This is a genomic window from Corynebacterium felinum, from assembly GCF_030408755.1.
In the GTDB taxonomy this organism is placed as follows: domain Bacteria; phylum Actinomycetota; class Actinomycetes; order Mycobacteriales; family Mycobacteriaceae; genus Corynebacterium; species Corynebacterium felinum.
In genome coordinates this window covers 57672-519044 of the sequence record NZ_CP047209.1, presented here as the reverse complement: position 1 = coordinate 519044, position 461373 = coordinate 57672, and the positions used below count along the sequence as shown (strand labels likewise).

At 53.9% G+C, this 461373-nt stretch carries 409 protein-coding genes, 12 tRNA genes, 1 other RNA gene, 4 pseudogenes and 1 riboswitch (2 of these 427 running past the window's edge); of the genes and pseudogenes, 148 read left to right on the top strand and 278 right to left on the bottom strand.

Annotation, left to right across the window (positions count from 1 at the left end):
* The 9 genes from CFELI_RS02335 to CFELI_RS02295 all read right to left on the bottom strand — a co-directional run.
* Window positions 1–2359 carry the 5' portion of an AAA family ATPase gene (locus CFELI_RS02335; protein WP_277104165.1) on the bottom strand. 899 nt of this gene lie to the left of the window's left edge, so the window shows 2359 of its 3258 coding nt (coding positions 1–2359); it begins with the start codon at window positions 2357–2359; its stop codon lies beyond the left edge, outside the window.
* Between the two features lie 165 nt (window positions 2360–2524).
* On the bottom strand, window positions 2525–2875 hold the full coding sequence (locus CFELI_RS02330; protein WP_290260123.1) for a hypothetical protein: 351 nt from the start codon (window positions 2873–2875) through the stop codon (window positions 2525–2527).
* Window positions 2876–3389: 514 nt separating this feature from the next.
* On the bottom strand, window positions 3390–3719 hold the full coding sequence (locus CFELI_RS02325) for a DUF3024 domain-containing protein (RefSeq protein WP_277104166.1): 330 nt from the start codon (window positions 3717–3719) through the stop codon (window positions 3390–3392).
* A 195-nt stretch (window positions 3720–3914) separates the two neighbouring features.
* Window positions 3915–4178, bottom strand: a complete 264-nt coding sequence (locus CFELI_RS02320) for a hypothetical protein (RefSeq protein ID WP_277104167.1) — start codon at window positions 4176–4178, stop codon at window positions 3915–3917.
* 12 nt (window positions 4179–4190) lie between these two features.
* Window positions 4191–4586 carry a phospholipase A2 family protein gene (locus tag CFELI_RS02315; protein WP_277104168.1) on the bottom strand — a complete coding sequence of 132 codons (396 nt, stop codon included), beginning with the start codon at window positions 4584–4586 and terminating at the stop codon, window positions 4191–4193.
* Window positions 4558–4839, bottom strand: a complete 282-nt coding sequence (locus CFELI_RS02310; protein ID WP_277104169.1) for a hypothetical protein — start codon at window positions 4837–4839, stop codon at window positions 4558–4560. The genes CFELI_RS02315 and CFELI_RS02310 overlap by 29 nt, the downstream gene beginning before the upstream one ends.
* A 212-nt stretch (window positions 4840–5051) precedes the next feature.
* Complete coding sequence (locus CFELI_RS02305) at window positions 5052–5744, bottom strand: hypothetical protein (protein ID WP_290259302.1); 693 nt, start codon at window positions 5742–5744, stop codon at window positions 5052–5054.
* Between the two features lie 91 nt (window positions 5745–5835).
* Window positions 5836–6951, bottom strand: coding sequence for an ATP-binding protein (locus tag CFELI_RS02300; protein WP_277104171.1), 1116 nt, complete (start codon window positions 6949–6951; stop codon window positions 5836–5838).
* An 87-nt stretch (window positions 6952–7038) separates the two neighbouring features.
* Entirely contained in the window at window positions 7039–7953 is a 915-nt protein-coding gene (locus tag CFELI_RS02295) for a LysR family transcriptional regulator (RefSeq protein ID WP_277104172.1), read from the bottom strand.
* Window positions 7954–8054: 101 nt separating this feature from the next.
* Here CFELI_RS02295 and CFELI_RS02290 point away from each other — a divergent pair, with 101 nt between their 5' ends.
* Entirely contained in the window at window positions 8055–8963 is a 909-nt protein-coding gene (locus tag CFELI_RS02290) for an EamA family transporter (protein WP_277104173.1), read from the top strand.
* A 33-nt stretch (window positions 8964–8996) separates the two neighbouring features.
* Here the strand turns inward: CFELI_RS02290 and CFELI_RS02285 are convergent, their stop codons facing one another.
* The 3 genes from CFELI_RS02285 to CFELI_RS02275 are packed head-to-tail and all read right to left on the bottom strand — an operon-like array spanning window position 8997 to window position 11664.
* Complete coding sequence (locus CFELI_RS02285) at window positions 8997–9659, bottom strand: ABC transporter ATP-binding protein (RefSeq protein WP_277104174.1); 663 nt, start codon at window positions 9657–9659, stop codon at window positions 8997–8999.
* Window positions 9656–10732, bottom strand: a complete 1077-nt coding sequence (locus CFELI_RS02280; protein WP_277104175.1) for a hypothetical protein — start codon at window positions 10730–10732, stop codon at window positions 9656–9658. The genes CFELI_RS02285 and CFELI_RS02280 overlap by 4 nt, the downstream gene beginning before the upstream one ends.
* A gap of 2 nt (window positions 10733–10734) precedes the next feature.
* Window positions 10735–11664 carry a hypothetical protein gene (locus CFELI_RS02275; protein WP_277104176.1) on the bottom strand — a complete coding sequence of 310 codons (930 nt, stop codon included), beginning with the start codon at window positions 11662–11664 and terminating at the stop codon, window positions 10735–10737.
* Window positions 11665–12122: 458 nt separating this feature from the next.
* Here CFELI_RS02275 and CFELI_RS02270 point away from each other — a divergent pair, with 458 nt between their 5' ends.
* The gene (locus CFELI_RS02270; RefSeq protein WP_277104177.1) at window positions 12123–13010 is read left to right on the top strand and encodes an EamA family transporter; all 888 of its coding nucleotides are present in this window, start codon (window positions 12123–12125) and stop codon (window positions 13008–13010) included.
* A gap of 230 nt (window positions 13011–13240) precedes the next feature.
* On the opposite strand, the gene CFELI_RS02265 is transcribed toward CFELI_RS02270, so the two are convergent.
* Window positions 13241–14383, bottom strand: a complete 1143-nt coding sequence (locus tag CFELI_RS02265) for a GuaB3 family IMP dehydrogenase-related protein (RefSeq protein WP_277104178.1) — start codon at window positions 14381–14383, stop codon at window positions 13241–13243.
* A gap of 815 nt (window positions 14384–15198) precedes the next feature.
* Window positions 15199–16719: an IMP dehydrogenase gene (gene guaB / locus CFELI_RS02260; RefSeq protein WP_277104179.1), complete on the bottom strand. Its 1521-nt coding sequence runs from the start codon at window positions 16717–16719 to the stop codon at window positions 15199–15201.
* A gap of 277 nt (window positions 16720–16996) precedes the next feature.
* Between guaB and CFELI_RS02255 the strand changes: the two genes are divergently transcribed.
* On the top strand, window positions 16997–17374 hold the full coding sequence (locus CFELI_RS02255) for a DUF5319 domain-containing protein (protein WP_277104180.1): 378 nt from the start codon (window positions 16997–16999) through the stop codon (window positions 17372–17374).
* A 114-nt stretch (window positions 17375–17488) separates the two neighbouring features.
* Here the strand turns inward: CFELI_RS02255 and CFELI_RS02250 are convergent, their stop codons facing one another.
* Together CFELI_RS02250 and CFELI_RS02245 are read right to left on the bottom strand one after the other, a co-directional pair.
* Window positions 17489–18496: a hypothetical protein gene (locus CFELI_RS02250; protein WP_277104181.1), complete on the bottom strand. Its 1008-nt coding sequence runs from the start codon at window positions 18494–18496 to the stop codon at window positions 17489–17491.
* Complete coding sequence (locus CFELI_RS02245; protein ID WP_277104182.1) at window positions 18497–19060, bottom strand: sigma-70 family RNA polymerase sigma factor; 564 nt, start codon at window positions 19058–19060, stop codon at window positions 18497–18499.
* 454 nt (window positions 19061–19514) lie between these two features.
* Between CFELI_RS02245 and CFELI_RS02240 the strand changes: the two genes are divergently transcribed.
* From CFELI_RS02240 to CFELI_RS02225, 4 genes are all read left to right on the top strand, one after another.
* Window positions 19515–19832: a WhiB family transcriptional regulator gene (locus tag CFELI_RS02240; RefSeq protein WP_277104183.1), complete on the top strand. Its 318-nt coding sequence runs from the start codon at window positions 19515–19517 to the stop codon at window positions 19830–19832.
* A gap of 144 nt (window positions 19833–19976) precedes the next feature.
* On the top strand, window positions 19977–20612 hold the full coding sequence (locus tag CFELI_RS02235) for a DUF3558 family protein (RefSeq protein WP_277104184.1): 636 nt from the start codon (window positions 19977–19979) through the stop codon (window positions 20610–20612).
* Window positions 20613–20769: 157 nt separating this feature from the next.
* Window positions 20770–21405, top strand: coding sequence for a DUF3558 family protein (locus tag CFELI_RS02230; RefSeq protein WP_277104185.1), 636 nt, complete (start codon window positions 20770–20772; stop codon window positions 21403–21405).
* Window positions 21402–23159: a hypothetical protein gene (locus CFELI_RS02225; RefSeq protein WP_290259291.1), complete on the top strand. Its 1758-nt coding sequence runs from the start codon at window positions 21402–21404 to the stop codon at window positions 23157–23159. The genes CFELI_RS02230 and CFELI_RS02225 overlap by 4 nt, the downstream gene beginning before the upstream one ends.
* Before the next feature lie 58 nt (window positions 23160–23217).
* Here the strand turns inward: CFELI_RS02225 and groL are convergent, their stop codons facing one another.
* The 9 genes from groL to CFELI_RS02180 all read right to left on the bottom strand — a co-directional run bounded on the left by groL (window position 23218) and on the right by CFELI_RS02180 (window position 31627).
* Window positions 23218–24834 carry a chaperonin GroEL gene (groL, locus tag CFELI_RS02220; protein ID WP_277104667.1) on the bottom strand — a complete coding sequence of 539 codons (1617 nt, stop codon included), beginning with the start codon at window positions 24832–24834 and terminating at the stop codon, window positions 23218–23220.
* A gap of 55 nt (window positions 24835–24889) precedes the next feature.
* The gene (gene groES / locus CFELI_RS02215) at window positions 24890–25183 is read right to left on the bottom strand and encodes a co-chaperone GroES (RefSeq protein ID WP_277104666.1); all 294 of its coding nucleotides are present in this window, start codon (window positions 25181–25183) and stop codon (window positions 24890–24892) included.
* A 175-nt stretch (window positions 25184–25358) separates the two neighbouring features.
* A complete protein-coding gene (gene tsaD / locus CFELI_RS02210; protein ID WP_277104665.1) occupies window positions 25359–26402 on the bottom strand; it encodes a tRNA (adenosine(37)-N6)-threonylcarbamoyltransferase complex transferase subunit TsaD in 1044 nt (347 codons plus the stop codon).
* On the bottom strand, window positions 26399–26884 hold the full coding sequence (gene rimI, locus CFELI_RS02205; RefSeq protein ID WP_277104664.1) for a ribosomal protein S18-alanine N-acetyltransferase: 486 nt from the start codon (window positions 26882–26884) through the stop codon (window positions 26399–26401). The genes tsaD and rimI overlap by 4 nt, the downstream gene beginning before the upstream one ends.
* On the bottom strand, window positions 26878–27624 hold the full coding sequence (gene tsaB / locus CFELI_RS02200; RefSeq protein ID WP_277104663.1) for a tRNA (adenosine(37)-N6)-threonylcarbamoyltransferase complex dimerization subunit type 1 TsaB: 747 nt from the start codon (window positions 27622–27624) through the stop codon (window positions 26878–26880). Before tsaB ends, rimI begins: the two co-directional genes overlap by 7 nt.
* An 825-nt stretch (window positions 27625–28449) precedes the next feature.
* On the bottom strand, window positions 28450–28935 hold the full coding sequence (locus tag CFELI_RS02195) for a hypothetical protein (protein ID WP_277104662.1): 486 nt from the start codon (window positions 28933–28935) through the stop codon (window positions 28450–28452).
* Between the two features lie 253 nt (window positions 28936–29188).
* Complete coding sequence (gene tsaE, locus CFELI_RS02190; protein ID WP_277104661.1) at window positions 29189–29692, bottom strand: tRNA (adenosine(37)-N6)-threonylcarbamoyltransferase complex ATPase subunit type 1 TsaE; 504 nt, start codon at window positions 29690–29692, stop codon at window positions 29189–29191.
* 6 nt (window positions 29693–29698) lie between these two features.
* Window positions 29699–30802, bottom strand: coding sequence for an alanine racemase (gene alr, locus CFELI_RS02185; protein WP_277104660.1), 1104 nt, complete (start codon window positions 30800–30802; stop codon window positions 29699–29701).
* A 150-nt stretch (window positions 30803–30952) separates the two neighbouring features.
* The gene (locus CFELI_RS02180) at window positions 30953–31627 is read right to left on the bottom strand and encodes an NUDIX hydrolase (protein ID WP_277104659.1); all 675 of its coding nucleotides are present in this window, start codon (window positions 31625–31627) and stop codon (window positions 30953–30955) included.
* Between the two features lie 274 nt (window positions 31628–31901).
* Between CFELI_RS02180 and CFELI_RS02175 the strand changes: the two genes are divergently transcribed.
* The gene (locus tag CFELI_RS02175) at window positions 31902–32750 is read left to right on the top strand and encodes a dienelactone hydrolase family protein (RefSeq protein ID WP_277104658.1); all 849 of its coding nucleotides are present in this window, start codon (window positions 31902–31904) and stop codon (window positions 32748–32750) included.
* A gap of 32 nt (window positions 32751–32782) precedes the next feature.
* Here CFELI_RS02175 and CFELI_RS02170 read toward each other — a convergent pair whose 3' ends face one another.
* The 8 genes from CFELI_RS02170 to CFELI_RS02135 form a co-directional block, all read right to left on the bottom strand.
* Complete coding sequence (locus CFELI_RS02170; RefSeq protein WP_277104657.1) at window positions 32783–33067, bottom strand: hypothetical protein; 285 nt, start codon at window positions 33065–33067, stop codon at window positions 32783–32785.
* Window positions 33068–34804 (bottom strand): RodZ family helix-turn-helix domain-containing protein, encoded by a 1737-nt coding sequence (locus CFELI_RS02165; protein ID WP_277104656.1) that lies wholly within the window; start codon window positions 34802–34804, stop codon window positions 33068–33070.
* Entirely contained in the window at window positions 34804–35103 is a 300-nt protein-coding gene (locus CFELI_RS02160) for a hypothetical protein (protein WP_277104655.1), read from the bottom strand. The genes CFELI_RS02165 and CFELI_RS02160 overlap by 1 nt, the downstream gene beginning before the upstream one ends.
* 274 nt (window positions 35104–35377) lie before the next feature.
* Window positions 35378–36721 (bottom strand): phosphoglucosamine mutase, encoded by a 1344-nt coding sequence (gene glmM, locus CFELI_RS02155; RefSeq protein ID WP_277104654.1) that lies wholly within the window; start codon window positions 36719–36721, stop codon window positions 35378–35380.
* Window positions 36722–37147: 426 nt separating this feature from the next.
* Complete coding sequence (locus CFELI_RS02150) at window positions 37148–40867, bottom strand: DUF5979 domain-containing protein (RefSeq protein WP_277104653.1); 3720 nt, start codon at window positions 40865–40867, stop codon at window positions 37148–37150.
* A 761-nt stretch (window positions 40868–41628) separates the two neighbouring features.
* A complete protein-coding gene (gene rpsI, locus CFELI_RS02145; RefSeq protein WP_277104652.1) occupies window positions 41629–42162 on the bottom strand; it encodes a 30S ribosomal protein S9 in 534 nt (177 codons plus the stop codon).
* Window positions 42159–42602 (bottom strand): 50S ribosomal protein L13, encoded by a 444-nt coding sequence (gene rplM / locus CFELI_RS02140; protein WP_277104651.1) that lies wholly within the window; start codon window positions 42600–42602, stop codon window positions 42159–42161. Before rplM ends, rpsI begins: the two co-directional genes overlap by 4 nt.
* Window positions 42603–43105: 503 nt before the next feature.
* Window positions 43106–43393, bottom strand: a complete 288-nt coding sequence (locus tag CFELI_RS02135; RefSeq protein ID WP_277104650.1) for a WXG100 family type VII secretion target — start codon at window positions 43391–43393, stop codon at window positions 43106–43108.
* A 685-nt stretch (window positions 43394–44078) separates the two neighbouring features.
* Here CFELI_RS02135 and CFELI_RS02130 point away from each other — a divergent pair.
* Window positions 44079–44246: a hypothetical protein gene (locus CFELI_RS02130; RefSeq protein WP_277104649.1), complete on the top strand. Its 168-nt coding sequence runs from the start codon at window positions 44079–44081 to the stop codon at window positions 44244–44246.
* On the opposite strand, the gene CFELI_RS02125 is transcribed toward CFELI_RS02130, so the two are convergent.
* From CFELI_RS02125 to eccCa (CFELI_RS02110), 4 genes are all read right to left on the bottom strand, one after another.
* Window positions 44243–44431: a hypothetical protein gene (locus CFELI_RS02125; RefSeq protein WP_277104648.1), complete on the bottom strand. Its 189-nt coding sequence runs from the start codon at window positions 44429–44431 to the stop codon at window positions 44243–44245. The two genes, CFELI_RS02130 and CFELI_RS02125, sit on opposite strands and share 4 nt — an antisense overlap.
* Before the next feature lie 153 nt (window positions 44432–44584).
* A complete protein-coding gene (locus tag CFELI_RS02120; RefSeq protein ID WP_277104647.1) occupies window positions 44585–44902 on the bottom strand; it encodes a WXG100 family type VII secretion target in 318 nt (105 codons plus the stop codon).
* Between the two features lie 240 nt (window positions 44903–45142).
* Window positions 45143–46222 carry a type VII secretion-associated protein gene (locus CFELI_RS02115; protein WP_277104646.1) on the bottom strand — a complete coding sequence of 360 codons (1080 nt, stop codon included), beginning with the start codon at window positions 46220–46222 and terminating at the stop codon, window positions 45143–45145.
* A gap of 10 nt (window positions 46223–46232) precedes the next feature.
* A complete protein-coding gene (gene eccCa / locus CFELI_RS02110) occupies window positions 46233–49928 on the bottom strand; it encodes a type VII secretion protein EccCa (RefSeq protein ID WP_277104645.1) in 3696 nt (1231 codons plus the stop codon).
* An 843-nt stretch (window positions 49929–50771) separates the two neighbouring features.
* Here eccCa (CFELI_RS02110) and eccD point away from each other — a divergent pair.
* On the top strand, window positions 50772–52232 hold the full coding sequence (gene eccD / locus CFELI_RS02105; protein WP_277104644.1) for a type VII secretion integral membrane protein EccD: 1461 nt from the start codon (window positions 50772–50774) through the stop codon (window positions 52230–52232).
* A gap of 38 nt (window positions 52233–52270) precedes the next feature.
* On the top strand, window positions 52271–53470 hold the full coding sequence (locus CFELI_RS02100) for a S8 family serine peptidase (protein ID WP_277104643.1): 1200 nt from the start codon (window positions 52271–52273) through the stop codon (window positions 53468–53470).
* A gap of 349 nt (window positions 53471–53819) precedes the next feature.
* On the opposite strand, the gene CFELI_RS02095 is transcribed toward CFELI_RS02100, so the two are convergent.
* From CFELI_RS02095 to CFELI_RS02080, 4 genes are all read right to left on the bottom strand, one after another.
* Window positions 53820–54239 carry a TIGR02611 family protein gene (locus CFELI_RS02095; RefSeq protein WP_277104642.1) on the bottom strand — a complete coding sequence of 140 codons (420 nt, stop codon included), beginning with the start codon at window positions 54237–54239 and terminating at the stop codon, window positions 53820–53822.
* A 242-nt stretch (window positions 54240–54481) separates the two neighbouring features.
* Window positions 54482–55903 carry a type VII secretion protein EccB gene (gene eccB / locus CFELI_RS02090; protein WP_277104641.1) on the bottom strand — a complete coding sequence of 474 codons (1422 nt, stop codon included), beginning with the start codon at window positions 55901–55903 and terminating at the stop codon, window positions 54482–54484.
* A 360-nt stretch (window positions 55904–56263) separates the two neighbouring features.
* Window positions 56264–57658 carry an aspartate aminotransferase family protein gene (locus tag CFELI_RS02085; RefSeq protein ID WP_277104640.1) on the bottom strand — a complete coding sequence of 465 codons (1395 nt, stop codon included), beginning with the start codon at window positions 57656–57658 and terminating at the stop codon, window positions 56264–56266.
* A gap of 58 nt (window positions 57659–57716) precedes the next feature.
* Complete coding sequence (locus CFELI_RS02080) at window positions 57717–59210, bottom strand: CoA-acylating methylmalonate-semialdehyde dehydrogenase (RefSeq protein ID WP_277104639.1); 1494 nt, start codon at window positions 59208–59210, stop codon at window positions 57717–57719.
* A gap of 338 nt (window positions 59211–59548) precedes the next feature.
* Between CFELI_RS02080 and CFELI_RS02075 the strand changes: the two genes are divergently transcribed.
* Complete coding sequence (locus CFELI_RS02075) at window positions 59549–61306, top strand: PucR family transcriptional regulator (protein WP_277104638.1); 1758 nt, start codon at window positions 59549–59551, stop codon at window positions 61304–61306.
* 53 nt (window positions 61307–61359) lie between these two features.
* Here the strand turns inward: CFELI_RS02075 and CFELI_RS02070 are convergent, their stop codons facing one another.
* Window positions 61360–61890 carry a hypothetical protein gene (locus CFELI_RS02070; RefSeq protein WP_277104637.1) on the bottom strand — a complete coding sequence of 177 codons (531 nt, stop codon included), beginning with the start codon at window positions 61888–61890 and terminating at the stop codon, window positions 61360–61362.
* 3 nt (window positions 61891–61893) lie between these two features.
* Window positions 61894–63444 carry a sodium/proline symporter gene (locus CFELI_RS02065; protein ID WP_277104636.1) on the bottom strand — a complete coding sequence of 517 codons (1551 nt, stop codon included), beginning with the start codon at window positions 63442–63444 and terminating at the stop codon, window positions 61894–61896.
* A 36-nt stretch (window positions 63445–63480) separates the two neighbouring features.
* Between CFELI_RS02065 and CFELI_RS02060 the strand changes: the two genes are divergently transcribed.
* Complete coding sequence (locus CFELI_RS02060; protein ID WP_277104635.1) at window positions 63481–63789, top strand: hypothetical protein; 309 nt, start codon at window positions 63481–63483, stop codon at window positions 63787–63789.
* A 180-nt stretch (window positions 63790–63969) separates the two neighbouring features.
* On the opposite strand, the gene CFELI_RS02055 is transcribed toward CFELI_RS02060, so the two are convergent.
* Complete coding sequence (locus CFELI_RS02055) at window positions 63970–66690, bottom strand: DUF6541 family protein (RefSeq protein WP_277104634.1); 2721 nt, start codon at window positions 66688–66690, stop codon at window positions 63970–63972.
* Window positions 66691–66922: 232 nt separating this feature from the next.
* Window positions 66923–67801: a tRNA pseudouridine(38-40) synthase TruA gene (gene truA / locus CFELI_RS02050; protein WP_277104633.1), complete on the bottom strand. Its 879-nt coding sequence runs from the start codon at window positions 67799–67801 to the stop codon at window positions 66923–66925.
* Between the two features lie 108 nt (window positions 67802–67909).
* On the opposite strand from truA, the gene CFELI_RS02045 reads away from it, so the two are divergent.
* Window positions 67910–68161: a glutaredoxin domain-containing protein gene (locus tag CFELI_RS02045; protein ID WP_277104632.1), complete on the top strand. Its 252-nt coding sequence runs from the start codon at window positions 67910–67912 to the stop codon at window positions 68159–68161.
* A gap of 151 nt (window positions 68162–68312) precedes the next feature.
* On the opposite strand, the gene rplQ is transcribed toward CFELI_RS02045, so the two are convergent.
* The 19 genes from rplQ to CFELI_RS01950 all read right to left on the bottom strand — a co-directional run bounded on the left by rplQ (window position 68313) and on the right by CFELI_RS01950 (window position 84148).
* Window positions 68313–68807: a 50S ribosomal protein L17 gene (gene rplQ, locus CFELI_RS02040; protein ID WP_277104631.1), complete on the bottom strand. Its 495-nt coding sequence runs from the start codon at window positions 68805–68807 to the stop codon at window positions 68313–68315.
* Window positions 68808–68871: 64 nt separating this feature from the next.
* Window positions 68872–69888: a DNA-directed RNA polymerase subunit alpha gene (locus CFELI_RS02035; protein ID WP_277104630.1), complete on the bottom strand. Its 1017-nt coding sequence runs from the start codon at window positions 69886–69888 to the stop codon at window positions 68872–68874.
* Between the two features lie 128 nt (window positions 69889–70016).
* Window positions 70017–70622, bottom strand: a complete 606-nt coding sequence (gene rpsD / locus CFELI_RS02030; protein WP_277104629.1) for a 30S ribosomal protein S4 — start codon at window positions 70620–70622, stop codon at window positions 70017–70019.
* A gap of 23 nt (window positions 70623–70645) precedes the next feature.
* The gene (rpsK, locus tag CFELI_RS02025) at window positions 70646–71050 is read right to left on the bottom strand and encodes a 30S ribosomal protein S11 (RefSeq protein ID WP_277104628.1); all 405 of its coding nucleotides are present in this window, start codon (window positions 71048–71050) and stop codon (window positions 70646–70648) included.
* Window positions 71051–71053: 3 nt separating this feature from the next.
* Window positions 71054–71422 (bottom strand): 30S ribosomal protein S13, encoded by a 369-nt coding sequence (gene rpsM, locus CFELI_RS02020; RefSeq protein WP_277104627.1) that lies wholly within the window; start codon window positions 71420–71422, stop codon window positions 71054–71056.
* Window positions 71423–71647: 225 nt separating this feature from the next.
* Entirely contained in the window at window positions 71648–71869 is a 222-nt protein-coding gene (gene infA, locus CFELI_RS02015) for a translation initiation factor IF-1 (RefSeq protein WP_005519800.1), read from the bottom strand.
* 1414 nt (window positions 71870–73283) lie between these two features.
* Window positions 73284–74030: a L,D-transpeptidase gene (locus CFELI_RS02010; RefSeq protein ID WP_277104626.1), complete on the bottom strand. Its 747-nt coding sequence runs from the start codon at window positions 74028–74030 to the stop codon at window positions 73284–73286.
* A gap of 185 nt (window positions 74031–74215) precedes the next feature.
* Window positions 74216–75010 carry a type I methionyl aminopeptidase gene (map, locus tag CFELI_RS02005; protein ID WP_277104625.1) on the bottom strand — a complete coding sequence of 265 codons (795 nt, stop codon included), beginning with the start codon at window positions 75008–75010 and terminating at the stop codon, window positions 74216–74218.
* 193 nt (window positions 75011–75203) lie between these two features.
* Entirely contained in the window at window positions 75204–75749 is a 546-nt protein-coding gene (locus CFELI_RS02000; RefSeq protein ID WP_277104624.1) for an adenylate kinase, read from the bottom strand.
* Window positions 75749–77068, bottom strand: coding sequence for a preprotein translocase subunit SecY (secY, locus tag CFELI_RS01995; RefSeq protein WP_277104668.1), 1320 nt, complete (start codon window positions 77066–77068; stop codon window positions 75749–75751). Before secY ends, CFELI_RS02000 begins: the two co-directional genes overlap by 1 nt.
* Before the next feature lie 468 nt (window positions 77069–77536).
* Window positions 77537–78310 carry a formate/nitrite transporter family protein gene (locus tag CFELI_RS01990; RefSeq protein WP_277104623.1) on the bottom strand — a complete coding sequence of 258 codons (774 nt, stop codon included), beginning with the start codon at window positions 78308–78310 and terminating at the stop codon, window positions 77537–77539.
* A 209-nt stretch (window positions 78311–78519) separates the two neighbouring features.
* Window positions 78520–78966, bottom strand: a complete 447-nt coding sequence (rplO, locus tag CFELI_RS01985; protein ID WP_277104622.1) for a 50S ribosomal protein L15 — start codon at window positions 78964–78966, stop codon at window positions 78520–78522.
* Window positions 78967–78969: 3 nt separating this feature from the next.
* Entirely contained in the window at window positions 78970–79155 is a 186-nt protein-coding gene (gene rpmD, locus CFELI_RS01980) for a 50S ribosomal protein L30 (protein ID WP_277104621.1), read from the bottom strand.
* 4 nt (window positions 79156–79159) lie between these two features.
* On the bottom strand, window positions 79160–79780 hold the full coding sequence (gene rpsE / locus CFELI_RS01975; RefSeq protein ID WP_277104620.1) for a 30S ribosomal protein S5: 621 nt from the start codon (window positions 79778–79780) through the stop codon (window positions 79160–79162).
* A 37-nt stretch (window positions 79781–79817) separates the two neighbouring features.
* Entirely contained in the window at window positions 79818–80222 is a 405-nt protein-coding gene (gene rplR, locus CFELI_RS01970; RefSeq protein WP_277104619.1) for a 50S ribosomal protein L18, read from the bottom strand.
* 3 nt (window positions 80223–80225) lie between these two features.
* A complete protein-coding gene (rplF, locus tag CFELI_RS01965) occupies window positions 80226–80762 on the bottom strand; it encodes a 50S ribosomal protein L6 (RefSeq protein ID WP_277104618.1) in 537 nt (178 codons plus the stop codon).
* A 16-nt stretch (window positions 80763–80778) separates the two neighbouring features.
* The gene (gene rpsH, locus CFELI_RS01960; RefSeq protein WP_277104617.1) at window positions 80779–81177 is read right to left on the bottom strand and encodes a 30S ribosomal protein S8; all 399 of its coding nucleotides are present in this window, start codon (window positions 81175–81177) and stop codon (window positions 80779–80781) included.
* Between the two features lie 257 nt (window positions 81178–81434).
* Window positions 81435–82130: a membrane protein YczE gene (yczE, locus tag CFELI_RS01955; RefSeq protein ID WP_277104616.1), complete on the bottom strand. Its 696-nt coding sequence runs from the start codon at window positions 82128–82130 to the stop codon at window positions 81435–81437.
* A gap of 464 nt (window positions 82131–82594) precedes the next feature.
* Window positions 82595–84148 (bottom strand): IS1380 family transposase, encoded by a 1554-nt coding sequence (locus CFELI_RS01950; protein WP_290258967.1) that lies wholly within the window; start codon window positions 84146–84148, stop codon window positions 82595–82597.
* Between the two features lie 410 nt (window positions 84149–84558).
* Here CFELI_RS01950 and CFELI_RS01945 point away from each other — a divergent pair, with 410 nt between their 5' ends.
* The 3 genes from CFELI_RS01945 to CFELI_RS01935 all read left to right on the top strand — a co-directional run bounded on the left by CFELI_RS01945 (window position 84559) and on the right by CFELI_RS01935 (window position 90720).
* A complete protein-coding gene (locus CFELI_RS01945; RefSeq protein ID WP_277105289.1) occupies window positions 84559–86787 on the top strand; it encodes an HtaA domain-containing protein in 2229 nt (742 codons plus the stop codon).
* 452 nt (window positions 86788–87239) lie between these two features.
* Window positions 87240–89468 carry an HtaA domain-containing protein gene (locus CFELI_RS01940; protein ID WP_277105290.1) on the top strand — a complete coding sequence of 743 codons (2229 nt, stop codon included), beginning with the start codon at window positions 87240–87242 and terminating at the stop codon, window positions 89466–89468.
* Window positions 89469–89538: 70 nt separating this feature from the next.
* On the top strand, window positions 89539–90720 hold the full coding sequence (locus tag CFELI_RS01935; protein ID WP_277105291.1) for a hypothetical protein: 1182 nt from the start codon (window positions 89539–89541) through the stop codon (window positions 90718–90720).
* Window positions 90721–90873: 153 nt separating this feature from the next.
* Here the strand turns inward: CFELI_RS01935 and CFELI_RS01930 are convergent, their stop codons facing one another.
* From CFELI_RS01930 to CFELI_RS01900, 7 genes are all read right to left on the bottom strand, one after another.
* Window positions 90874–91227: a hypothetical protein gene (locus CFELI_RS01930; RefSeq protein ID WP_277105292.1), complete on the bottom strand. Its 354-nt coding sequence runs from the start codon at window positions 91225–91227 to the stop codon at window positions 90874–90876.
* Between the two features lie 667 nt (window positions 91228–91894).
* Window positions 91895–92263 (bottom strand): SdpI family protein, encoded by a 369-nt coding sequence (locus CFELI_RS01925; RefSeq protein WP_277105293.1) that lies wholly within the window; start codon window positions 92261–92263, stop codon window positions 91895–91897.
* A 150-nt stretch (window positions 92264–92413) separates the two neighbouring features.
* Window positions 92414–93697 (bottom strand): ABC transporter permease, encoded by a 1284-nt coding sequence (locus tag CFELI_RS01920; RefSeq protein WP_277105294.1) that lies wholly within the window; start codon window positions 93695–93697, stop codon window positions 92414–92416.
* A complete protein-coding gene (locus tag CFELI_RS01915) occupies window positions 93694–94521 on the bottom strand; it encodes an ABC transporter ATP-binding protein (protein ID WP_277105295.1) in 828 nt (275 codons plus the stop codon). The genes CFELI_RS01920 and CFELI_RS01915 overlap by 4 nt, the downstream gene beginning before the upstream one ends.
* Window positions 94522–94526: 5 nt before the next feature.
* Window positions 94527–96389 (bottom strand): efflux RND transporter periplasmic adaptor subunit, encoded by a 1863-nt coding sequence (locus CFELI_RS01910; protein ID WP_277105296.1) that lies wholly within the window; start codon window positions 96387–96389, stop codon window positions 94527–94529.
* A gap of 541 nt (window positions 96390–96930) precedes the next feature.
* Complete coding sequence (amn, locus tag CFELI_RS01905; RefSeq protein WP_277105297.1) at window positions 96931–98370, bottom strand: AMP nucleosidase; 1440 nt, start codon at window positions 98368–98370, stop codon at window positions 96931–96933.
* A 223-nt stretch (window positions 98371–98593) separates the two neighbouring features.
* Window positions 98594–99070 (bottom strand): carboxymuconolactone decarboxylase family protein, encoded by a 477-nt coding sequence (locus tag CFELI_RS01900; RefSeq protein WP_277105298.1) that lies wholly within the window; start codon window positions 99068–99070, stop codon window positions 98594–98596.
* Between the two features lie 1003 nt (window positions 99071–100073).
* Between CFELI_RS01900 and CFELI_RS01895 the strand changes: the two genes are divergently transcribed.
* Window positions 100074–100574 carry a hypothetical protein gene (locus CFELI_RS01895; protein WP_277105299.1) on the top strand — a complete coding sequence of 167 codons (501 nt, stop codon included), beginning with the start codon at window positions 100074–100076 and terminating at the stop codon, window positions 100572–100574.
* Between the two features lie 116 nt (window positions 100575–100690).
* On the opposite strand, the gene rplE is transcribed toward CFELI_RS01895, so the two are convergent.
* The 6 genes from rplE to CFELI_RS01865 all read right to left on the bottom strand — a co-directional run bounded on the left by rplE (window position 100691) and on the right by CFELI_RS01865 (window position 104009).
* Window positions 100691–101248: a 50S ribosomal protein L5 gene (gene rplE, locus CFELI_RS01890; protein ID WP_277105300.1), complete on the bottom strand. Its 558-nt coding sequence runs from the start codon at window positions 101246–101248 to the stop codon at window positions 100691–100693.
* Between the two features lie 2 nt (window positions 101249–101250).
* Entirely contained in the window at window positions 101251–101565 is a 315-nt protein-coding gene (rplX, locus tag CFELI_RS01885; protein ID WP_277105301.1) for a 50S ribosomal protein L24, read from the bottom strand.
* A 3-nt stretch (window positions 101566–101568) separates the two neighbouring features.
* A complete protein-coding gene (rplN, locus tag CFELI_RS01880; protein WP_277105302.1) occupies window positions 101569–101937 on the bottom strand; it encodes a 50S ribosomal protein L14 in 369 nt (122 codons plus the stop codon).
* A 374-nt stretch (window positions 101938–102311) separates the two neighbouring features.
* A complete protein-coding gene (locus tag CFELI_RS01875; RefSeq protein ID WP_277105303.1) occupies window positions 102312–102695 on the bottom strand; it encodes a hypothetical protein in 384 nt (127 codons plus the stop codon).
* Window positions 102696–102722: 27 nt separating this feature from the next.
* Window positions 102723–103157: a hypothetical protein gene (locus CFELI_RS01870; RefSeq protein ID WP_277105304.1), complete on the bottom strand. Its 435-nt coding sequence runs from the start codon at window positions 103155–103157 to the stop codon at window positions 102723–102725.
* Between the two features lie 225 nt (window positions 103158–103382).
* Complete coding sequence (locus tag CFELI_RS01865) at window positions 103383–104009, bottom strand: metallophosphoesterase (protein WP_277105305.1); 627 nt, start codon at window positions 104007–104009, stop codon at window positions 103383–103385.
* A gap of 357 nt (window positions 104010–104366) precedes the next feature.
* Between CFELI_RS01865 and CFELI_RS01860 the strand changes: the two genes are divergently transcribed.
* The gene (locus CFELI_RS01860; RefSeq protein WP_277105306.1) at window positions 104367–104789 is read left to right on the top strand and encodes a GNAT family N-acetyltransferase; all 423 of its coding nucleotides are present in this window, start codon (window positions 104367–104369) and stop codon (window positions 104787–104789) included.
* Window positions 104790–104800: 11 nt separating this feature from the next.
* On the opposite strand, the gene CFELI_RS01855 is transcribed toward CFELI_RS01860, so the two are convergent.
* Window positions 104801–105304 carry a TetR/AcrR family transcriptional regulator gene (locus CFELI_RS01855; protein ID WP_277105307.1) on the bottom strand — a complete coding sequence of 168 codons (504 nt, stop codon included), beginning with the start codon at window positions 105302–105304 and terminating at the stop codon, window positions 104801–104803.
* A gap of 216 nt (window positions 105305–105520) precedes the next feature.
* Between CFELI_RS01855 and CFELI_RS01850 the strand changes: the two genes are divergently transcribed.
* Together CFELI_RS01850 and CFELI_RS01845 are read left to right on the top strand one after the other, a co-directional pair.
* Window positions 105521–106066 (top strand): nicotinate-nucleotide diphosphorylase, encoded by a 546-nt coding sequence (locus CFELI_RS01850; protein WP_310129473.1) that lies wholly within the window; start codon window positions 105521–105523, stop codon window positions 106064–106066.
* Between the two features lie 6 nt (window positions 106067–106072).
* A complete protein-coding gene (locus CFELI_RS01845; protein WP_277105308.1) occupies window positions 106073–107086 on the top strand; it encodes a hypothetical protein in 1014 nt (337 codons plus the stop codon).
* Window positions 107087–107213: 127 nt separating this feature from the next.
* Here CFELI_RS01845 and ltrA (CFELI_RS01840) read toward each other — a convergent pair whose 3' ends face one another.
* The 3 genes from ltrA (CFELI_RS01840) to CFELI_RS01830 all read right to left on the bottom strand — a co-directional run bounded on the left by ltrA (CFELI_RS01840) (window position 107214) and on the right by CFELI_RS01830 (window position 110765).
* Window positions 107214–108536: a group II intron reverse transcriptase/maturase gene (ltrA, locus tag CFELI_RS01840; RefSeq protein ID WP_290258975.1), complete on the bottom strand. Its 1323-nt coding sequence runs from the start codon at window positions 108534–108536 to the stop codon at window positions 107214–107216.
* Between the two features lie 576 nt (window positions 108537–109112).
* Entirely contained in the window at window positions 109113–109736 is a 624-nt protein-coding gene (locus CFELI_RS01835) for a DUF4230 domain-containing protein (RefSeq protein ID WP_290259257.1), read from the bottom strand.
* 72 nt (window positions 109737–109808) lie between these two features.
* The gene (locus CFELI_RS01830) at window positions 109809–110765 is read right to left on the bottom strand and encodes an Abi family protein (protein ID WP_277105136.1); all 957 of its coding nucleotides are present in this window, start codon (window positions 110763–110765) and stop codon (window positions 109809–109811) included.
* Window positions 110766–111158: 393 nt separating this feature from the next.
* Here CFELI_RS01830 and CFELI_RS01825 point away from each other — a divergent pair, with 393 nt between their 5' ends.
* Window positions 111159–112301 (top strand): ATP-binding protein, encoded by a 1143-nt coding sequence (locus CFELI_RS01825; RefSeq protein WP_277105135.1) that lies wholly within the window; start codon window positions 111159–111161, stop codon window positions 112299–112301.
* A gap of 217 nt (window positions 112302–112518) precedes the next feature.
* On the opposite strand, the gene CFELI_RS01820 is transcribed toward CFELI_RS01825, so the two are convergent.
* Window positions 112519–113424: an aminoglycoside phosphotransferase family protein gene (locus tag CFELI_RS01820; RefSeq protein WP_277105134.1), complete on the bottom strand. Its 906-nt coding sequence runs from the start codon at window positions 113422–113424 to the stop codon at window positions 112519–112521.
* A 248-nt stretch (window positions 113425–113672) separates the two neighbouring features.
* Here CFELI_RS01820 and CFELI_RS01815 point away from each other — a divergent pair, with 248 nt between their 5' ends.
* The 3 genes from CFELI_RS01815 (at window position 113673) to CFELI_RS01805 (ending at window position 115288) form a co-directional block, all read left to right on the top strand.
* Window positions 113673–114080, top strand: a complete 408-nt coding sequence (locus CFELI_RS01815) for a hypothetical protein (RefSeq protein WP_277105133.1) — start codon at window positions 113673–113675, stop codon at window positions 114078–114080.
* A gap of 89 nt (window positions 114081–114169) precedes the next feature.
* Window positions 114170–114496 (top strand): helix-turn-helix domain-containing protein, encoded by a 327-nt coding sequence (locus CFELI_RS01810; protein WP_277105132.1) that lies wholly within the window; start codon window positions 114170–114172, stop codon window positions 114494–114496.
* 114 nt (window positions 114497–114610) lie between these two features.
* Entirely contained in the window at window positions 114611–115288 is a 678-nt protein-coding gene (locus CFELI_RS01805; protein WP_277105131.1) for an ImmA/IrrE family metallo-endopeptidase, read from the top strand.
* Window positions 115289–115402: 114 nt separating this feature from the next.
* Here the strand turns inward: CFELI_RS01805 and CFELI_RS01800 are convergent, their stop codons facing one another.
* A complete protein-coding gene (locus CFELI_RS01800) occupies window positions 115403–115798 on the bottom strand; it encodes an excisionase family DNA-binding protein (protein WP_277105130.1) in 396 nt (131 codons plus the stop codon).
* Window positions 115799–116591: 793 nt separating this feature from the next.
* Between CFELI_RS01800 and CFELI_RS01795 the strand changes: the two genes are divergently transcribed.
* On the top strand, window positions 116592–117494 hold the full coding sequence (locus tag CFELI_RS01795; RefSeq protein WP_277105129.1) for a hypothetical protein: 903 nt from the start codon (window positions 116592–116594) through the stop codon (window positions 117492–117494).
* A gap of 426 nt (window positions 117495–117920) precedes the next feature.
* On the opposite strand, the gene CFELI_RS01790 is transcribed toward CFELI_RS01795, so the two are convergent.
* The 8 genes from CFELI_RS01790 to CFELI_RS01755 form a co-directional block, all read right to left on the bottom strand.
* Window positions 117921–119474 (bottom strand): IS1380 family transposase, encoded by a 1554-nt coding sequence (locus CFELI_RS01790; RefSeq protein WP_290258967.1) that lies wholly within the window; start codon window positions 119472–119474, stop codon window positions 117921–117923.
* A gap of 364 nt (window positions 119475–119838) precedes the next feature.
* Window positions 119839–121275 carry an aldehyde dehydrogenase gene (gene aldA / locus CFELI_RS01785; protein WP_277105254.1) on the bottom strand — a complete coding sequence of 479 codons (1437 nt, stop codon included), beginning with the start codon at window positions 121273–121275 and terminating at the stop codon, window positions 119839–119841.
* A gap of 132 nt (window positions 121276–121407) precedes the next feature.
* Entirely contained in the window at window positions 121408–122424 is a 1017-nt protein-coding gene (locus tag CFELI_RS01780) for a LacI family DNA-binding transcriptional regulator (protein ID WP_277105255.1), read from the bottom strand.
* 4 nt (window positions 122425–122428) lie between these two features.
* Window positions 122429–122848 carry an L-fucose mutarotase gene (gene fucU, locus CFELI_RS01775; protein ID WP_277105256.1) on the bottom strand — a complete coding sequence of 140 codons (420 nt, stop codon included), beginning with the start codon at window positions 122846–122848 and terminating at the stop codon, window positions 122429–122431.
* A gap of 28 nt (window positions 122849–122876) precedes the next feature.
* Window positions 122877–123530, bottom strand: a complete 654-nt coding sequence (locus CFELI_RS01770) for a class II aldolase/adducin family protein (RefSeq protein WP_277105257.1) — start codon at window positions 123528–123530, stop codon at window positions 122877–122879.
* A 17-nt stretch (window positions 123531–123547) separates the two neighbouring features.
* The gene (locus tag CFELI_RS01765) at window positions 123548–124930 is read right to left on the bottom strand and encodes a rhamnulokinase (protein ID WP_277105258.1); all 1383 of its coding nucleotides are present in this window, start codon (window positions 124928–124930) and stop codon (window positions 123548–123550) included.
* Window positions 124930–126699 (bottom strand): L-fucose isomerase, encoded by a 1770-nt coding sequence (locus tag CFELI_RS01760; RefSeq protein ID WP_277105259.1) that lies wholly within the window; start codon window positions 126697–126699, stop codon window positions 124930–124932. The genes CFELI_RS01765 and CFELI_RS01760 overlap by 1 nt, the downstream gene beginning before the upstream one ends.
* A 13-nt stretch (window positions 126700–126712) precedes the next feature.
* A complete protein-coding gene (locus CFELI_RS01755) occupies window positions 126713–127702 on the bottom strand; it encodes an ABC transporter substrate-binding protein (RefSeq protein ID WP_277105260.1) in 990 nt (329 codons plus the stop codon).
* A gap of 61 nt (window positions 127703–127763) precedes the next feature.
* Between CFELI_RS01755 and CFELI_RS01750 the strand changes: the two genes are divergently transcribed.
* Window positions 127764–127904, top strand: coding sequence for a hypothetical protein (locus tag CFELI_RS01750; protein WP_277105261.1), 141 nt, complete (start codon window positions 127764–127766; stop codon window positions 127902–127904).
* A gap of 60 nt (window positions 127905–127964) precedes the next feature.
* Here CFELI_RS01750 and CFELI_RS01745 read toward each other — a convergent pair whose 3' ends face one another.
* From CFELI_RS01745 to rpsJ, 14 genes are all read right to left on the bottom strand, one after another.
* The gene (locus tag CFELI_RS01745) at window positions 127965–128948 is read right to left on the bottom strand and encodes an ABC transporter permease (RefSeq protein ID WP_277105262.1); all 984 of its coding nucleotides are present in this window, start codon (window positions 128946–128948) and stop codon (window positions 127965–127967) included.
* Window positions 128949–130520 (bottom strand): sugar ABC transporter ATP-binding protein, encoded by a 1572-nt coding sequence (locus CFELI_RS01740; protein ID WP_277105263.1) that lies wholly within the window; start codon window positions 130518–130520, stop codon window positions 128949–128951.
* A 1720-nt stretch (window positions 130521–132240) separates the two neighbouring features.
* The gene (locus tag CFELI_RS01735) at window positions 132241–133278 is read right to left on the bottom strand and encodes a restriction endonuclease (RefSeq protein ID WP_277105264.1); all 1038 of its coding nucleotides are present in this window, start codon (window positions 133276–133278) and stop codon (window positions 132241–132243) included.
* A gap of 574 nt (window positions 133279–133852) precedes the next feature.
* Window positions 133853–134131, bottom strand: coding sequence for a 30S ribosomal protein S17 (rpsQ, locus tag CFELI_RS01730; RefSeq protein ID WP_277105265.1), 279 nt, complete (start codon window positions 134129–134131; stop codon window positions 133853–133855).
* 2 nt (window positions 134132–134133) lie between these two features.
* Window positions 134134–134364: a 50S ribosomal protein L29 gene (gene rpmC, locus CFELI_RS01725; protein ID WP_277105266.1), complete on the bottom strand. Its 231-nt coding sequence runs from the start codon at window positions 134362–134364 to the stop codon at window positions 134134–134136.
* Window positions 134364–134780: a 50S ribosomal protein L16 gene (rplP, locus tag CFELI_RS01720; RefSeq protein ID WP_277105267.1), complete on the bottom strand. Its 417-nt coding sequence runs from the start codon at window positions 134778–134780 to the stop codon at window positions 134364–134366. Before rplP ends, rpmC begins: the two co-directional genes overlap by 1 nt.
* 4 nt (window positions 134781–134784) lie before the next feature.
* A complete protein-coding gene (gene rpsC, locus CFELI_RS01715; protein ID WP_277105268.1) occupies window positions 134785–135531 on the bottom strand; it encodes a 30S ribosomal protein S3 in 747 nt (248 codons plus the stop codon).
* 2 nt (window positions 135532–135533) lie between these two features.
* The gene (gene rplV, locus CFELI_RS01710; RefSeq protein WP_277105269.1) at window positions 135534–135890 is read right to left on the bottom strand and encodes a 50S ribosomal protein L22; all 357 of its coding nucleotides are present in this window, start codon (window positions 135888–135890) and stop codon (window positions 135534–135536) included.
* A 3-nt stretch (window positions 135891–135893) separates the two neighbouring features.
* A complete protein-coding gene (rpsS, locus tag CFELI_RS01705) occupies window positions 135894–136175 on the bottom strand; it encodes a 30S ribosomal protein S19 (RefSeq protein ID WP_207118735.1) in 282 nt (93 codons plus the stop codon).
* Window positions 136176–136191: 16 nt separating this feature from the next.
* Window positions 136192–137034: a 50S ribosomal protein L2 gene (gene rplB, locus CFELI_RS01700; protein WP_277105270.1), complete on the bottom strand. Its 843-nt coding sequence runs from the start codon at window positions 137032–137034 to the stop codon at window positions 136192–136194.
* Between the two features lie 25 nt (window positions 137035–137059).
* Window positions 137060–137362 (bottom strand): 50S ribosomal protein L23, encoded by a 303-nt coding sequence (rplW, locus tag CFELI_RS01695; protein ID WP_277105271.1) that lies wholly within the window; start codon window positions 137360–137362, stop codon window positions 137060–137062.
* Window positions 137362–138015, bottom strand: coding sequence for a 50S ribosomal protein L4 (rplD, locus tag CFELI_RS01690; RefSeq protein ID WP_277105272.1), 654 nt, complete (start codon window positions 138013–138015; stop codon window positions 137362–137364). The genes rplW and rplD overlap by 1 nt, the downstream gene beginning before the upstream one ends.
* Entirely contained in the window at window positions 138012–138668 is a 657-nt protein-coding gene (gene rplC, locus CFELI_RS01685) for a 50S ribosomal protein L3 (RefSeq protein ID WP_277105273.1), read from the bottom strand. Before rplC ends, rplD begins: the two co-directional genes overlap by 4 nt.
* 33 nt (window positions 138669–138701) lie before the next feature.
* Window positions 138702–139007 (bottom strand): 30S ribosomal protein S10, encoded by a 306-nt coding sequence (gene rpsJ, locus CFELI_RS01680; RefSeq protein ID WP_259287562.1) that lies wholly within the window; start codon window positions 139005–139007, stop codon window positions 138702–138704.
* A gap of 1165 nt (window positions 139008–140172) precedes the next feature.
* On the opposite strand from rpsJ, the gene CFELI_RS01675 reads away from it, so the two are divergent.
* The 5 genes from CFELI_RS01675 to CFELI_RS01655 all read left to right on the top strand — a co-directional run bounded on the left by CFELI_RS01675 (window position 140173) and on the right by CFELI_RS01655 (window position 147616).
* The gene (locus CFELI_RS01675; protein ID WP_277105274.1) at window positions 140173–141156 is read left to right on the top strand and encodes an ABC transporter permease; all 984 of its coding nucleotides are present in this window, start codon (window positions 140173–140175) and stop codon (window positions 141154–141156) included.
* Entirely contained in the window at window positions 141157–142077 is a 921-nt protein-coding gene (locus CFELI_RS01670; RefSeq protein ID WP_277105275.1) for an ABC transporter permease, read from the top strand. It begins immediately after the preceding gene.
* Window positions 142074–143957, top strand: a complete 1884-nt coding sequence (locus CFELI_RS01665; RefSeq protein ID WP_277105276.1) for a dipeptide ABC transporter ATP-binding protein — start codon at window positions 142074–142076, stop codon at window positions 143955–143957. The genes CFELI_RS01670 and CFELI_RS01665 overlap by 4 nt, the downstream gene beginning before the upstream one ends.
* Before the next feature lie 596 nt (window positions 143958–144553).
* Window positions 144554–146269 carry an ABC transporter family substrate-binding protein gene (locus CFELI_RS01660; protein WP_277105277.1) on the top strand — a complete coding sequence of 572 codons (1716 nt, stop codon included), beginning with the start codon at window positions 144554–144556 and terminating at the stop codon, window positions 146267–146269.
* Between the two features lie 111 nt (window positions 146270–146380).
* On the top strand, window positions 146381–147616 hold the full coding sequence (locus CFELI_RS01655; protein ID WP_277105278.1) for an MFS transporter: 1236 nt from the start codon (window positions 146381–146383) through the stop codon (window positions 147614–147616).
* A 10-nt stretch (window positions 147617–147626) separates the two neighbouring features.
* On the opposite strand, the gene CFELI_RS01650 is transcribed toward CFELI_RS01655, so the two are convergent.
* The 6 genes from CFELI_RS01650 to rpsL all read right to left on the bottom strand — a co-directional run bounded on the left by CFELI_RS01650 (window position 147627) and on the right by rpsL (window position 155224).
* Window positions 147627–149369 (bottom strand): trypsin-like serine protease, encoded by a 1743-nt coding sequence (locus CFELI_RS01650; protein WP_277105279.1) that lies wholly within the window; start codon window positions 149367–149369, stop codon window positions 147627–147629.
* Window positions 149370–149667: 298 nt separating this feature from the next.
* Complete coding sequence (locus CFELI_RS01645; protein ID WP_277105280.1) at window positions 149668–150282, bottom strand: hypothetical protein; 615 nt, start codon at window positions 150280–150282, stop codon at window positions 149668–149670.
* 99 nt (window positions 150283–150381) lie between these two features.
* A complete protein-coding gene (gene tuf / locus CFELI_RS01640) occupies window positions 150382–151572 on the bottom strand; it encodes an elongation factor Tu (protein ID WP_277105281.1) in 1191 nt (396 codons plus the stop codon).
* 329 nt (window positions 151573–151901) lie between these two features.
* The gene (gene fusA, locus CFELI_RS01635; RefSeq protein WP_277105283.1) at window positions 151902–153974 is read right to left on the bottom strand and encodes an elongation factor G; all 2073 of its coding nucleotides are present in this window, start codon (window positions 153972–153974) and stop codon (window positions 151902–151904) included.
* Window positions 153975–154379: 405 nt separating this feature from the next.
* Entirely contained in the window at window positions 154380–154847 is a 468-nt protein-coding gene (gene rpsG, locus CFELI_RS01630; RefSeq protein ID WP_277105282.1) for a 30S ribosomal protein S7, read from the bottom strand.
* Window positions 154848–154852: 5 nt separating this feature from the next.
* A complete protein-coding gene (gene rpsL / locus CFELI_RS01625) occupies window positions 154853–155224 on the bottom strand; it encodes a 30S ribosomal protein S12 (protein WP_025251882.1) in 372 nt (123 codons plus the stop codon).
* Between the two features lie 1011 nt (window positions 155225–156235).
* Between rpsL and CFELI_RS01620 the strand changes: the two genes are divergently transcribed.
* Both CFELI_RS01620 and CFELI_RS01615 read left to right on the top strand, forming a co-directional pair.
* Window positions 156236–156718 (top strand): hypothetical protein, encoded by a 483-nt coding sequence (locus CFELI_RS01620; protein ID WP_290258973.1) that lies wholly within the window; start codon window positions 156236–156238, stop codon window positions 156716–156718.
* 123 nt (window positions 156719–156841) lie between these two features.
* Window positions 156842–157810 (top strand): DDE-type integrase/transposase/recombinase, encoded by a 969-nt coding sequence (locus CFELI_RS01615; protein ID WP_290259226.1) that lies wholly within the window; start codon window positions 156842–156844, stop codon window positions 157808–157810.
* Window positions 157811–158070: 260 nt separating this feature from the next.
* On the opposite strand, the gene CFELI_RS01610 is transcribed toward CFELI_RS01615, so the two are convergent.
* The 4 genes from CFELI_RS01610 to CFELI_RS01595 form a co-directional block, all read right to left on the bottom strand.
* On the bottom strand, window positions 158071–158805 hold the full coding sequence (locus CFELI_RS01610) for a hypothetical protein (protein WP_277104539.1): 735 nt from the start codon (window positions 158803–158805) through the stop codon (window positions 158071–158073).
* A gap of 61 nt (window positions 158806–158866) precedes the next feature.
* Window positions 158867–159721, bottom strand: coding sequence for a sugar ABC transporter permease (locus tag CFELI_RS01605; protein WP_277104572.1), 855 nt, complete (start codon window positions 159719–159721; stop codon window positions 158867–158869).
* A 29-nt stretch (window positions 159722–159750) separates the two neighbouring features.
* Window positions 159751–161106 carry a carbohydrate ABC transporter permease gene (locus tag CFELI_RS01600; RefSeq protein ID WP_277104540.1) on the bottom strand — a complete coding sequence of 452 codons (1356 nt, stop codon included), beginning with the start codon at window positions 161104–161106 and terminating at the stop codon, window positions 159751–159753.
* A gap of 197 nt (window positions 161107–161303) precedes the next feature.
* The gene (locus tag CFELI_RS01595) at window positions 161304–162551 is read right to left on the bottom strand and encodes an extracellular solute-binding protein (RefSeq protein ID WP_374724712.1); all 1248 of its coding nucleotides are present in this window, start codon (window positions 162549–162551) and stop codon (window positions 161304–161306) included.
* Between the two features lie 324 nt (window positions 162552–162875).
* Here CFELI_RS01595 and CFELI_RS01590 point away from each other — a divergent pair, with 324 nt between their 5' ends.
* Both CFELI_RS01590 and CFELI_RS01585 read left to right on the top strand, forming a co-directional pair.
* The gene (locus CFELI_RS01590) at window positions 162876–164414 is read left to right on the top strand and encodes an alpha-amylase family glycosyl hydrolase (protein ID WP_290259220.1); all 1539 of its coding nucleotides are present in this window, start codon (window positions 162876–162878) and stop codon (window positions 164412–164414) included.
* 86 nt (window positions 164415–164500) lie between these two features.
* Window positions 164501–165616 carry an HNH endonuclease signature motif containing protein gene (locus CFELI_RS01585; RefSeq protein WP_277104543.1) on the top strand — a complete coding sequence of 372 codons (1116 nt, stop codon included), beginning with the start codon at window positions 164501–164503 and terminating at the stop codon, window positions 165614–165616.
* A 22-nt stretch (window positions 165617–165638) separates the two neighbouring features.
* On the opposite strand, the gene pulA is transcribed toward CFELI_RS01585, so the two are convergent.
* From pulA to CFELI_RS01535, 10 genes are all read right to left on the bottom strand, one after another.
* Entirely contained in the window at window positions 165639–167453 is a 1815-nt protein-coding gene (pulA, locus tag CFELI_RS01580; RefSeq protein WP_277104544.1) for a type I pullulanase, read from the bottom strand.
* A gap of 86 nt (window positions 167454–167539) precedes the next feature.
* Complete coding sequence (locus CFELI_RS01575; protein ID WP_277104545.1) at window positions 167540–168847, bottom strand: DUF4032 domain-containing protein; 1308 nt, start codon at window positions 168845–168847, stop codon at window positions 167540–167542.
* Between the two features lie 98 nt (window positions 168848–168945).
* Complete coding sequence (locus CFELI_RS01570; RefSeq protein ID WP_277104546.1) at window positions 168946–170037, bottom strand: ABC transporter ATP-binding protein; 1092 nt, start codon at window positions 170035–170037, stop codon at window positions 168946–168948.
* 207 nt (window positions 170038–170244) lie between these two features.
* Complete coding sequence (locus CFELI_RS01565; protein ID WP_277104547.1) at window positions 170245–170997, bottom strand: ABC transporter permease; 753 nt, start codon at window positions 170995–170997, stop codon at window positions 170245–170247.
* A gap of 23 nt (window positions 170998–171020) precedes the next feature.
* Complete coding sequence (locus tag CFELI_RS01560; protein ID WP_277104548.1) at window positions 171021–171947, bottom strand: ABC transporter ATP-binding protein; 927 nt, start codon at window positions 171945–171947, stop codon at window positions 171021–171023.
* 86 nt (window positions 171948–172033) lie between these two features.
* Window positions 172034–172768: a response regulator transcription factor gene (locus tag CFELI_RS01555; RefSeq protein WP_277104549.1), complete on the bottom strand. Its 735-nt coding sequence runs from the start codon at window positions 172766–172768 to the stop codon at window positions 172034–172036.
* A 9-nt stretch (window positions 172769–172777) separates the two neighbouring features.
* Window positions 172778–174013 carry a sensor histidine kinase gene (locus tag CFELI_RS01550; protein ID WP_277104550.1) on the bottom strand — a complete coding sequence of 412 codons (1236 nt, stop codon included), beginning with the start codon at window positions 174011–174013 and terminating at the stop codon, window positions 172778–172780.
* 95 nt (window positions 174014–174108) lie between these two features.
* Complete coding sequence (locus CFELI_RS01545; protein ID WP_277104551.1) at window positions 174109–175020, bottom strand: DUF8462 domain-containing protein; 912 nt, start codon at window positions 175018–175020, stop codon at window positions 174109–174111.
* A 250-nt stretch (window positions 175021–175270) separates the two neighbouring features.
* On the bottom strand, window positions 175271–175915 hold the full coding sequence (locus CFELI_RS01540; protein WP_277104552.1) for a YczE/YyaS/YitT family protein: 645 nt from the start codon (window positions 175913–175915) through the stop codon (window positions 175271–175273).
* Between the two features lie 297 nt (window positions 175916–176212).
* Window positions 176213–176449 carry a hypothetical protein gene (locus CFELI_RS01535; RefSeq protein ID WP_277104553.1) on the bottom strand — a complete coding sequence of 79 codons (237 nt, stop codon included), beginning with the start codon at window positions 176447–176449 and terminating at the stop codon, window positions 176213–176215.
* Between the two features lie 44 nt (window positions 176450–176493).
* Between CFELI_RS01535 and CFELI_RS01530 the strand changes: the two genes are divergently transcribed.
* On the top strand, window positions 176494–176982 hold the full coding sequence (locus CFELI_RS01530; protein ID WP_277104554.1) for a hypothetical protein: 489 nt from the start codon (window positions 176494–176496) through the stop codon (window positions 176980–176982).
* Window positions 176983–176997: 15 nt separating this feature from the next.
* Here CFELI_RS01530 and CFELI_RS01525 read toward each other — a convergent pair whose 3' ends face one another.
* The 6 genes from CFELI_RS01525 to rplJ form a co-directional block, all read right to left on the bottom strand.
* Entirely contained in the window at window positions 176998–178209 is a 1212-nt protein-coding gene (locus CFELI_RS01525; protein ID WP_290259211.1) for an MFS transporter, read from the bottom strand.
* A gap of 665 nt (window positions 178210–178874) precedes the next feature.
* Complete coding sequence (locus tag CFELI_RS01520; protein ID WP_277104556.1) at window positions 178875–182882, bottom strand: DNA-directed RNA polymerase subunit beta'; 4008 nt, start codon at window positions 182880–182882, stop codon at window positions 178875–178877.
* Window positions 182883–183000: 118 nt separating this feature from the next.
* Window positions 183001–186495, bottom strand: a complete 3495-nt coding sequence (rpoB, locus tag CFELI_RS01515) for a DNA-directed RNA polymerase subunit beta (protein WP_277104557.1) — start codon at window positions 186493–186495, stop codon at window positions 183001–183003.
* Window positions 186496–187079: 584 nt separating this feature from the next.
* Complete coding sequence (pgfA, locus tag CFELI_RS01510) at window positions 187080–188060, bottom strand: cell envelope lipid trafficking protein PgfA (RefSeq protein ID WP_277104558.1); 981 nt, start codon at window positions 188058–188060, stop codon at window positions 187080–187082.
* Between the two features lie 435 nt (window positions 188061–188495).
* Complete coding sequence (rplL, locus tag CFELI_RS01505) at window positions 188496–188879, bottom strand: 50S ribosomal protein L7/L12 (RefSeq protein ID WP_277104559.1); 384 nt, start codon at window positions 188877–188879, stop codon at window positions 188496–188498.
* Window positions 188880–188994: 115 nt separating this feature from the next.
* The gene (gene rplJ / locus CFELI_RS01500; protein WP_277104560.1) at window positions 188995–189510 is read right to left on the bottom strand and encodes a 50S ribosomal protein L10; all 516 of its coding nucleotides are present in this window, start codon (window positions 189508–189510) and stop codon (window positions 188995–188997) included.
* Between the two features lie 1367 nt (window positions 189511–190877).
* On the opposite strand from rplJ, the gene CFELI_RS01495 reads away from it, so the two are divergent.
* On the top strand, window positions 190878–191282 hold the full coding sequence (locus CFELI_RS01495) for a hypothetical protein (protein WP_277104561.1): 405 nt from the start codon (window positions 190878–190880) through the stop codon (window positions 191280–191282).
* A 504-nt stretch (window positions 191283–191786) separates the two neighbouring features.
* On the opposite strand, the gene rplA is transcribed toward CFELI_RS01495, so the two are convergent.
* The 10 genes from rplA to CFELI_RS01445 form a co-directional block, all read right to left on the bottom strand.
* Entirely contained in the window at window positions 191787–192494 is a 708-nt protein-coding gene (gene rplA / locus CFELI_RS01490; RefSeq protein WP_277104562.1) for a 50S ribosomal protein L1, read from the bottom strand.
* 98 nt (window positions 192495–192592) lie between these two features.
* Window positions 192593–193030: a 50S ribosomal protein L11 gene (gene rplK, locus CFELI_RS01485; protein WP_277104563.1), complete on the bottom strand. Its 438-nt coding sequence runs from the start codon at window positions 193028–193030 to the stop codon at window positions 192593–192595.
* Between the two features lie 348 nt (window positions 193031–193378).
* A complete protein-coding gene (gene nusG / locus CFELI_RS01480) occupies window positions 193379–194227 on the bottom strand; it encodes a transcription termination/antitermination protein NusG (protein ID WP_277104564.1) in 849 nt (282 codons plus the stop codon).
* Between the two features lie 283 nt (window positions 194228–194510).
* Window positions 194511–194837, bottom strand: coding sequence for a preprotein translocase subunit SecE (secE, locus tag CFELI_RS01475; RefSeq protein ID WP_277104565.1), 327 nt, complete (start codon window positions 194835–194837; stop codon window positions 194511–194513).
* Window positions 194838–195329: 492 nt separating this feature from the next.
* Window positions 195330–195402, bottom strand: a tRNA-Thr gene (locus tag CFELI_RS01470).
* Between the two features lie 370 nt (window positions 195403–195772).
* A tRNA-Trp gene (locus CFELI_RS01465) sits at window positions 195773–195848 on the bottom strand.
* Window positions 195849–195914: 66 nt separating this feature from the next.
* Window positions 195915–195986, bottom strand: a tRNA-Met gene (locus CFELI_RS01460).
* Between the two features lie 36 nt (window positions 195987–196022).
* Window positions 196023–196095 (bottom strand) — tRNA-Thr (locus tag CFELI_RS01455).
* A gap of 316 nt (window positions 196096–196411) precedes the next feature.
* Window positions 196412–196493, bottom strand: a tRNA-Tyr gene (locus CFELI_RS01450).
* An 80-nt stretch (window positions 196494–196573) separates the two neighbouring features.
* Window positions 196574–197605, bottom strand: coding sequence for a polyprenyl synthetase family protein (locus tag CFELI_RS01445; protein WP_277104566.1), 1032 nt, complete (start codon window positions 197603–197605; stop codon window positions 196574–196576).
* Window positions 197606–197851: 246 nt separating this feature from the next.
* Here CFELI_RS01445 and CFELI_RS01440 point away from each other — a divergent pair, with 246 nt between their 5' ends.
* Window positions 197852–199105, top strand: coding sequence for a geranylgeranyl reductase family protein (locus CFELI_RS01440; protein ID WP_277104567.1), 1254 nt, complete (start codon window positions 197852–197854; stop codon window positions 199103–199105).
* 243 nt (window positions 199106–199348) lie between these two features.
* Here CFELI_RS01440 and CFELI_RS01435 read toward each other — a convergent pair whose 3' ends face one another.
* From CFELI_RS01435 to CFELI_RS01425, 3 genes are read right to left on the bottom strand one after another with little or no spacing between them, the layout of a single operon-like run.
* Window positions 199349–200026: a demethylmenaquinone methyltransferase gene (locus tag CFELI_RS01435; RefSeq protein WP_374724711.1), complete on the bottom strand. Its 678-nt coding sequence runs from the start codon at window positions 200024–200026 to the stop codon at window positions 199349–199351.
* 51 nt (window positions 200027–200077) lie between these two features.
* Window positions 200078–201208, bottom strand: coding sequence for a glycosyltransferase family 4 protein (locus tag CFELI_RS01430; RefSeq protein WP_277104569.1), 1131 nt, complete (start codon window positions 201206–201208; stop codon window positions 200078–200080).
* A gap of 8 nt (window positions 201209–201216) precedes the next feature.
* A complete protein-coding gene (locus tag CFELI_RS01425) occupies window positions 201217–201726 on the bottom strand; it encodes a hypothetical protein (protein ID WP_374724757.1) in 510 nt (169 codons plus the stop codon).
* Between the two features lie 279 nt (window positions 201727–202005).
* Between CFELI_RS01425 and CFELI_RS01420 the strand changes: the two genes are divergently transcribed.
* Window positions 202006–202944 carry a DUF3800 domain-containing protein gene (locus CFELI_RS01420; protein WP_277104570.1) on the top strand — a complete coding sequence of 313 codons (939 nt, stop codon included), beginning with the start codon at window positions 202006–202008 and terminating at the stop codon, window positions 202942–202944.
* A 643-nt stretch (window positions 202945–203587) separates the two neighbouring features.
* The gene (locus CFELI_RS01415) at window positions 203588–204169 is read left to right on the top strand and encodes a hypothetical protein (RefSeq protein ID WP_277104571.1); all 582 of its coding nucleotides are present in this window, start codon (window positions 203588–203590) and stop codon (window positions 204167–204169) included.
* 203 nt (window positions 204170–204372) lie between these two features.
* Here CFELI_RS01415 and CFELI_RS13605 read toward each other — a convergent pair whose 3' ends face one another.
* Entirely contained in the window at window positions 204373–204780 is a 408-nt protein-coding gene (locus tag CFELI_RS13605) for a transposase (protein WP_353959545.1), read from the bottom strand.
* Window positions 204776–205885 carry a transposase gene (locus CFELI_RS01410; RefSeq protein ID WP_290259054.1) on the bottom strand — a complete coding sequence of 370 codons (1110 nt, stop codon included), beginning with the start codon at window positions 205883–205885 and terminating at the stop codon, window positions 204776–204778. Before CFELI_RS01410 ends, CFELI_RS13605 begins: the two co-directional genes overlap by 5 nt.
* A 426-nt stretch (window positions 205886–206311) precedes the next feature.
* Between CFELI_RS01410 and CFELI_RS01405 the strand changes: the two genes are divergently transcribed.
* A complete protein-coding gene (locus CFELI_RS01405; RefSeq protein WP_277103623.1) occupies window positions 206312–206497 on the top strand; it encodes a PspC domain-containing protein in 186 nt (61 codons plus the stop codon).
* Between the two features lie 322 nt (window positions 206498–206819).
* On the opposite strand, the gene CFELI_RS01400 is transcribed toward CFELI_RS01405, so the two are convergent.
* A complete protein-coding gene (locus tag CFELI_RS01400) occupies window positions 206820–207218 on the bottom strand; it encodes an SdpI family protein (RefSeq protein ID WP_277103624.1) in 399 nt (132 codons plus the stop codon).
* 328 nt (window positions 207219–207546) lie between these two features.
* Between CFELI_RS01400 and CFELI_RS01395 the strand changes: the two genes are divergently transcribed.
* Window positions 207547–207804, top strand: a complete 258-nt coding sequence (locus CFELI_RS01395) for a hypothetical protein (protein WP_277103625.1) — start codon at window positions 207547–207549, stop codon at window positions 207802–207804.
* Between the two features lie 90 nt (window positions 207805–207894).
* On the opposite strand, the gene menD is transcribed toward CFELI_RS01395, so the two are convergent.
* The 3 genes from menD to CFELI_RS01380 form a co-directional block, all read right to left on the bottom strand.
* Window positions 207895–209520, bottom strand: coding sequence for a 2-succinyl-5-enolpyruvyl-6-hydroxy-3-cyclohexene-1-carboxylic-acid synthase (gene menD / locus CFELI_RS01390; protein ID WP_277103626.1), 1626 nt, complete (start codon window positions 209518–209520; stop codon window positions 207895–207897).
* A 76-nt stretch (window positions 209521–209596) separates the two neighbouring features.
* Window positions 209597–211030: an alpha/beta hydrolase gene (locus tag CFELI_RS01385; RefSeq protein ID WP_277103627.1), complete on the bottom strand. Its 1434-nt coding sequence runs from the start codon at window positions 211028–211030 to the stop codon at window positions 209597–209599.
* A gap of 71 nt (window positions 211031–211101) precedes the next feature.
* Complete coding sequence (locus CFELI_RS01380; protein ID WP_277103628.1) at window positions 211102–212142, bottom strand: o-succinylbenzoate synthase; 1041 nt, start codon at window positions 212140–212142, stop codon at window positions 211102–211104.
* Between the two features lie 104 nt (window positions 212143–212246).
* Between CFELI_RS01380 and CFELI_RS01375 the strand changes: the two genes are divergently transcribed.
* The 4 genes from CFELI_RS01375 to CFELI_RS01360 all read left to right on the top strand — a co-directional run bounded on the left by CFELI_RS01375 (window position 212247) and on the right by CFELI_RS01360 (window position 216866).
* Complete coding sequence (locus CFELI_RS01375; RefSeq protein WP_277103629.1) at window positions 212247–213200, top strand: 1,4-dihydroxy-2-naphthoyl-CoA synthase; 954 nt, start codon at window positions 212247–212249, stop codon at window positions 213198–213200.
* Window positions 213201–213359: 159 nt separating this feature from the next.
* A complete protein-coding gene (locus CFELI_RS01370; protein WP_310129467.1) occupies window positions 213360–214535 on the top strand; it encodes an MFS transporter in 1176 nt (391 codons plus the stop codon).
* 248 nt (window positions 214536–214783) lie between these two features.
* A complete protein-coding gene (gene menE / locus CFELI_RS01365; RefSeq protein ID WP_277103630.1) occupies window positions 214784–215923 on the top strand; it encodes an o-succinylbenzoate--CoA ligase in 1140 nt (379 codons plus the stop codon).
* Window positions 215924–215954: 31 nt separating this feature from the next.
* Window positions 215955–216866, top strand: a complete 912-nt coding sequence (locus CFELI_RS01360) for a 1,4-dihydroxy-2-naphthoate polyprenyltransferase (protein WP_277103631.1) — start codon at window positions 215955–215957, stop codon at window positions 216864–216866.
* On the opposite strand, the gene CFELI_RS01355 is transcribed toward CFELI_RS01360, so the two are convergent.
* Window positions 216863–217195: a DUF4229 domain-containing protein gene (locus CFELI_RS01355; RefSeq protein WP_277103632.1), complete on the bottom strand. Its 333-nt coding sequence runs from the start codon at window positions 217193–217195 to the stop codon at window positions 216863–216865. The genes CFELI_RS01360 and CFELI_RS01355 overlap by 4 nt on opposite strands.
* A gap of 123 nt (window positions 217196–217318) precedes the next feature.
* Here CFELI_RS01355 and CFELI_RS01350 point away from each other — a divergent pair, with 123 nt between their 5' ends.
* A complete protein-coding gene (locus tag CFELI_RS01350; RefSeq protein WP_277103633.1) occupies window positions 217319–217660 on the top strand; it encodes a hypothetical protein in 342 nt (113 codons plus the stop codon).
* Between the two features lie 152 nt (window positions 217661–217812).
* Window positions 217813–218151, top strand: a complete 339-nt coding sequence (locus tag CFELI_RS01345) for an ArsR/SmtB family transcription factor (protein ID WP_277103634.1) — start codon at window positions 217813–217815, stop codon at window positions 218149–218151.
* Window positions 218152–218230: 79 nt separating this feature from the next.
* Here CFELI_RS01345 and CFELI_RS01340 read toward each other — a convergent pair.
* The 17 genes and pseudogenes from CFELI_RS01340 to CFELI_RS01260 form a co-directional block, all read right to left on the bottom strand.
* A pseudogene (locus CFELI_RS01340) lies at window positions 218231–218341 on the bottom strand (c-type cytochrome biogenesis protein CcsB); the annotation flags it as partial.
* Window positions 218342–218560: 219 nt separating this feature from the next.
* On the bottom strand, window positions 218561–219685 hold the full coding sequence (locus tag CFELI_RS01335) for a hypothetical protein (protein ID WP_277103635.1): 1125 nt from the start codon (window positions 219683–219685) through the stop codon (window positions 218561–218563).
* 606 nt (window positions 219686–220291) lie between these two features.
* Window positions 220292–221308, bottom strand: a complete 1017-nt coding sequence (ccsB, locus tag CFELI_RS01330; RefSeq protein ID WP_277103636.1) for a c-type cytochrome biogenesis protein CcsB — start codon at window positions 221306–221308, stop codon at window positions 220292–220294.
* Window positions 221309–221508: 200 nt separating this feature from the next.
* Window positions 221509–223059 carry a cytochrome c biogenesis protein ResB gene (locus tag CFELI_RS01325; RefSeq protein WP_277103669.1) on the bottom strand — a complete coding sequence of 517 codons (1551 nt, stop codon included), beginning with the start codon at window positions 223057–223059 and terminating at the stop codon, window positions 221509–221511.
* 126 nt (window positions 223060–223185) lie between these two features.
* Window positions 223186–223998 carry a cytochrome c biogenesis CcdA family protein gene (locus CFELI_RS01320; RefSeq protein WP_277103637.1) on the bottom strand — a complete coding sequence of 271 codons (813 nt, stop codon included), beginning with the start codon at window positions 223996–223998 and terminating at the stop codon, window positions 223186–223188.
* Window positions 223999–224586, bottom strand: a complete 588-nt coding sequence (locus CFELI_RS01315; protein ID WP_277103670.1) for a TlpA family protein disulfide reductase — start codon at window positions 224584–224586, stop codon at window positions 223999–224001. It abuts the gene before it with no gap.
* Window positions 224587–224642: 56 nt separating this feature from the next.
* Entirely contained in the window at window positions 224643–225251 is a 609-nt protein-coding gene (locus CFELI_RS01310; protein ID WP_277103638.1) for a histidine phosphatase family protein, read from the bottom strand.
* 152 nt (window positions 225252–225403) lie between these two features.
* Window positions 225404–226714 (bottom strand): glutamate-1-semialdehyde 2,1-aminomutase, encoded by a 1311-nt coding sequence (gene hemL / locus CFELI_RS01305; RefSeq protein WP_374724710.1) that lies wholly within the window; start codon window positions 226712–226714, stop codon window positions 225404–225406.
* 74 nt (window positions 226715–226788) lie between these two features.
* On the bottom strand, window positions 226789–228198 hold the full coding sequence (locus tag CFELI_RS01300) for a protoporphyrinogen oxidase (protein WP_277103639.1): 1410 nt from the start codon (window positions 228196–228198) through the stop codon (window positions 226789–226791).
* Between the two features lie 103 nt (window positions 228199–228301).
* The gene (gene hemE / locus CFELI_RS01295) at window positions 228302–229378 is read right to left on the bottom strand and encodes a uroporphyrinogen decarboxylase (RefSeq protein ID WP_277103640.1); all 1077 of its coding nucleotides are present in this window, start codon (window positions 229376–229378) and stop codon (window positions 228302–228304) included.
* Between the two features lie 107 nt (window positions 229379–229485).
* On the bottom strand, window positions 229486–232122 hold the full coding sequence (locus tag CFELI_RS01290; RefSeq protein ID WP_277103641.1) for a heavy metal translocating P-type ATPase: 2637 nt from the start codon (window positions 232120–232122) through the stop codon (window positions 229486–229488).
* Between the two features lie 160 nt (window positions 232123–232282).
* Window positions 232283–232825, bottom strand: a complete 543-nt coding sequence (locus CFELI_RS01285) for a hypothetical protein (protein ID WP_277103642.1) — start codon at window positions 232823–232825, stop codon at window positions 232283–232285.
* 101 nt (window positions 232826–232926) lie between these two features.
* Complete coding sequence (hemB, locus tag CFELI_RS01280) at window positions 232927–233946, bottom strand: porphobilinogen synthase (RefSeq protein ID WP_277103643.1); 1020 nt, start codon at window positions 233944–233946, stop codon at window positions 232927–232929.
* A gap of 43 nt (window positions 233947–233989) precedes the next feature.
* Window positions 233990–234733 carry a uroporphyrinogen-III synthase gene (locus CFELI_RS01275; RefSeq protein WP_277103644.1) on the bottom strand — a complete coding sequence of 248 codons (744 nt, stop codon included), beginning with the start codon at window positions 234731–234733 and terminating at the stop codon, window positions 233990–233992.
* 24 nt (window positions 234734–234757) lie between these two features.
* The gene (gene hemC / locus CFELI_RS01270) at window positions 234758–235645 is read right to left on the bottom strand and encodes a hydroxymethylbilane synthase (RefSeq protein WP_277103645.1); all 888 of its coding nucleotides are present in this window, start codon (window positions 235643–235645) and stop codon (window positions 234758–234760) included.
* Window position 235646: 1 nt separating this feature from the next.
* Window positions 235647–236966, bottom strand: coding sequence for a glutamyl-tRNA reductase (locus tag CFELI_RS01265; RefSeq protein WP_277103646.1), 1320 nt, complete (start codon window positions 236964–236966; stop codon window positions 235647–235649).
* A 133-nt stretch (window positions 236967–237099) separates the two neighbouring features.
* Window positions 237100–237336 carry a glutaredoxin family protein gene (locus tag CFELI_RS01260; protein WP_277103647.1) on the bottom strand — a complete coding sequence of 79 codons (237 nt, stop codon included), beginning with the start codon at window positions 237334–237336 and terminating at the stop codon, window positions 237100–237102.
* A gap of 304 nt (window positions 237337–237640) precedes the next feature.
* Between CFELI_RS01260 and CFELI_RS01255 the strand changes: the two genes are divergently transcribed.
* Window positions 237641–238669 (top strand): HAD-IB family hydrolase, encoded by a 1029-nt coding sequence (locus CFELI_RS01255; RefSeq protein ID WP_277103648.1) that lies wholly within the window; start codon window positions 237641–237643, stop codon window positions 238667–238669.
* 81 nt (window positions 238670–238750) lie between these two features.
* Here the strand turns inward: CFELI_RS01255 and CFELI_RS01250 are convergent, their stop codons facing one another.
* From CFELI_RS01250 to CFELI_RS01230, 5 genes are all read right to left on the bottom strand, one after another.
* A complete protein-coding gene (locus CFELI_RS01250; protein ID WP_003402602.1) occupies window positions 238751–238852 on the bottom strand; it encodes a 30S ribosomal protein bS22 in 102 nt (33 codons plus the stop codon).
* 386 nt (window positions 238853–239238) lie between these two features.
* Entirely contained in the window at window positions 239239–239430 is a 192-nt protein-coding gene (locus CFELI_RS01245) for a helix-turn-helix domain-containing protein (RefSeq protein WP_277103649.1), read from the bottom strand.
* 226 nt (window positions 239431–239656) lie between these two features.
* Window positions 239657–240460, bottom strand: coding sequence for a pyrroline-5-carboxylate reductase (gene proC, locus CFELI_RS01240; protein WP_277103650.1), 804 nt, complete (start codon window positions 240458–240460; stop codon window positions 239657–239659).
* A 152-nt stretch (window positions 240461–240612) separates the two neighbouring features.
* Window positions 240613–241734, bottom strand: coding sequence for an Rv0497 family membrane protein (locus CFELI_RS01235; RefSeq protein ID WP_277103651.1), 1122 nt, complete (start codon window positions 241732–241734; stop codon window positions 240613–240615).
* Window positions 241735–241753: 19 nt separating this feature from the next.
* Window positions 241754–242692 (bottom strand): Ppx/GppA family phosphatase, encoded by a 939-nt coding sequence (locus CFELI_RS01230; protein WP_277103652.1) that lies wholly within the window; start codon window positions 242690–242692, stop codon window positions 241754–241756.
* Between the two features lie 34 nt (window positions 242693–242726).
* Between CFELI_RS01230 and CFELI_RS01225 the strand changes: the two genes are divergently transcribed.
* The gene (locus CFELI_RS01225; RefSeq protein ID WP_277103653.1) at window positions 242727–243635 is read left to right on the top strand and encodes a DUF3109 family protein; all 909 of its coding nucleotides are present in this window, start codon (window positions 242727–242729) and stop codon (window positions 243633–243635) included.
* On the opposite strand, the gene CFELI_RS01220 is transcribed toward CFELI_RS01225, so the two are convergent.
* From CFELI_RS01220 to CFELI_RS01195, 6 genes are all read right to left on the bottom strand, one after another.
* A complete protein-coding gene (locus tag CFELI_RS01220; RefSeq protein WP_277103654.1) occupies window positions 243636–244328 on the bottom strand; it encodes a winged helix-turn-helix domain-containing protein in 693 nt (230 codons plus the stop codon).
* Entirely contained in the window at window positions 244325–245551 is a 1227-nt protein-coding gene (locus CFELI_RS01215; protein WP_277103655.1) for a sensor histidine kinase, read from the bottom strand. Before CFELI_RS01215 ends, CFELI_RS01220 begins: the two co-directional genes overlap by 4 nt.
* Before the next feature lie 37 nt (window positions 245552–245588).
* Complete coding sequence (locus tag CFELI_RS01210) at window positions 245589–246335, bottom strand: phosphoglyceromutase (RefSeq protein ID WP_277103656.1); 747 nt, start codon at window positions 246333–246335, stop codon at window positions 245589–245591.
* Between the two features lie 94 nt (window positions 246336–246429).
* Complete coding sequence (locus CFELI_RS01205; protein WP_277103657.1) at window positions 246430–247185, bottom strand: TSUP family transporter; 756 nt, start codon at window positions 247183–247185, stop codon at window positions 246430–246432.
* Between the two features lie 9 nt (window positions 247186–247194).
* Window positions 247195–248793 (bottom strand): DUF885 domain-containing protein, encoded by a 1599-nt coding sequence (locus CFELI_RS01200; RefSeq protein ID WP_374724756.1) that lies wholly within the window; start codon window positions 248791–248793, stop codon window positions 247195–247197.
* A gap of 64 nt (window positions 248794–248857) precedes the next feature.
* Complete coding sequence (locus CFELI_RS01195; protein WP_277103659.1) at window positions 248858–250351, bottom strand: succinic semialdehyde dehydrogenase; 1494 nt, start codon at window positions 250349–250351, stop codon at window positions 248858–248860.
* An 87-nt stretch (window positions 250352–250438) separates the two neighbouring features.
* Here CFELI_RS01195 and CFELI_RS01190 point away from each other — a divergent pair, with 87 nt between their 5' ends.
* Window positions 250439–251191: an SDR family oxidoreductase gene (locus tag CFELI_RS01190; RefSeq protein ID WP_277103660.1), complete on the top strand. Its 753-nt coding sequence runs from the start codon at window positions 250439–250441 to the stop codon at window positions 251189–251191.
* Here CFELI_RS01190 and mshA read toward each other — a convergent pair whose 3' ends face one another.
* Window positions 251192–252466 carry a D-inositol-3-phosphate glycosyltransferase gene (gene mshA, locus CFELI_RS01185; protein WP_277103661.1) on the bottom strand — a complete coding sequence of 425 codons (1275 nt, stop codon included), beginning with the start codon at window positions 252464–252466 and terminating at the stop codon, window positions 251192–251194.
* A 363-nt stretch (window positions 252467–252829) separates the two neighbouring features.
* Here mshA and CFELI_RS01180 point away from each other — a divergent pair, with 363 nt between their 5' ends.
* Window positions 252830–254716 (top strand): YhgE/Pip family protein, encoded by a 1887-nt coding sequence (locus CFELI_RS01180; protein ID WP_277103662.1) that lies wholly within the window; start codon window positions 252830–252832, stop codon window positions 254714–254716.
* 228 nt (window positions 254717–254944) lie between these two features.
* Window positions 254945–256648 carry a long-chain-fatty-acid--CoA ligase gene (locus CFELI_RS01175; protein ID WP_277103663.1) on the top strand — a complete coding sequence of 568 codons (1704 nt, stop codon included), beginning with the start codon at window positions 254945–254947 and terminating at the stop codon, window positions 256646–256648.
* Window positions 256649–256996: 348 nt separating this feature from the next.
* Here the strand turns inward: CFELI_RS01175 and CFELI_RS01170 are convergent, their stop codons facing one another.
* Window positions 256997–258124, bottom strand: a complete 1128-nt coding sequence (locus CFELI_RS01170; RefSeq protein ID WP_277103664.1) for a UDP-N-acetylmuramate dehydrogenase — start codon at window positions 258122–258124, stop codon at window positions 256997–256999.
* A gap of 30 nt (window positions 258125–258154) precedes the next feature.
* On the opposite strand from CFELI_RS01170, the gene CFELI_RS01165 reads away from it, so the two are divergent.
* From CFELI_RS01165 to CFELI_RS01145, 5 genes are all read left to right on the top strand, one after another.
* Window positions 258155–258658 (top strand): DUF2505 domain-containing protein, encoded by a 504-nt coding sequence (locus tag CFELI_RS01165; protein WP_277103665.1) that lies wholly within the window; start codon window positions 258155–258157, stop codon window positions 258656–258658.
* Between the two features lie 28 nt (window positions 258659–258686).
* Window positions 258687–259487, top strand: coding sequence for a class I SAM-dependent methyltransferase (locus tag CFELI_RS01160; protein ID WP_277103666.1), 801 nt, complete (start codon window positions 258687–258689; stop codon window positions 259485–259487).
* Between the two features lie 332 nt (window positions 259488–259819).
* Window positions 259820–260455, top strand: a complete 636-nt coding sequence (locus tag CFELI_RS01155; RefSeq protein ID WP_277103667.1) for a DUF3558 domain-containing protein — start codon at window positions 259820–259822, stop codon at window positions 260453–260455.
* Window positions 260452–262215: a hypothetical protein gene (locus tag CFELI_RS01150; RefSeq protein ID WP_290259176.1), complete on the top strand. Its 1764-nt coding sequence runs from the start codon at window positions 260452–260454 to the stop codon at window positions 262213–262215. Before CFELI_RS01155 ends, CFELI_RS01150 begins: the two co-directional genes overlap by 4 nt.
* 272 nt (window positions 262216–262487) lie before the next feature.
* Window positions 262488–263297 (top strand): LmeA family phospholipid-binding protein, encoded by an 810-nt coding sequence (locus CFELI_RS01145; protein ID WP_277103153.1) that lies wholly within the window; start codon window positions 262488–262490, stop codon window positions 263295–263297.
* A 4-nt stretch (window positions 263298–263301) separates the two neighbouring features.
* Here CFELI_RS01145 and CFELI_RS01140 read toward each other — a convergent pair whose 3' ends face one another.
* From CFELI_RS01140 to CFELI_RS01105, 8 genes are all read right to left on the bottom strand, one after another.
* Entirely contained in the window at window positions 263302–263817 is a 516-nt protein-coding gene (locus tag CFELI_RS01140) for a hypothetical protein (RefSeq protein WP_277103154.1), read from the bottom strand.
* Window positions 263817–264116 carry a DUF2516 family protein gene (locus tag CFELI_RS01135; RefSeq protein ID WP_374724755.1) on the bottom strand — a complete coding sequence of 100 codons (300 nt, stop codon included), beginning with the start codon at window positions 264114–264116 and terminating at the stop codon, window positions 263817–263819. Before CFELI_RS01135 ends, CFELI_RS01140 begins: the two co-directional genes overlap by 1 nt.
* Window positions 264117–264147: 31 nt before the next feature.
* Window positions 264148–265440: a DUF445 domain-containing protein gene (locus CFELI_RS01130; RefSeq protein ID WP_277103156.1), complete on the bottom strand. Its 1293-nt coding sequence runs from the start codon at window positions 265438–265440 to the stop codon at window positions 264148–264150.
* A gap of 66 nt (window positions 265441–265506) precedes the next feature.
* Window positions 265507–265638 (bottom strand): hypothetical protein, encoded by a 132-nt coding sequence (locus tag CFELI_RS01125; protein ID WP_277103157.1) that lies wholly within the window; start codon window positions 265636–265638, stop codon window positions 265507–265509.
* 134 nt (window positions 265639–265772) lie between these two features.
* Window positions 265773–266123 (bottom strand): hypothetical protein, encoded by a 351-nt coding sequence (locus tag CFELI_RS01120; protein ID WP_277103158.1) that lies wholly within the window; start codon window positions 266121–266123, stop codon window positions 265773–265775.
* 148 nt (window positions 266124–266271) lie between these two features.
* The gene (locus CFELI_RS01115; protein WP_277103159.1) at window positions 266272–267021 is read right to left on the bottom strand and encodes a succinate dehydrogenase/fumarate reductase iron-sulfur subunit; all 750 of its coding nucleotides are present in this window, start codon (window positions 267019–267021) and stop codon (window positions 266272–266274) included.
* Window positions 267021–269036 carry a fumarate reductase/succinate dehydrogenase flavoprotein subunit gene (locus CFELI_RS01110; protein WP_277103160.1) on the bottom strand — a complete coding sequence of 672 codons (2016 nt, stop codon included), beginning with the start codon at window positions 269034–269036 and terminating at the stop codon, window positions 267021–267023. Before CFELI_RS01110 ends, CFELI_RS01115 begins: the two co-directional genes overlap by 1 nt.
* A 30-nt stretch (window positions 269037–269066) precedes the next feature.
* Entirely contained in the window at window positions 269067–269828 is a 762-nt protein-coding gene (locus CFELI_RS01105; protein ID WP_277103161.1) for a succinate dehydrogenase cytochrome b subunit, read from the bottom strand.
* A gap of 492 nt (window positions 269829–270320) precedes the next feature.
* Here CFELI_RS01105 and ramB point away from each other — a divergent pair, with 492 nt between their 5' ends.
* The gene (ramB, locus tag CFELI_RS01100; protein WP_277103162.1) at window positions 270321–271742 is read left to right on the top strand and encodes an acetate metabolism transcriptional regulator RamB; all 1422 of its coding nucleotides are present in this window, start codon (window positions 270321–270323) and stop codon (window positions 271740–271742) included.
* 75 nt (window positions 271743–271817) lie between these two features.
* On the opposite strand, the gene CFELI_RS01095 is transcribed toward ramB, so the two are convergent.
* The 5 genes from CFELI_RS01095 to lpdA form a co-directional block, all read right to left on the bottom strand.
* On the bottom strand, window positions 271818–272009 hold the full coding sequence (locus tag CFELI_RS01095) for a hypothetical protein (protein ID WP_277103163.1): 192 nt from the start codon (window positions 272007–272009) through the stop codon (window positions 271818–271820).
* Between the two features lie 72 nt (window positions 272010–272081).
* Window positions 272082–272876 carry a transposase family protein gene (locus CFELI_RS01090; RefSeq protein WP_290258955.1) on the bottom strand — a complete coding sequence of 265 codons (795 nt, stop codon included), beginning with the start codon at window positions 272874–272876 and terminating at the stop codon, window positions 272082–272084.
* 113 nt (window positions 272877–272989) lie between these two features.
* The gene (locus CFELI_RS01085) at window positions 272990–273445 is read right to left on the bottom strand and encodes a DUF6891 domain-containing protein (protein WP_277104845.1); all 456 of its coding nucleotides are present in this window, start codon (window positions 273443–273445) and stop codon (window positions 272990–272992) included.
* Window positions 273446–273497: 52 nt separating this feature from the next.
* The gene (locus CFELI_RS01080; protein WP_277104844.1) at window positions 273498–274229 is read right to left on the bottom strand and encodes a DUF1707 SHOCT-like domain-containing protein; all 732 of its coding nucleotides are present in this window, start codon (window positions 274227–274229) and stop codon (window positions 273498–273500) included.
* 212 nt (window positions 274230–274441) lie between these two features.
* Window positions 274442–275857 (bottom strand): dihydrolipoyl dehydrogenase, encoded by a 1416-nt coding sequence (gene lpdA, locus CFELI_RS01075; protein ID WP_277104843.1) that lies wholly within the window; start codon window positions 275855–275857, stop codon window positions 274442–274444.
* Window positions 275858–276304: 447 nt separating this feature from the next.
* Here lpdA and CFELI_RS01070 point away from each other — a divergent pair, with 447 nt between their 5' ends.
* From CFELI_RS01070 to CFELI_RS01055, 4 genes are read left to right on the top strand one after another with little or no spacing between them, the layout of a single operon-like run.
* Window positions 276305–277369 carry an alpha/beta hydrolase gene (locus CFELI_RS01070; RefSeq protein WP_277104842.1) on the top strand — a complete coding sequence of 355 codons (1065 nt, stop codon included), beginning with the start codon at window positions 276305–276307 and terminating at the stop codon, window positions 277367–277369.
* 32 nt (window positions 277370–277401) lie between these two features.
* Window positions 277402–279384: a prolyl oligopeptidase family serine peptidase gene (locus CFELI_RS01065; protein ID WP_277104841.1), complete on the top strand. Its 1983-nt coding sequence runs from the start codon at window positions 277402–277404 to the stop codon at window positions 279382–279384.
* Complete coding sequence (locus CFELI_RS01060) at window positions 279381–280760, top strand: M1 family metallopeptidase (protein ID WP_277104840.1); 1380 nt, start codon at window positions 279381–279383, stop codon at window positions 280758–280760. Before CFELI_RS01065 ends, CFELI_RS01060 begins: the two co-directional genes overlap by 4 nt.
* Before the next feature lie 26 nt (window positions 280761–280786).
* Complete coding sequence (locus CFELI_RS01055) at window positions 280787–281983, top strand: polysaccharide biosynthesis protein (protein WP_290259163.1); 1197 nt, start codon at window positions 280787–280789, stop codon at window positions 281981–281983.
* On the opposite strand, the gene CFELI_RS01050 is transcribed toward CFELI_RS01055, so the two are convergent.
* Entirely contained in the window at window positions 281961–282131 is a 171-nt protein-coding gene (locus CFELI_RS01050; RefSeq protein WP_277104838.1) for a hypothetical protein, read from the bottom strand. The genes CFELI_RS01055 and CFELI_RS01050 overlap by 23 nt on opposite strands.
* 4 nt (window positions 282132–282135) lie before the next feature.
* Here CFELI_RS01050 and rfbB point away from each other — a divergent pair, with 4 nt between their 5' ends.
* The 8 genes from rfbB (at window position 282136) to CFELI_RS01010 (ending at window position 290003) form a co-directional block, all read left to right on the top strand.
* Entirely contained in the window at window positions 282136–283128 is a 993-nt protein-coding gene (gene rfbB, locus CFELI_RS01045; protein ID WP_374724754.1) for a dTDP-glucose 4,6-dehydratase, read from the top strand.
* Entirely contained in the window at window positions 283128–284486 is a 1359-nt protein-coding gene (gene rfbD / locus CFELI_RS01040) for a dTDP-4-dehydrorhamnose reductase (protein ID WP_277104836.1), read from the top strand. The genes rfbB and rfbD overlap by 1 nt, the downstream gene beginning before the upstream one ends.
* A complete protein-coding gene (rfbA, locus tag CFELI_RS01035; protein ID WP_277104835.1) occupies window positions 284483–285343 on the top strand; it encodes a glucose-1-phosphate thymidylyltransferase RfbA in 861 nt (286 codons plus the stop codon). Before rfbD ends, rfbA begins: the two co-directional genes overlap by 4 nt.
* A gap of 157 nt (window positions 285344–285500) precedes the next feature.
* Window positions 285501–286202: a polyprenyl-phospho-N-acetylgalactosaminyl synthase PpgS gene (gene ppgS / locus CFELI_RS01030; protein ID WP_277104834.1), complete on the top strand. Its 702-nt coding sequence runs from the start codon at window positions 285501–285503 to the stop codon at window positions 286200–286202.
* 2 nt (window positions 286203–286204) lie between these two features.
* On the top strand, window positions 286205–286570 hold the full coding sequence (locus tag CFELI_RS01025) for a DUF2304 domain-containing protein (RefSeq protein WP_277104833.1): 366 nt from the start codon (window positions 286205–286207) through the stop codon (window positions 286568–286570).
* A 35-nt stretch (window positions 286571–286605) separates the two neighbouring features.
* Window positions 286606–287466, top strand: a complete 861-nt coding sequence (locus CFELI_RS01020) for a DsbA family protein (protein WP_277104832.1) — start codon at window positions 286606–286608, stop codon at window positions 287464–287466.
* A gap of 2 nt (window positions 287467–287468) precedes the next feature.
* A complete protein-coding gene (locus CFELI_RS01015) occupies window positions 287469–288308 on the top strand; it encodes a cytochrome c biogenesis CcdA family protein (protein ID WP_277104831.1) in 840 nt (279 codons plus the stop codon).
* Window positions 288309–288344: 36 nt separating this feature from the next.
* The gene (locus CFELI_RS01010) at window positions 288345–290003 is read left to right on the top strand and encodes an AMP-binding protein (protein WP_277104830.1); all 1659 of its coding nucleotides are present in this window, start codon (window positions 288345–288347) and stop codon (window positions 290001–290003) included.
* Here CFELI_RS01010 and CFELI_RS01005 read toward each other — a convergent pair.
* A complete protein-coding gene (locus CFELI_RS01005; RefSeq protein ID WP_277104829.1) occupies window positions 290000–291058 on the bottom strand; it encodes an MFS transporter in 1059 nt (352 codons plus the stop codon). The genes CFELI_RS01010 and CFELI_RS01005 overlap by 4 nt on opposite strands.
* A 385-nt stretch (window positions 291059–291443) precedes the next feature.
* Between CFELI_RS01005 and CFELI_RS01000 the strand changes: the two genes are divergently transcribed.
* Window positions 291444–291587 (top strand): hypothetical protein, encoded by a 144-nt coding sequence (locus CFELI_RS01000; RefSeq protein WP_277104828.1) that lies wholly within the window; start codon window positions 291444–291446, stop codon window positions 291585–291587.
* A 173-nt stretch (window positions 291588–291760) separates the two neighbouring features.
* Here the strand turns inward: CFELI_RS01000 and CFELI_RS00995 are convergent.
* Window positions 291761–291836 (bottom strand) — tRNA-Thr (locus CFELI_RS00995).
* An 86-nt stretch (window positions 291837–291922) separates the two neighbouring features.
* The gene (locus CFELI_RS00990; protein WP_277104827.1) at window positions 291923–293113 is read right to left on the bottom strand and encodes a DNA polymerase III subunit delta'; all 1191 of its coding nucleotides are present in this window, start codon (window positions 293111–293113) and stop codon (window positions 291923–291925) included.
* Between the two features lie 60 nt (window positions 293114–293173).
* Here CFELI_RS00990 and CFELI_RS00985 point away from each other — a divergent pair, with 60 nt between their 5' ends.
* Together CFELI_RS00985 and CFELI_RS00980 are read left to right on the top strand one after the other, a co-directional pair.
* A complete protein-coding gene (locus CFELI_RS00985; protein WP_277104826.1) occupies window positions 293174–294697 on the top strand; it encodes an adenylate/guanylate cyclase domain-containing protein in 1524 nt (507 codons plus the stop codon).
* Window positions 294698–295106: 409 nt separating this feature from the next.
* Window positions 295107–297083 carry an OPT family oligopeptide transporter gene (locus CFELI_RS00980; protein ID WP_277104825.1) on the top strand — a complete coding sequence of 659 codons (1977 nt, stop codon included), beginning with the start codon at window positions 295107–295109 and terminating at the stop codon, window positions 297081–297083.
* 98 nt (window positions 297084–297181) lie between these two features.
* Here the strand turns inward: CFELI_RS00980 and CFELI_RS00975 are convergent, their stop codons facing one another.
* Window positions 297182–298603: a hypothetical protein gene (locus CFELI_RS00975; protein ID WP_277104824.1), complete on the bottom strand. Its 1422-nt coding sequence runs from the start codon at window positions 298601–298603 to the stop codon at window positions 297182–297184.
* Between the two features lie 337 nt (window positions 298604–298940).
* On the opposite strand from CFELI_RS00975, the gene CFELI_RS00970 reads away from it, so the two are divergent.
* Genes CFELI_RS00970 through CFELI_RS00940 form a run of 7 tightly spaced genes read left to right on the top strand, consistent with a single transcriptional unit; the run spans window position 298941 to window position 305524 of the window.
* Window positions 298941–301943 carry a DUF4040 family protein gene (locus CFELI_RS00970; RefSeq protein ID WP_277104823.1) on the top strand — a complete coding sequence of 1001 codons (3003 nt, stop codon included), beginning with the start codon at window positions 298941–298943 and terminating at the stop codon, window positions 301941–301943.
* The gene (locus CFELI_RS00965) at window positions 301940–302377 is read left to right on the top strand and encodes a cation:proton antiporter subunit C (protein WP_277104822.1); all 438 of its coding nucleotides are present in this window, start codon (window positions 301940–301942) and stop codon (window positions 302375–302377) included. The genes CFELI_RS00970 and CFELI_RS00965 overlap by 4 nt, the downstream gene beginning before the upstream one ends.
* Window positions 302378–303910 (top strand): monovalent cation/H+ antiporter subunit D family protein, encoded by a 1533-nt coding sequence (locus CFELI_RS00960; RefSeq protein WP_277104821.1) that lies wholly within the window; start codon window positions 302378–302380, stop codon window positions 303908–303910. It begins immediately after the preceding gene.
* Between the two features lie 2 nt (window positions 303911–303912).
* The gene (locus tag CFELI_RS00955) at window positions 303913–304311 is read left to right on the top strand and encodes a monovalent cation/H+ antiporter subunit E (RefSeq protein WP_277104820.1); all 399 of its coding nucleotides are present in this window, start codon (window positions 303913–303915) and stop codon (window positions 304309–304311) included.
* Window positions 304312–304315: 4 nt separating this feature from the next.
* Window positions 304316–304582, top strand: a complete 267-nt coding sequence (locus CFELI_RS00950) for a cation:proton antiporter (RefSeq protein WP_277104849.1) — start codon at window positions 304316–304318, stop codon at window positions 304580–304582.
* On the top strand, window positions 304582–304905 hold the full coding sequence (locus tag CFELI_RS00945) for a Na+/H+ antiporter subunit G (RefSeq protein WP_277104819.1): 324 nt from the start codon (window positions 304582–304584) through the stop codon (window positions 304903–304905). The genes CFELI_RS00950 and CFELI_RS00945 overlap by 1 nt, the downstream gene beginning before the upstream one ends.
* 58 nt (window positions 304906–304963) lie before the next feature.
* Entirely contained in the window at window positions 304964–305524 is a 561-nt protein-coding gene (locus CFELI_RS00940; RefSeq protein WP_277104818.1) for an RNA polymerase sigma factor, read from the top strand.
* A 7-nt stretch (window positions 305525–305531) separates the two neighbouring features.
* Here the strand turns inward: CFELI_RS00940 and CFELI_RS00935 are convergent, their stop codons facing one another.
* From CFELI_RS00935 to CFELI_RS00920, 4 genes are all read right to left on the bottom strand, one after another.
* On the bottom strand, window positions 305532–306242 hold the full coding sequence (locus CFELI_RS00935) for a hypothetical protein (RefSeq protein ID WP_277104817.1): 711 nt from the start codon (window positions 306240–306242) through the stop codon (window positions 305532–305534).
* A 171-nt stretch (window positions 306243–306413) separates the two neighbouring features.
* A complete protein-coding gene (locus CFELI_RS00930) occupies window positions 306414–307946 on the bottom strand; it encodes a catalase (RefSeq protein ID WP_374724709.1) in 1533 nt (510 codons plus the stop codon).
* A gap of 356 nt (window positions 307947–308302) precedes the next feature.
* Window positions 308303–309334, bottom strand: a complete 1032-nt coding sequence (locus CFELI_RS00925; protein ID WP_277104816.1) for an aspartate-semialdehyde dehydrogenase — start codon at window positions 309332–309334, stop codon at window positions 308303–308305.
* Window positions 309335–309614: 280 nt separating this feature from the next.
* Window positions 309615–310880 (bottom strand): aspartate kinase, encoded by a 1266-nt coding sequence (locus tag CFELI_RS00920; protein ID WP_277104815.1) that lies wholly within the window; start codon window positions 310878–310880, stop codon window positions 309615–309617.
* 246 nt (window positions 310881–311126) lie between these two features.
* On the opposite strand from CFELI_RS00920, the gene CFELI_RS00915 reads away from it, so the two are divergent.
* On the top strand, window positions 311127–311978 hold the full coding sequence (locus tag CFELI_RS00915; protein ID WP_277104814.1) for a DMT family transporter: 852 nt from the start codon (window positions 311127–311129) through the stop codon (window positions 311976–311978).
* A 25-nt stretch (window positions 311979–312003) separates the two neighbouring features.
* Here the strand turns inward: CFELI_RS00915 and CFELI_RS00910 are convergent, their stop codons facing one another.
* Window positions 312004–313347 carry a mannosyltransferase family protein gene (locus CFELI_RS00910; RefSeq protein WP_277104813.1) on the bottom strand — a complete coding sequence of 448 codons (1344 nt, stop codon included), beginning with the start codon at window positions 313345–313347 and terminating at the stop codon, window positions 312004–312006.
* A gap of 510 nt (window positions 313348–313857) precedes the next feature.
* Here CFELI_RS00910 and leuA point away from each other — a divergent pair.
* The 4 genes from leuA (at window position 313858) to CFELI_RS00890 (ending at window position 319360) form a co-directional block, all read left to right on the top strand.
* Window positions 313858–315675 carry a 2-isopropylmalate synthase gene (leuA, locus tag CFELI_RS00905; protein ID WP_277104812.1) on the top strand — a complete coding sequence of 606 codons (1818 nt, stop codon included), beginning with the start codon at window positions 313858–313860 and terminating at the stop codon, window positions 315673–315675.
* Between the two features lie 339 nt (window positions 315676–316014).
* Complete coding sequence (locus tag CFELI_RS00900) at window positions 316015–317220, top strand: exonuclease domain-containing protein (protein WP_277104847.1); 1206 nt, start codon at window positions 316015–316017, stop codon at window positions 317218–317220.
* 149 nt (window positions 317221–317369) lie between these two features.
* Complete coding sequence (locus CFELI_RS00895) at window positions 317370–318635, top strand: MurT ligase domain-containing protein (RefSeq protein WP_277104846.1); 1266 nt, start codon at window positions 317370–317372, stop codon at window positions 318633–318635.
* Window positions 318635–319360 carry a type 1 glutamine amidotransferase gene (locus tag CFELI_RS00890; protein WP_277104811.1) on the top strand — a complete coding sequence of 242 codons (726 nt, stop codon included), beginning with the start codon at window positions 318635–318637 and terminating at the stop codon, window positions 319358–319360. The genes CFELI_RS00895 and CFELI_RS00890 overlap by 1 nt, the downstream gene beginning before the upstream one ends.
* Window positions 319361–319396: 36 nt before the next feature.
* On the opposite strand, the gene CFELI_RS00885 is transcribed toward CFELI_RS00890, so the two are convergent.
* From CFELI_RS00885 to CFELI_RS00860, 6 genes are all read right to left on the bottom strand, one after another.
* Window positions 319397–320098 (bottom strand): hypothetical protein, encoded by a 702-nt coding sequence (locus CFELI_RS00885; RefSeq protein ID WP_277104810.1) that lies wholly within the window; start codon window positions 320096–320098, stop codon window positions 319397–319399.
* 353 nt (window positions 320099–320451) lie between these two features.
* Window positions 320452–321108 carry a recombination mediator RecR gene (recR, locus tag CFELI_RS00880; RefSeq protein ID WP_277104809.1) on the bottom strand — a complete coding sequence of 219 codons (657 nt, stop codon included), beginning with the start codon at window positions 321106–321108 and terminating at the stop codon, window positions 320452–320454.
* A gap of 146 nt (window positions 321109–321254) precedes the next feature.
* Window positions 321255–321881, bottom strand: a complete 627-nt coding sequence (locus tag CFELI_RS00875) for a hypothetical protein (RefSeq protein ID WP_277104808.1) — start codon at window positions 321879–321881, stop codon at window positions 321255–321257.
* A 513-nt stretch (window positions 321882–322394) separates the two neighbouring features.
* Entirely contained in the window at window positions 322395–322715 is a 321-nt protein-coding gene (locus tag CFELI_RS00870; protein WP_277104807.1) for a YbaB/EbfC family nucleoid-associated protein, read from the bottom strand.
* 65 nt (window positions 322716–322780) lie between these two features.
* Window positions 322781–325747, bottom strand: a complete 2967-nt coding sequence (locus tag CFELI_RS00865) for a DNA polymerase III subunit gamma and tau (RefSeq protein WP_277104806.1) — start codon at window positions 325745–325747, stop codon at window positions 322781–322783.
* A 43-nt stretch (window positions 325748–325790) separates the two neighbouring features.
* Window positions 325791–326351 carry a suppressor of fused domain protein gene (locus CFELI_RS00860; RefSeq protein ID WP_277104805.1) on the bottom strand — a complete coding sequence of 187 codons (561 nt, stop codon included), beginning with the start codon at window positions 326349–326351 and terminating at the stop codon, window positions 325791–325793.
* 381 nt (window positions 326352–326732) lie between these two features.
* On the opposite strand from CFELI_RS00860, the gene CFELI_RS00855 reads away from it, so the two are divergent.
* Window positions 326733–327527, top strand: coding sequence for a transposase family protein (locus tag CFELI_RS00855; RefSeq protein WP_290258955.1), 795 nt, complete (start codon window positions 326733–326735; stop codon window positions 327525–327527).
* A gap of 255 nt (window positions 327528–327782) precedes the next feature.
* On the opposite strand, the gene CFELI_RS00850 is transcribed toward CFELI_RS00855, so the two are convergent.
* Both CFELI_RS00850 and ffs read right to left on the bottom strand, forming a co-directional pair.
* Entirely contained in the window at window positions 327783–329057 is a 1275-nt protein-coding gene (locus tag CFELI_RS00850; protein WP_277104062.1) for an aspartate aminotransferase type Ic, read from the bottom strand.
* A 126-nt stretch (window positions 329058–329183) separates the two neighbouring features.
* Window positions 329184–329280: signal recognition particle sRNA small type (gene ffs / locus CFELI_RS00845), an RNA gene on the bottom strand.
* Between the two features lie 238 nt (window positions 329281–329518).
* Between ffs and CFELI_RS00840 the strand changes: the two genes are divergently transcribed.
* Window positions 329519–329604, top strand: a tRNA-Ser gene (locus CFELI_RS00840).
* A gap of 130 nt (window positions 329605–329734) precedes the next feature.
* Window positions 329735–330892, top strand: a complete 1158-nt coding sequence (locus tag CFELI_RS00835; protein WP_277104061.1) for a glycosyltransferase — start codon at window positions 329735–329737, stop codon at window positions 330890–330892.
* Here the strand turns inward: CFELI_RS00835 and gluQRS are convergent.
* A complete protein-coding gene (gluQRS, locus tag CFELI_RS00830) occupies window positions 330889–331857 on the bottom strand; it encodes a tRNA glutamyl-Q(34) synthetase GluQRS (RefSeq protein ID WP_277104060.1) in 969 nt (322 codons plus the stop codon). The genes CFELI_RS00835 and gluQRS overlap by 4 nt on opposite strands.
* Window positions 331858–331872: 15 nt before the next feature.
* Between gluQRS and CFELI_RS00825 the strand changes: the two genes are divergently transcribed.
* Entirely contained in the window at window positions 331873–332517 is a 645-nt protein-coding gene (locus CFELI_RS00825; protein WP_277104059.1) for a queuosine precursor transporter, read from the top strand.
* Between the two features lie 345 nt (window positions 332518–332862).
* Here the strand turns inward: CFELI_RS00825 and CFELI_RS00820 are convergent, their stop codons facing one another.
* The 9 genes from CFELI_RS00820 to CFELI_RS00780 form a co-directional block, all read right to left on the bottom strand.
* Window positions 332863–333027 (bottom strand): hypothetical protein, encoded by a 165-nt coding sequence (locus tag CFELI_RS00820; protein ID WP_277104058.1) that lies wholly within the window; start codon window positions 333025–333027, stop codon window positions 332863–332865.
* A 542-nt stretch (window positions 333028–333569) separates the two neighbouring features.
* On the bottom strand, window positions 333570–336800 hold the full coding sequence (locus CFELI_RS00815; RefSeq protein ID WP_277104057.1) for a VaFE repeat-containing surface-anchored protein: 3231 nt from the start codon (window positions 336798–336800) through the stop codon (window positions 333570–333572).
* Window positions 336801–336812: 12 nt separating this feature from the next.
* Window positions 336813–337988 (bottom strand): SpaH/EbpB family LPXTG-anchored major pilin, encoded by a 1176-nt coding sequence (locus tag CFELI_RS00810; protein ID WP_277104056.1) that lies wholly within the window; start codon window positions 337986–337988, stop codon window positions 336813–336815.
* Window positions 337981–338811 (bottom strand): class C sortase, encoded by an 831-nt coding sequence (locus CFELI_RS00805; protein WP_277104055.1) that lies wholly within the window; start codon window positions 338809–338811, stop codon window positions 337981–337983. Before CFELI_RS00805 ends, CFELI_RS00810 begins: the two co-directional genes overlap by 8 nt.
* Before the next feature lie 198 nt (window positions 338812–339009).
* A complete protein-coding gene (locus tag CFELI_RS00800) occupies window positions 339010–340611 on the bottom strand; it encodes a SpaH/EbpB family LPXTG-anchored major pilin (protein WP_277104054.1) in 1602 nt (533 codons plus the stop codon).
* A 685-nt stretch (window positions 340612–341296) separates the two neighbouring features.
* The gene (gene tgt / locus CFELI_RS00795; RefSeq protein ID WP_277104053.1) at window positions 341297–342556 is read right to left on the bottom strand and encodes a tRNA guanosine(34) transglycosylase Tgt; all 1260 of its coding nucleotides are present in this window, start codon (window positions 342554–342556) and stop codon (window positions 341297–341299) included.
* Between the two features lie 33 nt (window positions 342557–342589).
* Complete coding sequence (locus CFELI_RS00790) at window positions 342590–345001, bottom strand: MMPL family transporter (protein WP_277104052.1); 2412 nt, start codon at window positions 344999–345001, stop codon at window positions 342590–342592.
* 489 nt (window positions 345002–345490) lie between these two features.
* On the bottom strand, window positions 345491–345991 hold the full coding sequence (locus tag CFELI_RS00785) for a Panacea domain-containing protein (RefSeq protein ID WP_277104051.1): 501 nt from the start codon (window positions 345989–345991) through the stop codon (window positions 345491–345493).
* Window positions 345988–346905 (bottom strand): hypothetical protein, encoded by a 918-nt coding sequence (locus tag CFELI_RS00780; protein WP_277104050.1) that lies wholly within the window; start codon window positions 346903–346905, stop codon window positions 345988–345990. The genes CFELI_RS00785 and CFELI_RS00780 overlap by 4 nt, the downstream gene beginning before the upstream one ends.
* A gap of 379 nt (window positions 346906–347284) precedes the next feature.
* Between CFELI_RS00780 and CFELI_RS00775 the strand changes: the two genes are divergently transcribed.
* The gene (locus tag CFELI_RS00775) at window positions 347285–347974 is read left to right on the top strand and encodes an NPCBM/NEW2 domain-containing protein (RefSeq protein ID WP_290259131.1); all 690 of its coding nucleotides are present in this window, start codon (window positions 347285–347287) and stop codon (window positions 347972–347974) included.
* 104 nt (window positions 347975–348078) lie between these two features.
* On the opposite strand, the gene CFELI_RS00770 is transcribed toward CFELI_RS00775, so the two are convergent.
* The 4 genes from CFELI_RS00770 to CFELI_RS00755 all read right to left on the bottom strand — a co-directional run bounded on the left by CFELI_RS00770 (window position 348079) and on the right by CFELI_RS00755 (window position 349656).
* Window positions 348079–348169: transfer RNA gene (locus CFELI_RS00770), tRNA-Ser, on the bottom strand.
* Between the two features lie 87 nt (window positions 348170–348256).
* Window positions 348257–348499: a CsbD family protein gene (locus CFELI_RS00765; protein WP_338078716.1), complete on the bottom strand. Its 243-nt coding sequence runs from the start codon at window positions 348497–348499 to the stop codon at window positions 348257–348259.
* 151 nt (window positions 348500–348650) lie between these two features.
* Window positions 348651–349130 carry a nucleoside deaminase gene (locus CFELI_RS00760; protein ID WP_277104065.1) on the bottom strand — a complete coding sequence of 160 codons (480 nt, stop codon included), beginning with the start codon at window positions 349128–349130 and terminating at the stop codon, window positions 348651–348653.
* Between the two features lie 49 nt (window positions 349131–349179).
* Window positions 349180–349656, bottom strand: a complete 477-nt coding sequence (locus CFELI_RS00755; RefSeq protein WP_277104047.1) for a tRNA adenosine deaminase-associated protein — start codon at window positions 349654–349656, stop codon at window positions 349180–349182.
* A gap of 38 nt (window positions 349657–349694) precedes the next feature.
* Here CFELI_RS00755 and CFELI_RS00750 point away from each other — a divergent pair, with 38 nt between their 5' ends.
* Window positions 349695–350717, top strand: a complete 1023-nt coding sequence (locus tag CFELI_RS00750) for a prephenate dehydrogenase (RefSeq protein ID WP_277104046.1) — start codon at window positions 349695–349697, stop codon at window positions 350715–350717.
* Between the two features lie 167 nt (window positions 350718–350884).
* Window positions 350885–351976 carry a Fic family protein gene (locus tag CFELI_RS00745; RefSeq protein ID WP_277104045.1) on the top strand — a complete coding sequence of 364 codons (1092 nt, stop codon included), beginning with the start codon at window positions 350885–350887 and terminating at the stop codon, window positions 351974–351976.
* A gap of 57 nt (window positions 351977–352033) precedes the next feature.
* Here the strand turns inward: CFELI_RS00745 and CFELI_RS00740 are convergent.
* From CFELI_RS00740 to CFELI_RS00725, 4 genes are all read right to left on the bottom strand, one after another.
* Window positions 352034–352106, bottom strand: a tRNA-Arg gene (locus CFELI_RS00740).
* 93 nt (window positions 352107–352199) lie between these two features.
* A complete protein-coding gene (locus CFELI_RS00735) occupies window positions 352200–353777 on the bottom strand; it encodes an SLC13 family permease (RefSeq protein ID WP_277104044.1) in 1578 nt (525 codons plus the stop codon).
* A gap of 420 nt (window positions 353778–354197) precedes the next feature.
* Window positions 354198–354270, bottom strand: a tRNA-Arg gene (locus CFELI_RS00730).
* A gap of 46 nt (window positions 354271–354316) precedes the next feature.
* Window positions 354317–354405 (bottom strand) — tRNA-Ser (locus tag CFELI_RS00725).
* Window positions 354406–354554: 149 nt separating this feature from the next.
* On the opposite strand from CFELI_RS00725, the gene hisC reads away from it, so the two are divergent.
* Window positions 354555–355580: a histidinol-phosphate transaminase gene (gene hisC / locus CFELI_RS00720; protein WP_277104043.1), complete on the top strand. Its 1026-nt coding sequence runs from the start codon at window positions 354555–354557 to the stop codon at window positions 355578–355580.
* Here hisC and CFELI_RS00715 read toward each other — a convergent pair.
* From CFELI_RS00715 to CFELI_RS00705, 3 genes are all read right to left on the bottom strand, one after another.
* On the bottom strand, window positions 355577–356128 hold the full coding sequence (locus CFELI_RS00715; protein ID WP_277104042.1) for a DUF2127 domain-containing protein: 552 nt from the start codon (window positions 356126–356128) through the stop codon (window positions 355577–355579). The genes hisC and CFELI_RS00715 overlap by 4 nt on opposite strands.
* Before the next feature lie 332 nt (window positions 356129–356460).
* Window positions 356461–357114 carry a hypothetical protein gene (locus CFELI_RS00710; protein ID WP_277104041.1) on the bottom strand — a complete coding sequence of 218 codons (654 nt, stop codon included), beginning with the start codon at window positions 357112–357114 and terminating at the stop codon, window positions 356461–356463.
* Window positions 357115–357487: 373 nt separating this feature from the next.
* Window positions 357488–357572, bottom strand: a tRNA-Ser gene (locus CFELI_RS00705).
* Between the two features lie 87 nt (window positions 357573–357659).
* Between CFELI_RS00705 and CFELI_RS00700 the strand changes: the two genes are divergently transcribed.
* Window positions 357660–358610 carry an NAD(P)H-quinone oxidoreductase gene (locus CFELI_RS00700; protein ID WP_277104040.1) on the top strand — a complete coding sequence of 317 codons (951 nt, stop codon included), beginning with the start codon at window positions 357660–357662 and terminating at the stop codon, window positions 358608–358610.
* Between the two features lie 64 nt (window positions 358611–358674).
* Here CFELI_RS00700 and CFELI_RS00695 read toward each other — a convergent pair whose 3' ends face one another.
* Window positions 358675–359928 carry an aminotransferase class V-fold PLP-dependent enzyme gene (locus CFELI_RS00695; protein WP_277104064.1) on the bottom strand — a complete coding sequence of 418 codons (1254 nt, stop codon included), beginning with the start codon at window positions 359926–359928 and terminating at the stop codon, window positions 358675–358677.
* Between the two features lie 165 nt (window positions 359929–360093).
* Here CFELI_RS00695 and wzm point away from each other — a divergent pair, with 165 nt between their 5' ends.
* The 3 genes from wzm to CFELI_RS00680 are packed head-to-tail and all read left to right on the top strand — an operon-like array spanning window position 360094 to window position 362489.
* Window positions 360094–360978, top strand: coding sequence for a galactan export ABC transporter permease subunit Wzm/RfbD (gene wzm / locus CFELI_RS00690; protein WP_374724753.1), 885 nt, complete (start codon window positions 360094–360096; stop codon window positions 360976–360978).
* 14 nt (window positions 360979–360992) lie between these two features.
* Window positions 360993–361799, top strand: a complete 807-nt coding sequence (wzt, locus tag CFELI_RS00685) for a galactan export ABC transporter ATP-binding subunit Wzt/RfbE (RefSeq protein ID WP_277104039.1) — start codon at window positions 360993–360995, stop codon at window positions 361797–361799.
* A 3-nt stretch (window positions 361800–361802) separates the two neighbouring features.
* Window positions 361803–362489, top strand: a complete 687-nt coding sequence (locus CFELI_RS00680; RefSeq protein ID WP_277104038.1) for a cyclase family protein — start codon at window positions 361803–361805, stop codon at window positions 362487–362489.
* Here the strand turns inward: CFELI_RS00680 and CFELI_RS00675 are convergent.
* The gene (locus CFELI_RS00675; RefSeq protein WP_277104037.1) at window positions 362486–362710 is read right to left on the bottom strand and encodes a hypothetical protein; all 225 of its coding nucleotides are present in this window, start codon (window positions 362708–362710) and stop codon (window positions 362486–362488) included. The two genes, CFELI_RS00680 and CFELI_RS00675, sit on opposite strands and share 4 nt — an antisense overlap.
* A 637-nt stretch (window positions 362711–363347) precedes the next feature.
* Between CFELI_RS00675 and CFELI_RS00670 the strand changes: the two genes are divergently transcribed.
* A complete protein-coding gene (locus CFELI_RS00670; RefSeq protein ID WP_310127961.1) occupies window positions 363348–364625 on the top strand; it encodes a histidine--tRNA ligase in 1278 nt (425 codons plus the stop codon).
* Window positions 364591–365856 carry an ATP-grasp domain-containing protein gene (locus tag CFELI_RS00665; protein ID WP_277104035.1) on the top strand — a complete coding sequence of 422 codons (1266 nt, stop codon included), beginning with the start codon at window positions 364591–364593 and terminating at the stop codon, window positions 365854–365856. The genes CFELI_RS00670 and CFELI_RS00665 overlap by 35 nt, the downstream gene beginning before the upstream one ends.
* A gap of 371 nt (window positions 365857–366227) precedes the next feature.
* On the opposite strand, the gene CFELI_RS00660 is transcribed toward CFELI_RS00665, so the two are convergent.
* From CFELI_RS00660 to CFELI_RS00645, 4 genes are all read right to left on the bottom strand, one after another.
* Window positions 366228–367475: an ATP-grasp domain-containing protein gene (locus CFELI_RS00660; protein ID WP_277104034.1), complete on the bottom strand. Its 1248-nt coding sequence runs from the start codon at window positions 367473–367475 to the stop codon at window positions 366228–366230.
* Window positions 367472–368716 (bottom strand): MFS transporter, encoded by a 1245-nt coding sequence (locus CFELI_RS00655; protein ID WP_277104033.1) that lies wholly within the window; start codon window positions 368714–368716, stop codon window positions 367472–367474. Before CFELI_RS00655 ends, CFELI_RS00660 begins: the two co-directional genes overlap by 4 nt.
* A complete protein-coding gene (locus tag CFELI_RS00650; RefSeq protein ID WP_277104032.1) occupies window positions 368713–370005 on the bottom strand; it encodes an ATP phosphoribosyltransferase regulatory subunit in 1293 nt (430 codons plus the stop codon). The genes CFELI_RS00655 and CFELI_RS00650 overlap by 4 nt, the downstream gene beginning before the upstream one ends.
* 582 nt (window positions 370006–370587) lie before the next feature.
* Window positions 370588–371382, bottom strand: coding sequence for a transposase family protein (locus tag CFELI_RS00645; protein WP_290258955.1), 795 nt, complete (start codon window positions 371380–371382; stop codon window positions 370588–370590).
* A gap of 144 nt (window positions 371383–371526) precedes the next feature.
* Between CFELI_RS00645 and CFELI_RS13705 the strand changes: the two are divergent.
* The 4 genes and pseudogenes from CFELI_RS13705 to CFELI_RS00635 all read left to right on the top strand — a co-directional run.
* A pseudogene (locus CFELI_RS13705) lies at window positions 371527–372039 on the top strand (transposase); the annotation flags it as partial.
* A 42-nt stretch (window positions 372040–372081) separates the two neighbouring features.
* A complete protein-coding gene (locus CFELI_RS13700) occupies window positions 372082–372342 on the top strand; it encodes a hypothetical protein (protein ID WP_494337332.1) in 261 nt (86 codons plus the stop codon).
* Complete coding sequence (locus CFELI_RS13600) at window positions 372272–372745, top strand: transposase (protein WP_353959546.1); 474 nt, start codon at window positions 372272–372274, stop codon at window positions 372743–372745. The genes CFELI_RS13700 and CFELI_RS13600 overlap by 71 nt, the downstream gene beginning before the upstream one ends.
* Before the next feature lie 1219 nt (window positions 372746–373964).
* A complete protein-coding gene (locus CFELI_RS00635; RefSeq protein ID WP_277103880.1) occupies window positions 373965–374699 on the top strand; it encodes a cyclase family protein in 735 nt (244 codons plus the stop codon).
* Window positions 374700–374768: 69 nt separating this feature from the next.
* Here the strand turns inward: CFELI_RS00635 and CFELI_RS00630 are convergent, their stop codons facing one another.
* From CFELI_RS00630 to CFELI_RS00605, 6 genes are all read right to left on the bottom strand, one after another.
* Window positions 374769–374975 carry a hypothetical protein gene (locus CFELI_RS00630; RefSeq protein ID WP_277103879.1) on the bottom strand — a complete coding sequence of 69 codons (207 nt, stop codon included), beginning with the start codon at window positions 374973–374975 and terminating at the stop codon, window positions 374769–374771.
* Window positions 374976–374999: 24 nt separating this feature from the next.
* Window positions 375000–377273 carry a hypothetical protein gene (locus tag CFELI_RS00625; RefSeq protein ID WP_277103878.1) on the bottom strand — a complete coding sequence of 758 codons (2274 nt, stop codon included), beginning with the start codon at window positions 377271–377273 and terminating at the stop codon, window positions 375000–375002.
* 565 nt (window positions 377274–377838) lie between these two features.
* Entirely contained in the window at window positions 377839–378714 is an 876-nt protein-coding gene (locus CFELI_RS00620) for a metal ABC transporter permease (protein WP_277103877.1), read from the bottom strand.
* Window positions 378714–379586 (bottom strand): metal ABC transporter permease, encoded by an 873-nt coding sequence (locus CFELI_RS00615; RefSeq protein ID WP_277103882.1) that lies wholly within the window; start codon window positions 379584–379586, stop codon window positions 378714–378716. Before CFELI_RS00615 ends, CFELI_RS00620 begins: the two co-directional genes overlap by 1 nt.
* Window positions 379586–380299, bottom strand: a complete 714-nt coding sequence (locus tag CFELI_RS00610; RefSeq protein ID WP_277103876.1) for a metal ABC transporter ATP-binding protein — start codon at window positions 380297–380299, stop codon at window positions 379586–379588. Before CFELI_RS00610 ends, CFELI_RS00615 begins: the two co-directional genes overlap by 1 nt.
* Window positions 380300–380410: 111 nt before the next feature.
* Window positions 380411–381412 (bottom strand): metal ABC transporter substrate-binding protein, encoded by a 1002-nt coding sequence (locus CFELI_RS00605; protein ID WP_277103881.1) that lies wholly within the window; start codon window positions 381410–381412, stop codon window positions 380411–380413.
* Between the two features lie 315 nt (window positions 381413–381727).
* Here CFELI_RS00605 and glfT1 point away from each other — a divergent pair, with 315 nt between their 5' ends.
* On the top strand, window positions 381728–382645 hold the full coding sequence (gene glfT1, locus CFELI_RS00600; protein WP_277103875.1) for a galactofuranosyltransferase GlfT1: 918 nt from the start codon (window positions 381728–381730) through the stop codon (window positions 382643–382645).
* Window positions 382646–382714: 69 nt separating this feature from the next.
* On the opposite strand, the gene CFELI_RS00595 is transcribed toward glfT1, so the two are convergent.
* On the bottom strand, window positions 382715–383140 hold the full coding sequence (locus CFELI_RS00595; protein ID WP_277103874.1) for a GtrA family protein: 426 nt from the start codon (window positions 383138–383140) through the stop codon (window positions 382715–382717).
* A gap of 785 nt (window positions 383141–383925) precedes the next feature.
* Here CFELI_RS00595 and CFELI_RS00590 point away from each other — a divergent pair.
* The 4 genes and pseudogenes from CFELI_RS00590 (at window position 383926) to CFELI_RS00575 (ending at window position 386425) form a co-directional block, all read left to right on the top strand.
* Entirely contained in the window at window positions 383926–384237 is a 312-nt protein-coding gene (locus tag CFELI_RS00590; protein WP_277103873.1) for a hypothetical protein, read from the top strand.
* A 113-nt stretch (window positions 384238–384350) separates the two neighbouring features.
* Window positions 384351–385145 carry a transposase family protein gene (locus CFELI_RS00585; protein ID WP_290258955.1) on the top strand — a complete coding sequence of 265 codons (795 nt, stop codon included), beginning with the start codon at window positions 384351–384353 and terminating at the stop codon, window positions 385143–385145.
* Between the two features lie 42 nt (window positions 385146–385187).
* Window positions 385188–385901, top strand: a pseudogene (locus tag CFELI_RS00580) (trypsin-like serine protease); the annotation flags it as partial.
* 50 nt (window positions 385902–385951) lie between these two features.
* Window positions 385952–386425, top strand: a complete 474-nt coding sequence (locus CFELI_RS00575; RefSeq protein ID WP_290259115.1) for a hypothetical protein — start codon at window positions 385952–385954, stop codon at window positions 386423–386425.
* 481 nt (window positions 386426–386906) lie between these two features.
* Here the strand turns inward: CFELI_RS00575 and CFELI_RS00570 are convergent, their stop codons facing one another.
* A complete protein-coding gene (locus CFELI_RS00570; protein ID WP_277104496.1) occupies window positions 386907–387809 on the bottom strand; it encodes a hypothetical protein in 903 nt (300 codons plus the stop codon).
* A 111-nt stretch (window positions 387810–387920) separates the two neighbouring features.
* Here CFELI_RS00570 and CFELI_RS00565 point away from each other — a divergent pair, with 111 nt between their 5' ends.
* The 3 genes from CFELI_RS00565 to dprE2 all read left to right on the top strand — a co-directional run bounded on the left by CFELI_RS00565 (window position 387921) and on the right by dprE2 (window position 390514).
* The gene (locus tag CFELI_RS00565; RefSeq protein WP_277104495.1) at window positions 387921–388148 is read left to right on the top strand and encodes a hypothetical protein; all 228 of its coding nucleotides are present in this window, start codon (window positions 387921–387923) and stop codon (window positions 388146–388148) included.
* A gap of 121 nt (window positions 388149–388269) precedes the next feature.
* Window positions 388270–389697 carry a decaprenylphosphoryl-beta-D-ribose oxidase gene (gene dprE1 / locus CFELI_RS00560; protein WP_277104494.1) on the top strand — a complete coding sequence of 476 codons (1428 nt, stop codon included), beginning with the start codon at window positions 388270–388272 and terminating at the stop codon, window positions 389695–389697.
* Between the two features lie 55 nt (window positions 389698–389752).
* The gene (gene dprE2 / locus CFELI_RS00555; RefSeq protein ID WP_277104493.1) at window positions 389753–390514 is read left to right on the top strand and encodes a decaprenylphospho-beta-D-erythro-pentofuranosid-2-ulose 2-reductase; all 762 of its coding nucleotides are present in this window, start codon (window positions 389753–389755) and stop codon (window positions 390512–390514) included.
* A gap of 101 nt (window positions 390515–390615) precedes the next feature.
* Here the strand turns inward: dprE2 and ltrA (CFELI_RS00550) are convergent, their stop codons facing one another.
* Complete coding sequence (gene ltrA / locus CFELI_RS00550) at window positions 390616–391938, bottom strand: group II intron reverse transcriptase/maturase (RefSeq protein WP_290258975.1); 1323 nt, start codon at window positions 391936–391938, stop codon at window positions 390616–390618.
* 752 nt (window positions 391939–392690) lie between these two features.
* On the opposite strand from ltrA (CFELI_RS00550), the gene CFELI_RS00545 reads away from it, so the two are divergent.
* A complete protein-coding gene (locus tag CFELI_RS00545; RefSeq protein ID WP_277104463.1) occupies window positions 392691–394712 on the top strand; it encodes a galactan 5-O-arabinofuranosyltransferase in 2022 nt (673 codons plus the stop codon).
* A gap of 152 nt (window positions 394713–394864) precedes the next feature.
* Window positions 394865–398119 carry an arabinosyltransferase domain-containing protein gene (locus CFELI_RS00540; RefSeq protein WP_277104464.1) on the top strand — a complete coding sequence of 1085 codons (3255 nt, stop codon included), beginning with the start codon at window positions 394865–394867 and terminating at the stop codon, window positions 398117–398119.
* Window positions 398120–398632: 513 nt separating this feature from the next.
* Here the strand turns inward: CFELI_RS00540 and CFELI_RS13595 are convergent.
* From CFELI_RS13595 to CFELI_RS00525, 4 genes are all read right to left on the bottom strand, one after another.
* Window positions 398633–399040, bottom strand: a complete 408-nt coding sequence (locus tag CFELI_RS13595) for a transposase (protein ID WP_353959545.1) — start codon at window positions 399038–399040, stop codon at window positions 398633–398635.
* Window positions 399036–400145, bottom strand: a complete 1110-nt coding sequence (locus tag CFELI_RS00535; RefSeq protein ID WP_290259054.1) for a transposase — start codon at window positions 400143–400145, stop codon at window positions 399036–399038. Before CFELI_RS00535 ends, CFELI_RS13595 begins: the two co-directional genes overlap by 5 nt.
* Window positions 400146–400299: 154 nt before the next feature.
* Complete coding sequence (locus CFELI_RS00530; protein ID WP_277103426.1) at window positions 400300–401220, bottom strand: PrsW family intramembrane metalloprotease; 921 nt, start codon at window positions 401218–401220, stop codon at window positions 400300–400302.
* On the bottom strand, window positions 401221–401769 hold the full coding sequence (locus CFELI_RS00525; protein WP_277103427.1) for a hypothetical protein: 549 nt from the start codon (window positions 401767–401769) through the stop codon (window positions 401221–401223).
* A gap of 91 nt (window positions 401770–401860) precedes the next feature.
* Here CFELI_RS00525 and CFELI_RS00520 point away from each other — a divergent pair, with 91 nt between their 5' ends.
* Window positions 401861–403786 (top strand): M13 family metallopeptidase, encoded by a 1926-nt coding sequence (locus CFELI_RS00520; RefSeq protein ID WP_277103482.1) that lies wholly within the window; start codon window positions 401861–401863, stop codon window positions 403784–403786.
* Between the two features lie 84 nt (window positions 403787–403870).
* Here CFELI_RS00520 and CFELI_RS00515 read toward each other — a convergent pair whose 3' ends face one another.
* The gene (locus CFELI_RS00515) at window positions 403871–404392 is read right to left on the bottom strand and encodes a hypothetical protein (protein WP_277103428.1); all 522 of its coding nucleotides are present in this window, start codon (window positions 404390–404392) and stop codon (window positions 403871–403873) included.
* A 653-nt stretch (window positions 404393–405045) separates the two neighbouring features.
* Between CFELI_RS00515 and CFELI_RS00510 the strand changes: the two genes are divergently transcribed.
* Window positions 405046–405579, top strand: coding sequence for a hypothetical protein (locus tag CFELI_RS00510; protein ID WP_277103429.1), 534 nt, complete (start codon window positions 405046–405048; stop codon window positions 405577–405579).
* 150 nt (window positions 405580–405729) lie between these two features.
* Here the strand turns inward: CFELI_RS00510 and CFELI_RS00505 are convergent, their stop codons facing one another.
* The 3 genes from CFELI_RS00505 to CFELI_RS00495 are packed head-to-tail and all read right to left on the bottom strand — an operon-like array spanning window position 405730 to window position 408150.
* A complete protein-coding gene (locus CFELI_RS00505) occupies window positions 405730–406494 on the bottom strand; it encodes an ABC transporter permease (RefSeq protein WP_277103430.1) in 765 nt (254 codons plus the stop codon).
* Between the two features lie 4 nt (window positions 406495–406498).
* The gene (locus CFELI_RS00500; RefSeq protein WP_290259107.1) at window positions 406499–407206 is read right to left on the bottom strand and encodes a hypothetical protein; all 708 of its coding nucleotides are present in this window, start codon (window positions 407204–407206) and stop codon (window positions 406499–406501) included.
* Window positions 407203–408150 carry an ABC transporter ATP-binding protein gene (locus CFELI_RS00495; protein WP_277103432.1) on the bottom strand — a complete coding sequence of 316 codons (948 nt, stop codon included), beginning with the start codon at window positions 408148–408150 and terminating at the stop codon, window positions 407203–407205. The genes CFELI_RS00500 and CFELI_RS00495 overlap by 4 nt, the downstream gene beginning before the upstream one ends.
* A gap of 139 nt (window positions 408151–408289) precedes the next feature.
* Here CFELI_RS00495 and CFELI_RS00490 point away from each other — a divergent pair, with 139 nt between their 5' ends.
* A complete protein-coding gene (locus tag CFELI_RS00490) occupies window positions 408290–408760 on the top strand; it encodes a hypothetical protein (protein WP_277103433.1) in 471 nt (156 codons plus the stop codon).
* 72 nt (window positions 408761–408832) lie between these two features.
* Here the strand turns inward: CFELI_RS00490 and CFELI_RS00485 are convergent, their stop codons facing one another.
* Window positions 408833–409441 carry a CG0192 family protein gene (locus CFELI_RS00485; protein ID WP_277103434.1) on the bottom strand — a complete coding sequence of 203 codons (609 nt, stop codon included), beginning with the start codon at window positions 409439–409441 and terminating at the stop codon, window positions 408833–408835.
* Window positions 409442–409490: 49 nt separating this feature from the next.
* On the opposite strand from CFELI_RS00485, the gene CFELI_RS00480 reads away from it, so the two are divergent.
* The 4 genes from CFELI_RS00480 to CFELI_RS00465 all read left to right on the top strand — a co-directional run bounded on the left by CFELI_RS00480 (window position 409491) and on the right by CFELI_RS00465 (window position 412287).
* Window positions 409491–410387, top strand: coding sequence for an alpha/beta hydrolase (locus CFELI_RS00480; RefSeq protein WP_277103435.1), 897 nt, complete (start codon window positions 409491–409493; stop codon window positions 410385–410387).
* Between the two features lie 596 nt (window positions 410388–410983).
* Window positions 410984–411187: an antitoxin VbhA family protein gene (locus tag CFELI_RS00475; protein WP_277103436.1), complete on the top strand. Its 204-nt coding sequence runs from the start codon at window positions 410984–410986 to the stop codon at window positions 411185–411187.
* Window positions 411188–411293: 106 nt separating this feature from the next.
* Window positions 411294–411812 carry a Fic family protein gene (locus CFELI_RS00470; RefSeq protein WP_290259103.1) on the top strand — a complete coding sequence of 173 codons (519 nt, stop codon included), beginning with the start codon at window positions 411294–411296 and terminating at the stop codon, window positions 411810–411812.
* 256 nt (window positions 411813–412068) lie between these two features.
* Window positions 412069–412287 carry a hypothetical protein gene (locus CFELI_RS00465; RefSeq protein ID WP_277103438.1) on the top strand — a complete coding sequence of 73 codons (219 nt, stop codon included), beginning with the start codon at window positions 412069–412071 and terminating at the stop codon, window positions 412285–412287.
* A 402-nt stretch (window positions 412288–412689) separates the two neighbouring features.
* Here the strand turns inward: CFELI_RS00465 and eccCa (CFELI_RS00460) are convergent, their stop codons facing one another.
* Window positions 412690–416790 (bottom strand): type VII secretion protein EccCa, encoded by a 4101-nt coding sequence (gene eccCa / locus CFELI_RS00460; RefSeq protein WP_277103439.1) that lies wholly within the window; start codon window positions 416788–416790, stop codon window positions 412690–412692.
* Between the two features lie 632 nt (window positions 416791–417422).
* On the opposite strand from eccCa (CFELI_RS00460), the gene CFELI_RS00455 reads away from it, so the two are divergent.
* The 13 genes from CFELI_RS00455 (at window position 417423) to CFELI_RS00395 (ending at window position 428995) form a co-directional block, all read left to right on the top strand.
* The gene (locus CFELI_RS00455; protein WP_277103440.1) at window positions 417423–418184 is read left to right on the top strand and encodes a hypothetical protein; all 762 of its coding nucleotides are present in this window, start codon (window positions 417423–417425) and stop codon (window positions 418182–418184) included.
* The gene (locus CFELI_RS00450; protein WP_277103441.1) at window positions 418181–418540 is read left to right on the top strand and encodes a hypothetical protein; all 360 of its coding nucleotides are present in this window, start codon (window positions 418181–418183) and stop codon (window positions 418538–418540) included. The genes CFELI_RS00455 and CFELI_RS00450 overlap by 4 nt, the downstream gene beginning before the upstream one ends.
* Window positions 418537–418836, top strand: coding sequence for a WXG100 family type VII secretion target (locus CFELI_RS00445; RefSeq protein WP_277103442.1), 300 nt, complete (start codon window positions 418537–418539; stop codon window positions 418834–418836). The genes CFELI_RS00450 and CFELI_RS00445 overlap by 4 nt, the downstream gene beginning before the upstream one ends.
* A gap of 118 nt (window positions 418837–418954) precedes the next feature.
* Window positions 418955–419293, top strand: coding sequence for a WXG100 family type VII secretion target (locus CFELI_RS00440; protein ID WP_277103443.1), 339 nt, complete (start codon window positions 418955–418957; stop codon window positions 419291–419293).
* A 39-nt stretch (window positions 419294–419332) separates the two neighbouring features.
* Window positions 419333–419626, top strand: a complete 294-nt coding sequence (locus tag CFELI_RS00435) for a WXG100 family type VII secretion target (protein WP_277103444.1) — start codon at window positions 419333–419335, stop codon at window positions 419624–419626.
* Between the two features lie 180 nt (window positions 419627–419806).
* Window positions 419807–424864 carry a DUF6531 domain-containing protein gene (locus CFELI_RS00430; RefSeq protein WP_277103445.1) on the top strand — a complete coding sequence of 1686 codons (5058 nt, stop codon included), beginning with the start codon at window positions 419807–419809 and terminating at the stop codon, window positions 424862–424864.
* An 83-nt stretch (window positions 424865–424947) separates the two neighbouring features.
* Window positions 424948–425484 carry a helitron helicase-like domain-containing protein gene (locus CFELI_RS00425; RefSeq protein ID WP_277103446.1) on the top strand — a complete coding sequence of 179 codons (537 nt, stop codon included), beginning with the start codon at window positions 424948–424950 and terminating at the stop codon, window positions 425482–425484.
* 35 nt (window positions 425485–425519) lie between these two features.
* Window positions 425520–426056, top strand: coding sequence for a hypothetical protein (locus CFELI_RS00420; protein WP_277103447.1), 537 nt, complete (start codon window positions 425520–425522; stop codon window positions 426054–426056).
* Window positions 426057–426062: 6 nt separating this feature from the next.
* Window positions 426063–426449 (top strand): hypothetical protein, encoded by a 387-nt coding sequence (locus tag CFELI_RS00415; protein ID WP_277103448.1) that lies wholly within the window; start codon window positions 426063–426065, stop codon window positions 426447–426449.
* Window positions 426450–426494: 45 nt separating this feature from the next.
* Entirely contained in the window at window positions 426495–427169 is a 675-nt protein-coding gene (locus CFELI_RS00410) for a hypothetical protein (RefSeq protein WP_277103449.1), read from the top strand.
* Entirely contained in the window at window positions 427166–427603 is a 438-nt protein-coding gene (locus CFELI_RS00405) for a hypothetical protein (protein WP_277103450.1), read from the top strand. The genes CFELI_RS00410 and CFELI_RS00405 overlap by 4 nt, the downstream gene beginning before the upstream one ends.
* 87 nt (window positions 427604–427690) lie before the next feature.
* The gene (locus CFELI_RS00400; protein WP_277103451.1) at window positions 427691–428233 is read left to right on the top strand and encodes a hypothetical protein; all 543 of its coding nucleotides are present in this window, start codon (window positions 427691–427693) and stop codon (window positions 428231–428233) included.
* 75 nt (window positions 428234–428308) lie between these two features.
* Window positions 428309–428995, top strand: a complete 687-nt coding sequence (locus CFELI_RS00395; protein WP_277103452.1) for a hypothetical protein — start codon at window positions 428309–428311, stop codon at window positions 428993–428995.
* A 227-nt stretch (window positions 428996–429222) separates the two neighbouring features.
* On the opposite strand, the gene CFELI_RS00390 is transcribed toward CFELI_RS00395, so the two are convergent.
* Window positions 429223–433401 carry an FtsK/SpoIIIE domain-containing protein gene (locus CFELI_RS00390; RefSeq protein ID WP_277103453.1) on the bottom strand — a complete coding sequence of 1393 codons (4179 nt, stop codon included), beginning with the start codon at window positions 433399–433401 and terminating at the stop codon, window positions 429223–429225.
* Between the two features lie 219 nt (window positions 433402–433620).
* On the opposite strand from CFELI_RS00390, the gene CFELI_RS00385 reads away from it, so the two are divergent.
* Window positions 433621–435066 (top strand): EsaB/YukD family protein, encoded by a 1446-nt coding sequence (locus CFELI_RS00385; protein ID WP_277103454.1) that lies wholly within the window; start codon window positions 433621–433623, stop codon window positions 435064–435066.
* A gap of 54 nt (window positions 435067–435120) precedes the next feature.
* Here CFELI_RS00385 and CFELI_RS00380 read toward each other — a convergent pair whose 3' ends face one another.
* Window positions 435121–435906, bottom strand: coding sequence for a CpaE/TadZ family protein (locus CFELI_RS00380; RefSeq protein WP_277103455.1), 786 nt, complete (start codon window positions 435904–435906; stop codon window positions 435121–435123).
* A 104-nt stretch (window positions 435907–436010) separates the two neighbouring features.
* On the opposite strand from CFELI_RS00380, the gene CFELI_RS00375 reads away from it, so the two are divergent.
* From CFELI_RS00375 to CFELI_RS00355, 5 genes are all read left to right on the top strand, one after another.
* Window positions 436011–437582 carry a MinD/ParA family ATP-binding protein gene (locus tag CFELI_RS00375; RefSeq protein ID WP_277103456.1) on the top strand — a complete coding sequence of 524 codons (1572 nt, stop codon included), beginning with the start codon at window positions 436011–436013 and terminating at the stop codon, window positions 437580–437582.
* A 104-nt stretch (window positions 437583–437686) separates the two neighbouring features.
* Window positions 437687–438334 carry a lysozyme family protein gene (locus CFELI_RS00370; RefSeq protein ID WP_277103457.1) on the top strand — a complete coding sequence of 216 codons (648 nt, stop codon included), beginning with the start codon at window positions 437687–437689 and terminating at the stop codon, window positions 438332–438334.
* Window positions 438331–438708: a hypothetical protein gene (locus CFELI_RS00365; protein WP_277103458.1), complete on the top strand. Its 378-nt coding sequence runs from the start codon at window positions 438331–438333 to the stop codon at window positions 438706–438708. The genes CFELI_RS00370 and CFELI_RS00365 overlap by 4 nt, the downstream gene beginning before the upstream one ends.
* An 11-nt stretch (window positions 438709–438719) precedes the next feature.
* Complete coding sequence (locus tag CFELI_RS00360) at window positions 438720–438959, top strand: hypothetical protein (RefSeq protein WP_277103459.1); 240 nt, start codon at window positions 438720–438722, stop codon at window positions 438957–438959.
* A 309-nt stretch (window positions 438960–439268) separates the two neighbouring features.
* Window positions 439269–439988 (top strand): hypothetical protein, encoded by a 720-nt coding sequence (locus CFELI_RS00355; protein WP_290259090.1) that lies wholly within the window; start codon window positions 439269–439271, stop codon window positions 439986–439988.
* Between the two features lie 7 nt (window positions 439989–439995).
* Here CFELI_RS00355 and CFELI_RS00350 read toward each other — a convergent pair whose 3' ends face one another.
* The 10 genes and pseudogenes from CFELI_RS00350 to CFELI_RS00305 all read right to left on the bottom strand — a co-directional run bounded on the left by CFELI_RS00350 (window position 439996) and on the right by CFELI_RS00305 (window position 446900).
* Window positions 439996–440811, bottom strand: coding sequence for a VOC family protein (locus CFELI_RS00350; protein ID WP_277103461.1), 816 nt, complete (start codon window positions 440809–440811; stop codon window positions 439996–439998).
* Window positions 440811–441101: an RNA-binding S4 domain-containing protein gene (locus tag CFELI_RS00345; RefSeq protein ID WP_277103462.1), complete on the bottom strand. Its 291-nt coding sequence runs from the start codon at window positions 441099–441101 to the stop codon at window positions 440811–440813. Before CFELI_RS00345 ends, CFELI_RS00350 begins: the two co-directional genes overlap by 1 nt.
* Before the next feature lie 16 nt (window positions 441102–441117).
* Window positions 441118–441438, bottom strand: coding sequence for a YbjQ family protein (locus CFELI_RS00340; RefSeq protein WP_277103463.1), 321 nt, complete (start codon window positions 441436–441438; stop codon window positions 441118–441120).
* Between the two features lie 38 nt (window positions 441439–441476).
* Window positions 441477–442145, bottom strand: a pseudogene (locus CFELI_RS00335) (LysE family translocator).
* Window positions 442146–442148: 3 nt separating this feature from the next.
* Window positions 442149–442883: an SDR family oxidoreductase gene (locus CFELI_RS00330; RefSeq protein ID WP_277103464.1), complete on the bottom strand. Its 735-nt coding sequence runs from the start codon at window positions 442881–442883 to the stop codon at window positions 442149–442151.
* A gap of 23 nt (window positions 442884–442906) precedes the next feature.
* Complete coding sequence (locus CFELI_RS00325) at window positions 442907–443542, bottom strand: DNA-3-methyladenine glycosylase I (protein WP_277103465.1); 636 nt, start codon at window positions 443540–443542, stop codon at window positions 442907–442909.
* 84 nt (window positions 443543–443626) lie between these two features.
* The gene (locus CFELI_RS00320) at window positions 443627–443884 is read right to left on the bottom strand and encodes a hypothetical protein (protein WP_277103466.1); all 258 of its coding nucleotides are present in this window, start codon (window positions 443882–443884) and stop codon (window positions 443627–443629) included.
* 195 nt (window positions 443885–444079) lie between these two features.
* On the bottom strand, window positions 444080–444733 hold the full coding sequence (locus tag CFELI_RS00315) for a hypothetical protein (protein WP_277103467.1): 654 nt from the start codon (window positions 444731–444733) through the stop codon (window positions 444080–444082).
* Complete coding sequence (locus CFELI_RS00310; RefSeq protein ID WP_277103468.1) at window positions 444730–446100, bottom strand: hypothetical protein; 1371 nt, start codon at window positions 446098–446100, stop codon at window positions 444730–444732. The genes CFELI_RS00315 and CFELI_RS00310 overlap by 4 nt, the downstream gene beginning before the upstream one ends.
* A gap of 5 nt (window positions 446101–446105) precedes the next feature.
* Window positions 446106–446900, bottom strand: a complete 795-nt coding sequence (locus CFELI_RS00305) for an ABC transporter ATP-binding protein (RefSeq protein WP_277103469.1) — start codon at window positions 446898–446900, stop codon at window positions 446106–446108.
* 995 nt (window positions 446901–447895) lie between these two features.
* Between CFELI_RS00305 and CFELI_RS00300 the strand changes: the two genes are divergently transcribed.
* Genes CFELI_RS00300 through CFELI_RS00290 form a run of 3 tightly spaced genes read left to right on the top strand, consistent with a single transcriptional unit; the run spans window position 447896 to window position 451625 of the window.
* Complete coding sequence (locus CFELI_RS00300; protein WP_277103470.1) at window positions 447896–448240, top strand: hypothetical protein; 345 nt, start codon at window positions 447896–447898, stop codon at window positions 448238–448240.
* Between the two features lie 26 nt (window positions 448241–448266).
* Entirely contained in the window at window positions 448267–450642 is a 2376-nt protein-coding gene (hrpB, locus tag CFELI_RS00295) for an ATP-dependent helicase HrpB (protein ID WP_277103471.1), read from the top strand.
* Window positions 450639–451625, top strand: a complete 987-nt coding sequence (locus tag CFELI_RS00290; protein WP_277103472.1) for an AbrB family transcriptional regulator — start codon at window positions 450639–450641, stop codon at window positions 451623–451625. Before hrpB ends, CFELI_RS00290 begins: the two co-directional genes overlap by 4 nt.
* Here CFELI_RS00290 and CFELI_RS00285 read toward each other — a convergent pair.
* Both CFELI_RS00285 and CFELI_RS00280 read right to left on the bottom strand, forming a co-directional pair.
* Window positions 451606–452031, bottom strand: a complete 426-nt coding sequence (locus tag CFELI_RS00285; RefSeq protein WP_277103473.1) for a MarR family winged helix-turn-helix transcriptional regulator — start codon at window positions 452029–452031, stop codon at window positions 451606–451608. The genes CFELI_RS00290 and CFELI_RS00285 overlap by 20 nt on opposite strands.
* A gap of 63 nt (window positions 452032–452094) precedes the next feature.
* A complete protein-coding gene (locus CFELI_RS00280; RefSeq protein WP_277103474.1) occupies window positions 452095–453186 on the bottom strand; it encodes a TIGR00730 family Rossman fold protein in 1092 nt (363 codons plus the stop codon).
* Between CFELI_RS00280 and CFELI_RS00275 the strand changes: the two genes are divergently transcribed.
* Entirely contained in the window at window positions 453185–453382 is a 198-nt protein-coding gene (locus CFELI_RS00275; RefSeq protein WP_290259079.1) for a hypothetical protein, read from the top strand. The two genes, CFELI_RS00280 and CFELI_RS00275, sit on opposite strands and share 2 nt — an antisense overlap.
* Window positions 453383–453530: 148 nt before the next feature.
* Window positions 453531–454565 carry an ROK family protein gene (locus CFELI_RS00270; RefSeq protein ID WP_277103475.1) on the top strand — a complete coding sequence of 345 codons (1035 nt, stop codon included), beginning with the start codon at window positions 453531–453533 and terminating at the stop codon, window positions 454563–454565.
* Between the two features lie 16 nt (window positions 454566–454581).
* Here the strand turns inward: CFELI_RS00270 and CFELI_RS00265 are convergent, their stop codons facing one another.
* Window positions 454582–455136, bottom strand: a complete 555-nt coding sequence (locus CFELI_RS00265; protein WP_277103476.1) for a gamma carbonic anhydrase family protein — start codon at window positions 455134–455136, stop codon at window positions 454582–454584.
* Window positions 455137–455152: 16 nt separating this feature from the next.
* Window positions 455153–455728, bottom strand: coding sequence for a nitroreductase family protein (locus CFELI_RS00260; protein ID WP_277103477.1), 576 nt, complete (start codon window positions 455726–455728; stop codon window positions 455153–455155).
* A gap of 69 nt (window positions 455729–455797) precedes the next feature.
* On the opposite strand from CFELI_RS00260, the gene CFELI_RS00255 reads away from it, so the two are divergent.
* Window positions 455798–456364 carry a DNA-3-methyladenine glycosylase gene (locus CFELI_RS00255; protein ID WP_277103478.1) on the top strand — a complete coding sequence of 189 codons (567 nt, stop codon included), beginning with the start codon at window positions 455798–455800 and terminating at the stop codon, window positions 456362–456364.
* 335 nt (window positions 456365–456699) lie between these two features.
* The gene (locus tag CFELI_RS00250) at window positions 456700–457980 is read left to right on the top strand and encodes a dicarboxylate/amino acid:cation symporter (RefSeq protein WP_277103479.1); all 1281 of its coding nucleotides are present in this window, start codon (window positions 456700–456702) and stop codon (window positions 457978–457980) included.
* 90 nt (window positions 457981–458070) lie between these two features.
* Here CFELI_RS00250 and thiC read toward each other — a convergent pair whose 3' ends face one another.
* The 4 genes from thiC to CFELI_RS00235 form a co-directional block, all read right to left on the bottom strand.
* Window positions 458071–459792: a phosphomethylpyrimidine synthase ThiC gene (gene thiC, locus CFELI_RS00245; RefSeq protein ID WP_277103480.1), complete on the bottom strand. Its 1722-nt coding sequence runs from the start codon at window positions 459790–459792 to the stop codon at window positions 458071–458073.
* A riboswitch (TPP riboswitch) is annotated at window positions 459789–459906 on the bottom strand. (Overlaps the previous gene by 4 nt.)
* Before the next feature lie 368 nt (window positions 459907–460274).
* Window positions 460275–460559, bottom strand: a complete 285-nt coding sequence (locus CFELI_RS00240) for a Sir2 family NAD-dependent protein deacetylase (RefSeq protein WP_290260119.1) — start codon at window positions 460557–460559, stop codon at window positions 460275–460277.
* Window positions 460560–460769: 210 nt separating this feature from the next.
* Window positions 460770–461177: a transposase gene (locus CFELI_RS13590; protein ID WP_353959545.1), complete on the bottom strand. Its 408-nt coding sequence runs from the start codon at window positions 461175–461177 to the stop codon at window positions 460770–460772.
* On the bottom strand, window positions 461173–461373 hold the end of the coding sequence (locus tag CFELI_RS00235; protein ID WP_290259054.1) for a transposase. Its footprint extends 909 nt past the window's final position; only the last 201 of its 1110 coding nucleotides appear in the window; its start codon lies off the right edge, out of view; it ends in the stop codon at window positions 461173–461175. The genes CFELI_RS13590 and CFELI_RS00235 overlap by 5 nt, the downstream gene beginning before the upstream one ends.

Sequence of the window (461373 nt, the reverse complement as noted above, 5' to 3'; positions counted from 1 at the left end):
CCTGCATAACTGGAAGATCTTCCAAGGCAGTAACTGCAATAGCTGGGGTTACGTTGGGTACTGGAGAACACTCATACCATTGCTCAAAATCTTCCTGTGCCACAATTGGTTTGCCGAATTCGCGGGCATTTTTGGCTTTTCGTGACATCGATGCCGGGTCACGAGCAACAAGAACATCACATTGGGTACGCGAAACACCAGACTTATATATCAACCCACGGTCCTGGCAGACCTCTTTAAGCCGATCGTCATTCACAGCAGCACCCAAAAGATGCTGTAATCCTGTGAAAGCCACCCGCGTGCCTGCAGCAAACAAGGATGCACAATCCATTTCAGTATCAACAACATCAGGCAAGATCACTGACTCGTTAGTAATCCATCCCACACGACGATGAATATCTTCTTGCATGTCAGCAGTCCACACGCCACGTGAAATCGCCCACGAGGACAGAAGTTCAGCACATTCTTCTACCTCCGTGAAGCTTTGAGGCCTCACTTTCGCCCCCGACATCGCCGCCCATGCGTTGTCAGAATCTGTGGCAAATGTTTGATCCAACACCATGGGGGTATCTGGGGCCCACGATGGGATGAATACGGCACCTTCCTGAGTAAGTGAAGGTACTGGCACGACTTCGCCACGCGACGGCGTGATCATGCCACCTTCATATGCCTGGGCTAGTTGCTCACAGCGCGAAACGACGTCGTCAGTTGTGATGTTGACCTTGAAATCTTCAGCTTCGTAGCCGACACCAAGACCAATGCGCATTCCTTTTTCTTGATGCCTCACCGCATTTTCAAACATGGATAGACGATCCCCAACCACGATGCCGCCTTGAGCTTGGCGCAGCAGGAGGGGCCAAAAATCACCGAGTGTAGGTGCCATCGCTAACCCACCAGCAGGAATATCTTTTTCTATACCGAAACTTCCGAGGTCTGCCGCGGGATTAATCCATGAACCGAACTCTGCTACTCGTTTTCTGCCTTCATAAATGACTGCATGAATCTGAGCAATGTGTTGGCTTACTCCGAAAGAAACGCCATCGAAAGAAATCAAGACGATGCGATTCGTGTGTGTAAGTTTGCTGACTTCACGACGGGTCTTTCTCACCAGCGCATTATTGGCGCGGATGTGGCGTTCTTCCACAGGAATACTGAATCGTAGGTGTTGCAAATCCACTGCGCGAGAGACAGCTACGTAGAATTGCCCATCTTCTGCTGTCCCACCTCGCAGGTCAATGAACAGCTTGGAGATTGTTTTTCCTTGGCTTTTGTGGATGGTAATTGCCCACGCCAGGATGAAGGGAAATTGTGTGGCTTCACCAATGACTTCGCTGGAAAGAACGCCATTGTCCATGGTAGGTCGATTGACTTTCCATGTGTGAGGTTTCAATTCCACGCTTTGTTGATTGTCATCAATCAGCACGGTCACAACGTCGTCTGTCGCGTGTGTAATTGTGCCGAAGCTGCCGTTGACGAATCGCCCTTGAGGGTCGTTGATCGCTGTCATAACACGAGACCCGACTGCATACTCTAGTGTTTCTGAGCCGTTGAAAGTTTTGGCATCGGCTTCACCTGTAAAGGTAGCTAAAGATACAAATTTCTTGCTCGGAAGTTCATTAATACGTTCAGAGTTAATCTTTTGCACTGCACGATTGCGTGAGGTCAGCGTAACCCAGTCGTGTGGTGCTTGGAAGTTTGGGTCGACAAGGCTGTTGAGAATAGCCAGTGCTTCATTACCCACCGAACCTTCACGGATTTCGTTGAGCACCTCAATGAATTGAATATCGGTCTGACGCCACACACTGGTGAGATTTACATCGTGCAAGTCAAGGTCGGGATAACAATGAGCTGAGAAGAAAAAGGGGCTCTTCCATACTGTGGTGAAGAGTTGTGCAACGTCGTCATTGACGACGGGTGGGAGCTGCAGCAGATCACCGACCATAATCACTTGCACGCCGCCAAAGGCACGCTTATTTTTCCGAATTTTTTGCAGGGCGATGTTCATCATGTCGAAAAGATCAGCCCTCACCATTGAGATTTCGTCGACGACGAGAACATCAATGGCGCGCAGAACGTCTTTGACCTGCGCACTCGGGTACCACTTTCCGCCTTGCTTGAGATCATCGGGGAACATTCCTGGACGGAAACCAAATGCTTTGTGGATAGTGAATCCGTTGATATTAAGGGCGGCAACACCTGTAGGTGCAGTTACAAGTATGTTACTTCCATCAGTGGCTTTTAAGTATTCGCGAAGGAGTGTAGATTTGCCTGTGCCTGCTTTACCGGTGATTAAGACGTTCTTTCCCGCATGCATCAGGTCAAGCGCATTTTTAAATTCTTCGGTGATATGAATTGCCATATGATGCTCCGTGGTTGCACGTTTTCATTAAAAGGTGGTGTTATCCTAAAAAATGGATAAGTATCGCGCACCAGACTTCGCTTCCACCCAGCATGTACATTCCTGATCTGCATATTTCAAAGATCAACAGGCACTGTTGTGGTGAGGTGCTAGTTCTGTGCACAACTAGGTTTGTGCCAGCTTTTGGCGCGGTTGCATCATGCATATAAGTACTGTGGCAACCGTGGGTGTTGTTTTATCCACTTGCGAATTCGTGCTTTGCCAACCAATCCGTTGCGCAAAGTACTTGTGTTGCCCTTGGTGGTTGCTGTGTCGGCGTTGCCACAATCGCAGTGAAGAAAGCTCAACCAAAAACCATTTTGCCTTAGAACCTGCCCAATGTTCAATAAGGTTTATTTCAGGTTTGCCTTTAGGTGCGCGTGTGAAGAGAAATTTTAGCTCCTCACACTCAGATGAATGTACGGTAATCAACGTGGCATCAATATCGATAACCAGTGGTTTTTCAACTGTTGCCACCCGATGCGGGGCGTGATCACCTAACAAATCCCACACCCTAGTGCGAGCTTGTTTCGTTGCTTGGATAAACCCTTGGTACACATACTCGCTGGTATCTGCATATTCCGTGGTCCGTCGCCATGTGGTTGTAACTGACGGTAACGATTTTGATGCTAACGCCGTTGCAACTACAGGAAAGCAAAGTAATGTCGCGGACATCATCCCCACCAGCAATCAACGATAAAGCTCCACGGGAGGGGCGTTTTTCAAAGAAGTAATCACACACCTTTTTCAACTCATCAAAGCGCACATTCGTATCAGAGACACGCATTTTCTCAATGAGCTTCTCCATCCCTGCAGGTATCGAAACTTCCCCCATCGAAAAATAGTACTATATACAATACCACGTGCCTAGTGCGGATTCTCCCCACTATTCAGCGCATTGAGAGTGCTCTCCGTAGCAAGCCTTCAGCACAAACACGCCCAGAACCTCGACCGAGCAATCATTCTTTTACCCGCATCACACCGTGCGCTTTTAGCCAAAGAAGATCGGATCGCCACTGTTTCCAATGTGGTCAAGGAGGGTGCCGACCGTGGCGGTAGGCTCAATGTCATATTTGTGAAACTTCAAGTTCCTATCGCGCCAGTACAGGCTCCACAGCCCAGTTGATTTCGTGTAGCGCAGTCGCGCGATTGGGAAGCGCACATATTCACCTTCGCCGGTCCATAGCGGACGAACTTCAACAATGGTGACGTGACGTTCAGCGATGTCCGCTTCGACTTTGACCTGATCCCAGTATTCTTCTGGTACACAGGACTCACACCAGCGATTAATACGGTCAAGATCATCTTCAGGTATAGCCATATGCGCAATTGTACTGCAGTATCACAATGCACATCTCGCTGGTGGGCAGTATTTTCACCAACGAATAAAGCACCTGGACCAACATGCCGAAGCCCTATTACTTCGTTGTTCTTGTGCCACCCTTTGTTTAAAGCTGACGCGCCTTACACAAGGATTGAGCCTGCACATCGCCTAAAATCTTCCACTAGTAGGTTTTTAGAATCCTTGGAACAGAATAACTCCCATTGGGAATAGCAGGATGAGAACTCCCATCGCTGTCAGAGCCCAGAGTTTCTTCCAGGCACTCAAAGCAACGAGGACTACGGCGCACGGCCAGCTCCACATCCAGATCGTGCTCACTAGCGCTGGCCCGAGTGCAATCAGCGTGACAGATACAGCCAACAAGATGTAGCACGCGATAGTGACAGCGGTGCTTTCGGTGTTGAAGAATATGTTTTTCCTAGGAGCCTTCGCGTTCATGTACTTCCCCTCCTATGGTGCTGCGTTTGGTAAAAACACCGAGCGTATCGCAATTGCTTTCGCTTTTACCCAGCCACTATATTGACCAGCGTGAAGATCAAGCGTGAGTTGAGCAACTAGCGCACGGTCACACGATTTATGGAAATAACCTTCATTGGCGTAGCACAAATCATGTGTTTTACACCGGCTATCCAAAAGATCAATATGTGCATCTGGACCGCTATGACCAGGACCACACCAGTTTCCATGAATAGGAAATCCTATTGATAGCGCCCTATCGTCGATCTGCTTTTCACCCGTACTAGCAGCGGCTTCATTGTATTCAGTAGCAGCGGTAATGATGAATTCACTGGCATCATTTTTCTTAGCAGCGACAACATCAAAATTTTTCGATATTTCCCGCATCATCCACTACCGCGTAGCTCAGAAGCTCTGCGACTTGGCTCTCGTCAGCTTGTGAAACTACAATTTCCCGATCAACTGCCATAACTGTTTTGGGAAAACTTATAGCCCCGAAAACTAACAATGCAGATGCAGATATCGTCATTACCTTTTTTGAAGAAATCATGTGGAACTTCTCCGAACTTGGTTGGTTACTTGAGATTACTTCAGTATCCACGATAGCAATCTGGACTATCGGACTGCCATCATCCAATGCCATACCCCACGGCAAGAGCACGTAAAAAAGTGGCTGACCAGTTAAAAGACAGCTGAATAGACTTGGAAGGCAGGCATTTCACGAAGGATCTAAAGAGTTGGGGCAGCCCATGCAGCCCTCGGCCTAAACCGATAGTTCAAGGCACAAGCAGGCAAGCTCCCAATGGTGAGTTGGAAACGCAATATTCTAAGGGCACCTCAGGGATACCCCACTGCCTAGAAAAACGCTTGGTCGCGTAGTTCTTGATATACCCGAGCAACATAATCGCTGTGACTAATACCCGTGGCTTTGGAATAGTGAGTCACTTTCAAAAGCTTTGTTTCTTCCCCCAAAGCCTCACGCAGCAGTGTCATACATTCCCCGTAGCGCTGATCTTTCAATGAGTCGTAAACATCATTCCCTAAGGCAATGATCGTGGGGTTTGTGCAACCAAGCTGCCTTAGCTCTTTGCACAGCCCACGTACTTGAACCATGAGAAAATCACGGTTACGCAGCATCTTTTTAATGTTGGAAGCTTGTGAATCCCGTATTGGTTTTACACAATCCCCATCGAATTTCACTAAATCCGTGATGTAAGCACCCCATAAGCGCGTGCCAAGGCAGATGTCGCGCAGGCGGTAATCGCTAGTGGTAGTCGTCTCCTCATGGAAAGCATGAAATGATAATCCATCGATAGCCTGCTTAGTTGCGCCGTCACGTTGTGCAAAATTCAGTGCCACCAGCACCACATCGGTGTGTAAATCAGCTAATTCTTCCGTGGTAGAAAATGCATTCAGTTGTGCCACAGCCACGTTCAGGTGGAAATCTGGCGCAACTAACGGCTCTGGGGCGTAGCGCGAATGATCACTGCTTCCTAGTTTCCACACTGCCCAACTAGCGCACTGCCCAAAGCTGAGTTTGTTAGCCAAGAAACGTTCAAGTTCTACCGGCACAACCAAGTTTTCTTCCTCATATAGCCCATCAGTGCTCTACCTTTTCTTTCCTTGGTGGCGTTAAAAGCTAGTAGTCACTTTGAAGGTACTCCTTCAAATAGGGGAGGCTGAATTCTAGCTCGCCACGTTTCGGGGCGGTGATGATCCCCGATTCCAGTAGTGCGCGACGGCGAGCGGAAAGCGCACTGGTCGTGGTATTGAGGTGTTGCGCAATGTCTTTAATGCGGGCTGTCTCCCCGTCTGCCACTTCCGCCATAGCGTGAAGGAAGTTGCGCTGACTCTCTGGCACTTTTCGCAGTGCCGGCTGGTGTACATGGGTTTTCATACGCAATTGGGCGTCATCCGCAATTGAGTGTACGTGGGAAAGCTCGACTGTGGTGGAGTTTTCGAGGCTGGCTGCAGCCCACGCTAATGAGCCCACCACCTGAAGAAGGTAGGGGTAGCCGCGTATGATTCGTGTCGCTTCTTCGACAGCGTCCTTCGTCACTTCACGTCCAGCTGACGTAATGGTTTCCACGAAGGAGGTTTTCACATCTTCACTCGACAGTTTCCCCAGCTGAATGTGTTCCGCACGCCTGAGGAAGGTGGTTCCAGGGTGGTCGAGGAGCGCATATATCCCTTCAGGCAGCCCTGCGGCGGCGAAGGCAATGTCGCATTCATCGCGGATAAGGTCCTGGATAGCTGTGGCAAGCTCTGCAAGTTCCTCAACCTGAGCAGATTGCACTTCGTCAAGCGAAATGAGGATTCCTGCACCGTGCTTAGATACTGCGTGGCTAAGTGCACGAAGCTGCGTATTGAGCGTTTTTCGTGACTGCGGTGCGGTGACCATTTCAGTGTTCAGTGAAAAACCTCCAACGGACACACCCGAAATCCGCCGTGTCAAAGGGATGCTGGTGGTGTCGAGTTCCGCGAGCGCGTTAGCTATCGTGGGGTCGATAAGATTGTCGATCATGCCCGCGCGCGGAAAGGCGCGCAGCACAATCCACCCTTGTTCCCGAGCCAGTGACTCAATGTGATGAAGCATCACCGTTTTCCCCGTTCCCCTCGGGCCAGAAAGAAGGGAAACTCGCAACGGCGCACCAATCCCCTCAGCAAAGGCGAGAGAAAAACCGCGCAACAATCCTGCCCGACCTGCGAGAATATTGGGGTTAAGGCCAAAGCTTGGACGAAAAGGATTCTTCACACATCCAAGTATAAATTGATATAAATGACGTTTTTGTGGATAAATTGGTATAAAAGCCTTTGTGGGATATAAAGCGGGGACAAGAGGTTAGGGGCGGGCTGCATGGAGTGCGCGTCGTAAAGCGTGGATTGCGGGATGGTCTTCGCGCCCAATCCGCACCGCAGTAAACAGCACACGCTGGGGATTACCAGGCAGCGGAATGATATCCACGTTATCCAGACCTTCCACCGAACCAAGCACAAGCGACGGCAGCAACGCCACCCCTACTCCTTGGCGCACAAGATTAAGCTGCACCAAAGGGTCCGGCGATTCCACCACCACGGTGGGCACGAAGCCTTGGGCGAGGCAAAAGTTTCGCTCCCAATGCCCAGCAATAGTGCCGGCAGGGTTAAGCAAAAATCTGCTTGCAGCAAGCTGCTCAAAGCTGCCCGGGAAACGCCACCGACCGTGCGCGGGGGCAGCAAGAACCATGGGTTCGCGGTAGAGATCAAGCCGGTGAATGCTGGGACTATCAATGGTGGGCGCAAACGGCAATTCTTCACCGATAACAATATCGACGCGGTGACTCAAAAGCTCCGCAATACCATCCGAAACATCGCACTGAACACACTCAAGATGCAGGTCAGGGTATTCAGAATCAAGCACACGCAACGTGTCGGGCACCAGCCCGACCAGCGCGGATTGGAAAGTCGCCACTTTCAGCACACCAGTAACATCCCGGCGATCCTTCAGCGCGGCTTGCGCCTCATCGGCAAGAGCAAGAATTTTCCCAGCGTAATCGGCAAGAATCTCACCCCGGTCATTCAACCGCACCCCGCGCCCATCTTTTTCCAACAGCTTGTAGCCGACTTCTTTCTCCAGCTGCGATAGTTGCTGGGAGACCGCCGAGTGGGTCATGAGAAAAACTTGGGCAACTTCGCTCATCGTTTTTAAACGCCTCAGCTCACACAACATGCGCAGCCGGTTGAGATTGTGAAGATTCGCCCGATGCACACGCGCCACGGCTACTGCCCTCCCACACACAAAAAGTTAAGTTTTTCTAAAGAATTATTGCCAGAATTTTTTGCTAGACTAACAGATTTTTCCGGCCCATAATGAACCCCATGAAAACCCCCAGCCTGCTGCACTCCCCCTTCATGGGAATCTTCTGCGTGCTTGGTTCCGTATGCTCCCTCCAATTCGGGGCCGCATACGCCACCACCCTATTCCCACACGTAGGCCCCTTCGCCACCACCTCGCTGCGTCTGAGCATCGCTGGGCTCGTCATCCTCGCCATCACCCGCCCCACACTCACCGCATGGTCAAAACAACAATGGATCTACATCATCCGCTTCGGCATCGCCATGGGACTGATGAACACATTCTTCTACGCCGGCATCGACAAACTCCCCCTCGGCACCGCTGTCACCATTGAATTCATCGGCCCCCTCACCCTCGCTGCACTCCTATCCAAAAACCTCAAAGACTACCTATGGGTCACCCTCGCCCTACTTGGCATCGGACTATTCGGACTCGAAGCACTCACCTCCACCCACTCCCTCAACCTCCACGGCGTCGCATTCATCCTCGCCGCCGCCTTCTTCTGGGCACTCTACATTCTCACCTCCGCCACCGTCGGCGCCCACGTACCTGGCACCGGCGGGCTCGGCATAGCCATGCTCATCGGCGCACTCCCCACCATGCCCGCCGCACTCGCCCACACCCCCGACTTCATCACCACCCCCACACTTTTCACCACCGCATTTGGCACCGCCCTCTTCGGCTCTTTAATCCCCTACTCCCTCGAATTCTACGCACTCAAAATCCTCCCCTCCCACACCTTCGGCATCCTCATGTCACTCGAACCAGCCGCAGCCGCCACCCTCGGATTCCTCCTACTCAACCAACCCATCTCCAGCCACGGCACCCTCGCCATCGCCTGCGTCATGTCCGCATCCATCGGCACCACCCTAAGCGCACGAGCACGCCGCAAAAACACCAACCCCACATCCACCGCAAGCAAACGGGATTGACGAAAAACGGCGTCGATAAGCAAAAAATGCACATCAAGAAGAGCGCAGATAAACAATCCTGTCACACTGTTGAGCCACCCGCGGATCATGCGTAGCAATCACAATGCCACGATGATGATCACGCACAGCACCAAAAACCCGCATGATCGTATCGCAAGCAACCTCATCCAACGCCGCCGTAGGCTCATCCGCCACAATCACCTGCGGATCATTAATCGTTGCACGCGCAATAGCCACGCGCTGACGCTGCCCACCCGACAACCGCGCAACCTGCCGATCCGCTAGATCCTCAATACCGTACTTCGCTAACTCCTCTACAGCGCGCCGACGACGCTGCCGCCGCGACAACCTACGCGGAGCATACTCCAGCGGGAGAGCAACATTTTCCCACACAGGCGCATCCTCAATCACCGCATAATGCTGAAAAACACAACCAAAAAACGAATGACGCAACACCGCCTTGTCCCTTTCCGAACTCGGCACCGGCTTTCCACCAATAAGCAGCTCACCAGTATAATCCGGACGCAACAGTGCAGCGATAAGAAGCGCCGTTGATTTACCCGAACCCGAAGGACCCATCAGCGCAACCATCTCCCCAGGAGACAACGCGAAAGAAAAATCCTTCAACGCCACTACCGTTTCATTTTTTAAACGGTACCGGTAGCTCACATTTTTCATCTCCAACAGAAAATTCACACCACACCTGCCTCACATCTGCTTGCACGCACCGCGCTAACAGAAAACCCCACATACGCCAACGCCACAACCCCCACCATTACCTTCGCACCACTAGCAACCGGCGGCCCCACAAACCACAACACCACACACGCACTGAGCGGGACTACAAGCGTAGACACAGACAAGAAAGCAAGAATCCGAACACTCAAGCGCTGCGCGGGTGCCCCACACAAACGTCTGATAAAAAATGCCCGCGCTTCCTGGCTAATTATTTCCCTTGTCACCAAACCGTAGACACACACCGCAAGCACGCTAAAAGCTGAAAGCGCCAGAATATACAACGCTGCCCGAACCATCACGCTATCAAAACGCTCTGGCTGCTTCTGAGCCACAGCGCTCGGAATTGCATACAACGAACCTTGAGAAACAGAACGAATAAAACTCTCAATCTCACCAACAGTGGGATTCAGCAGAACCGTTTTGGAAATCAGCTCCTCTTTCTCATACTCATCAAAAACCACCAACTGACTCGGCTCGAACACAAGTACCTGATAAGAATCAAGATTAAGCCCCGCAGCTTTGGGATCAAACCACACCGCACCACGATCGAAAAAACCACCATGAGCAAAAGTGATTCCCCGAAAATGCACAGGCGCATCTTCTTCCGACAACGACGCGCCCCGAAGAACACAAGGCGCTTGGCACCCTGCACCAAGGCTAGGAAACATTTTCACAGCTTCCTGCCCAACAACCGCAATTGTTTTCACACCCCCAAAGGCATCCGGCTCATCAATCGCTAAATTATTCACCACCGACGTGTATGCACCACCGCTATCAATACTGTGTTGGAGCATCGCTATAGTCTCACCACTAGGTTCATACACCCGCCCTGGCGGATAAAAAACAGTAAACACCACCGCCTGCGCCTTTCTGAGATTCGCCCCTCCGCGCAACACCTCCACCTGGGTTAACACATCACTAAAAATCAGCGCCATCACACATGTGACCATTCCACAAATACACGCCACGCTCGCACTATAACGCCACCTACGCAGCGCCAACCAGAATCCTCCAACAATATCCCGCAACATTGCTATCCCCCTCGCCTCAGCGCCCGCAGCTCCCACGCCACCATCAAGGCGTAGGTTTTCACCATTAACACAAACGACAACACCGCAGCTACAAGCACTGGAAGAAAAATATCACTGGGCAATACCACCCCACTGATTACTCTCACCAAAAACAGTGCCAGCCCTACCCCACCGAAAGACCCAAGAAGCAGCCTCGGGCTTGCATGAACTGTGTACTCACGAATAAGCCTGCCGCACGTTGCCCCCACCCCTAGCCTGATCCGCATGGCATTGCTGAACCTTGTGTTGCACATCTTCCAATACACAGCGCTTAAGAACATCCCGAAAGAAAATAACCCCCATGAAATCACTAGCAGTGGATTATGAACCAGCTCCAGCCACAGTGGTTTCACAGGATCAACATCAACCCTGAAACCCGCCTGACGCAGTGTTTCCTGTATGCTCTCAACAACTCTAGGTGTGGAAGAAACCACCACGAGGGTGGAATTATGCAGCACGCTGTGTGCCGATGGCACCATCGCAAATTGATAATCATCAGCACCTGGTGGCGGGTCAATTACTCCAGCAACCTGGCTATATGCGGGCAGAAACGCACACCTGCCCACACGCTCATATGCTTGTGCACAATAAGTATTGCGGAAAAGGAATACTTCCGACCCACCATCCGATACTTCCGCCACACTTCCCTCCGGCCACCATGGGATAACACCGTGCGGATTTAGCACGAAAATCCCCGGCAGCCCTTCACCATTTCCATCAATAATCAGTGCCGCCTGATGTGCACGCAACTGCTGCTCAAGCGCACGATATACCTGCGATTTCTCCGCTGTTGCACCTAAAACACCACGAACCTTCAGCACCGAATAATTCTTATCACTTCCAAAAACTACTGCTTCACGAACCTGAATAACCCACACAAGCCCACGCTGCACTCGTCGCCAATATCCCCATAAGCACAGCGAGGAACACCAACTGAAGCTTTATTCCCCTTTGGACCAGCATCGCAGATCACCAACAAAAAGGCACTTTCACTACTCTTCTGTCCGTGAGTATGACCCCACAGAACACCACTCTCAACACCTCCGCATGCCCCTACTGCAAGCAAAGACACACCAGCACCCACAAGAACCTCAAACGAGTACTTAGAGGTGCGCATATACACATTCCCCTCATCAACGCCCAATATTTTTTAGCGTACCCTAGATAAAGAAAAAAACATGTGGCAATAGTCACAGCGCGAAACAGAATTCGCCCTTTTGCCGTCGCAGCTCAGCAAAACCCCACATCCACCGCAAGCAAACCGGATTGACGAAAAACGGCGTCGATAAGCAAAAAATGCCGCTCACTGCTTAAATATAAGCGCTACTACTTCTCAACCCCCACCCACGAAATGAACCTCACCTCCCGCCTGAACCCCTTCACTGGGGTCGCGCTGGTCATCGGCGCAAGCTCCACCCTCCAATTCGGCAACGCGCTCGCCACCCACCTCTTCCCCATCCTCGGCACCTGGTCCACATCCTTCACCCGCTTTTTCATCGCCTCTCTCATCCTCCTTGCGCTCACCCGCCCGAAACTACACACCTGGAACCGCACACAGTGGACCTACGGGCTTGGCTTCGGCATCGTCGTCGGGCTGATGAACGGCTTTTTCTACACCGCCATCTCCCGCATCCCGCTGAGCACCGCCGTCACCATCGAATTCCTCGGACCACTGACTCTCGCCGCAGTGCTTTCGCGCAACAGCCGCGATATCAGCTGGGTACTGCTCGCCCTCGCCGGGGTGAGCATGCTCGGATTGCGCACCTTCCTTGGGCTGGGCAGCCTCGATATCATCGGTGTGGCAGCCGCGTTCGGTGCCGCCACATTCTGGGCGATCTACATCGTGCTCGGCACCCGCGTCGGCGCACACATTCCCGGCACCCAAGGCCTTGCCGTAGCCCTGTTCATCGGTGCGCTCACGCTCGCCCCCTTCGGCGCGCCCGGGGCAACAGCTGTGCTTTTCGACGCCCGCCTCCTCCTTCTTGTCATCGGCACCGCTGTCCTTTCCTCACTGATCCCCTTCACCTTGGAATTTATGGCGCTGAAACGAATCCCCAATTCCACATTCAGCATCCTCATGTCGCTCGAACCCGCCATCGCCGCAGTTGCCGGAATAATTGTGCTCAATCAAAAACTCAGCATCCTCGGCATCATCGCCATTGCCTGCGTGATCACAGCATCAGTGGGCAGCACCCTGTCCACCATGAAGAAAAAATCTGTCATCGTCGACCAAGGCTAAGCCCACCCCCTCCCCACAACGATAAGCCACGCACACACCTGCATACCCTAAGCCTTGTGCTGCTTCAGACTCACAGAATGTGCACATAAAAAATCCTTGGATACCCCTTCACGAACGAAAGGGGACCCAAGGATTTTTCTCTTAACCGCAAACCTCGTGACTTACAGTCGCGGCGCATGCAACTGGTGCGTATTCCTTAACCCCACACAGCAATACGCAGCGCACAGCGCTTAGAGCTCGATGGACAAATCCACCCTCTGGAAGCTCTTCAGATCCTCATAGCCGCACTTTGCTACCGCGCGACGCAGCCCGCCAACAAAATTCTGGGCACCGAACGGGTCCTGGGAAGGCCCGTGCAAAATCTGCTCCAAGCGTGGGCGTGGCCCAAGGAAGCTATCATGCACCACATCCACAATGCCGCGTGGGAAACGAGGATGCCCCAGAGTCGATGGCCAGTAAAAGCCTTGACCTGGTGCCTCAGCAGCAGCGGCAAGTGGGGAGCCCAGGATCACGGCGTCGGCACCGCAGGCGATGGCGGCGATCATGTTGCCGGTGTTGTAGATTTCGCCGTCGGCAAGAATATGCACGTAGCGCCCACCAGTTTCATCCAAGTAATCGCGGCGGGCAGCAGCAACATCCGCAATAGCGGTAGCCATCGACGGCTGAATTGCCAGCGACTCCGCAGTATTAACACCCGAACCGACAATCACACCAACCGCGCCGGTGCGCATCAAGTGCAACGCAGTGGTGTAATCATGCACACCACCAACAACAACAGGGATTTCGAGAGTAGAGATGAACTCCTTCAAGTTCAGCGGCTCACCCTCAGCGGCAACGTGCTCAGCAGACACCACGGCACCCTGAATGAACAGCAGCTCCGCACCCGCCTTGATCACAATCGGCGCAAGCTCGCGGGCACGCTGCGGGGAGACACGCACAGCCACAGTCGCGCCGGAAGCACGCACTTGCTGAATACGCTCGGTCAAAAGGTCGAGGTCGATCGGTGCGGCGTGCAGCTCCTGCAACTTCGCAATGCTTGCCGACGGCAACACATACTCACCATCCTCGCCCAGGTTCGCGGCGGCAAACTCAGCAATCGCCTGGTCGAAATCAGCGTGGCGGGCAAGCAAACCTTCCGCATTGATCACACCAAGACCACCGAGGCGATCCATCTCGATGACGAACTCTGGGCTACCCAGCGCATCAGTTGGGTGGCTGACCACAGGGATTTTGAAGGAATATGCGTCAATGTGCCAGGAGGTATCTACGTCCTTGGATGAGCGAGTGCGGCGGGCAGGCTGGACCCGCACATTGGTGAGGGAATAGGTCCGGCGAGCCTCACGCCCGATACCGATTTCAATGTAATCACGCATAGCTTTAAGCTTCGTTCCTTCTCGTAGAAAACCGCGCCACACGCACTTTCAAAGTGTGATAGGACCATTCCCGCACACCGCAAAACTGACGCGGAGAGTAACAAGATCAGTATTCTACCTCCCACGCACCACCTTCCGCGAACTTTTCATCCGCCACACAGAAACACACCCCAACCACTCCTGAATCTCTGCTACCAGCACCCCAACGCGCCCAACACCCCATCGGTAACTCGACCTTTCCACCACCAAACCCCCACGCACAGGCCTCCTCGAAGCTAAAGGTCGAGTTACCCCACTTCCCCTCTCCGCCCCACATCCCCTCAGCCACTCATCTCCACAAGCAAACTCGACCAATTCACCAACACACACCAATTCCACCCACCCACACACAAAAAGGTCGAGTAACCCCATTTCCCCCTCCCCACACCGCAACCTCCAACCACTCATCTCCACCAGCAAACTCGACCAATCCGGAAACCACGCCCCACAAGCACACCCCTCACAGCTAAAGGTCGAGTAACCCCCGAAACGCGCACGAAACTCGACCAATTCACCAACACACACCAATTCCACCCACCCACACACAAAAAAGTCGAGTTACCCCACTTCCCCTCCCCCCGCATCCCCCAATCACACATTTCCACGAGCAAACTCGACCAATTCACTTGTGGCTTCTTTATCCGATGCCCCTATGAAGCTAGAAGTCGAGTTAGCAGTGATAGCGAGAATTCTGTGGTGCACATGCGAAAGCACCCTTTCTCCCGTTGCGCTGAAAAAGCGAAACGGGAGGAAGGGCGCTTGGAGAAAACTAGATTTTAGTGGTAGTTCGGAGCTTCCACAGTCTGCTGAATGTGGTGAGGGTGAGACTCACGCAAACCAGCAGAGGTGATCTGCACGAAACGAGCCTTCTGCAAATCAGTAATGTGAGTCGAACCGGTGTAACCCATAGCGGCACGCAGACCACCGACCAACTGGTGAGTGATCGCCTCGATAGGTCCGCGGAAAGGAACCTGCCCCTCAATGCCCTCCGGGACCAGCTTGTCTTCGCTCTTCACGTCAGCTTGGAAGTAGCGGTCCTTGGAGAAGGAACGCTTCTCACCGGACAGGCCACGACCCTGCATCGCACCCATCGAACCCATGCCACGGTAGCGCTTATACTGCTTACCGCCAACCACAACAACGTCACCTGGGGATTCAGCAGTACCAGCCAGCATGGAACCAAGCATCACAGTGGAAGCACCGGCAGCGATAGCCTTGGCAATATCGCCAGAGAACTGCATGCCACCATCAGCAATAATAGGAACACCAGCAGCGTGCGCAGGAACGGACGCTTCCATAATCGCGGTGATCTGTGGGGCACCCACACCAGCAACAACACGAGTGGTGCAGATAGAACCAGGCCCAATGCCCACCTTGATGGCGTCGGCACCAGCGGCAATCATGTCGCGAGCAGCCTCACGAGTAGCAAGGTTACCGCCAATCACATCCACGCGATCGCCGAATTCCTTCTTCACCTTCGCAACCATTTCCAACACACCACGGGAGTGCGCGTGTGCGGAATCGACGACGAGAACATCAACACCGGCGTCGACAAGCGCACCAGCACGCAAGAAGGACTCCTCGCCCACACCAATACCAGCGCCCACCAGCAGGCGGCCGGAGGAATCCTTCGCCGCGTTCGGGTGCTGCTCAGTCTTAACAAAGTCCTTCACGGTGATCAGGCCGGTCAGCTTGCCCTCAGCATTCACGATCGGCAGCTTCTCCACCTTATTAGCAGACAGCAGCTTCAACGCCTCTTCCTTCGACACACCCTCAGGTGCCACACACAGTGGCATTGGGGTCATGATCTCAGAAACCTTACGGCTAAAATCGGGCTCGAAACGCATGTCACGGTTCGTGCAAATACCCATCAGCTTGCCCTCAGCATCAACCACAGGCAAACCGGAAATGCGGTACTTCGCGCACAGCGCATCAACTTCCGCAATCGTCATATCAGGAGTACAGGTAGCAGGGTCAGTGACCATACCGGATTCGGAGCGCTTGACAATCTCCACATGCGCAGCCTGATCCTCCGTGGACAAGTTACGGTGCAACACACCCATGCCACCCTCACGCGCCATGGCGATCGCCATGCGCGATTCCGTCACAGTATCCATCGCAGCGGACACAATGGGGATGTTGAGCTTGATGTTGCGAGTCAGCTGAGTCGTCGTGGTCACCTCAGAGGGAATCACATCGGAAGCGGCGGGCAGAAGAAGAACATCGTCAAAGGTCAGGCCGACAAGGGCCACCTTATTTGGATCGTCGCCGCCAGTGGAAACGCGCTGCTGCGTCATGAGAAATTATTCCTCCTGCCAAAGAAATGGTGTATGCCCCACCACATGAAGGTGTGGATTTTATGCTAGAACATCGCACATCGCTGAACCTAGTGATAAGAAAAGCAAGTACTGAAGTTCTCTTAAGACTAGCTGTAATGTGCGCCAAGGTGGCAATTGTGTGCCCACGGATACACTCAGCGCACACAAACTGTGAGAAAAGTCTACAAAAAATTCACAAATTTTCCCCCTGACAAGGGTTTGATACTTTTGCTACACCACTTTAGTGTTGTTGAGTGTGAACTATGAATGGCAAATGCCCCGCGACCCCTTCGCCGACGACCCCAATGATCCGGCGTCGTTCCTCGACGAAGACGAGCAAGCGCCACCCCTAAGCGAAGACGAACGCGCCCTCCTCAGCCAAGAACTCGACCTGGTTCGCCGCTTCCGCACCGTACTCACACCACATGGCATCAACGGAATTTTCTTCTACTGCGACGACTGCGACGAACAACACTTCTACGACTGGGACATCATGGAAGGCAACATGCTCGCCACCCTCGCCGGGGAACTCGCCCCCGTGCACGAGCCCAGCGCCCAACCCAACCCCAACGCCTACGTGCCGTGGGACTACTGCCTCGGCTACCTCGATGGGCTCAACGCGCAGCTGCGCTAACAGCACGCTTGTCGACGGCGTTGATGGCGGCGTCGATACGCACAAACTCCCCGCAGCTACGTCCACATTTCGTGGATGCAACGGCGGGGAGTTTAAACAAGAGAGGGAAAAATATTAGTTACGGTATTCCTCAGGAACCGTCAGGGGGCGATCCTCCACCAGTGTAGGTGGCTGCGGCTCACCAGGGACCGGCGCTATCGACGAAGGAATAGCTGGGATATCGTCCACATTTGGCTCCGAAGTAGGAACCTGCACTGGTGCGGGCGGGCGCGGCGAAGGCTCAGGGGTGAGCGTAATCGTAGTAGTCACAGTTTCAGTCACAGGTGGTGGGGTGACAGTGATGGTCGACAGCTGCACATCCGCACGATCAACCTTAGGCTGCATCTTGTTGCGATCACCCTCGTTGAGTCGATTCACCATCTCTTGTGCCTGCTCAAGAAGCTGACGTGCGCCTTCAACATCACCACTTTCGGTCCTTGAAGTGACTTCTTCCAACGTCGACGCCAGCTCAACCACAGTAGCCTTATGTTCCTTATCCACCGCAGATGTGCCACCGAAGAAGCGCTGGTTCAGCCCATACAGTGGGCTGCCTTCGCCAGCATTGAACACTGCGGTGCCACCACCAGCAATGATCAGCGTGGCTGCCGCCGCACCCACGAAACCGGAGGCAATGCGACCAAACCCACGGCGGGTGTGATCGCGCTGGCGCTTTTGTTTTTGCGCTGCAAAATCAATGACATCGCCTGCTGTTTCAGTCTCAGGCTTCAGCTCAGCGTCTGGGGCTTCAGCGACCACCGGCAACATGGAAGTGTCGTCAGCGTGGTCTCCAGCGTGCTCGTCGAACTCCTTGGGTTCATCCGCACAGTCTTCTTCACTGCCCTGTTCGCAAGGCTTCTCCAACCCCAAATCCACCAGCGTTGGGGGTGCGGGCATGTCTGCGTGTGCGTAGTCACGCAGCTCAAGTAACAGTCCGGCGATGAGGTCCTCGCCTTCGCTGCGATCAACGCCACGGGACAGGTCGGTCAAGAATGCGTCTGTTTCTGCTAAGACGGCAACATCTTCGATCTGGCCGTCAAAGCCCAACTCATTCTGACCGCCTTCTTGGCGACGTCGGTCAGTCATCTAATCCATCTCCTGCTCAATAGCCTTGCGCAAAGTTGCGAGGGCACGGTGTTGTGCCACTCGAACTGCGCCGGGTGTGCTCCCTACAATTTCGGCAGTTTCTTCAGCCGACAGCCCAACGAACACTCTCAAGATGAGAATTTCACGAGGCTTCTCACTTAATAAATCGAGAAGCTCACGCACTCTGTTACTACCAGCTGTGACCAGCGCATATTCCTCCGGCGTTTCCCGGTCCACAGCTTCGTCTGGCACTTCTTCTGTGGGGTTGGAAAGATCCCTGGAATAGCTGCGGTGTGCGTCTGCTACTTTGTTGGATGCAATGCCGTACACGAAGGCCATGAAGGGTCGCCCGCGGTCAACGAAGTTCCCGATGGATGTGGCGACTGCCAGCAGAATTTCCTGCGTTACGTCTTCGGCGGTGGGGTGCCGCCCTCCACTGATTCGGGCGCGCGCATAGCGCAAAATCATGGGGTGAATGATTCCAATAACTTCTTGTAGTGCGCGAGCATCACCGCTGCTTGCCGCCGGAACAAGTTCCGCGAGAAGCTGTTCAGTTTCACTCATCGACATCCAGGCCTTTACTTAACTTAAGACAGTTATTTCACATTCCACATTTAATCAGCCCCTATATTTCTCTGACATTACAGTCCGACAATCTGTGGGGGCTGAAGGGATGCGCATGTGTCTGATTTTTCCACGATGCGCATAAATCGATTCCAATCTTACAAGCCCACTTCGCCTAGGGGCGAAAAACGACTGCTTTGCCCAAAAAGTTACCACTTTTAGCTACTTCTTCTCCCCACCATCCCCCTCAGCTATTGGGCGCGTTTACCCATTTCCCTTCTCCCGTCTACCTGCCCGGTTCACCCCCGTGGTTGACCGGTGTGCAAAAAAGTGGGAACGCAAACGCGTTTTTTCCAGTCTTAACTATATGAGAAGTTTTTTCCACTACTGGTGGCTTCATGACTCCTCCCAGATCGCATTTTTCACCTTTGCCAACACGAAAGGATCGCACACCATGTCCAACACACCGCGCACACCCCGCCCAATCAGCAATCATTGGGAATGGCAGCTGCATAGCGCATGCCGATACGAGGATGCAGATATTTTTTACGCCCCCGACTATGTGCGGGGCAAGCCGAAAGTGCTGCAAGAGCGCCGCGCGAAGTCGATTTGCCGCGGCTGCCCCGTACGCCAGGATTGCTTGGAGCACGCACTGACCTACCATGAGCCCTATGGGGTGTGGGGTGGCTTGAATGAATCGGAGCGATGGGAGCTGATCAACCAGCGCCGCCTACTTCGAGTATCCGTGGTGCCCCAACAGCGTGCGGTGTAACCCCCAGCGGCGCTGCATGCTTGACGACGCCACCACCATGCAACCTCGCAAAAGCACAAGGGGGATCCAACTTCCACACCCATTGTGCAGTGTTTATATATTGGGGCACAGAACTACCTACAGCACAACCCCACGGGAGGTTTAATGCGCACACGTATTTTCACAGTACTTGCCACCTGTTGCGCCGTGACACTTTCTGGCTGCGCACCACCACAGGACACCCAATCCGCGCACACCACAACTACTGAAGAAACCTATCCCTTTGAAACCTGGGAATCACCACCCAAACCCACCATGATCCCCCTGCCACCAGACAGGGAATACGTTGAGGCCTTCGACAAGTTTGACCCCAACAACACACTGTACGATCTGTGCGACACACTCACCCCAGAACAACTCGCAGACATCGGACTCGAAAAGGATACCGTCACCAATAGGGAATCTAAGCCTTTCATTGATTGTGGCATGCGAGAAACAAACCTTGTGGATGGGCAAAATGGTGGATTTAATGTATCCACCCATTTTGCTCGTTATTCCTGGCTTCGCGATCATGGGTTGATTATTGATGCGACGTTCCCCGGTATTGATGAGCGCATCTACTTCAGCAACCTGCCTCAAGGGAATACAAATAGACACTGTGATGCTGCCGTCAGTACATCACATGGCCGTATCAGCATCACCTATACCTACTCTGGTGATGGTAAGCCGACAAAAGATGAGTTGTGTTGGAAGGCGTATGAAACCCTTGAAAAACTACGTACCAAAGGCAACTTCACCTAAAACCCTCAGCACCAACCACCACCATCATTTACCCCCGCATAGGGGTGGAGAGTGTGGGTGGGAAAAAAATTTTGGGAACGCAAAGCCCCTTTTCCCAGTCTTTATATATAAGGGCACAAAACCCTAGGCCAACACATGTGTTTTAAGAGAGGACTTTATGCGCACACGTATTCTCGCAGCACTCGTTGCTTGTGGTGTGGCGGTATCTGGCTGCGCACCACCACAGGACACCACCGAGGCTGCACACAGCACGACTACGGAAGAAACCTATCCTTTTGAAACCTGGGAGTCGCCACCCAAACCCAGCATGATCCCGCTGCCACCAAACAGGGACTACGTTGAGGCCTTCGACAAGTTTGACCCCAACAACACACTGTACGATCTGTGCGACACCTTCACCCCAGAACAACTCGCAGACATCGGATTAAAGAAAATCTCTCCGACTAGTCGGGACTCATCTCCGATGATTGATTGTGGCATGATCGAGGTTCATACTACCGATGGCATACACGGAGCATTCAGTGTTTCAACCCATTTTGCGCGCTATTCCTGGATGCGTGATCACGGGTTGGTTATTGACGCGACTTTCCCTGAGATTGATGAGCGCATTTACTTCAGTAACCTGCCTCAAGTTGATGATGACAAATACTGTGATGCTGCTATCAGTACGCCCCATGGGCGAATCAGTATCGCTTTTTCACACACTGGTAAAGCCACACCAACGAAGGATGAGTTGTGTTGGAAGGCGTATAAAACCCTTGAAAAACTACGTACCAAAGGAGGATTCCAATGACCCTTTTCATGGATAAACAACAAATCATCGACAGCGTTCACACCCTTGAACAACTCAGCCAAGAATCCAATACTGCTGCTTTGTACTCTGCAAGGAATCCACTTGATGGTGGTTTTTCTTCGGTGAGTGGTTTAGACCAACTCGGGGAACAACACGGCCGGGTTCTTCATGGTGGGGCTGGTAGTGCCTTTGATATGCTCACAGCCTTTGAACGTCAAGTGAAATGGTTGGAAGAAAACCTCTATGCCAACTACTACTCACTTTCAGGCATGAACCGGTTTGCCACCGATGAGTTCGACCGCATCCTGGAAGAAACCGGAGTCCCAATGTTTCCCAGGGTCTATTTCCCTACCCGCCCTGACCTAGGATTCGAAGGATTCAACTTCCCACCACCAGTAGTCCATCAAGCAGCAAGCTTAGAACAACTCGCCTCAGCTCTTGCTTCCACCAACAACGCAGCAGCAATAGAAGCAGCAGATATTTGGGGAAGTTTAGCTCAACGAGCAACACAAATCAGCGACCGGTTAAACAGCGTGGCCAGTGAACTAATCGCAGCAAACAAAGGCACCCCCTTTGAAAAAGCAAACACCGCTATCACCACCATGGCGCAATCGGGCATGAACTTCGCCCAGAATGCAGCACTGATGGCACAATCTACCACCGCGCTATCAGCAATCGCACCAGGGTTTGCCCCACAGGTGACAGCAGCTGTAGCTAAAGTCAACGCACTCCGCACCACCCAAGGAGGCATCGTTGTTGCCCAACAAGCAGAACAACTTTTCCTCCAAGGCTTCCGTACAGCCCTTGCAACCGCAGCAACAGCAGCAATGCCTGTAACACGCCACCTGATGGAACCTGCACCCGCAGGCGCAGGCGGAGGAAGCACAAACGAAGCAACCAGCACAATCACTACCACCAACTGGGTACAGAATACCCAACAAGCAGCTAGGGAGCTTGACCTTGAACCCCACGAACTTGCTGAACGGGTGTTAGATCAGGTAGCAACCCAGCAATCCGCGCTAGGGCTTGATCCTGCAACTATTAACCCACTTAATGCCCATCAACACCCAACCACACATGGTGGTGTTGGTAATGCTACTGGTTGGGGTGCAGGCGCAGGTGCAGGCTATGGTGGTGGATCTTATGCTGGTGGCACAGCACAGTCACACATTACCGGTGGAAACACGCAGCATCATAGGGTGTCGCATACGATGCCGCACCAATCTGGTAGCAACCATGTTGGAGGAACCAACACCACCACCGGCACCGGCACCGGTGGTGGCAGAGGCACAGGTACAGGTGCAGGTGGGTATGGTGCTGGTGTTGGTGGTTCCCATCGCCCAGGTGGGTCGCACACTGGTAGGGGACACAACCCAACCGGCTCTGGCGTCGGTTCCGGTTCGGGTTCGGGCTCTGGTTCGGGTGGTGGGTCCCATCGGGGTCACAGCCCCTACAACAACGGACAAGGCACAGGAAACAATCCCAATACTGGTGCTGGTGCTGGTGGTGCTGGTGGTCGTGGATCAACCATGGCAGGCGGGGCACCCATGGGTGGTGCAGGTGCTGGTGGTGGGCAGCAGGCGAATAATCGCAAGCGCACAACCAACCGGACACGACGCACAGCGGTTAAAGGAGTACTCCAACAAGCAGAACGAGACAAAAACCTCCTCGACCTTCTAGGCGAAGCACCCAAAGTAGTCCCCCGCGTCATCGGCGCAGACGTATTCAAACCACGCCACGAACGCGACAAATAACAACACAAAACGCCCCTGCTTTTCCGTATAAGAAAACAGGGGCGTTTTTGATCACACACTAGTGATGGTGATGTCCGTGAGCTGCCGCGGGGGCAGGCTCAGCAGGCTTCTCCACCACAGAAGCCTCAGTGGTCAACACCATGCGGGCAACCGAAGTAGCGTTTACCACAGCAGAGTGAGTTACCTTCACAGGGTCGATAATGCCCTGTTCAATAAGGTTGCCGTACTCCAGCGAAGCGGCATTGAAACCGAAACCGTTGTCCATCTCCTCGATACGAGCAACAACAACAGCACCGTCAAGGCCAGCGTTATCAGCAATCCAATAAGCAGGCTTCACCAGTGCACGAGCCAGAGCGGTGACGCCCACCTTCGCATCGCCCTCAAACTCTTGGGCGAACTCGCGAAGATCGCGGGCGATCTGCACCAACACAGAACCGCCACCAGCAATCACACCTTCCTGGGCAGCAGCGCGGGCAGCATTGATAGCGTCCTCAACACGCAGCTTGCGCTCAGAAACCTCAGTCTCAGTTGCGGCACCAACCTTGATCACAGCAACACCGCCAGAAAGCTTAGCCAAACGCTCCTCAGCCTTCTCGCGATCCCACGAAGAATCAGTGTTAGCGATCTCGCGGCGAATCTGCTCGCGGCGAGCCTCCAACTCCTCAGGGGTGCCAGCACCATCAACAATGATGGTTTCATCCTTGGTCACGGTGACGCGACGAGCTGAACCAAACACATCCATGCCCGCCTCAGCCATGGTCACGCCGACCTCAGGATCAATGATCGTCGCGCCAGTAACCACCGCAAGATCATCCATGAACGCCTTACGACGCTCACCGAAATACGGTGCCTTCACAGCCACAGCGTGCAAAATCTTACGGATCGAATTGACCACAAGAGCCTGCAGAGGTTCGCCCTCAACATCCTCGGCGATGATCAGCACAGGCTTCTTCGCCTCCACAACCTTCTCCAGCAGAGGAAGGAAATCAGGAAGAGAAGAGATCTTATTGCGCACCAGAAGAACCAAGGTGTTCTCTAAAACAGCCTTCTGGGAATCAAGATCAGTGATGAAGTATGGAGACAGGTAGCCCTTTTCAAAAGAGACACCCTCCGTCACATCCAAATAGGATTCCATCGACTGAGATTCCTCAACCGACAAAACACCGTCACGGCCCACCTTCTCCATGGCTGCAGCAACCATGTCACCCACCTCAGGGTCGCGGGAAGAAACGGTAGCCACGTTCGCAATATCGGCAGCGGAAGCCACCTCAGTGGCGCGGGCCTTGAGCTGCTCAATCACACGCTCAGCACCAGCGGCGATACCACGGTTGAGTTCAACTGGGTTCGCGCCAGCCGCAACGTTACGCAGACCTTCGGCGATCAATGCCTGGGCCAGAAGAGTAGCGGTAGAAGTGCCGTCACCGGCGATGTCGTTGGTCTTCACAGCCACAGACTTGACCAGCTGGGCGCCCAGGTTTTCAAAAGGATCAGAAAGATCGATTTCGCGGGCGATCGTCACACCGTCATTGGTGACGGTGGGGGATCCGAAAGCCTTGTCCAAAACCACATTGCGGCCACGGGGGCCCAAGGTGACCTTGACGGCGTTTGCCAGCGCATCGACACCCTTAAGAATGCCCTCGCGAGCTTCCTGATCGAATGCAATCAGCTTTGCCATAAGTAGTTTTTCCCCTTATGCGTGAAGGAATAGTGAAAAGTGGGTGAATCGACGACTAGTTTTCGATGATGGCCAGCACATCGCGGGAGTTCAACAGCAAGTACTCCTCGCCGTTGTACTTCAGCTCAGTTCCGCCGTACTTGGAGAACACAACGGTGTCGCCCACCTTGATGTCCATAGGAACACGCTCAGCGCCATCAAGACGACCTGGGCCTGCAGCGATAACAACACCCTCCTGTGGCTTTTCCTTCGCGGAATCAGGAATGACCAGACCAGAAGCAGTGGTGGTTTCAGCTTCCTTGATCTGGATCAAGATGCGGTCTTCAAGTGGCTTGATGTTTACTGCCATGAAAGTCTCCTCAATAAAGGGGTGAGTAGTTCTTCAACAACGTTTATCTTTCGGTCACTGCTTTAGGTTTCCAAAGCAACAACCTACTTTGGCACTCTACCCGCGTGAGTGCTAAGGCTCAAAGATACTACAAAATATCCTCTCGCCTCAGCACCGCACCCGCAGGTTGGTGATCTCACACCAGCGGGATCTCCACTTCAAGGGAAGAATCCGTACCGACCTCAAGGGAGGATGCTTTTGCCCCTTCGTGAATCAATTGGGCTGCTAACGCCGCAATCATCACACCATTATCGGTGCACAGCTTAAAACGGGGCACGCGCAACTCGATGCCCGCCGAGTCGCAGCGGCGCTTAGCTAGTTCACGCAGACGCGAATTTGCGGCCACGCCACCGCCCAAAAGCAGCACCTTCGCCCCGGTATCTTGGCAGGCTCGCACCGCTTTAGCGGTCAAAACATCGCACACTGCTTCCTGGAAGGAAGCACACACATCTTCCAAGCTAATCACACGATTCTCGCGTTCTGCTTGTTCCACGTAACGTGCAACTGCGGTTTTGAGCCCCGAAAAGCTGAAATCATGCCGGTGCTCGCCGCGCAGGTCGTCGGCACGCGACAAGCCGCGGGGGAAGGCGATCGCTTTCTTATCCCCCTGTTGCGCTAAGCGGTCGATCACGGGCCCGCCGGGGTAGCCCAGCCCGAGCAGACGCGCAACTTTGTCGTAGGCCTCGCCGGCGGCGTCGTCAAGCGTGGAGCCGAGCTCCCGCATCGGTTTGCCCACCGCCTCCACATCCAGCAGCTGTGTGTGCCCGCCCGACACCAGCAGCGCCACCGAATGCGGCAACGGCTCACCCTCAAGATTGGCAACAGCCACATGTCCGCCGAGGTGATTGACACCGTAGAAAGGCACACCCCACGCCGCCGCATAAGCTTTCGCCGCCGACGCCCCCACCAGCAGCGCACCTGCCAGACCAGGCCCCACCGTGGCTGCGACCGCATCAGGCTTATCGACGCCAGCCTGCGCCATCGCCGCCCGCATCACCGGTTGCATCTGCTCAAGGTGCGCACGCGAGGCAATCTCGGGAACAACGCCGCCGAAGCGGGCGTGCTGCTCCATCGAGGAAGCGACGACATCGGCAAGGATGGTCATATTTCCATCCCCATCGAGTTCGATGATGCCTACTCCTGTTTCGTCGCAGGAGGATTCGATCCCGAGAATAATCATGAAGGTGTGTGCTCTTTCTTCTCTCTGACCATAACAAAAGCGTCAGCGCCGGAAGGCTGATAGTAGTTTTTCCGCAAACCCACTTGGCTAAAACCATAGGATTCGTACATGCGGATGGCTGGCTGGTTATCGGTGCGAACTTCCAAAAACACGGGTGCGCGTAGCTCGTCGGCGACATACATGAGGTTGTCCATCATCATGCGCCCGATCCCTTGACGCTGGCAGGAAGGATCTACACCGATGGTTTGAATTTCGCATTCGTGCCCACCTGAAGGCCCTAGGATACCAAGCCCGGCGTAGCCGATGAGTTTTTCGGGGTGGTCGCTTTCTGGATCGTAGACCCCGATATAAAAGTTGTGGGGTTGGGCAAATACTTCTGTGAAGTCGCGTTCAGTCCATGGGCTGTCGGCTTCGAAGAGTATTTTTTCCAGCTCCGCGAGTCGGGGTGCGTCGTAGGCGTCGAGGGGTCGGATTTCTAGCATGACTGGCCTTGTGTTGGCGGGGTGTAGTCCGGGATTGCGTGCGATTTGGGTTTCGCGGCGGGTTCTTTCACGTCGGGGCGGCGCAGGTAGAGCGGTTCAAGTGGCCCGGGGCTGGTTTTCAGGTCACAACCGGTGCCAAGGAGTGCGCCGACTAAGCTTGCGGCGGTGGGCCCGTAGTGCAGCACGGTATCAGGTTGCGTGCTGAGTGTGTCTTGCAGTCGTTCTGGGATGCTGATGGCTGTCAGGTGTCCTAGTGTGTGGTCGCTTTCGGCTGCTGGCTGGCCAAGGAGTGCGGGTTTGCACACTTCCGGCCCGGCGATGCGGGTGTTGTTGCGGTAGCTGGACCAGTAGATTTCTTTGCGACGCGCGTCTGTTGCCACCACGAATTCTTCCAGCTTCAGCTGCTCATCGTTGCTGATGCGGTGGGCGATTGCATCGTGGGTGCACACTCCATGGACGGGGATGCCTAAGGCGTCCCCGAATGCGGCGGCTGTGGCCATGCCGACGCGTAGGCCGGTGAAGGGGCCAGGCCCGATGCCTACCACGATGGCGTCCAGGGCGGAAAACTCTAAGGAGGATTCGGCAAGGATTCTCTGGACGGTGGGCACCAGCATTTCGTTGTGGGCGCGGGAATCGGTGAGATTCTCTTCGGCACGGATGCTGATGGTCGAGTCAGCATCGACGTGGACTAATCCCACGACGAGATCAGCAGTGGCAGTATCAAGGGCAAGAACGTTCACGTGTATTCAGGGTAGTCGCACTATCAGTCCCACGCCCAAAAGCACTCCCTGACGTGTGCCACGCAGGTGCTTGTGCAGTAAAACCAGTATTCTTCCTTCTTCGACACTGCCATCTTGGAGGGGTAACTCGACCTTTCCAATGTGAAGGCAGTGGTTTCATTGCAATGGAGACAAAAAGGTCGAGTTAAGAATCAGGGCACTTACCCAACCACCCCTTGAAACAACCGAAAACCACTAGCCCACCACAAATAAATCACCCACCCTAACACGCACTAAAGCCAGAGGCACTACCCCTTACAAAACCCAGCAACTAGAGCACACCACAAGAGGTAACTCGACCTTTCCAATGTGAAGACAGTGGTTTCATGGCAATGGAGACAAAAAGGTCGAGTTAACGGTCAAGGCACTTACCCAACCACCCCCTTGAAACAACCGAAAACCACTAGCCCACCACAAATAAATCACCTGCCCTAACACGCACTAAAGCCAGGGGCACTGCGCCATACAAAGCCAAGCAACTAGAGCACACCACAAGAGGTAACTCGACCTTTTCGTACCCCAACGGGGTGATTTCTCACCTGAGGGACAAAAAGTCGAGAAAGGTATTGTTATTCAGTGCGCAGCCCCAGCGCACAACCAAAAATTCAGTCCACCCAGATCATCAAAACCACAGGCTCAACACATATTTTTTGGCACTTCACACGTGAGTCTTTTGTGCTGTGCTCATGGCTTTAGGCACAAGAAAAACACTCCCCCACCACGGCCGGAATTTACATTCTGTAGCCGAAGTAGCGAAGTGTTGTGGAGTGATCGCTGGAATAAGGACTATTCGCCCACAGCCAGTTGCCAATTGCCCGTCTGGGTCTTGACCAAAGGAATGATCGCTTTGGTGGCGAAAGGCTGGGTAGGAACATTGCACAGGTCAACGAGGTCGCGGTCGATGCGTTCCGTCTTCAACTCACCAAGCTGGCCGCCCAGGAGCAGGTAGTTGTAGTTTTCCTTCACTGGGGTGGTAGGAATGCCGCGCAGGTGTGCCGCATCAAGACCGAACTTCTTAGCCACGCTTTCACGAGTCTCACCAGGGCACACCACAGCGGCCATAGTGTATTCGGGATCAAACAAGTCGTATGGGGACACGCTTGTGGCAGTCAGGCCGGAAGCATCAATCACCTTAATGGTCTTCTCAAGCGGGCCTTCCTTTGCAGATGCCTCGGAGCTGACATAGCTACCGGTGACCATTGCTACACAAGCAATAACGAAAAAAGCGATACCTGCGGCAACGATCGCGCGGGCCTTAGCAGAAAGTTCCATGATTTCTTCTCCCTACCACCACAAACACCTCATAAATACAAGACTGCGCAGTGGCATTGATATGTAGTAACAAAAATTTTCGCACCACCAAACAGTACGAAAACGCAGTAAACAAAATTCTTCCGGTGTCCAACGCTACCGAAACTTAAGCCCAAACACCTATTTTCACCGCATACAACACCACGTCGCCCACAAGCACAAAACCACCACGGCTGTTACATACGCGAAGTTATTTCAGTAAAGAATGCGCAGCCTAATTATGCACCACTCGCCACTGCACATAGCGCGCTGAAGAATCAGGGTCGGCCGCTACAGCAGTTTCGCGGTCGAAGGAGATCAACATGTATGTGTCTGTGATTTGCTCGACCAATCCTCCGCCCCACTCGGCCACGACAACAGCGTCATCGAGATCGGTGTCCAAATCCAAGGAATCAAGCGCCCCCGATGCATCCACTTCACCTGCATGTTCGTCGCCTGCACCCAGCAAACGGTAAGCATCCACGTGGACGAGGCTGGGGCCGTCGATAAGCGAGCGGTGCTCACGCGCAATCACAAACGTTGGACTAGTCACCCTGCCTTTCACCTGCATGCCGCGAGCTAAACCTTGGGTGAAGGTTGTTTTGCCCGCACCGAGCGGACCATCCAAAATCACCACATCGCCGGCCTCCAACGCCTGGCCGAGACGGAAACCCAGCTGTTGTGTATCCGCCGCAGTTTCTAAACGCTCACGCCCAGCGACCGGAAAAGTATCGTTCATCAGTATTTACGCTCCCTCAACATAGCGGCGCACAGTACGCCCCGTCGGGCGACACAGCAATTCATAATGAATAGAGCCCATCCGCGCAGCCAACTGCGTGGCAGGCATCCCACCGCGACCGAAAATAATCGCCTCATCGCCCGCACGCACCCCAAATGGATTATCGCCTAAATCAATCACGCACTGATCCATGCAAATCCGGCCCACATTGCGATAACGGTGACCAGCAATAGTCACCTCAACGTGGCCTTGGGCGGCGCGGGGCAAACCATCAGCATATCCAACCGGAACGACCGCTAAAAACCCAGGCTTTTTTGCACGCCACGTCAAAGAATAACTCGTGCCCTCCCCCGGCGCGATGGGCTTGACTACGGTCACCTTGCCCACCCAGCTCATCGCCTCGTGTAGGCCGTGCTCGCGGCCGTCGATGGGTTCTTGGCCGTAGAGGGCAACGCCCGCGCGCACCATGTCGAAGTGCAAGTCGGGGCGTGAGAGGGTGGCTGGGGAATTAGCAAGGTGGTTGACCTTCAGTTCAAGGCCTGCGTTGCGCGCAATGTCGAGGGCGTGGCGGAACACGTGTGCTTGTTCATCGGTCATGGGGTCGTCGGGGTCGTCGGCGCAGGCGAGGTGGCTCATGAGCCCGGTGACTTCGATATTGTCGGCGTTGGCGAGTTGTTTGCAGATCGCAGGCAGTGCTGCCATGTCGATGCCGGAGCGATGCAGTCCAGTATCCACTTTGATGGTGACTTTGATGGGGGTGGGATGGCTACGAGCAGCGTCAATCAACGCCTGTGTTGTTTCAGGCGAGAATGCTGCGAGCTGGATGTTGTTGTCGAGTGCGGCGTGGAAGTTTTGTTCCGGCGACCAGATCCAGCACAGGATGGGCTCGGTTATGCCGCCGTGGCGTAGTTCGAGTGCTTCTGCGAGCGTGGCGACGCCGAATTGGTCGCCCCCGTGTTCGCGCATGGTGTGTGCGACTGTGACTGCCCCGTGGTTGTAGCCGTCGGCTTTGACCACGCACATCAGCTGTGCTGGGGCGATCATCTCCTTGAGTAGACGCGTGTTGTGCGCTATCGCACCCAGATCAACAACTGTTTCTAGCAGATTCATGTTCTCCATTGTGCCACCGCACACAGTTTGCCAAGCAACTTTCACTCACCCTGTGAGTATCCCCCGCAGTGCCACACCCCCTTGCGCGCGCCCGAAGTCTGGATGCACCAGCGCGGGGTGGTGCGTGGTCTTGTCGGCTATTAGAAGCTATTAGAACTGGGAGGGCAGGATTTCGTAGTTGCGTGAACTAAAGCGATAGAGGCGGGCGGGGCGGTGCGCGCCTTCGGTCCAGAGTTCATCGGTTTCTTCGATAAGCCCTAAGGAGAGGAATTTTTTGCGGAAGTTGCGTTTATCCACCTGCCGGTTAAGGACTGCTTCGTAGGCGACTTGGACGTGGGTGAGGGTGAATTTTTCGGCCAGAAGCCCCATGACGGCATTGGAGTAGCTTAGTTTTGAGGCTAAGCGTTCGCGTGCGTTGACGATGATTTCTTTGTGGTCGAAGGCGATGTCGGGAAGGTCGTCGACTGGCCAGAAGCGGTGCTGTTCGGTGCCGCCGTCAATGTCGAAATCATGCCCACAACCCATGTATACAACGCTGACGGCGTGCCCACGGGGGTCACGGGCAACGGTGTCGACGGTGTAGAGCTGCTCGAAGTATCCGAGTTTTTCGGAGATGTCGAAACCAATTTTTGTTTCTACGATTCGAGCAAGTGCTTCAACTGTGGTTTCACCGGCAAAATTGTAGCCACCGGGTAGTGCCCACTCCCCTTTGAAGGGTTCGTGGCCGCGTTTGAGTAGGAGCACTTCGAGGCGGTGATCGTGAATCCGGAAAGCAACAAGATCCACCGTGAGGGTGGGTGGCCGGTAGTTCGATTTCGAGTCCATAACAGGTTTAAAGCCTAGCACCCGCACGAAAGCAAGCTATGCGTTTGCCCTGCGTAGGCGTGTGGAAATAGATGGAAATCACCCTGATTCGCACGGTGGGGAGGCACCACACAGGCAGCAGACAAGCAGCAGTCAGGCAGCAACTAAGCAGTAGGTGGGTAGCGAGGTAGCAGACAGGTGGCGAAAGTGTGGGTGTGTGGGGTGTGACCCCCGCCTGTGTTTTTCGCCCCCTCGATGCACCCGTTAACAGCGGGTTTCGACTACCCTTATTTTCGTGGCTGAAAATCTGTCTAAGCATCTGAAGAAGTTTTCCAAGCGTGGCCCTCACCGAGTGTTGGTTGGTGAGCTGAGTTACGCGGGTTTGCCGGGCAAAATTTATGCCCCGGCTGAGGGGAATGCCCTGCCTGGCGTGGTCTTTGGCCATGACTGGATGAAGGATGTGAAAAATTATCACGCAACGTTGCGCCACCTCGCTAGTTGGGGGATTGTGGTTGCTGCCCCAAATACTGAGCGTGGGTTGATGCCGAATCATCGCGGTTTTGCATCCGATATGGAAAGCTGCATTCAGATTTTGAATGGGGTACGGCTGGGGGTGGGAAATATTACTGTTGCCCCTGGTCGTATCGGGCTTGTCGGCCATGGCATGGGGGCGGGTGCTGCTGTGTTGGCGGCTTGTGATCGGGCGAAGGTCAAGAGTGTCGTTGCGGCGTTCCCGTCGAAGGTGTCGCCTTCGGCTGAAGAGGCGGCGAAAAAAGTGACTGCGCAGGGCATGATTATTGGTACGGGTGATTTCGCGCTGCTGGATTATGGCAATGCGCCGGCGTTGGCAATGAACTGGCGTGGCGATGTCGTTTACCGTGAGATGGAGGGCGTGGCGCATTCCGATGTGGCGGAAAATAGTCACTTCCGTTTGTTGGAAAGCTTGAACCGGCGTGCCCGACGTCGCGAGCAGGTAGTGGCGCTGATCACTGGCTATGTGCTGCACACGCTTTACGACGACCGCAAGCTGTCCGCTTTTGGTTCACGCGATGCTGTGGCGAAAGGTATTGAAAGTTTTTCTGGCGCGCAGTTAGCTACGAAAGCTGATCTCACGCAGCCAGGGTCACTTTCTTTACCTTTCTAATACCTTTTTCAGTGTTGTTTTAAGGCCGGATTTCACCGCTCAACTCTGCGTAGCACGCCCCGCACTTTCCCACGTGGACGGACGGGGCGTGCCCTGCGTGGAGGATCAGAGCTGTAGTCGCGATAAGTATCTGCATTCGCCCGTGTTGTGTGCTCCGCAGGTTCAGCCACTGGTGGCTGATGGGGAGTTTTCTTCTCCTTCGCCTTGTGGAGAGTTTCTTCTTTTTTCTTTTTGAGCTCATCCATGAGTTCATCGAATTTTCGCATTTCCGCGGCAGATTGGGTGCGGAAATCTTCGACAAAACTGTGAAAATCCATTTACCACACCCCCGCGCGGCGTGGCTGGTGCCCTTGAGGTGCGTGTTGTGCGCCAAAACTTGAACCATAGCCACCGACTGCATGGGTTTCGCCACGCGCCGCTGGGGTCGCTGTTTGTGCCTCAGGGTTGTGTGCCGCAGCATTCGGCGCACTAGACGCAGGAGTAGATGAAGCAGGAGCAGGCTCAGCAGATACAGCTGAATCACTAGGCGCAGCAGGTGCTTCGGCAACATGCGAGACTGCTGCAGGAGCGTCTGCTGGTTGCACCACAGGCGTGTTGTGGGCAGTCCCTTGGGTTTGTGCTGCGGGCTGTTCGATGAGGCTGTGAACATAGTCGTGGACTTGATTCCATCCGTGTTCAAGGTGGTGGATGATTGTTCCCACGCCATCCATAACAGCGTTGAAAGCAACAAGAGACTTATGCACATGTGTAGCAATGTCGACGATTCCTTCCACTACATTAACCGCGGCTTTCACAAGCTCGGCGGGGACAATATCCCCTAACGAATCGTGTGTCTCAATGGAGGGGGTGTTGTTTTTGATACGGGTTTTCTCCGCTGCGTTTTCTTGCTGACGCAGGCTGAGCGGATCTCCTGGTACATGATGTTTAGCCATCGACCGGTCGTCGGTGCGATCGGTGTTGTCACGCCAGCGCTCTTCGTCACTGCCGAATCCACGCTCTGGGGGCAGATCCGCCCCACGGGTTCGTTCGTATTCTCGCTGATCGGACACGCGCGAACGCTCGTCATGTGCACGTGAGTCTTGCTCCGCGCGCATTCCGAACAATCCAGCGGTCTTAGGGTGTGCGCCGCCAGCATGCCCTGCCTGCTGTGGTGCAGCCTCAGCAACACTTGGCTGTTGGCTTGACGCTGGTGCTGTTGTTGAGGCAGCGCTTGTCGACGCCGTGGAACTGTCTCCCCCTCCCTCGCCGAACAACAGCCCAGACGCCCCGCCACCGGCTCCTTGGGGCGGATGTGGATTGAGCGCCCCGTTGGGTGCTGAGTGGCTACTTGGGTTTGTCTCAGGGTTAATCATCCCGCCACGGGAATGACTCATAGCAGTATCGGGGAGAGCAATACCGCCAACACCACCGTCCACGTGGCAGGAGGCGGGCATATCCCGCACATCGCGGGCATTGCACACCTGGCCTAATTTATTGAGATATTCCTCAAGGGTCATCTTGATAAACATGTCGCGGAATTCAAGAAGCTTCCCCATCGCCTCTGAGGTGAAATCAATAGCCTGCTGGGCAATTTCCACGAGGGCATCAAAATGCTCAGGGTTGTGATCGCGATCCACAGACAACAACTGCGAAATAAGCGAGGACGCTTCGGTGATAAACGTGCTAACGACCGAATGAAGATTATCCTCGGCATCTTTTTCAATTTTGGTCACACAATCCGTACAGTTCACAGCGAACTGTTCGGCCTGCGTTGCATCATCATCGAAACCCATCAGCCGAAGCAGCAACGACGAAATCGCATCCGCCAGCACACCACCGGCCACGTTAGACAAAAGCTGCTGCACAGTGCTCGTAATCTGCTTCTGAATAAACTCACCCTGTGGTTTTACTGCAATCGAACGAGCCGACTCCATAATCATCTCTGGGTTCCAACCCTCAAGGCCCCGATACTGCTTCACCAGCGCATCTTGAGTCGAGCGCGCCAACGCCGCACGGCCATAGGTTGCATCCGACAACCGCGCCGCGGAAGAAATAAACTCCGAAATTGGATGCATCACTGCCCCCTCAACGCATCAGCATTCATCTGTTCTGCATCCTCAAAACGCTGGGCCTGTGAAACAGCCTCACTCAACAACTGGTGCAAACGCTCCTGCGACACAGCTCTTCGCGCCCCCAACGCACCCATATGCGCATTAATGGCGGGAACCAACTGGTGAAAAAGCTCACCCAAATCCCCCTGCGAAAGAGGCTGAAGCTTCACATCCTCAGTCTCCTGACTGGCGCCAAGCACAACCGCATACAACTGCGACAACTTCGACGCAAGGTGCGGCTCAAAAGCCACGGAACCAAACATTGGTCTCCTCCTTAGAAAGAATCCGTCAAAACAGGAAAGAAAATCCACCACCTACCCGCCACCCACACACCGTGAGAAACGAACCGAAGTGACAGGCGGAAAATAAATTTTCCTCCTATATGTCAGGACTCAAAACAAGGCCTTTGCGTTCCCAAAATTTTTCACAACCCCCTGACCTGCAACAACGCCACTACCCCCGCACTACCCCCGCTTGGGCGTCGATACGCAAAAACCCTCCGCACCAACGACACGGAGGGCAGAAAAACACGCGCAACTACACGTGCGCCACCACGGCCGCAAGCTTGCCAGCGATCCGGCGCGCAATCTCCTCAGTAGGAGCCTCCACCATCACACGGAACAACTCCTCCGTACCCGAAGCACGCAACAACACACGACCCGAATTACCCAACTCATCCTCAGCCATCTCGAGTGCCGCCGCCACATCTGGATGCGACGCAATCACCGACTTATCCGACACCGGCACATTAATCAACACCTGCGGCAACACCGTCATCGCACCCGCCAAAGACTGCAACGACACATTCGTCTCCGCCATCCGACTCATCAACGCCAAACCAGTCAACGTTCCATCGCCAGTCGTGCCATAATCAGGCATCACAATGTGCCCCGACTGCTCACCGCCCAACGAATAACCGCCCGCGTTGAGATCCTCCAGCACATAACGATCCCCCACCTTGGTTGTCCGCAATGTAATTCCAGCCTCGTCCATGGCCAAACGCAAACCCAAATTACTCATCACCGTCGCCACCAACGTCGACTTGCGCAGCTCACCATTTTCCTTCATCGCAAGCGCCAAAATCGCCATAATCTGGTCACCATCAACCACAGCACCCTCAGCATCCACCGCCAAGCAGCGATCCGCATCACCATCATGCGCAAGACCCAAATCAGCACCATGCTTCAGCACCGCCTGACGCACCTGATCAATATGAGTCGAGCCACAATTATCGTTGATATTGTAGGCACTTGGCTCATTATGCACCGCAATCACCCGCGCACCCGCAGCCTCATAAGCCAAGGGAGCCACAGTCGAGGCTGCACCATTCGCACAATCGACCACCACCGTAATCCCATCAAGCCGACGTGGCATCGACTCAGCAAGATGATCCAAATAATGCTGCTGCGCATCCACAGCTTCTTCAATCACACGCCCAATCCCATGCCCCGTAGGGCCAGTCTCCGGCAACGACTCCATAGCCTTTTCAATCTGATCCTCAATAGAATCAGGAAGCTTATGCCCACCCTTTGAGAAGAACTTAATACCATTATCAGGCATCGGATTATGGGAGGCGGAAATCATCACACCCATATCAGCACCATAAAACTCAGTCAGATACGCCACCGCAGGAGTCGGAAGAACACCCACACGCAACACATCAACACCCCGGCTAGACATACCCGCCGCCAACGCCGCAGCAAGCATCTCACCCGACACACGAGGATCACGGCCAATCACAGCCAACGGGCGACGCTTCGACGAACGATGCTCACTAGTCAAAACCTCCGCAGCAGCCGCCCCCAAACGCAACGCCAACGGTGCAGTTAAAACCTCGTTCGCTAAACCCCGAACCCCATCAGTGCCAAACAGTCGTGCCATGAAAAAACTTTCCTCACCTTGTGAACCTAAAAAAAACTTATCCCTACAAGAATAATCGCAACCTCGAAAGAATCACGCCCGAAGCCAAGCAAAAACACAAAAAACTTCCACAACCACACAAATAGCCCTAGCACCGAAAAATCCAGCCACCTGTTTACTCGACCTTTATCCACATCCATAGGTGTATTCCTAGCCCCCACGGACAAAAGGTCGAGTTTCCCTCCCTACACACCCCCGCCAGGGCTTTCCTCCCACCCCACCCCTCACACTCATGCAGTGTTTCCACGACCCCTCGAACCCACCCCGCCTTTCACGCAAAGGTAAACCCCCCTTTCATGCATCACAATGTGCACAAAAGGGGGGTGTGAAATCATATGAAGGGCGTGTAACCACTTCCGCTATGATCACCTGGACTTAAGCCGGATTTTAGCGCTGCGTACGACCCCGACGGATCAACAGCACACCACCAGCGATCACCACAAGTGCCACAGCGAGCAAGCCCAACACCGATGCACCGGTATTAGCCAAACCAGACTTCGGCGCTTGCTGTGCAGGTGCAGGTGCACTCTTTGCCATACCCTTGGATGGGGTCTGAGCTGCAACCTGGCTTTCTGCTGGTGCCGGAGTTCCAGGAACCACAGGGGAAACCTTCTCTTGCCCACCTGGAATCAAAGCAAAGGCAGGAGCAACAACCAAAGGAATCAGCGGAACAAGCAGCCACCACCAAGGAATATTCGCCTTGTTGGTCACAAGCACCTTCGCAGGAGTAGCAAAGCTATCGGCTGGCACCGTGATCACAGCAGAACCATCGCCACGATCAACCACAACACCAGCTGTAGGGGAGCTAAATTCTGGAGTAGACCACGACGTCAACGCACCATTAGCTGCAGCCTTTTCCTTCAGCACAACTGTGGTGCCAGCAGGAAGAGCAGGCAATTCCACCACCTGGGCATGGGCAACCTTAAGTTCCTTGGTCACATCCTTGCCATCGCCATCAACATAGCTGAATTCGAATTCGAACTCGCGGCTGGAATTATCCTGAATACCAGCGGCCAAACCAGCCACCTTCTTCTCCACCGCGACCTTGCCTAACTGGTCAAAGTGATTGTTTAACGCAACATCGACGTTAGATTTATCTGCGCCCACAGTTACGGTAGCAGCCATCGTCGACTTGGCGGCGTTAAAGACAACGCCCTCTGGTGCCGTGATCGACTCCTTCTTTTCGGTCAGCGTACAGGTAGCACCGGAACGCAGATCCGACACGGCCTTCTTTGCACCAGCAGCCACCGACACAGTTCCGGAAGCAACTTCCTTGCCCCCGAGCTCACAACGATATTCAACATCAAAGGATAGTGCCTTGACCGAGTCAAGATTCGCGGCGGTACCGCTGAGAGTCTTGCCCACAGTGAGCTCACCGCGCCATGCGGCGTAGGTGTTGGTCACTTCAGCTTGCTGCGTTGCACCCTTAACAATGGTCACGGAATCCAGCCCCGACGTCGTCAAGTTTGCGCCGTCAACTTCCGCACCAGTTTCTGCGATCTGGCAGTTCGTCCCCGCTGGCAAGTTCGACAGGGTGTGGGTTTCGCCTGCCTTTAAGCTAAACGTGCCAGACTTCTCATTCTCGCTTAATTCCACAACGGTGTTGGTGCAGGTGTAGGTGAAGGTGAAAGTCTTACCCGTAGCAACCTGATCAGGATCAACCAGCTTCTTGGTGATATCGAAGTTGCCCACATCCTTGATATAGGTATTCGTTGCCACAACAGCATTCGGGGTTGCGCTCACCGTGAACGTGCCACCCTCAATGCTGTTCGTATGGGTGTATCCTTCGATTTCAGCCTCATCCTCAGTAACCGTGCACTGCGCACCCACAGGGGCGTTTACAGTAGCGCTACCTGCACCGGTGATGGTGACAGGATCGATTGCTACAGGCTGATTATCCTTGGTGCATGCAACGTTAAAAGTGAAAGCCTTTGTCGACGCCGCCGCTGGTGCCTGGTCATTCAGCTTCTTCTCAATAGTGAAGGAGCTGATCGCCTTCGAGTACGTATTCGTTACTGCCAGTTGTGCGACCTGATCAGCCTCAACCGTCACTGCGGCAGGGGCGGTAACTTTCAGCAGCGCATTATCGACGCCGTCAAGAGCCTTGGTTTCATCCTCAACAACGCGGCATTCAGCGCCCGCTGGGATGCCCGCAATAACAGTTGACGCTTGCTGACCGACAACCACCTTCGGCTCATTCTTCACCTCAGCACCATCCTTGGTGCAAGTGAGAGCAAACTCGAAGTTCTTATCTGCAGGAACAACCACACCGTCTTGGGCAACAACCTTCTTGCTCAGTGCAAGCGAACCAGTCTTGGCAACATAGGTGTTGGTGATCACAGCAGTATTTGCTGCCGCATCAGTGCCCAAAACAACTGGCTGGTTCAAACCCTCGGCAGTCGCCTTAAAGCCTGCAACCTCAGCTGCGCTTTCTGCTGTGACTGCGCAGGAAGTACCCACTGGGAATTCGCCAACCTTGACAGGGGAATTGTTAGTAGGAACCTGAACCTGTGCCGCTGGGGCATCGCCGCACTGATAAGTAGCAGTAACATGCGCCGGTGCCTGGAAGCCCTGAGGTGCAACAACCTTCTTCGAGATGTTGAACGGCACCTTCGCACGATCAGCCCAGTTACGGACAGTAACTTCGCTCATCTTCTGGCTGGCAATGGTGATTTGAGTAACCACCTGGTTATTTTCCTTGAATTCAATCTTGCTGGCATCAAACACCACACCATTAACGGTGGGCAGATCCTCAGCGAGAGTCAGCACAGTTCCGCTCGGGAACAGCTTCGGGAATGGAGTCTGCTGACCAACAGGAATTTCCAGAGAAACCTGGCCTTGGTTTTGCCCTGGGGCAACCTGCTCCGGCTTATCATTGCCCCAATCTGCAAACTGCTCTGGGGTCTTGTTCTCCGGCAAGGTGTAGTTCATCTTGATGGTGAACTTGGTATCAGCTGGAATCGAGGCAGCGGCATCACCTTGAACGACCTTGGTCAACGCTACAGCGCCGAAACCATCACGCATGGTGATAGTGACCTTCGCTGAGTTGGTGAAGCTCACGGAAGGATTCGAGGAAATATCAGTGCCGTTCACCGAGGCATTGTTGGTGTAGGACACACCGGATCGCGCATTTCCCACAAGCGGGGATGGAACAAACAGGCGGTAGTTCGCATCAGCTTTGAAAGGACCAGTCAACGTGATCGTACGGGTCGGACCGCTGTATGCCACCTCCACCTTAAAGTCCTTGCGTGAACCTGTATTTTTGGAGTTATTAATAGCAGAGCCACTGGTATTGCCTGGGTTTTCCTTGCTGGTGGTCTCCACCAAGCTTACTTCCCTGTTTTCAAAAGCAGCCAGATCATAACCATCACCAACGGTATCGGTGATGGTCATGGTGAAATTATTCTGGCCATCGGGCTGAATAAAGGTATTCGGAAATGCACGATGCAGCTGGGTTGGGTTGAAGTTCATCAACCATGGGATCTCAGTGCTCACTGCGCCGATAGGAGTGGAGCCCTTGCCGAAAGGAATTTCCTTGTACTCCGCCTGTTTTGCAGCGTTAATCCCGCCTGGGATAGCACCGTCGACCGGCTGGCCATTGAAAGTAAAAGGAATGGTGTCTTTGGTGTAGGCAACCCGATAAGGATTGTTTTGCACCGCGATGGAATCGAACTCCACATCGCCCGACATATCGTTCTTGTGCTGGAACTGGTTCACACCCTCATCGAAGGTACAGCTAACCTTACGAGAACTAAAGGTACAGGTACCTACCTTTTTGCTTTCATACTTCAATGCTTGATCTGACTGTGCGTTTGCCGCAATCTCCAACTCTGGAGGAAGCTCTAGTTCAAAACCTTCACCAGGCTTTGCAACACGCTTCAAGCCTGCAGCAGACCACTTAAAAGTGGTTTTCGCATTGTTATCACGAACGTTGCTACCTACAGGGTTTTCAACCTTGATATTTGAAACTGTGAAACCTTCAGTCTGCACCGCATGGGCCTGATTGTGCACCGCAGGTACAACAATCAAGGCAGCCACAAGGCTGAGAACTGCCAGTGCGATGAGCGCACAACGCCCACGCACCGACTGACTTAAACTTTGTGCCATCTAATCTCCCAAAATAATTTCTTGGTGAGGGCGCTAACCCTCCGGACCTTTATCCCACGAGGGCTCGGCAATTGATACAACAAGCCCATTCAGGTAATAAAAACTCTCTAAAAATTTACCTTATAACTACGTAAAAGAGGCAGCCCTACCTTGGAACTTAATAATTACTAAGCTTTGTTATAGCCCTTTCCAAGAAAACAATTAAGTATGTTTAGTGTCCAACCCCTACACGGCAGACATTGCTCAACAAGCAAAACCCCCTATCAATGACCTGCAGATTTAGTCCGATCCACGCGAAACTTTTGTCAGTATAAGATGTTTACACTTCACCGATTCGCGATCTAAATTTTCTCAAAACCGCAACAATCACCCCCGAAAATCGGAATCTATCCCCCCTCATCCCTATGGGAATTCTTTAATAAAACGGGGGTATCAATACACATACCCCCCTTTAAAAAATCCTCGCTCGCTAAAGAATTTTCCCGTCACCATCCTTAGTTCCCAACACATGGCCCATGCGTGAAAACTCTCCTCAACCCCCACAGCAACTCCCCCTTGTGGATCCATTCTTGGCAAAGAAACACCTTCACAGCCTAAAAAATAAGCCCTCCTCAGGGATTGCGTGCAGGAGATCTCTCCTACTCACAGTAACGTTTACCCTCCTTGGTAGTCCTTAGCCTTCCAAGCATCGTAGACATAGCAAAAACCGCCTCCGCCCGCGAAAAGCGGTGGAAGCGGTTTGAGCACAAACGATAAGAAGATTAACGCTTGGAGTACTGTGGGGCACGACGTGCCTTGTGCAGACCAGCCTTCTTACGCTCAACAGCACGAGCATCACGAGTCAGGAAGCCAGCCTTCTTCAAAGCTGGGCGATCTGCTGGGTTGTAGATGTTCAGTGCACGAGCGATAGCCAGACGAAACGCACCAGCCTGACCGGTAGGGCCACCACCGGTGAGGTTAGCGTGAATGTCGAACTGGCCGTCACGATCAATCAAAGCCAAAGGAGCCTTGATCAGCTGCTGGTGCAGCTTGTTCGGGAAGTACTCTTCCAAGCTACGGCCGTTGCAGATGAACTGGCCGGAGCCCTCAACGAGGCGAACGCGAACGATGGCGCGCTTACGGCGACCAACGGTCTGAATTGGGCCTTCGTGCAGCACTGGAGCAGCAACCTCAACCTCAGCTTCAGCAGCAACTGCATCGCCGATGGTGTTGGTGAACTCTTCGGTAGCGGCTGCAGCAGCAGCGATATCGGCTGCCTCAACCTCGAAGTTTTCGGTTACGTTCTGTTCGGTCACTGTGCCACCTGCTTAATCTCGAAAGTCTCTGGCTTCTGAGCGCCGTATGGGTGCTCGGAACCTGCGAAGACGTGCAGCTTCTTAACGGACGCACGGGAAAGACGGTTGTGTGGCATCATGCCGCGGATGGATTCCTCAACAACGCGCTCTGGGTGCAGCTCCAGGGAACGACCCAGGGTCATGGTCTTCAGACCACCTGGGTAACCGGAGTGACGGTAGCGGAACTCACGGTCACGCTTGTTGGAAGAAACGTGAACCTTGTCAGCGTTGATGATGATGACATGGTCACCGCAGTCAACGTTAGGTGCGAAAAGTGGCTTGCCCTTGCCGCGGAGCAGGTCAGCTGCGGTAACAGCCAAGCGACCCAGAACCACGTCAGTGGCGTCGATGACGTACCACTTACGGGTGATGTCACCGCCCTTAGGGTGATAAGTAGACACTTAATGACTCCTTTAAAGTCTGTCTAGAACTGCCAGCCAACTGTGTGCAAAATCCTTCACTCACGGCGGCCGGTGGAGACCCGTGACAGGCAGTGCTGCACAACTTCACGTAGCGAAAAACATCCTCGAAAAGATAACGTTCACTCACTGAAGGCATGCTTTGCACACACAGACCAACGATTCTAGAACAGTGCAGCACAAATGCCAAATCTCCCCTTGTCACGGGTGGAAATTCCCACACCCAGACAAGGGGAGATTACAAGGCCTTTCATATCAATGAAGGTGGATACTTACACCCTCCCTAACACCAGACATGTGACCGGAAGGGATACGTTTTTGTTGTCGCTTCCTTTATGCGCCCGAGCAACGAGACAACCGCGAAAAGATGCACCTACCAAATACACAATCCCGCATCGTGGAACAATTTTTGCAAAACACGAATTGAGTTGAGTCTTTGCTACAGACGGAAAGGAAACGCAACCGAAAAGCACGACTACGGCGACTTAGCTCCAGGATGCAGCCGCCGAGCGGTTGACATCGCTCATGCGGTCATTGCCGGAACGTACAGTCTGGGAAATAGTAGCCAAGATGGTGTTAAGCTCAGCAGCTGCCTTGTCCCATTTTGCCTGTGCCTCTTGGTAGGCCGTTGCAGACTGGCCTTCCCACGTAGACACCATTGGGCTGATTTGCTGCTTCAACCCTTCCAGCAGCGAATTGATACGGCCGGAGGTGGATTGAATATCACCGGCGGCTGCTTCGATATCGCCGAAACCATACTTGATCATATCCATGGGGATACTCTCCTTTTCTTCATATAGACGGTAGTGAAAATGTGTCATGTTCTCCCCCGCTCGACACCCACGCACCGCGGTGGTGAGGGTCAAGGGGGAAGGATACGCATGGATTTTTCTCGCCTGTGTCATGAACAGGGAGAAAAACCATCCGTGTGAGGACGAAACCTCACGTGTGTTTTCAGAAGGCGATCGACAGTGTCTTTCATCAAACCAGGAGGCTTTGTGGCTGTGTCACACAGGTGCGGAAAACACGTGTACTTGCGTTTGAGGAACAATTGTTTTTGGGGGATACGATCGTTGCCCCACACAAGGTGTTAACCGCCTGCGTTCATTGGCGTTTGTCTTGGCCACCGCATGTCATTTTTCGCGTTGCATTTCGCGTTTTAAGACGTGTGGTCGCAGAAAACTTAAAGCCTCCCGCATGGCAGGTGTGTTGCCACAAGCACTCCTTGGCTAGTGCGAAAGACGAACCGGATTCGTTCACAGCAGTTTGGTGTGTGCCGCATCCGTGGTGGTGTGCACAGGCTCAACGCGGTGCTGGTGGTAGTGAGGGCTCAGTTACACCCTTGTGGCTGTTTTTCACTTTTCCTTTTGTCTCCCCCACATTCAATGAGGGTTACGGAAGCAAAAGCGGGCTATTCAGCCACGTTAACGGGGTGTACCCGAGGCGTTTTCAAGGAAAGTGGGATTTGATGAAAATACCACCGGCATCGTGTCTTATCCTGTGCTCACGCCGTTGGATTCGGCGCCGTTTCTCCTGCGATTTCGGTTGGTGATCGCGGTAAAAGACGCACACAGTTGTGCTGCGGTGATCAATCAACGCTGTGGTGAAACCACGAACGGAAGTTAAGAAAACTTCCCGTGTGGGGGCACGCGGGTTTCACCGGTGGCGTTGAGAGCGGTTGATACACGGTCGCCTTGCTGAAAATTCACTGTTGAGTTTTCATCCTTCTCAGCGTCTTGCGGTGCATCGTGTTGTGGAGACGATGCACCGTGTTTGCGCCACTGCTTGGTGTGTCGGTGAGGTGTGTACATAGTGGGGGGGAAAGCACCCGACCGACGCTGGTTTTTACCGAGCTGTGTGCGAAACAGACGCTATGAGGTTGTGTGAGGAAATGTGTGCTGTATAAAGGCTGTGCTCCTTCATTCACAGAAGGTGTGTAAAACCTTTACACTCAAGCTCTGCTGTTAGAGAGCTAGGCCTTGTCCTCCCACGTTGCTGAATGCAGCAGCGTTGTCAGCTTCGACGTTTTCAAACGAGCGGGCATTCGCACGGATGTTGTCGCTGATGCTGCTGAGCGCTTGCTGCAGGTCGTTTGCTGAAGCGTTCCAGCGTTGCATCAGGTTGTCGAAAGCGACCTGGGCGGTACCTGCCCATGCGCCACGGACACCGTCGACCACGCCACGCAGGCGGGTGAGCTCGGACTGGACTTCATTGTTGGTGTCGTCGACACGGCCTGCGGTTGCGACCATGACGTCTGCTTCGGTGCGGAAGAAATTGCTCATCGCACGAATCTCCTTTCAAAAAGACGAGAAAGTATCCAAATTGCTAGTGCACTGTGTAGAGCTTTGACTGTGTGAGCTACTGAGGTTTAGCGGCTGTGCACTATCCGTGAAACCTGTTCCTCACGTCTTTTCCCGCTGTGACTGTGGCGCTGACTTGTGTCCTGTCTTTGCCCCAGGGGCGGGAAAAAACCCTACATATATAAAGACTGGAAAATTGACGTTTGCGTTCCCAAAATTTTTTTACCCCTCCTGAGCTGCGGTTTTAGCGTGCACTTTGAGCGCTAATTCGCGACATGTTGCGCGTTGCGCCAACGTTATTTGCTGTCGCGAGTGGCATCCGACGGAGTAGATGAAGCCGTTTTCGACCCACACAGACCACCCCACTTCCGAACCGTCGCCGGGGTGTTCGGTGTAGGCAAATTCCGGTCCGCGGCCCAGCTGTGGCACAGGTGCGCTGTCAAGCGCAGGGTCGGAGTCAATGCTTGCTTGCAGTTGCTCGAAAATTGCTGCGGGTTGTGCATCATAGGCGGGGTCGGCGGCGAAGAGTATGCGAAGATTTTCATCCGCACCTGTGGCTGTGAACATGCCGTCGTGTTGTGTACGTTCCTTGAGCTGGAAATGTTCGGGCAGGGTGAATGTATAGGTGGTGTTGGCGTGGGTCAGGGTTTCGGTTTTCTCCACCCGCGCAGGCGGTGGTGGGGGCTTCTCGCGTATCGACGTCGGTGTCACCGCAGGAGCAATCGTTGCGGTTGTCACTGGTTGAATGCTGCTTGCCGTTGGGCGTGGTTGTGCAGTTGTGGTGCGCTGCCCGACGGTGCCACGGATGCTTAAGAACCCGAAGACGAGTGTGAGAATGACCACCATGCTGATGGCAAGGGTGTATTTGTTGCCGGCGATGGTGAAAAATCGCTCTTTGTTGTATCCCAGCCCTGCTGAACTTCTGTCATTATTTTTGCGTTCTCGCAGGTTAATGAGGTTTTCTTCGTTTTCGGCGAGGTGGTCGTCCACGATGGGTTCTTCGCGGGGTTGTTCCACTGCGAAGGCGTGGACGCCTTTGGCTCGGAGCGCATCGATGACAAGCAGGGTGTAGTCGGGGTCGGTATCAACGGCGATGTCACAGTTGGGCCATTGAATGTGCATGAGTTGGTGGGCCTGTTCCACGAGTGCATCAAGCCCCCACCCTTCGTCGATGGCGGTTTTGGGTAGGTCGTAGCGGTAGACGCTGTCGTGGCCTTCAAAGATGGTGGCGGTGTCGAGCACGGTGATGGTCAGATCCGAATTATCGGCTGCCGCCCGCATGAAGGCGTGAGCGTTATTCATGAGAGCCTTCCTAGATGTTTGGTGTCGGCGGGGCTTCAGCAATGTGGATGAGGCCGACACTGCTTCCGCGGGAGATGAGTGTGCCGCGCCCTGGGGGTTGTGGGATGGGCCGGATTCCGAATAGTGGGCCGTCTTCTTTATCGGCGTCGAGAAGGATCACCATGGGCGACTGGTCCTTGATTTCGCTTAAGAATGGCTGGTAGAAGGCTCGGACGGCACCGCCTGCTTTGCGGGCGACAATGATGTGCACACCAATGTCGCGGGCGTGTGGCAATAACGGAAGCAGTGGGGCCATGGTGGCGTCGGAAAGCACATCGAAATCGTCGATAACAATGAACAGGTCGGGGCCTTGCCACCAGGAACGGGCTTTTAATTGCTCAGGGGTGATATCGGGGCCTGGGAGGCGCGATTTGAGGGTGACTACGACGTCGGCAAGTGTGGCTTCGGTTTGTTGCGTACTTGCCGCATAGGCTGCCAGCATTGTGGGTTCAATGGCACCCAAATGGTGGCGGCGGGGGTCGATAACCACCAGTCGTGCCTGCTCCCGCCCAAGGCGACACACACCTTCCATGACTGTGCTGAGCACAGTCGACTTGCCCGATGCTTGGCTACCCAAACACACCAAGTGAGGACTTTGGTTGAAATCCCACGCCAGTGGGGCCAGCTTCGGACCACCTATGCCCAACAGCACCCCACTATCAGGTTGATTTTGGTGTGCTTCAACATCACTGAGATACAAGTGCATAGGAAGCATGCGCAGGCTCGGGACGGGGGTTTGTCCAGCGCTTATGGTGCACACGTGCGCAATATCTTGGTTTGCGGCTTGGGCAAAAAGAATGGTTTCGCCTTCGGGGCTTAACCCGCGACCAGGCAAGGAGGGCACTTTCTGCTGGGCGCGACGATCAATCAGCGAATCAAGTGCTTCGCCAAGTTTGAGTTCAACGCGCTGCGCAATCAGGTCACGGATCGCTGGGCGTACCACCGTCCATCGGGATGTGGTGATCACCAAATGCACTCGGGCGGCCAAACCGTCGGCGGCAATTCGGCCGACCTTGTCCATCACATCTTCGTATTCGGACTGCAGCACGTGCCAACCATCGACGATGAGGAAGGTGTGGCGTGGCTCCGGCTCATCGATAAAACCGGTGACTTCGTCCACGATGCGCCCAATCTTTTCGTTTTCCCCACGATGGGCAATCCCAGCCACGTGCGGAAGCTGATGGGTATTTTCCAATCCTTGACCTGCTAAATCAAGAACATAGAAGCGCACCTGATCGGTACTGTGGGTCGCAGCGAGCGATACCATAATGGCACGCACAGCTGTGGTTTTCCCTGTTTGAGGGCCACCACAGATCACGGCATGGCCTTTGCTGCCAGAGAAATCCATGCTGAAGGGATCTTGGCGCTGGTGGTACGGCCTATCGATAATTCCCACGCTGGCCTGTAAGAACCCGCATTCTTGTACCACCGATCCGAGGCTGAGCTGCTTCGGTAGCGGTGGTAGCCATACTTGGTGAGCTTTCTGTCCCCGCTGTTGCGCACCCTCGACTGCCGCCTGGACAAGGGCGTCGACAAGCGTGCCCCTAGGGTCGGCGACCATGGGCACCTCCCCTTCTTCCGTCTCTTCGCCCCAGCCATCCCACAGTTTCACAGCAGCAGGCGCGGGTGAGGTGGAGGGTTTGTCTAGGGTTTTCTTCTGCGAAGCCGCTGGCATCATCAGCGGGCCAGACACGTAGGCTGCTTGGAATCGCTGCAGCTCATCAGCATTCGTCTTCATGTAGCCAGCACCGGGTTTGCTGGGCAGGCGGTGCGCCTCGGACACACCAAGTACCTGCCGAGATTCCGCGGCGGAAAATGTGCGCAAACCAATGCGGTAACTCAAGTGCGAATCCAAGCCACGCAACCGGCCTTCCTCCAAGCGCTGGGAGGCAAGCAGCAAGTGGATGTGCAGCGAACGTCCGAGGCGGCCCACAGCCACGAACAGGTCTGCGAAGTCTGGGTGCTGACCCAAAAGCTCTGAAAACTCGTCGACAACGATGAACAAAGCAGGCATGCGCGGGTGGTCGCCCGTAGCATCAGCGGCTTTGTTGTATTCGGTAACATTGGCAAAGTTCCCTGCCTTACGCAGGACTTCTTGTCGTCGATTCATTTCGCCCGAAATAGCATCGTGCATGCGCTCAACCAGCACTGATTCTTCGGATAGGTTGGTAATCACCGCTGAGGTGTGGGGTAGTTTTTCCAGCCCGAGGAATGTAGCGCCGCCTTTAAAATCCACCAATACGAGGTTGAGTTCGTCTGGGGAATGCGTCGCCCCGAGCGCCACCACGAGGGTGCGCAGCAACTCCGATTTACCGGAACCGGTTGCGCCCACGCACAGCCCGTGCGGGCCCATGCCCCCATGGGCGGACTCTTTGATATCGAGAATCAGGGGTCGGCCGCGTTCGTCCACACCAATGGGTACGGCTAGGCGCTTGTTGCCGCGTGGTCGCCACAAAGAGTTGAGGGATTCTGCGTTGAGGTCCCTCGCACCCAGCAAACCAGTAAGCCCAGAATTGCGTCCGCCTTCGGCATGTTCGGGTCGAATGTATTTGGTCAAACCGCGGGCAAAGCGCACCATGTGTTCTTCGCTGAAGGTGTCGGCAACACCTAAAGGTTCGCTGCCTTCGTCGGAAAGCACAGCCAAGGATTGGGTGCCTGCCCTGATACACATGCCGTCTTCTTCGGCTTTGTTGAGCACGTAGTCGCTGCGGTTGTTCAGCACGATGATGGTGTCAAAGTCGTCGTTTTCGCAGGCTTTCTCAATCTCATCATCGCTGAGGGTTTCGTCAAGCACCGCGATCCGGTATTCGGCACTGTGAATGGTGCTGATTCTGGTGTGCGGTAGCCATTTCGCCCACGAGTGAAAACTTGTGCCCAAGCAGCTGACATGCAGTGTTTCAGGCCCGTGGAAAAAACACAGTTGGGCGATCATGGCGCGCACCATGTCGTGTGCGCACGGCCCAGAAAGGTGCAGCAGCCCAAAGGCTCGAATGTGCAGAACAACGGGCATATTTTCGATGATGCCCATGGTGGTGGTCACATGCCGCATGCTCACTGCGCACACGGGGTCGAGGTCTTCGGAAGCACCGGGGTCGATCATGTCGATCGGGGTGCAGAGTTCAGCAGGGCCTAAGCCCACCCGAGCACTGTAGGCGTCGGGGTCGTCACTGTTGCGTTCCCACATGCGGGTGCTGCCAAGCATGGACCACAGCGTGTGGGGGGCGGGGTTGTAGTGCAATTCGTGGCGGCGTTGTGCTTGCTGATTGTGGGCGGCTTTTTCCCGCAGCAGACTCAAATGCCTGAGGTAGGTGCGCCGTACTTCGTCGGTGTCTTCACCTTGGGGTGGGGAAAACATCATGACCATACCCATAAGCATCATGAGGGGAAAGACCAGCATCATGGGGTTTAATTCACCGCCACTGAGGAACATCAGCCCCACCATGGCGGCAATGGCGATCACCATCACGAGCGGGACGAGGATACGCACGAGTGGCAGGGGTTGAGGTTTTATAGCTTCGGGCACAGGTTCGGGTTCGAGTGTGCCTTGGGGCAAAGGTGGTTCGGGTTCCCGCTGGTTGTAGGGCACGGGTTCAACGACAATGACAGGCCCAGCATCGTCTTGAGAGGCGGTGTTTTCGGGGAGAGTATCTACGGTGCGTTCAGCCATGGTTGTGTGGGTCTTTCATTTCAAAAATTCCGCTGGTTTTTAAGGCACGCGGAAATTGGCGATCGTCATTTCGCCTCGCTTTTTGCCCTCACACTGAGTGTTTCTCCCTTTTTCCGCGCGCCTTGCTGTGGTGAACACGCACACGGGAATGCACAAAGCGTGTCGTTGTCCGTGTTGGCCCTTTCCCCACGAAAGGCGTGTGGCAGTTGTGCTGCACACGAACGGACAAAGACTTAAAAAGGGAGAGTTGTAATCCCATAGTCATCCACTGTGGTAGTGCCCACATCTTCCTGCGTGTGGCATGGCTTCAACCGTGTAGTTGTCGCACTGCCGAGATCACGCATGAAATGGGGACCTACCGTGGTGTTTCCTTGATTTTCTCCCCCACGGCACTGTGAAAAAGCTCAGTTGATACTTCGCTTTAGTGCTGTTGGGGAGTGAAAAACGATGATGGCCGTTTTCCACAGGTGGTTTCACAGTGTAGGGCAGCGTGAACGCTGCTGAAAGACCTCCCACCCCCACATTGAGGTACTACCCCCCGCGCGAAAAAACACCTGAAAAAGGTGTATCTACCTGCATATTTCACAGTTAAAACTGGGGTATAAATGAGTGAGGCTTTCACCCCCGCTGCGAAAAAAATGGGAACCGAAATCGCATTTTTCCAGTCTTATCTATTGAAGGGACTGCGACTACCCTGCTTCTTTCACTGGCCTTGTGCCACCTGCATGCATTGACCGATGCAGCACTAGGTGGCGTCTCGCCAGCGAGGGTTGCAGTTGCGTAGAAAACAGCTACTCTTCACCACTTTTTGATTGCTATCGCGAAAGAATCTGGTGAACCACCATGTCTGAATTACCTACCCGAGTCGATCAGGGACAGAAAAAACGTTCCTTGCCCACCGATGATGTGTCCAGCCTGCGCCTATGCGTGCGGGTGGAGGTGGGTAGCCATCGCAAGCAAGCCGATATGGCGCTTCCTGCCAGCAGTTGTGTTGCTGAAATGCTCGACGAAGTGATTCAGCTCATGCACGCCCCTACATTAAGCGGCAGTTGGGAGGTGGTTACTGCCGCAGGTTCGCCTTTAGATGCCCATGAACCGTTGAATAAGTTGGGGTTGCGCCATGGGGATGTGATCGTTATTCGCCCGAGTTCCGGCGCTCAACCCCCAGTGATTCGCGATGCGGCAGAGGCTTTGGCACATTCGGTGCAGCATAGTCCTTTTGCCCGTGGCACTGCCTCCTGTGCATGCTTGGTGGGTGTGGCATTGCTGTGCGGCATTGGGGCGAAGTTACCGTTCCCGCCCGCGGTGGGTTTAAGTTTGGCGGCGATGCTTGCTGTGGGTTTGGCAATCTGGTCCCGTGCAGCGCTGTTTATCCCCAGCATTGCCGCACTGGTTGCTGGCATTGTGGCGGTGGCTGTTTTAGGCCCAGCGATTGTACCCAGCCCAGAGGCGATCATGGCGGGGCTGAATGCAGAAACATTTAGTTCAGGCTGGTCTGTTGCGCTGAGCTTGGCTGGTGTTGCGGCGATTATTTGCGCTGCTCTGTTCTTCCTGCTCATGCAGGAAAAAGCACATATTACGGCCACAATCGTGGTGGGGATTGCGCTGAGTTCGGCGGGTTTCGGAGCGTTTATCTATCGCCCTTCCGCCACCGATTCTGCTACCCCAGATTGGCAGTGGCTGTACCCCTCAATTGGGATTGTGGTGACTGTGATGCTCATCTTTTTATCCTTCGGACCACAGGTAGTAGCGAAAATGGCGGGGTTGAAAGTGCCCCAGCTTCCCACTGCAGGACAAGAGTTGAGTGTGTCAGATATTGATCATGACCAAATTCCCGCCAAGTCCGCCGCAGCCCAATCAATTGCGCGAGGCCTGGTGCTCGGCGTCGGGCTGAGCATTTCGCTGAGCATGGTGGTGGCGTCGATAAGCATTGTGCGGGTGCTACTAGTCCCCCACACCTACCTGTTTTGGTTCGCATTATGCGTCTGGTTAGCGCTGGTATTGCACGCCCACCGGCATCGCTCAGCACTCGACACATGGGCATTATGGATTCCCGCACAACTTGCCATAGTGTGTGCCACCCTCGCGGCAGCATGGCTGGACAATCCGTGGCTTTTGGGATTATGCGCACTTGTTGCACTACTGATGGTTTCGTCGCTGCTGTGGGCAAACCGCATCCCCACCATTGAACCCACCACCGTTGTGTGGATTGAACGCGCCGAAGCACTCGCCATCGCCGCCTGCATCCCGCTTGCACTGCAGGTAGCAGGAATTTTCGCCATGATTCGAGGGCTATCATTATGACCCACGCTCCCTTCAACTCACCGACACACTGCACCCCCATGCTCCGGCGCACCACGATCCTCACCTGCTGCATAATCACAGCCCTGCTGTGCGTACTTGCAGGTACAGCGCTTATCACCCCCGCAACCGCCCAACCACAGTGCGCCCGCAGCTACCCCGCCGACGACGAACACCTCCTCCACCAAGCCGCATTCGCCGACACCTACCGCGACTCACACCAATTCGCCACCGGGGAAGGAATCACCGTCGCCGTCATCGACACCGGCGTCGCACCACACCCCAGACTGCCCATGCTTGACGACGGCGGGGATCTCGTTCGCGGCGACCACCCCGACACCCCCGACACCGCGCCAGCACCCGGCGCGCTTATCGACTGCGACGCCCACGGAACCATCGTCGCAGGAGTCATTGCTGGGCGCTGGGCCAGCGACGAAATCGTCGGCGTTGCCCCGAACGCCCGCATTCTCAGCATTAAACAAACCAGTGCCAAAGCCCACTCTGACCACAATGCAGGCTCCCTCGGGTCCCTCGTCGCCGCCATCGACTCCGCCATCGACCAAGGCGCCCAAGTGATTAATATTTCCGTGGTCAGTTGCATCCCACCCCACACCAGACTCGATACCTCCAGCTTGGACTCGGTGCTGCTAAAAGCCGAACGCCACAATGTTGTGATCGTCGCCGCAGCCGGAAATACCGGCAACGACTGCCCCGAAGGCTCCTGGGTGTTACCAGCCCACGCCGGAACAGTCATCGCCGTTGCCTCACTGGCTGATAATTACCACCACACTCCCTACACGGTGGCCGCACCTAAAGAAGTGATTGCCGCGCCGGGTACCGTTTTTGCTGCTCTTGACCCATTTGGGTCGGGGTTGGCGGCGGGGACGATTAATGGCAGTTCCGTTGCGCCTTTTGAGGGCACGAGTTTTGCCGCTCCTGTAGTGGCGGGGACGGTTGCGTTGCTCAAGCAGTTGCATCCGCAAGCATCAGCCGCACAGTTGCGTAGTGTGCTTTTTGCGAGCGTGGATCCATCGGTGGGTACCTTGGATGTGAATCGTACGGTGCGGTATTCCTTGTCGAATGCCACTCGTTATGATCCTGATCCGATTCCACTTCAACCGCCTGTGGTGCAGCATTCTGAGTTATCCACACGGGCAGGGTATGTCAGTGTTGTGCTGGTTGCTGCCCTTGCCACGGGGCTAGCGCTGATAGGTATCAGGCAAAGGAAAAAACAACAATAGCCACAGCTGTGGGACTATGCCGCTGGCAGCTCGGGGAAAACGGCACGCGCTGAAAAGTTACTTTTTTAAGCGCGTGTGTTTTTTCTTCACACGACACAGCCTGCAGTGGGGTTTTCCCATGAGGAGAATAGCTTTGCCAAGAATTATCGCTGGGGAATAGACGGCAACCTGAGCACTGCGCGAAGTTAAGAGGTGGAAACCCCTGCATGCTTCAGCGCTTAAGTGCCACGCACCCCCCCATAACCATAGGTTGGTTTTTCACGCACACATCTTCTTGCTAAAACCACAGCAGGTGGCAAAAGTGGTCTAAGGCAAAGCCACTACACTCATCCGCGACGAGCTCATGCCTTTACATCATTGCGTGCATCACTGGGTCGAGTGCGGGGAATGCGCCCAGCTTCCACGCAGCAAATACTGTTGTACCCACAACAACCCACACGACTGCGCATGAGGCTGTGACCAACCCGTAGCGCACTGCACGCGAGCGCCCCCGATACCACGTGTGGAAACGGTCATAGGTTTTCACACCCCACGCAAGAAGGCGTGATGCCCAATGCAATTCAAGGCTCAAGATACCCACGCCAATAAAAACAGTGAGCCAACCAGGGCCAGGAAAAGGAATGGTGATCAACCCGAAAACGACAACCAACCAGCCGATACACAGCACGGTTGGGCGGACCAAAAATCCGTAACGCTTAGTTTTCATCAGCTCATGTTGACGTGTGATCGCCTCAACCTTAGCTGCCACGGCTTCGCGCATACTGGACATAGTAGGTGCAATCACCTCCTGCTTCCTGTTTAGAAACTGGCTAATTAACCTTCATGCGCCAACACCAGCACCACACGATTCTTATCTTCTGATCAGAACCTTGAGGTGGCCCCGTGTTGTCCATAATGTTCAATCTACCCTTTGAATCGTCAGACAACTACCGAATTATTACACAATTCATAAAACTCCCAGCACACTCTAGGGTCACAAGGAGCTTCGCGTGGCCAAACTCACCGAAACCCTCATGGGGAGGTTGAAACTTCAGGGACCAACGGTTGCAATGCAGCAGTGCGCCCCAATTCACTACCCTCAGGTAACAAACGCAGAATATCCCACGACATAGGATGCACTTGGCTCAAGCCCACATGATCTTTCGTCTCAGGTGTTTCCAAACGGTGCCGCAACCCAGATGCACCCACAATATGAATACCCGAACCCGTATCGGCAGCAAATGCCACCCCAGGTCCGACGAACTGTCGCGCAATACTCTTGCCCGAGATGCGCACCGGCTCACCAAAGAAACTCAACGGGTGCTCATCGGCAACCATCGGTGTCGCATGAGGAGGGCCTGATGACGGCGTATCTTGCGTTTGTGCTGGTGCAGCGGATTGTTCGACTTGCTGGGGTTGCTTCTTATCGGCTTTATTTACAAACAACTGGACCTTTCCCGCACTATCAATACAGGGCACATACACCTCCGGTTGGATAAAGTCCGGAATTTCCACCGGCAGATGGAACACTTCCTCGGGCCCATCCTGAATATCGGCAATGTGCAACGGGGTTTGCATCCGCGCTCTCACCCCCATCGCCTCCAGCAGTCGGGCTTGGGCATCAGTGATGGGAAACAGCTGCCCACCTTTGAGGGCAAATACTCGACCGGAGCTTCTAATCACCTCATCCACCTGTGGGAATCGCAGGTCAGGCTGCGCGATGACGGCGTCGAGAAGCTCATCACGCACAAACCAGCGTGGGGTGGACGGACCGATACCCAGCACACGGCGCACAATACGGCCCTCAGGGCTATTCTCATCCGGCAATTTTCGGCGACCCTGCTGCGTCACCACATACTGACGCTGCCCCACCTGCGCCAACAACGCCTGCTTCGGGTTCATCTCCTTCAACCCCACATGGGCGAAACTCTCCTCCGCAACCACCACAGTGACATCATCTAAGCGCGGATCCAGTCGAGTTTCAGGTGCCTTCACAAGATGACATGCGAAACTTCGCAACACCTTCGGCGACTTTCCCGGCTTTTCAAAAAGCGCCGGGGCATCCGCAATCCCCACCGGAGCTGCCTTCGGAATCTTATGCAACACCGCATCCCCACCTTTGACCGGCTGCACTGGCTCCTGCACAATCAGCCGCGCCGAACTCAAATTCGCCACCGGATAGATCTGATTATCCACCCTGACATACAACTGCCCGCTCTCAGCCCTGATCACCTGCGCCTGGCCAGGATCAACAGCGGGTTTAAACACCGCCAACGCGGCAGAACCCAAACTAATCAGCACTGCAGCAGCCACTCCGAACAGCAAAGCACGACGACGCTTGCTCAACGGATCATGAATCATACGGACATCGCCGAGAACTAAACCATGTTCCACTCGGCGCCACAAAAACCTATGCCCAGAAACCTGGGCTTTCGTCGTAGGAGTAATTCCCATGGTGCATTTCTTTCTTCCATCCTGTTACACACCCCCAGTACTTAAAAGCACACAGGAAACACACCCATACAGCACAAAGTATCCCCAGCAGTATTCTTTAACTCCCCCACCTGCGGTGCGCCCGCAGCTTTCCCTACACTGCACGTGCACGCGCCATGATCTTTTCTCTTAATCATCAGCAATAAGCATCACTGATTTTTTAGCCACGGCGGAGGATCCTCACCCACCCAACTTTAGCCCACCATGTGCATCAACAACAGCAAAATCACCACCCTTTTTCCGCCCCACTTTCCCGATGCGGCGCGCGCACTATGCGCGCACCACATCGAAGAGAGCGACCACACAAAACTTCTCAGCCCACTAGAAGACTGAAGAAAGAGCCTGGTCGATAATATCGAGGCCTGCGTTAAGTTCGTCGGCGCTGATAGTCAGCGGTGGTGCCACATGCATCCGGTTGAAATGCGTCAGCGGCCACAAGCCCCGCTTCTTACACTCCGCCACGAGCGCATTCATCGGCGCATTTTCCTCTGGGGTGGGGTTGAAAGGCACCAGTGGTTCACGGGTGTTTTTGTCTTTGACCAATTCAATCGCCCAGAACAGTCCAAGGCCACGAACATCACCGACACAGTCGTGGGTGTTTTTCAGCTGTTCTAGGCGTGGGGCCACTACTTCGCGGGCGAGCTGCTGGACGTGCTCAAGGATTTTTTCTTCCTCAAAAATCTTGAAGGTTTCCACACCCGGCGCGCAGGCGAGGGGGTGCCCAGAATAGGTGAGGCCACCGGGGAAGCTGCGGGTGGAGAAGGTGTCGCGAACAGGCTTGGAAATAACCACACCACCCAAGGGGATGTAGCCGGAGTTGACGCCTTTGGCGAAGGTGATCAAATCTGGGGTGACGTTGAAGTTTTGGAAGGCGAATATCGTGCCGGTGCGGCCAAATCCGGCCATGACCTCATCCGCAATATAAAGGATGCCGTAGGTATCGCAGATTTTACGTACCCCTTCGAGGTAGCCGGGTGGGGGCACGAGGATGCCGTTGGTTCCGACAACGGATTCGATGATGATCGCGGCGATAGTGTTGGGGCCTTCGACTTGGATTTGGTGGTTGAGATGTTCGAGTGCCCGCGTGGTTTCTTCTTCGTCGCTACTGGAATAGAAGGGTGAGCGGTAGGGGTAGGGGCCGAAAAAGTGGACAACTGAACTGTCGCCGGGTTCGTTCGCCCAACGCCTAGGATCGCCGGTGAGGCTGATCGCGGTGGAGGTTGCACCGTGGTAGGAGCGGTACATGGCCATAACTTTGCGACGGTTAGTGTGCAGGCGTGCCATGCGCACGGCGTTTTCCACGGCTTCTGCCCCACCGTTGGTGAAAAACACGCTGGAGAATGTGTCGGAGCCAGCTGCGTTGACGATTCGCTCGGCAAGTTCGGAGCGGGTTTTATCGGCGAAGCTGGGGGCGAGTGTGCACAAGGTATCGGCTTGTTGTTTGATCGCGTTGATCAGGCGGGGGTGTTGGTGGCCGAGGTTGAGGTTGACTAGTTGGGAGGAAAAGTCGAGGTAGCGGTTGCCTTCAAAGTCCCAAAAGTAGCTGCCTTCACCGGAGTGGACGGGCAGTGGGTCGATGAGATCTTGGGCGGACCAAGAGTGGAAGACGTAGCTGCGGTCGAGTTTTTTCACATCTGCATTGCTGCTCATGGCGCGTGTCCTTGTCTGTGTATCGTAGGTACTCACACCCCCTAGTATGCATGCTTGTCCCCGCATAGTTCTGGGATTTGGGGGTGGATAGTAGGGGGTGTAAGTAGAAGGTGCCGGTGCGGTGTTAGTTGGTGGGGAATCCAAGGTTGATCTGGGATTCGTCTGGCAGCGGCCAGCGGGTGGTCACTACTTTGCGGCGGGTATAGAAGTGGAAGGATTCCGGCCCGTACATGTGGGTGTCGCCATAGAGGGAGTTTTTCCACCCGCCGAAAGAGAATGCCCCAATGGGTACTGGGATGGGGACGTTGATGCCCACCATTCCGACTTCGATGCCGACTTCAAATTCGCGGGCGGTGCGGCCGTCTCGAGTGAAGATGGCGGTGCCATTGGCATAGGGGTTGGAGTTGATCATCTCTAGTGCTTGTGCGTAGTTGTCAACGCGGGCTATGCATAGGACGGGGCCGAAGATTTCTTCGTCGTAGCAGGGCATTCCGGCACTGACGTGGTCGATGATGCTGGGGCCGATAAAGTAGCCGTTGGGGTTGAGGTGTGTTCGATCCCAGTCGCGGCCGTCGACGACCACTGTGGCCCCATGCTTTTCTGCTTCGGCAACAAAGGTGGTGATGCGTTCGAGGGATTGGCGGGTGATCACAGGGCCCATGTCGGTTTTCGGGTCGTCGTAGACACCAAGGGTGATCTGGTGTGCGCGTTGGACGATTTTTTCTACCAGTTCATCGGCGATATTTCCGACAGCGACGACCACGGAGATGGCCATGCAGCGTTCGCCGGCGGAACCGAATCCGGCGGAGATTGCGGCATCGGCGGCGGCGTCGAGATCAGCGTCGGGCATGACGACCATGTGGTTTTTCGCACCGCCGAGTGCTTGGACGCGTTTGCCGGCTGCGCTGGCACTGCTGTAGATGGCTTTGGCAACAGGGGTGGACCCGACGAAGCTGATGGCTTTGACCCGTGGGGTTTCCAGCAGATATTCCACCGTATGCTGGTCGCCGTGAAGCACGTTGAGTACGCCGTCGGGAAGCCCAGCGTCGCGGAATGCTGCGGCGATCCAGTTTGCGGCGGAGGGGTCTTTTTCGCTGGGTTTGAGGATCACGGTATTACCTGCGGCGATGGCGGTGGTGATCATCCACAGCGGGACCATGGCGGGGAAGTTAAAGGGGGTGATGCAGGCGACGACGCCGAGCGGTTGGCGGCTTTGGTGCACGTCGATGCCGTGCGCGGCTTGTTGCAGGTATTCGCCTTTCATGTGGTGGGTTAGCCCCGCGCAGAATTCGACGTTTTCGAGCCCGCGGGTGATTTCCCCGTGCGCATCGGCGAGTGTTTTTCCGTGCTCTTCGGAGATGATTCGGGCGAGTTCCTCGCTGCGGCTTGTGATGATTTCGCGCAGTTTAAACATGATGTGGGAGCGTTTGGCCATGCCTGTTGCGCGCCAGGCAGGTAGGGCGGCTTCGGCGCTGGCGATGGCGTGTTCGCGTGTGGCAGTATCGGCGAGCACAACGTCGCGGATGTGTTCGCCGGTGGCGGGGTTGTAGATGGGGCTTGTGCTGTGTGTTTCGAAGTTGGGGCTTTCGACGCCGTTGATGATGTGGTTGACGATCATGACTGTTCTTTAACTCCTTGGGGCAAAGACGTGCGCGATTAGGGTATAAGGGATGCGCGGTGTGGGCATAAGGGGGGTGTCACCTTCGCTGTGTTGTGTCGGTGGTCGATGTTTTTTGAACTGTCGAACACCAAGGTGAACACAGTGTTAAATCTTGGTAGGAAGGTGATTAACTTCATGCTAAGGCGCTGTGTGGCCGGTAGGATAGGCCCGAACTGTCTATGATTTGGACGGAAAAAATACACTGTGTTCACTTTGTGCCCATTCGCCGCTTGTGTGAAGAATGACGCGGGTGTTTGTGGGTTTGCGCGCTGAAGAATGCAAAGGGAGGTACCCTCATGTCGCGGTCAGAAACGCGCCCGCCGGTTCATCGCTGGGAGTATGGTGAATTTTTCACGATTCGTGATGTGCTTGAGACTCCCACATTGCGTGATGTTCGTGTGGAGGCGTTGTGTGCACCAAAGGATCTTGATCGTCCTGTGCGCTGGGTGCATATTGCGGATGCGCGGCGCGCCTCGGAGCTTTTAAGTGGTGGCGAATTGCTGTTGACCACGGGTATTGCGTGGAGTGATGATGCGGATGAGCGGCGTAGCATGATTGCAGATTTTGCTCGTGCTCATGTTGCTGCGTTGCTGATTGAGCTGGGCTCTTCGTGGCAGACTGTGCCGCAAGATGTTGTGCAGGCGTGCCGTGATCATGATCTTCCGCTGCTTGTGCTTTACGACGAAATCAGGTTCGTTGACCTCACGGAAAAAGTTCACTCCATGCTGTTGGAAAGCAAAATTGCGCAGGTAACGGAGATCCATAAGGTGACGCAATCGTTTAATGCTCTTATTATCAACGGTGCGCCGACCTCCCATATTGTGCATCATGCGGCGCGGCTTTTGGGTTGTCCTGTGGTGTTGGAGGATTTGTCCCATCGGGTGGTTACTTTCGCGGAGGGGCATCTGCTTCCGAGTGTGTTGCTTCACAAGTGGGCTTCTAGGTCGCGCCGTTGGGCTCGTACGTTGGGGAAGCATGGGACGTTGAGTGACTGTGTGACTGTGAATGTGGCGGGGCATACGGGGACGAAGGCGGTGGTGGAGGCGCTTGCTGAGGATGTTTCCCACCGCTATGAGGCGAATTTGTGGACCATGATCGACATCCAAGCTCAAGGCATTGTGTGGGGTCGGCTTTTTTATTTTGGTCGCAGCCCCTCCCCTGCTGGCGGGGATCATATTCTTCAGCAGGCTGCCACGGCGCTTGCGATGGATAGGTTGGGGAGCCCCAACCAGCATTCGTGGGTTGATTTGCTTGAGAAAACCGCCCTTGACCGGCTTGTTAATAACAAGTATTCCAGCGCTGAGGGTGTGAGGAAAGTACTAGATGCTGCCGGTTTCCGTCTTGCCAACCGCACGATTGTTCCGGTGTGTATTCAGCACCGAAATACACATGTGAGCCCAGCGCAGTTGCGTGAATATGCCCGCGCGATGTTCCACGACACTGATGTTCTTCTTAGCCCGAGTGAGCATCCTCAGATGCTGTTGGGGGCGTTTTCTCTCCCGCAGCATCCGCATAGTTGCGATCACACCCATCTGCGCTTGCAGTTGATGGCGTGGGCGAAGAAGTTTCCCGCGACCGTTCACAGTAGCGTTCATATTACGTATGCGTTGAGCCAGGCGGATCCCCATGAGTTGTCGGCGCATTTGCGTAAGCTTGCGCTCCTACCGCCGCTGCACTCCTCGTCCCCACCGCTTACTGTTGAACCGTTGAGTCGTAATCCGCTTGAGCATCTTCTGCTTGATTTGCGTGAAGATGTGCGCGTTCAGCAGTATGTGTCCACCACTTTAGAGCCACTGATTGCCTACGATAAGAAAAATCGTGGCGATCTCCTCCCTACTCTTCGGGCGGTGCTCAAGCACCCCACTTCCCGCTCCGCTGCGGCCGATGAGCTGCATCTTTCGCGCACCGCATTGTATTCGCGGCTTGCTACTATTGAGCGGCTGCTCAACGCTGATCTTAGCGACGGCGACACCAACTTCGCCCTCAATCTTGCGCTGCGCAATATCCCCACGCCGCAACCTCCGCCCTCTGCGGTCCACACTGAGACGCAGTAAAGGTTTGTGGCAGTAAGGGTAGTAAGGAGTAGGAAAAAGGTCGTGCTGTCGTGTTAGCTGTCTTCGCGCACGGCCACGTTTCCTGTGACGGCGTCGACAAGCACATCACAACCCGCAAACCGCACAACATAGTTCGGTTTCCACAACGGCCACACGCAGCGCCGAAGCTGCAAATCGAACACTGAAGCCAACTTCAACCGGCGCATCACGCTCACAGTCACTGCATGCCGGGCCACCTCGATCCCCTCATCAATGTCTATCCGAAACCGCAGCGACTCGCAGTCAATCGACCCCTCTGGCACGCCTAGCCGCAACTGCGGCCACACAGACGTAATCACAGGGACACCGGACACCCGATCCACCACCACAGGAAAACGCGAACCCGTCACCTTCAGCGCGGGACCTTTGTGCGCAACAACCTCAAACTCCACACCCAACAGCGGAAAGTGGCTGAGCTGCACTTCATCGATCGCATTCTTCGTGAGCCCAGGGGAAACTGGGTGCAGCGCCGCCACTGCCCGCGCACACGCATCTGCGTGATCAAGCTGGAGCGGAAGTGTTCCTGTGATGATGGGGTAATCCATGACCTAATGCTTTGGGTTGGTTGCGGGCGGGAATTGATGCGCCAGAGTCGGGTCGTTGCCTTTATCCAGCTTGTAGGTGCTTGGCGTAATGCTTGCCGCATCGTCCATCGCCGCGACGATCTCTGCGGATACTGGGTGACTGCGCTGGGTGAGCACAGAGCCTAGGATCATGGCAAGAGTTGAGGCTGCAAGCCCCGAAATAAGCGAGTCAAGCCCCGTGCTGTCGCTTAAACCTGCTTGCTGCCACACAATGACCACGAGTGTTCCTGTGAGAATCGATGCGAGAGCACCAATGGCGTTTGCTTTCTTCCACCACACCGCGCACACATACACCGGCACAAAAGCCGCACCCAAAATGGAGGTGGCGAACACGACAAGGCCAAAAACTGCGGGTGGCTGCCAAAATGCCAGCACAATGCCACCGAAGGAAAGCAGCAGCACCGCACCCCTAGAGATCCACACCATTTGGCGTTCATTCATGTCTTTGATCATGAAGCGACCAAAAAGGTCTTTCGCGGCGATCGTCGACGCCTGCAGCAAAAGCGCGTCCGCGGTCGACATAATTGCCGCCATCACTGCCGCCATCACAATACCTACAGCGAAATTCGGCAGTACGGTTTTCGCTACTTCAAAAATTGCTTGCTGCGGATCATCAAGGGCGGGCAAAATCAGCAGCGCGAAAATACCGATGATGTAGGGGGCGGGGATAAACAGGAAGTTGAAGATCGTGGCGTAAACGCCTGCAGTTCGGGCCACTGAGGGTTTGCGCATCGCCATGTGGCTGACCACCACATGTGGCCAACCCATATAGCCGATGGAGAACAGCAACAGCGCACCGAGGATCACACCCCACTGGCCTTGGAAGCTTAAATCCGCACCCCACATGGTGAGCAAGTTGGGGTTGATTTCACCAACAGCGGTGTTTCCGGCGGTAAATCCACCAACGTAACGCAAGGTGGCGATGAAGATCCAGAGCATGCCGATGAGCATCACGATTGCCTGAATGAAGTCAGTGTATGCCACCGCGAGATATCCACCGAGGAAGGTGTAGAGCACAATCACGCCGACCGCGATGATCAGGGAAATTTCGAAGCTGTAGCCGGTAACAGAGCTCAAACCGGTACCGCCGGCAACGAATTGGGAGAGTACGTATAAGAACAAACATCCCAAAGCAACTAGTGCTGCGATCAGGCGAACCCATTGACTTTGATAGCGGTGCTCCAGGTATTCAATGGAGGTCAGCGAGCCGAGTTTTTGGGAAAGTTTGCGCATCCGCCGTCCCAAAACAGACAGGTTGATAATGCCGCCGCCGATATCGCCAAGCGCGTACCACATGCTGTAATAACCCTGGGTGTAGGCCAAAGAACCAGCACCTAAGAACATGTAGCCGGACATGGAGGACGATTGTAAGCGCAGCGCAGTCACGGCAGGGCCGAGCGATCGATCTGCCAGCAAATAACCTTCGGTATCGTTGGATGATCGTTTCATGGTCCAAAAACCAATCCCCGCCATAGCCACGAAATAAACGATGAGAAAAATCAGTGCAACATTCATGATCTATCCTCACCGCCCCTCAGGTTCGTCGGCGAGGTGCCAATTTTTGCTCATGATCCAAAACACAAGTGTATAAATAATCCAGATAAGCGAGACGCCAAAAATGACGGCTACGGTGAAATCGGGGAGACCAAACATGGCTGTATCACTGTTCCCTTCAGTAGTGAATGCAACGCTCAGCTTTGTTTTTTGAATGCAAAGCTCAGCGGTATTACATTCACTCAATCAGCCAAAGCTCTTTCTGGAAAGAATAATTGTGTTCGTTTGGTGGATAATAGTGGACACAATGTTCATGAGCATAATGCAACGCAACAATTGGCTGTGTCTAGGCTTTTCCCACACTAAGAACCTTCTCAGCCCGCGACTGGCAACAGCTGCGTGACGTGGCGTTTTACTCGATACTTATGCCTGAGCAGAATGTATGAAACCCCACCTTTTAAGGTGAGGTTTCATGTGAAACATTGAGAATTTTCTTCACCTGCGTCTGAGCGCTGTACGGCGAGATGAAGACAGGATCAGTGCTTTCTAGGGGCGGGCGTCGCCACGTTCAGCACGACCAACGTACTTGTCGTAATGGCGCCACTGCTCAGCGATTTCCCGAGCATCCTTCGTCGCACGTTCGTCGTTATCATCGGCGTTGACTGTATTCTCACCGCTGAGCTGCGTGCTTGGGCTGCTTATGCTTGGCTGCGCAGACTTCCTTGGGCGATGATAATACGGCTTGATATCTTTATTCGCATCCCCAGAAACCAAACCTACTTCAGCCCGTGTCGGCCCAGCTGGCAGTGGTTCGGCGGAGCTTGCGCGCATGGCGCTAAGTTCCGCGTCACTGAACTGGGCGTTGACGGCAAAGATTTGAGTATTGCCGTTGCGGTACACCAACGTCAGCCCTGGCGCGTCGAAGATGCGACGCGAAATATTGTGCTGCTGGAAGTGCCAGAACGCAGGTGGGGAAAGGAAAATGTAGTTGAGGTTCAGATCAGCAACTGCTTCATCCACCTGGTTGCGCTGAATGGGGTCGCCGTGGTTACCCGCACCGATGAGTTCTGGGTAGTGGTAGATGCGCACGCTTGGCATATCCCTGTCCACATGTGGCAACAGGTAGTGGCGTGAGATGGAGGGCAGTCCGTTGTATGCGTACATCCAACCGTTGCCGTCGGAATACTCGCCCAAGATTTTGCCTTCATACGCGCGGGGTTGCTGCGCTAACCATTCGAACGCTTCGACGTCGTTGCTGGTGACGGTGCGTTCTTTATAGATTGAAGCGACGGAAAAACCGGTGCCTTTGATTACCTTTTCTTGGCCTTGGGGCACTGCCCATACGGCAATGCCCACACCAATGGCGGTAGCTAGGATCAGGGACATACCCTGCACCCAGCGGTTGCGTGCTGCAGCACCGGTGCAGAAGCGAAGCACCGTGGCCACGCCCACCCCAGCGAGGGCGAATTGCACCATGGCAACGGGGATGATGAGTCGATGTGCGGAGCTGTAGTGCAGGGAACTAATCGGGTTGAGGAGGGTGCCGATGATCCCGTCGTAGGGGGCAAGCGCATGCGTACCCAGCCACATGCTGAAGAATAAAAAGACAGGAATCCAGAAATTTTTGCGCCACACCATGGCGACTAGTAGGCCGACGATTGCGCAGACTGTAAGCCACGTCCAGTTGATCTCACCGAATTCGTTGGTGTGGCGGGTGCCTTGGAATGCCAGTTCCTGCCAGGATTCAGCGCGGGTCGTGGCATCGGGTGCAATATAGGTGGAGACTTCTTCGTGTTGCCGCAGGCCGGCAAGAAGCTGGGGGATCATCACCGCGATGGCGATACTAGCTGGCAGCGCCAGCAGGATCACATCGCGCAGTCGCAGCCACAGCCCACGGGTTGCGCGGCGCACAAAAGAAGGCTTCGAGTCTGGAGTTTCGGTTGTCTCAGCGCGCATGTCATCAGCATTAGCCTGTGCAGTATCGGCTCCTGCATCTTCAACATCCGCAGTGGCCAAAGTGTCCGTGTCCGTATCACTCGTGGGTACAGAATCCGCGGTGACATCTGCTGTTGTGCTGGCTGCGGTGGTCTCGGTTGCCGCTTTTCGACGGGCCCAGCGGCGTGGACGTTGCCTATCAGATGCGTCTGTGGTGCGTTCGGATTCGGCGCGGGCGTCGATAAGCTCCTGCGCACGTTGCTGCGCGATGGCGCGGGGATCTTGTTTCTTTGTCGCGCGCGCGGGACTCCACAACAGGCGCAAGAGCCACCAGAAGCCAACGATGAGAACGACAACGGTGACCGTGGCTGGGTGCGTAGCCACCACACCGACGAATCCGAGGATGGTGGCAAGGATACGGATGGGGCTGTACGGCACCGACATATACAGGGCGGCGACAATGCCGGTCATGGCGATAGCGAACGCATAAGGCCACATGCCCACATAGGTGGGGATCCAGTACAGTACCGGTGAAACAAAAATGCCAACAGGTGCAAGCCCTGCCGCAAGCTGGGCGGTGGGTCCGCGATTACCCACGATCTTCCAGGCAAGTAACGCCACACTCATGGGAAGGCACACTGCGGGAAGCAACAGGTTGCTGAAGTTGACAGCTTGTATGGGGTGCAGGCCGAGGTGCTCAGCTATCAGTGCGGTAACTGCGTGCCAACCCGAGGGGTAGAAGGAGGGGAACTGGCCATCAATGTTGAGCAATTCACCCATGCGGGTGGGGTCGGCGATTTTTTCGTCCATGATAAAGCGCACTTCGTTGGCATGCCAATGCACATCCCAGCCTTGGACAATAGACATGAATGTCTTCGGTAGCGCGAGATAGATTTCGGTGGTGCGGGCAATGATCAGCCATGCCCCCGCAATGATGCCAGACAGTGGGAGTATCCACCGTCCGCTGAAGAAAGAGCTAGGATCTTTCAACGAGGTAATGGCGCGTTGCTTCCACGAAATCTTTTCCGGCGCGTGCCCAGCCCGGGTGGCGCGACGGTCGCGAAGTGTGCGGGCGAGTTGGAAGGATGCCCGCCACATGATTGCGATGAGCAGGAAGAAAAGATAACACACCGCAACGGTGCGCAGGTGAAAGTCTTGCCCGAATTGGCTTAAGAGCCACCCAGACAGTGCGACGATGCCAGTGGTGGTGGGGATTGCTGCCGCGGTTGCCCACGGCAGGCGCACACCTGAAATCCAGTTGAATAATGCACCTGGCACCACCACGAGGGTGAGCGCCTGCACTATCCATTGCACTACCTGGCCAGAATCCATCGCTTCTCTCTTTTTCGCTTATCTTTTTTGCCTCATCACCCACCCCATGACACCTCTGCAGAACTGACGCGCACAGTGCTGATGCACGTACACGATGTGATCTGGCAAGGGCATGAGGAAAACACGAAGCTTTTATTTCAGGGCTTTCACCCACACTGATGTTAATCCACAATCCTTAAGAGACTAAGCAACAATGCTAGGAAAGCAGTAAGCTGCGCCCAAAGCCTCAACCCTAGCTGCGCTTGGCGCGAGTCAAGTGTGCACGCGCCGCCAATTGATCATCGACTGGGTAATCCACCCCCACCAGCGACAACCCTTTCGCTGGGGCCACCGGGACGCGGGAACTACGCTGCGTTTCAGACAGGAGGGAGGCACTGAAACCGAGTTCGCGTTTCCCCTCCCCTACTGCCAAACAGCAACCGACAAGCGAGCGAACCATGGACCAACAAAAAGCATCGGCGGTCACATGCGCCTCATAGGTGAGCGGTTCAATGGGCGTAGACACATCATGCCAGGAGAATTCCTGCAGATCACGAATAGTCGTTGCGCCTTCACGATGTTTACAAAACGCTGCAAAATCATGCAGCCCAATCAGGGCGTCCGCTGCTTCCTGCATGGCGGAAAGATCGAGTTTTTTCGGCCAGTGCGCCGTATCGATTGCCCGGGTGGGCAGCGCCCCCCTGGGGTGTGCTGTGAGCCGGTAGACGTAGTGGCGTCGCAAAGCAGAAAAGCGGGCGTCGAAGCCTTCGGGGGCCAACGACGCATCGTGCACCCGCACATCTTCAGGCAGCAGCCGCGCGAGCCGACGAATCAGGTTCGCCGGGTTGCCTGCGATGCTGCGCGTATCCAGGGCACTTTCGGGGATATCGAAGTGCGCGACCTGCCCTGCCGCGTGCACGCCTGCATCCGTGCGACCGGCAACCGTCAGCTCCACTGGGTGGCGCAAGATCAGCGCAAGCGCTTCTTCGAGCACTTTCTGCACCGTGCGCAGGTTTGAGGTTCCCTGTTTCGCCCACCCGTGAAAATGTGTGCCGTCATAGGCGAGGTCGAGGCGCACGCGCACCAGCGGGGAGTCGGTGGGGGTTGATGTGTTGTGTTCGCAGCTAGTCACGATCACTAACCGTAGCAAATGCTGCGTCTACACTAGCAGGTGCACCCCAAAACCCTGCAGGTTTTGCTGGGAAATATTCAACAAATGTGTCTGTGTGAAAGGTGAGGCATGATTGTTTACGGAACTCCCCTCTGCCCCGACTGTGTGGAGGCAACTGCGGCGTTAGATGCCCGCGGCATCCACTACGAGTATGTGATCATCACTGAGTCCATAGTGGCGCTAAAACAGTTCACGCGCCTGCGCGATACGCATCCTGCTTTCGACGCCGCGAAGAAAGACGGCTACCTGGGCATTCCCGCGTTTGTGCGCGAAGGGAAGGTGAGTATGGATATCAGCGATGTGCTTGATTCTGCACTGTAGACGCGCACATCACACGCATGCTTTTCGACGCCGACACACTGCCTGCCTCTTCGCCTTGTGCACAGCTGTCGGGGTGGGGGCATCACTAAAAAAACTCCCAACCACCAGTGATGATGGTTGGGAGTTTTTTAAAGTTCGACGTGAGTGAGAATTACTTCTCGTCGTCCTTTGCTTCAGCTTCTTCAGCCTCAACAGCTGCTTCTTCAGCAGCTGGAGCCTCGTCAGCCTTCTCCTCTGCAACCTTGGATGCAGCTGCACGTGCAGCGCGGGTTGCCTCGGAGGAAACGGTCTCCTCAAGAACCAGAGCGATCAAGCTCATAGGCGCGTTGTCGCCCTTACGGTTCTCAAGCTTCACGATGCGGGTGTAACCACCGGTGCGGTTCTCGAACTTAGGAGCCAGCTCATCGAAAAGGTGAGCAACAACATCCTTGTGAGGAACCAGCTTCAGCACGTTACGACGATCGGCCAAAGTGCCGCTCTTCGCCTTGGTGATCAGCTTTTCAACATATGGACGCAAGACCTTAGCCTTAGCGTCAGTGGTCTTGATAGCGCCGTGCTCGATCAGCTGTGCTGCGAGGTTAGACAGAATGTGCTTCTGGTGGCTCGCGGAACCGCCGAGACGGGCGCCCTTCTTTGGGGTAGGCATTGATGTACTCCTCGTGTACAGATTTAAGTGAGCGCGTCCGTAAGATATACGGACTTACAGCTTTTTACTCGGAATCTTCCGGATCCAGATCGATGTAGTCGCCAGTTTCAGCGTCGTAACCCTCAAGCTGGGACGGATCGAAATCTTCAGGCGCATCCTTCAAGGTCAGACCCAAACCAGCAAGCTTGATCTTCACCTCGTTGATGGACTTCTGGCCAAAGTTACGGATGTCCAACAAGTCGGACTCAGAGCACTCAGCCAGCTCACCAACGGTGTGGATCTCCTGGCGCTTCAGGCAGTTATAAGAACGAACCGAGAAACGCAGGTCCTCAATTGGCATGCTGTAAGCGGCAATGTACTCGGTCTCCTGTGGGGAAGGACCGATTTCAATGCCCTCGGCAGCAACGTTGAGCTCGCGGCACAAGCCGAACAGCTCAACCAGGGTCTTACCAGCAGACGCCAGGGCGTCGCGTGGAGCCATAGAGTTCTTGGTCTCCACATCGATGATCAGCTTGTCAAAGTCGGTGCGCTGCTCAACACGAGTAGCCTCAACATTGTAGCTAACCTTCAACACTGGGGAGTAAATCTGGTCGACAGGAATGCGACCAATTTCAGTGGTACCGGAGAACATGGTTGCGGGAACGTAGCCACGGCCACGCTCAACAACCATCTCAACCTCCAAGCGACCCTGCTCATTCAGGGTAGCGATGTGAAGATCAGGGTTGTGGATTTCAACACCAGCTGGCAGCGAAATGCTACCGGCGGTGACCACACCTGGGCCCTCCACACTCAGGTTCATCACAACTGGCTCATCGGAGTCAGAAGAGATGACCAAACCCTTGATGTTCAGCAGGATGTCGGAGACATCTTCCTTCACACCAGCGATAGTGGTGAACTCGTGGAGCACACCATCGATCTTGACGCTAGTCACTGCTGCACCAGGGATGGAAGACAGCAGGGTACGACGCAGCGAGTTACCAAGGGTGTAGCCGAAACCTGGCTCCAGTGGCTCAATAATGAACCTGGAACGAGCGCTATCGACGATTTCCTCGCTGAGGGTTGGGCGCTGAGAAATGAGCATGAAACTCTCCTAGTATTGACGACCGCTATTTGACGTCTGCGTGGGCGGAAAGGATGGAAAGAAAATCTTGGCAAAGATTCCTGCGCTGGCGCCATCCACGAAAAACGCGGACAAGCGCAAAGGCAGAATTACTTCGAGTAAAGCTCGACGATGAGCTGCTCTTGCAGCGGAACGTCGATCTGAGCGCGCTCGGGCAGCTGGTGCACGAGGATGCGCAGGGTAGCAGGGACAACCTGAAGCCATGCAGGAACAACTGCATCAACCAGGTTCTCCTGAGCCTCTTCGAACCACACCATCTTCTGAGACTTCTCACGAACGTCGATGATGTCGTACTGGGAGACACGGTAGGAAGGAACGTTGACCTTCTTGCCGTTTACCAGGAAGTGGCCGTGGGAGACCAGCTGGCGAGCCTGACGACGGGTACGTGCCAGACCTGCGCGGTAAACAACGTTGTCAAGGCGGGACTCCAGCAGGATGACCAGGTTCTCACCGGTCTTGCCTGGCAGGCGGTTAGCCTCAGCGTAGTAACGGCGGAACTGCTTCTCCAGTACGCCGTAGGTGTACTTAGCCTTCTGCTTCTCCTGAAGCTGCAGCAAGTACTCAGATTCCTTGATGCGGTTACGCCCAGCTTGTCCTGGAGGGTATGGGCGCTTCTCGAATGCGCGGTCTCCGCCGACGAGGTCGACGCGGAGGCGGCGGGACTTACGGGTTACTGGACCGGTATAACGTGCCATAGTAAGTGACCTTTTTCCTTTCCTTAGACGCGACGACGCTTTGGTGGGCGGCAGCCGTTAAATGGCTGTGGGGTGACATCAGAGATCGCAGTAACCTCAAGGCCGGCTGCCTGGAGGGAACGGATAGCGGTCTCGCGGCCAGAACCTGGACCCTTAACGAAAACTTCGACCTTCTTCATGCCGTGCTCCATTGCCTTGCGTGCAGCGTTCTCAGCTGCCAGCTGTGCGGCGAATGGGGTGGACTTACGGGAACCCTTGAATCCGACGTGGCCGGAGGATGCCCAAGAGATAACAGCACCGGAAGGATCCGTGATGGAAACGATGGTGTTGTTGAAGGTGGACTTGATGTAAGCGTGGCCAGCTGCCACGTTCTTCTTTACAACGCGACGACCAGTGCGGCGTGCGTTAGCGCGTGCTTTTGGAGGCATGAATTACTTCTTCTTTCCGGCGATGGTCTTCTTCGGACCCTTACGCGTGCGAGCGTTGGTCTTGGTGCGCTGGCCACGGACAGGCAGGCCACGGCGGTGGCGCAGGCCCTGGTAGCAGCCGATCTCGATCTTGCGACGGATGTCGGCCTGAACCTGGCGGCGGAGGTCACCCTCAACCTTCCAGGTTGCTTCGATAACGTCACGCAGAGCAGACAGCTGCTCGTCGGTGAGGTTGTCGGTGCGCAGGTCCGGGGAGATGCCGGTCTCCTCGAGCAGCTGTGCGGCACGGGCTGGGCCGATGCCGTAGATGTAGGTAAGTGCAACCTCCATACGCTTGTTGCGTGGGAGGTCAACACCAGCAAGACGTGCCATAGTGGCGGTACCTTTCCGGTTGTTACGGTGGTTTTCTCCATGCTCGTCCTTACCAATAACCTCCTTCGTCCACCACGAGGGTTTCTCAAGATGAAGGGGTGTAAGAAATGGAAGGCTCCAGCCACCGCGGCCGGAGGTAGTGGGTGGCGCTTGGGGGTTTACCCTGCGTGAGGCAGTGAGGTCTTCCCCGTTGCGCGCCAGTGAAGCATGAAGGCTTAAAGTGGTTTATTTGTAGCGGTAAACGATGCGTCCGCGGGTCAGGTCGTACGGAGAGAGCTCCACCACGACACGATCCTCTGGGAGGATACGGATGTAGTGCTGGCGCATCTTGCCACTGATGTGCGCAAGAACTTTGTGTCCGTTGTCTAGCTCGACGCGGAACATTGCGTTTGGAAGTGGTTCGACGATGCGACCCTCGACCTCAATTGCGCCTTCCTTTTTAGCCATATCCTCTGCATTTCCCCAGCTTAAGTGCCGGTTCTGTTAGTTACTACGATCATGATGCGGACACACTGGTTCCGCACCATCTGTTCATAGTACACGTACGGTGGGCTTTTTCCTAACGCCAAGCTGCGTGATTTGCCCCACGCGGGTTTTTTAGACTAGGGCGCACCACAGCATTCCCCCCTCCCCCGCACTCTTCACCCTCAGATACCCTCTCTACTTGTGACAGGAGCGTATCGACGCCCCACCCCACCCCCAAACCTTGTTACGGATCGCGCTCACCTACCGCCGATCGAGAACACTATCCCTATAGCCTGCACCAAGAACCATACTTAGCACGCTCTCGATAATTCTCTCAGGTTTATCGCACCTGCCAATTCACCAAACCTGAGAAACAACCACAAACCCTATCGCATAGTTTCCACAGCATCCTTGCGGTTCGCCTGCTAGAAACTTAGGGGAGAACCAAAAACTCCCCTAACTCACATTCACAGATTTCTCTGCTTTTGTAAGTAGGGGAGTTTTCGGTTCTAAGAGAGGTAGTGACTATTACTATACAACACTCTCATTTATTTCTACCAAATTAGCCTTCAACCTGCACAAACAATACCTAAGTACAGCTGTTAAATAGCTTAGAATTGATAAAGGTTGCCATTCAGATTTACCCCCGTGTCAACGTATCTGCTTTCACCACTTAGCCGATGTGCGCACTCTCGTGTGCGCTCTCGCATCCCCTCAGAAGTTTCTTTCCCCCGTCGAATCGCACACGTCCATATCTCTTTTCGTCGCAGTTCACAGCATCCCCTTTCCCCAGCACCTGCAACTACCCCGCTTTACGCACCCCTTCCCCACTATTTACGAGCAAAGCAAACTAGAAGCGCACAAAGCCTTAGCCCCACACCTCAAGAAAAGTAGATCCGCTGCACTCTTTTCCTGGACGCTACTCGACCTTTTCACCTCAGGGCCTAGTTTTTCTGCCCCCAAGAAGCTATAAGTCGAGTTTGGGGTCTGGCGTTGGGTTTGCGCACTATAAACACTTTCGCCAACACGACATGACAAGCAAAGAACACGATTGCAAACCCTAGAGTGCAGGCAATTTGGGCGAAAAGACGAGGTCGTAGCACAGCTGCCTGGTGGTTACTCGACCTTTAGCTCAGAAGGAGTATTACTAGCTGCTGTTTTTAAGGCAAAAGGTCGAGTTGGCTGCAGTGGCTAGTGGGGCGCAGGCCTAGTTTCAGATGATGTTGCAGCACATACCTGAAAGCATGTACGTCTGGGAGCCTGGTTGGCACACGAGATAATGCTGATGTCTTCCTTCGCGCATAAAAAGACCGCTGCTTTCTTTCTTCACATCCCACTGAGGTTGTGGGGGGTATGAGAAGAAACAGCGGTCTTGGTGTTGCTTGCGTGTTGCGTGTTAGTACACGTAGACGACGTCACCTATGTGCAGGTTATTCCAGAAGGTCACTGCATCTTGGTGGTTAAGGTGGATGCAGCCGTGCGACCACAGGTTCACGTCACCTTCGTGGAATGCCACACCGGTGGTGGTGAAGTAGATGGAGTATGGCATTGGTGCATTGTCGAAGATGTAGGACACTTCGTGGCGCACCTTGCGCAGAACGCGGTGGGTGCCCTTCGGGGTTTCCCAGCCGGGTGCGCCAGACGACATAGGCACGGCACCGCCTTGCACCACGCCGTCTTTTTGCAGCCAAGTGCGCTGCTTGGCCAGATCGATGCAGGCGCGGGCGTGCTTCGGGCAGGAGCCGTAGTCGAAGTTGCTGCGGCGAAGGCGCTCTGCTTCACGGGCGGCTTCTTCAGCGATGCGCTGTTGTTCGGCGCGAATGGCGGCGTTCTTCTGCTCGATCAGGCCGGGGAAGATCACGTTGATGACGTTGTCGACTGCGCTCTTAATGCCTTGGGCGGCAATGGGGTTCATGGTGGCGTCGACTTGACGGTGCACATTGACGCGGGTGTTCCATGCGGCTTCGCGTGCGTTAGCAAAAAGGTCGGAGGATCCTGGCACCAGCGGTTGAGCTGCTGCTTGTGGTGCGGCCGCGAGTGAGAACACTGCGATGATGGAGCCGAGCAGGCCTACGACACGGCGCTGGAAGCGGCGCTGATCCCCGTTGCGGGGGGCGGTGTGGGCTGGGTGCTGAAAAGACATAGAGTCCACTATAGCGACATTACTTATCAAAACACCATTTGCTACCTATGCATTTTTTATAAATCTTTGCTGTTTTCGCACCCCCTTGCGTATCGACGTCGCCACCATCGCCCAGCACACTGCGGCAGCAGAACACCCGCACACAGCGCTATAAAAAGGGGCGGTGAGCGGGCGTCGATACGCGATTAATAGCGTGGGGTTAAGATGCGTGGGCCGCCGCTGGTGGCAGCTACGGTGTGCTCCCAGTGGGAGGCGAGCGAATCGTCGTCGGTGACCACTGTCCAGTCATCCTCAAGCACGATCGAATCAACGCTGCCAAGGGTGAGCATTGGTTCGATAGCCAGCACGGAACCTTCCTGAATTTCCGGGCCGCGGCCGGGCTTACCTTCGTTCGGCAGCCACGGATCCTCGTGCATGGTGCGGCCAATACCGTGCCCACCATAGCCATCAACGATGCCCAGCTTCACGCCGAACTTCTGCTCCGCCTTGCGGGTAGCAAGCTCAAGCGCGTGCGAGACGTCGGTCAGCCGGTTGCCCGGAACCATCGCCTTCAAACCTTCCATGAGCACCCACTCGGTTGCTTCGTTCAACGCTTGAGCTTCCGCGCTGATCTCACCAATGCCGAAAGTCCAAGCGGAGTCACCAACCCAGCCATCTAAGGTCGCGCCGCAATCCACCGACACAAGATCGCCCTCAAGCAGCACCGCATCTTTATTAGGGATGCCGTGGACAATTTCCTCATTCACCGACGCACAAATCGACCCGGGGAAACCCTCATAACCCTTAAAGGTTGGGATCGCACCGCAAGCACGGATAACCTCTTCAGCCACCTGGTCAAGCTCCAGCGTGGACACCCCCGGTGCGGCGTGCGCTTTCACCGCTTGGAGTGCCTTGCCCACAATCTCGCCAGCGGCTTGCATGGCGTCAAGTTCGCCTGGGGTTTTAGCGGGAATGACTTTGCGGCGTTTACGGAAACCCATCGTGAAGTTCAACTTTCGAAAAATGTAGAGAAAAGAAATAAGAAAAAAATAAAAGGACCCCTATTGGCTACAGCCAAGTCCCTTAACCATTCATTAACCCCCTAGCCCGCAGCCACGATGCTGCAGGCTGGGGAGGGGAATGAACAAGAGTCTTACTTTAGCTTTAAGAGTCCTTTTAATGAAAGCTCAGAAGTTAGACCTTCAGTGCTTCGAGAGTGCGAGCGTTGATTTCCTCAACAGTACCCACAGCCTCAACGGTGATCAGACGCTCACCATAGTGGTCAATCAGAGGGGCGGTCTCGTCACGGTACACGCCCAGACGGGTGCGGATGGTCTCCTCGTTATCGTCAGCACGGCCACGAGCGAGCATGCGCTCGACAACGGTGTCCTCATCAACACGGAACTCAACCACAGCATCCAAGGTGACACCAGCCTTCTCAAGCATGGCGTCGAGCAGGTTTGCCTGCTCCACGGTGCGAGGGAAACCATCAAGCAAGAAACCGTTGGTTGCGTCCTCCTCAGCCAGGCGGGACTCCACCATGCGTGCGGTCACATCGGTAGGAACCAGCTTGCCTGCATCGATGTACTGCTTTGCTTCGATCCCCAGTGGTGTGCCTTCGCCAATATTGGCGCGGAAAAGATCACCCGTGGAGATGTGAGGTACACCAAGCTTCTCGGTGAGAATAGCAGCCTGGGTGCCTTTGCCGGCACCAGGAGGGCCGAGGAGAACGATACGCATTATTTCAGGAGTCCTTCGTAGTTGCTTTGTAGTAGCTGGGATTCAATCTGCTTCACAGTGGTCAGCGCGACAGAAACCATAATCAGGATAGCAGTACCACCGAATGGTGTGGCGCCAGATTGCGAATTCACACCAAATTCCAGCATGAGGTTTGGCAAAACAGCAATGAAACCAAGGTAGAAAGCACCCACGAACAGCAGGCGGTTCATCACAAACGCAAGGTATTCAGCGGTTGGTTTACCTGGGCGAATACCTGGGATGAAACCACCGTACTTCTTCATATTTTCAGCCTGCTCGTTCGGATCGTACTGAACCGAAACATAGAAGTAGCTGAAGAAAATGATCAAAGCGAAGTACAAAACAATGTACTGCCACGAGGATGGGGTTTGCAGGTACTGGATCACGTTGCGCTGCCACCAGTTATCGGGAACTTCTGCCGAGCCGGAGTTCACGATCTGGGTAATCAACACTGGCATGTAGATGAGGGAGGATGCGAAGATCACAGGGATCACGCCACCTTGGTTCACCTTCAGTGGCAGGTAGGTGGAGGAACCACCGTACTGGCGACGACCAACCATGCGCTTTGCATACTGCACTGGGATGCGACGCTGGCCCTGCTCAACGAAGACCACGCCGATCACGAGTACGATCACTGCGATGACCACAAGGGCGAAGACGAGTCCGCCGGAACCGTTGAGGATGTTCACGCCGTCGGCAGGCAAGCGGGTTGCGATACCAGCGAAGATCAGCAGGGACATGCCGTTGCCCACGCCACGTTCCGTAATAAGCTCACCAATCCACATCACCAAGATGGCGCCCGCAGACATGGTCAGCACCAAGATCACCAAGGTCCACACGTTGCGGTCTGCAACCAACACTTGCTGGCCCTGGCCAAGCAGCTGCGCACGGTCAGCGAGGGCGACAATACCTGCCGACTGCAGCAATGCAAGTGCGAGTGTGAGGTAGCGGGTGTATTGGTCCATCTTGGCCTGACCCGACTGGCCTTCCTTCTTCAGCTCTTCGAAGCGTGGGATGACCACGGTGAGAAGCTGAACAATGATGGAGGCGGTGATGTACGGCATCACGCCGATGGCGAAGACGGATAGCTGCAGCAGCGCACCGCCGGAGAAAAGGTTAATCAGCGAGTAGACGCTCGATGAGTCTTGGGTTAGCTCGCGGATACGGCCGGAGATGGATGCGTAATCCACACCTGGCGAAGGAATCTGTGCACCGATGCGATACAGAATGATCAACGCAATGGAGATCAGGATCTTTTTGCGCAGATCCGCATCCTTAAATGCCTGAAGAATGGCGGACACTAATGCCTCCCGAGTACTCGCTTCACGCACAACGCTGAAGCGTTGCCGCCCTCATATCGCCCTGTCCACCCTGTGAAAGCTGAGGTGACATGAGTGTGCTTGAAGCTAGGCGAGTACGTAAGTGCTCGTAGATTCTCACGAAGGGTGAGAAAACTGGATAATGATTGACTTTGTTACTCTACCACCTCCAGAGATTCTAAGCACACCCTAAGACACCCCCTAGTGCCCGCAAATAGCTCGTGACCAGAGCAATTAGTTTTTCACAGTGGAAGAGAAAACCAACCCCAGCTTTGAGTTAAGAAACAGTTGAGAGCACATTGCAAGCACAAACACTACACCCGTACACACAGTTTTCTACCGCGCAGTCTCCTACCGCACGATCACTTAGCCTGTTGCGGGGCACCGCAGCATCGCGCATGCGTATCGACGCCCCCACTGCCCCACCGTCGAACTAACGATGGTCAGTTGCTAATCGCGGTAGCTTTCAGGACCACTATTGAGCCAGGCGTAGCCCGCACCCATGAGAACGCCACCGCCGAGAAAATTTCCAATCCAGGCCCACACCCAGTTTTGCGCAACCGAAACGAGGGCAAATTGCTCCGGTAACGGATCGGCGGCAAAGCCAACAATCGACATCAGGGAAAAGTTTGCAATCACGTGTTCGGTGCCAAGGCCGACGAAAATGGCGATGACAAACATGAGAGTGAACAATTTGGCCGTAGCGTCTTTAAGCAATAGGCAGGCAATCACACCCATATTCACCACGAAATTAGCGATGATGCCCTCAATAATCCACCCAGTCGGGGATTTGTCTAACTTATGCGCCACAATATTAGCTGCAAGATGGCTAGGATCCATGTGGGCAAAAACATAAGCGTGGCTTAAAGCAAGACCAACCAGTAGTGCACCAACCAAATTGAAAACCGTGCACACAGCTAGCAGTGCGGCAGCACGAGAAGCGGTGATGTGGCGTCGATACGCTGCGAAGCACACATACATCATGTTCGAGGTTGTCAGCTCCGCGCCGAGGAAAATAATCGTGGCCAAGCCGACGAAAAACAGCAAAGCAAACACCGGAGCACCTAAACCTGGGGCAATCGCCTCAACCCGCGAGCCCACCTGCGCAGCAAAAGCAGTACCCAGTGTCAAATATGCGCCCGCGTAGACGCTACGGGCAACATAGCGGGCGGGGGATGATGTTAGCAGATCCACCTTTTTCGCAATAGCAGTGTCAATGCTCACGTTCAGCGTCACGCCTCATCCTTTCTCTCCACACTTCACGCGCAACGATGGCACACGGATACACCACACCCACACAAGCGTGGAACCGGGCAACCACTGTATAAAGAATAAAACATGCGCACATGCCATAAAAACACTAAAACCCCTAGTGTTCGCATCACCAGTTGTGATGGGAACACTAGGGGTAAAAGTGAGGTGTTACTTAAAAATTAAGCAACGGTGACGGAGCCGCCAGCTGCTTCGATCTTCTCGACAGCAGACTTGGAGAACTTGTCAGCGGTGACGTTGAGCTTCACAGAAAGCTCGCCCTCACCAAGAACCTTGACAGGCTGCTTAGCGCGGACCAGGCCGGCTGCAACGATGTCAGCAACGGTGACGTCGCCACCGTTAGGGAAAGCCTTCTCGAGGTCAGCAACGTTAACCACCTGGAAGATGACCTTGTTGCGGCTCTTGAAGCCCTTCAGCTTAGGCAGACGCATGTGGATTGGCATCTGGCCACCCTCGAAAGCAGCGGAAACCTGCTTACGAGCCTTGGTGCCCTTGGTACCACGACCAGCGGTCTTACCCTTGGATGCCTCACCGCGACCAACGCGGGTCTTAGCCTTGTTTGCACCCTTAGCTGGGCGCAGATCGTGAAGCTTAATTACTTCGCTCATGTTTTACTCCCCTGCCACTTCTTCGACAGTAACCATGTGGCGCACGACCTGGATCATGCCGCGCACAGCGCCATTGTCTTCGCGGACGACGGAGTGGCCGATGCGCTTGAGGCCCAGAGCAGCCATGTTCTTGCGCTGCTTAGGGTTAGCACCAACCAGTCCCTTGTTCTGGGTGATCTTGAGGGCCATAACTTTAAGCCTCCTGTCCTGCGCGGATGCGCAGCATACGAGCAGGTGCAACCTCTTCGAGGGATTTGCCACGACGAGCAGCGACCTCTTCAGGGCGAACCAGCTGCTTCAAGCCAGCAACGGTGGCGTGAACCACGTTGATAGCGTTGTCGGAGCCGAGGGACTTGCACAGGATGTCCTGAACGCCAGCGCACTCAAGCACTGGACGTGCAGCACCACCGGCGATAACACCGGTGCCAGCAGCAGCTGGGCGCATCATAACAACGCCTGCTGCAGCCTCACCCTGAACTGGGTGAGTGATGGTGCCGCCAACCATTGGAACGCGGAAGAAGTTCTTGCGAGCCTCTTCAGCGCCCTTCTGGATTGCAGCTGGAACTTCCTTAGCCTTGCCGTAGCCAACGCCAACCATGCCCTTGCCATCGCCAACGATGACCAAAGCGGTGAAGCTGAAGCGACGACCACCCTTAACCACCTTGGAAACGCGGTTGATGGTAACTACGCGCTCGATGTACTGGGAGCGCTCATCCTGCTGCTGGTTACGACGATCGTCGCGGCGGCCGCCGCGGCGCTCGTTCTTGTTCTCATCGGCGGAGCGTCCGCCGTCACGCCGTTCACGTCCGGACATTAGGCGTTCCTTCCGTTGTTGTTGATAGAGGTGATCATTAGAACTTCAGACCACCTTCACGAGCTGCGTCGGCCAGTGCAGCAACACGGCCGTGGTACTTGTAGCCGGCGCGGTCGAAAACGACCGACTCAATGCCAGCTGCCTTGGCGCGCTCAGCGATGAGCAGGCCAACCTTGGCTGCCTTAACCTTCTTGTCGCCCTCTACTGCTGCTGCAGCTTCCAAGGTGGAAGCAGCTGCCAGGGTGTGACCAGCGAGGTCGTCGATAACCTGGACGTGCATGTGGCGAGAAGTGCGGTGCACGACAAGGCGTGGTGCCTCGGCGGTACCACGCAGGGTCTTGCGGATACGGAAGTGGCGACGTGCGCGAGCTTCGCGACGGCGGGTGGAGATGTCCTTGCCCACTGGCGTGCGCTTGCCGTTGTTGTTCTCGTTGTTGCTCATGCTTTACTTACCCGTCTTTCCGACCTTGCGACGGATCTGCTCGCCTTCGTAGCGAATACCCTTGCCCTTGTAAGGATCATCCTTACGGAGGCGACGGATGATGGCGGCGATCTGTCCGACCTTCTGCTTGTCGATACCGGAGACGGACAGCTTGGTGTTGCCGTCAACGGCGAAAGTGATGCCCTCCGGTGCTTCGATCAGCACTGGGTGGGAGTAGCCGAGGGAGAACTCAAGGTCCTTGCCCTTAGCTGCCACACGGTAGCCGACGCCGAAGATCTCCATCTTGATGGTGTAACCCTCGGTTACACCAACAACAAGGTTGTTGACCAGGGAGCGGGACAGGCCGTGCAGAGAACGGTTCTTGCGGTTGTCATCCGGACGGGTGACAACGATCTGGCCGTCTTCGAGTGCAACACTGATTGGCTCAGCTACGGTGTGGGACAGGGTGCCCTTAGGGCCCTTGACCTCAACGAACTGGCCGTCAATCTTGACCTCAACGTTTGCAGGGACAGCGATAGGTGCCTTACCAACACGTGACATAGTTTCGCTCCTTCCCTTACCAGACGTAGGCGAGAACTTCTCCGCCTACACCCTTCTCGTAAGCCTGACGGTCGGTCAGCAGACCCTGGGAGGTGGAGATAATCGCCACACCCAGGCCGCCGAGAACCTTTGGCAGGTTGTTGGACTTTGCGTACACGCGAAGACCAGGCTTGGACACACGGCGCACTCCAGAGATGGAGCGCTCGCGGGATGGGCCGTACTTCAGTTCGAGGGTCAGGGTCTTGCCAACCTTGGCATCCTCGACGGTGTAATCAGCAATGTAGCCTTCGGACTTCAAGATCGCAGCAATGTTTGCCTTGAGCTTGGAGGAAGGCATGGACACGGTGTCGTGGTGTGCGTGGTTTGCGTTACGCACGCGCGACAGCATGTCGGCAATAGGATCGGTCATGGTCATAAAAGTGACCTTGCGCCTTTCTCGTTGCGGTTCCCTACCCACCTTCAAAAAGCGTTACCGCATTTTATCGGCCACTTTTCGCTTGCCTAACTCAATAGTTGAGGAAGCTCGCTGCCACAGCATTTGCGGTCGCACAAGGCGGGGGGCCTACAACAATGTAGGTTTTATAGTCTTACAGTGGAGCTTTTTGTCACCGTTGAAACGGCATAAAAGTCCGAGGGGATACTTTACTAGATTAAGGTTGCTTTTAGCAAGCACTAGCTTGTCGACGCCGTATCGTCGCTATCCTGCTGCTTCACCACTGTGACTGGGGCACCGATTTTGACGGGAATAAGTATGTGTGGAAGCACGAACCCGATGATAGGCCCAACCCCGAATGCGTAGAGCACCGTCCCGATTCCGACGGGGCCTCCGAGGAGGAACCCGATACTGAGCACACTGATTTCAAGAATGGTGCGTACCCACCCGATGCGCCACCCGTATTTAATGTGGAGTCCCGACATGAGCCCGTCGCGTGGCCCGGGTCCGAGCTGTGCGGCAACGTAGATAGCACCACAAAGGCCAGCACTTGCAACTGCCGCGAAACCCATGAGCATTCCGGATGCCAGGGTTGTGGCTTCAGGTATATATGCCATTCCCATATCAATACTCACGCCCAACCATGTGGCGTTGGCGAGTGTCCCAATGCCGGGCTTGAGTTTGAGAGGTATCCAGAGCATGAGCACGAGGAAGGCGACGCCGATATTAATGATTCCAACACTCAAGCCGCTGATTTGACCAAGCGCTACGTGAAGAACGTTCCAGGGGTCTGCGCCCATGTTGGCTTTCATGAGCATGGCCGCACTCATGCCGAATCCGGTGAGCCCAATAAAGAGAACGACAAGCCGCAGTGGCAACCGGTCCATGGTGAGCTGTTGCCGGATGCTTATATTTTCCAGTTTTTTCTTTGCCATCGCATACCTTTCCGCCTGCCATAAGGCCCACGCCTTTGGATGGAAGCAAAGAATGCGGACTTTTATTTAAAGAATGTGCGTACAGCCTACCAGTCACCCCCTAGCCCTGATTCCCCACTCTTTTTTCGGCCAGAACGTGCTGCACTATCCTCCCCCAGCTACTACCCCCAAGCCCCCAACTGCTAAGGCATGAAGCCAATACCGAGTGCTACTTCCACTTATTTCCCCACCCACACACAAGCATAAATGCTACATCCATAATTTTTTGCTAACCCAGATTTTTCATGGGGTGGGTTTGGTGGTGGTGGGTTGGGGTGGTGTGTTTGTGGGGTTGGTTGGTTCACCTTCGCCCTTTGATTCGTGGTTTTTAGGGCAAGGTGTGCGTCCATAAAGTTGTGTGGGGTTTGGGGGTTGGGGTGTGCCTGCAGTGTGGCTGCCAGATCGCGTGTGTGGGCCTAGGGGTGTTAGGGTTTTCGTTTCTTCCAGCGTGGCTGTAGAAGGCTCTGGGTGTAGCCAATAAGCGTGACCAGTGTGTGGGTGTGGGGGTTGTGCTGGTCAAGCTGGAGGATGATGCGTCTGCTGCTTGTGGTGATTTTTGATGCAACCGCAACAAACCTTACACGGATAGTCTTCGGCACCCATGTCCACCAAGGCTTGCTTGTTTCTTGGTGTGAATGATCCTTGTGGTGGCAGGCGTCGATGAGTTTCGTCCAGGTAAGAAGTTGGTGGGATAGTGCAACGATCAAACACCAGATTTGGTTCGCCCCGAATTGTTTAAACGGCAGTTTACTAAGGCCTTGGTCTTTGGTGTCTTTGATGTGTTGTTCACATAAAGACCGATTACGGTAGCAGTAGTCAATGTGTTGAATATTCCCAATAAGGTTCGTTACGCACAGTTGGGCGCGAACACCATGTTGGTTGAAAAGACTGTGTTGGCACCCTGGGTGGGGTGGTTCGATTCGTGCGATAACACGCATATCCTCGGGGTAGTCAGCTAGAAGATTCACCAAAGGTTGGTGCTCATCTATATTTGCGGTGCGCAGTAGTCCGGTGATGTCTTCAAGGAAATGGTTCTCATCACAAACCAGATCCCCTGAAGCACGCACAATCGGCACCCGAGTATCCCACCGATCACAGTCTTTGCCTGTGTGAGCACTGGTTCCCAAGTGTTGTGTATCAGCGTTGGTTGTTTGTTGGGATTGAAGGTGATGGTCAAGGGTGATGCGCGCTGTCGGCGGGGCGGAATAACCCAGAACATACCCAAGGTTGTGATCGTTGAGGAAACTGATGAATTTCTTTGTCCCACCAGCACTGTCAGCACGGATGACTAATCGTTTGCCCCAGGGTTGACCATCACTGTGATCAGGCAGGGTGGCAAGAATCTCGTCAACAAGCTGGCAGTGATCACGAATTGTGTTTGCCCCGGCATTTCCTGGTCGAAGCAGGCAGTTAAGAAACTCCCCACCAGGCAGACCGATGCTGGTGTAATCAATAAAGGCACATAACGGGTGGAAACCAAAGCCTTTCTTATAGGTAGGCGTCGCGTTTTCCTTATCGGAATGTGCGGTAATCAACGTGGCATCAATATCGATAACCAGTGGTTGTTCAACTGTTGCCACCCGATGCGGAGCGTGATCACCTAACAAATCCCACACCCTAGTGCGAGCTTGTTTCGCTGCGTGGATAAACCCTTCTCGCACATGCTCGCTGGTATCTGCATATTCTGTGATCCGCCGCCATGCGGTTGTCACTGACGGTAACGATTTTGATGCTAACGCGGTTGAAACAGAAGAAAGCAAGGTGATGTCGTGGACATCATCCCCACCAGCAATCAACGATAAAGCCAGATTCACCCACACATCCCCTAACGTGTGCGTGAGCCCAGAACGCGGCAAAGCGGAATCAAGGCAGTCACTTATTCCCACCAATTCGGCTACGTGAGCAAACGGTAACACCCCCGCACCGGATACAAGATGAGAACAGCTAGCAACCCGTGGAATGTATGTGGTAGTCTTCACCTTGAAAGTGTTTCTTTCTGCCTAGATTATTGACTTCAAAACATCTCTATTCTAGCAGGTCAAGAAGCACTTTCTTTACTTTTTGCTCACCTTTTCACCCCACACCCATGAAAAATCCGGGCTAAACGATCCCTGCACGCTTGCACAACCTAAACAAAGTTAATCCACATCACTTTTCCAACACATCGCAATTGCGCACAGTGTGATGAAAACGATTCTCACCGGAATGAACCCTATTGACCATATAAGGCTTGACTTTCTGTTGAAAAGTTAGCCAAGCCTTCATTAGGTAAGCTATATTTCTTAGTGTTTTAAGTTGCAGTCTTTTTCGCCCCTTCGATTCTCAAGGTTGAAAAGCACACACTTTTTGGCGTTATTTTCCTATTCATCCTCACCCAGGGAGCTCAATCGTGGAATCCCCCCATGTGCGTCGGCGTCTGATCGCCAGCATCCTCACCCTTTCTCTCACACCCCTAACCCCTGCAGCGTTGGCGCAGGAAAACACCCCACACATGTTGACGTGGGGTTTGCGTGAGAGCTTTAACAGCTACACCAACGGCGCTACTTTTGTGCGCAAGGGCGCCACTGAAGATAAGGCGAACGCAGTTTTTCAGTTCCCACTGACCAGCTACACCTATGACGCTAAGGAAGAAAAGGCTGTAGCGCAGTTTAAGGGCGAAATTGTCTACCGCAAGTACTGCAATGGCAAAGACCCCAAGGTTGAGTCGAATTATTGCGATTTGGATTTGACCATTTCTGACCCCAAGGTGGTCATTGATGATGATGGCTCCTACCTGTACGCCACTGTTCGTTCGAAGCAGTATCTGAAGAACGAGACCTACACCAACGATGGCACCGAAGCTATTGCACATCTTGCTACCGGCGCTGGTAATTTCAGCAAAGATAATGGCGTGGTTTCGTGGTCGAAGATCCCAGCAACATTGACCAAGGGTGGCACCAAGGTTTTCTCCAACTTCTATGAGCCTGGTGGCAGCCTTGCTCCCATCTCTTTCAGCGCACAGGGTGAAGGCGAGCGCCCATCGAACGACTCCAGCCCGCTGCGCGCAGTCGATGCTAAATGGACGTCTCCTGCCAATTACGATAACTACCGCCACGACCTCTACCGTGTAGGTTCCAAAGCTCTGGTGGCCGTAGGTGGACATGGCCTCTACCTGCTTGATTCCACGCTCAAGGAAGTAGCGAAAGTTCAAACCCCGCACTCATTGCATGGTGTTGGTGCTTTCGATGAAAAGAACGGCTACTTCTACTATTCTGAGCGCCCCACAGACACTCGTGTTTTCGCCGGTCACAGCAATATCCTGAAGCGCATTCAGGTTACCGCTACCGGCTTTGGCACCCCTGAAGTTGTTGGTAATCCCCAAGGCAATGTCCATGCGATTGCGGTGCACCCCAAGACCAATCAGATTGTTGCACTTTCAGTGGAAAACAACACCTACAACGTTGCCGTTAACGATCGCCACGCACATTTGCACATCATTGAAAATGGCGGGATTGCCAAGAGCATCAAGTTGCCAAATTCTGAAACCGTTCTTGGCGGAAAAGTCACCGAAGGTGGCACCGTGTACGCCAATTTGTACGCCAACCGAATGCAAGCCACCCACCTGAAGGGCATGGATGACGGAACTTTCCTGTACTACCCACAAACCGAGCTGAAATACGATAAGCATCCTGGTGTGACTCAGACAGGAATTTTCCTCAGCATCAAGCCGAACGCCGAGCAAGACGACGTCGTTAAGCTCATGAAAGGTTCGATCGTCAGCTCAAGAATCGCACCGCTTGAAGGTTTCAGCGCACACGGCAATCAAATCGTGCGCTACACCCACAACGAGCACCACGATCATAACTTTGTTCAGTCATTCACCTACGCCGACCGCAATGTCACCCAGATTAACCTCCAGAAGTCTCCAAAGGCCGGTTGGTCGAATGTGTCGTGGGATGCCGCCGACAACCCCTTTGTTCTGGTTGGGCCTGAGTCGAAACTGCTCTGGTTCGACACCACCAACTTCGCGCCTGTGAAGTCCACCGTCAACCCCACGCGGGATAAGGAAGCAGGAATTGAGGGTGGCAACGGCACTCAGGACACCTACCAAGGTGAGATGCTGGTTTACCCCAATGGCAGCTTGCTGGTTCCAACGGTCAACCGCAATTCCGACAACCTCTATGAGCTCATTCGTCTCGAAGATCCTTCCAGCGCACCCCTTCCAGGCGATGACGACGGCAATGATAACCAGTACAACGAGGATAAGCTCAAGTACATTGCCAAGACTCAGCTGCAGGAAAAGACCCGAATTTTCCGCGAAGCACTCACTGAGCTCAAAGCAGCGCAGGAGGCGAAGGATAATGCCCGCATCAATGCAGCCAAGGCAAAGGTCGATGAGGCGCGTGCTGCATTCACGGAAGCAAAAGCCGATTATCTCAAGCTTCACCCAGGCAGCTACGTTGCCGACCCAGAACAGGACAACACCTCCAACCCCAACCCCACCCCTGAAAAGCCTGGCTTGAGCGTGGGTGCGATTGTGGGCATTGTTCTTGCCATTATTGCAGCAATCGGTGCCGGAATTGCTCTTGCTTTCCAGTCCGGCCTACTGGCTAACCTTGGTGGAATGCTGAAGTTCTAGTTTCAGCAAAACGAGAATAACTTAAGAAAAGCGTTTGCCTACTCCCCCACAGTGGTGGGGGCTGGGCAGACGCTTTTTCATTTTCAACCATGATGCACTACCCCCATATTGTGCACTGCACAACATAAAGTAGATGCACTTGTTGTGTCCACAAACATAGTCCCACCACATCACTTTTACAGACATCGAAGCTGCAAGAAGTACCCATTAGCCCTGGTTTACTTACCCCCACCAAAAAAGGTTAGGCAATCCTATAAAAATCGACTAAATTTTCAGATATGCGCGGGAAATGCCCTGCCGCATCCCTGCTTTTTGCACATGAAAATCATCTGCGAAGGAAGCTGAGAATGGGCATCGTGCACACGCACTTTCCGCAGCGCACCCTCCCCTTGTACAAAGCCTGACATTCACGGCTTTCTACTTTTTGAAAATAAGTACCCCAAGGAGAAAACGTGGCACATTCCTTTGCCCGTCGCGGTTTTATCGTCGCCACCGCAACAATTGCCTCACTCGTACCTATCACCGTGGCACACGCAACGGAAAACACCGAAGGCCACCTCCGGTGGGGTATCCGGGCAAGCTTTAACAACTACACCAACGGTGCAACCTTCATCGAAGAAGGCGCAACTCAGGTAGGCAACGATTTTTCGTTCCCGCTGCAGTCCTATTCCTTTAACAAGGAAGCGGAGCGCACCGAAGCCCAATTCAAAGGCAAGATTCGTTACCGCAAGTACTGCGGAACGAAGGAAAACGAGAAGAACCTCAATGTTAAGTGCGATCTTGACCTGACGTTCACGAACCCCAAAGTAGTCATTGATCCATCAGGCTCCTACCTTGAGGCTACTGTGCGTTCCCGCCAGTACCTTGAGAGCAAGGATTCTGCTGGAGAAGATGGCGTGTACTACGCGCCGGATACTCCTGTGAAGATTGTGACGTTGTCGACCGCTGCTGGTACTTTCAGCAAGAACGACGGCATGGTGAATTGGAACAATATCCCTTCCCGCCTCACCGAAGAGGGATTGAAGATGTTCTCCAATTTCTACACCGTGGGCGAAGGCATGGACCCAGTCTCCTTCAGCGCAAAGGGTGATGGTGCGCGACTAAAAGCTGATGCATCACAGCTACAGGTTGTCGACCAAAAGTGGCGCTCCCCTGCCACCTACGATCAGCACCACTCCTTGCACCGCGTGGGCGATAAGGTGCTGGTTGCCGCAGGCGGCCATGGATTGTATCTGGTTGGCACCGATATGAACGAGGTTTCAAAGATTGAATTCCCGTTCAGCCGTCATGATGTTGGTGACTTTGATGAGCGCAATGGGTATTTCTACTTCACTGAATCGCCGGATGCGAATCAGAACCGCTTAAGCAATGTGATTAAGCGTGTCAAGGTCACTTCCTCTGGTTTTGGCCAGATTGAAAACGTCGGTGAGACCCAAGGTATGGTGTATAGCCTTGCTGTGCACGACAAGACCGGCAAGATCATTGCGATTTCGGTTGAGAACAACTCTCTCGGGGTTGCCCCTGCCAACCGCACTGCGCATCTGAACATTATTGAGGGCGCAAGCATTGCACAGAAGGTGCAACTGCCTACTACGGAGGAAGTTACTGGCAAGAAGGCTCAATACGGTGATTCTGTGTACGCGCCTTCCTTCTTCCCTGAGCCTTCTGCCACTCGCATGCTGTCGATGAACGATGGAACGTTTGTGTATTCTTCCGACGCCGATGTGACCTTCGATGGCTGGCGTTACGGTGCCCGTAAGTTGCTACTCAATATTGATCCTTCGCAGACTGATCCGAAGGAAATGGTGAAGTTCATGGCGGGTTCGCAAAAAGAGGACACGAATGAGCGAATGGCTGGCTATGCCACGAATGGTACGGAGATTATCCGTTGGAATAACAACACCAGCACCAACTTCGTTCAGCTGCAGCGTCTGACTTACGCTAACCGCGATGTCACTCCTGCTTCTGAGACTGCTTCTAAGTCCAGCATTGCTGGTTGGGCTGGCGTTGCCTGGGATGATCAGAATAATCCTGTGGTGTTGTCGGGCACGGATTCACAGTTGGTGTGGTTCAATCCAGCTACTTTCGAGCCGGTGTTGGAAGATGGCCAAAAGAAGGCCTTTACCATTACTAATGGGCGTGAAACCTCGAATCATATTCAGGGTAATTTCTTAGCTCAGCCAGATGGTTCTTTCTACGTGCAGTCGTTGAATGAGTCGGCTGGTGACCACAAGGAGCACTATGAGTTGCAGCGCCTTGTTGATCCTAAGAAGGAGCCTTTGTCTAGCGAGACCGCTGAAGAGGCGAAGCAGCGGGAGATTGCCGAAAGCAAAAAGCTTGCCAAGCGTATTTATGACGATGCACATAAGAATCTGACCAAGGCGAAAAACGTTGTGGCTGAGGCACGAAAGTCCGGCGATGATACGGCTGTGAAGAAGGCTGAAGCGGCTTTAGCTGCAGCGCAGCAAACTTATGATGTGGCGAAGCAGGAGTTGTTAAAGCGTTGGCCTGATGCACCGATAGGCGATGAGTCTGATGATGATAAGCCTGCACCTGGTGGTTCGAGCCTGTCGGGTGGTGCTATCGCTGGTATTGTTCTTGCAATTTTGGCTGCTCTGGGTGCGATCGGTGCCTTTGTTGTTCAAAATATCGGCATGATTCGTTCAATGTTGAAGTTCTAGTTTCTGTTCTTCCCTGCGCCTTCTTTCATCGACGCGGGGAACTACTTTCTTGTTGAGAGAGGATGAAGTTATGCGCACTACTTTTCGTGCATTAGTTGTGGCCGCTGCTGTGGCGGTTGCTTGCCCTGTTGTTCCTGCTTTTGCTCATGATGGGCATAATCATGGTGCTTCTCATGTGGGCACTCCTGATAGTGGTCACTATGACACCGTTGATGCAATGCCTCATAAGTACTATTACAAGGCTGCTGCAGACGGCGCCGCGTATGAGGCTGAGTTGAAGTCGTATCTTGCAGTCAGCCAGATCCGTCACCTGTATCACTCCGCTGCTTATGGTTGGAAGTATGCTGATTACTACAGCCCAAAGATCAGTCCTGAAGAGCGCAATGCGATCAATGAGAAGCACCAGCGTTCTGAGGACGGTTGCTATACCGCGAAGGGGCGTACCTCCATTGCCTTGCTGAAGTATGAGGGCAATGAGGAAGCCCGCAAGCTTGATACTTCTAAGATTGGTTTCGATATCGCCACCACTGAAAAGGCTATCGAGCTTTTGAAGGCCGACTCTGCCCGCTTGGAAAAAGAGCGCGACGCAAAGAAGGCTGCAAACGAAATCGATGATGCTACTGTCAAGCTATACAACAGCCGCATGTCGATCATCGGTGACGCGTTGAAGCGACTGCCAGATGTTCTGAAGGCACTCAAGGCAAATGAGCCCGTCCACGAATACGATGCATTCTCTGTTGTTGACTGGGGCATCAAGGATGGTTTTGTCAAATGCGAAAAGGGCGAATCTGACGATAACACCTGCCATGATCTTTACAATCCAAACGGTCGTGGCGAACGCAAGAGCTACAAGGGACACCCACTGTCGCAGGCGGCAAAAAGCTTGACCGTTACTCAGGGCGATATTTCCAAGTCTGTTGAGGAAAATAAGCCAGGTTTTGTCACTGATGCGACTGCAAACAAGGCGACGTTGCTCACGGCTTTCGGTGAGATCAAGCCACCGGCAGCTTCGCAGCCTACCAGCGCGCCTGCCACAAGCAGCTCACAGGCACCAAGCAGTTCTGCACCAGCGTCGACCACTTCACAGCCACCAAGCAGTGCTAAGCCAGAGCCCACCCCAGCACCATCCGATCGAAACAAGACGATCGCCATCGTCCTCGGTGTACTCGCTGGTCTTGGTGCACTCTTTGGCCTCATCGCAGTAGCGGTACGCCAATTCTTCCCACAGCTGCTTGCTAACCTCAAGTTCTAACAACCCCACACAAATCCTGCCCAAAACCACTGGGCAGGATTTTTCTTGTGCCCACACCCCTGCAGCGCATACCAAACGTCGTGAAGAGGAAAGCTGCCACCAGCCACAGAAAATACTGGTTGGGTAAATCACAACCAGCATGAAAATTACGCCTTAGAAAAAGCGGTAAATGATCAGCACGATAATGAAAATTGTGGCGGAAATGGCACTGAAGATAAGCAAATTTTTCCTTCGCCCCATTACCCATTCCCCCTCATCATTTTTCACCATTGCATAACGAATCATCAGATAACCACAAGGCAGTAACACAAGGAAGTTCATCACCCAGACCCACCACGGGAACTCCAATTTTCGTAACCCGACCGCTGAGCCCGCAGTAATAAGAAGGGAGACCCATGCAGCGTAAACAATGGCGGGAACACGAACACCTTCAGGGGTTTGCACAGTATCCATAAAAGACAGTCGCCCCATAAGAATGCCACCTTCATCCAGCTTGAGTGTGTACACAATTTCTATCAACTTGGGGTAGTAACCCCACCGACGCGCATCCCAGTTTTAAAAAATTCCCTGCGACTATCGGCACTACTTCGTAGAATCTATTCGAAGTGAACGCACTATTTTCAAGGCGTTGAAAAAATAACCACAAAGAACTAATGTGTGTTTCTTTCCTTTGTACGCACATGGGGAATCTGTGTCAATAGCAGCAGATGGTCAAAGATGGCACGCTGTGCACCTGGGGGAGGTTTTTCCGCTGCGAAAAAGGGCAGCTCTTCGCCATCACACCCACCCCTGGACTTGCTATCCCCACCACCTGCTGCGCTCATCCTATTCATTGACAAGGCGGGTGGTGATGGTGAAAAACCAAGAGGATGCGCAAAGCGTACGGGTACCCAGTGACCGCAAGGGGCCTATTAATATGTGAAGATTGATTCAAAATTAATAGTTAGAGTTTCAGCGCAGGGGGTGAAAAATGACCTGCGGTTTTACAGGTAGCGCTTGCTCTATCTCTAACTGATATTTTCCAGCACCTTCCACAGCCTGCGCACAGCAACCGGTTGGAAGCCAAACTACCCCGGACACTCCATGCGCGGATTGCTAGGTTAACTCCCGCGCACAGCGCACGAAAAAATCCTGCCCCTATGCTCCCTTCTGGGACTAGTGGGCAGGATTTGTGCTAGACAGTTTTCGCTGCCGCATTTGCTTTCTGCGCAGACCAGATAAACATCATAATCTGTATCACAAAAGACACGACGGGTAGAGCATACAATCCCCACTGGACAAACTCGCCGTCGCTCAGCGCAAAAGGAAGAGCTGCAAGTGATACCCCCGCGCCCACAAGCCCGACTACGACAACGCCGTGCAAATAGGGGCGGGCAGCCTCATGGCCGGCGCGCCACGCGGCATCGGATGCCAATGTGGCTTTCGTGCGAATGCCGAGAGCTTCATTGCGCACGAGCGTGTTATTGCGAATAGCTGTAGCCATAAAAGCACCCAGACCAGCAAAGAGTACTAAGCCAACAACAAGATTGATATAGCCGAACATTTTTCAACCTCCTCAAAGTACATGTCACAGCAATGGGCTTTTAAGTACCATCCTAATCATTACCGGTAGCAAAAGTAATGGGGGCTTAGAATTGCTCAAACCACCTTCGTTGGTGAGCATGCACACGAAGGTGGTTTTTTAGAACAAGTACTACTCGTGGCGTAGTGCTTCGATGGGGTCGAGTTTGGCCGCGCGGTTGGCGGGGTACCATCCAAAGAACAGGCCGATGGCCAAACAGAACAGCAAGGAAACAAGTACACCCCATAATGGTGGGAGTACTACTCCCCCCATGAAGGTTGCACCCACCATACCGACCACGCTGCCTAAGATCATGCCGATAATGCCGCCGATCATGCACACTACCATTGCTTCGATCACGAACTGGCGTCGGATATCGCGGCGGGTTGCGCCTAGTGCTTTGCGGATACCGATTTCACGGGTGCGTTCGGTCACGGTGATGAGCATAATGTTCATCACGCCAATACCGCCCACGAGCAGGGAAATTCCACCAATGGCGGCGATCACGGAACTGATGGTGCCGAGCACCTTGTTAAAGGTGTCCAAGTCTGTGCTGTTATCGCGGATCTTCACCCGGTATTCGGTGGAGTCTTGGTAGTAGGGTGCGAAATATTCCTCCAGTTTCTTTTGAAATTCCGCGCCGTCGGCCTCAGGGGTTTTGCGCACCGCGATGGTTTGCCAGTGCCCGACCTCATCCTTGAAATGCGCTTGGTTGCCATAAGGAACATAGGCGTTCGCGGGTGGGGGTCCGAAGCTTCCTAAGAGGCCGCCTTGTGATTCCTTTTGCACGCCCACAATCGTGACTCTCAATTCCGCTTCACCTGTATCGAAGGTTACTTCTTGGCCGACAGCGCGCGCTGCTTGGCCGTCGTAAAGCTTCTCAGCGAGCGGCTTCGACACAACCGCAACTGGTCGGTTGCCGAAAATATCGTCTTCATTGAGTGCTCGACCATGCTCGATTTTAATGCCGCGCATGTCCTGGAAATCGGTATTGATAAAGTTTAGGTTGCCCGACACTTCCTCGTCCCCAATGGTGTAGCCACCGCTGACCGAGCCGGTATCGCCGATTGCGATACCTTGCAGGTCGGTGCCGAGATAGCTGCGCAGCTCCTCAACCATGTCTTCCGAAATTTCCATATCGGGATCTTCGAGGTCGCCGAAATAATAATAGAACTGCTCGCCGCCAACTTCGTCCAGCATTTCCTTCGTCGGAATCGGCTGAATAATGATCGAAAAATCGGACGCGCCAAAATCAGACAAGCTCGATGTTGTCGACGAACGCAACGCCTGACCCAAAGTGAGGATGGCAATTACCGAGGCGATACCGATGACCACACCTAAAAGGGTAAGCAGCGAGCGCATCTTGTTACCAGCAACATTGCTCAGCGCAAGGCGCAAAGATTCGACGATACTCATGCTTGATCGCCCCTTTCATGCTTATCGACGCCCCTACTGCTTGCAGTATCTGCGCGCGCAATCACTTCGGTAGGGGCAGCATCGACACCCAATCGCAGCGCTTGCTGCGGTACTCGGGGTGCGCGCGGCCCAGAAATCACACCGTCATGCATAGTCACGATGCGGGTGGTTTCCGCAGCCAGTTCGGGGTTGTGGGTAATAAACACAATGGTGGCCCCGTGTTCTTGGTTCAGGGTATGGAACAAATCCATCACCATGCGTCCTGTTTTGGAGTCGAGGGCACCAGTGGGTTCGTCTGCGAGGATCAGGTCCGGGTTATTGGCGAGGGCGCGGGCAATAGCCACACGCTGCTTTTGACCACCAGACAGTTCCGCTGGCGAATGCCCGGCACGATCAGACATGCCCACCATTGCCAGCAGCTCATCAGCGCGGGCTTCGCGTTCTTTGCGCCCTACCCCGGCATACATCATGGACATTTCCACGTTTTTGCGCGCACTGATACGCCCGATGAGGTTGAAGTTTTGGAAAACGAAGCCAATGTGCAAACTCCGGTAGCGGGCAGCTTCATCATCGCGCAGGGCAAGCACATCGACCCCGCTGAGGCGATAACTACCCGTGGTGGGGCGGTCAAGCATGCCAATGATGTTCATCAGCGTGGATTTACCACAACCGGACGATCCCACAACCGAGACAAATTCGCCGGGGGCAACATCGAATTCGCAGTTGCGCAACACTGTGAGTTCATTTTCGGTTCCGATGTTGAACTTTTTCACAATGTTGTGCATCTCAATGAGCAGGCCGGAGGGTGTTTCATGAGTAGCCATTGCTGTTATTTCGTAGCTTCCTTCGACTCAGGGGCATCGGACTTCTCCCCCGGTGTAGCTGGGGTGGATTCGACTTCTACTTCCTCATCGATTTTGCCCAAGAAGCGCTTGTAGTCGGTGAGAACTTTATCGCCCTTCTTCGCGTCACCGCCGGTGACCTCAAAATCAAATTCCGACTCGTGTCCCACGGTGATCTTACGCTTGACAATCTTCGTCTTGCCCTCATGCTCTGCTACCACAAGCACGAACTTTTCGTTCTTATTCTTGCCTTCGAAAACAGCATCTTTGGCAACAAGCATGTTGGTACTTGCAGGCTTGGTAATAATCCGGGCCTTCGCGGTAGCACCAAGGCGTAGACCTTCGCGGTCGCCTTCGACCTCAATTTCGATAGGGAAGGTTGCCTTCGGAGTAGTAGAGGAGGATTGGTTCGCACCGGCTGCCAGTGCTGGGTTTAACAACTCAGGTGGAGCAGCTGCAGGGGATACGAAAGAAACCTTGCCGGTGAATTTCTTATCCCCAGTTCCGGCAGTAGTGAACTCAACTTTTTGGCCCACCTCCACTTTGGAAACATCCAACTCTTTGACAGTGGAGCGCACGATCAGGCGACGATCATCAGCAACGGTTAATAACGCCCCTGCTGCTGGTGCGCCTTCCTTTGCATCCACGCGCGTGACTACACCTTCGGTCGGGGTGCGTACTTGGGAGGAAGCGATATCGACCTGCAGTTGGGAATCCCCTGCCCCCGCAGCAACTCGCGCGGCACGCGCCGAACGCACAGCATCATCGACAGCGGCTTGCTGATTCTTCAGCTGATTATCCACACTTCGGCGTGCCGTTTCCAGGCTCGTGGCCGCATCTTTTTTCGCTTCAAAAGCTAAAGCCACATCTTTTTGGGTAGCCGCTAGTTTTTGATCCGTCGCCCCTAAGGTGTGATCCAAGGTGCGCTGCGAATCCTGCAAGGTGCGTTGCGCTGCGCTTAAACCTGCGGCATTACCCACCGCCCCTAAACCAGCCTCAGTATAAGCCTGGGGGTATTTCGCCACCACTGTTTCCAATTGGGACACTTGTGCCTTCATCGCAGCAATCTCGGAATCAAGGCGACGAATCTCCTCTTCATCACTCGCTGCGGCACGCTGTTGTTCCAGCGCACTTAAGGCCGCGTTGGCGTCGTTAAGCGCTTGCACATCACGCTGCTGCTGCTGGGACGTAAAGGCAGCATTAGCACCCGTGCGGGCTGCCTCAACCGCCGCCAACAACATCTGTTCGCGGGCAGCTTGCACCGCCGCGTGCTGCGCAATAATCGTCGGATCATTCCCACGCGCATGCTGAGTGCGCGCAAACTCGAACTCCGCGTTAAGCTTCTCGTAATTAGCTTCAGCCTGGCGCAAAGCCGCGACCGCACCATTGATTTCTGGGTTCAACCCTTCATCAACCATGGCCTTGTTCTGGTTATACGCACGCTCAGCGTTTTCAATCTGACTCAAGGCAGTAGCATCATTTGCGGTTTGCTGCGCCCGCTTATTCGCCAGCTCCCGCTCAAGGGCAGAAACATCAATATTTGCCACCACTTGCTCAGGTTGAACACGGTCACCCACACGCACATCAATAGTTTGTACCGGGCCTGGCAAACGGGTGGTTAACGCCACCGTTTTAAACGCTTCAACCTGGCCGCTAACGGAGACGCGCTGAGCATTATCGCGGGTATCAAGAACACGATAGTCAGCGGAAGTGATGAGTTCCTTATTATTCGATGTCATCACATAAACACCACCACCTGCGGCCGCGAGCAGCGCCAGTAATGCTACACCGATCAGCGCCGTCTTCTTCGATGATTTCGGGGCAGTCCCAGTTGCTTGATCCTCAGCCACGATCCGTTAGGCCTTCCTTTTCACAATATTTGCACTTTCCTTGAAGTCTTAGCTGCAAAAGTATCACGCACCCCGCCACCAATGCTATGTGTCCTCCTCTTCTGGGGTGGGGGGAAACCCTGATGAAAACCCCGAAATCAACCCCTGAGCGGATCAACGGTCACCTCGCCGCAGATCCCCTAAGCCCACACCGCGCACAGTCACATAAGAGTACTGTATATCCACTGCTTACTGTATCTATGTGCAGGGTTTGCCGAATGCTGAATTTTCTTCGTGACCTGCAAGTGCAGCACCATGGTTGTGAAAAATAACAATCCCACACTGTAGCCGCAGCACAGTTTAAATGGACGCGAAAATCACAGTCATTCACCTACACTCAACGCTGAATAAAAATACGAAAATTCGTCAGCACACAGCAGCTGCAGCGTCGGCGATACAAACCACCATCATACCTAGGTCGGATTTTCTTCAACTACCCCCGCAGCGCACCCTGACTATGCGTATCGACGCCGCCTCACCCCCGACGTCGACACGCAGCGCACTAGCGAAACGGCACCTCAGCAACCGTACGACGCAACTTGCGGGTACGCAAACGCTCGGGCCGCTGCGCCAAATACTCCACCGCACGCACCGCACACATCACATGCGCCTGCTTAGAATTCGAATAAAACGCCTGCGCCGCAGCCGGCAGCTTCGGTACCGCATGCAAAGGCAAATCCGACACACTCAACAACGTGCCATACGGAATCCGATAACGATACCCATTCGCCGCAAGCGTTGCCGACTCCATGTCACAGGCGGCTGCAGTCGATCCCCGCAACCACTCCCACAGTGCCTTCGGCGTATGCCACTCCCAATTCCGATCATCAGTAGAAATCACCGTACCCGTGCGCATCAAATCAAGATCGTCACCATAAATCTCCTTCACACTCGCCTCAAGCGCACGCTGCACCTCCGGGACCGCCGGGATAGGCAAGCTCACCGGGATATGACTATCCAACAAATTATCGGAACGCTGATACGCATTGCCCAAAATCAAATCCCCCATCCGCATGCGCCCATCAAGCCCCGCACAATGCCCAATCATCACCCACACCTCTGGGCGGAGAACAGCCAAACAATCAGTAATAGTCTTCGCATTCGACGGACCCACACCAATATTGACCATCGTAATCCCCGTATTATCCTCAGCAACGAGATCAAAACGCGGCATCTGGAACCGATCATGGCTTGTAAATTCATGCACATCCAGCGCGGTAGCCTCAGCACGAGTAATAGTCATCCCCGCAACCACAAGACTCGTATAGCGACTACCCGCGCGCTGCAACTCAGCCAATCCATAGCGCAAAAACTCGCGCGTATGCATCCCATAATTAGTAAACAAAATATAGCGCTGAACAGTATCAACACTCATCCCCGTGTAGTGCTCAATACGAGCACAGGCAATATCGAAACGGTGCGCCGTGAAATGCGCCAGTGGCTTCTCCTCACCATGAAAAGCCTCCCAATCACCATCCACAATCGCATCATGAACATCATCGAGCGTTGCCCGCGGAATCGCGGGGTGCCGGTGCGAACCCAACACACTGCTATCAAGCTGATCAATATATTCCGGCGGAATCGCCTGGCCAGAATCCCCCACAGTAATCGTGCACGGATAATGCGCACACAACTGCTTCAACTGATTTTCCAGATAACTACGCATCAACCGTGGCTTAGAAATCACCGCCGAATAAGTACCCGCCTCGTTCACATAGCCAAACGGGGCCGTGCGATCAATCGGATGCCAACTATGCACCGTCACCGTAAGTTTCGGATAAGTCACCGCCGCATACTGTTCATACTCCCCACGAGCGATCACACGGTGCGCCAAGGCACAAGACTTCTCATAATGCGCAATCAGCGCATCCACCGCCGACTGGGCATTGAACCCAGCCGCATCCGTCGAACCTTCACCTTGCACAAAGTGATCATCACCCATGTCCACACCAGCCTTTCTCCACAGCTTCTTTATATGTGAGCACTCCCCCACACGAAGCAGCCGCCCGCACTCTCTAAGCGCAACTAAAAAAATTCACAGTTGCCACGATCCTACCGTGAGCACAACCACGACGTGGGAAAAACAAACACTAGCGAAATACCACAAGGGGCAGGAGTCAATAACCTCCTACCCCTTGTTCCAGTGCGATCACGCAGAACAAAAACTAGCCCTTCACCGGGTGCCCTGAAGCCAAAGACACCCGGTTGAAAGCATTAATCAAAGCAATCGCCCACCCCAACGCAGCAACCTGCTCAGGGCTAAAAACTTCCAACGCTTTCAGCGGCGCATCAGCAGCCCGTGCCCCGGTGGGCAAAATGGTCAAAGCCTCGGTCAGATCCAAAGCTGCACGTTCCTGAACACTGAAAATATCAGTCTCACGCCAGGCATTTAGCACATCCAGCTTCACCTCGCTCACACCAGCCTTGCGTGCCTGTGGGGCATGAATGGACAGGCAGGTTGCACAACCATTAATCTGGCTGGCACGCACAAGCACGAGTTCTACCAGATCCTGAGGCAAACCAACCTTCTCCAATTCTTGACCCAATGTGGAATAGGTGAGCGCCAAAGCTTTGTACACTTCTGGGAAACTCTTATCCAAATAGGGGCCATGCTCCAGCTGCTGTGGGTAGTTCGTGCTCATGGCGACATCTCCTTTACTACTGCCTCCTGTAGCCAATGCAAACAGGTAGTTGAAAAAGCACAACAGATACACTGTCCCCATAAGCAACCAGTGGGTTGGAAAAAATATTCCCAACACCACAAAAACTGCACACACGCTGCTGAAATTGTGCTGATTTACCCGCCGCATTCACGTGCGTTAAAGCACCGCTGGCACGCACACATGCCCGCCTCATCCCCTGCTTTCTCCCAGGGAAAGAAGCCAGTGCGAATAAGCTGTAACCGGATCTCTGCATGTGTGGCTAGGCTAGTCCGCACAAAAATTGTGCGCTTTTGCTCTCTGTGTAGGGATGCACGCCTAAGAGTTAGAGTTTCAGAATCGAAGCCAAAAATTGACCTGCGGTTTTATTGGTAGCACTTGCTCTATCTCTAACTGATAATTTCCAACATGTGCACTAAGCCAAAACACAGCAACAAGTGGGCGGACTAAGCCAAGCACAGAAGGGCCCCCGACCCTCCGCCCACGCAGCGCAATCACACGACCCATCAAACACACATGAACTCCAGCAAAATCCAGCAGGCATGGGCACATGAAGGAGGATAAGTACACCATAGCTGTTAACAAAAGGTAGTTATCATCTTAATTGTGTGCTCAATCATTAAGCCTTAAAAAATACACGCTTCATTTATTCCAGTACCCAGTGCGCTTAAAGGAAACACACGCAAAAATTTAATTGCACACAGCTAAGTCACAAAAACCACACCAGCAACATTATAAGCGGGGGTATTTAAAAAGCGACAGCTACCCCCGCACCCAACACAGAACTGCTACTATAGGCCTTAAAGCGCACATACCCCCGCCTAGACCAGTAGATTCACCACACCCCTACTGCCCACCTAAGCAGAGGTTCACGAAAAACCCGGAAAAAGAAAACCGGATAAAACGTGAAAAACTCACGCACTCTAACCCGCATAACATTCGCACAAAGGATACGGAAAAACTGACACAATGTAAGGACACCCCCATGAATTCTTCGCTACAATTGCACAACTACCTCCACTCCGGATGGCGCCTCGGCCTGCTGGGAATACTTGCGGTAGCCACATTTTTTCTCGTTGTGGGCTTTTGGAACGATTCCATCTCCCTAATCCCTTTCATTGTGCTCGCACTCATCCTGTTCACCTTAAACGTGCTGGTGTTTAAAATCTGCACCTATATCCGAATCGACAATTCCAGCGTGCACTTCGGCCAACTCCCCCTGATCAAACAGCAAATACCACGGAAAAATATTGCCTACATAGCACTCGAATCTATCCCCTCCGAGCAGCGAATCCACCGCGAATGGGGTGCGAAAGGCAATCCGCATCAACCGGCTGGCTTTTTCATGGATGTTAATTCCAGCACTGAAGCAATCACCATCACCACCAAAGATAATCGCCTGTATAAAGTAGGCATCGGCACAGAACTTCGTGGCGCCGCCGAACTAGTGGATCGTTTCATGCGCACCATCGAAGCGCCCCGCTAAAGCAACAATGAAACATAAAGCCCCGGCGTCGATACGCACGTGCTGTTGGCATAGAAAAAGCACACCCTCCATAAATACAGGATGGGTGTGCTTTTTAAATGTTCAGCAAAAGTGCTTTACTGATCTGCCTTCTTGAATGGGAAGCCCAGTTCGCGCAGCAGCGCGCGGCCTTCGTCATTGTTGGTAGCAGTGGTCACGACGGTGATGTCCATACCGCGTGGGCGGTCGACCTTGTCAACGTCGATTTCGTAGAACATGGTCTGCTCGGTCAGGCCGAAGGTGTAGTTACCGTGGCCGTCGAACTGCTGATCAGACAGGCCGCGGAAGTCACGAATACGTGGCAGAGCGACGGTCAGCAGGCGGTCCAGGAACTCCCACATGCGGTCGCCACGCAGGGTGACGCGGGCGCCGATTGGCATGCCCTCACGCAGCTTGAAGTTAGCGATGGACTTCTTCGCGCGACGCAGTTCTGGCTTCTGGCCAGTGATCGCGGTCAGGTCTTCCAATGCACCGTTGATGAGCTTGGAGTCGCGAGCAGCGTCGCCAACACCCATGTTCACAACAACCTTGACAACGCCAGGGATCTGCATGACGTTATCGTAGGAGAACTCTTCGTTGAGCTTGGTGCGGATTTCCTCGCGGTAGCGGGTCTTCAGACGTGGAGTGTAGGTCATGATTAGATGTCCTTCCCATTGCGACGGGAGATACGGACCTTCTTGCCGTTCTCATCGAAGCGGTAACCAACGCGGGTTGGCTTGCCATCGGAATCCAGAACCATCACGTTAGACACGTGGATTGGTGCTTCCTGGGTTACGATGCCGCCGGACTCAGCGCCACGCTCTGGTGCGGAGTTAGCAACGTGCTTCTTGATGCGGTTAACGCCCTCAACCAGAACCTTGTTGGTCTTAGGGAAAGCCTGAATAACCTTGCCCTGTGCGCCCTTGTCTGGGCCGGAGATTACGACAACCATGTCGCCCTTATGGATCTTCATAAGTTAGATCACCTCCGGTGCGAGAGAAACGATCTTCATGAACTTCTTGTCACGAAGCTCGCGAGCAACGGGGCCGAAGATACGAGTGCCCTTAGGCTCGTTGTCGTTCTTGATGATAACGGCAGCGTTCTCGTCGAACTTGATGTAGGAGCCGTCTGGACGACGGGTTTCCTTCTTCGCACGAACGATAACAGCCTTCACAACCTCGCCGGCCTTCACGTTGCCGCCAGGGGTTGCTTCCTTGACAGTAGCGACGATAACGTCACCAATGCCAGCAAAACGTCGGGTGGATCCACCGAGAACGCGGATGCACAGAATTTCACGTGCACCGGTGTTGTCGGCGACCTTCAGACGCGATTCCTGCTGAATCACTAGGGTCTCCTTGACCTATATTTTATGTGCGGCAGATTTCCGAACTGACGCACGCGGTCTATGTACGTGCAGCTTTTCACATTTAAACCAGTAGTGGTTAAACAACGAACCATGAAGGTCGAGGGGTTTCGCAGCTTCGCCACTCCGGAAACAGCAGCGGAAAGATGCGACCTATGAAAGGCAACCTAGAAATTTAACCACACCCCCACCCCCACACGCAACACACAGCCGACAAACATATCCGCGCACTACGCGATTGCTTTTCGACCCCACCACAAAGGGGCTGCTTATAGCGCAGGAGGCATTCCCACAGTGCGGGGCTACGCCCTTGCCTTGAAATGGTGAGCCAAGAAAACCCCACGACCTCCACGGTCTTAGGATTTTAATGAAGGAGTTTGCCCAAATTGCGCAATATAACGAATTTCTGGAGTGATTTCTTCTGTACTTTTACCTTCAGCGACGCGCTTGATCAGGAGTTGTGCCGCTTTAATCTGGTTTTTTGTAGGACTCCATTCTCCCTCGCCTCCGCTCGACACTAGCCGTAGCTTCGCAAGTAGATTGTGCCTATCACTACTTTTTGATAGGTTTTTTAAAAGGACACCAATTTCATATTCTAAAGACCCATCTGACAAAAGAGCATCTTTCAAAGCTATCTTGTAAAACTTTTCTCGTCTGTCCTTTTTTGTGGCAACCTTTCGCCTTGTGGCAACTTTGCGCGCCAAATCTCTTTTATGATTCCGTGGCAAAACATGCGACATGACCACCCTCCTTTCACTATTAAATTCCTATTTTTCCAAGCCCTTATTACATACATTCTTAATCGCAGAATCAATAATCTGTTGCTCATTCTCCTCCAATTGAGGATGGTTGTCAAGGGCATCCAACAGCGCAAGACCCATAGCCACCTTGTTTTCATCTTCACTGAAACACAGTTCGCATGCCCACCGCACGCTTTCGTGCCATGCTTTCAGAGATTCCTGTTTTCTGGAGTTTCGCACTGTGTGATGGACACCCAACCATGCGATAGTAGCGGCCAACATTGGTGAAAATGCCTGAAGAAGCGGTACAATCGTCATTCCAACTGACTCTTTACTGTCAACCTCTATCGCCCAAGCAAACCCAACCAATGCAATTGTGCCAACAAAGCTATAAACCAATAAAAGCTTGACCCAAGTTTCGGCATGTTTTAAATGATATAAAACAAGGGTAAAACTTCTCATTCCTCACCTCTTTATTTTAATGAAAATGTGCACATATTTAAGTTGTTGACTACGGATAAATATTCAATACTGGCCACACCTTCCCTGGCTGCACATAAAGCTTTATTCCGCTGCTAGATTTTCGCATTTTTTGACTTACTGATGATTGACTTTCATTCGTATCTGCACAACACTTAAAAAGGTCAAGTTACAAATACACACTTTACACACGTTGCGCTCCACATTTCACCGTTTAAAATGTTGGTGAATAATTTTGTCTAAGGTTTCTTTCTCCATGGGGCGCATCCCCTCGCAGGCATCTACGCACACGCACAGCTGTAGGCTGCCTTGTGCGGAATAGCTAATAATCTCCTTATTGTGGGTATGCCCATGCACCAGCGGCTGGCCTAAATCTCGGAGTCGAAATTGTTCCATGCGATCAGTATCAAATTGATCGCCCGTGTATGGGAAGTGGCTCAGCATCACCCGCATTCCGGCCATTTTTGTGCTGGCCGCTAACTGGATAGTGTCATACACCTGTAAAAAAGTGGGCAGGCGCTTATACGATTTCGTCGACATCGGGTGAATACTGTCATGGTTTCCCACGATCCCATGCAGGGCGAGGCGAGAATTTTTCTTCACCAAGAGATTCTCGCGCAGACGCTGCAACTGCCCAAGGGCATAGTCTTCGTCTTCTTCTGTGCCACAGGAATTATCCCCAAGAATCCACAGGCGAATATTTTCGTCCGCTGGGAGTTCATCCATCCATGCCTCAAAAAGTGCGCGATCGTGGGCGCGCGGGGATCTAAATCCTCGCAACTCGGACACAAGCGTGTGCCCAAAATGCGGGTCCGAAATATAGAAATCGCGCATGTACTCGCACCTTCCTGAAACTACCCCAACGTCCTTTGTGTGCATTCTTTCCACAGCGCTTGTGCACCCCGACGTCGCAGCTTTAGTCACGAACTTACCAAAATATTCGCAAGGCGACACGGAGCGTTTTCCTCATAAGACTGGGAGTACGACAAATCGTGATATTTCAGAGGTGGAACGGCAGCGAAAGCTTCAAGACCAGCAGCAATCCCAAGCCTGTTCCAGACGAGCTTTTCGTAGCGGAGCGGTCACGATCAAGTAGCGCCAGAGTGGATATCGTGTAGCACTCTCCCCCAAAACAAACACTTTAGAATGATGTTCACTATCGAAAATAGGCATCAAGAGAAAGGATCAGTCGTGGATATCACGATCCGTGATAATTACCTCCCCACCAAAGAAGAAGCGGTTTCCCTCTACAACTCGGTGGGTTGGCAAGCCTATACCCGCAACCCCGACCAGCTGATGCGAGCGCTGGAAGGATCGCGGTTTGTGGTCTGCGCCTACCACGGCGACGAATTAGTCGGCCTTGCCCGCATCGTTGGCGATGGCGAGGTCATCGCCTATCTGCAAGATATTCTGGTCAAGCCTGAGCTGCACCATCAAGGCATTGGTCGCGTATTGATGGAGCACGCATTCGCCCCCTTTGCGCACTGCCGCCAACACGTGTTGCTTACCGACGACCAGCCCTACCAGCGCGCATTCTATGAAGCAATGGGCTTTACCGAGTCAAGGGATTTCGGTGACTTTGAATTGCGCGCCTTCATCCGTTTCACTGAATAGAAAAATTCCCGCTACACTAAGCGGTCCATCAGTGGTTGAATGTGCGCGGCAGGATTATCTACAGCCACTGCCCCGCCGGCAGCGACCACGAGGTGTTTGACCAAATTCCACACGATGCCCGCGGCGGCGAATTCGGCAGCGGGAGCAGTAGCGCCGTCGTCGATAAGCTTCTGCGTGATTGCTTGGATCATGCCTACTTGAAACAGCACTCCCCCTGGGCCGTCGTAAATGTGGAAATAGAAAGCGGCGTCGGCAGCCATGCCGTCGAAGAGTTCGCTGAGGAAATCGCCTTGCGACGCCTGCTCAATCAGCGTCCCCACGCGCTCAAATCCGCAGGTAGCAAACAGCATGCCGAGGTCAGGGAAGTATTGGTAGAAAGTGGGGCGGCTTAGTCCCGCGTGTTTGACCACGTCGGTGATGGAGATGTCGACAGAATGTCGCTCGTGCAAAAGCTCATCCGCAGCAGAAAGAAGTCCGGCGCGGGAGCGGACAGCTGTGGGATTCATCAAAGCCATAGGCGAATTTTAACATCTGTTAAAGACTATTCCTGCGCACTATTCACACAACATTCACCAAATATTCACACGCCCATCATCTTGTGCACAGTCCGCACCTGCCCGCACAGGTCTACCCCGCAAAATTGCTGGTGTGTGCGGCGGGCATTCCTCGTTACACTTGCCGTGGTGGATTAGTGGACAACGCGCACGCACAGCCCACATGACGTCACCGTTATTATCAACAACGGGCAGCGTTTCGACGCCGACACAACACTGCTGAGCGTGCGCGGCCTGGCGCGTGACTTACCGTCCATCGAGCGCACCTTATTAAATATGCTCAGCCAGCTTTCCTGCGCCGCCACGCTTACTGCCGCCTGGGTGGATGTCTGCGCGGATTCAGCTGCCCGCATTCGCGATACCGGCAAGAACATCCCTAGGCTTCGACTCCTCCAGAAATACGCGGTGCGCTGCGGCGGTGGGGGAAACCACCGTTTGGGCTTGGGCGATGCGGCACTGATTAAGGGTAATCACACCATTGCCGCAGGCTCGGTGGCACAAGCGTTTCAGGCGGTTCGCGCCTATAACCCTGCCATTGCCATTGAGGTCGAGTGTGACACCTTTAGCCAGGTGGTGGAAGCCGTTGATGCGCGGGCGGATCTGATTTTGCTCAATCACATGTCGGTGGTGCAGATCGCCCGCCCGAAAGGTGTGCGTACCGAAGCATCCGGCGGGCTGACACTCGAAAACGCTGCCGCTATTGACGCAACTGGCGTGGATTAACTCGCAGTGGGGGCACTGACCCACTTCGCTGCTGTGTGCGATCTCGGCGTCGACCTTCGCTCCTCACCTGCCATCAAACCAACTACCTCACTAAAAATCCCGAACCTAGCAGGCATCATGCTGCTAGTCTTGGGGGCAAACATGCCTCAAGGTACAAGTGTGGATCACCGTGGCGTGAGGAAAGGAAGTATTGTGTGCCCACACCCACATTTTTCATCAGCCAATGATCCCTCCGCCCAGCTTTTCCACTTCATCGGCTCAGCCCTTACCGTCCCCTTCGTCCGGGTGGACCGCACCGCATTTTTAACACAGGAGTTCGCCAACCACCCGCACCTTGAGGACATCCTCACCCACGGCCCGCAGACTGTCCTCAGCGCTGCGCAGCTGCGCGAACACGCCCGCACAATAGTTGCACGCAATGTAAAAGGGACATCGGCACTGGCACTAGCCACAGGGCTTGCCGCACACCCCCTGCTGATGGTGCCCGCCGGAAGCGCCGACCTTGCGCAGTATTTCGCCTACACCATCCGCATGGCCCAACACATCGCCTACCTTTACGGCGATAGCGACCTCCACCTGCCCGACACCCCAGTCGACGATTTCTCCACCTTAAGACTCACCGCCTACCTCGGGGCAATGTACAACATTCCCGGCTCACTCGAACTCATGGCCACCGCATCCCCGCGTATCGGCATGTTTGTGGGCCAACATGTTGCCCTCCACGCCGTGCGCACATCCGCCTGGTATCCGTTGATGAAGCAGGTTGCCACCCAACTGTGCACCCTACTAGCCAAACATGCTGCTGCTACTACAGCAACAAAATCATTCCCACTTCTCGGCGGGCTCGCCTCCTGCGCTGTGACGTGGATGAGCTTCAAACCACTAGGGTTGCGACTCATTGACACATTTGAAACATTGCTCAACAGCACTCATACCAGCACTTATTTCACCACACCAACCCCTGCCATCGAAGGTGGGGAGTGGAATATCATCGACGCAGAAATCATCGAGGACCCCTAACCTCTAACCTCCTACTTAATTGTACACAATGAAAGTTATGCACCCTGTGACGATCGAGTAGGGTGCCGGGTTTCCCGGCAGCCCTCTCACACCACCGTACGTGAGGTTCATCGCATACGGCGGTTCCTTACACCAATACAGAGTATTGACTGTGCTTATAGTTCCAATACGCCACGGCTGATACGAGGTTCTGGTCATTCCAATACGCATTAGTAAGCGTGGTTGTAAGCACCCACGAGCCAGCGATACGCCAGTAGGACTTACTGGTATTAGCCCACTCATAGGCCTTTTGTTTATCCACACCCAAGCGGCAGAGGTTCCGTATCCGCGTTCGGATACGTTTCCACTGCTTCCATACGCACATCCGCAGTCGACGACGAAGATGCTCATCCAGCCGGTTAAGAAACACCTTCGCATCCGCCAACGCGAAATAACCAAGCCATCCACGCAAATATTTGTTTAACCGGTCAATGCGATACTCCATCGACACCGACCACGATCTTGCCGTAAGCTCTTTCACTCGGGCTAAAACCCTCACCTTCGTGGCCTTAGTAAGTCGAAACCGATACTGATCACCACGAACCAGATAGAACCCATAGCCTAAAAGCTCCGCCTTAATCGCATGACAAATAGTGGACTTCTCCTGATTAACCCGCAGCTTTAACTTCCCCTCCAGAAACTTCCCAGACTGGGCAAGCGCACGCTGCGCAGCACGCTTGGAACGAACAAAGACCCGAATATCATCAGCATAACGAACAAACTTCGTGCCCTTAGATGCAAGATAATGATCAAAATCATCCAACATGATATTGCTCAACAACGGCGATAACGGTGACCCCTGCGGAGTCCCTGCATCACTACACCGAACAACACCATCAGCCATAATCCCAGCGTTTAAATACGCCCGAATAAGCTTCAACACGCGCTTATCGTCAACCTTACGAGCCACCCTCGACATCAACATGTCGTGATTAACCGTGTCGAAATACTTCGACAAATCAACCTCAACAACCCACACATACCCCTCGTTAAGAAACCCACGTGCGGTCTTTAACGCCATATGTGCGCTACGTTGAGGCCTGAAACCAAAAGACACAGGCACAAACCCCACATCAAAGATAGGCGTAAGTACCTGCGCGATCGCCTGACAAATCACACGATCAACAACAGTCGGAACACCAAGCATACGCCAACCACCCGAAGGCTTTAGGATCATCACCTCACGAACCGGCAACGGCTTATACGTTCCCGCGTCAAGACGCTCACGAATGCCACTCCAGTGTTCACGCAGATAAACGTCAATATCCTCAACACCTACCCCGTCCACACCAGCAGCACCCTTATTCGTCTTAACCCGCTCTAATGCAGTGCGGAGATTGCCACCTGAAAAGACTTGATCCCACAGATCAGCACCCGCACCAGTTGACACTTCCCCTACATCGGCAGACACACAACTAAGCACACCATGGCTATCGTCGGGATTCACCCTATCCTCCCCATAATGCCCACACACACGTGGTTGGCAGCTTTCACCGTTATGCATAACTACAATCCAGGTTCCATACTCAACAATGTAAAGTTCAGTCCTTCCTCGCTCACCCACCATAAGGGCTACCGCGGACCGCGGTGTCTCCCACGAGTACTATGACCTCGGCTGACTCCTACCACACCAACCCACAACAGGGCTTACCACACCTACTTGGCACAGTCTGTGACAGGCCTCCCCGATTAAGAACATGCTCTTTCCTCCTACAACCGCCACATCTACACACTAACCACTTCGATGGAACAGGCTTCGACTTCTTCGGCAGCCTTACCCAGATCAGCGCGCCTTATATGTGATTCGTATACCTCGGTGCAGGATTTCGCTTGAAGCTTCCTCCCCACAACACCTCACGATGCTGCAGTTGCCATCAGCTACATAGTTAAACCACCTTCACTATCAGGGACTCACACCCTTAAGAACATGCCCATGTCGGGCGAACCAAAAAGACCCCTCACATAAGTAGGGGTCTTAGTTTTACTGTTAGCTCCAGCGCACTTCCACCACATACGCGTTCTTATCAGTACCGTCCGTGAGTGCTTCCACGTGGGATTTCATCAAAGTTTCAGCACGTTTTGTGGCGCGATCAATCAACCCTAAGCGCACTGCCTTTTCCTCCGAATTCTTCTCCTCCATTGAAAGGAACTTGGTCAAGTCACCCACATTAATCTGATTGAGCGGGTTCATGGACTGGTCGTAGACAATGACGCTGGCGGGCTCAATCTTTGAGTTCGTGATTTCCACCTTGGGTGCGGTGAGCACGATTTTCTGCGCCTCGTCCCTAATCTCTACATCAATGGCGGTAAAATCACGAATTCCGGCCTTAACCACGCCGTCGTAAGAAATTAAAAAGTGCTTGCCGGTGAGCGGAACAGTGATGCCGTAGAGTTTGCGCCCCGCGTTTTCAAACTTACCCACGTTAGTGAAGTTGTACTCTTCCACCGATAGTTCCGCGATTTGCTCGAAGGAACCACCAATTGTGCTCGCGGTAATGGTTTCAACGGGTTCATCGAAATAACCAGATTTCAATATTGCAAAAACACCCGCCCCGGCGAGAACAACAGCAACAATGAGAGTGACCAATGTTTTTCTCAGAATTATTGACATGGCGATGAAAAACTCCATTCTTCAAAAAGATTCACAAGGACCCAAGCCCTCATCAGGACACCAAAGCGCACATTATTGCCCATCATTTTTTTCTTGACCAACCAACAGCTGTGAATCCATTTCCCCATACTTCTTGGGGTTAACAATCCCCTCAGCAAGAATAGGATTTGAATCAAGAATGGGCTCCACCTTCGTTTCCAACCACTTGTTCGCAACCTGAGTCTTAGTAGCAACATCATCAAGTGCGACTAATACCTTATATATCGAGTGATTCGAGAACTGGCGATAGTTGCGTTTCGCACGCCGCTCAATGTTGGGCAAGAGACCAGGAACGTCAAGCACGGAGTGATTCCACAACTTCGCGCAATGTGCCAATCTGTTCCGCAAATAAACAAAAGATCGAACTTGACTTGGAAGAGTTCTAGGTGAAACATGCAGAGATTCTGCTAAATCGGTTAGAACTCCCGACTCCCCCGAAGCTTCAATAAAACGAGATAAATTTCCAAAGGTTAAAGCTTCTACCGCAACCCAAATAGGCATCCGAGCATATACTTCTGGGGTATAGCAGCTGCCAGATTTAATCTCATCTCGGTAGTGTCGAACAAAAGCTTCCTTGCTCCGATCAAGGTTGGCCAAAGCATGCTCCTCTACAGGCACAGCCTGAGGGTTAGGTGATTGTGTAAAGCCAAGCCCTCGTGGAAATCCTCCAACAGCCGCCACACGATTGGCATAGTGATATGCAAATTGCGTTCGTAGTAATACCTCGATTGGGTGCAGAACTTCATCACAGACCAATACCAATGCTTGTTCAGCTTCATAAAGGCGCTGGATGGTTTCGAAAGAAGCACCCTCTATGAAACGATTGTTGCCATTTTTTGCATCAACTTGCCAGTAACGGAAGTACCCCGAAAAGCGGTAATAACTCACAAGAGACAAAAAGCGTTCAGCGCCATCTGGGTCATCTATCTTGAGCCCACGTTCAGACAGCAATCCAACTTGTTCAGAGAAACTCTTCCATGGTTTAGACACGTTTTTGTTAGTGCTTTCTCCCAATAAAAGGCCCCAGCCATTTGTGCATCACCTCATAGAGGGAGAGGCCTGACTGGGGATCTATCGCTTCTGAGCGTACGTCACAGCTTCACTGAAGTCAATGAGCTAGGTTACCCCCGAGATTCAAGCTAAGTGAACTGTTTTCAGGCCATCAGTTGTTTTAGAAAGCTAGTTCAACGCATTACGAATCCCCAAAACTAGCTTTGTCTCACCACTACAGGCTATCCCAGAATTTCCCATTGGAGTATCAACATTGGACGCTAGAGCTTTGTTCCAAGCACTAGGCTTACGCAAATAACCAGTATAAATACAAAAGTTAGTAAAGATAATAAAGATAGTAAAGGATAGTAAAGCTGGTGTAGGCTTTGTGTCATGAACCGTGTGCCTAATCCTTTCAAAGCAACCCTAGGTGCTTCCCCACCATTCCTGGCTGGCCGTGAACAGGAAGTCGCCGATTTCACAGATGCTCTATTCGATGGGCCCGGCGCGCACGAACGGATTTCCCTTATCACCGGTCCGCGTGGGGTCGGGAAAACTGTGTTGCTTAATGCTTTCCAAGATGCTGCTCGAGCAGAATCATGGTGGGTTGTGTCTGAGACTGCGACGTCTGGTTTTACTCAGCGGCTTCAGGATGCGGTTTACCGGATAATTCACACGCATTTCCGCACACACGAAAAACGATTGACGGGATTGAGCATCGCTTCACTGGGTGGCGTGCAGTTTGCTGAAGCGGAATCATATCGCCCTGAGATGACTTTACGCGATGTTCTTTCTGAATTTTTTACGCTCCAAGAGCACATTGATTCCCTCGTTGGGCAACCCCCTGTTGGGCTCCTGATCACGTTGGATGAGCTGCACTTTAACCGCAAGGATGAGCTCATAGATTTTGGTGCAACTATTCAGCATTTGGTGCGTGAGAATCGCGAAATCGCTGTGACTATGGCGGGTATTCCCCAATCGGTGAAGCCATTACTTGCATCTGATTCTGGCCAGAATCCGGTGACTTTTCTGCGTCGGGCGAACAAGATTGAGCTTGGTTTGGTTCCTGATTCCGCTGTGCGCACAGCACTGTTATCGCCTTTGGCTGATCTTGGTTTCGAGTGGGAACAGGCTGCTGTTGATCTGGCTGTAGAGATGTGTGGCGGTTATCCGTTCATGATTCAGCTTGTTGGTCAGTATCTTTTCCGTGCTCGTGAAGGTTCGAAAATCACCGTAGCTTCGGTTGAGGCTGGTGCTGATCGGGCGCGCAAGCGGCTTGGGGAGCTTGTTCACGAGCCGTCGCTTGCTGATCTATCAGCCCAAGATCGCGCTTTTCTTGCAGCGATGGCGCATGATGATGGGGCGTCCAAGATGGCTGATATTGCTCAACGGTTGGGTGTTGATCCGCAGTACGCGGGAACGTATCGACGTCGTCTCATCGACGCCGAAATGATTACGACTGCTGGCTACGGGTATGTAGATTTTTCCCTCCCGTACATGCGTGAGTATCTGCGACAACACTATTTATCTAACTAAACGCATAGGTGAAACAGCGTAGGTAGTGGTGTTCTATTGGGCATCAAATGTACAAACGCCTAGGCGAGTATTCTCTTACCGCTTTTACGTCAAGGTGAACAATCGGTGAAAAATCCTCAAGCCTAGTTTTCTTAAGCTCAAGGCGTATCCCTGTCTTTCCTACTCTGCTTTACCTGAGATGTTTTTTACGCTTCACTGTGGTGAGGAACATGCAGGTTCATTGCGAAAGTAGTCGGCATACTATCGCAATCTTCTCAGCTTGCGAACGCACCAGTGCGCGATCTCCGCGCCCATCGAGTAGCTTCTGCCCATGGTGCGCAATGCTTCCGAACTTGATGCTCAGGATGGAAACAAGCAATTGGTGCACTGAGTACTTATGCCCACCCGCGTTCGCATATGTGTCGAGTAGTCGCTGCAAGCCAGCGTTCTTATCAGCCCAACCGGACCGATACAGCACAGTTTGTCCAACCACGGCGAGGTCATGCAAGGGGCTATCCCAGCGCACACCTTCCCAGTCAATAATTCCGTTGAGTTCACCAGTCTTCGCCAGGCGCAGGTTTGGGTAGGAGGGATCGCCGTGGATTAATTGGTAGCACTCATCGGCAGTGTCTGCCTGCTCAAAGAGACTAATCCCAGCAAGAATAGTCTCCGTTTCCTTCTTGTTAAAAGGTAACAATCCTTTGCTCACAAGGTCACGGGCGTGGTTGATAACAGTGAGCGTGGATATACCGTGGGCACCAAATTTCTGGGGCAGTTGCGCCATCGCTGCATGCAATTGTGCAAGGCCAACCGCTACTGAATCTAGATCCTCGACGCTGGTGGGGTCAGGTTGTCGGCCTTCGACAGATGTTGTCAAACGCCACAGGTATCCTCTGAATTGGGCTAAATTATCACCATTCTTTGTAGGTACTGCGCGGGGCAATTCGAGATACTTCAATTCCGGCTGTCGCAGAATTTCCTCCACGGTATACCACAGGTCGAAAGCTGCAGGAGTGTCAGCTGCAAGCCAATATCCAGTTGCGGCTTTCCACGTGTGCTTATTAAGTCCACTGTGTTCACGTACTGGTGTTTCTGTTAAACCCCACAGCTGGAGTGCATCCACGGCCTGATTGTCTTCGATCATGTGTTGTTTCCTCAAAGGTTTACTGCATTCATTCTTTTTATCCCAGTGCAGGCAGCTATTGACAGATGGTCACCAAAAACTGTGCAATCCCGTGTTGAAACTGCCCGGTGTCACCCCTGTTACCGCCTGCACTTTCTCAGTTATCGAGACCAAGAATACTCCACTGTCCCCTGCCACTTTTCCATGCCGGAGACTAAGCTTGAACATGTTCCTTGTACATTGTTTTTCTTCCCCGTGAGAGGTGCGCTATGCCGAACTTTCCTGACTTTCAAGCCGCATTCGATGATGTGTCGGGGCTAGTCGACGACCTGTCCGGAGGAAACCTCGGACGCTTCGACATGACAGCCATCGTGTTGCACCTTCTCAGCCTCGAAGAAGACGGAACCTACACCACCGTTGATGATCTCGGACCAGTCCTCGAAGCCATGCTCTATTACCCATGCACCGAATACCGGGCGGAAATCACCTGCAAAGGCGACCACTCCGGCTACATCGACGTCTATGGTTGGAACGCCGAGTACGTGGAAAAACTGGAATTCTCCAGCAGCAGAGTCGATCTTTTCGATACCGTGAAAAAGCGCCTGAAGAAAGCTGGCTACGCCATGGAAGGTCGCCACCCCCACGGTGGGTTGAAACTCATCCCACGCAAGCCATAAATTTTTGGCTGTTCAGAATGCTCCCTGTTGGATCAATTCAAACAGTGTGCGGCACTTATCTATCAAGCGACTGACACATAGGTGCGGTAATGAAAAACCTCAGCTACACAATTCACAATGCTTGCCGTGCTTCGAAAATCTCCCCACGAGAGTTGGCGGAACGAACTGGAATCTCACAGGCCATCGTGGAAGGCATCTTGAACGGCACTCGCACGATCAAAATGCCCGAAATCATTCTGATCGCCGAAGCAACTGGCTGCACCGTTGCCCAGCTCACTGGAAATAGTGTAGCGAACCGTGTGCACTGTGTGTCTCAGTCTCCCAACGATTCTTGCATGCAAGAAATAAAGCAACAACTCATTTATTTCTTGGAGCTTGATGCATATCTCGACGACCAAGCAATACCGGAAACATGATGCCTGCAGATAGAGAAGCCAAAGTAGCAGCGAAGAAATTTCGCCAACAGCATAACCTAGGCAACCAGCCACTCGGGGATCTCGCTGAGCTTATCCAACGCACCACTGGGCACGATGGTTGCAGTCTTAGATGTGCCCTCCTCCGATATTGGTCTGACCATGTATGATCCGGCGCGGGAAAAGTACACTATTGGGGTGGCATGCACCCCTTACCCTATGCGTCAGCGAAGCATTCTAGCTCAGGAGCTTGCGTACATATTTTTGTGGGATTTATCGTCTGATCTGCCCCAAAGTCACAAAGAGTTTTTCGCGGATGTATTCGCACAGCACTTACTCGTTCCACACACAGGGCTCGAAGAAATTCTCGGAGAAAAGGATCAAACCATATCCCTGCAGCTACTTTCACGAGTAGTGCGCCATTTCCTTGTACCCCCACAGATGGCGGCTAATGCACTACGCGATGCAGGGTATATACAGCAAAAGACAGTTGAACAGTGGCACAGGCTGAGTACTAAGGAATTAGCACTACGTTTTGGTTGGGATGGCTACTACACAAGCCTTAAGACGGCCTCGAATCAGTTGCGCCCCCCGCAAAGAATTCTCGCCAGAGCTATCGCTGGGTACCAAGCAGGGATACTTTCCGCGCAGGCAATAGCCACTGTGCAAGGGAAGACACAAGAAGAAATAGAAAAAGAACTCACAAGTATTGGCGTCGTTGCCCCACACATGAACTGGGAAGAATGCGCACTGGTGAATCTTCCAGATGTAGCCGTTGATTGTGATGGGGTCTGATTTGATGGGGCAAAGCGTTCACTATCTGAGACGCGAAGTGCTTATCCCCCGCTTCAAGCCTTTGGTGAGGAGTCTCACAGTTGATCAAGCTTAGGTAGCTTTTCAGAAAAATAGCTACATTAATTCTAGAAGCTCGCCCACAGCTTGAGCATGGACTTTTTCCCGGTAAGCAACGTTTTCAGCAAAGCGTCGGCGTGCATTTTCTCGCTGATGAACAAAACGCAAAAGTTCATCAATGGGAATACGTTTGTGGGAACCCACCATTGAGAACGAAATCACCGACTCATTAAGAAGCCTTTCAATATAAGTAAGACTCACACCTAAAAATTTGGCAGCTTCATTTAGGCTCAGATCTTTTGCCTCCCGAATAATGAGTACTTCATTAGAAGCAGCTTGAGCAATACACTTAAGAAGTTCTTTGACCTCTCGATTTTTACTTTGCTCGGCCAGCCGCTGAAGTTCTGCCTTGCTGGATTTAGCAAGGTGCTTATAGATTACCGTACCGCTCATCGTCTTTCACTCTCACACAATCACTACTTGGTCCATCTAATTTTACGTAAGCACATGAACCAATGAGGTTTGCTCAACAGAAAAATCCATGTGTGGTCTTGGTGGGTGGAACCTCTACGCTAAGCATGCGGGGGTTTGCACTCAGAATGGTTTGAGATTTGAAAATTACCCTGCTCAGAACACCCGCGTGCTCGTACTTTCTGCCGCACCGAGTATTCACTTAAGTTCCAGCCTAGGACTATTCATAAGCGCTGCAACTTGGCCAACACAAGCAATCATGCTGCTCAAACTAGCTTTATTAAGCAACCAGTATCCTGACCATCGCCCGTGATGCACACGTTCTTCAAGACACAAAGCTATCGCTACACCCACGAAGCACTTCAAGTTGCTTCTGATAAAAGCCCCACACTATTAAAGACGTGCTGCGTCATGCCTAATCAAGAAAACATTCTCTTTCTCTGTCTTGACTTCGGCACTAATCAGAACGGATAGGGTCATTTTGAAGAATTCAAAGCCATAACCCGTGAAGACAAACACAAAGCTATGCAGGGACAACATCCAATTACTTCTACCTCCTTCTTTTAACGATGTTCCCGTCAACCAAAATTATGACGACTCAACCACAACAAATCCTGGTGAGAATACCTCACATTCTAACTCCTCTGCCCAAGTTCACCACACCTGAATTCCTGAAAAATGAAAAAGTTTGAGGCTAAAACATTGACCTATTGATGCGCCGCTGTTAATCTGTCATTAACTTAATAGCACTCATTTTCATTAAGGAGGTTTTCAAATGACCAGTGCTAGGCGGAACAAAGTAAGTCTCTTGTCTGCATTCTTGTTTGCATGTTTACTGTTTTTCAGCTCATCAACATTAGCTATGGCTGAAACGGTGGAAGATCATGCCGTATTTGATGCGACGGATAATGCGTTAGATGTCATTGGGGATCGAAACTATAAAGCGCTACCCACCCCTATAGGTAATGACGAATTTGGTTTCGGCAATAGTGATGCAGCGCCTGTTGTTACTTCAAGCGACTCTGTAAAGATTCAGCTTGGAGGAAACATTAATGATACAAGCGAAATAGTTTTGCCTGTCTCATCAGAAGCTTCTATGAACATGATCGGCGAACAAGTTATCGTCAATGAAGAAGGTTTCTCAGATCCCGATTTCTCAATAGTTTCTGATGGAAAAACTGTGCAAATCCATGCGATCCTTGGAAATAAAACCGCATCAGAGAGAATACCCTATACGATCGAAGGTGCATCTTCCATTGAAATCGACAAGAACACTGGGGCTGCCTTTATCTACCGTGTAAATGATTCTGGGGAGCAACTTTTAGATAGCGTTATTGATACCCCATGGGCTATTGACGCCAACGGGAAGAATGTACCTACGTGGTTTGAAACTGACGGAAATGTGCTTACCCAGGTGGTGGAGCATAAATCAGGGGAATTCGCTTATCCTATCGTTGCAGATCCTAGTTGGTCAGAAGTCTGGGAATGGGCAAAGAAGGCAGGTAAAGTGTTTTGGCGAGGTACAAAATGGGTACTTAAAAAAGGGCTAGTTTTTGCAAGGTGGGTAGGCCCCGGAGCTTTTGTGCTCTGTGCGGTTGGTGGTGGATGGGCTTGGTACAGGTCAGATTCTGATGGTTGGGTTCGTGTCGGCGATACCGCTGTGGGATGCTTCACCTAGATAGGGGCATAATGGATAAATTAACAAAACTACTAGGAGTACTACTAGTTGCCTTTTCAGTCATGATGCTCGTCGGACATCTCACTCAGACTTTAAAATATTGGTGGGTTGCGCTACTAATAACCTTCCTCTTGTATATTCCTGAGATCGTTTCATTCTTTTCACGCAACCCAATTCGGGAAGACAACGAGGTCTCCTAGAATTGAGACTTTCGCCTAGTCTACGGGCGACTAGCCCAGATTTTTCATGGGGTGGGTTTGGTGGTGGTGGGTTGGGGTGGTGTGTTTGTGGGGTTGGTTGGTTCACCTTCGCCCTTTGATTCGTGGTTTTTAGGGCAAGGTGTGCGTCCATAAAGTTGTGTGGGGTTTGGGGGTTGGGGTGTGCCTGCAGTGTGGCTGCCAGATCGCGTGTGTGGGCCTAGGGGTGTTAGGGTTTTCGTTTCTTCCAGCGTGGCTGTAGAAGGCTCTGGGTGTAGCCAATAAGCGTGACCAGTGTGTGGGTGTGGGGGTTGTGCTGGTCAAGCTGGAGGATGATGCGTCTGCTGCTTGTGGTGATTTTTGATGCAACCGCAACAAACCTTACACGGATAGTCTTCGGCACCCATGTCCACCAAGGCTTGCTTGTTTCTTGGTGTGAATGATCCTTGTGGTGGCAGGCGTCGATGAGTTTCGTCCAGGTAAGAAGTTGGTGGGATAGTGCAACGATCAAACACCAGATTTGGTTCGCCCCGAATTGTTTAAACGGCAGTTTACTAAGGCCTTGGTCTTTGGTGTCTTTGATGTGTTGTTCACATAAAGACCGATTACGGTAGCAGTAGTCAATGTGTTGAATATTCCCAATAAGGTTCGTTACGCACAGTTGGGCGCGAACACCATGTTGGTTGAAAAGACTGTGTTGGCACCCTGGGTGGGGTGGTTCGATTCGTGCGATAACACGCATATCCTCGGGGTAGTCAGCTAGAAGATTCACCAAAGGTTGGTGCTCATCTATATTTGCGGTGCGCAGTAGTCCGGTGATGTCTTCAAGGAAATGGTTCTCATCACAAACCAGATCCCCTGAAGCACGCACAATCGGCACCCGAGTATCCCACCGATCACAGTCTTTGCCTGTGTGAGCACTGGTTCCCAAGTGTTGTGTATCAGCGTTGGTTGTTTGTTGGGATTGAAGGTGATGGTCAAGGGTGATGCGCGCTGTCGGCGGGGCGGAATAACCCAGAACATACCCAAGGTTGTGATCGTTGAGGAAACTGATGAATTTCTTTGTCCCACCAGCACTGTCAGCACGGATGACTAATCGTTTGCCCCAGGGTTGACCATCACTGTGATCAGGCAGGGTGGCAAGAATCTCGTCAACAAGCTGGCAGTGATCACGAATTGTGTTTGCCCCGGCATTTCCTGGTCGAAGCAGGCAGTTAAGAAACTCCCCACCAGGCAGACCGATGCTGGTGTAATCAATAAAGGCACATAACGGGTGGAAACCAAAGCCTTTCTTATAGGTAGGCGTCGCGTTTTCCTTATCGGAATGTGCGGTAATCAACGTGGCATCAATATCGATAACCAGTGGTTGTTCAACTGTTGCCACCCGATGCGGAGCGTGATCACCTAACAAATCCCACACCCTAGTGCGAGCTTGTTTCGCTGCGTGGATAAACCCTTCTCGCACATGCTCGCTGGTATCTGCATATTCTGTGATCCGCCGCCATGCGGTTGTCACTGACGGTAACGATTTTGATGCTAACGCGGTTGAAACAGAAGAAAGCAAGGTGATGTCGTGGACATCATCCCCACCAGCAATCAACGATAAAGCCAGATTCACCCACACATCCCCTAACGTGTGCGTGAGCCCAGAACGCGGCAAAGCGGAATCAAGGCAGTCACTTATTCCCACCAATTCGGCTACGTGAGCAAACGGTAACACCCCCGCACCGGATACAAGATGAGAACAGCTAGCAACCCGTGGAATGTATGTGGTAGTCTTCACCTTGAAAGTGTTTCTTTCTGCCTAGATTATTGACTTCAAAACATCTCTATTCTAGCAGGTCAAGAAGCACTTTCTTTACTTTTTGCTCACCTTTTCACCCCACACCCATGAAAAATCCGGGCTAGGAACTAAGATGACAAGGAAAATTGTTGTAGTGTCAGTGGTTTTGTAATAACAGAGCTGCCTGACTACTCGAAAATGGTGAGGACTACTCACCGGAAAAATGCGTGTGGAATTCCAACCTATGGCTATCAAGGAATGATGACTACAACGTCATAGCAATACACGCGGGCCTTAGAGACATATCGAAATCCCCACTCCCCCAAATTAAGTGGGATCGTGGGGATTCTCACTCCCTATGGGTTTAGTGCGTCTGGATGTACACCATGTGGGTCTCGACGTACTCCATCAGGCCATGCTTGCCGTCGGCACCACCGATGCCGGATTGGCGGCGGCCAGCGTGGAAGCCCTGCATCGCCTCAAAGTGCTCACGGTTGACATAAGTCTCACCGTACTGCAGCTCGTTCGATGCCTTCAGTGCCTTATTCAAGTCGTTGGTGAAAACGGAGCTGGTCAGGCCGTAATTGGATGCGTTTGCAATCGCAATAGCCTCATCCAGATCCTTCACCTTCACCACCGGCAGCACTGGGCCGAAGATTTCCTTGCGCGCAATATCCATATCGGCGGTGGCGCCGGAGAGTACGGTGGGCTGGTAGAAATTGCCCTCGCCCTTGTCGGTGGCGCGGGCACCGCCCAGTTCCAGCGTGCAGCCTGCAGAGATGGCGTTTTCGATCATCTCGTCGAGCTTGTCCATTGCCTCAGCGTTGATTAGTGGGCCCATGTCGAGTTCAACAACCTCAGAAGGATTGCCGTACTTCGTGCCATCCATCTTCGCAATGAGCTTCTCCAGCAGCGCGTCGTGGACGGACTCTTCCACGAGCACAACCTCAGCACAGTTGCAGACCTGGCCGGTGTTGATCACACGGGAGTTCCAGATAGCGGTGGCTGCGAGCTCGAGGTCGGCGTCGGCAAGCACGATAGCAGGAGCCTTGCCACCCAACTCAAGGTTGACGCGGGTGAGGTTCTTGCCTGCTGCTTCCATGATGCGCTTGCCCACCTCAACGGAGCCGGTCATCGAGATCAGGTCCACATCAGGGTGGGTGGTCAGGGCTTCGCCGACCACGGAGCCGCGGCCGCCGACCATGTTGAACACGCCCGCAGGCAGGCCAACTTCCTGCACCAGCTTGCAGAACTCGAAAGCGTTGATCGGGGTTTCCTCACTTGGCTTAATCACGATCGTGTTACCGGTCAGCAGGGCTGGAGCCATCTTGCGGGCAATGAGGAAGAAGGGGAAGTTCCATGGCAGGATGCCTGCGACCACACCAATGGGCTGGTAGGTCATCATGATCATCTCACCTGGGCGATCCGAAGGCAGAACCTCACCTTCAATGCGGCGGGCGAAACCAGCCATGTAGTCGAAGTAGTCGGCGGTAAACGCCACCTCAACCTCAGCCAAACCGCGCACCTTGCCTTGCTCTTCCACGAGGTAGGTGGCGAAACGATCTACGTTATCACGCAGCAACGCAGCGAGCTTGGTCAGGTATTCGCCGCGCTGCGAGTTGGTCAGCTTCGCCCATGCTGGCTGGGCTGCGCGGGCTGCAGCAACAGCCTGGTCGACGGCTGCTTTATCCGACTCTGGTGCATCAGCGAGCAGCACGCCGGTCGCTGGGTTGGTGACAGGGTGGGTGTCAACGGCATCAACAAACTCGCCATTGATGAAATTTTGATAAGTAACGGTCATGAGTTTTTAGGTCCTTTCTGACAAAAGATCACACGTGTTGAAAAAATGCTCACACAACCCGTCTTCGCACAAGGAGGGACAACCTTTCAACGAATCATGTGAACAAGGAATTACGGCAGCAATATTGCTACCCTATGTTTTACCGGCGGTTGATTCCCGCACCACCAACTCTGGAGTCAAAATCACCTTCGGGCCAGGTTTGCCCTCAAGCAGTTCCATCAGAGCTTGCAGTGCGGCTGAACCAATCGCCGTAAAATCCTGAGTGACAGTCGTAAGCGACGGTGTCGTCCACGCCGATAATGGCGAATCATCGAAACCTGTCACCGCGATATCCTCAGGAATCCTCAAACCCCGCTCATGCAGGCAACGGATCACCCCGAGGGCAAGGTTATCGTTCGCCGCCACGATCGCATCGGGGCGTTGCTTATCGACGCTGGCACCGGCGTCGTCAAGCAGTGCTAATGCCGCATCGTACCCGGCCTGAGCCGACCAGCCGTAGCCCGTGACCACCTGAAAATCAGTACCTATTTCTTGGCAGTAATCAACAAACGCCTCCCGGCGCGCCAACGCATCATCCCAGCTCATATCGCCGGTGATGTGGCACAGCCGGGTGCGGTTGAGATCTGTGAGGTGATCGATGAGGTTGCGGATACCATTTTTCTGATCCACAGCCACCACCGCGGTATTGTCACCGGGATCGTGGTCGGTGAACACCAAACAGGTAGGCAGGCTCGGCGCGTAGGTATCCAGTGCGTCGAGCACGTCGGCGGAGCGGGCAAGCACGATACATCCGGCGACAGCTTGGCCGACCAGCTGTTCGAGTGCTACTTCGTAGCGTTTCGGATCCTCCGCGGTAGCTACGCACAGGTAGTAGCCTTGTTCGCGGGCGGCGTGCTCAACGGCACGGAAAGCTGAGGACATGCCATGATCGACATCTCCAGTCAGCAGCACCCCGACAGCTTTGCTTTGGCTGGCCGCGAGGTTGCGGGCGGCGAGGTTGGGGCGATAGCCGAGGGTATTGATGGCGTCCATCACCTTTGTTTTGGTGGCTTCAGTCACCAATGTGGAACCGTTGACCACGCGGGACACGGTTTGCAGGGACACGCCTGCTAGTTGGGCAACATCTGCCATTAATACCCGGTCAGCCATTAGGTTATACAACCCCTTTTTTCACAATGATATTTCCGTACAGTGCGGTTTCCCCGGTCATAACAACCACTGATGCTTTCTTCGCCTGTTCGTAGAAAGCAAACCGCTCTACCTGCCCGCCCACAGCTTTGGGGTCGTGGGGGGCAATAATCTCACGGTACTTCGCCCAAATGGTGGGTGTGGGATCATCGCCGACAGTTTCCATGAGAAAGTACTGAAAATCATTGTATTGGTCGAGCGGCATGAGGGTGCAGACAGCATTGAGAAGCTCCGGCACACCCAGACCATCAGCGCGAACCACCGGAACCCCAAGGCTGTGGCCGGGGAAGTTCGCGTCGGCGAGAACAAGTTCATCGCCGTGCCCCATCTCCATCATGGACTTGACCAAATCTGGGGATAGAACTGGGGGAATATTTTTCAGCATTGTTCCGCCTTTCGGTTATCACAGGTGGTTAGCAGATGCCGTACTGGGCGCGCATGCCAATCAGCTTGGTAATCTCATCCTCCGGAAGCTGGCGGTCCACACCCATTTGGCGGGTGATGAAGGTCAGCTTGCAGGTAAATTCCAGTCGCTCCATGGCTTGGTAGGCCGACAGCAGGCTATCGCCCCAGCTGAGCGCACCGTGCATTTCCATCAAGCAGGCAGAGTGCGTGTGGGTGAATGGGGCGATCATTTCCGCCAGCTCGTAGGTGGAAGGGGTGGCATAAGGAGCTACGGGGATTTCTGGCATAGCGATGATGTTTTCCGGCATCATCTTGCTAATCACTGGCTCACCAGCGATAGCGAAAGCTGTGCCATAGGGTGGGTGCGCGTGCACCACCGCATTCACCTTCTCACTCTCCTTGTACAGGCGCAGGTGCACCTTCACCTCGGAGGAAGGCTTGTAGGGTTCGTTGGCGGCGAGCACGTTGCCGTCGAGATCCACCTTGCAGATTTTCTCTGGGGTTAACGAGCCCTTGCTCACCCCGGTGGGGGTGCACAGCACGTCACCGTTGGGCAGACGAACCGAAATGTTGCCGTCGTTGGCGGCAACCATGCCGGTCATCCACACTTTATATCCGATGTCGCAGATTTCTTGGCGCAGCTGGGTTTCCAGAGCATCCATGATGATTCCCTTCAGATTTATGTTGTATTCGGCAGGTAGGTGACAGTGCTGTACTCCAACGCAGTGGAATTTTGAGGAGTGTCACTGATTGTTTCGATTTGGGCTAATGCCGAGCCAAAGGCGGTGCCCTCTTGGGGGCCGGCCACCACTGGGATCTGGCAATAGTCGGCTGTGAGCTGGCATAACAAGGTGTTACGTACGCCGCCACCAATCATGCGCAAGCGTGTAAACGTCCGCCCTGTCACCTCTTCGAGGTTTTTCAGTGCATGCGCGTGGGTGGTGGCTAGAGATTCCGTGACTACTCGCACGATCGCTTCGGGGCTGTCGGGGGTTGGGTACCCGTGTTCTTCAAGCTTCGATGCAATGAGTGAGGCGTAGTCGCTAGGTGTTGTAAAAATGGGGTCGGTGGTATCGATTAGCACACCAGGCGAATCCAGTGTCGCCGCCTTGGCCGCTAGAGTGGCAATATCGCTTTCTCGCTGCGAGTCAGCGAAATTGCGGCAGCACTGCTGCATGATCCACAAACCGGTAAGGTTGTGTAACAAGCGCACCTTCCCATCGGTGCACACCTCGTTGGTCACACCCCGGGAGAATGCTTCATCGCTGAGTACCGGCGTGCTATTGACACACCCGAACAACGACCACGACCCACAGGAAATGAACGCCTCGGTGCTCTCCAATCGCAGACCATGCACGGCGCAGGCCGTGTCGTGGCTGCCCGAACGCACCACTGTTAAATTGTTCAAACCTTCATAGGTGATGGGGCCAACAACGCTGCGTTCAGGGGAAATCTCCCCCACCAGATGCCGCGGGATGTTCAAAGCATCAAAGACCTCCCACGCCCAGTCGCCTGCACCAGGTGCCGCCAGCGCGCTGGTGGAAACAATTGCCTGCGACCAGCCTTTTTCACCAGTCAGTTCGTAGGCCACATAGTCCGGCAGCAACAACAGTGCAGTCGCACCATCGAAACCATCTTCCACGCCTTGGGCAAAAAGCTGGCGGGCAGTGGTGATGGGATCTGGTTGAATACCTGTGAGTGAAAAATGCTTCTTTTGCTCAAGGGCCTGATCGGCTTGGGCAGATGTGCGTGTGGTGCGCTCATCCCGGTAGCACACTACTTCACCAATACGATCGCCTGCCTCGTCCAGCAGCGCATAATCCACGCCCCAGGTATCGATACCCACTGTTGCCGGCTGGTGGCCAATGAACTCATTGGCCTTGCCAAGACCACGAACAACCTCAGTAATGAGGGTGTCAATATCCCACACGAGTTGCGCATTTTTCTCCTGCGCGGTGTGAGCAAAGCGGTGCACCTCATCGGTGCTTCCCCCGGCCGCGTCCATCACGAGGACGCGGCCGGAGGAAGACCCGAGGTCCACGACGATGTGGAAACTACACATCAGCCGTAGAGGGGTCCGTAGTTTGCGCAGGCCCTAAAGTCTGCGCTCTCAGCATTCTGGGTTCCGTGCAGACCCCAGGCGCGAGGCCTGAAGATTCGCTCAGATTCCACATTGTGCATATTCACAGGGATACGCAGCATCGCAGCCAAGGTGATCAGCTCATGGCCGAAGTGGCCGTAGCCGATAGCACCGTGGTTTGCACCCCAGTTATCCATCACCTTGTACACGCTTTCAAACGCGCCTTCGCCGGTCAGACGTGGGGCGAAGAAGGTGGTTGGCCACGTGGGGTCGGTGCGATCGACGATGGCGGCGGTGGCGGCGTCGTCAAGCAACACCGTCTCACCTTCGGCGATCTGCAGCACAGGACCCACACCCTTGACCAGGTTGATGCGCGCCATGGTCACAGGCACGCCCCCTGGGGTGGTGAAGTGGGTGGAGAACCCGCCGCCGCGGAAATATTCGTGCGTTGCCGCGTGGAACGTGGTGGCCTCAAGGCAGGCATCGATATCCGCATCGGTCATCTCCCACCACGGCTTAATGGTGGGGTTACCGTTCTCATCCTTCGCAGCGCAGGTGGCGTCCAAAGTGGTAGGGCCGGAATTGCGCAGGTCAAGGAAGCCGTGTGCGGCTGCACCTTCTGGTTTTACGCCGGTGACGCGCTCGATCGCTTCAGGTGACCAGTATGTGCGCACGTCCGAGAACAGCTGTGCGCGGTTGGTCAGAAGGAAGTTAAACAGCATGCTGATGCCGTTGAGCACATCGTTTTCGGTAGCCATCACATAAGGGCGACGCTTACCTGTCCAGTCGAAGCTGGTATTGAGGATTGTCTCCATAAAATCGCCATTAGGCAGGTGATCTGTCCACTGACGCTGCCCCTGGAAACCAGCACAAATAGCGTTGTGGCCTGCGGCTTCTTCCTCGAAACCGAACTCGGTCAGGCGTGGGTTGCCTTCCATGAGATCCCGGCCAATGAGCACCATCTTGGTCACATAATCCCACTGCAGCTCACGCTGCTCATCGCTTAAGCGATTATGCTCAGGGTTCTTATCCTCACCCTCGGTGATGCGCTCGCGCACCCACTGTCGCGCAACCTCGTACTCCTGAGGGGCGAACACGTTGCGGTCCACGCGACGGGCAACCTCGGTCATGTCCACGCTCTCGGTGCCCATGCCTAGGTAATCCTGCAGCATATGGCGATCGATGACGGAACCTGCAATACCCATGCACGCAGAACCGATTTGCAGGTAATTGCGACCGCGCATGGTGCCTACAGCGATAGCGCAGCGGGCGAACAGCAAGATGCGCTCTGCTACCTCAGCTGGGATGTCCTCATCAGAGGCATCTTGGACATGCTCGCCGTAGATGCCGAAGGCGGGAACACCGAACTGCGCGTATGCGGCCAGGTTGGCAGCGAGGGTCACTGCGCCAGGGCGCTCGGTGCCGTTGAAGCCCCAGATTGCGTGTGGGTAGTTGGGGTTTAAGTCCATGACCTCGGTGACGTAGCACCAGGAGGGGGTGACGGTGAGTTCACCGGCGATGGGCAGTGCGGCGAATTTTTCGGCGCAGGCTGCTGCTTCCCCGGCGCGTCCGATGGTGCTATCTGCGATCACGCACTCAACGGGGGTGCCGTCTGTGTGGGTGAGGGTGGATTCGATGAGTTTTTTGGCGGCGTGCGCCATGGACATGGTTTTTTCTTCCAGGGATTCGCGTACGCCTTGGCGGCGCCCATCGATGATGGGGCGAATGCCGATCACTGGATGTTGTGCCATGATGTGTCAGTCCTTACTTGTAGAGCATGGTCTGGATGTCGGCGTCGTCAATGTTCTTCTTGTCGTACCAGGCGTAGTTGGTAGCGATGTTCTTCTCTACTTTCTCGCCCTTGCTTGCAGCGTAGGCTGCCTTGACTGCCTGGTAGCCGATGTCGACGGGGTCCTGGGTGACTGCGCCTGCGATGGTGCCGTCCTTGATGAAGTTCATCTGTGCTTCACCGGAGTCGAAGCCAACCACAGTCACGGAGCCCTTCTTGCCGGCCTCGGTTACGCCCAGGCCGATGCCCACTGCGGAGCCTTCGTTGCAGCCGTACATGGCCTTGATGCCGGAGTGCGCCTGAAGCATGGTCTTGGTCAGGTCGGCGGACTTCTGGTGGTCGCCGCCACCGTACTGGATGTCAACGACCTTGAGGTTTGGTGCGTTCTTCTCCAGGTATTCCTTGAAGCCGTCGCGGCGGTCCTTGGCGGTGGTGGAGGTCTGGTCTTGGCAGATGATGCCGACTTCGCCGCTGTCGCCGACGAGCTCGACTACGTTCTTTGCGGCCTCGCCTGCAGCGGCCTTGTTGTCGGTTGCGGCGGTGGCTACTGGGATGTCGGAGTCAACACCGGAGTCGAAGGCGACGACTGGGATGTTGTCTTTTTCTGCGGATTCCAAAAGTGGTACGGCTGCTTGGGAGTCGAGTGCGGCGAAGACGACGGCGACTGGCTTCTTCGACAGTGCGGTCTGCAGCTGCTGGATTTGCTTGTCTACCTGGGTTTCGTTGTCTGGGCCGTCGTAGGTGATGGTGACGCCGAGCTCGTCAGCGGCCTTTTCTGCGCCCTGCTTGACTGCCTGCCAGAACTGGTGCTGGTAGCCCTTGGAGACTACTGCGATGTAGGGCTTGTCGGAGGATGCGCCTGCGTCTGCTGCGCTGGTGGACTCTGCGGCTTTGTCGCCACCGGAGCAGGCGGCCAAAAGTGCGGTGCTTGACAGCAGTGCGGTGAAGATGAGCTTCTTGTTCATGGGTTTTCCTTGTCGTTCTGTGCGGAAAAGCACAAAGGGGTTGTGTGAGTGTCCACGTATCGTGGATTGTCGTGTCGAGCTTTTCGACGCCGTCGATCATCGTCCGTACCCACCGTGCAGCGTGGCTTTTGCCCGCGCGGTTTTATCTTCTGTGATTGTCTACCGCGTGCTAAAAGCCGTGTCGTTGCTGTGGGTTTTTTAGCGGCTAGGTCTATCACGGTGGCGATGAAAATCTTTGATTTTTTGGTTATGGTGCATGGTTTTAAACTTTCTTTTCCCGGCTGCGGCGCAGGTTATCGGCGAACACAGCGATCAGGATGACGATGCCGATGGAAACTTTCTGCCATTCCTGGGGGATGGACATGATCTGCAATCCGTTGGCTAGTACTGCCATGAGCAGTGCACCGATGAAGGTGCCGAAGATGGTGGCGCGTCCACCGGAGAGGGAGGTTCCACCGATGACCACGGCGGCGATGGCTTCGAGCTCGTAGCCCATGCCGGTTGCTGGCTGTGCCGAGTTCAAACGCGCGGAGAGCAGGATGGCTGCAAGGGCGGTGAAGATGCCGGCGAAGGTGTAGATGGCGACCAGCCAGCGGCGGGTGTTCACGCCGGAGATGCGGGTGGCTTCTTCATTGGAGCCGATGGACAGGGCGTAGCGGCCGAGGAGGGTTTTGGACATGACGACTGCGGCGAAGAGAGCGCAGATGATGAATACCAGTGCGGCGTTGGGGAAATCGGAGATGAGTTGGCCTTGGGAGATGCCAGAGAAGCCGTTCACGCCGTTGAGGTAGATCGGGGTGGACTTGGTGATGATCAGCGCTAGGCCTTGGGCGACCATCATCATGGCGAGGGTGGCAATGAAGGGCGGGATTTTGAAAATGGCCACGTTAATGCCGTTGATAAAGCCCATGAATGCGCCGAAGGCAATGGAGAGCAGGATGCCGACGGGCAGTGGGAGTCCGAGCCAGTCACCACTGAGGAATACGCCTGTCATCACTGCGCAGAGGGTCATGCCGGTGCCGACAGACAGGTCGATGCCGGCGGTGGCGATCACGAAGGTGGCACCTAATGCCATGGTTCCGATCACTGCCGACGACAGCAAGATGTTGGTGATGTTGTTCCATTGGAAGAAGTTGTCGGTGGAGAAGGAGAAGAAGAGGAAGATCGCAGCCAGCGCGGCGAGCGCGAGGAGCTGTTGTAGTTGTGCTCCCATGCGGGTTGCCAGCTGTGTGCCGGTCTTTGACATTTAGGCCACCTCCTGGTGATCGTCGTTCGTGGGGTTTGTGTTCGGTTGTGAGTTGTCGCGGAATTTGGTGGCCAGTTCCATGATGGATTCTTGGCTGGCGTCGGCGTTGTCGAGGATTCCGGTCATGCGCCCGTTGCACATCACGGCGATGCGGTCGCAGATGCGCAGCACTTCGGGCAGTTCGGAGGAGATCACGATCAGTGATTTTCCGAGGGCGCAGAGTTCATCGAGCAGGGCATAGATTTCGTCTTTGGCGCCGATGTCGATGCCGCGGGTGGGTTCGTCCACGATGAGGATGTCGCAGTCGCGCACCAACCATTTGCCGATGATCACTTTTTGCTGGTTTCCGCCGGAGAGGTTGCGGATGATCTGGTTGATGCTTGGGGTTTTCACATTCAGGCGTTTGACTTGCGCCTTGGCGTCGTCGGCGATGGCGGATTCTTTGATGAATCCGGCTTGGGAGTATTTGTTGCTCAGGGAGGCGAGTGCGGTATTTGCTTTCACATCCATGTCGAGCAACAGTCCGAATTGTTTGCGGTCTTCGCTTAAGTATCCGATGCCGCGGTTGACGGCGTCGGCAGGCGATTTCAGGTTCGCCTGGGCGCCGTGCACCCAGATCTGACCTGCGGTTTTCGGGTCGGCGCCAACGATAGCGCGGGCGAGTTCGGTACGTCCCGCGCCCATCAGCCCGGCTACACCGAGGATTTCGCCGCGGCGCAGGTCGAAGGTGACATCCTTGACCAGGTCGCGAGTGGAGAGCTTGTCGACGCGCAGCACTACTTCGGCGTCATCGAAGTTCTTGGGTTCGGGGCGGATGTCGGTGACGATTTCACGCCCCACCATCAAGGCGATGACATCGCGGATCGGGGTGTCGTTTGTGACCACGGTGTCAACGTATTTACCGTCGCGCAGCACTGTGATCCGGTCGGTGATTTCGGAAATTTCATCCATGCGGTGGGAGATGTACACCATGCCGGTTTCGGGGGAGACGAAGTTTCTGATCAGCCCCATCAGCGTTTCGATTTCACTGTCGGTCAGTGCCGCGGTGGGCTCGTCCATGACCAAGATCTTGCAGTCGAAGGACAGCGCCTTAGCGATCTCGACCATTTGCTGACGCGCAACGGTCAGGTCGCGGATATACGCTTTAGGGTTCACATCGATGGCAAGCCGGTTCAGCAGTTCGGTTGCTTGACGCACCATGGCGGAGTCGTTAAGCACAAAGCCTTTCTTGGGTTCACGCCCCATGTAAATATTTTGCGCAACCGTCATATCAGGAACAAGGTTGAGCTCCTGGTGAATGATGGAAATTCCCTGCTCTTGGGCGTTACGGGGGCCGGTGACAGTGGCTCGCGCACCGTTGATGAAGATCTCGCCGCCAGGATCAGCGGTGTACACGCCCGTGAGAATCTTCATGAGCGTGGATTTGCCTGCGCCGTTTTCGCCGCACAACCCGAGCACTTCGTTATGACGAAGGTCGAGGTGAACTTCGTCGAGCGCCTTCACCCCGGGGAAGGTTTTTGAAATATTCTCCAAGCGCAACAATTCGGGGCGTGTGGGTACCGGCTGCGTCATGGTGAGCGTCCTTTCTTGATCGGTCGGAAGCGCAGTCAAAGCCCAAGCAGGCTTGCGGCTGTGATTCCTGACAATCCCGTGAGCACCCACATTCAGTAATGCGACTTTGAACACACTGGGGAATTTTTATGGGTTAGCTCACGTTCTATCCTGTGAACAGAATGCATGATAGCGCTAACATTTTTCAAGGGATTGCGAAAAATACCCGCACTCCCCAGTGAAAATCACCCCCGACCAACACCAATCACCCAACCAAAAAATACCCCCTCCCCTGCGCAAACACCACCCCAGGCAGCGGGGAAGAAAATACGCTACATGCTCGAAAAATATGCCTCAATAACCCCTAAGAACCACTTATCCCACACTGATGAAAACGTAAAGAAATTACCCCCTGCCTTTTGCCAACACCCCCTAACACAACATCTACCCCCGCAACCGACACTCCCCACACTCAACTTTAAGCAACACCATTTCACCCACAGGAAGGACAGCGCCACAACCAAAAAACTTCACCGCCAAAACAACCGGCCTACTACGGCCATCACACCCAAAGCACACCACCAGCTAGTCTGACGAAATTCAAAGCGTGCCCCACAGAAATGCGCAGAATCTATTCTTGTCCGGCCACCCCCCTTGCAATAAGCATTTGTATCCACAGCATTCTCAACACCCATCATTAGGCAAGTAGCCAGTAACCAGGACCCAATAGCCCTCACGCCATCATTGAATGTCAAGACACTAGTGGATCTCGATCCACTCGGCCGATCACAAACACAACCCACATACCCCCCTGCTGCCCCAACCTGTGGTTATGAGAGTGTGGTGGATGGAACGTCTAGGCCACGCACGCGGGAGGGAGTGTATTCAGAGTGGTTAGGATCATGATTATCGCACCGATCTTAAACCCCCTCGTGCTTGTATGTTCTGCCACATTGGGTGACCCCTTTACGTTTCGACCACGATCCACCCACGAAAGCACCAGGGCACGGAAGTCAATCAATCGCGCAACATTCACCGCATCCACTCTGTGATCGTTTCCGCATCGGCAGCACTATTCTCGCTAAAAGCATGGGGACTTTGCAGTAGATAAGAGAAGTATTAATTCGACATAGAGCAAGTGCTACCCGTAAAACCGCAGGTCAATTTTTCACCTGTTCGCTGAAAGTCGAATCAGTATTTTTGAATCAATCCCCACACATTCATAGGCACGCTTTTTGGTCGCTGCGCGCAGGGCCTTTCCTGCCTCTTCACGTCGATCATGTCTAAGAGCACTGTCGACTCCCGCACTTTCTTTTCACGCTGCATTCTCCTGAAGAGAAAACCGCAATGTCTTCCATATAATGATCGTATTTTGTTAGAGTTTGACTAATCGTTCAGCCTGCCTGCGGATCATTGTTAATGTTTCGGAGTGTGGGCTGGATCTTTATCTGGAGCAGCCATAAACACGACTTTCTCATCAGTATTTATCGCAAAAATTCCCACTAGCCTTCAGGCAAGCACAGGCACACCTCACACATGCGAAAATACCAACAAGCACACGCATCTACCCATGTAAAATACCCTTTTTTACACCTGTAAAATCTAGCGCAGGCACTCCCATTTATCCCAACGCCCACACAGCTCTTAACACATTCACATATTAGAAACCCTGCACTCCCCCGCTACCACACGGCTGCACACCCGCTCCCTCTTACACCGGTGCGCAGTCGCATGCGCTGCGTCAACTGATATCAGTCTGCAGAATCCATACTTGTTTCAGCGGAAGTTTGTGTTGGATTTCCTCAGGCAGTTTGGCGTAGTTTCGCAAAACATTGGCAATAATGTCATGCTTTTCCCACACTTTCAACCGAAATCCCTGCGCTTCTGCTTCGGCTCGCGCATCTTTAGTTAACTGATCCCATGTCACAAGCAACCCAAAATCTGCATGCCGTGAATTGATCAATCCCATCAGCTGCTGGACCACTGGACGTTCCAGTTTGCCAGTTTTCACCTGCGCTAAAATTCGCGGGGATTCGATACCTAAGATTCCGCGGCCAAGGCGTAAGTCAATTCCCCCATCTTTACCTTTAGGTGCCATATCCACTGTGAATCCATCGGCACGTAGTACTTCAGCAATCAGAAACGCAAGATCATGACCCGCAAACTCCTGCGAAATCTGCTTTTCTACTTGGTCTTTGGCAATTTCTTCGATGTCTGCAAGTGCCTCATCATCACTGTTTGCTGCAGCACCTAGCACTTCTTTTTGTTTCGTATACGCCCTAGCGTTCATGCCTGGATCTTCACCAGTATCCATCAACGCTTTTAGACGTGAAACAGCATCGTTGCGGGTGGGGGAAAATACCGTCTGTAGTGAACCGAGTACATACAAAAGGTCTTGTTTTGCCGCATCTCGAGTGATAAGCCGATGCCATTGCACATGCACAACATGCTGGTAATCAGGCTCGTTAGCTGCTAAGTATTCATAGCCTTGAGTCACCAACCCTAACGCCAGCTCACGAGTGATCTTATTAGGCATAATAACAAGATCGTCTGCTTTAATCTCATGGGAAAGATTCCACAATTGCCCCGCCGATTGGCTTATCTGGTTGGCGCTTAAGTCCGGCTCAAAGCCACGAACAGCTGTAGCAAGCTCTTCTTTCGACGCGAAAACCGACACATCTGTGCGCACAGCACCCCAACCCCCAGCAGAAAATCCATTGTCCCATGCCCACTGAAAGCGCTCCGAGTTCCGACCTGCACGAATCACCCATGCCCGCATGCGAATTCTCCATTCATTAAAAGTCCGTAAAGAGTACTTTAACAACACCAGTACCCAAGCCACCCCCTTGTTCAGCCCCAACCAAAAAACAACACCCAGTCTTTGATCGCGGCGTAATCATAGTAGAAGCAAAGCATCTACTATTTCTCCGCATTGTCAGAATCCCTAATGAATTACCCGCCACGACTAACACAAAACGAGAAATCTGATACCTGAGCAACACCACACTTGAACACCTTTGTGTAGGCAAAATTTTACATTCTCACTCCACCTCCCCTACCTGCATAAACAGGCTCTACCATCCCATCTGCCAAGCCTAAACCATCCAATCTGCCAAGCCTGAACCAGCCCATTTGTCACGAAAATACTCCACGAGAAGCATCACGAAAGTACACCTACAGCAGGCAACGCGAGTACACGTCGCAATACACTGGTGCCGCGTGCTCACATGCCATGTACCCGCCAAGACGTCAATGGTGCAGCGACGCTGCGGTAGGGCGTCGACAAGCAAAAAACCGCCCCCACACACGCACAGTGCTGGGGGCGGGAAAACAGGGGCGAACCCTCGTTTTATTTACTTAGCCTTCTCGACGATCTCGACGAGACGGAAGTGCTTGTCCTTAGACAATGGGCGAGTCTCCTCGATCTTGACCAAGTCGCCGATACCGGCGATCTCGTTCTCGTCGTGAGCCTTCACCTTGGAGTTGGTACGGATGGTCTTACCGTACAGGCCGTGCTGCTTGCGGTCCTCAAGCTCAACCACGATGGTCTTCTGCATCTTGTCAGAAACCACGTAGCCGGTGCGGACCTTACGAGCACCCTTAACCTTCTTGTTCACGTTTGCCTCACTCATAATTAAGCCTCAGCTCCCGGAACAACAGACAGGCCCAGCTCACGCTCGCGAATAACGGTGTAGATGCGGGCAATGTCGTGCTTGACCGTGCGCAGGCGACGGTTGTTGGTCAGCTGACCGGTAGCGGCCTGGAAGCGCAGGTTAAACAGCTCTTCCTTAGCCTCAGCTAGGCGGGTAGCAAGCTCCTCGGCGTTCAGCTCGCGAAGCTCGTGTGCGGGGGTACCGTTAGCCATTAGAACTGGTCCTCCTTCTTAACAATACGAACCTTGCAAGGAAGCTTCTGGCCTGCGCGACGCAGAGCCTCAAGAGCCATTTCCTCGTTCGGGTAGCTCATCTCGAAGAGGATGCGACCCGGCTTAACGTTTGCAATCCACTTCTCAACAGGGCCCTTACCGGAACCCATACGAACCCCCAGAGGCTTCTGGGTCAGTGGACGGTCTGGGAAGATGTTGATCCAAACCTTACCACCACGCTTGACGTGGCGGTTGATAGCAATACGTGCAGACTCGATCTGACGGTTGGTGATGTAAGCAGGCTCCAGAGCCTGGATAGCGTAATCACCAAAATTGATGCGGTTACCGCCCTTAGAAACACCATCACGGTGAGGACGGTGCTGACGGCGGAACTTCACGCGCTTAGGGATAAGCATAGGTTTAGCCCTCCTGCTTCTGCTCAGCGCGGTTACGACGCTGGCCACCACGACGCGGACGTGCGTTGCGGTCACCGCGGCCACGGCGCTCTGCTGGTGCGTTAATTTCGCTCTCGCGACGGCCACCAACAACGTCACCCTTGTAGATCCACACCTTCACGCCAATGCGGCCGAAAGTGGTGTGAGCTTCATAGGTGCCGTAATCGATCTCGGCGCGAAGAGTGTGCAGCGGAACGCGACCCTCATGGTAGCGCTCGGTGCGAGACATCTCGGCACCGCCGAGACGACCAGAACACACAACCTTGATGCCCTTGACGTGAGGCTGACGCATAGCGCCCTGAATAGCCTTACGCATCGCGCGGCGGAATGCCACACGGTTGGTCAGCTGCTCAGCAACAGACTGAGCAACCAACTGAGCGTTGGAGTCGATGTTCTTAACCTCAAGGATGTTGAGAGCAACCTGCTTGCCGGTGAGCTTCTCCAGCTCACGACGCAAACGGTCAGCCTCAGAGCCGCGACGGCCGATCACAATACCCGGACGGGCAGTGTGGATATCGACGCGAACGCGGTCGCGGGTACGCTCGATAACAATATCGGCGATACCAGCACGGTCGAGGGTCTTGGTGAGGAACTCGCGGATCTTAATATCCTCAGCGAGGTACTCAGCGTAGTTCTTATCGGCGAACCAGTGGGACTTCCAATCGGAAGTGATGCCCAATCGGAGGCCGTGTGGGTGAATCTTCTGTCCCACTGTTATGCACCTGCCTTCTGGCTCTCAACAACCACGGTGATGTGGCTGGTGCGCTTACGGATCTGGAATGCGCGACCCTGAGCGCGCGGCTGGAAACGACGCATCGTTGGGCCCTCGTCAGCAAAAGCCTCAGAGATAACCAAAGAGCGGCGATCAAGACCGAAGTTGTTCTCAGCGTTAGCAGCTGCGGACAACACGACCTTGGCAACTGGCTCAGAAGCAGCCTGTGGAGCGTACTTCAAAATAGCCAATGCTTCCTCAACGGACTTACCGCGAACCAAGTCGATTACACGGCGTGCCTTCATAGGGGTAACGCGGACGAAACGGGCAGTCGCGCGTGCGGAAGTGATTTCGCTCATCGCTTATCGACGTCCCTTCTTCTTATCGTCCTTGATGTGACCCTTGAAGGTCTTGGTAGGTGCAAATTCACCCAACTTGTGGCCAACCATAGAGTCGTCCACGAACACTGGTACGTGCTTACGACCGTCGTGGACGGCGAAGGTGTGACCAATGAAGTCAGGAAGAATGGTGGAGCGGCGGGACCAGGTCTTAATTACCTGCTTGGTACCCTTCTCATTCTGAGCATCAACCTTTGCGAGGAGGTGCTCATCGACGAACGGGCCCTTCTTAAGGCTACGTGGCATCTTTCGTTACCTCCTCTTAGCGCTTCTTGCTGTTCTTCGTGCGGCGACGCTGCACGATCATGTTGTTGCTGTAACGGTTAGGGTTGCGGGTGCGACCTTCCTTCTTGCCCCATGGGGACACTGGGTGACGACCACCCGAGGTCTTACCTTCACCACCACCGTGTGGGTGATCGACCGGGTTCATAACGACACCACGGACGGTTGGGCGAACGCCCTTCCAGCGCATACGGCCAGCCTTACCCCAACGAATGTTGATCTGGTCAGCGTTGCCGACCTCACCAACAGTCGCGCGGCAGCGGATGTCCACACGGCGGATTTCAGAGGATGGCATACGCAAAACTGCGTAGTTGCCAGCCTTACCCAGCAGCTGAATGGAAGCACCAGCGGAACGAGCAAGCTTAGCGCCAGCGCCAGGCTTGAGCTCAACACAGTGAATCACGGTACCAGCTGGGATGTTGCGCAGAGGCAGGTTGTTACCAACCTTGATGTCGGCAGTAGCGCCGGACTCAAGCATCTGGCCCTGCTTCAGGCCCTTAGGAGCGATGATGTAACGCTTCTCGCCGTCCACGTAGTGGAGCAGCGCGATGTTAGCGGTACGGTTTGGGTCGTACTCGATGTGAGCGACCTTCGCTGGGATACCGTCTTTGTCGTTACGACGGAAGTCGATCAGACGGTACTGGCGCTTGTGACCGCCGCCCTTGTGGCGAACGGTGATGTGGCCGTGAACGTTACGGCCACCCTTCTTTGGAAGTGGGCGAACCAGGGACTTTTCCGGGGTCGAGCGAGTGATCTCCTCGAACATGGAAACGGAGCTCTGGCGGCGACCCGGGGTTGTCGGCTTGTACTTACGAATAGCCATAGTTATTCCTTACCTCGACCTTTCCTTACGCCTGAGCGCCGAAAATGTCGATAGCGTCGCTGCCCTCACGAAGCGTCACGTAGGCGCGCTTGGTTGCCTTGCGGGTACCGAAACCGGAGCGAGTGCGCTTGCGCTTGCCCTCACGGTTAAGAGTATTCACGGAGGCGACCTTCACACCGAAGATCTGCTCGACGGCGATCTTGATTTCAGTCTTGTTAGCGGTCTTGGCAACGAAGAACACGTAGGTGTTCTCCTCCATCAAGCCATAAGACTTCTCAGAGACAACCGGGGCGAGGATGATGTCGCGCGGATTGGCAATCTTAGCCATTAGTTCTCCTCCTTAGCCGCACCGGTAGCGCGGGTGATGAAGGTGTCAAGAGCCTCAACAGAGAACACGATGTCATCAGACTTCAAAACATCGTAGGTGTTCAGCTGGTCGGCGAACAGAATGTGAACGCCTGGCAGGTTGCGAGCGCTCTTCTGAGCAGTGATGTCCTCACGGCCAACAACCAGCAACACGTTGCGACGGTCGGTCAAGCGCTCGATGAACGCACGTGCGGACTTGGTCTTAGGAGTCTGACCAGGAACGAGCTCAGAAACAACGTGGATACGTGCGTTACGAGCGCGATCGGAAAGTGCACCGTAGAGTGCAGCCTTGATCATCTTCTTAGGGGTACGCTGAGAGTAATCGCGTGGCTTAGGGCCGTGCGCGATGCCACCACCAGCGAAGTGAGGAGCACGGATCGAGCCCTGACGAGCACGGCCGGTACCCTTCTGGCGGAATGGCTTGCGGCCACCGCCGGAGACCTCACCACGGGTCTTGGTGGAGTGGGTGCCCTGACGCTTAGCTGCAAGCTGAGCGTTGACAACCTGGTGCATGAGAGCAATGGATGCTTCGCGATCGAAGATCTCTGCTGGCAACTCAACGGTGCCGTTAGTGGTGCCCTCAGCGGTGTGGACGTCCAACTTCAGATTTGTCATGCGTGTGCACCGCCCTTCACTGCGGTCTTAACGGTAACGATGCCGCCACGGTTGCCCGGGATCGCACCCTTGATCAGGATGAGGTTAGCATCGGCGTCAATCTTCTGAACCTTGAGGTTCTGGGTGGTGACGCGGTCGGAACCCATGCGGCCAGCCATACGCTTGCCCTTGAAGATACGACCTGGGGTAGCGCAAGCACCAATACCACCAACACGGCGGTGAGCTGCCTGGTTACCGTGGGACGCACCCTGGCCGGCGAAGCCGTGGCGCTTCATACCACCAGCGTAGCCCTTACCCTTGGAGGTACCGGTAACGTCAACGAAGGTAACACCTTCGAAGATCGCTGCGGTAACTTCCTGGCCGAGCTCGTAGCCGGAAACATCATCCATACGGATTTCAGCTACGTGGCGACGAGGGGTGACGCCTGCTTTGTTGAAGTGACCGGTGCCTGGCTTGTTAACCTTGCGTGGGTCGATGTCGCCGTAGGCGATCTGGATGGCGTTGTAGCCATCGGTTTCTTCGGTGCGAATCTGGGTCACAACGCATGGACCAGCTTCAACGACGGTAACCGGAACAACGCGGTTATCCTCGTCGAAGATCTGAGTCATGCCGAGCTTGGTGCCCAGAATGCCCTTGATCTCGTTTTCACTCATTATTTATTCTCCGGATGCCAAGAATTTCGTCGATTACGCAATATTCACGTCGACGCTGGCCGGAAGGTCGATACGCATGAGAGCGTCAACCGTCTTCGGCGTCGGGTCGAGGATGTCGATCAGGCGCTTGTGAGTGCGCATCTCGAAGTGCTCGCGAGAATCCTTGTACTTATGTGGAGAACGAATAACGGCGTATACGTTCTTTTCGGTTGGCAATGGCACTGGGCCGACAACACGTGCACCCGTACGGGTAACAGTCTCAACAATCTTGCGCGCAGACGCGTCGATTGCCTCGTGGTCGTAGGCCTTCAGCCGAATGCGGATCTTTTGTCCCGCCACGCTTATCCTCTTCCTCGCTTGTCCCACATCCTAAGGATTGGTGGGAATCGCTTCATCTATCTCTATAACGTTGTCCAGGAAGTTTCTTTGGTTACCTGGGCACAACGCCAGTTTCACTTGACTTTTGTCTTTAGACTTCGCCGGGAAACGCGCTCAGGCTACAAAGCTCACAACTTCGCCGCGGTTTCCAAGCACACTGGGGTACAAGACCCAATATTTTCAGTGTCAAGGTGGAAGGGAACTCATCAAACTCGCGATAAGCGCGCTCTCAAAAGATCTCCAACGTATACTGCCGCTGTTTATTTGCCATGCAACCTATTTCACTTTCCTGGCCCTCAAGATGAACTGGGCATTATGCTCAATTCCCCTTGAAGAAACCTCCTAGATGTTTAAACCTTCCCACCACGACCGTTGACCCAATGCATGGATCCGTTTCTGGTAGAGAATGTTTGAAACACCTTAAGTGAAGGTGTCATGTTTACTTCACCACCACCGCAGCAGATAGCATGCGATCGTGTTAAAGCAACCTGATTATTAAAGCATGAATAAACTAAGCGCGCAAGCTGCAAACCCCCGCCACTTTTGGTGAGTTTGCTCACTTTTTCACCACGCGCAGAAGTTCCCACCCCTGGGAACCACACAGCAACGACAAACCCTCCAAGACACAACTTTCTTCCTATGTTAACCTTCACTCTTTCTGTGAATAATTAAGAAACTAACCCCAAATGCACTTCGCACACCTTAGCGAAAAGCATTCACAACAGTGGCAATAAGGTTGGTTTTTCCATATTTTTTCACTTCCACCAAGGTCGTGGCCCGATTCTTAGGTTTTAGCACAAAAGGATAGAGGATTTTTTCCTTATATATTCACCGGTTTAGAATTGTGATCTAGCTCGCAACATTGCTTGAGGCGACGTCTTGCACACGATTGTTAAACGAAGCTTCTTGGAATGTAAATTAAAAACAAACTTTTGCGAATCTCTCGTGTCATCTCATGCGTTGGTTGTGCGCATGAGCTCAGATTTTCCCAACTGATTGTTCCTGCCTTCATGGTTTGCACTCTTATCGAACCCCCTTGAGCTTGAGGGGAAGATTGCACGCATTTTTGAGGGCAGATAATTACATACACCCATGTATCGACCCCATTCATGGAGACCCTCAACTCATGTTCAAATACCTGATTAGGAAAGCGTTGAGCTGGACACTCATCGTCTTCCTGGCGACGAACCTGACTTACTTTTTGGCGTCATGGTTCCTCGACCCACGGTCCAATTACCAAGGCCAACGTCCACCGTTGAGTCACGAGCAAATCACTAGGTTGCTCGAACCTTATAATCTCAATCCTGAAGTTCCAGTTATTGAGCGTTGGTGGTACTGGCTTACTAATGTTCTTTTGCACTGGGATTGGGGTCGCTCCCCTACTGGCGGCAGTGTTAATGATCAGGTAAGTTTCCGCATCTTGGTATCTGCGCAGCTGCTGTTACTTGCAACTGTCTTAACCATTATTATTGGCGTGGCCATTGGTGTGTACACCGCGAGCCGCCAGTATCAGCGCGGCGATCGCATTTGGCAGGCTATTTCGATTATTACGATGAATGTTCACATCGTTGTTGCATCGATTGCTGTTGTCGCGGTGGCTTTGAAGATTAATACCTGGGCTGGCACTCGCGTGTTCTATGTCACCGGCGCTGCCAATCCTGATGTGACTGGGTTTTTCCCTCAGTTAATCGATTATGCGCAGCATTTGGTTCTTCCTACTGTCTCACTGATTATCGTCGGTTACGCTGGCTACCATTTAACTCAGCGCACACTTTTGTTGGATAATCTCAACGCTGATTATGTTCGTACGGCTCGCGCGAAGGGTCTCACTCGCAGTCAAGCTATTCGACGCCATGCTCTGCGCACCTCCATCATTCCTGTTGCTACGTCGGTGGCGTTTTCCATTCCGGGCATCTTTACTGGTGCGGTTATGACGGAAAAGATCTTTGCGTGGAACGGTATGGGTGTCTATTTCCTCGATACTATTTCCAAAAATGACGTCCACGGTGTGGTGGCTGTTGCAGCTTTCGGCGCTGCTATGACTGCGGTGTCGGCTATGCTCGCCGATATTTTCATCGTTATTCTCGACCCACGAGTGAGGGTGAGCTAAATGTCTAAGAATTCTTCGCACAGCGCTGTTGAGGTTGCAGATGTTGCTGAAGTTAAGGTTGTCAAAGGCACATCGCGGTTAAAGCTATACACTCGACGATTTTTCCGGAATCGTAGTGCGGCGGTTGGTTTTGTTATTTTCTGGATTCTGATCGCTTTTGCCATTATTGGCCCTCAGATTGCCAAGTGGCCGTATTATGAGCCAGACTTTTTGAGTTTGTCTTCTGCTCCGAATAGTGAGCACTGGTTTGGCACCACCGATGGTGGTAACGATCTTTTTGCCCAGGTAGCCCATGGCCTTGGTCGTTCGTTGACTATTGCGGTGATCGTGTCTTTCCTGACTACTCTTATCTCCGCCTTCATTGGTGCCGCTGCGGCTTTGTACGGTGGCACTATTGAGAAATTTGTGCTCACCATCATTCACTTCCTGATGGCTGTTCCAACGTTTTTGATCATCGCCCTTTTGGTCTCCGATTCTGGCGGTGACTGGAAGCTTTTGATCGTTGTGTTGATCGCTTTTGGTTGGATGGGTTCAGCCCGTGTGCTGTGGTCATTGTCGTTGTCTGTTCGTGAAAACGATTTCGTGCGTGCTGCCCGCTACATGGGTGTGAGCAATGTTCGTATCATTTTCCGCCATATTCTTCCCAACATTGGCTCGTTGCTTGTTTTGCAGCTTGTTCTCGGTACGGTGAGCACGGTTGTGAGTGAAACTGGCCTGTCCTTCTTGGGCTTGGGTGTGAAGCTTCCGGATGTTTCCTTGGGTACGTTGCTTTCTGGTGGTACTTCTACCCTGATTACTGCACCGTGGCAGTTCTATTTCCCTGCCGGCACTTTGGTTTTACTTACTGTTTCTTTGGCGCTGATTGCCGATGGCATGCGCGACGCGATTGATCCTAATTCTCATTCAGGAGGAAAAGCATGAGCCAACTTTCGGTTTCTCAGAATGAACCTGTTTTGTCGGTGCGGGATCTGACTGTTAATTTCCCTTCTGAGGCTGGTTCTGTTTCCGCGGTTCGTGGCGTTTCTTTTGATCTTTTGCCTGGGCGCACTTTAGGTATCGTGGGTGAATCTGGCTCCGGTAAATCGGTAACCAGTATGGCCATTATGGGTTTGCTTCCGGTTTATGCCAATATTTCCGGTTCTGTTCTTTTCCAGGGTGAGCAGCTGATCGGTAAGACCGATAGCCAGATGTCGAAAATTCGCGGAAAAGGTATTGGAATGATTTTCCAAGATCCGCTCTCCGCATTGACGCCGGTGTTCGATATTGGTTCGCAGCTTGTTGAGGCAATTTTGGCGCACCAAAAGGTGAGCAAAGCTCAAGCCTTAAAGCAGGCGATCGAGCTTTTAGATCTGGTTGGTATCCCTGAGCCTCATCTGCGGATTAAGTCTTTCCCTCACGAGTTTTCTGGCGGTATGCGCCAGCGCGTTGTTATTGCCATTGCGATTGCGAATAATCCGCGTGTTCTGATTGCCGACGAACCTACTACCGCACTCGATGTGACTATTCAGGCGCAGATCCTCGATGTGATCAAACTGGCTCAACGTGAGACTGGTGCTGCCTGCATCATGATTACGCACGATATGGGTGTTGTGGCTCAAACCGCCGATGATGTGTTAGTGATGTATGCCGGTCGCCCTGTGGAAAAGGGCGATGTGTTTGATGTGTTTGCGCAGCCACGTATGCCGTATACCATCGGGCTTTTGGGTTCTACTCCGCGCCCTGATGTTCCCAAAACTGAACCTTTGACCCCTATTGTTGGCAATCCTCCAATTCTGGTGAATTTGAAGGATGAGTGCCAGTTTGCACCTCGATGCCCAGTGGCTCTGGATGACTGTCGTTCACAGGAGCCTGTGTTGCTTAAAATCGGCTCTACTGAGAAGCCTCATGAGTCTGCGTGTCTGCGCGCGGACGAAATTTCAGACAGCATGATCAATGGTGAGAAGCTTTTTAAGCCTCCGGCGTTGAGCGAAAGTATGCTGGCTGATGTTCCGCGTGAGGAGCGCAAAATCACCCTTGAGGTCAAGGATCTGCATAAGGAGTTTCCGCTGACGAAGGGCGCTTTGTTTAAGCGCAAGATTGGTACTGTCAAGGCGGTCAATGGGCTTTCTTTCGATATTCGCGAAGGCGAATGTATGTCCATTGTGGGTGAATCCGGTTGCGGTAAAACCACAACCTTGTTGGAAATCATGGATCTGAATCCGCAAAACGGTCTTTTGAAGCTCAATGGCAAAAATGCCGCTGAGATGAGCTCTAAGGAGCGTAGGGAGGCGCGTAAAGATGTTCAGATTGTTTTCCAGGACCCTATGAGTTCCTTGAATCCGCGTTTGACTGTGCGTGAGGTAATTGCTGAGCCGCTGCATTCGCTGGGCTATGAAGGTGACGTGGATGCGCGTGTGGCGGAATTGATGAGTTTGGTTGGTTTGGATTCCAGTCAAATCGATCGCTTCCCTGGGCATTTTTCTGGTGGTCAGCGTCAGCGTATTGGTCTTGCGCGCGCATTGGCTACTAATCCGAGTGTTATTGTGCTCGATGAGCCTGTGTCTGCGCTTGACGTGTCTATTCAGGCTGGTGTGATTAACCTCCTTGAGGATCTGAAGTTAAAGCTTGGTTTGTCTTTCCTTTTTGTTGCCCACGATTTGTCAGTGGTTCGCCATCTGTCTGATCGTGTCGCTGTGATGTATAAGGGTGAGTTTGTTGAGGAAGGCGATGTGGATGAGGTCTTTGATAACCCTCAGCACGAGTACACCAAGAAGTTGCTCAATGCTATTCCAATTCCAGATCCTACGGTTGCGCGCCGCTAATTAGCACCCTCTGCATTTGATCCTCGCCGCTTACTCCCAGTGGCGAGGATTTTTCTTTTGCCATTGATTCAGCCATAAAGCATGCATCATTCCTCCCCAAAAAAACATTGGATAATACTTAGAACATCCAAAGCTTTTAGACAGTATTGTCAATATTTCCCTGAGGACACTCCTCCCAATTGCTCCTGTCATTCCCGTGCATATCGTCGCGCTTATGCGTCGAGACTTCACCAGTTTATGCCGCGTTCTAAATGAAAGAAGGCGAGCAGATAAGCTACGTGATCTATTTAATATTTACCCCCAATTACCCCCTCCAGTTCGACCGAATTCTGGATCGCTTTACAGAAAACAATGGTCAGAATTAGTTTCATCCCCTCCCTTGGTTGCTCAGGTGCATAGCTAAGTTTTCACAGTGTGCGCCACACTAATATTATAAAAGCGACGGAGAGCACAGTATCTCGGACTAAGTTGATCGAATCCGCTTCTTAGTGGTGCATTAGGTAACTTCTCTGAGCGAAAGCTGCAGTGCTTGAAGTTAAAGTTCAAGGGCCTCTTTGTGCGCCACTCATGGCACCCGCAACGTAAAGGACATATCCATGAAAAAGAATATCCGCGTAGCCATTATGGCTTCGTTGTCGGCAGCTGCTTTAACGCTTAGCGCATGCAGCAACGTTGAAAACAATACAAGCAAGTCTTCCAACGATTCCTCTTCTTCCTCTTCGAACACCGAGCATGTGTTGAACCCTAACGGTGATTACAACAAGCTCGACCGTGATCAGATTCAAGATGGCGGCGAGCTCCGCTTGGCCATCAGTGAAATTCCTGAACAGTTGAATGACTCTCACGGTAACGCTTCCGGATATGCACGTGACATTCAAAGCTGGCAGACGCCTCAGTTCTTCTCCATGGAGGGCGACGGTACTCTTGTTCCGAACCCCGCCTACGTTCTTGATGTCAAGGATGAGGTGAAGGACGGCAAGACTGTTGTTACCTACACAATGAACCCTGATGCAAAGTTCAATGACGGTACACCGATTGACGTGAAGGCATTTGTTAACAGCTGGCAGATGCTCAACGGCACGGATAAGAGCATCGTTGCCTCCTCGACCGATGGCTATGAGCAAGTTGTTTCTGTTGAGCCAGGTAAGGACGATTTCCAGATTGTTGTCACCTTCGAAACCGAATACCCATGGTGGAAGGGTATCTTCACCAGCGTGATGCACCCTGCGGTCAATACTCCAGAGGTATTCAACGAAGCTTTCATCAACAACCCACGCCCTGAGTGGGGGGCTGGCCCTTATGTGATTGATAAGTTCGATCCTCAGGGCGGCATCGTCACCTACAAGCGCAACGAGAATTGGTGGGGCGACACAGGTAAGCTCGACAAGATTACCTACCGCCAAATGGAGTCTCAGGCTGAAATCAATGCATTCCAAGCTGGCGAGATTGACCTGACTGGTGCTGGCAACAAGGACAACTTGGCCAAGGTAAAGGGCATGGGCGATAAGGCTTCCATCCGCAAGACCCTGCAGCCTGCCAACTCCCTGCTTGTTTTGAACTCTCAAGCACCACTGTTGGGTGATGTCAAGGTTCGCGAAGCGATTGTCAACGGTATCGATCGTTCTCAGATCGCCGCTATCCGCTTCAACGGTCTGGATTACACCGAAACTGCGCCTGGTTCGCTGTTCCTCTACTCCAACCAAGAAGGCTACGAGGATAACTTCAGCACTGCCGCCAAGTTCGATCCAGAAAACGCCAAGAAGATTCTGGATGAAGCCGGCTGGAAGGAAGGCGCTGACGGCATCCGTGAGAAGGACGGTGAAAAGCTGTCCATCCGCTATATCTTGATTGGCGATAGCGCAATCTCGAAGGCATTTGCTGCCGCATTGCAGAAGATGATGAAGGATATCGGGGTCGACCTCAAGGTTGAAGAACGCCCAGTGGCTGATTTCTCCAAGGTTACTTCTGCTAAGGACTTCGATCTGTTCTTCATGGCCTTTGGCTCGAACTCACCTTGGGGTGCTGCCTACTTCGGCCAGACCTACAAGTCTGATTCCACTTTGAATCTGTCTGGTACTACTACCGAAGAGATGGATAAGAAGATCGCCGCGATGCAGAAGCTGCCAACTGAGGCTGAGCAGATCAAGGAAGGCAACAAGCTTGAGAAGGAAGCTTTTGCTACCTTCGGTTTGATCCCGATGTACAACGGCCCACAGATCATTGCCACCACCCCAGGCTTGGCAAACCTTGGTGCAAACTACTTTGCAAAGCCTTTGACTCAGGATATCGGCTGGGCTAAAGACTCCAAGTAGTTTTTAATCCGCAGGTCTTTTCACGGACTTGCTCCCTTGAAAGGGGAGTCTATCGCGACGGTGATAGACCCCCCTTTTTTGATGTTTGTAGGGTTAGGGTGAACATCTTTTATGCGTGCATTTTTATTTTCCAACTCACTTGATGCGCTTGCTGGTTCCATTGCGGCTTTCACGTTGTCGCTCTATTTGGTGTCGGCTTCTGCGATTAGTCCGGTGGAATTGGCTATTTTGAATGCTGCGCCGGTCTCGGTCGTTGTGCTTCTTTCCACTGCCTGTGCGCAGTTTGTTGATCGTGTGGGGGCACGTCGGCTACTTCCTGGTGTGCTTGTGGTGAAAACCGCTCTACTGCTGTGTCTGGTTCTTCTTGTTGCAGCGGGACTGATGGGGCCGTGGGCTGCGATTGTGATTAGTACTGTGCTTGCTTTAGCGGGTATTGGTTCGGATCAATGTCAGCTCTCGTTGTCGCGTGATTTCCCCGATAATCAGCTGTCTACTCTAGTCTCGCGGCTGAGCGCGGCGGATAAGATGGCAAGCATTGTAGCCCCGAGTATGGTGGGTTTTCTGGTGCTGCATGCGCGTACGGAATTTGCTTTCGGTCTTGCGTTCGCTTTGAGTGCTGCTAGTGTGTTCGCCTTTTATCACTTCCGCCGCACAAGCCCCGTTTCTGCTACGTGTGAGGATTCCACCCCGGAGCCAAGTTTTTGGGCTGGGTTTCAGGTGATTCGCAGGGATCGGGTGTTGGCTGCAACGATTGGTCTAGCCTGTGCGGGCAATTTTGGGTTGGCCTTGGGCGATGTGGTGATGCCGTTTTTGCTGCTGCAGGATCTTGGGCTTCACGCCCACCACTATGGGATGCTGGCTTCGGCGGGCGGTGCGGCTGCGTTGGCTGCGGCGTTTGTTGCACCCCGCATTATCGACCACTGGGATACTCGTCGGATTGTGGTGGTTACGTCAGTCGTGGCGTTTTTATTAAGTACGCTTCCTGTGTGCGCCTGGTTTTTCGGCTATCTTGCCCCTGCTATCGTGATGGATATTGGGTGGGCGATGGTGATGACAGTGCAAAATATTGCGGTGAGCACGTTTATTTCTACCCGAGTGGCTAAGGATGTGATTGCCCGCGTGTTTGCCGCTTATGGCACGATCGGCATGGGCTTGGTTCCGGTTTTCGTTCTTCTTGGGGGCGGTTTGGCGCAGGCAAGCAGCATTGGCGTACCGCTTGCCTTGTGGCCGGTCTTGACCGCGATCTCCTTGCTTATTTTCCTGCCACCGCTTGTGCGTACAGCTGACGGGGGTGGCGGCGTCGATACGCATAAAAAAGCCCCCACCGTAGCGGATGGTGAGGGCTAAAGCACGCAGGTTAGCGCCCGAAATGCGCCATATTGCTGCGCCAGGTGTTAAGCAACCAGCCGATAATTCCGCCGCTAAACAGTGCGGCGACAATCCCGATCACGGTGACCCACCACGCCGGGGTGGAGGAACCAGCTGAGCCTGGGTTAGGCTGTTCAGGCTGCTGCTTGTCCGCTTTCGCCGCCGCCAGCTCCGCTTTGAGCTGTGCAATCTGCTTTTCCAGCTCAGTATTTTTCGCCTCCGCAGCCTGATTAAGCTGCTCCAAGCGCTTAGTCAGCTCACGTTCAGCTGCAAGGTCGCGCTGCGCAGCGTTTTTCGCTTCCTCCATTTCCCGCGCGAGGTTACGTGCCTCACGCAGCGCGTTTTCGGCCTCCTCGATGCGGCGCTGGGCGGCAGCTTCTGCTTGCTGCGCGCGCTGCTGCGCCTGGGCAGCCTGCGCTTGTGCTTCCGCCTTCGCAGTTTCTGCTTCCGCACGTGCCCGCACCGCTTCTTGCTGTTGCAGCAGAGCTGCGGCTGCTTTTTGCTCAGCCTTTTCTGCCTTATCGACGGCGGCATCACGCTGCGCTTCCGCCTCACGCTGCTGCGCTTCCGCAGCTTGGGCGCGACGATCCGCGGCATCAGCGTTGTGGATCGCGTCCTGCTTTTCTTTTTCAGCCTGCGCTAGGATCTGCTGTGCTTGATCTGGATTCGCATTCGCCAGCGCTAATTCGCGTTCTGCTTTTTCAGCACGCGCAATCGCTTGCGTTTTCTCCTCTACCGCTTCAGCCAACTGACGTTGCGCCTCCACATTTTGCACTGTCAGTTCATCAACCCGCGCCTGTGCAGTCGCCGCCTGTGCTTCCGCCTGCGTCTTGGCAGCCTCAGCCTCACGCTGGGCTTCCTCAGCTTCTTGCAGTGCACCAAGAGATTCAAGAAGTGTGCGTTGCGCCCTTAGGGATGTTTCTTTCGCAGTCTTGAGATCCTTTTTATACATTTCACGCTCAATCTCCGCGAGTTGCTGCGCTGCTGCAAGACGCGCATTAAATTTAGCCACCACCGACTCTTCAATTTCCGGCATAAAGCGCGTTGTACGGTTGTCTGGCTTGGAGTTTACTGTTTGTACGATCCAGTCATAAACCTCAGGCACAGAACTATAATTGGTCGCGTTCGAGCCACCTACAGAAGATGTAATGCCGGCAACTTGTCCATTGAAGAAAACAGGGCCACCGGAATCGCCAGTACGGTTTTTCGCACCATCTTCATTCTCAGTGACAAACATTTTTCCCTGGTTGTACCCAGAAGTAGTGTAGGTACCCTTAAAGCGCTGATAAGAAAACTTCAGTACCGCGGAGGTACCAATACCCCAGCCGTAATTAGTTCCACGATCCCCAGCTTGAGGCAAGGTTTTGGAAATTTCCGCATAATTCGGCAGACCAAGATCCTGCGGGATGTAAATCAACGAAATGTCACCGGAAGGGGCATCGGAATGCCACTGCCCGCGTAAAGGCAAATCGTACTTATAATTGACACCGGTTTGTAGATGCACCTCACCATTGCCGTTTTTGCAGTGCAAAGCAGTCAGTACCCAGTGCGGATCAATCGCCACACCGGTGCATAGGCCACCGCCATGAATCATGCGGATAACAAGGTTAGCTTCCAGCTCATTAGCCGAAACCTCGCGGCCGCCTTCAAGAGCTGTGGCCGAGGGAGCAACAAGCGCTGCGCTCGCACCGAGGCAAGCGGCTGTAAGTGCCAGCACGATACGTTTATACACGTTGAATTAAACCTTCTTTTCGTTTCTAAGGCTGCACGCCTGAGAGTGCAGGAAAAGTCACAAAGACTCAAAAGGGGGACAGATGGTGGCGTGGTGAGAGACATGGAAACCCAGGCATCACCAAATCCCTAACGAAAATTAAGTTTAACATCAGAGTTTCTACATTGTAAACATATCAACTCTTAAGACCGATATTACTTAGTTGCGTCACGACGCACCCCCTCCCACACCCTACAACACGCACACACTTACCCCTGCAACAACCCCGAAACGATAGGACTACCTGTGCGATCCAACGCTAAGAGTTCTCAATGGGCACGAAATACGAAACTACCCCCTGATCAGCAGGCCACGGCTGCGAACAAACAATAGTCAATTCCTGGCCAATCACCGGCATATCCACAGCGACCACCGCACCACAATGGTGAACCTCAACCTCACGCCGCTTCTTAACAAACACCCGCGCCTTCCGGCCAATCACGGCACACGCCCCAGACTCAAAAGCAACAAAAAACGGACGCGACTTCCCCCACCCAGCATCCAAAGGCACAATACGCTCCACCACACCTAACCGATGCACCCCATCCACCACCAGCTGCGTACCCAACTCCCCTACCACAGTTCCCTCATGGCGAAACCAGGTGACCTGCGATTGACCCAACACCACTACAGCCCGCGTATCGACGACCACCCGCCGCGCCCCGCCGTCGACAAGCACCACACAGGGCAACGCCTCAACCCGCGCTGGGCGCTGCAACGACAAAAAATGCAGCAAAGCCGCCGCATCAGCATCCGAAGTATCCCAACGCAACCCATTATCGAGCAATAGCGTGCACAAACCATGCACACTCATATCCGGGTGCGCGCGCCACACATCACCGAGCAAACGTAGAACATCATCACGATCCGACACCAGCAAACAACCACCTTCCCTACAACAATGGAGAAAGCCGCCCCACCCAAAAAGGGAGGAGCGGCAATCTTTAGGCGCACCTAGCGGTGCAAAAGATCATTACTTGATGATCTTGGTGACACGACCAGCGCCAACGGTGCGGGAGCCCTCGCGGATAGCGAAACGCAGACCCTCGTCCATAGCAACAGGCTGAATCAGGGTGACGGTCATGTCGACGTTGTCGCCAGGCATAACCATCTCGGTGCCCTCAGGAAGCTTCACAACACCGGTAACGTCGGTGGTGCGGAAGTAGAACTGTGGGCGGTAGTTGTCGAAGAATGGGGTGTGGCGGCCACCCTCGTCCTTGGACAGAACGTAGACAGAGCCCTCGAACTCGGTGTGAGGGGTGTAAGCGCCTGGCTTAACAACAACCTGGCCACGCTCAACATCTTCGCGCTTGATACCACGAAGCAGCAGACCACAGTTGTCGCCAGCCTCGGTGTAATCGAGCAGCTTGCGGAACATCTCGATACCGGTAACGGTGGTGGAGATAGCCTTCTCCTTGATACCGATGATCTCAACGTCCTCGTTGACGTTCAGCTGACCGCGCTCAACACGACCGGTCACAACGGTGCCACGGCCGGTGATGGTGAAGATATCCTCAATAGGCATGAGGAATGGCTTCTCGGTCTCACGGATTGGATCTGGGATGGAGTCATCACAAGCCTGCATGAGCTCGCGGATGGACTCGGTCCACTTCTCATCGCCCTCAAGAGCCTTCAGAGCGGAGATGTGAATGATTGGAGCTTCCTCATCGTAATCCTGCTCAGCCAGCAGCTCACGAACTTCCATCTCAACCAGCTCGATGATTTCCTCATCATCAACCATGTCGCACTTGTTCAGAGCAACGAGGATGTAAGGAACGCCAACCTGGCGAGCGAGCAGAACGTGCTCACGGGTCTGAGGCATTGGGCCGTCGGTAGCAGCAACAACCAGAATAGCACCGTCCATCTGTGCAGCGCCGGTGATCATGTTCTTGATGTAGTCGGCGTGACCTGGAGCGTCAACGTGTGCGTAGTGGCGCTTCTCGGTCTGGTACTCCACGTGGGAGATGTTAATGGTGATGCCGCGCTCCTTCTCTTCCGGCGCCTTGTCAATAGCGTCGAAAGCGAAAGCCTGGTTCAGGTCTGGGTAGGTGTCAGCCAGAACCTTGGTGATAGCTGCGGTGGTGGTGGTCTTACCGTGGTCAACGTGACCAATGGTACCGATGTTTACGTGAGGCTTAGTACGCTCGAACTTTGCCTTTGCCACTAGTTGTCCTCCTGGACTTCGTGGTGGCTACGAAACTCGCAGCCACGGAGTTGATAAGTGCTGTATATTCTAGCCACTAATTCGGCAGCCATGGCAATACAGCTATTACATGTGCCAGTTACATGATCCTAAGTTCCATTGGCATAATTTTCAAACCAACCGTGAAACAATTCAAGGATCTACTAGGGTAACGGCCAACACAACCTACAAAGTTCCCTTTGTTAACGCTGTGCAAGCCGCTACCCCAGCAACGCTGGATAGTTCCATGTAACTGGGCTTTCCCCACAACACGTGGGGAAAACTATCCAACCAAAAGGGGTAACGAAACTTTAGTTACCGGTACGCTCAGCGATGATCTCGGTAGCTACGTTGGTAGGAACCTCAGCGTAGGAATCGAAGATCATGGAGTAGTTAGCGCGGCCCTGAGTCTTCGAACGCAGGTCACCAACGTAACCGAACATCTCAGACAGTGGAACGCGAGCCTTAACGACCTTTGCACCAGCACGATCATCCATGGAAGCGATCTGGCCACGGCGAGAGTTAATATCGCCGATAACGTCGCCCATGTACTCCTCAGGGGTGATAACCTCAACAGCCATCACAGGCTCCAGAAGAACTGGCTTTGCCTTAGCAACGCCTTCCTTCAGTGCCTGGGAACCAGCCAACTTGAAGGCCATTTCGGAGGAGTCAACCTCGTGGTAAGCACCATCGAGCAGGGTTGCCTTGATGTTCACCAGTGGGAAGCCTGCGAGGTAGCCGTACTGCATTGCATCCTGGATACCAGCGTCAACAGATGGGATGTATTCCTTAGGAACACGACCACCGGTAACAGCGTTCTCGAATGCGTAGATTGCGGACTGGCCCTCTTCGAGCTCATCAGCCTCAGGAGCGTAAGGCTCCAGAGCGATGATCACCTTAGCGAACTGACCGGAACCACCGGTCTGCTTCTTGTGGGTGTACTCGATCTTCTCAACAGCCTTACGGATGGTCTCACGGTAAGCAACCTGTGGGTTACCAACGTTAGCCTCAACCTTGAACTCGCGACGCATACGGTCAACAAGAACGTCCAGGTGCAGCTCGCCCATGCCGCCGATCACGGTCTGGCCGGACTCTTCGTCCAGCTCAACGGTGAAGGTTGGGTCCTCTTCAGCGAGCTTCTGGATAGCAACGCCCAGCTTCTCCTGGTCAGACTTGGTCTTAGGCTCAATGGAAACCTTAATCACAGGATCTGGGAAGTCCATGGACTCCAGGATGATCTGGTTGTTGGAATCACAAAGGGTATCACCGGTGGTGGTGTCCTTCAGACCAATGAAGGCGTAGATGTTACCTGCGGATGCTTCGTCAACAGGGTTCTCCTTGTTGGCGTGCATCTGGAACAGCTTACCGATGCGCTCCTTCTTACCCTTGGTGGAGTTAGCAACCTGGGTACCAGGCTCAACAACACCGGAGTACACGCGAACGAAGGTCAGCTTACCGAAGAATGGGTGAACCGCGATCTTGAAGGCAAGTGCTGCGAAAGGCTCGTCGATGGAAGGCTTACGCACAACCTTGGTGGACTCGTCGCCAACTGCGTGGCCAACAACTTCACCGATGTCCAGTGGGTTTGGCAGGTAGTCGATGACGGCGTCGAGAAGCGGCTGAACACCCTTGTTGCGGTATGCGGTACCACACAGAACTGGGTAGATCTCGGAGTTGACGGTCATCTTGCGGATGGCTGCCTTGATTTCCTCAACGGTGAGCTCTTCGCCACCGAAGTACTTCTCCATGAGCTCTTCGTCAGACTCAGCAACAGCCTCGAGAAGCTTCTCGCGATACTCCTCAGCCTTGTCCTGAAGGTCAGCTGGGATCTCTTCGTAGGTTGGCTCAGCACCGGTCTCAACCTTGCCGCGCCAGGTGATAGCACGCATGTTGATCAGGTCGACAACGCCGTCGAAGTCGTCCTCAGCGCCGATTGGCAGCTGCAGAACCAAAGGCTTAGCGCCCAGGCGGTCGATGATGGTCTGAACGGTGAAGTAGAAGTCAGCACCGAGCTTGTCCATCTTGTTCACGAAGCAGATACGAGGAACGTCGTACTTTGCAGCCTGACGCCACACCTGCTCGGACTGTGGCTCAACGCCTTCCTTGCCGTCGAAAACAGCAACTGCGCCGTCGAGAACACGCAGGGAACGCTCAACCTCAACGGTGAAGTCAACGTGACCTGGGGTGTCGATGATGTTGATCTGGTTGTTGTTCCAGAAACAGGTCACGGCAGCGGACGTAATGGTGATGCCGCGTTCCTTCTCCTGCTCCATCCAGTCGGTGGTGGATGCACCGTCGTGGGTCTCGCCGACCTTACGGTTGATGCCGGTGTAGAAGAGGATACGCTCGGTGGTGGTGGTCTTACCAGCATCGATGTGGGCCATGATGCCGATGTTGCGGACCCGGTTCAGATCCTTAAGCACTTCTTGAGGTGCCACTGTAGTCCTAACTTATGTAGCTGGGAATCATCTTGGGAAAATCTTTCTGGGTAGAAAAGTCAAGATGAAAACCACTGTACGGATAGTTTCTGTTCAATTCTGCCAAAATTTGGCTGAATCTTCGAGCTTCTGTATAAAAACCAACTGTGTAATTTCCCCCCATCACAGCCCAAAATCTCAGGCCGTAATGGAAGAATGTGCGGCATTTTACAAAAAGCTTTACCGTCTGCCTGTTATAGACGTTTGACCCAGCGAAGAAAGCTCACGATGAGACAAAGCACAGATACGTGCAGTGTCTGCGGGGGCGAGTTTTGCTTAGCTGGGTCATTGCGAAGACGGTAGTGCCGATGATTACCAGCGGTAATGAGCGAAGGCGCGGTTGGCCTCTGCCATCTTGTGGGTATCCTCGCGACGCTTCACGGAAGCGCCAAGGCCGTTAGCCGCATCCAGGATCTCGTTAGCAAGACGATCGATCATGGTGTTTTCGCGACGCTGGCGGGTGAAGGTAACCAACCAACGCAGAGCCAGGGTGTTTGCGCGTGCTGCGCGAACCTCAACTGGAACCTGGTAGGTAGCGCCACCAACACGGCGGGAACGAACCTCGAACTCAGGCTTGATGTTGCCCAGAGCCTTCTCAAGGGTCAGAACTGGATCGGTGCCGGTCTTCTCCTGGCACTTCTCAAGTGCACCGTAAACAATGCGCTCTGCAACGGACTTCTTGCCGTCAAGCAGAACCTTGTTCACGAGCTGAGTAACAACCTCGGAACCGTAAACTGGGTCTTTTACTACTGGGCGCTTTGGAGCTGCATTCTTACGCATTTAGATTACTTCTCCTTCTTTGCGCCGTAGCGGGAACGAGCCTGCTTGCGATCCTTAACACCCTGGGTGTCAAGCGCACCGCGGATGATCTTGTAACGAACACCTGGGAGGTCCTTCACACGACCACCGCGAACCAACACCATGGAGTGCTCCTGGAGGTTGTGGCCCTCACCTGGGATGTATGCGGAAACCTCAATGCCGGAGGTCAGGCGCACACGAGCGACCTTACGCAGTGCAGAGTTAGGCTTCTTAGGGGTGGTGGTGTACACACGGGTGCACACGCCACGACGCTGTGGGGAACCCTTCAGCGCTGCGGTCTTCACCTTTGCAGTCTTATCGTGGCGGCCCTTACGGACCAGCTGCTGAATAGTTGGCATGAACCGTCTTTCTATATTTTTCGGTTTTTCCTCCAACCACCACACTTCAAGCACGGTGGTAGAGAATTTTTCGCGTTCAGATTTTGCCTAGCAACACACATCCACCGCTACCTGCCCCTATACAAACGAAAATAGGGGCTCTTTTCCGGGGCCGCTTCCGTGTGTTCCTCCAAGTTCTGAAGAAATCTACCCAATCGGATAAACTCTTACTTCCTAGCGCGGCTAGGCAAAACTTGAGGCTCCCAACAAATACATGTGGGACTATCGGGCAACTCTACAGAACAACCGCCAGCAAAGTCAAATTAAAAATTCTTGCCCGTGCGTATCAAATCTCAGGCACCATAAGTTCACTCGCTGTAAGGGTTTAAGGGACTCAATGTTCCTACGCCCATCAAATTACTCTTGCTCCTTGACGATTGATACTCCCGTTCTAAAAATGCCACAACGTTGAGCCCCATAGTTTTTTCAAAAACTAGGTTCTTCCTCACCATATAAATTAAAAGGCGAGGTTTTAACTATCCTGATGAAACCTCGCCACGGGATCTTGACAAAATGAGCGTCCCTATCATTCTATAAACTACATCGATGCGTCTTTAAAAATGGGAGTTACGCCGCCACCTCACTTCGGCTTTAACAAAAGTGTAGTATGCCGCCATCCCCATAGTCGCATAGTTTTCTTTTTCACCACCTGCTTTTCAGTTTTCCTATCCCAACGAACCTTTTCTATCTCTACTTTCACTGGACCTAGTCCTCTGGGGGAAGAAGAAAAGTAGATTTTATCAATGGTCGCTCGCCTTGCCTCATTGCAATAACGCCGGTGAAGACGATCGCTCTTCTTATGCCCCCAGAGCAAGGTTTTGTAGGTAATAGTGACAGATTCACCCAATTTAAGCGCACATCCCACCATTACTCCTGTACGTGCACCACAGTCCATCTCACAGAGTTGTCCCCTAAATCCGTCCACTGGCAATAATTGTCAGACTACTTGTGAATGGTTTCTAGGAAGGATTCATGAGTATGGAAGTTCATGTTGTGGCTTCGTCGTTTACCCCCGCGCAGCAGCGTGAGATTGCGTTGCGTTATGTCAAGCTACGGCGGGGTGAGAAGACTCCTTATGCTGAAAGTTTAGGGCTGCGTCCGCATGTGATTCGGAAGTGGATTTCTGCGTTGGCTGATGGTGATCTCGACAATGAGCGTTTTCCCCGTAAGACTGGGAGTATGACAAAGCGTGATATTTCAGAGGTACAACGACTCCGAGAGCTTTTAGCCCAGCAGCAAGCCCAAGCCGAGCGGGAACAGGAAAAGTTGGTTCGTAAGCTTGCTGAACATAGCGCTCAAGCTGAGCGTGATCGGAAAGAATTTGCCCGCCAACTTGCATTAAAAGATGCTGAGGCTAGTAAGTGGGAAAAGGCTGCTGATGCGTTGGGAAAAGCTATTGCCGTCTTGCACGATCTTGGCGAGCCACACGGCAAGGCGGAAAAATCCTCACAGTAGAACAACAAGAACGTTTCGATGCGTTCGTAACCGAAGATCTTTCCTTGTTCTACGCTTTGGTTGATTTGACCATACCAAAAACACGATGCCACAAGCTTACTGGGCTTGCGCCTTCTAGCCTGCATGAACGCCTTCATCCAGGCTATCGACGCAACACAACCCACCCCGCATCGGTTGCGGCGTAAAGACGTGATGCTCACAGACCAGGAACGTACACTGATCTGCAAACAACTTGATGCCACACCAGAAGTACCCATCCAACAGGTGTACTACCAGCAGTGGGATCACGGGCAGGTCTTGGCAAGTTTAAGCAGCTACTACCGTATGTCAAAGACACCTACGTGTGTCAGCCGTGGACCTAAAACCACCGCTGTGCGTGTGAGTAAAACACCGCGGACAACCCCGCCACAGCTTGTTGCGACCAAACCGTATCAAACCCTGGTGTGGGATATCACCACACTGCCACTACTTACACGAGGGCACAATACGTATCTGCACTGTGTTGTGGACCTGTATTCACGCGCCATCGTCGGATGGGGTATTGATGACCAGCCCAACACCACTGTCGCCGAAGAAATCTTCACCCAGATCATCGCCACTGCTACCAAACAAGGCCATCAGGTTGAAATGATCCATTCCGATAACGGGACTTCAATGAAATCAAGAAAAATGCAGCAATTCTGCCAAACCCATGGCATTGTTCGATCACATTCACGCCCACGCATCAGTGACGATAACCCCCACGTGGAATCATCCTTTGCCACCTTGAAAAACGATCCCACCTACCCGAAAGTTTTCGAGGATAAAAACCACGCCCGAAACTGGATACGCACCTGGGTAGACTACTACAACACCACACGCGCGCATTCAGCACTCGAGTTTTTCACCCCACACCAAATACTAACCAACACCTGGAAAGGAACCTGGGCAATACGCAACTCCGCCAAACAACGGCTCTACGAACAAAACCCCACACGATTTAGACACCAACGCCCACGCGTACGCACGCCTGAACCTGAGGTCTACTTCAATCTCACCAACACCCCCGAGCACCAAGGAAACACAACCCTCATCAACGAATTAATGCAATAACACACACCTACAAAACACCCCCAACTACCCCCAATTTTCACAAGTAATTGACAATAAGCGAACGTACACGTGTCCGTCACGCTTGGTTCAATACTTTTACACATTCCTGCACTAGCGTGACCGCCTTATCGTAGGCACTTGAATTTGTTCTCAGTAACGTGTGTCATGGCATGAAGTTTCTCCCCCTCAAGCACAAGGGGGACGACAGGAAAACTCCCTGCAGGTTTCGTGAAGAGTCCTACGCGAAGTTAACCTGTCAATCAGATCAACGCCAAGCTAAGAAGTAGTACTGGATACAGCGCTATCCAGAGCGGATTCGGCCATGTGCCTTTCTCCTCCAGAAGTGGTGCGCGGTAGTGGAGGAATACAACACCGATTGCTGGGGTGATCAGGAAAGAGGCGCCGATCATTCCGGCTGAGAGCATCATGGTGTTCTCACGGCCGTTGACGAAGTAGAAAACACAGAACATCACCAACACCACCGCGCCCGTGAGCATGACTGAGACGCGCAACCCAACGGCGAAAATCACGATCCACGCGAGGGCGGCAAAAATGACTGCTCCTGTGACAAGCATCCGCTGTGCTGGGGGAAACTTAGCAGCATACTGATAGGTCGCGGCCACGATAAAACATAAAGGCAGCGCCCAGATCACCGACTGCGCCGAAAAATCCACCAGCGCACCCTTAACACCAATGTCGAAGGCGAATTCACAGATCAGCGCATAGGCCACGGTGGCGGCGAACAGTCGGGGGTGAAGGTGCGCGCGTCGCAAAGCTACTGCGTACAGCCAGGCGATGATCGGCAACCCCGCCCAACTGAGCAACTCCAGTAGCACAACCCAGGTGAGCTGCGAAAAGTCGGCGTTTGCCACATCCGGCACACACAGCTTTTCGACGCCCACACTTGCGGCATGAAACAGCGCGCACACACCCGCAACCAGCAACAAATGGGTAAAGCGCAATCCACGACCGACCTCAGATACCACCTTCGACACCCTTCTTTAACAAAAGCTAAAGGGACACCTTACAAAGATGCCCCTCGTAGCTACCAGCTGGCTAACCCTTCACGGAGCCAGCCATCGACTCCTGATAATAACGCTGCATCACAATAAACAGAATCACAATCGGGATGGAAACACACACCGCACCGGCGGCGAAACGGGCAAACCAATCATGAATGTACTCTTTTTCCAGCATTTTCCACAGACCCAAAGCAACCGTGTAATTATCCTGGGTACGCGCAATAGCTTTGGCCAAAACGAAGTCCAGCCACGGGGTGAGGAACCCAATAATTGCCTGGTACACAATCATCGGCTTGCTAATGGGAAGAATAATGAGGCGGAAAACCTGCCAGCGGGTACAACCATCCAAATATGCGGCCTCATCCAAAGACTTTGGAATGGTATCCATATAGCCCTTCATAATATAAAAGCCCATACCGGAACCCGCCGAATACACAATGATCAGCGCGATATTGGTCACCGCACCATTAGTTAAGCCCAGCGCCTTCAAAATGAAGTAGATCGCCACCACGGCCATAATGCCGGGGAACATGCCCAAAATTAGGGCCATATTCATATAAATTTTGCGGAAGCGGAAGCGCATACGCGAAAGGCTAAACGACACAATGAGTACGAAGAACACCGAAATTATGCAGGTAAATACCGCAATGATGAAGGTGTTTGCAAACATGCGGGGGAAATCCAGCACATCGCGCTCCGTAAACAGCGCCACGTAATTATTAACCGTGTATTCCGTGGGGAAAAACGTTGCCGAATACGGTGCCGTGTTCTTATTAAACGATGCCGCCACAATCCAAATAATGGGCAGCACCCAAATAAAAGCCAACACGCTCAAGAAAATATGCGTAGCCACATCGGCAATCCGGCGCGAAGCGCGCTGATCGTGCAAGGTGGCATTAGTGTGATCAAGAGACTTGCTCACTGGAATCCCTCCTCATTGCGGTAAGAACCGGAACGACGGTACGTCACCAACGCCACGCTGGAAAGCACGATGAAGGTCAAAATACCGATCACCGCACCAATGTTGTAATCGCCACGGTCCACTGTCAGTTTGTACAGCCACGTAATCAGCAAGTCGGTTTGACCCGCCGACGCACCCACCGGTGTGGGCGCACCCCCGGAAAGCATGTAGATCACGTTAAAGTTATTCACATTCGCCGTAAACGTGGTGATCAGGTAGGGGGTCATCACGAACAACATGTACGGCATGGTGACGCTGCGGTAAATCTGCCACCAGCTGGCGCCGTCGAGACGCGCAGCCTCATACAGCTCACCCGGAATATTCTGCAAAATACCCGTCACCTGCATCACCGTGTACGGAATACCGATCCACAGATTAATCACAATCACCGTCACACGCGCCCACGTAGGGTCAGTGAAAAACGGCAACGCATGATCGGTCAAACCATAATCCTGCAACAAGCGGTTCAACGCGCCCTGCGGCTGCAGCATCGAACGCAGCACCAGCAACGACACGAACTGCGGAACCGCCACCGACAGGGAGAAAATCGCACGCCAAAACGCCTTACCGCGGGTGGTGCGACGATTAATCAGCATGGCAAGGAACATGCCCAGGAAGTAGTTCAGGAAGGTGGCAAAAAACGCCCACACCAGCGTCCACGCCAACACCCCAAGGAACATGTTGAGGTTGACCACGCCCGTGTCATTACCCAACACCTTGCCGAAATTCTCCAAACCAACCCACTGGAAATTAGTGGGGTTTTTCGAATCGAAGCTGGTAAACGCCATGGTGATCATGAAGATCAGCGGCAAAATAGTAAAGATAAGAATGCCTGCGGTAGGCAAGGACATAAACAGAATCGGGGCGTCAGTATCAGTCAACGCCTTGAGATCCTGCACAAAACTACGCGCCTTGCCATGATTTTCCACCTGCACCTGCGCCTTGAAAGCACTGCGCAGCGCCACAGTAGCAAACCAGACAAACACCAAGGCAGCACAAATCGCGGCAATGCCGTTGAGCAAAACCACCACAGAAGGTTCAGAATTCACATAGGTCCAAAACCCGTCCACCTTCACACGAGTCTGACCCCCCTGACCCCCAAGTTCCGGCAACGCTTGGATCTTGGCAACACCAATGGTGGCAAACCACGCGATCACCGCGACCTCAATGCCTAAAAGCATCACACCTTTGAAGTACTGTTTCTTCGCTAGATTGCCGAGGCCGAAAATAACAAGCGAGAGTTTAGTAAGCGCGTCGCCATCACGCCACGCTGACCCAATCCCAAATTCGGATTCTTGGCCGCGGTGCTTCATCACTCCACTCCTTTGCTGTGAGAAATCTACATTCGCATCGCACACCGTGAATATCGCCCACAGTGACGCACAAACCCCCGAAACAATCCGCTTATTCAAAGCAGCGCTTCGGGGGTTCAACAGTGTGTATCGCTATCGAGTGGGCACTATCAAGGCACACTCAACAGATATGTATGTTTGGCCGTCTTTCAGTGCCGCTAGTTAGCGTAAGACTTAAACCATGCTTCAGTCTTCTCAGCAGCATTGTCCTCGGTCACCTCACCGTTAACAATGGCCTTACCAAAGTTCTCAGCTGGCTCCCAGAACTCAGACATCGCCTTAAAGGTTGGCTGCAAGACAGAAGCCTTAGAGACAGTCTCAAACAAAGCAACAGCCACAGGATCCTTCGAAATCTCTGCATCGGACGCCAGAGTCTTATCGGCAGGAATCACACCATTCTTCTCATAATGCACCTTCTGAGAATCAGAAGAAGCAAGGAATGCAGCGAACTTCGCAGCCACAACCTGGTTCTTCGAGTTCGGGTTGTAGGCTACAGCCTTCGAACCGGAGAAGGCTGTAATCTGAACATCTTCACCACCCAGCTTGAAGGTAGGCAGAGACGCAACAGCATAGTTCTCACCCAAAGCCTCCTCAGCAGCCTGGGCATCCCACGCGCCGGAGAACACAACGTCGACAGAACCATTCGCAAGGCCACCCAAGCCGGAGCCATCAGCATCGTTGACGAAGTTCTTGTTCTTAGCCACATCAACCAAGTACTTGGTCACATCTGCAGCCTTATCGCCAGCCTGAATACCAGCCTTCTCATCCAAGCCTTCCTTGCCGAAGAAGGTAGTGCCAGCGCCAGCGTAGAAACCAGCCATGTACCAGGAGTTCGACAGCGGGAAGGAAACCTTTGCTTTCTCCAACATGGTGTCGAAGCTCTTGACATCATCAGCGCTCAGCTTGGACTTGTTGTAGTACATGAACCAGGTGTTTGGCTCATAAGGCAAACCATAAGAATCACCATCTGGGCCAACCACAGAGTTAGCCAGAGCAGTTTCAGCCTGCTCAGCAAGCTGCTTTGCGCCATCATCAGACAAAGCACCAATTGCCTGCGCGGAGTGCAGCGCACCCAACTGATCGTTCGCGAAAAGGTACACATCAGCAGCGGCAGCAGGATCCTGGCCCACAGTGGTAGCAGCATCAGCAGCAGAGACCACAGAGTTCTTCCACGAGATCTTCAGATCAGGATTAGCTTCCTCAAACTTCTTCTGCATGGTCTGCAACCAAGCGTCCGAATTTGTCTGGTCTTCCTGAGAAGTCCACACAGTCAAACTTACATCGCCCGATGCCTTCGCGGAACCGTCAGCAGCCTTGTCAGCATCGCCACCAGAGCATGCCACCAAACCGGCAGAACCCAAGACAGTGGCCATAATCGCAGCGAAAGCCTTACGCTTGTTCATCAAGGTACAAACACCACTTTCTGAAAAACTCATGCACACCCACACCCCAGAACCTGCTCACAGCAAAAAGGGGGGTGCGCCACGTATTCACGACATACTTTCCTAGCCAAAAGCACCCCCATCATCATGGGAGAACAAGGGTCAATTACCCCTGCCATTTGGCTTTGAAACTCACAACCACAATCTAAGCACAGTGACAGTGCGCAATAAAAACCTAATACGTGACCGCAGTCACCCCACCCACCACCCATGCAGGCAAAACGGGCAAAAACAAGCACAAACATGAAAATAATCACATGTTCAACAACCCCACAACACCCCCAAAACATGACACAATCCCACAGCATGAAAACCCCTGAGTGGCTCAACACAGCAGTCTTCTACCAGATCTACCCACAATCCTTCTACGACAGCAACGGCGACGGCATCGGCGACCTCAACGGCATCACCGAAAAACTCGACCACCTCACCTACCTCGGCATCAACGCCATCTGGCTCAACCCCATCTACCACTCCCCCTTCAAAGACGCCGGCTACGACATCACCGACCACACCCGCATTGCCGCCCGCTACGGCACCGAAACAGACCTTACAACGCTTATCGACGCCTGCCACCAACGCAACATCAAAATCACCCTCGACCTCGTCCCCGGCCACACCAGCGAACAACACCCCTGGTTCATCCACTCCACCACCAACCCCGACTGCGACCGCTACATCTGGACCGACCACTGGTTCGGCGACGCCGACGGACTACCCTACATCGCCGGGGAAACCCCACGCAACGGCAACTACATCATCAACTTCTTCAAATGCCAACCCGCACTCAACTACGGCTTCGGACGACGTCGACACGCATGGCAAAAACCCAGCACCTCTCAGGGGGCAGAAACCAACCGCCAAGCCATCGCCGACATCATGAAACACTGGCTCGACAAGGGCATCGACGGATTCCGCGTCGACATGGCCGACTCACTCGTCAAACACGACCCCGACAAAAAAGAAACCATCCGCACCTGGCACAACATCTTCAACCGCATCCGCCCCCACCACCCCAACGCCGCCTACATCGCCGAATGGGGCAACCCCGCCCAATCCCTCAAAGCCGGCTTCCACACCGACTTCTACCTCGACTGGCCCGGCAACGGCTACAACCTCCTCGTCCGCGACAAACACCCCTACTTCGCACCCAACTCACCCCACACCACCCAAGACTTCATCAACCTCTACCTCCCCCACTACAACGCCACCCGCGACAAAGGACACTTCAGCCTCATCAGCGGCAACCACGACACCACCCGCCTAGCCCACCACCTAGACGAAACCAGCCAACACCTCTACTACACATTCCAACTCACCATGCCAGGCGTCCCCTTCATCTACTACGGCGACGAAATCGCCATGACCTGGCACAACCTCCCCACCCACGAAGGCGGCTACACACGCACCGGCTCCCGCACCCCCATGCAATGGACCACCAACACCAACGCCGGATTCAGCACCAACCCCAACACATACCTACCCACCTACACCAACACCAACGTAGAAACCCACCGCAACAACCCCCACTCCCTCCTCAACCACATCCGCACACTCATCCACCACCGACACACCCAACCCGGACTCCACGCACACCAACCCCTCACCTTCATCCCCACCCCCAACCCACGCATCATGGCATACCGGCGCGGCGAAGGCATCGAAGTGTACATCAACGTCTCCACCCAAAACACCACACTCCCCTCAGGGGGCACAACACTCATCCACACCTACGGCGGAGCAACCCTTACAGACAACCAGCTCACCCTCCCACCCATGAGCGCAGCAATCCTTAAGCCCACACAAGAAAGTTATCCACACAAGTGACACGGCAACAAAGTTATCCACAGAAAAACCAGTATCCGCAACCCCTAAATCTTGCACCACCCCACCACCCGACTTAGCCTAAAAATATGAGCTACACGGCATGGACAACAGCACAACGCAGCGGGGCCGCCCTGCTGCTTGAGCTGCGCCGTGACAACATCCCCGCAGAAAACCTCGAACGCGACGCCGGCATCGACTACAACCGCGCCAAACACCTCGTCTGGCTCGCCAAACAATTCGAACTCACCCACCTCAAACTCGCCAAACACTACCAACTCAGCACCGACCAACTCGACGCCATCAACAAATACGTCAACCGCGCCCACAGCGGCGTCGACAAGCAAGCACTGCGCGAAGAATTCATCCGCAAAGCACCAGAATGCGTACTACGCGACCTCCGCGGCTGGATGGCGCAACGAGTCACCCAAGAAAACGGCGGCGTCGACAAGCGCATGCCCCCAGCACGCTTCAACCTCGGCACAACCCCCGACGCCCACGGACGCATCCACTTCTCAGGCTGGCTCATGCAAGCCCAAGCCCACATGCTCCGCAACCGCCTCAACAACGACGCACGCAGCCTCCAAGCCACCAACCCCGACCTGACACGCATCGACGCACTAGGCCAAGCCGCAATCAACCGCCTCCTCACAGGAACCCCGAACACCACCCCCACCCACGAACCCTGCTTCATCCTCCCCCTCGACGCCGACACCACCTACTTCGCCGACGGCACTATCGCCACCAGCGACGGCGCACTCATCAACATCCACAACCTCATCAACGAAAAAATCGCCGACTACGGCTACACCATCGCCTGGGGCCTCAACGAACAAGGACACCCCACACCCGTCGCAGCCGCACGCATCCAACACACCACCCCCTGGCAAAAATACCTCGCCGCCATCGAACACCTCACCTGCGTCCACCCACACTGCGACCACGCCGCCATCACCAGCCAAGGACACCACATCACCGCATGGTCCCACGGCGGCCCCACCACCTACGACAACCTCGCACCACTCTGCCAATACCACAACCGCAGAAACAGCGACAACCCCAACAACAACACCAACGGACGCATAGAAAAAGACCCCGAAACCGGAATACCTGGCCTCAGGGCCTCCCCCAACCAACCCCTCGAACACCGCAGCCACAGAAAAAGCATGTCCATCTGGGCCACAGGCTACTACCTAGGCCGCTAGCACCCCCACCGCCGCTAGCGGCCTACCCGGCATGCTCCAACACCACCACCCTCAGGGGGTTAACAACATACTCCCCTGACAACTCAATCGGCTGCGGATCATGAAATACCGTCCCATCCGTAATATGCACACGATACTTCCCCTCAGGGGTTGAATGCACCAACGGATGCTCAGAAGCATTAATCAACACAAACGCATCTCGGCCCTTACCAAACGCGTCGGCTACGCGGTAGCTCAAATGTGACCCCTCAGCAATCAGCCTCTCAGGGGTGTATCCTGAGCTACGCGTCCACGCATATTTGCGGCGGAACACATTCAAATGCCGCAGAAAACCGGATTCTTTCGCAAATTCAGCAGCCCGATCATAGTCAAATGCATTCACGCTATCAGGGCTTTTGTACGAGTTTTCCTCGCCCAGCTTGGTGCGCAAAAACTCCTGCCCCGCGTGCACAAACACGATTCCGCGGGCCAAGTATTGCGTTGCTGTCGCCAGAGTGTGTCGCTTAGCAATGTCGCTTATCGACGCCCCCTGCAGCGTCGCGGTACCCACCAACTTGTCGAACATCGTCCAGTTGTCGTGAGCCTCGTTGTACACCACGTTTTGGCTCGCGTCGATGGGTGTGAGGGCGTCGAAAAGCTTCGAAGCTAGATCCCCGCCACCCCCTGAGACGAAACCGGAATCGCCGATCGTGAAGTTATTTCCTTTCACCACGTCGCGGTAAAAATCGTTGAACATGCCTACCCGTGGTATCAGTGATGCATTTTTTTGGTTTGCACCGCGTACCCCCTGAGGGTGGTTACCCATTTCCCAGCCTTCGCCGATGATGATGATGCCGGGGTCGATGTCGTCGAGTGCGGCGCGTACGGCGTTGATGGTGTCGACGTCGTGGATACCCATGAGGTCGAAGCGGAAGCCGTCGATGCCGTATGTGCGGGCCCAGTGGACGACGGAGTCGACGATGAATTTGCGCATCATGGGGCGTTCGGATGCGGTTTCGTTTCCGCAGCCGGTGGCGTTGTGCCATGTGCCTTCAGGGGTTTGGCGGAAGTAGTAGCCGGGTGTGGTGCGTTGGAGGGGGTTGGTGTCGACGTCGTAGACGTGGTTGTAGACCACATCCATGATGACTCTGAGTCCGTGGTTGTGGAGGGTGTCGATGAGTTGTTTGAATTCGATGATTCGGCTGGCGGGGTCGTGGGGGTTGGTGGAGTAGGAGCCTTCGGGGGTGTTGTAGTGGACGGGGTCGTAGCCCCAGTTGTATTGGGCGTTGAAGCTGAGGTCGCCGGATTCGTCGACGCTGCCGAAGTCGAAGACGGGCAGGAGTTGGATGTGGGTGACACCTAGGTTGGTGAGGTAGTCGAGTCCTGAGAGGTTGCCTTTGGTGGTTCGGGTTCCGGTTTCGGTGAGGCCGAGGAATTTGCCTTTGTGGGTGATGCCGTTGGTGGGGCTGATGGTGAGGTCGCGGATGTGGGCTTCGTAGATGATTGCTTCTGTGGGGTCGGGGAAGCTGGGCATGCGTGGGCTGCGCGGGATGAGGGTGTGGAGGTCGATGACGACGCCGCTGTGTCCGTTGGCGGTGACGCTGCGGGCGTAGGGGTCGACGGTGGTTGTGGTGGACCCGTCGGGGAAGGTGAGTTCGTAGAGGTATTCGGCGAGGTGGTGGTCGCCTTCGATGTAGGTTTCCCATTCACCGTTGGCACCTTGTGTCAGGGGGTAGACCCCTGAGGGGAGGTGGAGTTTTATGTCGGTTGCGGTGGGTGCCCAGAGTCGGAAGGTGGTGCCTTCTGGGTTGTAGAGTGCTCCGAGTTCGCCGTGGTAGACGGGGTAGTTGTCGGTCACGGTTGTTTTTCTCCTTGTTTTGTGGTGTTTATTCTGCGGTGGTTTAGGTTAGGCGTTTGTGGTTTTGGTGGTCAATTTGGTTCGGTTTAGAAGGCGATGTCGTCGAGGTAGTCGTCGCGGTATCCGTCGTCTTGTTCTGTTGTGATGAGGATGGCTTCGTCGCGGTGGGTGGGTAGTACTTTGGCGTAGTAGGATTGGGCGGCTTGGGTGAGGGGGATGTGGGTGTGTTGTTCTTGGCTGAGGTAGTAGCGGTGGTCGAGGATTTCGTGGAAGATTTGGGCGGGTTCGAGTTTGTGTTTGAGTTCGTCGGGGATGGCGTTGATGGTGGGGAGGTATTCGTTGGTGTACCAGGTGCGGGCGGCTTCGTCGATGGGGGTGTGGTTGTTGGCGGTGATTTCGCTGAGGAGTCGGCGGGCTTGTTGTTCTTCGACGTCGAGTCCGATGAGGTGGATGAGTTGGTTGCGGTGGTGTCCGGCGTCGATGTTGGCTGGGGTTGCGGTGATGGTTCCGCTGCCCCCTGAGAGGAGCTGGAGTTCTGTGACGTCGAAGCCGATGTCGGCGAGCGTGTCGACGCGTTGTTGGACTCGCCAGTATTCGTCGGCGGGTACTTCGATGGGGTCGGTCAGTAGGTGCCAGAGTTCGAGGTAGTAGGTTTCGACGCGGTTGCCGAGTTGGATGGGGTCGAGGTTTTCGTCGAGTTTGCCCCCTGAGGCGAGGTCCATGAGTTCGCCGATGATGTTGACGCGGGCGATGTCGACGTCGTATAGCCTGCGTGCTTGTGAGAGTTGGGGTTGGAATTCGCCGGTTTCGGCGTCGACGAGGTAGGCGGTGAAGGTGTCGGCGTCGCGGCGGAAGAGGGTGTTGGAGAGGGAGACGTCGCCCCAGTAGAAGTTGTTGAGGTGGAGCCTGACGAGCAGGATGGCGAGTGCTTTGATGAGTTTGTTGGCCATGTCTGCTTCGAGTTCGCGGGAGAAGATTTCGCGGTATGGGAGGGAGAAGCGGAGGTGTTCGGTGACGAGTGCGGCGGTGAGTGTGTCGCCGTTGGTGTCGCGTCGGCCGGTGATGACGGCTATTGGTGTGACGCAGGGGGCGCCGATGCGGCGGAGTTCGCGGAGCATGGCGTATTCGTGGTGGGCGGTTTTGCGCCCGATTTCTTTGACGGCGGCGATAATGCCCCCTGAGGGGGATGAGGCGCATTCGGGGTCGGTGCCGCGGGTGGCGTTGCTGGTGCCTTGGGTGTTGTCGAGGTGGACGAAGCGGACGATGTGCCGGGAGATGCCGCGTGGTAGGGGGACTACTACGTCGTTGGGCCAGTGTTCGAGTGGGGTTTCCCAGGGGAGGGTGATCAGGCTGGGGGCGTAGGCGGATGTGGCGATGTTCATGGAGTTTTTCATGGTGTTTCTCCGTTAGTTTCGCAGGGGTTTTTAAAGCCCCGCCTTGGGGTGTTTTCTGGTGTGAGATGTCAAGGCGGGGCTTTGGTGGGGTTGGGTGTTTAGGGTAGGCGTTTGCCTGAGGTGGCGGCGAAGTTGTGTTGGCCGGATTCGACGACTCGTACGTGCATGACGGAGCCGCGTGGTGGGGCTACGTTGGGCAGTGCGCGGATGACGATTTGTTGGTCGTCAGCGCCGACGATGTGTCCGTAGAGGAAGGAGTCGGATCCGAGTTCTTCGACGAAGTCGAGGACGAGTGGGATGCTGTTTTCTACTGTGTCGTCGACGATTTCGAGTGCTTCGGGGCGGAAGCCGATGGTGATTTTTCCGTTGTCTTCGGCGACCACTGCGGCGCGGGTGGCTTCGGAGATTGTGACGCGGGCGTCGCCAAGCGTGGCAATGTCACCGTCGAGGGTGAAGGTGAAGATGTTCATCGCGGGTGAGCCGATGAAGCCTGCGACGAAGACGTTGGCGGGGGTGTCGTAGAGTTCGCGCGGGGTGCCTACTTGCTGCAGGTAGCCGTCTTTGAGCACGGCAATGCGGTCCCCCATGGTCAGTGCTTCGGTCTGGTCGTGGGTGACATAGAGCGTGGTGACGCCGAGCTTGCGTTGCAGGGATGCGATTTGGGTGCGGGTTTGGACGCGCAGTTTTGCATCGAGGTTGGACAGTGGTTCGTCCATGAGGAAGACCTGCGGCTTGCGCACAATCGCCCGCCCCATGGCTACGCGCTGACGCTGACCCCCTGAGAGGGCTTTGGGTTTACGGTCGAGGTATTCGGTCAGGTCGAGGGTTTTCGCGGCTTCGTCGACGCGCTTGTCGATCTCGGCTTTGTCTACGCCGGCGATTTTAAGGGCGAAGCCCATGTTTTCGCGCACGGTCATGTGCGGGTAGAGGGCGTAGTTTTGGAACACCATGGCGATGTCGCGCTCTTTGGGCGGTGCGGTGGTCACGTCGCGGTCGCCGATGAGGATGCGCCCTTCGGTGACGTCTTCGAGGCCTGCGAGCATGCGTAGGGTGGTGGATTTGCCGCAGCCGGAGGGTCCGACGAGGACGAGGAATTCGCCGTCGGCGATTTCCAGGTCGAACTTGTTGACCGTGGGCGCTTTCGCACCTGGGTAAACCAGGGTTGCCTGCTCATAGACTACTTTTGCCATTGTGTTCTCCTTCATCGGCAGGTACGTGCCGAACGATCCGATCATGATGGAAAGTGATGCAAATTTTCAGTATTCAGTTAGTGCGACGACCGTTATGTGACGGCCCCAATAACACAACTTAGCATCACACACACGCCACATCCTAAGCGGAAACGTAGTCTGCGTCGCACACCACAAAACGCAGCTACGCTTGTCGACGCCGCCGCCTTATCCCACGTCCCGGCGCGCGTTGACTGCAAATGCCGCCCACACTGGTACGACGATCCAGGCGGTGATGATGGCGAGGTTGAAAAGGAGGGGTTGGGTTTGGCCAAATCCCCAGCCCGCCTCAGGGGTTTGTATGAATAGTTGGGGTGCGCGGCTGAAGGGTTCGATCAGCCACAGGGGTACGAGTGCTGAGATTTGGGCGGCGGCGATTTGGATGAGTTGGCTGATGATGAGCACGAGGCTAATCGGGATGACGATGGCGACGATTTTGGAGCGGCTGATCACGGCTAGTCCGCCTGCGAGCACACCGGCTAAGAGGATGAACAACAGGCTGGTGTTGAGGTCGGCGGTGGAGCTGAAGTCGTAGGGGTTGTCCATCAGTATGGTGGTGGCTAGTAGTGCGAGTGCGAATCCGATTATAAAGTTGAGCGCAATGAAAATTGTGGACACGACTATCCTTGCAATGAGCCAGAGGTGTCTGGTGGGTTGGGTGAGGAATGCGTGGATGTGCATGCGTTCTTCGATGGTGCCTGCGATGCTGGCGCCGATGAAGGCGACGGTGACGATGGCGAAGATGGGTGCGCCGCTGGTGAGGTCTTTGAGGGTGATTGCTTCCTCGGAGTTGGTCAGTAGTCCGATGAGTACGAGTGGGCCGTAGAGGGTTCCGGTGAGCAGGATGGCGTAGATCCAGGTGGATCGTAGGCTGGTGAGTTTGATGGTTTCGCTGCGTAGCGCGTTGGTGAAGGTGTTCATGGTGTTTGGCTCCTTTGTGGGGTTTAGTGGGTGCGGTATTCTTGGGCGCTGGCGGTGGCGGCAAGGAAGCGTTGTTCGAGGTTGTCGCTGCGGGTGTGCAGGGCGGTGATGAGCACATTTTCATTGTGGGCAATGTGTGCGATCTGGGTGCGCAGGTCTTTTTCCCCTTGGTGTCCGACAGGTACGTGGACGTGTTCTTCATCGATGAGGGTGGCGTCCATGCCGAAGCTGCGGAGGGCAATCACGAGGGCTTCCACGTCGGGGCTTTCGGCGACTACGCGGGTGCCGTCGGCTAAGAATTCTTCGAGGCTGTATTCGCCGATGAGTTGGCCTTTGCCGATGACAACGAGGCGGTCGGCGGTCATTTCCATTTCGCTGAGCAGGTGTGAGGAGACGAGTACGGCGCGTCCGCGGGCGGCGTAGTCGCGGATCATGGTGCGCATCCAGGTCACGCCTTCGGGGTCGAGTCCGTTGACGGGTTCGTCGAGGATGAGGTGTTGGGGGTCGCCGAGTAGTGCGGCGGCTACGCCGAGGCGTTGGCGCATGCCGAGGGAGTATCCCCCGACTTTGGCATCTGCGGCGCTGGTCAAGCCGACCATGTCGAGGCATTCGTCGACGCGGCTGGCGGGGATGCCTGCGCCTGCGGCGATGCTGCGCAGGTGGTTGCGTCCGGATCGTGCGGGGGTGTAGAGGGCGGCGTCGAGGACGGCTCCGGCGACGGTGTGTTTGTTGTTCAGGCTGGCAAATTCGGCGTCGTAGCCGTCGCCGCTGAAGGTGACGGTGCCGGTTGTGGGGGTGTCGAGTCCGAGCATGCAGCGCATGGTGGTGGATTTTCCGGAGCCGTTGGGGCCGAGGAATCCGGTGACGTAACCGTCGGGGACGGTGAAGGAGAGGTCGGTGACCGCTTTCTTCGAGCGGTAGGTCTTGCTGAGGTTGCGAACTGTAATCATGGTTTCTATTGTTCGCGATCCCCGTGGGCACATTCATCGTGCCCAGGCGTGATTTCTGTGCTATCAGACTAAGGGATGAGGGTGTGTTAGTGCACGCTGACCAGCCCTGTGCGCAGTGCGAAGAGTACGGCGTGGACACGGTCGCGGCTTCCGGTTTTGGATAGCACTCGCCCGATGTGGGTTTTGACTGTGGGTAGTGAGATGAATAGGCGTTGGGCGATTTCGGTGTTGGACCAGCCGAATGCGATGCAGCTTAAGATTTCGGCTTCTCGCATGGTCAGGGGGTCGATGAGGTGGGCGTTGAGTTCGTTGAGTTGGGTCGGTGTGATCTCGATGCTGTCTTCGGTGACTGGTTGGCTGATGGCGCTAGGTGTTGCTGCGGCATGGTGGTTGCGCAGGTGGCCGAAGAGTTTGACGGTGGCGGCGGGGCTGATCACCGCGGAGCTGCTGGAGACGGTGCGTACGGAGTCGATGAGGTTTTCTGGGGAGGTGTCTTTGAGCAGGAATCCGGATGCGCCTGCTTCGATGGATTTAATCACATAGTTGTCGGTATCGAAGGTGGTCAGCACGATAATGCGGGTGGGTTCACCCCCGGGTGCAACTGGTTGATGCGCCAGGATTTGTTCGGTGGCGTCGATACCGTTGAGTACCGGCATTTGGATGTCCATGAGGATGACATCAACGGGCTGTGAGAGTGCTAGTTGCAGAGCTTCTTCACCGTTGTTGGCTTGCCACGCAACGTGGATGTCTTCTTCGGATTCGAGCACCATGGCGAATCCTGCGCGGACGAGGGCTTGGTCGTCGACGAGTCCGATGAGCATGAGTTCTCCTTAAATGGGTAGGGTGACCATAACGCACCAGCGGTTGTCGTGGTCGGTGGTGATTTCGGCGGTGCCGCCGTGGAGTTTGGCGCGTTCTTCGAGCCCGATCAGGCCACGCCCGGGTGTGCGGGGCTTGTCGACGAGCCCGGTGCCGGCGTCGTTAAGCACGCTGATGTGCAGGAGGGTGGGGTTGGTCCAGTCCATGGTGATGTCGATCGGGACAGCGCCTGCGTGTTTGAGTGCGTTGGTCAGTGTTTCTTGAAGGATGCGGAAGATGCTTAAGCCCACGATTTCGGTGACGTCTCTGGGCTCGCCGAGGATGCGATAGTTGACCTGCGCGCCGGCGCGTTCGGTTTCGCGGATGAGGTCACGGATTGCGTCGAGCCCGGGTGTGGTGGACAGGGAGCGTTCGTCGTGAGTGCTGGCGCCGAGCACGGACAGTAGTGTGCGCACTTCGGTTAAGGCGTTGCGCCCGACCTGGGAGATGGTTGCAAGCGCGTCGAGTGCTTGGGCGGGGTCTTTTTTGCCGGCGAATCTGCCGCCGTCGGCTTGGGCGATGATCACGGTCAGGCAGTGGGCGATCACATCGTGAATTTCGCGGGCGATGCGGTTGCGTTCGACGACTGCGGACATTTCGGCGTGATCTTTGAGCATTTGATAGCGCTCGTTGCGACGTCGGGTGACCAGTCCGATGTTCCAGAACAACGCGATCGAGACAATAGCTTGCACAATACCCATCAGTGAACCGAACAGCGCAGCGTGGCTATCAAAAAATTCAGTAAGGCGCGGCTGGGTGGGGTCTTTGACCGGCAACACCACTCCGGGGAAAAGGGTGGAGACGAACATTCCGACGATGCTGCCGACGACGAGGGTGATCAGCCACGCTTTGCGGCCGCGATGAATATAGGCGGCGATAAACCAGGATTGGTGGCACACAACTAGGTAGCCGATGGGGATTGCAATCCAGGGTGAGAAAACGAACACGATGAGGCTGATAAAGATGACCCACAGCCCAGCGTGACTGTACCAGCGTTGCAGGATCAGCCCTAAGTTGAGCGCAACGATGCTGATCCAGCCGAAGCCTTCAAGCACCCATTGTGCAAATACGGGAATATCGTAAAATGCTGCACGATTAAAGCCGGTGATGTCGGAACCTGCGCTGAGGTAGAGGGTAGTGACCAGAAGTTGGATGACAACCTGCATCCAGAGTGTGGGGTCTTTCCACCAAATATGTGCGGTTTCCATATTTTCTCACAGTAGCCGGTTATAGGCGTTTGCTTCATCATGCTGTGGTATGAGTGCACGCAGCACAGTTGCTTTACGCCAGTTGCGGGCGCACGCTAGAACCACTGTTGGGTGGTGGTGTGATCGTCGTGGTGCAGGGTGCGTAAATATTCGCGCAGGTACGGCAGTGTGAATGCGACATGCCCACGGCTGGGGGATACAAGTAGTCCGGCGCCGATGAGTCGGGTGCGGTAGTTCGTTGCTTGCTGCGGTGAAAGGTGAAGTGCGCTGGCGATAGTCCCGATGCGGCTCGGCCCGGTGTCTGCTGCGATGGTGCACAGCATTGCGATGTCACCGGCGGACAGTCGTTGCAGGGTGGGCACGAAGACGCTGGCGATCAGCTGTTCGCGGGCTAAGTGGCAGGCGTTGTGCGCTAGTGGCAGGGTCACGGTGGCATGTGGCGCAAGTTGTTCGAGCACAAGCCCGATGAGGGTGGGATATCCGTGGGTGTAGGTGGTGATGAAGTCTTTGGCGTCGGCGTCGACGTGTGCGTGCTGTTCGACAACAGTGTGGGTGGCACTGGGGCTTAAAAGCTGGAGTTGATAGAAATCGGCGGTGGTGAGTTCTTCGGCGATCCGTTGGGCAAGGGCTGGGGTTCCAGTGATCAGGCAGGTTGCGGGTGTGGTGTCTGCTTCTTGGAGTTTTGCGGTGAGTTCGGTGATGCTGCGTTTGGGCCAGCGGTGGAGATCATCGCAGGTGAGTGCATGATGGGGCGCTAGTTTTACATCTGTAAAAGTTGCAGGCTGCAGGCTATGCATGCCCCACCCTTGCTTATCGACGAGGCCAGCGTACGCCCGCAGCACACTCGTCTTGCCCATGCCCGGCGCACCTGCCACAACGAGGACAGTGAAGCGCTGTTGATGAAAGGTTAGTGCACAGTCGCGAAGAATGCGCGGGCGCCCCCAGAAAAAGGTGTCGTCAAATCCTTCACCGACGACACCTTGAGCGAGAAGGGCACAAGGTTCCATAGGTGATAAGGATACCAAGCCTGTGTAATTGTGTATAAACCTGTGTAATTCTATGTAAAGTTGTGTAATTTTCACGCGGCACACACTCCCCCACCGCCACGCAGGCACTGAATAAAAAACAGCAGGTCACACGGCAGCTACTACTGGCCGAAAGCACAGAAAAAGCACTCTCCTAGCAAAGAAAGAGTGCTTGTGTAATTCTGTGTACACATCCTCACCCACCGTGCACACGGCAGGAAGATTCGATCACTTAAGGATGCAAACGACGTCGCAACGCCGGAATAAACAACCCCGCCACCGGCCCCAGCAACAGCGCCGACATGACAGTCGCCTCCCGAATCACCGAAAGATCATGAAGGAAAACGAACGCAAGAACGAGTGCAGTAAGCACACACGTAATATCAAACGGAAGCTTCACCTTGGCAAAAGGCACCCCACGCACATCCGCAATCGCCGACACCAGACCCTCCCCTGGCAAAAACAGCGCCCGCGCCGCAGCAAGAAACGCAACACCCACACCCAACACGCCAATCCCAGCGAGCACAGTCACCAACTGCATAAAATAACCGTTCGGCTGAATAAAGCGCAGCAACCACATCCACCCATCAAGACTCGCACTGGCCACAACCAACGCTGGCAACTGCAGCAGCGCATGCTTCGGAAAAGCCTCACGCAACAGCAGTTTCTGGGCCACAATAAAGCACACGTTCACCACGAAAGTCCAGCCCCCGAAACTCAAACCCCCAATCAAACTAGCAACCCACACCGGGCTACTCACCGGTGCCGTACCCAGCCCGCTGCGGGTGATAATCGCAGTGCCGAGCATCATAATAAGAATTCCGGCGAAACTCGCACCAAATTGTGCTTTCGTCGGCATGTGCGGGCCAGGCTGCATATATTCTCCTTGAAAAATGGTGGGGTTCACGCTTAAGGCTAGTGGCTAAACCAGCTGACCCAGACATCCCCGTTCCACACTGCGGTGCACACCTTGCACACACGCCCGAAAGTAATAAATATTTGGTGACAAAAACTTTACTATTTACCCCCACCCCCAGAAGTGCCACTACCCCACCAACACACACCCAATATGCTGCATCTTTACTCGTAAAACCCCCACAGCCAAACACGCCGAAAGCCACATGCCAAAGAGTGAAAACTGGGGCAAAGTTGTACACATTTTGTGACAAAACTTTCACGATTTCAGCCACGATCCCACACCATCCCCAGCTTTCCCATTCACGCAATCATGCAGGTCATCACCCCACGAAACACCATTCCACACGCACCAACACAACCAGAAAGCGGCAAAAACAACGGAAAGTTGGAAATATTTTTCACCAAAACTTTCACTATTTGACCACACAGTGAAAGCATGAATATCGACGACAGGTTTATTCACGATCTCATCGCGCAATGTAGAGCGAATCATAGTGATTTCAGCACTGTCGAACTTAAAACCAGCTGCCCGCTTCCTTGCCCACCACAATCTGTACTTTCGTCAACATACCCGATGGGGGATGGATCATTCTCGGCGTTATTAAAAAGGCCGACTTCGCCATTGACGGTGTACACAATCCAGCAAAAACGGCTGAAGGCATTGTTCATATTGCGTACAATGCAATACGTCCTTCACCCCCTACGCGACCGTTGCGCATCATAGCCCATACGATGCACACAATCACGGACAGAATTACCAACAATGCCAACCACAATGAACTTGCCCAACGTCACAGGCAACCACAGAATAACCGAGAAAAATTCTCATCCAATGCGCTGAGCATCCTTGCCGTAGTCAAAAAATACCCACAAGGTGCAACAATGCACACACTTCAATCTGAAACCGGTTTAAACGCTAACCAAATCCGCTACGCCATGAAAAGCCTACTGTCCGCCAGCACAATCATTATGGAAGGAGGACGCGGCAAGCGCCGTACGGTGTACCGGAGCTTATCAGCAAAATAAAACAGTGCGGGTAAATCACCTGCGCACCTTCATCGACCACGCTTCTACAAAGACTAAAGGGATAAGGAAAAGCACACACCCAATCGAGCCACTGATAATCAGAAGCAACTGCGCTGACACGCACTGTAAAAGAATGCCCGCAGCACACATTCCCACTGGTGCTAAAACCGAACTCACTCCAGTTTGAAGGGCATAAACTCTTCCCCTTTCCTCCTGGCAAAATTGCTGGGCAACAAAATGAGTGAAGGAGGGCTCAGTATATGCGGTACTGAAATAAGCGCAAAACTGCAATCCAATCGCCAGCTGCGCAGGCCAAGCCATTGCCACCGAAACCCCAGCTAGAGAACCCAGCGTTGCACCTAGTGATTGAAGCACGCCAGGGCATTTCTTAGGCAGACGGATTTTAGCGCACACCGCTCCACACACCAGCGCCCACACCCCAATGGATTGGAAAAGGCCAATGAGCACAGGGGTGTAGTTCTCAATCAACACGAGTGGCAGGCATACACTGACTACTCCCCCAGTCAACGAGGCGAGAATCCTCGTGATAACCCACGTTGGTAGCCACCGCGATTGATGCGCGATACGCACAAGTTGCACCCATTGCCCAACAATATTCAGAAGCGCTACAACAGCGCTTACCTGCGCAGATATAGACGCAGACGAAGATCTTCTTCCCCTGCGTGCCTTTTCTGGTTCATCAATACGCGCAACAAGAAAAGCAGTAAGGAAAAAAGACACAGCATCAATAGCAAGCCCTAGCAGTGCAGCATTGCACGCCACCAGAATGCCACCAACAGCCCCACCAAGAGCGAGATAAACCCGTGAATACAGCGCATTAGTTGCCAGCGTGTTTTTCAGCGATTCTGCTGGCACAAATTCTGCCCACAGTGAATTAATCGCGGGCCGGAAGTACCCCACACTAAGCCCATTGATCGCACAGCCGCTCACCACAAGTACAACGCCGAAATGTCCACCAAAAACAATCCCTCCCACTACTGCAAGATTCGCCACCCCACGTGCACTATCGCTAAAAACGAGCGTCGTAACGCGCCGTGAATGATCCGCATAAATTCCCCCAGCAGCAAAAGAAAAAAGCATACCTAGGCTTAAGGCAGTCAGTGCAGCGCTCATAGGAATCGCCCCCAGTGATTCAGCTATCGCCAGAGTAAGCACCACGCCCGTAAGCCCATTGCCGAAAGCCCCAATGACAGATGCACGACGCAAGCAACACAGGTTGGCAATTGCATGCGTGCGCAATCTTAAAATATCCGATACCAGCATCGAAAGGAGTTTCACTTCCCGTTAACGTTATGTAGGCATGTTCATTCCCTGCCAGGATACAAACCCAGTTTCGCCCAACACGATTGGTTAGCCCCGAATTTTACTCCCACCACCAACCACGTGTCCGGCAATGGGTAGTCGGAAGGTACTCATTTCGTTACCATTCCCTAGCACCACCTACCAACGTTTATTCACGATCTCATCGCGCAATGAGGTTGCCCCACCAAGAGAATGCTTGTCTTCAGGATTATCACATAGGGAAGGGATAAGGGGCTGAGGAATAAGCGAAGTTATAAGGCGGGAAGACTCCGCACGCCATGGCGGAAAAATATTCCTATTAATACGCGAGGATTGATTCAAAAATACTGATTCGACTTTCAGTTCACGGGTGAAAAATTGACCTGCGGTTTTACAGGTAGCACTTGCTCTATGTCGAATCAATATTTCGCTTATATATCAGTCAATGTCAACGCCCACTACCGGCTCGCAGTAACACACCATAGAAAAACACCACCTCCCCCGCCTTGTACGAACAAGGTGGGAAGGTGGTGTTGACAGTGCAGACCTTAATGAGAAAAGAAATTGCGGATTCTTTTAAGCCTCAGGCCTTACATATCAAATGCTTCATCCAATGGGACAGACGCACCGGTGAAGTCACCGAAGCCATCATCACCGTAGATGGAATCACCATAAGTTGGGATGGAGTATGCAGCATTACGTGCAGCCTCAGTTGGCTTCACAGTGATGTTGCGGTAACGAGAAATACCCGTACCAGCTGGGATCAGCTTACCGATGATCACGTTCTCCTTCAGACCGATCAGCTTATCCGAACGCTTGTTAATAGCAGCGTCGGTGAGCACGCGAGTGGTCTCCTGGAAGGACGCAGCAGACAACCACGACTCGGTAGCCAAGGAAGCCTTGGTAATACCCATGATCTCACTGCGGAGCTCAGCAGGCTGGCCACCAGCAGCAATCGCCTCAGCGTTCGCAGCCTTCGCCTCAGCCAAATCAACCAAAGTACCAGGCAAGAACTCAGTATTACCCGACTCAATCACGGTACCGCGGCGCAGCATCTGGCGAATGATGATCTCAATGTGCTTATCGTGAATCGCCACACCCTGAGCACGGTAAACAGCCTGGACTTCGTCAACCAAGTGCTGCTCAACACCACGACGACCCAGAATCTCCAGCACATCGTGCGGATCAGCAGGACCGCGCAGCAAACGATCACCAACCTCGACATGATCGCCGTCGGTAAGCGTACGCTCAAGCCACGCACCAGGATTGTTCGACATCGGAACACGAGTATTAGCCAAGCCCTGACGCTTCGACAGCTTCTCGTAAATCACATCGTCCGAACCATCATCAGGAGTAATGGTCAAGGTGTAGAAGTTACCTTCATCCTCCAAGTGGACCGTACCGGCCACAGAAGCAATCGGCGCACGGTTCTTCGGAACACGAGCCTCGAACAGCTCCTGAACACGAGGCAGACCACCGGTAATGTCACCACCGACACCACCCTGGTGGAACGTACGCATCGTCAGCTGGGTACCAGGCTCACCAATCGACTGAGCAGCAACAATACCCACAGCCTCACCGATATCAACCTGCTTACCCGAGGCCATGGAAATGCCGTAGCACTTCGCACACACACCGGTAGCGGTCTGACAGGTCAGAACCGAACGAACCTTCACTTCTTCAACGCCAAGCGCAACAAGCTTCTCAACCAAAACCTCAGTGAGATACTCGCCAGCAGAAGCAACAACCTCATCATTGCTCTTGACATCAACAGCCAACGCACGACCCAAAACAGACGTTTCGATCAAGCTATGCGCAACATGGGAAGTCACATTGCCTTCCGCATCCTTCACAGGCTGTGCAACAGGAACCTTGATACCCAGGCGGGTCTCACAGTCATCCTCACGCACAATAACATCCTGCGCAACGTCCACCAGACGACGAGTCAAGTAACCCGAGTCGGCGGTACGCAAAGCGGTATCGGCCAGGCCCTTACGGGAACCGTGGGAGTTGTTGAAGTACTCCAACACCGACAGACCTTCACGGAAGGAAGTCTTAATTGGGCGAGTGATGTACTCACCACGAGAGTTCACCACCATGCCCTTCATGCCGGCCAGGGTCCAGATCTGACGCATGTTACCGGCAGCACCGGACTTCACGATCATTGGAATCGGGTTGTCGTCAGGATACATAGCCTCAACGGCCTTACCCACCTCATCGGTGGCGTTCTTCCACAACTCAACCAGACGATCGTAACGCTCACGCTCGGTCAGAGCGCCCTGCTCCCAGTACTTACGCTCGATCTTGCGGGCCTCAGCCTCGTACTTCTCCAGACGCTCGTCCTTGTCCTCAAGAACCAAAACGTCGCTCATGGCGATGGTCACACCGGAACGCGTTGCCCAGTAGAAGCCAGCATCCTTCATCTTATCCATGGTCTGAGCCACGGTAATCATTGGGTACTGTGCTGCGAGGTCGTTAATGACATCGCCCAACATGATCTTGTCGGAGCCGCCGCCCTTACGAACCATCACACCTTCAAGGTATGGGTAGTTCCAAGGCAGAAGATCGTTGAAGTAGATACGACCCAAGGTGGTATCGGCAAGCCAAGTCTGGCCCTTCTGCCAACCATCAGGGAACTGCTCAGCCTCAATATCTGCTGGCGGACGCAGGTGAGAAATACGCACCTTAATCTTCGCCTGCAAACCAAGCTCCTTGCGGTCGTACGCCATGATGGCCTCAGCCACCGAGGAGTACATACCCGTTGCAGGGCCCTCAGAAGTTGCAGGCTTGTATGCGCCGTTGCCGCCGATCTCGTGCTCAGCCTTATCCATGGTCAGGAAGTACAGGCCGGTCACCATGTCCAGACGAGGCATAGCCAAAGGCTTACCAGATGCTGGGGACAGAATGTTGTTCGAAGCCAGCATCAAAATGCGAGCCTCAGCCTGAGCTTCTGCCGACAGTGGCAGGTGCACAGCCATCTGGTCACCGTCGAAGTCGGCGTTGAAGGCTTCACAGGCAAGTGGGTGCAGCTGAATAGCCTTACCCTCAATGAGCTTCGGCTCGAAAGCCTGAATACCCAGGCGGTGCAGGGTTGGTGCACGGTTGAGCATCACAGGGTGCTGCGCAATGGCCTCTTCCAGAACGTCCCACACCTCAGGGCGCTGACGTTCCACCATGCGCTTAGCCGACTTGATGTTCTGCGCGTAGTCGTTTTCGACCAGGCGCTTCATCACGAACGGCTTGAACAGTTCCAAAGCCATCAGCTTCGGCAGACCACACTCGTGGAGCTTGAGCTGAGGACCAACGATAATAACGGAACGACCGGAGTAGTCAACACGCTTACCCAGCAGGTTCTGGCGGAAACGACCCTGCTTACCCTTAAGCAGATCGCTCAGGGACTTCAGCGGACGGTTACCAGGACCAGTCACTGGGCGGCCACGACGACCGTTGTCGAACAGGGCGTCAACGGACTCCTGCAGCATGCGCTTCTCGTTGTTCACGATGATCTCAGGAGCACCAAGATCGATCATGCGCTTGAGGCGGTTGTTGCGGTTGATCACACGACGGTACAGATCATTCAGGTCGGAGGTGGCGAAACGGCCACCGTCGAGCTGAACCATTGGGCGAAGCTCTGGTGGGATGACTGGGATGCAGTCAAGCACCATGCCAGCAGGATCGTTACCCGAGCGCTGGAAGGCTGCAACAACCTTCAGACGCTTGAGGGCACGCATCTTCTTCTGGCCCTTGCCTTCGTTGATGATCTGGCGCAGTTCCTCAGCCTCAGCGTCGAGGTCGAAGTTGCGGATCAGCGTCTGGATCGCCTCAGCGCCCATGCCGCCGGTGAAGTAATCTTCGTAGCGGTCAACGAGCTCTTCGTAGATCTTGTCGTCGATGATCATCTGCTTAGGAGCAAGCTTGATGAAGGTCTGCCACACCTCGTCGAGGTGATCGATGTCGCGCTGAGCGCGCTCACGAATGTGCTGCATTTCCTTCTCAGCAGCGTTTTGCACCTTGCGGCGCGCATCTGCCTTTGCACCAGCTGCTTCCAGCTCAGCCAGGTCTTCTTCCAGCTTCTGGGCGCGCTCGGAGATTTCGGTCTCCGCTTCGGTTTCGCGCTCCTTCTTCTCCATCAGCATTTCTGCTTCCAGAGTGGTCTGGTCATTATGGCGTGCTTCATCGTCAACGCTGGTGATGATGTTCGCAGCGAAGTAGATGATGCGCTCCAGGTCCTTCGGAGCTAGGTCGAGCAGGTAGCCGAGGCGGGAAGGCACACCCTTGAAGTACCAAATGTGGGTCACAGGCGCGGCCAATTCAATGTGGCCCATGCGCTCACGACGCACCTTAGACTTGGTCACCTCAACGCCACAGCGTTCACAGATAATGCCCTTGTAGCGGACGCGCTTGTACTTACCGCAGGCACATTCCCAGTCGCGGGTAGGACCGAAAATGCGCTCGCAGAACAGGCCGTCCTTCTCAGGCTTGAGGGTACGGTAGTTAATGGTTTCCGGCTTCTTGACCTCACCCTTAGACCAACGGCGGATGTCGTCGGCGGTGGCCAGGCCAATGCGGAGTTCTTCGAAGAAGTTGACGTCGAGCACGTAACTCCCTTTCCTAAAGAAGTGGTGGTTAATCAGTTACATTCCGCCTGCTTATCGACGCCGTCGCAACGCTTGAGAAGCGAAACGCACGGTGTCGATCACAGCAGACCTGGCGCAATTAGGCGATGTCAGCGTCCGAGCGCTCGTCGCGCGAGAGGTTGATGCCCATAGAAGCACCAGCCTGATCGAACTCGTCATCATCGGAGCCGGACAGTTCCATTGGGGTGCCGTCAGCCGAGAGAACCTCGACGTTCAGACACAGGGACTGAAGCTCCTTGAGCAGAACCTTGAAGGACTCAGGAATACCTGGGTCTGGGATGTTCTCGCCCTTGACAATTGCCTCGTACACCTTCACACGACCAACCACGTCGTCAGACTTAATCGTCAGAAGCTCCTGGAGGGTGTATGCGGCACCGTAGGCCTGCATTGCCCACACTTCCATTTCGCCGAAGCGCTGGCCACCGAACTGTGCCTTACCACCCAGTGGCTGCTGGGTAATCATGGAGTAAGGACCAGTGGAGCGGGCGTGAATCTTCTCGTCCACCAAGTGGTGCAGCTTCAGGATGTACATGTAGCCGACGGAAACAGGGAACGGGAATGGTTCACCGGAGCGGCCGTCGAAAAGCTGCGCCTTACCGTTTTCGTCCACCATGACATCCCCGTCGCGGTTCGGGCGGGAGCTACGCAACAGACCAGCAAGCTCGTCGTTGGTTGCACCGTCGAACACTGGGGTGGCGGTCAGCGAGCCTGGCTCCACATCGTAGAGGTCTTCCGGCAGGGTCTTGAGGATTTCGGCGTTCGCTGGGTCTTCGGTGTCGATCTTCCAACCTGCAGCAGCCAACCAGCCGAGGTGAACTTCCAGCACCTGGCCGATGTTCATACGACGAGGCACACCGTGGGTGTTCAGGATGATGTCCACTGGGGTGCCGTCTGGCAGGAATGGCATGTCTTCCTGAGGCAGGATCTTACCCACCACACCCTTGTTGCCGTGGCGGCCGGCGAGCTTGTCGCCGTCCTGGATCTTACGCTTCTGGGCAACGTAGACGCGGATCATCTCGTTGACACCTGGCGACAGGTCGTCATCGTCCTCGCGGGAGAAGCGACGCACGCCGATGACCTTACCGGTTTCACCGTGAGGCACCTTCATGGAGGTGTCGCGAACCTCGCGAGCCTTCTCACCGAAGATGGCGCGCAGCAAGCGCTCTTCAGGGGTCAGCTCAGTCTCACCCTTCGGGGTGACCTTACCCACCAGGATGTCGCCGTCGCGCACGTCGGCACCGATGCGCACGATACCGCGCTCATCGAGGTCCTTGAGTACGTCTTCGCTCACGTTCGGGATTTCACGGGTGATTTCCTCGGCACCTAGCTTGGTGTCGCGGGCATCGATTTCGTGCTCCTCGATGTGGATGGAGGTCAGGATGTCCTCTTCCACGAGACGCTGATTCAGGATGATCGCGTCCTCGTAGTTGTGGCCTTCCCATGGCATGAAGGCAACCAGCAGGTTGCGGCCCAGTGCCATTTCGCCGTTGTGGGTACCTGGACCGTCGGCAAGAACCTGGCCCTCTTCGACGCGTTCGCCGAGGTCAACCAGTGGCTTCTGGTTGTAGGAGGTGCCCTGGTTGGTGCGCTCGAACTTGCGCAGCATGTAGGTGTCGCGGATGCCTTCATCACTCATGATGGTGATGTAATCAGCGGACACGGACTCGACGATGCCGGCCTTCTTGTTGATGATCAGGTCACCAGCGTCGTAGGCGGCGCGCAGCTCCATACCGGTGCCCACGAATGGGGCTTCGGAACGCACCAGTGGCACTGCCTGGCGCTGCATGTTCGCGCCCATCAAGGCACGGTTAGCGTCGTCGTGCTCCAAGAATGGAATCATGGCGGTTGCCACGGACACCATCTGGCGTGGGGAGACGTCCATGTAGTCGATGTCCTTACCGGACACGACCTGGATATCACCCTTCTTCAGGCGCACGGTCACGCGATCTTCGGTGATCACACCGTTCTCGTCGTACTCGGTGTTTGCCTGGGCGACCACGTAGCGGTCTTCTTCATCGGCGGTGAGGTAATCGACGTGGTCGGTGACCACACCGTCAACCACCTTGCGGTAAGGGGTTTCGATGAAGCCGAAAGTGTTCACGCGGGCATAGGATGCCAGCGAGCCGATCAGACCAATGTTCGGGCCTTCGGGGGTTTCAATCGGGCACATACGTCCGTAGTGCGAGGCGTGGACGTCACGAACTTCGATGCCGGCGCGTTCACGCGACAGACCGCCGGGGCCCAGTGCGGACAGGCGGCGCTTGTGGGTCAGGCCGGACAGGGAGTTGTTCAGGTCCATGAACTGCGACAGCTGGGAGGTACCGAAGAACTCGCGGATCGCAGCAGAGACTGGGCGCACGTTGATCAGGGAGGTAGGGGTGATCGATTCCGCATCCTGGGTGGTCATGCGCTCGCGCACAACACGCTCCATGCGGGACAGACCCACGCGTACCTGGTTCTGGATCAGCTCACCCACGGTGCGCAGGCGGCGGTTACCGAAGTGGTCAATGTCGTCGGTTTCCACTGGGATGACTTCGCCGGTTGGGCTGGTCATGGTGGTTTCGCCGGCGTGCAGACGCACGAGGTATTCGATGGTGGTGGCGATGTCTTCGTCGGTGAGGGTCATCAGGCCCTCGTTGTCGCCACCCAAACCGAGCTTGCGGTTGACCTTGTAGCGGCCCACCTTTGCTAGGTCGTAGCGCTTTGCGCGGAAGAAGGAGTTATCCAGCAAAGACTGTGCCAGCTCGCGGGTTGGCTGCTCGCCTGGGCGCTGCTTGCGGTAGATTTCCAGCAGAGCTTCGTCGGTGTTTGCCACACCGTCGGACTCGAGGGTGGACATCATGATTTCGGAGAAGCCGAAGCGCTCCTGAATCTGTTCGGTGGTCCAGCCCAGTGCCTTCAGCAGCACGGTGACAGGCTGACGACGCTTGCGGTCGATGCGCACGCCGACCGTGTCACGCTTATCGACGTCGAATTCCAGCCATGCGCCACGCGAAGGGATCACCTTCACTGCATGCAGTGGACGTTCGGTCGACTTGTCGATGGTCTGGTCGAAGTACACACCAGGGGAACGAACCAGCTGGGAAACCACGACACGCTCGGTGCCGTTGACGATGAAGGTACCTTTTTCGGTCATCATCGGGAAGTCACAGATGAAAACTGTCTGCGACTTGATTTCGCCGGTATCGGTGTTGATGAACTCTGCGGTCACATACAGTGGCGCGGAGTAGTTGATGTCTTTGTCTTTGCACTCGTCGATGGAGTTTTTCTTCTCCTCGAAGCGTGGCTCAGACAGCGACAGGGACATGTTGCCGGAGTAGTCGACGATGGGGCTCAACTCTGCGAGGATATCCTCGAGACCAGAGGTGACCTTTACACCCTCGCCCAATTCTGCCTGACGACGGGCACGCCACTCGGGCGAACCAATCAACCAAGCGAAAGATTCCAGCTGAATATCAAGAAGACCTGGGACCTCAATAGGTTCGGTGATCTTCGCGAACGACTTACGTTCGGGAGCCCCAGGAATTGTGGCCTTGGTCTGGCGGGAGACTGCCAAGATGGGTCCTTCCAGCACCTCGCGCGGATGGTGGCCCCGCAATATTGACCACCAAAACCGCTGGTAATTGCAATTTCGGTCTGCACAGGAAACTTTTGCCGTAGATAGCACTAACAGACCTTGTCAAGTCGGCCTTCCGGCTGTGTTCGATCAAGGTCAGTATGCTGGGGGTTTAAAGATTCCAGAGCAAAGAACTACTTTACTGCAGAAAAAATGGATTGTAAAGGGGGCAGTTGTAAACAGGGGCCGTCACGCCCAACCCGTGCCACTAGCGGGGTCGGATGCGCGGGGGCCAACACTTGAGATGTTTACAACTCCCACATCAGTATCAAATTGTTTTCACTCATTCACCTCGCTGCCTAAAGCCCGTAGTGGGAATCCACGACCTTCGGCCACCACACGAGTTACGCGCTGGCGAAAAGCATAGCGTGCGTGGGCACTGCGGCGATGAGGAACTCAACGAAATTGCATTCCCCTGCTCCACACGAAGCCTCATACCCTCAAGGCTGATGTGAGCGGGTTCGCAATCACCTTAGCATTAAACCGTCAAAAAGCAACGCACGCTTCCCACCAGCCGGTACTAGGAGGGAAAAATCCAGCAGTTAAACACCGCTGGCATCTATGGTTGTGCCTCGTTGTTTCCGACCCTGCGGACGCAGTGCCATAAATGCGCCAAGAACTGCTAAAACAATGCCAAACCCAAGGATGATCCAGCTGATCAAACGCGGAGTTGATCCATCGGAAATTTTCGCAATTTCCGCATCCATTTGTTGGCGAAACTCCTCACTCGACTGAGCCGTGAATTTTAGCGCATCATCGACGCGTTCGCCGCGTTCGTTTTGATAATAATCATCCCATTCTTCACTCACATGGGTCACGAGGCCAGTGATGCGATCGACATGAAGCTCACGCTGCCCTTGGTGGATAAGTTCAGCTTGCTCCAAACCACCATCCTCAGTGGCCACCACCGCAAGGCTAAAGACGCTGGGGTTAATCTGGTGGACGTTGGTTGGGGGAATTTTTTGCACGAAGATGTATTCACTGCGCCCGTTGCGGAGTTGTTCTTCCCGAAAAACTGCCGGTACGGTGCGGCGGAGGGTGGCGTCGAAAAGCTCGTAGTTTGTTTGCTCAACGTAAGCGGGGAACTTCACCCAAAGCCCGTGAAAATCGACTTCTTTCGCAGGGGAAGCAAGCTGCTCAGACACCATCAGCGGGGTGGTATTTTCCCCCGTCGTGCGGTCGAAAGTGTACGTCCACACTTCAGCCTGGGCTAAATTTTCCGCCTCAGGGCGCGTACGATCATCGCGCAGCGTTGTAGCCCCAATGCGGGCAGTGGCAACAGCATCGTCGGTGGGCGGGATGATGCTGATGTGGAACTGTTTTTCTACACCACCGTGATAGTTCTCGCCACTTAAAGTACGCATGTGCGCGTTCGGATCTTTAAGCATGAGAGTGGTTGCCGGGATATCAAGCGGAAGGCGGGGGCCGTGAACCACAAGCACGGGGAAGAGTATTCCCCATGTGATGCAGGCTAGACCGACGCCGAAGACGAGGGCAGAAACAATTCGGGACTTAGGCAGCATGATTTATCATTCTAACCTGCCGTGCGTGATCCCGAGTTCCCCACCCCACCGCCAACCCCAACCGCAGCAGCGCCCACGCCCGCCACAGACGCCAACAGTTGCACTGATTTCGCCCACGCCCGCCACCTCAGCGCAGTCGCGTCCCCACTACCCACGGTAACGCAAACAGCACACTCAGCCTGGTTTAATGCACTCCAGCCTTGCCCCGCGCAACGTATACGCGCACACGCAGCACAACAGCCCCCGCCGCGTTCATGCTGAACAGCCCGCTTCAGCCACAACCCAGCATCTGGTGGCTTTTCACGCACACCCCTGCTTTCACCACAGTTGGGCATTGTCTTCGGCAGTACTGTCACCAACCCTGAACAAAGGGAAACTCCCCAGCCATACACAATGGTGCAGGTGGGGAGTTTTACGCAAACAGTAAGAGAGATCTTACTTAAGGGTAACCTTTGCGCCAGCCTCTTCCAGCTTAGCCTTAGCAGCCTCAGCGTCGTCCTTGGAAACACCCTCCAGGATAGCCTTAGGAGCACCCTCAACGAGCTCCTTAGCTTCCTTCAGGCCCAGGCCGGAAACGATCTCGCGGACAACCTTGATCACGCCGATCTTCTTAGCGCCAGCGTCCTCGATAACGACGTCGAACTCGTCCTTCTCTTCCTCAGCTGGAGCAGCAGCGCCACCAGCAACTGCAACAGCAGCAACTGGAGCAGCAGCGGTAACCTCGAAGACCTCTTCGAATTCCTTAACGAACTCGGAGAGCTCGATCAGGGTCATCTCCTTGAAAGCCTCAATGAGCTCGTCCTTGGTGAGCTTAGCCATGGTGGTATTCCTTTCGGTATGGGGTTTTCAGAAACGACAATGGTGTTAAAGAATGTTTCTGAAAAAGTGTTGATTTTTTTGTCTAAAGCTTTTCCGCCGAAGCGTTAAAGAAGCTTTAAGCTTCCTTCTTCTCCTGGAGCGCAGCAGCAAGGCGTGCGACCTGGGAAGCAGGAGCGTTGAACAGGCCAGCGGCCTTTGCCAAGTTGCCCTTCATGGCGCCTGCCAGCTTCGCAAGAGTGGTCTCGCGGTTGTCCAGCTCGGCAATAGCATCGACCTGAGCTGCGCTCAGAGCGTTGCCATCCATGTAGCCACCCTTAACAACGAAAGCCTTGTTCTCGGTGGAGAACTTCTTGAGTGCCTTAGCAGCGTCAACAGCTTCGCCCTTAATGAAGGCGACAGCGGTTGGGCCGGTCAGCAGATCATCGAGGCCCTCGATGCCAGCTTCTTTTGCAGCCAGCTTCAGCAGGGTGTTCTTGGCGACGGAGTACTGGACGTCAGCACCGAGGGACTTACGCAGTGCGGTGGTCTGAGCTACGGTCAGGCCGCGGTACTCAGTGAGTACGAATGCGTCGGTCTCTGCAAAACGCTGCTTGAGCTCTGCCAGAGATGCGGTGTTCTTCGGGTTAGCCATTACTACGCCTCCTTCCTCTTTTTATCTAAAGGTTTTATCCGCCGAGGCTTTCATAACAAAAGCCCCGTGCAAGAGCACAGGGCGCAACACTTTTTCAAAACCCCGCAGTGTGGGCTATCAAAGAAATTGGCTCTAAAGTGACTCCTGCGTGGGCCGTTCCATTTTCATGGAAACCTTCGAGCCCCACCCTCTCAGGGGGACTGACCGACGGTCTACGGTGAAACTTGAGCGAAGGTGCATACAAACACCTTTTTCAAACTTCGACTGGGAACACTACCAGCACCCTATCTACATACGCAAATTACGCACCCACCAGCCACATTTCCCGCACAACCCCCTTCCCCAGCCACAGCTGCCCGCACTTCCCCACCCCACAACTCGACCCTTCCTGCTCCCGCACCCCAAAAACGCGGCATCGCACAGCAAAAGGTCGAACTACCCCTGCATCCCGCACCCCACAACTCGACCTTTCCTCCTCCCGCACCCTCAAAACACGACGTCGCACAGCAAAAGGTCGAGCAAGCCCCACCAGAGCGCAACCCCACTGCTTATCGACGCCAACACCCCAAACCCGACAACTCGACTGTTCCTCCTCTCGCACCTCAAAAACACGGCGTCGCACAGCAAAAGGTCGAGCAAACCCCACCAGAGCGCAACCCCACTGCTTATCGACGCCAACACCCCAAACCCGACAACTCGACCGTTCCTCCTCCCGCACCCCAAAAACGCGGCATCGCACAGCAAAAGGTCGAGCAAGCCCCACATCCCACACCCCTACTGCTTATCGACGCCAACACCCCAAACCCGACAACTCGACCTTTCCTGCTCCCGCACCCTCAAAACACGACGTCGCACAGCAAAAGGTCGAACTACCCTTGCATCCCGCACCCCACAACTCGACCTTTCCTCCTCCCGCACCCTCAAAACACGACGTCGCACAGCAAAAGGTCGAACTACCCCTGCATCCCGCACCCCAAAAACGCGGCGTCGCACAGCAAAAGGTCGAGTGAGAGCAGTGCGTGTTTTACGCATTCCGTTTTCGCCAACGTTTGATCTTGTTGTTGGTTTGCTTCTGTTCGCGCAACAGAATTTTGGGGATTTGACTGGTGACTGGGGTTGGTTAGGGAATTTCTCCACTGATGCACTTGCAAATATATTCACCAAAATTGACGGTATTTATAAGTAATATTAAGTGCATACTTACCCCCTTTTTTATCGCCGGTAACATGGGTGTGACCTGCATTGATAATGTTTTTTCTCCAAGGGTGTAACAAAGCTATGCTAAGCGAAGATCACCTTGTGGACGCACTTCGATTGATAGGTATCGCGTCCGTTATTTTCATCAATAAACAGAAGGAGGTTCACGCATGTGGTTAGTTGTTCGCCATGGAAATAGCCCCATACGATCTGACACGTATTCAGCTTTGATGGAACAACTCGACAGCGTTGCCGAAATACTTGGACGAACTGTTGGCAATTGGCCCAGCCCCGAAAATACGACCGCTGTTCGTGAATATGCTGCTAAAGCATACGGTTGTGCCCCCAAGAAGATCCTCCTCGTATCCCCCTCATCGCCGTTGGCCATCACCCGGCTGGTTGAAGCCCACGATGATGTGCAAAGGCTTGAGCTTGAGCTCATGCAGGCACGCATTACCCGGCGTCGCTTAATGCGCTTCCTCACTGAGGAATCTATTCTGAGGGCGGTAGATATTGGGCGGATATTGGGAATCACCCCCACCGCAATTGGCAAGATTCTCAAAGGAACAGGGTAGTCTTCACGTTCCCCTTGCAAGAAAACATCGTGCTTGAAGTGCCCACAACGCACATTTTCGGTGCTGCCCACACGCAACTACGCCGATCATCACGCTATGTTTTCACCCCCGAACCGTTTGCGCTGATCTCACAAAGTGTTGCCCAAACGCTTGCTACAAGGGAAGCAGTCTCCCCCGTTTGCGCAGGGTTTGCCACACCCTTTTTTTGAGCACCCTACTTTGACTACTTCTGTTCGCATCACTTCCCCCTCACTCACAGTGATTGTGAGGGGCACATAATTTCACATATTCCCCGCACCCCTCGTGCGCCGCAAGTGGCGGGTGCGGGGGTTATGGGCGTTGCACCCCCCTGCAGCGTGACGACGTCGATACGCTCATCGCCGCCACGTCACCGCCGACTGTGGCCCAGGGTATGAAAAGGAAAAGCCACGTGAGAATCTGCACTGAGCACAGTTTCCCACGCGGCTTTAGAGTTTCCAGTTAAAGAAACTTCCTTCAAAAGGATTAGGAAGCGGTGTAGTTCTTCTGGATGGAAGCGTCAACAGGAACGCCAGGACCGGAGGTCGAAGCGATGGTGACCTTCTTGATGTAAATGCCCTTGGAGGAAGAAGGCTTGATGCGGTTCAGCTCGTCGATCAGTGCACCGTAGTTCTCAGCCAGCTTCTCAGCATCGAAGGATGCCTTACCGATGATGGCGTGCAGGTTAGCAGCCTTGTCAACGCGGAAGGAGATCTTGCCGCCCTTGACCTCGGAGATAGCCTTAGCAACATCGGTGGTCACGGTGCCGGTCTTTGGGTTCGGCATCAGGCCACGGGGGCCCAGCACGCGAGCAACACGGCCAACCTTAGCCATCTGATCTGGGGTTGCGATTGCGACGTCGAAGTCGGTCCAGCCCTCGGTGATCTTCTGGATCAGGTCGTCGGAGCCAACAACGTCAGCGCCAGCAGCCTCAGCCTCGGTAGCCTTCTCGCCAGCTGCGAAAACAGCAACGCGAACGGTCTTACCGGTGCCGTGTGGCAGAGAAACGGTGCCACGAACCAGCTGGTCAGCCTTACGTGGGTCAACGCCGAGGCGCACTGCAACGTCGATGGTTGCATCGTAGTTCTTGGAGGAGGTCTCCTTGGCCAGCTCTACAGCCTTCAGTGGGGTGTACAGGCGGCTCTTATCAACCAGCTCAGCAGCGGCCTTGAAAGCCTTAGACTTCTTGCTCATTTAGCAATCCTTACATGTGATTGTTGTGGTGAAGTGGGTCGAAGCGGACCCTACCACGAAAAAGGGGGGAAAATTGTGTGGTGTCGAAGGGCTGAAATTTAGCCCTCGACCTCGATACCCATGGAACGAGCGGTACCAGCGATGATCTTCGCAGCAGCGTCGATGTCGTTAGCGTTGAGGTCTTCCATCTTGGTCTGGGCAATTTCCTTGACCTGATCCATGGTGACCTTGCCCACCTTCTGGGTGTGAGGAACGCCGGAGCCCTTCTGCAGGCCAGCGGCCTTCAGCAGCAGCTTAGCAGCTGGAGGGGTCTTCAGCTTGAAATCGAAGGAGCGGTCTTCGTAGACGGTGATCTCAACAGGGATCACATTGCCGCGCTGAGACTCAGTTGCAGCATTGTAAGCCTTGCAGAATTCCATGATGTTCACACCGTGAGCACCAAGGGCAGGACCAACTGGTGGAGCTGGGTTAGCAGCACCTGCGTCGATCTGCAGCTTGATCAGGCCAGTGACCTTCTTCTTTTTCTTTGGAGCCATCGCTTTACCTACTTCCTTGTTAACGGGGGCCGAACACACCGACACGAAAGTGTTGATGGTTCCTTGAAAAATATTTTCACGGTGTGCGCCCCCGTCCGGATGCCCGAACTTGAAACACAAACCGTGCTTCAGATCTCAAGCCACCGGGGGATCATGAATATGAATTGCGCATGCCAAAAGACACGCAACTGTGAAATTCTAGCAACCGCAACCCAAAGACACCAAACCCCCATGCACCACACCAAAGGTTATGCACGGGGGTTCGCGAACACAGCGACAGCATCACTGCTGTATATGCTGCGTATGGGCTAGATGCGTGTCGACGTCGATACGGCGTCGCAACGACAGCTAGGAAACCTTCTCCACCTGGTCGAAGGTGACATCCACTGGGGTTTCGCGGCCGAAGATGGACACCAGAACCTGCAACTTGGAGTTTTCCACATCGATGGAGGAAATCGTTGCGGAAACACCAGCAAGTGCGCCGGTGAGGATGGTGACAGCTTCGCCTTCTTCGAAGTCGACGGTGACTGCAGCCTTAGCCACATCGGTAGGCATTGCCACAACCTTCTCACCCTCAGCGGTCACAGAGCCTTCGCCCTCAGTCGGTGCGGAAGCGTCCTGTGGCATCAGGAACTTCGCCACATCGCGGTGCTTGACTGGGGTGGCGTTGCCCTCGTTACCCACGAAGGAGGTCACACCTGGGGTTTCACGCACTACAGACCATGCGCGGTCGTTGATGTCCATGCGTACTAGCACGTAGCCTGGCAGAAGCTTGCGCTTGACGATCTTGCGCTTGCCGTCCTTGATTTCCACAGCCTGCTCGACAGGGACCACGATTTCGTAGATGGAGTCTTCCACCTCAAGGGTCTGGGCACGCATGTCAAGGTTGGTCTTCACCTTGTTTTCGTAACCGGAGTAGCACTGAATGATGTACCACTGGCCAGGCTGCTTCTTCAGCTCGCGAGTAAAAGCGCGCAGGCGTGCCTTGTAGTCGCCATCAGCATCGTTTGCTTCGGCAGCGGCCGCCTCGGATGGGGTTGGCTCTGCCTGCTCTTCTCCAGCCTCTGCTTCTGGCTCGGCGATGGAGGCGTCGAAGCTATCGGCGATGTCCTGAGCTTCGGTCGACTCGTTTAACTCAGCAGCATCGGTTGCTTCGTCGAATGCTGCTGCAAAGGAATCCAGGTTTTCTTCGCTCATGTGGGTAAGTCACTCGCTTTCTGCAGGGACAGCATCGGAAAATGTTCACGCTGCCACAGTGGTGGGTGGTCGGGGGTCACAGTGGAATTTTGTTCGTGGAAAGTTGTTTCCCACACGCCGCCTCGGCGGCACTGCTTTCTATGGTAAACAACTTTTCACAGTTCGCTGCTTTCTGCACACTTCACACCATGTGTGCGCGAAGTGTAGGCAAAAAGTTATCCCGCCGTTCCCTTGCTACTTTAAGGAAATCCGGCGGGATGCTATTAGCTACCTTGATTAAATACTAGCGAGGGGTGAGAACCTTCTCAACTCCGAGGCCAGCAAGGAAGTCAACGCCTGCAACGAGGGCGGTGAGCAGGATCAGGAAGGCAAACACAATCAGGGTGTAGTTGACCATCTGCTTAGCAGTTGGCCAAATAACCTTCTTCATTTCGGTGACCACTTCTGGGATAAAAGCAACAACCTTGTTGGTGCTCTTATCTTCAGAACCGCCAGCAGGGGCAGCCTGCTTTGCCTCGTAGGAGGCGGTCGAGGTGGTGCTTGCGCCAGTAAGCTGACGCTTACCGGTTGGACGAGCTGCACCGCCCTGCGTTGGCTGTTGATCGCTCACGCGACTCTCCTCTAACTCAAGTTTTATAAAAGAATCTCACTGTCATTCTGGAAGAACTGAATCTTTTTCACCCTTTCCCCGCGTGGTGGCACTGCGCACCTGTGTGGCGTGGAGGATACAAGACTAGATCTCACAACTGTTCGACTATACCAAATTTCTTAAACTCACCACATTTTCGTTAACGGCAGCACAGCTGACACACACCCTTTGGTGATGCTGTTCTGCGCGCACGCTGCTCCCCTACGCCCACATACTCCCCTGCCGATGCTTGTGCTGATTATGATGTTGTCGCACCAAAGCTCCACGTGCGCCTGCGAAACTTTACTCGCGCACGCATCGATCCTGACCGTAATTTCACGCACGCGGCAGATGTGAGGCCACCATCTTTCGAATGCTGGCATGTTTGCCCACCCCCGTGGGTCCAGGTGCCAGTGCTGTTGGGTGGGCTTTGCGCTTATCGACGACGGTGAAACACCTGGAGAAATAAAAAAGAGCCCCCTGACAGAATCGAACTGTCGACCTTTTCCTTACCATGGAAACGCTCTGCCGACTGAGCTAAGGGGGCAACGCCAAACAGAATCTCTTTCACAATAGTGCGATAGAGCGCTGTGCGACAGAACATAGATTAGCCCCTTGATCTTAAGAACACAAACCCAGCCCAAAAACCACCTTTATGCAGCCGTTTCACAAATGCTTCATGCGCACTATTCTCGTGAAAAACTGCACTGTTTTTCAGCACCTAGCACGCAAACTCCACCCCAGGATTCCCCGCCCTGCCCTAGGGAAACACTGTGCATCAGGCTCAACGTTTGCAAACAACACAGTAAGCCAGTTGTGAGCGCACACCTCGATGCCTCAAATCCCCCGTGTATTCAAAGCCTTCGGGTTAAAGAAAAACCAGCCTTGTGGGGGTTTCCACAAGGCTGGTTTTTCTTTGGCAGGGGCGACAGGACTCGAACCTGCAACTTACAGTTTTGGAGACTGTTGCTCTACCAATTGAACTACGCCCCTATGTATTTATCGTGCCCATATGCAAATAGGGCGCCAATTGGCACCTATTTACTTCTTCAAGCACAGTAGCGATGGCGAGAATTGAACTCGCGACACAGCGATTATGAGTCGCTTGCTCTACCACTGAGCTACACCGCCATACCTGATCCTTTTCAGAATACTAAAAAGAAACAGAGCCCCCTGACAGAATCGAACTGTCGACCTTTTCCTTACCATGGAAACGCTCTGCCGACTGAGCTAAGGGGGCACAGCCGCTAATAAAGTTTAGTAGATTTCTCCGCTGCCCTTCTGTGCGACTGAAGAAACAATAACCCACATTCACAACAGAACACAAATCCCAAGGTCAACAACATAATTTCTACCAACACACAGCAACGCCCCACCCCAACGCGGACAAGCAGCCCACGAAGCACACAGTAATAGTTACGCTCATGCCCAAGGGCCCACACCGCCGACTATGCCCCTTCACTTCCTCCGCAACCAGCCAACAGGCGCACAATCCCCACCAAACTTAAGCTGCACAAAACCCCCTGTGCTCATTAAGAACACAGGGGGTTTGATTGTGCCAGGTAGAAGATTCGAACTTCTGTAGGCAATGCCGACGGATTTACAGTCCGCTCCCTTTGGCCGCTCGGGCAACCTGGCGTGCAACACTTATCTGCTGCGAGAAGTACTTTACTACGAACCCACCACGTTTTGGCAAATCCGCAGGTAGCCTCCCCTACTTAGCCAACACGCGAAACCGTGTACTGGGCAAGCATTCGCAACGCTTTCGTTGTTGCGTTGTCAGGCAGTGTGGCTAGATTCTCGTCGACGACCGCCAAGTAGTGGTGGACGTCGGCAAGCGCACGCGCACGACCCTGCGACTGTGCCAACAGTGATAACGCAGCAGCAACCTCATCATCAGAATGCAGCGGGCCAGTCAACAGCCCACGCAACTGCTCCCCCACCGCGGAGTCCTCAGCAAGCGCGTACAGCACAGGCAACGTGAACACGCCCTCACGCAGATCCGTGCCTGGGGTCTTACCGGACTGGTCTGAATCAGAGAAAATATCAATAATGTCGTCGACGATTTGGAACACCATGCCGATCGCCGCACCGGTGCGCGACAGTGCCTGAATCGTGTCCTCATCAGCACCCGAATGCATCGCACCCAAGTAGCCGGCGGAGGCAATCAGCACACCAGTTTTTTCCTCAATAACCTTCATGTAGTGCTCGATCGGGTCGCCGTCACCAGCGCCGATCGTCTCACGCATCTGACCTGTCACCAGATCACCAAACGTGTCAGCAAAATGCGCAACAGTGGCAACACCCAACTCACTCATGATGCGCGAAGCATGCGCAAGCAAAATATCGCCCGCCAAAATCGCCACCGAGTTCGACCAGCGCGCATTCGCCGACTCCACGCCACGGCGCTGCGTTGCCTCGTCCATCACATCGTCGTGGTACAACGTGGCAAGGTGCGTCATCTCAACGATCACCGCGGCCTTAACCACTTCGTCGCTCATCGGGTTCGGGCCGTAGTTGGATGCCAACAACGCAAACATGGGCCTAAACCGCTTGCCCCCAGCTTTGGTCAGGTGCATAACCTTCTCAGTGAGGAAATCAGCGCCCTTATTCAGCTCATCCCGCAGCACCAATTCCACCCGGTTCATGCCGGCATATAGCTGCTCGTTTAAGGATGCATCACCTAAGTCGACGCGCGTACCGATAGCGGAATCGCCAGTGTTCTGGCGAAGTTCGGCACCGTTGCTCATGCTGTTTCTACCTTTTCCTTGAAGGCCTACAATGCGCCCTAGCACCATGCGCTTGACAGGAGTAACCTCATGAAAAACACACAGGCTAAGACCACGGATGAATTATGTGACAGTGTTTTATGAATCATAAAACTTCACATTCATCCGATTATTTAACCAACTAACCCCTTAACCGTAGTCGATAAGGTGGCTTCCTCACACCCTCGGGGTGGCAATCAGCGTCACTTCCTTGAAAGAATAGGGGTCGTGCCCGAAACTCACAGCGAAAAACTCATCCACACCGAACTGCTGATCATTGGCGGTGGCCCCACCGGCGCAACCGCCGCGATCCACGCCGCACGCAGGGGCTTAAGCACCCTGATTGTCGACGCGCAACAGTTCCCGCGGGACAAAACCTGCGGCGATGGGCTCACCCCCCGCGCCATCACCCAATTGGATCGCATCGGGCTCGCTGCCACCATCACCGACCGCTACCTCTCCCATGGGCTGAAACTTCACGGCTTCGGCGGTTCCGTTACCGCCCCGTGGCCCGACAGCGCTTTCGGCACCGTTGGCTCTGCCATGCCTAGGGTTGAACTCGACGCGCTCATTCTCGATCAGGCGCGACGTCAACCCGAAGTGTCGCTTATCGACGGCGTGGCAGCGATCGCAGTGGAATTCGACGGTGCGAAAGTGAGCGTGGTCACCCTGGCCAACGGTGTGCGCATCAAACCCACGTATCTGCTGGTAGCAGACGGTGTGCGCTCTACTTTTGGCAAGCTGTTGGGCCGCACATGGCACAAAGGGGAAGTCTACGGAATCGCTGCCCGCTCCTACTGTAATACCCCACGATCGACTGAACCGTGGATCCATTCTCACCTTGAACTCACAGATGATACCGGCACCATTCAGCCGGGTTACGGGTGGATTTTCCCCCTCGGCGACGGCCGCGCCAATGTTGGGTGTGGTGCTTTATCCACTGATCGTCGTCCGGCGAAAATCAATACGAAAAAGCTCCTGCATTTCTATGCCCAGCAGTGCCGTGACGAGTGGGATTTCGGGCAGCCGGACAATGTCGCCTCAGCGCTTTTGCCCATGGGTGGTGCTGTGAGCAATGTTGCGGGGGCGAACTGGATGCTCATCGGCGACGCTGCCGCCTGCGTCAATCCCCTCAATGGGGAGGGGATCGATTACGGCATGGAAACCGCCGAACTGGCTGTCTCCTTGCTCGATGAAGGCAAAGATTTTAGCCTGTTGTGGCCTTTTGTCCTGCGCGAACACTACGGTCAGGCTTTTCTTTTGGCACGCACCGCAGCCCGACTACTCACCTACCCGCAGCTGCTACAAAAGCTTGGCCCGATCGGGCTCAACAAACCTCTCGGCCCTGTGCTCATGCCGGCTGCGGCACGCCTGATGGGCAATTTGGTTACTGAGGAAGATTCTGACCTTGTGGCACGAGCTTGGGCTATGGCTGGCACAGTGGTTGGTCGCTTCCGTGGTTCTAGCCCGCTGTGGAGCTAATGCTTGCCCCAAAAACGCCACAATAAGCATACCTATAAATATGAAGGTATTTATTCATAAATACTGATTCGACTTTCAGCACACCTGCCGAAAATTGACCTGCGGTTTTACAGGTAGCACTTGCTCTATGTCGAATCAGTTTTTACCCACCCCCAACCCCCTGACCGGCCTTTAACTTTCCGCAGCAAAAATCCCCCTCCCCCAGCGCGAAGGCGCTCAAGGGGAAGAGGGAGTTAACGTGGTTTAGGCCAGTGGTTTTGTTGCCGCGTGCAGGGCGACGATGCCGAAGGTGAGGTTTTGCCACCCGCAGCCTTCCCACCCTGATTCGTTGATTGCTCGGGCGAGTTCTTCTTGGGCTGGCCATGCTCGGATGGTTTCGGCTAAGTATTCGTAACTTTCTGGGTTGGAGGACACAACCTTCGCAACAGCTGGGAGCATCCGCATCAAATATTCCATATAGATCGTGCGGAAAATGGGCAGCGTGGGGGTGGAGAATTCTGCCACCACGAGGGTGCCGCCGGGTTTGGTCACGCGGGCAAGCTCACGTAAACCGGCGCGGAAGTCATGGATGTTGCGCAACCCGTAGGAGATAGTGACGGCGTCGAAGGTGTTGTCGGGGAAGGGCAGGCACATGCCGTCGCCGCAGACTTTGGGCACGTTGCGGTCTTTGCCTGCGGCCAGCATTCCGAGGGAGAAATCGCAGGCAATCACCCATGCCCCTGATTTGGCGAGTTCTTCGGTGGATACGGCGGTGCCGGCTGCGAGGTCGAGTACGGTGTGGCCGGGTTTCAGGTTGAGGCGTTGCCTGGTTCGGCGTCGCCAGCGGCGGTCTTGTCCGAAGCTGAGCACGGTGTTGGTGATGTCGTATTTCTCCCCCACGGCATCAAACATGCGTGCCACGTCGAGGGGTTTTTTATCCATAGATGCTTTAGCCACGGGTTTAAGTCTAACCCGCTTTGCTCAGGAAGAAACTTAGCTGATGCGCACATCCTGTTTTTCGGCGCATACGTCGGTGTAGTGGTCAATGAGTTGGGCGCAAATGTTCTCCCAGCTTCGTTGCAGTACGTGCGCCCGTGCGGCGTCGGCAATGCGTTTGCGTTGGCCGTGGTTGCTGAGCATGTCGAGGGTGTGTGCAAGCTGGGTGTGGAAGTGTTCGAGGTCGATGAGGTAGCCGGTTTCGCCGTGTGTGATCAGGTCGATGGGGCCGCCAGCGTGTGGTGCGATGACGGGTGTTCCTGCGGCTTGGGATTCTTGGATGGTTTGGCAGAATGTTTCAAATTCGCCGGGGTGGATGAAGATATCGAAGCTGGCGTAGGCGGCGGCGAGGTTCTCGCCTGTGAGTGTGCCGGTGAAGATGGCGGTGGGGAGTTGTTGTTGAAGGCGGTGGTGTTCGGGCCCGTCCCCGACGATCACGAGTTGATAGTTGGGGTGCTGATTGAGCGTCGATAAGCGGTGGATGCCTTTTTCGGCGGCGAGCCGGCCCACATAGCCCACAACGAGTTTGCGTCCGCTCTCTGACCAGCGTTGATGCAGCGTAGCATTGCTTTTCGACGGGTGGAACAACTCAGCATCAACCCCACGACCCCAGCGCATCACCTTGCAAATGCCGTGCTGGGTTAAGGCGTGCTGCGCAGCATAGGAGGGGGCGAGGGTGCGGTCGCAGGCGTTGTGGATGCGCCTCGTCCACGCCCAGGCAGCGCGGGTGAGCCAACTTAAGTGGTAGCGCGTGGCAAAGCCTGCAACATCTGTTTGAAACACCCCAATCACAGGAATGTTGCGACGCTTGGCTGCCCACACCCCCACTGCGCCGACAACGAAGGGGCTGGCCACGTGCACAATATCGGGGCGGAAACGATCAAGCGCATGCACAAGCGCCGGAGTGGGCACACCGACAGGAAAGGAGTTAATCAACGGCACGCGCATCATCGGAAGGCGCACCACCGCGAAGCCACAAAAGTATTCGTCCTGATCTTCCCGCACACCTGGGGCGATAATGATCGCTTCATGCCCGCCTTTACGCAAGTGTTGTGCGATCTGCGCGACTGAGCGCGAAACCCCATTGACGGTGGGAAGGAAGGACTCTGCCACAATAGCCACCCGCATCGTTGTTTCTATTCAGCCCCTTCCGCCTTGTTACGGGGCGCAATCGTAATTCGGCGCGTGCGCGGCGGGGTTTGTGGGCGGGATTCGCCGACGCGGATCTGTTTCACAATGAAAAGTAGCAGCAGCGTGACCACGTGGATACCTGCGAAGACGCTGGCGGCGGGGATGAGCGCCAGTGTCCATTTCCGACCTTCAACTTTTGCAAGCTCAGGGTCAGTTTTTGCGTAGTTGATCCATACCCTTTGCCCAACCCCAAGCCCTGTGGGGTACAGCAAACCGTTGTGTGGGGAGTGGTACACGCCTTCTTCGTCTTGGTATTCCACGACTGTTTTTGTGTTGGTCACGGCGGTGACTTTGGCAAGCGCACGCCCTGGGTTTGATTCGATTGTCCAGTCATTGAGCGCAGGCCCGATCACCATGGCTGCGCAGCCGACCATGGCTGCCGCATAGAGAAAAAGCACAGCCTGAATCGCGCGACGCTTGACACGTGTGGCGCTATACACAGGTATGCGAGGAATTGAGGTGGACACAACATCTCAGTGTAGCCGTTTGCTTATGCCCACCGTCGACGCTTCAAGAAACACTACGTCCTCAGTGACCGTTGCGTCGACCACAACCATGCTGACTTGAAGCTCCCCCCATACCCCTTTTCTCTCAGAAAGCTTGTCGAGTCGCCAGTACGACTGATATCCTCAAAACCGTGAGCCAGGGTTGAGTTGAAAATTCAACAAGAATACCTAGGGCAGCAACTCAAGACCCACATTCGTGTGGGTCTTTACGCTTGTCAATGAGGAAATATGTTACTCGCCTACATAGATGAAATAGGACAAACCGGAGCTTTTGTTAGTCCAACTCACGCAAGATTTTCCGATAGCCCCGCCTTCGGCTATGGCGGTTTTGTCATCCCAGCCGAAGCAGCTCGTGAGTTTGGAGCTTATTTCAACAAACAAAAACGCACGCTGTTTAAGAATGAGATCCCTGAAGGAACCGACCCCAACCGCTGGGAGAAAAAAGGTTCCGACCTCTTATTTGCGAGAGTTTCCGATGATCGACCTCAAAATCTTCGAGTATTCCGATCTCTCATTTCAAAACTCGACGCGCTCAACGGAAAACTTTTCTACTATGCCGCAGAGAAACCTTGCGGAACCCCTAAAGAAACAAACACTGGCCCACGTGAGTTTGAGGCACGTGAAGAAAACGCCATGCGCGAAACACTCAATCGCTTGGCTAGACATGCTGATTCAGGAAAACAACAAATCATGGTCATGATGGATCAGATCAATGAAAAATCGCGGAAACAACGTTTACCCGTTATGTACGCTCACATACTTGGGCGAGCGACTGAACATGAAGATATGCGAAGAATTGTTGAGCCACCCATGCACATTGATAGCTCACTATCTGCAAACATCCAATTTGCGGACTGGGTTTGTGCCCTCGTGAAAAGATCCATTGAGTATCAATTAGTTCCTACCTCTCGATATTCGTGGATCCCAAAGGAAACTCAACTATTGAGAGACAAAGAAATATTTACATTCGAATCAAAGCTCCATCTCTTTCATCGTGCTGTAGACGACATATGCCACTCGCGGATACTCCTTGAGTACAGACCTGTCATCGACCCTTTGCACACAAGCACCATGAACGAAGAAAATCGGAAAAACTTGAGCGAGTCTGGAAAGCTACACTCAGTAAATAAGTTGGAACAACCTACTAATCACGCAAAAGCTCCATAAGCACTTTCTTACCCAGAGTTGTTTTTGAAGATGAAAACTATCATCAGAGGAACGCCCGCCTGCTTCGTTATTCTGTCGCACTTGCCCTCAGACCATTACAATCACCACAAAACCGCTCTAGCCGTTCTACACCTCAACTACCAAATACTCTGCTGAGAAAACCTCATCAACCCCCTCGCCTCAAGGTGATAGCACCTTGATCGCCTTTGACCGGACTTGTGACATTTTAGTCAGGTTTCGAGATTCTATAGAGCAGTCTGGTGATTTCTGGCGGTAGTGGTGTCTCGATAGATCCCTTCCAGTAGCAGCATCCAAACCGATATGGCAAAAATGATTGCCTCCCCAGGTGTGTTCAGATACCACCGCACTGAGTATGATGATGCACCTAGAAGCTGCATTTAAAACCTGTGGTTATGGGTTGTGCGCAAGACAACTTCAGCGCCCCCACTTCATACAAACGAGAAATCAAACGTCTATAAAACGAAAAGCCAGATCCCTGCTAGAGCACAGGTGAATCCACCACCCCCACACCTAACCCCATGAGAAATCCACGATAGACAGAAAGCCTTTCGGTGTATACCATGCTGTGAACACTGGGTCTCCGGAAACCAAGTACTTTCAGTCCAAGAAACATCAGGAGGAAATGTTGAATTCTTTCAAATTCTTAACTCAGCTGTCATTTAAGATGATTGTAGTATTTGTGACAATCTTTGCTATCTCGATTGGAATACACACGCATCCTTCACGCGCTCATGCCCAGGAAATAGCAAAAGTGAATGGTACTTCACCCAAAGGCGATTCATACACAATTGGTTGGGAACTCCCCATTGAATCGAGTCCGCGGTCAGGCTTTCGAAATCGTCCAGTTCACGAGTATTCGTTAGAGACAAAGGTTTTGCCTGATGGTCTACAAACTCTGATTCATTTACAAAACTCGGATGCTCCCAAGCGATATGTTTTTCCCCTTCATCTGCCAGAGGGATCAAATATTGTGGCTTTCAATGAAAACAGTGTTGAGGCCTTTGGAGTAGTGCATCAGGGGGAAATAATAGCTACTATCCAAAAGCCCTGGGCATACGATGCGACTGGAACACCCGTTGCTACGACAATCGCTATCGAAAATGGAGTATTGATTCAAACCGTTGAGCACTCTCCAGACCTTAATTTCCCAATCACTGCTGATCCCCAGATCACTTGGGGATGGGAAAAACCACTATTCGACTAAGCAAGCCCAGATTTTTCATGGGGTGGGTTTGGTGGTGGTGGGTTGGGGTGGTGTGTTTGTGGGGTTGGTTGGGGCACCTTCGCCTTTGGTTGTGGTTTTCAATGGCAAGGTGTACGTCCGTGTTTTTGTGGTGGGGTTTTGTGGTGGGGTGCCTGCGGTTGGCTGCCGGTGGTGGGGTCTGCTGCGTGTTGTGGTTGAGGGGGTTAGGTTTTTCGTTTTTTAAGGGGGCGTAGGAGGTTTTGGGTGTATTCCATAAGTGTCACCAGTGTGGGGGTGTGTGTGCTTTGTTGATCGAGGTGGAGGTATATGCGCCTGCTGCTTGTCGTGATTTTTGCAGAGATTGCAATAAACCTTGCTCGAATGGTTTTTGGTGCCCATGTCCACCACGGGTTGTCGGATTGATTTCGTTTCTTGTTGTTGCCGCTGTTGTGGTTGTTGTAGTGATGGTCGAGTAGTTTTGTCCAGGTGAGAAGTTGGTGGGCTAAGGTTATGATGAGACACCAGATTTGGTTAGCTTTGAACTGGCAAAACGGTAGTTTTGCAAGGCCTTGATCTTTGGCGTCTTTGATGTGTTGTTCGCATAGTGATCTTTGGCGATAGTACTGGTCAATGCGTTGAATATTGCAGTTGAGGTTTGTTGCGCATAATTGGGTGCGTATGCCGAGTTGATTGAAAATGCTGTGTTGGCACCCTGCGTGGGGGGGATTCTATCCGTGCGATCACGCGCATCGTGGTGGGGTAATCAGTAAGAAGGTTCACCAGTGGTTTGTCATCTTCTAGGTGTGCGGTTTGTAGTAGTCCGGTGATGTCTTCAAGGAAGTGTTGGTCATCAAAGCTGATATCCCCATTGCCACGCACAATTGGCACACGGGTGTTACGTAATGATCGATAATCTGTGTGACTAGTTGCTTCGTTACCGGATCTGATGTGCTCATTGAGGAGGATACTTGCTGTAGGTGAGGGTGAAAAGCCAACAACATAACCGAGGTCATGGTCGTCTAAGGAGCTAAGGAATTGTTTTGTCCCACCAGCACTGTCAGCACGGATAACAAGTCGTTTGCCCCAAGGTTTGCCATCGCTGTGATCGGGGAGAGCGGTCAGGATTTCTTTGACAAGCTGGCAATGATCATTAGCGGTGTTTGCTCCCGCGTTACCTGGGCGAAGCAGACAGGTTAAAAATTCCCCACCAGTTAACCCTACGCTGGTGTAGTCGATAAAAGCACATAATGGGTGGAAACCAAACCCCTTCTTATAGGTAGGTGCGGCTTTTTCCTTGCCAGAATGCGCACAGATCAGTGTCGCATCAATATCTACTATCAGGGGTTTGTCTACTGTAGCGAGCTTATGTGGGGCTTGATCGCCCAGCAGGTTCCATAGTGTGCTACGGGCGTATTTGATCGCGTGAAGGAATTCTTCACGTATTTTATCGCTGGTGTCTTTATGCTCTGTCAGTCGCCGCCACAGGGTTGATACCGACGGCAATGGCTGAGACGATAATGCTGTCGAAACAGAATCTAACAAGTTGATGTCTTTAACATCGTCACCACCAGCAATTAACGATAACGCTAACCCAGTACACGCATCACCAAAAGTATGTGTTAACCGTTGCCGTGAGAAAACACGATCAAGGCTGGCACCAATCCCGACTAATTGAGCTACATGAGCAAAGGGTAACACCCCCGCGCGGGAAACAAGACGGGTGCAGCTGGCCATCATAGGGGTGTATGTAGTAGTCTTCACCATGAAAGTGCTCCTTTTCTGCTTGGAATAAAGGCTTAACAACATCTCTATTCTAGCAGGTCAAGAAGCACTTTCTTTACTTTTTACACACCTTTTAAGCCCCACCCCATGAAAAATCCGGGCAAGAAAGAAACTCAGGTCACTGGGGGCGTAACAAGCGCAGGAGCATTGGCGGCTATACCATGGATGGCGGCGCTGGGCACCACGGGTCCTGTGGGGATTCCTATACTCATAGCCTCAGCACGGATTGCATTTGATGCCATCCGTGCTCATAGGAAAGGTCAATGCCTGGGAATTGTTGTTGGCACGAATCCTGCAAGTTCCAATTTTGGTGTCTCAACATATGATTTTAGATGCTAGTAGTAGCTTCCACACAATGAGCACAAGGGAAAAGGAAAAGCGATGGAAAAAACTATGTACCGTATTCCTGAAAAAGGAATCATTGGGGGAGTATGTGCTGGTGTAGCCGAACATTACGGAATGAAACCGGATACCATTCGCATACTTTATTTAATCGCCCAATTCCTAACCTTCCCAATGATTTTCACTTACCTCTTTCAATGGTTTGTCACTCCCGTCAAGAAATAAGTGAGATTTTCTCATTAGGAAAATGCGTATGAAACGCTGACCTGTAGTTATGGGGGTTTGGTGGACATGTCATAACGAAGGCACGCGGGGTTCTTACCCAGAGTTGTTTTTGAAGATGAAAACTATCATCAGAGGAACGCCCGCCTGCTTCGTTATTCTGTCGCACTTGCCCTCAGACCATTACAATCACCACAAATCCGCTCTAGTCGTTCTACACCTCAACTACCAAATACTTGCTGAGAAAACCTCATCAACCCCCTCGCCTCAAGGTGACAGCACCTTGATCGTCTTTGAGACTCACGAAAAAAGTTGAGGCTATTTTTTAAAATTTATCGGGGTCCAACCCTTTGCTTTCAGCCCACACCTTGGAGGCAACTCGATCACCTTTGATTGCAAAAAATCCACAAGCTGCGATACCTGGGAATAGCAAAACTAGAAAAGCGGTTTCGGTATATTCCGGTGCGAATACTCGACAGAGTGAAGCCAGGACACCGGAAAGGGCAAAATAGTAGGCCAAACCCAGAAAATATGGTGACATCGCCGTGTGTGCAGCCACCCATGCTTCACGCGAACTCAACGTATTCGGCGTGATAATACCGGGCAAATCACACCACTTGATGCGCCCGAACTTCCCTTTAGGTGATTGCTTGGCAATAAAGAACATCACCAGGCTCATGAGTCCAAAAGTACCCAATAAGAAAGCTATAGCCACAAACATCATCAAGCTCCTTCGCTTTAGTCATCGAAGTCCCCTGCACTAGTGAGGCCAAGGCTCCTACTGCCACCGTTTCGCCCCGACACTTTCGGCAAGGCCGTCATGGAAATACGCTTTAGTACCCGCCATTGTAGAAAAAAATTGCCTGCCCATAGCCATCCTGCGTGCAATACCTGCCACAGTGGCAGGCCAGCTTTAATCGGGCTAGAGATTTCCCATCACCCTTGCCCCACACTCGTGCGTGGGGGCTTACTGTGGCGCGTTGTGTCCCCCTGCAGTACTTTCGTCGTGGAAGGTACCATTGGGTGCTGCATCGACTAAAAAGGAGCACCCTATGCTTTCATGGTTAGGTATGAAAAATACAGATCAGCCGCCACGGGCGACAGATTTTTTCGCCGGGCGTTCATCGCGGTTAAAAACACTCACACTCTTAAGCGCCCTTATCCTCTTTTTCCTCATCACAACCATACTCAGCGCACTAATTCCAGCACCTAGTATGGCCGATGAATTAGTGAGAATTTTCCCCGCACTCATCGGCATGCTGACAGCTGCGCTTTTTGTCATGGTTGTTGAGCGGGCGACACAAAAATAAGACAAGCGGATTTCCTTATTCCCCTCTCGCCCATAGGCTTCTGTGCTGTTGTTTAGTGCCTGAGGAGGGCTTATAGCCAGCAGGTAGGTGCTAATTACCCATCGACACTTTCTGCACGAGCTGCTCGTGGAGTGCCCGGCGCGTTGTGCGGGTGGTGCAGGCCTCGATGATGTTGAGGCCGGGGATGTCGATGGTGTCGTTGAGGGCGTCGATAAGCTCCTCGATGCTGTCGACGCTGCGGTGTTCAATCCCGTATGCGTGGCACAGATCAGCGACGTTGACATGGTGGGCGGTGCCGAATGCTTGCTCGAAGCCCGGCTGGTATTCTTCGGCCCCCACTTCAAGTGTGTTGAAAATTCCGCCGCCGTCATCGTTGGCGATAACAATGGTGAGGTTTTCTGCGGCGATGGAGTGCACGGGGGTGAGCAGCCCGCCGGCGTCGTGAAGGAAAGTGACATCCCCGAGGAGGGCGACGGTGCGGGGGGCGCGGAGCAGGTCGGGTTCGCGGGCTTGTACGGCCAACGCTACGCCGACTGCTTGGGAGATGCTGCCGTCGATGCCGGCGGCCCCGCGTGGGGTGTAGGTGTCCACCCCGTCGAAGGGCATGCCCACAAAGGAGCAGTCCCGGATGGGGTTGGATGCACCGACGAAGAGGGTGTCGCCGGTGCCGAGGGTATCGGCGACTGCGGCGGCAACGTGGAGTCCGGTGAAGCCGTAGTCGGGTTCGGCGAGTACATCACGCACAGATTGCGCGGCGAGTTGTGCGGCAGCGTCGCAGATTTTCAGCCATTCCTTCGTCGGCGCGCCTGTTGTTTTTACGCGGCTGGCGATGCGCACGTCGCGGCGCTGCGGGTTGCACACCACGTCGGTGCGGCTGAGTACGATGATGTCGATGTCTTCATCGGCAAGTAGTGCCATGACTTGGCGGTGCAAGGTGGGGTGCCCGACCACGATGATCTGTTCCGGTTTGGTGTTAACAACGTAGCCTTCCGCGGAGACTTGCACGCGCGAAAACACGCTCGCCGCCAGCGGGTGTACGGGGTGGTATGGGGCTGGGGCGGAAGGCTCGGCGATGGTGGGCACGTCTTCCAAACCGTCGACGCGCCATGCTTCATCACCGGCGATAACGAGGGTGCGTTTGCTTAAGTCCACGCTGATGTCACCGTGGTCAACGGGGTGGATGCCGACGCGCACTTTGTTCACCTTCTCGGCGCGTGCGGGCATTCCTTCGACCAGCGGTTCCGCAAAGCGGGCATTGATGTGCACGCTGACGTTGCCAAAGGCGTCGATAAGCTTGTCGACGTCGGCAACATCGGTGATCTCAATCGTGTCTACTCCCAGCAACCCGCGCTGCTCAATGGTCTGATTCGCGCCCGTACCCACTAAATATTCGGGGCGGTCCGCTGAGATGATCGCCAGCGGGGTATGCGAATGCTGCGACTCGACCATCGCGGGTAAACAGTTCGCCACAGCCGTGCCCGAAGTTGTCAGCACCCCCACGTGGCGGCCAGTCACCCGGGCCATGCCAAGCGCCACAAATGCGGCGCAGCGCTCATCAATCCGGGAATGGATGCGCACATCGCCGCGCGCAATCAGCTCAAGCGACAGCGCCGAGTTGCGCGAACCTGGGCAGATAACAACATCGGTCAGATGCCGAGCAAGCTCCTTAGCAAGGACGCGGGCAAGTTCAGGGCTCGTTGTATCTGCAACAGTCATGACTGCAATTCTAAACTTCCAAACACCAGCTGCTAAATACGCGCACCACAACACGCAAAACCCACCGCTGGGCACGCTACTGCAGAAACGGACGAACGTACTCCCAGCCTGGTTTAATCTGCTCGCGGAAATTGATCCACTGGTGCGAACCCCCTTCTATATAAACCACCTTCTTCTTGTCCATCCCCTGAGACTTCATGGCACGGTCGAGCAACTTTGTGCAATGCATCGACCCATGCTCTAAGACCACACCAATACCTAAGCCATCCCAATAGTATTTGGCCGCCTCATTCATCACATCATCTGTGACATACCCATCCGCAGTTGACAAATACACCGGCATATTGCGCAAACCCTCAACGCGCTCAATCACATCATTATCGTTCCGATCCGCACTACCCACCGGCCCCCACATGTGATCCACCTGCCCACCCCGGCTATGCACAGTAAGCTCGTGGGTGGCACGCCCCACCGGATCTAAGGTGGTGTAGCAGCCAGAAATACCAATCGCAGCATGAAAAACATCAGGATGCTTCGCTGCAATCCGCACCGCTGAGCCAGCCCCCATCGACAATCCGGCAATTGCCCGCTTCCCATTCGGATTAATCCCCTCATGTCCCCCAGCTTCCAGCACCTGCGGTAGCTCTGTGGTCAAAAACGTCTCCCACTTCATATAACCCAGAACCGGATCGGGCTGATTCCAGTCGGCATAAAATGACGCAAGCGCGTGGGTAGGCAACACACCGATCACATTGTCGTCGCCAATGTGGGCAATCACCTCCCCAGTCTGAAGCCACCCATTATCCTTCGGGGCATCCACCCCATCGAGCAGATACAACTGTGGTGCAGGTTGGCTGGAATCCTTCGGAAGCAGAACCTGCACCTCAACAATCCGTTTCATTGCTGGCGAGGAAATAAACCAGCGCTCAACACGATCACCGTATTTTCCTTCCTTCTCCTTCTTTACCACCTGCAGCGAAGTGATATCGGGGGAAATATCCGTATCCGGTTTCTGATCCGGTGACGGAGTAGGAAGAGGGAAAATCACCCGACCTAAACCAAGAGCATAAATAACGCTGACAATGAAATGCAGAAGACGGTCCGAAGAAATCCGCGTATTCGCACTCCCACGCTGAAGCTGTCTCATCAACTCATGAAAATGAACAGAATCTTTTACCCTGCCCCATGAAAACATCCCCTGGCTGGACATCCCCCGACCAAAATTCGAAAGCGCTGCACGTGCATTCGACGAAAGCATTGATGCATCCTGCGCCGACTCACGTGACGATTGTCGCGAAGACTCCCCCTGACGCGGCCTTAGATTCCCCGGATTCCGCGAGCTACCCGAGCTTAACGACGACAACTCACGTGGCGAGGACGGTTCCAATTCCTGCCGCTGCGCATACGCCGGGGCACATACCCCCAGCGACAGCACGGACAACACAATCACACTCGCAACAAGGTTTTTCACCCCCAGCCGTTGAAAACCCGCCAAAGAATGTGTTCCCACTCGTATTTTCTTCGACACACAACCTCCCACAAACCTCTCCTAGAATTACCCCCACACCCTAGGAATAGATTTTAGAGAAACGCCCAACACTCGCGGAGACGATTGAGCCAAAAATCTCTCCTAGGCCCTTCCGCCTGAAACTCCGCCAAGCGCGCTGGGTCAGGCGCGAGCATGTCGCACCGCAAGTAGCCGTCGATAAGCGTGCGCTGTGGGGTGATATCCGCAACGAACAAACGCTGCGTTGCCAACCCAGCAGGAGCAGGCGGAACATCACAATCATCATCGTCGGCATGCACAGGCAGCGCCGCCACCGCGGCCAGCCCAGCATTCATACCCACACCCGTATCCAACGCACTAGCAACAGTCACATCCAACCCCTGCGCACGATAATGCTGCGCAATCGCCAACACATTCCGCGGCCCACCCAACGGCGCCGGCTTAACCACCGCAACATCCGCCGCTTTCTGCGCCGCCACCGCATAGGGATCATCAGCACGACGAATCGACTCATCCGCAGCCACACGCACAAACAACCCCGCACGCACCAACTTCATACGCAGCTCAGCAAGCTCAGCAACAGTGGCACAGGGCTGCTCCATATAATCAAGCGGACCAAGTTGCTGCGCCGCCTCAAGCGCCTGATCAACAGTCCACGCTTGGTTCGCGTCCACCCGGATGATGGCATTGGGAATAATCTCACGCACAGTAGCAACACGCTCAATATCATCGGCGAGAGTCTGCCCCTTTTCCGCCACCTTCACTTTGACAGTCCGACAGCCAGGAAAATGCTCAAGCACCCCTTCCACCTGCACTGCGGGAACAGCCGGAACGGTGGCATTCACTTCAATCTTCTCGCGCAGCATCACAGGAGGCCCCACAAAAGCCATTTCAAGACCACATTTCAGCCACGAAGCAGACTCAGCAGCATCGTATTCAAGGAAGGGGGAGAATTCACCCCACCCGCAAGGGCCCTCAATCACGAGCGCTTCACGTTCGCGCACGCCACGGAAACGCACGCGCAGCGGGAGGCTGACAACTCTGGCGCGCTCGAGAATATCGTCGAGGCTTAAAGTGCTGTAATCAATAGGGGCATACCTGCTTGTTGGGCTCATAACTTCCCACTATAGCTGTGTAGCTTGAGGAAACTAGTTGGGGGTTTAACTTAAAGCACGAAAAGCAACGGCGCACGGGCGCGGGCACTACACTAGGAACAATTATGAGCAAAGAATCTGTATCACAGTACTCCACTGACAACCCTTTCACTCCCGAACTGTGGGCCACAGTTGAAGGTTTTGAAGACCTGACCGATATCACCTACCACCGCCATGTGGGCGAAGGCCGCGAATATGGCACGGTGCGCATTGCATTCAACCGCCCTGAGGTGCGCAACGCGTTTCGCCCCCACACCGTCGATGAGCTGTACCGTGCACTGGATCATGCACGCCGCACCCCCGATGTGGGCACGGTGCTGATCACCGGCAATGGTCCCGCGCTCAAAGATGGCGGCTGGGCGTTTTGTTCCGGCGGCGACCAGCGCATCCGTGGCCGTTCCGGCTACCGCTACGCCACGGGCGAGACTGAAGAGACCGTGGATGAGGCACGCACCAAGGTTGAGGGTGGGCGTTTGCACATTTTGGAAGTGCAGCGACTGATCCGCACCATGCCGAAAGTGGTGATCGCCGTGGTCAACGGATGGGCGGCCGGTGGCGGGCATTCGCTGCATGTGGTCTGCGATCTTACGATCGCTTCCCGCCAGGAGGCACGGTTTAAGCAAACCGATGCTGATGTGGGATCGTTTGATGCGGGCTACGGGTCGGCCTATTTGGCCAAGATGGTGGGCCAGAAGTTTGCCCGCGAAATTTTCTTCCTCGGGCGCACTTATGATGCGGAGACGATGCAACGGATGGGTGCTGTCAATATTGTGGCCGACCATGCTGAGCTGGAAAATGAGGCAATTCAGGTTGCCCGTGAGATTAATACGAAGTCGCCGACTGCGCAGCGCATGTTGAAGTTTGCGTTCAACCTCACCGATGACGGTTTGATGGGCCAGCAGGTTTTTGCTGGCGAAGCCACCCGCTTGGCATATATGACCGATGAGGCGGTTGAGGGCAAGAATTCCTTCCTTGAAAAGCGCGATCCCGATTGGTCACAATTCCCCTACTACTACTAAAGCTGTGCGTGCTCGGTGGTGAGGCATTCCTTGATTTTTCCGTGAAAAGAAATCTGTCGTTGAAAATTCCCACCATCGCAGCATGTTTACTTCGATGGGAGTTGAAAGCACAGACATCGACGTGAGTCACTGGCTTAAGGCTCACTAGCAAGGCAGGCAATCATTAACAAAATATCGACGGCAATCGTTGCCGCTTACTTCTTAAGCTCGCTCTGTAGTTCCATCACAGCGGTAGCGATTGCCATCCATTTTGCCGAAGATGGACAAAGTGCTTTCACCATTACCGGCACACTGATCGCCGCGGCAGTCGCCCAGATTTTTGTTGCTCCAGTACTAGCCCCAGTTTTTGACAAGCACACCCCAAACGCCCTTATCACCATAGCTGCGGCCATTGACATCGCAACTCTACTCGTTCTGACCATCTGGCCTAAACCCATCATTCTTATCGCTGGCACATTCCTCAGTGCCAGCACTACTTGCATAATAATTCCAGCCGTTTTCACCCTAGCTGAAAATCTCAGCCGTTCTCGTGCTGCTGAAACTTTTGCAAATCTTGACACAGCCCGCCTGCTCGGCAGTTTCATAGGACCCACCCTTGGTGGGGCGCTCGTCCACGTAGGTACAGTTCGCTATGCATTCATCGCCGAGATTCTGGCAAGTGCACTAACCATACTCATCATCAACGTTCTTCCATTAGTCCCAGTGCAAAAACGCGAATCTGAGGTCAAAGAAGAAAGCTTCTTCGCGCGTTTAATCGCTGCACCAGTTTTACTTTTGCGAAATAGGAAAACACGCGCTGGCCTGAGCAGTATTTGGGGCGCAATCATTTTCACGTCGATCTACAACGTTGCTCTGGTCTTTTTCGCTGTTGACACCCTCAAAGTTGGAGGAATCGGTTATGCATTGTTGATGCAAGCCTTCATTATTGGGCGACTAATTGGAGCTAGGTTCTCAGCGCGAATTACAGAATCGGCGGCCTACCAAGTTTTGCTCCTCAGCGGAATCATAATGGGAGCGATGATCGCGAGCGCAGGTCTTGTCCCCAACTTGTTTGTAGCCATAATTGCATTTCTTTGTGCGGGCATCTGTAATGCTCTTCAGATCGCAGCACTTCGTTTGCTTATTTATAATGCGGTTGAAGAATCTATCCGCCCGAAAGCACTATCGACCATGGGCACTGTGAATACCTCCGCCATGTTTATTGGATATTGTGTAGGGGCTCCTGCAGTGGCTTACTTCGGCCCCGCACTTTCTCTCGTGATTTCAGGAGTGGGAACCCTAGTGATCACCCTCATTTCTGCAGTCTTTTCACGATTGACAACCACTTCACAATAGTGATGAATTGCATACCCAAGATTTTTCACAGGGTCGCGTACTGTTTGGAACCAATGGCACACAAGCATCCATAGGTGGAGTTCGGCACAATTTTCTTGATCCCTCAAAAGACTCTGGTGAGTGCAAGCGAGGGTTAGGCCCCTTTGGCCTGACGTTGTGCATGTTGAAGGGTGTTTTTCGGCTGCGGATACATCCGTGTGGTTTGGTGGTCATGATGAGTGGTTTTCAAGGGTATTATTGCTTAAGTTATGGCTGCTCGAATCTTGGAAACCTTCCCGGTCGACCCGGTTGATCCGCGCCCCTTTCTCGACGCACTCGAGGAGTCTATTGCGGGACTGCGCACCCTATTACCCGTCCCCGCGCACGATGCGGCCCGGTCGTCGATTCTGCACAATCACCTCAAAGGTGGCCGAGATATCTCCCCCGACATCGCACTCGTCGTAGCCACCTCAGGCTCCACAGGCACCCCCAAAGGCGCCCAGCTCACCCCACTGAACCTAGTGGCCTCTGCCGACGCAACCCACCAACACTTAGGCGGCGAAGGGGCATGGCTACTCGCAATGCCTGCACACCACATCGCAGGTGTCCAGGTGCTCACCCGATCGCTAGTCGCAGGGTTTGAGCCGGCGTTTATCAACGTGGCGCAGGGTTTCCATGTCCCCGACTTCGCCCACGCCGCCACCCAACTGCGTGACGACGCCGAACGCTGCTACACCGCACTGACCCCGATGCAGCTACTCAAAGCCATGGACACGCTCCAAGGCATCGAAGCTTTACGGCTTTTCGACGCCATCTTGGTCGGCGGCGGCCCCTTACGCGCCGATGACCGCAGGGCAGCAGTGGAATTAAGCATCAACGTTATCTCCACCTACGGCAGCTCCGAAACATCCGGGGGCTGCGTCTACGATGGAATTCCACTACCGGGCGTCACCGTTAGAGTAGAAAACGAAAGAATCATCCTCTCAGGGCCAATGATTGCCCACGGCTACCGGAATTTCCCCGACCACGAAGCCTTTAGCCGCCCCGGTTTCTACCAAAGCTCAGACACAGGCGTCCTCGACAATGGTGTGCTGCGGGTAACCGGCCGCATCGACACCATCATCGATTCCGGTGGCCTCAAAGTTCACCCCGAAGTACTCGAAGCCGTTATCGCCGATGTAGTCGGCGTGCACTCCGTGTGCGTGGTCGGCGTTGCAGACCCCCGGCTAGGCCAAGCGATCGTTGCCGCCTACACCGGTACCGCCAGCCCCACCGACATCATCGAAGCATTCGACGATCTGCCCCGCTGGCAGCTGCCGAAGCAAATCATGCGAGTCGAGTCCCTCCCACTGACAGGGCCGGGAAAAATTGACCGCTCCCGCGTGCAAGAGCTCTTCCGCACGCGCTAAACCTTTGACCTACGGAAGTATCCTTAATTCAATGAATTCTCAGCCCTCAGCCGCTTCTGCTCCACGCCCAAGCCTTGCCCAATGGTACGAAGGCGCACGTCCTCACACCTGGGCCAATGCCTTAGCCCCAGTGATCATGGGCACCGCCGCAGCAGCCGCTGCCAACGGGGCGCATCTTGGCAAAGCAGCACTTGCACTCATCGTCAGCTGGGCGCTCATTGTGGGCGTGAACTACGCCAACGACTACTCCGACGGCATTCGGGGAACCGACGAGCAACGCACCGGCCCACTGCGCCTAGTAGGTAGCGGTTTGGCACGACCCAGCCATGTGAAATATGCAGCATTCGCATTCTTCGGACTTGCCGGTATCGCGGGCATGACCCTCGCGATTTTAAGCTCCTGGTGGCTTGTCGCCGTCGGCGTGGTATGCATCCTCGCCGCCTGGTTTTACACCGGTGGCACAAACCCCTACGGCTACCGCGGATTAGGCGAAGTAGCCGTGTTTATCTTCTTCGGTCTCGTTGCTGTTTTAGGCACACAGTTTTCCCAACTAGGATCACTGACCTGGATCGGCTTTGGTGGTGCCTGTGCCATTGGCGCAATGTCTGCCGGTGTAAACCTAGTCAACAACCTGCGTGATATCCCCACCGATAAGGAAGCCGGAAAAATCACCCTTGCTGTTCGCCTCGGTGATCGCGCAACGCGAATCCTGTACTACATCCTCGTCAGTATCCCGCTGATCGCTTCACTGAGCTTTGCTGTGCATTCACCCTTCGCCGCTAGTGGATTAATTGTGGCGCCGTTGATTGTCAAAGCTGCAAAACCTATCCGCGCACAGGAGAAAGGAAAAGCACTCATCCCAGTGCTGGGAACCACCGGCAAAGCTATGCTCGCTTGGTCGATTCTCACCTGCGTTGGATTAGTGCTTTCTTTAAAGTTCTAGCGCGTGGAAAGCTCTGCTTTCACCCACTCCTTATACGCCTTACGTTGCTGGTGCCACTGCGCAACAGCCATGGTGGCACGAACTCGTAGCCCCTTGAACAGAAAAACGCTCAGTGGCATGGCTACGATCAAGGCCAGCATTGCGGAAATAAAGATAGGCACATATGCCCCAATCGCGGTAGCACACAGCTGAATGACCGCAGTGAGTGCTAGGAATAGCACAAGACGCGCCGCGCCATAGTAGAACAGGCTCTTCGTTGCTTGGGCACGCACGTGTGGATCACGAACTGGGGGTTGGGAACTGGTGTTTTCTTCGCTCACACTAGCCAACCCTACCCCACTTTGCTGGCCGGTTTGAACACCTGCACAATGAAAACGGTTTTATGCCTAAACTAGTAAGCGCGTTGCCAGTAATCCGTACTACTTGTTTTTTAGCAAAGGTGAATCTTTTTCATGGGACGACTTTTCCTCTTGATCCTGCTCATTGCCGCCGCCTACCTCGTGTGGCGGGCATTCGGGCCACGTTCATGGAATCGCAACAGCATTGAATCTTCCAGCCGTGGTGTCATCAAAGGCCCCGATGATGATGAGAACTTCTTATGGGAGCTAGAAAAGCAACAATTCAAACAACGACGCGCCCGCGAAGAAGCTGCCCTGGAAGAAGAAGCCCGCATTAAACGGGCGCAGCAAAAATATAATCCGGAGCCGGAGAAACCAGCGGATACGAAAGACGAGGACTCCACTCCTGAAAAACCCCAAACCCCTGGGGACGTCGACGAATCCGATAACAACTAAAACACTGCCTTCTGCGAGATCCGCAGAAGAAATTGTGTGAATCTGCAGTGATTGTTTTCTTCCCCACTTTTGGGCTCAATGTAGGCAAAAGTGGGGTTAGTTTTATCCACCATTAGTTTACTTAGCTTACCCTTGCCTTTATACTTTGAGGCATGCGTTCCTCCCCTGTTTCTCCTCCCAAAGGCGCGTATCCGCAAAGCCTCGATCTTCCCTGCACTCAGCGGTCTGAGCGCGCCGCAATGCTCTTTAAAGTCCTCGGTGACCCTACCCGCCTGCAGATTCTCATGATCATCGCCCACAACAAGGACAAGGCCGTGTGCGCCGTAGAGCTCTCGGAAGCGCTGAACATCTCAGCTCCGACTGTCACTCATCACATGAAAAAGCTCACCGACGCCAATTTGGTTACCCGCCATAAAGTGGGCAAATGGGCTTACTACGAAATTGTTAAAAGCGAGTACCAGCGGATTAATAAACTCGTCGAAGCACTTTAGAAGCCTGAGCACAACACAAAGGCCGTCTTGTTTTCCTCACCGCAGCAGGAAAAAGAGACGGCCTCTCGGTTGCTCAGGCTTAGTTCAGTCCGGCATAGGAGTGCAGACCCGAAACCACCAGGTTGATAAAGAACAGGTTGAAGACCATCGCGGCAAGCGCCAAGATATTAATCCACGCAGCCTTCGAGTCACACCTACAGTGCCTATTGGCCAACGAGTGGTGGCTTTATGACTATCCCCAGCAAAACACATTCGTGGCCTAGTCCAACAACAAAATACCGGAAAAGTTAGACCCTGAGTTGTGACATTTTAGTCAGGTTGTGGAATGTTCGACGCACACGACCAACTACGCGCACACTCGCCCTTCATCGACACCCTCTCCATTAATCCTCTGCGATTTCTGCTGTAATCAGCTGTGACGCACAGATTGCTCTATCTTGCGCCAGCGCGGCAGTCTCGCCTGTAGCCGCCAAGTTTCCGATACGCGACCGATAGGTGCCCACCTCAGTAATGCGATCCTCAATATCTCGCGAAGGTAACAAACCAGTTGTCCAGGATACCGATGAATATTCTCCAGCCCCTTAATGGACTTAATGATTCCCACGCGTGAAGCATAAAGGCTGACATGGGAGAATCCGCACAAAATTTCCCTTTCACTCTTTTCGCAGGGTTGTGTGTTGAGAGCCTGATGTACCGCCATAGCGTATGGGTTGAAATGAGTAGTTTTTAAAATGCCAGGTGTGATCACAGACCCAGCCATTCTCGGATTTATCTCGACTAACTCAAACCCAGCGGTCGTTTCAATGAACTCCACATGCGCCAGCCCAAGATCGTAACCTAGCGCATCAAGCACACGGAAAACCCAAGCCTTTACTCGCTCCTCCCAGACCGAATCCGCAGCCCACGGGAAAGATTTCACGCGCTCAGTAAACAAGGGTGGTTTCGACACAATCCGATTGGTCACCCCAAAGAAGATTTCGGAGGTGGCGTCACGCCACACTTCAGCTGAGTATGTAGGCCCTAAATAAAAGTCTTGCTTGACATAATCTGATTCATCAAAGCCCGAGCTCTTTATCACTGCCGATGCTTCTTCCTCCGACGAAACCAGATGGACTCCCATCTTGCCCGTTCCACTTCGCAGTTTCATAATCTTGGGCCAACTCTGCGACGGCTGCGCGAGCTTTAATGCGATGAGCTCTGATTGGACAGCTTCCTTATCCCTGAAGAACTCCAGCTTTGTTGTATCACCAAATTGGTAGAAACCAAACGCATCGCGAATCTTTGATGCAACTACACCCCAGGTATCGGTGACACTGAATACTTGCGAAATTTCTGAACGGCGTGCTGCAACATAAGCATGTAATTGTTCATGATCGCGGGTAGGAAACTTCACGATTTCCGCGTGAGTACTGTCATAATATGCTGGGTCTTCAGCCAAAACACGTAATTGATACCCATGCTTATCGGCTGCAACAGCCATTTCATCCACTTCAGACATGGCTTCAATGGCGAGGAGAATTCTCCGGTCAGTCATTGTGTGTCCTCACTTCCACTCACTGTTTTGCACTCAGGACAGAAATCTCGTCCCGACCATTCCAATGCACACCATGGTGGAGCCAGCTGGTCAAGAGAGTCTATCCACAAGGGTTTAGGTGACATTACTCGTGGGTATAACAGTTTCGGCGAGTATTGGCGCATATCTAAAGCCCATGTCCGGACTAAGAAATAGTGTTATGCACTCTTTTTTTGTTAGTCCCCGACTGCATATGAAGCTCCGGACGAGAGCCCTCCAAAAACACCGGTCTCTGTTAGCAATCCTAACGTTTTATGGAGTGCGACGGAAGCCACAATCCGCCAGGATTTTCTCACTGGGATATGGTGTTTGAGGTGTAGGACGGCAAGTACTGTTGTGATGAGCGCTGTGATCACCTAGGGGCAGAAGGTTACTCGTTGACAGTGCTTTATGTTGACAAAACCCCCATCACCACAGGGCAGCGTTTCATACGCATTTTCCCACTGTGAAAACCTCACTGGGTATCCCAAACTATTGTGCAGCTCAGGTGGAAGTCGTGGCATCAAAATGGCCGTCTCTTTTCCTCACCGCAGCAAGAAAAAGAGACGGCCTCTCGGTTGCTCAGGCTTAGTTCAGTCCGGCATAGGAGTGCAGACCCGAAACCACGAGGTTGATAAAGAACAGGTTGAAGACCATCGCGGCAAGCGCCAAAATGTTAATCCACGCAGCCTTCGAATCACGCCAACCAGCAGTAGCGCGGGCGTGCAGGTACGCCGCATACAAGATCCAGGTGATAAACGATACCGTTTCCTTCGGATCCCAACCCCAGAAACGACCCCACGCAGCTTCCGCCCAAATCGCACCCAGCACGATGCCAAGACCGAACAAAGGGACAGTAACAATCGCAGTGCGATACGCAATGGCATCCAGCACCTTAGCCGAAGGCAAAGGCTTGGCCACCGCACCAAAGAATCCCTTTTCCTTGCCCACCGGCTGCCACATACGCAGCACATAGAGCAACGACACCACGCCGGAAATCATGCCGATGGAACCACCCAAAGAAACAGAACCAACGTGAATGGGGCGCCAGAAAGACTGCAGCGCCGGAACCACGGGTGCGGTATCGGCATATAGCTTCGTACCCGCCAAAAACAGCAGCGCTAACACTGGGGAAAGCACCCACGGCCAAATCACGCGCATTTCTTTCTTCTGCAGGTAGAAAGCTGCGACGATCATGGTGAACATGGTGATTTCGGTGATGTACTCATACAAATTGCCAAAGGGGAATCGGCCTGCGGAAACACCGCGCAAAATCACCGAAGAAATATGCACAATAATGCCCAACCACACCACGGTTTGGGTCATGCCAGCAAACTTGGTGGCGGATTCTTCCTTTGCAGCAATGCGACGATCCAACTCAGCTGCATCAGCATGCTCACCCTCAGGTGCGGCGTCCACCGCAGCACCAGAACCCGCAGCAACAAGCTGCTGGGCTGACAGATGCTCTTTTTCGCGTTCGAGGTCAATAACTGCCTGGCGCTTGATGTAGAAAACGATCGAAAGCGCCAACGCCAATGCGTAGATCACAAAAGCTGAAAAGAACGCCGTGTCCGAAAAGGACGCAAGCGTGTGGTTTACATTCATGGCGGGAGGGGTTCCTCTTCTTCACACACAGATTTCACTAAGGCAATCAGACTTTGCACGTAGCGCAAAGCCTCTATCACTGTCACCTTACCCCCAGTGGAAGCACAAAAGAAACCCTTGGTTTATGCACTAAACAAACCAAGGGCAAAAACTTCTGATGGGGATGAAAGCCAACTTAAGTTCTATAAAACCTATTTGTGCTATTCGTCATCATCCTCAGGTTCTGGAAGCGCAAGAATCCGGCGGTGAATCCTCTGGTACTCCTCACCCCAACCGGCACGATCCGTGCGAGCCAAACCTGCAGTTTCGACGAACGTCACAGTCGGAGTGACCTCGCGGTAACGCACCCAAATGCGACGACGTTTCACCACCAAAGAACCCACCAGGCTGAGCAAAGCACCCACCGTAAAAATCAACACCCACAGCTGTGTGGGGTCATAGGAAACCTGATAGTTGGCAAATTCCTCTGCCCCTTCAAACGTCACCTTCGTGCCGTCATCCAAAGTCACCGACTCCCCTTCGCTGAGATTCACGCGCTCAATCTTCTGCAGCTGACCGCTATGAATCAGGCTCGGGTCGAGGGCAAAGATGCTCTGCGAACTACCCCCATCAAGGCCATGGTCACCGCGGTAAATATCGATAGCCACAGCAGGGTCCCGCAGCGCAGGGTAGGCGGAGGTCAACAACTCATTATTCGCACCACTCCACTCAGCGGTGGGGGCAAACAAGCCCTGAATAGTCAGCTGCTGCTGACGACGCTCAAACAGGTCCGGATACATTCCGGCAGGTGGATCGAAGCGCATCACGCCAGAGGACAAGAAAAACGTGAGATCATCGGGCCTAAACTGCACCGTCTGGCGACGACTTTCACCATTAGGCCACGTCACGGTGAATGTTGGCGCGAAACCGTGACCCTGAAGATACACACGGTCCCCACCGATTCGCAGCGGATGATTCACCTTCAACGTGGTGTGAGTCCACGTTTTCGGATCTGCAAAAATCTGCTCACCTTGGGCATAAGAAATATCCGAGCGGAAACTTTCAGCCTGCCCGTTAGGCAAATAATCGGCCTTAAAGTTATGGGCCTCGATGCAGTACTGGTTCAAGCCAGTGCCGTCGAAAAGCACGCCCGCGCGGAAGGAATCGAAGTTTGCTGTTGCAGTCGTACAGAACTGCGAATTAACATCTTCCCGCTCAGAAGCAATCACGATGACCTGGCCTTCGTAATACACGAAACGCCCAATCGCCATCGCAGCAAGCATACCCACCAAACCAAGGTGGAACATCAAGTTGAAAAACTCACGCGCATAGCCCTTTTCCGCAGCCACCGACCGCACCCCAGCGCGATCTTCCGCCGCGGAGTACTTGGCAACATTCCAGCCACGCAGAGCCTGAGCAATCTCAGCTTCCACCTCAGCTAAAGGCTTTTCCACACTACCTTCACCATGAAGCGCGAGGCGCTTGAGGTTCTTAGGAGCGCGCACGGGAGGCTGCTTCATAGCACGGTAGTGCTCCACGCTGCGGGGCAGGATGCAGCCGATCAAGGAGATGAACAGCAACAGCGCAATGGCGTTAAACCAGGTAGAGGAGAAAACATCGAAAAACTGCAGTTTGTCGTAAATTTCCGCCACTTTGCCGTTATTAGCAAGGTAATCAGCAACGTTGTCGGCGTTCAGCGAACGCTGCGGCAACAGCGCACCAGGGATCGCGCCTAAGGCCAGCAAGAACAACAGCGCTAATGCTGTGCGCATACTCGTCAGCCAGTGCCACGCCTTCTTAGGCAGACTAAGCAGGAATTTCACGATTGCCACACACGTCCTTCACGCTCACAGAAACACCCGTGCCACCACAGTGGCGACACACACTCAAGACGTTCCCTAAATAACCGTCGTACCAAATTCGAGGGTAAAAACCCTGATCCAGTTAATAAAATCGGCCCACACGCCAGTCACTAATGCGACACCGACCACTATCAACGCGATACCGCCTAAGATTTGGATTGTTCGCGAGTGCCTCCGGAGGAATCCAACACCAACCATAGCCTGCGCAGAGCCTAAAGCCACAAACAAAAACGGTAGCCCCAAACCTAAACAGTAACCAATAATTAGCGCAACACCGCGTGCCGCTGTCATCCCCTCAGTGCCCGCGGACACCGACACAATCGCAGCCAAAGTCGGGCCCAAACAGGGTGTCCACCCCAAGGCAAAAACCCCGCCCAACAACGGCGCACCCAACCACGTAGACCACTTGCGGGGATGGAATCGACGTTCCGTTTGCAAAATAGGAACCCAGCCGACAAACACCACACCCATCACAATGGTGACTACACCACCAATACGCATCAACAACTCATTATTGAGCGCAAGCGCACTGATCGCACCAAAAACAGTAACCGTGGCCAGCAAAAACACGACCGTAAACCCGAGGATAAACAAACTCGCGGCACCGGCCACCCGCAGTCGCGAACCTTGAGCGACCTTCGGCCCGTGCACACTGTCGATCTCCACATCAGCACTGACAATGCTGGCAAGATAGCTGATGTAGCCTGGCACCAACGGAACCACACACGGGCTTGCGAAAGACACAAACCCTGCCACCGCGGCTGCAAGAATGCCTAAGACTAGTGGCCCATGAGTGGCAGCCTCAGCGAAGGTATCACCAAGGCTTTGTGCCAAATACATACCGTCCATTTAGTTCTTTTCTAATTCTTGAACAACCTGCAAAAGCTCACGATCAGTCACCGAACGCAAGAACACCACAGCAGGACGATGCTGCTGATCCAACACAATGGTGGTCGGAACAACAGATGCAGGTAAACCACCTAAAGCTGCAGCTGATTTAAAGGGTGGATCATACACGCTTGGGTAGGTTAAGCCATTATCTTCCATGAAATCTTTGGCCAAGGTTTGGTTATCGCGCACATTAATGCCCAACACGGTGCCACCGGTCTTGTGCAGATGCTCATGGACTGTCTGCAAATCATCAACCTCAGTTCGGCACGGACCACACCACTGGCCCCAGGCGTTGAGCACTACAATCTTGCCTTCATAATCGGAAAGCGTGATTTCTTTTCCGTCAATAACACTCGGGCCCGCAATCTGGCCGATTGTGGCGCGATCAGCTTCCGCATAGTGGATTGTCTTTTCCCCACCGGGAGAATGGAACTGGAATGTTCCACCCACGGCAACAGCATCTTTACCCGCAGTTTGCTCTTCACTGCAGGCAGCAACAACCAGCGCGGAACTACAGACCGCTACCGCTGCCACTGCTGATTTCATCCACCGACGCATCCGGACTGCCTTTCTTAGTGTGGATTTCACGTTCACCGCATGCACTAAATGTGCTGGGCGGGCTCGCTGTAACGATAATCAACCAACTGATCGCCATCAAAAACCAAGGACGTCACACTCGCAAGGTCGCACTGGCGCAATGCGGGATTATGCGACAAAGACTTCCCCTGTGCTTTACGTTGAACGCACACGATCGGAAGCTGGTGGCTGACCAAAATCGCCTCGTGGCCTTCAGCTTTCATGCGGGCAAACTCAATAACATCCATCATGCGCTCAACAATGTCCACATAATGCTCACCCCAGCTGGGCAACGCCGGATTCCACATCAACGGCCAGCGAACAGGGTTCCACAACTGAGAACGCACGCTTTTAACCCGCAGGCCCTCAAACTGGTTGCCCGCCTCCAGTAAGCGCTCATCAATGAGCACAGGTTTGCCCACAACCTCAGCAATAGGCGCGGCAGTCTCTTGGGCACGCTCTAAAGGAGAGCTCATCAGCACAGCCACATCGTGGCCGGAAAACGACTGCGCAGTCGCAGCTGCCATTGATTCACCTCGGGCAGACAAATGAAAATCAGGGATACGCCCGTACAGGATGCGCTCGGGATTAAACACTTCGCCGTGGCGCACGAGGTGAACAATGGTGGTACTCATCAAGAATTATCTCTCTGTCTGCTCATGAAACATCTTTTGGGCCCCAACCTTCTAGATTGAGATCCGCGATGCTTGGTGAATGTCCCCCAAAAATACTAGGGGTTTAACCCAAAAACTAAAAGAAAACACCACAATTAATTTTTGAGCTCACCCTAATCCTGCCGCGCACGAGCCGCAGCCTGGGCTGCCGGAACCAAGGCCTTTTCAATCGTGGCAAAATCATCATCACTCAGCGCAGCAGACACAAACCACGTTTCAAACACACTCGGCGGAGCATACACACCACCACGCAAAAGCTCATGGAAAAATGGGGCGAAACGGAAAGTCTCAGCAGCCTTCATCTCCGCAAAATTCTTCCCCTCACCTTCCGCAAAACGAATACTAAGCATCGTGGCGGCACGCTGAATATGGTGCACCACCCCTTCCCTGCTCAGCGCCTGCGAAATCAACGAGGCCAACAGATCTGCATTTTTCGCAACCGTGTCATACACAGCATGAGTAGCCAATTCCAAAGATTTCTTACCAGCGGCCATCGCCACCGGATTACCCGACAACGTGCCCGCCTGATAGACCGGACCTGAAGGTGCAAGATGAGCCATAATATCGGCGCGGCCACCAAAGGCAGCAGCTGGAAGACCACCCGAAATGACCTTGCCGAAGGTCGTCAGATCGCCCGCAACACCATCAACACCAAACCAGCCCGAATAGGAAGTCCTGAAACCGGTCATCACCTCATCAATAATCAGCAACGCGCCATGCGCATGGCATAGATCCTTCAGCCGCTGATTGAACTGATTCTGCGGTGCCACCGCACCCATATTTCCGGCAGCAGCCTCAGTAATCACACAAGCAATCTGGTCGGGGTAGTCGGCAAAAGCCTGCTGCACAGCCGCATAATCGTTATAGGGGACAACAATCGTATCCGCCGCCGACGCACCCGTCACACCAGGGGAATCCGGCAACGCAAACGTGGCCACACCCGAACCAGCAGAGGCCAACAACGCATCCACATGCCCGTGATAGCAGCCCTCAAACTTCAGAACCTTCGCACGCGAAGTAAAACCACGCGCCAAACGCACCGCCGACATAGTAGCTTCCGTACCGGAATTGACCATACGCACCTGCTCCACCGAGGTCCGTGCACAAATCATCTCTGCAAGCTCAATCTCCGCCTTTGTCGGCGCACCAAAAGACAAGCCCTGAGCCATGGCCTCATTCACCGCAGCGAGCACCTCGGGGTGAGCATTGCCCAACAACATGGGCCCCCACGAATTGACCAAATCAACGTACTTGTTGCCGTCGACGTCGACAAGCGTGCTGCCATACGCCCGCTCAATAAAGCGCGCATGACCACCCACGGAACCAAAGGCACGCACCGGAGAATTCACACCGCCAGGAATGCTCACCTGAGCACGCTGCATCAACTGCTCCGATACAGAAGTATTCTGCGCAGAAACCATCATAAAACCAACCCTTTACACTGTTACGAAGCACAACGCCCTGATCGAGCGCCACACTCACCTTGAAAAACTAGCCCCTAAGCAATAACCGCGCGGCCAACAGCACGCGCATGCGCAATCACCGCAGGAACCCCCACCCCACCAGCCCACGAGCCGGTAGCAAACACACCATCAACCTTATCCAACTCCGCCATCACACGTGACACAGTGACGAGATGTTCTGGCGAATACACCGGCAAACCACCAAACCAGCGCTGAACAAAAATCTCATCCAACCCCGCTGCACGACCATCAAAGCCAGTGATCGCTTGCAGATCATCCAACGCGCGATCGACAAGCTCATCCTCCTCCGCACGCGTAATCTGCTCATCCCCAAAACGGCCAAACGACGCACGCACCAACGCACCACCACGCTGGCCAATATGCGGCCACTTCTTCGAGCTAAACGTCAACGCCTTCACCTTCACATCCGGCTCATCACAGGCCACCAAAATTCCCGAATGATCCGGCAACCCCTCATCATGAGCAAACTTCATGCCCACAACCACACTCGACGCCAAACGCACCTTCTTCAACTCAGCGCTCGCAGCAGCCGCCACATCTTTCAGCAACATCGCAGTCGTAGGCGCAGGAGTGGTCACCACCACCCGGTCATAAATGCCCTCACCAGCACCCTTCAAACTAAAACCGGAATTCTTCCGCACAATCCCCGACACAAAAGCATCAATATGAATACGCGCCTTCGACTGCTCCGCCAACTCCTCATACAACTGCGCATAACCACCAGCAAACGTACTAAAAAGCTGCGGACGATACTGCTCACCAGATGTCGCATTCTCAGACGACGCCGCCCGACGATCCACAATCGCACGCACCGCCGTCGACAACGACACCTTCTGCCCCGCATCAGCCATACGATCAAACTCCTGCGCCAACACAGGCACCGTCGCCCGAACACCCAAATCATCAGCCAAAGACGAATACACGCCCCCCTGCAACGCCGAAACCACACGATCAACCACCTGATCGCCATAACGGGAACGCACCAACGCACCCAAAGACACATCCGCCTCACCCGAGGTCCACTCAATACCCGGCGCGTCGGATTCGGAATCAATACGGGCAGCTGTGTCGGCGTCGATAAGCCCCTCTAAACCAGCACTCGACGCCGGAATGCCCATCACCGTGTGCGACGGAAGCGCATGCAACTGCCCCTGGGAATACAAAGCAGACGGCAAACCCGAAGGAGCACGCAGCGCATCTTTCAAACCCAGCGTGGTGAAAAACTCCGTCGCATCCTCACGGAACGCAAGATAAGCCTCAGCACCCATATCAGTCGGGCCGGAAGCAAACGGAACCGTAAACAACTTCCCACCAATACGATCCGTCGCCTCAAACACATCAATCTCAGCCTCAGGTGCACCCGCACGGATCTCCCACGCAGTAGTCAATCCCGCCAAACCTGCACCAACGATGGCAATGCGCACAACCGTCGCCTTTCTGCTTAAAAAACACCACTAAAAACGCTAAGTCTACCCAACGCACACACCTGCGCCCGCGCCCCGCGACGCAGCCGCACACACAACGACACTAGTGCTGGTGCACACACTCAACAGCCCGGGTAATCGCATCCGGATCAGTATGCGGCAAAACCCCATGCCCAAGATTAAAAATATGACCCAACGCATCACCAGAAGCGCACGCACGATCAGCTTCCGCACAAATACGCGCAACCTCATCACGCACAACCGACTCGCCGGCAAACAACAGCGCAGGATCCAAATTGCCCTGCAGCACCCGCGGAGTCACCATGCGCGTGGCAGCAACATCAAGTGGAACCCGCCAATCAACACCCATCACCTCACTGCCAGCTTCACTCATCGCACCTAGCAACTCGCCCGTGCCCACGCCGAAGTGAATCCTCGGCACCCCCAACTGCGCCACCGCATCCAAAATCTGCGTCGAATACGGCAACACATGCTCGCGATAGTCGCGCTCAGTGATAAAACCAACCCAGGAATCAAACAGCTGCACAACCTCGACGCCAGCGGCAATTTGAATCTCCAAAAAACGAATAATCGTCGGAGTTAAACGCTGCATCAACGTATGCCACGCATGCGGATTCGCATGCATCATCGTCTTCGTCTTCTCATGATTCTTCGAAGGGCCACCCTCGACCAAATAACTCGCCAACGTAAACGGCGCACCCGCGAAACCGATCAACGTCTGTGATGCCGTCAAACCCTGCCGAATCAGCCCAATCCCCTCAGTAAGTTCTGGGATATCCCCCTCAAGAATGGGCACAGAGGCACACTCATCCGCACTACTGCAGGCACGCTCCATCACCGGCCCCCTGCCCGCAACAATCTCCACCCCAACACCTGCAGCCTTGAGCGGAACAACGATGTCGGAGAACAAAATCGCCGCATCCACATCATGGCGACGCACCGGCTGCAACGTAATCTCCGCCAACAACTCCGGCATGAAACAAGAATCCAACATGCCAATCCCCTCACGCACCCGGCGATATTCCGGAAGCGAACGCCCCGCCTGGCGCATAAACCAGACAGGGCGACGAGTAGGTTTCACCCCAGCGATAGCCTGCAACAAAGGCTTAGGGGAATCAGCAGGAGACGACGAGGGCGAAGGCAGGATAGGAGCTAACATAGCCAAAAGTATGACAGAGGTTCATACCTTTGGAAAGTAAGCGTGGGCTAATTGGAGGAACCCGACTACCCCCTCACAGGCCAACTCCTCCCTGCCCCCAACTACGCCTAGGAGGAGGAGAAGGTACGCGCCAAACTCGAACGCGACTCAATCACCAACGACGAACCCAACATCAAAATAGTGGCAAACATCGGATGCAACACACCCGCACAGGCGGCGAGAATAGCCACAAGGTTATAACCCCACGCCAAGAACAAATTGCTACTAATCAGCTTATTCAACCGGCGCGCCCCCTTAAACAACCATGGAATTGGCTCCGTATTGCTAGTAAGCAACACCACGTCAGCCTGAGTATTTTCCAGCGCGGAAGCACTCGGCAAACTTCCCATAGCGTCGACCAAAATGCCCACGTTCGCCACCCGGAAACACTCACGCACCGAATCGTCACCCACCATGGCCACAACCGCACCATGATTATGCACACTACGCACCGTCTGCGCCTTATGTCCCGGCTGGATACCCGCCAACACGTGCGACACACCCACCATATCGCCATAACGACGCGCCACCGGATACGTATCGCGCGACAGCATCATGGTTTCAATACCCAACTGTTCCACATCAGCAACAGCCCGCGTCGCATCGTCCTTCGCATCATCATGCAGCGTGATCACACCACGATCTTTACCCTTCCACCGCACCACCAAAGGAGTACCCCCCGACACAGCCGCTGCAGCCAAACGGCCCTGTACATCAGAAAGGTTGCGCGGACGCCACAATTTAGCCTCCACATTGCGTAATTCCACGCGCCCATCGGAATCCCGCAGCGGGATTTCCACCAAACCCGTAAAACTACCGTTCTCATCAATCTCAACATTGCTGACATCAATCAGACGCGGGATCGTATCATCAGTTGAGGCATCACGAGACTCACGCGCCGCCCGCTTCAACGCACGCGAAACAGGATGATCACTCTCTAAGGTCAACGCGCTCGCCACCCGCAACACCAAATCAGGGTTCTCACCGCGATCCGCAGTCACAGACTCCACCGTCATCTCCCCCACCGACAACGCGCCCACACGATTGAAAATAATGGTGTCGACAAAATCCAACGTCCGCACCGTATCCGCATCACGAATCAACACACCGTGGCGCGCAGCCATCTCAATACCCTGGCGCATCGCCACCGAAGACGAAACAGCCAACGCCACCGGCGCCACACACCCCAACACCGCCAAAGATGTGGCAATCGCCTGATTAATATTGTTGGTAATCAACGCCCACAGCGTAAAGTCCAACATGGCAATGGCCAAAGCAATCGGCACCAAAACCGAGGCGGACTTCGTCGCCAGCGCATCCGAATGATTCTGATTCAACGACGATTTATCCACCCAGCGGCTCAACGCAGCCAACCACGTGCGGTGGCCTGTTGACAGCACACGAATTTTCAGCGTATTCGCACCATTCATGCAGCCGGCATACACCTTGGAATTAACCTTCACCTCATGCTCACCAATGCCCAAGGCGCGGCCATCAACATGGGAGGAACCACCCACCACTTGTCCATCAACAGGAATTAACCCATATGGGGGAACCACGATATCGTCGCCAACATTCAGCTTATGCACATGAATGTTTTTCTCCGTCACCTCACCAGTCTTGCGAGATTTCACCACGCGGGTTGCCATCGACTGCGGCAAAGGTTTGCAATCGGCCAGCTCATCGACAAGATTTTTCCGCGTCTTGCGCGACAACAACCGGCCACCCAACAAAAACAAGGTCATCGCGCAGGCAACATCAAAAAACAGCGCCCCGCTTTCAAAAGCCATCGGATCAATGGCCACCAATTCGGAAGTCACCCGATACTGTGGGTCCCCCGCCTCGGTGTAAACCATCACCGCCAGACTGTAAAAATACGCCACCATGATGGCCAAAGAACTCGCCGAATCCAACGCCGACATCCCGCGGCGGAAACCACCAATAGTTGCGCGGTGGAAGGGGTAAGCACCATAAGTGACCACCGGAAACGCCAAAGCGGCAAGCACCCACTGCCAGTAATCAAACTGCAATGAAGGAATATAACTAATAGCGATCACGGGGATGGTAAACAACACCGTGACAATCAGACGCAACGGCGTGATCAGTGTGCGCGCGGTAAACAGCACATCCGTGGGGTCTTTATGCTCCAGCGTGCGAAAAGTACCATCCAAAAACCCTTCGCGGCGGGCAAGCTCAAGTGCTTTCGACTCCTCCGCAGCCTGGCGTCGCAAAGCACTGGGCATCGACAACTCGCGACGCCTGCGCCGACGATGACGCTGGTGAGAGCGGTTATACCGCCCTTCCTCAACATCCGACCACGCTAAACGACGCCGCAACGACGAGTCCGACAACGTTGCGGTAATCCCGAAACGAGAAAACACTTCCTCAATCATCGTGATATCAGTTGAACGACTTGCCGTAATCCACGCCATCGAGGAACTATAGACGATACGGACACTGACCCCGTTTAACGCCGACAAAGCCTCCTCTATTTCGCCAACAGCTGCGGCATTTTCCAAACCCTTGAGCTCAAACGCAAAGGAAGTCCGGCCAATATGCATGGCCTCGGTGGCAGCTTCGTCAGGATCCAAAAATTTCGACTTCGGGGTAGCGTCGATACCGACGCGACGCGCTGCATTCTTAGCAGTCTCAATCGCTTCGCGAACCTTCGATTCGGTGGCGTGAAATTCCTTAGGGTCAATCATGATAACGGCGCTTCCGCGACAAGTCCTTCACTTAACAACTCACTACTTCTTTACACGCGAAGAAAAGCACAGCATTTCTTGCAACCCAGCGTATCTATGCTGCCAGGAATAGTGTGCCTAGAAAACACCGCCTGCGCACCTTCACCACAGGCAGGTAGTTTTAGCGTTGAGGTTTCTTCGGTTTTTTCGCACTGAGGTTATCTCCCACCCATTCTAAAGAATCGGGCTTGGATACAAGGATCGTTCCCACCACAGCCGCAACGCCTACTGCGATTTCCACAGAGCCGTTAAAAGCCTGCACACCGATGGGCACCATGGAGAGCGTGGGGGCTTTAAAGGCAAAGATGCAGCGCAAAGCGAAAAATACGCCGAAATAGGTCAGTACTTTTCGTGCAGTCCCAGCGCGGGGCCCGGCGCTGACATAGGAGCGGGCGAGCCAGAGCACAATGCCAATAATGGCCAAGGCGACGCAGCCGACGAAGATGCTGCTACCGATCACGACTGTGGAGACGAAAGTTTCGCTAGGAATCACCGCTGCTTGGCTTTGTTTGTACTGCTCGATGATGGTTGCGGTGGTATTTTCCCGATCCATGAGCGCAGTGAGCACCGAGGTGATCTGGTGGACAATTTCGAGAATAAGAACTGCAACCCAGACTTTGAAAGCCAAGACTACCGATTCTGGCGCAGTGCCCTTTTCCTTCATTGCTTCCTTCCCCACAATTCTCCTCTCGCATACAGTCCTGTGAACTCTTAAGATTCGATTCTTCCGCATCTGGATACAAGAGTTTTTACCGCTACATGATTCTAGGGGGTTTTCAAGATTTCTGCTGCCTCCAAGGCAAAGTAGGTCAAAATCTGGGAGGCACCTGCGCGTTTAATGGAGATGAGCGATTCCATCATCACTGCGCTGCGATCAAGCCACCCGTGTGCGCTGGCGGCACACAACATGGCGTACTCGCCAGAAACTTGGTAGGCGGCCACGGGCACGGTAACAGAATCAGCTACCCGGCTTAAGACGTCGAGATAGGGCATGGCTGGTTTGACCATGACGAAATCGGCACCTTCCTGAATGTCGAGTTCAACTTCGAGCAGGGATTCGCGGATGTTTGCGGGGTCTTGCTGGTAGGTGCGGCGGTCACCTTCGAGGGAGGATCCCACTGCGTCACGGAATGGACCATAGAACGCGGAGGCGTACTTCGCGGAATACGCCATGATGGCAACGTCGGTGAATCCTGCCTCATCGAGGGCTTGTCGGATTGCCAAGATTTGTCCGTCCATCATCCCTGAGGGGCTAACGATGTGAGCGCCTGCGCGCGCTTGAGCTACTGCCATGCGCTGGTAGTGCTGGATGGTTGCATCATTATCGACGATCAACTCGCCCCACTGGTTGGTGGAAACAACACCGCAATGCCCGTGGTCGGTAAATTCATCGAGGCAGGTGTCTGCCATGATCAGGATGCTCTCGCCGTATTCGGCACGCAGCATGGCAATAGCACGGTTGAGGATACCGTGCTGTGCACACGCGTGAGATCCCGTGGCATCCTTATCTTCTGCCCGCGGCACACCAAAAAGATCAACGCAGGTGATGCCCAAGTCGATAGCCCGGCCCACAATCTCTTTCAGCGAGTCGAGGGTGTGCTGGTATTGGCCGGGCATGGAGGAAATTTCTTTAGGGCTATCGATCCCATCCGCAACGAACAGCGGATAAATCAGGTCCTTTGGGCTCAGCGTAGTTTCCGCGACCAGCGCCCGCATGGCGGGGGTAGTGCGCAGGCGGCGTGGGCGGCGAATCAGGTTATGTGGGCGAAAAGAAGCGTTGTTCATGGTTTCATCCTTTTATGTTGCGCCATTGCGCGCAGAGGCGAGGTTATGGCTGCTGTGTGGGGTTGCGCAGGGTGTTGAGGTAGTTGAGGGTTGCTTCTACGAGCATATCGACGTCGGCACGCTCCGGCATCACATGGACATCAAGTCCGAGTTCACACGCGACCTCGCGCGTGCGCGGGCCAATGCAGGCAATGACTGTGGACGGATGCGGCATACCCACGAGTGTGATGAAGTTGCGCACAGTGGAGCCGGAGGTAAAGCAGATAGCATCGATCGTACCGTTGCGCAGTGCCTGTGCCAGCTTTGGTTCTGGTGGCTGTGCTGACACGGTGCGGTAGGCGACGATATCGTCAACGTCCCAGCCGAGCTTGCACAGCCCTGCGGGCAGAACATCTGTGGCGATGTCAGAGCGGGGAAGGAGAACTTTCGCTGGGCGAGTATCCGGTGCTGCGGGGAATGCTGCGACGAGTCCTGCAGCATGGAAGGCTGTGTCCTCGGGTATCAGGTCGATGGTGTATCCGCGTGCCCGCAGTGCTGCGGCGGTGGCATGCCCTACTGCTGCGATTTTTGCACCCTTGGGCACTGTGTCGCAGGCGTTGACTGCTGTCACTGAGGTGAATACCACCCAGTCGTAGTGCCTGCGGAGTGCCTGGTGCAGCTGCTGCGGATCACTCGGCGGGATAAACGCGATCGTGGGCACAAAAAGAGCCCGATGCCCGCGGCTTTCGATGCTGCGTCCCATAGCCTCCGCGTGGTCGCGGGCGCGAGGAACAACAATGCTAAACACTGGTTGAGTACCTAAAAGCAAGGGCTAATCAAGAATGATCGCAGCGCCTTTGGCCAGAAGTTTTGCCGCAACTTCCTCACCGAGTGCAACGCTATCGTGCGGGCTTCCGTGAGCCTGTGCGCGCATGCTGCAGCTTCCGTCGAGTTTGGTCACTGATCCGTGTACCTCCATGACCCCGTCGGTGATTGTTGCGTATGCTGCCACGGGTGCGGTGCATCCGGCTTCGAGGCGGTTAAGCACCACGCGCTCTGCCTGGGCGCAGGCGAATGCTTCGGGGTCCAAGATGGAGCTGATCGCTGCTTTGGCGATCTCATCGTCCGCGCGGCACTCAACTGCAAGTGCCCCTTGAGCTGGCGCAGGGAGGAATTCATGCGGGTCAAACACATCGGTGGCCTCGCCTTGGCGTTCCACCCGACTGAGCCCAGCATAGGCAAGGATGACGGCATCGAGTTCCCCGGAGGCGACTTTGCCCATGCGGGTATCAATATTGCCGCGCAGTGGCCTTGTTTCAATGTCGGGGCGCAACGCTTTGAGCTGGGAAATACGTCGCGGTGCGCCAGTTCCCACCACCGCTTTATGCGGAAGAGTGCGAAGGGTATGCCCGTCGCGAGCGATCAGGCAATCGCGGGCGTCAGCGCGGGTGGGCACTACCATGAAGAAACGCTCGTCGGGCGTTGTGGGGAGGTCTTTGAGGGAGTGCACTGCGATATCGCATTCGCCCGCGGCTAGAGCATCGCGCAGAGCTTGGGTGAACACGCCCACGCCGATGCGTTCCACGGGCGCCATGTTGACGTCGCCAAGCGTGGTCACAATGTGCAGCTGTGCAGAAAAACCATGCTGGGCAAGCGCATCACGCACATGCCCTGATTGGGTGGTGGCGAGCAGACTCCCGCGGGTTCCGATTTTCAGCATCTTATGCTCCTAGTTCTTCCTCGCTGGGAAGTGCTTCATAGTTGACTTTGACTGAGCGGGTGGGGCCGGTCAATCCGAAAAATTCCTGCAACGCGCTTTCATAGGACACCACCCCCGACGATGCTGCCAGCTCTTTCGCCTTGATAGTGGGCTGATGCAGCAGCTTATCGACGACCCGGCGCACCGTATTCGCAACCTCCACGAACTCCGCTTCGTTAAGGTTGTCGACCCGGGAACGCAAACGCGACAGTTCCGTATCAACAAGGTCGGCGGCGTGGCGTCGCAACGCAGAAACAGCAGGCGCAACATCCTTAATCCGCTGCGCCGAGCAATACTGCTTCAACTCCTCAGCAACAATCGCCTGCGCCTGCGCATCAGCAGTTGTCTGCCCCTGCCCCGAACGCACAGCATGCAAACGCTCAATATTGACCAAACGCGCGCCCTTATCAGTCACCGCATCATCAATATCGCGCGGCAAAGACAAATCCACCAACATCAAATCGTGCGCTGGGGGAACATCAGCCGCAGTAATCGTGTAACTCTGCGAACCCGTGGCCGACACCGCAATATCTACCCGCGATAACACCTGGGCACGCTGATCAAAATCCACAACCTCCGCATCAACCCCCGCCTGGCGACTATGCTGCGCCAAACGCTCAGCCCGCTCCCGCGTCCGATTAGCCACAACCAGCCGATCTATGCCCAAACGACCCAAATGCGTTGCCGCCAACGACGCCATCGCACCAGCCCCCAGCACCAACGCCGACTTGCCCTGCAACGACTCCAACTGCAAATGCGCCATCGCCTCATCGAAAGCAAAAGACACCATTGACGCCCCCGCATCATCAATTTCGGTCTCAGTATGCACCCTTTTGCCGGTATGCAGCGACGCCTGAACCAACGAATGCAATGCAGGGCCAACCGTACGCGCCGCAATCGCCGCCTGATAGGCCGTGCGCACCTGCCCAATAATCTGCTGCTCACCAATCACCATGGAATCGAGCCCCGAGGTCACCACCATCATGTGCTCGGCAGCAGCATCGGCATAACGGACATACAAAGAAGAACGAAGCGTCTCCATATCCACCCCGGAAACACCGTGCAAAATCTCCACCACATCTGAGACACCGCTGTGGAAACTCGACGTCATGACGTACACCTCCATGCGGTTGCAGGTGGATACGATCATGGCCTCAGTTAAAGATTCACGAGCGAGAAGTTCTCGCGTAGCGTTATCCCGCACAGAATCATCCATGCTTAACCGCTCAAGCAGCGATACTGGTGCTGAGCGGTGGGACATTCCCACGACAAGTACACTCACGGCCCTCTACGCCCTCACGCTTTCTTCACATCACAATCTGTTGTGCCCACCAGAATAGTAAAATCTCAAACTTTCGATCGATTACCATCCTGTATTTTCGATTCACTCCACCCTAATCATTAGGGGGTGTGCTTCACAACAAAGCATGGGCTAACTCGTCATTATCAACCTCCCAACAACTAAATTCCTCCCCATCAATCACCACGACCGGAACCCTATCGGAATACTCCAACCTCCACTCCTGATCCTCATCGACATCGCAGATAATCAGCTCCAACCCCGCCGCAGCCACGACCGGAGCAATCTGATCAGCCACCCGAGCACAGGAACCACAGGTCTTGCGCACCATCAATTCCACACGATTAGCCATGTCACTTTATACCTTTCAGCATCCACCTTCTTTAGGGGGTATCCCCCTGCCTGATCTGTAATCTAGCACTGCCAGCGACTAGAGACACTCAACCAATCGATATGCTTATGACCCATGCCACATATTCACCGTGTCGTTGATGCGTCTGTACCCCAGCACTACTAGGCTCACGTGCATAAGATCACAACTCATCGATCACCCCATGATCATTGCACAGGCAAAACTATCCCTCCTCTGGCATGATTATTAGAACACTGCCTTTCCACACCACACTTTTAAGCCGTAAGGGGCGCACACTTAAAGCATGAATAAGCATGAGCCACAGTGGCATCAGCGGCCCGAGGATTTTCTCGCCAGCTGGAGCAGCAGCCGGGGAAATGTCCGCAGGTTCTTCGAAGAACACGCCCTACCCCCCATTGACGAATCCACACAGCGCGAGGCCGGCGAGGCCGCCGCTGCATTAGCCGTGAGCTCACTGTTCGATCTTGAGCTTGACGCCTTCACCTCTGGCCTGGATTCCGTGAGCGGCTCTTTGGAAGCAGCAGGGGAACTGCACCTCACCCAACCCGACCCCAACATCCCCCAAGAACACGGCGCAGCAGCGTTCTTTGATATCGACAACACCCTCATCCAGGGATCATCCCTGATCGTTTTTGCACTCGGCTTAGCCCGCAAACGCTACCTCAGACTCGGGGAGATCCTCCCCGTGGCGTGGAAACAGCTGAAGTTTCGCATCACCGGTGCCGAAAACGCCTCCGATGTCGCCGAAGGACGCAAGCAAGCCCTCGAATTCATCGCCAACCGAAGTGTTGATGAACTTGTCGAGCTCTGCGAAGAAATCGTCGACACTCACATGAGTGAAAAACTCTGGCCAGGGACCAAGCAGCTCGCCGAAGACCATATTGCCGCTGGTCAGCAAGTGTGGCTCGTCTCCGCCACACCAGTCCAGCTCGGGCAAATCCTTGCCAAACGCCTCGGCTTCACCGGGGCACTGGGTACGGTTGCGGAAGTCAAAGACGGAAAATTCACCGGCAGGCTCGTCGGCGATATCCTCCACGGCCCCGGCAAACGTCACGCAGTGGCCGCGCTCGCCGCGCTCGAACGCCTCGACCTCGATCGCTGCACCGCCTATTCCGACAGCATTAACGATATCCCCATGCTCACCATGATGGGTTCGGCTGTCGCAATCAATCCTGACCGCGCCCTGCGCAAGGAAGCGCAGCGTCGCGGCTGGACCATCCACGACTACCGCAGCGTCCGTAAAGCCGTACGCACCTTCGGGCTCCCAGCACTCATCACTGCGCTTTTCTCATGGAAAGCGCTACGCCGCTAAAAGCGCCCATCAGATACACAAATCCCTCTGCACAACTATGTGTGTTTCATAGTCGTGCAGAGGGGTTGGTGCAGAAAAGGCTTACTTGCCGAGTTTACGACGCTGAACGCGGGTGCGGCGCAGCAACTTGCGGTGCTTCTTCTTGGACATGCGCTTGCGGCGCTTCTTGATGACAGAACCCATAACGGTTTCCCTCGCTTACTAGTTGGAGTACGTACTTCCGATGTCAGCCAAGCTCTAGGCACGAACTGAATGCTTCACAGCAGTCCGAAGTGCACTTTCGCCCTGCAGTATGAACCTCATGCTCTCTCCACACAGAATCTGGATACAGCCGAAGGTTCCGTGCGCGAGCAGATGCTGACACGAATGGGCTCAATCATACCGAGAATACGTGCATATGGAAAAATCACCCAGATTAACAGCCCCCACAACAACACAACCCCAGATCTGCTACCGCCACCAACTCCACACAGCAGTGAAAGAAAAAGGAGCGAAGAAAATCACCGTGGTAAAACACCACACCAATCCTCTTCGCCCCTATTTCCGATCACAGGCGGCGCACAAGCCCCTTAACCCGCTTCGTAGAACGAAGCATCGAGGTACTCATTCACTGCCCGCTCGTGGACGCGGAAGCTGCGCCCAACACGAACCGCCGGCAATTCACCAGAGTGAACCAACCGGTAGACAGTCATCTTAGAAACGCGCATAATCTCCGCGACCTCAGCGACTGTCAAGAAGGTTCCAGTATCTTCTTTAGCCATAATATTTATCTAACCCTTCAGCCACGAGCGCGCTGCAGGCTTCCCCTCCCGCAGAAGAAACACGCACGTGCATTTATGAGTTTAGCGTGAAACATGTGACTGGTGCGACCCAAAGTGAAAAAAAGACGGTAACGAAACAAAATAACCCCCGTGTTACTCGCAGAAAGAAGCAGCACACACCACTACTTTCCACAAATACAACGAGGGAAAAGGTCAACGCGAAAAACTAACCGAGCTCCGCCGAACGACGCGCACACGCCTGCGTCGCATCATAGACAGCCGCACGCAAGCCGGCTTCTTCAAACGCACGGATCGCAGCAATAGTCGCACCCCCAGGGGAGGAAACATTTGCACGCAGCTGCTGTGGCTCCTCACCAGTCTCCTTCAGCATGGCCGCCGCGCCATACAGCGCATTCACGCTCAAATCTTTCGCAGCATCCCTACTCAAGCCAAGATTGACACCAGCATCAATCATCGCTTCGATCATCAAGAAAAAATACGCAGGTGAAGATCCACTCATCGCAGTAACCGCGTCCATATCAGATTCTTCCACCACACGCACCGCACCTGTTGCCTGAAGCAGCGTGGTAACCTTCGCCAGCTGCTCCTCATCAACAAAGCGACCCGGCGCGAGCGCAGTCATCCCCTTGCCTACCAGCATGGGAGTATTCGGCATTGCGCGGATCACAGGCGCACCTGCAGCTAACACCTCTTCCAGTGCTGCGTTGGTAATACCTGCGGCCATAGAAACCACCGTTGTTGCATCGTTATTGTCGATGATCTCCGCGATTTCCTCGGCAACCTTCAGCACCATTTTCGGCTTCACACAGATGAAGACCACATCCACGCCGTCGACAGCGGGACCGTTATCCACGAACGGCACAACGGAAAATTTCTCGCGTAAATACTGCCCGCGCTCTACGCTGCGGTTCGTGACATGAATATCTTTAGGGTTCACGCCCCCGTCGAGAAGCCCTGCAATCAAAGCTTCTCCGATCTTGCCGCCGCCAATTACTGCTATCGAACTCATAGCAACAACCATGCCAAATCTTCAGCTGCTTCGCACATCTTTACAGAAAAACAATCCCTCCTTGACCCATGTGCACAGCTGACAGCAGGTATTAAGAAGAGATTGCTTGCGATAAAGCGATGATATTTATCGCATTATGCGGCGTTATTTTTCTAAAAACCCACAACCAACAGTGGGCCGAATGTCATCACTAAACCAACAATGCCGGCAAGGAACATCGACACACCGTCGCGGGAGGTGCGCAAGAGCTTGACCAACACGACCAATGCTGCGGTCACGCCCAAGGCAATCAATCCGACGGTGGTTTTGCTCATAGTCGACCACAGGTACTGGAACCCGGTAAACAAAGCCACGCCCAAAATGATGCCCACCAATGCCATCGCAGCGACAGCGACGATCGACATTTTTTCTTCGTCAGCTTCAGCAGCTTCCTCTAGAGCATACTCAGCTTCAGCCTCGTCGATGTCCTCGTAGTCGGACTCTACTTCTTCGTACTCGACATCATCGTCGTAGTCAGCGGCGTCTTCGTCAACGAGTTCGTCGTCGTATTCTTCGTACTCGTCATATTCTTCTTCAGCCAACTGTTCATCGTAGGCTTCGTCGAAGTCTTCCTCGGTTTCATAGTCTTCTTCGTAGTCCTCATCTGCTTCATCAGCAGCTGCGGCACCCAAAGACGCGAGAGCAAGCATCTCTTCATCCTCGACGGCAGGAAGCACAACTGTGGCGTCTTCTCGTGCAGATTCCGCCTTCTCCGGCAGCTGCGCACGGAACGCACCGGTGGTTAACCGCAGTGGTTCATCTGCGCTGACTACCGAAATCACAATATTGGCAGCGTCCTCAGCGTCGTCGGCTGCCTCATCCTCGTGTGTTTCTTCCTCACTGGCGTCTTGCTCTAGCGCATCTTCCGGCTCGGCCGCATCATCGCGTTGCTCCTGGAAAGGTTCAACCGGAGTAGACTTAGATGACGAATCAGCTTTTTCTTCGACTTTTTCGGCCTTATTCGCCTCAACACCCGCACCATCAGGGGTAGTGACGGGGGCATCCGATGCACTGTCTTCGACGGTAGGTTCGACAGGTTCGGGGTCGATCGGCTCGCTTGAATGCTTGGATTCTGCGGGCTTCGCATCCACCTTCGGGATATTGCCGGTCAATTCGGCAACAGACACGCCACCTTCCTCGATACTGCGGCGGCGTCGCCTACGAGAGGAGCCACTTGGCTCCTCCTTACCAGCCTTCGCTAGTAGTTCGGCTACTGTCAGCTGCTTTTCGCTCATAGCTTTAACCTTCCCAAAGTTATGACTGCAGATCAAGACCGCGTTCAATGCGGCGGAAAATTACGCCCTCGCGTAATGCCCACGGGCAAATCTCTAGTCTCTCAATATTCAACGCGCGCATCGCCGCTTCTGCAACTAAAGCGCCGGCGACGATCTGATGCGAGCGGTTTGCTGATACGCCCTCTAACTCGGCACGATCTGCAGCGGTCATACGAGAAATAAAGGCAATCAGTTGACGCAAGCCAGGAGCCGTGAGCTCCCGAGTGATATGAATTCCTGCCGACGAAGGCGCTGCACCTGTCAGCCGCGCCAGCGTGCGGAACGTCTTTGAGGTACCCACGGCAAGCCGGGCTTGACCATGCGCACGCATTTCTTTTGCAGGTTCGACTAACTCAGCGTCGATATAATCCCGCAGCAAATTCACAGTTTTGCGCTCTGGTGGATCAATATCGAACCAGTTGTGTGTCAGTCTCGCTGCACCTAAATCCAAAGAAACAGCAACGTCTGGCTCTTCATTCACACCGGTGGTCATTTCCAGCGAACCACCGCCGATGTCAAGATTGGTGATCCGGCCCGCAGACCACCCGTACCAACGACGCACAGCTAAGAATGTGAGTCTTGCTTCATCCGCGCCCGAGAGGATCTCAAGGCGGACGCCTGTTTCGCGCTCGATGTGCTCGAGCACCTCATTCGCATTCACCGCAGAACGTACGGCGGAGGTAGCAAAAGGCTTCAGCTCATCGCAGCCTAGACGCTGCGCTAATTCTTTCGCTTCGCCAACTGAATCGGTCAGCTTTTTGATGCCTTTGGCATCAATCGCCCCATCCTTGTCGAGGTACTCGACAAGCTTCAGGGTCGCTTTCCAATCGCTCATTGGGGTTGGCGGACCACCTAATCGCGCATCGACCGCTACAAGGTGGACAGTATTACTACCCACATCTAATACACCTAATCTCACATGTTTAAGGTTAGACGGTCTAGGGTACTTAAGTGTGAACCGCCCTGATACTTTTCCCGTTTATCTTGGATTTCCTTCCTCCTCCCCTGCCGCTCTTTCCATTGAACGGGGTGCGGAGTTAGCTCCAGATTTCCCACGTCAATGGTGGGAATTTACGCATCCGCATGACCCTTTGCACGTGTTTAGTATCGATTTAACGTGGCTGGAATCTTATTACAGTTGTGCGTTCGGCACCGGCGTGTGTCAGGGCATTGTGGCCGGTTTTTCTGACGTGGGTTGTTGCAATCATGGTGCTTTTTTGTGCGATGAAACGGATCGGGAGCAGCTTATCGACGCCGTTAGCCGCATGCCGGCCCGCTACTGGCAGCTGCGTCCCACCACTGTCGATGAGTATCTGGAGGAAAATGATGAATCTCAGCTCGAACCGTGGCTGGTGTGGGATGAGTTGGATAATGAGGAAGGCGAGCCAGAACCCGCTTTAAAAACCGTCATCGTTGATGGTGCCTGTATTTTTGCTAACCGATCGGGGTGGGCAACGGGGACGGGCTGTGCTCTTCACCAGTGGGCGCTTGACGCTGGTGAGGATCTCACCGTGGTCAAACCCGAAGTGTGTTGGCAGTTGCCGTTGCGCAGGTTAGAAGCCTATGAGGATCGTGCTGATGGCCAAGAAATTCTGCGTACAACGATTACTGAGTATGAGCGTCGTGGGTGGGGTAATGGTGGCGAGGATTTCGATTGGTATTGCACAACGTCACCGGCTTGCCATACCAACGCGTCCCCGCTGTGGCAAAGCTGCGAGCAGGAGCTGCGGGCGCTTATTGGCGATGCTCCTTTTGAGATTTTGGCCAGCTACCTGCGTAAGCGTCTTCATGCCCGCAGCGCCCTTGCGGAACAGGGTGTGGATGTAAACGAGATTTTTGGTGTGCATCCGGCTTCGCGTTAGTTATTTTTCGAATTTGTAGCCCACGCCGCGAACGGTGACTAGGTGTCGGGGGCGTGAAGAATCTTCTTCAATTTTGCTTCGAATGCGTTTGACGTGCACATCCAAGGTTTTAGTGTCGCCGACGAAATCGGCGCCCCATACTCGGTCGATAAGTTGACCGCGGGTGAGCACTCGTCCCGCGTTACGCATGAGATATTCCAGCAGGTCGAATTCTTTTAATGGCATGGCTACGGCTTCACCATCGACAACGACGGTGTGACTGTCAATGTCGAGCCGGATGCGACCGTAATTAAACAGCAGCTCATCGCCGACGTCGTCAAGCATGACGTCACCGCCACGGCGCAGTACTGCCCGCACCCTAGCAATAAGTTCGCGGGAAGAATACGGCTTGGTCACATAATCATCCGCCCCGATTTCTAGCCCTACAACCTTGTCAATTTCGGAATCGCGGGCTGTCACCATGATCACGGGCACGGACGATACTGCGCGCAGACGCTTGCACACGTCTGTCCCCGACATGCCGGGCAGCATGAGATCCAGCAACACAATATCGACTGGGTTGCGGTCGAATTCCACCAAAGCCGAAGGCCCATCAGCTGCATGAATGACCGTGAATCCTTCTTTGCGCAGAAGGAACATCAAAGGCTCAGCTAAAGACTCTTCATCCTCAACCAACAAAATTGTTGTTGTCATAGGGGTGTCTCCTTTCGACGGCCCCCAAGCCTTGGAGCGCGAAAAAGCGAAGCATTAACTTCTCGATCCTGAATGTCACCATCGTCATCGGGGTGGAATACAGGCAGCTCCAAGCTGAAAATTGAACCGCTGCCTGGCCTCGACCACAAACGAATGCGACCACCATGATTGGCTGCCACGTGCTTAACAATAGCTAACCCAAGGCCCGTTCCGCCGGTAGATCGCGAACGAGCTTTATCCACCCTGAAAAACCGCTCGAATACGCGCTGCTGGTGCTCGGGAGCGATGCCAATTCCATGGTCTTCCACCTCAATGAGCACTATATCGCGGGCGTGAAGTTTAGCACTGACCGCCACCTTCGAACCGTTGGGCGAATAGTTAATTGCATTTGAGACAAGATTGGAGACTGCTGTCACCAACAAACTACGATCCGCCAATACCTGCAGCCCGCAGGGCGAGCATCGCTGGAAACGGATATCTGCCCCCTCCGCCGCGAGCACATTTCGGGCCAGAGCCTCTTCAATAATCTCATCGACAAACACCGGCTCCATCTCTGGGAGCGCTTCAGCGCCTTGCAGTTTAGACAAGGAAATGAGTTCGGAAATCATTTCCCCTAGCCGATGCGCCTCTTTGTACAGGCGATGCGCAAAATATTCCACCTGCTCGGGGTCATCTGAGGCGGAAGCGAGAGCTTCTGCTAAAAGTCCCATCCCCCCGACTGGTGTTTTCAATTCATGCGAAACATTGGCCACGAAATCGCGGCGCGCAGATTCCATACGCACGTTTTCCGATTCGTCCGTGGTGTAAATAATCGCATACCGATCATCAATAAGCGTCAGTGGTTTTACTACCGCCCGCACACTTGTCACCCGTGAGCCCGTCTTGCGCGACGTAGTGAAATCGATAAAGTGTTCCTCTTTATCGTCGAAGGTTCTTTCCGCAACGACCCACACTTTTTCGTTGATGGTTCGCTCGTGAACCACCCCCATATCGTGGGCGCGTTCATTAGACAGAACCACTCCCCCACTCCTGTCAACAACCGTCACCCCGGTCGGCGATCCTTGCACTGCAAGGTGCAGGATCTGGCTGACTGTGGTCACCTTATTATCAGTGAGCGTTGCCGCATGCCGATACCTGCGATACCGCGCTTTCCCCCATGAAAACGCAGCTAGGGCGAGGCCCGTTAAGGCCACGCCCAGAATAAATGCTGCGAAGATATGCACTATCTTGCTACACGATCTTGCACTAAAATCTTAGTGCTTACTTCGCGCCTTGTGCTGCTACTGCTGCGGCACCAGCGGCTGCAGCTTCCGGATCAAGATAAGTACCGCCAGGGTTTTGTACCGTACCGTTTTCATCCAACTCGTAAACCAGTGGGATACCGGTAGGGATGTTCAGCTCCGCAATATCCTCATCGGAAATAGCATCCAGGTGCTTAACAAGGGCACGCAGGGAGTTGCCGTGAGCTGCAACTAGGACGGTTTCCCCGTTCTTCACGCGAGGCAGGATCTCTTCCTCGAAATAAGGGATGAAACGAACCACAACATCCTTGAGGCATTCGGTGCGTGGAACTTCATCCAAATGTGCGTAGCGAGGATCGTTGACCTGGGAGTACTCGCTGTCATCAGCCAGTGCTGGTGGTGGGGTGTCGTAGGAACGACGCCACGCCATGAACTGGTCGTCGCCGTACTTTTCCTTAGTCTCTGCCTTATTCAGACCCTGCAGCGCACCGTAATGGCGCTCGTTCAGACGCCAATCGCGGATAACAGGGATCCAGTGCAGGTCGGCTTCATTAAGCGCGATATTTGCGGTGCGAATCGCGCGACGCAGGAGCGAAGTGTAGAGCACGGTGGGCACAATGCCTGCCTCGCGCAGCAGCGCGCCACCGCGCTTTGCCTCTTCTTCGCCCTTCGCAGTGAGGTTGACATCAACCCAACCGGTGAACTGGTTCGATGCGTTCCATTCGCTCTGTCCGTGACGGAGGAGCACTAGTTTTCCATTAGCCATGCTTCCAAGTCTGCCACTAATTACGCTTAACGTCAGCCCCAGCTCGGTGAAATGTGCACTTTTTAACACTTTTCACCCCATCCCCCCGGCCCTCCTAGGTGAAAGCCCCACCTGCGAGTGAATCAATCCCAAGCTTGGTTGCCATCACAATAACCATGATCACAAGTGCGATGCGGACAAAACGCGCCCCGCCCCCAATGACCGTGCGGGCTCCTAGTTGGGCACCCAGAATAGTGGCTACAGCCAAGCTTGCTCCGAGGAGAAAATACACGTGGCCTAAAAAAATAAACATCACCAGCGCCCCCGCGTTAGTGCAGGTATTGACCACTTTTGCCATCACGGACGAGTGGAGAAAATCCCCTGTTGCGCATGCGGTAAATGCCATGACCAAAAACATGCCCGTACCGGGGCCAAAGATGCCATCATAAAAAGAAATCACCGACACGAGCACAATGAGTAAAACTCGACGGTGCTTTCGTCCTTGTTGAAGCTGCCCAAAGTGCGGGCGCACAGCAACAAAAATGCCCACAACGAGCAAGAGGACAATCACGATTGGGCGCATTATTTCTTGCGCGAGACTACTGGCCAATAATGCCCCCAAACCCGAGCATAGGAGCCCAATGACGACAAATCTACCCAGCGCAAGTGGCGCCCCCACTTTCTTCACCAGGACAAGTGCTGCTGAAGCGGTGCCGAATACTGCGCTGAGCTTGTTTGTCCCCAAAGCGGTGGAAGGGGCTAAACCTGCGCTCAGAAGCGCCGGGACTAAAATGAGCCCACCTCCACCAATGACTGCATCGACCCACCCAGCCAGAAATGCTGGTGCTATAAGCCAGGCGTAGTCGATCATCGCGCCTGCTTAGCCCAGCACTGCCGTGCGCAGGATGTCCATCGGGATGGAGCCTTGCTTCAACGCCTTTTCGTGGAACTGTGGAGCGCTCATGCCTGCCGTGTCGGCGTCGGCACGCAGCTGCTGCCACAGACGCTGACCAAGCGCATAGCTCGGGGCTTGACCTGGCCAGCCCAAGTAACGATGCAGTTCAAAGTCAAGGTTTGCATCGCTCATGGCCACATGCCCACGCAAGAATTGACGAGTGTAGTCAAAGTCCCACGCGCCACCTTCAGGGTTCTTCTTTTCTAAGTGCACGCCGATATCGAGCACAACTCGGGCTGCGCGTAGTCGTTGCGCATCGTATAAGCCCATGCGGAAGCCTGGGTCGTCGAGATATCCCAGTTCCGCCATCAGCGCTTCAGCGTATAAGGCCCAGCCTTCGCCGTGCCCTGAGTTCCAGCAGGCGATTCGACGCCACAGGTTCAGGTTGTCGCGCTCGCAGGCGGCAACTCCGCACTGGAGGTGGTGTCCTGGCACTCCTTCGTGGTACACCGTTGTCAGTTCTTGCCAGGTGTGGAAGGTGGTCTCACCAGGAGGCACCGACCACCACATGCGGCCTGGGCGGGAGAAATCTTCTGCCGGTGGGGTGTAGAAAATTCCGCCGGTTCCCGCGGGGTCGATGCAGCATTCGATGGTGCGCATTTGCTCCGGGATGGTGAAATGTACCCCTGCGAGATCCTCCACCGCTTTATCGGCGATTGTTTGCATCCAGTTTTTCAGCGCGTCAACGCCATGCAGGGTGTAGCGTTCATCGCCATTCAAACGCTTCAACGCTTCATCGACACTCACGTCTGCACCATAGAGTTCACGCGCGCAGTGTTGTTGCTGATCAATGATTTCTTCCAAGCGGCTAAGGCCCCATTCGTAGGCCTCATCAAGATCAACTTTCGCGCCAACAAATTCGTGGCTAAACAGTTCGTAACGCTCGCGACCAACCGCATCTTTTTCAGGTGCTTGCGGGGCAAGGGTCGTGCGCAGCCACTCACCAAGCTGCGCAAACGCTTCCTTCGCTTTGGTCACGTCCGCTTCGTGCCCAAGCCCGTTGAGGGTGTCACCATGGGCTAGTGGCGCAAGTTGTTCTTGCAGCTTAGTGATCTGGCGTCGGGCTGCAACGTTGCCCTGGCTTGCTGCAAGTTCCAGCGATTCCCGATAGCCCGCCAGTGCCTGAGGCACCTGGGCGACACGCTCTGCCCGCCCTGCTTCCGGCATCTGCAGCAAGGTATCGCGAATTTCCTGCACAGGTGAGGCAATGTTGTTGAGTGCGCGGAGGTTTTCGCCTCGCTCATGCAGCTCAAGTTCGATCCCGAGGCGATCGCGCATCACGGCTTTCGTAATGTCGTCGCCCTCAAGCGTGTCGACGTCGTCAAGCATGCTGCGGGTACGCGCAGCGACTTGCTCGTGAAAGCGTGGGCTGAAGTCTTGGAGCTTATCATCGTAGCCCGGAATGCCCCACGCAGTTGCCGCAGTGGGGATCAACGCCGCCATGTCATGCACATAGCGAACGGCAGCCTCATCAAGTGGCGAAGGCGACGTGGGTGTAGATTGAGTGATTTCCGTCATGTGCATAAGTGTAACGAGCACGCTCTACATTCACGAAAGCACCGTGCATTCACATATCCTCACCCCCGCACTAAAGCACGCGCTTACCCCAGCGCAGGACGGTACTTAACACCTGCGCATAGGTGTGTTTATCCATCCCCTTGGGGCCAGATACAGGGACAAGACGCTGCTGCGCAATAGTGCGCGCTTGCGTATATTTCAACAACCCATAATCGGAATGCCTACGACCAAGACCGGAAGATTTCCACCCGCCCATCGGCGCATCAACGGAACCAAAAGCGGCCGCAAATCCTTCATTAATATTCACCGTTCCCGCCTCAACCTGCTGCGCCAACTCCCACCCACGACGCGGGCTGGCAAAAATTGACGCGTTAAGACCATACTCGGAATCATTCGCCTTTGCCAGCGCCTGGTCTTCATCATCCACAGTTTCGATATAGACAACCGGGCCAAACACTTCTTCCCGATACATGTGCGCATCTTCAGGAACATCCACTAACACGATGGGTGCAACAAACGCCGGCCCTAGATCTGGCCTGCGCCCACCTGTGAGCATACGTGCCCCTTTGCGCACAGCATCGTCAACAAAATCCATCACCCTGTCTGCATGCTCCGCAGAAATGAGCGAACCAATATTTTCTTCCCAGCCTCCGCCGCCAATAGTCAGCGCCTCGACCGCCTGAACTAGCTTTTCCGTGTAGCGCTGCGCCACAGCGCGATGGACAAAAATACGCTCCACACTCACGCACAATTGCCCGCTATTGGAAAAGCATCCGTCGATCGTGCCCCGTACTGCCCGATCAATATCGGCATCACGGGCAATAATCATGGGGTTTTTCCCGCCCAGTTCCGCCGAGTACCCAATGAGCCGTTCACCTGCTTGTGTTCCAAGAATACGCCCCGTTTTTGTTGAACCTGTAAACATCAGATAATCAGAATTGTGCACAATTGTTTGCCCAACGACATCTGCATGCCCAGTAAGGATCGTGTACAAACCTTCGGGTAGCCCGGCTTCGCGGGCAATCTTTTCCGATTCAATTGCGCTCAATGGAGTTTTGGGGTCCGGTTTCACGATCACCGCATTGCCGGCCAGCAACGCAGGAATAGCATCCGACAAAGTCAACGTCAGCGGGTAATTCCATGGTGCAATAATCCCCACCACACCAATCGGTGCGTGATCCACACGCGTTTTGGTCAGCACGGGCAAAGCACCTTTAGCCCTGCTTCGGCTTAAAAGTTTCGGTGCCTTCTTTCCATAATGACGTGCAGTCACTACCACATCGAGGATCTCATCAAAAGCACTTGCCCGATTCTTTCCCGTTTCCGATTGAATAATATCCACAATCTCAGCCTGCTTTGCCAACACCAGATCATGCAGGCGCATAACAATTTTCACCCGCTGCTCTACCGGCGTGCGTGCCCACTGGCGCTGCGCACGGCGAGCGTGCGCAAACGCATCCATCACCTGCTGGCGCGAAAGCGCTGGCAGGTGAGCAATAATCTGCCCAGTGCGAGGATTTTCAACGGCAATTGTGTCAGTGCTACGTTCGTCAATAGTTGTCATGCCCACTAGCCTAGCGAACTTCGCTGCCAAAAAATCACACAACTTTCCACCCCTCCCAAGCACAGCTGTTGAACCTACAGTAGAACCATGCCTTCTATTTTTATTACTGGTGCAGCGAAAGGTATCGGCAAAGCCGTCGCCGAAAAATTCCTCCACGAAGGATGGACCGTCGGAGCCTACGATCTCGCTGAAATACCCTATAGCCACCCACGCCTTATCAGCGGATTTCTCGACGTCACAGATCCAAACTCCTGGGAGCAGGCTCTCGCCCATTTTGCTTCTCAGACCAACGGCAGCATCGATGTGGTTGATAACAACGCGGGAATCCTCATCCCCGGCGATATCCACACACTAGACCCCCACGACATTGCACGACAGATTACGGTCAATTGCACCGGCATTAGCCTCGGCGCACATGCGGCGCATAAATACCTCGCACCCGGCGCGACGTTGGTCACTATGGGTTCAGCATCGGCGATTTATGGGCAGCCGGGAATTGCAGTGTATTCGGCGACGAAGTTTTTTGTCACAGGCTTCACTGAGGCGTTGAATCTTGAGTGGCGAAAAAAGAAAATTCGGGTGATTTCGCTTCAGCCCTTGTGGGTCAAAACCTCACTAGCCGAAGTGGATACTGCCAGTGTGAGACGGCTGGGTGTGCGCATTTCTCCAGAAACGATTGCCGATACGCTCTACCGCGCTGTGCATCCGCGTAACCGGTGGCAGGCTGGAAAGATCCACTATGGGGTTTCTATTACAGATAAACTTTTCTTTTGTGCCCGCAGGATTGCGCCGATCCGCCTTGCCCGTCTGGTTACGCGGATTGTGAGTAGTGAGTGGTAGTTAGTGGTTGTCGTTGCCCATGGCGAATCGCTTCGGACACTCGGGGATTTCGGTGCTGAGTACTTCCGCATAAATTTCCGCGAGTGTCGATGCGGAGGATTGCCATGAAAAATTTGATGCGTGAACCACGGCGTCTTCTGCCATGCGCATGCGTGTGGCGTCGTCGTCAAGCAATTGCGTCAGCGCATCTGCCCAATCGGCAGGATCGTGACCGTCGACGAGTACGCCTGTTTCACCTTCGGCGACTGCGATGGGAAGACCACCCACGCGGGCGGCAACCACGGGGGTTCCGGACGCTTGCGCTTCCATGGCAACAAGCCCGAAAGATTCGTTATAGCTCGGAACTGCCACGATATCGGCAGCTTGGTAGATTGTGACAAGCTCTTGCGGGGGACGCGGATCAAGGAAACGCACGCGATGTGCAACACCCAGTTCGTGAGCGAGGTTTTTGTAGTTTTCCAATCGTGCGCTCGCCCCTGATGCCCCGCCACAAATAATGACATTGAGATTACGATCAGGGTCTCGCGCCAGCATTTCCGCAGCTGCCTTGATCAAAACCTGGGGGCCTTTAAATTCTTGGAGACGACCGACGAACGCAACAACTTTGGCATGCATGGGGATGCCTAGATGGCGTCGCGCCAGTTCTGTGTTCTTCGTGGTACCTGGGGTAAAAAGTTCCGTGTCGGTGCCAGGGGACATGACTCGAATGCGATCAGGTTCAGCATCATAATGCCGAACAAGATCGTTCGTTTCTTCGAGCGTGTTCACCACTAAAACTTGGGCATTATCAACCAGCTGCTGCTCGCAGATGCGCCGCGCCTCAGACTCTGGGGTGTCTGTAGCGGCGCGGTGATGATTTTTCACCGCGGCAAGCGTGTGCGCGGTATGGACTAGTGGAACTTCCCAAATGTCACGCAGCAACCACCCGACTTGTCCCGAAAGCCAGTAATGCGTGTGAATGAGGTCGTAATCAACCCCGAAACATTTCACGAATTGAACAATACCGCCGGCAAAAGCTGCCAGTTGCGTCGGAAGCTCTTCTTTTGTCAGCCCTTCGTAGGGGCCGGCAACAATGTTGATAACCCGCAGGTTATCGCCAATTTCTACTACTTCCCCTTGGCTTGGGCGTGTAGCGCGGGTGAAAATGTCCACTTCAACGCCTTGCCGTGCAAGGTGGGTGGCTACGTTTAATACGTAGACATTCATACCTCCTGCGTCGCCAATGCCAGGTTGCATGAGTGGGGATGTGTGCATAGAAATCATTGCGATACGCATAATTCTGTAGTTTAGCTGGTGCGTGTGCTTAAAAAGTGTTGGCGTGGTGCGCGCATTGTGGATACAGTGATTTCCTTGTTTTCTTCATCACGCATGCAGCCACTGTGCCCCTCGTTGCAGATAGGGGTAATTTTGTGCACGTTTTCGCCCGGCGGCGACTAGGCGGATCGGCGGTCGCTTAGAAAGTAATTCTTAACAGGTCACGCCATTAATCCCGCGTCGATAGCACGTGCGCGTTCGGTGTTTTTGTGGCGAATTTTACTCGCGTAAGTCTAGCCCCATGGGCCTTTTAGCTTTTCGATACAAACGCAGCTGCGCCATAATGATTCGGTTAAATTTCACTCATTGTGCCGGAGGCTTTTCATGAACGAAGGAACTGACTGTTCATCTCACCTTTCCGCTAGTCGGAGTTTTAGCTGGAAACGCTTAACCGCGATTATCTTCCTCTTGTTTCCCATGATCGTTTCTGTTGTCTACATGTGGGCAATGTGGGATCCAGGCAAGAGTTTGCGCTCTGTCAATCTCGCCCTCGTCAACAACGATGCGGGTGTGATGCGTGATGGCAAGGTTGAGCGCCATGCGGACAAGGTTGTGGAGGGTCTTTTAAGCCGCGACTACCTTTCGTTCAAGGAAGTGGATGCAGCGACGGCTCAAGCAGGTTTGGATAAGGGAGATTTCCTTTTCACTGTGACGCTACCTGAGACGTTCTCGGAAAACCTCACCTCGGTGCTCAGTGAAAAACCAACAACTCCTGAAGTTATTATTTCCTACAACGACTTCAATGGCACGAACGGTTCGGTGCTCACCGGTGGCCTCGTCCCTCGACTGCAGCAAGCAGTGTCGTCCTCGATTTCTGAAACGTATGCCACCAAGATTATCGACGGCATGAATAACCTTGGTGGCGGTATTAGTCGCGCGGCTGATGGTTCGCTGAAGCTTGCCGACGGCGCTGGCCGGTTGAAGGACGGGCTCGCCCAAGCCAACTCCGGCGCCACCCAACTTTCTGAAGGCACCGCGAAGCTTTCCTCCGGCACCCAGCAGCTCGCTGATGGCGCTGCCCGTCTCGCTCAAGGCACGGCACGTCTTGGTGATGGTGCGGCTCAAATCGACGAGGGTGTTGGCAAACTTACCGATACACTGATTCCGGTTCTGACCACCGCCCAAAATGCCGCCCCACAGCTTCAGGGCATTGCTGATGGTTTGCGTGCCGCTGGGCTTGTCACTGAGGCAAACCGCATCGCCGATCTTGCCAATAAATTCGATGCCAGCAACCCAAATAACCAGGTGGAGCAGTTAAAGAAGCTGAAAAATGGCACTGCGACGATGCGACATATGCTCAGTGATCCGAACAGTGAGTACTACGGCGGTGTGCTGAAGCTCAAAGACGGTATCGAGCGTGCAAACGAAGGCGCTGGCAAGCTCAATGACGGTGCCGGAAAGCTCTCCGCTGGTACGCAGAAGCTTCATGATGGTTCCGTGACCATCAAGGATGGCCTCGATCAGCTTCATGAAAAGTTGGCCGCGGGTGCTGCGAAGGCGCCCAATGCTGCCGATGTTGGTGCCTCCGCTAAGCAGGTCGCCGTACCAATTGCGTACAAGGAAAATAACGCAAACCCTGTTCAGACCATCATCGATATCAAGGACCCGACAGAAAAGCAGCTGTCGAGTGGTGCGTCGATGCTTATCATCATGGTCTTTGGTTTCCTCTTGATGGCGATGATCGCTATTTTGGTTCCACACGTGTTTGGCACAGATCGCCGCACCGCTTTTGTTGGGCCAACATTGAAGTCTTTCGCAGGTCTTGTCGTGACAGGCTCGATCATTGTGTCCGTTCTGGCTGCCAGCGCCCATGTTGCCGACTGGGCACCGAAGTCATGGCCAGCGATTGCCCTTGCCTTCGCCGTGATGGTCAGCGCAGCTTCCGCCTGCAATCAGATGTTGCGTGCACTGTTTGGTCGTTTCACTGGTGGCATTGCGATCTTGGCATTATTCTCCTTCGGGCTATTCTCCTTTGGCGGTGTATGGCCGCTTGCTACCGTTCCGAAGCCATTCCAGCTCATTCACCCGTTCTCCCCGATGAGCTATGCTCGTGAAGCTTTTGTTTCCGCAACCCGGGGCGATCTCGGTAGCTCCTATGTTGGTGCGGTGATCGTTCTCGCACTATTTACGGTAATTCCGCTGGCTATTACCTTGATGGTGCGAAATGCGAGGGTGAAAAAGATCCGCCAGCTCAGTGGAGCTTTAGCGTAAATTTTCCCTTCACAAAAGGCGCCGTGATTTCTTCCCATGGCGCCTTTTTTCTCTGCACTTAACAGTGATACGGGTGAAATTTTTCTCACAGTGCAGACAAAGTTTTCACTCCGCTAATGAGGAAACCCTCATATTTTGATGTATGCTCTATGCTGATATCGCAAACCTACCTTACCGTAGGATAGTGATGCTCATACTCTTCATATAACGAGATTGGACGCAACAACGATGTCTGCATACGAGACCAAAGCTTGGCTGGATTACTACGGTGAATGGACACCACACAGCCTGGATTACGAAGACACCACTCTTCTTGATCTCTACGACAACAATTTGGCCATCAATGCAGAAAAGCCTGCCACTTATTTCTTCGGCCGTTCTTTAACCTACGGCGATCTGGATAAGCAGGTTCGTTCTGCTGCCGCAGGCCTGCGTGCTCTTGGTGTTCGCCAGGGCGATCGGGTGGCTATTGTTCTTCCGAACTGCCCACAGCATGTGGCAGCGTATTTCGCAGTGTTGAAGCTCGGTGCGACTGTGGTTGAGCATAATCCGCTGTACACCGCGCATGAGTTGGAGCATCCTTTTAACGATCACGGTGCCCGCGTTGCGATTGTGTGGGACAAGGCTTGTGCGACGTTGGAGAAACTGCGCCACACCACTCCGCTGGAAACGATCGTCTCGGTCAATATGATTGACGCAATGCCGAAGCTGCAGCGTTTTGCCTTGAAGCTTCCAATCCCCGCCATTGCGAAGAAGCGTGAGCAGCTACATGCGGCCGCACCGAACACCATCCCGTGGGAAGTCCTGACAGGTCCTGCATTGGGTGGCAATGGTGACGATGTTGTTTCCGAAACTGCGGTAACGAAGGATTCCGTTGCCGTTATCCTTTACACCTCAGGAACAACGGGTGCACCGAAGGGTGCACAGTTGACGCACGGCAGCCTGTTTGCCAACTTGCTGCAGGGTAAGGCGTGGGTTCCAGGCTTGGGCGATCAGGATGAGCGCATGCTTGCGGCGTTGCCTTTCTTCCACGCATATGGTTTGACTATTATTCTCAACCTCGCTGTCTATGTCGGCGCAGAAATGGTGCTGTTGCCTGCACCGCAGATCCCGTTGGTTATGCAGATCATGAAGAAGCACACCCCCACTTGGGTTCCTGGTGTTCCTACTTTGTATCAAAAGATCGTTGAGGCTGCAGACCGTGATGGTATTTCGATTTCCGGTATCCGCAACTCGTTCTCCGGCGCTTCGACCCTTCCGGTTGCCACTGTTGAGCAGTGGGAAAAGCTCACCGGCGGACTATTGGTTGAGGGCTATGGTTTGACCGAAACTTCGCCGATTATTGTGGGCAATCCAATGAATACCAACCGTCGCCCTGGCTACGTCGGTATTCCTTTCCCTGATACCGAGGTGCGCATCGCTAATCCAGACAACTTGGATGAAACTGTTCCGGACGGAACCGAGGGTGAAGTTTTGGTTCGCGGACCACAGGTGTTTGCTGGGTATCTGAATAACCCTGAAGCGACCGCGGCAAGTTTCCATAAGGGCTGGTACCGCACTGGTGATGTTGGTGTGATGGAAGAAGATGGTTTCATCCGTCTGGTTGCCCGCATTAAAGAAGTGATTATCACTGGTGGCTTCAATGTTTATCCACTTGAGGTTGAAGAAGTGTTGCTGGAGCATCCCGATGTCACCGATTGTGCGGTTGTTGGCCTGCCACGTGACGACGGTTCCGAATCTGTGGTTGCCGCCATCACCTTAGGCCCTGGTGCCGCTCTCGACCCTGAAGGTTTGAAGACATTCTGCCGTGAGCGTCTTACTCGCTACAAGGTTCCACGGACGTTCTTCCACTTTGAAGAAATGCCACGGGATCAAATGGGCAAGATCCGTCGCCGTGAGGTGCAAGAACAGCTTCTAGAAAAGCGCGCATAACCTACACCCTCAAGAAAAGAGCACTTTCACCAGTGCTCTTTTCTTTTTGTCCCTGTCTCGAATGCCCCGCACACATACATGAGCACCGTGTCTACTAGCTGGGCTAATCATAAGACACAAGGCTATGTACTGCGTGATTTCAAATCTGTCCAATTTCCGGATTCATTAGCTCAGCAAAAAGAACTCGCATGCATCCGTTGCACGAGTGGAAGCTACTGGCCACTCGTGTGGATGATGAAATATCACTGATCGTGCGTGCGCAAAAGTGCTTTTCCCTGCCCCTCAACGCATCTTAGCCCTGCTTTCACAAAGGCATGAACGCAGGGCTGAAAGATATCTCATGGAGTTTTAGTCGATGCTGACGCCGATCCACACCGGTTCAGGGTGGAGGCGAACCCCAAATTTTTGTTCGACTCCATCGCGAATTTCTTGTGCCAGCGCCACGAGATCCTGCGTTGTCGCATTACCTCGATTCGTCAGTGCAAGCGTGTGCTTTGTTGATAACCGTGCCGCCCCTTCGTGCGGGTAGCCCTTGCTAAAACCAGCGCGGTCGATAAGCCAGGCGGCGGATAATTTGCGCTGATCCCCCACGTCAAAACATGGCATCCGACGAGCGGTGTCGTCGTCGAAGGTTGTTCGCACGAGCGCGCGCACTGTCTCTGCTTGTTCAGCTGAGACTATGGGGTTGGTGAAGAAGGACCCGGCAGACCACGTATCGTGATCATTTTCGTCATACACCATGCCCTTCATCCCCCTGAGCTGCAGTACCGCTTCGCGCACGGTGCGCGGATTTGTGCGAGCTTCAGCCTCCGATTGTGGAAGGTTTAAGCTGCGCGCAAGTTCACCGAAGCGAATCGGCGCTGATAATCCGTCGGTGTAAAGTTGCAGGCGAATAGCCAAGACGACGGCGCGGGCGGTGAACTTCAAGTTTGAGTAGCGGTACGCTAACTCCAGATCTGCGGCAGCAACCCACTCGCGTTTGCCGCTGTCGCGGTGGTACAGCTCAACTTCGGTGAGAAGATCAGAAATTTCCACACCGTATGCGCCCACGTTTTGTACAGGTGTTGCCCCCGCTGATCCGGGGATCCCTGACAGACACTCCAGCCCGCCTAATCCTTGCTCGACGCAGAGATCCACGACATGATCCCAGACAGCGCCGGCTTCCACTTCGACTAGTCCGGTGGTGGTGTCAATCGCGATTGCGTCGCATTCGAGCACGACGGCAACGACGGGAAGTTCCCCGTCTGCTACCACGAGGTTTGATCCACCGCCGACGATGATGAGGGGGATGTTGTGAGCGTCGAGAAGCGTGACGACGTCGACCACGGCGCGAGTTGTCGCGCACCGAATTGTCGCAGCTGGGGTTCCACCTAGATGCAAGGTGGTTAATTGAGCGAAACTTGTGTGATCGATAGTCACACCATCTAAGCTGGTGAAATTTGATCGCACGAGGGCATCAAGGGTGTCTAAAGGCATACTCACCTTCTTCAGGGTAGTCTGTATACCATGACTACGCGTAGCGAAAACACTGTAACTATCAATCAGCCTGCATCAAAAGTGCATGCCGCTTTGACGAACGCTGATTACTGGGCGCATATTGCTGCCACTCTTTCTCCTGAACCAGGTGAGGTTCACGAGTTTAGCCTTACCGACGGCGGCGCAGAGGTCGTACTCTACGAAGTACTCCCGCTCGATATCTTGCCTGAAGCTGTTCGCGCAATGATTTCGCAGGCACTGAAGGTGAAGCGAGTCGTCACTGTCGGCGCACTGGATGGCGAGTCCGCTTCCTTGTCCTACACTGCTGATGTGAAGGGCACCCCTGTTGATTTCAAGGGCGATATCGCGCTTTCCGGCGCTGGTGATTCCACTTCCCTTTCCTACTCTAACGAAGTGAGTGTCAACATTCCGTTCATGGGTCCTGCGATCGAGCCAAAGGTCGCTGATGCTCTGGGCGAGCTGTTCGCTAATGAGGCAGCCCTGACCGACGCGTGGATCGCGGCAAACCTTTAAAAAATTTTCCCATTTTTGGTGTTTTTCCATGGCATATCACGGGCATAACAAACGCGCTGATTTCACTAAAAACACCACCAAACCCATCGGTGTGATCACACGTGGCACTACAGGCTTTAACCGGCTGCGCCGCTGCGACCGGTGGGTTTTTCATAACCCTGAGCTCCAAGCAGCTTTTCGCCTGGGGAAGCCTTTAGCCATTGATGTGGGCTACGGGGAAAGCTACACCACGACCTGCGAGTGGGCTCGTTTCTTACGGAAGATGAACCCCCGGTTTGAGGTTGTTGGGCTTGAAATTGATCCCGAACGAGTACTTCCACCCCGCGATGGTGTGCGCTTTGAACTCGGCGGTTTTGAGCTTGCAGGCTATACACCGCAGCTTGTTCGAGCATTCAATGTGTTGCGCCAATACGATGTGGACCAAGTGTGGGATGCGTGGGATCTTGTCCGCTCGAAGATCGCTGATGATGGCTATTTTGTTGAAGGCACTTGCGATGAAATTGGCCGCCGTGCCACATGGGTCTTGCTTGATAAAAACGGGCCGCGCTCGTTAACTCTTGCATGGAATCCGTGGGAGCTGGACAAACCCTCTGATATTGCGGAGCGCCTGCCGAAAATCTTGATTCACAACAATATTCCCGGCCATAAAATTTATGATTTCCTCCAGGCCGCGGATGATTGCTGGGCTAGGGCTAGTGGTTTTGAAGCATTTGGCCCTAGGGTTCGCTGGCAAGAGGCTAAGCAGATGTTGCGTCACGAGTTCGCGATCGATCGTGGGGGACTTGTTCGTGATAATCGGGTGACTATTGCATGGGATGAGGTTTACTAACTCATCCGAATCCGCAGAAACGTCTGCCTGTGCTTTTTCTTGACACTCAGCCGGATGCTTTTCGTAGAAAACTGCTACTACACAGTAGTTGCTGCACTATTTTTATCCCCTCACCAGCAGGGGCTTTCGGCCACATGTGAAATCTGTACCTATTTTGCTGTGGCAGCACAGTCAAAGTAAACATTGGTGAAGCTGTGGAAGATTGTTCACTATTTTCAGCGGGGCAAATGGTCGCAGTTTTCCCTCTGATAGGGGGAACACACACGCCCATTGTGCAGTGTTTATATATTGGGGCACAGAACTACCCCAAGCACAACCCCACGGGAGGTTTAATGCGCACACGTATTCTCACAGCACTTGCCACCTGTTGCGCCGTGACACTTTCTGGTTGTACGCCACCACAGGACACCCAATCCGCGGACAGCACGACTACTGAAGAAACCTACCCCTTTGAAACGTGGGAGTCACCGCCCAAACCCAGCATGATCCCCCTGCCACCAAACAGGGAATACGTTGAGGCCTTCGACAAGTTTGACCCCAACAACACCCTGTACGATCTGTGCGACACCTTCACCCCAGAAGAACTCGCAGAGATCGGACTAGAAAAAATCTCGATGACGAGGAGGGACTCAACTCCGATGATTGATTGTGGCATGAGCGAGGTTCATACAACCGACGGCATCCATGGAGCCTTCAGTGTATCAACGCACTTTGCCCAGTATTCATTTCTTCGCGACCATGGGTTGATTATTGATGCGACGTTCCCCGGGATTGATGAGCGCATCTACTTCAGCAACCTGCCCAGGGAAGATGAAAATATACATTGTGATGCTGCCATCAGCACGAAACATGGTCGAATCAGCATCACCTTCGGACACACAGGTAGAGCCACACCAACGAAGGATGAGTTGTGTTGGAAGGCGTATGAAACCCTTGAAAAACTACGTACTAAAGGAGGATTCCAATGACCCTATTCATGGATAAACAACAAGTCACAGACAGCGTTCACACCCTTGAACAACTCAGCAAAGAGTCAAAATCTGCTGCTTTGTATTCCACTAAAAGCCCACTTAACGGAAGTTTTTCATCGGTGAGTGGTTTAGACCAGCTCGGGGAACAACACGGTCGGGTTCTTCATGGTGGGGCTGGGAGTGCTTTTGATATGCTCACAGCCTTTGAACGTCAGGTGAAATGGTTGGAAGAAAACCTCTATGCCAACTACTACTCACTTTCAGGCATGAACCGGTTTGCCACCGATGAGTTCGATCGCATCCTGGAAGAAACCGGAGTCCCAATGTTTCCCAGGGTCTATTTCCCTACCCGCCCTGACCTAGGATTCGAAGGATTCAACTTCCCACCACCAGTTGTGAATCAAGCAGCAAGCTTAGAACAACTTGCTTCAGCTCTTGCTTCCACCAACAACGCAGCAGCGATAGAAGCAGCAGATATTTGGGGGAGTTTGGCACGTGATGCCACTGCGATCAGTGACCGGTTAAACAGCGTGGCCAGTGAACTGATCGCAGCAAACAAAGGCACCCCCTTTGAAAAAGCAAACACCGCTATTACTACCATGGCGCAATCGGGCATGAACTTCGCTCAGAATGCTGCGCTGATGGCACAATCTACCACCGCGCTATCAGCAATCGCACCAGGGTTTGCCCCGCAGGTGACAGCAGCAGTTGCTAAAGTCAACGCACTCCGCGCCACCCAAGGAGGCATCGTTGTTGCCCAGCAAGCAGAACAACTTTTCCTCCAAGGCTTCCGTACAGCCCTTGCAACCGCAGCAACCGCAGCAATGCCTGTAACACGCCACCTGATGGAACCTGCACCCGCAGGCGCAGGCGGGGGAAGCACGAACGAAGCAACCAGCACAATCTCTACCACCAACTGGGTGCAGAATACCCAACAGGCGGCTAGAGAGCTTGACCTTGAACCTCACGAACTTGCTGAACGGGTGTTAGATCAGGTAGCAACCCAGCAATCCGCGCTAGGGCTTGATCCTGCAACTATTAACCCACTTAATGCCCATCAACACCCAGCCACACACAGTGGTGTTGGTAATGCTACTGGTTGGGGTGCAGGTGCAGGTGCAGGCTATGGTGGTGGTTCTTATGCTGGTGGCACTGCACAGTCACACATTGCCGGTGGAAACACGCAGCATCATAGGGTGTCGCATACGATGCCGCACCACGCTGGTAGCAACCATGTTGGAGGAACCAACACCACCACCGGCACCGGCACCGGTGGTGGCAGAGGCACAGGTACAGGTGCAGGTGGGTATGGTGCTGGTGTTGGTGGTTCTCATCGCCCGGGTGGCTCGCACACTGGTAGGGGACACAACCCAACCGGCTCTGGCGTCGGTTCCGGTTCGGGTTCGGGCTCTGGTTCGGGTGGTGGGTCCCATCGGGGTCACAGCCCCTACAACAACGGACAAGGCACAGGAAACAATTCCAATACTGGTGCTGGTACTGGTGGTGCTGGTGGTCGTGGATCAACGATGGCAGGCGGGGCACCCATGGGTGGTACTGGTGCTGGCGCTGGTGGTGGGCAGCAGGCGAATAATCGCAGGCGCACAACCAACCGGACACGACGCACAGCGGTTAAAGGAGTACTCCAACAAGCAGAACGCGATAAAAACCTCCTCGACCTTCTAGGCGAAGCACCCAAAGTAGTCCCCCGCGTCATCGGCGCAGACGTATTCAAACCACGCCACGAACGCGACAAATAACACCTATGGCGGTGGCATAAGTCCGCCACCGCCACCTCAACAACAACCCCAAAGGAACCGTCACCCCCTACCAATCTGAAAAACTCTCAGCGATGCTCCCCTCACACCACCGAAAAACCAACAAGGTATCTGACCACTTGGGGGTAATAAAGCCTGCACAACCAACCAATCACGGCTCCTCATCGTAAAAAACATCCATACGGACACACACGACATAGAAGCTGAAAGGAAAAGGTGGCGCGAAAAGAAGTTTTCCGCCAAACTGGGATGTTATGACAAAAGGTAAGTCGGCTCCGAAAATTCTCATTGGTATTGTCGTCATCCTCGTGGTGCTACTTTTCGCCGCAGAATTTGGCCTACGGTGGTTCCTCAAAAATCAAATCTCCGGCGCCCCTGAGGCTGGCGCCGAAAAAAGCACCGTATCCTTCGGTGCCACACCTGTTCTAACAGGAATCGTGCGTGGCGAAATCGGCTACCTCGAAATCGATGCCCCCGACACCGCCGCAATTGCCGCAGACGGCACTGTTACCGGACAGCCCAAAACCCATATGGTTATCGAAGGGCTTCCACTTTCACAGGATCCAGCAAGCAGAATCCGCACCATGTCGATCGAGACAACCCTCAGCGACGATTTCCTCCTTGCCCAAATCCAAAACGGTTTAAAAGAATCCCAGCCGCAAATCGAAACCGCTAATCCAGACGATTTCGCAGGACTAGCAAGTCAATTCCTCTCCAACTTGATCAAGGTATCTGATTTCAATTCACACGCCGATCGCAACTCCTTCGACGTAGAGTTCAACAACGGAGCAGCAACACTGACATTCCAACCAAAGCTTGTCAACGGATCATTAAACTTCGAAGCAACAAAAGCAAACCTCCTCGGTTTTGACCTGCCCGAAACTGTTTCACAAGCAATCACCGAAGCACTCAGCGGCGGTTTCGACGAATTCTCCCAACAAGGACTAACTGTTCGTGGCGCCACCGTCGTCGACGGCGGACTACAACTGAAAATGTACGGCGAAAACGTCCCACTCGAAGCCATGAATGAGCTCAACACCACCCCAACTACGCCAACCAAATAAACACTTACAAGCCCGTGCGCAGCCACACAACGGCGCGCTCGGGCTTTTCCATGCCAATCCCCACCACAGGCAATTCTTCCGCCAAAATCGCATCACTGGCCGGATCCGACTCACTCACGCTCGACATCAACGCATCCACACCACACGTGCGGGCCAGTCGCGCACAGGACCGCATGCGGTCGACGTCGATAAGCTCAGCATCAAAAACCACAACGAGCGTCGTAGGATACGCCACAGCCTCACGAATAGTCACAAGCTCCAGCATCAGCGCATGATCATCACCCAACACCGCATGCGGAGCCGGAACCACAACAACAAGCTCCGCACCCTGACTCACCGCCAGCCGCGCCTCAGAAGCCTTCACAAGAGCGTGATGCTGCCCTGTCGGAAAACCCACAACAGTAGCACACCCGAAGCCTGCCACCTCAACCCAGTTCGCAGGAACACACACGGGTGTCGAAAGAGCACGCACCTGCTGAGCATCAACGCACCTGCCCAGCGCAGTTGAATAAATCTTCATTACCAGCCGTAATTGCCGTTAAGAATATTCCTGATCTGCGGACGCACATCAAACCAGTACAAACCGATCATCACAATGCCGATCCACGAAAGGAAATACACATTCAAACTCACCGCAATAGCCGAACCAATCAAGATCGCCACCCACACCAACTTCGGCTTACGGTCAGCCGCATCAAACGCATCATCGCGGGTCATCAGCGCTGTGATCGCACCAGCAACACCAAAAACTGCAATTGCGAGATACAACACCAAAACCGCCAACCTAAAAATAGACAGTGGATCAATAGCATCTAGCATCATGGTAGAAAATCCTTCACTCGCAAGTACATTAACCAAACAATAGATGAGAAACCGAGTAAATGACCAGTCCTGCCAACGCACCCACAACAGTGCCATTGACCCGGATGTACTGCAAATCTTTACCAACCATCAGCTCAATCTTCTCGCTTGCTTCGTTCGCATCCCAACGCTCAATCGTCTCAGAAATAATGCTCGTCACCTCATCAGCATAATTATCCGCTAAAAACGCAGCCCAACCCGTAATACGCTGATCGAGCTTGTCACGCATCTGCTCATCCGAATTAAGCCGCGAACCCCACTGCATGCACAACTCAACGATCTTCACACGAAGCATCGATGAAGGATCCTCACAAGCCGCAACAATATTTGCACGCGCCGACTTCCACAGCATACCTGCAGCATCATGAACAGGCTTCGACGCCATCACATCAGCCTTGAAATCCTCAACCTTCGCGATCATCACCGGATCATGCTGCAAATCATGCGCAAACTTCACAAAGAAATTCCGGATAGCCTGTCGCGCCTCATGATTCTTATCCGCACACACAGACTCCGTCCACGTAATCAACTCGCGGTACACCTTATCGCCAACAAGCTCATTAATGAACTTCGGCGCCCACGAAGGGGCACGCTCATCCAGCAAGCGCACAATAAACGCTTCACTAGACAAAGCCTTCTTATGCCCCCACTCAATCAACTGATCAACAATAGGCTCCACATGACCACCGTCGATGAGCTGATCTAAAATTCGGCCCACAGGAGGCGCCCACTCAGGCTGGGCGAGCTTATCGACAAGCTGATGGCGAATCAATGCCTCCGCATCCTGCGGATCAAGCGCCTGAATCGCATTGGAAGCAAGCTTACCAACCTCACGCGACACTTTCTTAGCATTTTCTTCCACAACCAACCACTGAGCAATCTTCTCAGGAACCTGAGCTTGAGAAACCTTCTCAGTAATCAGCTCAGCATTAAGAAAATTCTCCCCCACGAAACCACTTAACGCCTCCCCCACCTGATCCTTCTTACGGCGAATAATCGCCGTATGCGGAATCTTTAAACCCAACGGATAGCGAAACAACGCCGTAACAGCGAACCAGTCCGCTAAACCACCAACCATGCCAGCTTCAGAGGCCGCGCGAACAAACCCCACCCACGTTGCATCTGGGTCTACATAAGTTTCATACCACCGGCAGGCCAAAAAAATAACGGCTGCAAAAATAAGCAGCCCAGTAGCAAGGCTTTTATATTTTCGTAATTCTTTACGGCGGAAAGCTTCCATTTCTGGAGACGGACCAGGAACCGCTAAACGAGTAGGAGTCATTCTTCTATTATTGCCGAAAACCACAGTCACAGCACTGCGCAAACACGAGATCTGACATCGTGAAAACTACACCTCGACCCCAACAACAGGCATACGCTCTTCCTGCCACAACTGCCACGCCAACTGACCCAGCTGGATCGCCGAAATAAAAGTGATCACACTAATCAAGATGAGGATAATGACTGTAGATTTTTTCACGAACACAACCTAAAAACTTTCAGGCACAACGCAAAGTAGGCCCGAAAGAACTGATCACCTTCAAGTGACCAATCCTTGCGAGCCTACGATGCTGGAGATGCCTTAGGGATACTAAGGGCTACACAGCTGAGCCGTTAGTTAATACGGCCAGTTTCTGCGCGGTATTGACGGTAGTAGCGGCGACCATAATGGATCAGACCGAAACCACCGACCAAGCACACAGCTGCCACAACGAGACCGAGAATCAGGTACAAGGACGCCGATTCTTGGGTTTCGTAAATGTGGGTAGCTGCGCCGAAAATAATCATGCCGAAGCCAGCAAGCGAGGTCAGCACAAGACCCATACCCACCCAAGTGCTGGTGCGCTGCAGGGAGGAATGCGGTGCCATGAGGCTGACGGGATCGTAGCCTTCGATGTAGTGCATACGGCTGGATTCTTGGCCGTCGAATACTGGATATTCAGCTACGTGCTTCTCAGCGGACATTAAAATGCCTTTCTACTGGGCTTTTCAAGTTTAATTAGTGCCCCTCAGCAGGGGTTTAAGCTATTACCGCCAGTGTAGCAATTCTCCACCAGTTGGAAAATTCTGCTCACTGGCGATAATTCCCTTTTCGGGGGTACATGAACTTGTTTTAAGCGTCCTTGCCGGTGAAGAACGCGCGAGCACGTTCCTTGTTGATAGCCGCAACAGCAGTCAACGGGATGCCTGCAGGGCACACATCCGCACACTCACCGTAGAGAGAGCAGTGACCGAAGTTGGTCTCCAACTCATCGACCATCTTCCGGGCGCGACGTCCACGCTCTTCCTTACCCATAGGCATCAGGGAAAGGTGAACCAGCTTAGCACCAGTGAACAGGTGCGCTGCGCCGTTCGGGCACGCTGCCACACAAGCACCACAGCCGATGCAGGCTGCGTGATCCAGTGCAAGTTCAGCCGTCTGGTGGTTCATGTGCAGGGTATCAGCATCAGGTGCAGTACCCGCGTTAACAGTAACGTAGCCACCTTGCTGCATCACGCGGTCAAGGGCAGAACGATCGACGATCATGTCCTTGATCACTGGGAAAGCAGCAGAGCGGAAAGGCTCAATCTTCAAGGTGGTGCCGTCTGCGACGTTGAGCAGACGCTGCTGGCACGCAGGCTTGTTCTGCTCAAGGCCGTGTGGACGTCCGTTCACGAGCAAACCACAGGTACCACAGATACCCTCGCGGCAGTCGGAGGCGAACATGTAAGGCTCTTCGCCGCGCTCAACCATGCCGGAGTTGACGTGGTCGAGCAATTCCAGGATGGACATCTGAGGGACAGCATCCTCGACGGTCACAGACTCGAAGCGGCCCTCGTGATTTGGTCCGGCCTGGCGCCAGATTTCAAGATGCAGTTTCATTACTTGTAATTCCTTGTCATCAGAGGGATAGCTTCGAATACGAGTGGTTCAGCGTGGCGGATGAATTCGCCTTCTTGTGCACCAGGCTCCCATGCAGAAACGAAGCACCAGTTTTCGTCGTCACGCTCAGCTTCACCTTCAGGGGAGAGGTGATCATCGCGGAAGTGTGCACCACAAGACTCATCGCGATCCAGTGCGTCAACGCACATCAGCTCGCCCAGATCGATGTAGTCAGCAACACGTGCTGCGTACTCAAGAACCTGGTTAAGTTCCTTATCGGTACCAGTCATACGCATATTTGCCCAGAAGTCCTTGCGCAGTGCACGGATTTCTTCAATACCCTGCTTCAGGCCTTCAATATCGCGGGCAACACCACAGTACTTGTACAGGATTTCACCGAGCTGGCGGTGGTAGTACTCAGGACCGTGAGGGTTATCGCCCTTGATGTTCATCAGCTTGTTGATGCGTGCCTGTGCACGGTCAAGAGCAACCTTCACCTCTGGTGCGTCCTCAGAGAGGCGCTCCTGGCCGAGGTAACCAGCGAGGAAGTTCGGGATGGTGAATGGCAGGGTGAACCAGCCATCCACGGATGCCGACAGGAGGGAGTTAGCACCCAGACGGTTTGCACCGTGGTAGGTCCAGGAGCACTCGCCTGCAGCGAACAGACCTGGGATGGAGGTCATTTCGTTGTAGTCGGTCCACAGGCCACCCATGGTGAAGTGGCAGGTTGGAGCAATGCGCATCGGAGTGGTGTAGGGGTCCTCACCAATTGCCTCTTCGTACATCTGGAAGAGGTTGGAGTAACGCTCCTTGATGGTTGCCTGCCCAAGACGCTCGATAGCGTCGCGGAAGTCCAGGTAAGAAGCGTTGTGCAGCGGACCAACACCCAGACCAGCATTGATCTGCTGGGAGATAGCGCGGGATGCAACGTCGCGAGGAACCAAGTTACCGAACGCTGGGTAACGGCGCTCCAGGAAGTAGTCACGCTCTTCCTCAGGGATGGTGTTGGGGTCACGATCATCGTTAGGCTTGATCGGGGACCAGACACGGCCGTCGTTACGCAAAGACTCAGACATCAGAATGGTCTTCGACTGCCACTCAGAGTTCACTGGCAAACCAGTTGGGTGGAACTGAATGAAGGACGGCGACGCGAAATAAGCGCCCGCCTCATAGGCACGCATGATAGCGCCAGCGTTAGAGTTCTTCGCCAAGGTGGACATGTGGTAAACGTTGCCGTAGCCACCGGTAGCAAGAATCACGGCGTGACCAGTGTGAGCGGTCAGCTCACCGGTGATCAGGTTACGCATGATCAAGCCTTCGCAGCGCTTCTGGCCGTCCTTCTCGGTGATGATCAGATCAACCATCTCGTTGTGGGTGAAGATTTCCACGGTGCCGAGGTGAATCTGACGCTGCAGGGAAGACGCGGTGGACAGCTGCAGCTGCTGACCGGTCTGACCACGGGTGTAGTAAGTACGAGAAACCTGCACACCACCGAAGGAACGGGTAGCAAGAGCGCCACCGTATTCGCGTGCGAACGGTGCACCAATTGCGTTCATGTGGTCGATAACGCGTACAGACTCGTACGCCAGACGCCAGCAGTCAGACTCGCGGCAACGGAAGTCGCCACCCTTCACGGTGTCCTTCACGTGGCGGTATGCGCCGTCGTTGTCGACCTTCTTGCCACGAGCGGAGTTCACGCCACCCTGCGCAGCAATAGAGTGCGCACGGCGAGGAGCGTCATGGTAGGTGAAAGCCTTAACGTCGTAGCCAAGCTCGCCGAGAGCGGCCGCAGCGGCACCACCGGACAGGCCGGTACCAACGACGAGAACGCGGAACTTACGACGGTTCAGCGGGGAAACCAGTTCCATGTGGTCCTTGTGATACTGCCACATGTCCTTGGTTGGGACGCCCTTGGGCTCATTAGCCTCCAGCACGGTGCCTGGAACAACACCAGGAACGATAGATACTGGGTGGTTGAACTCAGGGCGAGTTACGGTCTCAGAGTGAGTGCTCATATGTATTACCTTTTCGTCCTTTGAAAAGTCCTAGCCAACCAGGCCCAAGGCGATGGAAAGCGGGATCGAGATGTTGCCGATCATGACGGCTGCTGGGACCAGGTACGCGATAACCAGCAGGACCGCGCGGGTGCGCTTGCCGGTGATGCCGAGGTCGGAGACTGCCAGCCAAATGCCGTGGGACAGGTGCAGGAAGAGTACAACCATGGCGATAACGTAGAAGATCGTCACTGGCCAGCGAGAGAAGCTCGCAACCATGTTTGCGTACACTGCACCGTGCTCGAAGACATCGCTTGCTGCTGGCTGCACGCCAACGGTCAGATCCAGCACGTGGAAGACGATGAACGCAAGCAGCACAATGCCGGTGACCAGCATGGTCTTGGTGGTGAAGGAGTTCATACCACCAATGAGGTTGGTGCGACGGAACTTACCGCGGGACTGGTGAGAGCGCTTGGTCAGTGCGAACGCGCCGTAGATATGAAGCGCAATCGCTGCCAGCAGGACCAGACGGAAGATCCACACGAACCAGCCGTGTGGCACCAGTGGGTACAGAACTTCCTTCTGCAGCCAGTGTGCGTACACGTCAATTGGGTGGGTTCCGTCCTCATAGTGAGGAAGGAAAACTTTCAGGTTACCGACCATGTGGAACACGACGAAGCCTGCGAAGATGAGGCCGGTAATGGCCATCGTCAGTTTCAGAGCCCAGGTCGGGTACTTTGGCCGCTCACGCAGCGGCTTTTCAGTGATTTTGCCGTGAGCGATTGCGTCACGGTCGATGTTATTTACAGTCATGGCACCTCCAGTGTCGCCCTTACTTTATTAGGGTTTATGGTTGTTAAACCACTCACTTGGCCGCGACGTGATTCACCTCACATGGGCAAAAATGCCCTTCGACCTGCAATTTAGGATAGCCTGACCTTTGGCTGTTATTTTCAACTGGTTCACTCATGCCCATCAACAGCACTTTTAGTGGCGCGGGAAGTGACATAATGGCTTATCTCACAATTTTCTCAGCTTTCCACCCCCGCAGGAAATCCCACCCTTTTGGGATCAATCGAAATATTGATCCTTTCCCCCTTGTCTAATTGTCTACTGACGCTTTATCGAAACTTCATGAATGTAATTCAAATTTCTTCCAACTACCTGCGCAAAAGCTCAAAATGGGACTGGATCAGCTTTCACAAAGTTGTCAGCTCACGCTCGTTGTTCACAAAATTGTGTTAAAAACTTGCAAATGACCTCGCAAAAGTGACGGTAGTCACAAACGTAGGCTAAGATGCATGCATGGCGAAAACCTATGTTGGCTCCCGTTTGCGTCAGCTACGCAGGGAGAGAGACTTAAGCCAGGCCGCACTCGCACAGACCCTTGGCCTTTCTGCAAGCTACGTGAATCAAATCGAACATGACGTTCGCCCCCTCACGCTTCCTGTACTCAACCGCATTACGGAATCTTTTGGCGTTGACGCCACCTTTTTCTCACGCGACGATGACTCACGTCTTCTTGCAGAAATTCAAGATGTGATTTTGGACCAAGAGCTGTGCAAATCCCCTATCCCCCTGCACGACTTAGCAGACATGGTGCAAAATCATCCTGAGATTGCTCGCACCATGGTGGATATGCACCGGCGTTATCGCAACGTTCGCGACAAGCTTTCCGTGGCTACTGATGTGCGCCACACCGCCGCGCATCAGCCAGCCGTAGCGCAGGCTCTTTCGATGCCTCATGATGAGGTCCGCGATTTCTTTTACGCCCGCCAAAATTACCTCCATACCCTCGACATTGCTGCGGAGACAATCGCGCAGGAGCTTTCTGTATCGACCTTCGCTATTCGCAACACTGAAGAGGCGTTGTCGCAGCGTTTGACCAACCGGCACAATATTTCAGTCTCAACCGGTGCTGAAATCGGCAATAAGCTGCATCATCTTGATACTTCGACGGGCACGTTGACTCTATCGTCACGCTTGGTTGCCGGCCAGCGCGCCTTCCGCATGTCCGCTGAACTGGGCTATTTAGAAGCGGGCGAGATCATGCATGAGCTCGTCGACGCCCACCACTTCACCACCGAAGAAGCACGCATGCTTGCCTTACGTGGCGTCGCATCGTATTTCGCCGCCGCACTTATGCTCCCCTACCGCCTTTTCCACCAGGAAGCTGAGCGCAGTGGCTACGATATCGAGTATTTATGCCAAATGTTCGGGGTGGGATATGAAACGTTGTGCCACCGGCTCTCGACCCTGCAGCGACCAAAGCTTCGCGGCATCCCCTTCACTTTCGTTCGTGTCGACCGTGCTGGAAATATGAGCAAACGCCAGTCCGCCACGGGCTTTCATTTCACTCATTCTGGCGGTACCTGCCCCTTGTGGAATGTGTATGAAACTTTCGCCAATCCTGGCACTATTATGCGCCAGCTTGCTCAAATGCCTGATGGTCGCAACTATTTGTGGATCGCTCGAACCGTCAAGCACCACCAAGGTCGCTTTGGCGAAACCGGCAAACTCTTTGCCATTGGCCTTGGCTGCGACGCGCGCCATGCCGACCGCACGGTCTATGCCACTGGTTTTGACCTGCGGGATTTCTCCTCCGCTGTCCCGATCGGTGCAGGTTGTCGGGTATGCACCCGGGAAAACTGTGCGCAACGAGCCTTCCCCGCTATCAATCGGACGATTACTGTCGATCCGCACAGCTCAAACGTGGCACCGTACTAAATGCCTTCATCTCTTGCGCCCACTTCCCTAGCACATCACTGCTCAACCAACGATGTGCAGGGGGAATGGGAAAACTCAGCGCACAGGCGCGAAGTAATCACAGTTTTTAATCAGCATCGCACCGGCTATTTCCCCATCCCATTCAAATTCAATATCGTGATCGGCAAAAACGGGCTGAAGATCATTTTCTACAAGCTCACGAACCATCATGCAGTGCTGTTTTTCTTTTTCCGACGAATCAAGAAATTCCCATTCTTGACGGCTCATTTTCGTCGTTTCGTTAGCTCCGTAGCACAGATAAGTCACCCCTGAATACACCAAAGATTCAGTGAGGTTTTCTCACCAGAGTATTTTGCGGGCTAGGTGTAGGACGACTAAAGCAGTTTTTGCGATGGCTGTAATGGTTTTAGGGCATAGTGTTACACGCCGTAGTGCTTTGAGTTGTTTGAGCATGGCGTTTGCTCGTTCTGATGGTGCTCGCAAACCGTTAAGACGACGGTTGTACTCGTATTCGTCATCTGCCAGATTCCTTCCTCTGATCGGTGTGTGTACGTTGTGACCTGCACCAATGTAGCCTTTGTCGGCAAGAACGCAAATATCAACAGTGCTTATTGCATCAAGAACATGCTCACGCGCTGCTGTGATGTCGTGGGTTGATCCAGGAGATACTGAGGATACCCATAGTGGGTACCCACTCTCGTCAGTGAGCACCTGTACATTGCCACCAAATGCCTTATGTTTTCCGGAATACCACAGATCGTGACGGTTTTTCGGGTTCTTTCTCGCTACGCGGTCTGTTCGGATGAGTGTTCCGTCAAGGCAGACGAAAAGATTATTGGCGTCCTTGGCATGGCGTAGTGCGTCGATGAGGGTGGGAGATTTGGCGGAAACAACCCTGAGTGCTTCATGGATGTAGCGGTAGCCTGTGGCTTGTGAAACACGAGCATCACGAGCAATAGTAGCGATACTTGTTGCTTCATAAAGCCAGCGTAGAAGCATAATTGCTTGCTCCCAACACGTTGTGGCACGTTGATGGGGGCGAAGGTCATGTCGACGGCGATGAGCTTGAAGCCAAGCGCTGATGGTACGTGCAGTGGAAATTGGGACGTCAAGTGTGGCAGAATAGCGAAGCACGCGGGAGTTCCTTTCAGTTTGATTTTCCTGTATCAAAAACCATTCTGAGTAAGAACCCCGCGTGCTTTCGTTACGACACACCCACAAAACCCCCAAAACCACAGGTCAGCGTTTCAAACGCATTTCCCCGGTGAGAAAACCTCAGTATCTTGTCGGTGGAAAAACACGTAGCCGCGCTTTTTCTCCTTGTACATCCGCGACCCCGCCTCATGGTGTCCACAGGTAGAACAACAGGTGAAATCCTGCAAAGCTAACAATCCCCGCTCCTGTAATTGCTCAAAGGCTGCTGTTAAGCGGCTATGAATCTCACCGAACTGGGCAAGAAGCTGCGCACGTGCCTGAAGTAAATGATTCACCACCGCATAAGCAGTGGCTTCATCACAGTCTTCGTCAGTTTCATCTTCCACGCATTCGCATAAGGTGTGAACAAGTTCATCCTCGGCACAGTCACCGCAGAGAATTAATGTCCACAAACTTTCGAGAATCTCGCCAGCGATTTCTTCGTCGATCGCTAGAAGGTTCTGGCACTTGTATGCAACCTCATGGGGGAGTTCTTCATTAAGATCCATGATCACGATGGTATCAACGACGCTACTGACGAGTCCGTACTTTTATCACCATTTAAGATTTTGTTGGCACTCGCTTAATAACCACGGAACCGAACAGGCACAAGCCTTCAATGCTGATTACTGGTGCACCGTGACTTAAGTCGGTGTGTTGGCTGTGTTTCCTCCGGTCTTTGCGCGACACTTCACCAAAGATTGCCTGCACATTATCTTCAACTTCACAATGCTCTGGCACGATGATCACCACCTCGCCAAAAATATTGTTCACCATCACTGTGGTGCGCATGGAGGTTACCTGAGCCTTTGTGAAGTCAAGCTTTGTCGAACCGAAAATACAGAGAGCAGTATGTTCGGGTGCGCACACCCACGAGCCGACCCGCTTGTTGCTGCTGAAAAAAGAAATGCTATTACCCACCCCACCGTGGGTGGCAGGCAGCAGGAAGTTTCGCTGTGACGCTACGCTATTCTCACTGCTGTAAGGGGTCATGTCCGCGCGGGGTAGCAGGTCTGCATTGTGAAGCTGCTCAGGCATGATGGGGCTATGAAAACGCGCCGTGACAGCGTCCCAGTACCCCGGCTCCTGCACATGCGGCATGGACGGCCCGAAATCGAGATCCGCAAGAAGAGGCTGCAGTTCGTCGCGATAAACCGCGTGCATCGCTTGATTGTTGCGGGTTGTGTATTCCATAAAATCCAACTGGCCGTCATCGAGGGCAAATTTCAGCGCATGGGCAACGCAGTTGCGGTGAAAACTACTCACGCGAATCTTCGGTTGCTGGGATTCCATTGTCTTTTCCTTAAAGTGGTTTTTTAGTCGTCGAATCCACTTTATAGTTTTTCTTTTTCCTTTTGCTCACGCTACCCCCTCTTTCAGATGCACGCTTTTCGACGTCGCCACGAAGCCAATCCCACGCCTTTACCTTTGCCCCCGCACAAGAAAACACCCAATACGCATGCCTCAAGGTGACAATCGTATTGGGTGCTTTGTCAAAGAAATTTTTACAGGTTGATCATATGGCCCATGATGCCTTCAGCAGCTTCCTTCATTGCCTCAGACAGGGTTGGGTGGGTGTGCACGTTGCGGCCGATTTCTTCACAGGTGAGATCGAAACGCTGTGCCAGAGTCAGCTGTGGCAACAGTTCGGACACGTTGGCACCGACCATGTGCGCACCAAGGAGCTCACCGAATTCTGCATCAGCAACAATCTTGACAAAACCTGCGGTCTCAGCCAAGCCTTGAGCCTTACCGTTTGCAGTGAATGGGAAGGAGGCAACCTTAATCTCGCGTCCTTCGAACTTCTGCTTTGCCTGCTCCTCGGTGTAACCGAAGGAAGCAACCTGTGGGTTACAGAAGGTTGCACGAGGCATCATCATGTAATCGCCCAGTTCCTGGGTTTCAGCACCAGCGATGGTTTCTGCAGCCACCACGCCCTGCGCTTCAGCCACGTGAGCAAGCTGCAGCTTAGCGGTCACATCGCCAATAGCGTAGATGCCCTCAACGTTGGTGCGCATGCGGTCATCGATAGCGATAGCGCCACGATCGGTCAGCTTCACACCAGTGTTCTCTAGGCCGTAGCCTTCGGTGCGAGGAGCAAAACCGATGGAAACCATAACACGGTCAGCCTTGAGGGTTTCAGACTTGGAACCGTCCTTGGACTCCACATCAACCTCAACGCCGTTAGCTCCACCAAGATCACGAATAGCGGTGGTCTTGTGGCCGGTGAGCAGCTTCACGCCGAGCTTCTTGTACTGCTTAGCGATTTCCTTGGATACGTCTGCGTCTTCGTTAGGCAGAACGCGATCCATAAACTCCACGATGGTGACCTTGACACCGTAATTTGCCAAAACATAGGCAAACTCCATGCCGATAGCACCTGCGCCCACAATCACCATGGACTCTGGTGCTTCAGGGTTGAGGATCTGCTCCTCGAAGGACACGACGTTACCGCCGATGGTCACGCCTGGAAGAGAGCGAACTACCGAACCGGTAGCAATGATGCAGTTGTCGAAGGTGATGGTCTTGCCAGCATCCTTACCCTCGGAAATCGTCAGAGTCTTTGCATCCTTAAAGGAGCCCAAACCGTCAATTTCGGTGATGCCGTTCTTCTTCATCAAGTAGTGCACACCCTTCACAATTCCCTCAGAAACCTTGCGGGAACGTGCGTGTGCAGCACCGAAGTCGAAAGAAACCTCGCCGGAAATGCCGAAGGTCTTCGCCTCGTGGTTGAAGATGTGAGCTACTTCTGCGTTTTTCAGCAGAGCCTTGGAAGGAATACAGCCCACGTTGAGGCAGACACCACCCCAGTACTGCTTTTCTACTACAGCAACTTTCTTACCAAGCTGAGCTGCACGGATAGCGGACACATAGCCACCTGGGCCAGCGCCGAGTACTACTACGTCATAATGTTCAGTCACGAGAACTAGAATACGGAAAAATGGAATAAATGTCGCCTTTTTGCCCAGATGCGACGAAACCCTCACCCACGTCCGAGCGCTTCGGCCGGTGCGGGTGAGGGAAAATGCATCCTAAGGTGTGCTTAGACCAAGCCCAAAGCGACAGCGAAGTTGCTCGATGCGGAAGATCCAAGATGGATGATGGCTCCGATCATTTCATTGAAACGAACAATGATCTGTTCAACAACATTAGTTACCATGGAAAACCTGTTCTTTCTGAAGGAATACGGGGTAATGATTACACAAATGATCTTCTTATTGTAGAGCGTTCTTTTTGTTCTTCTCGTTACAACTGAACATCACTCATTAAACTCTAGTAACATATCTTTTTTAAGCGCAGGGCTAACACCTGCGTTCATTACCGCGATGTAGTAGTGAAAACGCCCACATTTATTTTGAGGATCATTGATGAGAAGAACTCTACGACACGTGGCCGCTGTCGCGTGCGCCCTTTCAATCGTCGTTGCCGCCCCAGCTCAGTCCGCACCGGTGAGCCCAGCACAACTTGCTGGAAACGCCCCTGTTTCCCAGGTTAGTGTGGGGCCGAACCTTGCCGAGAACCCGAAGTGGCGTTCCAAAGTGGATGGCGATCGCGTTGTTGAAATGTGGGCCACGTCCCCTGCCATGGACAATCGTGCTATCCCACTGGTGGTCCTTAAGGCAGCGAATCCTCAGCGTCCTACCATTTACTTGCTCAATGGTGGCGATGGTGGTGAAGGCTTGGCCAACTGGTTGATGCAGACCGACGTGATTGATTTCTATAAGGATAAGGACGTCAACGTTGTTATCCCTATGTCGGGCCGCTTCTCGTACTACACCGACTGGGTTGAAGATATGCCCCAGCTTGGGGGTAAGCAGCGGTGGGAAACCTTCCTCACCCGTGAGCTGCCTGGCCCACTTGAAGGAATCCTGAAGGCAAACGGTAAGCGTGCGATTGCTGGTATGTCGATGTCGGCAACCTCCGCTGTCCTGTTAGCACAGCACAACCCCGGTTTCTACGACGGCGTGGGCGCGTTCTCCGGCTGCTACGCTTCCGCGAAGCCAATGCCCATGGCCTTCATCGGCCTTACCCTGCAGCGTGCGGATGCCAACCCCACCCAAATGTGGGGGCCATTGGGAAGCCCAACATGGCATTGGAATGATGCAGTCGCCCAAGCCGAGGGGCTGCGCAACACCCATGTGTATGTATCCAATGGTTCCGGCTTAGCAGGCGCATGGGATATGCCAAGTGGTCCACGTTTGCGCGAGCACCATCCATTCATCCAGTCCGTGGCCGCTACCACCACCATTGTGGAAGGTGGCGTCATTGAGGCTGCCACCAATGGTTGTACTCACGATCTGAAGGCAAAGATGGATAAGTTGGGAATCCCAGCTGATTGGAACCTTCGCCCCACCGGCACCCATTCTTGGGGTTACTGGCAGGATGATCTCCGCGGTTCGTGGGCAACCTTTGACCGCGCTTTCCATTCCTAGGATTATGCGGGGATTGTTGTAGTCTTCGATATATGTCTGCAGCGCAGTTTCTTTCTGATCCTTCCCCGCTTATCCCCATTGACTCCCCCGACGCTTTAGCGTGGGCGACGTCTTGGTCCGAGCACACAGCGGGCGGCGTCGATAAGCAGCTTGATGCCGAACTACTCGAAATCCTGAACAATGATGACAGGATCGCATACGTCGCCCGCGTTGGCGAGCACCTCTATAACTTTTGGCAAGACGGCGCTCATCCGCGCGGGTTATGGCGACGGACCACCTTAAGCAGCTATCGTGACAGTACCCCCGACTGGGAAATCCTGCTCGATATCGATGCATTAGCGCAGGCAGAGGGAGAAAACTGGGTCTGGCAAGGCGCGGTGATTCGGAAAGAAAACGATCGCGCCTTGATCAAACTCTCTCGTGGTGGCGCCGATGCCGCAACCATCCGCGAGTTCGACCTTGATAAAAAACAGCTGCTTGAGCAAGGTTTTTTCATCCCCGAAGCCAGATCCCAAGTCTCGTGGATCGACCACGACACGCTGATCGTCTGCACCGATTTCGGCCCCGGCACGCTCACCATTTCCGGATACCCCAAAAGTGCGCGGATCCTTAGGCGAAACCAGCAGCTTGCCGACGCCGACGAGCTGTTCAGCGGCAAAAGCGACGACCTGCTTGTGAGCGCGTGGGCAGAAACCGAACCCGGATTCGAACGCATCATTGTCCGCCGCATCCTCGATTTTTACACCTCCCGCACCTTCATCCACACCGATTCTGGGCTGCAAATCCTCGAACTTCCTGAAGACTGCGAGATAGCGCTGCGCCAAAACTGGCTGTTCGTTATGCCCCGCACCGACTACCGCACCATCCCCGCAGGTGGCCTCGGCGTGATCGCGCTCGATGCATTCCTTTGTGGCGAGCGCAACTTTCAACTTCTTTTCCGCCCCACACAGGCGCATAGTTTGCAAAATATCTCGTTTAGCAAAACTCACCTCTACACCATCACTCTTCACCACGTCGCTAGTCGCATCACAGCCTACGAGCTGGGCAGTTTCATCGCCCAACCGCTCGAACTTCCCGAGCTTGCAACAGCACGCATTGTTTCTGCCACCAACTATTCCGAGGAAGTATGGCTTGGCGCTTCCAGCTTCACCCAACCCGACACCCTCTACCGCTTCGACGGCCATACGCTCGAAGCGATCGCAACTGCGCCAGCTCTGTTTGATAGCGCCGGTATTCAGACCCGCCAGCACTTTGCCACCAGCGCAGACGGCACTGAAGTTCCGTACTTCATCACCGGCGATTTCTCCCGCACCGAGCCTCAGCCGACACTGGTGTACGCCTACGGTGGTTTCGAGGTGTCACTTCTTCCCTCCTACTCCGCGGTGCGCGGGCACGCATGGTTAAGTCGCGGCTATTTTTATGTTCAAGCCAATCTGCGTGGCGGGGGTGAATACGGACCGCACTGGCACCAGCAGGCAACGAAAACAAACCGTATGCGCGTGTTTGAAGATCACCAGGCGGTGCTCGATGACCTCGTTGCCCGCGGCTATTCCACCCCGGCGCGCACGTTTGTCCGCGGTGGGTCGAATGGTGGTTTGTTGTCGGCTACTGCTGTGACGATGTATCCGGAGAAGATTGGTGGGGCGATTGTTCAGGTGCCGTTGACTGATATGCTTCGTTACCATACGTGGTCGGCTGGGGCTTCGTGGATGGCGGAGTATGGTGATCCTGATATTGCCCACGAGCGGGCTGTGCTTGAGCAGTATTCGCCGTTGGCGCGGGTGGTCGATCATGCGGTTCGCCCGTATCCGCCGGCGTTGGTGACTACTTCGACGCGTGATGATCGGGTGCATCCGGCGCATGCGCGGTTGTTTGCGAATGCGTTGCTTGGGGCTGGCCAGCCGGTTGCTTATTATGAAAATTCTGAAGGTGGCCATGCTGGGGCTGCGAATAATAGGCAGACTGCTTTTATGGAAGCACTTATTTATAGTTGGATTGCGACACAATTATCATGAGTACTCACGCACTTCGTAGCACTCCGATCCCGGGGCTTGTCGACGCCTACACGGGCATTCCGTTTAATCTTGGTTTCCATATTCGCCATTACATGCTTGATGTGGACTATTCTGTTGGCCCGAATCGGTTGGGTGCGTCGGCTGAGATTCGCTGCGTGAATTATCGGCCGTTGTCTACGTTGACGTTGGATCTTGCCGATTCGATGTCGGTGCGTTCGGTCAAAGCTCATGCTAGTGGGGCTTGTGCGATCCGGGTGGCTAAGTTTAAGCACAGCAACCATAAGTTGCGTGTGAGTTTTGCTGAGGAGATTCCGGAGGATACGGAATTTTATTTAAGCATTCGGTATCAGGGTAATCCTTCTCCGATTTCGTCTCCGTGGGGGGCGATTGGGTGGGAGGAATTGAGTAATGGCAGTCTTGTTGCCAGCCAGCCCTGTGGTGCTCGTACGTGGTTTCCGTGTGATGATACTCCTGATGAGAAGGCTACTTACGATATTCGTATCACCACTGATGCACAGTACACGGCGGTTGCTACGGGTGTGTTGAAGTCTTATCAGCGCAAGGGTCGGCGGGGTGTGTGGCATTTTCATAGTGCTAGTCCGATGGCGAGTTATCTTGCGGCGATTCATGTGGGCGAGTACAAGCATGTTGTTCTTGATGGTGCCTCGGTGCCGATTCATGCGTATCTTCCTCCTTCGTGTGAGGCGGGTTTCCGTACGGAGTTTGCTGATCAGGCGGCGATGCTGAATCTGTATGAACGGTTGTTTGGGCCGTATCCTTTCCCCACGTATACGGTGGTGATTACTGAGGATGAGTTGGAAATCCCTTTGGAAGCTCAGGGTTTGTCTACTTTTGGTGCGAATCATGCGTGTGGGGATAAGAAGTATGAGCGGTTGATTGCTCATGAGCTTTCGCATCAGTGGTTTGGTAATTCGCTGGGGTTGGCCCAGTGGGATGATATTTGGCTCAATGAGGGTTTTGCTTGCTATTCGGAGTGGTTGTGGTTTGAACACTCGGCCGGTATCCCTGCTGAAACCAGTGCTTTTGAGCACTATCAGGGTTTGGTTGCGAAGCCGAAGGATCTTCTGCTTGCTAATCCAGGCCCGGTCGATATGTTTGATGATCGTGTGTACAAGCGCGGTGCGCTAACGGTGCATGCGTTGCGTTGTTTGCTGGGAGATGCTGCGTTTTTCCGGATGCTTCAGCGCTATGTTGCCTCTGGTCGGCATAGTGTTGTGGAACCGGTGGATGTGAAACGAGAGGTGCGCAGGGTGTGTGTGGAAGAAAACATTGACTGCGAGGAGTTTGAGGCGCTGTGGGCGTGTTGGGTTCAGCAGCGCGAATTACCGCCGTTTCCTCGCAGGAGTGATCGATGAAAACAAGCACGCATCATGTGCGTTCGATGACGATCGCAACTCTGATTGCTGGGATTTCAGGGTTTGTTGTCATCATTGTTGCTGCGCGGGCATTTGGTGACGATACTTCCAGTGCCACCGAATTTGCCGCCTATTGGGGGTTCTTTTTTGCCATCACGGGCATTCTGACTGGCTTATTACAAGAGACAACCCGCGCTGTTTCTGCTGGTCAACAAGCTGAGCAGGCTGATGTGCTCGCGGCGTCGCCATTAAAAGTGGGGCTGGGCATCGCAGCTGCCACGGTGCTTCTTGTTGGGTTGTCTGCCCCGTTATGGATTTCACGGCTTGTGTCCACCCACCCTGTTCTTGGCGCAGCACTTTTGGCTATTGGGCTTGGAAGTTATGCCATTCAGGCGACTGTGGGCGGGATTATTTCTGGTCTTCAGTTGTGGAATCGCTACGCTACGTTGATCATTATCGATACTGCCAGCCGCATGATTGTGGCGATTATTGCCTGGCTTTTAGGCGCGCATTTGGTGGCGTTTATGGTGATTACGGTTCTTGGCGCGTTGAGCTGGATTGTGATCGTAGCGCTGCATAAAGATGTGCGCGCATGCGGCACGGCTCGTGCGGATGTTGATGTGCGACAGTTTTTGGCAAAGTCAGGTTACGCGATGGCTGCCAGTGGCGCGACCGCCATTGTGATCACAGGGTTTCCCACGATAGTGCAGTTCGCGCACCCTGATGCGGCTTTGGGTGCTGCGATTGTTTATGCGGTGATCCTCACTCGCGCTCCCTTACTGCTGCCGCTTCAGCAGTTCCAGTCCTCGCTTATTGTGCGTTTCGTTGCGCACTCTCACCAGATTGTGCGCGCAGTGATCCAGCCGCTGGCCCTCGTGTGGGTTATTGGGTTGTGTGGTGCAGGTGCTGCCTGGCTTTGTGGTCCGTGGATTTTGGGCTTCGTGCTTCCCGCTGGCTTTATTGCCCCAGGTTCTGTGCTTGGTGTGCTTACTGTTGGGGCTGCGTGCACGGCATCGCTGATGATCACGGGAACTGCTGCTGTCGCTGTTGATCAGCATCGTCTGTATTTGTACGGGTGGATGGTTGCTACCTGTGTTGCAATCGGCATCATGTTCTTGCCCCTGTCGCTGTCGATGGCGAGCTGTCTTGCCCTTATCATCGGGCCTTTAACTGGGCTTTTAGTGCATGTGGGTGGTTTCATCAGTACACGTCGCACACGATAACGCCGCGCATGCGCAGCACGCGTGACGACGTCGACACGAGCATAAGCTGCCCAGCTACCAGCTGCGGCGCGCACAGCATGCTCGCCAACAACGCCACGGCACGAAAAATCTTTTGACTAAGCCACAAGACTGTAAGCTTTGGAGACATGAAGATGCTTGTCACCGGTGGCGCAGGATTTATTGGCGCCAATTTCGTTCGCCGCACCTTAGCCACCCGCACTGACTACGACATAACCGTACTCGACAAGCTCACCTACGCAGGCAACCTCAACAACCTCTCGGGCCTTAACATTAACTTCGTCCACGGCGACATCACCGATCGTGTACTCGTTGACTCGCTGCTCAAAGAGCACGAAATAGTCGTCCACTTCGCCGCCGAATCGCACAACGACAACTCCCTTCACGACCCCTCCCCCTTCATCCACTCCAACCTCGTAGGCACCTACACCCTCTTAGAATCCGTACGCGCCCACGGCAACCGCTTCCACCACATCTCCACCGACGAAGTCTTCGGCGACCTCGCACTCGACGACCCCAACCGCTTCACCGAAACCACCCCCTACAATCCCTCCTCCCCCTACTCCGCCACCAAAGCCGGATCAGACCACCTCGTGCGCGCCTGGATCCGCAGCTTCAACATCGCCGCAACCATCTCCAACTGCTCCAACAACTACGGCCCCTACCAACACATCGAAAAATTCATCCCTCGGCAAATCACCAACATCCTCACTCACCGCCCCGCCAAACTCTACGGAACCGGTGAACAAGTCCGCGACTGGATTCACGTCGACGACCACAACGACGCAGTCCTACTCATCCTCGACAAAGGAACCATCGGCGAGACCTACATCATCGGCGCCGACAACGACCACATCAACAACAAACAAGTCATCGAAATGATCTGCGAACTCATGGGAGAAGGCCACTACGAACACGTCGCCGACCGACCAGGCCACGACATGCGCTACGCCATGGACTCAACCAAAATCCGGCGCGAACTCGGCTGGACACCCCAATTCACCAACACCGCCGATCGCATGCGCGAAGGCCTATCAGCCACCATCGACTGGTACCGCAGCAACGTCGACTGGTGGAAAGACGCCAAAGCCGACGTCGAAAAGCACTACGAAGCACAAGGACAGTAATGCACCTTCAACCAACCCCCATCGCAGGACTTTTCCTCATCCACCTCGACCTACACGGCGACTCCCGCGGCTTTTTCAAAGAAAACTGGCAAAAAGAAAAATTTGCCGCCCTAGCAGGCGCATCAAGGCAGCTGAAAGACTTCACCCCCGTACAAAACAACATCTCCTTCAACGCCTCAGCCGGCGTCACCCGCGGAATGCACGCCGAACCCTGGGACAAACTCATAAGCGTCGCACACGGTGAAGCCTTCGGCGCATGGATCGACATGCGCGCCGACTCCCCCACCTACCGCAGCACATTCAGCGCACCCATCACCCCAGACACCGCCGTATTCGTCCCCCGCGGAGTAGCCAACGGATTCCAAGCACAAACAGAATGCACCTACTGCTACCTCGTGAACGATCACTGGTCAGCCACCGCCGACTACACCTTCTGCAACCTCAACGAAATCGACTGGCCACTAACCCCCACCGAAATCTCCGCCGCCGACCGCACACACCCCTCGCTTGCCGAAGCACAACCCTTCAACGCACAAAAAATCCTCATCCTCGGTGGCAACGGGCAACTAGGCACGGCACTACGCGCAGTATTCCCCGAAGCCGATAGCCTCACACGCGCCGAACTCGACATCACTGCGCCACTGAGCACACAACGCGACTGGAACAACTACCACACCATCATCAACGCCGCCGCCTACACGAAAGTCGACGACGCCGAAACCCACGCTCACGAGGCCTGGGCTACCAACGCACAAGCGGTCGCTAACCTCGCCGAAATCTGCCGTGACCACAACATCACACTCGTGCATTTCTCCACCGACTACGTCTTCGACGGCACCAGCCCCACACCCTACATCGAAACCGATACCCCCTGCCCCATCAACGTCTACGGAAACTCCAAAGCAGCAGGTGAACTCGCCGCCCGCAGCGCAAGCAAACACTTCATTATCCGCACCAGCTGGGTGGTTGGCGCGGGCAAAAACTTTGTCTCCACCATGAAACACCTCGCCGAAAACGGCGCGCACCCCACAGTAGTTTCCGACCAAATTGGACGCCTCACCTTCGCCGACGATCTCGCCACCGCCATCCCGCTCCTGCTTGAACGCGGCGATTACGGCACCTACCACTTCAGCAGCGCTGGCCCCGCATCAAGCTGGTTCGACATCGCCCAAGAAGTATGGACCCTACTGGGATACGATCCCAGCCACGTATCAGCCTGCACAACCGAAGACTACGCAGCTCAAGCACCACGGCCTCGCATGAGTATGCTTGCACTCAATAAGATTGAATCGCTTGGCATCATGCCAGGCGATTGGCGTGAACTGCTCAAAGAAAAACTAACAAGGGGCGAATTGTGAAAGGTATTATCCTCGCGGGCGGATCCGGAACCCGGCTCTACCCAGTCACGCAAGGCATTTCCAAACAACTCATGCCCATCTACGACAAACCCATGATCTTCTACCCCCTGTCCACCTTAATCCAGGCAGGGATCACAGAAATCCTCATCATCACCACTCCTGAAGACTCCCAAAACTTCACACGTCTGCTCGGTGATGGTGCACACCTCGGAATCTCCCTCAGCTACGCGGTCCAAGACCAACCCCTTGGCTTAGCACACGCCTTTATCATCGGCGCAGATTTCGTCGGCGACGACTCCGTAGCCTTAGTACTGGGGGACAATATCTTCCACGGCATCACATTCGATGAACTCGACGACGTCGACGGCGGACTCGTGTTCGCCTACGAAGTCAGCGATCCGCAACGCTACGGTGTGGTCGAATTCGACGCTTCAGGCCACGCATTATCCATCGAAGAAAAACCAACCCACCCGCTCTCGTCTTACGCAGTCGTTGGCCTGTATTTCTACGACAACACCGTGCTCGACATCGCCCAAAACATCTCCCCCTCCCAGCGTGGCGAACTAGAAATCACCGCAATCAACGAAGAATACCTGCGACGCGGAAAACTCCAGGTACGCAAACTCAGCCCCGGCAACGTGTGGCTCGACACCGGCACTTTTGATTCCATGAGCGAAGCCGCCGCCTACGTGGAAGTGCTTCAAAAACGCACCGGCCAAGTCATCGGCTCACCAGAAGTCGCTGCCTTTGAACACGGACTCATTTCTGCAGCACAGCTTTCACAGCTGGCACAGCCCTACATGAAATCGGGATACGGGGTTTTGCTCGAAAAAGTAGCAGCTGGCGACAAAGACTAGCCCCACATCTTCCGTTCCCCTACCCCCCCTCGTGGCACTAGCATGACCAGACCAAAGCTCCACTTGAGCCCCAGCAGCACCTTTGTGCCCCACAAGTTACAGCGCCTGCGCCAAGGGTTTACGGGTTTTGCATGCAACCGGTAGCATAAGGAGCATTATGCACTCCCCCGCCGACTTCACCGACACCTGGTTGATTATTCCTTGTTACAACGAGGGCCAAGTAATCCGCAGCGTTATTGAGAACGCCAAGAAAACTTTCCCCAACATCGTTGCAGTTAATGATGGGTCTTCGGACAATTCCGACATCGCGATCCACCAAGCAGGCGCCCACCTTGTCAATCACCCTGTCAATCTCGGCCAAGGGGCTGCAATTCAAACCGGCGTCGAATACGCGCGCGCTCAAGCTGGGGCACGCTACTTCGTCACCTTCGACGCCGACGGGCAGCACCAGGTCAAAGATGTGGTTGCTATGCTCGAAAAGCTCAAAGCCGGCGACTTCGACATTGTCGTGGGCACCCGCTTTGCGGGGCCGAAAAAAGACGACGACCAAGTGCCTTTGATCAAACGCATCGTGCTCAAAACCGTGGTCATGCTCAGCCCCACCACCCGTAAGCTGGGGCTTTCCGACGCCCACAATGGTCTGCGCGTATTCAACCAAACGGTAGCCCACGAGATGAATCTGCGGATGAACGGGATGTCCCATGCCTCAGAAATCGTCGGACTCATCGCGGAGAAGGGATGGAAGGTTGCCGAAGCCCCAGTCGATATCCTCTACACCGAATACTCCATGAGTAAGGGCCAATCCTTAATTAACGGAGTCAATATCCTAGCCGACGGCCTACTTGCGAGAAGGATCTAATCATGGTTAACACTGTAGTTCAGCTACTATTGCTCATCCTGACCGCATTTTTGGTCTTCTACTTCCTCAACAACCGCCGGAAAGCGCGGGCAAAAGCAGGAGTGAAAATTGGCTTTTTACTCCTTGTCATCAGCGCAATTTGGGCTGTACTACGCCCCGATGATGTTACGGTAATAGCCAATTGGCTGGGCGTTGACCGCGGCACCGACCTGATGCTTTACGTGCTGATTATGGCTTTTGGATTTACCACCATGTCCACGTGGATTCGATTCCGTGAACAAGAACTGCGTTATGCCCGTTTAGCACGCGCTATTGCACTGCAAAATGCTGTGCGCCCTGAAGAATCCTACAAAGAATTCCAGTCCTAAAAATCTTTTTGCTCAAGGAAACCGACAACTCACTTATGTCTAACAACCAATTCACCCGCATTTCCCCTGCTATTTGGGCTTTGTTTGCTGTTCTCATTGCCATTGCAGGCCTAGGCGGCTACGCACTTGGCCACACGAACGGAATCCGCAGCGTTTCCACTGCCGCTCCCGCGCAACCCGCAGATACCCCAAAGGGAGCACAGGCTGCTCCCACCACCATTGAGGGTGAACCAGCCCCTGCAGGCAAAGGTTCCATTGATCCAGTCACTGATCCTTCCACGCTAGATGCGTTTATTTTTGGCCCGGGTGGTGAGGTGAAGTCGCAGGATCAGATCCTGAATGTGCACCGTCGCAATGCCCAGGATCCTTTCGCTATTGGTGCTCTGGATGCCCCTGTGGTCATTAGCGAATTTTCCGATTTCGAATGCCCATTCTGTGCTCGCCACGCGAATGAGACTGATCCTTTGATTATCAAGAACTTTGTGGAAACTGGCCTTGTACGCATCGAATGGAACGATCTTCCTGTCAACGGCGAATACGCTGTTGGTGCTGCAAAGGCTGGCCGTGCAGCGGCAGCTCAGGGCAAATTCCATGAATTCAAACACGCACTGTATGCCCGCTCGAAGACGATCAGTGGCCACCCACACAACGATATTGACACCTTAGTTGATATTGCGAAGGAAGCAGGCGTTCCTGATCTAGAGAAATTCCGCACCCAAGCAACCGATTCCACTTTTGATGAGGTTATCAACAACGCTCGTAATTACGCCGCCTCCCTCGGGGTTACCGGCACCCCTGGTTTCTTGGTAGGCGAGCAGTTTGTATCTGGTGCTCAGCCTTATGCTGTGTTTGAGCAGGCGATCAACAACGAGCTGGTCAAGGCTAATAAGAAATAGTGGTGGATATTGGGATCCTCGGCGCATTTCTTGGTGGAGTTTTAGCGCTTTTAAGCCCCTGCTCAGCACTGTTGTTGCCAGCATTTTTCGCCTACGCCTTTGACTCCACAACCAAGCTTATTGCCCGCACTGGGGTATTTTTCCTGGGTCTTGCCGCAATCCTGGTTCCCATCGGCATGGGTGCCGGAAGCATCGGCGGGTACTTCAATGCGCACCGCGATACGTTAATCACCGTTGGCGGTGGTGTGATTATTGTGATGGGTTTCATCACATTTTTCGGTGGCGGTTTCTCTCTCGGCCCGACCGCTCGCATGAAGGGACAGTCCTATCTTTCGACGTTCTTCTTAGGCGCACTCTATGGCTTTTCCGGTTTTTGCGCTGGCCCTTTGCTGGGTGCTGTTTTAACCACTGCGATTGTTGGTGGTAGCTCAAGCTATGGTGCTTTTATTTTGGGAATGTACGCCCTAGGCATGACTGTTCCGTTGTTTGTTTTGGCAGCGGTGTGGGATAAGTGGAATATTAGTCAGCGAAAGTTCCTGCGTGGCGTTGCGCTTCAGCTAGGCCCACTGAGGTTGAACAGCACGTCAATGATTTCTGGCGCGTTGCTTATTATTGTCGGTGGAGTTTTTCTTTTCTCCCACGGCACTTCGGGCATTCCAGGGCTTTTAAGCATTGACACGCAGGCACACATTCAAGAATGGGTTGTTCGGTATGTAGGCCCCCTGTCTGATGTGCTCACCCTTTTAGGGTTGGCGGTTATCTGCGCTGTCTTTTTGATTGTGCATATCCTGCGTAACCCTTCTCCTGCGGATGCCGATAAAGAGTGTGACCGTCTTCGTTAACCTTGGTGAACTTCACCATCCCACAAAGAGAAAAGTATGAGTAAGAACCTTCGAAGCAGCATTTTTTCCACCGCCCAACAAGTAAAAGAACTTGTGCCATCCCTGTTTCGCTCAGGGTTGCTGTCGAATGAGGGTGGGGCTAAAGCTGGGCTGATGTTGTTGCCAGTTCAGGCGCGTTACCGTTTTTCTACCGCGCGCGAAGTAGAACAAGGATATTTTGCGTGCCCTGAGCGCATTGCGCTTATCGACGATGATGGACAATTGACCTACCGGCAGCTTCGCAATAACTCGCGGACTGTCGCGAGTTATTTGAACCAGCTGAAATCACGCATTGGCGCCGAGGAGATTCACCTTGGTGTGATGGCACGTAACGGTCGCGGAATTATTGTGCCTATTGCCGCCAAAGGTTTCGCGGGCGGGCACGTGTATTTGCTCAACATTGGTTCGTCGACTGAGCAACTTGTTGGTTGTATTAAGCGCGATGGAATCAACATGTTGGTTATTGATGAGGAGTTTGTTCCTCGTCTTCCAGACGATCTCGATATCCCTGTGATTATTGCGCATCGCGACAACAAGGAGCACACAATTGGTGGCTACACCAGCCTTGACGAGATTATTGCAACCCACACCCCCGAGCCTCTCGCATTGTTCCCGAAGCACGGAAACATTGTGGTGATGAGCTCTGGCACCACTGGGGTACCTAAGGGCGTGGTGCGTCATGAACCGGTGTTGCCTACTGTGTTGGCGTCGATCTTGAATAAAGTTCCGTGGCGGGCGAATATGACGGTGCAGATGACCGCATCGATGTTCCATGCGTGGGGCTGGGCCTGCTTCAACATTGCCCTTGGTATGCGTGGCACGATTGTGACTCGCCGTATCTTTAATCCTTCACATGTGCTTGAAGATATTGAGACGTACCGGTGCGATGCGATGATATCGTCGCCGATTTTCCTCAAGCAGCTTACGGTTGTGGAAGGCGGGGAAAAAATTGATTGCTCCTCGCTGAAGTTCATTTTTTCCTCCGGTAATGCGCTCTCACCATGGTTGGTGGAAGAGGTTCACGAGCGTTTTGGAAAGATTCTGTGCAACTTGTACGGTTCCACGGAGATTTCTGCTGCCGCCATCGCTTCGATTGAGGAGATCAACGCGCACCCCACCACTGCCGGCACTGTGTGCACCGGTACCGATATGGTGATTTTGGACGAGGATGACAAGCCCTGCCCAGTGGGGACCCCTGGCCGGATTTTCTGTTGGAATAGTGTGACCTTAAACGGCTATACAGATCCGAAGATCCCGCTGAGCACTTTCGAGCACATGGTCCAGATCGGCGACCGTGGTTACCTCGATGAGAATGGGTTATTGTTTGTGCTTGGTCGCGCCGATGACATGATCATCGTCGGTGGTGAGAATGTGTACCCACGCTCTGTTGAGGAAGTCCTCGAGTCCATGCCAGGTGTCGCCGACTTATATGCTGCCGGCGTCAGTGATGAGCACTGGTTCAAGCGTGTTGCTGTGTGGGTAGTCCGCAGTGACGACGCTGAAGGGGCAGCTTTGACTGAAGATTCTGTGCGGGACTGGGTTGCCGCGAAACTTGCTGAACATTCCGTTCCCCGCGATGTTTATTTCGTTGATTGTTTGCCACGCAACGCCACGGGCAAGGTAATCCCCGCCAAACTGGTTCCGGCGGTGTCCTAGTAGCGCTTAGCGGTGACGCTGACAAGCCCTAGTGTGGCTAACGCAACGCAGGCGCCGAAACCTAGCATCACTGGGTAGGAGAATACGCTGCTGAGTTTGGTCAGCAGTGCTGGGAACAGCATGCCAACGTAGGTGAGGCAGTAAAAAAGACCTACCAGCCCCGCCATATCGGCGGGGCGTGCTATTTTCTGCGACTCCGCCAACCCAACATAGGCACACAAACCATAGGCAAAGCCAAGTGCAACGCAGCACAGCACAGTCAGAATTATTGAAGGGTATATGACAACCGTCATTGCCAACCCCATGCCCACGACCGCTGAACTCATCGCTGCGATAGGGCCTCGACGTCGTGACGCTGCTGCAATTGTCGGGCCGAATTGCTGAATACCAAAACCCGAACCCAACGTCACAAGCGCAATGAGCGCTGTAAAAGCCACCGGATATGAAGTCAGGTGCGCCACATGGGGTGGGATGATCGCATAGGCGGTAAAACCTGCACCGAACACCCACGGCGCCATAGGCACGACAACGCCATAAAAGCGTGGGTTCTTCATCGAAGGAATGGACAGGTCTTTTTTCACGCCACCCTTTTCATGCCGGTGACTAGACACACGCGTTTCTGGCAGCGCAAGCATAAAAGGAGTGATCAGCAGCGACAACACAATGTGGAGAAGATACGGCAACTGTCCCTCAAACGGCAAAAACTGCGCAGTGAAACCAGCAGCGGCAGGGCCTAGAGCAAAACCTACCGTCAATGCCATCGCGGCGCGTTTAGCCCCCGATGTTGCCACCGCAAAAGGATCATAGGGAGCGGTAGAAAGCTCCTTAATCCATGCCCCACCGGCAGTCATTGCAATACCCACTGCCAACCCAGAACACAGGCGCCCTGTTGTCATCAATGTTGACGAGTGCTGCCCAAAGGCAATAAGCAGCGATGCACAGGCGGCAAAGAAAGGCGTGGGCAACAAGACAGTCTTTCGACCATAACGGTCAGAAGCAGGGCCGGCAAGCAGCAAACCAATAGCCACGCCAACCGCATATGCCACGAGCATCATGTCAATGAAAAAGCACTGAAAAAATGCTCAGCACGATACACGATCAGAATTGGGGTGTAGTGATTTCCGCCCCACGCCACTGTGAATACGGCGAGCGCTACCCAAATCCATGCGCGTTTCTGTTTGCAATCTTCAGCCATGGCGGACATGCTACGCCAAAACAAAGAATAAGTTAAGAAATTAATGAGCAAGGTTGGTGTCGCGAAACCCTCCTCCTACCCCCGAAGCAGCCTCCCCTTACTTTCTTGCTTCTCGCCTGCAACAAATCCAAATCTTTCGGTGGTATAAGTATAAAGAATGGGAGCACGCTTACATGCTATACCCCCGCTACGTTCATGCGTCCCCCTCTCCTATGCTCTGTTTTCTCATTTTTCTCAGGAATATCATGAATACCTCTGCTGTAAAGGACGCAACCATTTTTGCCCTAGCCACAACAGTGGCTCACCTACTCAACGCGAGCCTGTGGGTCGTAGTAATCGGTGGCGTGTGCACAATTTCTGCTCTCATCCGGGCCAAACTTTTCGCCTAACCCCGCCCCTCAAAAGCCCCTGCTATACCGGACACAGCCATGTACTGTTTTCCGTTTTTGTTCCGTCCCCGTTCACTGTGAGAAGCAATCACCTGCACCAACTAGCAACAACTCGGAAATGTTAGGAATGAAGAAAATCACCTGCTAAAAGTGGGTTTTAGCAGGTGATTTGTTGGAGCCGCCTAGGGGAATCGAACCCCTGACCTTTTCATTACGAGTGAAGCGCTCTACCGACTGAGCTAAGGCGGCGTCATGGATGTTGTACTAACTCCACGCGGTGATTCTACAGCACCAACTATCCCTACAGGCAAATCGAGGCACACATGCAGGGGCAATCAGCGCACCTTACACGCAATTCTGATCCTCCCCACCATGGCATCCATCGCCGCTTCCGGCCGCACATTCTGCGGGAATGCGGCGCGACATAATTGGACGGCATCAATGCACGCTAGGAGGCCCTCGGGGCCCACCTTGACTAAATCGTGGGCAAGACCTTGCATATCGGGGTGAATTGGGTGCAGATTCACCCCAGTAGAAAGCATAAGAGCATCGCGATACAAGCCCATCAGATCCACCAGCTGCATATCCAGCACGTCGCGAATGGCGCGAGTTTCGCGCTTCTTTTGCAGCTTTTCTAGCTCTTTAATCTGGCTTGCGGAACCTTCGAGAGCTTTTTGCGCACCTTTACCCCGCGCACCCATGCCTAAAGACATGCGGAGTTTTTCGATTTCGCGTTCGTTTTCAGCAGCAAGTCCCTCAATGGCATAAGTTTTCGCATTCTTAATGAGGTCACTAACTGCCTGAAACGCTTGGTCACCGTGAAAAATCAACTCAGCGAGGTTCAAAATCGCACTGCGCCGCTCCTGGGTTGCTTTGTCCGTTGCAAGATGGCGCGCCCGCCCAATGTGGTGCCCCGACGCGGCAGCAGCGAGCCTCGCCACATCCTGATCAATCCCACCCCGCATTAAGATTTCAGCAACTTCCTCAATACTGGGTTGTGGCACATACACATGGCGGGAGCGCGACAGCAGCGTGGGAATGATATCTTGCGGGTCCGTCGAAGGAGCACAGAGCATAATCACGGTGTGTGCTGGGGGTTCTTCCACCGTTTTCAAAAGTGCATTCGCCGCCGATTCGGTGAGACGATCAGCATCGTCCAAAATAACAATGCGCCAACGCCCCACAGTGGGCATGCGGGCGGCGGGGCCGACGACGTCGTCACGCATACTCTCAACCGAAATCGACAGCTCACGCGGAATCACATGCACCACATCAGTGTGGGCATTTTTTTGCACCTTCTGACAATGCTCGCACACTCCGCAGCCAACAATCTCCCCCGTGCACTCCAGTGCGGCAGCAAACGCCACTGCAGCCACGCTTCGGCCCGAACCTGGGGGACCGGTAAAAAGCCACGCATGCGTCATGGCGCTACCTGTGTGCCCCATGCGGGCGGCGTGGGCGGCAGTACGTAGCTCCTCGGCAACTCGTGCACTAATGCCCATGTGGGCGAAGATGTCAGCATTCACCCACCCAACATTATTAGTTCTTCTTACATTTCGGCCACCAACGTGGTTAAAGTAGTGAGCATGCAAAGATTGTGGCTCGCGATGAAGTGGCTGGCGAAATCGTCGTGGCCGTTGTACGCAGCAACGGTTCTCGGCTCCAACGTGCTTGCCGCAGTTGGAATCATGCTGTTTGTCAAACATCTTCTTCCGCTGAAGGATTTTGAGAAATTCGCAGCAGACTCCCGCTTATCGACGCTGGGCACAACCTACCTTGTCATCGCGGTCATCATCGGCGTGGGCGCGACATTCGTGCTCTTTCGGCCGGTGCTCGACTGGCAGCGACACCCAGAGCGCCACGACCCGAACATGGTTCGCAACCTCGTCATGCGCATCCCCTTCTACCAAACAGTGCTCTCTGCAGGAGTGTGGTGCTTGGGAATTGTGCTGCTGACTATCACTGCATCGCAAACCTCAAGCAGCCTCGCCATCGTCATTGCACTATCGACGCTGCTAGCCGGGCTCGTTGTTGTGCTTTTAACCTACTTGGAAGCCGAACGACTCGTCCGCCCAGTAGCCGCTTCAGCGCTCGCCCGCCGTTTTGAAGACTCCACACTCGAACCGCCCATCACGCAGCGCCTACGCCTGACTTGGACACTCACCTCCGCCGTTCCCATCGTGGGCATCCTCCTCATGCTGCGCGGCCGCACCCAGGGATACTTCGCAGGGACACTCGACGACCTCATGCCGGCGATCTTCGCCATTTGCACCACAGCGCTGATCACAGGCTTCCTTGGCACAACACTGGTCGTGATGAGTGTCGTCGACCCCATTTTGGAGCTGCAGCGCGCAATCAACCGAGTGCGCCGCGGCGAAACGGACGTCGAAGTGGACATTTACGACGGTTCCGAAATTGGTGTCCTTCAAGCCGGATTCAACGAAATGATGCGCGGGCTCAAAGAACGCCAGCGCGTTCGCGACATCTTCGGCCGCTATGTCGGAGCCGAAGTTGCCCGGCGCGCATTGGAAGAACGCCCTGAACTCGGCGGCGAAGACCGCGAAGTAGCTGTTCTCTTTGTTGACGTTATCGGGTCAACGACCTTCGCCGTCACCCATGATCCGGAAGAAGTGGTGGAGGAACTCAACCGCTTCTTTGAGCATGTCGTTGATGTGGTGCACCGCAACAAGGGCATTATCAATAAATTCCAAGGCGACGCAGCGTTGGCTGTTTTTGGCGCACCTATCACTCTTTCTGATGCCACAGGTCACGCCCTCGCTGCTGCCCGCGAGCTGCGCCACGAACTCAAAGACATGCGACTGCAGGCAGGCATCGGCGTTGCCGCCGGACACGTTGTCGCCGGCCATATTGGTGGGCACGATCGCTTCGAATACACAGTGATTGGTGATGCCGTGAATACCGCTGCACGGTTGACCGAAATTGCCAAAGACACCCCAGGTCGCGTCATTACCAACGCCTCCACTTTGGCTAAAGCCAACGAAGCCGAACGTGCTCGGTGGACTTTGATGAAATCGGTGGAATTGCGTGGTCGCAACATGATGACGCAACTAGCGCGCCCGATTCGCCCAACGTTGGCTGATCGTTCTTAGAGTGTGCTTGCCACACGAGCGGGTATATTTTCGCATATATTGCAGGATTTACAGTCGCTTTAGTCACATGTTCGCCAGAAACTACCCCCTTATGTGTAGCCTCGATCACAAATATTCGCAAAACGTTATGTAGGCTCTAAGCTGGCCATTTCTTTGTACCTGAGGGGTTACTCCAGCTCTCATTCGGGCATATTTTGACCGGAGTACGCAGAATAGACAACGTCCCCTTATCAGTCTTAGTATTTCTTCCACTACATATTTACAGTTTTTTGACCTTCCCTCTGTTCTGGATTTCACTGTTGTGCGATACCTCCTTTCACACTGATGTACATGGATTTTTCCAGAATGGGTAACACTAGTGCTTACAGTTTCTCACCAATAGCACTGGAGAAAGGACACGTGTTTTCAAGTGTCTGCGCCCCCTACTACAGCTAAGGCTTCGCCTATTCGCGAACTCACGATTCGCGGCATTATCCTCGGTGGTCTCATCACCTTAGTATTCACCGCCGCAAATGTTTACCTTGGCCTTAAAGTTGGTTTGACCTTTGCCACCTCGATTCCCGCAGCCGTGATTTCCATGGCGATTCTGCGCCGATTCAACAATCACTCCGTGGTGGAAAACAACATCGTACAAACCATCGCTTCCGCTGCCGGAACTCTCTCCGCCATCATCTTCGTCCTTCCCGGCCTGATCATGATCGGCTTCTGGTCTGGGTTCCCCTACTGGACCACCGCAGCAGTCTGTGCCATTGGCGGCATTCTTGGCGTGATGTACTCAATCCCTCTTCGCCGCGCACTGGTCACCGGTTCTGATCTGCCCTACCCCGAAGGTGTCGCTGCCGCTGAGGTACTCAAGGTAGGCGACGATAACGCCGATGAAGCCTCCTTGGAAGAAAACCAAAAAGGCCTGAAGGTCATCTTGGCAGGTGGTTTGGCCTCTGCTGGCTTCACTCTCTTAGCCGCCATGAAAGCTGTCGCCGGTGGCGTTACCTACCCCTTCAAGCTCTTTGGTGGCGCATCCATGGCAGGTGCTTCCCTTTCGCTCGCATTGATCGGCGTGGGGCATCTCGTGGGCGTCGGCGTGGGTATTGCGATGATCGTCGGACTGATCATTTCTTATGGTGCTTTGCTACCAATTTTCTCCTCCGATGCTGTTAGTGCAATGTCCACGAATGATGATTTGGGGTCCATCGTTGGCACTACGTTCTCCGGCGAAGTTCGCTTCATTGGCGCTGGCGCTATGGCAGTTGCTGCCGTTTGGACGCTACTGAAGATCATTGCCCCTATTGTCAAGGGCATTAAGGAATCACTGCAGGCTTCGAAGCTGTGTCACAATGGTGCGGAAGTACCACTGACTGAACGCGATATCCCCTTCACTATCGTTATTGGAACCATCATTGCATCGATGCTTCCTGTGGGCGCTTTGCTCTACCTGTTTGTTCATGCATCTGAAATTGCGCACCACACCACCACGCTAATCATCCTCAGCATCGTGTTCGTTCTCCTGATCGGATTGATCGTGGCCAGCGTCTGTGGCTATATGGCTGGTTTGATCGGTGCCTCCAATTCCCCGATCTCTGGCGTGGGCATTATTGTGGTGTTGGCTTCCGCCCTGCTGATCAAGGTTGTTACTGGTAATGAACACGAGACCAATGCCCCTGCTTTGGTCGCGTATACCCTGTTTACTTCCGCAGTGGTGTTCGGTATTGCCACGATCTCGAACGATAATTTGCAAGATCTCAAGACTGGTCAACTCGTAGGCGCTACTCCTTGGAAGCAGCAGGTAGCGCTGATCATTGGTGTGTTGTTTGGATCGATCATCATCCCACCTGTGCTTCAGCTCATGCTGACAGGCTTTGGATTCCAGGGCATGGAAGGTGCTGGCCCGAATGCTTTGGCTGCGCCACAAGCATCCCTGCTGTCTTCTGTCGCGAACGGCATTTTTGGTAATTCTCTTGATTGGAACCTCATCGGCCTTGGTGCTGCCATTGGTGTTGGTGTCATTATTGTTGATGAAATCTTGAAGAAAGCAACCCATGGTCGCTTCTATCTTCCACCGCTAGCCGTTGGCATGGGCATGTATCTGCCGATCGCGCTGACGCTGATCGTGCCGATTGGCGCGTTCATTGGCCTGGCGTACAACAAGTGGTCCGATAAGCAATCCAGCCCTGAATTCGCCAAGCGTATGGGCACGTTGCTTGCCACGGGTCTTATCGTGGGCGAGTCTTTGTTCGGTGTCCTCAACGCCGCGATTATCGGTGCTGTAGGAACAGAAGACGCACTTGCCTTCTTTGACTTCGGAGCTCTAGCCAACATTCTTGGCATTGTCGTCTTCACCGGCGCAACTGTTGTTCTCTACCGCTGGGTCAAAGCTAAAGCCAGCTAACCGCAACACTTGCTGTGCCCCTGCTCCTTCTCATTGGAGCAGGGGCATACAATTTCCCTTTGCAAGGTAGAAAAGAAAACCTGCCACAGACGTTGCTATTAGGCTTCGAGATGCTTGGGGTTCAGCATTTTCAGCCCTGCAAAACCCATGATGCACAGTGCCGCCAGCACACCGATCCCTAGTCCTATCGAGTTGTTTGATCCGGAATTTCCTAACGCCGCAATCGCTGCCGTGGGATAGTGCACCGGCATCAGTGAACTTACAGTCAGCCAGGTGGAACTGATTTGGCTTGTCGACGCCAAATTCCACGCCCAGCCCACAACAGCAAGCTGCGTTCCCGCACCAACAAGTGCAAGGATTTGCCCACCTGTAGTGCCGAACACTCGTATGAAGATTGAACCTGTAAGTATCGACGCTAGTGCAAGAAGGAAACTTGTAGCCGCAACCCCCATGACCTGCTGCGTTTCCATACCTGTACCCAATAGTGCGGCAAGGCCTGCCGCTAGTGCGGCAAGAACTGCTGCGGTGATAATCGAAAGAACGCGAGTATTTCGACCGCGCAAACCAGCGCCGAGCAAAACGAGTGCTGCGATGAGGAAGGCATACATTGGGGCTAGGGTTTGTTGCACGCCGCGCTCTTGGGCCTCACTCGTTCCTGCAGACACAATGGGCATGGCTCGCTGAATAGCGCTAATCCGCTCTTTGGTCAGGCCAGCCATGTCGTCGATCTTTTTCGCGCCATCCTCAAGTTCACCAACTTTGCCTAAGGCTTGACCCACGCCTTCGTCGAGTTTGGCAAGCCCATCGGCGAGTTCTTTTGAACCTTTTGTCGCAGTATAAATTCCGTCATGGTAGCCATAGCCGGGCACCGCCAGTTGGTTGGCAATCTCTCGTGAACCGCCACGAAGATCCTCTAATTGTCGACGCGTAGCTTCATCAAGTTGGAAGGTGAGCACTTGTTCGCGAAATCCCCGCATTTGGTCGCGCAGTCGCACAAGATCCGAGTTCTTGGTGTTTTTCAGATCCTCAATGTGGCGATCAAGCGCGGCGAGGATTTGTCCGCGCACTGCTTCAAGTCCGATGACCTGATTCACTGCAGTTTCAACACCATCGGCGACCTTGGTGGCACCATCACCCAATTGCCCAGTTGCGGCTTGGAGCTCCACCATACCGTTGCTTAAACGTGCCGATCCGTCGCGTGCTTGCGCAATCGGGCCGGTCACCTCCCCTGTGCGACCTGCGATACCGCTAGTGGCGTCGACAAGCTCTTGGGTGCCGTTTTTCAAAAAACCTGCTTGGGAGCTTGCTTCACCGGTTGCGCGGCGTGCGTCAACGAGCACGGAATCGTCGATCGCTGCAGGCGCTCCTTCGCGTTCTTCCCCAACGCTCCAAGTGGCAGCTGGGTCAAGTTTGGCCGTGCTTGTGTAGGCTGCACCAGCGATCAAGGGGACGCTCATGAGGGCTAATGCGATGAGTCTTTTCAGTTTTGTCGGACCTAAGGGCAGTGCGTGCTGGCTCATAGTATTCAAAACTAACCGTGACTTTCACACCATCGGTGTAGGCGCACCGTCATTTTAAGGTAACGTTTACGTCGTTGGTATACCGTTCCTTCAAGCAAACGAAAGTAGGCGCCGGGGGCATAAACAATCGCATATTTCAAGGAATCAAGGTAAACATTACGTGCGTTTTACGTGTGTGAGCAGCATCTAGACACATTGACGCTACGCGCTTTTACTTTTGCACTAAGGTACAAGTGGTTTTCAGGGTTCCTCTTGATGTTCATAGTGTGCGTGATTGTCAACGGCGCTGTCTTCTCATTGCCCTTTTACCACGGGTGTGAGGAGGTCGAGAATAATAGTGTCTTTGATCATTGTCCCTGCCCTTGCGGCGCTCGGCGTGGCCGCAGCACCTGTTTTGGTGAGGATCTTCGACCGTAACGCAGGCTGGCCTTTGGCTGGGCTGTTTATCGTCGCGGCCGTCTTACTGATGCAGCAGCTTCCTGGAATTTTATCTGGCCAGCCGCTTACTTTTACTTACACGTGGGTTCCCGATGTTCTTGGGGAAGGCATTGATGCGCACGTGGCCATGCGTGCCGATGCGTTGAGTGTTTTCTTCGCCTTACTTGCCTTGGTGGTGGGTTCGGTTGTGTTCATTTATTCTGCTTCTTATCTTCCGAAGCTGAAAGGTAACACGAGCTTCTACACGATTATGACGGCCTTTATGGCCTCGATTCTTCTTCTTGTGTTTGCAAACGATGCGGTTGTGTTGTTTGTGGCCTGGGAATTGGTGTCGTTAGCGTCGTTCATGTTGATTGCTCGCTCTGGCGGTAAGGGTGGCGAGCAGGGTTCACAACGCACACTGGTATTGACGTTTATCGGTGGTTTGACGTTGCTCGTTGCTTTGGCGATTGCATCCACTCAAGCTGGCACGACCAGTATTGATGGGATCTTGGCCTCTGATTTCTGGTCGCAGTCTCCTGCTCTTACCTCTGTTATTGCGATTTTGATTGCAGTTTCTGCTTTTACAAAGTCCGCCCAGTTGCCGTTTCACTTTTGGTTGCCTGAAGCAATGGCTGCGGCAACCCCAGTGTCGGCGTTCTTGCATGCTGCCGCTGTGGTGAAGGCGGGTATTTACCTGCTTCTGCGTTTCAGCCAGGTGTTCCATGATGTGTGGGTTTGGAATGTTGTGTTGATCGTGGTGGGCATGTCCACTGCGGTGATGGCTTCGTTGTTTGCGATTCAAAAAACTGATTTGAAGAAGTTAACGGCGTACTCCACGGTGTCGCATCTTGGTTGGATTGTGGCCACGATTGGCGTGGGCACTCCTTTCGCCCTAGCTGCAGCTTTGGTGCATACTTTGGCGCACGCATTGTTTAAGTCCTCACTGTTCATGTTGATCGGTGTCGTCGATCATCAAACTGGTACGCGTGATTCTGCGCGTCTTGGTTCGTGTTGGCGCAAGCTTCCGTTTACGTTCGGCTCGGTTGTCATTGCGGCTGGCTCCATGGCTGCTCTGCCGCCGACGTTGGGTTTTATTTCCAAAGAGGGAATGTTAGGTGCGTTTGAGCAAGCACCGCTTTCTTCTGTGGCGGTGTGGGTTTTGCTCGCTGCTGCTTCGGTGGGTGCGTTCTTCACGTTCACGTATTCTGCCCGTATCGTTTTTGATGGTTTTGTTGATGGCGATCGCGACATGTCCGAGGTGCGGGAGGCTCCTGTTAAGCTATGGCTTCCTGCGGCGTTGCCGGGGTTGCTTTCGTTGCCGTTGGTTGCTGTTGTTTCGCTTTTCGACGCCCCCATCTCGGCAGCGGTTGCCGCTATTTCTTCTGATCCTCATACCCACCTTGCCTTGTGGCATGGGGTGAATGTTCCACTGCTGATTTCTCTTGGTGTCACCATTGCCGGATGTGTGGGTATTTACTACCGGAAGCTCCTGTGGAGTTTCGTTGACGGGCGTGCTTTTGCACCGTACACCGGCAATCATTTGCTCATGCGCTTTAACCAGAGCTTTAGCCATGTTGGTAAGAAACTTGCAAAGATGGCTGATTCTCTTGCCCCAGCGCGTCATTTGGCTTATCTGTTTGGCCTTTTGCTCCTCTTGGGTGTGAGTGTGATTGTTAGTGCGTGGAAGTCGGGCGACCTTTTCAGCATTGATGGTGTGCCGATTCAACCGCGTAACCCAGGTGCCGATTTTGTTGTTGATCTCGTGCCTTTGATCATCATTGCGTTGGGTGTTGTGTTCTTGTTGCGCACCTCCACACGCATGACTGCGGTGTTGTTTATTGGCGCTGTAGGTGTCGGCGTGACTTTGCAAATGTTGGTTCTTGGTGCTCCGGATGTTGCGTTGACGCAGTTCCTAGTGGAGGCGCTGGTGGTTGTCATCATGATGATGGTGGTTCGTCAGCAGCCTGATACTTTCCATCCGACGAAGCAAAAGCGCCGGATTGCTGGTGCCATTCTTGGTGTGTGCGTCGGTGTGATTACGTTCCTTGTCTCCTTCATGATGTTGGGTCGGCACCCACGTAGTGAGATTGGTCAGTGGTATCTTCAGCAAGCCCCTGACATTACGGGGGGCGATAACGTCGTGAACACCATTTTGGTGGAGTTCCGTGCGTTCGATACGTTGGGCGAGTTGAGTGTGCTGGGTATGGCGGCGATTGTGATTGCCGCGGTTGTTACGTCTATGCCTCGCTATCCCTTCCATCCTGGTACGCATCCTGCGCCGTTCGGACAGTCGACAGTGAACGCGATTCCGCTGAAGAGTTTGCTCAAGGTTTTGATTCCAATTCTTCTTGTGTTGAGTGCGTTGATCTTCTGGCGCGGCCATAATGAGCCTGGTGGTGGCTTTATTGCGGCGCTGGTGGCTGGTTGTGCGATGATGCTCAGTTACTTAAGCTTCCCGCGTGATCGTCGTATTTTCCCTGTGTCTACTCCGATTTATCTCACTGGCATTGGTGTTATCACTGCAGTGGGTGCCGGTTTCCTTGGGTTGCTTAAGGGATCGTTCCTGTATGCCATTCATGGGTATTTTGCTGGGCAGCATCTGACCACTGCGATAATTTTCGATGTGGGTGTCTACTTAGCTGTTTTGGGCATGCTGTCGATGGCTATTAACGCATTGGGTGGCTATTTGCGCCCTGGTATGGAATATCAAGATTTGAATTTCACAAGGGAAGATTCGCCGTTGTGGCAGCCGAAGAAGGTGCCTGATTCTTTTGATGAGTTGCACCGTCTTGATTCCCCTGCGGCAAAGGAAATTCGTGCTGCAGCTATTCGTGAATCTGATGCGTTAAAGGCAGATGATGCGGCGCATGCAGCTACTATTTCGGGTTCGGTTCCCGTAGAAGGAGAGGCGAAGCAATGATCCTTTCAGCAACTATTGCTATTTTGGCCGCTGGCGGGGTTTATCTCGTTGTGCAGCGCGGTATGCTGCGTATCGTTTTGGGGATGACCTTGATTAGTCACGCAGTTAACCTCTTGATTTTGAGTGCTGGTGTCACGTCGTGGCGTGGGGAACCTTTCCCTTCTTTGACTGATTTTTCTTTGGCTGCTGATCCGCTCCCCCAGGCGTTTGTTCTGACTGCCATCGTGATTGCTATGGCAACTACTACTTATATGTTGACGCTTTCGGGCTTGGGCCGTTCTGATGATACGGAAGCGGAAGTTGTTGCTGATGAAGATTCTCCTCTGCAGACTCTTGGCCGATCGACCTCTTTCGCCGAATTGGCGGCTAGTGAGGCTCATGTTGCCAAGCGGGCTGCTCGACGCCCTCAGGTGGATGAGGGAGGCCACCACTAAATGAATCTCAGCTTTGTTCTTCCTCTTTTTGTAGGTTTTCCGCTGTTGGCGGTGGCTTGTGCAGCTATCGCGCCGTGGAGGTTTGTTCGTGATGGATTAGCGTTGCTTACACCTGTGGCTACGGCTATTGGTGGTGGGTGGCTTTTTGCTTACACCGGTGTCCATGGAACTGTTGCTCATTCTGTGGGTTTGTATGTCGGTGGGGTTGCTATCCCTTTTGCGGGTGATCAGTTTGCCGCTTTAATGGTGGTGACCACCTCTGTGGTGGCTTTTGCCGCTAACTGGTTTGCGATTGTGGTGGGTGAGACTCGTGCGCGTTTCTACTCCTCGCTATCGATTATGCTGCTTGCAGGTGTGATGGGCGCTCTGCTGACTGCGGATTTGTTTAACTTCTTCGTGTTCATTGAGGTTATGCTGCTGCCTTCCTATGGTTTGTTGGCAATGACCGGTACGTGGGCGCGACTATCTGCCGGGCGTACTTTTGTGCTGGTTAATTTGGCTACGTCGACTGTGCTATTGGCTGGCGTAGGCATTGTGTATGGCGTGACTGGTTCCGTGAACATGGCGGCGCTTAAGGGCGCTGCTGCTGGTAATGGGCCTGCAACTGTGGCTATGGGCATTGTGGTTGTTGCGATGGTGGTGAAGGCTGGCATTTTCCCTGTGCATACTTGGTTGCCTCGTTCGTATCCTGCGACTTCCGCGAGTGTAATGGCTCTGTTTTCCGGCCTACACACCAAGGTTGCGGTGTATATTTTGTTCCGCATCTATGTGATCATTTTTGATTTGGATGCTCGCTGGTTCACGTTGATTATGGTTGTCAGCGTGCTTGGTATGATCATGGGTTCATTTGCTGGTTTGGCTGAAAACTCGATTCGTCGTGTGCTGGCTTATCAAATGGTCAACGGTATGCCGTTTATTGTGGTAGCACTTGCGTTTGTTTCTGGTAACGAGCGTGCTGCTTTGGCGGCAGGCATTGTGTACATGCTGCATCACATGATCACTGTTGGTTCTTTGATCTTATGTGCTGGTGCTATTGAGGAAACGTACGGTAAAGATAACCTGCGCAAATTGTCGGGTATCGCTAAGCGTGATCCTTGGGTGGCTGCGGTATTTGCGGCTGGCGCTTTCTCTATTGTGGGCTTCCCCCCATTTTCCGGCCTGTGGGCGAAAGTGTTTTTGGTCATCACTATTGCGCGTGCTGATAGTGTTGCCGCGTGGATCGTCATTGGTGTGATCGTGGTTGCTTCCTTCGCAGCGTTCTTGGCCATGTTACGTATTTGGCGCAAGGTATTTTGGGGCGGTGTTATGAACAAGGAACGTGTCCCGGCCAACCTTCGTGTGCCATTCCTTCGGTTGGCACCTGCCGCGTTCATGATTATGTTGTCTTTCGCCATGTTCATTGGCGCGGGTTCTTTGCTTACAGCCGCGCAGAATGGTGCGCAGCAATTGATGGATTCTGACGGCTATGCTTCAGCAGTTTTGGTCACGGATAAGGGCCCTGCTGTGGGTGTTGTTCAAGGTGGTGGACAGTAAAAATGAATGCGTTCGTGTATGTCCCTTGGCTTTTATGGCAGTTGCTTAAAGCTACGTGGTTGGTTGTGATTGATACGCTCACTGGGAGCAAGAAAGTGGATCCGTGTATCGTGCATTATCCGCTGAGGGTGACGAAGGATTGGCAGATTACTGCTTTTGCTTCATCGATTACGATCACGCCGGGAACTATGAGTATGACCTTGATTGATGAGGATCCGGAACAGCAAACTGGGCCTCGGCATTTGGTGGTTCATGCTGTGTACGGCTCGAATCCGCGTGAGGTTTTGAAAGATTTGGCGCAGATGGAGCAAAAAATGGTTCCATCGGTGGCTCATGTGGCGCATGACTTGGAGTCAGCAGTGGTGGAATATCCTGCTGTTGTTCCGTTGAAGAAGGTGTAGTGTGATGTTTTTCTACTTCGCTGTTGTCGGCGCTGCACTGTTGGCTTTGTCGCTGGTTGGTTCGGTTATTGTTGTTGCACGTGCGCGTAATGAGTTCACACGTGTGGTTGTTGCCGATCTCATTTTCTACTCAATGATCGGGCTGTATTTGGTGTGGTCTATGTTCAATGACACTCAAATTGCTTACGAAATCGTGTTGCTTGCGGCCATTGCTGGTGGTGTTTTGCCAACTATGTCGATGGCTAGGATCGTGTCGAGGGGGCGTCGTTAATGATTGCTGAACTTATTGCCGGAACGTTGATTGTTCTTGCGGGCTTTCTGATGCTGCTCACCACTGTATTGGTGTGGCGTCTGCGCCATGATCCACTCACGTGCGCAAATCTGCTTGGCCCAGCTACTGGTGTGGGCTTGCCGTTGATTATTATCGCCAAATTGGTGATTGATTTTTCTGTCCACGGTTTCTCGGCAACCGATTTGCTGCGCGGTATTGGTGCTATTGCTGGTTTGCTAGTTGTTCTCGCTATCGGCGCATTCTTGCTGGGCCGCAGCTTGTATAACGTTGCGTCTGAGGAGCAGTCCACACCGCAAAGCTAGGTAGTTTTACTGGTGCGGTGCGTTGAGCGCACTCGCTGAGGTGTTAAGATGTTCAACCATGACGACTTCCTTACGCGACGAACAGGTTACTCAGCTTGCTTTAGCTGCAGGCCGCGGTGACCGTGCTGCGCTAACGGAGTTTATTCGCGCCACACAGACTGATGTGTGGCGCCTTCTTGCACACTTGGGTGGCGCTGATATTGCTGATGACTTGACGCAAGAAACGTACTTGCGTGTCATTAGCGCTCTTCCACGTTTCGCGGCGCGTTCGTCCGCCCGAACATGGCTGTTGTCTTTAGCCCGTCGCGTGTGGGTGGATAATATCCGTCACGATATGGCGCGTCCGCGTAAATCTGCTGCAGAAGTTGAGGCTGTTGATGCGCCCCACGAGTCCAGCTGGTCCGAGTGGGTGGATGTGCGCATGCTTATCGACGCCCTGCCGGCGGAACGTCGCGAAGCACTGATTTTGACTCAGGTACTGGGCTATTCTTACGAGGAAGCAGCAAAGATTGCTGACGTGCGTATCGGTACGATTCGTTCCCGTGTTGCGCGCGCCCGCGCCGATATTATTGCAGCATCTACCCAGTCCAACGCGGCCTCGCAGTCGGAAACTGGATAGTCTTTCTCTATCTGCGGCCGCGTCGTCGATTTCGTTGTCGTCGCGCACGCCGGTTCATTGGTGGGGATGAAACCGGCAGTGCTTGCTCTGGTAGCACGTCCACGATGGAGAGCAGTTTTTCCACTGCCTCGCTGAGTGTGCACGAGTAGTGTTGCATGATCACTTCAAGTTTGGCCATGAGAGCTTCAGCGTGTTTTCCAGTGATCACCGCTTGGATTCGTAAGTTTCGGTTGCGGTCAATGTCTGCGAGAACACGAGTGTTTTTCACTGGCTGCGCTGGAGTGTCAGCTGGCACAAGTTCAAGTTTGCGCAGTGCTTCGCGCATCTTACGGCGCAACCCTCCTCGTTGGGGCAGGCGTTGGCCTTCTTTGGTTGCGTATGCCGCTTGGATAAGCGTGTCTTGATGATCGTGGAGCTGCTGCGTGCTGATGGATTCAAGGGGCTCTAAGAATCCTGCGAGCCGATTGAGGCCGAAGATTCCGGTCTCTACTAGGAATTCAAAGAGTCTAGTGGCGTGTTCCTTTGTACGATGAAGGGCGCTGAGGCAGGCACTGGCACGTTCCGGGGTGAGATCGAAGCTGTGCGCTGCGATCTTGATGGTGTGTTCGTTTAAAGGGCGCTGAACGAAGTCTTGGATGTCTTCGATGTTTCGTTGACACAGCCTAGCGAAAGCAGGGTCGGCGTCGATATGTTGGGCGGCGTAGAGCTTGGTTTCCATGAGTGTCACCGTGGAACCTTTCTGTTGTGTTGTGAAGAAAAATCCGTACATAGATTAAGACTTCAAAAACAACGAATTCGTTCCGGATTTTTCACCCAGACGCCACCCCCCGCGCTACCCCTATTAAAAAAGCCACCAACACGTACATGTTGGTGGCTTTTTAAAAAGTTATTACTTCTTGGTTGCGAACAGTTCGCGAACTCGCTTGCCCAAGTTTGCGTCTACCTGCTCCCAGTACCAGTAGCAGCGCTGCTCAACCTCGTCGGATACACCAACCATGCAGTTGGTGATGTTGTCAGCCAAGCGCTCCTTCTCAGCATCATCCATGACCTCGCGGTACAGGATACCTGCCTGGACGAAGTCACCGTCTTCGGAGTGCTGGACGTAGGCTGCACGAACAAGGTCGGTGCCGTGTGGATCAGGGTTAACGTACAGCTCCTGAGCCTGACCGTAAGTTACGCCGGAAGAGGAGGACACGCCGTCGTCGAGGTAGCCTGCACCCTTCTCGAAGCGGTTCGGGGTGTAAACCGGTGCGCTTGCTGGGTTGAACTGGTATTCCATGTTGCCCTGGTGAGCGTAGGTGTTCACTGGGTACACTGGCTGGTTCACTGGCAGCTGGCGGTAGTTTGCACCGATGCGGTAACGGTGAGCATCAGCGTAAGCGAATGCACGAGCCATCAGCATACGGTCTGGGGACAGGCCCACACCTGGCACGAGGTTTGCTGGGTCCAGTGCCATCTGCTCGATCTGAGCGAAGAAGTTCTGTGGGTTCTTGTTCAGAATGAAGTATCCGACATCAACCAGTGGGTAGTCCTTCTGGGACCAGGTCTTGGTCAGGTCGAATGGGTTGTAGCGGTAGGTTTCAGCCTCATCGAATGGCATGATCTGAACCTTGACGTCCCAGATTGGGTAGTCGCCGCGCTCGATGGCGTTGAACAGATCCTCACGCTGGTAGTCGGCATTCTTACCGGCCATTTCCTGAGCTTCAGCGTCGGTGAAGCAGTCCCAGCCCTGGCGGGTCTTGAAGTGGTACTTGATCCACACTGGAGTGCCCTCTTCGTTGATCCACTGGAAGGTGTGGGAACCGAAGCCGTCTTGGTGGCGGGAAGTCTTAGGGGTACCGCGGTCACCCATCAGGTAGGTTACCTGGTGGGAGGATTCAGGGGTGCGGGTCCAGAAATCCCACTGTGCATCCGCGCAGCGCAGGCCGGTCTGGCCCATGCGCTTCTGGGAGTGGATGAAGTCTGGGAACTTCATGCCGTCGCGCAGGAAGAAGGTTGGGGTGTTGTTGCCGACGATGTCGTAGTTGCCCTCTTCGGTGTAGAAGCGCACTGCGAAGCCGTGAACGTCACGCCAAGTATCTGGGGAGCCCTGCTCACCTGCAACAGTGGAGAAACGGACTGCCATTGGGGTGACGGTACCTGGCTGGAACAGCTTTGCCTTGGTGTAAGCAGAAACATCGTTGGTGATGTGGAGCTCACCGAATGCGCCGTGGCCCTTTGCGTGTGGGTTACGCTCTGGAACACGCTCGCGGTTGAAGTGAGCAAGCTTTTCGATCAGGTGAATGTCGTTGAGAACGTTTGCACCCTGTGGGCCAGCGGTGATGGAAATGTTCTCGGAAGCAACTGGGCGTCCACCATGCTGGTGGGTTTGACCCTTCAACTCTGGGCGCATGCCGTTGGTGACGATGTCGTTGGTGTTCATGGACATGAACCTCCTTCACTATGTGATGGGTATCTCGGTTTTTACTGGGTAGATGTAATTAACACGGATTAACCAAGGGTTAGCTATCAATTTCTGATAATTCATAGCCTACATTGAAAAGCAAACCTTCGCAAACAATCCGGGCATATAAATTTTCTTTATAAAGCAAGCTATACGTAAGTTTGACCCTGCCCCAAGAAGCATCTGTGGAGGATTAACCCACAAGAGCAGCGAAAATAAGTGTCACCTAATGCTCCTAAAGGAGAAAAACGGGGCTGATTTCCAAAAAGTACAAAACCGCCGCAGCGGGATCATTTCTGACCCACGCTACGGCGGTGAAGTAGTACTTAGAGGCCCTATACAAGTAGCTCAGCGATCTGCACTGCATTCAACGCTGCACCCTTACGCAGATTGTCGCCGGAAACTACCAACACCAGGCCCTTATTGCCTTCAACAGTCTGATCTTGGCGGATTCGACCGACAAGACAGTCATCCTTGCCAGCAGCAGCCAACGGCGTGGGGACGTCGACAAGCTCAACACCAGGAGCATCCGCAAGAAGAGCACGCGCCTGATCAGGAGTAATCGCAGAATCAAACTCTGCGTGAACAGTCATCGTATGCCCGCTGAGCACGGGGACACGCACGCAGGTGCCAGACACCAAAAGATCAGGAATCTGCAGAATCTTGCGGGACTCATTGCGCAGTTTCTGCTCCTCGTCAGTCTCCTCGGAACCATCATCGACAAGGTTGCCAGCAAATGGCAGCGCATTGAACGCAATGGGTGCAACATAAGGTCCGAGATCATCGAACTGTACTGCTTGACCATCGTGGACAAACTTTTCAGCATCCGCCAGCGCATGCTTGAGCTGATCCAGCAACACGGCAACCCCAGCCACGCCAGAACCCGATACCGCTTGGTACGAAGAGACATGCATCTTCTTCAAACCAGCTGCTTCGTGCAAAACCTTCATCACGGGCATCAGTGCCATCGTGGTGCAGTTGGGGTTCGCAATGATACCCTTGACCACATCGTTTTTCGCCTCAGGGTTCGCCTCGGACACAATCAGCGGCACTTCTGGATCCTTGCGCCATGCCGAAGAATTATCCACAACTGTCGCACCTGAAGCTGCAAAGATAGGTGCAAATTCCCGCGATGTCGATCCACCTGCGGAGAACAGCGCAATGTCGATACCCTGCAGGGACTCAGGGGTAACGAGTGCCAAATCTTCAACGATCACATCCTCACCCTTGAAAGGAAGAGTCGATCCCGCCGATCGCGCAGAAGCAAAGAAACGAACCTTGTCTGCTGGGAAATTTCGTTGTTCGAGAATCGCGCGCATCACGCGGCCAACTTGGCCAGTGGCACCGACGACAGCAACCGTGGTCATGAGAGTGGGACGTCCCTTCCTTAAAGCCCTGGATTAGGGGATTGAAGCTTGTGTGGCTTGGGCGTGCAATGTTTCCATCACAACGTTAAGCAGTAATCTTATCAGCTGCATAGGAAAAAACTCCATAGAGCATTCCATAAACAAAGACCCCCGATCCCACACAGTGAGACATTTGCGGGATGTGTTTATCTCACTATGCAGCATCAGGGGTCAGAACTGCTTTTACGTTGTAAACGCACGCACGTCTGAGCGTTTTTTGAAGCATTAAAACATAAAAGTTTTAACGGCCAGTACCTGCATAAACAGTGGCCTCTTCTTCGCCACCCAGCTCGAAAGCATCGTGGAGAGCCTTCACGGACTTCGCCACTTCTGTTTCGCGCAACAACACAGAAATGCGAATTTCGGAGGTGGAAATCAGCTCGATATTCACGCCTGCGTCGCGCAGCGCTTCACAGAAGGTAGCGGTCACGCCTGGGTGCGACTTCATGCCTGCACCCACAAGTGAAACCTTGCCAATCTGGTCATCGTAAAGTACGTTCCTGCAGGTTCCATCGTGCTGCAACTTCATGAGCAGTTCAACGGCGCGTGGGCCGTCAGCACGTGGACAGGTGAAGGTGATGTCGGTGCGGTTATCTTCAAGTGAAGAAATATTCTGGATCACCATGTCAATGTTGATTTCGGCGTCGGCAAGTACGCGGAAAATCTTTGCCGCTTCACCGGGGGCGTCAGGGATGCCGAGCACGGTAAGCTTGGCTTCGGAATTGTCGGTGGCTACACCCACCAGTACTGCTTCTTCCACGGGAATTTCCTCCATTGAGCCGGACACGAGGGTGCCGGGATCATTGCTGTATGACGAACGAACTCTGATTGGAACATTAAAGGCACGCGCGTATTCGACGCTGCGCAGCACCAGAATCTTGGAGCCAGAAGCTGCGAGTTCCAACATCTCCTCGAAGGAAAGGTGGTCGAGTTTCTGAGCATTTGGAACGATGCGAGGATCGGCGGTGTACACACCGTCGACGTCGGAATAAATCTCACACACGTCGGCACCCAGCGCTGCCGCGAGGGCTACTGCGGTGGTGTCGGAACCACCGCGGCCGAGGGTGGTGACGTCTTTGGTTTCGCGGTTGACACCTTGGAATCCAGCAACGAGGCAGATTTTGCCGTTATCGAGGGCTTCACGGACGCGCCCCGGGGTGACATCGACAATGCGGGCGTTGCCGTGCCGTTCAGTGGTGAGCACGCCCGCCTGTGATCCGGTGAACGATTGCGCTTCCGCACCGAAAGATGCGATTGCCATCGCTACCAGCGCATTTGAGATTCGCTCACCGGCGGTGAGCAGCATGTCCATCTCACGCGCAGGTGGAACTGGGTTTACCTGTGCTGCCAGGTCGAGAAGCTCGTCGGTTGTGTCACCCATTGCCGAACACACGACAACAACGTCGTGGCCCTGCTTCTTGGTGGCAACGATGCGTTCAGCGACTCGGCGAATTCGTTCCGCACTTTCTAGTGAGGAACCACCATATTTCTGTACGATTAACGCCACTGGGCTCTAGCCCTTTCTGAAGCGAACGTTCGTGCTTCCGCAGCACTCCCCGCCCTCTGCTTCCTCCTGCGTTTCGCACGTGGTGCTCGTTGTCGGTGGGAATAAATGAGGTTGAAGGTTGACTGCTTGAAAGCGTGCACGGTTTGCTTCGTTAACATTTCTTCCAAGTTTTATCGATTGCTAAGCATACTATTCACTTGGGTCGAATCACGCATATCGGGGCAGCGGGGGTTAGTCTTGAGGGTGATGCATAACAACTATCTTGCGGTTCTGTTTGCCATCCTGTCTGCGCTTGTCATTGCATGGGGCACGGTTGTGCGGCACCGCATCGCTGAAAGAGCCCCCGCCGATGGCACATTTTCGGGTTCGCCGTTAATTACGGCTATCCGTCGTCCGTTGTGGTGGTTTGCTTCGTCGACCGCTTTGTTGGGTTATGGCTTTCAGGTCATTGCGCTGAGCTTTGGTTCACTGCTGATTGTGCAGCCGTTATTGGTGTTGTCATTGATGTTTACTATGCCGATGTCGGCCTATTACGACAAGCGTAGGCTGTTGAAGGATGAAGTGCTGTGGGCTTTTATTCTGACAATTTCAGTTGCGGTGTTGATTACGCTGGGGCGTCCTACTCCTGGGGATAAGCTTAGCGACGCCGGTACGTGGGGTTATGCAATGCTGATCGGCTCGGTGGTTGCGCTTGCAATCCATGGTGTGACTCGTCGATGCGCCAAAAATATCCGGGGGTTATTTTTAGGTGTGATAGTGGGCATTATTTACGGTTTTATCGCAGTGTTGTCCAAGACCACTGTGGATGTGTACCACGTTGCCGGTGTTAAAGGATTGGTTGTGCATTGGGTGCTGTGGGTGCTTATTGGCGGCAGTGTTTTGGGTACGATTGTCCAGCAGTATGCGTTTAATACTGGTGCGCTGCGCTTGTCGTTGCCTGCTATGACAACGGTGGAGCCGTTGGTTGCTTTTACCTTGGGGTATTTGGTTTTGGGCGAGAAGTTCCATGTGCATGGCTGGAACTGGGTGATCATGGGTGTGGCGTTGGTGTCGATGATTTTGGCGACGTTTGCGCTCTCAGCCCGCGCGAATCATTAGGAGTGCACGGATTTCCCCTTGTGTCTTAGATTGCCCAGTCGAAAATGACCAGCATATAGCTGGATGTGACGATTCCTGCTACTGACCACGCACCGATCATCAGCCCATAGGTGATAGGCGGAAGGCGTTTGGGGGTTTGAATAACTAGTGGCAAAAGTAGCACTAGCCCAAGCAGCAGCAGGCGGGGGCGTGAGTGCATGATGCCGTCGGAAAGCACAACGTTGGCCACGATTGTTGCGCCACATAGCCACAGTGCCCAGGGCAGGCGTCGGAAGCTAAAGAATACTGCAGATACTGCACCGATAATGGATGCGATGGAGATGAAGTATCCCGGTTGGGTGCCGCTGATGAGTTCTTGGACTGTCCAGCGCAGTGTTGCTGCGCCGAAATCGAAGCTGGAGTGCCAGCCTTTTTCTTGGAGTCCGAAGTAGCCTCCGATGTCGCGGGTGTGGCTTGATGCCCACCAGATATAGCCGAGGAGTGGGAGCGCTGAGGCGATGACTGAACCCCAGATGAGCCATGTGCGTCGGTCGCGCAGGTTGTGCGGGGCGTAGAGGAGGGCGATGATGGCGAAGGTGGCGATGAGGTCGATGGTGGTGAGTCGGAAGAATCCGGCGATAAAGATTAACAGTGCGGTGGCACACCAGCGTCCTTCGAGCAGCATTGCCATAGCCCACAGGCTTATGGCGATGAAGATGGCTTCGGTGTAGGCCATCTGAAAAGTTATTGACATTGGGGCGCAGAGGAAGAGGAGGGCTGCGCCTATTTTTCCGCTGAGCGGTGCCCCGAGCAGGGAGGCGAGTTTGATTGCTCCCGCTGCGATGAAAAAGGTGGCGATGAGGGAGAGGATTTCGCCTGCTGCGTAAACGTTGATGCCGGTAAGTTCATTCAGTGCTCGCATGAGCGCTGGTAGTCCAGGAAAGAATGCGAGACGTGTCTGGTAGATTTCGGGGTTGTCTGCGCCGTACCCTTGGGTGCTGAAGTAGCCGTATTTAGCGATTTCCGCAAAGTGGATGGCGTCCCATTGGCGCAGTTGGCGACCGATATTCGGCGCAAAACCAGTTGCGACCCATACTCCGAGGCTGCGTGCGATTGCGGTGACGATGCTTAAGGTGAGGGCTAAAAGCCAGTCGCGTGCGCCAAATGGGGTGGGGGTCCAGGTTGGTAAACGCAGTGCGTGAGCTCCTGCTGCGATGGGAGGTCGCGTGCTGGCAGCAAGTGCAGGAATTATTTCTTGGGCAAGCTGGGGTGCTGTACCCGCAGCTGGTGGTGCGGTGGTGTTGTCGCCTGAGTGGGTTTTGGTGTGCACTGCGCTGTTGCCTTTGCTCGTTGTGAGGAATGGGGGCAGGGGATGATAGTCTTTAGCCACTTTAATATCCCCACCTCACTACCATCAATCCCACTATGTGGAATTTATTTCCCACCCCCGATTAGACCTACCTCACATTTAGCTTGTATGCTGTGTCACATGCAGCGTGCGAGTTTCCTCCTTCTTCTTCGCCGCGGCGGGTCTTTGGCTTAAAGTTGTGTGACAACGGTCGGCACACCCGTCGCGGTGTTCAATGCTATGTTCTCGCCGACCACACTTTTCCACTGCACCCGAAGGCTGTAGGTCGCAAGCCTCATCTCTCTTGTGTTTTCGAATGGAAAGCATCTGCTCTTTACCCCCTCCCCCACTTTTAAATTTTATGTATTGCAATGCATATTAATTAAGCTGGGGTGTGTGAGTGGAAAAGTTTCACACTTTGCCTAATCTTTCATCCCCTCTCCTGAGGGCGTGAGTGTATCCAGAGACATAACACTTGCGTGCTTTCCGTCGTGGTTAATGGTGTATTCGCCCTTCAGGAGCCCCACTTGTTCAAGGAATCTACCCTTCATCATGGCTATTCACGACACTTTCATCTCTGCCCCTGCTGATATCACTACGCCGTCTGGTGACCGCAACCCAGGTCAGGCTCCGTGGAACAAGCAGCGTAATTCCACTATGCCAACCAAGCGCTACCAGCCTTTCGCCCAAGAGGTTGAGGATATTCAGCTGCCTGATCGCACCTGGCCGAACAAGAAGATCACAACTGCACCCCAGTGGTGCGCGGTCGATCTGCGTGACGGAAATCAGGCACTGATTGACCCTATGAGCCCTGAGCGTAAGCGCCGCATGTTTAACCTGCTCGTAAAGATGGGCTATAAGGAAATTGAGGTTGGTTTCCCTTCCGCTTCGCAGACTGATTTCGATTTCGTTCGCGAGATCATCGAGCAGGATAAGATCCCAAACGATGTCACGATCCAGGTTTTGGTTCAGGCACGTGAGCATCTGATTCGTCGCACCTTTGAGGCCTGCCAGGGCGCGAAGAATGTCATTGTTCACTTCTACAATTCCACCTCGATCCTGCAGCGCGATGTGGTGTTCCGCAAGGATAAAGATGCCATCAAGAAGCTGGCTACTGATGCTGCCGAGCTGATCAAGGAGATCGCGAAAGACTATCCAGAAACAAACTGGCGTTGGGAATACTCCCCAGAATCCTTCACCGGCACCGAAGTGGCCTACGCCAAGGAAGTTGTCGATGCCGTGGTTGAGGTCATGGACCCTAGCCCTGAGAATCCCATCATCATCAACCTGCCTGCGACGGTGGAGATGATTACCCCGAATGTGTACGCGGATTCGATTGAGTGGATGCACCGTAATCTGAACCGCCGCGATTCAATCATTTTGTCCCTGCACCCCCACAACGACCGTGGCACTGGCGTGGCCGCTGCTGAGCTGGGTTATATGGCGGGCGCGGACCGCATCGAGGGCTGCCTGTTTGGTAACGGTGAGCGCACCGGTAACGTCTGTTTGGTCACGTTGGGCTTGAATATGTTGACCCAAGGCGTGGATCCGCAGATTGATTTCTCTGATATTGATCAGATTCGTCGCACTGTTGAGTACTGCAACCAGTTGCGCGTTCCTGAGCGTCACCCCTACGGTGGTGATTTGGTCTTCACTGCCTTCTCCGGTTCTCACCAGGATGCTGTGAATAAGGGTCTGGATGCCATGGCTTCGCGTGTGAAGCCCGGCGCGACTCATACTGATGTGAAGTTTGAGGAGCTGCGTGGTGAGAAGTGGGAGGTTCCGTACCTGCCGATTGATCCTAAGGATGTGGGCCGTAACTATGAGGCTGTGATTCGTGTGAATTCGCAGTCGGGTAAGGGCGGTGTTGCTTATATTATGAAGACGGATCACGGGTTGGCGTTGCCGCGTCCGATGCAGGTGGAGTTCTCTGCTGTGGTGCAGGCTGTTACTGATGCTGAGGGTGGTGAGGTTGAGTCGAAGGCAATGTGGGATATCTTTGCTCGCGAGTATTTGGATTCAACTTCCCCGATCGAGCAGGTGTCGATGCGTGTTGATGCTGCCCAGACTGAAAATGATGAGGCTTCGATTAATGCAACGCTGATGTTTAAGGGTGAGCAGGTCACGATTACTGGTCATGGTAACGGTCCGATTGCCGCCTATGCGAATGCGCTGGAGTCGCTGGGTATTGATGTTGAGGTGCAGGAGTACACGCAGCATGCCCGTACCGCTGGTGATGATGCGGAGTCGGCGGCCTATATTTTGGCTGATGTGAATGGTCAGCAGTATTGGGGTGTGGGTATTGCTGGTTCGATTACCTACGCATCGCTCAAGGCGATCACTTCTGCTGTGAACCGTGCGTTGAGCTAGTTTTTTCACGCCTTGCCCCTTCATTTCTGCGCCGTTGGGCGTGGGGATGGAGGGATTTGCTTGTCGACGTCGCCACCGCTGTTAGTTGTCTGGTGCTGGTTGTTGGGGGGTTAAGGTGCGTGGCTGTGGGGCGGGGTGGGCGCATGGATGTTCAGCTTCCGGCTACAATCAATGCTCATGACTGATTCTGTTCCGAAGCGCCCACGCCAACGCCGTCGACGTCGTGTTGTTGCGCCGGGGCAGAAAAGTGCTGGGCGTGTGGAGTTACGGTCGACTGATGCTGTTGATTTAACAACTCCTGAGGCTTCCGCCCCTTCGGTGGATTTCCCTCAGGTTGATATGGCTGATCCGCTCCTTCGTGCTGAACCGACTGATGAGGATGCCACCGTTTCGGAGGAGTTGCGCCAGCAGCGTCGTGCGGAACGTCAGCGGCAGCGCGAATTAGAGTTGGAGCAGTTCCCGTTTGTCGCTGCCAGTATTCAGGCAACAGGGATCCATCCCGCAACCTCGCGGCTGATCACACTTGATCTGGTGTTGGTGGATTCCGATGGTGTTGCTGGGGAATCGTTCCATGTTGTGCTTAACCCCGGTACTGATCCGGGGCCGAAGCATTTGCATGGTTTGTCGCCGCAGCAGGTTGCTGAGGGGAAGCGTTTTCAGCAAATTTTGAAAGTGTTGGGGCGGTTTATTGATGGCCGTACTCTGATTTGCCATAATTCGCCTGTGGTGTGGGGGTTCATTCATGCGGAGGCGCGCCGAGCTATGGCGCAGGCGGCGCGTCAGAATCGCAGTAGGAATCGGGCGAAGGCGAAGCGTCGTCAGCGGGTGGGGCATGTGCCTCGTCCGGTGGGTATTGCGGATACGTTGGCGGGTGCGCGACGTATGGAGCTTGAATTGAGCGATACGAGGATTCGTACGGTTGCTCTGGCTATGGGCCTTGAGTCTTCGGATCCTGTCGCGAGTGTTGAGCGTGCGCTTATTCCGGAGGAGGTGACGTCGCGGGAGGAGACTTTGTTGGTTTCGCAGATGTTTTTTGCCCAATCTGCTGCTGGGTGCGCGGTGATCCGGGACCCGAAGGATTTGACCGCTGATGTGTGTGGTTTGCAGCGTTCGGTGGTACGTGTGGAAGCCATGCAGGCACCGCGGGTGTGGTCTAATCCTGGGGTGTATCAGCCTGAGGTTGGGTTGGTTCAGGGCATGGAGTTAGTTGTGGCGCCGGAGATCGCGATGGATCCGAATGTGATTATTGCTGCGGCGATGCGTCATGGTTTGGCTTATTCGGAGAAGGTCACGCGTGAGACCAGCATTGTGGTGTGTAATCGTTTATCTGATTTGAAGGGTAAACCGATGCATGCTTCCCGTAAGGGGGTTCCGTTGGTGTCGGATGATGAGTTTTTGAAGATTGTTTCGGCTACCTCCCCTGGCACTCCACTTGCGGAGGCGGATGTGAAGGTAAAGCGCAAGACTGTGCCGTCGGCGTCGCGAGCGAAGAATTCTCATCGTGCGGTGTCGCGTTCTGCTTCGCGTTCTGCGGGCAAGCGCTAGTTTTCTTCGTGGGCTTGTGGCCTAGGCAAGGCATGCCGTGTTCGTTGGTGATGTGTGTGCGACTACACTAATGACTCATGAAGACCCCTTCTTTGAAAAAGACAGCGGCGGCTGCCACTGCTGCGCTCGGAGTCATTGGCGCTGCCCGTGTGTTTCCGAAGCTGCGTACTCAGGCCGCGATTAGTGCGGCACATCTGGCCACTTTTGCTTCCCAAAAAACTGGTCGTGGTTCTGGGGGCATGATTGGCGGCTTGGTGGCTGAGAAGATTGATCCTGAGATCATGCGCAATTTGGGGGCTGGTCGCCCAGTTGCGATTGTGACGGGAACGAATGGTAAGTCCACCACCACCCGCATGTTGGCAACGGCGTTGAAGTCGAAGTTTAGTGTTGCTACCAATGATCGGGGCGACAATATGGATGCGGGCATTATTTCGGCACTGTTGGCTGGTATCAAGGCCAGCCATGTGGTGCTGGAATGCGATGAGCTGCATGTTCCCGCCGTCGTCAAGCGTTTGAAGCCGCAGTGTTTGATTGTGTTGAACTTGTCGCGTGATCAGCTTGATCGTGTGGGTGAGATTAACAAGGTTGAGCGTGCACTGCGTGATTGTGTTACTGAGAATCCGGAGATGACTGTTGTTGCGAACTGCGACGATGTGTTGGTTTCGTCGATCGGTATGGCAGCGAAGAAGGTGGTGTGGGTTTCTGCCGGCGCTGGTTGGGTGGGCGATTCGGTCTCGTGCCCGCGCACTGGTGGACACGTGGTGCATGAGGGGGATCATTGGTATGCGGTTAAGTCTTTGCCTGATGGGGGTGAGTTTTCGCGTCCTGCGCCGACGTGGAGTGTGGACGCCGATGGTCTGCATTCCCCGCAGGGGGAAATTGAGTTGTCCTTAGCGTTACCAGGTCGTGCTAACCGGGGCAATGCGGCGCAGGCGATTGCTGCTGCGGTGGAGTGTTTCGGTGTTGAGCTTTCTGTTGCTACTCGCGCGGTGGAGTCTGTTGATGATGTGGCTGGCCGCTATTCCACGATTGAGGTGGGTGAGCATCAGGTTCATTTGTTGCTTGCGAAGAATCCTGCTGGTTGGCAGGAGGCGATGAGCATGGTTGATCGCGGTGCTGATGGTTTGGTGATTGCGGTTAACGGCCAGGTTGCCGACGGTGAGGATTTATCGTGGCTGTGGGATGTGAAGTTTGAAGATTTCGGTGATCTTGCGGTGAAGGCGTCGGGCGAGCGGGGCACGGATTTGGCTGTGCGTTTGACCTACGCCGATATTGAGCATGAGCTGGTTTCTGACATGGTTGATGCGGTGAAGGCGTGCCCGCCCGGGCGCGTTGAGGTGTTGGCGAATTACACGGCGTTTCGTGATCTGAAGAAGGCGTTGGAGCGACTGTCCGCGAAGGAAGAGGGAGAATAATGTCGACGTTAAATATTGGTCTGGTTCTTCCTGATGTGCTGGGCACATACGGGGATGATGGTAATGCTCTTGTGCTGCGTCAGCGTGCCCGCATGCGTGGTCTTGAGGCTGAGATCGTTCCGATTCGTCTCGACGAGGCAATTCCGGAGCATTTGGATGTGTATACCTTAGGTGGGGGTGAGGATACTGCCCAGATTCTTGCGGCGGAGCATATTCGCGCTGATGGCGGTTTGAATCGCGCGGTTGCTCATGGGCGTCCTGTGTTGGCTATTTGCGCTGGTTTTCAGGTGTTGGGTGAGAGTTTTCGCGCGTCTGGTCGCATCGTGATGGGTGCCGGGCTTGTCGACGCCACCACGGCGTCTCTTGCGACTCGCGCGATTGGTGAGGTGCTCACCACCCCGACGAAGGCTGGTTGGACGGATCAGTTGACGCAACCTCTGACTGGTTTTGAAAACCATATGGGTGCTACGTTGTTGGGTCCTGATGCGACCCCGTTGGCGATGACTAGTCGTGGTCGGGGTAATACGGATGCTGCCGAGCAGGAGCATTTTGAGGGTGCTGTTCAAGGGTCTGTGATCTGCACGTATATGCATGGCCCTGTGTTGGCCCGTAATCCTGAGTTGGCTGATCTGCTTCTTGCCCAGGCGATGGGCAAGAAGTTAGCTGATCTTGAGCCGCTAGATCTTGAGGTTGTGGAAAAGTTGCGCCGAGAACGCATGGCGTAGTTTTCTCACACCCCCACTTGGGGCATGGTAAGAGTGTTACGGGCGCTTGATTTCTCCCCAGAGGATTTCTTGCGCTCGTATATAGGCTTCCCAGTCGGTGGGGTCTGATTCTTCGACGGGGATTGTATCGACGATGACGATGCCTTCGTGGGTGTCTGTGAAAAAGAAATTGGATTTGCCCACCACATCGGGTAGGGCGTTCGCTGATTCAAACATGTCTTGGCATAGTTGCATAACCTTGTGGTTGGCTCGAATGTTCTCGTGGAATAGGGGAATATTGCGAATGCGTTTTTGAACGCTCACCACTGTGTGTAGTTGCTGGTTGAGGGGGAATTGTTCTACCACGAATTCTTGGGAAGCGATCATTGCATCAGGAAAGTGTGCTTTGAGTACGTCCTGTTTGCGGTACAGCCTTTCAATGTAGGCTTGGCGTTGTTCTTGGCTCATGTGGAGTGTGCGGTGGTGGTATTTCTTTACCCCATCGGCCCCGTCGGCAACCACGACTGAGTGGTAGCCGAGTCCGAGTACTTCCATCCCGTTTTTGCGGTATGACCTCGTTACTAGGGCGAACATGAATTGTGGTGCGATTCTGACAAGCGCAACGGCGCCTCGTGCGGCTACTGCTTGAAAAAGGCCGCGTTGTTTTTCTGCCTTGAGAAAACCTTTTCTTAGGTGTTTATTTCCCCCCAAAGTGACACTGTCATATGCGATCCGCTTCAGCTCTAGTAGAAATGCCATGGTTTCCATTTAAGCAGGCAGCATTCCACAAAACCCAACATTAATAAAATTAAGCTAAATCCAACATGTTATATATTAAGTCAGGCAATAAAATTATTTAACGTTGAATTAACAATAAGTTGCGCCTTTATTGGAAATAGACTTGATCTATTTTTAAAAAACCAGCAACAAGCTGGAAAAATAGGCACTTTTTAGTGAAATTCGGCACTAAAACCACCCTAAGACAGGTTGTGCACAGCCTAAAATAGTGCGCAGAAATCACCACGCAGCAACTATGTCTACACACCCCCGAAATGGGGCGAATTTTAGACTTTTATTAGATAAGCTGTGTCGCATTTTGGCGTCAATAAGTTTTATAGCCTAAATCGACCAGTTAAAGCACGCGATAATGTTAATTCATCAACAAATTCCAAATCCCCACCCAAGGGCATTCCTGAGGCCAGTCGGGAAATAATAAGGCCAGGGAAATCTCGAAGCAATCGCACGAGGTAGCTTGCTGTTGCTTCCCCTTCGGTATTGGGGTCGGTGGCGATAATCACCTCAGTAATTTCAGGGGCGTTATCGTAGAGGGGGTTTTCTTTAGTGGAATCGGCAAGTTCGCGATCCGGCATGACCCCACCGATGCGTTGGAGCAGTTCGGTGATGTGAAGCTCGCGTGGCCCGATATTGTTTAACGGATCGAGCGCACCCCCGAGCACATGGTAGCGTCCGTTAAATTCCCCCGTGCGTTCCAGCACTTGAATATCTTTCGGTTCTTCGACCACGCAAATAATGCTGCGATCGCGCCCAGAGTCGGCGCAGATACGGCAGATCTGATCCCGGGAAATGTTGCAGCAGATTCGACAAAAGGCAACGCCGTCGCGTACCGCCCCTAAGGCATTCTGCAGGCGGGTAATATCAGCGGGTTCAACATGGAGAAGATAAAAGGCGATGCGTTGGGCACTTTTCGGGCCAACACCAGGTAGCCGGGAAAGTTCATCGATGAGGTCTTGGAGGGGTCCTTCAAACATAACTGCTTCAGTGTATCGCAGAAAGCACCCCTGCCACGCACGAGCCCTATTTTGTTTCGTGTGTGTCCACGAAAAGGGCTCAAACTTAAAGCAGAGGTGCCACGTGCCACCTGATCCACGCGCATACACGCATGGTGGAAAGGCGACTAGTTTGCAGGGATCATCAAGTCGGGAAGATCCTGACGGGTATTTGCATCGTCGAGATCCACATCCCAGTGGAGGCGACCGTCGTCGTCAAGCGAGATGGAGTCGATGATGGTGTTGGTGGTTTGGGAAAGTGCCTGCGAAGCAGCATCCTTGATGCCCACGGTTGCGGCGCTGGCGCGGCCAACCTTCTCAAAGACATCGTCATCATCGTCTTCTGGGAAGGCATCACTGACATTGCCGTCTTTGTAGACATAAACAGTCATCACCGTGTTACCCATCACCACATCAACTTCGGTGTGGGCGTCATTATCTTCGCGGTCAGCGCTGACAATGATGCCTTCTGGGTACTTTGCCGCCACGGCGTCGATCGCGTTGAGCACTTGGTCGCCAGCAACACTTGCAGTTGCAGCGGCGGCTGCGTCTTTTGCGGCTTCTTGTGCCCGAGTGACCGCAGAAGCGCCTGCGTCTTGTGCGGCAGAGACGCCGGATGCTGCTTTTTCTGCAGCGGAAGAGGCGACGGCGGGGGCGTTAGCTTGCTGCTGGGAGGTGCATGCACTGAGCACCGGCAGTGCTACGACGAGTGCTGCAGCTCCTGCAAGAAGGCGGGTACGAGAAACTGGAAGCATACTATCTCTCCTTAAATAAGTAGCACGTATTCAAAATGTGCGATTCATATGGAACAACAATTATTCTACACCCCTGTTTAGAACCATTGCCACAACCCAAACCCACCAAAATAGCAAAACCGCAGCTCAAACACTGTATGAGAATTTGTTCATCTTCTCATTGGCCAACTCTTAGGCTCAAGTGGGTACTGCATCCTTCCGCGCGCCACCCTCAATGCCACCCCAACGCTTTGCCCCAGTAGCCCACACCACAGCCCTCAATGTCGTGCCCTACCCGCATGGTACAGCGTATTCATTCTCCCCCACTGGATCATTAACCCTCCCCCTTCGCTTTTCCCACAGTTACTCCCCTGTGGCTCAATCTAGGTGGACTAGCCAGAAGCCTCCATTCGCCAAAGGGTGTGAGATGCGAACCCCCCAGCGTTAAACTCAACTTCAGGTGATGTGCTGAGAGCATTGATCACAGCACCACTGATTAGGAGTACAACGGTGGGGGGCGCGGCTGCAGTCAGACTAGAACAGTCCGCCGAGCCCGTCGAGGCCCTGAGAGAGTGGGCCCATCTTTTCTTCAGCAAGCTTTGCGAGCTTGTCGTGTGCGTCGCCGAACGCGCCGAGGACGAGGTCTTGAAGGGTTTCGACGTCGCTTGGGTCGACTACTTCTGGCTTGATGCTCAAGGCGGTCAGGCGTCCGGTGCCGTCGATGGTGGCGGTGACGAGGCCGTTGCCAGCCTGGCCCTCGACGACGGATTCAAGGATTTCCTGCTGTGCAGCTTGGAGGCGTGCCTGCATTGCTTGTGCCTGTGCCAGGATTTGCGACATGTCTGGTTGACCCATGGGTAAACCTCAACCTTTCTTTGAGTTATATTTTTCTTCGCGATTTCTACGCTAAGCCTACACGTTTAGAGTGGTTTTGCACCGAGCTCTTGTCCGAGCAGATCCATGGCAAAGGCAATCGCGCTGCGGCGATCTTTGGTTCCTTCTTCACTTGCGGCTTGCTTCATCATTTCGGTTTCTTCATCGTCCGGTTCCGCAGGGTGCGCGGGCTGTGCGGGTACAGATTCGGACTGCGGTGCAGGTTGTTGTGCATATTCGCTCGTGCGACCATCGTGCGGCGCTGATGAAGCACCCCGGCGAGCATCCGTCGAAGTTGTAGGGCTTGACGCCTCACCCGATCCGGCAGGTTCTGCAGATACACCAGATTCAGCCATAGCTGGTGAGCTAGTCGAGGCCATCTCAGCGTTCGCTGTGGGCATGCGCTGTGGTTGCGTTGGCGCAGTAGCTACTAGGTCAGCGTCGGCATTTTCTGCTGGCGCGTGTCCATAAGCGTCGGTGGGTGCAGTTGGTGCGGGATTATGTTGCGGCTCAGGCATTCCCTCATCGGGTGGGTAACCGTAGGGGTCTTCGGGTGGGGGTACGTCGTCGTAGTAGCTTGGCTCCGGCGGCAGTGGCACTCCCGTGGAGAACGTGCTCTCCGAGTTGTGTGCGGGGTTGATGCCGTTGGAGTTTTCGGCTTTTTGGCGTGCTGCGCGTTCGCGCCATGTGGGTTGGTTAGCACGGGGCGCGGTCGCTGGTTCTGGCGCGGGTTCTGGTTCCGGCACCGGCGCGGGTGTTTGCGCTGGTTGCGGCGTTGGTTCGGCATACGTTGCTTCCCCACCCAGTGGCGCTGGTTCGCCCCAGGGGTCGGCGTTAATCGCTGCTGGTTTCGGGCTTTCCGCAGGCGCGTGGGCATGCGGTTGTGCTGGGTTTTCCACACGAGCATCCTCGGTTGGTGTGGTGTCGGTGACGGCAGGCGTGGTTGCTGGTGGTGGTGGGGTGATGCGTTGTGGTGCCATCACCTGATCGCCGAGTGGGGTTGGCTGTGTCCAGGTGTCGGTGGGTTGGTCGGCTGGTGTGGGCGTGTTTTTTTCGAGTTGCTGATCCACCAGCGACGTGTGGGTTTCTGCTGTTGGTTCCGGTTGCAGGGTGGTGGCGTGGGGGTTCCACGGTGCTGGGTCAACGTGGGTGGGGTGTGAAAACCCCAAGTCTTTTGGGTCGGTTGCGACCTCGCAGCGGATGGTGGCGTCGATGCCGAGTTCCTGTTTCAGCACGGTGCTTAAGGTGCGGGCATGCGCGGGGTCGTTGATGCGCCCCGCCAGCGCCCCCGTGTTGTGTCCGAGCACGACAACGCCATCGCGAACTCCCATGGGGTAGGCTTCGGTGAGCAAAATGCCCAGCACGGAGCTTGTGCGTGACGACGCCGTGCGCACCTTCGCCCACTGTGTGCGGATGCGTTCGTACAAGGCGAAGTCTGGGTCAGCTGCTGGGCTTGGCGCAGCTGTCGACGCGGCGGGGGTTTGGGCATGCGACTGTGGGCTTTCAGGCTGCGGTGAAACTGCTGGCGTGGGAGCTGGTACCTGCTGCGAAGGTGTAGGTTCTACCGTGTGTTGCACCGGTGGTGCAGGCTGTGGGGTAGCAACTGACTGTGCTGCTGGTTGTGGTGCCACAGGTGGTGTGGTTTGGGGCTGCGCAGGTGTGGCGGGTATGGCAGGTGCCATGGGGGTTGCCTGCGCTGGGGTCGCTGCTGGTTGAGGCGCTGGCGCAGGGGCAGGTGGCGCCACAGGTGCTGTGGGTGAAGTCGGCGGTGTGGGCGTTGCGGAGGGTGTCGTGTGGGCGCGGGCGTGTTCTTCCGCGAGTTTTGCTTCGCGAGCCTCACGCACAGATTTCCGTTCGTACTTCGGAATTGCGGTCGCCTGTGGTTGCGCCACTGCTTGTGGTGCGACAATAGTGCTGGGCGCGTTGTCGAGAAGCATTTTCGCGCACAGGATTTCCAGTAAAAGCCGTGGGCTTGTTGCCCCCTTGATGCTGCTTAAACCATCGTTGAGGATTGCGGCGATATGCGGCAGGTTTCGGCTGTTAAAGCCCTGTGCTTGGCTCAGCAGGATGTCGCCACGATCGGTGGGGGCGTCGACAAGCCCATTCTCTAAAGCGTGGGGCACCGACTGCATAATGATCAGGTCGCGGAGGCGGTCAAGAAGATCTTCCGCGAAACGACGCGGCGACAGCCCTGCCTCAATCACATGATCGACCGTACTAAACAGCCCCGCGTGATCCCCGCCGGCAAGGGCGGTGACGGCGGCGTCGATAAGCGCATCATCGGTCGCGCCTAACACCATGCGGGCATGCTCATAGGTCAACCCTTCAGGGCCGGTGCCAGCAAAAAGCTGATCCAACACCGACAACGTATCGCGCGGCGAACCCCCGCCCGCGCGGATCACCAGCGGATACACCGCATCTTCAACATGCATATTCTCCCCCGCCACGGTGCGCTCAAGCAATGAACGCATCGCCAGTGGGGTAAGCAGACGGAACGGATAATGGTGCGTACGGCTTCGAATCGTGCCGATCACCTTCTCCGGCTCAGTGGTAGCAAAAATAAAAATCAGGTGCGCAGGTGGCTCTTCCACAATCTTCAGCAGCGCGTTAGAGCCCTGCCGAGTCACCATGTGTGCCTCGTCGATGATGAAGATACGGTAGCGGGAATCCGCAGGAGCATACATGGCGCGGTCACGCAGCTCACGCATATCTTCCACACTGTTGTTACTCGCAGCGTCCAGCTCAGTCACATCAAGGTTACCCGGACCATTCGGGGCCAAAGAGATGCACGAATGACACACCCCACATGGCGTGGAGGTCGGGCCCTGTGCACAGTTCAAACTGCGGGCCATGATGCGCGCCGACGATGTCTTACCGCACCCGCGCGGGCCAGAAAACAGGTAGGCATGATTAATTCTTTCGTTGTCCAACGCTTTCGACAACGGGACGGTTACCTGCTCTTGACCAACCAGCTCACCAAAAGAACCAGGGCGATATTTGCGATACAAAGCCACGAAACTAAGACTACCCCACCACCGTAACCCACACAGCCCGCCTTCATAACCGCGACCAGTCGAGCAGATCAATCCCTTCCGCCGCCAAATCTTGCTGCAACTGCCCCACCCCATAAGTCACAGCATGCTCAAATTCTTCTTGGGTGAGCATCACCAGCTGCAACATTAACGTCCACCGATCCGGCTCCTTCAGCTGGGGCACTTTCTCACCCCACACATACGGCACCACAAACACCCCATGCTTGACCGTAATATCGCTAGGCAGATTCGCCTCACTACCAATGCCCGGGAGAAGGGTACCTGGCTGGGCAGGAAGTGCCCCCTCCGCGCGTGCCAACTGGTTCGCGGTGGCATCGAGCACCTTTAATGTGGTGGTTTCGCTCGCCCTATTAATAGTGAAGATTTCGCAACGCACATCCACCCCTTCTGACTCAAGCCCCGTATCAATATCCGCAAAATCGAGGGTGCTGGCCGCACATTCACGCCCGAGATTAAAACAGGCGTAATGAAATCCTGGGTTTCCCTCATCATCTTGGGCTTCGCGCAGGTTCATATCTGCGGGGAAAAGCTGGTTGATCCAGGCGGCGGTTTCGTCAAGGTTCATAGCTTCGTATTCTATGTTTTTCCACGCATGCATGTGTCGAAAGTAACCGCGCATTCACCTACACCTACAGCGCGGCAGCTTCAGCGCAGGGGTGCTGTAGCTATGAGTTAGAGATAGAGCAGATGCTACTTGTAAAACCGCAGGTCATTTTCTAGCCACTGCGCTGAAACTCTAACTGTTATTTGCTTAAGTTTATCCTTGGAATAAAGCGGGATGCGCATTAAGCCCCAGAAAGACTGAGGTTTTCTCACCGGGGAAATGCGTTTGAAACGCTGACCTGTGGTTTTGGGGGTTTTGTGGGTGTGTCGTAACGAAAGCACGCGGGGTTCTTACTCAGAATGGTTTTTGATACAGGAAAATCAAACTGAAAGGAACTCCCGCGTGCTTCGCTATTCTGCCACACTTGACGTCCCAATTTCCACTGCACGTACCATCAGCGCTTGGCTTCAAGCTCATCGCCGTCGACATGACCTTCGCCCCCATCAACGTGCCACAACGTGTTGGGAGCAAGCAATTATGCTTCTACGCTGGCTTTATGAAGCAACAAGTATCGCTACTATTGCTCGTGATGCTCGTGTTTCACAAGCCACAGGCTACCGCTACATCCATGAAGCACTCAGGGTTGTTTCCGCCAAATCTCCCACCCTCATCGACGCACTACGCCATGCCAAGGACGCCAATAATCTTTTCGTCTGCCTTGACGGAACACTCATCCGAACAGACCGCGTAGCGAGAAAGAACCCGAAAAACCGTCACGATCTGTGGTATTCCGGAAAACATAAGGCATTTGGTGGCAATGTACAGGTGCTCACTGACGAGAGTGGGTACCCACTATGGGTATCCTCAGTATCTCCTGGATCAACCCACGACATCACAGCAGCGCGTGAGCATGTTCTTGATGCAATAAGCACTGTTGATATTTGCGTTCTTGCCGACAAAGGCTACATTGGTGCAGGTCACAACGTACACACACCGATCAGAGGAAGGAATCTGGCAGATGACGAATACGAGTACAACCGTCGTCTTAACGGTTTGCGAGCACCATCAGAACGAGCAAACGCCATGCTCAAACAACTCAAAGCACTACGGCGTGTAACACTATGCCCTAAAACCATTACAGCCATCGCAAAAACTGCTTTAGTCGTCCTACACCTAGCCCGCAAAATACTCTGGTGAGAAAACCTCACTTTAAAAGGGGGCTGGGCTTGTGATCACTCCATATTCTTGCGCACATACTGAAACTCACCAGCCACACAACAAAGGCAGCACCCAAAGCCCCCATAACCCATGCCCCATACCTCACACAGCACCCAACCCATTCAAGAACCCCCAGAAAATCACACGAAAGAAAGCGCAGACAGCAGGAATCACCGGTGAACCATCACCTTAATTGAGCCCTTATGTCTGCGCTTGTTGGGAAAAAACTACCAGCTAGGCTTGGCGTGCTGCTTTTTCAGCTGCGGCAAGAAGCACACAGGTGGCCACGCCATCCATGGCAATCTCTAGCTCTTCGACTGGTGGCAGGGAGGGTGCCAAGCGGATGTTGCGGTCGTTGGGGTCTTGCTTGAGTGGGAAGGAGGAGCCGGCGGCGGTGAGTGCAATGCCTGCTTCTTTTGCCAGCTGCACAACTCTTGTCGCGGTGCCATCAACCACGTCGAGGGAGATGAAGTAGCCACCTTCTGGTGTTGTCCAGGTGGCTACGTCGTAGTCGCCGAGGCGCTGTTGCAGGATTTCGAGCACGCGGTTGAATTTTGGTGCCAGTGATCCGGCGTGCTTGCGCATCAGGGAACGTACACCCTCGGCGGAGCCGAAGAACTGTGCGTGGGCAAGCTGGTTGATCTTGTTGGGGCCGATGCCGCGTACGTTGGCGATAGAGCTGTACCAGTCGAGGTTTGCCTTGGAGGAGGCGAAGAAGGACACGCCGGAGCCGGCGTGGGTGATCTTCGAGGTTGAGGATAGGCACCAGAAGCGGTTGGGGTTTCCGGCTTCTTCGGCCATGGCTACTACGTTGTGGATCTCAGGAAATTCGTCGCCAAGGATGTGTACGGCGTAGGCGTTGTCCCACATGATGCGGAAGTCTGGTGCGGCGGTGTCCATTGCGGCGAGTTCGCGGCACACTTTTTCACTGAAGGTCACGCCGGTGGGGTTGCCGAACATGGGCACTGTCCACATGCCTTTGACTGCTGGGTCTTTGACGAGTTCGCGCACGGTGTCCATGCAGGGGCCTTCGTCGGTCATGGGGACGGGGATCATGTCGAAGCCGAAGTGTTCGGTGATGGTGAAGTGGCGGTCGTAGCCAGGTACTGGGCAGAGCCATTTCAGGGTTTCTTCCTTAGCCCAGGGCTGAGGCGAGTCGTTGTTGCCGAGTGCGTAAGACCAGGCGATCAGGTCGAATTCGATGTTGAGGCTGGAGGCGTCGCCCGCAATAACATTCTCAACAGGCATGCCTAAAACTTCAGCCCATATGCTGCGGATGTCGGCGATGCCGTTGAGTCCGCCGTAGTTGCGGCAGTCGGTGCCGTCGGCTGCGGTGTAGTTGTCGCCGGGGAGGCTTAAGACTTCGTTGGAGAAGTCGAGTTGTTCGGCGGATGGTTTTCCGCGGGTGAGGTCGAGTGCGAGGTTTCGCCCCTTGAGTTCTTCGTACTTGTGGGTAATCTCCTCGGTGAATTGGGCGAGGCGATCGGCGTCGTAATTAAGCAGAGACAAGGTGGTGCACCTTCCGGCAGAGTGTGGGAATTTTTCAACTGACTATTCTATGCGTCTTGCCCGTATGTGCGCACGTTAATTGTCATTTCGCGCCCCCTGCGCGGTTTCTGCTGCCCCTTGTGAAAAATTAAGGGGACTTCGCACACCCGCCAGAGCCCGTTGACCCTTGCTGCATTCCTGCCCTGGGGGAGTTCACGGGATAAACGCCATGCGAAGTCCTGCCCATTACTGTAGTGCACGAGGTTCATGTTTGCCCAATTATGCTTATCGACGCCCCCACACCCCTCACGTGCCTGTCACCGTTCACGGTTTTTTCGCGCCCGCCGATTCCCCCTTGTGAAGGTTCCTGTTTGGGCGCTGTGTTTTCTTGCGCTTTTAGTTCGACTACCTTGCAATTTGTGCCAAGTCTTTGGTTGTGTGTAAAGTGTCCCCAGTACGCAAGAGTTTTTCTTGTTTACGCTGGAGGATTCGACTAGCGGCCTATGTCACACGCCTGGAACGCGTGCGGGGCTAACGCCCCTCGTGGGTTCAAATCCCACATCCTCCGCACAATTCCCCCTTGATTTTTATTAAAAAATCAAGGGGTTTTCTTGTTTCACGCTCAAAAAATAGTGAGCATTGCCAAATATTTTACTGAAGGAAACATTTAGGTGCCCACACTTCGGCACAATGGCTGTATGGGCAAAAATAACAAGCCGCTGAAGATTTTATTCGTTATCAATTCCCTGCCCTCCCGGGGCAATGGTTTAGCTGCCTCAGCTCGACAAACCATGCAGCAACTGCGCATGCGCGGGCATGAAGTACGGGCTCTTTCTTCAGGGGTGCACTCCCCCGATTTCGCCCTTCCGCAGTTACAGATCCCTGTGCTTCAGCCGCTGATTTCAGCCCAAGGCTACTGCTTTGCCCGCGCGCGTATGCGGGTCATCCGTCAGGCTGTAGCGTGGGCTGATATTGTGCATGTGGAGGAGCCCTTTTTGCTCCAGTTTCTCACCGCACGCGTTGCCCAGCGCATGGGTAAAACTGTGGTGGGAACGTATCATATTCATCCGGAAAATATGACAGCCTCTGTGCATCTTGATCGGATCAAGCCGCTGAATTGGGCTTTTCTTTATGTGTGGAAGTGGTGCATTTTTCGGCCGTGCGCGTGGGTTCAGTGCCCTTCGGTGAATGTGCGCGACCGCTTGGTTCGTGTCGGTTTTTCGGCCACTAAGCAGGGCTTACCTGTAATCTCCAATGGTTTCATTGCGCACGATGAAACTGAAAAGATGCCTCCCGATACCCAAGGGGAAGCATTCACTATCCTATCCATTGGTCGCTTCTCGCAGGAAAAAGACCAAATAACCCTATTGCGCGCAATGCGTCATAGTGCGTATGCGCACCTCATTCAGTTGCGTTTTGCTGGCCGTGGCCCTACCGAGCGCTACCTGAAGCACGAGGCCCATGCCCTTTTCAGCGAAGGGATTCTTCAGCACCAGCCCACTTTTGAGTTTATGAATGCCACCGAGTTGGCACTGGCTGCCCAGCAGGCTGACCTTTATGTACATACTGCTTTTATTGAGGTCGAAGGTATGTCCTGTTTGGAAGCGATCCGCCATGGTCTCACCCCTGTGATAGCCACCGCTGATTTATCGGCCACTGCGCAGTTTGCGCAGCATCCGAATTCACTTTTCCCGGCCCGCAATCCACGCGAGTTAGCTCAGCGGATTGATTTTTGGATTGAGAATCCACAGCTGCGGCTCGATCAGGCCAAGGCGCATAGGGTAATCCCCCAGGAGTTTCAGTTAGATCTGTGTATTGATGCCCTTGAGCAGGCCTATTACAGCACCCAACTCTAGGGTTTTGGGAATCTGTTGCGCCACACATAAGGTTCGCGGGGTATTGATTGCACGTGAAACTTTTCTACAAGCTCCTCAGGCGTGCGCGCATTGATCCCTAATGATGCGGCAATGCACGGAAATACGCTGCCGCGCCCACCTTGCGCTTCCATGTCGCGGAATGTCACTGCCCCGTCGCGTTTTGCTAGTCGTCGTCCCTGCGTGTTGATCACCAAGGGCACATGTACGAAGGCGGGCGCTTCCACACCCAACAGGTGTGCAAGATAGCCTTGGCGGGGTGCGGAGCTGAGCAGATCATCGCCGCGCACTACTTGGTCGATTCCCTGAAAGGCGTCGTCGACAACCACGGCGAGATTGTATGCCCAGTCCGGGTCTTGTCCGCCGCGGCGCAGAATCATGTCATCGACCTCGCCGTCGACAAAGCCCGCATACAGATCGTGGATGCGCCAGTGCTCGACGTCGGCACGCAAGCGCAGCGCCGGCACCCGATTGTGTTGGGCAAGAGCGTGTCGACGTCGCCTGCGCTCATCTTCGTCAAGGTCACGGCAGGTCCCGGGGTACTGTCCGGGGATGGAGTGTGGGGCGCTTGCCGCGTGAACAATATCTTTGCGGGAACAGTAGCATTCATAATGCGGAAGCTGGGCAAGTGCTTGTTCGTACGCTTCAAAGCGCGTGCTCTGATACAGCACATCCCCATCCCAATCCAGACCCAACTGTGCTAAATCTTCCAGCTGCCGACAGGCGGACTCATGGGAGCTGCGCTGGGTATCCACATCCTCCACACGCATGTAGAACGCGCGTCCGCTGCTGCGGGCACTAGCCCACGCCAGCACCGCCGTGCGCAGGTTGCCGAAATGCAAATCCCCGCTCGGGCTTGGGGCAAAACGCCCTGCGCCTACACCCCATGGCGAAGGAATGCTTGACTTCGGCGATTGTGCTGAAGGTGCTTGGTTTATGTTGTGCATCGTAGAATCTTTCCCATGTCCCGTTACATTCCGGTTAATAACAGCGCGTACCCATTTCTTCTTACACTCTTTGTGGCGATTTTTCTCATTTCTAATATCACTTCCACAAAAGGTGTGATGCTGGGCCCACTCGTCACCGATGGGGCGTTTTTCCTCTTCCCCGTCGCTTATGTCATCGGCGATGTGATCAGCGAATGCTACGGCTTTAAGGCCGCCAAGCGGGCGATCTGGGCGGGGTTCATGATCACCTTGGTTGCGGTCGGTTCCTTTTATGCCGCCATTGCCCTGCCGAGCGCTGATTTTTATCAAGGCCAAGAAGCGTTCGCCGCTACTTTAGGGTTGGTTCCGCGCATTGTGCTGGCTTCACTTGCCGGCTATGCGGTTGGGCAGTTTCTTAATGCGTGGCTGCTCACTCGCATGAAAGACATGTTGGGTACCGGTGCATTGTGGAAGCGCTTGTTAAGTTCTACTGTGTTAGGGGAGTTCGGCGATACTCTCATCTTCTGCCTTATTGCCGCACCGGTGATCGGCATTAGCACGCTCAGCGACACCATAAACTATGTTGTTGTTGGGTTTGTGTGGAAGACCCTCATGGAGGTCGCGGTGATGCCCATTACCTATCAGGTGATTAAGTTCATCAATAGCCGCGAATTAGCCTAAAGCCCACGACAGCCCCGCCCCGAGTTTCTTCGCAGCCGCGTGCGTACGCACCCCACGCTACTGTGAGTCAACTACCTTAAGCTGAAGTTGCGTGAACCACCGCCGTTAGATCTAAACCCCTACTTCTTTTCCTCGCTCAATCATGGGCGAAGAAAACCCCACTACCTGAAGGAAAGACCAACCACTTTCACATTCCCTGCCCTTGTCCACGGCGCTAACGCCACCCCGTGTCCCTAGATACTCCACACACGAGCAACCTAGAAACAAGGGCAGGGTTGGCACGAGCACTGACGCAGCATCTGCCCCCGACGACCACTAGACGATGGTGGCAGATGCGGTGGGTGATCAGAATTGGTATTCTGGCTCCCCGAGGATAGCGTGGACGATCGCCTCGCCGAATTGATACGCGATGTAGAAGGCGACGACGAATACGATGACTGCGAGTACTAGTTTCCCGGGGGTGATGTTTTTCCGCTCGTTGGGCTTCTTTTCTGGTGATTTATCAGTCATGGAAGTACTGTCCTTTCTGTTCGTGATGCATTGTGGAACGAACGGAATAATAGCGCGAAAGTAGCTCTAGTACTACACACCAATGCTTAAAAAGCCTTAAGAGCATTAACGATAGAAAAACAATCTCACTGGCACCACTACCGCAGCTCAAGAGATATTTACGGTATGTCAACCTGTGCGAATATGCTTTACTTTCCACTTCCAACAGGAAAAAACTAAAGAAATGCTTAAAACATTCTCCTCTTAAAACTAAGCTCAGAAAAAGAATAGTTGAAGCATCCACAAGGAGGATTTTTCTCTCCCCTCCCCCATTCAAGGGGGTAAAACTCCCCCAAAGACGCATACAGCCACTCAACAGCGCTTCGTTGCCTCCCCTTAAGCAGACTCCGCTGCCTCCAGAAAGTACCAGCCCCATCCTGCCTGGGAAAAGCTTCCGTGCATACAAAGCGAAAAGGAAGCCTCATCATGCACAACATCACGAAGCTTCCTTCATTCCACCCCGCTCCCCCTTAAGGGCTTTTACCTAAGGGGGAAGTTAAGGGTTACGCCCGGCGACGCAAGTGGTAGTAGTAGGCCACGCCGAGGAGCAGGAGCAGTATGCCACCTGCAATCGGGTAGAACACACCATGTCCGCCGGTGAGTGGCAAGGTGCCACGGCGTACATCGGTGACGTTAATCACCAATCTATCGGTCGGTTGCGTCGGGATATCGTACACGGTGGCTATTGATCCACCGGTAAAAGTCGCCCATGGGCGCAATGCCTGATTGCCCCGTTTAGGTGCAGTGATAAACCCTACGGTGAAGGAGATCGGCTCAGCTAAGAGTTCATGACCTTCAGGCGCTTTGACTTCCACCAGGCTGTAGGTGCGCCCTGGTACTACGCTGACGGGAAGGGAAAACAGTACCCATCCGTGGTTGGGGTGGTGCTGATCGAGGGTGCCAATCTTTTCCAAAGCTCCATTGTCTGTGTGCTGGTACAGGTCGAATAACCATTGCCGTGAATCGGGGCGTATGAGCCGTGGAGTATTACCCTGTGGGTAGCCGAATTTACGCACACCGATTTGGATCTGCCGGTATTCGAAGCTGACTGTTTGATTGGTGTCTTCGAGGTTTTGGTGGCTGACAATGGTGAGTCCATCGCGTTCGTTCCAGGGAAGATCCGAATGAATTTGCCGATCGTAAGCATTACCTTGAGCTGTGACGTGGTGGGCGTACAGTTCGGAGAACACCACGGCTTTGGTGCCGGGGTTGATGGATTGTGCGCCCTGAACGCGTACTTTCAACCGCCCTGAAACCCAGTATTGGGAACGCTTGTCCCGTTCGTGGTTGCGCCCGGTCACAGTGAAGTTGTCAGACTCTGAAGTGAAGGTGATTTCGGTGGGCTCAGTGCTCAACATCGCACCAGTTTCTTTATCCACCAGCCACGAGCGGAGCATGTACTCTTTCCCAGGCACGATGTGGTTGATGGTCACATCGTCGTATATGTGATCGCTGGCAGGCGCATTGTGGGTGAGTTTTACATTTCGATTCTCTTCGAAGGATGCCTCCGTTGTAATTGTAGGATTGAGGTTTTGCAGGCGGATGTTTCGTACTTCGCACACGATAAATCCGTCGCTACCGGCAATAACTTCAAAGCCTTTGTTTTTCTTCTCGTGGGGGTCGACAATATTTTGTGTGGTGTAGGGGGTGCGTACGCCTTCAACAACTTTTTCGCAGACGGCATGGTGTTGCGCTCCGTCTACTTCTTGTGGGAGCAGGGCAAAACCATCGGGTACGAGTTCATAGATGTTTAAGCGGGCACCTTTTTGGTTCACGTCGGTGCTTCTAATGGAGATGGATACTTCAGCACGATCGTCGTAGGTGGTATACACAGCCTCTGGTACGAAAAGCATAGGGTCATGGGGGTCTTTCAGACGTGGCAGCCCTTGGGTTTTTGCCTGGAATGAGAAACCTTTCCCTTCGGAGATCGCATCGGGCTCGCCATTGGGCAGGTATACGCGTTTTTTAATGGTGACGGTGCCTAGGCAGTTGTCGAGGATGGTGGCTTTTGCACTTTCGACGAGATCGCTGAAGTTGTCCACGACAACAGGCGCGTCGTCGCTGGAAATATCGGCAGCCATGTCTCGAGGTGTGCGCACACCGGCACGCCAGACGTTGAACTCTTGAGTGACGTTAGCGACGTATCCTCTGCTGGGAGGGGTTAAGTGCCTTGGGGTGTTTTGGCTGACGAAAAACTGTAGTTGGCCACGGGTTACTCCATCGCGGGTGTTGATATAGGGCGTTTGATCCCTCCTTTTATCAATATGGTAGGTGAGTAAGTTTCGCCCGTGTCGGGGGATGTTGTAGCGATTTTGCACACGGTTTGCATAGTGGTCGGTGTGGAATTTGTCATCGATAATCCATTCGGATTTGTCACCCACATTGATTAAGAGTGGAACGATGCGCGTGCCGGTTTGCTTGAGGCGGTTTGCTGCATGTACTGCACGAACGAGGTCTGCTTGGTGCGTGGCGGTTCCTGGATCTTTGGTCGCGTTGGAATCGAATTTCTGGTTATCCACGTTGTTGGTGGTCGGCAGACCGTCGGTGAGGAGGTATACGACATCGTATCCGCTGTCTGTTCCTGGTTGTTTTAGCGGAATCGTCGCCAGCCCTGCTTCCCAGTTCGTACCGCTGCCTTGTTCCCAAACATTGCGTTGGGTCACGATGGCGGAAACTGCGCGGGTTAAGTCTTGTACATTTCGTGAGTTGTTGAGGTCTAATTTCTGGGTTTTCACTGATGGTCGGGTATTTGCTCCGGATCCAAAGTTGTAGATACCGATGCGTGATCCGGTGCCTTTGAGCCCATTGATTACTCCGAGGCCTGCATCGCGGAGTGGTTCGAGACCATTTGCTCTGTTGACTGAGAACGAGAGGTCGAAGAGTAGTGCGATATCGAGTCCGCAGCGTTGGGGCATTTCTGGGTTCATTGTTGCTTGCGGGATCCACTGTGCTGGTTCGCTGACCGCATCACTTGCCGGTGGTGCGTAGTCTAGGTCGATGCCCCATCCGCGGGAGATGTCTTCATCGCCGAGCACTTCGATGCGGTGAACTTGGTTGGGGTTAAGGCGTAGAGGGTTGTCGAAGGTGATTGTGAGTTGAGTGTTGTTGTTGCTGAATTGTAGGTTACCTTCGATTGTTGTTCCGTTGAAGCGTCCGTTGCGGAAGTTACCGTTGAGGCGTACTCGGTACTGATCTTCGTGTGTACGGGTGTAGTTACGACGTGTTTCGTCGTCGCGGGTGTGGAAAGTGTATCCGCGGGGGGCGGTTATTGTGATAGCGCGAAGTTCACCGCCTTGCCGTACGAGAAAGTCGAGGGCGGTGTTTTCGTCGTCGTGTTGGACGTAGATCGCACGGACGTCTCGGTGGCTGTTGAGCTGATCGAATGTTGATGGTCCGTAAAAGTCGTTGAGTTCTTCGAATTGGTCGAAGGTTATGGAGCGGCGGAATCGTGGGCTTGGTTGTGTTGGTGGGTTTTCTTTTTCTGTAGGGTTGTTGTCTACTGTTTTTGGTTCTTCGGTGGTTTCTGTGCTTTGCGACGCCGTGGTTTCGGCTGTTGTTTCTTCTACTGCTGGTTCTGGGGTGGGGGTTGGTTCGAGTGTTTCTTCTGTTGCGGTAACTGTATGGCTGGTGTCGGTTTGTGCGTCCACGATTGGGGTTGCAAGAAGTCCGAGTGCAGCTACGGCGAGGATGGCGATGGCTAATCGTGTGATTTTCGTGCCTAATGCTGTGTTCATTTTTCTGCCTCCTTACTTTTCAGTTCCGCTGGTGTTGGTGGTGTTTCGTCGTACGAGCACGAGTCCGCCTGTGATGAGGATTGCGCCGGCTACTAGTGCCCATAGGGTGTGTGCGCCGGTGAGGGCTAGTGTTGGTATGTGGGCTCGATCGCCTGTTCCTCGCTGGCATGTGATGATGACTTCATTGGTGGGGATGCCAGGGGTGGCTTTTGGGTCGAATTCTGGGTAGCCGGTGGGCAGTACGTAGCCTTTGTTGCTGAGCTTTTGCCCGTGGTTGAGGTTGGTGATTGTGGCGGAAAATTCGACGTTGAGTTGCAGGTCGGGCCGTCCGGTGCGCAGGCCGGCTACACGTTGGAGCCCTGCTTCGCTGAGTGCAATGGTGAGGATGTTGTCCTGGTTTGTGATTCGGTAGTCTCGGGCTGCAAGGGTAAGTTTGTCACCTTTGGCGTTGGTGTTTGTGAGGTAGACATGGGTGTTGTCTGGGTTGTAGGTGAGGTTTGTGTTGAGGAGATCCACGATGTCCACCCGGGTGATTTTTCCTTCGGTGTTGGGTGCGGGAAGGGTGGTGGTGATGCCGAAGGTGATGGTGTCTCCGGTGCAGGCGTATTCGTTGGTCGTTGTTTTGGTCGCCATGATCTTTTGATCTTTGGCGAAGGCGTGGACATCGTAGTCCCAGGTGTCGTTTCCGATGGTGACGGGAATGGTGATCACGAATGGGTCGATCACACTCAGGTGTTTTTCGGATGCGGTGGTGGGGATTTCGGTGACGTAGTATGCGCCGATTTTAAGGTCGTAGAATCGTGCGATTCCGTCGTGGCTTGTGGTTGCTTGTAGTTGTGTTCCGGGCAGGAGTTTTTCTGTGGCTGCGCCTGCGGGTGCGAGTTCGTTTTTGTTGAGGCTTTGGAGTTCTTGCCAGCCTTCGTTGGTGGTGAGGTCGACGTCGATTCGTTGGATGGTGAAGGTGACACCGGCGATGGGTTCACGGGTGAGTGGGGCGAGTGGGTTGTGGGGGTCGCCGTATTGGGTGAGTGGGTCGCCTGAGCTTTTGGTGATGCTTAGGGAGCCTTTGCGGTGTGGGTCGATGGTGGTTGCGTGCGCATTGGGGGCAGCGAGAATGAGTGCGCTTAGAATGGCCAAGGCGAGCATGCCATAGAGCATGCTTGTCGTTGTTCTTCTGTGCTTAGTCATTGTGGCTGCTTCCTTTGTGTTGGCGTACTTTTCTGCGCAGGTTTCGGATTGCGATTGCGAGGATTGTGAGAAGTACGAGTGCGAGTACTGCGACGACTAGTGTCATCCACCATTGCCAGGGGAAGTATGCTCCGGAGAGGATTTGTTCGTCTTTTTCGTCCATGGGTACGCGGTGTGCGTGGACGAGGAGGCGGTGGGAGTTGACTGCGTAGGGGGTGCAGGTGATGAGGGTGAGTTTGTCTTTGCCTTCTTCTACGCGCAGGGTGTCGGTTTCTTCGGGTAGGACGATTTCGGTGCCGGTGACTTGGTATTTCATCGTTTCGCCGAGGGTGTTGACGTAGACTGCGTCACCTTCGTGGACGTCGATGAGGTTGTCCCAGAGGGTTGCTTGGGAGAGTCCGGTGTGGCCTGTGAGTACGGAGTGGGTGGATTCGCCGCCGACGGGTAGTGAGGTGCCGAAGAGGTGTCCGATTCCTTTGTGGAGGGTGGATTCTTCGGTGCCGTGGTAGATGGGCAGCAGGGAGTTGATTTTGGGGATGGAGACTGTGGCCATTACCTCGGTGAGGTTGAGTTGGTTGAGGTAGTGTTGGTAGATCTCGTTGTCTTCGCGTACTCGTGCGAGCCAGGGGTCGAGGATTGGCCCGTCGGTTTGTTCGGTGTTCCAGATTGCTGCTTGTTCGCGCGCTTGGTTAATGAGTTCTGGGTCGAGTGTGTCTGTTTGTTTTGAGTAGACTTGCGCTTTGCTTGATTGCTGCAGGTTTGCGGTGATTGTTGCGACGAGGGGGTAGCTGAGCAGAATTATGCCGATGAGTACGAACAGCACTGGTAACGCCTTTTGAACAAGTGTTTTTTCTGGTTCGTTGGGCGTGTGGTGGTGCTGTTCGTTTGTTGGGTTAGTTGTTTGTACGTCCACTGTTAACTCATCAGGCTTGTTGATACTTTTGGGGTTCAAGGCTTAAGTGGCGGGGAAGGTTTTGGTAGTTTCCCCGCCACTTTGTGTGTGCTTAGCGGTGCGGTGTGTTTAGCCGCGGCGACGCTGAAGCTTGAGGTAGTAGCCACCACCGATCAGGAGGAATGCTCCACCAGCGGCCAGCAGCAGGTAGATGCCGGTACCACCGGTCAGTGGCAGACGGAAGCCACCGTTTTGATCAACGTTGACAACTGTAGCGAGATCGACCAATGCGACCTTATCGTTATCACCCTTAGTTACTTGGAATTCAATAGGCTCTGCAAGTAGCGCTTTTCCAGCAGGAGACTTAATTTCCACCAAGCAGTATTTGGCTGGCGTGGAAGGAGTCGCCTGACCATCAACCACGTTGTTTACATGGAGCCCTCGAAGCTCAACGACACCTTGGTCGTTGCTTTCGAAAACATCAGTCTTTGTACGCCCATCAGGCAGGATCAGCTGGATTGGGGAACCCTTGAGGTCGGTCTTGCTGTCACAGCGGTACACGTTAAATTGTGCACCCTGAATTGGAGCCTGATCGAAGTCCGACTTAACGAACGTCACGTTACCGAAGTAAGACTTCGTAGGATCTTCGGGACGATATGGTGGGTTGTCTGGGTTATCGTCACCATCTGGCTCACCTGGATCGAATTCCTCGTCAGCTTGAGAACGAATATCAAACTTGTTCTCGACAGGTCCGAGTTCGCCACCTTCTACAGGAAGCAGCTCAAATGGGAGGGTAACAACAATTTCATGACCCATGTCAGCTGCAGTAAATTGATTCAATCCCTGCTCATTCAGGGTCACAGTTGCAAGGCCTGTCTGCTTCTGGTTCTGAACCGTGTAGCCGGTCGTTGGAACTGCTTGACCGTTAATTGTCACCTTGACGCGGTCAGTGAGCTCAAGTCCCTTGAACTCTAAGCGCTGCGGATCGTAAAGGTCGCCAACAACAAACTTTTTCAGCACGTTGCCTACAGGACGTGGCATAGTAATCGAGTAGTCGATGATATCGCCAGCGTTCTTGTTCGCATCCTCTACCGTTTTAACCGCTGCACCACGCTTGTAGTTCTTTGGATAAACGTGCACGTCTTTAAGACGCTTATTAAGTTCAGTTGGGTGGGTCATCGGCAAGGCGATCATAAACGGAACCGACTTGTTGTAACCCTGTGGAGTCAAGGTTTCTTCAACAAAGTACAAACCAGGCTCTAGGTTCGAGAAAATGGCTTTACCCGACTGGTCGGTTTCAACAACATTGCCCGCTTGGCTCCATGAACGACCTTCATCCATCGCGGCCTTGGAAAGCTTCGTGCCGCCAACTTGAAGATCTCGCTGCAACCGCTGCGCATTTTCCCAACCCTTGTTGGTGGTCAAATCATAGGCTTTGTGCTGCTCATGCTCAGGGGCAATGGTAGGGGCTTTGCGAATTGTGAACTGAGCACCCCGAATAGCACCTGCTAGACCGGTGCGTTCAAGACCATTACCCGCTTCTCCATCTGGACCTTCATGCTTGTGAACGGTCAAAGTAGTGGGTGCCTTGTCCTTGACAAGCTGTGCGATTGATTCAGCAGTCACCGGATTCAAATTAACCGTAGCGCTGGCAACCATGACGCCTGCTGGGCCAGCAGCAAGCATGCCCGCAGCCACGGAGGCAACGAGGGCCTTTTTGAAAATATTCATAGTTTTCCTATAAAAGTCTGCCTCACAGAACCCCTTATCGGGCCTGCCGAACTCCCCCGCCAAGGCATGCCAGATAAGCCCTATGAAGGGCTACAAATTTGGAGCAAATGCTCGTCAATCAGGGCTTCAATAGTGCCAATCGGTGAAGTTCATAATGGAACCGAAGTTCAAAGTCAGTTCCAGCGATACTGATATTAACCCCCGTAACATCATTTCCAATAACGAAGATAATAAAAATATCCTAAGTAAACCGGCAATAAATTCATCATTTTGCATACCCAGCCCGCGTTCAATAGCGCCCCCCTATGGCGCAGTGGCAAGATTGCTGACAGAAAAAAGTCTCAGCGCCACCTTTGGATTGCACACTATCAAAATCAACCACTTCGCAAGTATCAAACTATTAACACAGGGTTTTTCCGAATAATTACACCCAACTTGTCTGACAAGTGCTCTGAGCTTGAACTTTTAGCAGTAGCAAAACTTAGGCAACCCTTAGCCAGATATTGATTAAAAAAACCTTTTAGTCGAGTTCTTTCGTCGAAAATTTCAGGACATGAAAAAATCCTAAATAGGTGACGTATCACCCCCTTTTTGGGTACCCCCAACCCCACCCCCAGCGTTCGCCAGCGTTATGCACTCTGAGCATGAGAAAGCCCCACGCCATAGTGGCACGGGGCATTAAACTCTACTTATTGTTAGCGTAATAGCGACCTAAGAACTCGGTCTTGTACTCCTCGTAGTAGCCGCCGTCGATAGCTTTGCGAATATTATCAACCAACGCCACCATGAAGGTCACATTGTGCAACGTGCACAAGGTACCGCCCAAAAATTCCTTCGCACGCATCAAGTGATTGATGTAGGCACGAGAGTAATTCTCCGACACATAACCGCCGAACTCCTCATCCACGCCCTTAAAATCGCGCTTAAACCGGGCAGCCGTCAAATTCACCCGGCCGTCCAAGGTATACACCCCACCACGGCGACCCAAACGAGTCGGTGCCACACAATCAAACGTATCCGCACCCGCCTCAATCGCCGTGAAAAGATCATCCGGCTCCGAAATTCCCAGCAGGTGCCGGGGCTTCTCACGAGGAAGCTCATCACACACCCACCCCACAATCGTGCCCAAATTCTCCTTCTCCAGCGCTCCACCGATACCGAAGCCACCAAAACCACGCTTGCCCTCAGCCTCAGCCTGCTCCGAAAGACTCACAAGCCCACGGGTAGCCTGACGCCGCAGATCCTCATACTGTGCGCCCTGCACCACACCCCACAATGATTGCAGCGGCTTACCTACCCGCTCCTTTGTTAAACGATCATGCTCATCCAAGCAACGCTTCGCCCACCGATGAGTACGCTCCACCGACTTCTCCTGATAATCACGGGTATCAACCAGCGTGGTCAGCTCGTCAAAAGCAAACATAATATCCGCACCCAATTGATGCTGAATTTGCATCGACACTTCAGGCGTGAAACGGTGCTTCGATCCATCAATCACACTGCGAAAATCAACACCCTCCTCATCAACTTTCGCCATGCGATCCTTACCCTTCGCGCGGATATCCCCCTCAGTTAGGCCCTTGGTATCCATCGCCAAAACCTTCTTAAAACCCACACCCAAACTCATCACCTGGAAGCCACCAGAATCGGTATATGTAGGGCCATGCCAATTTTCAAAAGCAGCCACACCCCCAGCCTCATCCACAATATCCGGACCAGGCTGCAAATACAGGTGATAAGCATTCGACAACACTGCCTGCGCCCCAGTCGAACGAATCTGCTCTGGAGTCAGCGTCTTCACCGTGGCCTTCGTTCCCACAGGAATGAACGCAGGAGTCTGAATATCCCCATGCGGAGTATGAATCACACCCGTACGACCATGACGTCCAGGAGCCTTCTCCAACTCCGAACCAATAGTGAAAGTAGTATCAACGCTTAAATCCATGCAGGCAAGTCTACTTCACCTGCACATATTTTCTCATTCCACCATCGACTGCGCCCGCGCAACCTTCCTAGCTTCCTCCACCTTCTCATACTCCCGCTCCAAAGAGGAACCCTCCACATCCACATGAGGCAACACACGATCCAACCAGCGCGGCATCCACCAAGTCGCACGCCCCAAAAGGAACATCGCCGCCGGAACGAAAGCCATGCGGATGAAGAAGGCGTCGAAAAGCACACCCGCGCCCAACGCGAAACCAAAAATCTTCACAAACGGAAGGGGCTGACCAATAAACGCAATAAACACCGCAATCATGATCAGCGCCGCAGCCGTAACCACTCGCGCACTATGGGAAAAACCATGAATCACACTCGCCTCAGTGCCGTTATAACGACCCTCACCCCGACCCTGCTCCTGGGTGAAATGCTCACGCATCGCCGAGACAATAAACACCTGATAATCCATCGCCAAACCAAAACACACACCGATCAAGAAGATCGGCATGAACGCAATAATCGGTGCCGGAGTACCCACCAAACCCCACAAACCCTCCTGCCAAAACAGCACAGTCACACCAAACGCCGCGCCCACCGACAACAGGAAACCCACACCCGCAATGACCGGAACCATCACGGAACGGAAAATAATCAACAACAACACAATCGCCAAACCGACCACAATAAACAGATACAGCGGCATCGCATCAGACAACCGATTCACAACATCCTGCTGCACCGGAACCAAACCAGTAATACCCGTATCAACCCCCGTGGAATCAATCACCTCCTGCTCCTTGATACGCAAAGCAGAAATCAGCTGATTAGTCGCCGGATCAATATTCGCCTTCTGCGAAGTCAACAACAACTGCGCCGCAAAACCATCCTCACTCACCCCCACGATCTGCACATGCTTCACATCCTGAGTAGCCGAAAACTTCTGCACCACATGCAAATACGAAGCAAACGCAGCCGCCTTCTTCCGATCAAAAACCCCCGCCGCCGGATCATGACCCGCCGCCTGCGCCACCACCAACGGACGCAACACCGGCGAAGCAGGATCAACATCATGCGCATCCACCACAACAAGGAACTGCGCATCCGCACCAGGGCCAAAACCCTCATACAAAATCTCCGCCTGCTTACGCTGCGTCGTATCCTTCGGGGACTGCCCATCAGACGGCAACGACAAATGAAGATTAAACGCAGGAATCGTCAACGCACCCAAGCTAAACACCACAAGTGCAATGATCAAACCCGGCATCCGGTGCACCAGTTTCACCCAACGCTCACCCATCGTGATCGTGCGCTTCGGACGATTAAACATCTTCAACCGTCCGCTAAACGCCCGCTTACCGGCCACTCCCAGAAGCGCCGGAAGCAAGGTCAGTGAAATAAGCACAGCCATAAACACTGTGAACGCGGCGGCAAAACCCATATACGTAAGGAAAAGAATATCGGCAACAGCCAACGCCACTAACGCCACAATCACTGTCACGCCCGCGAACACGACAGCAGAGCCAGCAGTTCCCACCGCCATGCCGATCGCTTCTTCATGCGGTTGGCGCTCCAGCTCCTCCTTGTAGCGGAAGAGAATAAACAGTGCATAATCCACACCCACGGCAAGCCCCAGCATCACAGCAAGTACTGGGGTGATGTTGTTCAATGGCACCCAAGCGGTCGCAAGCGTCACCGCCAGCGAACCGATACCCACACTCATCACTGCGACAATCAAAGGCATACCTGCGGCTACGAGTGAGCCGAAAGTAAACAGAAGAATGATGGCAGCCACACCAAGACCAATGATCTCCGAGGTTTCCTCAATCACAATGGGATCACCATAGGCGGGGCCACCTGCCTCAACTTCTAAGCCTTGGGCTCGCCCAAGATCCATAGCATTGGCAATCGCTTCGCGTTGCTCAGTGGTTACATCGGCGGGAAGGGGAACATCAATGCTGAAAGTGGTGAAACCAATGCGTTCGTCGGTGCTCAGTAGCGCAAGATTCTCAGCGTCTTTGCGCGCATTTTCTTCCGGCATCCCTTGACTGGTTGCCGTTTCGATGACAAATTTTTGCAGTTCAGGGTTGAGCTTCACCGGGTTGCCGAAGCGTTGCGTATCAGTGAGCCCCACAAGGTTTTTCTCAATGTGCTCAATCACATCGTCGACTGCCGCCGAGTTGTGTGGGTCGGTAAGCTTTTGCCCTTCAGGGGCTTTAAAAGCAATTGTCACCCCTGTGGATTCGATGGGGGATTTGGCATCAGGGAAGTTTTTCAGCAGCAAATGGGTGGCTTTTTGAGCCTGTGTGCCGTTGATAGAAAACACATCGTTGTATCCGCCTTGGAATGCAAAAGCTGCACCGCCAACGGCCGCCAACAGCACAAGCCAGGCCGTGATCACGACCCATTTTGCGCGGTACGACCATTTTCCTAGCCGGTAGAGCAGTTTCGCCACTGAAGTGCTTCCCTTCCATCACTTAAAGATTCCTCCCCACATGCTACTACCTGACCACTTCAGTGCGGTTGACCGTCACCTATTTTCGCCAAGGGTGCATGCGGGCTTTGTGGTGGCTTCGTAAGTTTTCACCCCAAGCGAAGGCACCTAAAAAGAAAACACCGGCTTATCACCTAGGAATGAACAGAAACCTGCGGAAAGAGCAACATTAGAAGGCGGGAAAGTTGACAAAAATATGCCTATTAATACACGGGCATTGATTCAAAAATACTGATTCGGTTTTCAGCACAGTGCTTGCCCGCACCACAGTGAACCCACCCCTAATATTCCAAGCGCCTGACCCGCCGCCATTTCCCTTTTGCCTCAACTACACCGAACTGAGGCAAGGAAGCATAGGGCATTCAAGAAGGATAAGAAGGAAGGGCAACAGTGGCCTCGTTCAAGGAATCCTTCCCTAAGACGGCGAAAACACTGGGGGAACTTTGTTTATTAGCAGGCAATCTCCGATTGGATACGCTCAACACTCAGCGCTTCAATGAAGTACTGTTCGATTTTCTGGTTAGGTATAACGATTCGACATCCTTGCCCTTTCGGTATTCCGTGTTCATTGCGAACCCGCGTCCAAGGAGTGTTGGGCTGATGAGTAAGATCACCTAATTGCATGCCACTGAGGCCACCGTAGTTTTTTACCACGGCGTCGATGAGGATACGGTCATCCCCAAGTATCTTTGCAGCATCGCCACCGGGGATCTGATTCACCTCGTATTCCCCTTTGTGCTTTAAGTAGAGGTCGTAACTTACAGGCCCCCATTTCCACGCTTCGAATTCTGTGTTAAAAAGAGGGCGACGCATCAGTGCCAGCGCCCAGCCTTGACTAAAATACAGCAGCTTCTGCAGTTTCATGGTGGAGAGGGAACCATCGAACTGTTCAAGAATGTAAGCAGCAGCATCACAAATGGTTACTTCTTGAGTTGGCGCGTTAGTCGTCATTTTCTCCCACCTTTCCACTGGTCATTTTCGAGTATTTCCTTAATTTCACGGTCTACAGACTGTGACGATCGTGCTGATTCAACAAAAGTATCACTGAATAAGTTCGCAATCCTCCATGCCACATCTACATCAAAAGGAACAAAACGCGTTTTTTCCCGATAGTCAATCGAGACAGCTCCTCGCACCGATTTTTTGGAGTCATGGATTGGAGTGAGAATAAACGACCTATAGCATGCACTGTCTGCCACATCTAGTTTAGCCTCAGTGGGTGGCCGGTTGATGTCATTGACTACGGTTTGCTTGTTTCCAATCATTTGATCACAGAAAAATCTTCCCACTTCGGTTTCCCAATCCCATTTATCTCTTCTCGGACGATCGGCTCGCCCCGCAAAACAATCAATCTTAAAATATCGGTTCCGCGAACGTGCACTATCCCCGTCTGGTTGACCATCAGATTCCTCGTTGTCCCTTCGTTCCATCATGTAAACAACAATTCGAGCTTTTCTCCCTGAATGACTCAACGCTGCCGCTAGTTCTTTCGCGAGTTCTTCTCGAACTTTATTAGATTCACTTGCCGATGCATCTTTAACAGAAAAATCGCTGAGCCGTTTTCCAGCTTCAAAAAGCCCACTCACGACCTGGTGCAAACATTCATCCCTGTTCTTTTCGCCCCCGTGAACTGATGTGGCATATGCCAATCGGGCACTCAAAACAACGAGTAGGACGCCAACACCTATCCGAAGGCCACCTTCGCCTTGCCACCACCCTGATTGGAATTGTGGCATAACCCAACCGCCCAATAGGCCCAAAACAGCAGCCCCAATCGAAAGTAGCCTCAAAGCCCATGCTGGCAAACCAGAAGGCTTTACTTTATCCGAAGCCCCTTTCGTGCGAACAAAGAAGAAATTTCTCACTCTACAAACCTAGCTACGAGAACCAACAAACGTACTCAAGGCAGTGACTAAAACGAATGCAGAGAGATTACGTTGAAAAGTCTGGTTACATTCCCAGTAAGCAAAGAACTTTTGAACTGCATCTTTTAACAACTTGCCACCATCTACGATAACCAACGCCCCATAAACACCCAGCTCCATTATCGAATAGATTTTCGAATTAGTGACTGAAAGAGTCACCCCTTGCCCCTTTCTCAATCCATCGAACACCCACCCCCCAAAAGGGGTAGCAAATATGAAACCCTCTTGTGTAGCAGATCTTATGCGGTATTTTTCATAACAAATGCTATAGCTTTGGCAATCCTAACCAAAGTTGTCCTTTATATAATTTTTAGGAGATATGATGCACGGATTTGATTTCCGTAGGCTCCCTGAGATGCTTGGCACCATTTTGGCAATCATCACTGCAGTCGCAGGTATTTTGACCACCTTTTCCAAGTTCAGCGATCAAAACCCAGGGTTGTCACAATCGAGCAACTCGATCAGCAGCAGGGTTGGCAGCGCTGGCAATGGTGGCAATTGGGGCAATCAACCCGGTGGACACAACGGCGGCGGAGGAAACAACGGCGTTGATTACGACGGCCACATTGGAGACAACCGCTATGCTTTCACCCACTTCGTAGACAAGGGTGACGGCAAAGTCAGCGGACGACGCACAGTATGGGTTAACGGTCAACGATATGACAACTCCCTTTACCTCAACCACGCAAACAATGATTATGGTCGCTCATCTGCAATTACAAGCCAAATCCGCGGTCAATTCCAACGTTTTACTACCACCTTGGCGGTCCCCGATAACTCGACAGAGAACCAACGAGTGAATGTTCTTTTCTATGCCGATGATCGCAAGGTAGGCGAATACAATGTAGTTCCCGGACACCCGCAAGCCATCGAGATCCCTCTCAACGGCGTGCGTCGCCTCAATGTAGTCACCCACGTTTATCACTACCAAGGAAATCGTAAATACGAGGATTTTAAACCCGACCACAAACTCGGCGTAGCGATTGTCAACCCAATCCTGCACAAGTAAACCCTTGTATGCGAACCGGCGCTTGGTAGTGGAAGCGCCGGTTCTCTTTTTGCCGAACATGGGAAAACCCAGCCCACAAAAAAGCTTGTGAGCTGGGATTTTATTGGCGGTGGCGGCGGGATTTGAACCCGCGGTTGGGGATTACCCAACACTCGCTTTCGAGGCGAGCACCTTCGGCCGCTCGGACACGCCACCGTTTGAAAATCCTAGGGGAAAGTGGGGCCGAGAGCAAATCCTCGCCCCCACATATCCGCCTACTGACGGGGCGCGGTGGCTCAACGCTTAAGCGTCGTCGTCCTTCTTGAACGAACCGATCAGCTTGTTCGCAGCATCCTTGATGCTCTCACCAGCTTGCTCAGCGGCTTCCTTGATGCTTTCACCGGCGTTGTGCACTGCGTCTTTCACGCCCGCGATCACCTGATCAGCCTTGCCTTCATCGGCCAAGCTTTCATTGCCGGTAGCCTCACCAATGGCCTCCTTGGCCTTGCCCTTGAGATCATCAACCGTGTTTTCAAAATCGCTCATAATGTCATGCGTCCTTTCATTACAACACCCCTCAGTAAGCACTCGTTGATCGAGCATTCCAGTAATTCACATAAGGGGCGATCATTAGTGTGTGGTTGCGCAACTCTTTCCCACCCTAGCGCACACTTTGTGAACCCCGCCACAACACAGACTAGTGTTCACCCCTGATATTGCCAAAGAATTTCGTTAAAAGACCTGCGCATTCTTCCTCCAGCACACCCGCTAAAATTTCTGGTGAATATAATGCGCCAGGGGCGCGGGGAATGTCGATCAATGACCCACACGCCCCCGTCTTCGGTTCAAAAGCGCCGAAGATAATCCGAGAGATCCGCGCCCCCACAAGAGCACCCGCGCACATTGCACACGGCTCCAGAGTGGCAACAAGAGTGCAATTACTCAGTCGCCACCTGTCCCCATGCGCACCTACAGCTTGTGTCATCGCCATAATTTCGGCATGACCAAGGGGATCACAGTCCGCTTCCCGGCGATTATGCCCACGGCCAATAATGACACCCTCGGGGTTGAGAATAATCGCCCCCACTGGCACATCCCCTGCAGGGGTGCGTGCCGCTTCGACCAGCGCTTCGCGCATCCAGGCTTCCGCCTGCGTGACAAACCCCGGGCGAGGCAAAACAGAATCGGGTGCGGGGTTAAGGTCGGGGCGTCGAAAAGCGTCCACGTTACAGCTTCGCAGCCTCGTTCAGCTCATCTTCGCAGCCTAATTCTTCGCACAAGCGCTGCAGCTGCTCAGAAGCCCACCAGTCAGTCTCATCGCAAATAATCGACAGCACCTGCTCACTCACACCCACATCAGCCAGGATCTCAAAATCACCGTCTGGCCAGCCCACAACTTCCGCGAAGTCTTCTTCCTCAACCTCAGGGAAATCAGCGTCCATTTCCTCCAAAATCTCGGCCGCGAACTCATCCACCACAGCCATCGTGGCGTCAGAAATAAACAACCTCACCCCCTTCGGGGTAGGTCGCACGATCACGAAATATTCATCATCAACGCACAAAAGAGCAAAAGCCACCGATTCCGCACGCAGATCCCGAACCGCCTTCACCGAGGTAGACAGCGAAGAAAAATCATCAGCAAAGGTGCGCACCTGCCACTTTAAGTCGGCGCGAGTAACGGTCACTGCAAAATTACGATCCATACCGACTAACCTTAGTCGTTCTGTGTCACACTTATCACGTGACCATTAACGAAATTTCCCGCCCCGTCTGCGTCCTCGGCCTAGGGCTGATCGGCGGTTCCCTGCTGCGCGCCCTGAAAGAACGCAACGTCCCAGCCTACGGCTTCAACCGCTCCCCATCAGCCACCCGCGCCGCCAGCGCCGAAGGCTACGACGTCAGCAGCGATTTAGAGCACACCCTGCACCGCGCCGAAGCCGACAACGCGCTCATCGTACTCGCCACCCCCATGCCCGCGATTGGCGCGCTGCTCGAATCCCTCGACACCCACGCCCCCAGCTGCGGATTCACCGACGTTGTCAGCGTGAAAGGCGAAGTCTACGACCTCGTGCGCGCCCGCGGCATGCACGACCGCTACGTCGGCGGACACCCCATGGCCGGCACCGCAAACTCCGGCTGGGACGCCTCCTACCCCACCCTCTTCGAACGCGCCGTGTGGGTCGTGACCTTCGACCACGCCCTCGACACCGACGAACCCGTCAGCGACGCCTGGATCAAACTCTGGATCGACGTTGTTCACATGGCCACCGCAGTCGGTGCCGAAGTCATCCCCGCACGCGTCCACCAGCACGACGCCGCAGTCGCACGCGTCAGCCATCTCCCCCACATCCTGGCCGAAGCACTCGCCATCGTCGGCGATAACGGCGGCGCGCTCTCCCTCTCCCTCGCCGCCGGCTCCTTCCGCGACGGCACCCGCGTCGCCGGCTCCGCCCCCTCCCTCGTGCGCGCCATGTGCGAAACCAACCATGCAGCGCTTCTCGACGCCCTCGACGAATGCCTCAGCTTGCTTCACGACGCCCGAGCCCACCTCGCCGAACCAAGCCCAAGCCTCGAAGAACTCATCGATAACGGCTACCGCTCCCGCATCCGATTCGAAGCCCGCTCCGGGCTCAACGCCGCACAATCGGTCAGCCCCACCAAAATTTCCAACCGCCCCGTTTTCCGCCTCAACCCTGGTGCAGAAAACTGGATCAACCAGCTCATCCAAGCCGAAAATCTTGGGGCACGCATCGAAGTCTTCTAAGCACTGAACGTTTGTAGCCAAAATAAAACGTGTCGAATTTTTTGGAAAAATTCGACACGTTTTCGGCATATGTCGAATCATTCGACATATGCCCGCCCTGAGCTCTTGGTCGCTGTGCCCCAACTGTTCCCAGGGGCGAAATTCACTTCACACCATCATGAAAACCCATGTTTACACCACGCTTTGACCCCAATCGCCCCTATAACGACCTTCCTCCACTTCCTCCTGCACAAGACATCGAAACTCCCGCCGTTTTGAAAAAAATCATTCAGGCGCGCACAGCTTTGGCTCGCCTCGATATGGCCTGCCACCTCATCCCCAACCCTGACACCATCACTGCGACTATTCCTCTACTCGAAGCTCGCGCCTCCAGCGCAATTGAAAACATCATCACAACACATGATGAGCTATTTAAAGCAGCCTGGAAAGTTGATACCACCCCCCCCCCAGCAACCAAAGAAGCACTCCGCTACAAGCATGCTCTCTATGCAGGATGGGAATCACTGAAAGAACGCCCACTCAGCACAAAAACCGCACAAGAAGTATGCTCAGTGCTTCAAGCACGCCCCGCTCTTATTCGCTCCACCCCAGGAACCTACATCGGTGATCCTGCCACGGGAAAACGCCATTACACTCCCCCAGAAGGCAAGGAAATCATTGAAAACCATCTCGCCAACTTAGAAAAATTCCTCTACCCAGCCAAGGAGAGCCCCTACGACCCCCTCACCATCATGGCTGCAACACACTATCAGTTTGAAGCCATCCACCCTTTTTATGATGGTAATGGACGAACCGGGCGCATTCTCAACATTCTTCTCCTTATCCAAAGCGAACTCATCACATTCCCAGTCCTCTACCTTTCAAGCTATATCGTTGAAAACAAGGCACGGTACTATCAACTTCTGCGTGAAGTAACCACCCAAGGAAACTGGGAAGAATGGCTACTTTTTATCGTAGAAGGTGTAGAAAAAACCGCTACATCAACCCTTGCGATGATCAACAAACTACGCGATATCCAAAGCACCATGGAAGCAGATATCCGCGCAGCAGGAATCACTCCCGCTAAAGAACTCACAGATCTTCTCTTCAGTTCCCCGTATCTTCGCATCCGTGACGTTGAAGAAGCCGGTCTAGTGAAACGGCAACAAGCATCACACTGGCTCAACAGCCTAGTTCAACAAGGCATTCTGCTGGATCACAAAGTTGGGCGCGAAAAATTCTTCATCAATCACGCAGCACTAAATATCCTCACCGCCTAGCAGGCGCGTCGAAAAGCTTAAAAACCCCAGTTCCTTTTCAAGAACTGGGGCAAATTGTGCGCCCGGAGGGATTCGAACCCCCAACCTTCTGATCCGTAGTCAGATGCTCTATCCGTTGAGCTACGGGCGCAGTGTGCGTTAGCAGCATTTCCTGCTGTGCAACGAGATAAGACTTTACACCTAAGCTAAGAAAATACGCAAACGCACAGGTAAAGCCGTATTTTTAGGAGAGGACAATTCCAAAGACTGGAACGGCCAAGAAGTAGGTGACAAGGGTGACCAGTACCATGCCAATCACATTCAGCCAGATACCGCCCTTGATCATGTCGCCAATCTTCACATAGCCCGAACCATAAGCAATAGCGTTCGGTGGCGTTGCCACAGGAAGCATGAACGCACAGGTTGCAGCCAACGCAACAGGAATGGTCAGCAGCAGAATGTTCTGATCACCAGTGACAGTCAGACCAATACCAATTGCCACGCCCGCCATGATCGGCAGGAAGGTTGCGGCAGTCGCGGTATTCGAGGTGAACTCAGTCAAAATCAGCACCAAAGCAGCGATAGCGAAGATCAGCAGGATCGTTGGCAAGGTGCCCAAGCCCTTAGCCAGTTCACCAATCCACAGCGACAAGCCGGAATCGGAGAACATCTTCGACAATGCCAAACCACCACCGAACAGCAACAGAACGTCCCAAGGAAGTTCGTTTGCCGTCTTCCAATCCATCAGGCGCACACCGGTCTTGGTATCCGCAGGGATCATGAACATCAGCATGGCCGCAGCCAAACCAATAGCAGCATCAGCAACCTTGATATCAGAGCCAGTCTGCTTAATAATCAGCGGAACAAACACCCACGCCAACGCCGCACCAGCGAAAATAATCGCGGTCGCAACTTCACCCAGGCGCATCGTGCCCATCTTCTTCAGTTCCTCACGGATCATCTCACGACCGCCAGGAATCGAATCAACCTCAGGCTTGAAAATGGTCACCAGCGCAAACCAGGCGATAGCCATGTAAATCACTGCCAGCGGAACACCCACCAGCATCCACTGGCCAAAACCGATGTGAATATCGTGGTTATCGGCCATATAGGCAACCAGCAGGGCATTTGGTGGGGTACCAATAATGGTGCCCAGCGAACCAATCGATGCCGAATATGCAATAGCCAGCATCAACCCAGTGGCAAACTTCTTCTGATTACGCATGCCGCCAACTGATTCAGCAGTCAGCTGCAGCACGGACACACCAATAGGGAGCATGACCACTGCGGTAGCGGTGTTAGACACCCACATGGATAGGAAGCCGGTTGCGATCATAAAGCCAGCAATCAGCTGCTTCGGCTTCGTACCTACCGCTAACACCACTGACAGTGCTAGACGACGGTGCAAATTCCAACGCTGCATACCCAGCGCCAGAATAAAGCCACCCATGAACAAGAAGATGGTCGGCGACGCATAAGGGGCAGAAATCTTGCTAAACTCCACCACCTGCAGCAGCGGGAACGCCACCAGTGGCACGAGTGCCGTGGCCGCTAGTGGGATAGCTTCAGTCATCCACCACACGCCCATCAGCACCGCCACAGCAGCAGTGATGCGCAGTGTGTTGTGGCTGACCTCAAGTTCAGGGTCGGCCTTAGCCACGACGTCGATAGCAGACTCAGGGAAAATGAAGTAGATCAGCACCGCCAGCGCAAGACCGACGATCATGCCCATGGCTTGCCGACGCCACTCCGACTGGTCACGAATCTCAGCATCCTCCACTAATGCGTGCGAGGAAGACTCGTGGGTAATAGGTGTACTCATATTAGCGAACCTTTTTCTAAGTATTCGTTTCTGCGAGATCTTAAAAACGAAGGGGCTTTGGAAAACCCCCTCCCCCTGAAAAAGGGAGCATGGTTCTCCAAACCTAGTAACGCACTCACAGTACCCACGCAAAGGGAAGGTTAGACACTGCTTTTCCGTTAAGATTTCGCAACACCTTCGTATCTCCCCCTTTTTCTTGCGCTTTACCTGCACAAAAACCCCTGAGCTAAAAAGTTCCCCTTAATGAAAGTCCACCCTATTTCGGGGGTAGTAAGAACAACATTCTGTTTTAACAGTCTGTGAAAGACACACACTTTGACACTTTTTTAAATAAAATGCCCCCACTTTTTTCATCCCCAGTTCACCAAAACTATGGCACTATAAAAAACCCAGTTCATCAGAGATGAACTGGGCAAATTGTGCGCCCGGAGGGATTCGAACCCCCAACCTTCTGATCCGTAGTCAGATGCTCTATCCGTTGAGCTACGGGCGCAAAGTTCCACCAGGCCCGGTGAAACGCTCCCAACGAGTGGGAGGAGCGGAGACGAGAGGATTTGAACCTCCGGACCTGCGCAAACAAGTCAACTCCTTAGCAGGGAGCCCCATTCGGCCGCTCTGGCACGTCTCCAGCAATTCATGACAACACAAAAAATCCCCGAAAGAAAAGGACTTTCGTGTTGGAAGAATCGCAGCTAACTATACCTGCCAGCCCTTGAGCTGCCAAATTACCCACCCGCAAGAAAGCAAAACTACAGGTAGGGCGCTACACTGGCCGGTATGTATGTGCGCGAAGACTTATCAGATATCCCCTCCTACGTCCCAGGAAAGCAGCTGAAGGACGCCCTGAAACTCTCAAGCAACGAGGTTCATTCACCCCCTCTGCCCGCCGCCGTTGAGGCGATGGCTTTAGCGGCAGCGGGGGTGAATCGTTATCCCGACCCCAGTGCGCAGGCACTGATTCGGGCATTAGCGGAACACTTAGATCTCAGCCCCGCCCACGTCACCGTTGGTGCGGGTTCTTCCGCATTGTGCCAGCAGCTTGTGCAGGCCACTGCCGGCACAGGTGATGAGGTTGTGTTCCCGTGGCGAAGCTTTGAGGCGTACCCCATCTATGCGCACGTAACAGGCGCTACCCCAGTTGCGGTTCCGCTTACCGACGACGGTCGCAACGACCTCGTTGCCATGGCGCAGGCGGTGACAGAGCGCACGAAACTGATTTTCGTCTGCAACCCCAACAACCCTACGGGCACAACCATTACGGAAAAAGAATTCGAGGCGTTTCTGGCGGCAATCCCGAAGACCATCCTGGTTGCCCTCGATGAGGCCTATTTCGAGTACGTTCGTACGACCGATACCCCTATTGCTACGGAGATTGTGGGCCGTCACCCCAATGTGATTGGTTTGCGTACTTTCTCTAAAGCCTATGGCCTGGCAGGAGTTCGAGTCGGTTATGCTTTCGGAAATCCTACGGTGATCGAGGCACTGAACAAGGTGGCGTTGCCTTTCGCCGTAAGTTCGGTGGCCCAGGCTGGCGCGTTAGCGTCGCTGGATGCGTGCGACGAGTTGCTGTCCCGCACTGAGGAGGTTGTTGAGCAGCGTACTCGCGTGGCCAAGAAGCTTGGGCTTGCTGCTTCGGAATCGAATTTTGTCTGGGTTCCCACCCCTAAGGCCCAGTTGATGGCGGCGGAGTTGATGAAGCATGGTGTGATCGTGCGGGCTTTCCCTGAGGGTTTGCGGATCACGGTGACAAATGAGGCGGAAAGCGATGTTTTGCTTTCCGCCTGGCAGAAGGCTTTTTCTTAAGCCTTGATGGGGGTTGTGTCTTCCTGTGCTTGTGTTTCTGGCTGCGCCCGTGGGTCTGTCGATGAGGTGTAGACCAGTTTCATAATGCGCCATTCTTTGAGCGTGAGCCAGATCAGCACAATGTCGAGGATGGTCAGTGCAAACATGCCGTAGGTGAACATTTCGATCATGTCGAAGGTTTGGTAGACGATGAAGAATACCAAGACGGCGATCATGAGGGGGTAGGCCCAGAGTCGTCCGCAGAGAACTGCGACGATGAGAATTGTTTTCACAACCGCGTGGATCACGAGGTAGAACACAATGAAGTTTTGGGCCGAGGTGTCGAAGTGTTCGAGGGAGTTGGCTAGTGCGACGGACACAGGGTTGTGGCTTTGCGCGAGCCAGTCAGTGATGTCGCGCCAGAGGTGTTCGGGCAGAGTTTTGATGACGACTGCGAGAAGCAACTCGAAAAACCCGAGGATCAGTTTGAACCACAGCGTTGCTCGGAAAGCTTTGAGTGCGACCACTTCGTGGGTGGCTAAATCTAGCTCGATGTCTTTGATTCTCAAGACTTTCAGTGGCTCCTTCAGTATTCGCGCAAGGAACTAGTAGTCAGCAGCCGTGGCCACTGTTTTCCTAGCCTTTTTCTTTACTGCGGTGGAGGACTTCCAACGCCTTTCCTGAATTTTTCTTTCAGGGCTGGAGTTGTGAACTTGAGGTCACGCCGCGAGGCTTTCGTAGGTGAATGTACCCCTCACTCTGATGTGTGCGGGGCATTTTTGCTACGAAGCCTCTCTAAGCCTACTAAGAATGAGCGACATCACTAAAACGTACGGCTCTTTCCATGCTGATGACGCCTAGCTACCGCTAGGCGCTGTGCGAAGAATGCAGAACTTTCTTCTTAATCCTTAAAGTTTCCCGCAAGCACTGTTCGCCCGTGCCCGGCGAAAAGGATCCCTCCATTGGTATTTGTGCACTTCATGGTGTTGTCACCGTAAATCTCACACCGTATTTTCCCTGCCTGGAAGAACGTGTTCGGGTTAGCTTTAACTGTGCGCAAACTTGGATCAGGTAGCCCATGATACGTAGCGTAGAAGTTTTCATCATCGCGCATTTGCACACCAAGCGGTGGGCCGTAGTTACTCATATCTGTTGGTTTCACTTTGTCGAATTGCGCTGGCACTTTACCGTGGCAAAATACTGCAGCCATGTGCGCTAGTGGACGATAGGCGCACACTTGGTCGCCGAAGTGGAAAACGCAGTTTCCATAGACGTCGCATTGCCCACCTTCGGGAAGTTCTTCTCTCAAGCCTTGCGGTTGTGCGGTGGCAAATGTCTCTACCTCACCACCAATAAACTTCGCTGCACGGGCAGGATCGGTGTAGTCGATCCAGTTGTTCGTCCCTCCTGAATCCGACGATCCAAGCAGAGTGGAACCCTCACGCCCTGCGGTGTTCACCATCGTCGGTTGATCCGTCCCCAGCGATGCAAGTGGCGCAAAAAGGGCAAGGATCAGTGAAAAGATGCTGCTAATAATGCCAAGGATGGCCTTCATTTCTACCCCCAACACAAAGTAGTAACTGTTCTATTTGCTACTAAACATACATGCTTTGCCGAAGTACCACCCCCCTTTTCTGGTGCACAACGACAGGCGTATCCCCTTTGAAAACTCGACCTTTGTGTACTCCCAACCACAAAATTGGGGTTTCATATCAAGAAAGGTCGAGTTTGCCTTCGCATGATCAGCGACGAAGGAAAATCATGTGCTCTGAACTGCCTACAACTCACATGTAGTTGCCGGCACGCATGGCCGAGCTCAGGGCGCTAGGTGGGGCGTGAAAATAAAAAACCGGCAGCTACTGATGTGTGATCAACAAACCGTAACTACCGGATATCCGCCACTACGAAAGTGGCGGGAAGAAAAATTGCGGAGGCGGAGGGATTTGAACCCCCGGATAGTTTCCTATCGCTGGTTTTCAAGACCAGTGCATTCGGCCGCTCTGCCACGCCTCCATTGAAGCCGTGCACACTACGAGGTAGCAATCACGACTTTTCAAAGTTTAGCGCATAATCCCCAAAATTCACCTAACGTGGGTGAGTATGAAAGCTATTTCCGTCACTGACGACAAAAAACTCGCGCTCATCGACACCCCCACACCCACCCTCAACGAAGGTGAAGTACTCGTCCGCGTGCACGCCGCAGGCGTCAACCGCGCCGACATCCTCCAAGCAGCCGGACACTACCCACCACCGGAAGGTGAATCCGAGATCATCGGCCTCGAATGCGCCGGAATCATCGAAGACCCCGGCACCACCAACCGCAGCAAAGGCGAACCTGTCGCCTGCCTACTCGCCGGTGGCGGCTACGCCGAATACGTAGCCGTCCCCGAAGGGCAACTCATGCCCATTCCCCAAGGCTATTCCTTTGCCGAAGCAGCAGCCGTGGTCGAAGTAGCCACCACCGTGTGGTCCAACATCGGCATGCTCACCGGATTGAGCAAAGAACACACCATCCTCATTCATGGCGGTGCGGGCGGAATCGGCACCTTCGCCATCCAAATGGCCAAGCATATCGGTGCCACCGTGGCGGTGACCGCTGGCAGCGTCGAAAAGCTCCAAACCTGCGCGCAGCTCGGCGCCGACATTCTCATCAACTACCGTGAGCAAGACTTCGCCGAGATCATGAAAAACAAGTGCGACCGCATCCTCGACATCATGGGCGCAAAATACCTCGACGGCAACCTCACAGCACTCGCCATGGACGGACACATGGTCATCATCGGCCTCCAAGGCGGGGTGAAAGGCGAGCTCAACATCGGCAAACTTTTAAGCAAACGCGGAACCATCTCAGCCACCGCCCTACGTGCCCGCGACCGCGCCGACAAAGCCCGCATCGTGGCAGACACCGTGGCTAATATCTGGAACCTGCTTGAAGAAGGAGTAATCCGCCACCACATCCACGCCACCCTCCCCCTCGAAGAGGCACAAAAAGCACACGATATGCTGAAATCCGGCGAAGTGACAGGAAAACTAGTACTCACCGTTAGCTAAAAACTCATAAAGAAACGCCTTGAGTTCCCTCACCCCATTGTGAAGAAGCTCAAGGCGTGATTTTTTAATAAATCGCAGCCAACGCCCGCACCAACTGATCCACATCATGGGTGGTGTTATACGGACCCAAGCCAACTGTTAAAGCAACATCAACCTCATCTAAGCCCATATTGCGCAGCAACGGGTCAGGCGTAGCCGCAGCAGTAACAAGACGACGCTCCAGCAACCCCTGGAAAATACGCTCAGCGGGGATACCCGGCAGGCAGAACGTCACCCTGGGTACGCGTCGTAACGCTTCCCCCATCGCCAACTCCCCGCTGATGCCAAACACATGCACTTTTTGCATCAAACTCAAAGAATTAGTCAGGTAACTAGCCAAGTAATCCACATACTCGCCCACCTGCACCAAGCTTTGCTCCAGCCGCTTGCGCCGCGTGCCCAGGGCATCTTCGCTCAGGTCAGCCAAGTGGTCCACCGCAGCGGAAACACCCGCCGCAAGGCCAGGAGCCACATCGCAGCTAAAAGCCGACATATCAATGCGCTGGAACATTGCCGTACTGCGGAAAGCCAGCGCCGCCACCTGCGGGCCACCGAAAGCAGCACAATCAATACCCACGATGTGTGCGCCCAATTCCTCCAACGAAATCGGGCTATACCCAGCGGTAGGGGTGGCATCCACAAGAACCCACGCTCGGGAACGATCCCGCACCATATCCGCAATCTGGGACACGTCATAGGCCGTGCCCACCTGCGCATGGGCAGTCGACAGCGACACCACTCGTGTCACACCCGACACCAGGGAAGAATACTGCCACACCGGAAGCGCACCAGTACCCAGATCGGACTCGGCGAACACCGTATCGGGGTGATTGAGCTGACGAGCATCAGCGCGCACCGCAACCACCTGCCCGCCCCGGCGGAACAACGGTTGGATGGCCTGGGCGAGACGGGCATAAAGAACATCAAGACTAGGACCTAAAACAACCGCATCAGCAGTGGTATCTGTCAGATCCGCAATAGCGTTGAGCGCAGACTGAATGGAAGCATCGGCACCCAGCTGACCAGTCATGCAGGGGTTGCTGGGTATCTCTTCGTGCGCAAGGCTTAAGGAGGGACTGGCAAAACCTGGACTGTAGGGAGAACCCAAATGCGCCACCGCCAGCTCAGGGCTGGCCATCACAGGTGCAAGACGGAATCCCCGGGCGACGGCGGCGGAGACAGTCTCCGGTATTTGTGGCTGCCTATGAGCAGTCAGATACGTCCAGCCGTCACTGAGGGAGGTGTATAACCCTCGGACGCGTGCGACATCGAAAACCACGTGCAGTACTCCAAACGAAACGGCATTAAATGAAAAATCCTTCATCATTAGTATGCCTGTCATCTTCATTCTCCGCACCCAGCCAAGCTAGGCTAGATATTTGTGCAGGATCATGAAACTAAACGCGAGTCTAATAATCTCCCCAAGAATTCTGAGAACTCTTCGGTGGCCGACCTTGCCCTCCAAGAGCGGGTGAATCGCATCACCGAAGCGGGCTTTAGCGATCCCAAGCCTTCGGCATCGAAGACTATTTCCGCCGCCTGGCGGGACTTGGTTCGCGGCTTTAAGCAGCATGAACTCTGGCTGCAATTGGGGTGGCAGGACATTAAGCAGCGCTACCGCCGTTCCGTGCTGGGTCCGCTGTGGATTACGATCGCCACAGGTGTGATGGCGCTCGCACTCGGTCTCCTTTATTCAGTACTTTTTAAGATTCCTGTCGCAACCTTTTTGCCACATGTGACTGTGGGCCTCATTATGTGGGGATTTATTTCAGGTTGCATTAAGGAAGGTGCCCAAGTTTTTATTGAAAATGAAGGATTAATTAAGCAACTTCCCTCTGCTTTAAGTGTTCATGTCTACAGATTAGTGTGGAAGCAAACCTTATTCCTTGCCCACAATTTGGTGATCTGGCTGATCCTGATTGTGCTGTTCCCACGCCCTCTGGGCTGGGATATTCTGCTTGCGATCCCCGCTATGATCCTCCTTATTTTGAACGGTGTTTGGGTGGCTATGTTCTTCGGAATTGTCGCCACTCGCTACCGCGATGTGGCTCCTTTACTCGAGGCGGGGGTACAATTATTGTTCTATGTCACCCCCATTGTCTGGATGACACAGACTTTGAAGGATCAAGGCGGGGCGATTTCTGAACGCGCAAAGCTTGCTCAACTCAATCCGCTGTATCACTACATGGAAGTCATCCGCGCACCCTTAATCGGTGCTGAACTTCCCACCTACCACTGGTGGGTTGTGATCGGCTGCACCATCGTGGGGTTGGGTCTTGCACTTCTAGCCATGAAACAGTGGCGTTTCCGCGTGAGCTACTGGGTTTAAGAAAGGTCACTGTCATGGTTTCTATCGATACTTACAATGCGTGCGTCGATTTCCCGATTTTCGATGCGAAGTCACGCTCCATGAAGAAGGCTTTCCTCGGCGCTGCGGGCGGCGCGATTGGCCGCAATAAGGACAACACCGTTGTGGTGGAGGCGCTGAAAGACATTAACTTGCACTTGCGCGAGGGCGACAGGGTGGGTCTTGTCGGCCACAACGGCGCAGGTAAATCCACGTTGCTGCGTCTGCTGTCTGGCATTTACGAGCCCACCCGCGGTTCGGCGCACATCCGCGGCCGGGTAGCTCCCGTGTTCGACTTGGGTGTGGGCATGGACCCGGAGATTTCGGGCTTTGAAAACATTGTGATCCGCGGCCTGTTTTTGGGTCAAACACGCAAGCAGATGAAGCAGAAGATGGATGAGATTGCGGAGTTTTCTGAGCTCGGCGATTATCTAGCCATGCCGCTGCGCACTTATTCCACGGGTATGCGTATCCGTTTGGCTTTGGGTGTGGTCACCAGCATTGAGCCGGAAATTTTGCTTCTCGACGAGGGCATTGGCGCGGTTGATGCTGCGTTTATGGCGAAGGCTCGCACGCGTTTGCAGCAGTTGGTGGAGCGCTCCGGCATTTTGGTGTTTGCCTCGCACTCGAATGATTTCCTCGCGCAGCTGTGTGATACTGCACTGTGGGTGGATCATGGTCAGATCCGCCAGGCCGGCCCGATTCCCGACATTGTGGAGGCGTATGAGGGCAAGGGGGCTGGCGATCATGTGCGCCGTGTGCTGGCTGATCTGGAGAAGGAAAAGCAGCAGAATAAGGCTTAAAACATGGATCTGTGGGCGCTTATACGGGGATGTCGTTTCGTTGATTTGACCCACACCTGCGCCCCTGGCCAGCCGCGTTTTCCGGGTGATCCTGATGAGCAGCGGGTGCAGCTGTCTACGGTGGCGGCTGATGGCTGCGCGGTTATTCAGCATACTTTTGTTGGTCAGTGGGGTACGCATGTGGATGCGCCGAACCATTTCGTTGCTGGTGGGCGCAGTGTTGATGCTGTGCTTGTCGACGACATGGTTTCCCCGCTGGTGGTTCTTGATTTTCACACTGAAGTAGCGGCTAACCCTCAGTTTCTGCTTCTCCCTGAGCATATCTTCGAGTGGGAAAGCCACCATGGCAGGATTCCAGACGGTGCTTTTGTGGCCTTTCGTTCGGATTGGTCGACAAGGTGGCCGGATCAGCAGGCGATGGAAAACGGCGGGAACTGCCCTGGCTGGTCGGTGGCTGCTATTGATTTCCTGGTGGAGCACAGGAATATTCGCGCGATCGGCCACGAGACTTTCGACACCGACCCCAGCCTCAAAGCCCAGCGTGCCATTCTTGCCCACGATCGTTGGCAGATTGAGCTTTTAACCAACCTCGATCAGGTGCCAGAAACAGGTGCGATTATTGTGGCCTCCTGGCCGAAAATCAAGGAGGGGACAGGTTTTCCCGCCCGGGTGTTTGCACTGATCGCTTAAGGTGAAGCACCGAGCATTGATGTTAATTCAGTGGTTATCCCGCTGATGGTGATTTGGCAATTGCGTGGCCGATAGTCAGCCTTCGATAACTGCGCTTCCTCGGTAGGGTATGCATCTCGATGTATCCCTGCATAGGCGTGACCTGTGCCGGTGATGTGGTAGCCCAGTTTTTGGCTTAGCCGCTTGGCGGCATGGTTGCCCACAAACCATGCGGTGGCCATTGTTTCGGCATGAAGGTGCGTGAATGCTAGTTCGGCGAAGCTGCGTCTAATGGCAGTTCCTATCCCCTGGTTGTGGTGTGTTGCCCCATAGTGCGTCTATCAGGGTGGGAGATTTAGCGGAAACAACCTTCAGTGCTTCAAGGATGTAGCAGTAGCCTTATTCCTTGTGAAACACGTGTATCACGAGCAATAGCAGAAATGCTTGTTGCTTCATAAAGTCAGCGCAGGAGCATAATTGTTTGAGTCCAACAGGTTGCAGCACGCTGATGTGTGCGATGGTCATGTCGACGCCGGTGGGTGTGGCACCAAGCGCTGATGGTGCGTGCAATAGTGATGGGTACGAAAAAGGTTGGCAGAAACGCAAGCACGTGGTGTTCCTCTCATGGTAGTTTTCTTTGTCAAAAATCATTCTGAGTAAGAACCCCGCGTGCTTTGCGTTGACGTTCCACCCACAAAACCCCCAAAACCACAGGTCAGCGTTTCCTACGTATTTCCCCGATGAAAAAGCTCAATGTGCCACTTTACAGTCAACTCCTGAGTGATGACATCTGCCATCTGGGAGCCAACGAAACGTACTCCTTACTGTGAATCTATGTCGATTCCGAAGGATCATGAGCGCGAAGTGTATGATTAAGGAATGAGTTCAAAAGTATCACCTCCCCGAGGAATGAGAGATTTTATCCCCGTCGATACAGCCCGACGTCGCTTTGTTGTAGATTTGATAATTTCCGTTGCCCGGCGACGAGGGTTCCAAGAGGTGCAAGCCCCCTCTTTGGAGAAGATCGAACGACTTAAGTCTGATCAGGGTGGGGAAAATGAAAGCATGATTTTTGAGGTAATTAAGCGTGGCCTAGATCAAAATGTCCCAGTTTTGCCTCGTCAGGTGGTTGACCTTGGGCTTCGCTACGATCTTACGCTTCCCCTTACTCGCTTTTATGCATCCAACAAATCCTCATTGCCCAGAGTTTTCAAGTCGTTCCAGACGGGAAATGTATGGCGAGCTGAGCGACCCCAGAAGGGGCGCTTCAGGGAATTTACTCAATTTGATCTTGATATTATTGGAGAAAAAAGTATTACGGCAGAGATTGAACTAATCTCTGCCGGATTACAGATTTTAATAGATCTTAATCTCGAAAATTCGTCCACGCTACTAGTGAACGATCGTCGCATCCTGCGAGACATCATGCTTAGGGCTAGAATCGATATAGACGATCATTCTTCAACCCTCATAATTCTTGATAAAATTGATAAAATTGGGAGGTCTGGGGTTGAGAAAGAACTTAAAGAACTCAGAGGACTAACCTCTGTGCAGGTGGAAGAGTTATTCGATCTTATTGAGAGAATGGAAAGGGATTCGGATTGTTTCCAGTCCAGTGAGTGGGAATGGTACGATATTCCCTATTTGATCGCTTCCCTGAGAAAGATCTATCCAGATTTTAAGGTAAGTTTTTCTCCAACGTTGGTGCGAGGAATGGGATACTACACAGGTCCAATCTATGAAGTTGTTAATGATTTTTCCAACAAATCTATCTGTGGAGGGGGTCGCTACGACGATATGATTAGCAAATGGTCCGGAGATAGCGTTCCGGCAGTAGGCTTCTCTTTTGGATTTGAACGCATAATGGATCTACTGCCGGAGAGTTGGCATATATCCAACGGTGAGCACTTGGCGATCGGGTACTCAAGTATCAACCAGTTTCAGGAAGCGATCACACTCCAAAAACACCTGTTAGAAGCAGGTATATCCGAAGTTTCACTTGTTAAAAAGCCTAAGAAGATCAAAGCTGTGTTTTTTGAGGACCTCTCACGGCAGGCGTGTGATCGATTTTTTGACATGGACGACTTTGCCCCTTCCCTTCTAAAAGATAAGAGGTACATCATTGAAGTCTCCCGACCCATTCTTAGGCAGGCGTAAAATGCAGTATGTAGCAATATTGTCCTCTGATAACGCTGGAGGAGTAAGAGCCTTTGCCCCCCTCATCCGGCAACTGGGGTATTGTCCCCTCTTAATTTCCGATCAAGACGATGATTTGAACTCCAGTCTCTGCGATCGTCACCTTGTCGTTAACTGGAATACGCCAAACCCGGTGTTGACTAAGGAGATAAAAGAGGCTCTGCCTTTCGAAGCTGGTTCCATTTATGGAGTTGTAAACCTACTTGAGCCTCTCGCCGAGAAAGTGGTCGCCATACCTACCGCTCATCAGTCTTCGGCGACCTGCGAAAATTTAAACTTCCTGACACGAAAAGATTTATTTCGAAGTAAAATGCGAGAGTTAGGAGTATCAAACCTTTCTTCTCATTCCGGAACTGAAGAAGAGATCTTGACTAGGGAAATTAACTATCCTGTGGTCGCCAAGCCTGCGGCGCAGTCAGGAGGCTCATTCTACGTTCGGAAAGTGGAAAACGATGAAGAGTTATCCGAATTTCTCTCTTTGCTAACCGGTAGGCTCGGGGCAAATACACTAATTCTGGTAGAAGAATATTTCCGAGGTCACGAGTTTTCCATTGATGGTTATTTACAAAATGGGTTCTTTCATACGATTTTAGCAGCAGAGAAGCCAGATCACGATGATTCCCTTCTCCACGACAGCGGTCTTATTGTAATGCCTCCTCAAAATCCTCTGGTTAAAGAAGCGGTTTCTGCAGCTTCTTTTATTCTGCGCGATGTTGGGAATGCTCTGGGAATCAACAATATGTGGTTCCATGCAGAGTTTCGAGTGAACTCTGCTGGGAAAATTGAAATCATAGAGATTAACCCAAGACCGGGGGGAAGACTCTTTGCCAAAGCCGCAGAAGTTGTTAGTGGGCTGGATCCCCTTAAGATTGTCCTTTCAATGGCAGTGAATCAAAAAGTAGATATTCCAAGTCAAAGCAATAGCTCTAACGCTTTTCTCATGGGTCACGTGAGCATAGAGCGCTTCGAAGAAGGGGTATTCGAAGTAGATGAAGATGCGATTGAAGAAATCAATAAGCACCCCCATGTTCTATTTTCATCCATTCTATCGCCGTATCGAGTTTCAAACCTCGAAAGAGAAAATTTTTTTTGCGATATTTTGATTGAAGGAGAAGATATGGCCAGTTTGAAGGAAAGCTATCTCAAAATAACTAACATTATCAATAAGGGATCAAGAAAAGTTGGCTCATGACCACTAGGGTTTTCTCATCGGGGAAATGCGTATGAAACGCTGACCTGTGGTTTTGGGGGTTTTGTGGGTGGAACGTCAACGCAAAGCACGCGGATTCTTACTCAGAATTGTTTTTGAAAAGAAAATCAATCTGAAATGAACACCGCTTGCTTGCGTTTCTGCCACTCTTTTTCGTACCAATTTCTACTGCACGCACCATCAGCGCATGGTGTCACACCCAACGCAAACGCCATGACCGTGGGCGCAACCCCAAGAAGATGCTCCTATTCTGCTTGGAATGTAAACTTTGATCATCTCTATTCTAGAAGTTCAAGCCGTATTTTCTTTACTTTTTACACCGCTCTCAAGCCCCACCCCATGAAAAATCTGGGTTAAGGGGAAGACGTTTCTATTGGGTAATTTTCGGAAATCTCTAAAAACTTATCCACGAGTTCATCAGAGGTTTTCCCACCGATAACAAGAAAAATACCCCACTCTGACGGGTGTTCCCGAGAATGGAATCTTCCCACCTCAGTCATTAATCTTGCTTCTAAGATACCTTGCTCGTTGCGGATGGAGTCGATATCCGGAACCGATTTAATGAACCCAGGATGGGATGGCTCAAGGTTGAAAAAGCCAACTGCAGGAAAGATACTTTCTCTAGAAGGGGACATTTTCTCAATTGCCTTTGCTTGCTGAGCCGCCCACAGTTCTCGAATATCAAACCCTAGACTCCCTCGAATCATGGGAGGGCTACCTCCGCCCCCAAGCCGAGTGGCCAGTTCGGAGAAAACCAGAGACCCATCACGTAATTGGAAAAACTCTAGGTGGGTTGCGCCATCCATTACTTCAAACGCTTTGTTGATGCGGTCATGGAAATCTCGGACTTGCCTGTAAAAGTTGTAGTTTTCATCTTCCCGCACAATGAAGCAGCCATTGATCCCCTTTGGTTCATTGGCACGCAGCCTAGGACTCATGTATTTTGCGATACTAAAGTGGACACACTCACCATTATCCCAGATAGCGTCCACAAGAAACTCGTCCCCTTCAATGAACTCCTCAACGATGATCTGCTTAGATCCAAACTGAGGCGGTATATCTAGCCCCATAATTATCTCTCGCGCCTTTGCCTCATTTCCTGCAATCTCTGTCGACATTGTGGACATGCCAGCAGCAGGCTTGATAACAACAGGGAAGGTCAACCTTGAGAGATCGCGAAGAGAATCAACGTTTTCGCGAGTCGGGATTGATAAAAAACGTGCGCAGGGGATGCCCGAGGAGCGTGCGCGCATCTTCATGAGGCGCTTGTCCCTGGTAGCAGCCGCCACAGCCACTGATTGATGCTTCACTCCAAGTAACTGGGCGATATACGCTGCGCCGATCTGACTAAATTCCGTAAAGCTCGCAACTACATCTATATGTATATTCGTTTCTTTGATTTCGGCCACCACCCCCGTAACTGATTCGAAAGAGTCAAAACTGGTTACATAGTGGATAGAGGTCATATTGGAGAGGACCTCGGAGGGCAGATCCCTACTCTTATCAAATTCATCTAGTACTAGATGTACTTCGTCTGCGTAATCAACGAACCATAATGGCATTTCATCGGAAATATCATACTTACACAGTAGAATATTCAAGAGATCACTCCTTTGGATCTTAAGGATATTTTATACAAATAAAGAATAGGAATTAGAAGAAGGATAAGAAGGGATAAATAGAGGAACAGAGATGTTGGGGACGAATACTTTAGAGTATACGTGGTAAAGGAAGGGCCTCCAATGAAAGCGACTGAGGTAGCTAGGTTTTGGAAAGAGAAGCCTCGCCCATAATTCCCTTCCCCAGAAACCCTCTCGGTCAATGAAGGTACTCCAATTCCTGCCAATACTTCTCCAAGGGAGAAAAGAGCCATGCTTAGGAGAAACATCCCGATTCCCCATCGTAATGGTACTGTAAGCCCCACCATGCAGATTAGCCAGCTAAGCGACCATGTTATCGAAGTTAGCGTGAGCAATGTATGGGGAGGGAACTTTACTAGTTTTGGAGAGAGAATTACGTTGAAGAAGATCACTGAAAGAGTATTCATGATCATGGAAACGGCCAGTAGCCAAACGGGGAAGTCTGTTCGAGAAAGAATACCCGCAACAAATGCGCTATCTAGTTGAGCAATTCCAAAAGCCACATAGGTAATATTAACGAAAATCACTACAGACAATAGAGACAGATTACCTCTTCTTGAGTGGGCGCTTTTGGTGCTGCCCCATTTCTCCTTTGAGGCCCCTATGCGAACTTTTCGAACCTTGGAGTGCACCGATGCAATAAGGAAGGCAAGAAAAATATGACAAATTGCCTTAAGCAAAAATAGCACACGGTAAACATCGGCTGATCCTAGCGTGGCAGCCAGACCACTTACCACTAGTCCAGCTCCGATCCCCATGTTCATAAAAACCTGATTGGAACTAAACGCAAATGCTCGTTTATCTGGAGGAGTTAAATTGGCCAAAAGAGTGAACCATCCAGTGCTAGTTCCTAGCCCGATCCCTGTAATGGCTGCTCCAACTAAGGCCATGGATAGATTTGTTGCTGTTGAGTATAGGAGAGCTCCAATCGCGCTAATAAGGACAGGGATAAAGGAACCCCAGAAAGCGTTATATCGATCCGATATATAACCGGCGAGGGGATGGCCGAAAAGGGAGCCGACAGCAGTGATTGGAACTAGGGCGCTAGCCACATCAAGTGGTGCACCGATGACGTCATGAACGAAAAGCATCCCAATCGGAAATGCCATCCCAACACCCAAAGAATTAATAATCCCTCCCAACAGAATCCAACGTGATGATCTAGGGAGGGATCGAAAGGATTCTATCCATGCGACGTTCATGCCGATACGTGAAGAATGCTGATTCTCTGAGATGTCCGACGATCCTCTACTTTCCGTGTTTGTGCAAGATAATTCTCGCAAATTTCGCGGGGATTATCTCCCTTCACTCGGATGTTCTCGATAGCGGGGACAACATTCAGATCGTAGCGTGTCGTTCGTTGGATACTTCCTGTAGGTATATATCCGCCGACCCGCAGGGATTCCTGAAGGCGTTCTATACCAAAAGCAAATCCAGTCGAGGGAATAAGCTCGGGAAAACCTTTTGGCGCAAAATCGCCGAGAAGGCGATCGTAACGACCTCCCCCTCCAACTTCAACGTGCCTTTTCCCATCTTGGCCTATAACATCGATTTCGAACGTGAAACCAGTGTAATATTCGTGCGAGCGGACGACACAGAGATCCACTTCAGCCTGTATTCCGTAAGCCAGCATAGAAGATGCTAGAGCGTCAAGATATGCGATTGAAGAAGTGTTGAGTAGGTCAAGCGCGGAGTAGTCCTCTCGTGAGATGGGGCCGACGGGTCGATTGATGATATAGCGCCAGGCCGCTAGAACTCCTTCATTCGAAGTGTTGGCAGATACGATTTCCAAGAGTGCACGGACAGACGAATCATATCGTTCTGGCTTCTTTCCAGCCTTGCATTCGGCAATCGTGTCTAAAGCTTCTTTTACTTTAACCCTATCCACCTCACTTAGCTGCGACTGGTTGGCAAGGTCGATAAATATCTCATTATTACTAATCCGCAACACAATCGAGTCTGCTGGCACCCCTACCGACTTCAGGCAATTGTAGGCAAGTACGAGAGGCTCGAGATCGGATGCGGGGTCGCCACCCCCGAGTATTTCGACACCAAACTGAGTGAAAGAACGCCCTTTTCCTGCCCAAAGTGAATCCAAGACTTCGTTTCGAAAGCAGGGCGTGTCGTAATAAATTTTGATTCGCATATCCGAAACCGTCTGGATATCGCTGTCCTTAAGCTCATTTCCTAACCACCGAGCAACAGAAACAGTCCCCTCTGGGATGAGGACAGCAAAATCCTTTTCAGGCTGTTCAGAATAGCTTGACGTGTAATTATCAATGGGAATGAAGAAGCAAGATTTTTTATCCCACTCTGGCCAAGGGGAAAGTCCTATGACCTCTTCACTGTATGCTGCCGCCCTTTCAAGGAGTGAAACGGAAAGAGGTTCGAACCCATAACTCTCTGAAACATTGGCAAAAGATTCGCATAAAAAACGCCGAGAGCGAAGCTCGTGACCATATCTGTCGCCGAATCCTGGTAAACCTTTCATCTTATGTCCTTCCAGCTTTGACAAAATCTCTCGCTAAAGAGATATGTAACAATCCTCAGGGAACGATCTGAGCATTTTTGAGTTTACCCGTTAATCTTCGCCCATGGAACAAAAGCAAACTAATTTTTTAACCCGGATTTTTCATGGGGTGGGGCTTAAAAGGTGTGTAAAAAGTAAAGAAAGTGCTTCTTGACCTGCTAGAATAGAGATGTTGTTAAGCCTTTATTCCAAGCAGAAAAGGAGCACTTTCATGGTGAAGACTACTACATACACCCCTATGATGGCCAGCTGCACCCGTCTTGTTTCCCGCGCGGGGGTGTTACCCTTTGCTCATGTAGCTCAATTAGTCGGGATTGGTGCCAGCCTTGATCGTGTTTTCTCACGGCAACGGTTAACACATACTTTTGGTGATGCGTGTACTGGGTTAGCGTTATCGTTAATTGCTGGTGGTGACGATGTTAAAGACATCAACTTGTTAGATTCTGTTTCGACAGCATTATCGTCTCAGCCATTGCCGTCGGTATCAACCCTGTGGCGGCGACTGACAGAGCATAAAGACACCAGCGATAAAATGAGGTTTTCTCACCAGAGTATTTTGCGGGCTAGGTGTAGGACGACTAAAGCAGTTTTTGCGATGGCTGTAATGGTTTTAGGGCATAGTGTTACACGCCGTAGTGCTTTGAGTTGTTTGAGCATGGCGTTTGCTCGTTCTGATGGTGCTCGCAAACCGTTAAGACGACGGTTGTACTCGTATTCGTCATCTGCCAGATTCCTTCCTCTGATCGGTGTGTGTACGTTGTGACCTGCACCAATGTAGCCTTTGTCGGCAAGAACGCAAATATCAACAGTGCTTATTGCATCAAGAACATGCTCACGCGCTGCTGTGATGTCGTGGGTTGATCCAGGAGATACTGAGGATACCCATAGTGGGTACCCACTCTCGTCAGTGAGCACCTGTACATTGCCACCAAATGCCTTATGTTTTCCGGAATACCACAGATCGTGACGGTTTTTCGGGTTCTTTCTCGCTACGCGGTCTGTTCGGATGAGTGTTCCGTCAAGGCAGACGAAAAGATTATTGGCGTCCTTGGCATGGCGTAGTGCGTCGATGAGGGTGGGAGATTTGGCGGAAACAACCCTGAGTGCTTCATGGATGTAGCGGTAGCCTGTGGCTTGTGAAACACGAGCATCACGAGCAATAGTAGCGATACTTGTTGCTTCATAAAGCCAGCGTAGAAGCATAATTGCTTGCTCCCAACACGTTGTGGCACGTTGATGGGGGCGAAGGTCATGTCGACGGCGATGAGCTTGAAGCCAAGCGCTGATGGTACGTGCAGTGGAAATTGGGACGTCAAGTGTGGCAGAATAGCGAAGCACGCGGGAGTTCCTTTCAGTTTGATTTTCCTGTATCAAAAACCATTCTGAGTAAGAACCCCGCGTGCTTTCGTTACGACACACCCACAAAACCCCCAAAACCACAGGTCAGCGTTTCAAACGCATTTCCCCGGTGAGAAAACCTCAATACGTGAAGAATTCCTTCACGCGATCAAATACGCCCGTAGCACACTATGGAACCTGCTGGGCGATCAAGCCCCACATAAGCTCGCTACAGTAGACAAACCCCTGATAGTAGATATTGATGCGACACTGATCTGTGCGCATTCTGGCAAGGAAAAAGCCGCACCTACCTATAAGAAGGGGTTTGGTTTCCACCCATTATGTGCTTTTATCGACTACACCAGCGTAGGGTTAACTGGTGGGGAATTTTTAACCTGTCTGCTTCGCCCAGGTAACGCGGGAGCAAACACCGCTAATGATCATTGCCAGCTTGTCAAAGAAATCCTGACCGCTCTCCCCGATCACAGCGATGGCAAACCTTGGGGCAAACGACTTGTTATCCGTGCTGACAGTGCTGGTGGGACAAAACAATTCCTTAGCTCCTTAGACGACCATGACCTCGGTTATGTTGTTGGCTTTTCACCCTCACCTACAGCAAGTATCCTCCTCAATGAGCACATCAGATCCGGTAACGAAGCAACTAGTCACACAGATTATCGATCATTACGTAACACCCGTGTGCCAATTGTGCGTGGCAATGGGGATATCAGCTTTGATGACCAACACTTCCTTGAAGACATCACCGGACTACTACAAACCGCACACCTAGAAGATGACAAACCACTGGTGAACCTTCTTACTGATTACCCCACCACGATGCGCGTGATCGCACGGATAGAATCCCCCCCACGCAGGGTGCCAACACAGCATTTTCAATCAACTCGGCATACGCACCCAATTATGCGCAACAAACCTCAACTGCAATATTCAACGCATTGACCAGTACTATCGCCAAAGATCACTATGCGAACAACACATCAAAGACGCCAAAGATCAAGGCCTTGCAAAACTACCGTTTTGCCAGTTCAAAGCTAACCAAATCTGGTGTCTCATCATAACCTTAGCCCACCAACTTCTCACCTGGACAAAACTACTCGACCATCACTACAACAACCACAACAGCGGCAACAACAAGAAACGAAATCAATCCGACAACCCGTGGTGGACATGGGCACCAAAAACCATTCGAGCAAGGTTTATTGCAATCTCTGCAAAAATCACGACAAGCAGCAGGCGCATATACCTCCACCTCGATCAACAAAGCACACACACCCCCACACTGGTGACACTTATGGAATACACCCAAAACCTCCTACGCCCCCTTAAAAAACGAAAAACCTAACCCCCTCAACCACAACACGCAGCAGACCCCACCACCGGCAGCCAACCGCAGGCACCCCACCACAAAACCCCACCACAAAAACACGGACGTACACCTTGCCATTGAAAACCACAACCAAAGGCGAAGGTGCCCCAACCAACCCCACAAACACACCACCCCAACCCACCACCACCAAACCCACCCCATGAAAAATCTGGGTTAAATTTCATCACGACAAGATTTTTCCGGAGAGTAAATCCCTGAAACCGACCTAGGATACATTTCGTGCAGATAAATCACGTCGTTTAGTGGCCCCTATCTGCGAAAAGTCCATGATTTACTTTACTATCTATTCCAGATCATTTTTTCGATTAGCGTCAACCACTTGTCAAAATTGGGGGTAGTTTGGGGGGGGGTAGCTTGCTGGCGCAGCTTGTTGCATTAATCCGGATTTGTCATGGGATTAGGTGTTGCGTCTGCCTTGACGGAAAGATTATTGGCGTCCTTGGCGTAGTGCATCTATCAGGGTGGGAGATTTAGCGGAAACAACCTTCAGTGCTTCAAGGATGTAGCAGTAGCCTTATTCCTTGTGAAACACGTGTATCACGAGCAATAGCAGAAATGCTTGTTGCTTCATAAAGTCAGCGCAGGAGCATAATTGTTTGAGTCCAACAGGTTGCAGCACGCTGATGTGTGCGATGGTCATGTCGACGCCGGTGGGTGTGGCACCAAGCGCTGATGGTGCGTGCAATAGAAATGGGTACGAAAAAGGTTGGCAGAAACGCAAGCACGTGGTGTTCCTCTCATGGTAGTTTTCTTTGTCAAAAATCATTCTGAGTAAGAACCCCGCGTGCTTTGCATTGACGTTCCACCCACAAAACCCCCAAAACCACAGGTCAGCGTTTCCTACGTATTTCCCCGGTGAGAAAACCTCAATTATTGGCCAGAGGAAAGTTGACGATAGCCAGTATCAATACAATCGTCTGCACACGTCTACGAGCATCAGCAGAACGAGTAGACGCCATGCTGTAAAAATTTACACCACTTTCCACGAGTAACCCTTTGCCTCTATGTCATCACAGCGCTTGGCACAACTGCATTTGTCGCTTTGTACCTCAACCACAACAAGCCGTGGAAAAATCAGACTATACGTTGGTAAATCGCCCGCGCAAATGAGTTTTATTCACACTAAGGATTGTAGACTATGCTGTTCAAATTTTACTAGACTAAGCTGTCTTGCATGACTAATCTTTGGGAGCTCGTATCCACCCTTCAGCACCACACCTACGTCGACCTGACCCACTCTTTCCACGCAGGTCAGCCCCGCTTCCACCTCCTGCCCGACGAGGAGCGCGAAACTTTATTCACCGTGCGTGAGCACGGCTTTGAAATCACCCGCTACAGCTTCGTTGGCCAGTGGGGCACCCACGTTGACCCACCCGTCCACTTCGTCGATGGGGCACGCACCCTCGACAACATTGATGTCAAGCAGATGATTCTTCCTCTCGTGGTCCTCGACTTCACGCAGCAGGTGGCTCTCAACCCCGACTTCACGCCGTCGATTAGCGATGTGCAATCGTGGGAAGCCGAGCACGGCGAGATCCCCGCGGGCGCTTTCGTCGCTTTCCGCTCCGACTGGTCCAAACGTTGGCCAGACCCTGAGAAGATGGCGAACAAAGATGAGCAGGGAGTTGCGCACTACCCCGGCTGGAATACCGATCTTGTGCGCTGGCTTATCGACGCCCGCTCCATCACCGCGATCGGTCACGAAACCACCGACACAGATCAGGGAATCATCGTCTCCGAAGGGGCGCTACCCACCGAATTGCTGCTACTCGAAGAAGATAAGTGGCAAATCGAACTACTGACCAACCTCGACCAAGTCCCCGCCACCGGCGCAATCATCGTGGCTACCTGGCCAAAGCCGCAAAACGGCACCGGATTCCCGGCGCGCGCCTTTGCAATTGTGCCCTAGCGAAGCTCTAGAGCGCATCAACTCCCTGCCTGTTGGCGTTGAATAACGCTGAAACGGCAGGGAGTATTTTTATGCGAAATCTTCCGGGTGGCGAATGCGACGCACCGCCACGAGTGTCAGCGTTACGCTCAGCGCAACAGCAACGAGACCTACGGCCATGGTGAGGAAAAAGAAGATATCGGCACCTGTGCTTTGTGGTTGCAGAAGGGAGTGCGCGCCGAAGAATGTGGCCGCAATAAGCCAGCTGATGGCAGTAGCCCAACTAAGAATCTTCATTGCGGCCGTATCCTCTCTGTGTGTTTACAGGCGCAGCAGTGGTGCGAGTGCGCTTGCCACTGCGGCAATAATGCCCATAATGATACCGAGGATTCCCATCACAAGACCAGCATCGCCGCTGATTGCGGAGGAACCTTGGGCTGCTGCTAGTTCTGCTCGCAGTCGCTGGTTTTCTGCTTCCTGTTCTTGCAGCTTGATTTTCAGCGCTGTGTGGGTGTGGTCGAGCGCTTGGATCTGATTGTGTGCTGCTGCGAGTGCGGCTTGTGCGCGGGCTGCTTCTTCTAGTGCGCGTTGCAGTTGCTCGTTGAAGCCGGATTCCTGTTGCTGTTTTTCTTGCTCGAGGGCTGCGATGCGGGTGGTTGCGCGCTCGTGTGCGCGTTGCAGTGCCGCGATTTCGGCGTTGTGGTCGCGGTTGTTTAATTCCGCGATGCGTGCGCGCAGCTGTTGTGCTTCCCGATTTGCCTGTTCGCTGGCTTCGCGTACCGCAGCGATTTTTTGTGCGTGGGCTTGTGCAAGTTGCTGTTCGAGTTCTGTGATGCGCTGGTTTAGCGGAGCGGCGGTGGCGGCTGGGGCTAGGGCGAGTTCTGCTTTCACCCCGACGATCTCTGTGATCAACTGGTTGATTCGTGTTGTTGCGTCGGTGAGTTTGGTTTGTAGCGCCTGCTGTTTGGCCTGTTCTTCAGCTTTTTCCGCTTTCAGTTGTTCCAGTTGTTCATCGGCTTGGCGCTGCTTGGTGTGGGCTGCTTGGAGTTCTTGTTCTAAACGCTCAATCTGTTCGCGCTGCTGCTCATTGCGTGTCGACGTCGAATCCTGGGTAGCCGCATCAGCCTTGAGTGCGTCTAATTCCCGCTGTATCGCCTGTACTTGGGCTTCGGCTTCTAAAGCACGTGTGCGGGCTTGTGCTACTAAAGCATCATCGCGTTCGCTTTTCTCCATGGCTGCGCGCAGCGCTTCTTGTGCTTGTTGTGCCCGCTTGTCGGCATCGTTTGCTCGTTGTTGTGCTTCTTGTTCTTGCTGCTGGGCTACACGCACGCGCCCTTCGGCAGCTTCTACTCGTGCTTGGGCTGTGTTGTGGCGGGCTTGGGCAGCGCGTAAATCTGCTTGCACCCGTTCCAATTCCACCAGCTTTTCAGCGTATTCGGCACGCAGTTGACCTTCGGAAATATCGCGCGCTTGGCGCAGCTGGGTGCGTAGACTTTCCACAGTGGCTGCGGTTTTTTCCCACCCTTTTTGTGCCTTGAGTAGCTCTTCCCTAGCATGAGTGCTGCGCAGTTTTTCAGCCTGCACATCATAGCGGGCATTCTCGAGTTGATCCTGGAGCAACCGCACGTGATGCTGATAAGTTCTGGCTTCTTGCTGCGCCTGAATAAGCTCCCGAGTCACCTGCGCATGCTGCGGGTTTTTCTCCTCCAATTGGCGCTGCAATTGCGCAATGTCGCGCTGTTTTTCCTCAGCTCGTTCGGTGGCACGCGCCACCTGTTCTTTGGCTTGGGCAACCCGGCGGTTATAGTCGCGCAACAACGCTGAAATATCGGTTGCAGTTGGGCCTTGGGCACCAAAGACCGTTGCGGAATCTGTTTCGGTTCCTTTTCGGCCAATCACCGCAGCAGGATCGATATCAGCGGTGACCGTGGTTTCCTCAGGCAAAGGGTTCGGGCCAGCAAAGCCGAAATCTTCGCGGTGTGCCACCGTGATGGTGACCTTCCCTTGGGCGGACAGGCCACTGCGTACCCCAATCAGTGTTCCTACAAATCCGCGTCCTGGCACCCACAGCGGCCCGCCGGAATCGCCAGGTGAGCTGCTTAAATCAATGCCGTAGATGAGGTAGTCATCCACAGCGATCACCTCGCCACAGACCGTGTTTTTGGTGGTGGCACCATAACGGCAAAGCTGGTCGCCTGTCACAGGGGTGTAGAGATTATCGCCGGAGAAAGTATTCTCCCCGAGAAGATTCCAGGCGCGTTCATCGACCTGAATATAGGCGAGGTCATAAATGGCATTGGCACCAGTGATATCCATAAGCGAGTCGGCGTCGCTCATGTCATAGCGGTAGTGCAAGGTGCCTAGGTACTCCCCTGCTTCGGTGTTGACCACTGTCCCGTTTTCCCCGCAGTGGCGTGCGGTCCACAGACGCTTTGCTGCCTTATCCACAAAACCGACGGTGCAATAACCTCCTTGGCGGGTCATATGCCCCAGTGGGGTGAGCACCGATAAGCGATCTCCTTGATTCACCCGATCGACCGCTGTCGCGCTATCCTGCGCTGTCGCGGGGGCCAATGGGAGCAGAGCTGCGGTCACGGCGCTGACAGTTACAAGTGAAAGGGTTCGAAGCCACGTCTTCATATACACACTAAACCTCAAAAACCAAAGATCAACCTGAGAATGTTGATCGGATTATTTTATGCTTTACATAAAATAATCATGCTCGGTATATTCAGGCCAGATTTTCGTCAACAACTAGGCAAAAGAATGAATATTTACCCCCGTAGATCCGCAATTGTTTATACGGCCATTAGTTTTACCTAAGTTCACTTCGGGAGACTTCTGAAAAATTGGCTGATAAAAGGCTTAAATATTTTCAAGGTTTACCGGGGATTCTCTCCATCCCAAAACCACAGCATAACCCCCGCACCCACCACTGCCCACCCGCACCCTTTCTTCACCTGTAGGCACAGTCCCCACCCCTTGCATCAAGATCAATACCCCATGCCAACTCAAGTCATGCACGGCCAAAACCAGCATTTCACCCCCACCTACACACCAATCCACCCCTGCACAGCGCAGCTGCGACATAGCCTTGACACCTATCCCGACATGGAAAAACGGGGGCAGATTACCCCCGTAAAACCAGTACTGAGAAAAACTAATAGGACATTCCTACATCTGGTGTCTTATTCCACCGCGAGCGAGCGCGAACATACAACCACAAGGCGACAAAGAGCACACCGTCGACAAGCGCCATCGTCGGCGAAGTCGCAGCATCGAAATGATACGCCACCCAAAACCCCACCTGGGAAGCTACCAACGCCACCACAAGCGTGACCACCAACATCGCCCCCTGGGAATGCGTGACCAACAACGCGGTCGCAGCAGGCACAATCATCAACGCCACCACCAAAACCGCACCAGCAGCATTAAACGCCACCACCACAGTCAACGAAACCGACACCATAATCAAATAATTCAACAAGCGATGCCGCACCCCCACAGTCTGGGCGAAAACCGGATCAAAAGTCGACACAGTCAACGGACGCCGCGCCAGAATCACCAGCAGCGCCGTACACAACCCCACGCCACCAACAACCCACGCATCCTTCGGACCCAGATCGAAACCTGCAACCTCCCAGTGCGTCAGCGCCGAAAGATTCAAATCCCCCACCAACACCGTGTGCTCAGAAATCGAGGAAGTAGTAAACTTCGTCGAAATCAAAATCACACCAATCGCGAAAAACGCCGGGAAAATCAGGCCAGTCGAGGCATCATCAGTAAAACGACCCCGCGCACGCAACCACTCCGTTAACGCCATCACCAGCACACCACCGCAGGTAGCACCCACAATCAACACAGGATCACGCGGGGAACTCGCCCAGATCGCCGCCACCGCAATACCCGGCAACACCGCATGCGCAAGCGCATCCGACATCATAGCCTGACGCCGCAACACCAACACCACACCCGGCAACGCGCAGGTCAACGACACCACAGCTGCCAGAATCGACACAGAAACCGCGAAACTCATTATGCATGCACCCCACTTCGCTTCGGCGCAACAATCATCGACACAACAACGATCACGCTCAACACAACAACAATCATCGGGCCCGTCGGAACCTTGCCCAACGCCACGGAGAAGTAACTACCCACAACAGCAGCCACCACACCAAACACCCCAGACAACAGCACCATACCCCCCACCGTTTTCGAGAACTGGCGTGCAGCTGCGGGCGGGAACACCGCAAAGGCGATCATCAAGATCAGCCCCACCGCCTTCACACCCATCACGATAGCCAGCACCACCAAACCAAAGAGCACGGGGGATAACACCTTCAACCGTGTACCCGCAACGGTGGCGAGCACGGGATCGAACGTGATCACAGTAAACGGCCGCCATAACACAGCTGTCACCACAGCAACCAACACAGTCACCACAGCAATGGTGTACACATCCAAATTCGTCAACGTGGCCGCATTACCGAACATCAACTCTTCAATGCCCCCCTTGCCCCGAATCCGCGAACGCTGAATGACCTGCAACAGCAACAAACCGCCGCCCAAAAACAGCGAGAGTGTCACCGCCATCGTGGCATCAATTCCAATCCTGGTGGTATCAGCAACGCGGTTCGCAAGCACCACAGACAGCAAACCTGTAACCAACGCGCCAACCACAATCACCGGCATCGAGCGCGCATCAAAACCAGCACTCACCGCTGAGACCAGCAAAAACGCACCCATCACACCAGGGGTAGCGGAATGCCCAATCACATCCGACATCAGCGACTGCCGACGCAAATACAAAAACGCACCCATCGCCCCAGAACACGCACCAATAAGCGCGGTGCCGATCACAATACGACGGTAGGCAAATTCCGATAAAAATTCAACGAAATCAATCACATTAACCCCAACCCGAAGGCTTCATGGATCAGCTCTTTGCTAAAAGCCTCCTGAACGGGGCCGGTGGACACCACATGGCGGTTCAGAATCGTCACATGATCGCACATTTTCTCCACTGTGGACAGGTCGTGGTGCACGATCACAATCGAGGCCCCGCCCTGTTTAAGCTCCTGCAGCACTCCCCGAATCACTTGTTCACTGGCAGCATCCACACCAGCGAAAGGCTCATCAAGGAAATACAGCTCGGGAGCTTGCACAAGAATCCGGGCCACGAATACGCGGCGACGCTGACCACCCGACAACTCGGAGATTTGGCGCTTGGCTAATTCCCCAATTCCTACACGCTCCAATGCGTCGCTCACACGACGTTTGTGGGCTGCGGTGGGGCGTTTGAACCACCCCAATTCGGAATACAACCCCATGGCCACCACTTGCTCCACAGTAATGGGGTAATCCCAGTCCACAGAGGCCGCCTGGGGCATATAGGCCACGCGCTTGCGGGCGCTTTCGAGGCTGCCGCCAAAGAAACGGACATCGCCTTGTGCGGCGGGAATAAGACCCAGTGCGGCTTTCATAACGGTGGATTTACCAGCGCCGTTGGGCCCTAAAAGCCCCATCACGGCCCCTTGGGGCACCCGAAAGCTCACGTCGTTGACCACCGTGGTGGCTCCGTATGCAACGCTGAGTCCAGAAATGGTCAATACATCCATGGTGTGCGAACCACGTTCCTTACATCATCAAAGTGCCAGTACCTGCTCACACCTGCTGGTGTTTCAAAGGTACTGGCACACGGTTACAGTTCTTGTGCGAAAAGCGGGGAATTACTTCAGCGCTTCAGCGATCGCATCGGCGTTGTACTTCAAAATGCCGATGTAGGTGTCAGTTGGGGCGTTTTCACCGAGGGAGTCTGCGAACAGTTCCTTATCGGAGATTTCCACTTCCCAACCCTTGGCGGTGACGGTTTCCTTCAGGGAGTTGATCGCCTGTGGGTTAGCCAAGTTGTCTTGGAAGATGGTGCGGATCTTCTTCTCAGCGATGAATTCGCCCAGTTCCTTCAGTTCTGCTGCCGACAGCTCGGACTCGGAGGTGACGAAGTCGGTGGCGTGAATCTCAAGGTTGAACTGCTTACCGAAGTAGTTGAAGGCGTCGTGGCCGGTGATCAGGATGCGCTTGTCTGCTGGGATTGTGGCCAGTTTTTCCTCAACGTACGTGGCTGCCTCGTCGATTTCCTTCTTGTAGGATTCGGAATTCTTCTTGTATTCCTCAGCCTTGGCGGAGTCGACGCTGACCAGCTTTTCGGTGATGGCATCAACGACGTACTTCCAGTTGTCGGTGGAGTTCCATACGTGTGGGTCGTAGAGCTTCTCACCGTTTTCGCCCAGTTCTGGCCAGTCGAGGCGGTTTGCTTCTGGAATGTTCTCACCCACTGCTACTTGGCGATCGCCTTGTGCTTCGAGCTGGTCGATCATCTGAGCTTCCATGTGCAGGCCGGTCCAGAACACCACGTCGGAGGTCTTGATTTTCTCAATGTCTTGAGTGGATGGCTGGTAGGTGTGCGGGTCACCGCCTGGGCCGACCATGATGGTCACGTCAGCGTCGGGTGCGATGTTCTTGACCGCATCACCGATGTAGCCGGTGGTGGCAAAGATGGTGAGCGCCTTATCGTCGGTGGTTTCGGTGCTGTTTTCTGGTGCTGCGCTCTTCTCAGCGGTGGCGCAGGCTACCAGACCTCCGGCGAGGGCGACGGTAGCGAAAGCTGCGGCTGCTTGGCGTACATATCCGCGGATTCCGCAGCGTGAAATCTTATAGTTTACGACATTCATTCCCATAAAGAACTAGTTTAGGCAAGGTTTTGTTAGGCATGTAAGCCCTCAAAATGTAGTTGAGTTCTTTTGGGGGTAGCGTCATTTTCTCAAACTTATGGTTGAGCAGCATCAATGGAAAGATTGTTATGGTTTAGTGTTGGCTGTCTCACACCCTTATCCGGCTGACCTGTATGCCGTCGACCTAGGTTTCCTATCACGGTTTGTTCGTGTGAGAAGCTGGCACCAGAGATGGTGCGTGCAGTTGGTGCATGAAGATGGTGCGTGGCGATGGTGTGTGGGCTGTACTGTCTGCTTGTGTGAAAGAATGATTCCATGACTCTTTCACTCACTGACAAGGTTGCCGCTGTCATTGTTACCCATAAGCGTGTGGAGTTGCTACGCACCTCTTTGCAGGTGGTTGCGGCGCAAAGCTCCCCTGTGGATTGGATCATTGTGGTGGATAATGGTTGCGATGATCCGGTGCGGGATTTGGTGGAAGAGATTGCTGGCGATAAGGGTGTGCATTTGCCTTCTGCCACGAATTTGGGGGGTGCAGGCGGTTTTGCGTATGGCTTTTTAACTGCCCTTGCCCTGGGCGCTGATGCGGTGTGGTGTGCTGATGATGATGGCCATCCTGAGGGCGGTCAGGTGTTGGAGGTTTTGCAAAAGTGCGCTGTAGCGCATGGTTTGGATCAGGTTTCGCCGGTGGTGTGTAATGTGGCGGAGCCGGATCGTTTGGCGTTTCCGTTGCGCCGGGGCGTGGAGTGGCGCAGGTTCCGTTCTGAGCTGATTGATCCTGATCGTCCTGAGGATGATCTGTTGGAAGGTATTGCTTCGTTGTTTAATGGGGCGTTGATTTCGGCGCGTGCGATGGAGGTGATTGGGGTGCCTGATTTGCGTCTGTTTATCCGTGGCGATGAGGTGGAGTATCACCGTCGTTTGGTGCGTTCGGGGTTGAGGTTTGGTACGTGTTTGCGCGCTGCGTATCTGCATCCTGATGGTTCGGATGAGTTTAAGCCGATTTTGGGTGGTCGGATGCATACGCAGTATCCGGATAATGCGACGAAGCGGTTTTTTACGTACCGCAATCGTGGGTTTTTGATGAATCAGCCCGGCATGCGCAAGTTGTTGCCGCAGGAATATGCGCGTTTTGCGTGGTTTTTCTTGGTGCAGCAAAAAGATGTGAAGGGTTTTTGCGAGTGGTTGCGGCTGCATCAACTTGGCCGTAAGGAGCGGTTTTTCCGCCCCTAACTCCCCCTTTTTTCCTGCTCTCAGCGCGTGTGTGCTGAGAGTTGTGGCGTTTTTGTGCTGTGCTGTTGTTTATTTTTTGTCGTTGAAGATGAAGATACGTTGCACGGCAAAATTGGTGATGGTGGCGACTCCTTGGGCGATGATGAAGGAGATGACGTCGACTGCTTCGCGGGGCAGGTTGAGGCTGGCAAGTGGTGCTGCGAGTACCCAGTAGAGGAAGTTTTGGACTGCGAATGTGGATAGGTAGAGTACTGCGACTGCCGCCCCGGATTTGGCGGAGGTTTTGGCGGTGAAGGTCCACTTCGAGTTCATGATGTAGGCGGTTGTGGTGCCTGCGCACCAGCCCAGTGCTTTTGCCCATTCGCGGGGTATTCCAAGCAGGTAGTCGAGGCATAAGGTGAGTCCGAGGTCGACGATTGCGGCAACGATTCCTACCGCGATGAAGCGGGTGAGCTGTGTTTTGAGGCTAGTGTTGGCGCTGTGATTGTCAGTCATGGACATTCAGCTTACCGTTTATCGCCTCGCTGTCCTTGCGTATCGACGCCCACTCCTACTCCAGCGGCGATGCGCACCGTTGGCGCAGGCTCACACCCTAAAAAATTACGGAACCACTAATACACTTGTCCTTGTTGAATTTTTTGTGACTGAACGATCCCAAGTATCAATACAATCTTTTTGCATACAAGTCTGTGAGCAAAACGAGCAAACGCCATGCTAAAAATTCAAAGCACTTACACGAGCAACTTTCTGTCCCCTACGTCATCACCACACTTGTCACAACCGCTTTTGTCGTCCCACACCTCAACCACAAAAAATTCTGGTGAGAGAACCTTGTTTTCTTCAGGCTTATTTAGTTTAGTTGCTATTAGTTATATTTCCCACATGAAACTTTAGAAGGTGTTGCATAGACGACCTACAACACACCAATCAGCTTTTTCCTTTATTTATGGGGCAAGGAAAAATACCCCCGTCGCAGATAGTATTGATTGACTAACGATATATAAGCGGCAGCTAAAGCGGGAAAATGAACAAACTTCAGCAATATTCCCACAGAAAATGAAAACATAGGACATACAGCACTTTTGAGGATACACGATGAAAGATCCTGGCAGTCATGCCTTTGACTCAAGCAGAGCAAGAGATCCCATAACCCTCCTTGTCGCCAATCAGAAAATGCAATAAATATAAAAAATGGCTTTACTTTATATAGAAGTTAAATATGCTTACCCCTGAGAGCTCTTGATAACTTTGACAACATTCGCATGAGAAAGGATTACGCCTTGCTTAAAAAGTTTTTTGGCACCGTAGTGATCAGCTCACTTTCTGCAACCATGCTACTGCCCAACGCAACAGCTTTTGCACAACCAACCGAAGAAATCTCTTCAGAACAACAAGCAGCTTTTGAGCAGTACAAGTTCTACGACGAGATCTACCAGCAACAACCTTTCAAAGATGTAGAGATCGGGGATAAGGACTTTGATCGCCGCAACGGCACTTTCCGTACCACAAATCCGAATCCAACTTCTGACGATTCAATCGGGGCTATCTACTTCTACTACAATGAGGTTTTCTCACCGGGGAAATGCGTTTGAAACGCTGACCTGTGGTTTTGGGGGTTTTGTGGGTGTGTCGTAACGAAAGCACGCGGGGTTCTTACTCAGAATGGTTTTTGATACAGGAAAATCAAACTGAAAGGAACTCCCGCGTGCTTCGCTATTCTGCCACACTTGACGTCCCAATTTCCACTGCACGTACCATCAGCGCTTGGCTTCAAGCTCATCGCCGTCGACATGACCTTCGCCCCCATCAACGTGCCACAACGTGTTGGGAGCAAGCAATTATGCTTCTACGCTGGCTTTATGAAGCAACAAGTATCGCTACTATTGCTCGTGATGCTCGTGTTTCACAAGCCACAGGCTACCGCTACATCCATGAAGCACTCAGGGTTGTTTCCGCCAAATCTCCCACCCTCATCGACGCACTACGCCATGCCAAGGACGCCAATAATCTTTTCGTCTGCCTTGACGGAACACTCATCCGAACAGACCGCGTAGCGAGAAAGAACCCGAAAAACCGTCACGATCTGTGGTATTCCGGAAAACATAAGGCATTTGGTGGCAATGTACAGGTGCTCACTGACGAGAGTGGGTACCCACTATGGGTATCCTCAGTATCTCCTGGATCAACCCACGACATCACAGCAGCGCGTGAGCATGTTCTTGATGCAATAAGCACTGTTGATATTTGCGTTCTTGCCGACAAAGGCTACATTGGTGCAGGTCACAACGTACACACACCGATCAGAGGAAGGAATCTGGCAGATGACGAATACGAGTACAACCGTCGTCTTAACGGTTTGCGAGCACCATCAGAACGAGCAAACGCCATGCTCAAACAACTCAAAGCACTACGGCGTGTAACACTATGCCCTAAAACCATTACAGCCATCGCAAAAACTGCTTTAGTCGTCCTACACCTAGCCCGCAAAATACTCTGGTGAGAAAACCTCAATGACACTAAGCTTTATGAAGCATATTGTACTGCATCGCATCTGGGTGGTAAATGGTGGCTAACAGCAGAACACTGCATCCGTGGAAATGAAAACGAAAAGGGTGCAATTGTTCAAAGCGACGGCGAGTTCGCTGGAATTGAAAATATTTACTTCAAAGGACGAGATTACGACATCGCTTTGATTAAAGTAGGTACCGGAATCTCGACACCTCAAGCGTTTAGTCTCGCCCCAGCAAAGCCTGAAATTGGTTCTAAAATGGAAGCTATTGGTTTTTCCGGACGTGGGGACAGACAACACGAGTTCTCTTCTAAATCCCAAGTTAAAATCCTGAATAGGGAAAACTTCTGGCAAGATAGAGACGGAATCTACCAGTATCATGATTTGACTAATGGACATACCCTAGACTATGCAACATGCAGAGGTGATTCAGGTGGCCCGCTCTATGTTGGTCGAACCATTTATGGTGTTGTTACAGGTGGATCAAGAACAGGGGAGAATGTATTTTACAACTGTGGTGACTTAACAAGCTTCACGAATGTTGATTCGCACATTCCTTGGATCCAAGAAACTATGCGGGCACATAATTCTACTTCGTTCGGTGAGCGAGTTCGTGCGTTTCAAGGCGGGTTTTCCGTTCGTCACTACCGTGGTTGCGATGTAACTAAACCACTTCGGAATCCGGCGTTTGGTTCGTCCTCCTCAGATCCTTCGTCTGAGGCTAAATGTGATAGGAAGAAAAAATGAGGAAGTTTTCTAGCTGTGTCGCTGCAATTGCCGTAGCTACATCTATTGTCATGGCTCCTTCTGCTGGGGCTGTTGAACTAAAGATCGGCCCAGAGTATAGCCCCGAACAGAGGGCAATCATTCTGGACAATGCCCAAAAAATCGAGCAGAAAGCAAAAGAACGTGCCGCTAAGCAAGCCGCAGGCGATTTAGACTTCGACGTGCACTCAGGTTTCGAACCACACACATTGCTCGCCTTTAAAGCATCAACCGTCGAAGAATTATGGGAATGCTGGAAACAACAGCCGCCAAATCGTCGCAATCCTTTTACGTACGTCCCTGGTGGTGTGGATACGCATATTAATCGGGATGATCCAATTTATTGCCCACTAGTGCCAATCACGGAAAAAGACCGTGAAGCTGCACAAAAGAAAATCGTGGATGGCTCACTCGTTCAATCCTCACCAAGCTTGGTTGTAAGCTTCGTCACCTTCTTCTGGAAGATCATCGAAAAGATCCGTGCTTACTTTGGAAAGAAGAACTAGTCCCTAGTCAGCACAGCAAGCCATGTGCATGCACTTAACAAAACACGCACATGGCTTTTTCTCATACTTGGGGATCTTAATGTGCCTGCCCACCAACTCCTAAGAGCAGGCACCTTTTCAGCATTGTTAGCTTCGCAATCCGACAGCAGGTCAAAACATACATACACCGATTAGAGGGAAGAAATTGGTACGCGTACAACCGTCGTCTTAACGCTTTGCGGGCATCAGCACAACCATGCTCATACTTCAAGGCACTTTCGAAATGTGACCCCATACCCTCAGACGATGACAGCCATCGTAAAAACCGCGCTTGTTTTTGTTGCCTTACACCTCAACCACAAAAATTCTGGTGAGAACACCATACTGATTCGACTTTCAGCACAAGTGGCAAAAATTAACCAGCGGCTTTAGGCGTAGCACTTGCTCTATGTCGAATCAATTTTTCGTACACCCATACCTACCGCCCTTCTCCTGGGGTGAACTAACCCCGGAGAAGCTCGCGGTAAATATCGATGCGTTCGACTGCACTGAGCGGATGAGTCCCGTAGGCACCAATAGCTTCAAGCTGCTTTAAAGAAGTTGCGCACAACTGTTTAGTAGCGGCCACCGTGATATGTTCCGGCCACCCCAAAGCTGTAATAATAGCCTCAATCACATAATCAGTTTGTTCCACATCGCTAATACAGCTAAGCGCAAGAACACACACCCAAAACGCTTCACGGCTGCGTGGATTTTCTTCCACCGGAAGAACTGCACACACCATCGCCACCTCAGGGGAAATAGCGGGCATACGAGAAAAATCAATAGCCTGCAGCAAAGGCACGAAATCATACAAAGAACTGCGCCGAATCACATCGGCAACCCCAGAACGGGCAAGACCCAAAATCTCATCAATCGCAGCATCACCAGTCAGCGCAGCATTAATTGAAGAAATATCGGCAGGTAAAAACACAGCATCATCAAAACTGCCCACACCACCAATACACAACGCATCGGGGGTGGTTGCATCCCGAGGGATAGTCTCAATGACCGAAATATTCAGCAACCACAGCCCCCAATGAAAACAGAGACAATCAGAAAAATCAGTCAAATAACTGCCAATAGTCTCATGAAAATCCACAACAAATCCATCGCGTTCACACAAGCACGGGGCTTGATGTGAGAAATTAAACGCAACTGCCAATACATGATACAGCTGCGAAAAACTCATGTCGCTATTAATACCCAGTTGGCGCATAATCGTGCGATCAGCGCACACAACCTCCACCTGCACCACAAGCGTGCGCCCCACAGCACGCTTTAAGGCAGCGGCTTTTTTCACCGAGCGCACCGCAGACAGTGACGAAACATTCGTCGCCAGATCGGATTTCACAGGGGCAAACATATAAACCAGACTAGACCCAGTTTTAATCTTGGGGCGCAACAGGGGCGTCGATAAGCGAAAAACGCTGGGCAGCACACACCTGCACTGGGCGGAAAGAAGTACCATAGACATATGTTTGGTCTTTTTAAAAAGAAGCAGGAGGCGGCACCGCACATCGCAGCCACCCACACAAACCTGCCACTGGACGATCACATGACCCGCCTGATTGCCCAAGAACTCCCGCTGCTCGACTCCCGATCGCGCATCCGAGTCTACGAAATCCTCAACGACTACCACGGACCAACCATCACAACCCAAGAAGAACTGCCTGAAGAAATCCGCGCCATTTTCGAACTGTAGCGCCCCTCACACCGCAACACTTCACAGTTTTGCCTCCACCTAAGTCCGATCAAAAATCGGTAGGGTTGTACACAGTAAAAAATAGTCTTTTCACACGCTTTATGAAGGTGAGCTACTCCACATGACTAATAGCACTCCGCTAGTCACCAGCACCCAAAAGCTTCACGGCTGGGGGCGCACCGCACCCACCACCGCACAGGTGCTTTCCACCCCTGACGTGGAAGAAATCATCCGCGCCGTCGCCCTCGTCGCCGAAGACAACGCCGACAAACCCGACTACCTCAAGCGTGGCGTCATCGCCCGCGGCATGGGCCGCTCCTACGGCGACCCCACCCAAAATGCTGGCGGCCTTGTCATCGACATGCAGCCGCTGAACAAAATCCACTCCATCGACCCCGAAACCGCAATCGTGGACGTCGACGGTGGCGTCACCCTCGACCAGCTCATGAAAGCAGCCCTGCCCTACGGACTATGGGTTCCCGTTCTACCCGGCACCCGCCAAGTCACCATCGGCGGCGCTATCGGACCCGACATCCACGGCAAAAACCACCACTCTGCCGGCTCTTTCGGCAACCACGTCACCTCCATGGAATTGCTCGTCGCTGACGGCCGCGTGCTACACCTCGAACCCGAAGGCTCAGCCGACGACCCCACCGGCGAACTATTCTGGGCCACCGTGGGCGGCATGGGCTTAACCGGCATCATTCTGCGCGCCACAATCAAGATGACCAAAACGGAAACCGCCTACTTCATCGCCGACGGTGACCTGACCGCCAACCTTAATGAAACAGTCGAATTCCACTCCGACGGTTCTGAGCACAACTACACCTACTCTTCGGCCTGGTTCGATGCCATTTCCCCCGAACCAAAGCTGGGCCGTTCCGCTATCTCCCGCGGCTCCTTGGCCACTCTCGCACAGCTGGAAGAGCTCAACCCCAAGCTGGCAAAAGATCCACTGAAGTTCAACGCACCTCAGCTGGTCACCGTGCCCGATATCTTCCCTTCCTTCACCATGAACAAGCTATCCATGATCGCCATTGGTGAACTATGGTGGCTCAAGTCCGGCACCTACCGCAACCAGGTGCAAAACCTCACCCAGTTCTACCAGCCACTCGATCTGATTGGTGAGTGGAACCGCGGCTACGGTCCAAAGGGCTTTTTGCAATACCAGTTCGTAGTACCCATGGATGCTGTGGAGCCATTCAAGGAGATCATCCGCGATATTCAACGCTCCGGCCACTATTCCGCGCTCAACGTGTTCAAGCTGTTTGGTGAGGGCAACCGCGCACCACTGAGCTACCCCATGCCTGGGTGGAACGTGTGCGTCGACTTCCCCATTAAGAAGGGGCTGGGCGAATTCCTCAACGAGCTGGATCGCCGCGTCATGGAGTTCGGTGGCCGCCTCTACTTGGCTAAAGAATCTCGTACTTCTGCCGAGAATTTCCACGCCATGTACCCCGGCATGGAAAGCTGGCTTGCAACCCGCAATGAGATCGACCCACATGGTGTGTTCGCTTCTGACATGTCACGTCGCCTCGAACTGCACTAATTCCGGGCGTTATTCTCGTTTGTTCTTATACGCTGAAGAAAGGCTTTAGAAAATCATGCTGAACGCTGTGGGCCAGGCCCAAAACATTTTGCTCCTTGGTGGTACTTCGGAAATCGGTCTTGCGATCGTGAAAGAATTTTTGACCAAGGGCCCTTCCCGGGTTATTTTGGCTGCACGCGAGGACTCTCCCCGTGTTGAGGCTGCTGTTGAGTCTTTGAAGGCTTCGGGCGCATCCGCGGTGGATGTCCTCGATTTCGACGCCACCAAGTTCGATACCCACCAGGAGGTTATCGACCTCGCTTTCCTTGGCGGCGACGTGGATGTTGCCATCGTTGCTTTCGGCACATTGGGTGACCAGGAGGCGTTGTGGCAAGACCAGAAGCTAGCTGTTGCCTCTGCTGAAACGAACTTCACCGCACCGGTTTCGGTGGGCGTGCTGTTGGCGCAGAAGTTGAAAGCACAGGGCCATGGCACCATTGTGGCGTTGAGCTCCGTTGCTGGTCAGCGCGTGCGCCGTTCGAATTTTGTCTACGGTGCGGCAAAGGCAGGTATGGATGGTTTCTACCTGAATCTTGGTGAGGCCTTGCGCGAGTTCGGCGTGAATGTGCTGGTTGTGCGCCCAGGCCAGGTACGTACGAAGATGTCGGCTGAGGCTGGCGAGGCACCGTTGACGGTGGAGGCTGCGGATGTGGCGAAGGCGACTGTGGATGCAGTGCTGGCGAAGAAGCAGGCGATTTTCGTTCACCCACTGTTCCAGTACGTGTCGCTGGTGTTTAAGTTTATTCCGCAGGCGATTTTCCGAAAGCTGCCGTTCTAAGCGTATCGACGCCGGTCTTCTGCGCAATCGAGTAGGGTGCCGGGTTTCCCGGCAGCCCTCTCACACCACCGTACGTGCGGTTCATCGCATACGGCGGTTCCTTACACCAATACAGAGTATTGACTGTGCTTATAGTTCCAATACGCCACGGCTGATACGAGGTTCTGGTCATTCCAATACGCATTAGTAAGCGTGGTTGTAAGCACCCACGAGCCAGCGATACGCCAGTAGGACTTACTGGTATTAGCCCACTCATAGGCCTTTTGTTTATCCACACCCAAGCGGCAGAGGTTCCGTATCCGCGTTCGGATACGTTTCCACTGCTTCCATACGCACATCCGCAGTCGACGACGAAGATGCTCATCCAGCCGGTTAAGAAACACCTTCGCATCCGCCAACGCGAAATAACCAAGCCATCCACGCAAATATTTGTTTAACCGGTCAATGCGATACTCCATCGACACCGACCACGATCTTGCCGTAAGCTCTTTCACTCGGGCTAAAACCCTCACCTTCGTGGCCTTAGTAAGTCGAAACCGATACTGATCACCACGAACCAGATAGAACCCATAGCCTAAAAGCTCCGCCTTAATCGCATGACAAATAGTGGACTTCTCCTGATTAACCCGCAGCTTTAACTTCCCCTCCAGAAACTTCCCAGACTGGGCAAGCGCACGCTGCGCAGCACGCTTGGAACGAACAAAGACCCGAATATCATCAGCATAACGAACAAACTTCGTGCCCTTAGATGCAAGATAATGATCAAAATCATCCAACATGATATTGCTCAACAACGGCGATAACGGTGACCCCTGCGGAGTCCCTGCATCACTACACCGAACAACACCATCAGCCATAATCCCAGCGTTTAAATACGCCCGAATAAGCTTCAACACGCGCTTATCGTCAACCTTACGAGCCACCCTCGACATCAACATGTCGTGATTAACCGTGTCGAAATACTTCGACAAATCAACCTCAACAACCCACACATACCCCTCGTTAAGAAACCCACGTGCGGTCTTTAACGCCATATGTGCGCTACGTTGAGGCCTGAAACCAAAAGACACAGGCACAAACCCCACATCAAAGATAGGCGTAAGTACCTGCGCGATCGCCTGACAAATCACACGATCAACAACAGTCGGAACACCAAGCATACGCCAACCACCCGAAGGCTTTAGGATCATCACCTCACGAACCGGCAACGGCTTATACGTTCCCGCGTCAAGACGCTCACGAATGCCACTCCAGTGTTCACGCAGATAAACGTCAATATCCTCAACACCTACCCCGTCCACACCAGCAGCACCCTTATTCGTCTTAACCCGCTCTAATGCAGTGCGGAGATTGCCACCTGAAAAGACTTGATCCCACAGATCAGCACCCGCACCAGTTGACACTTCCCCTACATCGGCAGACACACAACTAAGCACACCATGGCTATCGTCGGGATTCACCCTATCCTCCCCATAATGCCCACACACACGTGGTTGGCAGCTTTCACCGTTATGCATAACTACAATCCAGGTTCCATACTCAACAATGTAAAGTTCAGTCCTTCCTCGCTCACCCACCATAAGGGCTACCGCGGACCGCGGTGTCTCCCACGAGTACTATGACCTCGGCTGACTCCTACCACACCAACCCACAACAGGGCTTACCACACCTACTTGGCACAGTCTGTGACAGGCCTCCCCGATTAAGAACATGCTCTTTCCTCCTACAACCGCCACATCTACACACTAACCACTTCGATGGAACGGGCTTCGACTTCTTCGGCAGCCTTACCCAGATCAGCGCGCCTTATATGTGATTCGTATACCTCGGTGCAGGATTTCGCTTGAAGCTTCCTCCCCACAACACCTCACGATGCTGCAGTTGCCATCAGCTACATAGTTAAACCACCTTCACTATCAGGGACTCACACCCTTAAGAACATGCCCATGTCGGGCGAACCGTGACACACACGGTGGTGCACAACAGTGTGTACCACCGTGTTCTGCTACTCATCGCGTTCAGTGCGGGAAAGTCCCCTTATCATCGGCGTCGATACGCTCACTGCGAAAGCAGTGGCTCACAAAATCGGCGTCGATTTGCGCTGTTACTTACCGAAAAGCCCTCGTAAATGGTGTCAAAGGGGCGAGTCGGTGCCCTGGTGTGGGAAACTAGAATAATGACTGTTCAGGAAGACACCAGTCTCGGGATGGCGCAGCCTGCTGACTGCGCCCACCCGACGGCTTATGCCCCCGACGTGTTGAGCACGAAAAAAACCCTGCTCAGTATCGTAGCTGCGGGAATCGGCGGCGCGATTTTCACCTTCCTTTGCTGGGTGCTGCTCAAAACAACCAATCTGCCAGCGTTCGGCCCCTCCAATGTGATGCGTGCACTGTCCACTTTCGGCAGCGCCGTCGTCATCGGGCTGACCAGCGCGCTCATGATCGCCTGGGTCATGGATGAAAAAAATGCTCGCGCACACCCTCGGTGGCGACGCATGCTCACCTACTTGGTCGCTTACCTTTCCCCGGCTGGACTAGTAGTGAGCACAATTGGGATTCCCCTTTCGGCAACACGCCTCTACCTCGATGGTATTACCGTCGACCAAGGTTTCCGCACCCAATTCATGACTCGACTGACAGACTCGTGGCATCTGTCCGACATGAACTACATCGACATGCCCACCTTCTACCCCGGAATGTGGTTTTGGTTCGGTGGGCGTTTCGGAAACATCCTCGGCATGCCTGGGTGGGAAGTGTTCCAACCATGGTCGCTGGTTTCTATTGCCGCTGCGGCCTGCATCCTCGTTCCGGTTTGGCAACGTATTCTCGGAAGCTTACCCGTGGCCACCGCAATTGCACTGGTCACTACCTGCATTATTTTGGTCACCAGCGCCGAAGAGCCCTATGCGGCAATCATCGCACTCGGTGTGCCCGCGGCCAGTATCTTGATTCAACGAGCCCTTTTGGGTGCGCCGCTGGCGATGACCGGGGTGATCTTATACCTCGGCTTCTCCGCCTCCGCCTACACTCTGTATACCGGTGTGGTGGCTCTCAGTGCCATTGTGGTGGCCGCCATTTTCTCCGGCATTGTGTATAAATCAATGTGCCCTTTATTAAAGCTTTTGATCATGGGTACAGGTTCAATGGCCGTTGCGGCCATTTGGTGGCTGCCCTATTTATGGGCGCTGTTATCTGGTCGTCCCTCGGAGAGTGCCACGGCACAGCACTACCTTCCCATGAGTGGGACACAATTCCCGCTGCCGATGCTGGCTCCTAGTGTCATTGGTCTGTTGTGCCTGATTGGTTTGATTTTCCTCATTGCGCGCTCCAGTAATCCTGATATTCGGATGATGGGTGTGTCGTTGGCGGTGTTCTATTTCTGGGCGGCGTTATCGATGGCCATCACCATCGCTGGTACTACGCTGTTGGGTTTCCGCCTTGATTCAGTGATTGCGGTCCAGCTCGCCACCGCTGGTGTGATGGCATTGGCAGAGCTGCGCATTTTGACTATTCACCGTTTCTTCCCTGAGTCTTTTGACCCGAAGGTTTCGCAAACAATCACCACAGCGCTCGTGGTTGTCTTAGCCCTCGGTGGTTTAGCCTATGCGCAGCAAATTCCGGCTCGCAACGCAGCTTCTATTGATCACGCCTACACCGACACTGATGGTTATGGGCAGCGTGCCGACCGCTACCCACCCGATGCCACCCAGTTCTATGCGGAAGTAGCAGAGGCGATTGTGGGCGAAAATTCCACTACCCCACCGCGCGATATTGTGGTGCTCACCGATGAACGCAACTTCATGTCCTACTCTCCCTTCCGTGGTTTCCAGGGCTTTACTAGCCACTATGCGAATCCTTTGGGTGAGTTTGAGACACGCAACCAAGTGATTGAAGATTGGGCGAGCCAAAGCTGGCGGGAGGCTAATACTCCTGAGTTGTTCATTGATAAACTCGCCGAGGCTCGGTGGAAGACTCCCGAAGCGTTCCTCTTTAGGGCGAATATGTCTGAGGCAAAGCAGGCTATGGCTAAGGGTGAGGAACCCGCTGGCTGGACCTACGATGTTGCTGAAGATATTTACCCGAATAATCCCAATGTGCGTTTCAAGGGTGTGCAGTTTAACCCTGCTGTGTTCCTTGGTGCTGGTAGCCCGTGGCGTGTGAGCCAGATCGGCCCCTATGTGGTGGTGACCAAGAATTGATTCCCCAAAATCCAAGTTCTGAAAGCTCTCCTGTGACTGATACTCCTTCTCCTTCTTCCCTTAATTTGGATCAGATGGCCAGTGCTGTCACGGCTGTTGCCCAGCAGGCGGAGGCTGAGACTTTTAGCCCGGCCCCCACGTGGCTGAAACGGCTGGCTGCGGTGTCGGGTGTGTTGGGCTTTGTGCTTTTTGTGCTCACTCCGTTGATGCCGGTCAGTCAGGTACAGTCGTCGATTGCGTGGCCGCAGAATTCCTCGCTGAGTTCTGTCAGCGCCCCGCTGGTGTCCTATGCCCCTGAGCGGATTGATATTAGTGTTCCGGTGCGTGCGATTGAGCATTTGCGTACTGGGGAGAATTTGCTGGTGGGCACCTTGCCGCCGGATTCGGAGCAGGCGACTTCCCGCGGGTTGTTTGTGCGTTCGACTGCCGGTGCTTTGGATGTTGTGGTCCGTGATGATGTGTTCTTCCAGTTGTCGAAGGAGGAGGTTGATCAGCTTCCTGGATCTGCCGTGGTGAAGGTGACGTCGACCGATTCGGTGACGCAGGTGGTGATCCCCGGCACTGGGATTAGTGCGGAGAGCGAAGAAGAGGAAGATAATCGCCCTCAGATTTCTGGTATTTATACTGAGATTTCTGAAAGTGCTTCTGCTGCTGCGCTTATCGACGCCGGGCTGAAGGTCGATGTTGAAATCAACTCGCGGTATACCTCCTCCCCCACCCCCATGAAGTACGCCACCATGTTGGGTGGTGGACTGTTTATGGTGTTGTCTTTGTGGGCGTTGTTCCGTATTGATCGCCTGGATGGCAAGGGACGGTTCCGCTTCTGGCCTGTAGGTTTCTTCCGCCCCCGCCCGCTCGATGGTGTGGTGGCTGCGGTGTTGGGCTACTGGTATGTTTTTGGTGCCAATACTTCGGATGATGGTTTTATTTTGACCATGGCTAGGGCTTCGCAGACTTCGGATTATATGGCGAATTATTATCGCTGGTTCGGGGTTCCGGAGTCGCCGTTTGGTGCCCCTTATTATGATTTCTTGTCGCTTTTGACTCAGGTGTCTACGGCGTCGACGTGGATGCGTTTGCCGTCGCTGATTGCTGGTGTGTTGATCTGGCTGGTGCTGTCGCGGGAGGTTTTGCCACGTTTAGGTGCGGGCATTGAGTCTCGTAAGGCTGCTCAGTGGACTTGTGCGTTGATGTTTTTGGCGTTCTGGTTGCCGTATAACAATGGTTTGCGCCCGGAGCCGATTATTGCGTTGGGTACGTTGGTTGCGTGGTCGTGCTTTGAGCGTGCCATTGAGCATAAGCGTTTGGCTCCTGCTGCGGTCGGTGGCATTGTTGCTGCGTTTACGTTGGCCTGTGGCCCTACGGGTTTGATGGCTGTGGCGGCGCTGCTGGTGAGTATTTCCACGTTGGTGCGCATTATGCGGTTGCGGTTGCCTTCTTTGGGTATTGATGCTTCGTCCACCCGCGCCCGGATTTTTGGTGCGTGGGTTGTGTTGTTGGCGCCGTTTGCTGCTGCTGGTACTGCGGTGTTTGTGGCGGTGTTTGGTGATCAAACGTTGATGACGGTGTTGGAGTCGATCCATGTGCGTGGTGAGAAGGGCCCGTCGTTGAAGTGGTTCCAGGAGTGGGTGCGTTACGAGGTTTTGTTCCAGCAAACTGTGGATGGCTCTTTTGCTCGTCGCTTCGCGGTGCTTTTCGCGCTGGTGGCAGTGGTGTTGGTCTTTGCTTCGATGTTGCGTAATGGCAAGGTTCCGGGTTCGAATAGGGGCCCGGCGCTTCGTTTGATGATGGTGTTCATGGGCACGTTGTTCTTCATGAGCTTTACTCCTACGAAGTGGACGCACCACTTTGGTGTGTGGGCTGGTATTGCTGCTGCCTTGGGTGCGCTTGGTGCGATTGCGTTGAGTGAGTTTGCCACGAGGGCGCGTCATATCCGTACCCTTGTGGTCGGTGGCTTATTGTTTGTTTTTGCTTTCTCCTTGTCGGGCACGAATGGTTTTTGGTACGTGTCTTCCTACGGTGTTCCGTGGTGGGATAAGTCGATTCAGGTCAATGCGATTGAGGCTTCGTCGGTGATGCTGGTGATTTCGTTGATCGTGTTGGTGATTGGTGCGGTGCAGTCGGTGCGTTTCGGTGTGGCTTCGGAGCTTCCCGACGCCCCTAAGCGCGTGAAGCAAAAAGCTACGAGTTTGCGGTTCCGCCAGTTCTTTGCTGCCCCGATTGCTGGTTTCTGTGCCATTGCGGTGATGTTTAGCATGGCGTCGATGACTAAGGGTTTTGTCTCCCAGTACCCTGCGTATTCTGTGGGTTTGGGTAATATTCGTTCCTTGCAGGGGCACACTTGTGGTTTGGCGGACGATACGTTGGTGGAAACGAATACGAATGATTCTTTCTTAAGCCCGGTGAATACTTCTTTGGGAGATTCTTTGGAGAAGGGTGAGAAGCTGCGTGGCTTTGAGCCGAATCGTGTCCCTGCGTTGGGTACGTTGCAGTTGCCTGGTTTGGTCTCTGCTGCGGAGGAAATGAATGTGAATCAGGGTCGCCGGAAGGGTAGTGAGAAGGGGGCGAATGGTTCCCAGATGCGTTTGCCGTTCAATTTGGATCCCATGAAGGTTCCTGTGGTGGGCTCGTATACGGAGGGTACTCAGTATTTTGCTGAGGCTATTACTGATTGGTATCAGTTGCCGAAGCGTTCGAGTTCTGCCCCGCTGATTGTGGTGACTGCTGCTGGCGCTATTGAGCATGTGGATGCTGATGGTGTGAAGAAGGAGGGCCGCAAGCTGATGATTGAGTATGGAAAGTCTCAGGCGGATGGTTCGGTCACGGTGTTGGGCAAGACTCGTATGTTGGATGCTGCGGGTATGACGAAGCGTTGGCGTAATTTGCGTTTACCTTTGGATGATTTGCCCGCTGAGGCTGATGTGGTGCGTATTCACGCTACTGATGCGTCTTTGGATTACCGCCAGTGGATGGCGTTTACACCGCCGCGTGTGCCAACCTTGGATACATTGCAAAGCGTGATTGGTAGTGAGCGTCCTGGTTTGGTTGACTGGGCTGTTCCGTTGCAGTTCCCGTGCCAGCGTCCGTTTGGTCATTATGCGGGTGTGGCTGAGCTTCCGGAGTATCGGATTAGTGCCGATACGAAGGGTAAGTTGTCGGGCGCTAGTTTCCAGGATTTCAATGGTGGTGGCGCTACCGGTACTGCTGAGGCTGTGAATCAGTCCTATGAGCTTCCGAGCTATGCGGTTAACGATTGGCAGCGGGATTGGGGTGCGATTGAGATGTATTCGCCACGCCCGAATTCGATTGGTGAAAAGCCTGTGATGGCCAAGATTGATACTGAGGTGATTACTCGTTCGGGCCTGTGGAACCCAGGCCATCAAAATATTGATACTAACGAGGAGTAACTGAAAAAAAATATGCGCTGTGTGTTGGCCACTACTAAGCCAACACACAGCGCATTTTTGTGGGCACCTCGATTTTCGGATGCGCACACAATAAAGGGAGAATCGCATTCCCCCTGCCCGCACAAATATCCGACGTCGGCTGAGCAGTAGCCTAGATCGAGGTCTTAAGAAGCAAGGGGTTTCGTGGCGGGGGACTGTCCACGCCCGGAGGTTTGGCGTTAAGGGTTCTTATCGACACTAACTTTGATGCCAAGAGGTAGTGGAGGTGGGGGAAAGCTTTCGCACACTTTGCTAAACCCCACCGTATTTTCTTAGCCCAGATTTTTCATGGGGTGGGTTTGGTGGTGGTGGGTTGGGGTGGTGTGTTTGTGGGGTTGGTTGGGGCACCTTCGCCTTTGGTTGTGGTTTTCAATGGCAAGGTGTACGTCCGTGTTTTTGTGGTGGGGTTTTGTGGTGGGGTGCCTGCGGTTGGCTGCCGGTGGTGGGGTCTGCTGCGTGTTGTGGTTGAGGGGGTTAGGTTTTTCGTTTTTTAAGGGGGCGTAGGAGGTTTTGGGTGTATTCCATAAGTGTCACCAGTGTGGGGGTGTGTGTGCTTTGTTGATCGAGGTGGAGGTATATGCGCCTGCTGCTTGTCGTGATTTTTGCAGAGATTGCAATAAACCTTGCTCGAATGGTTTTTGGTGCCCATGTCCACCACGGGTTGTCGGATTGATTTCGTTTCTTGTTGTTGCCGCTGTTGTGGTTGTTGTAGTGATGGTCGAGTAGTTTTGTCCAGGTGAGAAGTTGGTGGGCTAAGGTTATGATGAGACACCAGATTTGGTTAGCTTTGAACTGGCAAAACGGTAGTTTTGCAAGGCCTTGATCTTTGGCGTCTTTGATGTGTTGTTCGCATAGTGATCTTTGGCGATAGTACTGGTCAATGCGTTGAATATTGCAGTTGAGGTTTGTTGCGCATAATTGGGTGCGTATGCCGAGTTGATTGAAAATGCTGTGTTGGCACCCTGCGTGGGGGGGATTCTATCCGTGCGATCACGCGCATCGTGGTGGGGTAATCAGTAAGAAGGTTCACCAGTGGTTTGTCATCTTCTAGGTGTGCGGTTTGTAGTAGTCCGGTGATGTCTTCAAGGAAGTGTTGGTCATCAAAGCTGATATCCCCATTGCCACGCACAATTGGCACACGGGTGTTACGTAATGATCGATAATCTGTGTGACTAGTTGCTTCGTTACCGGATCTGATGTGCTCATTGAGGAGGATACTTGCTGTAGGTGAGGGTGAAAAGCCAACAACATAACCGAGGTCATGGTCGTCTAAGGAGCTAAGGAATTGTTTTGTCCCACCAGCACTGTCAGCACGGATAACAAGTCGTTTGCCCCAAGGTTTGCCATCGCTGTGATCGGGGAGAGCGGTCAGGATTTCTTTGACAAGCTGGCAATGATCATTAGCGGTGTTTGCTCCCGCGTTACCTGGGCGAAGCAGACAGGTTAAAAATTCCCCACCAGTTAACCCTACGCTGGTGTAGTCGATAAAAGCACATAATGGGTGGAAACCAAACCCCTTCTTATAGGTAGGTGCGGCTTTTTCCTTGCCAGAATGCGCACAGATCAGTGTCGCATCAATATCTACTATCAGGGGTTTGTCTACTGTAGCGAGCTTATGTGGGGCTTGATCGCCCAGCAGGTTCCATAGTGTGCTACGGGCGTATTTGATCGCGTGAAGGAATTCTTCACGTATTTTATCGCTGGTGTCTTTATGCTCTGTCAGTCGCCGCCACAGGGTTGATACCGACGGCAATGGCTGAGACGATAATGCTGTCGAAACAGAATCTAACAAGTTGATGTCTTTAACATCGTCACCACCAGCAATTAACGATAACGCTAACCCAGTACACGCATCACCAAAAGTATGTGTTAACCGTTGCCGTGAGAAAACACGATCAAGGCTGGCACCAATCCCGACTAATTGAGCTACATGAGCAAAGGGTAACACCCCCGCGCGGGAAACAAGACGGGTGCAGCTGGCCATCATAGGGGTGTATGTAGTAGTCTTCACCATGAAAGTGCTCCTTTTCTGCTTGGAATAAAGGCTTAACAACATCTCTATTCTAGCAGGTCAAGAAGCACTTTCTTTACTTTTTACACACCTTTTAAGCCCCACCCCATGAAAAATCCGGGTTAGGGCTTTAGCTTGTGGCGGCAATTTTTATCGTGGGGGAATCGGCAGTTGTGGTTGGGGGCATGGGCCAATGCTGATTGAGTTCCTTCAGGTTGGTGATCGGGGTGGTGGGTAGTTCGCGGTAGGCTGCTGCTTCTTTGCTGAGCCTGCGCCAGAGCCGGATAAAAAGTGTGTAAGACACGATCACCAGAATGATGACGCTTGCGTATTGGAGGGTTAGGTTTGGCCACGCGATATTCCATAGGAAGTGGATACTGAAGGCGAGCGCGAGCCATTTCAGGGCGTGGAGGAGGCGTTGGCGGTTACTCATTGCGATGGAGCACATGGCAAGTCCGATGCCGTATCCGGCGAAGCCGGTGAGTACGGAGTGAAGGCCTGGACCTGCCAGGGTGCGTAGTCCCCACATCTGAAGCACGCCTGCTACGTCGCTGTCGGGGTGCATGTTGGCACCAACAATGCCGTATCCGAGGTTTTCGATGGTGTCGAAGCCGAGCCCGACGAGGATTCCAGTGACGAATCCGTGCCACGGCTTGTTCAGTTTTCTAAAGCTGGCCATGATCAAGATGACGCCGAGGGCTTTGATGAGTTCTTCGGGGTAGGCACCACCGAAGGAAGCGGCGAAGGCGAAGATGCCGAGCTTTTCGGTGAGATCGAGGATGGGTGCGCCGACCAGCGTGATCAGTGCCATGGATACTCCGCCACCCCAGATGAAGCAGAGGGCTGCCCATCTAAATCCGGCATGTGGGTTGAGGGGTGATTTCCGTAGTAGGAGGTAGTAGGCGCCGATGTAGAGTCCGATAAACAGCAGGCCAAATAGCCCAGCGATAGGGCTGGCGAGGAACAGCAGGAGGCTGATGCCGATGCCAACAATTCCTGCGCCGATTCCAAGAATGGCGGTGAGGATGGGGATGAATGTGGGGGCGCGCATTTATATCCCTTCCCTTTCGAGTTCTTTGAGCTGGTCGAAGATGGTATCGCCGAGTTCTTGGGCGTCGGGCCCATTGATAATCACGAGGATGGCTTGGTCGCTCATGTCGCCTTTACCGAAGAGCATGAGGGCGTGCCCGCCGAAGATTCCGGTGGGGTCGCTGGCGCGGTAGACGTTTCCTTCATGGGTGACAGGGATGTCGCCGAATCCGGGTGTTTGTCCGTATCCTTTGAGTGCGCGGGTGATGGTGCGTTCTTTGATGGTTCCGGCGGCGACTACGCCGCTGCTGATTTCGTTGCCGTTGCAGTCCCAGGAGTTAGAGAGGATGAGTGCGACGTTTTCGGTGCATTCTTGGGGTGTGCTGTTGGCGTCGATAAGCGGGGTGCTCCAGTTGTCTTTTTCTGATCCGAGTATGACGGTGGATCGTGGGGTCCAGTCAGGGGCAATGAGCAGGAGCAGGGCGGGGAGGGCGAGGAGAATGAGGAAAAAGCTGAATATTTTTAGCCACTCTCCTATTTTTGTTGGTGGGTTGTGCTGATATCGACTCATAAATTCCCACAATAGCCTTTCGGTTACTGTTGCTGTGCTTTGTGGCGCTTATTACCATTTGTGTCCTAGAGTTAGACGAATGAGCATTGTGATGAATGATCTTTTTCGTTTTGTTAATGGTCCGTGGTTAGACACGCATGTGATCCCTGATGATCGCCCCAGCGATGGTACGTTCTACCAGTTGCGGGATCAGGCTGAGGCTGAGGTTCATGAGCTGGTCAAAAAGGCTGGGGATTCCCGCGCGGGTAAATTGTTTGCGTCTTTTATGGATGCTGCGGGCGTTGAGGCTGCGGGTATTGCTGCGATTGATGCTGATTTAGCGCTTATCGACGTCGCTACTATCGAGGATTTTTTGGTTGCGCTTGGCCGTTTAGAGCGGAGTGGCATTTCGGGTGTGTGGGGTTCATATGTAGCAAAGGATTCCGCTGGGGAAAATGCGGTGGCCTATCTGTATAACGCTGGTTTGGGTTTGCCCGATGAGGCGTATTACCGCGATCCGGCTCATGCGGAGATTTTGGCTGCTTACCGTGAGCATGTAGCCCGCATGTTGGGTTTTGTGTTGGGTGATCAAGCCGAGGATGCTGCACAGCGCGTGGTGGATTTGGAGAAGGAGATTGCCAGCCACCACTGGGATGTTGTTGCGTCGCGTGATTCTTTGAAAACGTTCAACCCTTACGAGTTTTCTGATCTGCCAGAGTATGTGCAGGTGGTGTTGAAGGCGGCTGGTTTCCCCGAGTCGAAGCTTGTGGTGATGATGCCGGACTTCTTTGAGGCACTGGGTGCTGTGCTTACTCAAGACCGCCTTGAGGATTGGAAGTTGTGGGCGACTTGGCACATTGTGAAGGATCGTGCGGGTGTGCTCACTGATGAAATTTCGCAGGCGAATTTTGAGTTCTATGGAACGAAGCTTTCGGGCACCACTGTCCAGCGTGATCGTTGGAAGCGTGCGTTGAGCTTGTGCGAGGGGTTTGTTGGTCAGGAGATTGGCCAGCTGTTTGTGGCCGAGCATTTCCCCGCCAGCGCGAAAGAAGAGATGTTGGTGCTGGTGGATTATTTGATCCGTGCGTATCGTGAGCGTATTTCGAATTTGGAGTGGATGACTCCTGCCACCCGCGAGAAGGCGCTAGAGAAGCTCGGCAAGTTCCAGGCTAAGATTGGCTACCCTGATACGTGGCGTGACTATGGTGACCTTGATTTCAGCCCTGAGGGTAAGGATTTGGTGGCGAATGTGCGCCTTGGAACAGCCCATGAATATGATTATGAGCTGGCTAAGGTGGGTAAGCCGGTGGATCGTTCAGAGTGGTTTGCTACGCCGCAGACGGTGAATGCTTTCTACAATCCAGTGGTGAATGATATTACGTTCCCTGCTGCGATTTTGCGCCCACCATTCTTTGATCCTGCGGCTGATGCGGCGGAGAATTTTGGTGCTGTGGGTGCGGTGATTGGCCATGAGATTGGCCATGGTTTTGATGACCAGGGTTCCCAGTACGATGGTGAGGGTAATTTGCGTTCGTGGTGGACGGATGAGGATCGCGCCGCTTTTACCCAACTCACTTCGAAGCTGGTGGATCAATTCCAGGGTTTGGTGCCGCAGGGTTTGAAGGATGCTGGTATTGAAACGAATGGTGTTAATGGCGAGTTCACCTTGGGTGAAAATATTGGTGACCTGGGTGGCCTTGGCATCGCTGTGATCGCTTACCGCATGTACCTTGAGGATAAGGGTATGGATTTCACCACCACCCCTGTCCAGCCTTTCGCTGCGGAGCAGGCAAGCGATGAGTTGTATGCCCACGAGTACAACGGCTTGCAGCGTCTTTTCCTTGCTTGGTCGCATGTGTGGCGTACGAAGTTGCGCCCTGAGTATGCGGCCCAGTTGTTGGCTGTGGACCCGCATTCCCCTGGCGAGTTCCGCTGCAATGTGATTGCGGGCAATGTTTCCGAGTTTTATGATGCTTTTGATGTTCCGGAAGGATCAGCGGTGTTCATTGAGCCGGATAATCGTGTGACTATTTGGTAGTCAACTCCATCACCTAGTATTCAAGGCCCTGCGCAGAATTGTGCGCAGGGCCTTGAATACTAGGTGATGGAGATTTTTTCGCTGTTACTTCCTAAAAAGGAGCTTCTTTAGTGCTTCGATTGCCTTCCAGATAAAGGTGATGATTCCAATGACTAAACCTGGTGAGGACTTCACAGCGGAACTCTCAAGGACTTCTTTACGTGCCATTTCCCGGTCTTTTTCCGTGATGGGCACTAGCGGACAAGGTGCATAAAAGTCTGCCATTGGCGGAACAATGGCACCTTCACGGTGCAGGAATGGATTATGTCGGTTGCGGGGGTAGTCCTTCCAGCATTCCCACATTTCTCCCACCGTGGAAATGTTTGTTGCAAGCAACTGTGGTGCTGAGAAAAGATGGTGTGGGCTGCGGTCGTATTCACCAGCTGCTTGTTTTTCGGCACGTTCTTTCGCTTCTTTCTCAATCTTTTGAGCATTGTCGAGGATCAACGCGCGCGTTTCAGCATCAAACTCTGGACCAATCTTCAGCTCCACCGCAGATGCATAAGGCGCTACCGTAACGGTTGCTGCCACCACGCAGGCGGTAAGGAAACCTGTGAATTTCTTCATCGCCAGAACTCCTTAAAAAAATAGTGGCGCGGAAAACAATAATCATCAATGATGATAAGCATAGATAAAAAACTCCAAGCACTTCTCAGTATGTGATACACCTCCACCCCCCCTAAAGGAGGTAGCAATGATCGCCATTGTTGTGTGAAACCGCCACACAGCCAGCGGTTTCACCAATCCCCATGCCCACAATCGACTGCCCTAGTTGTTCATGAACCCCCATGCCTTAAGTTGACTAGAGTGAATTTTCCCAAGTCTAAACCCCCTCCTCGATTGAGCTCAAATGCGCAACAACTAGCCTGATTTCATGCCCACCTATAGGGTAGATTGAAACACCCCCAACCTTGATGGTATTGATTGACTAACAATCTATAAACAGATCCTCAACAGAAAAAAATGTATACCCTTCACCATTGCGCCCGAAGCAAGTGAAAACATAGAACAGCCTGCTACTTCTCTAGCGTTCGGCAATAAACCGTGGTGAATGCGATTTCAGCACAAGCCTGAGTTACTGGCACACAACTTTCACGCCATTAATCAAAAAGGGTAATAAATATCAAAAGTGGCTTTACTTTATATAAAAGTTAAATATGCTTGCGCTTTGAGCGCTGCTAATAATTTGGACATACCCACACTCTACGACAGGGAGAAAAATGAGGAAGTTTTCTAGCTGTGTCGCTGCAGTTGCCGTAGCTACATCTATTGTCATGGCTCCTTCTGCTGAGGCTGTTGAACTAAAGATCGGCCCAGAGTTTAGCCCCGAAGATCGTGCACTGATTCTGGACAATGCCCAAAAAATCGAGCAGAAAGCCAAAGAACGTGCCGCTAAGCAGGCGACTGGAGTGATTGATCTAGCAGAGCACGGCACTTTATCAGCAGTACAGTTGGTCGAGTCAGATATTTCCACAGTTGAAGAAATGTGGGAATGCTGGAAAAACCATCCCAACAGTTACCGCAACCCTTTCTTTGATGGGAAAGCTCAGAATATTCCAAAGTTCGAAAACTTTGAATACCACCGACTCCACTGCCCACTAGTGCCAATCACGGAAAAAGACCGTGAAGCTGCACAAAAGAAAATCGTGGATGGCTCACTCGTTCAATCCTCACCAAGCTTGGTTCTCAGCTTCGTCACCTTCTTCTGGAAGGTCATCGAAAAAATCCGTGCTTACTTTGGAAAGAAGAATTAATTCTTCGCACACACAGCAAGCCATGTGCGCACACTTAACAAAACACGCACATGGCTATTTTCTTACCTGCGGATCTTAAGGTGCCTGCCCACCAATTCCTCTTGTGCAGGCACCTTTTCAGCATTGTTAGCGTCGCAATCCATTGGCAGGTCAAAGCATATGCGGTGAATACCCGGCGCGAATCCGGCGTCCGTAGCGCTGGGCGGCACTTAGGCCGATGATTGCGAGTATGAGGAAGCTTGCCCACGTGAATGCGTGTCCCGCCCAGTCGGGCGTGGTGTTTTCGCGCCACGCTTGCACAACTGCGGTCAACGGTACCCATTGCAAAACTGGTGCTATCCACGTGGGGTAGAGCGCTAGGGGCACGACTGCCCCGGAGGTGAGGGGGAGGAAGGTCAGTGACCAGTTGAGGTAGGTGTAGGGGTTATCTTTGTCGACACCCATTCCGGCGCTAAACACCCCGAAGAGTGCCCCGAGGATGGCGCTGGGCACAACGAGGTAAGCGAAAGGGTGGTAGGAGAATTGCCCGGTGATGAGGAGGAATGTGGCGCTTAGAATACTGCCGGTGACCAGCGCTGTTCCCACAGACGGCAGGCTGATTCCTAACCAGTAGTGAAAGGGTATGCGGTTGCGGGTGATTACTTCGTCGAAAACGCCGATCATCCTGTCGTGCACGACGATTCCATTCAGAGTACTGGCTGACATTCCGAACACCCCGAGCACGAGAGAAGCCCACGCGATGGGCATGAGTTCGGGCGCACCTATTCCTTGCCCGAGCAGCACGTTGAAGGCGACTCCTAAAAGTGGGGTGAGCACGATGCCCACGAGGAAGGTGCGTGTGTTGGCGAAGGCCCCTGTGGAGCGGGCGGCTACTTTCGCGGTGATCCAGGCGGAACGTAGGAGGGAAAAGTTCATTGTTCTACACCAGCTCAATCGTTGCGGAGGTTCTGGCGGCTTTAAGGGTTGTGCGTGCCACAATGAGGCTGAGCAGGAGATACCCGCAGGTGAGGAAGATGCTTGCGGCGGCGTCGATAAGCTCGCCGTGCACAAGGAACCTAAAAGCACCCGCGGCGGGAATGAAAAAGCGGGAGTAGTCGCTTAAATGCGCAACATCGAAAATTCCTGACAGCGCGAGCAGGGGTACCAGCAACAAGCCTTCGTAAGCGAGTGCGTTGGGGCTGGCGAGGAAGGTGACCGCAATGAGGTAGCTCATGCTCACCAGCGCCAGCCACAGCAGCACGCAACCGAGGAAAAAGTTAAGACTCAACTCAGGCACACCCCACCACACGATTACCGAAATAGGTACCGCAAGCAGCCCAAACGTGGCGCAGGCGGTGACTGTGGGCGCGAGCCCTGCCACGGCGGGGATGCGGCCGTGGGCGAGGAACACGAGGGTGCCTTTGAAGCGTTCGAAGCCTAAAATGCCCGCTGCGGTGGCGGCAAGCGTCCACATGCCGATCGCGATGGTGCGCACGAAGCCCAGCCACGGGTCGCCGCCCCACCCGGCGTGCCCGAGGCGCTGAATGATGCCGGCGGCGATGGTGGCGCTGAGCACCAGCTCAAGAAAATAGGTGGTGCGCGCAAATTCCCGCAGCTGAAACGCGGACATTCTGATAAAGCGCATCATGCTGTTTTCTCCGCGAGCGCGAGAAAGGCGTCTTCGAGGGTGGCGGGGCGAAGCACAGCACCCTCGATGCTGGGTAGGGCATGCTTATCGACGCCGTCCGGCAGGTAAACCGTCACCTTCCACGCCGCACCCTGCGACGTGACCGATACTAAACCAAAGAACTCTAAAACTGTAGTGAGCTGTTCAAGTTCGTGTTCATGGGTGGGCACAAGGCTAAAGCTCAACACCTGATCTAATTGTGCAAAATTAAAAATATCGCGTTCGCTGCCCTGCACCAGCACCTTGCCCCGATTCAGCACCACAATATGATCAGCCAGCTCGGATACCTCCATCATGGAGTGCGAGGTAAGTAGAATCGCCGCACCCTGATCCGCCACCCGCCTCATAAGGGTGCGGATGGTCACGGCAACATCGGGATCAAGGCCAGACGTTGGCTCATCCAACAAAATAAGTTCGGGGCTTCCTAAAAGGGCACGCGCAATGTGCAGGCGCTGCTTCTGCCCATGCGAAAGCTCCTGCACCTTTTTGTTTTCCTTATCTCTAAGCCCCACACATTCAAGCACACGGGCGATCTCCCCAGCTTGCTCACGGTAGGAAACAGCGGCAAGATCAGCGAAAAAGCGCAGGTTATCGCGCACGCTGGCGCGGGGATAAAAGCCGCGCTCCACACCCAGCACCATGCCAATATGCGCCCGTGCCTTCTCGGGATTTTTCACAGCATCCACCCCAGCGACCACCACACTCCCCTCAGTAGGGGCAAGCAGTGTGCCACACATTTTCACCGTGGTAGTTTTCCCCGCACCATTAATGCCCACCAGTGCCACAATCGTTCCCCGCGCAACACTGAAACTCACCCCATCAACCACAAAGCTGCGCCCCTGATCAAAGCTGCGGCGCAGCTGAGTTAACTCAAGCACATTCTCTTCATGCCCACTATCGTGCACACTTAAACTCCTTTCGCATATGAAGTGACCATGATTATTGCATAAATATCTCCTGTTTCTGCAGTGTTTAATGTATCCTCGGCCACAGAGACTACTTCCAGCCACTTCACCTTTAACCCCCACCGAAGGAATGTGCCACATGGATGAACGCGCCAATGTCACCGCCTACTACGAAGACTGGTTCTACCACCGCCTCCAACGCTTCGTCGAAGAAACACTACCTACAACCACCGCACTAGTACACAGCAAAAACCTGCACGCCACCTTTGATGCTCACACCGACTTCCCGCGCACACTCGTCGAAACCATCCGGGACGACGAAAAATTAACGCGCAAAGAAAAAGTGGAAGTGATCACCGCAGTTATTGGCCAATGGATGAACGCCACCACCGGCTCCGTGTGGTCTATAGGGCCGTGCGCCTCCGATAGCCTCACCGAACGGATCGGCATCGGGGTAAAATCCACCGACGGCACCTCCTTCTTCCCCCTCGTTCCCACCGTGGAAGACATTGTGGACCAAGGCGCAGCCGACTCCAGCCGACTCGATTTAACCATCGCGCTGTGCGAATCTGATCGTCGCCACGCAAAGCCCTCCCCCAATACCCACTAAGGCACCCCCCTTTTCCCTTACCCTTCCCCTGCAGGTTACTTCCTCAATGAGGGAAAAAGGGGGGCGCGTACACTAGTGCGCGCTTGAGCTCACCTGCACCGTAGCCAACACATAGAGTGAACCATCCTTATCGGTTCCGATAAGCGCCAGTGCTGGCGCTTGCTCCACCAATTCAGGCACCAGTGGAATATGCAGCTGAAAGTGCTTCTTCTCCCCGTTGAGCACACAAGTGCCGGAAACAGTGTCGCTGGTGATGGTGGCAAGTTCGGCGTCGACAAGCGTCAGCGTGTCCACCCCAGCAGTGCCGGTGCCGCGAATGTCAAGCGGGGGCAGAATCCCGTCGCTGCGCTGAGCATTGGTGTCACCTTCGAGGATGACGCGCACAAACTCCAGCACCGCAACCGGGTCGGCGACAGCACGGGTAACAAAACGCTCACCCAACACACTGTGTTGCATTGTGCACAATTCATGTTCGGGATTGATGTGATCAGCACGATACGTCACCGCACACTGCCGCACCACACCCCCATCGCGCAGCAGAATCGACTCAATCCCCACCTCGCCATCAGGGTCCACGAAACGAAACGCACCCCACATCGTCGATTTCCCCATCACCGCCTCCACCACTTCAGCCTTCGTGGGCGAAAGCGTAGCATCCATAATCTCGGAAACGCGCTGCATTTTCTCTCCTTCACTCGTATAGCACAACTTTTGCAGTTACCATGATGCCATGACTAACCCATATGCAGCAGACACCCCCGACGCCGACGAGCGCGCCGCCTTCCAGGTCGGCGGCATCGACCGCGAACTCAGCCCCGAGCAGCAACTAGAGCAGCTTCGCTCCTACATTTACGCCCACTACGACATGCCGGCGAAAAACCCACCGTGGTCCGACGACCCCTCCGACCCCGTGCCCGCCGACACCTATGACGCCCGCCTCCCCGACCGCATCACCCACACCGCCATGCTCATGCTCGGCTCCGCGCTCGACCACTCCATGCCGGGCGTCTGCTACCCCAAAGATGTGCACGTCAGCGACATTCCCGCGCTGAACGCGCAACTGTTTACCCCCTCCAAACCCAACGGCAAGTGGGCAATCTCCCTACACCCCGGCGGCTGGTGGAAGGGATCTGGGGTGGCGTTGGAAAATGCGTGGCGCCCCGAAGTCGCCGCCGTCGCCGAACTATCCGGGGTGACCATTCTCGACCTCGACTACCCACTCGTGCCTAAACACACCCTCCCGCAGGTCATCGACGCGGTAGCTGCGGCAACAGCATGGGTGCGCGAGCAGGGCGCAACCTGGGTGGGGGCATGGGGTTATTCCTCGGGCGGGGCTTTAGCGGTACTGTGCGCTGAGCTTTTCGACGCCCTCGCCCTCACCTTCCCCCACCTCGACCTAAGCATGCTTCCCGACGCCGTCACCTGCGGCACCACATTCCCCACCACCGCCCTCCCACCCACATTCATGCAGGTAGCGACCCACGACACCATCGCAGGCCACTACGACTGGTTTGAGAAAAACGAGGCCGTTTCGGTGCGCGAATACGTCTCTGAGCACAGAATCTCCACCCCCCAGGTGGCTCGCGAGCGCGTCCGTGACGTCGCCGGTTTCCTCGCGGAAGCCTAAACCCTCCCCTGCACCGTAGAAGATACCCCTACTACTGTTTGATCACTCGACCTTTTCCATGCCTAAGCCCACCATCAGTAAGCGGGCACACGAATTGGTCGAGCACACCCAACTGAAGTAAAAAACTGCACGCATCACAGGCGTACCGCGACTGCTCGACCCTGATTAAAAACCAGCCTCATGCACAAAGGATCTGTGACTTAAAGGTCGAGGCGTGCCTGAAGTTATGAGGCGGGAAAGCCTACATACCTCGCCTAAAAAGTGCACCTATAAATACGTGGGGATTGATTCACAAATACTGATTCGACTTTCAGCACACAACTGAAAAATTGACCTGCGGTTTTATGAGTAGCACTTGCTCTATGTCGAATTAATATTCCTCTTATTCTTTAAAACCCCCAACGCCAACCAAGAAAAGCACCACCGATGCTGATTGCATCATAAACCCATTCTGGGCCCACACCCTGAGCCTGTTTTGCGTTCGCCTTCCACCCACTGGTTGGCGATTCACACGCATTTTCCCTCATGAGAACACCTCACTGAATCATTCAACTATTCTTAAACGTGGATAGGTTTGAAAGTCGAGGAGTAAATACATGTATACCTTGGATAATGCCCCGCTAAGCCCAGATCAACGTGCAGATCTTGCCAACACCATTGCCAGCTTTGCCATTGAGAATATGCATGTGGATGCTGACGATATTGACCGCGCAATCCGAGTCCAATTAGGCGAATGCTCCCTCAAGCAAGCCGAAGAAGAAATCCTGCGCAAGTACAAGGTTGACTCCGATGGACAGTAACGAACAGCAGCGCTGGGAAAGGTATTTGTACCCAGGAACATCGGTTCTTCGAAACAAGTTCGGAATCACCCATTTTCCCACTCTGCACAACGTAGAAAAAAGCGTGGTGTTTTCCCACACCGCTTTCCTCACTGCTCGCTATGACGGACAATCCGAGGTAACGCTGCGGGAGGAAATCTCCCGCATTCATGCTGAGCTTTTTGCTGTTCTTTACGAGCACGCAGGGCAGTTTCGTGATGTCGATATGACCAAAGAAATGCCCCATGCCCCTGGTGAATATAGTGTGTTTTTGAGCTACACACTGATCCCAGAATCACTGGATCAGATCGATGCGGCAGTGCGCGCCTACCAGTGGGATTCTGCGAGTTTCGACGAGAAAACCCAGATGCTGGCGAAAGTACACGCAATGCTTGACTACGTGCACCCTTTCCGGGAAGGAAATGGGCGAAGCACCCGAATTATTATGGAGAATCTTGCTAAAGCAAACGGAATAGTTCTTGACTGGAGTGCTGTACCCCCCTATCTGGTCATTCTGTCTAGTGCAGAAATTTTCCGTCAAACAAAAGCACGCTCCATCAGGCCTCTGGAGGTGTTGTACCAGCGCATAGCATCGCCACGGCCGTGACGTACACGATGGGGATTCTTCCTTGCTGGGTGAAATATTCCCCCTCACCGACGAGTGCCCATTACTGAAGGTCGACAACTCCGGCATGCACAAAGGCTCCACATAATACACGCTGCTTCTGTTTTTTAAAAGAGTTGAGCGCAGATTAATTACAATTCTGTGGATAACTCTGGCCACTGGGAAGTTATCCACAGAATTTGTAGCCACAGCTGCTACGCGATTCAGTGCTGGCGCTCGCACTGGATACGGTGAGGGCATGAGCAATGAACATTCCAATAAGCCACAAGAAATAGACCTCCGCCTCGAACTGATCCAAGAGAGGGAAGCGGCACCCAATCAGAACGTGACAACAGGATATTTCATCCCAGCAGAAGAGCAAGAGGAAAGCGCGGAGCTTTTCGACTCGTTTTTTGAAGATGAACTGGCGTGGATTCTCAATATCCAGGAGCCGGACAGTTCTGATCAGCATCCATAACGTGAGGGTTTTCTTCACAATTCTGGTAGCCAGCTAAGCCACACACCTTAAGGTTGTGGGGAATATTCTGTGCTGTCCTGCACCCAGAAACTGGTCTGCCCCCAGCTCAAGCCACGTGCGTGCCCGATAACTCGACCTTTTCTGCCAGACACCTCAGAATTGAGGGGTGTGGGGGTGAAAAGGTCGAGCAACCTCACTCTGTGTACACCTGTGCTCAGGTTCAGATCACCCTAGGCGGTGAGACTACTCGACCTTTTCTTTCCCACGGGCATATTTCACGGCACTGTGTACACAAAGGTCGAGCAACCCCAGTTAGACAACACTCGTGCAGGCTGAATACAGCTGAACAATGAGGGTGCGGTTGCTCAACTGTGCGGTGGAAGGCGTGAAATCACGGGCTTTTTATGTTTTCCCGCTGTTTGTGGGGCTAAGAACACCTGTGTAGGTGTGCTCATCGGCGAGGTAGCCGATTTGTACCATTTCCACTCGCCCGGAGCGGTCAACCCATTGGGCGCGTCCGGGCGGGAGGGGTTTGAGAAATACTTTGGGGTAGATGGGGCCTTCTTGGCGGTCGCCGGAAAGAAGAATACTTGTTGCCCCAGCCTCACGCAGGGTTTGCATCACAGGGTCGTAGCCGGCTTTGGCCATGCCGGTGGAGCGGCGTGTCACAATCACGTGCAATCCGATGTCGGCTGCTTGATGGAAATATTTGCTTAAAATTTTCAGCGGGTTCGCAGAGCCTTCCATCATGTCGATATTATCGATAAGCAGATAAATTTCGGGGCCTTGCCACCAGGTGCGGGTGCGCAGTTGTTCAATGGTGATGCTTGGACCTGGCAGCCGGCGTTCGAGTTCGGCGGCGATCCCTTTGGCCAGAGTTTCGCAGCCTGGTACGGTTCCGGCGTAGCCGCCGATGAAGGGATCAGGGATAGTTCCGAGTAGACCGCGTTTAAGATCCCAGATTCCGAACATCACTTCACCAGGTTTTTTCCCGGCGATGATTTGTTGGGCTAGAGCGCGCAAGCAGGAGGTTTTTCCAGATTTGGCATCCCCAATGATGATGGTGTGGCGGTGTTCCTCTTCTGTTTTCATAATGGCGGGGCTGAGTGTGGTTTCGCGCAACCCCAGCACAATATCCGCCGGTGTCAGCTGGGGGTGGTTGTTGCGGATGGTTTCGAGGGTGATGTGTGCAGGTAGCATGCGTACCGGCGGGGCGGTCGGTCCGTTCCAGGCGTTGGCGATGGCGCCCACGGTTTCTTGGGGCGACAGGGTGGTGATTGTTGGTTGTGCGATGTGGCTATACAGCCCATCCGCGTCGAGGGCGCGGCCGGTGGGTTGTTCTTTTAAGGCGGCGGCGGGTTTGCGGCCGATGGCGGAGTCGATGGGGTCGTTGAGTGCGAATTCAAGTTTTGTGCCGATCACTGCCTGAAGGGGCAGGCGGAAGTCGGCCCAGCGTCCGCTTAAGAAAATGACGTGAACCCCGAAGGAGAGTCCGCGTTGGGCGATTTCGGTGACGGCGTCGGCAAGCTCTTCGTAATCTTTGCGCAGCGTTGACCAGCCGTCGACAGCAAGCACAAGGTCGGCGCAGGCAAGTTCCGGCAGCGCATGCTGGGCGTGCATGGTGCGCATTTGCTCAACACTGGCGATTTGGTAGGTGTTGAAAATTTCTTCGCGGCGTTTCAAAAACATGCCCACCTCCGCGATGGTGCGGCGGAGTTTATCTTCATCAAAACGGGTAGCAACCGTGCCCACGTGCGGGAGTTCTTCGAGGTAGTTGAGGGTGGAGCCAGCCATGTCGATGATATAAAAGTTGAGCTCGCTCGGGCGGTGTGTCAGTGCGGCGGAGGTGATCAGGGTGCACAGTGCGGTGGTTTTTCCGGTTTGGGGTGCCCCGAGAATGGCCATGTTACCGCCGGTGCCGGACAGGTCGATCAGGAGTGGGCCTTGCCACTGTTTCAGTGGTTGATCCTTCAACCCCATGCTGATGCGCAAATGCCCTGAGCTGGGGGCGGACAGTCCTTGCTGTGAGCTTTCCGTGACCGCGCCAAGCACCTGATCTACGCGTATCGACGTCGGCAACGGGGGCAGCCAAATCTGGCGGGTCTTCGGCGCAGCCTGCGCCAAACGCGACACCACAAGATCCAACGTTGTTGGCTGCGCTACAGTGCTTGCCCTGCGGGCATCGATAGCCGCAGCATGCTGCGATTTCCGTTGCTGCAACCACGCCTCAGTAGTATTAGCCAACTCCAGTGGCATGGGCACGGGTGGAAGTTCCCGCTGCCCGGCGCGCTCAGCGGATTCGTAGGGGCCAGACACATACGCTGCTTTAAAGCGCAGGAAGATATCGGGGTCGACTTTTAAAAACCCCGACCCGGGGATGGGGGGAAGATCGTGGGCGTCGGTACAGCCAAGGGCGGCCCGGGATTCTTGGGCGGAAAAAGTGCGCAGGCCGATCCGGTAGGAGAGGTAGGATTCGAGGCCGCGCAAACGTCCTTCTTCTAAGCGTTGGGTGGCTAAGAGTAGGTGCACTCCGATGGAGCGGCCGATGCGCCCGATTTGCACGAAGAGTTCAATAAATTCCGGTTTGGCTGCGAGGAGTTCACCGAACTCGTCGATGATGACAAATAACACAGGCAGTGGTTCTGTGACTTTTCCTTCGGCCCGAAGTGCGGCATATTCGCCCACGTTGGCGAGGTTTCCAGCAGCTTGGAGTACTCGTTGGCGGCGTTGGATTTCGCCCAGGATGGAGTCGTGGAGGCGGTCGACAAGACCTTGGGCGTCTTCGAGGTTGTCCACGATTGCGGCTGTGTGCGGCAAAGGTTCTAAGCCCGCGAAGGTGGCGCCGCCTTTAAAATCCACCAAAACGAGCGATAAGTCCTCGGGGCTGTGGCAGATTACTTGGCTTAACACTAAGGTGCGCAGCACCTCCGATTTGCCGGAGCCGGTTGCGCCGACGCATAAGCCGTGCGGGCCCATGCCCTGTTTCGCGGATTCTTTAATATCTAAAGAAATAGGTTCGTTATCGGCCCCTAAGCCGAAAGGTACGTTGAGGAAATCCGCTTGGGCGCGCGGCTGCCAGGCTTCCTGGATGGAAAAGGTGGCAAAGTTCTCCACCCCCAGCATGGTGTCGAGCCCGATGGTTTGCTCCAGTGGCGCATCGGGGGAGGCGTCCTCGTGCAAGCGTAAGGGGGATACTGCGCGGGCAACTGTTTCCGCCAGAAGGGGGCTTACCTGATCCATCGTCCCTGTCGAGCCCCCGTAGAGCAGCCGCTCCACATAGCCGTCGGCGCCTGTGGTGGGGGTGCGTACTTCACCGCGGTCGAGTAGCTGTACGGCGATGCGCCCATCTGCTTCGCACAATACGCGTACATCGACTCGGGTGGGCTCATTATATTGCACCGAGGAAGTGGCAATGACACTCAGCCGGGCGGCATCGAGTGATGAAACAGTATCTAAGCGTTGGGCGATCATCCGCCCATGCTCAGAATCCATATTCACCACGATTACAAGATACGGCACATCCAGTGCTGTGGTTTTAAACCGGGAGCGTTCCTTTAAAGCCTCAGCGCGAGCATCGATTTGGTGTAGCAATACTTCGGCTGATTCTTCATCGTAGGAGACCAGCCTGCGCCCGATCGGGCCGTCGAATAAATCCTCGCTGAGCAGGTGCGGGAACCACAACGCCCAGCGGGCATCAAGCCCGAGTGCGTGGAACATCGACTCTGGCGGGGTGTCGGCGTCGATACGCGAATCTGCAAGCGGAAGCGCACAATGAATGCGCACATCATCGGGGGCGTGAAACACCGCGATCTGGGACAGCAGCGCCCGCACCCCCTGCGCACACACCTGCTCATCCCCCACCAGTGACACGCAGCCGCGCACCGGGATCGCAATCGGCAGCTGCTCAATAGTTAATGTGCGGCTGAGCATCCGGTCAAGATGTGCCTTGGCAATCGGCTCCGGTACCAGCATCGGATTCGAAAGCGGGGGCACATCAACGCCCCGCGCCAGCTCCCCCCTCCCGCTGCCGATGCGCACGATGAGAAAATCCTCGTCCCCTTTCCGCCTCTCCCATAAACGATAGGGGTCGCGCACAACATCCGTTAAAGCCGCCGGTTGGGGGTGGCGCGATAATGCTTCACGACGCTGCTGCACCGCCAGCTGCCGAATCTCACCCTCCAGCTCGGCAAGATGTTCTAAAAAGCGTTCCCGCTCCTGCTCCGCGATCTTCAGCGAACCTGTGCGGGCCCGAATAAACATGCCCACCGCCATGAAAATCACGGCCACAAACATCACGCAGCCAATAGCCATGCGGATCGGATTGCCGGACGAAAACATCATCAGCACCATGCCCCCGCCGGCAACTAGGGGCATCAGCAGAGTTATCACATTTGCTTGCTGGCCACGCTGGCGAATCGTGGGAACCTCCGCTACCCGCAATGGTTCCTGTTTGGAAATAATTGCATGTAAACGCGCAGGGCGGTGAACTATTTTCGTACTCATTTTTCACAATCCCTTACAACTATTTTCTTCGACACTCCACACCTTCTCCACCTTTGCCCCCACTCTAAAGTGCACACGAAGGTTAATGTGCGCATTTATTATCTCTCACGCTACTGCATTTTCACAGCCACCGAAAACGTTCCCCCTGACAGAAACTACCACCCCTTAAACCCCAAAAACCTCATATTTCTCACCCGTCACAGATGCCTAGAATGCGCCTTGCTGGGCACTGCTCAACAAGATTCACGTTTGTTGATAAAGCCATTTAAATTAACTAAGTAAAACATGAGTGACTTGCGTTCATAATTTTCCCTGCATACATGCGTGATACCCCCCTTTTCCACAGGTGCCCACATTTCCACAACCCTAAATAAAGACCCCTTTAAATGGGAAAAATTCTCATACTTTTTTATGTAAATTTTTTCCGTTTTTGTCTCGAAAAACAAACCCAACAGGTTTAACATGTGTGCAGTTCCCCTCAAAAGAAAAGGCCACCCCCTCCCCCAATACTCGGCCTTTTCCGCCCACACACGGGGAGAGGGAAACACACTAGCAAACACAATCGTGCCCCTTTTTATGAGGAAGTTACCCACCTCACTATGAAAAAAGGGGTGGTTAAAGGAGTCACTACCGTGGACGATTCACGCAGCAGCCACACCCTTGCGCCTGCCCTCGTCGACTACCACCCCGACGCACCCCGACCCCCCTTCATCTGGACCGCCCAACTACCCACCACATGGCGTTTCATCGAAACCCACCCCAGCCGCTGGAAAATAGCCGCCACAAGGCTCGCCGACGACTACCTCCCCGGGGTGCGGCTGCGCTCAGCCGACAAACGCGCAGTACTACGCCAGATCGAAGAAACCGTAGCCCAAGCCCAAAAAACCGGGGTTCTCATGGCCCTAGTACTGCCCGGCATCGTCGAGGAGGAACTCTCAGCAGCAGTGCTGTTACTGCGCTGGATCGACTCCCACCCCGCGCCCGCCAGCATTGTTGCCGCCCAACGAGAACTTGCGCAGAAAAACCCCCAGATCGAACGCACCGGCGCCGGCGATTCCTACGTCCTTGTCTCCCACACCCTCCCCACGGGTCCCTTAACGCAGCGGCGCACCGCCTATAACCACCAAGCGTTCTACCCCATCCCCAACACCACCTGGACGCTCGTTGTCTCCGGTTCCGCCCCGAATGAGCAGCTTGGCGAACTAGTCGCCGACTGTGTTCGCCGTGTGATCACCAGTGTGCGCGCCCACCCAGACACAGAAGGTGAACAACTGATCCCCGAACTTTTCGGCGAAAACAGCCCACCGCCAACACCCAGCCACGATTCTGAAGCAGAAAAAGAGGAAGAAATGCGCAGCATTCAGGCCACGCACACAGGAGCGTACCAGCAATGAGCAGTGACTACTGGCGGGTACCCGTCGGCGATCTCCACGCCATTCAATCCCAACTCAATTCCATGCACGCCACCTTAGAAAGCGTCGAAGGCTCCGCCGAAGGCTCCGACGGGGTGGACGATATCCACGGTGCGCAGATTGCTAACGCCGTGTCCGATTTTTTCAACGAATGGAAACAATCCCGTCGCGTGCTCATGCGCAACGTCAAAGGAATGGGCGACGTTTCTGGGCAAATCGCCGAGGCCGTGACCACCTTCGACACCGAACTCGCGTCAAGCCTGCATCAATTCGCCTCCGCCCTCCGCGGGGAAAACAACGGCCCCAGTGGCGACCCGATGGAAAGGCAGATGCTATGAGCACCGAGTTTGCCTTCCGCACCACGACGGCAACGGATTCAGCAGCGAATATTCTCGCCGTGCGCGACAAGCTCGTTGACATTCTCGATGCCATTGACGATTCCCTTGCCGAATTACGCCCCCAATGGAGCGCTTCGGAAGCCGATGGGTATCAGGAAGTGATGAGCCAATGGCATGAAGGAGCCTGTGGAATCCGCGACATTCTCAACGATGTCAGCTCCACACTCTCGCAGATCAACGAGGCCAACACCGAACTACGAGGAGGTATTAAACAACTACTCGATCAAATCACCTAAACACCGCCTTGCTGCCCCTAAGCGCTGCACACACTGCGTGCAGGTTCGGGCGTGAGCACATACCTCCATATTTTCTCCCCCCCTTCCTTCCACTACTGAAAGGTCTAGTGATTTTCCCATGTCGATGTCGAACCATATGTCCGTTGAGCACTCAGCTGTTACCTCCCATGTCAGCTCCCTGCGTTCCAATCACGAACAGCTCAAAAACCAAGCAGCCGCCTTCCTCAACGCCATCGAACCGCTGAAAGATTCCTGGAAAGGTTCTTCCGTGGAGGCGTGGAACAACATGACGGAGGCCTGGCACGCCAACATGGAGCAGGTCAATCAAGCGCTCGATGAGCTCACCGGCCGTGTTGAGCAAGCCGGCAAGGACTATCAAGCAGGCGAAGAAGATCAAACCGCTACCTTGCAGCAGCGCTTCGCCGGTATGGATTTCCAGTCCGCACCAATCCTGTAAACCCCCTAATCCCCTTCACTTCACGAGAGGTTTTCTCCTATGAGCATTTACGCCTATGACAACAGCAGAGCCGAAACGGCCGCCCAGGATCTGAATTCTGTGATGAATCAGATTGAATCCACATTGATGGAAATGGATGGCGATATTCAAAAACTCGCAGCCAGTTGGGATGGTTCCGAGCAAGAAACCTATCAAGGTGTGCACGGAAAGTGGTCGAAGGCCGCAAACAATATCAAGACCATTTTGGGTCAAGTCCGCGCCTCCTTGGAAGAAAACACCCAAGGCGTGGCCGAAACCCGCGGCCGGGTCAATAGCTCCCTGTTTGGTGAGTAATACCTGCTAAAACACGGATTTTCTGCACCGCCTGCGTGGCTTTGCTCAGAAAATCCGTGTGCACCCCCCACACCTAGCCATACACGGCTTCTACCTGTACCACCCTTTGATCAGCTGTATCGCGGTGGCTGACCTTACTGTTGCGCACCCGCCGCACGCGATTTTTACGGATTTCTTGTTATGCCTGTTCCACTACTGCCCCCATTTGTCACCTTTGAGCGCCCTGTTTTTCATATCGGGGGCAACCCTGCGATGGTTCTTGCTTCTGCTACCAAGTGGCGCACCTTTGGTGAAACAGCACTGACTACTGCCTCGCAGTTGCGCGGTATTAATGATGGGGGTTTTGTTGGTGACGAAGGCGATAAATATCGCAGCCTGATTACGAGTGATTTCCCCGATCATCTCGATACCACTGGCCACGCCCACGTGGGGGTTGCCGATGCACTTTCACGCTACAGCCAGCTGCTGACCGAACAACGGATTGCCATGAGTGTGCTGAAGTCTGTTGCCCTCGGTGCCCATGCCGCCGTCAATGCGGCAGCAACGGATGTGAATGCTGCTGAAGCTGCTTGTGCGGCGGCTATCACCCCGGAAACCCAGGCCGTGGCTCAGGCGAATTTAGCCCGCGCCCAGGCGGTGTATCAATCGGCGCTTGGTGTGTGGGAGTCGAAGAAAACTGAAGCTCAGGGCATTAAGGATGTTTTAGGCGCAGGGGTGCGTGCCCAGGTGGCTGAGATTGCGGCGCAAACCCGCAAGCGCTTTGAAGAAAATCCCAGCTGGTTGGGTGAGCAGTGGGAAAATCTGAAAGATTTCGTGGCTGATAATGCTCAAGCGTTATCGTTTATTTCCGATGCCTTGCAGATTATTGGTGCCATCTTGCTGTTTATTCCTGGTCTGAATATTTTAGGCGGGATTTTAGTCGGCCTCGGTGTTGCCTTGAAAGGGTTGCTTGCAGCCAGCGGGCAGGCGAGTTGGGGTGAGTTTTTCTTCGACCTAGCCACCTGTGGTGCCGCGGGCGGGATTGCCAAATTAGCCAAAGCGGGCAAGTTTGGTCTCGGCGCTCAAAAGCTTGCCTTCAAGGGTTCTGCTTTGGCGGATATGAGCGCTTCTGCGGTGAAGAATCTGGCTAAGCAGGCGGCGTTGAAGTCCGCGGCAGCGATGTCACGTGTTGGGGGTGAGGATCTAGCCAAGGCTTTTTATTCCAAGGTCACTCGCGGTGGCAAGATTTGTTTCGCCGCAGAACCAGTAGATATGGCCACGGGCACCATGGTGGATTTTGTCACGGATGTGTCCATTGCAGGTGTGTTGCCGCTGGTGGTGGATCGTCATTCCAACACCAGCCATGTGTTGGGGCGGAGTTTGGGCCCCAATTGGGTCAGTCGCATAGATACGCATATTGAGATCACTGCCACGGAGGTGCTTTTTGTCGCCCCCGATGGGGCATTGCTCAGCTTCCCACTTCCCCCTCGTGATGGCTCAGAAGTATGTGCCGATAGCACAGGTTGGTTGCTGTCTTTCGGGGATGGCGCTTACCGGATTCGCAGTATTGCCCAAGGGCTGTGCTATGTGTTCCGCGTATATGAGCTTGATGCTGATGAGCAGGCTGGTTCAGTGACAAATAGTTGTGTCACTGTGCCCGATCGTGCCCCGGAAACCTCTGGTTCGATGGTGGGATCGTCGATTCCTTCCGGCAGTGTAGCTGAGGTTTTCGATGTGGGTATTGAGGTGGGCTTGTCGAGTATTGTGCACCACACGGGTCACCGCATTGATTGTCAGTGGGATCAGGCTACCGGTGCGATGGTGGCGATGGTGCGCAGCGACGGCACGCGCCTGGATTTCGATTATGACTGGATTATTCATCGCCTCAGTGGAATTTCGGTATCCAATCCCACCACTGATCCTGATGCTGCACCACAACGGTTGATTAGCTACGAATATAACCAGCATCGGCAGCTGGTGAGGGTGCGTAATTCCCACGATGGGGTGTTGTCCTATTCCTATGATGCTGCTGGGCGTACCTGCGCGTGGACGGATCGCAATGGGGTGTCGTACTACTACACCTTTGATGATGATGGTCGGGTACGCGCCCAGGTGGGTACTGGTGGGATGTTCCCGAACATCATGTTCTGGGCTGAGGATGAGGGCAGCGATGCTCCCGTTGGGGGCAGGGTGTGTGTGCTGATTGAGACCGCAGCGCCGCTGCCTGCTGATGCTCGGGAGCTCGGCGATGAGATGGTGGAGGATTATTACGAACTTCCGCTGTATCGGGCTTTGTGTGAGCACGGGCTTGCTGGTGCTGGTCTGACAGGTTGTGGCCGCACTGGCCCGCGCGATGATCAGTCGTGGTCGGTGCCAATGGAGTGGTTGAGTGATCCGGTGTTGGGTCAGATCCGCCCTACTGTGTATCGTTCAACGCCTCGTGGTGATGTGTGGCGCATTGTTAGTCCTGAGGGCAGGTGTGTGGATGCGCAGCATAATGAGGATCATCAGGTTGTTGTGGCCGTGGATGAATCAGGTGATATCACCCGCTTGCGGTATAACGATCAGGGTTTGTTGGTGGAATCTGTTTTCCCCGATGGTTCCGTGTCCGCGGTGCGCCCTGGGGCTTGGGGTGCTCCGCTTGAGGTTGTGTCCCGGGATGGTTCGGTCACCTGTTTTGAGGTGGATGATTTCGGCCTGACTACTGCGGTTATTGATGCTGATGGGGCGCGCACGGATTTTGATTATGAGTTGCGTGAAAGTGGGGTTGTGCTTTCCTCGGTGACGGATTCGGCGCGGCGGGTGGTCGCTGTGTTCTGTGATGATGCGGGCCGTCATGTGGGCATGGTTGATGCTGCTGGGCATCGTACTCATATCACTCGTGATGTGTGCGGGCAGGTGGTGTCGATTGTCGATCCTGCGCAGGCACAAACCCGCTTTGAGTATTCTGCTGAGGGCTGGCCGGTGAAGGTGATTCATCCTGATGGTTCTACGCGGCAGTTGAGCTATGACGGTGAGGGCAACTGCACTTCTGTCACTAATGAGTGTGGGGCGATCTCACGCACGATTTACACGGTTTTCGATAAACCGGCGGTGCTGATCGATGCCGCCGGCGGGCGCACGCAGATCAGCTACAACAGTCAGCTTGAGCCGATCGCGGTGACTAATGCTGATAATCGGACGTGGACTTATACTTATGACCGGGATGGTCGGCTGGCGTCGCAAAGCGACTATAACCAGCATGTGACCACGTATGCGCACAACCCCGCTGCGCGCACCCGCACTATGCACACCCCTGCCGGTGCGGTCACGAGCACGTTTAATGCGGTCGGTGATCTGCTCAGCGTTGCCGATGGGGATGCGCTGACTACTTTCGATTACGATCACCGCGGGCGCATGGTGGGCATGAGCAGCCCCGATGCCCGGCTTTCGTGGCAGCTTAGCGATTCCGGCATACCACTGGCAGAAACAACTACCTTGCCTTCTGGTGAGTCATGGTCTGTGAATTTCCACTACTCGCCGAACAAAGAACTAGCAGGTTTGAGCCAGCTGCTTCCTGATGGGTTGCGGGTTGATTCGCAGCTTTCACTTAACGACGCCGGGATATATGACGCCGTGAGTGTTCACTGTTCCACAGCCACACAGGAAGTTGCACTGACCCATCTCCAGCTGGGTGTGGATGCGGCGGGGCGTCGCAATCGCGTATCGACGGCGGGGCTTGTGCGCACTTTCACTTTCGATCAGCGCGGGCGGATCAGTTCAGATTCCACATCCCTCCTTGATTCGAGTGCCACTTTAGGCACCCATGAAATTAGTGGCCGCACGTATACTTGGCGCCCCGATGGTGTGCTCACTGGGGTTTTTGATCTTTTGCGCGGCACCATTGGCTACACCACGGATGCACTGGGTCGGGTCACTGAAGTTACTCGCACCCCACATCCCCATGATCTGCAGTCACGCCATAACGGTGATGAGCTCTATGCCTACTCCAGCGCGGGCATGCTCAATGCTCATAACAATCCCGATTACGATCACCATCTCAAAAACCACGGCAAGAATGTTGAGGCTATTGATTTTTCGGGCACCATGCCCACCCGCGTGGGCCGTACCTCTTATTCTTATGACGCTTTGGGCCGGGTTGTGGAAACCCGCAAGAAGCGAATCGGGAAGAAACCCCTCATTACCCGCTTCTATTATCGGAATAGTTCACCGCAACCTGTTGGCTGCAGCAATTCCGATGAACCAACCGTTGGCTACCGCTACTACTATGACGGCATCGGCCGCCGTGTAGCCAAAGAAAAAATCGACACCCGCACACATACCGTGCTATCGCGCACCGTATTTTCCCATGTCGGCAGCACCCTTGTGGGTGAACACACCACAACACCCACTGACAATAACACTCACGGCACAGATCACATTCTGTGGACCTTCGACCCCGAAAATGGGCAGCTCCTTGCCCAAAGTCAGGTATCCACATCTGGCACTGCGCTGAGTTCTTCGGGCAATTGGTTAACCACAACTGATTTGTCGGGGTTGCCACTAGAATTGATCGACCCCGATTCGGGCACAGTAGTTGGGCACTCGATATCCACCCTATTTGGCCAACGCCTGTGGCAAGGTGAACAAAGTTGCCCACTGCTGTTCACTGGCCAATACTTCGATGCAGAGTCTGGTTGGGCTTATAACCGATTCCGGTATTACCACCCCCACGCCGGAATTTATAATGCCCAAGACCCCCTCGGCCAGTCGCCTCAACTTGCTACCGCCCAAGGCTACGTTTCCAATCCCACGATCTACGTAGATTCCCTCGGGCTCAAAGCACACGAAGTTGAGATTCCCAAGAAAGAAATTTGGCGCATTGTCGCCCACAACAAAGGCGTTGTGGGAGAGCAAGCAGCCAAGAACCTTTTCGCCGAAAAGGGGCTCACTTATGAAATGAGACAAACCTATGTAATTGACGGACGCAAGCGAATCTCTGATGGTACCGCTATCAATGGCCTGATCGAAGTCAAAAACGTGAAAAATTTATCCATGAATCAACAAATTCGCGATGCTTTGGCCCGTGTAAAAGAGCAATACAAGGAAGATGGTGTTTTACATCTAGTTGTTCGACATGACACTCAGCTAACCGGACCCTTGGTAAACCACCCCAACATTGAGATTCATAGACTGTCGGAAGCACAACTTGCAGTTGCAAAAAATCAGGTCATGGATTCGGACAATTTGAATATTCTTGTCCCCAAAATAATTGATTAGGTATCTTTTATGGTGTAAGCAGACTTGGTTCAGCTCGTAAGTTAATACCTCACCATCACACTGAATTGTAGGAAGGAATCGACATGCCTCATTCTTTAACCACACAAACAGCTCAGAAATACGGGCTACCCGCCCCTATACCCAGTCGTTGGGAAGAAATCTCTGATGAACTGTTCGAGACCTACATTCGGGGCATCCAAAAAATCATCGACGACCCCGACAGCACCAGCTGGGACATCCAACTTATTATCATGGCAGTCAACGAGCACGCCAAAACCCGCCACAAGCACCTCTTCGACGTAGTACTCGGCTACTACTACACCGTAAAAGACCACGTGCCACGCTCCCAGATCTACTTCACCCTAGAAAAAATCGGTGGCAGCAGCAAAGCAACAGTGGACAAATTCTTAGAGATCTACAACACCGACCACGACACCCTCAAGCACTACTTCATGACCTTCTTCGCAGAAAAAGGCACCCAAAAACACTGGGACACCATCGCCAACAGCGCCGACTGTGAAGAAGACATCCGGCTACTGAAGATCCTCGCCGACAGCAAAAAACGGCAACTAACCAAACACAACGTCAACCCCTGGATTCCAGAACTCAAGGAAAACTAAAACGCATCACCAACTGCCATGAAGTAGGAATAGACATGCCTCATTCTTCAACCACACAAACAGCTCAGAAATACGGGCTCCCCGCCCCTATACCCAGTCGTTGGCAAGAAATCTCTGATGAACTGTTCGAAACCTACATTCGGGGCATCCAAAAAATCATCGACGACCCCGACAGCACCGGCTGGGACATCGAGAATATCATCGCAGCAGTCAACGAGCACGCCAAAACCCGCCACAAGCACCTCTTCGACGTAGTACTCGGCTACTACTACACCGTAAAAGACCACGGGCCACGCTCCCAGATCTACTACACCCTGAAGAAAATCGGTGGCAGCAGTAAAGCTACGGTGGACAAATTCCTCGAAATCTACAACACCGACCACGACACCCTCAAGCACTACTTCATGACCTTCTTCGCAGAAAAAGGCACCCAAAAACACTGGGACGCCATCGCCAACAGCGCCGACTGTGAAGAAGACATCCGGCTACTGAAGATCCTCGCCGACAGCAAAAAACGGCAACTAACCAAACACAACGTCAACCCCTGGATTCCAGAACTCAAGAAAGGATAAAAAACCATGCTCATCCCCAACTATCTTGCAATTACCACCGAGCAGTACAACCAGATCGTCACCACTGATCCTGATACCGCTGTAGGCCTTGTCTTGGAATGGCTCGAAGAGAGCATTGGTACCAAAAACCTTACCGACATCGATAACGCCTTCATCGATCTTTCCGATGAACTCACAGATCCGACGATGCGTGAAGCCGTCGGAGGAAATAGCCTCATCGCTCAAGACCCTCCACTGTTTCTCGCCAGTGCCGAAGAAGTCCAAAGCTATTCCTCGGCATTAGAAAGCTACAACACCGACAATTTGGAATGTGAAGACGCATTCTTCACCCTCGCAGACTTCTACGCACACGCAGCCACAAACAACAAAGCGGTCGCAGTCCTATACAACTAACCCTGTGTGGTAGAACCTCACGCCGTCATGCAAAGGAGTTTTTACATGGCACTATCCCCGAATCGGGTATTCCCGCAAGCCGATGAATGGTTCGCTGAACGCGGCTACACCAGAACCAAAACCCGCGAAGCAATCTGGTCCAAAACCCTCCCCAACGGACTAATCCTGCACTTCCTGACCGATCCCATCCGCGTAACACCCGACATCATGAAAACCAGCATGGGATTCGTCATCCAATTCCCACACCTGAAAAAACTCCAAGACAGCATATATGAATGCATCCTAGGGGCTCCTGCCCCCAGCGGTGTACTCAAAGCAACATTCGTCCATGATGCCCCTCCTCACACTGGCTGGGAAGGCAAATACCACTACCTCGAAACCTCCGGCAACGGACCAGGATGGGACCAACGCTTCACAGAACTCGACCGGATCATTCCCACACTCGAAAAAGAAGCAGCAACCCCAGGAGAAATCCGACCTACCATCAACCACAGTGATTTCTTCAAAATCAACCAACGACCCTTCGTCAATGTCTTTATCGCCATACACGACAAAGACTACGACCTAGCACTCCAGCTACTCAACAGCATCGACGGACCTAAAGAAGTCAACCCCTATAAACATAAAGAATCCCCCGAAGGCCCAAGCTTTGAAGAACAATTCGAACAAGTAAAAAACATCTTCATTGACTACATCAACACACAAAGGAAAAACTCATGAGCTACGACATCCTCATCTGCGACCCCACCACAGTCCCAACCACCAACCCCACCGACTTCCTCAACTGGTACGACAACGCAACCCAATACAACGAAGACCGCGACTACAACACCACCGAAGGAACCACACACACACTCACCGCCTTCTTCGACGACATCCGCAAACACTACCCACCCATGAACGGCCCACACGCCATCGACGAAGACGAACTCGACGACTATTTCGCACACAGCCCCGAACCAGTCTTTGACGACGTCATCACCGACTACACCATCGGCACCAACTTCATCTACGCAGCCTTCGCATGGAGCCAAGCCGACAAAGCAAAACAACTCGCACACACACTCGCCACCCAACACAGCCTCGTCTTCGTCGACATCTCCGAAACAACCACCCTCCACCACCCCGACGGAACAACCACCCCAACACAATAAACCCATTCCACCACCGAAAACACCAACCCACAATACCCACCAGCTGATCACATTACTGGGCCCATCAGACATGGGTAAGGATTAGAAATGGAATTCGACGCAGCAGCCACAGAAATAGCAGAGAAATATGGGCTACCCACCCCTGTTCCAAGCCGCTGGATAGAAATGTCTGATGAACTGTTCGAAACCTACATTCGAGGCATCCAAAAAATCATCGACGACCCCGACAGCACCGGCTGGGACATCGAGAATATCATCGCAGCAGTCAACGAGCACGCCAAAACCCGCCACAAGCACCTCTTCGACGTAGTACTCGGCTACTACTACACCGTAAAAGACCACGGGCCACGCTCCCAGATCTACTACACCCTGAAGAAAATCGGTGGCAGCAGCAAAGCTACGGTGGACAAATTCCTCGAAATCTACAACACCGACCACGACACCCTCAAGCACTACTTCATGACCTTCTTCGCAGAAAAAGGCACCCAAAAACACTGGGACGCCATCGCCAACAGCGCCGACTGTGAAGAAGACATCCGGCTACTGAAGATCCTCGCCGACAGCAAAAAACGGCAACTAACCAAACACAACGTCAACCCCTGGATTCCAGAACTGAAGAAAGGAAAGTAATCGCGATATTCGCGGCAACTGATCCAACTCTTCTCGATACATCACCCTCATTTGGTCACGCACAGGAGTTTTTGCATGGCACTATCGCCGAATCGGGTTTTCCCGAAAGCCGATGAATGGTTCGCTGAACGCGGCTACACCAGAACCAAAACCCGCGAAGCAATCTGGTCCAAAACCCTCCCCAACGGACTAATCCTGCACTTCCTGACCGATCCCATCCGCGTAACACCCGACATCATGAAAACCAGCATGATTTTTGTCATCCAATTCCCACACCTGAAAAAACTCGAAGACAGCATATATAAATTCATCACAAATCTACCCGCTTCCAAGGGTGTGCTCAAAGCAACATTCCTCCATAATGCCCCTTCCCACCCCGACTGGGATTCAAGTTACAGCGACCTCGAAACCTCCGGCAGCGGACCAGGATGGGACCAACGCTTTGAAATCCTCGATCGGACCATCTCCACCTTGGAAAAAGAAGTAGGAACCCAAAGTGATATCCGCTCTACCCTCAACAACTGTTCTTTATTGAAAGTCAACTGGAAACCTTTCGCTCATGTCTTCCTCGCTTTACACGACAAAGACTACGACCTAGCACTCCAGCTACTCAACAGCATCGACGGACCTAAGGAAATCAACCCATTCAAGCTCAAACTCAAACCAGAACACCCAAGCTTTGAAGAACAATTCGAACAAGTAAAAAACATTTTCATCGACTACATCAACACACAAAAGAAGGCGTGTGCTGGGTGTCTTTGAGTGCGCATGCTTGTTTTTTTGTGATGGTGGTGCTGTTCAGGGCTATCTTTTTACAGGTGTAAAAGATAGCCTTTGTCATCCTGTGTGCAATTGAATAAAAGCATGCTGATTCTTCACGCAGCTGCCGCACCAAAGGTCACGGTTCATTGCCCACAACTGAAATGTGGTGGTAGTGAGGCACCCAATCTTATGCGGTGTGGGCAGAATTTTTTCACCACAGGTTAGTTTTAAGGGCGTACTTTTTCCTTTCCGCTCGACATATCCGGCACCTGAATCAGTTGAGCATCACCTGTGGCGCTCACCCACTGGGCGTGCTCAGGTTGAGAGGCCAGAAGTGCTAAGCCAAGCGTGTGCGCCAGATTCCCGGTGGGGTGGATCAGGAGGTGATCAATGCCCTGTTCTTTCAGCTGCTCATAAAGCGCGGTAGTGCACACAGTATCAAGCTTTTCTTCCCCGCAGGTGATAATAACGCGCACGTTGATCAGCGCGGCATTCTTCAGGTGTTGGGCAAGAATGCTCAGCGGGTTTTCCGGCCCGGCTAGTAATTCCGCATGGTGGAAAATAAGGATAATCTTCGGGTTGCTTTCTTCGGGTGCAGCCGCCGCGCGGCGTCGTAGTTCCACATCCAGCCCATCGGCGAGGGTGCGGCATCCGGGGAGGGTTCCGGCATAGCCGCCAAGAAATTCATCCGGTATTGTCCCCAGGAGGTTTTGGGCTAAGTCGAAAACCCCGATCATGATTTCTTCTGGTGTTTTCTCCTGCACAATGGTGGTAATGAGTGCGTTTAGCCAACGGGTTCGTTCCGGCGCGTGCGCGGCGACCATCACAAGGTGCGATGGATTTGTCGCCAACGTGGCCCACCCAGGGTGCGCATCGGATGGTGTAGGTGCTGTTTCCCCAACTGTGTTGCTGTGATTTTGTGCGCATTCAGTTTTTTCTGGGCTGGTGTGGGCTGGTTTTTGTGGTGCTGGTAGCGAAGGTGGGGTTGCATCGCTTCGTGCAATCTGGGCAAAAAGCCCGTGCTGGGTGAGTGCGCGCCCGACCGGTTGGGAGCTTAAGGCGCAGGCGGCATTAAAGCGCTGAGGCTGTGCGTTGTGCCCAGTCGCTTGTGGTGGGGCCAGGATTGATTTTCTGGGGTCGGGTAGTGCAAATTCAATAATGGTTCCGATCAGTGACTGTAGTTCTTTGGGCAGGGTGTCCCAATCGCGCGCCGTGATAATCAGCTGGATTCCTAGATGTGGCCCGCGCAGTGCAATGTCGGTAATCGGTGCAATGAGGTCGGGGAAGTCTGTGTGCACAATGTCGAATCCGTCGATCACAAGGACGCGGTGTGTCCATTCTGATTGCTGATATTCCAGCGCCAGCGATTCCCGGGTGAGCATATCGGCGTGCGTATCAGTGATTGCGTTTCTGATTTTCGCTGGCTCGAGCCGGGTAGCGAGGGTGCTTACTGTGGGGTTTGCTGCCAGTTCTTGCAGTTCAGTTCCGGCCATATCCAGCAGAGTAAAAGTGATATCGGCTGGGGTTTTTCGCTGCGCGGTGTGGGTAATCAGGGTGCACAGCACGGTGGTTTTTCCGGTATTCGCCCCGCCGAGGAATGCGCAGTGGGGTGCGAGGTGGCCGAGGTTGATCACGAGGGGTGTGTGGCGGTGATTGCGGATATCATCGATCAGCCCGACCGGGATTTCCTGCGGGTTCGCACTTTCCACGGGCAGATCTTTGCTGCTTATCGACGTCGGCAGCGGCGCAGTCCACAGCAAGCGGGCGGCAGGGGCTGCTGATTTGAGTCGCTGGAGCACAACATCGAGGGTGCGCAGGGGTGTCGCCTGCTGTTTTGCTGGGGTTTTGTGGTGGCGCTTGAGCCACGATTCGGAGGCGTTGCGTAACCCAAAGGGGATGGGAATCGGCGGAAAAGTCACTACTGGTGCTTCGGTGTGCTCTGGGGAAAGTTCGGCCCCGGGTTGGTAGGGGTCGGAAATAGTGGTTGCAGAGAAAATATGTGGTGCGTTGTTGGGGGTGTGCACAACCCCCGCCCCGGGTTGGTCGGGGGTGTGGATAAGTTCGTCGGTGCCGGTGAGTGCCTGGGATTCCTCAACGGTGAATTTTCCTAAAGCAATGCTGTAGTTCATATGGGGGTGCAGGTGACTCAGCTGAGGGTAGTGTTCCGGGGTGCAGCTGAGCAGAAGGTGCATGTTCAGCTGCGCGCCTTCTTCGGCAATGGTGCGGATGATCTGGCTCAGTGGCTCATGGTGTTCAAGGGCGGGGAGTTCATCGATGAGTATGAGCAGTACTGGCACAGTATCGTTGGTGGCTTTGCGGCGTTCCACTTCCCCCGCAAGGCTGTGGTAAAGCCGCTGGTAGGCGATGTCGCGGTGCTGGGGTTTGCGCGCGGTGGTGGCGTGGGTGAGGGTATCGATCACAGCTGCCGTGTGCGGCAGGGCAGAAAAGTCGCGGAATGTGCCTGCGCTGGCGGCGTCGATAAGCATAAAGTTCAGCTGCTGCGGTGGGTGACAGATAGCAAAGCTGAGTACCAGTGTTTTCAGCAGCTCAGATTTTCCCGTGCCTTTCGCCCCCACCACTATGCCGTGCGGGCCGTGACCTTTGCGTTGAGCTGTTTTGATATCAAGCAGTACGGGTTCGTCATCCGCGCCGATACCCAGCGGGATTACGAGGAAGTCCGAGTCGCGGCGCGGAGCCCAGGCTTCGTCGAGGGGGTAGGTGGCAAGATCGTCGACACCCAGCAGCAGGTTCAGCGCGATACCGAGACTGGCAGGCTGCGGTTGTATCGGGGCGGGCGGGCGCAGCCGCGGCACAGTCGCATAATGTTCAGCCGGTGGGCTCAGGCGGCGTGGGGCGAGGGTGCGCGCAATGGTTTCGGCGAGCACGGTGGGAAACGGGTCCATAATCCCAGAATTTCCGCCCAGCAGCAGGCGCTCAGCATAGCCTTGCACCTGGGTGTGGGGGCTGCGGATTTCGCCCCGGGACAACAGTTTGGTGCTAAAGCTGCGGTCGGGGTTGATGAGCACTTGCACATCGACTCGCGCGGGGGCTTGCTGTGGTGTGCGGGCAGTCGACAGCACTGTGATCCGGGCAGCGGAATAGGACACCACCCCAGCAAGGTGAGTGGCGATGCGGGCCCCGTGCACGGAGTCCATGTTGGTCACGATCAGCAAATGGGGGCAGTCTAAAGGCTGGATGCGGTAGCGGGAATCGGTGCTGGCCTGCGCTTTAATTTCGGCGGCGCGGCGGTCGATTTCCGCGCACAATTCGGTTGCACTGTGCTCATCGAATGACGCGTGTCGACGCCCAACCGGGCCATCCCCGAACCGCTCATCGAGCAGGTGGGGCAACCACACCGACCAGCGAGGTTCTTTCCCATCAGGCATCGGCAACGCGAGGTGAATCTGCAGATCCTCCGGGGAATGAAACACCGCCACGGTGCTGATAATCGCCCGCAGCATCTCCGCGCACAATTCCTGATCCCCCACCAGCGACACACTGCCCTGAAGAGGGATAGCGATGGGCAGCTGATCCACCACAGACACCCGGCGCAGCATGCGCGCACGCTCCGCCTGCAACACCGGGTCAGCAACGACTGTGCTCATTCCAGCACGTGAAGAACCCCCACGCCCCTGCTTGCGGAAGCGAAAAGTATCCGGCGCGGTTTCTCGTGCGTTCTGCGCTGCGCTGTGTGGTTGAGCAGCAGTACTTTCCGGCAGCACCGAGGAAGAGGAGGGCTGGGTGCCCCACTGCGCATCGGGTTGAGATTCAGGCTGCGCCGAAGGCGATCCAGCACCTTCTGTGTCAGGGTGCTCCTGCGATTGCTTCTCCGCTTGATCCTGCGGGTGCGTAGGCACATGGGCGGGGGTATGGGCGGGGGGAATTTTCAGCCCGTGCGCTAATTTTCCTACCCCCACTCCGAGGCGAACAATAAGGAAATCTTCATCAGTTTTACGCCGCTCCCACAGCCGGTAGGGGTCGCGAATCATCTCCGTCAGCGACTCCGGTTTCGGGTGCCGAACCAGCGCCTCAGAACGCTGCTCCGCCCCCAACTTTCTCAGCTTCGACTCGGTTTCTTTCAGATTTTTTAAGAATACTGTGCGGGTGTCGACAAGCCCCCGGCGGCGGGCGCGACGCGAACGCAACACCTTTATACCCAGAACAAGCCCCACGCCCACACTCAGCGCGGCACCGAGGCCAATCCGCTCCGGCTGATTCGCAGACAGCATCATCACCACCATGCCCGCAACCGCCACAAGGGCAAGAATGCAGTTGAACACCACCGCGCGACGCGACGCACCCACCAGCTGCTTCTCCACGAGAGGCACTGGCTCAATCTCAATGGCCTCGCGGGGGCTGATGCTTACCTGCAGCCGGGGCGGGCGGTGCACAATGGTGGTTTTCACTGAGAATCCATCCTTTGTTTCACATTCATTCCGAAAAGAGAAGAGGCAACAAAGCCCGAAGTCTAAGAATTAAGTAAGTGTGGTGTGGGTGGGTGTTGGCGCTTCTGCTAACGCCGGGTGTTTTACCGGCTACAGCTGCCCTTTTGCACCTTTTCCACGCGACTTCTTTCCCAGAATTCAACCGTACTTAATTCCATTAAGTGTGGGAATATAGTACCCATGAGTTCGACGTTCGTACGAGTTAGTGTCCTTCATGAAGATAAACAGCTTGATGTAAGCCTGCCCGTGCAACGCCCCGTGGTCGACATCCTTGACGACATCATCTCCCTGCTCACAACATCAGCAGGCGCGGCGTTGACGGCGTCAGCAAAAACCTCCGCTGCTTTAACCGATACCCACGTATGGGTGCTCTCCTCCCCCGCCACGGGAATCATCGAACCCTACCTCACCTTAGGCGACCACGACATTACCGACGGTGCGAAACTGTATCTCACCAGTCGCCCCGATGCCGCCCACACCCCTTTCGTCGACGATGCGCTCGCTGAGGTGCGCTCCACCATCGCCGATCACCAATGGCGCTGGTTTGCCCACACTCGCGCCCAAGCGCTGTATCTGTGCGCCCTCCTTGTTGCCGGAATCATAGGTGTACTCTCCGCCTGTGGCCTCGTGAGCGCCCCCGATTCCGCTATCCCGAGCCAGGCTGCGTTTGTCGCCCCGCTTGTTGGGCTCTGGCTGGCCGTGGCTGTGGCCGTGGCCTGCGCTTATATCCAACCCTATTCGTGGATGCGCTGGTGTGGGCTCACCGTTCCTTTAGCCGCAACAATCAGCCTGTACCCATTTGTGCACAACCACTTATTGTGGTGGGCGGCTGCGGTTGCCTTCAGCTGTGTCGTACCCGCCTTCCTTTCAGGTCGGCACAAACCTACTCGCGGCACCGCAGGTATCGTTGCTGCGAGTGTGTCCGCAGCCATCATGGCTGCGGCGGCTGTGGGGAAACACTTTGGTCTCAGCGTTGTTGCCATGGCAGCGTGGGGTGCTTGGGTGCCGTTGCTCATTGTGCTCATTGCCCCCGGCGCGGCCTTGAGATCCACCGGTTTGGGTACTTTGTTGCGCCATAATGATGCCGGTGAGCAGGTGGATCGGGAGTCGATTCGGCATTCTGCTTTGCGTACCGAGGCTTTAAGCCGGGGTTGTGTGTGGGCGGGTACTGTGTGTGCTGCGGGCATCATTGTTGTGCTGACAGGCAGTGGTTATTGGCAGCACGGCACGATCGCAGCATTGCTTGCGGTGGTGATGTTGCTGCGCACGCATGGCTTTGCCGACGCCCGAATCATCGCCCCATTGATTCTGCTGGGGGTTGTGGGTTTAGGTTTCAGCGCAGGGGCGCTGCGTTATTGGTTTGAGCAGGATTTCATCCCGCACCGTGGGGTGCACCTGTGGGTGATTGATCCTGATACATCTTGGCTGGTGTGGCTGTGTATGTGCGCTGTGCTTGCGCTGGGGATCGTGGTGCTGTTGATCGTACGCAGGCGCACCCCTGATGACTTTGAGGAAGCGAAGTTATCCAAGCTTTTAGCCACTGTGGATATTGTGGCCAGCCTTGCGTTCATCCCTGTAGTGTTAGCAGCTCAAGGGCTGTTTAGCTACTATTGGGCAACCTCCTAAATCCCTATGCCCCGCCTCTTTCTCCCCTGTACCTCGCCGCCTTCTCTTAGCCGTTTACTGCTCGTTGCCCAGTGATGGATACAGGCGACTGAGTAGTCGGTGGAAGGCTGTTAACGATTCCACGTCCGTGGGCACCATCACCCGATCCTGGGCGGTCGTTCCCACTATGGGTGCCGGCAGTGCAAAGGTATCCTTCGGCAGTGTTTCACGCACCGAAGCCCCCACCTTTAACACCGTGACCCGCCCCTGGCGGGCAGCACTGGCCAAACTATGCCCTGGTTGATACAACCACTGGTGATCCTGATGATGCTTATCCACCACCAGCACCACATGCTGGGCTAGGCGCGTACCAGCGGCTATAACCTCCATGGGGCAGGTAAAAGGCAAATCCACCACCACTGTTGGCCAGCGGTGACGCACCCGCTGCACCCCCGATTCCACAACCTCTGGGTCCAAGGGGCGACGATCCTGCACCCTGGCTGCAAGCACCGGCACGACGCCGCTAGTATCGGCGCAGGATTGGATCCGCGCCCGATTCAGCTCGGCAGCATCAATGCGAGTTAAAGCTTCAATATCTCCTGCCACCTTTGCACCGGCGGGGCCGCGCGTTGCTTGATTCACCCCATCGGCGTCGACAAGCACAACCTGCCCATGGGTAGAAGCCGCAAGCAATTGCGCCAACATCACACTCACAGGGGTAGTGAGCATCCGCGAATCCACAGCCGCAACAGCAAGCACCAACCCACGATCAATTTCACGAGGAGGGACACGCTGAGCATGGGCTAAAGCACTCGAAGCGCACAACCGTGCCCACAGAGAAGAACGGGTTTTTCCGGTCATAACACGCCTGAAAATACACTAGGGGGTCGAAATCATATGCACAAGGATTATAGGATAATAATTATTCTTTTGAGAGATAGTAAACGAGAAATTGGGAAATTGTTATGAATAATAGCGCTTTCACAAACAGTGACTTGCCTGCATGGCTCCGCTTGGAAAATGCCCTCCACGAGGAAAACTCAACCACGCCTGAAACAGCGCAGCACAACACCAACACCCAGGCACCCGCAGCACACCCCCAATTCTTAGCACCAGGCGACAACCAGGAGCAGAACACCGATGCTCACTTCGGGCACACCCCGCTCAGCGCGGAACTCAGCCACGAACTAGGCATCACTATCGGCGATCACCACACCGAAACCCCAGAACACAGCAAGCAGCCCAGTACCCAGCAAGTACACAGCCCACCTACACCCACCCCTGCGCCGACTACACCCGAGCCACCAGCAAGCGCAGCAACTCAACCGCACAACACCTCAGAACCCACCCGGGCACACACCTTATTGCCCACCCACAGGGAAACCGGCGTGAACACCGCGGCTGATTATGCTGCGCCTGCAGCCGAATCGGTGCCTTCACATTCGCTTGGACACACCACCACACCCCACGAACATCAGCCCACAGCAACCCCTGGGCTGTCCCCAACACCAGCAGCTAGGCCACAACCCGAAGTCACCCGGCACATCCCTGCCCACCCACCAACAGTGGCACGCCACCATGCCGAAGACCCCCTCGACATCACCCCACCGGCAGCACTCGACCAAACCAACCTCGTCAACCCCGTCAAACCCCCACCGAAAAGCGGCTGGCGCAAACTCCTCCACGACATGACAGCAGGCCATGTCAACCTCGGCGAATCCGCCAAACAAATGCGCTACGACGAGCTGCTCAACAGCATCCGCGAACCCTTGCGCGGCGACTACCGCATCGCCGTGATGTCACTCAAAGGCGGCGTCGGTAAAACCACCACCACCGCAGCACTCGGCGGCATCTTCGCCGAAACCCGCGGCGACCGCGTCATCGCCATCGACGCCAACCCCGACCTCGGCACCCTCGCCCAACGAGTAACCACCACACACACCCCCACCGTCCGCGACCTACTCAACGCCACCTCAACCACCCGCTACCCCGAAGTACGCGCCTACACCACCCAAGCCAAATCCCGGCTCGAAGTCATCGGCTCGGAACGCGACCCCGCCAAATCCGAAGCCTTCAGCGAAAAGGACTACCGCAAGGTCATCAGCATCCTCCAAAACCACTACAATGTCATCCTCACCGACTGCGGCACCGGATTAACCCACTCCGCCATGAACGGCGTCCTCGACCTTGCCAACTCCCTCATTCTGGCAACCTCACCCGCACTCGACGGGGCACAATCCGCCTCCGCCACCCTCGACTGGCTCCACCACCACGGATACCAACACCTCGCAGCAAACTCCGTGGTTGTCATCTCCTCCGCCGCACCCGGACGCGCCACCATCGACATCGACGAACTCATCCGCTACTTCCGCTCCCTCACCCGCGCCGTCCACGTCATCCCCTACGACCAACACCTCGCCGAAGGCTCCGCCATCGAACTCGACCGCATCCACCGCTCCACCCGACGCGCCTACCTCGAACTCGCCGCCATCGTGGCAGAAGACTTCAACTCGTGGCACCGGCACTCAGCCGATTAAAATAACACCCAAACCCCACCATGAAAACACCCACCCCACAGCCCCAGTACCCACAGCCCCCTCAAGACCCCTAGCCCATCAACCACCCCCCAACCGTGCCACCCATGAACACCCGCTATCGAACCCTCGCGCTCCTGTGCCTCTGCGCCACACTCACCGGCTGCGCAGACCGCCTCGAACCAGCGATACCGCAACCACACCAACGCGTCGACCAACTCGCCGACTGGGCACACGACCGGGCAAAACCCTACAACATTCCCGAACGCGCCCTCAAGGCCTACGCCTACGCAGCATGGAAAGTAAAAGACGACAGCCAATGCACCATCGGCTGGCCCACCCTCGCCGCCATCGGCGAAATCTACTCCAACCACGCAAGAGCCCACAACACAGAAATCACCGAAGACGGCCTGACCTCCATCAAACTCCGCGGACTCGACAACATGGGACCCGATAAACCCATCGTCCCCGACACCGACGGGGGCGCAAGCGACGGAAACCCCATCAACGATATCGCCATCGGACCAATGCAAATCATGCCCTCACGCTGGGAACAATTCGCCGAATCCACCGAACCCAACCACACACCCAACCCCTACGACATCGACGACGCCGCTTTAACCACCGCACGAATCCTCTGCTCCCAAGGAAACCTCTCCACCCCCGAAGGATGGGATCGCGCCATCAAACTCATCGCCCCCAGCCCCGACGTCGTCAAGAAAATTCATGCCCGCGCCCAGGAGCTATCCCGATGACACGAACACACACCCCCCTTGCGCTCATTGCGCTGATCACCCTCCCGCTCACCTTAAGCACACTCTACGGGTGCGGGGCACCAGGCTACGCCAAACCAGAAACACTGAACCAACACATCCCACCACTAGGACAAGTACCCGAACTTCCCGAAAGCTACTTCCCACCCCCACCACCGACAAGCAGCGAAGAGCCACCACCGCCTGAGCCCAGTCTGCGGCACACCGTCACCCTCACCCCGGCACCGGCAGCGCCGCCACCGCCGCCACCGCCGCCACCTCCTCCGCCGCCGCCACCACCGGGTGGGCCGTTTATTCCGCTACCCCAACTGCCTCCACTGCCCCCACTTCCCGAAATCCCCGGGATCAGATTCTAAGAAAGAGGACAATGATGCCGACCCCCGACGATCAGCGCACCCCACCGCACCCCCCTGGGCAGCGGGATCAGCGGGCCATTATTCAAGCCGATAAGCTGCGCACCGAACTGCTCCTCAAAGCACTCCGGTTTGGGCAGGTAGAACCCCTCACCAAGCCGCGGACAGTGAAGCTTTTTCTCGGCTCCGTCATCCTCGGCGCGGTGGGGATTGTGGCAACGATTGGAACAGCCACCATCCTCCAACTGCTTTAACACTATTTTAAGAAAAGGTGTTAGTTTCAAATATTTTTCACAATTTTTGCCCAGATTAACGCCTCTCTAAATCCCAGAAAACACCCCAGTAAACCCCCTTTCATGGGGGCAAATTACTCAGCATAATTTAGGGAATTTTTTCGGCTAATCCCCTCACTTTTGTTAACCTACCGACTTACCATGAATACTGTCGTGAAAAATCGCCGAGGCTGACCACCACAGCACACAGTCCATCAACTTAGCGCGTGGAACTCGGCTGGATAGAATTTCGGGAGTGGGATGGGAATTTCAAACGGTGCTACCCCAACCGTGCGCAAACACAGGTCCACCACACCTCTTTCCGCAGCCTTGCCCGAATTCCATCCCGAGGCACCTCGCCCCGACTTCACATGGACCGTCCATCTACCCAGCTCATGGCATCTCCTTGAAACCCACCCCGACCTTGCTCTTGAATCCACCGCAACACTGGCCAATGCCTCCCTCGCGCACACCACAATGGAGGAACAGCAACGCACCTTAGTGCTGCGCCACTTGGAAGAAACAATCACCCAAGCCCAGAACCTGCGCGTGCTCATGGCCATGGTGCTCCCCCAGTGGGACAAAGACGAGTTTCAAACAGGCTTTGTCGTGCTGCGCTGGGTTGATTCTTTCCCTATGTACGCCAGCGTCAGTTCCACACAGCAGCAACTGGAAGCCTTCGATCCGAAGGTGAAACTCACCGATGCGGGAGGCTATTTTGTTGCGCTCTCACGTTCCTACTTAGGCAACGATCCTGCGCACCCGGATCGGATGCACTACAGCCACCAAGCATTCGTTCCCCTGCCGGGGACAACCTGGACTCTCGTAGTATCGGGTTCTGCCCCCACTTCCTCCTTAAGCGCGATAGTCGAGCACATGGTGCAGCGGATTGCAGCTAGTCTTCGCGCCTACTCTGATCCGAAGAAAGACTGGACCCGTTTTTCACCTCGCCAAACACAAGATGGCACCTTCCCCATCGAAGTAACATGGGAAGGTGCCTATCGGCTTTAGCGTCAGGCTAAAGGGTGAAATCGCTAAGATCGATCCCTTCCAAAGGATCAGATTCGCGGCCTTCTTCCACCGGTTCGGGCGCATTGCACAGTGTCACTGTTGCGCCGGTGGAGTCGGCAATGATGGCCATGCGGCCAAAACCGGAATCGAATGGTAGGCGGATAATTTCGCCACCGAGCTGCTCAACACGGTCCATAATCCCATCCACATCCCCAACGCCTAAGAAGGTTTGCCAAAAACTTGGCACTGAGGGCGGGAATTGCCCCTGAGCATTGTAAATACCAGCAAATGCTGCACCTTCCACCAGCGCGGTGGTGTACAGTTCATCCGCACTGGTGGCGGTAGCCCATTCAAAAAGCTTCGGGTAGAACTCGATCGCCTGCTCATAACAGGTGGTGGCAGTCAGTTCGTGCCACACAGGGGTGCCTGGTTCACCGGCAGCGATGAACGAGTCTTCCCCTGCTGGCTGGATCAGACCAAACATGGCGCCCGCGGTATCAACAACCACGGCCATAAAGCCAAGGTGCACCTGTGTGGGGGGAACCAGAATGCGCCCGCCGAGTTGTTCTACCTGGGCACACTCAGCGTGAATATCGTCAGCTTGGAAGTAGGTGACCCATGTGTCTGGCTGTTGGGATTCCTCGGGGCGCGGAACGAACCCTGCCACGGGCAGGCCTTGAAGACGGGCAAGGCGGTAGCCATCGTCGAGCTCCTCAATGTCCCACCCTAAAATTTCAGAATAAAAATGGGTGGATTTCCGCAGGTCGGAGGTGGTCAGGTCGATCCAGTACGGCATGCCTGGTTCTGCTTGAAATGCGGGCATTACACATTCCTCCATTGTTCGGGGTCGAAATCATCGTTGGCGGTTGCTTCGTCGAAGTAGTCTTCTTCCGCCGCGCCGACAACCACGCGCGCGCAGAGGTTTCCTACGCACACGATTTCGCCCCCGCGCAAAGTTTTGCCGCGGCGGGTGTCTACCTCACCGTTGACGGTGACTTCACCGTTTGCGATTACTTCTTTAGCCGCGCCGCCGGTTTCGACGAGGCTGGCGAGTTTGATGAACTGGCCGAGCTTAATTTCCGTATCGCGAATCGCGACGTCCACTGGTTGCATGGTTTAGTAGTCTACTTTAAGCCAAGCGTACTGCTGTACCGCTTGCCCCTACCATGAGCATGCTGCCTTCAGTGCCGATGTTTTGGTAGGCGATATCCACACCAACTACTGCGTCGGCACCGAGTTTCAGGGCGTGTTCTTTCATTTCGGCCAGCGCCATTTCGCGTGCTTGCACGAGTTCTTTTTCATAGGATTGGCTGCGTCCGCCAACGATGTTGCGCAAACCTGCGGCGATGTCTTTGAAGACGTTGACGCCGAGGATGGTTTCACCGGCAACGATCTGGATGTAGTCGGTGATCTGACGGCCTTCGATTTGGTGGGTTGTGGTGACCAGCATGGGTATGCTCCTTGCCTAGTGAGGGGTTGTGTGGCCCCCTAGTGTAGTGAAATCGTGCGAAATGCTGCATAGCTTCCTTCAATGAGCATCATGCTGGACAGTATGAGAAGGATACTTCCTGCGATGATGTCAATGAGTGCGGTGTTGCGTAGCAAGGTTGTGGCGATGGTACGCACGAAAAGGGCTACACCTACAAACCAGATGATGCCTGTGATGATGAGAAACAGTGCCATCGCCAGCGCCCAACTCAGTGATAGATCGGGGTCGATGAAGTGCGCAAACACAGAGGCGAAAAATATGACTGCTTTGGGGTTGGAGAGGTTAGTCAGTATCCCGGTGACACATGCGGTGTGCGCATTCATGCGTGTCGACGTCGCCTCCGCGTTGACTGTTGGATCGGCAAGGTTGTGGTTGTGGCGTTACGAATTACAGAGAAGAAGGAGAGCACTCCGATGCGTGCAAGATAAAGCCCGCCGAGGATCTCAGATGATGAGCATCAGTGCTGGGAAGGCCGCAAAAACAGTGGCGAGTCCGGCAAGTGAGCTGGCAATCCAGAGGGTGTTTCCCAGCATGATTCCGAGTGCACAGTACACCCCGGCGCGGGTGTTTTTGCTGGCGATGCGGATGATTTGGAAGACATCTGGGCCAGGTAGTGCGATGGCTGCGGCCCAGACTGCCGCAAGCGCCCCGAAGGCGGCAAGGGTCATGGTTTAGATGACTTGGTCGCGTGGGGTGATCACCATGCGGTCGATGTTCATGTGTGGGGGTAGTTGTGCGACCCAGCGGATTGTTTCGGCAATATCTTCGGCGCTGAGGTTGAGTTTATCGGCATAGACTGCATCCGCTTTGGCTTGGTCGCCTTTAAAGCGGACGAGGGAGAAGTCGGTTTTCACTCGCCCGGGGTTGAGTTCTGTGACGCGGAGATTACGTTCAACAAATTCGATGCGCATGACTTTGTTCATGGCGGTGACACCAAATTTTGCGGCATTGTATCCGGCACCACCAGCATAGGCTGTGATGCCTGCGACGGAGGACATATTGATGATATGCCCTTGGGTTTCGGTCAGTGCATTAAGGAGCGCTTTGGTTACACGGAGGGTGCCGAGCACATTGGTGTCGTACATCCATTCCCAATCTTCAATGCTTGTTTCCGCGATGGGATCAAGACCTTTGGCACCACCGGCGTTGTTGACGAGCAGGTGGCAGATGGGTATTTGTTGAGCGAAGTTGGCTACTGATTCTTCGTTGGTGACATCAAGGGGAATGGCAATGCCGTTGATTTCTTCAGCGAGTGCTTCGAGTGGCTCTGTGCGGCGTGCGGCGACGATTACTGTCCAACCGTCTGCTGCCAATGCGCGGGCGGTTGCTTCGCCGATGCCGGAAGATGCGCCGGTCACGACCGCAATTTTAGGGTCGTTGGGATCGTTGTGTGGGGGAAAAGTCATGGCTTTTATTGTAGCTTTCTCATCTAGTGGGGGTGCTGGAGCGGGCTTGCCCCAATGATGCGATCATTTACGATGCCGATTGCTTGCATCAGGGCGTAGCAGGTGATTGGGCCGACGAATGTGAAGCCGAGGCGTTTGAGGCTTGTTGCCATGGCGTGTGATTCTGCTGTTGCAGTGGGGATGGCAGCAGCGCTTGCTGGTGGTGTGTGGTTTGTGGGCGCAAAGGACCAGATGTGGGTGTTCAGGTTTTTGTGTTCGCTTCCGCGTAGCGCTAGTGTTGCGCGCGCATTAGTGATGATGGCTGTGAGTTTGCGCCGGTTGCGCAGAATTTCGCGATTGTCCATGAGTGCGTTGAGTTCTGCTTCCCCAAATGCGGCGATTTTTTCGGGGTCGAAGTGGCAGAATGCGTCCCGGAATGCTTCTCTTTTGTTCAAGATGGTTTTCCAGCTCAGTCCTGCTTGCATGCCTTCGAGACACAGCCGTTCGAATACACCGTGCTCATCGGTGACTGGTTTGCCCCATTCATGGTCGTAGTAGTCCTTTAAAAGGCTGTCGGTGGCTGCCCAGGTGGGGCGGATGAGGCCATCTTCGCAGTATACGAGCCCTGCTGCGGTTAGTTCAGGGGTTTGTGCTGTAGTGATCTGGTGTGTTTTTGTCATAGCCCCCACAGTACAAAACCCCCATAACATGGCTTTAAGCTGGCGTTTTGCCTTGTTGTTGTGGGGGCTGTGGTTGTTTAAATGTTAGTTGCGTGTAGCGCGGTATGCCTGAATGAAGGCGTGGGCGACAACGATGATGGTCATCCCGAGGATAACGAAGGTGATGTTCTGGAGGGTGGCATCGATTGTGATCATCCATGCCACGATTGCTGCTTCAATAAGTAAGAGCACGCCACCGATGGTGAATAGGGAGGAGATGCGTGGTGTGCGTGAGTTTTTCAGCCCCATCACCACCATGATGATCCCGGCAAGGGCAACGAATGCTGAGATGAGATAGAACATGGTTTTAGGAAATTCCTCCATTGGTCATGGGCGATACACTGTTTCTTACTTTAGTTCATCGAAAAAGTCGGCGTCGAAAGTAAGCTGTACCGCGCCACCGATTCTCCGCACCACGCCATTTGTATTGCCCACGTTAGTGAACGAATAGGGGTGAAGGAGTCGTGCCGGATGCGCGAAGATACGCGCCGGCACTTTCTAATCTTGGTCGATATCGCTTACTTTCCTTGCGCCCCCAAACACGCCCCACACCACACAACCGATGAGAAATATGATGATAGATTCCGCTACACTCACCGGCTGCCACCACGTCCCCTGATAAGCAAACGACGGCACAGGCAAAGGAAACTCTTCTGAGACCAGAATATTCACCGAAGCAAACACGACAACTACCACCACGCTTGCGGCAGTGCCCAAGCCAGCACCCAACAGCGCAATCAACGCTAATGCCACACCCGCAGTGGTGATCGTGCCAACAATAATATGTTCAGAACCTGGTGGTGGCGCTGATGTTATATATTGCGCCGCGCGGGCAGCACGTCGCAGATTAATAACATAAACACCAACACCTGCTGCACCAATGGACAACAACGCAGCAAGAACCCCGTGCATCAAGGTTGCCAAACGTGCACGTCGGCACCCCAAATCAACCGCCCTCAGGCTAGGGACGCAGGCCCCAATTGCCGCAATGGTACACAAATACATACACCACTCTGTGTAGCTAAAATAGCTGTCACCATGAAGTCCAGAAACAGTGAATGCGTAACCACCGAAAATGCCTAAAACACCAGCACCACTGAGCGCCAAAGCACCAATAGTCAGCCACGGTGCAGGGATGAGTGCTCTGATCATGGATTCACACCGAACCATTCCCACTTGGCCGTACACTCGGCAATCTCTTGGGGGTGCGCGGCTATTACTTCCTTAATAACTTCAAGGGGAGTGTGAGCAAGAGGATCCCCGAGGTTAATGCTTTCACCCTCAGTATTGGCGTCTTTCACAATCCGACCTGAACTATCTCGAACAACTCCCAAGTTGAAGGTCAGCCCAGCTTCAGCCATTAGGCGTGAGAGTATGACGCTATTTATATGCGCGGATTCAGGTCGATTGTTGCCATCACAGTGGGCAGTGCTCACCACTGATTCGATAATGACTTGCCCCATATTGGTGCTATGTCCCTGCGGTTGATAGTTAATTTCTTGTCCCAACCCTTCAGTGCTTCCATAAAAGGGGGTATACACCACAGGCTGTCCCGTAGTGTTACCCACGACTTTTAACGCGGTGTTAACACTATCAATACTGAGCCCAAGAGCTGGCTGCTTAGCGGTACTCACGCAAATATTAATCTTGGGGTCACTAGTACTCTCACAAAGAACTTGTGGTGAATAAACTGGTAATGAACCTGTTGCCACACCCAATACCACGCCAACAATCCCCGCTCCAAAGGGGAGGTACGCGAGAAAAGAAAACCGTGTATAAGGGTCAGCCTTGGTGCCTGCAAAAACACACGCACCCACAAATGCCACCACAGATAATACGAATGTGATACCCAACCACTGCAGTTGGGCAGCAGAAAAAACCGCCTCTGGTTCACGCAGCACCCCCACTGCCCATAAGAAGGGGAATGATGCGGAGTACATACCAAACAAAAGGCAGATCCCGCCAGCAAGAACAACACGAACAATTACCGGTATAGCTCGGGCTGCGGTGGCAACGACAATACCGACTGCGGTACTGCCAATAACGAAAGCAATCGCGGAGAGTAATGGGGAGAACACAAAGCGAAAATCCCACGAATTGCTGCCAATCAGGGGGATGAATAAAACAGCTGCTCCTATGACGAGAGGAATAAGAATGCTGAATACGCTTGCAATCGCGATGTAGATGTATCGGACTGTTACGCTCTGCAGCCCAGTAGGTGCCATGAGCATAGTCTGCGAACCATGGGAGCTAAAACGCCATGCAGCCAACAGTGCTGCGAGCACGCCTCCTGCAAGCCCAAGCTGATTAAGCACCATGGTGTAGTCGCGATAATCTGCCCAGGGCAGTAGAGCAATGCGTGCGCACAGCACACCTGCGATAATAAGCACGATTGCTATGCTTAGCAGATTCATGCGATCACATAACCAGGGGTTAGACGATGCTGCCTTTCCGCGAGTTTGGTTGGGTGCGGCAGTGTGGGACTCAAGCACGGTGGGGTGATGTGTATTGTGACTCATCGCGTCTATCCCCTATTCATGTTTTTCTCTGTAGCGCTTGTGCGAAGCATTTGTTGGTAGGCCTGTTCCACGGAAGATTCCTGTTGGCCTGCATCTTCAGGCAAGGCTGCAAGAAACTCGTTGTAGCTTCCTGTAAACACCATCTGCCCACGGTTGATCATGACCACATTGGGTTGGAGGAAGCGCACGTCTTCTAAAAGATGTGTGCTTAAAAGAATGGTGGTATTTGTGGCAAGCTCGGCAATAAGATGCCTCATCTCCATTCGAACTTCTGGGTCAAGGCCAACCGTAGGTTCATCGAGAATCAATACTGAGGGCGCGTGTATGAGTGCGCACGCGAATCCGGCACGACGTAATTGGCCACCGGAAAGATCCCCAACACGTGCGTTGGCTTTGGGGCTAAGTTCGAGTCGTTCAAGAACCTCAGCAATAGCGTGGGGGGGGGTGCGGCTTCGCGGTATTTTATGCACCCAGCACAGGTAGGAAAGAATGTCTCGCAGTCGCATCCTTTTCGGCAGGGTGATATGTTGAGGCACCACACCAAGTTGTGTCCGATACTCCTCAACTGTGGAAGAATTGACCGGTTTTCCATTAAAAAGCACGTGACCATGGGTGGGGATGATGGTGGTACCGATGATATTCATCAGTGTTGATTTTCCTGAACCATTGGGCCCTAACAATGCTGTGGTTCCTTCAGAAAAGGTGGCATTAATATTGTTCAGCGCTTCTACCGCGCGTGTGCCCCGTCCATATGTGTGGCTAATTTTTTCAACCGTGATCACAACAAACCTCTCAAACATAAAAGTGAAAAGAGAACGAACCGTTTAGGCACCAAAAACCATGACGATGCGTTCCCTTTTACTATGAATTCATTCATCCATATGCACTATGACAATTCACTTCACATTGCCTATGAGCACAGCCACTTACGCTCTCCTCCCGCGAAGGAACCACCGGTATCACTTTCCACCCGTGTGTAATAAATTCCAGAACCATCACAAGGGGCAGTAGCAACAACAGTAGTACTGCCTTCACCGTGCGCAATTCCAACAACTTTATCTGGACTGAAACGCACGTGCTTCATAATCTTGACCCTGTATTTTACATGGTTTTTGCAATCGTCACGTCCACCACGAGCACCCAACCATTTGACATGGGGGTTTTGGCTGACTTCCCACACAACGAAACGGCAACCGTATGGTTTGCTTGGGGTCACTCCCAATGGCTGAATAGTATTCAAATCACCGAAATCAATGTCTGGTGCAGTTACGGAATTTTCCGACGTTACCTATGATAGATCGTCGTGCACATTACTTGCATGAGCTGGAACCACGAGGCTTGCCCAGCCAATCGCAAGTCCAATGAGAGGAATGAGAGATTTTCGCATGAATTCTCCTTATGTTGCTTGGGGGATTACTATCCCGATCGAATGTGTCAACCCACCCCTTTAGGGTGCTTGGTCTCCGGAGCAGAAGACCACTCACTGTGGCCTATGACACACAAGATTAAGTACTGACTGAACGACTGTCAAGGGTTTTGTGAGAAACTAATTTATTCCACCCCCGAAGGGGTAACTAATTTGCCGATAGACCTTTCCAAAATCGCCCTTTTTAGCCAGATTAAACCGCAGTTTTCCCAAGTGAAGATGCCTCTTATCTTATTATAATAAATAGTGCATTGATTCACGGTTAGATGCTTATATATGGGGGTAATTAACGGGGGTGCAACATGCCGTGGATCTCCTACGGGGAAGATAATAAACAGTGAAGAATCCGACGTCGACAAAGGCTTGATCATGAGTTACCCCAGCTTCCCTCCATCGCCTTACCGCAGGCCTGTTATCAAAACAGTCTGTGCCATAATCACAGCAGCGCTTGGAATCTTCCTCATTATTGGAGGAATCATGATCCTTGACCCCTTCGGCATTTTCATCGGCACCTCCTGGTCCCTGCCGGGCGTATGGTTTCTCTACCAAGAAAAACTCACCCAACAAGGACGCCCGCAACCACGCAGATGGTGGCTCATTACCCTCTTATCCATTGGGTTTTTCATCGCCTCCACCTTCTTCATCGACGACACCTCACTGCCAACCACATCATTCCGCGGTTGTGAAGGCAACTGCTTTGAAACCCAACCCTAGAAAAACCCTGCACTAGGGTAGAGGCTGTGAGTTTCGATATCGCCCAGCTCAACACAGAGCAACAACTACCCATTGCTAACGCACTCGCCGCCGTGGACAAGGCCGTTGCACAGCACTCCACGGTGGTGATCCAAGCACCACCCGGAACCGGTAAAACCACACTCATCCCACCCCATATCCACAACCTCCTCGGCGGAAAAATACTGGTCACCGCACCACGTCGTGTAGCCGTGCGTGCTGCAGCGCGACGCCTGGCCACCTTAAGCGGCACCCAAGTGGGCGATAAAGTCGGTTACAGTGTGCGGGGCGATTCCCAACCCGGCAGCCACATAGAATTTCTCACCCCCGGCGTACTGATCCGCAGGCTACTCAACGACCCCGAACTCGAAGGGGTCCACGCGGTAATCCTCGACGAGGTCCACGAGCGGCAACTCGACACCGATTGCGTGATGGGTATGCTCTACGAACTCACCCAACTACGCGACAACCTGCACATCATCGCCATGTCCGCCACCGTAGATGCCACACGTTTTGCCACACTCCTCAACGCGCCTGTTATCAGCCAAGAAGCCCCTAGCCACCCCACCACCATCACCTATCAGCCACTTGCTGGGCGCAGCAGCCAAAACCAAGAATTTATCCACGCATTCACCCAACTCATAGCCACCCACAGCGCCCAACATGACGCCTCCACCCTGGTGTTTCTCCCCAGCATCCGGCTCGTTGAACACTGCTGCGCCCAACTGAGCACGTTGACCGACCTGCCGGTGTATCCACTGCACGGGCAACAAACACCCCAAATCCAAGACGAGGCTGTGAACACCACCACGCGCAGAATCGTCGTAGCCACCCCCATTGCAGAATCCTCACTGACCGTACCGGGGGTGCGCCTTGTCATCGATTCCGGTCTGGTCAGAGTACCCAAAAGGGACGCCCACCGAGGAATGAACGGGCTTGTAACCCAATCCTGTAGCCAATCAGCTGCCATCCAACGAGCTGGGCGTGCCGGACGTGAAGGCCCCGGAACTGTCATCCGCTGCTATTCCCAATCCGACTATCAGCGCTTCAAAGCCCACACCGAAGCGGAAATTCTCTCCGCTGATCTCACCCAATTCTGTCTCTTCCTCGCCTGTTGGCACACCTCAATCGATGAGTTCCCCCTCCTCGACCCAGCACCGCACGCAAGCTGGAATGCCGCACGCACCACCTTGCAGCAACTAGGGGCGATCACAGATGAAGGCACAGTCACCGACCATGGGCGCACCCTCGCTTCTGTGCCCGCCGACCCGCGATTTGCCACCGCATTGCTGCGCGCAGGCAAACAGGCTGCGGAAACCATTGCGTGTATCAGCGATAACCCCCGCGGGATCATCACTGAGCTCATCGCTGACACACGAGGCACCCACCGCTTCCGCCGCGAAGTCCACCGCCTCGAACGCCTCGCCCCGAAGAAAAATACCCCGCTTAGCGTCGGCGAAATCATCGGCCTTGCGCTGCCACATCTGATCGCACGCAATGAAGGCACGGAATTTCTCCTTGCCAAAGGAACCCGCGCCACACTCGCAAAAGACTGTCGCCTAGGCCAAAGCCCGTGGATTGCCTGTGCTGAACTTACGCTCAGCACATCAGGGCCGGTGATTCTTGCAGCCGATGAACTCACAGAAGAACAAGCCCTGCGCCTGCTACCGCGCACTGAGACGCTACACACCACTGTGAGCCCGCAGGGCAAAGTCACCGGCATACGCCGCGTGCAGGCAGGGGCAATTGTGCTGAACGAAACCCCCGCAGAGCTCAGCGTTGCCGAGGCCACCGAGGCGCTGATCAATGCTGGCGGACACCAGTTTTTGCACTGGGGTGAGGAAGAGCTCCAGCTCAAAGCCCGCATTAATCTCATTGCGCGACGATTCGGCGCACCGTGGGTCGACGTCGATACGCTCGATGCAGCGCAGTGGCTACGCCCCGAGCTCGAAGCACTAGCAACAGGGACGAAAGCACGCGCACTCTCGCTGCACAACGCACTCCAACGCATCCTGCCTTGGCCGGAAGCAACCCGACTCAACGACTATGCCCCCTCCCACTTCCACGCCCCATCCGGGCGCAGCGTTGCTATCAACTACCTTGGCGAACGCCCCACCGTGACCATCAAATTGCAAGAATGCTTCGGGCTGAGCCACTCCCCTGTCATCCTCGACCAGCCCCTGCTCTTCGAGCTACTCTCCCCCGCAGGACGCCCGCTTGCCATCACCGACGACCTCGCCCGCTTCTGGGACGGATCTTATGCCCAAGTACGTGCAGAAATGCGCGGACGCTACCCCAAACACCCGTGGCCGGAAGACCCCCGCACCGCCGAAGCCACCGCCCTGACCACGCGGGCTTTGAACGCACACAGGTCCCGCTCATGAAACGCTGGGCACAGGTCATCGCCCTCACTCTCCCCCTGGGGCTACTGCCGCTGCCCGCTTCCTGGATTTTTGCGGGCATTCTCGCCTCCGGAATCGTCGCTCTTTGCACAGGCACAACGCTGATCATTCCCCGCTGGTGCACCCACGCTGCCGTCGGCGTGATTGCAGTCATCGCCGCCATCCCCTTCAGCCTCATCCCCCTTCAGCAACTGCAAACTTACCTTCTACCTGGGCTTTTTGTAGCGGTTGTGTCGATTGGCATCAGCCTGGTGTGCGCACGCGCCCTGCGCAGTAGCCTCGGCGCACCCACCGCACTGTTATCCACCCTGCCCGGTGGGGCTAGTGTGTTTTCCGCCCTCGCCGCAGACATGGGCGCACACCCTAGCTACGTTGCGCTAACTCAGTACCTGCGCGTGTTGCTCATTTCCCTCAGCTTGCCGCTGATCACCCTCCTGATCGGACCTAGCACTCAGTCGGTTGCGGATGTGGCACCCGCAACCTTTTCGGGTCTGGGATTGCTGGTTGTCATCGTTGCGTTAGGCCAACCGCTCGCCCGATTGTTGCGCATCCCCTCCCCCAGCTTTTTCGGCCCCTTCCTGATCACCTTGGCAGCGCTGATGCGTATCGACGCCGCCCAGCTGTCTCCCCCACCGCTGGTGTTGGGCGCAGCACTGGTGGTCATTGGATGGATGTGCGGTGGTGGGCTTAGCCTTCCCACTTTAAAACTATTCGCCCACCAGCTTCCCCCCACCCTCGGCATTATCGCCCTGCTCATGGGCAGCGCGGCGCTGATCGCGTGGCCGATCGCAGAAATCACCAACACCAGCTATTTTGAAGCCTATCTTGCCACCAGCCCAGGGGCCTTAGAATCCGTGCTGGCGATTGCCGCGGAAACCCACGCAGACCCGATTGTGGTCACGATTCAACTCATCCGGCTGATGGCAGTTTTAGCCATCCCCCTCTTTATGAAGCGGCGGGATTGATCTTGTCGATCACACGCCGCACCGCCTCCACATCAGGTTGAGCAATACCTACCCCAGACTCAATCTCGCTGAGCATCTCTTCCGCCTTGACCTGCAAACGCTTCGCCTGAGGCGTGAGGCTAAACAACACACGGCGATAGTCGGACTGATCAATCTTCCGATTCACCAACTCAGACTTCTCCATGCGCTTGAGCAAAGGAGACAAGGTGCCGGAATCGAGGTCGAGTAAAGCCCCCAACTCTGCAATCGATTGCTGATCTTTCTCCCACAAGCACAACAAAACAAGGTACTGCGGATAGGTAATTCCCCACTCATCAAAATAGGGGCGGTACATGCGCTGCATGAGCCGCGCCCCTGTATAGAGCTGGAAGCACATTTGTGCATTGAGTTTCTCTTGGGCGGACATATTATTTAGTGTATTGCACGCTACTTCCCGCCGAGGCTGAACTTTACTGTGCGTGCCAACACACTAATGCTGAACGCTCTCGCGCAACCCACCTTTTTGCCACTTCAAACCAGGGTTAGCCCAATGGTTAAAGCCTTCGAAAAGCCCATCGGTGGTATCGGCAACCACGATGGCATCCAAGTAGCGCGACCACAAGAACCCTTCTTCACCCATCATGCGGAACGCATCAAGCAGGGGATTCCAGTATTCCTCCACATTAAACAACGCCACCGGTCCGGTATAGGGGCCTAACTGTTGGCGCACCAGAACCTCAGAAAGCTCCTCCAACGTCCCCATACCCCCAGGCAGCGCCACGAAAGCGTCGGCGATTTCTTCCATCCGCACCTTCCTCGCCATGAGGTCTTCGGTGATTTCGAGACGGCTGATGCCAGGATGCGCAAGCTCTAAATCAACAAGCCCCTTCGGCATAACACCAATCACTTCACCCCCAGCTTCGAGGCACGCATTCGCACACTCACCCATCAAGCCCACACTGGCCCCACCATAAACCATGGTGATTCCCCGCTCGGCCAAACTCCGACCCAGGTCACGAGCAGCCTCAGCGTATTCGACACGCGCACCAGGAACCGAACCGCAATACACAGCCACTGCCTTAATCAGTGGGGAAAGGGTTCGCAGCATAATGTCCACTTTGCTCTGGGCAACGAACTCGTTGCGGGCGTACAAGCGGCGGGCTGGTGACTCCGGATCCACCGACACGCTAATGCCCTGCCAGCCATGGGTGCGACCATAGGACACGGCTTCTTTGATCAACCAGCCACCCAAGCCTTTGCCCTGCCATGCGGGATCAACGTTGATCACCATTTCGGGAACCTGCTCATCAATAAAGCCTTGAGCTTTGATGAAGGTCACCCACATGCAGCCGATTGCGGTGCCATTGTGATCTTCGAGCACCATGCCGATATCGCCACGGGTCGGGTCGAAGCTGAGATAGGGGGACAATTCATCGGTGGAAAGATCGTCTTCGGTGTAGCGTTCGGTCACTCGGTTGAGTTTGGTTAAGAGCGCCGTGGCCCTTAAACAACGATCCGAATCAGTGCCCATAGCGCGGGCAATAAGGCCTTCAACTGGGGGATGCGCTACATCGAAAGTCATGAATCAGGATTCTAATCTACTCGGCGATTTTTCAGGAAGTAGACGGGGTAGAGGGTGCATCCACCAAGAATTATATTCATCGCAATATTTCAATGCACCCAAAGTCCAAATAATGTTGAACAATATCCGTAGCATGCAGGGCTTTTTTGAAAATATTCCCAAAATTTTCCCATGGTTTGACTTAAATAAACCTTAATAGCACATTAGTTCAGGTTGGACTTTTGCTACACCACAAAGCAGATTTTATGAAAATCCAAAGCTAAACACCCCCAAATCTCATGCAAACTATAGCAAAGTATCTGTGAGTTAGACAGGACTGTCTAGCATCAGTAGTATTGGGAACCATGCGCAGCGACGTCAGCTCCCATCAGTCCACGGTTTTTACCGGCCCCAGCAACCCGGCCGCGCTATGCCTGCAACTGATCCGATTGAAACAGCCAGTCACCCGCACCTTCCTTGTGGACCATTCCCCACATTCACAGCCCACCATCACTCGCGCCATCTTAAGCCTGATTTCCGCCCAACTTGTGCGCGAACGCCCCGACAAAATCATGCCCCAAGGACCAGGACGCCCGAAGATTCCACTCGAAATGACCCCCAGCCCCTGGGTTCACGTGGGAGTAGCCATTGGCACAAAGTCCACATACCTAGGAATTTACGGCACACGGGGTCAGCTTTTACGGGAACAATTTGTAGAAATCGCCCCTGCCGAACACCCCATGAGCACCTTCGTCAATGAAATTCTGGCTCATATTTCCGCCATGGTGTCTCATACCACACTCCCACTCGCCTCAGTGGGCGTATCCACCTCAGGCACAGTAGATAAATCCAACCTCATCACCGCCCCCAACCTTGGGTGGGATCAAGCAGACATCACCCAGCCGCTGAGCAAAGCCCTTGAGGTCCCCGTCACCGTCGCCAGCGTGGTCGAAGCAATCGCCGGGGCTGAACAACACACCCAATTCCCACCGAAACCCCAACCCCACGGCAAGAAAGCACCGAAAACCCGCGAACACCGCGGCCTAATTTTCTACGTGGATGATTCCATCGGTGCCGCCACCCACACCTACAACAGTGTGAACCTACTCGAAGTAGGCAAATACCATTCGCTAGAAGATGCCGCCACGGATCTCGCCGCAAAAACCGCGCCCGACACCATCGTCTTGGCCGGTTCCGCCTTCGAGAACTCCGCCGACGCCCACGCAGTGGGCCGCGCCTTACGCGCCAGCAAGCATCCCACTGTGGAAATTAGGGTAATTCCTACTCACATCGACAATGCCCGCGCGGCAGCACGCTCCGTAGCTTTAAGCAGCCTACTGGTTGACCCAGTCAACTTTGCCCGTTCACTCTCCGGCAGCCTCGGAAATTACTCCATCTAACGCCTGGAATCTCTCTTTAGCTAAAACGGACATCATCGAGGCTCAACGCCTCCTCAACGCCCGCCTGGTTAGCAGCGGTGACCACATAACGTGCCGCATGCGGAATAAACGACTGGGATTGGGCGTCGTCAAGCGTTCTGCGCACTTTCGCCGGGATACCCGCAGCTAATGACTTCGGCGCAATCTCCTGCCCTTCAAGCACCACCGCGCCTGCAGCGATCAAACTTCCCGCCCCAATCACACTTTTAGACAGCAACGTGGACTTCATCCCCACCAACACCCCATCGCCCACGGTTGCCCCGTGCACTAAAGCCATATGCCCCACGGTGACATCGTCACCCAAGATGCAAGGCGCGTCACTATCAACATGCAGCACGCTGTTGTCTTGAATATTAGTGCGCGCCCCCACCCGAATCGGCCCCACATCCCCGCGCAAGACGCAACCATAAAACACAGAAGAATCGGGGCCAATTTCCACATCCCCAATAATGGTCGCGTTCGGCGCAATAAATGCACTAGCGTGGATACGGGGAACTTTTCCGTTAAAGGGCAGAATAAGAGGAGCAGACATGCTCCCCATTATCGCATTAGTAGCGGTCGATAATCAGGCGATTAGCCAAACGACCTGGGTGCTCAGGCTGCTCAGCGGGATAACCTGCTGCAATCACCAGCGCAACACCGTGCTCGGTCGACTCGCCCAAGCCGATTGCCTCCAAGACCTTCGCCTCATCCCAGCCGGTGGTTGGGGAGGTTGCAAGACCCTCACCCTGGGCTGCGAGCAGTGCGAAGCTGCCCACGAGCATAGCGTCCTTCATTGCGGATTCGCGCAGGCGTGCAGGATCCGTTCCGATCCACTGTGCGATACCTGCTGCGCGCTCGGCGCCGAAAATTTCTTCCAAATCCGTTGGTACACCGGTGCGTGCAACAGCGACGAAAACAACGGGCGCATTGCGCAGTTGCGCCTGGCCGGATGCGGCAAACAGACCATCCTTAACAGCCTGGTCGCGCACCACGACCAGATCGGCGCGCTGCGCGTTGAAGGCAGTTGGGGCTTCAAGAGCAAGCTTTGCCACCCGCAGCGCCGTCTCCTCGCTCACGGGAGTGTCGGCGTAGATGCGGGTTGCGCGGCGTGAGGTAATGGCCTCGGAAACAGTCATTGGCATAAGGAACTCCTTCAATAGTTGTTGATACATCACCTATTGTATCAGGCGATCAGTTACAGTGTAACTACCATGCTCGACTTCGCCGCTCCCGCCAACATCGTCGCCCCCCAACTCCTCGGGGCCACACTCAGCCACGCCGGCGTCACCCTGCGCATCACCGAAGTCGAAGCCTATCTCGGCACAACCGACCCAGCCAGCCACTCCCATAACGGCATGACCCGCAGAAACCTCCCCATGTTCGGACCCCCGGCACACTTCTACGTTTACCGCTCCTACGGGATCCACCTCGCTGGAAACATCGTCTGCGCAGAAGAAGGAATCGGACACGCCGTCCTCCTGCGCGCTGGTGAAATTATTGATGGCCTCCCCCTCGCCCTACAGCGACGCGGCAAAATCCCCTTCCACAAACTCGCCCAAGGACCAGGCAACCTCGGCAAAGCTCTCGATTTCACCCTCGAGCTCAACCGCGCCTCAATTTTCGGACCCGAGCTTCTATTCACGCCTAGGGCAACCGCGCCGGAGATCACCAGCGGACCACGGATCGGGATTAGCAAAAATACCGACGCCCCATTGCGATTTTGGATTCCCAACCACCCCACCGTCTCTCGACGAAAAACACCTCACCGCACCCAATAACGCCCCTTCACGTCGCCATCACGCCAACCTTAGCCGTGAAATGACATCACTGGTGCAGACGCGCCCTCCCCAATTGACGACAGCCTCCTCGCCCCTTGCATGAGCTCAGTTTTTTCACACCCTCAACTTTTAGTAGCCCAAAGCTTTTCACGCCCCCATGCCCACCTCATGATGAAAACATTCCCCATCTCATCAAGCGTTGAAAAGATTGACCACTACCTAAATAGACAGCACTGTCTAGCTTGGTATATGGATTTTTGGTACTACTTGTGCTTTAGTAGTAACATCTCCTTATTCTAAAAAATAGACAGCTTTGTTCAGAAGGGTTGTAAAAAATGAAGTTGAACAGCTTTGGCGTTCAGGTCACCATTGGCCTGATCGTCGGCATCATTTTAGGTTTAGTCGCTAAGGATGTTGCGTGGCTTGCTGGAACCTTAAGCTGGGTGGGCTCCACCTATGTCCAGCTTTTGAAAGTAATGATCGCCCCCTTGATCGTTACCGCCGTTGTCACCTCTGTCGCCAACTTGCGCAAGGTGACTAATGCTGCGCGTTTAGCTGGCCAAACCTTGCTCTGGTTTGCTATTACTTCTTTCTTCTCCGTGATCGCCGGCATTGTGGTTGCGTTGGTGCTCAAGCCAGGTATTAATTCCTCCATCGACCCCAGCACCGCTGCCGAGCCTTCCAAGACAGGATCATGGCTAGGCTTTATTGAGTCCATTGTGCCTGGCAATATTTTCGGCTTGCAGGCCTCCGCTAACGATAGTGGCGTGTCCTTGAGCTTTAGCGCACTGCAGCTGATTGTTATTTCCATGGCTTTGGGTATCGCCGCGATTAAGGCCGGTAAGGCTGCGGAGCCATTTATTAAATTCTCCGAATCCCTACTCGCTGTTATCCAGGTGGTGCTGTGGTGGATTATTCGCCTCGCGCCGATTGGTACCGCCGCTTTGATTGGTCGGGCTGTGGCTACCTATGGGTGGGATGCGATCGGTTCCCTGGGCAAGTTTGTGCTTGCGGTATACGTGGGTCTTGCCATCGTCATGTTTGTGATCTATCCTGCCGTTCTTGCTGCACACAAGATTTCGGTGGTTGATTTTTACAAGAAGGTATGGCCGGTTACTTCGCTTGGTTTCGTTACCCGCTCCTCGATGGGTGTCATGCCCGTAAATCAGCAGATTGCCGAGCAAAAAATGGGTGTTCCCCGCGAGTATGCCTCCTTCGCAATCCCGCTGGGCGCTACCACGAAGATGGATGGTTGCGCCGCCGTGTTCCCTGCTGTGGCTGCGATTTTCGTCGCCCAGTTCTACGGGATTGAGCTCAGCTTGTCGCATTACTTGCTCATCATCTTCGTATCGGTGATTGGTTCTGCTGCTACTGCTGGCACTACAGGTGCCACGGTGATGTTGACCTTGACGCTGTCGACTTTGGGCTTGCCTTTGGCTGGTGTTGGTTTGTTGCTTGCGACCGAGCCGATTGTGGATATGGGTCGTACTGCGGTGAATGTGACGGGACAGAATTTGTCCGCACTGATTGTGGCTAAACGTGAGGGCATTTTGAAAGATGTCGAGTCTGCACACACGGAGCTTATCGACGCCGACAAAAGCCCAGTCAAGGCTTAAAAGGTAGCCTAAGACTCATCGTCTGAGACTGTGATGAAGGGTGAACACCACCTCCCTGCGCGCTGCATGTTCGCAGGGAGGTGGTGTTTTTTATGCTGGGGAAATAGGCAAATACACCTTGCCGCCCGCTTGATTGAATTCTTCTGACTTTTCAGCCATTCCAGCTTCAATTGCTTCTGCAGAGGTCAGTCCGTGTTCTTTGGCGTAGTCGCGCACGTCTTGGGAGATGCGCATGGAGCAGAACTTGGGGCCACACATGGAGCAGAAGTGTGCTGTTTTCGCCGGTTCAGCTGGCAGGGTTTCGTCGTGGAAGTCGATTGCGGTTTCGGGGTCCAGCGATAAGGCAAATTGGTCGTGCCAGCGGAATTCAAAGCGAGCCTTGGATAAGGCGTCGTCACGCTCTTGGGCGCGTGGGTGACCTTTGCCAAGGTCAGCGGCGTGTGCGGCGATCTTGTAGGTGATCACACCGGTTTTCACATCGTCGCGGTTGGGCAGGCCGAGGTGCTCTTTAGGGGTGACGTAGCACAGCATGGCGGTGCCCGCTTGGCCGATGATAGCCGCACCGATTGCCGAGGTAATGTGATCGTAGCCGGGGGCAATGTCGGTGGTCAGGGGGCCAAGGGTGTAGAACGGCGCTTCGTCGCACCACTGTTCTTCCCACTCCACGTTGATGGCAACCTTGTGCATGGGCACATGGCCTGGGCCTTCGATCATGACCTGCACGCCGTATTCGTGGGCGATCTTGGTCAACTCACCCAAGGTGCGTAGTTCGGCAAGTTGGGCCTCATCGTTGGCGTCGGCGATGGAGCCTGGGCGCAGGCCGTCGCCGAGGGAGAAGGTGACATCGTAGGCGGCGAGGATTTCGCACAGTTCGCGGAAGTTGGTGTACAGGAAGGATTCTTTGTGTTCCTTCAAACACCATGCTGCCATGATGGATCCGCCGCGGGAGACGATTCCGGTGACACGCTCGGCGGCGAGTGGGATGTAGCGCAGCAGCACACCGGCGTGCACGGTCATGTAGTCCACGCCTTGTTCGCACTGTTCAATCACGGTGTCGCGATAAATTTCCCAAGTAAGTTTGGTGGGATCGCCACCAACTTTTTCCAACGCCTGGTAGATGGGCACAGTACCCACGGGTACTGGGGAGTTACGTAGGATCCACTCACGCGTTTCATGGATATTATCGCCGGTGGACAGATCCATAATGGTGTCTGCGCCCCAGCGGGTTGCCCACACCATTTTTTCCACTTCTTCAGCAATGGAGGAGGTGACAGCAGAGTTTCCGATGTTGGCGTTGATCTTGACGGCGAATTTCTTGCCGATGATCATGGGCTCAATTTCGGGGTGCTTGTGGTTCGCGCAGATTACGGCGCGACCGGCAGCGACTTCTTCGCGCACTTCTTCTGGGCTAAATCCTTCGCGGTGCGCAATGTAGGTCATCTCTGGGGTGATGATTCCCGCGCGTGCCCAGGCAAGTTGGGTGCGCACCAGCATCTCGGGGTGGGTGTCGCTGGCGGGAGCGGGGGCTGGTTTTTCCCAGCTGTCGCGGGTTTTCGCAAGCCCGTATTCGAGGTCGAGCTTCAGGTCGCTTTCGGTGTAGATGCCGGAAGTATCATAGACCTCGAATTCTTCACCGGTGGTCAGCTCGATGGCGCGGGCTGGTACTTTCATGGCGGTGACGCTGCCGTCGGTGTTGGTGTGGGTGATTTCGTTGTATACCTTGTGGCTGCGGTAGATCGGCCCGGTGGTCAGCTCACCTGGTTTGGGGGCTGCGGCGCGCGCGGCCTTGGCTTGTGAGACACGGCTGCTCATGGTGTTGTCGTCCTTCCTTCGCCGGCATTACCCGGGCAGGTTCGAGCGGTCGAACCCAGGCCTTGGGTTCCTCTCAGCGCACGGATCCAATCATGCACTCCCGCGGGAATTGTGAAATTTTTCCACCCTTGATCAGGGTTTGTTGCAAAGTGTAGTCGGCTGCTGCGTTTTTGTTTAACTGTGTGCACCCGATAACCACAGTCCCACCACTACCCTATGCTTATCGACGCCCCACCGAACCCCATTCATCACACACCTAGTCCGACATAAATATTGCACACAATTAAATACGTGGTTTCGAGCAGAATAGACCAATAACTCACTACCGCTCGGACCCTGAATCTCACGCACGCACAACAAGAAAGCTAATTTTGTTTCAATTGCGGCCAATAAGTGGACTGATAGCACGCTTCACACAAGCTCCAGCTAATGGTCCTCATTGCTTTTAGTACGCGAGCATAACCAACAATGACTCAGTGCTTTTAAATCGCGAGCATACGTAGCGCTTCATCCAAACCGCTACGCCACACCACATCCATTTTTGCGTCAGCACGGCCAGGGCCTGCACAAATGGTGGACACCATCTTCTGCTGCTTCTTAGCGTCGATCACGATCCGCATCCCACTCATCACAGCAAGCGACGAGCCGAGGACAAGCACCGACTGCGAAGATTCAATAAGCTCACTCACGCGCTGTTTATGAAGGACGGGTACCGGTTCGCCAAAATACACCACGTTGGGTTTCATGCGGGGCGAATCGCAGTGCACACAACCGGCAAGCCCAGATTTTTCATGGGGTGGGTTTGGTGGTGGTGGGTTGGGGTGGTGTGTTTGTGGGGTTGGTTGGGGCACCTTCGCCTTTGGTTGTGGTTTTCAATGGCAAGGTGTACGTCCGTGTTTTTGTGGTGGGGTTTTGTGGTGGGGTGCCTGCGGTTGGCTGCCGGTGGTGGGGTCTGCTGCGTGTTGTGGTTGAGGGGGTTAGGTTTTTCGTTTTTTAAGGGGGCGTAGGAGGTTTTGGGTGTATTCCATAAGTGTCACCAGTGTGGGGGTGTGTGTGCTTTGTTGATCGAGGTGGAGGTATATGCGCCTGCTGCTTGTCGTGATTTTTGCAGAGATTGCAATAAACCTTGCTCGAATGGTTTTTGGTGCCCATGTCCACCACGGGTTGTCGGATTGATTTCGTTTCTTGTTGTTGCCGCTGTTGTGGTTGTTGTAGTGATGGTCGAGTAGTTTTGTCCAGGTGAGAAGTTGGTGGGCTAAGGTTATGATGAGACACCAGATTTGGTTAGCTTTGAACTGGCAAAACGGTAGTTTTGCAAGGCCTTGATCTTTGGCGTCTTTGATGTGTTGTTCGCATAGTGATCTTTGGCGATAGTACTGGTCAATGCGTTGAATATTGCAGTTGAGGTTTGTTGCGCATAATTGGGTGCGTATGCCGAGTTGATTGAAAATGCTGTGTTGGCACCCTGCGTGGGGGGGATTCTATCCGTGCGATCACGCGCATCGTGGTGGGGTAATCAGTAAGAAGGTTCACCAGTGGTTTGTCATCTTCTAGGTGTGCGGTTTGTAGTAGTCCGGTGAT

What these genes read in the sequence shown, in the direction of transcription:
- CFELI_RS00650 (WP_277104032.1), bottom strand. Translation starts at nt 370,005, where the DNA reads ATGAAAGGTTTACCAGGATTCGGCGACAGATATGGTCACGAGCTTCGC.
- CFELI_RS00480 (WP_277103435.1), top strand. Translation starts at nt 409,491, where the DNA reads ATGACTAACCCATATGCAGCAGACACCCCCGACGCCGACGAGCGCGCC.
- CFELI_RS02195 (WP_277104662.1), bottom strand. Translation starts at nt 28,935, where the DNA reads ATGGAACTTTCTGCTAAGGCCCGCGCGATCGTTGCCGCAGGTATCGCT.
- menE (WP_277103630.1), top strand. Translation starts at nt 214,784, where the DNA reads ATGGCTGCTCGAATCTTGGAAACCTTCCCGGTCGACCCGGTTGATCCG.
- rplE (WP_277105300.1), bottom strand. Translation starts at nt 101,248, where the DNA reads ATGACCTACACTCCACGTCTGAAGACCCGCTACCGCGAGGAAATCCGC.
- CFELI_RS01855 (WP_277105307.1), bottom strand. Translation starts at nt 105,304, where the DNA reads ATGGCTTTGATGAATCCCACAGCTGTCCGCTCCCGCGCCGGACTTCTT.
- CFELI_RS00710 (WP_277104041.1), bottom strand. Translation starts at nt 357,114, where the DNA reads ATGAAGGCCATCCTTGGCATTATTAGCAGCATCTTTTCACTGATCCTT.
- CFELI_RS00450 (WP_277103441.1), top strand. Translation starts at nt 418,181, where the DNA reads ATGAGCAGTGACTACTGGCGGGTACCCGTCGGCGATCTCCACGCCATT.
- dprE2 (WP_277104493.1), top strand. Translation starts at nt 389,753, where the DNA reads ATGCTGAACGCTGTGGGCCAGGCCCAAAACATTTTGCTCCTTGGTGGT.
- CFELI_RS01590 (WP_290259220.1), top strand. Translation starts at nt 162,876, where the DNA reads ATGACACAATCCCACAGCATGAAAACCCCTGAGTGGCTCAACACAGCA.
- CFELI_RS00375 (WP_277103456.1), top strand. Translation starts at nt 436,011, where the DNA reads ATGAATAATAGCGCTTTCACAAACAGTGACTTGCCTGCATGGCTCCGC.
- hemL (WP_374724710.1), bottom strand. Translation starts at nt 226,714, where the DNA reads ATGATGGTTTCTGCGCAGAATACTTCTGTATCGGAGCAGTTGATGCAG.
- CFELI_RS00255 (WP_277103478.1), top strand. Translation starts at nt 455,798, where the DNA reads ATGCTCGACTTCGCCGCTCCCGCCAACATCGTCGCCCCCCAACTCCTC.
- CFELI_RS02095 (WP_277104642.1), bottom strand. Translation starts at nt 54,239, where the DNA reads ATGTCCAGTATGCGCGAAGCCGTGGCAGCTAAGGTTGAGGCGATCACA.
- CFELI_RS00735 (WP_277104044.1), bottom strand. Translation starts at nt 353,777, where the DNA reads ATGAGTACACCTATTACCCACGAGTCTTCCTCGCACGCATTAGTGGAG.
- CFELI_RS00365 (WP_277103458.1), top strand. Translation starts at nt 438,331, where the DNA reads ATGACACGAACACACACCCCCCTTGCGCTCATTGCGCTGATCACCCTC.
- rplX (WP_277105301.1), bottom strand. Translation starts at nt 101,565, where the DNA reads ATGAAGATCCATAAGGGCGACATGGTTGTCGTAATCTCCGGCCCAGAC.
- CFELI_RS01375 (WP_277103629.1), top strand. Translation starts at nt 212,247, where the DNA reads ATGAGCAAAGAATCTGTATCACAGTACTCCACTGACAACCCTTTCACT.
- CFELI_RS00345 (WP_277103462.1), bottom strand. Translation starts at nt 441,101, where the DNA reads ATGCAACCAGTGGACGTCGCGATTCGCGATACGGAAATTAAGCTCGGC.
- CFELI_RS01055 (WP_290259163.1), top strand. Translation starts at nt 280,787, where the DNA reads ATGACGATCGCAACTCTGATTGCTGGGATTTCAGGGTTTGTTGTCATC.
- CFELI_RS01795 (WP_277105129.1), top strand. Translation starts at nt 116,592, where the DNA reads ATGACCAGTGCTAGGCGGAACAAAGTAAGTCTCTTGTCTGCATTCTTG.
- CFELI_RS00310 (WP_277103468.1), bottom strand. Translation starts at nt 446,100, where the DNA reads ATGAGTCACAATACACATCACCCCACCGTGCTTGAGTCCCACACTGCC.
- CFELI_RS00755 (WP_277104047.1), bottom strand. Translation starts at nt 349,656, where the DNA reads ATGGATCGTAATTTTGCAGTGACCGTTACTCGCGCCGACTTAAAGTGG.
- gluQRS (WP_277104060.1), bottom strand. Translation starts at nt 331,857, where the DNA reads ATGCACAACATAAACCAAGCACCTTCAGCACAATCGCCGAAGTCAAGC.
- CFELI_RS01660 (WP_277105277.1), top strand. Translation starts at nt 144,554, where the DNA reads ATGAAAAAGAATATCCGCGTAGCCATTATGGCTTCGTTGTCGGCAGCT.
- CFELI_RS01550 (WP_277104550.1), bottom strand. Translation starts at nt 174,013, where the DNA reads ATGGAAACCGCACATATTTGGTGGAAAGACCCCACACTCTGGATGCAG.
- CFELI_RS00430 (WP_277103445.1), top strand. Translation starts at nt 419,807, where the DNA reads ATGCCTGTTCCACTACTGCCCCCATTTGTCACCTTTGAGCGCCCTGTT.
- CFELI_RS00935 (WP_277104817.1), bottom strand. Translation starts at nt 306,242, where the DNA reads ATGGAAACCAAGCTCTACGCCGCCCAACATATCGACGCCGACCCTGCT.
- CFELI_RS01380 (WP_277103628.1), bottom strand. Translation starts at nt 212,142, where the DNA reads ATGAGCCCAACAAGCAGGTATGCCCCTATTGATTACAGCACTTTAAGC.
- CFELI_RS01165 (WP_277103665.1), top strand. Translation starts at nt 258,155, where the DNA reads ATGACTACGCGTAGCGAAAACACTGTAACTATCAATCAGCCTGCATCA.
- CFELI_RS02000 (WP_277104624.1), bottom strand. Translation starts at nt 75,749, where the DNA reads ATGCGTATCGTTCTCCTCGGCCCTCCTGGTGCCGGCAAAGGCACCCAG.
- CFELI_RS01535 (WP_277104553.1), bottom strand. Translation starts at nt 176,449, where the DNA reads ATGATTCGCTCTACATTGCGCGATGAGATCGTGAATAAACCTGTCGTC.
- CFELI_RS01065 (WP_277104841.1), top strand. Translation starts at nt 277,402, where the DNA reads ATGTCTGCAGCGCAGTTTCTTTCTGATCCTTCCCCGCTTATCCCCATT.
- CFELI_RS01395 (WP_277103625.1), top strand. Translation starts at nt 207,547, where the DNA reads ATGCTTTCATGGTTAGGTATGAAAAATACAGATCAGCCGCCACGGGCG.
- CFELI_RS02180 (WP_277104659.1), bottom strand. Translation starts at nt 31,627, where the DNA reads ATGGACTCGAAATCGAACTACCGGCCACCCACCCTCACGGTGGATCTT.
- CFELI_RS00950 (WP_277104849.1), top strand. Translation starts at nt 304,316, where the DNA reads ATGTTTTTCTACTTCGCTGTTGTCGGCGCTGCACTGTTGGCTTTGTCG.
- CFELI_RS01410 (WP_290259054.1), bottom strand. Translation starts at nt 205,885, where the DNA reads ATGATGGCCAGCTGCACCCGTCTTGTTTCCCGCGCGGGGGTGTTACCC.
- CFELI_RS01870 (WP_277105304.1), bottom strand. Translation starts at nt 103,157, where the DNA reads ATGAGAAGTTTTACCCTTGTTTTATATCATTTAAAACATGCCGAAACT.
- CFELI_RS01565 (WP_277104547.1), bottom strand. Translation starts at nt 170,997, where the DNA reads ATGAACACCTTCACCAACGCGCTACGCAGCGAAACCATCAAACTCACC.
- CFELI_RS01745 (WP_277105262.1), bottom strand. Translation starts at nt 128,948, where the DNA reads ATGTCAAAGACCGGCACACAGCTGGCAACCCGCATGGGAGCACAACTA.
- CFELI_RS02080 (WP_277104639.1), bottom strand. Translation starts at nt 59,210, where the DNA reads ATGATCGTCAACCACATCATCAACGGCGTCGAAAGCCCCAACTTCGAA.
- rplP (WP_277105267.1), bottom strand. Translation starts at nt 134,780, where the DNA reads ATGCTTATCCCTAAGCGCGTGAAGTTCCGCCGTCAGCACCGTCCTCAC.
- CFELI_RS01050 (WP_277104838.1), bottom strand. Translation starts at nt 282,131, where the DNA reads ATGTCTCCAAAGCTTACAGTCTTGTGGCTTAGTCAAAAGATTTTTCGT.
- CFELI_RS00265 (WP_277103476.1), bottom strand. Translation starts at nt 455,136, where the DNA reads ATGTCTGCTCCTCTTATTCTGCCCTTTAACGGAAAAGTTCCCCGTATC.
- CFELI_RS00330 (WP_277103464.1), bottom strand. Translation starts at nt 442,883, where the DNA reads ATGACTTTTCCCCCACACAACGATCCCAACGACCCTAAAATTGCGGTC.
- CFELI_RS01335 (WP_277103635.1), bottom strand. Translation starts at nt 219,685, where the DNA reads ATGACTGACCGGAGAATTCTCCTCGCCATTGAAGCCATGTCTGAAGTG.
- guaB (WP_277104179.1), bottom strand. Translation starts at nt 16,719, where the DNA reads ATGACGCAGCAGCGCGTTTCCACTGGCGGCGACGATCCAAATAAGGTG.
- CFELI_RS00965 (WP_277104822.1), top strand. Translation starts at nt 301,940, where the DNA reads ATGATCCTTTCAGCAACTATTGCTATTTTGGCCGCTGGCGGGGTTTAT.
- rpsD (WP_277104629.1), bottom strand. Translation starts at nt 70,622, where the DNA reads ATGGCACGTTATACCGGTCCAGTAACCCGTAAGTCCCGCCGCCTCCGC.
- CFELI_RS01025 (WP_277104833.1), top strand. Translation starts at nt 286,205, where the DNA reads ATGGTTAACACTGTAGTTCAGCTACTATTGCTCATCCTGACCGCATTT.
- CFELI_RS02230 (WP_277104185.1), top strand. Translation starts at nt 20,770, where the DNA reads ATGCGCACACGTATTCTCGCAGCACTCGTTGCTTGTGGTGTGGCGGTA.
- CFELI_RS01935 (WP_277105291.1), top strand. Translation starts at nt 89,539, where the DNA reads ATGCGCACTACTTTTCGTGCATTAGTTGTGGCCGCTGCTGTGGCGGTT.
- CFELI_RS01675 (WP_277105274.1), top strand. Translation starts at nt 140,173, where the DNA reads ATGTTCAAATACCTGATTAGGAAAGCGTTGAGCTGGACACTCATCGTC.
- CFELI_RS02120 (WP_277104647.1), bottom strand. Translation starts at nt 44,902, where the DNA reads ATGAGCAATTTCTTCCGCACCGAAGCAGACGTCATGGTCGCAACCGCA.
- CFELI_RS00280 (WP_277103474.1), bottom strand. Translation starts at nt 453,186, where the DNA reads ATGACTTTCGATGTAGCGCATCCCCCAGTTGAAGGCCTTATTGCCCGC.
- CFELI_RS02010 (WP_277104626.1), bottom strand. Translation starts at nt 74,030, where the DNA reads ATGTCTTTTCAGCACCCAGCCCACACCGCCCCCCGCAACGGGGATCAG.
- CFELI_RS00520 (WP_277103482.1), top strand. Translation starts at nt 401,861, where the DNA reads ATGAATGATCTTTTTCGTTTTGTTAATGGTCCGTGGTTAGACACGCAT.
- CFELI_RS00915 (WP_277104814.1), top strand. Translation starts at nt 311,127, where the DNA reads ATGCATAACAACTATCTTGCGGTTCTGTTTGCCATCCTGTCTGCGCTT.
- CFELI_RS00325 (WP_277103465.1), bottom strand. Translation starts at nt 443,542, where the DNA reads ATGACAAAAACACACCAGATCACTACAGCACAAACCCCTGAACTAACC.
- CFELI_RS00440 (WP_277103443.1), top strand. Translation starts at nt 418,955, where the DNA reads ATGTCGATGTCGAACCATATGTCCGTTGAGCACTCAGCTGTTACCTCC.
- CFELI_RS00825 (WP_277104059.1), top strand. Translation starts at nt 331,873, where the DNA reads ATGTCCCGTTACATTCCGGTTAATAACAGCGCGTACCCATTTCTTCTT.
- CFELI_RS00290 (WP_277103472.1), top strand. Translation starts at nt 450,639, where the DNA reads ATGAAACGCTGGGCACAGGTCATCGCCCTCACTCTCCCCCTGGGGCTA.
- rpsS (WP_207118735.1), bottom strand. Translation starts at nt 136,175, where the DNA reads ATGCCACGTAGCCTTAAGAAGGGCCCGTTCGTCGATGAGCACCTCCTC.
- rplD (WP_277105272.1), bottom strand. Translation starts at nt 138,015, where the DNA reads ATGACAAATCTGAAGTTGGACGTCCACACCGCTGAGGGCACCACTAAC.
- CFELI_RS01000 (WP_277104828.1), top strand. Translation starts at nt 291,444, where the DNA reads ATGAATACCTCTGCTGTAAAGGACGCAACCATTTTTGCCCTAGCCACA.
- CFELI_RS00510 (WP_277103429.1), top strand. Translation starts at nt 405,046, where the DNA reads ATGAGGAAGTTTTCTAGCTGTGTCGCTGCAGTTGCCGTAGCTACATCT.
- dprE1 (WP_277104494.1), top strand. Translation starts at nt 388,270, where the DNA reads ATGACTAATAGCACTCCGCTAGTCACCAGCACCCAAAAGCTTCACGGC.
- CFELI_RS02135 (WP_277104650.1), bottom strand. Translation starts at nt 43,393, where the DNA reads ATGGATATGATCAAGTATGGTTTCGGCGATATCGAAGCAGCCGCCGGT.
- CFELI_RS02250 (WP_277104181.1), bottom strand. Translation starts at nt 18,496, where the DNA reads ATGACTGACCGACGTCGCCAAGAAGGCGGTCAGAATGAGTTGGGCTTT.
- CFELI_RS00360 (WP_277103459.1), top strand. Translation starts at nt 438,720, where the DNA reads ATGATGCCGACCCCCGACGATCAGCGCACCCCACCGCACCCCCCTGGG.
- CFELI_RS01235 (WP_277103651.1), bottom strand. Translation starts at nt 241,734, where the DNA reads ATGAGCGAAAAGCAGCTGACAGTAGCCGAACTACTAGCGAAGGCTGGT.
- tgt (WP_277104053.1), bottom strand. Translation starts at nt 342,556, where the DNA reads ATGGATTTAAGCGTTGATACTACTTTCACTATTGGTTCGGAGTTGGAG.
- CFELI_RS00475 (WP_277103436.1), top strand. Translation starts at nt 410,984, where the DNA reads ATGTATACCTTGGATAATGCCCCGCTAAGCCCAGATCAACGTGCAGAT.
- CFELI_RS01135 (WP_374724755.1), bottom strand. Translation starts at nt 264,116, where the DNA reads ATGCTAGATGCTATTGATCCACTGTCTATTTTTAGGTTGGCGGTTTTG.
- ccsB (WP_277103636.1), bottom strand. Translation starts at nt 221,308, where the DNA reads ATGAATGTAAACCACACGCTTGCGTCCTTTTCGGACACGGCGTTCTTT.
- pgfA (WP_277104558.1), bottom strand. Translation starts at nt 188,060, where the DNA reads ATGCTGCCTAAGTCCCGAATTGTTTCTGCCCTCGTCTTCGGCGTCGGT.
- CFELI_RS01825 (WP_277105135.1), top strand. Translation starts at nt 111,159, where the DNA reads ATGAACCGTGTGCCTAATCCTTTCAAAGCAACCCTAGGTGCTTCCCCA.
- CFELI_RS01145 (WP_277103153.1), top strand. Translation starts at nt 262,488, where the DNA reads ATGACAAAAGGTAAGTCGGCTCCGAAAATTCTCATTGGTATTGTCGTC.
- CFELI_RS00835 (WP_277104061.1), top strand. Translation starts at nt 329,735, where the DNA reads ATGGGCAAAAATAACAAGCCGCTGAAGATTTTATTCGTTATCAATTCC.
- CFELI_RS01555 (WP_277104549.1), bottom strand. Translation starts at nt 172,768, where the DNA reads ATGCTCATCGGACTCGTCGACGACCAAGCCCTCGTCCGCGCAGGATTC.
- rplL (WP_277104559.1), bottom strand. Translation starts at nt 188,879, where the DNA reads ATGGCTAAGCTCACCAAGGACGAGCTCATTGAGGCTTTCAAGGAGATG.
- amn (WP_277105297.1), bottom strand. Translation starts at nt 98,370, where the DNA reads ATGGGTGATGATCACTTTGTGCAAGGTGAAGGTTCGACGGATGCGGCT.
- CFELI_RS00765 (WP_338078716.1), bottom strand. Translation starts at nt 348,499, where the DNA reads ATGAGCGATTTTGAAAACACGGTTGATGATCTCAAGGGCAAGGCCAAG.
- CFELI_RS00815 (WP_277104057.1), bottom strand. Translation starts at nt 336,800, where the DNA reads ATGAACACAGCATTAGGCACGAAAATCACACGATTAGCCATCGCCATC.
- hemC (WP_277103645.1), bottom strand. Translation starts at nt 235,645, where the DNA reads ATGCTGAAAATCGGAACCCGCGGGAGTCTGCTCGCCACCACCCAATCA.
- CFELI_RS02245 (WP_277104182.1), bottom strand. Translation starts at nt 19,060, where the DNA reads ATGAGTGAAACTGAACAGCTTCTCGCGGAACTTGTTCCGGCGGCAAGC.
- CFELI_RS01250 (WP_003402602.1), bottom strand. Translation starts at nt 238,852, where the DNA reads ATGGGTTCTGTCATCAAGAAGCGCCGCAAGCGCATGTCCAAGAAGAAG.
- CFELI_RS00680 (WP_277104038.1), top strand. Translation starts at nt 361,803, where the DNA reads ATGGATCTGTGGGCGCTTATACGGGGATGTCGTTTCGTTGATTTGACC.
- CFELI_RS02125 (WP_277104648.1), bottom strand. Translation starts at nt 44,431, where the DNA reads ATGTACACACCTCACCGACACACCAAGCAGTGGCGCAAACACGGTGCA.
- CFELI_RS01765 (WP_277105258.1), bottom strand. Translation starts at nt 124,930, where the DNA reads ATGTGTAGTTTCCACATCGTCGTGGACCTCGGGTCTTCCTCCGGCCGC.
- CFELI_RS01800 (WP_277105130.1), bottom strand. Translation starts at nt 115,798, where the DNA reads ATGAGCGGTACGGTAATCTATAAGCACCTTGCTAAATCCAGCAAGGCA.
- CFELI_RS02165 (WP_277104656.1), bottom strand. Translation starts at nt 34,804, where the DNA reads ATGCATCCAATTTCGGAGTTTATTTCTTCCGCGGCGCGGTTGTCGGAT.
- rplQ (WP_277104631.1), bottom strand. Translation starts at nt 68,807, where the DNA reads ATGCCTACCCCAAAGAAGGGCGCCCGTCTCGGCGGTTCCGCGAGCCAC.
- rpsL (WP_025251882.1), bottom strand. Translation starts at nt 155,224, where the DNA reads ATGCCAACTATTCAGCAGCTGGTCCGTAAGGGCCGCCACGATAAGACT.
- CFELI_RS02315 (WP_277104168.1), bottom strand. Translation starts at nt 4,586, where the DNA reads ATGATGCGGGAAATATCGAAAAATTTTGATGTTGTCGCTGCTAAGAAA.
- yczE (WP_277104616.1), bottom strand. Translation starts at nt 82,130, where the DNA reads ATGGCAAAGAAAAAACTGGAAAATATAAGCATCCGGCAACAGCTCACC.
- CFELI_RS00675 (WP_277104037.1), bottom strand. Translation starts at nt 362,710, where the DNA reads ATGGCCACCGCATGGTTTGTGGGCAACCATGCCGCCAAGCGGCTAAGC.
- CFELI_RS01755 (WP_277105260.1), bottom strand. Translation starts at nt 127,702, where the DNA reads ATGAACAAGAAGCTCATCTTCACCGCACTGCTGTCAAGCACCGCACTT.
- CFELI_RS01600 (WP_277104540.1), bottom strand. Translation starts at nt 161,106, where the DNA reads ATGAAGCACCGCGGCCAAGAATCCGAATTTGGGATTGGGTCAGCGTGG.
- CFELI_RS00870 (WP_277104807.1), bottom strand. Translation starts at nt 322,715, where the DNA reads ATGGGTCAACCAGACATGTCGCAAATCCTGGCACAGGCACAAGCAATG.
- rplC (WP_277105273.1), bottom strand. Translation starts at nt 138,668, where the DNA reads ATGAGTGAAAACGAGATCAAGGGCATTCTGGGCACCAAGCTCGGCATG.
- CFELI_RS01245 (WP_277103649.1), bottom strand. Translation starts at nt 239,430, where the DNA reads ATGGCTAAAGAAGATACTGGAACCTTCTTGACAGTCGCTGAGGTCGCG.
- CFELI_RS02325 (WP_277104166.1), bottom strand. Translation starts at nt 3,719, where the DNA reads ATGGCTATACCTGAAGATGATCTTGACCGTATTAATCGCTGGTGTGAG.
- CFELI_RS01540 (WP_277104552.1), bottom strand. Translation starts at nt 175,915, where the DNA reads ATGCAGCCTGGCCCGCACATGCCGACGAAAGCACAATTTGGTGCGAGT.
- CFELI_RS01140 (WP_277103154.1), bottom strand. Translation starts at nt 263,817, where the DNA reads ATGAAGATTTATTCAACTGCGCTGGGCAGGTGCGTTGATGCTCAGCAG.
- CFELI_RS01170 (WP_277103664.1), bottom strand. Translation starts at nt 258,124, where the DNA reads ATGCCTTTAGACACCCTTGATGCCCTCGTGCGATCAAATTTCACCAGC.
- CFELI_RS01575 (WP_277104545.1), bottom strand. Translation starts at nt 168,847, where the DNA reads ATGAAAAACTCCATGAACATCGCCACATCCGCCTACGCCCCCAGCCTG.
- CFELI_RS01205 (WP_277103657.1), bottom strand. Translation starts at nt 247,185, where the DNA reads ATGATCGACTACGCCTGGCTTATAGCACCAGCATTTCTGGCTGGGTGG.
- CFELI_RS01770 (WP_277105257.1), bottom strand. Translation starts at nt 123,530, where the DNA reads ATGGATGCTCTGGAAACCCAGCTGCGCCAAGAAATCTGCGACATCGGA.
- menD (WP_277103626.1), bottom strand. Translation starts at nt 209,520, where the DNA reads ATGACTGTTGCAGATACAACGAGCCCTGAACTTGCCCGCGTCCTTGCT.
- rpmC (WP_277105266.1), bottom strand. Translation starts at nt 134,364, where the DNA reads ATGGCTAACGGTACCCCCGCACACGAGCTTCGCGAGCTGAACGCCGAG.
- CFELI_RS00570 (WP_277104496.1), bottom strand. Translation starts at nt 387,809, where the DNA reads ATGTTTGCCCCTGTGAAATCCGATCTGGCGACGAATGTTTCGTCACTG.
- CFELI_RS02170 (WP_277104657.1), bottom strand. Translation starts at nt 33,067, where the DNA reads ATGGATTTTCACAGTTTTGTCGAAGATTTCCGCACCCAATCTGCCGCG.
- CFELI_RS01010 (WP_277104830.1), top strand. Translation starts at nt 288,345, where the DNA reads ATGAGTAAGAACCTTCGAAGCAGCATTTTTTCCACCGCCCAACAAGTA.
- CFELI_RS01260 (WP_277103647.1), bottom strand. Translation starts at nt 237,336, where the DNA reads ATGGCTAATCGTGTGGAATTGATGGTGCGCAAGACCTGTGGTTCCTGT.
- CFELI_RS01190 (WP_277103660.1), top strand. Translation starts at nt 250,439, where the DNA reads ATGCCTTCTATTTTTATTACTGGTGCAGCGAAAGGTATCGGCAAAGCC.
- CFELI_RS00385 (WP_277103454.1), top strand. Translation starts at nt 433,621, where the DNA reads ATGAGTTCGACGTTCGTACGAGTTAGTGTCCTTCATGAAGATAAACAG.
- CFELI_RS00655 (WP_277104033.1), bottom strand. Translation starts at nt 368,716, where the DNA reads ATGAACGTCGCATGGATAGAATCCTTTCGATCCCTCCCTAGATCATCA.
- CFELI_RS00250 (WP_277103479.1), top strand. Translation starts at nt 456,700, where the DNA reads ATGAAGTTGAACAGCTTTGGCGTTCAGGTCACCATTGGCCTGATCGTC.
- rplV (WP_277105269.1), bottom strand. Translation starts at nt 135,890, where the DNA reads ATGAGCGAAATCACTTCCGCACGCGCGACTGCCCGTTTCGTCCGCGTT.
- CFELI_RS01220 (WP_277103654.1), bottom strand. Translation starts at nt 244,328, where the DNA reads ATGACAACAACAATTTTGTTGGTTGAGGATGAAGAGTCTTTAGCTGAG.
- CFELI_RS00380 (WP_277103455.1), bottom strand. Translation starts at nt 435,906, where the DNA reads ATGACCGGAAAAACCCGTTCTTCTCTGTGGGCACGGTTGTGCGCTTCG.
- CFELI_RS00800 (WP_277104054.1), bottom strand. Translation starts at nt 340,611, where the DNA reads ATGAATATTTTCAAAAAGGCCCTCGTTGCCTCCGTGGCTGCGGGCATG.
- ppgS (WP_277104834.1), top strand. Translation starts at nt 285,501, where the DNA reads ATGCACTCCCCCGCCGACTTCACCGACACCTGGTTGATTATTCCTTGT.
- CFELI_RS00545 (WP_277104463.1), top strand. Translation starts at nt 392,691, where the DNA reads ATGACTGTTCAGGAAGACACCAGTCTCGGGATGGCGCAGCCTGCTGAC.
- eccB (WP_277104641.1), bottom strand. Translation starts at nt 55,903, where the DNA reads ATGGGAATTACTCCTACGACGAAAGCCCAGGTTTCTGGGCATAGGTTT.
- CFELI_RS00530 (WP_277103426.1), bottom strand. Translation starts at nt 401,220, where the DNA reads ATGCGCGCCCCCACATTCATCCCCATCCTCACCGCCATTCTTGGAATC.
- CFELI_RS01080 (WP_277104844.1), bottom strand. Translation starts at nt 274,229, where the DNA reads ATGGAATCCCAGCAACCGAAGATTCGCGTGAGTAGTTTTCACCGCAAC.
- CFELI_RS01560 (WP_277104548.1), bottom strand. Translation starts at nt 171,947, where the DNA reads ATGATTACAGTTCGCAACCTCAGCAAGACCTACCGCTCGAAGAAAGCG.
- CFELI_RS00435 (WP_277103444.1), top strand. Translation starts at nt 419,333, where the DNA reads ATGAGCATTTACGCCTATGACAACAGCAGAGCCGAAACGGCCGCCCAG.
- CFELI_RS01445 (WP_277104566.1), bottom strand. Translation starts at nt 197,605, where the DNA reads ATGAGCAACGGTGCCGAACTTCGCCAGAACACTGGCGATTCCGCTATC.
- CFELI_RS00270 (WP_277103475.1), top strand. Translation starts at nt 453,531, where the DNA reads ATGCGCAGCGACGTCAGCTCCCATCAGTCCACGGTTTTTACCGGCCCC.
- CFELI_RS00405 (WP_277103450.1), top strand. Translation starts at nt 427,166, where the DNA reads ATGAGCTACGACATCCTCATCTGCGACCCCACCACAGTCCCAACCACC.
- CFELI_RS00985 (WP_277104826.1), top strand. Translation starts at nt 293,174, where the DNA reads ATGCAAAGATTGTGGCTCGCGATGAAGTGGCTGGCGAAATCGTCGTGG.
- CFELI_RS01350 (WP_277103633.1), top strand. Translation starts at nt 217,319, where the DNA reads ATGGGACGACTTTTCCTCTTGATCCTGCTCATTGCCGCCGCCTACCTC.
- CFELI_RS00500 (WP_290259107.1), bottom strand. Translation starts at nt 407,206, where the DNA reads ATGATGCGCTTTATCAGAATGTCCGCGTTTCAGCTGCGGGAATTTGCG.
- CFELI_RS02160 (WP_277104655.1), bottom strand. Translation starts at nt 35,103, where the DNA reads ATGTTTGGTTCCGTGGCTTTTGAGCCGCACCTTGCGTCGAAGTTGTCG.
- eccD (WP_277104644.1), top strand. Translation starts at nt 50,772, where the DNA reads ATGTCTGAATTACCTACCCGAGTCGATCAGGGACAGAAAAAACGTTCC.
- CFELI_RS01290 (WP_277103641.1), bottom strand. Translation starts at nt 232,122, where the DNA reads ATGATTGACCCTAAGGAATTTCACGCCACCGAATCGAAGGTTCGCGAA.
- CFELI_RS01810 (WP_277105132.1), top strand. Translation starts at nt 114,170, where the DNA reads ATGAAAAACCTCAGCTACACAATTCACAATGCTTGCCGTGCTTCGAAA.
- CFELI_RS00350 (WP_277103461.1), bottom strand. Translation starts at nt 440,811, where the DNA reads ATGCCCGCATTTCAAGCAGAACCAGGCATGCCGTACTGGATCGACCTG.
- CFELI_RS00620 (WP_277103877.1), bottom strand. Translation starts at nt 378,714, where the DNA reads ATGAGTTTCGCGGTTTCTGTGTCGATTCTGGCAGCTGTGGTGTCGTTG.
- alr (WP_277104660.1), bottom strand. Translation starts at nt 30,802, where the DNA reads ATGAATCTGCTAGAAACAGTTGTTGATCTGGGTGCGATAGCGCACAAC.
- CFELI_RS00320 (WP_277103466.1), bottom strand. Translation starts at nt 443,884, where the DNA reads ATGTTCTATCTCATCTCAGCATTCGTTGCCCTTGCCGGGATCATCATG.
- CFELI_RS00505 (WP_277103430.1), bottom strand. Translation starts at nt 406,494, where the DNA reads ATGAACTTTTCCCTCCTACGTTCCGCCTGGATCACCGCGAAAGTAGCC.
- fucU (WP_277105256.1), bottom strand. Translation starts at nt 122,848, where the DNA reads ATGCTGAAAAATATTCCCCCAGTTCTATCCCCAGATTTGGTCAAGTCC.
- CFELI_RS00425 (WP_277103446.1), top strand. Translation starts at nt 424,948, where the DNA reads ATGCCTCATTCTTTAACCACACAAACAGCTCAGAAATACGGGCTACCC.
- CFELI_RS00565 (WP_277104495.1), top strand. Translation starts at nt 387,921, where the DNA reads ATGTTTGGTCTTTTTAAAAAGAAGCAGGAGGCGGCACCGCACATCGCA.
- glmM (WP_277104654.1), bottom strand. Translation starts at nt 36,721, where the DNA reads ATGGCACGACTGTTTGGCACTGATGGGGTTCGGGGTTTAGCGAACGAG.
- CFELI_RS00485 (WP_277103434.1), bottom strand. Translation starts at nt 409,441, where the DNA reads ATGCAGCGCGTTTCCGAGATTATGGATGCTACGCTTTCGCCCACGAAG.
- CFELI_RS01620 (WP_290258973.1), top strand. Translation starts at nt 156,236, where the DNA reads ATGAGTATGGAAGTTCATGTTGTGGCTTCGTCGTTTACCCCCGCGCAG.
- rplF (WP_277104618.1), bottom strand. Translation starts at nt 80,762, where the DNA reads ATGTCACGTGTTGGTAAGGCACCTATCGCTGTCCCTGCAAACGTTGAG.
- CFELI_RS01255 (WP_277103648.1), top strand. Translation starts at nt 237,641, where the DNA reads ATGAATAAGCATGAGCCACAGTGGCATCAGCGGCCCGAGGATTTTCTC.
- CFELI_RS00775 (WP_290259131.1), top strand. Translation starts at nt 347,285, where the DNA reads ATGATGCACGGATTTGATTTCCGTAGGCTCCCTGAGATGCTTGGCACC.
- rpsH (WP_277104617.1), bottom strand. Translation starts at nt 81,177, where the DNA reads ATGACCATGACCGATCCTATTGCCGACATGCTGTCGCGCGTGCGTAAC.
- CFELI_RS00745 (WP_277104045.1), top strand. Translation starts at nt 350,885, where the DNA reads ATGTTTACACCACGCTTTGACCCCAATCGCCCCTATAACGACCTTCCT.
- rplK (WP_277104563.1), bottom strand. Translation starts at nt 193,030, where the DNA reads ATGGCTCCAAAGAAAAAGAAGAAGGTCACTGGCCTGATCAAGCTGCAG.
- CFELI_RS01310 (WP_277103638.1), bottom strand. Translation starts at nt 225,251, where the DNA reads ATGAGTACCACCATTGTTCACCTCGTGCGCCACGGCGAAGTGTTTAAT.
- CFELI_RS01005 (WP_277104829.1), bottom strand. Translation starts at nt 291,058, where the DNA reads ATGATGCTCGTGGCATATGCGGTTGGCGTGGCTATTGGTTTGCTGCTT.
- CFELI_RS01180 (WP_277103662.1), top strand. Translation starts at nt 252,830, where the DNA reads ATGAACGAAGGAACTGACTGTTCATCTCACCTTTCCGCTAGTCGGAGT.
- thiC (WP_277103480.1), bottom strand. Translation starts at nt 459,792, where the DNA reads ATGAGCAGCCGTGTCTCACAAGCCAAGGCCGCGCGCGCCGCAGCCCCC.
- CFELI_RS00595 (WP_277103874.1), bottom strand. Translation starts at nt 383,140, where the DNA reads ATGACTGACAATCACAGCGCCAACACTAGCCTCAAAACACAGCTCACC.
- hemB (WP_277103643.1), bottom strand. Translation starts at nt 233,946, where the DNA reads ATGAACAACGCTTCTTTTCGCCCACATAACCTGATTCGCCGCCCACGC.
- infA (WP_005519800.1), bottom strand. Translation starts at nt 71,869, where the DNA reads ATGGCTAAAAAGGAAGGCGCAATTGAGGTCGAGGGTCGCATCGTCGAA.
- CFELI_RS00890 (WP_277104811.1), top strand. Translation starts at nt 318,635, where the DNA reads ATGTCGACGTTAAATATTGGTCTGGTTCTTCCTGATGTGCTGGGCACA.
- rplA (WP_277104562.1), bottom strand. Translation starts at nt 192,494, where the DNA reads ATGAGCAAGAAGTCTAAGGCTTTCAAGGCCGCTGCTGAGCTGGTTGAT.
- CFELI_RS02085 (WP_277104640.1), bottom strand. Translation starts at nt 57,658, where the DNA reads ATGCGGGGACAAGCATGCATACTAGGGGGTGTGAGTACCTACGATACA.
- CFELI_RS00955 (WP_277104820.1), top strand. Translation starts at nt 303,913, where the DNA reads ATGAATGCGTTCGTGTATGTCCCTTGGCTTTTATGGCAGTTGCTTAAA.
- CFELI_RS01895 (WP_277105299.1), top strand. Translation starts at nt 100,074, where the DNA reads ATGAATTCTTCGCTACAATTGCACAACTACCTCCACTCCGGATGGCGC.
- eccCa (WP_277104645.1), bottom strand. Translation starts at nt 49,928, where the DNA reads ATGGCTGAACGCACCGTAGATACTCTCCCCGAAAACACCGCCTCTCAA.
- CFELI_RS01195 (WP_277103659.1), bottom strand. Translation starts at nt 250,351, where the DNA reads ATGACAACTATTGACGAACGTAGCACTGACACAATTGCCGTTGAAAAT.
- CFELI_RS01805 (WP_277105131.1), top strand. Translation starts at nt 114,611, where the DNA reads ATGGTTGCAGTCTTAGATGTGCCCTCCTCCGATATTGGTCTGACCATG.
- CFELI_RS00410 (WP_277103449.1), top strand. Translation starts at nt 426,495, where the DNA reads ATGGCACTATCCCCGAATCGGGTATTCCCGCAAGCCGATGAATGGTTC.
- CFELI_RS00315 (WP_277103467.1), bottom strand. Translation starts at nt 444,733, where the DNA reads ATGATCAGAGCACTCATCCCTGCACCGTGGCTGACTATTGGTGCTTTG.
- CFELI_RS01735 (WP_277105264.1), bottom strand. Translation starts at nt 133,278, where the DNA reads ATGCGGGCATGGGTGATTCGTGCAGGTCGGAACTCGGAGCGCTTTCAG.
- CFELI_RS01740 (WP_277105263.1), bottom strand. Translation starts at nt 130,520, where the DNA reads ATGACGCAGCCGGTACCCACACGCCCCGAATTGTTGCGCTTGGAGAAT.
- CFELI_RS02265 (WP_277104178.1), bottom strand. Translation starts at nt 14,383, where the DNA reads ATGCGTGATTACATTGAAATCGGTATCGGGCGTGAGGCTCGCCGGACC.
- rplB (WP_277105270.1), bottom strand. Translation starts at nt 137,034, where the DNA reads ATGGCTATTCGTAAGTACAAGCCGACAACCCCGGGTCGCCGCCAGAGC.
- CFELI_RS01160 (WP_277103666.1), top strand. Translation starts at nt 258,687, where the DNA reads ATGGCATATCACGGGCATAACAAACGCGCTGATTTCACTAAAAACACC.
- rplO (WP_277104622.1), bottom strand. Translation starts at nt 78,966, where the DNA reads ATGAGCGAAGTAATTAAGCTTCACGATCTGCGCCCAGCTAAGGGTGCA.
- CFELI_RS00490 (WP_277103433.1), top strand. Translation starts at nt 408,290, where the DNA reads ATGGATGAACGCGCCAATGTCACCGCCTACTACGAAGACTGGTTCTAC.
- rfbD (WP_277104836.1), top strand. Translation starts at nt 283,128, where the DNA reads ATGCACCTTCAACCAACCCCCATCGCAGGACTTTTCCTCATCCACCTC.
- CFELI_RS01760 (WP_277105259.1), bottom strand. Translation starts at nt 126,699, where the DNA reads ATGGCACAACATCCAGTGATCGGCATTCGCCCCATCATCGATGGGCGC.
- rpsQ (WP_277105265.1), bottom strand. Translation starts at nt 134,131, where the DNA reads ATGAGTGAGGCAAACGTGAACAAGAAGGTTAAGGGTGCTCGTAAGGTC.
- tsaD (WP_277104665.1), bottom strand. Translation starts at nt 26,402, where the DNA reads ATGATTATTCTCGGGATCGAATCCTCCTGCGACGAAACAGGAGTAGGC.
- CFELI_RS02035 (WP_277104630.1), bottom strand. Translation starts at nt 69,888, where the DNA reads ATGCTCATTTCTCAGCGCCCAACCCTCAGCGAGGAAATCGTCGATAGC.
- CFELI_RS00875 (WP_277104808.1), bottom strand. Translation starts at nt 321,881, where the DNA reads ATGCTTCCAGTTTCTCGTACCCGCCTTCTTGCAGGAGCTGCAGCACTC.
- CFELI_RS01150 (WP_290259176.1), top strand. Translation starts at nt 260,452, where the DNA reads ATGACCCTATTCATGGATAAACAACAAGTCACAGACAGCGTTCACACC.
- CFELI_RS00900 (WP_277104847.1), top strand. Translation starts at nt 316,015, where the DNA reads ATGGCTGATCCGCTCCTTCGTGCTGAACCGACTGATGAGGATGCCACC.
- groES (WP_277104666.1), bottom strand. Translation starts at nt 25,183, where the DNA reads ATGGCAGTAAACATCAAGCCACTTGAAGACCGCATCTTGATCCAGATC.
- CFELI_RS01545 (WP_277104551.1), bottom strand. Translation starts at nt 175,020, where the DNA reads ATGGAACCTTGTGCCCTTCTCGCTCAAGGTGTCGTCGGTGAAGGATTT.
- CFELI_RS00275 (WP_290259079.1), top strand. Translation starts at nt 453,185, where the DNA reads ATGAATCAGGATTCTAATCTACTCGGCGATTTTTCAGGAAGTAGACGG.
- CFELI_RS01070 (WP_277104842.1), top strand. Translation starts at nt 276,305, where the DNA reads ATGAGAAGAACTCTACGACACGTGGCCGCTGTCGCGTGCGCCCTTTCA.
- CFELI_RS01415 (WP_277104571.1), top strand. Translation starts at nt 203,588, where the DNA reads ATGTTGAATTCTTTCAAATTCTTAACTCAGCTGTCATTTAAGATGATT.
- CFELI_RS00945 (WP_277104819.1), top strand. Translation starts at nt 304,582, where the DNA reads ATGATTGCTGAACTTATTGCCGGAACGTTGATTGTTCTTGCGGGCTTT.
- CFELI_RS01435 (WP_374724711.1), bottom strand. Translation starts at nt 200,026, where the DNA reads ATGGATAAAAAACCCCTCGACGTGGCACGCATGTTTGATGCCGTGGGG.
- CFELI_RS02240 (WP_277104183.1), top strand. Translation starts at nt 19,515, where the DNA reads ATGTCCAACACACCGCGCACACCCCGCCCAATCAGCAATCATTGGGAA.
- CFELI_RS02070 (WP_277104637.1), bottom strand. Translation starts at nt 61,890, where the DNA reads ATGGATTACCCCATCATCACAGGAACACTTCCGCTCCAGCTTGATCAC.
- rpsG (WP_277105282.1), bottom strand. Translation starts at nt 154,847, where the DNA reads ATGCGTAAGAATGCAGCTCCAAAGCGCCCAGTAGTAAAAGACCCAGTT.
- rplJ (WP_277104560.1), bottom strand. Translation starts at nt 189,510, where the DNA reads ATGGCTAACCCGAAGAACACCGCATCTCTGGCAGAGCTCAAGCAGCGT.
- CFELI_RS00860 (WP_277104805.1), bottom strand. Translation starts at nt 326,351, where the DNA reads ATGAACCTTGACGAAACCGCCGCCTGGATCAACCAGCTTTTCCCCGCA.
- leuA (WP_277104812.1), top strand. Translation starts at nt 313,858, where the DNA reads ATGGCTATTCACGACACTTTCATCTCTGCCCCTGCTGATATCACTACG.
- CFELI_RS00465 (WP_277103438.1), top strand. Translation starts at nt 412,069, where the DNA reads ATGAGCAATGAACATTCCAATAAGCCACAAGAAATAGACCTCCGCCTC.
- CFELI_RS00700 (WP_277104040.1), top strand. Translation starts at nt 357,660, where the DNA reads ATGAAAGCTATTTCCGTCACTGACGACAAAAAACTCGCGCTCATCGAC.
- nusG (WP_277104564.1), bottom strand. Translation starts at nt 194,227, where the DNA reads ATGAGCGAAGAAAACCTGGATTCCTTTGCAGCAGCATTCGACGAAGCA.
- CFELI_RS01925 (WP_277105293.1), bottom strand. Translation starts at nt 92,263, where the DNA reads ATGTTCGGCTATATCAATCTTGTTGTTGGCTTAGTACTCTTTGCTGGT.
- CFELI_RS02100 (WP_277104643.1), top strand. Translation starts at nt 52,271, where the DNA reads ATGCTCCGGCGCACCACGATCCTCACCTGCTGCATAATCACAGCCCTG.
- mshA (WP_277103661.1), bottom strand. Translation starts at nt 252,466, where the DNA reads ATGCGTATCGCAATGATTTCTATGCACACATCCCCACTCATGCAACCT.
- CFELI_RS01130 (WP_277103156.1), bottom strand. Translation starts at nt 265,440, where the DNA reads ATGACTCCTACTCGTTTAGCGGTTCCTGGTCCGTCTCCAGAAATGGAA.
- CFELI_RS01020 (WP_277104832.1), top strand. Translation starts at nt 286,606, where the DNA reads ATGTCTAACAACCAATTCACCCGCATTTCCCCTGCTATTTGGGCTTTG.
- CFELI_RS02320 (WP_277104167.1), bottom strand. Translation starts at nt 4,178, where the DNA reads ATGAACGCGAAGGCTCCTAGGAAAAACATATTCTTCAACACCGAAAGC.
- CFELI_RS01900 (WP_277105298.1), bottom strand. Translation starts at nt 99,070, where the DNA reads ATGAGCACGAACTACCCACAGCAGCTGGAGCATGGCCCCTATTTGGAT.
- CFELI_RS01430 (WP_277104569.1), bottom strand. Translation starts at nt 201,208, where the DNA reads ATGCGGGTGGCTATTGTGGCAGAGTCCTTCCTTCCCACCGTCAATGGG.
- CFELI_RS01815 (WP_277105133.1), top strand. Translation starts at nt 113,673, where the DNA reads ATGCCGAACTTTCCTGACTTTCAAGCCGCATTCGATGATGTGTCGGGG.
- proC (WP_277103650.1), bottom strand. Translation starts at nt 240,460, where the DNA reads ATGAGTTCGATAGCAGTAATTGGCGGCGGCAAGATCGGAGAAGCTTTG.
- rpmD (WP_277104621.1), bottom strand. Translation starts at nt 79,155, where the DNA reads ATGGCCCTCAAGATCACCCAGAACAAGGGACTGGTTGGTGCTAACCCT.
- CFELI_RS01405 (WP_277103623.1), top strand. Translation starts at nt 206,312, where the DNA reads ATGGAAAAAACTATGTACCGTATTCCTGAAAAAGGAATCATTGGGGGA.
- CFELI_RS01780 (WP_277105255.1), bottom strand. Translation starts at nt 122,424, where the DNA reads ATGGCTGACCGGGTATTAATGGCAGATGTTGCCCAACTAGCAGGCGTG.
- CFELI_RS00305 (WP_277103469.1), bottom strand. Translation starts at nt 446,900, where the DNA reads ATGTTTGAGAGGTTTGTTGTGATCACGGTTGAAAAAATTAGCCACACA.
- CFELI_RS00610 (WP_277103876.1), bottom strand. Translation starts at nt 380,299, where the DNA reads ATGGATGTATTGACCATTTCTGGACTCAGCGTTGCATACGGAGCCACC.
- rplR (WP_277104619.1), bottom strand. Translation starts at nt 80,222, where the DNA reads ATGAGCAACAACGAGAACAACAACGGCAAGCGCACGCCAGTGGGCAAG.
- CFELI_RS01115 (WP_277103159.1), bottom strand. Translation starts at nt 267,021, where the DNA reads ATGAAACTGCATCTTGAAATCTGGCGCCAGGCCGGACCAAATCACGAG.
- CFELI_RS01835 (WP_290259257.1), bottom strand. Translation starts at nt 109,736, where the DNA reads ATGTCAATAATTCTGAGAAAAACATTGGTCACTCTCATTGTTGCTGTT.
- tsaE (WP_277104661.1), bottom strand. Translation starts at nt 29,692, where the DNA reads ATGAACGATACTTTTCCGGTCGCTGGGCGTGAGCGTTTAGAAACTGCG.
- CFELI_RS02270 (WP_277104177.1), top strand. Translation starts at nt 12,123, where the DNA reads ATGAACCTCACCTCCCGCCTGAACCCCTTCACTGGGGTCGCGCTGGTC.
- CFELI_RS01085 (WP_277104845.1), bottom strand. Translation starts at nt 273,445, where the DNA reads ATGGATCTTAATGAAGAACTCCCCCATGAGGTTGCATACAAGTGCCAG.
- rplW (WP_277105271.1), bottom strand. Translation starts at nt 137,362, where the DNA reads ATGGCTAAGATTGCCAATCCGCGCGACATCATCCTCGCCCCGGTTGTC.
- CFELI_RS00445 (WP_277103442.1), top strand. Translation starts at nt 418,537, where the DNA reads ATGAGCACCGAGTTTGCCTTCCGCACCACGACGGCAACGGATTCAGCA.
- CFELI_RS01320 (WP_277103637.1), bottom strand. Translation starts at nt 223,998, where the DNA reads ATGGACGGTATGTATTTGGCACAAAGCCTTGGTGATACCTTCGCTGAG.
- CFELI_RS00925 (WP_277104816.1), bottom strand. Translation starts at nt 309,334, where the DNA reads ATGACCACGGTTGCTGTCGTCGGTGCCACTGGCCAAGTTGGCCGCGTG.
- CFELI_RS01570 (WP_277104546.1), bottom strand. Translation starts at nt 170,037, where the DNA reads ATGGCAAAAGTAGTCTATGAGCAGGCAACCCTGGTTTACCCAGGTGCG.
- CFELI_RS01920 (WP_277105294.1), bottom strand. Translation starts at nt 93,697, where the DNA reads ATGAGTATCGTCGAATCTTTGCGCCTTGCGCTGAGCAATGTTGCTGGT.
- CFELI_RS01105 (WP_277103161.1), bottom strand. Translation starts at nt 269,828, where the DNA reads ATGACTGTAAATAACATCGACCGTGACGCAATCGCTCACGGCAAAATC.
- CFELI_RS00670 (WP_310127961.1), top strand. Translation starts at nt 363,348, where the DNA reads ATGAGTTCAAAAGTATCACCTCCCCGAGGAATGAGAGATTTTATCCCC.
- CFELI_RS00400 (WP_277103451.1), top strand. Translation starts at nt 427,691, where the DNA reads ATGGAATTCGACGCAGCAGCCACAGAAATAGCAGAGAAATATGGGCTA.
- wzt (WP_277104039.1), top strand. Translation starts at nt 360,993, where the DNA reads ATGGTTTCTATCGATACTTACAATGCGTGCGTCGATTTCCCGATTTTC.
- CFELI_RS02225 (WP_290259291.1), top strand. Translation starts at nt 21,402, where the DNA reads ATGACCCTTTTCATGGATAAACAACAAATCATCGACAGCGTTCACACC.
- glfT1 (WP_277103875.1), top strand. Translation starts at nt 381,728, where the DNA reads ATGACTCTTTCACTCACTGACAAGGTTGCCGCTGTCATTGTTACCCAT.
- CFELI_RS00370 (WP_277103457.1), top strand. Translation starts at nt 437,687, where the DNA reads ATGAACACCCGCTATCGAACCCTCGCGCTCCTGTGCCTCTGCGCCACA.
- CFELI_RS01060 (WP_277104840.1), top strand. Translation starts at nt 279,381, where the DNA reads ATGAGTACTCACGCACTTCGTAGCACTCCGATCCCGGGGCTTGTCGAC.
- CFELI_RS01655 (WP_277105278.1), top strand. Translation starts at nt 146,381, where the DNA reads ATGCGTGCATTTTTATTTTCCAACTCACTTGATGCGCTTGCTGGTTCC.
- CFELI_RS02045 (WP_277104632.1), top strand. Translation starts at nt 67,910, where the DNA reads ATGATTGTTTACGGAACTCCCCTCTGCCCCGACTGTGTGGAGGCAACT.
- CFELI_RS00515 (WP_277103428.1), bottom strand. Translation starts at nt 404,392, where the DNA reads ATGAAGAAATTCACAGGTTTCCTTACCGCCTGCGTGGTGGCAGCAACC.
- CFELI_RS01155 (WP_277103667.1), top strand. Translation starts at nt 259,820, where the DNA reads ATGCGCACACGTATTCTCACAGCACTTGCCACCTGTTGCGCCGTGACA.
- CFELI_RS00820 (WP_277104058.1), bottom strand. Translation starts at nt 333,027, where the DNA reads ATGACTGATAAATCACCAGAAAAGAAGCCCAACGAGCGGAAAAACATC.
- CFELI_RS00605 (WP_277103881.1), bottom strand. Translation starts at nt 381,412, where the DNA reads ATGAATGTCGTAAACTATAAGATTTCACGCTGCGGAATCCGCGGATAT.
- CFELI_RS02235 (WP_277104184.1), top strand. Translation starts at nt 19,977, where the DNA reads ATGCGCACACGTATTTTCACAGTACTTGCCACCTGTTGCGCCGTGACA.
- CFELI_RS02290 (WP_277104173.1), top strand. Translation starts at nt 8,055, where the DNA reads ATGAAAACCCCCAGCCTGCTGCACTCCCCCTTCATGGGAATCTTCTGC.
- CFELI_RS00885 (WP_277104810.1), bottom strand. Translation starts at nt 320,098, where the DNA reads ATGGCATTTCTACTAGAGCTGAAGCGGATCGCATATGACAGTGTCACT.
- CFELI_RS01210 (WP_277103656.1), bottom strand. Translation starts at nt 246,335, where the DNA reads ATGGCTAATGGAAAACTAGTGCTCCTCCGTCACGGACAGAGCGAATGG.
- CFELI_RS01120 (WP_277103158.1), bottom strand. Translation starts at nt 266,123, where the DNA reads ATGTCCGCTGAGAAGCACGTAGCTGAATATCCAGTATTCGACGGCCAA.
- CFELI_RS00535 (WP_290259054.1), bottom strand. Translation starts at nt 400,145, where the DNA reads ATGATGGCCAGCTGCACCCGTCTTGTTTCCCGCGCGGGGGTGTTACCC.
- CFELI_RS01495 (WP_277104561.1), top strand. Translation starts at nt 190,878, where the DNA reads ATGTGGTTAGTTGTTCGCCATGGAAATAGCCCCATACGATCTGACACG.
- CFELI_RS02075 (WP_277104638.1), top strand. Translation starts at nt 59,549, where the DNA reads ATGTCGCGGTCAGAAACGCGCCCGCCGGTTCATCGCTGGGAGTATGGT.
- CFELI_RS00940 (WP_277104818.1), top strand. Translation starts at nt 304,964, where the DNA reads ATGACGACTTCCTTACGCGACGAACAGGTTACTCAGCTTGCTTTAGCT.
- groL (WP_277104667.1), bottom strand. Translation starts at nt 24,834, where the DNA reads ATGGCAAAGCTGATTGCATTCGATCAGGAAGCTCGCGAGGGCATTCTT.
- CFELI_RS00340 (WP_277103463.1), bottom strand. Translation starts at nt 441,438, where the DNA reads ATGCTGGTCACCACAACCCACCAAATCGAAGGCCGTCAGATCACCGAC.
- CFELI_RS00975 (WP_277104824.1), bottom strand. Translation starts at nt 298,603, where the DNA reads ATGAGCCAGCACGCACTGCCCTTAGGTCCGACAAAACTGAAAAGACTC.
- aldA (WP_277105254.1), bottom strand. Translation starts at nt 121,275, where the DNA reads ATGACCGTTACTTATCAAAATTTCATCAATGGCGAGTTTGTTGATGCC.
- rimI (WP_277104664.1), bottom strand. Translation starts at nt 26,884, where the DNA reads ATGCTAGAAATCCGACCCCTCGACGCCTACGACGCACCCCGACTCGCG.
- CFELI_RS01915 (WP_277105295.1), bottom strand. Translation starts at nt 94,521, where the DNA reads ATGGCTACTCATGAAACACCCTCCGGCCTGCTCATTGAGATGCACAAC.
- CFELI_RS01875 (WP_277105303.1), bottom strand. Translation starts at nt 102,695, where the DNA reads ATGTCGCATGTTTTGCCACGGAATCATAAAAGAGATTTGGCGCGCAAA.
- CFELI_RS01865 (WP_277105305.1), bottom strand. Translation starts at nt 104,009, where the DNA reads ATGCGCGATTTCTATATTTCGGACCCGCATTTTGGGCACACGCTTGTG.
- CFELI_RS01665 (WP_277105276.1), top strand. Translation starts at nt 142,074, where the DNA reads ATGAGCCAACTTTCGGTTTCTCAGAATGAACCTGTTTTGTCGGTGCGG.
- CFELI_RS00785 (WP_277104051.1), bottom strand. Translation starts at nt 345,991, where the DNA reads ATGACGACTAACGCGCCAACTCAAGAAGTAACCATTTGTGATGCTGCT.
- CFELI_RS00260 (WP_277103477.1), bottom strand. Translation starts at nt 455,728, where the DNA reads ATGCCAATGACTGTTTCCGAGGCCATTACCTCACGCCGCGCAACCCGC.
- CFELI_RS01200 (WP_374724756.1), bottom strand. Translation starts at nt 248,793, where the DNA reads ATGCACATGACGGAAATCACTCAATCTACACCCACGTCGCCTTCGCCA.
- CFELI_RS00395 (WP_277103452.1), top strand. Translation starts at nt 428,309, where the DNA reads ATGGCACTATCGCCGAATCGGGTTTTCCCGAAAGCCGATGAATGGTTC.
- CFELI_RS00525 (WP_277103427.1), bottom strand. Translation starts at nt 401,769, where the DNA reads ATGAGTCGATATCAGCACAACCCACCAACAAAAATAGGAGAGTGGCTA.
- fusA (WP_277105283.1), bottom strand. Translation starts at nt 153,974, where the DNA reads ATGGCCCACATCGATGCTGGTAAGACCACCACCACCGAGCGTATCCTC.
- CFELI_RS00930 (WP_374724709.1), bottom strand. Translation starts at nt 307,946, where the DNA reads ATGAACACCAACGACATCGTCACCAACGGCATGCGCCCAGAGTTGAAG.
- CFELI_RS00960 (WP_277104821.1), top strand. Translation starts at nt 302,378, where the DNA reads ATGAATCTCAGCTTTGTTCTTCCTCTTTTTGTAGGTTTTCCGCTGTTG.
- CFELI_RS01670 (WP_277105275.1), top strand. Translation starts at nt 141,157, where the DNA reads ATGTCTAAGAATTCTTCGCACAGCGCTGTTGAGGTTGCAGATGTTGCT.
- CFELI_RS02115 (WP_277104646.1), bottom strand. Translation starts at nt 46,222, where the DNA reads ATGAATAACGCTCACGCCTTCATGCGGGCGGCAGCCGATAATTCGGAT.
- CFELI_RS02310 (WP_277104169.1), bottom strand. Translation starts at nt 4,839, where the DNA reads ATGGCATTGGATGATGGCAGTCCGATAGTCCAGATTGCTATCGTGGAT.
- CFELI_RS00630 (WP_277103879.1), bottom strand. Translation starts at nt 374,975, where the DNA reads ATGAAGATTCTTAGTTGGGCTACTGCCATCAGCTGGCTTATTGCGGCC.
- CFELI_RS00285 (WP_277103473.1), bottom strand. Translation starts at nt 452,031, where the DNA reads ATGTCCGCCCAAGAGAAACTCAATGCACAAATGTGCTTCCAGCTCTAT.
- CFELI_RS00300 (WP_277103470.1), top strand. Translation starts at nt 447,896, where the DNA reads ATGAGTTACCCCAGCTTCCCTCCATCGCCTTACCGCAGGCCTGTTATC.
- CFELI_RS01315 (WP_277103670.1), bottom strand. Translation starts at nt 224,586, where the DNA reads ATGAAATCAGCAGTGGCAGCGGTAGCGGTCTGTAGTTCCGCGCTGGTT.
- CFELI_RS00635 (WP_277103880.1), top strand. Translation starts at nt 373,965, where the DNA reads ATGACTAATCTTTGGGAGCTCGTATCCACCCTTCAGCACCACACCTAC.
- CFELI_RS02150 (WP_277104653.1), bottom strand. Translation starts at nt 40,867, where the DNA reads ATGGCACAAAGTTTAAGTCAGTCGGTGCGTGGGCGTTGTGCGCTCATC.
- CFELI_RS01110 (WP_277103160.1), bottom strand. Translation starts at nt 269,036, where the DNA reads ATGAGCACTCACTCTGAGACCGTAACTCGCCCTGAGTTCAACCACCCA.
- hemE (WP_277103640.1), bottom strand. Translation starts at nt 229,378, where the DNA reads ATGTTAGCTCCTATCCTGCCTTCGCCCTCGTCGTCTCCTGCTGATTCC.
- CFELI_RS01400 (WP_277103624.1), bottom strand. Translation starts at nt 207,218, where the DNA reads ATGATGTTTGTGGCTATAGCTTTCTTATTGGGTACTTTTGGACTCATG.
- CFELI_RS01175 (WP_277103663.1), top strand. Translation starts at nt 254,945, where the DNA reads ATGTCTGCATACGAGACCAAAGCTTGGCTGGATTACTACGGTGAATGG.
- CFELI_RS01285 (WP_277103642.1), bottom strand. Translation starts at nt 232,825, where the DNA reads ATGAAGGAAAAGGGCACTGCGCCAGAATCGGTAGTCTTGGCTTTCAAA.
- CFELI_RS01585 (WP_277104543.1), top strand. Translation starts at nt 164,501, where the DNA reads ATGAGCTACACGGCATGGACAACAGCACAACGCAGCGGGGCCGCCCTG.
- CFELI_RS01420 (WP_277104570.1), top strand. Translation starts at nt 202,006, where the DNA reads ATGTTACTCGCCTACATAGATGAAATAGGACAAACCGGAGCTTTTGTT.
- rpsE (WP_277104620.1), bottom strand. Translation starts at nt 79,780, where the DNA reads ATGTCCGGACGTGAACGGCGTGACGGCGGACGCTCCGCCGATGAGAAC.
- map (WP_277104625.1), bottom strand. Translation starts at nt 75,010, where the DNA reads ATGGGTTTCCGTAAACGCCGCAAAGTCATTCCCGCTAAAACCCCAGGC.
- CFELI_RS02280 (WP_277104175.1), bottom strand. Translation starts at nt 10,732, where the DNA reads ATGTTGCGGGATATTGTTGGAGGATTCTGGTTGGCGCTGCGTAGGTGG.
- hisC (WP_277104043.1), top strand. Translation starts at nt 354,555, where the DNA reads ATGTATGTGCGCGAAGACTTATCAGATATCCCCTCCTACGTCCCAGGA.
- rfbB (WP_374724754.1), top strand. Translation starts at nt 282,136, where the DNA reads ATGCTTGTCACCGGTGGCGCAGGATTTATTGGCGCCAATTTCGTTCGC.
- ramB (WP_277103162.1), top strand. Translation starts at nt 270,321, where the DNA reads ATGGCGAAAACCTATGTTGGCTCCCGTTTGCGTCAGCTACGCAGGGAG.
- CFELI_RS00810 (WP_277104056.1), bottom strand. Translation starts at nt 337,988, where the DNA reads ATGACTAAGCACAGAAGAACAACGACAAGCATGCTCTATGGCATGCTC.
- eccCa (WP_277103439.1), bottom strand. Translation starts at nt 416,790, where the DNA reads ATGAGTACGAAAATAGTTCACCGCCCTGCGCGTTTACATGCAATTATT.
- CFELI_RS01820 (WP_277105134.1), bottom strand. Translation starts at nt 113,424, where the DNA reads ATGATCGAAGACAATCAGGCCGTGGATGCACTCCAGCTGTGGGGTTTA.
- CFELI_RS00420 (WP_277103447.1), top strand. Translation starts at nt 425,520, where the DNA reads ATGCCTCATTCTTCAACCACACAAACAGCTCAGAAATACGGGCTCCCC.
- CFELI_RS00415 (WP_277103448.1), top strand. Translation starts at nt 426,063, where the DNA reads ATGCTCATCCCCAACTATCTTGCAATTACCACCGAGCAGTACAACCAG.
- rpsM (WP_277104627.1), bottom strand. Translation starts at nt 71,422, where the DNA reads ATGGCACGTCTTGCTGGTGTTGACCTCCCACGCAACAAGCGTATGGAG.
- CFELI_RS01615 (WP_290259226.1), top strand. Translation starts at nt 156,842, where the DNA reads ATGAACGCCTTCATCCAGGCTATCGACGCAACACAACCCACCCCGCAT.
- CFELI_RS01360 (WP_277103631.1), top strand. Translation starts at nt 215,955, where the DNA reads ATGAATTCTCAGCCCTCAGCCGCTTCTGCTCCACGCCCAAGCCTTGCC.
- recR (WP_277104809.1), bottom strand. Translation starts at nt 321,108, where the DNA reads ATGTTTGAAGGACCCCTCCAAGACCTCATCGATGAACTTTCCCGGCTA.
- rpsK (WP_277104628.1), bottom strand. Translation starts at nt 71,050, where the DNA reads ATGCCTCCAAAAGCACGCGCTAACGCACGCCGCACTGGTCGTCGCGTT.
- CFELI_RS02055 (WP_277104634.1), bottom strand. Translation starts at nt 66,690, where the DNA reads ATGGATTCTGGCCAGGTAGTGCAATGGATAGTGCAGGCGCTCACCCTC.
- CFELI_RS00575 (WP_290259115.1), top strand. Translation starts at nt 385,952, where the DNA reads ATGGCTCCTTCTGCTGGGGCTGTTGAACTAAAGATCGGCCCAGAGTAT.
- CFELI_RS02065 (WP_277104636.1), bottom strand. Translation starts at nt 63,444, where the DNA reads ATGAATGTTGCACTGATTTTTCTCATCGTTTATTTCGTGGCTATGGCG.
- CFELI_RS01325 (WP_277103669.1), bottom strand. Translation starts at nt 223,059, where the DNA reads ATGCGCACAGCATTAGCGCTGTTGTTCTTGCTGGCCTTAGGCGCGATC.
- CFELI_RS01095 (WP_277103163.1), bottom strand. Translation starts at nt 272,009, where the DNA reads ATGAGCCGTCAAGAATGGGAATTTCTTGATTCGTCGGAAAAAGAAAAA.
- CFELI_RS01345 (WP_277103634.1), top strand. Translation starts at nt 217,813, where the DNA reads ATGCGTTCCTCCCCTGTTTCTCCTCCCAAAGGCGCGTATCCGCAAAGC.